At 65.1% G+C, this 448,183-nt stretch carries 404 protein-coding genes, 6 tRNA genes and 2 pseudogenes (1 of these 412 only partly in view); 235 read left to right on the forward strand and 177 right to left on the reverse strand.

The window, feature by feature from the left end; genetic code table 11:
• Positions 1-359, forward strand: the final stretch of a protein-coding gene (locus ACKTEK_RS13165) for an AMP-binding protein (RefSeq protein ID WP_409165750.1). Its footprint begins 1,258 nt before the window's first position; only the last 359 of its 1,617 coding nucleotides appear in the window; its start codon lies off the left edge, out of view; the stop codon is at positions 357-359.
• 4 nt (positions 360-363) lie between these two features.
• Here the strand turns inward: ACKTEK_RS13165 and ACKTEK_RS13170 are convergent, their stop codons facing one another.
• The 3 genes from ACKTEK_RS13170 to ACKTEK_RS13180 all read right to left on the reverse strand — a co-directional run bounded on the left by ACKTEK_RS13170 (position 364) and on the right by ACKTEK_RS13180 (position 3,994).
• A complete protein-coding gene (locus tag ACKTEK_RS13170) occupies positions 364-1,482 on the reverse strand; it encodes a GNAT family N-acetyltransferase (protein ID WP_409165751.1) in 1,119 nt (372 codons plus the stop codon).
• Between the two features lie 155 nt (positions 1,483-1,637).
• A complete protein-coding gene (locus ACKTEK_RS13175) occupies positions 1,638-2,177 on the reverse strand; it encodes a DUF924 family protein (protein ID WP_409165752.1) in 540 nt (179 codons plus the stop codon).
• Between the two features lie 20 nt (positions 2,178-2,197).
• Positions 2,198-3,994: a long-chain-acyl-CoA synthetase gene (locus ACKTEK_RS13180; RefSeq protein WP_409165753.1), complete on the reverse strand. Its 1,797-nt coding sequence runs from the start codon at positions 3,992-3,994 to the stop codon at positions 2,198-2,200.
• A gap of 94 nt (positions 3,995-4,088) precedes the next feature.
• Between ACKTEK_RS13180 and ACKTEK_RS13185 the strand changes: the two genes are divergently transcribed.
• Positions 4,089-4,322, forward strand: a complete 234-nt coding sequence (locus tag ACKTEK_RS13185) for a sulfurtransferase TusA family protein (RefSeq protein WP_409165754.1) — start codon at positions 4,089-4,091, stop codon at positions 4,320-4,322.
• Positions 4,323-4,362: 40 nt separating this feature from the next.
• Here ACKTEK_RS13185 and ACKTEK_RS13190 read toward each other — a convergent pair whose 3' ends face one another.
• Positions 4,363-5,709: a D-alanyl-D-alanine carboxypeptidase family protein gene (locus ACKTEK_RS13190; protein WP_409165755.1), complete on the reverse strand. Its 1,347-nt coding sequence runs from the start codon at positions 5,707-5,709 to the stop codon at positions 4,363-4,365.
• A gap of 221 nt (positions 5,710-5,930) precedes the next feature.
• Positions 5,931-7,610 carry a hypothetical protein gene (locus ACKTEK_RS13195; protein ID WP_409165756.1) on the reverse strand — a complete coding sequence of 560 codons (1,680 nt, stop codon included), beginning with the start codon at positions 7,608-7,610 and terminating at the stop codon, positions 5,931-5,933.
• A 239-nt stretch (positions 7,611-7,849) separates the two neighbouring features.
• Between ACKTEK_RS13195 and ACKTEK_RS13200 the strand changes: the two genes are divergently transcribed.
• Genes ACKTEK_RS13200 through ACKTEK_RS13210 form a run of 3 tightly spaced genes read left to right on the forward strand, consistent with a single transcriptional unit; the run spans position 7,850 to position 15,160 of the window.
• Positions 7,850-8,989, forward strand: a complete 1,140-nt coding sequence (locus ACKTEK_RS13200; protein ID WP_409165757.1) for a WG repeat-containing protein — start codon at positions 7,850-7,852, stop codon at positions 8,987-8,989.
• Positions 8,990-9,025: 36 nt separating this feature from the next.
• Positions 9,026-13,258 carry a TIR domain-containing protein gene (locus ACKTEK_RS13205; RefSeq protein WP_409165758.1) on the forward strand — a complete coding sequence of 1,411 codons (4,233 nt, stop codon included), beginning with the start codon at positions 9,026-9,028 and terminating at the stop codon, positions 13,256-13,258.
• Positions 13,259-13,279: 21 nt separating this feature from the next.
• Positions 13,280-15,160: an MORN repeat-containing protein gene (locus tag ACKTEK_RS13210; RefSeq protein ID WP_409165759.1), complete on the forward strand. Its 1,881-nt coding sequence runs from the start codon at positions 13,280-13,282 to the stop codon at positions 15,158-15,160.
• A 20-nt stretch (positions 15,161-15,180) separates the two neighbouring features.
• Here ACKTEK_RS13210 and amrB read toward each other — a convergent pair whose 3' ends face one another.
• A complete protein-coding gene (gene amrB, locus ACKTEK_RS13215) occupies positions 15,181-16,869 on the reverse strand; it encodes an AmmeMemoRadiSam system protein B (RefSeq protein ID WP_409165760.1) in 1,689 nt (562 codons plus the stop codon).
• A 93-nt stretch (positions 16,870-16,962) separates the two neighbouring features.
• Here amrB and ACKTEK_RS13220 point away from each other — a divergent pair, with 93 nt between their 5' ends.
• A complete protein-coding gene (locus tag ACKTEK_RS13220; protein WP_409165761.1) occupies positions 16,963-18,057 on the forward strand; it encodes a patatin-like phospholipase family protein in 1,095 nt (364 codons plus the stop codon).
• Positions 18,050-19,792, forward strand: coding sequence for a tetratricopeptide repeat-containing protein (locus ACKTEK_RS13225; RefSeq protein WP_409165762.1), 1,743 nt, complete (start codon positions 18,050-18,052; stop codon positions 19,790-19,792). Before ACKTEK_RS13220 ends, ACKTEK_RS13225 begins: the two co-directional genes overlap by 8 nt.
• Here ACKTEK_RS13225 and ACKTEK_RS13230 read toward each other — a convergent pair.
• Complete coding sequence (locus ACKTEK_RS13230) at positions 19,779-21,635, reverse strand: RyR domain-containing protein (protein ID WP_409165763.1); 1,857 nt, start codon at positions 21,633-21,635, stop codon at positions 19,779-19,781. The two genes, ACKTEK_RS13225 and ACKTEK_RS13230, sit on opposite strands and share 14 nt — an antisense overlap.
• A 122-nt stretch (positions 21,636-21,757) precedes the next feature.
• Between ACKTEK_RS13230 and ACKTEK_RS13235 the strand changes: the two genes are divergently transcribed.
• Complete coding sequence (locus ACKTEK_RS13235; RefSeq protein ID WP_409165764.1) at positions 21,758-23,458, forward strand: trypsin-like peptidase domain-containing protein; 1,701 nt, start codon at positions 21,758-21,760, stop codon at positions 23,456-23,458.
• A gap of 5 nt (positions 23,459-23,463) precedes the next feature.
• Here ACKTEK_RS13235 and ACKTEK_RS13240 read toward each other — a convergent pair whose 3' ends face one another.
• Positions 23,464-25,239, reverse strand: coding sequence for a protein kinase domain-containing protein (locus ACKTEK_RS13240; protein WP_409165765.1), 1,776 nt, complete (start codon positions 25,237-25,239; stop codon positions 23,464-23,466).
• Positions 25,240-25,293: 54 nt separating this feature from the next.
• Here ACKTEK_RS13240 and ACKTEK_RS13245 point away from each other — a divergent pair, with 54 nt between their 5' ends.
• Entirely contained in the window at positions 25,294-26,196 is a 903-nt protein-coding gene (locus tag ACKTEK_RS13245) for a serine protease (protein WP_409165766.1), read from the forward strand.
• Positions 26,197-26,288: 92 nt separating this feature from the next.
• Here ACKTEK_RS13245 and ACKTEK_RS13250 read toward each other — a convergent pair whose 3' ends face one another.
• From ACKTEK_RS13250 to ACKTEK_RS13260, 3 genes are all read right to left on the reverse strand, one after another.
• Positions 26,289-27,416, reverse strand: a complete 1,128-nt coding sequence (locus ACKTEK_RS13250) for a trypsin-like serine peptidase (protein WP_409165767.1) — start codon at positions 27,414-27,416, stop codon at positions 26,289-26,291.
• 299 nt (positions 27,417-27,715) lie between these two features.
• Positions 27,716-28,462, reverse strand: a complete 747-nt coding sequence (locus ACKTEK_RS13255) for an autoinducer binding domain-containing protein (protein ID WP_409165768.1) — start codon at positions 28,460-28,462, stop codon at positions 27,716-27,718.
• Between the two features lie 243 nt (positions 28,463-28,705).
• On the reverse strand, positions 28,706-29,074 hold the full coding sequence (locus tag ACKTEK_RS13260; RefSeq protein WP_409165769.1) for a hypothetical protein: 369 nt from the start codon (positions 29,072-29,074) through the stop codon (positions 28,706-28,708).
• 211 nt (positions 29,075-29,285) lie between these two features.
• Here ACKTEK_RS13260 and ACKTEK_RS13265 point away from each other — a divergent pair, with 211 nt between their 5' ends.
• From ACKTEK_RS13265 to ACKTEK_RS13280, 4 genes and pseudogenes are all read left to right on the forward strand, one after another.
• Positions 29,286-31,409: a CHASE domain-containing protein gene (locus ACKTEK_RS13265; protein ID WP_409165770.1), complete on the forward strand. Its 2,124-nt coding sequence runs from the start codon at positions 29,286-29,288 to the stop codon at positions 31,407-31,409.
• A gap of 165 nt (positions 31,410-31,574) precedes the next feature.
• The gene (locus tag ACKTEK_RS13270; protein WP_409165771.1) at positions 31,575-32,093 is read left to right on the forward strand and encodes a response regulator; all 519 of its coding nucleotides are present in this window, start codon (positions 31,575-31,577) and stop codon (positions 32,091-32,093) included.
• A gap of 212 nt (positions 32,094-32,305) precedes the next feature.
• Entirely contained in the window at positions 32,306-33,865 is a 1,560-nt protein-coding gene (locus ACKTEK_RS13275) for a sensor histidine kinase (protein ID WP_409165772.1), read from the forward strand.
• Positions 33,866-34,962: 1,097 nt separating this feature from the next.
• Positions 34,963-37,249, forward strand: a pseudogene (locus tag ACKTEK_RS13280) (type ISP restriction/modification enzyme).
• Here ACKTEK_RS13280 and ACKTEK_RS13285 read toward each other — a convergent pair.
• The 5 genes from ACKTEK_RS13285 to ACKTEK_RS13305 all read right to left on the reverse strand — a co-directional run bounded on the left by ACKTEK_RS13285 (position 37,246) and on the right by ACKTEK_RS13305 (position 41,124).
• A complete protein-coding gene (locus ACKTEK_RS13285) occupies positions 37,246-38,373 on the reverse strand; it encodes a tyrosine-type recombinase/integrase (RefSeq protein WP_409165773.1) in 1,128 nt (375 codons plus the stop codon). The pseudogene ACKTEK_RS13280 and the gene ACKTEK_RS13285 sit on opposite strands and share 4 nt — an antisense overlap.
• Positions 38,370-38,732: a hypothetical protein gene (locus ACKTEK_RS13290; protein WP_409165774.1), complete on the reverse strand. Its 363-nt coding sequence runs from the start codon at positions 38,730-38,732 to the stop codon at positions 38,370-38,372. Before ACKTEK_RS13290 ends, ACKTEK_RS13285 begins: the two co-directional genes overlap by 4 nt.
• Positions 38,733-38,859: 127 nt before the next feature.
• On the reverse strand, positions 38,860-39,096 hold the full coding sequence (locus ACKTEK_RS13295; RefSeq protein WP_409165775.1) for a helix-turn-helix transcriptional regulator: 237 nt from the start codon (positions 39,094-39,096) through the stop codon (positions 38,860-38,862).
• A 510-nt stretch (positions 39,097-39,606) separates the two neighbouring features.
• Positions 39,607-40,836 (reverse strand): tyrosine-type recombinase/integrase, encoded by a 1,230-nt coding sequence (locus ACKTEK_RS13300; protein ID WP_409165776.1) that lies wholly within the window; start codon positions 40,834-40,836, stop codon positions 39,607-39,609.
• A 201-nt stretch (positions 40,837-41,037) separates the two neighbouring features.
• Positions 41,038-41,124: transfer RNA gene (locus tag ACKTEK_RS13305), tRNA-Leu, on the reverse strand.
• A 108-nt stretch (positions 41,125-41,232) separates the two neighbouring features.
• Between ACKTEK_RS13305 and ACKTEK_RS13310 the strand changes: the two genes are divergently transcribed.
• Complete coding sequence (locus ACKTEK_RS13310; protein WP_409165777.1) at positions 41,233-41,814, forward strand: YqaA family protein; 582 nt, start codon at positions 41,233-41,235, stop codon at positions 41,812-41,814.
• Between the two features lie 26 nt (positions 41,815-41,840).
• Positions 41,841-42,359: a disulfide bond formation protein B gene (locus ACKTEK_RS13315; protein WP_409165778.1), complete on the forward strand. Its 519-nt coding sequence runs from the start codon at positions 41,841-41,843 to the stop codon at positions 42,357-42,359.
• Between the two features lie 17 nt (positions 42,360-42,376).
• Here the strand turns inward: ACKTEK_RS13315 and ACKTEK_RS13320 are convergent, their stop codons facing one another.
• The 3 genes from ACKTEK_RS13320 to ACKTEK_RS13330 all read right to left on the reverse strand — a co-directional run bounded on the left by ACKTEK_RS13320 (position 42,377) and on the right by ACKTEK_RS13330 (position 44,482).
• A complete protein-coding gene (locus ACKTEK_RS13320) occupies positions 42,377-42,934 on the reverse strand; it encodes an HNH endonuclease (RefSeq protein WP_409165779.1) in 558 nt (185 codons plus the stop codon).
• Positions 42,935-43,080: 146 nt separating this feature from the next.
• Positions 43,081-43,743, reverse strand: coding sequence for an alpha/beta hydrolase (locus ACKTEK_RS13325; RefSeq protein ID WP_409165780.1), 663 nt, complete (start codon positions 43,741-43,743; stop codon positions 43,081-43,083).
• 70 nt (positions 43,744-43,813) lie between these two features.
• Entirely contained in the window at positions 43,814-44,482 is a 669-nt protein-coding gene (locus ACKTEK_RS13330; protein ID WP_409165781.1) for a DNA-3-methyladenine glycosylase family protein, read from the reverse strand.
• Between the two features lie 93 nt (positions 44,483-44,575).
• On the opposite strand from ACKTEK_RS13330, the gene gluQRS reads away from it, so the two are divergent.
• Positions 44,576-45,466 carry a tRNA glutamyl-Q(34) synthetase GluQRS gene (gluQRS, locus tag ACKTEK_RS13335; protein WP_409165782.1) on the forward strand — a complete coding sequence of 297 codons (891 nt, stop codon included), beginning with the start codon at positions 44,576-44,578 and terminating at the stop codon, positions 45,464-45,466.
• 55 nt (positions 45,467-45,521) lie between these two features.
• The gene (gene tmpT / locus ACKTEK_RS13340; RefSeq protein WP_409165783.1) at positions 45,522-46,160 is read left to right on the forward strand and encodes a thiopurine S-methyltransferase; all 639 of its coding nucleotides are present in this window, start codon (positions 45,522-45,524) and stop codon (positions 46,158-46,160) included.
• A gap of 12 nt (positions 46,161-46,172) precedes the next feature.
• Here the strand turns inward: tmpT and ACKTEK_RS13345 are convergent, their stop codons facing one another.
• Entirely contained in the window at positions 46,173-47,105 is a 933-nt protein-coding gene (locus ACKTEK_RS13345) for an AEC family transporter (RefSeq protein WP_409165784.1), read from the reverse strand.
• Positions 47,106-47,597: 492 nt separating this feature from the next.
• Between ACKTEK_RS13345 and ACKTEK_RS13350 the strand changes: the two genes are divergently transcribed.
• From ACKTEK_RS13350 to ACKTEK_RS13365, 4 genes are all read left to right on the forward strand, one after another.
• Positions 47,598-48,287 carry a GntR family transcriptional regulator gene (locus ACKTEK_RS13350; protein WP_409165785.1) on the forward strand — a complete coding sequence of 230 codons (690 nt, stop codon included), beginning with the start codon at positions 47,598-47,600 and terminating at the stop codon, positions 48,285-48,287.
• Positions 48,284-49,834, forward strand: a complete 1,551-nt coding sequence (locus tag ACKTEK_RS13355) for an AMP-binding protein (protein WP_409165786.1) — start codon at positions 48,284-48,286, stop codon at positions 49,832-49,834. The genes ACKTEK_RS13350 and ACKTEK_RS13355 overlap by 4 nt, the downstream gene beginning before the upstream one ends.
• Positions 49,835-49,884: 50 nt before the next feature.
• Positions 49,885-51,606, forward strand: a complete 1,722-nt coding sequence (locus ACKTEK_RS13360) for a thiamine pyrophosphate-binding protein (RefSeq protein WP_409165787.1) — start codon at positions 49,885-49,887, stop codon at positions 51,604-51,606.
• Between the two features lie 82 nt (positions 51,607-51,688).
• Positions 51,689-52,351, forward strand: coding sequence for a class I SAM-dependent DNA methyltransferase (locus ACKTEK_RS13365; RefSeq protein ID WP_409165788.1), 663 nt, complete (start codon positions 51,689-51,691; stop codon positions 52,349-52,351).
• A gap of 42 nt (positions 52,352-52,393) precedes the next feature.
• On the opposite strand, the gene ACKTEK_RS13370 is transcribed toward ACKTEK_RS13365, so the two are convergent.
• From ACKTEK_RS13370 to ACKTEK_RS13380, 3 genes are all read right to left on the reverse strand, one after another.
• Entirely contained in the window at positions 52,394-54,379 is a 1,986-nt protein-coding gene (locus ACKTEK_RS13370; protein ID WP_409165789.1) for a methylmalonyl-CoA mutase family protein, read from the reverse strand.
• Positions 54,380-54,460: 81 nt separating this feature from the next.
• Positions 54,461-54,982 (reverse strand): hypothetical protein, encoded by a 522-nt coding sequence (locus ACKTEK_RS13375; RefSeq protein ID WP_409165790.1) that lies wholly within the window; start codon positions 54,980-54,982, stop codon positions 54,461-54,463.
• Positions 54,983-55,043: 61 nt separating this feature from the next.
• On the reverse strand, positions 55,044-55,340 hold the full coding sequence (locus ACKTEK_RS13380; RefSeq protein ID WP_409165791.1) for a hypothetical protein: 297 nt from the start codon (positions 55,338-55,340) through the stop codon (positions 55,044-55,046).
• 259 nt (positions 55,341-55,599) lie between these two features.
• Between ACKTEK_RS13380 and ACKTEK_RS13385 the strand changes: the two genes are divergently transcribed.
• From ACKTEK_RS13385 to ACKTEK_RS13410, 6 genes are all read left to right on the forward strand, one after another.
• Entirely contained in the window at positions 55,600-56,193 is a 594-nt protein-coding gene (locus ACKTEK_RS13385; protein WP_409165792.1) for a hypothetical protein, read from the forward strand.
• The gene (locus ACKTEK_RS13390) at positions 56,193-57,875 is read left to right on the forward strand and encodes a methyl-accepting chemotaxis protein (protein WP_409165793.1); all 1,683 of its coding nucleotides are present in this window, start codon (positions 56,193-56,195) and stop codon (positions 57,873-57,875) included. Before ACKTEK_RS13385 ends, ACKTEK_RS13390 begins: the two co-directional genes overlap by 1 nt.
• 200 nt (positions 57,876-58,075) lie before the next feature.
• Positions 58,076-59,365: a crotonyl-CoA carboxylase/reductase gene (gene ccrA, locus ACKTEK_RS13395; protein WP_409165794.1), complete on the forward strand. Its 1,290-nt coding sequence runs from the start codon at positions 58,076-58,078 to the stop codon at positions 59,363-59,365.
• A 324-nt stretch (positions 59,366-59,689) separates the two neighbouring features.
• Positions 59,690-60,715 carry a hypothetical protein gene (locus ACKTEK_RS13400; RefSeq protein WP_409165795.1) on the forward strand — a complete coding sequence of 342 codons (1,026 nt, stop codon included), beginning with the start codon at positions 59,690-59,692 and terminating at the stop codon, positions 60,713-60,715.
• A gap of 75 nt (positions 60,716-60,790) precedes the next feature.
• Positions 60,791-61,729, forward strand: a complete 939-nt coding sequence (locus ACKTEK_RS13405; protein ID WP_409165796.1) for a DMT family transporter — start codon at positions 60,791-60,793, stop codon at positions 61,727-61,729.
• An 83-nt stretch (positions 61,730-61,812) separates the two neighbouring features.
• Positions 61,813-63,480 carry an acyl-CoA dehydrogenase family protein gene (locus tag ACKTEK_RS13410; RefSeq protein ID WP_409165797.1) on the forward strand — a complete coding sequence of 556 codons (1,668 nt, stop codon included), beginning with the start codon at positions 61,813-61,815 and terminating at the stop codon, positions 63,478-63,480.
• Between the two features lie 3 nt (positions 63,481-63,483).
• On the opposite strand, the gene ACKTEK_RS13415 is transcribed toward ACKTEK_RS13410, so the two are convergent.
• Together ACKTEK_RS13415 and ACKTEK_RS13420 are read right to left on the reverse strand one after the other, a co-directional pair.
• A complete protein-coding gene (locus tag ACKTEK_RS13415) occupies positions 63,484-64,407 on the reverse strand; it encodes an EamA family transporter (RefSeq protein WP_409165798.1) in 924 nt (307 codons plus the stop codon).
• Between the two features lie 132 nt (positions 64,408-64,539).
• Entirely contained in the window at positions 64,540-66,267 is a 1,728-nt protein-coding gene (locus ACKTEK_RS13420; RefSeq protein WP_409165799.1) for a murein L,D-transpeptidase, read from the reverse strand.
• Positions 66,268-66,394: 127 nt separating this feature from the next.
• On the opposite strand from ACKTEK_RS13420, the gene ACKTEK_RS13425 reads away from it, so the two are divergent.
• From ACKTEK_RS13425 to ACKTEK_RS13455, 7 genes are all read left to right on the forward strand, one after another.
• On the forward strand, positions 66,395-67,261 hold the full coding sequence (locus ACKTEK_RS13425; RefSeq protein ID WP_409165800.1) for an SDR family oxidoreductase: 867 nt from the start codon (positions 66,395-66,397) through the stop codon (positions 67,259-67,261).
• 138 nt (positions 67,262-67,399) lie between these two features.
• The gene (locus ACKTEK_RS13430) at positions 67,400-67,591 is read left to right on the forward strand and encodes a twin transmembrane helix small protein (protein WP_409165801.1); all 192 of its coding nucleotides are present in this window, start codon (positions 67,400-67,402) and stop codon (positions 67,589-67,591) included.
• A gap of 26 nt (positions 67,592-67,617) precedes the next feature.
• Positions 67,618-68,205: a cob(I)yrinic acid a,c-diamide adenosyltransferase gene (locus ACKTEK_RS13435; RefSeq protein WP_409165802.1), complete on the forward strand. Its 588-nt coding sequence runs from the start codon at positions 67,618-67,620 to the stop codon at positions 68,203-68,205.
• Between the two features lie 125 nt (positions 68,206-68,330).
• Complete coding sequence (locus ACKTEK_RS13440; protein WP_409165803.1) at positions 68,331-69,026, forward strand: rhomboid family intramembrane serine protease; 696 nt, start codon at positions 68,331-68,333, stop codon at positions 69,024-69,026.
• A 134-nt stretch (positions 69,027-69,160) separates the two neighbouring features.
• Positions 69,161-69,910, forward strand: a complete 750-nt coding sequence (locus ACKTEK_RS13445; protein WP_409165804.1) for an electron transfer flavoprotein subunit beta/FixA family protein — start codon at positions 69,161-69,163, stop codon at positions 69,908-69,910.
• On the forward strand, positions 69,910-70,854 hold the full coding sequence (locus ACKTEK_RS13450) for an electron transfer flavoprotein subunit alpha/FixB family protein (protein ID WP_409165805.1): 945 nt from the start codon (positions 69,910-69,912) through the stop codon (positions 70,852-70,854). Before ACKTEK_RS13445 ends, ACKTEK_RS13450 begins: the two co-directional genes overlap by 1 nt.
• Before the next feature lie 33 nt (positions 70,855-70,887).
• On the forward strand, positions 70,888-71,766 hold the full coding sequence (locus tag ACKTEK_RS13455) for a 3-hydroxybutyryl-CoA dehydrogenase (protein ID WP_409165806.1): 879 nt from the start codon (positions 70,888-70,890) through the stop codon (positions 71,764-71,766).
• Positions 71,767-71,810: 44 nt separating this feature from the next.
• Here the strand turns inward: ACKTEK_RS13455 and ACKTEK_RS13460 are convergent, their stop codons facing one another.
• Positions 71,811-72,014 (reverse strand): hypothetical protein, encoded by a 204-nt coding sequence (locus tag ACKTEK_RS13460; protein WP_409165807.1) that lies wholly within the window; start codon positions 72,012-72,014, stop codon positions 71,811-71,813.
• A 149-nt stretch (positions 72,015-72,163) separates the two neighbouring features.
• Here ACKTEK_RS13460 and ACKTEK_RS13465 point away from each other — a divergent pair, with 149 nt between their 5' ends.
• A complete protein-coding gene (locus tag ACKTEK_RS13465) occupies positions 72,164-72,358 on the forward strand; it encodes a hypothetical protein (RefSeq protein WP_409165808.1) in 195 nt (64 codons plus the stop codon).
• 48 nt (positions 72,359-72,406) lie between these two features.
• Here ACKTEK_RS13465 and tlpA read toward each other — a convergent pair whose 3' ends face one another.
• Positions 72,407-73,087: a thiol:disulfide interchange protein TlpA gene (gene tlpA / locus ACKTEK_RS13470; RefSeq protein WP_409165809.1), complete on the reverse strand. Its 681-nt coding sequence runs from the start codon at positions 73,085-73,087 to the stop codon at positions 72,407-72,409.
• Positions 73,088-73,134: 47 nt separating this feature from the next.
• Between tlpA and argH the strand changes: the two genes are divergently transcribed.
• The 4 genes from argH (at position 73,135) to ACKTEK_RS13490 (ending at position 78,865) form a co-directional block, all read left to right on the forward strand.
• Positions 73,135-74,535, forward strand: coding sequence for an argininosuccinate lyase (argH, locus tag ACKTEK_RS13475; protein WP_409165810.1), 1,401 nt, complete (start codon positions 73,135-73,137; stop codon positions 74,533-74,535).
• Positions 74,536-74,613: 78 nt separating this feature from the next.
• Complete coding sequence (gene lptM / locus ACKTEK_RS13480; RefSeq protein WP_409165811.1) at positions 74,614-74,841, forward strand: LPS translocon maturation chaperone LptM; 228 nt, start codon at positions 74,614-74,616, stop codon at positions 74,839-74,841.
• Positions 74,842-74,917: 76 nt separating this feature from the next.
• Positions 74,918-76,183 carry a diaminopimelate decarboxylase gene (gene lysA / locus ACKTEK_RS13485; RefSeq protein WP_409165812.1) on the forward strand — a complete coding sequence of 422 codons (1,266 nt, stop codon included), beginning with the start codon at positions 74,918-74,920 and terminating at the stop codon, positions 76,181-76,183.
• Positions 76,184-76,309: 126 nt separating this feature from the next.
• On the forward strand, positions 76,310-78,865 hold the full coding sequence (locus ACKTEK_RS13490; protein ID WP_409165813.1) for a TIGR02302 family protein: 2,556 nt from the start codon (positions 76,310-76,312) through the stop codon (positions 78,863-78,865).
• Between the two features lie 59 nt (positions 78,866-78,924).
• Here the strand turns inward: ACKTEK_RS13490 and ACKTEK_RS13495 are convergent, their stop codons facing one another.
• Both ACKTEK_RS13495 and ACKTEK_RS13500 read right to left on the reverse strand, forming a co-directional pair.
• On the reverse strand, positions 78,925-79,323 hold the full coding sequence (locus tag ACKTEK_RS13495) for a response regulator (protein ID WP_409165814.1): 399 nt from the start codon (positions 79,321-79,323) through the stop codon (positions 78,925-78,927).
• A 12-nt stretch (positions 79,324-79,335) separates the two neighbouring features.
• Entirely contained in the window at positions 79,336-80,403 is a 1,068-nt protein-coding gene (locus tag ACKTEK_RS13500) for an MJ0042-type zinc finger domain-containing protein (RefSeq protein WP_409165815.1), read from the reverse strand.
• A gap of 123 nt (positions 80,404-80,526) precedes the next feature.
• On the opposite strand from ACKTEK_RS13500, the gene ftsE reads away from it, so the two are divergent.
• The 6 genes from ftsE (at position 80,527) to ggt (ACKTEK_RS13530) (ending at position 85,470) form a co-directional block, all read left to right on the forward strand.
• Positions 80,527-81,189, forward strand: coding sequence for a cell division ATP-binding protein FtsE (ftsE, locus tag ACKTEK_RS13505; RefSeq protein ID WP_409165816.1), 663 nt, complete (start codon positions 80,527-80,529; stop codon positions 81,187-81,189).
• Positions 81,176-82,135, forward strand: a complete 960-nt coding sequence (locus ACKTEK_RS13510) for a cell division protein FtsX (protein WP_409165817.1) — start codon at positions 81,176-81,178, stop codon at positions 82,133-82,135. Before ftsE ends, ACKTEK_RS13510 begins: the two co-directional genes overlap by 14 nt.
• Before the next feature lie 121 nt (positions 82,136-82,256).
• On the forward strand, positions 82,257-82,904 hold the full coding sequence (locus tag ACKTEK_RS13515; protein WP_409165818.1) for a YdcF family protein: 648 nt from the start codon (positions 82,257-82,259) through the stop codon (positions 82,902-82,904).
• Between the two features lie 177 nt (positions 82,905-83,081).
• A complete protein-coding gene (rpmF, locus tag ACKTEK_RS13520; protein ID WP_409165819.1) occupies positions 83,082-83,261 on the forward strand; it encodes a 50S ribosomal protein L32 in 180 nt (59 codons plus the stop codon).
• Positions 83,262-83,415: 154 nt separating this feature from the next.
• The gene (locus ACKTEK_RS13525; RefSeq protein WP_409165820.1) at positions 83,416-83,841 is read left to right on the forward strand and encodes a hypothetical protein; all 426 of its coding nucleotides are present in this window, start codon (positions 83,416-83,418) and stop codon (positions 83,839-83,841) included.
• Between the two features lie 30 nt (positions 83,842-83,871).
• Positions 83,872-85,470 carry a gamma-glutamyltransferase gene (ggt, locus tag ACKTEK_RS13530; RefSeq protein ID WP_409165821.1) on the forward strand — a complete coding sequence of 533 codons (1,599 nt, stop codon included), beginning with the start codon at positions 83,872-83,874 and terminating at the stop codon, positions 85,468-85,470.
• Positions 85,471-85,545: 75 nt separating this feature from the next.
• Here ggt (ACKTEK_RS13530) and ACKTEK_RS13535 read toward each other — a convergent pair whose 3' ends face one another.
• Positions 85,546-85,827, reverse strand: a complete 282-nt coding sequence (locus ACKTEK_RS13535; protein ID WP_409165822.1) for a hypothetical protein — start codon at positions 85,825-85,827, stop codon at positions 85,546-85,548.
• A 350-nt stretch (positions 85,828-86,177) separates the two neighbouring features.
• On the opposite strand from ACKTEK_RS13535, the gene ACKTEK_RS13540 reads away from it, so the two are divergent.
• Positions 86,178-87,920 (forward strand): EAL domain-containing protein, encoded by a 1,743-nt coding sequence (locus ACKTEK_RS13540; RefSeq protein WP_409165823.1) that lies wholly within the window; start codon positions 86,178-86,180, stop codon positions 87,918-87,920.
• 54 nt (positions 87,921-87,974) lie between these two features.
• Here the strand turns inward: ACKTEK_RS13540 and phaR are convergent, their stop codons facing one another.
• Positions 87,975-88,589, reverse strand: a complete 615-nt coding sequence (phaR, locus tag ACKTEK_RS13545) for a polyhydroxyalkanoate synthesis repressor PhaR (RefSeq protein ID WP_409165824.1) — start codon at positions 88,587-88,589, stop codon at positions 87,975-87,977.
• A 301-nt stretch (positions 88,590-88,890) separates the two neighbouring features.
• On the opposite strand from phaR, the gene ACKTEK_RS13550 reads away from it, so the two are divergent.
• The gene (locus ACKTEK_RS13550; RefSeq protein ID WP_409165825.1) at positions 88,891-90,072 is read left to right on the forward strand and encodes an acetyl-CoA C-acetyltransferase; all 1,182 of its coding nucleotides are present in this window, start codon (positions 88,891-88,893) and stop codon (positions 90,070-90,072) included.
• A gap of 43 nt (positions 90,073-90,115) precedes the next feature.
• Here the strand turns inward: ACKTEK_RS13550 and ACKTEK_RS13555 are convergent, their stop codons facing one another.
• Positions 90,116-90,298, reverse strand: coding sequence for a hypothetical protein (locus tag ACKTEK_RS13555; protein WP_409165826.1), 183 nt, complete (start codon positions 90,296-90,298; stop codon positions 90,116-90,118).
• A 133-nt stretch (positions 90,299-90,431) separates the two neighbouring features.
• Here ACKTEK_RS13555 and phbB point away from each other — a divergent pair, with 133 nt between their 5' ends.
• The 3 genes from phbB (at position 90,432) to ACKTEK_RS13570 (ending at position 93,236) form a co-directional block, all read left to right on the forward strand.
• On the forward strand, positions 90,432-91,157 hold the full coding sequence (gene phbB / locus ACKTEK_RS13560) for an acetoacetyl-CoA reductase (RefSeq protein ID WP_409165827.1): 726 nt from the start codon (positions 90,432-90,434) through the stop codon (positions 91,155-91,157).
• Positions 91,158-91,354: 197 nt separating this feature from the next.
• Positions 91,355-92,281, forward strand: a complete 927-nt coding sequence (locus ACKTEK_RS13565) for a calcium/sodium antiporter (RefSeq protein ID WP_409165828.1) — start codon at positions 91,355-91,357, stop codon at positions 92,279-92,281.
• Positions 92,282-92,324: 43 nt separating this feature from the next.
• Positions 92,325-93,236 (forward strand): DMT family transporter, encoded by a 912-nt coding sequence (locus ACKTEK_RS13570; RefSeq protein WP_409165829.1) that lies wholly within the window; start codon positions 92,325-92,327, stop codon positions 93,234-93,236.
• On the opposite strand, the gene ACKTEK_RS13575 is transcribed toward ACKTEK_RS13570, so the two are convergent.
• Together ACKTEK_RS13575 and gloB are read right to left on the reverse strand one after the other, a co-directional pair.
• Positions 93,233-93,697, reverse strand: coding sequence for a cupin domain-containing protein (locus ACKTEK_RS13575; protein ID WP_409165830.1), 465 nt, complete (start codon positions 93,695-93,697; stop codon positions 93,233-93,235). The two genes, ACKTEK_RS13570 and ACKTEK_RS13575, sit on opposite strands and share 4 nt — an antisense overlap.
• Positions 93,694-94,452 (reverse strand): hydroxyacylglutathione hydrolase, encoded by a 759-nt coding sequence (gene gloB / locus ACKTEK_RS13580; RefSeq protein ID WP_409165831.1) that lies wholly within the window; start codon positions 94,450-94,452, stop codon positions 93,694-93,696. The genes ACKTEK_RS13575 and gloB overlap by 4 nt, the downstream gene beginning before the upstream one ends.
• A gap of 116 nt (positions 94,453-94,568) precedes the next feature.
• On the opposite strand from gloB, the gene ACKTEK_RS13585 reads away from it, so the two are divergent.
• The gene (locus ACKTEK_RS13585) at positions 94,569-95,318 is read left to right on the forward strand and encodes a class I SAM-dependent methyltransferase (RefSeq protein ID WP_409165832.1); all 750 of its coding nucleotides are present in this window, start codon (positions 94,569-94,571) and stop codon (positions 95,316-95,318) included.
• 21 nt (positions 95,319-95,339) lie between these two features.
• Here ACKTEK_RS13585 and metW read toward each other — a convergent pair whose 3' ends face one another.
• On the reverse strand, positions 95,340-95,963 hold the full coding sequence (gene metW, locus ACKTEK_RS13590; RefSeq protein ID WP_409166160.1) for a methionine biosynthesis protein MetW: 624 nt from the start codon (positions 95,961-95,963) through the stop codon (positions 95,340-95,342).
• A gap of 35 nt (positions 95,964-95,998) precedes the next feature.
• Positions 95,999-97,207, reverse strand: a complete 1,209-nt coding sequence (locus ACKTEK_RS13595) for a homoserine O-acetyltransferase (protein WP_409165833.1) — start codon at positions 97,205-97,207, stop codon at positions 95,999-96,001.
• 228 nt (positions 97,208-97,435) lie between these two features.
• On the opposite strand from ACKTEK_RS13595, the gene ACKTEK_RS13600 reads away from it, so the two are divergent.
• From ACKTEK_RS13600 to ACKTEK_RS13610, 3 genes are read left to right on the forward strand one after another with little or no spacing between them, the layout of a single operon-like run.
• Positions 97,436-98,242, forward strand: coding sequence for a chorismate mutase (locus tag ACKTEK_RS13600; RefSeq protein ID WP_409165834.1), 807 nt, complete (start codon positions 97,436-97,438; stop codon positions 98,240-98,242).
• A complete protein-coding gene (locus ACKTEK_RS13605) occupies positions 98,239-99,354 on the forward strand; it encodes a pyridoxal phosphate-dependent aminotransferase (RefSeq protein WP_409165835.1) in 1,116 nt (371 codons plus the stop codon). Before ACKTEK_RS13600 ends, ACKTEK_RS13605 begins: the two co-directional genes overlap by 4 nt.
• Positions 99,355-99,370: 16 nt before the next feature.
• Positions 99,371-100,309: a prephenate/arogenate dehydrogenase family protein gene (locus ACKTEK_RS13610; protein ID WP_409166161.1), complete on the forward strand. Its 939-nt coding sequence runs from the start codon at positions 99,371-99,373 to the stop codon at positions 100,307-100,309.
• Here ACKTEK_RS13610 and ACKTEK_RS13615 read toward each other — a convergent pair.
• Positions 100,292-101,389, reverse strand: a complete 1,098-nt coding sequence (locus tag ACKTEK_RS13615; protein ID WP_409165836.1) for a DUF2125 domain-containing protein — start codon at positions 101,387-101,389, stop codon at positions 100,292-100,294. The two genes, ACKTEK_RS13610 and ACKTEK_RS13615, sit on opposite strands and share 18 nt — an antisense overlap.
• 44 nt (positions 101,390-101,433) lie before the next feature.
• Here ACKTEK_RS13615 and ACKTEK_RS13620 point away from each other — a divergent pair, with 44 nt between their 5' ends.
• Positions 101,434-101,964 carry a gamma-glutamylcyclotransferase gene (locus tag ACKTEK_RS13620; protein ID WP_409165837.1) on the forward strand — a complete coding sequence of 177 codons (531 nt, stop codon included), beginning with the start codon at positions 101,434-101,436 and terminating at the stop codon, positions 101,962-101,964.
• Positions 101,965-101,970: 6 nt separating this feature from the next.
• Here ACKTEK_RS13620 and ACKTEK_RS13625 read toward each other — a convergent pair whose 3' ends face one another.
• The 5 genes from ACKTEK_RS13625 to mtgA all read right to left on the reverse strand — a co-directional run bounded on the left by ACKTEK_RS13625 (position 101,971) and on the right by mtgA (position 107,733).
• On the reverse strand, positions 101,971-102,372 hold the full coding sequence (locus ACKTEK_RS13625; protein ID WP_409165838.1) for a hypothetical protein: 402 nt from the start codon (positions 102,370-102,372) through the stop codon (positions 101,971-101,973).
• Positions 102,373-102,554: 182 nt separating this feature from the next.
• Complete coding sequence (locus ACKTEK_RS13630; protein ID WP_409165839.1) at positions 102,555-104,849, reverse strand: adenosylcobalamin-dependent ribonucleoside-diphosphate reductase; 2,295 nt, start codon at positions 104,847-104,849, stop codon at positions 102,555-102,557.
• A 130-nt stretch (positions 104,850-104,979) separates the two neighbouring features.
• Positions 104,980-105,795, reverse strand: a complete 816-nt coding sequence (locus ACKTEK_RS13635) for a lysophospholipid acyltransferase family protein (protein ID WP_409165840.1) — start codon at positions 105,793-105,795, stop codon at positions 104,980-104,982.
• A 22-nt stretch (positions 105,796-105,817) separates the two neighbouring features.
• A complete protein-coding gene (locus ACKTEK_RS13640; RefSeq protein WP_409165841.1) occupies positions 105,818-107,014 on the reverse strand; it encodes a YbfB/YjiJ family MFS transporter in 1,197 nt (398 codons plus the stop codon).
• Positions 107,011-107,733: a monofunctional biosynthetic peptidoglycan transglycosylase gene (gene mtgA, locus ACKTEK_RS13645; RefSeq protein WP_409165842.1), complete on the reverse strand. Its 723-nt coding sequence runs from the start codon at positions 107,731-107,733 to the stop codon at positions 107,011-107,013. The genes ACKTEK_RS13640 and mtgA overlap by 4 nt, the downstream gene beginning before the upstream one ends.
• A 108-nt stretch (positions 107,734-107,841) precedes the next feature.
• Between mtgA and ACKTEK_RS13650 the strand changes: the two genes are divergently transcribed.
• Positions 107,842-108,738 carry a polyprenyl synthetase family protein gene (locus ACKTEK_RS13650; protein ID WP_409165843.1) on the forward strand — a complete coding sequence of 299 codons (897 nt, stop codon included), beginning with the start codon at positions 107,842-107,844 and terminating at the stop codon, positions 108,736-108,738.
• A gap of 7 nt (positions 108,739-108,745) precedes the next feature.
• On the opposite strand, the gene ACKTEK_RS13655 is transcribed toward ACKTEK_RS13650, so the two are convergent.
• Genes ACKTEK_RS13655 through ACKTEK_RS13670 form a run of 4 tightly spaced genes read right to left on the reverse strand, consistent with a single transcriptional unit; the run spans position 108,746 to position 113,196 of the window.
• Positions 108,746-109,894, reverse strand: coding sequence for a glycosyltransferase family 4 protein (locus ACKTEK_RS13655; RefSeq protein WP_409165844.1), 1,149 nt, complete (start codon positions 109,892-109,894; stop codon positions 108,746-108,748).
• A gap of 7 nt (positions 109,895-109,901) precedes the next feature.
• Positions 109,902-111,761 carry a sulfate adenylyltransferase subunit CysN gene (gene cysN, locus ACKTEK_RS13660; RefSeq protein ID WP_409165845.1) on the reverse strand — a complete coding sequence of 620 codons (1,860 nt, stop codon included), beginning with the start codon at positions 111,759-111,761 and terminating at the stop codon, positions 109,902-109,904.
• Complete coding sequence (gene cysD, locus ACKTEK_RS13665; RefSeq protein WP_409165846.1) at positions 111,761-112,666, reverse strand: sulfate adenylyltransferase subunit CysD; 906 nt, start codon at positions 112,664-112,666, stop codon at positions 111,761-111,763. The genes cysN and cysD overlap by 1 nt, the downstream gene beginning before the upstream one ends.
• Before the next feature lie 2 nt (positions 112,667-112,668).
• Positions 112,669-113,196 (reverse strand): D-glycero-alpha-D-manno-heptose-1,7-bisphosphate 7-phosphatase, encoded by a 528-nt coding sequence (locus ACKTEK_RS13670; RefSeq protein WP_409165847.1) that lies wholly within the window; start codon positions 113,194-113,196, stop codon positions 112,669-112,671.
• Positions 113,197-113,309: 113 nt separating this feature from the next.
• On the opposite strand from ACKTEK_RS13670, the gene ACKTEK_RS13675 reads away from it, so the two are divergent.
• The 3 genes from ACKTEK_RS13675 (at position 113,310) to ACKTEK_RS13685 (ending at position 116,891) form a co-directional block, all read left to right on the forward strand.
• A complete protein-coding gene (locus tag ACKTEK_RS13675) occupies positions 113,310-114,452 on the forward strand; it encodes an AGE family epimerase/isomerase (RefSeq protein WP_409165848.1) in 1,143 nt (380 codons plus the stop codon).
• Positions 114,453-114,515: 63 nt separating this feature from the next.
• Complete coding sequence (locus tag ACKTEK_RS13680; protein ID WP_409165849.1) at positions 114,516-115,541, forward strand: NAD-dependent epimerase/dehydratase family protein; 1,026 nt, start codon at positions 114,516-114,518, stop codon at positions 115,539-115,541.
• 48 nt (positions 115,542-115,589) lie between these two features.
• A complete protein-coding gene (locus tag ACKTEK_RS13685) occupies positions 115,590-116,891 on the forward strand; it encodes a UDP-glucose dehydrogenase family protein (RefSeq protein WP_409165850.1) in 1,302 nt (433 codons plus the stop codon).
• Between the two features lie 3 nt (positions 116,892-116,894).
• Here ACKTEK_RS13685 and ispG read toward each other — a convergent pair whose 3' ends face one another.
• Positions 116,895-118,148, reverse strand: coding sequence for a flavodoxin-dependent (E)-4-hydroxy-3-methylbut-2-enyl-diphosphate synthase (ispG, locus tag ACKTEK_RS13690; protein ID WP_409165851.1), 1,254 nt, complete (start codon positions 118,146-118,148; stop codon positions 116,895-116,897).
• A 190-nt stretch (positions 118,149-118,338) separates the two neighbouring features.
• Here ispG and ACKTEK_RS13695 point away from each other — a divergent pair, with 190 nt between their 5' ends.
• From ACKTEK_RS13695 to ACKTEK_RS13705, 3 genes are all read left to right on the forward strand, one after another.
• Positions 118,339-119,130 carry a 3-hydroxybutyrate dehydrogenase gene (locus tag ACKTEK_RS13695; RefSeq protein WP_409165852.1) on the forward strand — a complete coding sequence of 264 codons (792 nt, stop codon included), beginning with the start codon at positions 118,339-118,341 and terminating at the stop codon, positions 119,128-119,130.
• Positions 119,131-119,143: 13 nt separating this feature from the next.
• Positions 119,144-120,211: a patatin-like phospholipase family protein gene (locus tag ACKTEK_RS13700; RefSeq protein WP_409165853.1), complete on the forward strand. Its 1,068-nt coding sequence runs from the start codon at positions 119,144-119,146 to the stop codon at positions 120,209-120,211.
• 71 nt (positions 120,212-120,282) lie between these two features.
• The gene (locus tag ACKTEK_RS13705; RefSeq protein ID WP_409165854.1) at positions 120,283-121,644 is read left to right on the forward strand and encodes an extensin family protein; all 1,362 of its coding nucleotides are present in this window, start codon (positions 120,283-120,285) and stop codon (positions 121,642-121,644) included.
• Here ACKTEK_RS13705 and hrpB read toward each other — a convergent pair whose 3' ends face one another.
• Positions 121,645-124,131 carry an ATP-dependent helicase HrpB gene (hrpB, locus tag ACKTEK_RS13710; RefSeq protein ID WP_409165855.1) on the reverse strand — a complete coding sequence of 829 codons (2,487 nt, stop codon included), beginning with the start codon at positions 124,129-124,131 and terminating at the stop codon, positions 121,645-121,647. It abuts the gene before it with no gap.
• Between the two features lie 95 nt (positions 124,132-124,226).
• Here hrpB and ACKTEK_RS13715 point away from each other — a divergent pair, with 95 nt between their 5' ends.
• From ACKTEK_RS13715 to ACKTEK_RS13735, 5 genes are all read left to right on the forward strand, one after another.
• Positions 124,227-129,482: an MG2 domain-containing protein gene (locus ACKTEK_RS13715; RefSeq protein WP_409165856.1), complete on the forward strand. Its 5,256-nt coding sequence runs from the start codon at positions 124,227-124,229 to the stop codon at positions 129,480-129,482.
• Positions 129,483-129,511: 29 nt separating this feature from the next.
• The gene (gene pbpC / locus ACKTEK_RS13720; protein ID WP_409165857.1) at positions 129,512-131,665 is read left to right on the forward strand and encodes a penicillin-binding protein 1C; all 2,154 of its coding nucleotides are present in this window, start codon (positions 129,512-129,514) and stop codon (positions 131,663-131,665) included.
• Between the two features lie 60 nt (positions 131,666-131,725).
• The gene (locus tag ACKTEK_RS13725; RefSeq protein ID WP_409165858.1) at positions 131,726-132,559 is read left to right on the forward strand and encodes an MBL fold metallo-hydrolase; all 834 of its coding nucleotides are present in this window, start codon (positions 131,726-131,728) and stop codon (positions 132,557-132,559) included.
• A 67-nt stretch (positions 132,560-132,626) separates the two neighbouring features.
• Positions 132,627-133,808, forward strand: coding sequence for an ectoine hydrolase DoeA (gene doeA / locus ACKTEK_RS13730; protein ID WP_409165859.1), 1,182 nt, complete (start codon positions 132,627-132,629; stop codon positions 133,806-133,808).
• 138 nt (positions 133,809-133,946) lie between these two features.
• Positions 133,947-135,692, forward strand: coding sequence for an alpha-amylase family glycosyl hydrolase (locus ACKTEK_RS13735; protein ID WP_409165860.1), 1,746 nt, complete (start codon positions 133,947-133,949; stop codon positions 135,690-135,692).
• On the opposite strand, the gene ACKTEK_RS13740 is transcribed toward ACKTEK_RS13735, so the two are convergent.
• Both ACKTEK_RS13740 and ACKTEK_RS13745 read right to left on the reverse strand, forming a co-directional pair.
• Positions 135,676-136,920, reverse strand: a complete 1,245-nt coding sequence (locus ACKTEK_RS13740) for a glycosyl transferase (protein WP_409165861.1) — start codon at positions 136,918-136,920, stop codon at positions 135,676-135,678. The two genes, ACKTEK_RS13735 and ACKTEK_RS13740, sit on opposite strands and share 17 nt — an antisense overlap.
• A complete protein-coding gene (locus ACKTEK_RS13745; protein WP_409165862.1) occupies positions 136,913-137,698 on the reverse strand; it encodes an HAD-IIB family hydrolase in 786 nt (261 codons plus the stop codon). The genes ACKTEK_RS13740 and ACKTEK_RS13745 overlap by 8 nt, the downstream gene beginning before the upstream one ends.
• Before the next feature lie 202 nt (positions 137,699-137,900).
• Between ACKTEK_RS13745 and ACKTEK_RS13750 the strand changes: the two genes are divergently transcribed.
• Together ACKTEK_RS13750 and ACKTEK_RS13755 are read left to right on the forward strand one after the other, a co-directional pair.
• On the forward strand, positions 137,901-138,461 hold the full coding sequence (locus ACKTEK_RS13750; RefSeq protein ID WP_409165863.1) for a type 1 glutamine amidotransferase domain-containing protein: 561 nt from the start codon (positions 137,901-137,903) through the stop codon (positions 138,459-138,461).
• 120 nt (positions 138,462-138,581) lie between these two features.
• Positions 138,582-139,847, forward strand: a complete 1,266-nt coding sequence (locus tag ACKTEK_RS13755) for a S8 family serine peptidase (RefSeq protein WP_409165864.1) — start codon at positions 138,582-138,584, stop codon at positions 139,845-139,847.
• Here the strand turns inward: ACKTEK_RS13755 and ACKTEK_RS13760 are convergent, their stop codons facing one another.
• Positions 139,848-140,972: a trypsin-like peptidase domain-containing protein gene (locus tag ACKTEK_RS13760; RefSeq protein ID WP_409165865.1), complete on the reverse strand. Its 1,125-nt coding sequence runs from the start codon at positions 140,970-140,972 to the stop codon at positions 139,848-139,850.
• 121 nt (positions 140,973-141,093) lie between these two features.
• On the opposite strand from ACKTEK_RS13760, the gene ACKTEK_RS13765 reads away from it, so the two are divergent.
• From ACKTEK_RS13765 to ACKTEK_RS13780, 4 genes are read left to right on the forward strand one after another with little or no spacing between them, the layout of a single operon-like run.
• A complete protein-coding gene (locus ACKTEK_RS13765; RefSeq protein WP_409165866.1) occupies positions 141,094-141,942 on the forward strand; it encodes an urease accessory protein UreD in 849 nt (282 codons plus the stop codon).
• Between the two features lie 13 nt (positions 141,943-141,955).
• Positions 141,956-142,258, forward strand: a complete 303-nt coding sequence (locus ACKTEK_RS13770) for an urease subunit gamma (protein WP_409165867.1) — start codon at positions 141,956-141,958, stop codon at positions 142,256-142,258.
• Between the two features lie 28 nt (positions 142,259-142,286).
• Positions 142,287-142,496 (forward strand): hypothetical protein, encoded by a 210-nt coding sequence (locus ACKTEK_RS13775; protein WP_409165868.1) that lies wholly within the window; start codon positions 142,287-142,289, stop codon positions 142,494-142,496.
• Positions 142,493-142,798, forward strand: a complete 306-nt coding sequence (locus ACKTEK_RS13780) for an urease subunit beta (protein ID WP_409165869.1) — start codon at positions 142,493-142,495, stop codon at positions 142,796-142,798. Before ACKTEK_RS13775 ends, ACKTEK_RS13780 begins: the two co-directional genes overlap by 4 nt.
• A 100-nt stretch (positions 142,799-142,898) precedes the next feature.
• On the opposite strand, the gene ACKTEK_RS13785 is transcribed toward ACKTEK_RS13780, so the two are convergent.
• Entirely contained in the window at positions 142,899-143,372 is a 474-nt protein-coding gene (locus ACKTEK_RS13785) for a hypothetical protein (RefSeq protein ID WP_409165870.1), read from the reverse strand.
• Between the two features lie 238 nt (positions 143,373-143,610).
• Between ACKTEK_RS13785 and ureC the strand changes: the two genes are divergently transcribed.
• The 6 genes from ureC (at position 143,611) to ureG (ending at position 149,479) form a co-directional block, all read left to right on the forward strand.
• Positions 143,611-145,323: an urease subunit alpha gene (ureC, locus tag ACKTEK_RS13790; protein WP_409165871.1), complete on the forward strand. Its 1,713-nt coding sequence runs from the start codon at positions 143,611-143,613 to the stop codon at positions 145,321-145,323.
• A 150-nt stretch (positions 145,324-145,473) separates the two neighbouring features.
• Positions 145,474-146,478 carry a YncE family protein gene (locus ACKTEK_RS13795; RefSeq protein ID WP_409165872.1) on the forward strand — a complete coding sequence of 335 codons (1,005 nt, stop codon included), beginning with the start codon at positions 145,474-145,476 and terminating at the stop codon, positions 146,476-146,478.
• Between the two features lie 157 nt (positions 146,479-146,635).
• A complete protein-coding gene (locus ACKTEK_RS13800) occupies positions 146,636-147,667 on the forward strand; it encodes a YncE family protein (RefSeq protein ID WP_409165873.1) in 1,032 nt (343 codons plus the stop codon).
• Between the two features lie 5 nt (positions 147,668-147,672).
• Entirely contained in the window at positions 147,673-148,203 is a 531-nt protein-coding gene (locus ACKTEK_RS13805) for an urease accessory protein UreE (protein WP_409165874.1), read from the forward strand.
• An 8-nt stretch (positions 148,204-148,211) separates the two neighbouring features.
• Positions 148,212-148,868 (forward strand): urease accessory protein UreF, encoded by a 657-nt coding sequence (locus ACKTEK_RS13810; protein WP_409165875.1) that lies wholly within the window; start codon positions 148,212-148,214, stop codon positions 148,866-148,868.
• Positions 148,865-149,479: an urease accessory protein UreG gene (ureG, locus tag ACKTEK_RS13815; protein ID WP_409165876.1), complete on the forward strand. Its 615-nt coding sequence runs from the start codon at positions 148,865-148,867 to the stop codon at positions 149,477-149,479. The genes ACKTEK_RS13810 and ureG overlap by 4 nt, the downstream gene beginning before the upstream one ends.
• A gap of 95 nt (positions 149,480-149,574) precedes the next feature.
• Here the strand turns inward: ureG and urtE are convergent, their stop codons facing one another.
• From urtE to ACKTEK_RS13850, 7 genes are all read right to left on the reverse strand, one after another.
• Positions 149,575-150,270: an urea ABC transporter ATP-binding subunit UrtE gene (gene urtE / locus ACKTEK_RS13820; RefSeq protein ID WP_409165877.1), complete on the reverse strand. Its 696-nt coding sequence runs from the start codon at positions 150,268-150,270 to the stop codon at positions 149,575-149,577.
• Position 150,271: 1 nt separating this feature from the next.
• Positions 150,272-151,018, reverse strand: a complete 747-nt coding sequence (urtD, locus tag ACKTEK_RS13825) for an urea ABC transporter ATP-binding protein UrtD (RefSeq protein WP_409165878.1) — start codon at positions 151,016-151,018, stop codon at positions 150,272-150,274.
• Positions 151,019-151,022: 4 nt separating this feature from the next.
• Positions 151,023-152,195 (reverse strand): urea ABC transporter permease subunit UrtC, encoded by a 1,173-nt coding sequence (urtC, locus tag ACKTEK_RS13830; RefSeq protein WP_409166162.1) that lies wholly within the window; start codon positions 152,193-152,195, stop codon positions 151,023-151,025.
• Positions 152,195-153,817 carry an urea ABC transporter permease subunit UrtB gene (gene urtB / locus ACKTEK_RS13835; protein WP_409165879.1) on the reverse strand — a complete coding sequence of 541 codons (1,623 nt, stop codon included), beginning with the start codon at positions 153,815-153,817 and terminating at the stop codon, positions 152,195-152,197. The genes urtC and urtB overlap by 1 nt, the downstream gene beginning before the upstream one ends.
• Before the next feature lie 89 nt (positions 153,818-153,906).
• A complete protein-coding gene (urtA, locus tag ACKTEK_RS13840) occupies positions 153,907-155,163 on the reverse strand; it encodes an urea ABC transporter substrate-binding protein (protein WP_409166163.1) in 1,257 nt (418 codons plus the stop codon).
• Between the two features lie 438 nt (positions 155,164-155,601).
• Complete coding sequence (locus ACKTEK_RS13845; RefSeq protein WP_409165880.1) at positions 155,602-156,888, reverse strand: DEAD/DEAH box helicase; 1,287 nt, start codon at positions 156,886-156,888, stop codon at positions 155,602-155,604.
• A 340-nt stretch (positions 156,889-157,228) separates the two neighbouring features.
• Entirely contained in the window at positions 157,229-158,452 is a 1,224-nt protein-coding gene (locus ACKTEK_RS13850; RefSeq protein ID WP_409165881.1) for an NAD(P)/FAD-dependent oxidoreductase, read from the reverse strand.
• A 94-nt stretch (positions 158,453-158,546) separates the two neighbouring features.
• Between ACKTEK_RS13850 and ACKTEK_RS13855 the strand changes: the two genes are divergently transcribed.
• The 3 genes from ACKTEK_RS13855 to ACKTEK_RS13865 all read left to right on the forward strand — a co-directional run bounded on the left by ACKTEK_RS13855 (position 158,547) and on the right by ACKTEK_RS13865 (position 161,858).
• The gene (locus ACKTEK_RS13855) at positions 158,547-159,269 is read left to right on the forward strand and encodes a spermidine synthase (RefSeq protein ID WP_409165882.1); all 723 of its coding nucleotides are present in this window, start codon (positions 158,547-158,549) and stop codon (positions 159,267-159,269) included.
• A 221-nt stretch (positions 159,270-159,490) separates the two neighbouring features.
• Positions 159,491-160,981, forward strand: a complete 1,491-nt coding sequence (locus tag ACKTEK_RS13860; protein WP_409165883.1) for a SulP family inorganic anion transporter — start codon at positions 159,491-159,493, stop codon at positions 160,979-160,981.
• Between the two features lie 13 nt (positions 160,982-160,994).
• Positions 160,995-161,858: a universal stress protein gene (locus ACKTEK_RS13865; RefSeq protein WP_409165884.1), complete on the forward strand. Its 864-nt coding sequence runs from the start codon at positions 160,995-160,997 to the stop codon at positions 161,856-161,858.
• Between the two features lie 19 nt (positions 161,859-161,877).
• Here the strand turns inward: ACKTEK_RS13865 and ACKTEK_RS13870 are convergent, their stop codons facing one another.
• Together ACKTEK_RS13870 and ACKTEK_RS13875 are read right to left on the reverse strand one after the other, a co-directional pair.
• Positions 161,878-163,041: a mandelate racemase/muconate lactonizing enzyme family protein gene (locus ACKTEK_RS13870; protein ID WP_409165885.1), complete on the reverse strand. Its 1,164-nt coding sequence runs from the start codon at positions 163,039-163,041 to the stop codon at positions 161,878-161,880.
• A 177-nt stretch (positions 163,042-163,218) separates the two neighbouring features.
• Positions 163,219-163,308, reverse strand: a tRNA-Ser gene (locus ACKTEK_RS13875).
• A gap of 321 nt (positions 163,309-163,629) precedes the next feature.
• Here ACKTEK_RS13875 and ACKTEK_RS13880 point away from each other — a divergent pair.
• The 13 genes from ACKTEK_RS13880 (at position 163,630) to ACKTEK_RS13940 (ending at position 175,519) form a co-directional block, all read left to right on the forward strand.
• Positions 163,630-164,310, forward strand: coding sequence for a 50S ribosomal protein L21 (locus tag ACKTEK_RS13880; protein ID WP_409165886.1), 681 nt, complete (start codon positions 163,630-163,632; stop codon positions 164,308-164,310).
• Between the two features lie 44 nt (positions 164,311-164,354).
• Entirely contained in the window at positions 164,355-164,621 is a 267-nt protein-coding gene (rpmA, locus tag ACKTEK_RS13885; protein ID WP_409165887.1) for a 50S ribosomal protein L27, read from the forward strand.
• 153 nt (positions 164,622-164,774) lie between these two features.
• Positions 164,775-165,377 carry a GNAT family N-acetyltransferase gene (locus tag ACKTEK_RS13890; RefSeq protein ID WP_409165888.1) on the forward strand — a complete coding sequence of 201 codons (603 nt, stop codon included), beginning with the start codon at positions 164,775-164,777 and terminating at the stop codon, positions 165,375-165,377.
• 95 nt (positions 165,378-165,472) lie between these two features.
• On the forward strand, positions 165,473-166,513 hold the full coding sequence (gene obgE / locus ACKTEK_RS13895) for a GTPase ObgE (RefSeq protein WP_409165889.1): 1,041 nt from the start codon (positions 165,473-165,475) through the stop codon (positions 166,511-166,513).
• Between the two features lie 34 nt (positions 166,514-166,547).
• Complete coding sequence (gene proB / locus ACKTEK_RS13900; protein ID WP_409165890.1) at positions 166,548-167,723, forward strand: glutamate 5-kinase; 1,176 nt, start codon at positions 166,548-166,550, stop codon at positions 167,721-167,723.
• A gap of 4 nt (positions 167,724-167,727) precedes the next feature.
• Positions 167,728-169,017: a glutamate-5-semialdehyde dehydrogenase gene (locus ACKTEK_RS13905; protein ID WP_409165891.1), complete on the forward strand. Its 1,290-nt coding sequence runs from the start codon at positions 167,728-167,730 to the stop codon at positions 169,015-169,017.
• Between the two features lie 19 nt (positions 169,018-169,036).
• Positions 169,037-169,690: a nicotinate-nucleotide adenylyltransferase gene (locus ACKTEK_RS13910; protein ID WP_409165892.1), complete on the forward strand. Its 654-nt coding sequence runs from the start codon at positions 169,037-169,039 to the stop codon at positions 169,688-169,690.
• Positions 169,691-169,824: 134 nt separating this feature from the next.
• Positions 169,825-170,370, forward strand: a complete 546-nt coding sequence (gene rsfS, locus ACKTEK_RS13915) for a ribosome silencing factor (RefSeq protein WP_409165893.1) — start codon at positions 169,825-169,827, stop codon at positions 170,368-170,370.
• Positions 170,371-170,399: 29 nt separating this feature from the next.
• A complete protein-coding gene (rlmH, locus tag ACKTEK_RS13920; protein ID WP_409165894.1) occupies positions 170,400-170,885 on the forward strand; it encodes a 23S rRNA (pseudouridine(1915)-N(3))-methyltransferase RlmH in 486 nt (161 codons plus the stop codon).
• Between the two features lie 215 nt (positions 170,886-171,100).
• On the forward strand, positions 171,101-172,366 hold the full coding sequence (locus tag ACKTEK_RS13925) for a murein hydrolase activator EnvC family protein (protein ID WP_409165895.1): 1,266 nt from the start codon (positions 171,101-171,103) through the stop codon (positions 172,364-172,366).
• Positions 172,363-173,691, forward strand: coding sequence for a S41 family peptidase (locus ACKTEK_RS13930; RefSeq protein WP_409166164.1), 1,329 nt, complete (start codon positions 172,363-172,365; stop codon positions 173,689-173,691). The genes ACKTEK_RS13925 and ACKTEK_RS13930 overlap by 4 nt, the downstream gene beginning before the upstream one ends.
• A 220-nt stretch (positions 173,692-173,911) precedes the next feature.
• Positions 173,912-174,979 (forward strand): divergent polysaccharide deacetylase family protein, encoded by a 1,068-nt coding sequence (locus tag ACKTEK_RS13935; protein ID WP_409165896.1) that lies wholly within the window; start codon positions 173,912-173,914, stop codon positions 174,977-174,979.
• Between the two features lie 30 nt (positions 174,980-175,009).
• Positions 175,010-175,519: an RNA pyrophosphohydrolase gene (locus ACKTEK_RS13940; protein ID WP_409165897.1), complete on the forward strand. Its 510-nt coding sequence runs from the start codon at positions 175,010-175,012 to the stop codon at positions 175,517-175,519.
• Between the two features lie 82 nt (positions 175,520-175,601).
• Here ACKTEK_RS13940 and ACKTEK_RS13945 read toward each other — a convergent pair whose 3' ends face one another.
• From ACKTEK_RS13945 to ACKTEK_RS13970, 6 genes are all read right to left on the reverse strand, one after another.
• Positions 175,602-176,009, reverse strand: a complete 408-nt coding sequence (locus ACKTEK_RS13945; RefSeq protein WP_409165898.1) for a F0F1 ATP synthase subunit epsilon — start codon at positions 176,007-176,009, stop codon at positions 175,602-175,604.
• A 24-nt stretch (positions 176,010-176,033) separates the two neighbouring features.
• Entirely contained in the window at positions 176,034-177,479 is a 1,446-nt protein-coding gene (atpD, locus tag ACKTEK_RS13950) for a F0F1 ATP synthase subunit beta (RefSeq protein ID WP_409165899.1), read from the reverse strand.
• A gap of 24 nt (positions 177,480-177,503) precedes the next feature.
• Positions 177,504-178,388, reverse strand: a complete 885-nt coding sequence (locus ACKTEK_RS13955; RefSeq protein WP_409165900.1) for a F0F1 ATP synthase subunit gamma — start codon at positions 178,386-178,388, stop codon at positions 177,504-177,506.
• 42 nt (positions 178,389-178,430) lie between these two features.
• A complete protein-coding gene (gene atpA, locus ACKTEK_RS13960) occupies positions 178,431-179,960 on the reverse strand; it encodes a F0F1 ATP synthase subunit alpha (protein WP_409165901.1) in 1,530 nt (509 codons plus the stop codon).
• Positions 179,960-180,514, reverse strand: a complete 555-nt coding sequence (locus ACKTEK_RS13965; protein WP_409165902.1) for a F0F1 ATP synthase subunit delta — start codon at positions 180,512-180,514, stop codon at positions 179,960-179,962. The genes atpA and ACKTEK_RS13965 overlap by 1 nt, the downstream gene beginning before the upstream one ends.
• Positions 180,515-180,831: 317 nt before the next feature.
• Positions 180,832-183,048, reverse strand: a complete 2,217-nt coding sequence (locus tag ACKTEK_RS13970) for a primosomal protein N' (RefSeq protein WP_409165903.1) — start codon at positions 183,046-183,048, stop codon at positions 180,832-180,834.
• An 85-nt stretch (positions 183,049-183,133) separates the two neighbouring features.
• Between ACKTEK_RS13970 and fsa the strand changes: the two genes are divergently transcribed.
• The 3 genes from fsa to ACKTEK_RS13985 all read left to right on the forward strand — a co-directional run bounded on the left by fsa (position 183,134) and on the right by ACKTEK_RS13985 (position 185,243).
• On the forward strand, positions 183,134-183,790 hold the full coding sequence (fsa, locus tag ACKTEK_RS13975; RefSeq protein ID WP_409165904.1) for a fructose-6-phosphate aldolase: 657 nt from the start codon (positions 183,134-183,136) through the stop codon (positions 183,788-183,790).
• Between the two features lie 73 nt (positions 183,791-183,863).
• A complete protein-coding gene (locus ACKTEK_RS13980) occupies positions 183,864-184,826 on the forward strand; it encodes a tyrosine recombinase XerC (RefSeq protein WP_409165905.1) in 963 nt (320 codons plus the stop codon).
• A 180-nt stretch (positions 184,827-185,006) separates the two neighbouring features.
• Complete coding sequence (locus ACKTEK_RS13985) at positions 185,007-185,243, forward strand: hypothetical protein (protein ID WP_409165906.1); 237 nt, start codon at positions 185,007-185,009, stop codon at positions 185,241-185,243.
• Between the two features lie 111 nt (positions 185,244-185,354).
• Here the strand turns inward: ACKTEK_RS13985 and ACKTEK_RS13990 are convergent, their stop codons facing one another.
• The 14 genes from ACKTEK_RS13990 to ACKTEK_RS14055 all read right to left on the reverse strand — a co-directional run bounded on the left by ACKTEK_RS13990 (position 185,355) and on the right by ACKTEK_RS14055 (position 200,481).
• Positions 185,355-185,531 carry a hypothetical protein gene (locus ACKTEK_RS13990; protein WP_409165907.1) on the reverse strand — a complete coding sequence of 59 codons (177 nt, stop codon included), beginning with the start codon at positions 185,529-185,531 and terminating at the stop codon, positions 185,355-185,357.
• Positions 185,532-185,556: 25 nt separating this feature from the next.
• The gene (lpdA, locus tag ACKTEK_RS13995) at positions 185,557-186,963 is read right to left on the reverse strand and encodes a dihydrolipoyl dehydrogenase (protein WP_409165908.1); all 1,407 of its coding nucleotides are present in this window, start codon (positions 186,961-186,963) and stop codon (positions 185,557-185,559) included.
• 35 nt (positions 186,964-186,998) lie between these two features.
• Positions 186,999-187,388: an MAPEG family protein gene (locus tag ACKTEK_RS14000; protein WP_409165909.1), complete on the reverse strand. Its 390-nt coding sequence runs from the start codon at positions 187,386-187,388 to the stop codon at positions 186,999-187,001.
• A 31-nt stretch (positions 187,389-187,419) separates the two neighbouring features.
• A complete protein-coding gene (gene odhB, locus ACKTEK_RS14005; RefSeq protein ID WP_409165910.1) occupies positions 187,420-188,655 on the reverse strand; it encodes a 2-oxoglutarate dehydrogenase complex dihydrolipoyllysine-residue succinyltransferase in 1,236 nt (411 codons plus the stop codon).
• A gap of 54 nt (positions 188,656-188,709) precedes the next feature.
• Positions 188,710-191,688, reverse strand: a complete 2,979-nt coding sequence (locus ACKTEK_RS14010; RefSeq protein ID WP_409165911.1) for a 2-oxoglutarate dehydrogenase E1 component — start codon at positions 191,686-191,688, stop codon at positions 188,710-188,712.
• 273 nt (positions 191,689-191,961) lie between these two features.
• The gene (sucD, locus tag ACKTEK_RS14015; protein WP_409165912.1) at positions 191,962-192,882 is read right to left on the reverse strand and encodes a succinate--CoA ligase subunit alpha; all 921 of its coding nucleotides are present in this window, start codon (positions 192,880-192,882) and stop codon (positions 191,962-191,964) included.
• Positions 192,883-192,898: 16 nt separating this feature from the next.
• The gene (locus ACKTEK_RS14020) at positions 192,899-193,534 is read right to left on the reverse strand and encodes a hypothetical protein (RefSeq protein WP_409165913.1); all 636 of its coding nucleotides are present in this window, start codon (positions 193,532-193,534) and stop codon (positions 192,899-192,901) included.
• A gap of 5 nt (positions 193,535-193,539) precedes the next feature.
• Entirely contained in the window at positions 193,540-194,733 is a 1,194-nt protein-coding gene (sucC, locus tag ACKTEK_RS14025; RefSeq protein WP_409165914.1) for an ADP-forming succinate--CoA ligase subunit beta, read from the reverse strand.
• A 48-nt stretch (positions 194,734-194,781) separates the two neighbouring features.
• On the reverse strand, positions 194,782-195,747 hold the full coding sequence (mdh, locus tag ACKTEK_RS14030; protein ID WP_409165915.1) for a malate dehydrogenase: 966 nt from the start codon (positions 195,745-195,747) through the stop codon (positions 194,782-194,784).
• A 166-nt stretch (positions 195,748-195,913) separates the two neighbouring features.
• A complete protein-coding gene (gene zapE / locus ACKTEK_RS14035; protein ID WP_409165916.1) occupies positions 195,914-197,017 on the reverse strand; it encodes a cell division protein ZapE in 1,104 nt (367 codons plus the stop codon).
• Positions 197,018-197,030: 13 nt separating this feature from the next.
• Complete coding sequence (locus tag ACKTEK_RS14040; protein WP_409165917.1) at positions 197,031-197,432, reverse strand: carboxymuconolactone decarboxylase family protein; 402 nt, start codon at positions 197,430-197,432, stop codon at positions 197,031-197,033.
• Positions 197,433-197,442: 10 nt separating this feature from the next.
• Positions 197,443-198,096, reverse strand: coding sequence for a glutathione S-transferase family protein (locus ACKTEK_RS14045; RefSeq protein ID WP_409165918.1), 654 nt, complete (start codon positions 198,094-198,096; stop codon positions 197,443-197,445).
• A 107-nt stretch (positions 198,097-198,203) separates the two neighbouring features.
• Entirely contained in the window at positions 198,204-198,854 is a 651-nt protein-coding gene (locus ACKTEK_RS14050) for an AprI/Inh family metalloprotease inhibitor (protein WP_409165919.1), read from the reverse strand.
• A 127-nt stretch (positions 198,855-198,981) separates the two neighbouring features.
• Entirely contained in the window at positions 198,982-200,481 is a 1,500-nt protein-coding gene (locus ACKTEK_RS14055; RefSeq protein ID WP_409165920.1) for a CoA-acylating methylmalonate-semialdehyde dehydrogenase, read from the reverse strand.
• Positions 200,482-200,802: 321 nt separating this feature from the next.
• On the opposite strand from ACKTEK_RS14055, the gene ACKTEK_RS14060 reads away from it, so the two are divergent.
• On the forward strand, positions 200,803-201,414 hold the full coding sequence (locus ACKTEK_RS14060) for a GNAT family N-acetyltransferase (RefSeq protein ID WP_409165921.1): 612 nt from the start codon (positions 200,803-200,805) through the stop codon (positions 201,412-201,414).
• Between the two features lie 260 nt (positions 201,415-201,674).
• On the opposite strand, the gene ACKTEK_RS14065 is transcribed toward ACKTEK_RS14060, so the two are convergent.
• Both ACKTEK_RS14065 and ACKTEK_RS14070 read right to left on the reverse strand, forming a co-directional pair.
• The gene (locus tag ACKTEK_RS14065; protein WP_409165922.1) at positions 201,675-202,454 is read right to left on the reverse strand and encodes a succinate dehydrogenase iron-sulfur subunit; all 780 of its coding nucleotides are present in this window, start codon (positions 202,452-202,454) and stop codon (positions 201,675-201,677) included.
• Positions 202,455-202,591: 137 nt separating this feature from the next.
• Complete coding sequence (locus ACKTEK_RS14070; protein ID WP_409165923.1) at positions 202,592-202,921, reverse strand: hypothetical protein; 330 nt, start codon at positions 202,919-202,921, stop codon at positions 202,592-202,594.
• Between the two features lie 115 nt (positions 202,922-203,036).
• On the opposite strand from ACKTEK_RS14070, the gene ACKTEK_RS14075 reads away from it, so the two are divergent.
• On the forward strand, positions 203,037-203,558 hold the full coding sequence (locus ACKTEK_RS14075) for a glycine cleavage system protein R (RefSeq protein ID WP_409165924.1): 522 nt from the start codon (positions 203,037-203,039) through the stop codon (positions 203,556-203,558).
• 9 nt (positions 203,559-203,567) lie between these two features.
• On the opposite strand, the gene ACKTEK_RS14080 is transcribed toward ACKTEK_RS14075, so the two are convergent.
• From ACKTEK_RS14080 to sdhC, 5 genes are read right to left on the reverse strand one after another with little or no spacing between them, the layout of a single operon-like run.
• A complete protein-coding gene (locus ACKTEK_RS14080) occupies positions 203,568-204,413 on the reverse strand; it encodes an FkbM family methyltransferase (RefSeq protein ID WP_409165925.1) in 846 nt (281 codons plus the stop codon).
• Positions 204,413-205,993: a sulfatase-like hydrolase/transferase gene (locus ACKTEK_RS14085; protein ID WP_409166165.1), complete on the reverse strand. Its 1,581-nt coding sequence runs from the start codon at positions 205,991-205,993 to the stop codon at positions 204,413-204,415. The genes ACKTEK_RS14080 and ACKTEK_RS14085 overlap by 1 nt, the downstream gene beginning before the upstream one ends.
• A 25-nt stretch (positions 205,994-206,018) precedes the next feature.
• Entirely contained in the window at positions 206,019-207,926 is a 1,908-nt protein-coding gene (gene sdhA / locus ACKTEK_RS14090) for a succinate dehydrogenase flavoprotein subunit (protein WP_409165926.1), read from the reverse strand.
• A 6-nt stretch (positions 207,927-207,932) separates the two neighbouring features.
• Positions 207,933-208,313, reverse strand: coding sequence for a succinate dehydrogenase, hydrophobic membrane anchor protein (sdhD, locus tag ACKTEK_RS14095; protein ID WP_409165927.1), 381 nt, complete (start codon positions 208,311-208,313; stop codon positions 207,933-207,935).
• Between the two features lie 14 nt (positions 208,314-208,327).
• Complete coding sequence (gene sdhC / locus ACKTEK_RS14100; protein WP_409165928.1) at positions 208,328-208,741, reverse strand: succinate dehydrogenase, cytochrome b556 subunit; 414 nt, start codon at positions 208,739-208,741, stop codon at positions 208,328-208,330.
• Between the two features lie 273 nt (positions 208,742-209,014).
• Here sdhC and ACKTEK_RS14105 point away from each other — a divergent pair, with 273 nt between their 5' ends.
• The gene (locus ACKTEK_RS14105) at positions 209,015-211,117 is read left to right on the forward strand and encodes a methyl-accepting chemotaxis protein (protein ID WP_409165929.1); all 2,103 of its coding nucleotides are present in this window, start codon (positions 209,015-209,017) and stop codon (positions 211,115-211,117) included.
• 15 nt (positions 211,118-211,132) lie between these two features.
• On the opposite strand, the gene ACKTEK_RS14110 is transcribed toward ACKTEK_RS14105, so the two are convergent.
• Positions 211,133-212,191 carry a MaoC family dehydratase gene (locus ACKTEK_RS14110; protein ID WP_409165930.1) on the reverse strand — a complete coding sequence of 353 codons (1,059 nt, stop codon included), beginning with the start codon at positions 212,189-212,191 and terminating at the stop codon, positions 211,133-211,135.
• The gene (locus tag ACKTEK_RS14115; RefSeq protein WP_409165931.1) at positions 212,188-213,069 is read right to left on the reverse strand and encodes an HpcH/HpaI aldolase/citrate lyase family protein; all 882 of its coding nucleotides are present in this window, start codon (positions 213,067-213,069) and stop codon (positions 212,188-212,190) included. Before ACKTEK_RS14115 ends, ACKTEK_RS14110 begins: the two co-directional genes overlap by 4 nt.
• 114 nt (positions 213,070-213,183) lie before the next feature.
• Here ACKTEK_RS14115 and pdxY point away from each other — a divergent pair, with 114 nt between their 5' ends.
• The 4 genes from pdxY to ACKTEK_RS14135 all read left to right on the forward strand — a co-directional run bounded on the left by pdxY (position 213,184) and on the right by ACKTEK_RS14135 (position 216,884).
• On the forward strand, positions 213,184-214,032 hold the full coding sequence (gene pdxY / locus ACKTEK_RS14120; protein ID WP_409165932.1) for a pyridoxal kinase: 849 nt from the start codon (positions 213,184-213,186) through the stop codon (positions 214,030-214,032).
• 10 nt (positions 214,033-214,042) lie between these two features.
• The gene (locus ACKTEK_RS14125) at positions 214,043-214,786 is read left to right on the forward strand and encodes a DUF429 domain-containing protein (protein WP_409165933.1); all 744 of its coding nucleotides are present in this window, start codon (positions 214,043-214,045) and stop codon (positions 214,784-214,786) included.
• A 69-nt stretch (positions 214,787-214,855) separates the two neighbouring features.
• On the forward strand, positions 214,856-215,512 hold the full coding sequence (locus ACKTEK_RS14130; RefSeq protein ID WP_409165934.1) for a carbonic anhydrase: 657 nt from the start codon (positions 214,856-214,858) through the stop codon (positions 215,510-215,512).
• Between the two features lie 4 nt (positions 215,513-215,516).
• Complete coding sequence (locus tag ACKTEK_RS14135) at positions 215,517-216,884, forward strand: glycosyltransferase family 4 protein (RefSeq protein WP_409165935.1); 1,368 nt, start codon at positions 215,517-215,519, stop codon at positions 216,882-216,884.
• Between the two features lie 18 nt (positions 216,885-216,902).
• Here ACKTEK_RS14135 and ACKTEK_RS14140 read toward each other — a convergent pair whose 3' ends face one another.
• The 3 genes from ACKTEK_RS14140 to ACKTEK_RS14150 form a co-directional block, all read right to left on the reverse strand.
• Positions 216,903-217,943 carry an aspartate-semialdehyde dehydrogenase gene (locus tag ACKTEK_RS14140; RefSeq protein WP_409165936.1) on the reverse strand — a complete coding sequence of 347 codons (1,041 nt, stop codon included), beginning with the start codon at positions 217,941-217,943 and terminating at the stop codon, positions 216,903-216,905.
• Positions 217,944-218,210: 267 nt separating this feature from the next.
• Entirely contained in the window at positions 218,211-218,600 is a 390-nt protein-coding gene (locus ACKTEK_RS14145) for a bleomycin resistance protein (protein WP_409165937.1), read from the reverse strand.
• Between the two features lie 87 nt (positions 218,601-218,687).
• On the reverse strand, positions 218,688-219,305 hold the full coding sequence (locus ACKTEK_RS14150) for a TetR/AcrR family transcriptional regulator (RefSeq protein ID WP_409165938.1): 618 nt from the start codon (positions 219,303-219,305) through the stop codon (positions 218,688-218,690).
• Between the two features lie 192 nt (positions 219,306-219,497).
• Here ACKTEK_RS14150 and ACKTEK_RS14155 point away from each other — a divergent pair, with 192 nt between their 5' ends.
• The gene (locus tag ACKTEK_RS14155) at positions 219,498-220,469 is read left to right on the forward strand and encodes a homocysteine S-methyltransferase family protein (RefSeq protein ID WP_409165939.1); all 972 of its coding nucleotides are present in this window, start codon (positions 219,498-219,500) and stop codon (positions 220,467-220,469) included.
• 92 nt (positions 220,470-220,561) lie between these two features.
• Here ACKTEK_RS14155 and leuB read toward each other — a convergent pair whose 3' ends face one another.
• Entirely contained in the window at positions 220,562-221,671 is a 1,110-nt protein-coding gene (leuB, locus tag ACKTEK_RS14160) for a 3-isopropylmalate dehydrogenase (protein WP_409165940.1), read from the reverse strand.
• Between the two features lie 160 nt (positions 221,672-221,831).
• Here leuB and ACKTEK_RS14165 point away from each other — a divergent pair, with 160 nt between their 5' ends.
• The 4 genes from ACKTEK_RS14165 to ACKTEK_RS14180 all read left to right on the forward strand — a co-directional run bounded on the left by ACKTEK_RS14165 (position 221,832) and on the right by ACKTEK_RS14180 (position 223,843).
• Positions 221,832-222,077 (forward strand): hypothetical protein, encoded by a 246-nt coding sequence (locus ACKTEK_RS14165; protein WP_409165941.1) that lies wholly within the window; start codon positions 221,832-221,834, stop codon positions 222,075-222,077.
• A gap of 26 nt (positions 222,078-222,103) precedes the next feature.
• Positions 222,104-222,532 (forward strand): metallopeptidase family protein, encoded by a 429-nt coding sequence (locus tag ACKTEK_RS14170; protein WP_409165942.1) that lies wholly within the window; start codon positions 222,104-222,106, stop codon positions 222,530-222,532.
• A 101-nt stretch (positions 222,533-222,633) separates the two neighbouring features.
• Entirely contained in the window at positions 222,634-223,239 is a 606-nt protein-coding gene (gene leuD / locus ACKTEK_RS14175; RefSeq protein ID WP_409165943.1) for a 3-isopropylmalate dehydratase small subunit, read from the forward strand.
• Positions 223,240-223,534: 295 nt separating this feature from the next.
• Positions 223,535-223,843, forward strand: a complete 309-nt coding sequence (locus ACKTEK_RS14180) for a hypothetical protein (RefSeq protein ID WP_409165944.1) — start codon at positions 223,535-223,537, stop codon at positions 223,841-223,843.
• An 85-nt stretch (positions 223,844-223,928) separates the two neighbouring features.
• Here ACKTEK_RS14180 and leuC read toward each other — a convergent pair whose 3' ends face one another.
• Positions 223,929-225,341, reverse strand: coding sequence for a 3-isopropylmalate dehydratase large subunit (gene leuC / locus ACKTEK_RS14185; RefSeq protein WP_409165945.1), 1,413 nt, complete (start codon positions 225,339-225,341; stop codon positions 223,929-223,931).
• A 64-nt stretch (positions 225,342-225,405) separates the two neighbouring features.
• Here leuC and ACKTEK_RS14190 point away from each other — a divergent pair, with 64 nt between their 5' ends.
• On the forward strand, positions 225,406-226,191 hold the full coding sequence (locus tag ACKTEK_RS14190; protein WP_409165946.1) for a phosphodiester glycosidase family protein: 786 nt from the start codon (positions 225,406-225,408) through the stop codon (positions 226,189-226,191).
• A gap of 383 nt (positions 226,192-226,574) precedes the next feature.
• Here the strand turns inward: ACKTEK_RS14190 and rplS are convergent.
• The 6 genes and pseudogenes from rplS to ACKTEK_RS14220 all read right to left on the reverse strand — a co-directional run.
• A pseudogene (gene rplS / locus ACKTEK_RS14195) lies at positions 226,575-226,976 on the reverse strand (50S ribosomal protein L19); the annotation flags it as partial.
• Positions 226,977-227,236: 260 nt separating this feature from the next.
• Positions 227,237-227,944 (reverse strand): tRNA (guanosine(37)-N1)-methyltransferase TrmD, encoded by a 708-nt coding sequence (trmD, locus tag ACKTEK_RS14200; RefSeq protein WP_409165947.1) that lies wholly within the window; start codon positions 227,942-227,944, stop codon positions 227,237-227,239.
• The gene (gene rimM, locus ACKTEK_RS14205) at positions 227,941-228,531 is read right to left on the reverse strand and encodes a ribosome maturation factor RimM (protein ID WP_409165948.1); all 591 of its coding nucleotides are present in this window, start codon (positions 228,529-228,531) and stop codon (positions 227,941-227,943) included. The genes trmD and rimM overlap by 4 nt, the downstream gene beginning before the upstream one ends.
• Before the next feature lie 9 nt (positions 228,532-228,540).
• Positions 228,541-229,008: a 30S ribosomal protein S16 gene (rpsP, locus tag ACKTEK_RS14210; RefSeq protein WP_409165949.1), complete on the reverse strand. Its 468-nt coding sequence runs from the start codon at positions 229,006-229,008 to the stop codon at positions 228,541-228,543.
• A 74-nt stretch (positions 229,009-229,082) separates the two neighbouring features.
• Positions 229,083-230,630, reverse strand: coding sequence for a signal recognition particle protein (ffh, locus tag ACKTEK_RS14215; protein ID WP_409165950.1), 1,548 nt, complete (start codon positions 230,628-230,630; stop codon positions 229,083-229,085).
• Positions 230,623-230,817 carry a glutathione S-transferase gene (locus ACKTEK_RS14220; RefSeq protein ID WP_409165951.1) on the reverse strand — a complete coding sequence of 65 codons (195 nt, stop codon included), beginning with the start codon at positions 230,815-230,817 and terminating at the stop codon, positions 230,623-230,625. The genes ffh and ACKTEK_RS14220 overlap by 8 nt, the downstream gene beginning before the upstream one ends.
• 311 nt (positions 230,818-231,128) lie before the next feature.
• On the opposite strand from ACKTEK_RS14220, the gene ACKTEK_RS14225 reads away from it, so the two are divergent.
• The 5 genes from ACKTEK_RS14225 to ACKTEK_RS14245 all read left to right on the forward strand — a co-directional run bounded on the left by ACKTEK_RS14225 (position 231,129) and on the right by ACKTEK_RS14245 (position 235,891).
• A complete protein-coding gene (locus tag ACKTEK_RS14225) occupies positions 231,129-231,725 on the forward strand; it encodes a manganese efflux pump MntP family protein (RefSeq protein ID WP_409165952.1) in 597 nt (198 codons plus the stop codon).
• Positions 231,726-231,820: 95 nt separating this feature from the next.
• The gene (dapF, locus tag ACKTEK_RS14230) at positions 231,821-232,690 is read left to right on the forward strand and encodes a diaminopimelate epimerase (RefSeq protein WP_409165953.1); all 870 of its coding nucleotides are present in this window, start codon (positions 231,821-231,823) and stop codon (positions 232,688-232,690) included.
• On the forward strand, positions 232,687-233,994 hold the full coding sequence (gene mtaB / locus ACKTEK_RS14235) for a tRNA (N(6)-L-threonylcarbamoyladenosine(37)-C(2))-methylthiotransferase MtaB (protein ID WP_409165954.1): 1,308 nt from the start codon (positions 232,687-232,689) through the stop codon (positions 233,992-233,994). Before dapF ends, mtaB begins: the two co-directional genes overlap by 4 nt.
• Positions 233,991-235,319, forward strand: a complete 1,329-nt coding sequence (gene ftsY, locus ACKTEK_RS14240) for a signal recognition particle-docking protein FtsY (RefSeq protein ID WP_409165955.1) — start codon at positions 233,991-233,993, stop codon at positions 235,317-235,319. The genes mtaB and ftsY overlap by 4 nt, the downstream gene beginning before the upstream one ends.
• Positions 235,316-235,891, forward strand: coding sequence for a septation protein A (locus tag ACKTEK_RS14245; RefSeq protein WP_409165956.1), 576 nt, complete (start codon positions 235,316-235,318; stop codon positions 235,889-235,891). The genes ftsY and ACKTEK_RS14245 overlap by 4 nt, the downstream gene beginning before the upstream one ends.
• Here ACKTEK_RS14245 and ACKTEK_RS14250 read toward each other — a convergent pair whose 3' ends face one another.
• The 6 genes from ACKTEK_RS14250 to ccmA all read right to left on the reverse strand — a co-directional run bounded on the left by ACKTEK_RS14250 (position 235,892) and on the right by ccmA (position 239,374).
• Positions 235,892-236,428 (reverse strand): NUDIX domain-containing protein, encoded by a 537-nt coding sequence (locus tag ACKTEK_RS14250; RefSeq protein WP_409165957.1) that lies wholly within the window; start codon positions 236,426-236,428, stop codon positions 235,892-235,894. It lies immediately after the preceding gene.
• A gap of 26 nt (positions 236,429-236,454) precedes the next feature.
• A complete protein-coding gene (locus tag ACKTEK_RS14255; protein WP_409165958.1) occupies positions 236,455-237,033 on the reverse strand; it encodes a DsbE family thiol:disulfide interchange protein in 579 nt (192 codons plus the stop codon).
• A gap of 19 nt (positions 237,034-237,052) precedes the next feature.
• Positions 237,053-237,226, reverse strand: coding sequence for a heme exporter protein CcmD (ccmD, locus tag ACKTEK_RS14260; protein ID WP_409165959.1), 174 nt, complete (start codon positions 237,224-237,226; stop codon positions 237,053-237,055).
• Complete coding sequence (locus tag ACKTEK_RS14265) at positions 237,219-237,983, reverse strand: heme ABC transporter permease (RefSeq protein WP_409165960.1); 765 nt, start codon at positions 237,981-237,983, stop codon at positions 237,219-237,221. Before ACKTEK_RS14265 ends, ccmD begins: the two co-directional genes overlap by 8 nt.
• A gap of 114 nt (positions 237,984-238,097) precedes the next feature.
• Positions 238,098-238,766, reverse strand: a complete 669-nt coding sequence (gene ccmB / locus ACKTEK_RS14270; RefSeq protein ID WP_409165961.1) for a heme exporter protein CcmB — start codon at positions 238,764-238,766, stop codon at positions 238,098-238,100.
• Positions 238,763-239,374: a heme ABC exporter ATP-binding protein CcmA gene (gene ccmA, locus ACKTEK_RS14275; RefSeq protein WP_409165962.1), complete on the reverse strand. Its 612-nt coding sequence runs from the start codon at positions 239,372-239,374 to the stop codon at positions 238,763-238,765. The genes ccmB and ccmA overlap by 4 nt, the downstream gene beginning before the upstream one ends.
• A 303-nt stretch (positions 239,375-239,677) precedes the next feature.
• Between ccmA and acnA the strand changes: the two genes are divergently transcribed.
• From acnA to ACKTEK_RS14290, 3 genes are all read left to right on the forward strand, one after another.
• On the forward strand, positions 239,678-242,359 hold the full coding sequence (gene acnA / locus ACKTEK_RS14280) for an aconitate hydratase AcnA (RefSeq protein ID WP_409165963.1): 2,682 nt from the start codon (positions 239,678-239,680) through the stop codon (positions 242,357-242,359).
• Between the two features lie 188 nt (positions 242,360-242,547).
• Positions 242,548-243,273, forward strand: a complete 726-nt coding sequence (locus ACKTEK_RS14285) for a DUF1223 domain-containing protein (protein WP_409165964.1) — start codon at positions 242,548-242,550, stop codon at positions 243,271-243,273.
• Between the two features lie 500 nt (positions 243,274-243,773).
• A complete protein-coding gene (locus ACKTEK_RS14290) occupies positions 243,774-244,106 on the forward strand; it encodes a DUF2794 domain-containing protein (RefSeq protein WP_409166166.1) in 333 nt (110 codons plus the stop codon).
• A gap of 4 nt (positions 244,107-244,110) precedes the next feature.
• Here the strand turns inward: ACKTEK_RS14290 and ACKTEK_RS14295 are convergent, their stop codons facing one another.
• The 4 genes from ACKTEK_RS14295 to ACKTEK_RS14310 form a co-directional block, all read right to left on the reverse strand.
• Positions 244,111-244,659, reverse strand: coding sequence for a GNAT family N-acetyltransferase (locus ACKTEK_RS14295; RefSeq protein WP_409165965.1), 549 nt, complete (start codon positions 244,657-244,659; stop codon positions 244,111-244,113).
• A gap of 113 nt (positions 244,660-244,772) precedes the next feature.
• Positions 244,773-245,516: a Bax inhibitor-1/YccA family protein gene (locus ACKTEK_RS14300; protein WP_409165966.1), complete on the reverse strand. Its 744-nt coding sequence runs from the start codon at positions 245,514-245,516 to the stop codon at positions 244,773-244,775.
• A gap of 123 nt (positions 245,517-245,639) precedes the next feature.
• Positions 245,640-248,195, reverse strand: a complete 2,556-nt coding sequence (locus ACKTEK_RS14305) for an ABC transporter permease (protein ID WP_409165967.1) — start codon at positions 248,193-248,195, stop codon at positions 245,640-245,642.
• 8 nt (positions 248,196-248,203) lie between these two features.
• Positions 248,204-248,965 (reverse strand): ABC transporter ATP-binding protein, encoded by a 762-nt coding sequence (locus ACKTEK_RS14310; protein ID WP_409165968.1) that lies wholly within the window; start codon positions 248,963-248,965, stop codon positions 248,204-248,206.
• Between the two features lie 115 nt (positions 248,966-249,080).
• Here ACKTEK_RS14310 and ACKTEK_RS14315 point away from each other — a divergent pair, with 115 nt between their 5' ends.
• The 3 genes from ACKTEK_RS14315 to ACKTEK_RS14325 are packed head-to-tail and all read left to right on the forward strand — an operon-like array spanning position 249,081 to position 250,635.
• Complete coding sequence (locus ACKTEK_RS14315) at positions 249,081-249,704, forward strand: arylesterase (RefSeq protein WP_409166167.1); 624 nt, start codon at positions 249,081-249,083, stop codon at positions 249,702-249,704.
• Between the two features lie 45 nt (positions 249,705-249,749).
• On the forward strand, positions 249,750-250,319 hold the full coding sequence (thpR, locus tag ACKTEK_RS14320; protein WP_409165969.1) for an RNA 2',3'-cyclic phosphodiesterase: 570 nt from the start codon (positions 249,750-249,752) through the stop codon (positions 250,317-250,319).
• A gap of 10 nt (positions 250,320-250,329) precedes the next feature.
• Positions 250,330-250,635 (forward strand): 4a-hydroxytetrahydrobiopterin dehydratase, encoded by a 306-nt coding sequence (locus tag ACKTEK_RS14325; protein WP_409165970.1) that lies wholly within the window; start codon positions 250,330-250,332, stop codon positions 250,633-250,635.
• A gap of 10 nt (positions 250,636-250,645) precedes the next feature.
• Here the strand turns inward: ACKTEK_RS14325 and ACKTEK_RS14330 are convergent, their stop codons facing one another.
• On the reverse strand, positions 250,646-251,431 hold the full coding sequence (locus tag ACKTEK_RS14330; RefSeq protein ID WP_409165971.1) for an SDR family NAD(P)-dependent oxidoreductase: 786 nt from the start codon (positions 251,429-251,431) through the stop codon (positions 250,646-250,648).
• Positions 251,432-251,557: 126 nt separating this feature from the next.
• Here ACKTEK_RS14330 and ACKTEK_RS14335 point away from each other — a divergent pair, with 126 nt between their 5' ends.
• Entirely contained in the window at positions 251,558-252,004 is a 447-nt protein-coding gene (locus ACKTEK_RS14335) for a YkvA family protein (RefSeq protein ID WP_409165972.1), read from the forward strand.
• Between the two features lie 12 nt (positions 252,005-252,016).
• Here the strand turns inward: ACKTEK_RS14335 and ACKTEK_RS14340 are convergent, their stop codons facing one another.
• Positions 252,017-252,991 (reverse strand): NADPH:quinone oxidoreductase family protein, encoded by a 975-nt coding sequence (locus tag ACKTEK_RS14340; RefSeq protein WP_409166168.1) that lies wholly within the window; start codon positions 252,989-252,991, stop codon positions 252,017-252,019.
• 97 nt (positions 252,992-253,088) lie between these two features.
• Here ACKTEK_RS14340 and ACKTEK_RS14345 point away from each other — a divergent pair, with 97 nt between their 5' ends.
• The 4 genes from ACKTEK_RS14345 to ACKTEK_RS14360 all read left to right on the forward strand — a co-directional run bounded on the left by ACKTEK_RS14345 (position 253,089) and on the right by ACKTEK_RS14360 (position 256,082).
• Positions 253,089-253,685 (forward strand): RNA methyltransferase, encoded by a 597-nt coding sequence (locus tag ACKTEK_RS14345; RefSeq protein WP_409165973.1) that lies wholly within the window; start codon positions 253,089-253,091, stop codon positions 253,683-253,685.
• A 175-nt stretch (positions 253,686-253,860) separates the two neighbouring features.
• Positions 253,861-254,379 (forward strand): invasion associated locus B family protein, encoded by a 519-nt coding sequence (locus ACKTEK_RS14350; RefSeq protein ID WP_409165974.1) that lies wholly within the window; start codon positions 253,861-253,863, stop codon positions 254,377-254,379.
• A 42-nt stretch (positions 254,380-254,421) separates the two neighbouring features.
• The gene (gene rlmN, locus ACKTEK_RS14355; RefSeq protein WP_409165975.1) at positions 254,422-255,648 is read left to right on the forward strand and encodes a 23S rRNA (adenine(2503)-C(2))-methyltransferase RlmN; all 1,227 of its coding nucleotides are present in this window, start codon (positions 254,422-254,424) and stop codon (positions 255,646-255,648) included.
• Entirely contained in the window at positions 255,648-256,082 is a 435-nt protein-coding gene (locus ACKTEK_RS14360) for a hypothetical protein (RefSeq protein ID WP_409165976.1), read from the forward strand. Before rlmN ends, ACKTEK_RS14360 begins: the two co-directional genes overlap by 1 nt.
• Before the next feature lie 7 nt (positions 256,083-256,089).
• Here ACKTEK_RS14360 and ACKTEK_RS14365 read toward each other — a convergent pair whose 3' ends face one another.
• Positions 256,090-256,740: a LysE family translocator gene (locus ACKTEK_RS14365; protein ID WP_409165977.1), complete on the reverse strand. Its 651-nt coding sequence runs from the start codon at positions 256,738-256,740 to the stop codon at positions 256,090-256,092.
• On the reverse strand, positions 256,737-257,360 hold the full coding sequence (locus ACKTEK_RS14370; RefSeq protein WP_409165978.1) for a 2-hydroxychromene-2-carboxylate isomerase: 624 nt from the start codon (positions 257,358-257,360) through the stop codon (positions 256,737-256,739). The genes ACKTEK_RS14365 and ACKTEK_RS14370 overlap by 4 nt, the downstream gene beginning before the upstream one ends.
• Before the next feature lie 175 nt (positions 257,361-257,535).
• On the opposite strand from ACKTEK_RS14370, the gene ACKTEK_RS14375 reads away from it, so the two are divergent.
• From ACKTEK_RS14375 to ppa, 5 genes are all read left to right on the forward strand, one after another.
• Positions 257,536-258,765 carry an argininosuccinate synthase gene (locus ACKTEK_RS14375; RefSeq protein WP_409165979.1) on the forward strand — a complete coding sequence of 410 codons (1,230 nt, stop codon included), beginning with the start codon at positions 257,536-257,538 and terminating at the stop codon, positions 258,763-258,765.
• 109 nt (positions 258,766-258,874) lie between these two features.
• Entirely contained in the window at positions 258,875-259,978 is a 1,104-nt protein-coding gene (locus ACKTEK_RS14380) for a site-2 protease family protein (protein ID WP_409165980.1), read from the forward strand.
• Positions 259,979-260,068: 90 nt separating this feature from the next.
• Positions 260,069-261,895 (forward strand): translational GTPase TypA, encoded by a 1,827-nt coding sequence (typA, locus tag ACKTEK_RS14385; protein ID WP_409165981.1) that lies wholly within the window; start codon positions 260,069-260,071, stop codon positions 261,893-261,895.
• Positions 261,896-261,902: 7 nt separating this feature from the next.
• Positions 261,903-262,472, forward strand: coding sequence for a GNAT family N-acetyltransferase (locus ACKTEK_RS14390; RefSeq protein ID WP_409165982.1), 570 nt, complete (start codon positions 261,903-261,905; stop codon positions 262,470-262,472).
• 74 nt (positions 262,473-262,546) lie between these two features.
• Positions 262,547-263,080 (forward strand): inorganic diphosphatase, encoded by a 534-nt coding sequence (gene ppa / locus ACKTEK_RS14395; RefSeq protein ID WP_409165983.1) that lies wholly within the window; start codon positions 262,547-262,549, stop codon positions 263,078-263,080.
• A 6-nt stretch (positions 263,081-263,086) separates the two neighbouring features.
• On the opposite strand, the gene folD is transcribed toward ppa, so the two are convergent.
• The 3 genes from folD to ACKTEK_RS14410 are packed head-to-tail and all read right to left on the reverse strand — an operon-like array spanning position 263,087 to position 264,653.
• Positions 263,087-263,983, reverse strand: coding sequence for a bifunctional methylenetetrahydrofolate dehydrogenase/methenyltetrahydrofolate cyclohydrolase FolD (folD, locus tag ACKTEK_RS14400; RefSeq protein ID WP_409165984.1), 897 nt, complete (start codon positions 263,981-263,983; stop codon positions 263,087-263,089).
• A gap of 30 nt (positions 263,984-264,013) precedes the next feature.
• Positions 264,014-264,346 carry a DUF167 domain-containing protein gene (locus ACKTEK_RS14405; protein ID WP_409165985.1) on the reverse strand — a complete coding sequence of 111 codons (333 nt, stop codon included), beginning with the start codon at positions 264,344-264,346 and terminating at the stop codon, positions 264,014-264,016.
• A 10-nt stretch (positions 264,347-264,356) separates the two neighbouring features.
• Positions 264,357-264,653: a YggT family protein gene (locus ACKTEK_RS14410; RefSeq protein WP_409165986.1), complete on the reverse strand. Its 297-nt coding sequence runs from the start codon at positions 264,651-264,653 to the stop codon at positions 264,357-264,359.
• 157 nt (positions 264,654-264,810) lie between these two features.
• Between ACKTEK_RS14410 and ACKTEK_RS14415 the strand changes: the two genes are divergently transcribed.
• A tRNA-Ala gene (locus ACKTEK_RS14415) sits at positions 264,811-264,886 on the forward strand.
• Positions 264,887-264,976: 90 nt separating this feature from the next.
• Here the strand turns inward: ACKTEK_RS14415 and ACKTEK_RS14420 are convergent.
• The 11 genes from ACKTEK_RS14420 to hemC all read right to left on the reverse strand — a co-directional run bounded on the left by ACKTEK_RS14420 (position 264,977) and on the right by hemC (position 275,853).
• Positions 264,977-266,464 carry a PAS domain-containing protein gene (locus ACKTEK_RS14420; protein WP_409165987.1) on the reverse strand — a complete coding sequence of 496 codons (1,488 nt, stop codon included), beginning with the start codon at positions 266,462-266,464 and terminating at the stop codon, positions 264,977-264,979.
• Positions 266,465-266,632: 168 nt separating this feature from the next.
• Entirely contained in the window at positions 266,633-267,058 is a 426-nt protein-coding gene (locus tag ACKTEK_RS14425; RefSeq protein WP_409165988.1) for a hypothetical protein, read from the reverse strand.
• Between the two features lie 265 nt (positions 267,059-267,323).
• A complete protein-coding gene (locus tag ACKTEK_RS14430) occupies positions 267,324-268,076 on the reverse strand; it encodes a glutamine amidotransferase (RefSeq protein ID WP_409165989.1) in 753 nt (250 codons plus the stop codon).
• A complete protein-coding gene (locus ACKTEK_RS14435; RefSeq protein ID WP_409165990.1) occupies positions 268,054-268,836 on the reverse strand; it encodes a glucose 1-dehydrogenase in 783 nt (260 codons plus the stop codon). The genes ACKTEK_RS14430 and ACKTEK_RS14435 overlap by 23 nt, the downstream gene beginning before the upstream one ends.
• Positions 268,833-269,306 (reverse strand): TerB family tellurite resistance protein, encoded by a 474-nt coding sequence (locus ACKTEK_RS14440; protein ID WP_409165991.1) that lies wholly within the window; start codon positions 269,304-269,306, stop codon positions 268,833-268,835. Before ACKTEK_RS14440 ends, ACKTEK_RS14435 begins: the two co-directional genes overlap by 4 nt.
• A 39-nt stretch (positions 269,307-269,345) precedes the next feature.
• Positions 269,346-270,341, reverse strand: coding sequence for an MBL fold metallo-hydrolase (locus ACKTEK_RS14445; protein WP_409165992.1), 996 nt, complete (start codon positions 270,339-270,341; stop codon positions 269,346-269,348).
• A gap of 102 nt (positions 270,342-270,443) precedes the next feature.
• Positions 270,444-270,519, reverse strand: a tRNA-Thr gene (locus ACKTEK_RS14450).
• 121 nt (positions 270,520-270,640) lie between these two features.
• A complete protein-coding gene (locus ACKTEK_RS14455) occupies positions 270,641-272,455 on the reverse strand; it encodes a heme biosynthesis HemY N-terminal domain-containing protein (RefSeq protein ID WP_409165993.1) in 1,815 nt (604 codons plus the stop codon).
• Between the two features lie 28 nt (positions 272,456-272,483).
• Positions 272,484-274,127, reverse strand: a complete 1,644-nt coding sequence (locus ACKTEK_RS14460) for a hypothetical protein (RefSeq protein WP_409165994.1) — start codon at positions 274,125-274,127, stop codon at positions 272,484-272,486.
• Positions 274,128-274,166: 39 nt separating this feature from the next.
• Complete coding sequence (locus ACKTEK_RS14465) at positions 274,167-274,919, reverse strand: uroporphyrinogen-III synthase (RefSeq protein WP_409165995.1); 753 nt, start codon at positions 274,917-274,919, stop codon at positions 274,167-274,169.
• Positions 274,912-275,853 carry a hydroxymethylbilane synthase gene (gene hemC, locus ACKTEK_RS14470; protein WP_409165996.1) on the reverse strand — a complete coding sequence of 314 codons (942 nt, stop codon included), beginning with the start codon at positions 275,851-275,853 and terminating at the stop codon, positions 274,912-274,914. The genes ACKTEK_RS14465 and hemC overlap by 8 nt, the downstream gene beginning before the upstream one ends.
• A 148-nt stretch (positions 275,854-276,001) precedes the next feature.
• Here hemC and tsaD point away from each other — a divergent pair, with 148 nt between their 5' ends.
• From tsaD to ACKTEK_RS14520, 10 genes are all read left to right on the forward strand, one after another.
• Positions 276,002-277,051 (forward strand): tRNA (adenosine(37)-N6)-threonylcarbamoyltransferase complex transferase subunit TsaD, encoded by a 1,050-nt coding sequence (tsaD, locus tag ACKTEK_RS14475; RefSeq protein ID WP_409165997.1) that lies wholly within the window; start codon positions 276,002-276,004, stop codon positions 277,049-277,051.
• On the forward strand, positions 277,048-278,040 hold the full coding sequence (locus ACKTEK_RS14480; protein WP_409165998.1) for an NAD(P)H-dependent glycerol-3-phosphate dehydrogenase: 993 nt from the start codon (positions 277,048-277,050) through the stop codon (positions 278,038-278,040). The genes tsaD and ACKTEK_RS14480 overlap by 4 nt, the downstream gene beginning before the upstream one ends.
• A gap of 34 nt (positions 278,041-278,074) precedes the next feature.
• Positions 278,075-278,365 carry a YciI family protein gene (locus ACKTEK_RS14485; protein ID WP_409165999.1) on the forward strand — a complete coding sequence of 97 codons (291 nt, stop codon included), beginning with the start codon at positions 278,075-278,077 and terminating at the stop codon, positions 278,363-278,365.
• 39 nt (positions 278,366-278,404) lie between these two features.
• A complete protein-coding gene (locus ACKTEK_RS14490; RefSeq protein ID WP_409166169.1) occupies positions 278,405-278,827 on the forward strand; it encodes an EVE domain-containing protein in 423 nt (140 codons plus the stop codon).
• The gene (locus ACKTEK_RS14495; RefSeq protein WP_409166000.1) at positions 278,817-279,515 is read left to right on the forward strand and encodes a class I SAM-dependent methyltransferase; all 699 of its coding nucleotides are present in this window, start codon (positions 278,817-278,819) and stop codon (positions 279,513-279,515) included. The genes ACKTEK_RS14490 and ACKTEK_RS14495 overlap by 11 nt, the downstream gene beginning before the upstream one ends.
• Before the next feature lie 85 nt (positions 279,516-279,600).
• Positions 279,601-280,002 carry a DUF1761 domain-containing protein gene (locus ACKTEK_RS14500; RefSeq protein ID WP_409166001.1) on the forward strand — a complete coding sequence of 134 codons (402 nt, stop codon included), beginning with the start codon at positions 279,601-279,603 and terminating at the stop codon, positions 280,000-280,002.
• A gap of 246 nt (positions 280,003-280,248) precedes the next feature.
• Positions 280,249-282,204, forward strand: coding sequence for an acetate--CoA ligase (acs, locus tag ACKTEK_RS14505; protein ID WP_409166002.1), 1,956 nt, complete (start codon positions 280,249-280,251; stop codon positions 282,202-282,204).
• Between the two features lie 160 nt (positions 282,205-282,364).
• Positions 282,365-282,787 carry a hypothetical protein gene (locus ACKTEK_RS14510; protein ID WP_409166003.1) on the forward strand — a complete coding sequence of 141 codons (423 nt, stop codon included), beginning with the start codon at positions 282,365-282,367 and terminating at the stop codon, positions 282,785-282,787.
• Between the two features lie 282 nt (positions 282,788-283,069).
• Positions 283,070-283,567 (forward strand): L,D-transpeptidase, encoded by a 498-nt coding sequence (locus ACKTEK_RS14515; protein WP_409166004.1) that lies wholly within the window; start codon positions 283,070-283,072, stop codon positions 283,565-283,567.
• 300 nt (positions 283,568-283,867) lie between these two features.
• On the forward strand, positions 283,868-284,770 hold the full coding sequence (locus tag ACKTEK_RS14520) for a hypothetical protein (protein ID WP_409166005.1): 903 nt from the start codon (positions 283,868-283,870) through the stop codon (positions 284,768-284,770).
• A gap of 74 nt (positions 284,771-284,844) precedes the next feature.
• Here ACKTEK_RS14520 and ggt (ACKTEK_RS14525) read toward each other — a convergent pair whose 3' ends face one another.
• The 3 genes from ggt (ACKTEK_RS14525) to ACKTEK_RS14535 all read right to left on the reverse strand — a co-directional run bounded on the left by ggt (ACKTEK_RS14525) (position 284,845) and on the right by ACKTEK_RS14535 (position 288,316).
• Positions 284,845-286,587, reverse strand: coding sequence for a gamma-glutamyltransferase (ggt, locus tag ACKTEK_RS14525; RefSeq protein WP_409166006.1), 1,743 nt, complete (start codon positions 286,585-286,587; stop codon positions 284,845-284,847).
• 118 nt (positions 286,588-286,705) lie between these two features.
• Complete coding sequence (locus tag ACKTEK_RS14530; protein WP_409166007.1) at positions 286,706-287,920, reverse strand: vWA domain-containing protein; 1,215 nt, start codon at positions 287,918-287,920, stop codon at positions 286,706-286,708.
• A 189-nt stretch (positions 287,921-288,109) separates the two neighbouring features.
• The gene (locus ACKTEK_RS14535) at positions 288,110-288,316 is read right to left on the reverse strand and encodes a DUF1674 domain-containing protein (RefSeq protein ID WP_409166008.1); all 207 of its coding nucleotides are present in this window, start codon (positions 288,314-288,316) and stop codon (positions 288,110-288,112) included.
• Between the two features lie 154 nt (positions 288,317-288,470).
• On the opposite strand from ACKTEK_RS14535, the gene htpX reads away from it, so the two are divergent.
• The 5 genes from htpX to ACKTEK_RS14560 all read left to right on the forward strand — a co-directional run bounded on the left by htpX (position 288,471) and on the right by ACKTEK_RS14560 (position 294,980).
• A complete protein-coding gene (htpX, locus tag ACKTEK_RS14540; RefSeq protein ID WP_409166009.1) occupies positions 288,471-289,406 on the forward strand; it encodes a zinc metalloprotease HtpX in 936 nt (311 codons plus the stop codon).
• A gap of 94 nt (positions 289,407-289,500) precedes the next feature.
• Entirely contained in the window at positions 289,501-290,931 is a 1,431-nt protein-coding gene (locus tag ACKTEK_RS14545) for an RsmB/NOP family class I SAM-dependent RNA methyltransferase (RefSeq protein WP_409166010.1), read from the forward strand.
• Positions 290,932-291,067: 136 nt separating this feature from the next.
• Positions 291,068-292,963: a heparinase II/III family protein gene (locus ACKTEK_RS14550; protein WP_409166011.1), complete on the forward strand. Its 1,896-nt coding sequence runs from the start codon at positions 291,068-291,070 to the stop codon at positions 292,961-292,963.
• Positions 292,964-293,041: 78 nt separating this feature from the next.
• A complete protein-coding gene (purH, locus tag ACKTEK_RS14555) occupies positions 293,042-294,628 on the forward strand; it encodes a bifunctional phosphoribosylaminoimidazolecarboxamide formyltransferase/IMP cyclohydrolase (RefSeq protein ID WP_409166012.1) in 1,587 nt (528 codons plus the stop codon).
• 25 nt (positions 294,629-294,653) lie between these two features.
• On the forward strand, positions 294,654-294,980 hold the full coding sequence (locus ACKTEK_RS14560; protein WP_409166013.1) for a heavy metal-binding domain-containing protein: 327 nt from the start codon (positions 294,654-294,656) through the stop codon (positions 294,978-294,980).
• A gap of 3 nt (positions 294,981-294,983) precedes the next feature.
• Here ACKTEK_RS14560 and ACKTEK_RS14565 read toward each other — a convergent pair whose 3' ends face one another.
• Complete coding sequence (locus tag ACKTEK_RS14565; protein WP_409166170.1) at positions 294,984-296,318, reverse strand: MFS transporter; 1,335 nt, start codon at positions 296,316-296,318, stop codon at positions 294,984-294,986.
• Between the two features lie 81 nt (positions 296,319-296,399).
• Positions 296,400-301,265, reverse strand: a complete 4,866-nt coding sequence (locus ACKTEK_RS14570) for an NAD-glutamate dehydrogenase (protein WP_409166014.1) — start codon at positions 301,263-301,265, stop codon at positions 296,400-296,402.
• Positions 301,266-301,485: 220 nt separating this feature from the next.
• On the opposite strand from ACKTEK_RS14570, the gene ACKTEK_RS14575 reads away from it, so the two are divergent.
• Entirely contained in the window at positions 301,486-302,052 is a 567-nt protein-coding gene (locus ACKTEK_RS14575; protein ID WP_409166015.1) for a peroxidase-related enzyme, read from the forward strand.
• 9 nt (positions 302,053-302,061) lie between these two features.
• On the opposite strand, the gene ACKTEK_RS14580 is transcribed toward ACKTEK_RS14575, so the two are convergent.
• The 3 genes from ACKTEK_RS14580 to ACKTEK_RS14590 form a co-directional block, all read right to left on the reverse strand.
• Positions 302,062-302,898, reverse strand: coding sequence for an oxaloacetate decarboxylase (locus ACKTEK_RS14580; protein ID WP_409166016.1), 837 nt, complete (start codon positions 302,896-302,898; stop codon positions 302,062-302,064).
• 57 nt (positions 302,899-302,955) lie between these two features.
• Entirely contained in the window at positions 302,956-305,262 is a 2,307-nt protein-coding gene (locus tag ACKTEK_RS14585; RefSeq protein ID WP_409166017.1) for a xanthine dehydrogenase family protein molybdopterin-binding subunit, read from the reverse strand.
• A gap of 179 nt (positions 305,263-305,441) precedes the next feature.
• Positions 305,442-305,516: transfer RNA gene (locus ACKTEK_RS14590), tRNA-Gly, on the reverse strand.
• A gap of 195 nt (positions 305,517-305,711) precedes the next feature.
• On the opposite strand from ACKTEK_RS14590, the gene ACKTEK_RS14595 reads away from it, so the two are divergent.
• The 4 genes from ACKTEK_RS14595 to ACKTEK_RS14610 all read left to right on the forward strand — a co-directional run bounded on the left by ACKTEK_RS14595 (position 305,712) and on the right by ACKTEK_RS14610 (position 308,221).
• Positions 305,712-306,248 carry a prolyl-tRNA synthetase associated domain-containing protein gene (locus tag ACKTEK_RS14595; RefSeq protein WP_409166018.1) on the forward strand — a complete coding sequence of 179 codons (537 nt, stop codon included), beginning with the start codon at positions 305,712-305,714 and terminating at the stop codon, positions 306,246-306,248.
• Between the two features lie 144 nt (positions 306,249-306,392).
• The gene (gene trxA / locus ACKTEK_RS14600) at positions 306,393-307,316 is read left to right on the forward strand and encodes a thioredoxin (protein WP_409166019.1); all 924 of its coding nucleotides are present in this window, start codon (positions 306,393-306,395) and stop codon (positions 307,314-307,316) included.
• A gap of 19 nt (positions 307,317-307,335) precedes the next feature.
• Positions 307,336-307,998 carry an LON peptidase substrate-binding domain-containing protein gene (locus tag ACKTEK_RS14605; RefSeq protein ID WP_409166020.1) on the forward strand — a complete coding sequence of 221 codons (663 nt, stop codon included), beginning with the start codon at positions 307,336-307,338 and terminating at the stop codon, positions 307,996-307,998.
• Between the two features lie 10 nt (positions 307,999-308,008).
• A complete protein-coding gene (locus ACKTEK_RS14610; protein WP_409166021.1) occupies positions 308,009-308,221 on the forward strand; it encodes a Trm112 family protein in 213 nt (70 codons plus the stop codon).
• A 21-nt stretch (positions 308,222-308,242) separates the two neighbouring features.
• On the opposite strand, the gene ACKTEK_RS14615 is transcribed toward ACKTEK_RS14610, so the two are convergent.
• Positions 308,243-309,499, reverse strand: coding sequence for an FAD-dependent monooxygenase (locus ACKTEK_RS14615; protein ID WP_409166022.1), 1,257 nt, complete (start codon positions 309,497-309,499; stop codon positions 308,243-308,245).
• A 112-nt stretch (positions 309,500-309,611) separates the two neighbouring features.
• On the opposite strand from ACKTEK_RS14615, the gene tesB reads away from it, so the two are divergent.
• From tesB to ACKTEK_RS14645, 6 genes are all read left to right on the forward strand, one after another.
• Complete coding sequence (gene tesB, locus ACKTEK_RS14620) at positions 309,612-310,502, forward strand: acyl-CoA thioesterase II (protein WP_409166023.1); 891 nt, start codon at positions 309,612-309,614, stop codon at positions 310,500-310,502.
• 251 nt (positions 310,503-310,753) lie between these two features.
• Positions 310,754-311,092 carry a P-II family nitrogen regulator gene (locus ACKTEK_RS14625; RefSeq protein ID WP_409166024.1) on the forward strand — a complete coding sequence of 113 codons (339 nt, stop codon included), beginning with the start codon at positions 310,754-310,756 and terminating at the stop codon, positions 311,090-311,092.
• A 35-nt stretch (positions 311,093-311,127) separates the two neighbouring features.
• Entirely contained in the window at positions 311,128-312,504 is a 1,377-nt protein-coding gene (locus tag ACKTEK_RS14630) for an ammonium transporter (protein ID WP_409166025.1), read from the forward strand.
• A 304-nt stretch (positions 312,505-312,808) separates the two neighbouring features.
• A complete protein-coding gene (locus ACKTEK_RS14635) occupies positions 312,809-315,274 on the forward strand; it encodes a DNA translocase FtsK 4TM domain-containing protein (RefSeq protein ID WP_409166171.1) in 2,466 nt (821 codons plus the stop codon).
• Positions 315,275-315,393: 119 nt separating this feature from the next.
• Positions 315,394-316,032: a LolA family protein gene (locus ACKTEK_RS14640; RefSeq protein WP_409166026.1), complete on the forward strand. Its 639-nt coding sequence runs from the start codon at positions 315,394-315,396 to the stop codon at positions 316,030-316,032.
• Positions 316,033-316,421: 389 nt separating this feature from the next.
• On the forward strand, positions 316,422-317,234 hold the full coding sequence (locus ACKTEK_RS14645; protein WP_409166027.1) for an exodeoxyribonuclease III: 813 nt from the start codon (positions 316,422-316,424) through the stop codon (positions 317,232-317,234).
• Positions 317,235-317,246: 12 nt separating this feature from the next.
• Here ACKTEK_RS14645 and ACKTEK_RS14650 read toward each other — a convergent pair whose 3' ends face one another.
• Together ACKTEK_RS14650 and ACKTEK_RS14655 are read right to left on the reverse strand one after the other, a co-directional pair.
• On the reverse strand, positions 317,247-317,717 hold the full coding sequence (locus tag ACKTEK_RS14650) for a Crp/Fnr family transcriptional regulator (protein WP_409166028.1): 471 nt from the start codon (positions 317,715-317,717) through the stop codon (positions 317,247-317,249).
• Positions 317,718-317,868: 151 nt separating this feature from the next.
• A complete protein-coding gene (locus ACKTEK_RS14655; RefSeq protein WP_409166029.1) occupies positions 317,869-318,555 on the reverse strand; it encodes a response regulator transcription factor in 687 nt (228 codons plus the stop codon).
• 149 nt (positions 318,556-318,704) lie between these two features.
• On the opposite strand from ACKTEK_RS14655, the gene ACKTEK_RS14660 reads away from it, so the two are divergent.
• Complete coding sequence (locus ACKTEK_RS14660) at positions 318,705-319,262, forward strand: L,D-transpeptidase (RefSeq protein WP_409166030.1); 558 nt, start codon at positions 318,705-318,707, stop codon at positions 319,260-319,262.
• A gap of 4 nt (positions 319,263-319,266) precedes the next feature.
• Here the strand turns inward: ACKTEK_RS14660 and ACKTEK_RS14665 are convergent, their stop codons facing one another.
• Positions 319,267-319,965 (reverse strand): YggS family pyridoxal phosphate-dependent enzyme, encoded by a 699-nt coding sequence (locus ACKTEK_RS14665; RefSeq protein ID WP_409166031.1) that lies wholly within the window; start codon positions 319,963-319,965, stop codon positions 319,267-319,269.
• 142 nt (positions 319,966-320,107) lie between these two features.
• On the opposite strand from ACKTEK_RS14665, the gene leuS reads away from it, so the two are divergent.
• The 3 genes from leuS to holA are packed head-to-tail and all read left to right on the forward strand — an operon-like array spanning position 320,108 to position 324,298.
• Positions 320,108-322,711, forward strand: a complete 2,604-nt coding sequence (gene leuS, locus ACKTEK_RS14670; protein ID WP_409166032.1) for a leucine--tRNA ligase — start codon at positions 320,108-320,110, stop codon at positions 322,709-322,711.
• On the forward strand, positions 322,698-323,270 hold the full coding sequence (lptE, locus tag ACKTEK_RS14675) for an LPS assembly lipoprotein LptE (RefSeq protein WP_409166033.1): 573 nt from the start codon (positions 322,698-322,700) through the stop codon (positions 323,268-323,270). The genes leuS and lptE overlap by 14 nt, the downstream gene beginning before the upstream one ends.
• A gap of 5 nt (positions 323,271-323,275) precedes the next feature.
• Positions 323,276-324,298, forward strand: coding sequence for a DNA polymerase III subunit delta (gene holA / locus ACKTEK_RS14680; protein ID WP_409166034.1), 1,023 nt, complete (start codon positions 323,276-323,278; stop codon positions 324,296-324,298).
• Here holA and ACKTEK_RS14685 read toward each other — a convergent pair whose 3' ends face one another.
• The 5 genes from ACKTEK_RS14685 to mnmE form a co-directional block, all read right to left on the reverse strand.
• Positions 324,299-325,180 carry a ParB/RepB/Spo0J family partition protein gene (locus tag ACKTEK_RS14685; protein ID WP_409166035.1) on the reverse strand — a complete coding sequence of 294 codons (882 nt, stop codon included), beginning with the start codon at positions 325,178-325,180 and terminating at the stop codon, positions 324,299-324,301.
• Positions 325,181-325,273: 93 nt separating this feature from the next.
• Positions 325,274-326,074, reverse strand: coding sequence for a ParA family protein (locus tag ACKTEK_RS14690; RefSeq protein ID WP_409166036.1), 801 nt, complete (start codon positions 326,072-326,074; stop codon positions 325,274-325,276).
• A 142-nt stretch (positions 326,075-326,216) separates the two neighbouring features.
• Positions 326,217-326,858 carry a 16S rRNA (guanine(527)-N(7))-methyltransferase RsmG gene (rsmG, locus tag ACKTEK_RS14695; RefSeq protein WP_409166037.1) on the reverse strand — a complete coding sequence of 214 codons (642 nt, stop codon included), beginning with the start codon at positions 326,856-326,858 and terminating at the stop codon, positions 326,217-326,219.
• Positions 326,855-328,714, reverse strand: a complete 1,860-nt coding sequence (gene mnmG, locus ACKTEK_RS14700) for a tRNA uridine-5-carboxymethylaminomethyl(34) synthesis enzyme MnmG (protein ID WP_409166038.1) — start codon at positions 328,712-328,714, stop codon at positions 326,855-326,857. The genes rsmG and mnmG overlap by 4 nt, the downstream gene beginning before the upstream one ends.
• Before the next feature lie 33 nt (positions 328,715-328,747).
• Positions 328,748-330,079 (reverse strand): tRNA uridine-5-carboxymethylaminomethyl(34) synthesis GTPase MnmE, encoded by a 1,332-nt coding sequence (mnmE, locus tag ACKTEK_RS14705; RefSeq protein WP_409166039.1) that lies wholly within the window; start codon positions 330,077-330,079, stop codon positions 328,748-328,750.
• A 54-nt stretch (positions 330,080-330,133) separates the two neighbouring features.
• On the opposite strand from mnmE, the gene ACKTEK_RS14710 reads away from it, so the two are divergent.
• Positions 330,134-332,110 carry a thioredoxin domain-containing protein gene (locus ACKTEK_RS14710; protein WP_409166040.1) on the forward strand — a complete coding sequence of 659 codons (1,977 nt, stop codon included), beginning with the start codon at positions 330,134-330,136 and terminating at the stop codon, positions 332,108-332,110.
• On the opposite strand, the gene rho is transcribed toward ACKTEK_RS14710, so the two are convergent.
• The 3 genes from rho to hemE all read right to left on the reverse strand — a co-directional run bounded on the left by rho (position 332,096) and on the right by hemE (position 334,986).
• Positions 332,096-333,361 (reverse strand): transcription termination factor Rho, encoded by a 1,266-nt coding sequence (rho, locus tag ACKTEK_RS14715; RefSeq protein ID WP_409166041.1) that lies wholly within the window; start codon positions 333,359-333,361, stop codon positions 332,096-332,098. The two genes, ACKTEK_RS14710 and rho, sit on opposite strands and share 15 nt — an antisense overlap.
• A gap of 216 nt (positions 333,362-333,577) precedes the next feature.
• Positions 333,578-334,000: a protoporphyrinogen oxidase HemJ gene (hemJ, locus tag ACKTEK_RS14720; RefSeq protein ID WP_409166042.1), complete on the reverse strand. Its 423-nt coding sequence runs from the start codon at positions 333,998-334,000 to the stop codon at positions 333,578-333,580.
• 14 nt (positions 334,001-334,014) lie between these two features.
• Entirely contained in the window at positions 334,015-334,986 is a 972-nt protein-coding gene (gene hemE, locus ACKTEK_RS14725; protein ID WP_409166172.1) for a uroporphyrinogen decarboxylase, read from the reverse strand.
• A gap of 487 nt (positions 334,987-335,473) precedes the next feature.
• On the opposite strand from hemE, the gene ACKTEK_RS14730 reads away from it, so the two are divergent.
• The 4 genes from ACKTEK_RS14730 (at position 335,474) to dnaQ (ending at position 338,381) form a co-directional block, all read left to right on the forward strand.
• On the forward strand, positions 335,474-336,322 hold the full coding sequence (locus ACKTEK_RS14730) for a pyruvate, water dikinase regulatory protein (protein WP_409166043.1): 849 nt from the start codon (positions 335,474-335,476) through the stop codon (positions 336,320-336,322).
• 32 nt (positions 336,323-336,354) lie between these two features.
• Positions 336,355-336,969 (forward strand): Maf family protein, encoded by a 615-nt coding sequence (locus ACKTEK_RS14735; protein WP_409166044.1) that lies wholly within the window; start codon positions 336,355-336,357, stop codon positions 336,967-336,969.
• A 41-nt stretch (positions 336,970-337,010) separates the two neighbouring features.
• A complete protein-coding gene (gene coaE / locus ACKTEK_RS14740) occupies positions 337,011-337,631 on the forward strand; it encodes a dephospho-CoA kinase (protein WP_409166045.1) in 621 nt (206 codons plus the stop codon).
• Between the two features lie 63 nt (positions 337,632-337,694).
• Complete coding sequence (gene dnaQ / locus ACKTEK_RS14745) at positions 337,695-338,381, forward strand: DNA polymerase III subunit epsilon (RefSeq protein ID WP_409166046.1); 687 nt, start codon at positions 337,695-337,697, stop codon at positions 338,379-338,381.
• A 48-nt stretch (positions 338,382-338,429) separates the two neighbouring features.
• Here the strand turns inward: dnaQ and secB are convergent, their stop codons facing one another.
• Both secB and ACKTEK_RS14755 read right to left on the reverse strand, forming a co-directional pair.
• A complete protein-coding gene (gene secB, locus ACKTEK_RS14750) occupies positions 338,430-338,927 on the reverse strand; it encodes a protein-export chaperone SecB (RefSeq protein WP_409166047.1) in 498 nt (165 codons plus the stop codon).
• Positions 338,928-339,040: 113 nt separating this feature from the next.
• Positions 339,041-339,523: an FxsA family protein gene (locus ACKTEK_RS14755; protein WP_409166048.1), complete on the reverse strand. Its 483-nt coding sequence runs from the start codon at positions 339,521-339,523 to the stop codon at positions 339,041-339,043.
• Between the two features lie 223 nt (positions 339,524-339,746).
• Here ACKTEK_RS14755 and ACKTEK_RS14760 point away from each other — a divergent pair, with 223 nt between their 5' ends.
• From ACKTEK_RS14760 to ACKTEK_RS14775, 4 genes are read left to right on the forward strand one after another with little or no spacing between them, the layout of a single operon-like run.
• The gene (locus ACKTEK_RS14760) at positions 339,747-340,442 is read left to right on the forward strand and encodes a Tim44/TimA family putative adaptor protein (protein WP_409166049.1); all 696 of its coding nucleotides are present in this window, start codon (positions 339,747-339,749) and stop codon (positions 340,440-340,442) included.
• A 25-nt stretch (positions 340,443-340,467) separates the two neighbouring features.
• Entirely contained in the window at positions 340,468-341,718 is a 1,251-nt protein-coding gene (locus tag ACKTEK_RS14765) for a murein transglycosylase A (protein WP_409166050.1), read from the forward strand.
• Positions 341,696-342,319 (forward strand): Smr/MutS family protein, encoded by a 624-nt coding sequence (locus ACKTEK_RS14770; RefSeq protein ID WP_409166051.1) that lies wholly within the window; start codon positions 341,696-341,698, stop codon positions 342,317-342,319. Before ACKTEK_RS14765 ends, ACKTEK_RS14770 begins: the two co-directional genes overlap by 23 nt.
• Entirely contained in the window at positions 342,316-342,693 is a 378-nt protein-coding gene (locus tag ACKTEK_RS14775) for a helix-turn-helix domain-containing protein (RefSeq protein ID WP_409166052.1), read from the forward strand. Before ACKTEK_RS14770 ends, ACKTEK_RS14775 begins: the two co-directional genes overlap by 4 nt.
• 34 nt (positions 342,694-342,727) lie before the next feature.
• On the opposite strand, the gene hslU is transcribed toward ACKTEK_RS14775, so the two are convergent.
• Genes hslU through hslV form a run of 3 tightly spaced genes read right to left on the reverse strand, consistent with a single transcriptional unit; the run spans position 342,728 to position 345,673 of the window.
• Entirely contained in the window at positions 342,728-344,035 is a 1,308-nt protein-coding gene (hslU, locus tag ACKTEK_RS14780) for an ATP-dependent protease ATPase subunit HslU (RefSeq protein WP_409166053.1), read from the reverse strand.
• A 5-nt stretch (positions 344,036-344,040) separates the two neighbouring features.
• A complete protein-coding gene (locus ACKTEK_RS14785) occupies positions 344,041-345,123 on the reverse strand; it encodes a hypothetical protein (protein ID WP_409166054.1) in 1,083 nt (360 codons plus the stop codon).
• Positions 345,113-345,673 (reverse strand): ATP-dependent protease subunit HslV, encoded by a 561-nt coding sequence (gene hslV, locus ACKTEK_RS14790; protein ID WP_409166055.1) that lies wholly within the window; start codon positions 345,671-345,673, stop codon positions 345,113-345,115. Before hslV ends, ACKTEK_RS14785 begins: the two co-directional genes overlap by 11 nt.
• A 193-nt stretch (positions 345,674-345,866) precedes the next feature.
• On the opposite strand from hslV, the gene hisB reads away from it, so the two are divergent.
• The 8 genes from hisB (at position 345,867) to ACKTEK_RS14830 (ending at position 351,045) form a co-directional block, all read left to right on the forward strand.
• The gene (hisB, locus tag ACKTEK_RS14795) at positions 345,867-346,469 is read left to right on the forward strand and encodes an imidazoleglycerol-phosphate dehydratase HisB (protein WP_409166056.1); all 603 of its coding nucleotides are present in this window, start codon (positions 345,867-345,869) and stop codon (positions 346,467-346,469) included.
• 52 nt (positions 346,470-346,521) lie between these two features.
• Positions 346,522-347,046: a DUF2628 domain-containing protein gene (locus ACKTEK_RS14800; protein WP_409166057.1), complete on the forward strand. Its 525-nt coding sequence runs from the start codon at positions 346,522-346,524 to the stop codon at positions 347,044-347,046.
• Positions 347,043-347,699 (forward strand): imidazole glycerol phosphate synthase subunit HisH, encoded by a 657-nt coding sequence (gene hisH / locus ACKTEK_RS14805; RefSeq protein WP_409166058.1) that lies wholly within the window; start codon positions 347,043-347,045, stop codon positions 347,697-347,699. The genes ACKTEK_RS14800 and hisH overlap by 4 nt, the downstream gene beginning before the upstream one ends.
• On the forward strand, positions 347,696-348,433 hold the full coding sequence (gene hisA / locus ACKTEK_RS14810) for a 1-(5-phosphoribosyl)-5-[(5-phosphoribosylamino)methylideneamino]imidazole-4-carboxamide isomerase (protein ID WP_409166059.1): 738 nt from the start codon (positions 347,696-347,698) through the stop codon (positions 348,431-348,433). Before hisH ends, hisA begins: the two co-directional genes overlap by 4 nt.
• A 125-nt stretch (positions 348,434-348,558) precedes the next feature.
• Positions 348,559-349,350 carry an imidazole glycerol phosphate synthase subunit HisF gene (gene hisF / locus ACKTEK_RS14815; RefSeq protein ID WP_409166060.1) on the forward strand — a complete coding sequence of 264 codons (792 nt, stop codon included), beginning with the start codon at positions 348,559-348,561 and terminating at the stop codon, positions 349,348-349,350.
• Positions 349,347-349,673 carry a phosphoribosyl-ATP diphosphatase gene (locus ACKTEK_RS14820; protein ID WP_409166061.1) on the forward strand — a complete coding sequence of 109 codons (327 nt, stop codon included), beginning with the start codon at positions 349,347-349,349 and terminating at the stop codon, positions 349,671-349,673. Before hisF ends, ACKTEK_RS14820 begins: the two co-directional genes overlap by 4 nt.
• Before the next feature lie 5 nt (positions 349,674-349,678).
• Positions 349,679-350,632: a type I pantothenate kinase gene (coaA, locus tag ACKTEK_RS14825; RefSeq protein ID WP_409166062.1), complete on the forward strand. Its 954-nt coding sequence runs from the start codon at positions 349,679-349,681 to the stop codon at positions 350,630-350,632.
• Between the two features lie 32 nt (positions 350,633-350,664).
• A complete protein-coding gene (locus tag ACKTEK_RS14830; RefSeq protein ID WP_409166063.1) occupies positions 350,665-351,045 on the forward strand; it encodes an aldehyde-activating protein in 381 nt (126 codons plus the stop codon).
• A 19-nt stretch (positions 351,046-351,064) separates the two neighbouring features.
• Here ACKTEK_RS14830 and ACKTEK_RS14835 read toward each other — a convergent pair whose 3' ends face one another.
• On the reverse strand, positions 351,065-352,066 hold the full coding sequence (locus tag ACKTEK_RS14835; protein WP_409166064.1) for an adenosine kinase: 1,002 nt from the start codon (positions 352,064-352,066) through the stop codon (positions 351,065-351,067).
• Positions 352,067-352,212: 146 nt separating this feature from the next.
• On the opposite strand from ACKTEK_RS14835, the gene ACKTEK_RS14840 reads away from it, so the two are divergent.
• Positions 352,213-352,890: a sulfate transporter family protein gene (locus ACKTEK_RS14840; protein ID WP_409166065.1), complete on the forward strand. Its 678-nt coding sequence runs from the start codon at positions 352,213-352,215 to the stop codon at positions 352,888-352,890.
• Between the two features lie 13 nt (positions 352,891-352,903).
• Here the strand turns inward: ACKTEK_RS14840 and nth are convergent, their stop codons facing one another.
• Positions 352,904-353,617 (reverse strand): endonuclease III, encoded by a 714-nt coding sequence (gene nth, locus ACKTEK_RS14845; protein WP_409166066.1) that lies wholly within the window; start codon positions 353,615-353,617, stop codon positions 352,904-352,906.
• 22 nt (positions 353,618-353,639) lie between these two features.
• On the opposite strand from nth, the gene ACKTEK_RS14850 reads away from it, so the two are divergent.
• Together ACKTEK_RS14850 and ACKTEK_RS14855 are read left to right on the forward strand one after the other, a co-directional pair.
• The gene (locus ACKTEK_RS14850) at positions 353,640-354,143 is read left to right on the forward strand and encodes a DUF2244 domain-containing protein (protein WP_409166067.1); all 504 of its coding nucleotides are present in this window, start codon (positions 353,640-353,642) and stop codon (positions 354,141-354,143) included.
• 170 nt (positions 354,144-354,313) lie between these two features.
• A complete protein-coding gene (locus ACKTEK_RS14855) occupies positions 354,314-355,192 on the forward strand; it encodes a methylated-DNA--[protein]-cysteine S-methyltransferase (protein ID WP_409166173.1) in 879 nt (292 codons plus the stop codon).
• 10 nt (positions 355,193-355,202) lie between these two features.
• Here ACKTEK_RS14855 and ACKTEK_RS14860 read toward each other — a convergent pair whose 3' ends face one another.
• The 7 genes from ACKTEK_RS14860 to dnaK form a co-directional block, all read right to left on the reverse strand.
• Entirely contained in the window at positions 355,203-355,823 is a 621-nt protein-coding gene (locus ACKTEK_RS14860; protein ID WP_409166068.1) for a 2,3-bisphosphoglycerate-dependent phosphoglycerate mutase, read from the reverse strand.
• A gap of 25 nt (positions 355,824-355,848) precedes the next feature.
• Positions 355,849-356,661: a 4-hydroxy-tetrahydrodipicolinate reductase gene (dapB, locus tag ACKTEK_RS14865; protein WP_409166069.1), complete on the reverse strand. Its 813-nt coding sequence runs from the start codon at positions 356,659-356,661 to the stop codon at positions 355,849-355,851.
• Positions 356,662-356,751: 90 nt separating this feature from the next.
• Complete coding sequence (locus ACKTEK_RS14870) at positions 356,752-357,066, reverse strand: DUF1330 domain-containing protein (RefSeq protein ID WP_409166070.1); 315 nt, start codon at positions 357,064-357,066, stop codon at positions 356,752-356,754.
• Positions 357,067-357,130: 64 nt separating this feature from the next.
• Positions 357,131-357,835 (reverse strand): orotidine-5'-phosphate decarboxylase, encoded by a 705-nt coding sequence (pyrF, locus tag ACKTEK_RS14875; RefSeq protein ID WP_409166071.1) that lies wholly within the window; start codon positions 357,833-357,835, stop codon positions 357,131-357,133.
• Between the two features lie 16 nt (positions 357,836-357,851).
• On the reverse strand, positions 357,852-358,457 hold the full coding sequence (locus ACKTEK_RS14880) for a class I SAM-dependent methyltransferase (RefSeq protein ID WP_409166072.1): 606 nt from the start codon (positions 358,455-358,457) through the stop codon (positions 357,852-357,854).
• A 127-nt stretch (positions 358,458-358,584) separates the two neighbouring features.
• Complete coding sequence (gene dnaJ, locus ACKTEK_RS14885; RefSeq protein ID WP_409166073.1) at positions 358,585-359,715, reverse strand: molecular chaperone DnaJ; 1,131 nt, start codon at positions 359,713-359,715, stop codon at positions 358,585-358,587.
• Between the two features lie 235 nt (positions 359,716-359,950).
• The gene (gene dnaK, locus ACKTEK_RS14890) at positions 359,951-361,861 is read right to left on the reverse strand and encodes a molecular chaperone DnaK (protein WP_409166074.1); all 1,911 of its coding nucleotides are present in this window, start codon (positions 361,859-361,861) and stop codon (positions 359,951-359,953) included.
• A 245-nt stretch (positions 361,862-362,106) separates the two neighbouring features.
• Between dnaK and ACKTEK_RS14895 the strand changes: the two genes are divergently transcribed.
• Both ACKTEK_RS14895 and ACKTEK_RS14900 read left to right on the forward strand, forming a co-directional pair.
• Entirely contained in the window at positions 362,107-362,760 is a 654-nt protein-coding gene (locus tag ACKTEK_RS14895; RefSeq protein WP_409166075.1) for an alpha-ketoglutarate-dependent dioxygenase AlkB family protein, read from the forward strand.
• A gap of 144 nt (positions 362,761-362,904) precedes the next feature.
• A complete protein-coding gene (locus tag ACKTEK_RS14900) occupies positions 362,905-365,766 on the forward strand; it encodes a phosphoenolpyruvate carboxylase (protein WP_409166076.1) in 2,862 nt (953 codons plus the stop codon).
• 91 nt (positions 365,767-365,857) lie between these two features.
• Here ACKTEK_RS14900 and grpE read toward each other — a convergent pair whose 3' ends face one another.
• Positions 365,858-366,523 carry a nucleotide exchange factor GrpE gene (gene grpE, locus ACKTEK_RS14905; protein WP_409166077.1) on the reverse strand — a complete coding sequence of 222 codons (666 nt, stop codon included), beginning with the start codon at positions 366,521-366,523 and terminating at the stop codon, positions 365,858-365,860.
• A 182-nt stretch (positions 366,524-366,705) separates the two neighbouring features.
• Positions 366,706-367,767: a heat-inducible transcriptional repressor HrcA gene (gene hrcA / locus ACKTEK_RS14910; RefSeq protein WP_409166174.1), complete on the reverse strand. Its 1,062-nt coding sequence runs from the start codon at positions 367,765-367,767 to the stop codon at positions 366,706-366,708.
• Between the two features lie 222 nt (positions 367,768-367,989).
• On the opposite strand from hrcA, the gene rph reads away from it, so the two are divergent.
• Genes rph through hemW form a run of 3 tightly spaced genes read left to right on the forward strand, consistent with a single transcriptional unit; the run spans position 367,990 to position 370,531 of the window.
• Entirely contained in the window at positions 367,990-368,703 is a 714-nt protein-coding gene (gene rph / locus ACKTEK_RS14915; RefSeq protein ID WP_409166078.1) for a ribonuclease PH, read from the forward strand.
• On the forward strand, positions 368,704-369,339 hold the full coding sequence (rdgB, locus tag ACKTEK_RS14920) for an RdgB/HAM1 family non-canonical purine NTP pyrophosphatase (RefSeq protein WP_409166079.1): 636 nt from the start codon (positions 368,704-368,706) through the stop codon (positions 369,337-369,339).
• The gene (gene hemW / locus ACKTEK_RS14925) at positions 369,332-370,531 is read left to right on the forward strand and encodes a radical SAM family heme chaperone HemW (protein WP_409166080.1); all 1,200 of its coding nucleotides are present in this window, start codon (positions 369,332-369,334) and stop codon (positions 370,529-370,531) included. The genes rdgB and hemW overlap by 8 nt, the downstream gene beginning before the upstream one ends.
• A gap of 41 nt (positions 370,532-370,572) precedes the next feature.
• Here hemW and ACKTEK_RS14930 read toward each other — a convergent pair whose 3' ends face one another.
• The gene (locus tag ACKTEK_RS14930; RefSeq protein WP_409166081.1) at positions 370,573-371,790 is read right to left on the reverse strand and encodes a penicillin-binding protein activator; all 1,218 of its coding nucleotides are present in this window, start codon (positions 371,788-371,790) and stop codon (positions 370,573-370,575) included.
• Positions 371,791-372,032: 242 nt separating this feature from the next.
• Between ACKTEK_RS14930 and rsmI the strand changes: the two genes are divergently transcribed.
• The 6 genes from rsmI to ACKTEK_RS14960 all read left to right on the forward strand — a co-directional run bounded on the left by rsmI (position 372,033) and on the right by ACKTEK_RS14960 (position 379,022).
• Entirely contained in the window at positions 372,033-372,938 is a 906-nt protein-coding gene (gene rsmI, locus ACKTEK_RS14935) for a 16S rRNA (cytidine(1402)-2'-O)-methyltransferase (RefSeq protein WP_409166082.1), read from the forward strand.
• Positions 372,935-373,318, forward strand: a complete 384-nt coding sequence (locus tag ACKTEK_RS14940; RefSeq protein ID WP_409166083.1) for a YraN family protein — start codon at positions 372,935-372,937, stop codon at positions 373,316-373,318. The genes rsmI and ACKTEK_RS14940 overlap by 4 nt, the downstream gene beginning before the upstream one ends.
• A 22-nt stretch (positions 373,319-373,340) precedes the next feature.
• Positions 373,341-374,282: a glutathione synthase gene (gene gshB, locus ACKTEK_RS14945; RefSeq protein WP_409166084.1), complete on the forward strand. Its 942-nt coding sequence runs from the start codon at positions 373,341-373,343 to the stop codon at positions 374,280-374,282.
• A 329-nt stretch (positions 374,283-374,611) separates the two neighbouring features.
• Positions 374,612-376,147, forward strand: a complete 1,536-nt coding sequence (locus ACKTEK_RS14950) for a YifB family Mg chelatase-like AAA ATPase (protein WP_409166085.1) — start codon at positions 374,612-374,614, stop codon at positions 376,145-376,147.
• Positions 376,148-376,209: 62 nt separating this feature from the next.
• A complete protein-coding gene (locus tag ACKTEK_RS14955; protein WP_409166086.1) occupies positions 376,210-377,949 on the forward strand; it encodes an ATP-binding protein in 1,740 nt (579 codons plus the stop codon).
• A gap of 122 nt (positions 377,950-378,071) precedes the next feature.
• Entirely contained in the window at positions 378,072-379,022 is a 951-nt protein-coding gene (locus ACKTEK_RS14960) for a GNAT family N-acetyltransferase (protein ID WP_409166087.1), read from the forward strand.
• A 24-nt stretch (positions 379,023-379,046) separates the two neighbouring features.
• On the opposite strand, the gene ACKTEK_RS14965 is transcribed toward ACKTEK_RS14960, so the two are convergent.
• Positions 379,047-381,347 carry an NADP-dependent malic enzyme gene (locus tag ACKTEK_RS14965; protein WP_409166088.1) on the reverse strand — a complete coding sequence of 767 codons (2,301 nt, stop codon included), beginning with the start codon at positions 381,345-381,347 and terminating at the stop codon, positions 379,047-379,049.
• Between the two features lie 203 nt (positions 381,348-381,550).
• On the opposite strand from ACKTEK_RS14965, the gene mutS reads away from it, so the two are divergent.
• The 17 genes from mutS to ACKTEK_RS15050 all read left to right on the forward strand — a co-directional run bounded on the left by mutS (position 381,551) and on the right by ACKTEK_RS15050 (position 401,441).
• Positions 381,551-384,277: a DNA mismatch repair protein MutS gene (gene mutS, locus ACKTEK_RS14970; RefSeq protein WP_409166089.1), complete on the forward strand. Its 2,727-nt coding sequence runs from the start codon at positions 381,551-381,553 to the stop codon at positions 384,275-384,277.
• Between the two features lie 26 nt (positions 384,278-384,303).
• Positions 384,304-387,069 carry a [protein-PII] uridylyltransferase gene (locus ACKTEK_RS14975; protein WP_409166090.1) on the forward strand — a complete coding sequence of 922 codons (2,766 nt, stop codon included), beginning with the start codon at positions 384,304-384,306 and terminating at the stop codon, positions 387,067-387,069.
• 7 nt (positions 387,070-387,076) lie between these two features.
• Entirely contained in the window at positions 387,077-388,636 is a 1,560-nt protein-coding gene (murJ, locus tag ACKTEK_RS14980; protein WP_409166091.1) for a murein biosynthesis integral membrane protein MurJ, read from the forward strand.
• 95 nt (positions 388,637-388,731) lie between these two features.
• Entirely contained in the window at positions 388,732-389,766 is a 1,035-nt protein-coding gene (gene trpS, locus ACKTEK_RS14985) for a tryptophan--tRNA ligase (protein WP_409166092.1), read from the forward strand.
• Positions 389,767-389,827: 61 nt separating this feature from the next.
• A complete protein-coding gene (locus tag ACKTEK_RS14990) occupies positions 389,828-390,325 on the forward strand; it encodes a universal stress protein (RefSeq protein ID WP_409166093.1) in 498 nt (165 codons plus the stop codon).
• Positions 390,326-390,463: 138 nt separating this feature from the next.
• Complete coding sequence (locus ACKTEK_RS14995; protein ID WP_409166094.1) at positions 390,464-391,024, forward strand: NifU family protein; 561 nt, start codon at positions 390,464-390,466, stop codon at positions 391,022-391,024.
• A gap of 44 nt (positions 391,025-391,068) precedes the next feature.
• Positions 391,069-391,716, forward strand: coding sequence for a tRNA (adenosine(37)-N6)-threonylcarbamoyltransferase complex dimerization subunit type 1 TsaB (gene tsaB / locus ACKTEK_RS15000; protein WP_409166095.1), 648 nt, complete (start codon positions 391,069-391,071; stop codon positions 391,714-391,716).
• On the forward strand, positions 391,694-392,170 hold the full coding sequence (gene rimI, locus ACKTEK_RS15005; protein WP_409166096.1) for a ribosomal protein S18-alanine N-acetyltransferase: 477 nt from the start codon (positions 391,694-391,696) through the stop codon (positions 392,168-392,170). Before tsaB ends, rimI begins: the two co-directional genes overlap by 23 nt.
• 10 nt (positions 392,171-392,180) lie before the next feature.
• Complete coding sequence (locus tag ACKTEK_RS15010) at positions 392,181-393,035, forward strand: lysophospholipid acyltransferase family protein (protein ID WP_409166097.1); 855 nt, start codon at positions 392,181-392,183, stop codon at positions 393,033-393,035.
• Between the two features lie 41 nt (positions 393,036-393,076).
• A complete protein-coding gene (gene miaB / locus ACKTEK_RS15015) occupies positions 393,077-394,510 on the forward strand; it encodes a tRNA (N6-isopentenyl adenosine(37)-C2)-methylthiotransferase MiaB (protein ID WP_409166098.1) in 1,434 nt (477 codons plus the stop codon).
• 22 nt (positions 394,511-394,532) lie between these two features.
• Positions 394,533-395,501: a PhoH family protein gene (locus ACKTEK_RS15020; protein WP_409166099.1), complete on the forward strand. Its 969-nt coding sequence runs from the start codon at positions 394,533-394,535 to the stop codon at positions 395,499-395,501.
• Positions 395,498-395,986, forward strand: coding sequence for an rRNA maturation RNase YbeY (ybeY, locus tag ACKTEK_RS15025; protein WP_409166100.1), 489 nt, complete (start codon positions 395,498-395,500; stop codon positions 395,984-395,986). Before ACKTEK_RS15020 ends, ybeY begins: the two co-directional genes overlap by 4 nt.
• Positions 395,987-395,997: 11 nt before the next feature.
• The gene (locus tag ACKTEK_RS15030) at positions 395,998-397,065 is read left to right on the forward strand and encodes a hemolysin family protein (protein WP_409166101.1); all 1,068 of its coding nucleotides are present in this window, start codon (positions 395,998-396,000) and stop codon (positions 397,063-397,065) included.
• A 59-nt stretch (positions 397,066-397,124) separates the two neighbouring features.
• The gene (gene lnt / locus ACKTEK_RS15035; RefSeq protein WP_409166102.1) at positions 397,125-398,726 is read left to right on the forward strand and encodes an apolipoprotein N-acyltransferase; all 1,602 of its coding nucleotides are present in this window, start codon (positions 397,125-397,127) and stop codon (positions 398,724-398,726) included.
• 190 nt (positions 398,727-398,916) lie between these two features.
• A complete protein-coding gene (locus tag ACKTEK_RS15040; protein ID WP_409166103.1) occupies positions 398,917-399,321 on the forward strand; it encodes a helix-turn-helix domain-containing protein in 405 nt (134 codons plus the stop codon).
• Between the two features lie 196 nt (positions 399,322-399,517).
• The gene (metK, locus tag ACKTEK_RS15045) at positions 399,518-400,744 is read left to right on the forward strand and encodes a methionine adenosyltransferase (protein WP_409166104.1); all 1,227 of its coding nucleotides are present in this window, start codon (positions 399,518-399,520) and stop codon (positions 400,742-400,744) included.
• A 7-nt stretch (positions 400,745-400,751) separates the two neighbouring features.
• Entirely contained in the window at positions 400,752-401,441 is a 690-nt protein-coding gene (locus ACKTEK_RS15050; RefSeq protein WP_409166105.1) for a tRNA (guanine(46)-N(7))-methyltransferase TrmB, read from the forward strand.
• On the opposite strand, the gene ACKTEK_RS15055 is transcribed toward ACKTEK_RS15050, so the two are convergent.
• Positions 401,438-402,151: a class I SAM-dependent methyltransferase gene (locus ACKTEK_RS15055; RefSeq protein WP_409166106.1), complete on the reverse strand. Its 714-nt coding sequence runs from the start codon at positions 402,149-402,151 to the stop codon at positions 401,438-401,440. The genes ACKTEK_RS15050 and ACKTEK_RS15055 overlap by 4 nt on opposite strands.
• 179 nt (positions 402,152-402,330) lie before the next feature.
• Between ACKTEK_RS15055 and rimP the strand changes: the two genes are divergently transcribed.
• From rimP to pnp, 8 genes are all read left to right on the forward strand, one after another.
• On the forward strand, positions 402,331-402,957 hold the full coding sequence (rimP, locus tag ACKTEK_RS15060; protein ID WP_409166107.1) for a ribosome maturation factor RimP: 627 nt from the start codon (positions 402,331-402,333) through the stop codon (positions 402,955-402,957).
• Positions 402,958-403,048: 91 nt separating this feature from the next.
• Positions 403,049-404,674, forward strand: a complete 1,626-nt coding sequence (gene nusA, locus ACKTEK_RS15065; protein ID WP_409166108.1) for a transcription termination factor NusA — start codon at positions 403,049-403,051, stop codon at positions 404,672-404,674.
• Positions 404,655-405,407, forward strand: a complete 753-nt coding sequence (locus ACKTEK_RS15070) for an RNA-binding protein (protein WP_409166109.1) — start codon at positions 404,655-404,657, stop codon at positions 405,405-405,407. The genes nusA and ACKTEK_RS15070 overlap by 20 nt, the downstream gene beginning before the upstream one ends.
• Positions 405,408-405,410: 3 nt before the next feature.
• Positions 405,411-407,951 carry a translation initiation factor IF-2 gene (gene infB, locus ACKTEK_RS15075; RefSeq protein ID WP_409166110.1) on the forward strand — a complete coding sequence of 847 codons (2,541 nt, stop codon included), beginning with the start codon at positions 405,411-405,413 and terminating at the stop codon, positions 407,949-407,951.
• A gap of 10 nt (positions 407,952-407,961) precedes the next feature.
• Positions 407,962-408,384 (forward strand): 30S ribosome-binding factor RbfA, encoded by a 423-nt coding sequence (gene rbfA, locus ACKTEK_RS15080; protein WP_409166111.1) that lies wholly within the window; start codon positions 407,962-407,964, stop codon positions 408,382-408,384.
• A 27-nt stretch (positions 408,385-408,411) separates the two neighbouring features.
• Complete coding sequence (truB, locus tag ACKTEK_RS15085; RefSeq protein WP_409166112.1) at positions 408,412-409,338, forward strand: tRNA pseudouridine(55) synthase TruB; 927 nt, start codon at positions 408,412-408,414, stop codon at positions 409,336-409,338.
• A 247-nt stretch (positions 409,339-409,585) separates the two neighbouring features.
• Positions 409,586-409,855: a 30S ribosomal protein S15 gene (gene rpsO, locus ACKTEK_RS15090; protein ID WP_409166113.1), complete on the forward strand. Its 270-nt coding sequence runs from the start codon at positions 409,586-409,588 to the stop codon at positions 409,853-409,855.
• Between the two features lie 248 nt (positions 409,856-410,103).
• Positions 410,104-412,230: a polyribonucleotide nucleotidyltransferase gene (gene pnp, locus ACKTEK_RS15095; protein ID WP_409166114.1), complete on the forward strand. Its 2,127-nt coding sequence runs from the start codon at positions 410,104-410,106 to the stop codon at positions 412,228-412,230.
• 108 nt (positions 412,231-412,338) lie between these two features.
• Here pnp and ACKTEK_RS15100 read toward each other — a convergent pair whose 3' ends face one another.
• The 3 genes from ACKTEK_RS15100 to ACKTEK_RS15110 form a co-directional block, all read right to left on the reverse strand.
• Positions 412,339-412,551, reverse strand: coding sequence for a cold-shock protein (locus ACKTEK_RS15100; RefSeq protein ID WP_409166115.1), 213 nt, complete (start codon positions 412,549-412,551; stop codon positions 412,339-412,341).
• Between the two features lie 219 nt (positions 412,552-412,770).
• Positions 412,771-415,710 carry a DNA polymerase I gene (polA, locus tag ACKTEK_RS15105; protein WP_409166116.1) on the reverse strand — a complete coding sequence of 980 codons (2,940 nt, stop codon included), beginning with the start codon at positions 415,708-415,710 and terminating at the stop codon, positions 412,771-412,773.
• Positions 415,711-415,779: 69 nt separating this feature from the next.
• Positions 415,780-416,856 (reverse strand): acyltransferase family protein, encoded by a 1,077-nt coding sequence (locus tag ACKTEK_RS15110; RefSeq protein ID WP_409166117.1) that lies wholly within the window; start codon positions 416,854-416,856, stop codon positions 415,780-415,782.
• 420 nt (positions 416,857-417,276) lie between these two features.
• Here ACKTEK_RS15110 and ACKTEK_RS15115 point away from each other — a divergent pair.
• The 7 genes from ACKTEK_RS15115 (at position 417,277) to ACKTEK_RS15145 (ending at position 424,210) form a co-directional block, all read left to right on the forward strand.
• Positions 417,277-417,353, forward strand: a tRNA-Arg gene (locus tag ACKTEK_RS15115).
• 251 nt (positions 417,354-417,604) lie between these two features.
• Complete coding sequence (locus tag ACKTEK_RS15120) at positions 417,605-419,182, forward strand: ABC transporter substrate-binding protein (protein ID WP_409166118.1); 1,578 nt, start codon at positions 417,605-417,607, stop codon at positions 419,180-419,182.
• A gap of 85 nt (positions 419,183-419,267) precedes the next feature.
• Positions 419,268-420,254: an ABC transporter permease gene (locus ACKTEK_RS15125; protein WP_409166119.1), complete on the forward strand. Its 987-nt coding sequence runs from the start codon at positions 419,268-419,270 to the stop codon at positions 420,252-420,254.
• A complete protein-coding gene (locus ACKTEK_RS15130) occupies positions 420,254-421,195 on the forward strand; it encodes an ABC transporter permease (protein ID WP_409166120.1) in 942 nt (313 codons plus the stop codon). The genes ACKTEK_RS15125 and ACKTEK_RS15130 overlap by 1 nt, the downstream gene beginning before the upstream one ends.
• Complete coding sequence (locus ACKTEK_RS15135; protein WP_409166121.1) at positions 421,192-422,187, forward strand: ABC transporter ATP-binding protein; 996 nt, start codon at positions 421,192-421,194, stop codon at positions 422,185-422,187. Before ACKTEK_RS15130 ends, ACKTEK_RS15135 begins: the two co-directional genes overlap by 4 nt.
• Complete coding sequence (locus ACKTEK_RS15140) at positions 422,187-423,152, forward strand: ABC transporter ATP-binding protein (RefSeq protein WP_409166122.1); 966 nt, start codon at positions 422,187-422,189, stop codon at positions 423,150-423,152. The genes ACKTEK_RS15135 and ACKTEK_RS15140 overlap by 1 nt, the downstream gene beginning before the upstream one ends.
• Before the next feature lie 98 nt (positions 423,153-423,250).
• Positions 423,251-424,210 (forward strand): L,D-transpeptidase family protein, encoded by a 960-nt coding sequence (locus ACKTEK_RS15145; protein WP_409166123.1) that lies wholly within the window; start codon positions 423,251-423,253, stop codon positions 424,208-424,210.
• Between the two features lie 83 nt (positions 424,211-424,293).
• Here ACKTEK_RS15145 and ACKTEK_RS15150 read toward each other — a convergent pair whose 3' ends face one another.
• Positions 424,294-424,959, reverse strand: coding sequence for an FAD-binding oxidoreductase (locus ACKTEK_RS15150; RefSeq protein WP_409166124.1), 666 nt, complete (start codon positions 424,957-424,959; stop codon positions 424,294-424,296).
• Between the two features lie 48 nt (positions 424,960-425,007).
• Entirely contained in the window at positions 425,008-425,508 is a 501-nt protein-coding gene (locus ACKTEK_RS15155) for a pyridoxamine 5'-phosphate oxidase family protein (protein ID WP_409166125.1), read from the reverse strand.
• Between the two features lie 223 nt (positions 425,509-425,731).
• Between ACKTEK_RS15155 and ACKTEK_RS15160 the strand changes: the two genes are divergently transcribed.
• Complete coding sequence (locus ACKTEK_RS15160) at positions 425,732-426,400, forward strand: MarC family protein (RefSeq protein ID WP_409166126.1); 669 nt, start codon at positions 425,732-425,734, stop codon at positions 426,398-426,400.
• 16 nt (positions 426,401-426,416) lie between these two features.
• Here the strand turns inward: ACKTEK_RS15160 and ACKTEK_RS15165 are convergent, their stop codons facing one another.
• The 4 genes from ACKTEK_RS15165 to ACKTEK_RS15180 form a co-directional block, all read right to left on the reverse strand.
• Complete coding sequence (locus tag ACKTEK_RS15165; RefSeq protein ID WP_409166127.1) at positions 426,417-426,893, reverse strand: hemerythrin domain-containing protein; 477 nt, start codon at positions 426,891-426,893, stop codon at positions 426,417-426,419.
• A gap of 185 nt (positions 426,894-427,078) precedes the next feature.
• Entirely contained in the window at positions 427,079-428,293 is a 1,215-nt protein-coding gene (locus ACKTEK_RS15170; protein ID WP_409166128.1) for an FAD-dependent oxidoreductase, read from the reverse strand.
• Positions 428,294-428,325: 32 nt separating this feature from the next.
• The gene (locus ACKTEK_RS15175; protein ID WP_409166129.1) at positions 428,326-429,639 is read right to left on the reverse strand and encodes a glycosyltransferase family 2 protein; all 1,314 of its coding nucleotides are present in this window, start codon (positions 429,637-429,639) and stop codon (positions 428,326-428,328) included.
• Between the two features lie 104 nt (positions 429,640-429,743).
• The gene (locus ACKTEK_RS15180) at positions 429,744-430,613 is read right to left on the reverse strand and encodes a MurR/RpiR family transcriptional regulator (protein ID WP_409166130.1); all 870 of its coding nucleotides are present in this window, start codon (positions 430,611-430,613) and stop codon (positions 429,744-429,746) included.
• A 179-nt stretch (positions 430,614-430,792) separates the two neighbouring features.
• Between ACKTEK_RS15180 and ACKTEK_RS15185 the strand changes: the two genes are divergently transcribed.
• The 8 genes from ACKTEK_RS15185 to ACKTEK_RS15220 form a co-directional block, all read left to right on the forward strand.
• Positions 430,793-431,563, forward strand: a complete 771-nt coding sequence (locus tag ACKTEK_RS15185; RefSeq protein WP_409166131.1) for an N-formylglutamate amidohydrolase — start codon at positions 430,793-430,795, stop codon at positions 431,561-431,563.
• Positions 431,560-432,240: a TRAP transporter small permease subunit gene (locus ACKTEK_RS15190; RefSeq protein WP_409166132.1), complete on the forward strand. Its 681-nt coding sequence runs from the start codon at positions 431,560-431,562 to the stop codon at positions 432,238-432,240. The genes ACKTEK_RS15185 and ACKTEK_RS15190 overlap by 4 nt, the downstream gene beginning before the upstream one ends.
• Complete coding sequence (locus ACKTEK_RS15195) at positions 432,240-433,565, forward strand: TRAP transporter large permease subunit (RefSeq protein WP_409166133.1); 1,326 nt, start codon at positions 432,240-432,242, stop codon at positions 433,563-433,565. Before ACKTEK_RS15190 ends, ACKTEK_RS15195 begins: the two co-directional genes overlap by 1 nt.
• Positions 433,566-433,627: 62 nt before the next feature.
• The gene (locus ACKTEK_RS15200; protein WP_409166134.1) at positions 433,628-434,665 is read left to right on the forward strand and encodes a TRAP transporter substrate-binding protein; all 1,038 of its coding nucleotides are present in this window, start codon (positions 433,628-433,630) and stop codon (positions 434,663-434,665) included.
• Positions 434,666-434,742: 77 nt separating this feature from the next.
• Entirely contained in the window at positions 434,743-436,119 is a 1,377-nt protein-coding gene (locus tag ACKTEK_RS15205; protein WP_409166135.1) for a glutamine synthetase family protein, read from the forward strand.
• A gap of 7 nt (positions 436,120-436,126) precedes the next feature.
• Positions 436,127-437,509, forward strand: a complete 1,383-nt coding sequence (locus tag ACKTEK_RS15210) for an aldehyde dehydrogenase family protein (protein ID WP_409166136.1) — start codon at positions 436,127-436,129, stop codon at positions 437,507-437,509.
• Positions 437,506-438,651, forward strand: coding sequence for an iron-containing alcohol dehydrogenase (locus ACKTEK_RS15215; protein WP_409166137.1), 1,146 nt, complete (start codon positions 437,506-437,508; stop codon positions 438,649-438,651). Before ACKTEK_RS15210 ends, ACKTEK_RS15215 begins: the two co-directional genes overlap by 4 nt.
• A gap of 167 nt (positions 438,652-438,818) precedes the next feature.
• A partial coding sequence (locus tag ACKTEK_RS15220) for a hypothetical protein (RefSeq protein ID WP_409166138.1) occupies positions 438,819-448,183 on the forward strand: 9,365 nt, incomplete at its 3' end.

Raw genomic sequence — 448,183 nt, forward strand, 5'->3', positions numbered from 1 at the left:
AGGGTATGACCGACGACGATGGCTACGTCTATTTCGTCGGGCGCGACGATGACGTCATCACCTCGTCCGGCTATCGCATCGGTCCCGGCGAAGTGGAAGATTGCCTGATCGCCCATCCGGACGTTGCACTGGCAGCCGTTGTCGGCAAGCCGGACCCGGTGCGCACGGAAATCGTGAAGGCCTTCGTCGTCCTGAAACAGGGGCGCAGTCCTTCCGACGAATTGTCCGCCGAAATCCAGAAATGGGTGCGCGAGCGCCTTGCGGCGCACGAATACCCGCGCGAGATCGCCTTCCGCGATTCCCTGCCCCTGACGACGACAGGCAAGGTGATCCGCAGGTTGCTGCGCGACGAAGGCTGACGCCTCAACCCTTCAACTTGTGCTTGAGCCGGCGTGCCTGCCCGCGCAGGCGTTCCAGCAGGTTGGCCGTGCGAAAGGCAGGTCCCGCCCGGCCGCCGGCGGACACCACCACGTCTCCCATCGCCATGTGCTCGCCCAGCACGAGGTCGGCAAGCGGATGGTTGGGCTGCGCGCAGGAATCGATCAGCATGTCCGGGTTCTCGTCTCGCAGCATCCGCACCGCGGCCATGAACAGGTGCTTGCCCGGTGAGTGCTTCGCGTAGGCCTCGTCATAGGCGATCTTCCACAGCCAGGCGGTCGTGCCCTCGGTGAAGGCAATGAGCGAAGCAATCGGCTTGCCGTCGAGCGACATGACAAAGATGCGCGCCATGCCGCCTTCCGCCAGCCGTTGCACGACGTCGCGCGCCAGCGTGAGCGTCGTGTCGTCGCGCGCCAGTGCCGTTCCCGCCTCGCCCTTCCAGCCACCAACCTCGAGCGCGAGAAATGCATCCAGCGCCTCGGACGCCTCGTGCGGAGATGCCGCGGCGGTTACGCTCACGATGCCTTCGGCCTCGAGCCCGGCAAATTGTTGGCGCAGCTTCTTGCGGCGTGACCCGCTCATCGCGTGTGCGAGATAGTCGTCGCCGGAAAGCGGCTCGCGCGCCACAGCACGCTGATGACCGGAATGGACGTAGAGCGGCTTTCGCACCGAAAGCAGGGCGGCGGCAAACGGCGAATCCAGCAGCAGCGTTGGCAGCAGCACGATCCCCGGCAATCCTCTGTCGGCGGTGATCGCGTCGAACAGGGCAATGGTCGCGGCCTCCGCCTGCGCGCGCGCAACCAGCGGCAGGCTGGCGGGGGCATTGGGGTGGGTCCATGCTTCGACGATGGGGAACGGCAGACCCCAGCGATTGCGCACCCGCATGGGCATCAGGCCGACGAGTTCCTCGCCCGTAAAGGCGGCAATGGCCTGAAGCGCATTGCCGACACCCAGCGCCTCGGCGGCGGGAAGTGCGAAATCGGGGTGATAGAAGATGTTCGGCGTCGCCGCGTTTTCGGCCAGCTTGCGCCAGTCATCGACGCGGGACGCAAGTTCGCTCCAGCCAAGCCGCTGACAGTGGATGGGTTGGGATTGCGCGTTCATTCACATGCAAGCTGAGTGGATTTCGTCCGGCTTCTTGTTCAGGCTCCGCCAGGTCAACCGGCAACCGCGACCGGGACGAGGATCGCGGCCATTGTGAAGTTCCCTGCGCCCGCACTCAAGAATTACATTGGACTGCGCCTCTGGCGCGGTAGCGTTCAACCACCAAAGCCCCCGGTGCGCATGTATGCCGCTTCCTCCGCCGTCGTCTTGCGGCCAAGGATCTCGTTGCGGTGGGGAAAGCGCCCGAAACGGCGAATGGCGTCCATGTGGATCAGCGCATAGCGATGGCCCTCGTCGTCACCGTCTGCGCGGCACAGGTCGACGCAGCGCGTCTGCGCGTCGATGTCCTCGGCATGCATGAAGGGCATGTAGATGAAGCGGCGCGCAGGCAGCGCGTAGGCCAGGTGGAATCGCTTGGCGATGGCCCGGTCGGCCAGCGCCAGAGCCTTGTCATCGGTTGCAAACATGCGCGGCGTGTCGCGGAACATGTTGCGCGGCATCTGGTCGAGCAGCAGGATCAGCGCCAACGCAGAGTGCGGCACCGCCTCCCAGTCGTCGAGCTGTCCGGCTTCGGCGGCCTTGAAGGCCTCGCCGCAATGTTCCTCGCATTTCGCGTCGATCGCCTCGCCGCCGCCGAACCATTTTTCCGGTCCCGCGTCCCACCAGAACGCGAGCACTTCGAGCGGATCATGCATGGATTTGTCCTCGCCGCGTGTCAGAGCCGGAAATCGCCGACCTCGATCTTGCGATACAAATTGATGTCGAGGCGCTCGAAGGCAAATGAATCGGGATTGTTGAAATAGAGCGGATCGGCACTGCGGCGCGGGTCGAACCCTTCCGCGCGCAGGTCCGTCTTCTTGACCTTGAAGGTGCCGGTCACGTCCAGCGTCGAGAGCAGACGCAGGAAGCGTGGCCGCGAGTAGGAGGGCAACTCGCGCTCGAGGTGTTCGTGCAGGGCCACGAGGTCGAGGTCGCGATCGCTGACGATGGCCGCCATCCCGGCCCGCCCGTTGTGCAGCGGCACGGTGACGCCGTAGACGTTCGCCTGCCTGATGCCGGGAAACGCGGTCATCACCTCTTCCACTTCCGAGGTGGAGACGTTTTCGCCCTTCCACCGGAACGTGTCGCCGATCCGGTCTACGAAGTAGAAATAGCCGCGCTTGTCGCGCCGCATCAGGTCGCCGGTGCGAAACCACGCATCGCCTTTCTCGAAGACATTGCGCAGCACCTTCTTCTTGGTCTCGTCGCGGTTGGCATAACCGTCGAACCGTGACGCCGGGGTCGACGCATCGCGGGAAATCTTGCCGATGGCCTCACCCACTTCGCCGGCTTCGCATTCCACGCAGTGCCCGGCGGCATCGCGCACTGGCTGCTCGGTCTCCACGTCGAACTTGACGACCTTGACCGGGAAGCGGCGTTCCAGCCAGCGCGGGATTCGCCCGATGGAACCCGGCGTGCCGTCGAGGTTGAACAGGGTGACGTTGCCCTCTGTCGCCGCGTACCACTCCACGATGCGCGGAATGGCGAACCGGGACTGGAAGTCTTCCCAGATGTCCGGCCGCAAGCCGTTGCCGTTGCAGAACCGGATGCTGTGCTTCTCCTCGGCGGCCGTCTTCGGCGCGTTCAGAAGGTAGCGGCACTGCTCGCCGATATACTGGAAGGCCGTGCACTTGGTCTCGACGATATCGTCCCAGAAGCTGCGCGCCGAAAATCGTTCGCGGATCACCACGCTGCCGCCGACGGTCAGCGCGATGCCCACGGCGAGAATGCCGCCGGAGGTGTGATACATCGGCTGCGCCACGTAGATCCGGTCATCGCGGTTGGAATTGCAGATGGCGGCAAAGCCGTGCATCGCCGCGACGATGCGGTAGTGGTTGATGACGGCGGCCTTCGGCAGGCCCGTGGTGCCGCTCGTGTAGATGTAGAGCGCGGGGTCTTCATGCGCGATCTTCGGCTTGCGGTCGGCCGCAAGGCCGTCTTCCGGCATTCGTGTCAGGGCCGCGACGAGGTCGAACCCGTGATCGGCCTTGCCATGGACCCACAGTTCCGGCGGCTTGCCCATGTGCGGCAGCGCCGAATCGTGCGCCTCCAGCAGATCGGTATCGACGATGGCCTTCTTCACCGGCACCGCCTGCATGCAATGGCCCAGCGAATGTCCGGTCAGGTTCGTGTTGAGCAGTGCCACGCGCACCCCCGCCCGGATCAGGCCGAACCAGATGGCGAGATATTCCGGGCAGTTCTTCATCAGCAGGGAAACGGTGTCGCCGGGCTCCAGCCCCACCGAAAAGGCCCAGTGGGCATACTGGTTGGCGCGCGCTTCCACCTCGCGGTAGCTGTAGTGGCTATCCTGCCCGATCAGCGCGGGCCGCTCGTCGAAGACGAGCGCGAGGTCTGACAGGATGTCGGGAAAGGTGCGTTCCGGGTCTTTCGTGGCAGCGTTCACGCGCTTCAGCGCCCGCAGCAAGCCACGCATATAGGTCACATCGCTTGCGATGCGCTCCAACAGGCCCATGTTCGTGTCCTCCTGCGTGCAGGAAAGCGCGACTTGCACCGCGATACAAGATGCCGTATCCGCACCGCCACCGGACCAAGGCCAGAGGTATGCCGTGAACGAACGTCTCGATGTGTCAGGGCTGCTGTGCCCGCTTCCCGTGCTCAAGGCCCGCAAGGCGTTGCAGTCGGTCGAGGTTGGCGATGTCCTGGAAGTCCTCGCGACCGATCCCGCTGCCGCAATCGACATTCCGCACTTCTGCAACGAGGCAGGCCACGAGCTGGTGTCGAGCGAGCAGGACGGCGAAACGCTTACCTTCCGCATCCGGCGCGGCGAATCGCGCGGCTAAACGAAGCCGGTAAACTTTTTTTCGCGAACCCGGCCCAGCCTCAGCGAACCGGCCTGCGGCGCGGCACGGGAATGCTCAGGCGCAAGCCCGCAGCATCGCCCGTCATCGGCGCAGCCGCCGGCGGCGGCACGAGCGCAGCAGGCGGCGGCGCAACGGCACCCGGCAGCGGCGTGTTCGCAGCCGGCATCCTGTTGGCGGACGCCATGCGCGGCATCGGTGCCGGGATGGTGCGCGGCATGGACATCGAAGCCAGTTCATCCTTGGCGAGCATGCCGTTGGCATTGACCGTCGTGCCGCTGGCAGGGCCTGCGAGATAAGCCGCGATGCGCTCGGCGCGGGTCATGCGTCCGCCGCCGGAACTCACCTGGATCGCGGCAGCGCCGCGCGTTCCGACGGGATCGGACTCGTCCTCGCCCTCATCGTCATCGTCGTTGGCATTCACGATCGGCACGTCGAACCCGTAGGACGCGATCTCGCGCGGCAGCGGCGGGCGTTGCGAGCGCGGCTTGCAGACATAGGGGCGCATGTCGAACGGCTCGCGCCCGGCGCCCCGGAAGGAATCGATCGTCGTGCGCGAGGACGAGAAGAAGCCGCGCGACCGGTCGAAGCCGTTCTCCAGCAGGTGTGCCGCCACCAGCGAGCGGTAGCGCCCGTTGGGCGCGCCCAGGACCACGGCGATGAGGTGCGTGCGGCCCCGCTTGGCGGACGCCACGAGATTGTATGCCCCGGCGCAGATGTAGCCGGTCTTCATGCCGGTGGTGCCGGGATAGCGCCCCACAAGCCGGTTGTGCGAGCGCAGCGTCTTGCGCCCGACGCGGATCGCCGGGATCTCGAACAGGTTCTGGTACTGCGGAAACTCGCGGTGGATTGCCCGTGCCAGCACCGCCATGTCGCGCGCCGTCGTGTACTGGTTGGGATGGTGCAGGCCGTGCGGGTTCTCGAAATGCGAGTTCGTCATGCCGAGGCGCTGCGCGGTCCGGTTCATCATGGCGACGAATTCTGGCTCGCTGCCGCCCACCGTCTCGCCGATGGCGACAGCGATGTCGTTCGCCGACTTCACGATCAGCATCTTCAGCGCAGCCGACAGGGTGATTCGCGTGCCGACCGGGAAACCCATCTTGCTCGGCGGGTTGGACAGGGCGTTCTGGCTCATCGTCACCGGGGAATCCGGTTGCAGCCGGCCTGAGCGAATCGCGTCGAAGGCGAGATACGCCGTTAGCAGCTTGGTGATGGACGCCGGGTGCCAGCGGTCAAACGCACGGTTGGCAAACAGCACTTCCCCGCTGTCGACATCGACGAGGATGGCAGGCCCGGCCTTGGCGGGCTGCGCCTGCAGCCCGGCGGCAAGGCCAAGCGCCAGCGCGAATGCGGCTAGGGTACGGAACACGACGCGTCGCAAAGCTACGCCCCTTCTGGCTCGGCTCTCGGGCCTTGGGTGATGCCTCGGGTGAATGGTCTTCCGGCGCAACCTCTGTCTCGTGAAGGCGGAACACGGTTGCCTTCAAAGACGGAACACGGACGCTGGGCGCCCGCGAACGGGTTGCAAATCGCCGCGAGTCATAACCCGGCAGCCGCCGTTGGGTAAAGGATGGATTACGTTTTGCCGCCTCAGGCGGCCGCGACGTCGCTTTCATCGCTCGCGGGATCGAGGTCGTCTTCAGGCGCGTCCGTCTCGGTGACGAGGCGTTCGGCAGAGGCGACATCAAGCGGTACCGTGAACGCGATCTCGTTCAGGTCCATGTCCCTGCCGGCTGCCGCGCGCACGAGGCGGCCGCCGTTCTTGGCGAGGATACGGCCCATCGCCCCGATCATGATCGGCGCTTCGGCGCTGTCGGCTGCGTGCATCGCGCGCGCCGGGTCCCCCTTGCGGATCTCGCGCAGCACGAACTGCGCGCCGTCGCCTTCGCGCGTGCCCTGCACCAGCAACGCCGGTTCGCCTTGCAGCGAGCGCGCCCAGATGACGGCAAGCGCGAAGCCGAAGACCTTGCGCAGCGAACTCATGCACCCTTTCAGCGGCGGCAGCGAGTTGTGCTGCACGTCAGGGCGCGGCGCTCCGGTGCTCTTGGTCAGTTCGGTCAGCCACGAGGTGATGAGCAGTTCCGGCATGATGTTGAAGGCGGTTTCACCCGGATCGCTGGCGCTGCTGTCGAGGAGGATGATGCAGGCATCAAACAGGCGGCGATAATCCGCCAGACGGCTGCGGGCCTGGCCGAGCGCCTGCTCGGTCTCGCGCCTGCGCTCGGTTTCTCCGCGCATGTCCGACACCAGTTCGCGCACATCGGCCAGCGCGAGCGTGTAGCCGCGCGCGCTTCCATCCGCCCGCTTCAGTTCCCGCGAGGACACGAGGACCGGCACACCGTCCTTTTCGAACCGCAACTCGCCGGTGGTATCCAGTTCGCCCATGGAGGCCAGCGAGGCCGCATCGCATTTGCGCCCCTCGACGGTGAAGTTGCCGCCCTCGATGGCGCTGGCAACGCCCATCTCGTCCTTGGCCCGGAAAAGTTCGAGCGCCGGGCCGTTCGCAGCGACGATGAACCCGTGTTCGGAAAGGGACAGTGCCGGGAACGGCACGTCGTCGATTGCCGATCCGTCGCCATCGAAGCCGGAAGTCGCGTTGGCGTAGGAAATGAACATCAAGTCGTTGATGGCTTCGCAGAGGCGGGCCAGTTCCTTGCCCTGTATGCCGTCGACCATGAGGCTTCCGGGCGCGTCGTCGGCAGCCTCCAGTGACGTCTCGATGGCAGCGGTAATGGACTGGACCGGCCTGAGGACCTGCCGCGAAAACAGGATGCACGTCACGAGGGCCAGCCCCATCGAAAGAAGCAAACCGGCAAAGCCGACCTGGAGTACGTCGCTGAGCAGTTCCGAATGCAGGTCGGACGCGTCGTAGAGAATGATGAGACCGTGATCGAGCCGCATGTCATCGGCGCTGAGATAGATCTCGAAGTTGCGTGACGAGGAATGAAAGCGCTGCGGAACCTCCATGAGCGCCGCCTGCTTCCACGTCATGAACGGCGCCTGGCCGAACACGCCCAGTTCCGCCCCGATGGCATCCAGCACGCGCCCGCCGCGCACCGGCGTCGAGCGAGCGACGTTCTCGCCGAACTCCATCATGTCGAACAGGTCGTGACGGCTGCGATTGTCGATGCCCGCCGCAACCAGGTGGCGTACATGGACGCCGAGCTGGTCGCGCAGACCGGCCTTCCGCGACATGTAGCTGAGAGAAACGAACGCGACCGTCAGCGCGAGCATCGTGCACAGCACGAAACCCCCGGCACGCAGCGACAAGCTGCTTGAAAATGCCGTGGTCAACAGAGGAGCTGGTTTTCGTTCGCGTTTCTTGCGAGGCATCCGTTCGCACACTCTGAGGCAGTGACCTGCCCATTTCAGTGGAAAGACGATGCCGCCGGAGTGCTTATGACATGGTTAAAATCACCGGAATTCCTTGTATCTGCCGTGCCATTTCCGTCATCTTTTCATCGTGGGATCATGTGACGTAAGGTCAGTCGGTATCGGGGGAAGCAACGATGGACGTTCACAGCAAGACGACAACCGCGCGCACGCAAACCGGAACGCGCATGCTGGCCGCTGCCATGCTCATCCTGGCAACTGCATTTCTCACCATTCCCGCCACGTTTTCTTCCGCAACGGCACAAGATTTGGCCATACCGCCCCGCTACGAAGCCGTCGGCCACTTCCACGAAGGGCTGGCTCCCGCGCTGGAAGGCGGCAAGTGGGGTTTCATTGACAGGTCCGGAAACTGGGTGGTCCAGCCGACTTATGAAAGTGTCTACCGCGGAGCAGATGGCCGGTTCGGCATCAAGCAGGATGGCCTGTGGGGCTACATCGCGACCAGTGGTGATGTCGTGATCGAGCCCAAATACAAGGAAATCCGCGCCTTCAACGAAGGCGTTGCCCGGGTCCGCGAAGCAGATGACGCCTGGTTCTTCATCTTCCCCGATGGCACTCGGGAATCCGACATCACCTTTCTCGACGCCTCCGACCGCGCCGACGGTCTTTCCATGGTCAAGATCAAGGCCGACTATGGCACCCCTTGGATGATCCTCAATCCGCGTGGGGCGCCGTTCGACGTCTGGGGCCTGCCCCAGAAAGACCTGAAGGGCTTCCACGCGTTTTCCGAGGGCTTTGCCCGTGGCATCACCGATGCCGGGGTCGTCTACGTCGATGCGGAGGGCAAGACACTCTTCGATGGCAACCCGATCCTCGGCGGTCGCGACTTCAGCGAGGGCCTTGCCGCCGGCAGCGACGGTCGAAAATGGGGTTACTTCGACAAGGACGCGAAGACGGTGATCGGCCTTGGGCTGGACGGGGCGCGTGACTTTTCGCAAGGGGTCGCCCCGGCGGCTCTCGGCAACAAGTGGGGCTACGTGAACAAGCAGGGCAGCACCGCGTACCCGCCGGAACTGGAGACCGCCTATTCCTTCCGCGAGAGCTACGCCACCATCAAGAAGGACGGCAAGTTCGGCTTTGCCCACATTGACGAGGCCGGCAAGATCACCATCGCAATCGAACCGCAATACGAGGACGTCTACGGATTCCAGGAAGGGCTGGCGCCGGTGCTCGTTGACGGCAAGTGGGGCTTCATCGCGGCAGAAGTTGCGGAATATTCGCTGGTCCGTGGGATCGGCGAACTGACACCCAACTGATGACCGCCACGACCTGAACGAGTATACGCCGCTTCCATGGCCCGCATCTTCATCTCCCATTCGAGCGCCAACAATGCCGAAGCGCTGGCGATCACCCAGTGGCTGGGTGCGCAGGGGTGGAATGACGTCTTCCTCGACATCGACCCCGACCGCGGGCTGATCGCCGGCGAACGATGGCAGAATGCTCTGAAATCGGCAGCCGCGCGCTGCGAGGTGGTGGTCTTCCTGCTGTCGCCGGCCTGGGTCAATTCGCGCTGGTGCCTCGCGGAATTCCTGCTCGCCAAGCAGATGAACAAGCGCATCCTCGGCGTACTGGTCGAGGAGGTGGATATCGCCAGCCTCCCCGTCGAGATGACGGCGGAGTACCAGCTTGTCGACCTCGCCGAGCAGGGCGACCAGGACACCTTCGAGGTCGAGGTCGACCGCAAGCCGGTCGCCGTTGCCTTCAACGTGGACGGCCTCGCTCGCCTCAAGCACGGGCTGCGCGTCTCCGGCGTCGATGCCGGCTATTTCCACTGGCCCCCGGAAGACGATCCCCAGCGCGCGCCCTATCCCGGCCTGCGCCCGCTCGATGTCGAGGATGCCGGGATTTTCTTCGGCCGCGACGGCCAGATCATCACCGGACTCGATCTCGTGCGCCGCCTGCGCGATGCGGGCGCGCCCCGCCTGCTCGTCATCCTCGGCGCGTCGGGCAGCGGCAAGTCCTCCTTCATGCGCGCAGGGCTTCTGCCGCGACTTTCGCGTGACGACCGCCACTTCACCGTGCTGCCGCCGATCCGCCCGGACAGGGGCGCGCTGCATGGCGAGACCGGGCTCGTCACCTGTCTGTGCGATGCGTTCGCCATGGCGCAGAAGCCGCGCAACCGCGCCTCCATCCGCAAGGCCGTGGATGCCGGGGCGGACGCCGTACGCGCTCTGCTGGGCGAACTCGCCGATCTCGAAAACCGCGCCGGCTTCGACCGGGGCGACGAGAGCTTCCGCCACGCGGTCATCATGCCGGTGGACCAGGGCGAAGCGCTGTTCTCGGCGGAAGCGCGCGAGGAGGCCGAGACCTTTCTCGCCCTGTTCCGCGAACTGCTTTCGGGGGACGCCCCTGCCGTCATCGGCATGGTGACGATCCGCTCCGACAACTACGAATATCTCCAGACTGCTGCAGCCCTCGAAGGGGTCAATGCCGAACTGCTGTCGCTGCCGCCCATGCCGGGTGGCGCCTATGGCGAGGTGATTCACGGCCCGGCCCGCCGCCTGACCCAGTCCGGCCGCCAGCTGAAACTCGATGACACGCTCGTCGAAGCGCTGCTCTCCGACATCGAGAAGGGCGGCTCCAAGGATGCCTTGCCGCTGCTCGCCTTCACGCTCGAGCGCCTCTACAATGACTACGGCGATGACGGCGACCTGACCCTTGCCGAGTACAACGAGCTTGGCGGCATTCGCGGATCGATCAACGCCGCCGTGGAGCGCGCGCTGGCCCGCGCCGATGCCACCGGCGCGATCCCCGCTGACCGCACCGCGCGGCTGAACCTGCTGCGCCGGGGGCTTATTCCATGGCTCGCCGGTATCGACCCTGACACCGGCACCCCGCGCCGCCGTGTCGCGCGTCTTTCCGAAATTCCCGCAGAAGCCCGCCCCTTGATGGACCTGCTGGTCGAGGAGCGGTTGCTGGCAACCGACGTCGATCTCGACACCCGCGAAACCACCATCGAACCCGCCCACGAAGCCCTGCTGCGCCAGTGGGGTCGGCTGGAAGGCTGGCTTGAGGAAGACCTGCGCGAACTGAGCGCCATCGAGGGCGTGCGCCGCGCCTCGCGTGACTGGGCAGCCAACGGCAAGAACCCGCAATGGCTCGCACACGTCGCGGGCCGGCTGGAAGACGCGGAAGCCGCCGCCGCGCGCGAAGACCTGCGCGACCTTCTGCAGCCGACCGACCTTGAATATCTCGCCCGCGCCCGTGAGGCGGAGGATGCCCGCGTCAAGGCAGAGATCAACGCCCTGCGCCGCCAGCGCATGCTCGCCATGGTCGCCGGTGCGATCTTCGCGGTGGCGACCGTCGTTGCCGGTGTCCTGTGGATGCAGGCAAGCGCCGCGCGCCAGGCCGAGGAGCAGGCCCGCATCGCCGAGGAAGATGCGCGCAAGCAGGAAGAGGCCCAGCGCATCATCGCGCAGGCATCGGAAAAGATCGCGCGCTCGCGGCTGTCGCTTGCCGAAGGCAATGTCGAACAGGCCGTCACGCTCTCGCTTGAATCCCTCGACCTGCACGAAACCGAACAGGGCCGCTCGGCCGCCCTCACCGCGCTGATGGAACTCTCGCCCAACCTGCGCGCGCTGGTGCGCGGCGGCGGCGCGCGCGGCATGTGGCTCGACTGGAGCGGTGAGAACCTCTCCGTTGCCCGCCGTGGCGGCAGCGTCACCGGGTTCTCGCCGGCAGGCGAGACGCTCGCCGAAAACGATCTTTCCGTTGGCGGCGGCGATGGCCCGGAATGGCTGATGGACCCGGTGCTGGTGAAGACCGCCGAAGACGGCAGCCTCGTCGCAGTCCTCACCAGCGGCGAAATCCTGCGCATCGACGCAAGCGGCTCGATCTCGTCCGTCGCAGCGCCGTCAAACAGCGCGCCGCTCTATTCCGGCCCGCACCGTATCGCCGTGGATGACGCGGCCACGGTCTTTGCGATGGCGCGGACGGACCGCTCGGTCCTGTTGCGCCGCTGCGACCTTGCTGCCGCCCGCCCCGCCTGCCGCGACAGCGTGGTCGAAACCATCGAGGCCGAGGCGCTGGCCCTGTCGCGGGATGGCGCACGTCTCGCGGTTGCCGGATCGGACGGCGCCATCGTGCTGCATTCGGCCGGCACCGGCGAGCGCATCGGCGAAACGCTTGGCGACAAGCCGGGACCGCTCTCGATTGCCTTTTCGTCTGATGCGTCCCTGCTGGCAGTCGGCACGCGCGGTGGCGAGCTCACGGTCTACGATGCAGCGGCGCTCAGCCCGTCGAACGGCGCGGCAATACTCGCCACCAACCGGGTGTCCGGCTCGGCGATCACCGCCCTGCGCTTTGCACCAGACGCGCCGATGCTGGCGCTGGTTTGCGACGAACAGGATATCTGTCTCTACCCGCTGGAAACCTTCGGCGAGGAAACGCTCAGCGACCCTGCTGTGCGCCTCACCGGCCATCGCGGCGCCATCGCCGGCATGTCGTGGCACGCGGGCGGCGATCAGCTTGCGACCATCGCGGTTGATTCCGACCTGCGCGTCTGGGCGATGGATGAAGATGTCCGCGTGCGCCACGACCTCGCGCCGTCCTCTTGGCAGCCGCTGGTGTCCATCGCTGCCGACCCGCAAAGCGGGCGCATCGTCGCCGGCAACGACGCGGGCGGCATCTACGTGTGGGACGGCGACGGCATCGAGCCACCCGTCAGTGTTGCCAGCACCGGCGCGCCGGACCCGGTGAGTTCCGTCGCGCTCGGTCCCGACGGGATGATCGCCGCCGTGCATGAACGCCTCGGCGTTGCCAGCGGCCCCGCCGGTGGCGATGCCCCGCTGCAGATGCGCCTCGTTCCCGGAAACCGGGTGGCGCGCGTCGTGCTCGGCGCGGACGGCACCGCAATCGCGGTGCCGGCGCAAGCCAATGCGCTGGCGCTGGTTGCCGCTGGCGCTGACAATGCGACGCTGACAGATGGCCCCTCGAGCATGGGCGAGCCGTTCGGCCTCACTTTGCACCCGGACGGCACGAAGATCTTCACCAGCCAGACCGATGGCTCACTGCTGGAATGGCCGCTCGGTGGCGGCGAGCCGCGCGTTGTCGCCGAGGCCGCCGCGTCCGGCCCTGATGCCATCGGCGGCGGCAGCGTGTCCGTATCGCCGGATGGCCGCTGGCTCACCGCCTCCAACGCGTCAGCCATCACCATCCACCCGCTCGTTGCCGGTCAGGAGCCGGTGCGACTGGAATTCGAGCCGGGCGACGAGGACGTGAAGGTCGTTGCCTTCTCGCCGGACGGCAGCCGCCTCGCCGTGCTGATGTCGGACGCCAAGCTGTACGTCTGGGACTGGGCCGACACCGAAACCGTGCGCTTCGCCACGACCCAGGCCGTGCCGCAGCGCTCGCTCGCAGGCATGAAGGGCTCGCGCCGCCGTGCCGCAAGCTGGCTCGCCTGGCGCGATGCCGACACGCTGGCAATTGCGACGGCTGCGGGTCGTGTGCAACTGTTGAAACTCGACCAGACGGCATGGCGCGCACGCGCCGGGGACCTTGCCGTGGTCGATTACACTGCGGAGTGACGCTTAAGGGGAGCTATCGCCATGTCCGCCCGTTCTGATGGCACATTTTTCACCAGGGTCGCGCGCTTTGCGCTGACTGCAAGCCTGCTGGCCACGACACCGGCACTGGCGGCAGAAAGCGTCGTGGAAAAACTCGACGCCAGCCCGGTGCAGGTCGAGACGACCATGCCGGCGAAAGATGCCATCCGGGAACGCACGTGGACGCAGGTCGTGTGGGACCCCGGCACCAGCCGCCTCGCGCGCCGCACCTACCAGTTGAGCGATCCGCTCGGCGACCAAAACCTCGACATCTCGTGGGACGGCGATGCCGTCAGCCGCCTGTCCGACGGGCCGATCACCGGGCGCGGCACGCTGGTCTGGCGCACGCCGGGCACACCGCAATACAGCGAGGCCGCCCGCATCGCCGTCTACAAGGGCCAAATGCGCAATGGGCGGGCGCACGGGCGCGGCACCTACACCCACCGTTCGGGCACCAGCTATTCCGGCGAATGGCGCAACGGGCTGATGCACGGCACGGGCCGCATCCAGTTTCCCAACGGCGACCAGTACACCGGCGAGTTTGCAGCAGGCGAACCGGAAGGCCGCGGCCTCTACGTGGACACCACCGGCACGATCTACGAAGGCGGCTTTGCAGCCGGCGAGCGCGAGGGCGCGGGCGAACTCTACCCGGCCATTGGTGACGCCTTCGTCGCCACGTGGCGCGGCGGCAAACCGGTCTCCGGCAGCGTCCGCGTTCTGGGCAAGGACGAGCAGCGTTTCCCCCCGTTGATCCTCACCGCCTACGAGGCTCATGACGACATTCGCGTCGGCGTGCTGGTCGACCGGTCCTACTACGCCCACGTCGTCGCCCCGGCGGAGCCGCCGGTGCCCTATGCCGCCAACAACAAGCGCGACAGCATCGACATCTATCCCGACGACAAGCGCGTCATCGACGCATGGCGTGGCAGCGGCCTCATCTCCATGACCGAGGAGGAGGAGTTCGATTACGAAGCCAGCGAACTGGGCTGGGGTGACAACAAGGAAATTCCGTTCGGCCCCGGCTTCCTGTCGACCGCGGGGCGCGTGCGCCCGGTCCCGGTGGTGGTCGAACTGCGCAATGACTCCGACCAGCCGTTGCGCATCGTCAATGCATTCCTTGACGTTGCGGAAAGCTCTTCCGAGCCGGAGCCGGCCGTGCAGCTTCGCTTCGGCTACATGGGCGATTGCGGCGATCAGGCCGATTTCAAAGCCGACTTCGTTCTGGAGAACTTCGGCTGGACGAAGGCTGCCAACGCGAAGGTCCGTTTCTCCTTCCCCAACGACCCGGCGCGCGAATTCGTCAAGGAGATCGGCGATATCGACCCGGATGCCACCGTCGACATTTCAGACGAGCTGAAGGAAATCGGCTTCCCGGTCGACCGCTACAAGAGCGGCCCCATTGAGTGCAAGGAGGGCGACTACGAGAAGTGCGCGGCAGAGGTCAAAGCCGCTGACCTCTCTCCACTGACGTCGTTCGCAAAGCTCGATGCCGGCCACATGCGCGCGCCCGTGAAGGGCAAGCTCGAATACGAATGGACGGATTCCGCAGGCACGACACACACCAAGTCGTCACCCTTCGAGGTAAACGTCATCCTGGCGCGCATGGGCTTTGCCGCCGAGTGCGGCGAGGGCGGCAACCCGCAGGACCGCGCGCTGAAGCCGTTCGATCTCGCCATCGACAAAAAGAACTACCGGATCATGATCCCGCTGCGCGACGACATTCCGCCCGGCGTCACCGGCCGCTGGCGCGTGCGCCTGCAGGCACCGCAAAGCTCCAGCCACGATTTCCATGTTGTGTTCGAGCTGGCCGACGGGCGCCAGATCGCCTCGCGGCCCATCGACATGCTGTTCTTCAAGCCGCGCATTCCCGGCCAGGACAACTAGCTTCGATTGACCAGCCCGCGTCAGTTGGCGGGCGGTGCGATCCGCGCGCTGCCGTAGTCGAACAGGTTCGGCAGCGGGATAAGCCGTGCGGCCACCGTGCCCTGCTCGAAGGTGCGCAATTCCAGCAGCGCGCTGGAGACCCGCTCGCCGCGTTGGTCGAACAGCAGGTTTCCAACCGAGTAGACCGTGTTGGCGGTCTTGCCCGGAACTTGCGGAATGCTGCCTGAGGCCTGGTGGCTGTGCGCGCCGACGACGATCTGCACGCCGCAATCGGCCAGCACACGCGCGATCTCTTCTTCGCGCGGTCCCGGCTGGTCGACATATTCCTCGCCCCAGTGAATGAAGGCGACCAGCGGCGGCGCGGCGGATACCCCGCAGGCAAGGTCGGCGGCCTGCGGACTGTCCAGCAGCGCAGGGGCGGAATTGCGGCCCGCCTTGTCGTTGAGCGCGAGAATGCGTGCCGCACCGAGATCAGCCACCTTGCCGTGCTCGATGACCGCGATGCCCGCCTCGTCGAGGATGCGCAGCGTTTCCTCAAAGCCGATCTCACCCAAATCCCGGGCGTGGTTGTTGGCGACGCTCGCTGCCGTCACGCCCATCGCCTTCAGCATCGGCACCGCCAGTTCGCGCAGCATGAGATGCGCATCTTCCGGAAGGCCGGCGACCGGCTCCTCCATGATGACGCCTTCGAGGTTGATCGCCAACGGCCGCCCGCGCGTCACCTGCAGCAGACGGCTGGCGACCTCAGTCCGCGCCGCATCGTCGAGCATCAGCGGCGTCATGTAGCGGCCTAGCAGCACGTCGCCGCCGATATAGGCGATGTGCTGGTCTGGCGCCTCCAGCTCGGATGCCGCTTCCGGGTCGCGCACGTAGACGGCGGTGATGTAGCTCGTCGTGTTGTTCGGGTCGCCGCCATATTCGGCGGAATTGCGGTTGGCGATTACGGTAGCTTTCGACCCGAAGACCTCACGCTGCAAGGTCATCTGGATCGTCAGTCCGGCCTTGGTGTCGAGATGGTCGGGCTGGATCAGGTGCCGAACGCCCTCGCTGTCGCCGCTTGCCAGCAGGCTCAGCACTTCCTGGTCGCGCAGCACGGCGCGTTGATGCGGCAGGTAGTGCGAGAAATCGACCGACTGCACCACCAGCGTGCGCGGCGTGAGGAGAGGCTTCAGCGCATCCACCAGCGCCCGCCATTGCTGCGGCGTTGTATTGATCCCCGCCAGCATCGCGACGACCGGAACATCGGGAAAGTGATGCCGGATGAACGGCATCATCGCGACGAGGCCGTGATCGTGTTCGAGGCTGTCGCGCAAGCGCACGTCCGGCAGCGCTTCGGCCATGGACTTGGCGACCACGCCATCGCTGACGACCCGCCCGAAGATCGTTGCAAAGCCGGCTTCGCTCGTTACGAAGCCCTTGTCCCACGCCCGGAAGTGATCGGGCGCCAGCACGACGATGCGCTCGTAGTCCCCGCCCGATGCCGCCTGGAAACCGCGGGCCACGAGGTCCGCCGCAACGAGATGATGCGGCACGATGATACCGGTCACGCCTTGAGGCGAAGCGATCCCCTCTTGCGAAGCGATGGCGCTCTCGATCTTCTCCCGGTCGAATGCTGCCGCCACGAACGGGCTCACCGGCTCGGCAACGCTTGGCGGGGCGCAGCCAAGCATCAGCACCAGTCCCGTGACGATGGAAAGCAGTGGTCTCAAGTCGGATGCCCCGCGGTTGCTCGTAGCCCGATCCTGTACACGCGGCGGGGCCAAGTCTAGAGTCCGCGCTCTTTGTCAGGGCGTTCCAGCGGCATGAAAACGATCCTCTCTCTCGATGGTGGCGGCGTACGCGGTGCGATCACCGTCGCATTCCTCGAACGCATCGAGGAGGTGATGGGCGCGGGCCCCGAGAATCCGCTTGCCCACAAAATCGACCTTGCCGGCGGCACCTCGACGGGCGCGATCATTGCCGGCGCCGTGGCGCTCGGGTTCAGCGCCGCCGACCTGCGCCAGTTCTATCTCGACCTTGCGCCGCGCGTCTTTCGCCGGTCGAATTTCCGCGTGCCGGGCCTTCAGTCGAAGTTCGATTCCGCTGCGCTCAAGCGCGAGCTTGTTGCCGTGTGCGGCGACCGGCGGCTGGACACCGACGACCTGCTGACCGGCTTTGCGCTGGTGATGAAACGCATGGACACCGGCAGCCCGTGGATCGTCGCCAACAACCCCGCCAGCGCCTACTGGAACGACCCCGAGGACGGCAGCTACCACGGCAACCGGCACTATCGCCTCGCGGACCTGATCCGCGCCTCCACCGCCGCCCCGCACTACTTCGCGCCCGAGGCCATCGACATCGCGGCGGACGAACCCCCGGGCCTGTTCGTGGATGGCGGCGTCACCCCGCACAACAACCCGGCCCTTGCCCTGCTGCAACTGGTGACGGTGCCGGCCCACGGCTACGGCTGGGAGACCGGCACCGACAAGCTGCGCATCATTTCCGTTGGCACCGGCGACCACCGCGAGCGGCTCGATGCGACCCGCGCGCGCTGGATGACGTCTGCGAGCCTCGCGATCAGTGCGCTGAAGGGCATGATCCGTGATAGCCAGGTGCAAGTGCTGGCGCTGATGCAGGCTCTGGGTGAAACCCCGACGCCGTGGACCATCAATTCCGAGATCGGCGATCTGGCGGGCTTTAACGTTGCGGGAAAACCGCTCTTCACGTTCCTGCGCTACGACGTCATTCTGGAGCAAGCTTGGCTTGCCGACGAACTCGACATGAAGCTTTCCCAAATGGACGTGAAGCGCCTCCAGCAGATGGACAACCCGGCCATCGTGTCGCTCGCCTACGAGGTCGGGCGCCGGGCCGCCGAACGTTTCGTGCAGCCTGAACATTTCGACGTGCCCCGTGGCTGACGCGGACGCGCTGAAAGCCGTCGAGGCGCTGATTGCCGCCGGTGATCTCGCGGCCGCGCATGACCGCGCAGTCGGTGCCATCGAGGCGGGAGAGACCGAACCGCGCCTGAAATATCTCGCCGTACTGGCACTTGCCCGCATGGGTGCAACGGATGAGGCGCAAGCGGCTTATGACCGGCTCGACGTTGGCGCGATTTCGGGCGTGGAGTCCGGCGCGTTGCACGCCCGCTTGCTGAAGGACCGCGCCATCAAGTCCGGCGATCCCTCAGCCCTCGCGGAAGCCGCCAGTGCGTATGAGCAGGTCTGGGAAAACTCCGCCGACCCCTACCCCGCCGCCAATGCCGCCACGCTCTACGCGATGGCCGGGAGCAGCGAAGCCGCGCAGGAGCTTGCGATCAAGGCGCGCCATCACGGCTCGATGGTCGCACCGGGTGACTATTACGGCTGGGCCACCCGCGCGGAACTCGATCTCGTGCTTGGCCGCAACGACGATGCCATCGCCGCGCTTGCCGAGGCCGACGATTTCGCCGGCAACGACTTCGCCGCGCGCACCACCACGCGGCGGCAACTGGCGCGGCTGGCCGATGCGCTCTCCCTGGGCGATCAGATGCGCGAGCGGCTTCTGTCGGCTTTGCGGCGCGGCACGGTCATCCATTTCTGCGGGCGCATGTTCCAGCCGGACGAGGCGGCCGAAGCGGCAATCGCGCAGGACATCCGGGACGTTCTCGAAACCCATGACGTGATCGCGGGCTTCGGCGCACTGGCCAGCGGTGCGGACATTCTCGTCGCCGAGGAACTTCTCGCGCGCGGCGCACGGCTGAACGTGGTGCTGGCCTCCTCGCCGGATGCTTTCGCGCAAACCTCCGTCGTCAATGCCGGGCCGGCGTGGATGCCACGCTACCGCGCCTGCCTCGATGCAGCCCACGCAGTGCATGTGGTGGGCGAGGATTCCTTTGCCGCCGACCCGGCATCCTTCGGCTATGCGACCGAGATGGCCATGGGCCGCGCGCTGATCCGCGCCGCACACATCGACGCAAATTTGTTGCAGATCGCGGTCGAGGATCGCGTCGAAACGGCGGACGGCAACCCGGCGGGCACACAGGCCGATATCGACAAGTGGGGAAAGACCGGCGCGCAGAGCTGCATCATAAAGCCTGAAGGCATCCGCCCACCCGAACTCGCAGCCACCTGGCCCGAAGCCGCCCCCCTCCCCGACCGCAAGCCGTTGGCCTTTCTCTTTGCCGACTTCGCGGGCTTCACGAAGATCGAGGAGCGCGCGCTGCCGGATTTCTGGCGCGAGGTGCTCGGCGCGTTCGCAAGCTGCATCAACGTCGCCGCCGGTCACGTCATCGCCCGCAACACCTGGGGCGATGCCTGCTTCGCGGTTTTCGACGATACGTCCGCTGCTGCGGAATGCGCCCTCACGTTGCAACAGACAATCGGCGCGCGATGGGCGGTTCCCACTGTCTCGGGCATGCGGATTTCGCTGCATTACGGTCCCGCATTCGACGGGTTCGATCCGGTCCTCAAGGCCCGAACCGCCTTCGGGCACGAGGTCTCGCGCGCGGCCCGCATCGAGCCGATCACGCCGCCGGGCCTCGTCTACGCGACGCGCAACTTCGCAGCAGCAGCAGCACTCCATGCGCCGGGCCGGTACGGCTTCGGATATGTCGGGGAACTGGAACTGCCCAAGACCTTCGGCCGCGAGGCGCTCTACCGCGTCAGCGGCGGCTGACCTTCGTCTTGCGGCCGGCGTCGCGTTCCAGCATGTGGTCGATGGCCGCAAGGATCTGCTTCACATCCTTGTCGATATCCTCGCGCGTCATGCCAAGATCGTCGAACGGGATCAGCTTTGGGTGGATGCGGCGCTTGTCGTTGCGCTCCGGCCCGAGCGTCCAGCCGTCGAGCTTGCGGTCCACCATCCAGCGGTCATGCTCGATGCGCGCCAGATTTTGCACGCGATCATCCGCAATGGTCCCGGCGCGGAACGCCTCCAGCATGTCGCGGTCGGACTGGCTCAGGTTCGGCAGGCCTTCGCCGAGCGGCAATCCGATGCCAAGCGTCCACAGCTTCGATTTCAGGTGGTCGGCGGCGCGGATGTTGGAGCGCTTCAGCGTTTCCGGCAGGTCCTGCCAGTCGCGCGCCGCAGCGGCTGATTGCTCCGCGCCCTTGCGATAGGTCTCGTGCAGCTTGCGCGCCAGCGAGCCGATCTCCGCTTCGCCCAGCACGAAACGCGCCAGCCGCTCGAACGGATTGGGAAGCGGGATGAAGCCGTCGGCGGCGTCGTCCGCCGGCAGCTTCACGTCGAGCAGGCTCCCCTCCGCACCGACCGTGCCGCGCGAACGGTAGAGGATGGGCGCGGCAAACGTACCGTGCCGGTCATATTGGCGTTGCAGCATCAGGGCGGCGCGGATGTTGTCGCCGGGCGCTGGCAGCGTCAGGTAGATTGCCGTCAGCAGGTCCTGCCGCTCCATTTCCTCGATCGCCGCGACCCCCGGATGCCGGGATGTGCCCTCCATTGGCGCTGCGTCGATATCCATCTCAATGAAGGAGATCGCCAGCGTCTCGCAGACACCGGGCCTGCGCGTGCGCAACTGCTGCTCCAGCCGGTTGGCGTTCCTGTCGACGATGGTGACGCGCGGTTCTCCGAGGTCGCCTGCAATCGAGGTCAGGATGATCTGGTCGAGAAGCTTCTCGCCAAGATCACCGAACCCGACGATGAGCGCGTGAACGCGGCTCTGCCCGCGGGCGGCAGCGCGCACGAACAGGGGGTGCGAGGACAGGGCGTGGCGCGCCGCGACGCGGTTTTCATCGAACGCTGCAACATGTACGTAGCGACCCAGCCCGATGCGCTGCACGAATTCGATGAACATGTCGGCGAGGAACGGGTCTGCCACGCGCACCGACATGCGCTTGACCGAACCGGGGCCGTTCTTCTCCAGCCACCGCAGGATCGGCTTTGCGACGACGAGCGTTTCCGCGTCACCCCCCATGTCGATGGCGACCGAACTCGCCCGAAGCAACCCGGCCTCGCGCGCGATATCGGCGGGTTTCAGGGGCGTGACGATCCGCTCGTCGGCCTTTTTCTCGGTCGGCTCCAGCGGCGTATCGCTCACATGCACCGCGTCGGCGTCTTCCGCGCGCAACGCCTGTACCAGCCGCCGGGCAAGCGGCGTATCCCCGATGACGATGGTGTGCCCGCGCCGGAAATTGCGCGTGATGAAATGCGAAAGCCGCGCGTTGGCGGCCGCCATGTAGAACGCGACCGCGCCGATGGCCCCGGACAGTGCGCCCAGCGTTGCCGCAACCTTCAGGACGAGATTGTTCTCCGGCGCGGCGATGACCTCCGGGCGGGGAATGTACAGCCACAGGGTGCGCACCGCGATCTCGGCCAGCGTCTCGACGCTCAGGCCCAGTTGCAGCGACCAGCCGATCGCCCCGCAGACCAGCGTCGTCAACGCGATGGCTGCGGCGACCAGCCGGATCAGTCCTTCTGAATGGCCTTTCGGGAACACGCCTTGCGCCTGTCTTTCCTTCGGACGCGGCACCTGCGCGGCACCGGAAACGGGGGAGAACAATAGCAGGTTTCAGCAAGCGTCAACCCGCGGGCCTTCCGCAAGGACATGCTTTTGTCCTAAACCGGCGTAGAGTGCTACGGACAGGGCGGCCGCAACCCGACTTCACAAGGACTGTTTTCAACATGATCACGCTGCGTTTCGCGGGCACAGATGCCGCCGTCTCCGCGCAGGAAACCTTTCACGATGCCGACGAGATCCTGATTGGCCGCGACCAGTCGTGGGCCGGTTTCGTCACCCCGGCCAGCGAACGCCTCGTCGCGCGCCGCCACGCAAGGCTCTACCGCGACAAGGCCGGCCATTGGCGCATCGAGCCGCAGGGCAACTATTTCGTCGCCGTCAACGGCGTGCCGCTGGAGCAGGACAAGGGCCTGAATAGTGGCGACAGATTGACCCTTGGCCGCAGCACCGGCCCGACCATCGAGTTGCAGTTCGCAGCCGTCGCCCTGCCCGGCGGCGATGCCGAACGCACGGTTACGCAGGAAATCGTCACCGGCTGGCGCGACCACCTGCCCGCGCTCGGCAAGCGCATGAAGATCCTCACCGGCGCGGTTGCCGTGCTGGCAGTGATCGTGGTCGGCGCGGTCGTCTATTTCGACCAGGTGGTGGAACGCGGCTTCGACAGCGCCACCTTGCAAAAGCTGCAAAACGCAGCGCACCTCGTCGTGATGCGTGACGCAAATGGAGGCGAGTCCGCCGTCGGCACCGCCTGGCCCGTCGCGCCCGACAAGCTCGTCACCAATGCCCACGTCGCCGAACTGTTCAACGAGATCGACCAGGGCAGCGAGTTCCTGCTGGTGCGTTCGCCCGGCGAACAGGCCCGCACCTTTGAAGTGACCAAGGTGCGGATGCATGCGGGCTACCGTGACTTCTCCGGCTACGTGGACCGCCAAAGCCTCGGCGCGGAAGGCTTCCGCTCCGGCTATTCCGAGGCCTCCCGCCCGTCGGCCTTCGACGTCGCGTTGCTCGTGGTGCAGGCCGACGAACCGCTGTCTCCGGTCTTGGAACTCGCCGAAGGCGAGCAATTGGCGGATCTCGGGTCCGGCGCGCGCCTTGCCTTCGCCGGATACCCGATGCGCTGCGTCGATGGCGGCAACACCCAGCAGATCGCGCCGACCCCCAGCGTCCAGCAGGGTGAGATCAGCTCGGTCACCGACTACTTCCTGTTTCCCCCCGGCTCGCCGTCCGAAGGCTTGCTGGTGCGCCACTCGGTTCCCGCGACAGGCGGTGCCAGCGGCGGCCCGCTCATCGGGCTGGACGGCAAGGTGGTCGCGGTCCTGAGCGGCGGCACGGTGATCGACACCGGCTCGCCGGAGGGCGAGAAGAATCCCTGCCGCATGTCGCCCAGCGCGGTGATGATCAACTACGCACAACGCGCCGACCTCGTCGCCGAACTGCTGAGGGAAGAGGACGAAACCGCGCTGCAGCGCCGCCACGCCTATTGGCAACGGCAGGTCTCCAAGTTCGCCGACCACTACGCATACCTGAAGCGCGAGGTGATGGAGAAGGCCGAGCGCAAGTCGCGCAAGCCCTTCGAGGTCGTCATGGAAGAGCGGCTCGAACAGCCGGTGGAAGCTGCTGGAAACAAGATCCGCTTCAACGTGGAGGCGGGCCGCGAGTACGCGGTGCTCGTCTACAACCGCGACAAGGCGAACCTCTTCGTGTCGCTGACCATCGACGGCGAGCAGATCGCGCAAGATGCCAATGGCTGGATGCCGGCGCTGTCGATCACCGCGCCCGAAAGCGGCGAGGCGGAACTGACGATCTATGCCTCCGGCGGCAAGGAAATGAACCTCGACCTGATGGTCGCAGGCGCCAGCAAGTAGACGGTCTACTCCGCATCCTCGGACAACGCGATCAGCCGGCGGCCGGCCTCTGCCATGTCGGTCAACCGCCGGTCGGGCGCGGCATTCGTCAGCGCGTCGATCAGTTGCGCCTGCTCGCTCTTCTTGGCGAACCACCCGCCGCCGCCTTCTTCCTCGTCCAGCGCCCAGCGCAGCATCACCCCGAAGGCAAACGCGTCTGCCGCCGGATCGAACAGCCGCTCCTTCGACCGCAGGAGTTCCGGGGCCATGTAGTCGCGCGTGCCGCGCAGCTTGTCGTCCTCGCGTTCACCCGCGATGCCCGCGAGGCCGAAATCGACGATGACGGGCGTCCCGTCCGCGCGCAGCAGGATGTTCTGGGGCTTGATGTCCCGGTGGACGATGCCCGCCTTGTGCAGTGATGACAGGCCGAAGGCGGCCTGCGCCAGGAACCTCAGCATCGCGGGCTTCTCGAGCCGGCCCTTGCAGGACTCGTCCAGTTCGCCGCCGCTGATGAGTTCCTGCACCAGCACGAGTTCGTCGTTGCTGACGAAAGTTTCGAGCACCCGTGCCACGTGCGGACTGGTGACGGAGCGGCTGGCGTTCAGTTCCTTGCGCACGTCGGCGAGCCGTTCGGCGCGAACCTGCGGGTCGGAAATCCCCGACAGCGCGATGGTCTTCACCGCGACCATCGTCCCGGTCTCGATGTCGACCGCCTTGTAGACGCTGCCATAGCCGCCCTTGCCGATGCGCGAGGCGCGCACGAACCGCGCCGACAGCGGCAGGTCGTCGGGCTCTGCGGGATCGTTGGCGTGGGCATCGTCGGAGAGTTGCAGCAGCAGCGTGCGTGCCCGGTAGAGGGTGCGCTGGTTCTTGAGCTTTGCCGCCAGCGCCAGTGCGCGCGCGGCCTCCCCGATTGCCGCGTCCGGCTCGCCTTCCTGCTTCAGCGCGTCGGCCAGCGCGAGCCGCACCATCGCCTCCTGGATGTAGAGCTGGTCTTCCTGCAAGCGCTCGATGATGTCGCGCAACTCGTCCGGCGTTGAGCTGTCGTCCTCGATGGCGTGGATCGTCTCGAACTTCACCAGCGCGTATTCGACGTGCTCCCACGCGCTCGGGTCGGACGGCAGCAGCGCTTCCGTCTCGCGCAGCGCGGCACTAAGCCCCTCGGCATCGTCGATGCCGGCGCAGTACCGCGCCTTCTCCATTGCAAAAAGTTGGCGCAGGCGCTGGTTGCGCGCTTTCACAAACGGCTCCAGCGCGGTGATGAACACGCCGGCGGCGGCATAGTCTTCGGCCCAGTTGAGGCACTGGATATGGCCGATGGCTGCGCGCACGTGCTCGCGCTCGCCGACCGGCATGCCGTCAATCGCCGCCTTGAAGCAGAGGATCCCGGTCTGCGGATCGCCGCGCTCCATCGCCACGCGCCCGGCATCGGCAAGGAAAAACGGCAGCATGTCCTGGCGGCCACTGGCGGAAGCTTCCACCATCGCTCGCAGCAATTCCGTGTTCGCCCGGTCAACGTCGCCACGCCACGAGAAGATCGTTGCCAGTTCGCGAGACGTCTTCCACGCTTCCGGGTCGCCCTCGCGCCCGCGAGCCTCGGTCAGCAGCAGGATCGCGTTCTCTGGCAGGCCAAGCCGGTTTTGCAGCACCGCCTTTGCCCGCAAGGCACGCGGCGATGGCGGATCATCCAGCGCGCCGGACTTTTCCAACTCGCCAAACCGGCGCATCAGGTCCGCCGGGTCCGTATTCACGGCCAGTCCCTGCTCGATTTCCGTCAGGTAATCGTCTTTTTGTTGGCGCATAGGCGGTCTATAAATGTCTTACGGTGGGCAACACGTAACGGAGCAGAGACACACATGTCGCAATATTTCTCGACGGGCCGCAAGTTTGCAGCGGCCGCCATCGCAGCACTGAGCCTCGGAGCCTTTGCCGGCACCGCCAATGCAGCCAGTGACAGCTTCATCACCCAGGGCGTGAAGGCCGCTGACGACGCCTGGCCCTGGCAGGTTCGCCTCTTCGACGGCGAACAGGACCCGTCCGGTTTTTGCGGCGGTTCCCTGATCGACGAACGCTGGGTCCTGACGGCAGCCCACTGCGTCGAAGGCGGCTACGTGCCGGTCGTTGGCTACGGCGCCAACACGCTGAAGGAGCTGTCGCGCGTCGGCGTCGAGCAGGTCTTTGTCCATCCGGACTATTCCTTCGAAGCCGAAGAGTATGGCGACGTTGCGCTGCTGAAGCTTTCCGAGCCGGTCCCCACCGACCTGCTGGTCGAGATGGCTGATGGCGACGTCGATGCCAAGCTCGCCGAATACCCGCTCACCGTCAGCGGCTGGGGCGCGACCTTTGACGACAAGCTCGACCCGACGATCCTCGACCTCTTCAACCTCGCCAATCGCGAGAACCCTGGCGCGGTCATGCGCAAGGCGGTGAAGAGCGGCGACATGTCGATCCCCGAGGAACTGCGCGAGGCCTCCATCGAATATATCGACCACGAGTTCTGCAAGCAGCGCTACGGCTCGCTCGGATCCAACTGGAAGGTCTCCAACACGGAGCTTTGCGCTGGCGCGCCGGGCACCGGCAAGGACTCCTGCTACGGCGACAGCGGCGGCCCGCTGGTGGCCAAGCTGCCCGACGGCTCCTACCGCCAGGTCGGCGTCGTGAGCTGGGGCTATGAATGCGGACACCCGGTCTTCCCCGGCATCTATGCCCGCGTCTCCAAGTTCGTGCCGTGGATCAACGAAACCATGTCGAAGAACTGATTTCGCTTTCCCGTTCATCGGGGCAAAAAGAAACCCGGCGCCGCATCGGCGCCGGGTTTTTTGTTGTCTGCCTTCGATGAAGGGCGAAGCGCTTACTGCTTCTTCTGGGCGTCCATGAAGGTCTTCAGGTAGTCGAAATACGGGCCGGTGATGCGGATGCCGTAGTTCGCCTTGTCGGTGCTCGCGACGTTGACGCCGTAGATCACGCGCTTGTCCTGTTCCTTGTAGAACGCGTAGATCGAGGAACCGCTCGAACCCGGATAGGTGTCGCATTCCATCTCGAAGAGGCTGGGTGCGATGAAGTTCGGGTCGATCGGGCAGGACGCGCTCCACATGGTGCCGTCCGGCTTGTCGCCGGGATAGCCGATCACGTTGCCGTGGAAGTTGGGAAGCTGGTCGTTGTAGCCGATGGACAGCCAGCCCGTCGCCTTGCCGGCCGGTTCCTTCAGCTCAAGCACCGCCACGTCGTGGAACAGGTGATCGTAGCCGTATTCCTTGCCGGACTGGTCGAGATAGCCCTGCGTGATGGTCCACTGCGCCGCCTCGAACTGGCCGAGCGGGGCCTGACGATCGTTGCGGCCCGGAACGAAGACGACATAGGTCGCCCACTTGCTCGTCTCGGTGCGGTAGACGCAGTGCGCGGCGGTCAGCACCAGCGTCGGGGAGATCATCGTGCCCGAGCAGCTGCCCGCAGTGTTGTCGTCGTACTCGGAGTAGATATAGCCGAGCGTCGAGAACGGGTACTGGTTGGTCTGGTCCACGCGAATGCGGTCGTCAGTGCCGATGACCGTGCGGTTGCCTTTCGCCTGACCGCTGTTCTCGCCAAGCTCGATGTCGCTGTTCGTCGGCGCACGGCGCTGCATGCGCGAGCGGTCCATGCCTTCGCCGCTCTTCTTCAGCTTCTCGATGGACTCTTCCGTGCCGGGCGCGGCCGGTGCTTCGGAGATGTCGCCATTGGCGCTGCGCGTCACGCGCTTGAAGCTTTCGACCGTGAGATCGGGAGCGGAGGAGCGGAACTTGTTGGGGGGCGGGGCCGAGATGGTGGGGTTGGCGCTGCGCGCCTTCATGAACTTGTCCATGTCCCCGTCGGACACGGTGTCACCCATCGAGGCCATGGGATTTTCAACCTTGTTGCCGTCAAACTGCCCGCTGTTGTCCTGGGCATGGACGGCCGTCGCGGCAACCAGTGCCGTGAAGGCTGCCAGAGCTGCAATGCGCATATTATCTTTCTCCTGATGCGTTTGGATCGTTTCCGTTTGCCGCGCAAACCGCCCGGCGGGGTGCCTCCGTTCCCGCGTCGCACGCAAGAATTGCGCGCGCCGCTCCGTGTGCAGACTTAACTAAAGCAACTGGCACGAAACTATGGCAAGGGATTTGACGTTGGGGGATTTTTGCCCCTGAAGCGCGAAAAACGCTCTCAGGCCGCCGGAAGCAGCTCTGCGACACGAAATCGGGAGATATTTACTCGTGGCTGGCGGTCAGCACGCGTCATCGGTGACGCGGCGCGAAAAGACGTCGCCTAGCAGTCTTTCAGTACGTCGACGGAATAGGCCTTGGCCACGGCATTGGCGGACGTGCGCGCACCAATGGCCGAGATGGCCGCCTTGATCTGGTAGTTCGCCGTGCTGCGCGCGATGCCGCAGCGATCCGCAATCTCCGCAGACGTCAGCCCGTCGGCAAGCAGCCGGAAAATGCGCTTGTGCGTGTCCGTCAGCTTGGGGCGTTCCCGGTGGCCGACGTCGACCAGGAGATGCAACCCACGGTGTACATAGCCGCAAATATAGGCGATCTCCATGATCGCCTCGCGGGCGGGCATATCTCCCTCGCCGCCGAATGCAACGAAGCCATTGAAGCCACCCGAAGAACGTAACGGAAAGAAGATCGAAAATTCGACGCCGTGTCCCAGATAGATATCCGCGAAGTCACGGTCCATCCCGCTGGGAAATTCATTCGTCCGGAAATCGACGACCAGAGGAACCGCCGTGTTGGTGACGTTTTGCACCAGGGAAAGCGACATACTTGTCTTGGCGGACAATTCTTCAAGAAATTCGGGCTTCCAATTGGTCAGAAGAACACGATCCTTGAGACGTTCATCCTCGCGATGACGGAACCGGGTCGCGGCAAAGGTCGTGAAATTGTAATATTCGCAAATCTGTTTCAGCGTTTTGAACAGATCGTAACCGGTCTGGCTTTCATTTAATTCGCTCAGAAAGCGCTCTACAACTTCATAGCCGCCGATTGAATGGTCAATCATCTCGTGTCGCATGCTGTGGCCTCGTGAGTATTTTCTATGCTCAACGGATCAGGCTCGCAGGAACGGTTAGGTCGTCACCCGCTATACTGCTAGGATTCGAAGCAGATGATATGATAAAATATGATATATTCAAACATATAGTTAACTTGCTGACGTTATTCAAAGCTTACGTTACGACAGAATCACTATATGGCAGTACTTACATATCTGGCATACCAATCCGGATATCCCACACACTTTAATCGTATAATTTCCTTATTTCACCGAAACATCGATTTTCTGCAACGTCTCGCGCTCAATTGGGCTCTTGCCTTCGCGAGGCATCGGGCCAAGGCTCTTCGAGCAGATCGCACTCGACAGGAAAGTTGGACGGAAGCCCGGTTCCCTGGTCGGTGACCAGCACCCGCTGCTCCAGCTTCTCGCCTTCGTGTCCGCCCTCCGCGCGATATGAATTTCTATACACAGCGTCATGCCGGGTTGGATCACGCCGTCGTAGCCGGCGGCCGGGAAATCGCACCGGTGATAGAGGTAGGGATACTCGCCCGTCATCCCGCTTCCATGCGCGGATAGGTAGTATCGGTTGCGGTGGCAGCGCTTGGGAATGTCCTCGGGCGAGATCGGCATATTCGCGAAACATCAGCTCCGGCCGAACTCTCGCCCTGATCCAGGTGTTCAGGGTCATTCCGGCGCAATTCATGTCGCATGACAACAGTGATGTCGTGCTCGGGCTGGTGGAATATTAACCTCCATCGGCAATAGAATTGGAGAAACAACGGGGCCTCTCAACATCGGATCGACCTTGTCTGACACCTCCTCCAAGACATCACATAACGGAATGCGCGGGCTCTCCATCCACTGGGCACACTGGCTGGTGCTGGCCGGCTCGCTGGTGCTGACGTTCCTGGCCTGGCAGTTCGCCCGCGGCCAGGTCGAGGCACAGATCCACCAGCGCTTCGACCGGCAGGCGGCGCGAACGATGGAACTGATCCGCGAACGCATGGTGAAATACGAAGAAGCGCTGTGGGGTGGCGTGGCCATGCTGCACGCCTCCGGCGGCAGCGTCGATGTCGATCACTGGCGTGATTTTGCCGAGGTGCTCGACATCGAGTCCCGTTTCCCCGGCATCAACGGCATCGGCGTGATCTACCGCGTCCTGCCACAGGAGCGCGACGCGTTCCTCGCCCGCCAACATGCCACTCGCCCGGACTTCGCGATCCACCCGACGCACAACAACGGCGAATACTGGCCCATCGCCTACGTCGAGCCACTCGAGACGAACGCGCAGGCGATCGGCCTCGACATGGCACACGAGGACAACCGCTTCACCGCCGCGCGCAAGGCGATGCTCAGCGGAACGGCGCAGATGACGGGGCCCATAACGCTCGTTCAGGACGCCGCGCGGACGCCGGGCTTCCTCCTGTTCGCGCCCTATTATCGCGGCGGCGATCCCGGCACGCCGGAAGAACGCGAGGCGCGCTTCGTCGGACATGTCTATGCGCCCTTCATCACCAAGAACCTGCTGGACGGCACGCTGGCGCAACAAAATCGCGACGTGCTCATCCGCCTGGCCGACGGCGGCGAACCATTGTTCGATGAACTCGGCACCGATGCAGCCACGCAGCACGACGAGACGCTTCGTTACGAAGCCGGCATGCAGATGTTCGGTCGTCCCTGGCGGTTCGAGGTCGTCGCGGGGCCGGATTTCCGCGCCGAATCCGGCAGCCACCAGCCTGCGGTCATCCTCGCCGGCGGCATCATCATCGACTCGCTTCTCTTCGCGATCTTCTTCCTGTTGTCGCGTTCCAATCGCCTGCTCGCCAAGGGTGCAGAAAACGCTCATGCCAAGCTCCAGCAGAACGAGATGCGGATGCAGTCGATCGTCGCCGGCCTCACCGAAGGCGTCGCGACCATCGACCGTGAAGGCAACATCATCGAGCACAACGAGGCGTTCAACCGCATCTTCGGCCTCCCCGCAGACCGTGAGGGCGACTGGAACCTGCGCAAGCTGCTCAACGACCGTTCCGTCCTCAAGGGCCTGCTGCGCGACGCTGCGGCCGGCACGCCGGGCACCGTCGTGGAACGTGCCGACGTGACCGGCGTGCGCAAGGACGGCACGCTGTTTCCGCTCGAACTCTCCGTCAGCGGGCTGGAGGGGGAGAGCGAATCCGGCCTCATCCTGCTGGCACGCGATGTCTCCGAGCGTCACCGCGCAGAAGCCGAATCCCGCCGCCTGACCGAGAACCTGCAGAAGTCCAACGCCGACCTGGAGCGCTTCGCCTATGTCGCCTCGCACGACATGCAGGAGCCTCTACGCAAGATCCAGGCCTTCACCGACACGCTGCAGCATGCCCTGAAGGCCGGTGACAAGAAGGAAGCCGACTACAGCATCTCGGTCGTTGTCGATTCCGCGCAGCGCGCCCGCCACCTCGTCAACTCGGTCCTGTCCTATTCGCTCGTCCAGCAGGCCGAACTGGCGCTCGGGCAACTCGACATAGCGCCGGAAATCGAGTCCGTCGTCGAACAGGAATGCATCGGCAGGGATGGCAAGCGCACCGATATCGCGATCGATCTCGAACCCGCGTCGGTGCGCGCCGACCCCGGCCAGTTCGTCATGCTGTTTTCAAACCTCGTCGGCAACGCGGTGAAGTATCGCCGAAACGGCGTGGAGCCGAAGATCACCGTCCAGGGCCGGTTCCAGGGCGACGCCTATGTCGTGTCCGTCCAAGACAACGGTGTCGGGTTCGATCCGACGCAAGCCACCTCCGTCCTCGAGCCGTTCAAGCGGTTGCATGCCCGCAGCGAGTTTCCAGGCTCCGGCATCGGCCTTGCCATCTGCGACGCGGTCTGCGAGCGCCACGGCTGGAAAATCGAGATCGAGACGGCGCCGGGCAAAGGCAGCACGTTTTCGGTGGTGATGAAAAACGCCGTGCGCGGCGGGTTGGAGAGCCGTGCCGGCTGATGCGTGTTATTCCGATCTTGGCATGTAATTTGATAATTGGTACACGCGCTTTCCGAGGTTAGATTCGCACAGGAAACGCTGCTGTTTGATGGGGGATTGGTTGTGCAGTTCACGGATTGCTTCGCGGCAGAGCCTGCCGCAGCGACGGTTGGAAGGCTTGCAGCAATGCAGGAACTGAATGCGGGTTCGTGCGTGACGCGAAAGCGGCCGGCTGAAATGGATGGTCCCTCCGTCGACGATGAACGCGACGACAAGTCTTCCGGCGACAAGGTGCCCTACCGCGTCCTCATCATCGATGACGACGCCGACGATATCTACCTGATGCGCAACGCGCTGAGCCACGCGGCCGACTACCTGCCGGGGCCTGTCGCGATCTCGACTGCCCAGAACGGGGCAGAAGCGCTCGACGCGCTCAATACGGCCCATCGCGAGGGCGCGCTCCCCGACCTGATCCTGCTCGATCTCAACATGCCGGTCATGGACGGGCTGACGATGCTGACGCACTGCCGTGCCGACACCATCTTCAATCGCCTCTCCATCGTCGTCGTGACCACGGCGTCCGATCCCCGGTCCCACGCACAGGCCAGGGCGCTCGGCGCGTCTGCCGTCCACGTGAAGCCCGCGACCCGTGACGAGATGGTCAAGGTCATGACCTCGGTGACGACCCAGTACCTGCTGGACTGATCTCGGGAAACGCGCGACCGGCACCGTCGGCAGATCCTGACATCCCCTGTGCGCGACCACATCCTGTCGCGGCCACGGAACTTTTTCAGAATTCGCACCCGTTTCCGCAGCTTGGCTTCCCTTTCTTGGTTGCACAAGCCGGGCGAACTGTTGTCCGTTATCTTTGATCCCCGGCACTCGATGGTCGCTGCCGGTGTGGTACCGAGGTTGCCTTGAACACGAAACCGGAAACGGCAGAGGAATCTGCCCTTCGCCTCGCCGCGATTGTCGAGTCATCCGATGACGCGATCGTTTCCAAGCGTCTCGATGGCACCATCACGTCGTGGAATCACGGCGCCGAACGGCTGTTCGGGTACACGGCCGAAGAGATCGTCGGCCAGTCCATTCTCACCATCATTCCCGAGGATCGCCGTCACGAGGAAGAGCACATCATCCAGCGCATATCGCAGGGTGAACGCGTCAAGCATTTCGAGACCTACAGATGCCGCAAGGACGGGTCCCTCGTCCCCATCTCCGTCACGGTCTCGCCGATCAAGCAGGCCGACGGCACCATCATCGGTGCATCGAAGATCGCGCGCGACATTTCCGACCGCAAGCGCGCAGAACGCCGGCTGGGCGAGCAGGCCGAACAGCTTTCCATCCTCCAGCGCATCTCCGCCTCCATCAATGCCGACCTCGATCTCGACCGCATCATCCAGACCGTGACCGACGAGGCAACCGCACTCAGCGGCGCGAAGTTCGGTGCGTTCTTCAACATGCGCATCGCCGAGGACGGCCAACGCTACATGCTGTATTCGCTGTCGGGCGCGCCGCGCGAAGCCTTCGAAAGCTTCGGCATGCCGCGCAAGACGCAGGTCTTCGCGCCAACGTTCGAGGGGACCCATGTCGTGCGCTCCGCCGATATCCGCAGCGACCCGCGATATGGCCTGAACGCACCGCACGAAGGCATGCCGGAAGGCCACCTGCCCGTGGTGAGTTATCTCGCCGTGCCGGTAAAATCATCGAGCGGGGAAGTCCTCGGCGGGTTGTTCTTCGGCCACGACGAGCCGGACCAATTCGGAGAACAGCAGGAACAGTTGCTGAAGGGCATTGCCTCTCAGGCAGCCGTCGCCATCGAGAACGCGCGTCTCCACGATGCCGCCAAGCAGGAAATCGAGCGGCGACGCGTCGCGGAAGAAACCAAGGACCTGCTGCTGCACGAACTCAAGCACCGCATCAAGAACACCATGACGATGATTCATGCCCTGGCCTCGCAGACGCTTCGCGCGACCCCGGAAATCGACCGGCAGGCGTTTCTCCAGCGCCTCCACGCTCTGTCGGGGGCCCACGACCTGCTGACCATGGCTGACTGGAAGGCCGTATCGCTGCACCAGCTTGCCGAGCGCGCGTTGCGCCCCTTCCGCGAACTCGCCGGCGAGCGCATCGCCGTGTCAGGTCCCGACGCTCTCGTCCAGTCGTCTCAGGCCTTGAGCCTGACGCTCGCCTTTCACGAACTGGCAACCAACGCCGTGAAATACGGCGCACTTTCAGCCGAGACTGGGACCATTGCGATTGACTGGCGCCCGGACGATGCCGACGAATCGCATCTCCAAGTCACATGGAGCGAGCGAGGCGGACCGCCTGTCGCCACGCCGAAGAAACGCGGCTTCGGCTCGAAGATGATCGAGAGCGCACTCAGGGGCCGTCACGGCGCGGTCAGGTTCGACTATGCACCCGAAGGCATTGTCGTGACGATCCAGCTGGACCTGCAGCAGCCCGCCGAAAACAGCTGATCGAACGCGGCCGCCCGCATGCACCACGACGCTGCATCGGACCGTAAAAAACTGGAAAGTGGTGCCCAGGCCGGCACCGCATTTTTCGTCTAAATACTTGAAACCAATATTATTTCTAGACTGTATAGAGACTGTATACCAACGAGTATACCAACAGTGTCTGGGGTTAGAACTGATTTCTCGCAGGTCGCTTGCCCTTCTGACGCTACCGCTATTCAATCGCGCAGCAGTTGAATTAGGGGCACTTGATGGCGTCGATCGACGAATTTCTTTCCAGCGTTCAGGCAACTTACAAGACCGGCAATGCAACCGAGCATTCATACAGGTCTGCAATCGAACATCTGTTCAAATCGCTCGACAAGGAAGTGTCGGCACTCAATGAACCCAAGCGGGTCAAATGCGGCGCGCCGGATTTCATCGTTCAGAAGGGCGATATCGTCATAGGCCATGTTGAGGCAAAAGACCTGCATGTCGGTCTGCGCGGGATGAAGGACGCCAACAAGAACCAGCAGGAACGTTACAAGGCGGCTCTCGCGAACCTGATCTACACAAACTGTCTGGACTGGGATTTCTACCGTGACGGGGAACTTGTCGCCTCCGTCACCATCGCCGATTTCGTCATGGGTGTTCAGCCGAAGACCGACCAGTTCGAAACCCTTGAAAACCTGCTACGCGATTTCATTGCCCAGCGCCCCCGGACGATTACATCGCCGAAGGATCTGGCCATCCGCATGGCTGGCAAGGCGAACCTGATCAAGGATGTTCTGGGCAACACACTTCGCGAAGACAAGGACCTGCAAACAGAGCTTGCCGGCCAGTATCAGGCCTTCAAGGAAAACCTGATCCACGATATCACCCCAGAGGATTTCGCGGACATATACGCCGAAACTATTGCTTACGGCATGTTCGCTGCACGTCTTCACGACACCACGCTGGACACGTTCAGCAGGCAGGAAGCGTTGGAACTTCTGCCCAAATCTAATCCGTTCCTGAGAAGCCTATTTGCCTATGTCGCGGGATACGAACTGGACGAACGCATCGCGTGGATCATTGACGATCTGGCTCGCGTTTTTCGTGCATGCGATGTGGCAAAGCTGATGGAAGGCTTCGGCAAGCTGACTGGCCAGCGAGACCCCTTCCTGCATTTCTATGAAACCTTCCTCGCGGCCTATAACCCGGCCAAACGCAAGGCGCGCGGTGTCTGGTACACGCCGGAACCCGTCGTCAATTTCATCGTGCGAGCGGTGGACGAGGCGCTGCAAACAGAGTTCGGCTTACCCGATGGCCTGGCCAACACATCGAAGGTCACCATCGACTGGGACACCGGCCAGATGGACAAGCGCGGCAAGGCGGTCAAGATCAAAAAGGACGTCCATCGTGTCCAAATACTCGACCCCGCCACCGGCACCGGCACCTTTCTCGCCGAGGTTATCAAGCAGATTTCGCCGAAGGTTCAGGGCGTCGCGCCCGGTATGTGGTCGAAATATATCGAGGACGACCTGATTCCCCGCCTGCATGGTTTCGAGCTTCTGATGGCTTCCTATGCCATGTGCCACATGAAGCTCGACATGATCCTGACCGAGCTGGGCTACAAGCCAACAAAACAACCGCCACGCCTATCGGTTTATCTGACCAATTCACTGGAGGAAGGCGAACCGGCAAATCAGACATTGCCATTCTCGCAATGGCTTTCACGTGAAGCGAAGGGTGCAAATACCATCAAGCGCGACATGCCCATCATGTGCGTCATCGGAAACCCGCCTTATTCGGGTCATTCGTCCAACAAGGGCGATTGGATTAACGGCCTGATGGAGGTCTACAAAGAAAGCCCCGAGCTGAAACGGCCAGCTCAGGCGAAGTGGCTGTCCGACGACTATGTGAAGTTCATTCGGTTCTCGGAACACCTGATCGACCGTAACGGCGAGGGTGTCCTTGGGTTCATTACGAACCATTCCTATCTCGACAACCCGACATTCTTGGACATGCGCCAGCACCTAATGCAGACGTTCGACCGCATCCACGTCATCGACCTGCATGGCAATGCGAACAAGAAGGAGATCACGCCAGACGGGAAGCCCGACAGGAATGTGTTCGACATTCAACAGGGCGTGGCCATCATAATCGCCGTCAAGAAAACGCCGACGAGCAAGGCCAAGAAGCCCGCGAAGGTTTTTCATGCCGACCTATGGGGGAGCCGCGCGGCCAAGTATGCCGCCCTCGAAACTGCCTCGGCGGCGACGGCTGATTTTGTCGATGTGACACCAGAGAAAGCCCCTTGGCCGTTCAAGCCGACCGACTGGGGGCTTCGAGGCAAATACTATGGATTTCCTAGTGTAGCTGATTGGTTTGCGCCGAACGGTAGTCCTGCCCCAGGGATTGTGACGACACACGACCAGTTTGCGATTTCTTGGACCGAGGCAGAAGCGCGCTCGAAGGTAGAAAGATTTCTCAAAACAGAGAACGAAGAGGAAGCGCGCTCTATCTGGAAGCTCTGTTCGCAGAACCAGTGGAATTATAGCCGAGCCATGACAGGCTTGGCTGATGGGTCATGGCGGAAAATGGTCAAGCCGATAGTCTATCGCCCGTTCGATACCCGCTACACGGTCTACGATTCCAATGTCGCAGTGCATCGTCGGGAACGCGCCACTCGCCACCTGATAGAAGGCGAGAATATAGCCCTCATATTTTCACGACAGGAACCATGCCCTAGTGTCGAAGCATATTTTTGATAATAGGGGAGTATATAGCAACAAGGGGATTTCTTCTGCCTCACCGCTCTACCTCTATCCCGACGAGCAGGACCTCGACAAAACCCGCCGCATCAATCTCGACCGCAAGCTGTCGGACGAGCTGAAGAAGCGGGCGAAGCATCCCGAACACGGCATCCCCGACGAGCTGGCCGTGTTCGATTACATCTACGGCGTCCTTCACTGTCCCGCCTACCGCGAGACCTATGCCGAGTTGCTAAAAATCGACTTCCCGCGCATCCCGTGGCCGACCTCACCAGACGAGTTTTGGACCGTCGCGGAGGCGGGGGGCCAGCTCCGAAAGTTGCACCTTATGGAGCCTGCCGCCATTGGCGATGCGCCCTACCCGTTTACGGGCGAAGGTGACAACGTGGTCGGCAAGACCCGTTTCGAGGATGGAAAGGTCTGGATAAACGACGACCAGCACTTCGCGGATGCGCCCAAAGTGTCATGGGGCTTCTACATCGGCGGATATCAGCCCGCCCAGAAATGGCTGAAAGACCGTAAGGGCCGTGCACTCAGCTTCGATGACGTGAAGCACTATCAGCGCATCCTCAAAATCCTATTCGAGACCGACCGGATCATGCGGATCATCACGATGCAGCTTGGTGCGTCCCCAGCCAGGGATGCCTCTTAGTCATTCGCCTTTTTCCCGAATGCTTTTCCCACGTGATCGAACACCCATTTCACGGTTTCCGGATCAGGCTCGCCAGTTCGGTTGATCGTCGCATTGTCCTGTTTGGCGATTGAGCGGATGATCTCCGCCTGCCTTTCCGGTGATACCTGCCCATAGCTGGTGAAAGTCGTCAGCACCTGATCGTGCCCCATGTTTTGTGACCACGCCTTGAAAGCTTCCGGCGTCGGGCAACGTTGTTCGCCAAGCTTTGCAATTGTGTCGCGGAAGACGTGCTGACCGCTGGGCGGTGGCAAGTCCTCTTGCCGAAACGCATCTGCGATGATTGCGCGGATCGGCTGGCCGGTTGCCCAATTTTCCCGTTCCAGCCCGATCGGGACGAAGTGCCTGTTCTCGTCATGCCCGAGCCGGGTTCTCGGGAATAGCGGATCGTCCGGACCGAAATGCAGAGCGCCCGTCAGATGCGCGATCCAGTCCGTAACGATCAAGCGGATGTCATCCCCCACGGGAAAAAACCAGGTGGTGAACGTTTTCGAACGCTTCGTCTTCACGTCGCGGGCGTCCTGATGGAAAAGCGCCTCCGTCACATCCACATGCTTGAGCCTGGCTGATGCCACCGCCGACACGCGTGCGCAGGTCAACAGGCTGAACGCCACCACGGCGCGGTCACGCTTCTCGATATCCGATCCATGAGGCATGGCGAAGATAACACGCTCAACTTCGTCAACAGACGGCACGCGCTTTTGCCGTGTTGCCCGCGCGATCCGTTCGTCTTTCTCGTTGAGGCGGAAATAATCGGCATCGCCATAGGCAATGCGCTTGCGGCACTCCGGCTGCCCGCCAAGCCACGCAACGAAGCGACGCATGTCCGACAATTGGCCATTGAGAGTGGCCTTTGCATATGGCTTGCCAGTGGCCGGGTTAGTTCTGGCTTTCAGGTCACGTGTGAACGCGCGTGCTTGCTCGATATGGAATTTCCGAAAGGATGCGTGCCGGGTGAAGGTCTCGAATGCGTGGATCGCCGATAACGCCTTGTCGATCGAGGCTTCCGACTGGCCTCGCGCGTCCTGCAAATAGACGCGGTAGCGGTGCTTGATCCGTTCGTTTTCGGGATGGTGTTTGCTCATGGGTTTTCTACCTCGCTGGAGCCACGGTTCACGGGGGGATTGATCACGTTGCCTAGTGTGCTTTCCCCGCCCGTATCCCGGACGCTCACATCAAGCCCTGATGCCACCATTTTCAGGCGGACAAGCGAAACGTGACGTCGGATGACGCGATCGCAATCAGGGCAAATTCCGACGAGCGTTCCGCTTGCTTCAGAGGTTCGTTCAAGGTCCACCATGTCGCCCGCAGGGCGCTTCGGCGCGCGGCACGGCAGGCAGTAAATGCGGCCATCGCCGCATGGCTGTTTCCGCTTCGCGTTTCGCTTGCGCAGGTAGTCCGCGACATCGGCACCGCGCATCAGATACGGCTTCTGATCGCTCACTGTCGGAAGGCCATCCTTGATCCACTGGCGAACGGTATTGCGATGCACGCCACATGCGACGGCGGTTACCGCAACATCGTAGGTCCAGTGTTTCCGGACGCCCCGCCCCTTAGCGAGGCGGGGCATCTCAGGATGCCCCGTTCGCAATCAGCCTGCGGATGTCTTCCACCCGCCACGCCGTGGTGCGTGGACCAAGCTTTACCGGCTGCGGGAACCGTCCGGACTTCACGCCAGCCCACCAGGTGGACTTGGAAACCGGGATCGGCTGATTCGGGCCGATGATCTGCTTCAGCCGGACGAAACCGGTCTCGGGCAGGGTCGAATTGTGGATAACCTTGTCGCCGTCAGATACGGGGGTAGCCATGGCTGGCCTCCTATGCCGCGAGTGCCTGTCTGACGAACCGATCGACGCAATTTGCGTTGCTCGCATCGATCAGGCGGCGTAGGGTGATCCCGCTCAACCATGAGCACGGGGTTCGCCCCACACGAGCCGCTTCGACCTGGCAGGGTCTGGGCGGCTCTTTCTTTCGCCAGCACTATGTCGAACCACTCCGGACGCAAGCGAACGGATGCGGAACAACTAGATATTGCGGCGAATCAACTGCGGCGCACAAGCTATTGCGGCGAAGCTATCTGTGGTTGTGCACGGCTTACCACACAGATTTGGCCGGTATCGCACGGTTTCGGACGCTACTTTATCAACAAGCGCCCAAATCCACCGGTGGAAAATTGTTCCGGTTTATGACCGCTCACCACCCGCACCGGTCACGATTCGTCACGGCGCAGGGATTTGAATCCCCCCCCACTGTTGACAAATTAGCTGGTCAAGGAACGCCGGATATCTCGTACGGCCTCGCCTGAAGCGCACACAGCGCTAGCGTGATTTGCGGTCAAACGGCACGACTTCACCACCGTCTCTCAGCGTGTCGCAATGGTCCGCCCACCACTGGATCATGGCCCGTCGTTCGTCCAGATGTTCGCCACGGGCATAAGCGCGCCGCACATCATTGCCCTCGATGTGACCTAGCTCGCGCTCGATCGCATCACGGCTCCACCGTGTGCTCTCGTTCAGCAGCGTGCTGGCGGTGGCCCGGAAGCCATGCGCGGTCACTTCATCCTTTGTGTAACCAAGCCGTCGCAGGGCTGCATTGAGCGTGTTTTCGCTCATCGAACGTTTGACGGATGTGGTAGCCGGAAATGCCAGCGCACCGAAGCCGGTCATGTCCTGAAGTTCCAAAAGCAGCCGCACGGCCTGTGCAGGTAACGGCTTGCGGTGTTCGCGACGCATCTTTGCCCGCTCGGCAGGGATCGTCCAGATCGCCGCATCCAGGTCGAACTCGCTCCAACGCGCCAGTCTCAATTCGCCGGGGCGCGGGAACAGATAGGACATCAGCTTCAGGGCAATGCGCGTGGACGGCTGCCCCTGATAATCGTCGATCGCGCGCAACATTCCGCCGAACTCGATCGGATTCAGGATCGCCGCACGGTGCGTCACCTTCGGCGTGGTCAGCGCACCCTGTAACGGCTGCGCGGGATCACTTTCCGCTCGCGCCGTCGCGACCGCGTATCGGAATATGCGGCTGATCGTTGAACGCATTCGCTGAGCGGTCTCGTAGTTTCCCCGCCCCTCTACCGGACGCAGGGCCGAAAGCACGATCGCAGGGGAAATCTGATTGAGCGGCAATCTGCCAAGCTTCTTTGAGGCAAGCGCGACATACCAGCGAAGCTTCACCAGAGTTGCTTCGGATCGCCCTTCCCTTTCGACCTTCTGGAGATATTCGGCAGCGATGTCGGAAAATGTCAGCTTGACGGAAGCGGCTTCACGCTTGGCTGCCTTGCGAACTTCGATCGGATCGATACCTTCAGAGATTAACCGACGCGCCTTGTCGCGACGCTTCCGGGCATCCGACAAAGTCACTGCCGGATAGTCGCCAAGTGCCATCAACTTCTGCTTGCCACCGAAGCGATACGCCAGCCGCCAGAGCCGCGAACCGCTTGGCATCATCCAGAACTGAAGGCCACCACCATCGGACAATTTGCGGATGCTGGCACCCGGCTTTAGGGACCTCAGTCGCGCGTCACTGAGCTTGTTTGTCGAGTTCAAGCTTGCCAATTCAGCACCCCATTCTCACGAACGTTCCATGAACGAAGGGCGTAAATTTGCTGGCACGATACCAACAACGATACCAACAACTCCGCCGGATGGCTTTATACCACTCCGGACCGCATGAACCAACATGCCTTTGATTTGAATGGGAATTTCCGGACGGCACGAAACTTCATCGGACCGTAAAAAACCGGAAAGTGGTGCCCCAGGCCGGACTCGAACCAGCACGCCCGTGAAGGCAACAGATTTTGAGTCTGCCGCGTCTACCAATTCCGCCACTGGGGCACGGGTTGCGGGCTTAAATCACCGCGCGCGAAGCGTCAACGCAATCTCATCGTGCGGCAGGCCCAGTTTGCGATGGACACGGCCGCACCGCACCGCTAGAGGCAAGCCATGCTGCGCCGCCTCTACGACTGGACCATGCAACTGTCGGCCCACCCCAACGCCCGTTGGGGGCTGGCCGGTGTTTCGTTCGTGGAAAGCTCGGTCTTCCCCGTGCCGCCCGACGCCCTCCTCATCCCGATGGTGCTGGCCGACCGCACGAAATGGATCTCGCTTGCCTTCATCTGCACCGTTGCATCGGTGCTGGGCGGGCTGGCCGGATACCTGATCGGCGCGTTGCTCTACGAGCAGATCGCGCTACCCATCCTCGAATTCTACGGCTATGCCGCGAAGTTCGAGGACTTCGCCGCGCGCTACAACACCTGGGGGCCGTGGATCGTTCTGATCGCGGGCCTGACGCCCTTCCCCTACAAGGTCATCACCATCGCAAGCGGCGCGACGGGCCTGTCGCTGCCGGTCTTCATGCTGATGAGCATCGTTGCGCGGGGCTTGCGATTCTTTATCGTCGCATGGCTGCTGTACCGTTTCGGCGCACCGATCCGCAGCTTCATCGAGGCACGCCTCGGACTGCTGTTCACGCTGTTCGTAGTCCTGCTGATCGGCGGTTTCGTCGTGGTACGCTATCTTCTGTGAGCGGCATCGGCGGGGACGGGAGACACATGAGCGCAAATCAGCATTGGCGGATCCGCCCCTGGCGGCTAAGCGCGGTACTCGGCATCGGCGTCGCGCTGGCGGTCATCATCGGCGCTTGGGGCTTCCAGTTGATCGGCGGCCTGCCGCCCTGCCCGCTCTGCCTGACACAGCGCATTCCCTATTACACCGGCATCCCCGTCGCTCTGCTGGCGCTCGCCATCTCCTACACCTCCATGCCCGCAGCGCGCATACTGGCCAAAGTCGGAATCGGCGCGTTCGCGCTCGCCATGCTCATCAGTGCCGGACTTGGCGGTTATCACGCGGGCGTGGAATGGGGCTGGTGGGCCGGTCCCACAGGCTGCTCCGGCGGCACGGCAGGCGCCGGCACCGTGGGTGACCTGCTGAACCAGCTTGAGGATGCGCAGGTGGTGCGCTGCGACGAGGCGCCGATCCGCATTCTCGGCCTGTCGCTTGCCGGGTGGAACGTGCTGGCGTCGCTGGCTGCCGCAGTCCTTGCGCTGCGCGCCTTCCGGCGGATGCCCTGACGGGGTCTTGCCCGGCCTTACGGCTCCAGCTCGGTATCCCAGTACAGGAAGTCGACCCAGCTCTCGTGCAGGTAGTTCGGCGGGAAGCGCCGCCCGTTGCGGTGCAGGTCGTTGACCGTCGGCTTGAAGGGCCGCTGCATCGGGAACATGTCGATGTCGCGCGGCATGTGCCCGCCCTTGCGCAGGTTGCAGGGCGAACAGGCGGCGACGACATTGTCCCACGTCGTCTGCCCGCCATGGGCGCGCGGAATGACGTGGTCGAAGGTCAGGTCTTCGGTGGTGCCGCAATACTGGCAGGTGAAGCGGTCACGCAGGAAGACGTTGAACCGGGTGAAGGCCGGGTGCCGCGCGGGCCGCACGTAGCTCTTGAGGGAGACAACGCTTGGCAGCCGGATCTCGGCGGTCGGACTGCGCACGCTGCGGTCGTATTCGGAAACGATGTTGACGCGGTCGAGGAAGACCGCCTTCACGGCGTCCTGCCATCCCCACAGGGATAGCGGAAAGTAGCTCAGTGGCCTGTAGTCGGCGTTCAAGACGAGTGCCGGACAGGCATCGACAGGTGCGACCGCGTTCAACCGCTTCCCCCGTTTTTCAAGGAGGCCGGCGTATCGCAGGCGAGGACCGCCTGCGCTCGTAAGCTGCCGACCTCTGACACGGGGATAGTGTATATGCGTCGTGTCAGTCTTGTGAAGCCGGCATGGGAAAACGTGACCGGGGGTGTTCAGCCCTTGAGGTTGGAGGCGAGGAAGTGGCCGGCAATCCGCAGGCCCTCGCCGTCGATCCCGTGGCCGATTCCTTCCGAGATGTGGAACTCGACCGGCACTTCCGCCCCGCTCAGGCCCTGCAGGGCCATGAACAGCATGTGGATCGGAATGACATCATCGCGGTCGCCGTGGACCAGCAGCAGCGGCGGGCGCGACTTGAGATCGCCCTTCAGGTGTTCACCGCCCGCCAGCGCGCCGGAATAGCCGACGATCGCGCCGAGCGGATTGGCGCGGCGCAGGCCGACATGCAGCGCCATCATGGTGCCCTGGCTGAAACCGACGAGCGCCACGTCCGAATCACGTAACCCGTAGCGGTCGCGCTCGCGGTCGATGAAGGCATCGAGCCCTGGTCCGGCTTTGGTCACACCGCGCCAGTACTCGTTCGGGTCGCGGAAGGTCAGGTCGAACCACTGCCGCCCGCCCCCGCCACCGGCCATGGCGCACGGCTCGGGCGCGTGCGGAGAGACGAAGGCCGTGTCCGGCATGTTCGTCGCCCATTGCTGGCCAAGCTGGATCAGGTCGTTCCCGTCGGCACCGTAGCCGTGCAGGAAGATGACGAGCTTGCGGGGCTTCTGGCCGTTCGCGGGCGGAAGCCGCGGGCCGTCGAGGTCGAGCGCCATGCGGAGAACCTTGCAGAATTTGAGATCTTCGTGCCCGGTTATCGCACTTGGACTTTTTTGCGCAAGGGTTTCACGAAGTTTGGGCCACAGGCGCGCCTGCCCGGCCCTTTTCGAGCGCGTAATAGGCCCACAGCAGATGCGCCGCCGCACCGCGATAGGGCCGCCACCCATCCGCACATGCAATCGCTTCCGCCCCGCGCGGCCGCTCGTCCAGTCCGCGCAGCATCCGCACGGCCTCGACAACGGCAAGATCGCCCGCGGGCCAAGCGTCGGCACGGCGCAGGCAGAACAGCAGGTAGACGTCCGCCGTCCACGGCCCGATCCCCGGCAGCGCGGTCAGCGTCGCGTGGACGGCGTCGTTCTCAAGGGTTTCGAGCCGCGCAAAGTCGAGCGTTCCGTCCTGGACAGCACCTGCCATCGCGCGCAGCGTGCGCACCTTGGCGCGCGACAGCCCGCACGCGATCCCGAGCGTCTCATCGCTCGCAGCCTCGATTGCTTGCGGATCCACGCGCCCGAGCGTAGCGATCACCCGGTCCCAGATGGCACGGGCCGCCGCCGTCGAGACCTGCTGCCCGGTGACGATGGCAGCGAGCCCCGAAAAACCGGCTTCGCGCTGGCGCAGGGGCGGCACGCCGCACAAGGTGACGAGGCGTGCCATCGCCTCGTCACGCGCGCCCAGCCGTTCGCAGGCCTCGGCGAGGTCGCGCTGGGTTTTGAAATGCGTGATGGGTGTCGTCATGGCCCGTCTTGCTTCTTGCCCACGCGCATACCCTGCCGCGCCCGCTCATGCTAGGACGAAGCACCCGGCCCATCTGCCAACAACGCATGTGCCATGCCACCGGTTTTCCGTTTCGCGCCCAGCCCCACCGGGGGCCTGCATATCGGCCACGCTTATTCCGCGCTGCTGAACGAAAAGCTGGCTCGCGAGGCCGGCGGGCGCCTGCTGCTGCGCGTCGAGGACACCGACACGACGCGCTGCCGACCGGAATTCGTGGATGCGATCTGCACCGATCTTGACTGGCTCGGTATCCGCTTCAATGGCGAGACGCGGCGACAGTCGGAGCATTTCGAAACCTACGAACAGGCGGCAGGCCGCCTGCGCGAAAAGGGGCTGCTCTATCCCTGCTTTGCCTCCCGCTCGCAGATCGCCGAGTCCGTCGCCGCCCGCCAGGCGGCGGGCGAAGGTTGGCCGCGCGACCCGGACGGCTCGCCGATCTACCCCGGCCTCTGGCGCAATGCCCCGCCGGACGTGGTCGCTGCGCGGATCGCTGCCGGCGAACCGCACGCATGGCGCATCGACATTGCGCGCGCGCTTGACGGTATCGCGGCTGACGACCTTGCCTTCGAGGAATATCCCGACGCCGACGCGCGCGAGACGACGCGCGTCACGCGCGACCCGGCCGTGTGGGGCGACTTCGTCATCGTGCGCAAGGATGCGCCCGCGAGCTTTCACCTTGCCGGCGTGGTCGACGAGGCCTTGCAGGGCGTGACTGACGTGGTGCGCGGCTCCGACCTGCAACAGGCGACCGGGCTTCACCGCCTGCTGCAACATCATCTCGAATTCAAGCCGCCGCGCTACCGCCACCACGCGTTGCTGACCAGCGAGGACGGCGAGAAGCTGTCGAAATCGCGCGGCAGCCAGACGCTTGCCGCCTTGCGCGAAAGCGGGCACACCGCGCAAGACATTCGCACGCAGCTCGGCTTCTGGAACGCTCGTCTTTGAGTGCTATGTCTGGGCTGACTTCGATGAAGAACTCCAACCTTCAGGAAAGGCCAACATGGAACCGTCCTTCTGGCATGAGCGGTGGCAGGAAAACCGGATTTCCTTCCACCTGCCCGAACCCAACGACCTGCTGACCGGCCATTTCGATGCGCTGGGTCTGGAGCACGATTCCCGCGTCTTCGTGCCGCTGTGCGGCAAGTCGCACGACCTGGGTTGGCTCCTCGACCAGAGCCACCGTGTGGTCGGCATCGAGTTGAGCGAGATCGCCGTGCGGGACGCCTTCAAGTCGCTCGGCCTCGACCCCGACGTTCAGGATATCGGCGACCTGACCTATTTCCGCGACGGGCCGCTGGAGATTTTCGCAGGTGATATCTTCAAGATGACGATGGACGATCTTGGCGAGGTTGATGCGATCTACGACCGCGCAGCCCTCGTCGCGCTGCCGCCGGAGATGCGCACCGACTACGCCCGCGCGATGGTCACGCTCACCGGCGCGGCCCGCCAGCTGCTCGTCTCCTTCGACTACGACCAGTCGACCATGGACGGCCCGCCCTTTTCGGTCCCGCGCGCCGAGATCGAGAGCCTCTATTCCGGACACTACGATATCAACCTGCTCGAAAGCATCGACATTTCCGGCAAGCTCGCTGAGCGGTGTTCGGGCAAGGAAGAAGCCTGGTTGCTGACGCGCAGCTGAGGGTCGCGCGCCTCAGTGCGCCAGCAGGAAGGCGAGCCAGAGCGAGACGGTAATCACCGCAAGCCCGGTGACGAGACTGACGCCTGCCGAGGCGATGGGAATCGCCTTCGGGTAGGGCAGCGCGATCAGGTAGGCGTTCATGCCCGTCGGGCAGGCCGCGACCAGCACAACCACGTTGGCCCACATCGTCGGCATGTCGAAGACCCAGTGGCTGAGCGCGTAGGCAATCGCCGGGTGGATCACCAGCTTGCCGAACGCCACCATGAACAGCGCGCCCGACAGCTTGCCTAGGCCGGTGCGACGCACCGCGAGCCCCATCGCCACCAGCGCGCAGGGCACGGCGGATTCGGCAATCCAGCTGATCATTCGGTTCGGGATGTCCGGCAGCGTCCAGCCCATCAGGTTCACCGTCAGGCCGAGCGCCAGCCCGAGCAGGATCGGATGCCGCAACAGCCCGGCGAACGTCTTCAACATGGCAGCGCCCTTGCTGCCCGCCCCCTCGCCCTCGATCATCACGGTGGCCAGCAGGGCGGCGAAGGGCAGATGGATCGACACCAGCAGGAAGAGCGGGATCAGCCCTTCTTCGCCGTATGCGGAATCGATCAGCGGAATGCCGATCAGCATCATGTTGGAAAACGCCGCCGTGAACCCGCCGATGACGGCGATGGCCCGCTCGTGTCCCATCAGCTTCAGCGAGAACTGGACGACGGCCCAGGCCGAATACATGGCGACGAAATACGCGATCCACAGTTCCCAGTCCGGCTGCGACGGCAGGTCGGCCTTGGACACGGCATTGAAGATCAGCAGGGGCAGCGCAAAACGATGCAGATAGTTCTCAAGCCCGCGCCCCGTGCCTTCCGGGAAGAACCCCAATTGCCCGAGCACGAACCCGACCCCGACGAGGCCGAAGACGGGCAGGACAATCGAGACGACGGTTTCAAGCAACGCAATAGGTCCGGACAGGCGCGTGAGTGAGTGTCCCTGATTAAAGCGGATTGCCGCGCTTGGCGAGGGCGGAAGCGCGCACAGCGCCCATGCGCGGATTCACGTCTTCTTCAGGTTAAAACCGCGAAAGCATGTTTGTTCACGGCACTTTAGGACGCCTCCCGCATTGTCGTTCTCAACAAACAGGGAGGCGACGCCTCTGCACCGGTGCCAAGCCGGGCGGGGGCGTTTCCATTTTCAGGGTGGCGTTTTCTTGTGCGCCCTGAGCGCAAAACGCCCCACCGCTTTCTCTCACGCCTCTTCCAGTCGCCGATCCGCCAGCCAAAGCCATGCCGCGCAGTTGCACAGCCATCATGCTGCTGCCCGCGCATTCTCACCTTCTCTTCCAGCCCGCAAACCAGCAGCTATTCCTGCCCACAGGTCAGCACGACTCCCCTTGCGGCAAGCACCCGCCTTGTGGTATTTGCATTCTGAATTCAGAGTTCAGAGGCGATGCAACAGATCACGCCCCTTCCAAGCCTTGGCGACCGCGTCTACACCGCGCTGCTGGACCAGATCTGTTCCGGCGCGCTGCCGGCCGGGACGCATCTGGTGCAGGAACAGCTTGCCGCGCGCCTTGGCGTGTCGCGCCAGCCGGTCCAGCAGGCCATGGCGCTGCTCAAGGCCCACGGAATCGTTCAGGAACAGCCCGGTCGCGGCCTTGCCGTCGCGCCGCTCGACCTCGACGAGATGCGTCACCGCTACGACATTCGCGCCAGCCTCGATGAACTCGCCGCCCGTCTTGCCGCCAGGCGCGTTGCCGCCTCACCTGCGCTTGCCACGCAAATCCGCAAGCAGGGGGAGGCAATCCTCGATAGCGGCCGCAAGGCCGTCGCCGACGACGATCTCGGCGCGATGATCGACCACGACGTCGCCTTCCACGAATTCCTCTACGAAATTTCCGGAAATCCGCTGCTGGGTACGACCGCCGACCTGCACTGGCACTACCTGCGCCGGGTGATGGGCGAGGTGCTGCGCTACGCCGCCCCCGGCCCTGCCATCTGGCAGCAGCACGAAGGTATCCTCGACGCCATCCTCAAGGGCGACAACAAGGTGGCAGGCGACCGCGCCCGTGCCCATGTCGACAACGCGGCCTCGCGCCTGTCCGGCGCATTTGCTTCGCGTCAGGCGCGCGCATCATGAAGGACCTGCTGAACCTCGGCGAAATGTTGAGCGTCCATGCGCGCCTGCGCCCTCAGAAGACCGGCGCGCGCGACCTCGAACGTTCCATGACATTCGCCCAGTGGAATGCCCGCGCCTGCAAGCTGGCAAACGCCTTCGCCGGGCTTGGCCTGAAGAAGGGCGAGCGCATCGCGGTGCTTGCCTACAACTGCGTCGAGTGGGCGGAAATCTACGCCGCGGCTGCCAAGGCCGGCATGGTCATCGTGCCGGTCAACTTCCGGCTGCTTCCCGCAGAAGCCGCCTATGTCATCACCGATTCCGGCGCCAGCGCCGTCATCGCGCAGGACGGCCTGCACGAGGTGATCGACACCAGCCGCGACGATCTCGAGATCTCATCCGACCGCTTCATCCATTTCGGCGGCACAACGCCCGCCGGCTGGCGCGCCTTCGAGGACCTGATGGACGAGGCCCGCGACAGCGAGCCGGGCATCGCGGTCGACCCCACCGACCCGTGGACGCTGATGTACACCTCCGGCACCACCGGCAAGCCGAAGGGCGTCGTGCGCAACCACCGCGCCGGTGCGCGGCTTTCCATGCTGACGGATATCGAACTGTCTCTGACGGCCAATGACGACGCGCTTCTCGTCATGCCCATGTGCCACGCCAACTCGCTCTATTTCTTCGGCGCGTTCAGCTACATGGGCGCGACGACGACGATCTATTCGCGCAAGAGCTTCGACCCCGGCCACGCGCTGGAAACCCTCGGCTCCATCGGCTCGACCTTCACCTCGCTGGTGCCGACCCATTACATCATGATGCTGGCGCAGGCGGCCTCCGCCAAGCGGGTGCCGAACCTCGACCGCGTCACCAAGCTGATGATCTCGTCTGCACCGGCGCGCGCCGACACCAAGCGCGAGGTGATGGAGGTCTTCCGCAATTCCGGGCTTTACGAACTCTATGGTTCGAGCGAGGCCGGCTGGGTGACGATGCTGCACCCCGACGAGCAGTTCGACCATCTCGGCACCGTGGGCCGCGAATGCGTCGGCTCCGCCCCGATCCGCCTGCTGGACGAGGACGGCAACGAGGTGCCCGACGGCGAACCCGGCGAGCTCTATTCCTGCAACGCCTACACCTTCGACCGCTACTGGAACTTGCCGGACAAGACGGCGGAGGCCTTCCGCGGCGACTACTGCACCGTGGGCGACATGGCGCTGCGGGACGAGCAGGGCTTTATCCGGCTCATCGACCGCAAGAAGAACATGATCATCACCGGCGGGGAGAACGTGTACCCCTCGGAAGTTGAGACCACGCTCGGCGCGCACAACCAGGTGCGCGACGTCGCCGTGATCGGCGTGCCCGACGAGAAGTGGGGCGAGCGCGTTCACGCCGTCGTCATCCTGCATGACGGCGCGACCCTGACCGAAGACCAACTGACCGAGTGGTGCCGCGACAAGGTCGCCGGCTACAAGCGCCCGCGCTCGGTCTCCTTCATCACCGAGGACGAGATGCCGCGCACCGCGACCGGCAAGATCCTCCACCGCGAACTCAGAAACCGCTTCGCCGACTGACGCGGCCCTGGCCGCGTGTGCCCGCGTACACAAACAAGAGGAAACCCCCAATGCAGACCATCGACCTGAACAACGATCCGAAGGCCTGCGCGGCCCGCATCGCGGAGTTCCTGAAAGCGCGCGGCGTCGACCGCGTCTTCGGCCTGCAGGGCGGCCACATCCAGCCGATCTGGGACAACCTCGGCAAGCATGGCATCCGCATCGTTGACGTGCGCGACGAGGGTGCCGCTGTCCACATGGCCCACGCCCATGCCGAACTGACCGGCGAACTGGGTGTCTGCATGGTCACCGCCGGTCCCGGCGTCACCAACTGCGTCACGGCGATGGCCAATGCCAGCCTCGCGCGCATGCCGGTGCTGCTTATCGGCGGCTGCACCTCCCGCCCGCAGGCCAACATGGGCCCGCTGCAGGACATTCCCCACGTCGATATTCTTAAGCCCGTCTGCCGCCAGGCGCGCACCGCGCGCGTCGCCGACCAGGTGCTGCGCGAACTCGATGAGGCCGTCTCCAAGGCCTTCGGCGACATGGGCGAACCCGGCCCGGTCTATATCGAGATCCCGACCGACGTCCTGCGCACCCACGTGGCGGATGAACTGGTCCTCGACGACTGGATGCGCCCCAAGCCGCAGCGGCAGATCGCGCCCGAACCCGAAGCGGTGCAGGCGGCAGCAGACGCCATCTGGTCGGCCAAGCGCCCGCTGGTGATGACCGGGCGCGGCGCCAAGGGCGCGGCCAAGGAACTGGTGCAGCTGCTGGATGCCTCCGGCGCGCTCTATCTCGACACGCAGGAAAGCCGTGGCCTCGTCCCGGCAGACCACCCTGCCTTTGTCGGCGCGGTGCGCGGCGCGGCCATGAACCAGGCCGACCTTGTTCTCGTCATTGGCCGCAAGCTCGACTACCAGATGGGCTACGGCTCCCCGGCGGTCTTCCCCGGCGCACGCTTCATCCGCATCGCCGACAATGCCGGCGAGCTTATCGACAACCGTCGCGGCGACCCGGAGATGCTCGCAACGCCGGCGATCGCGCTGAAGGCCATTGTGGAAGCCGCCGGCAACCGCGAACCCTCCGTCGACCGGGAATGGTCCAACGGCCTGCGCGCCAAGCACGAGGAGCGCAGCGGACCGAAGGACGTCCCGCAGACCGGCGATGACGGCGCGATCCACCCGGCGGCTATCTTTGCTGCCATCAAGGAAAAGGCCGATCCGGACTTCATCGCCATTGCAGATGGTGGCGACCTGCTGAGCTTTGCCCGCGTCGGGCTGGAAGCGAAGACCTACATGGATGCCGGTGCCTTCGGCTGCCTCGGCGTTGGCGTGCCCTATGCGGTGGCAGCGTCCCTCGCCTACCCGGACAAGCAGGTCATCACCGTCACCGGCGACGGCGCTTTCGGCATCAATGCCATGGAAATCGACACCGCCGTGCGCCACGGCGCCAAGTGCGTCTTCATCGTCTCCAACAACGCAGCGTGGAACATCGAGCGTTTCGACCAGGAGACGAACTACGGCGGCCGCGTCGTCGGCACCACGCTGCGCCATTCCGACTATGCCGGGATGGCGAAGGCGCTCGGCGCGCACGGCGAGCGGGTCGAAGACCCCGCAGACTTGCCGGCGGCCATCGAACGCGCGCTGGCCAACGCCCCGGCGCTGGTCGATGTGGTCACCTCCCAGCGAGCGGTCTCGTCCGACGCCCAGAAGGGCCTCGGCTTCGTGCCGGATTACCAGGCGCTGACGGCGTGGGATGACGCGGAGCGCAAGCGGCGGGGTGAAATCTGATCGGAACGGATTCGGTTCAAGGGGCATTCATCCCCATGTGACAATTGCCAGGCACGGCAATTGGATGTAGGTCAGGTGCCCCATGAACACGTCCCACTCTTCCGACAATTCGCTCCAGCGTTCGCCGCTGGATAAAATCGAGTCCGCCGTCCGTGGCGTCTGGAAAGGCGGCATCCGCGCGCTCTACCGGTTCTGGGCCGGGAAGTACGAGACAACGATGATCTCGCGCTTCGGTTACCAGGCACCGGAGTTCATCGCCCGCGCTCTGGCCCCGCTGATGCGGGAAGGCACCGCCCGCGTGCTGGATGTCGGCTGCGGCACCGGCCTCACGGCGCTGGCCCTGCTGGAACACCGCAAGGACACCATCGACGGCATCGATTTCTCGCCGGAGATGCTGGATAAGGCACGCGAGCGCGGCATCTATGCCGACCTGCACACCGCCGACGTGACCAAGCCGCTGCCGATCCCGAACGGGACCTATGACGCGGCGATCTCGTCGGGCCTGTTCACACACGGCCACGTCGGCGCGGAAGCCATTCCGCATGTCCTGAAGGCGATCAAGGCCGGCGGTCTGTTCGGCTTCACGGTCTACTGGAAGGTCTGGGAACGCGCCGGTTTTGCCGCGATGCTGGAAAACCTCGAAAAGGCCGGCACCATCGAGATTCTCGTCAACGAGCAGGAATCTCACATGCGCGCCATCGAGCACCAGAAGATCCACACCGTCGTGGTCCGCCACAACGGCTAGGCGCGGTTCTTCGTTGGACGAGAATTCGAAGGCGGCCTGTCCTCAGGCCGCCTTTTCGCTTCCCGCTTCGACGATGCGCACGATGTCGGCCATGATCGCGTTGAGCTGGAAATCCTTCGGCGTGTAGACCGCCGCGACCCCCATTGCCTTCAGCGCCTTCTCGTCCTCCGCGGGGATGATCCCGCCAACGACCACCGGCACGTCGTCGATTCCGGAGGCGCGCATGCGCTCCATCACGTCGCGCACCAGTGGCACGTGACTGCCCGACAGGATCGACAGGCCGACAACGTGGACGCTTTCCTCCAGCGCCGCGTTGACGATTTCGGCCGGCGTCAGGCGGATGCCCTCGTAGACGACCTCCATGCCGGCATCGCGGGCGCGCACAGCAATCTGCTCCGCGCCGTTCGAATGCCCGTCAAGACCCGGCTTTCCGACGAGGATCTTGATGCGACGACCGATCTTGCCCGACACCGCGTCGACCGAGGCCTGTACCTCGTCGAGACCATCGGTATCGGCGCGCGCCGAACGCCCCACGCCGGTTGGCGCGCGGTACTGGCCATAGACCTCGCGCAGCGTCTCGCCCCACTCGCCCGTTGTCACGCCGGCCTTGGCGCACGCAATCGACGGCTCCATCACGTTGCGCCCCTCCTGCGCGGCAGAGCGCAACTCGGCCAGCGCGGACTGGACCGCCTCGTTGTCCCGGTCAGCGCGCCACGCGTTGAGCCGCTCGATCTGCTCGCGCTCGACATGCTCCGGCACGGTCTGGATGGTGCCCTCGCCGGTCGCCAGAGGTGACGGTTCGCTGTCGGTATAGGCATTCACGCCGATGACCTTGAGCTCACCGCGCTCGATGGATTCAAGCCGGCGCGTGTTGGATTCAACGAGCGCCCGTTTCATGTAGCTGTTGTCAATGGCCGCCAGCGCCCCGCCCATGTCGTCGATGCGGGCAAGCTCGGCGCGCGCTTCTTCCTTCAGCGCTTCCACCTTGCGGTTCATCTCGGTGGAGCCTGCGAAGATGTCGCCATATTCCAGCAGGTCGGTTTCGTAGGCGACGATCTGCTGCATGCGCAGCGACCATTGCTGGTCCCACGGTCGCGGCAGCCCGAGTGCCTCGTTCCAGGCCGGAAGCTGCACCGCGCGGGCGCGCGCATCCTTCGACAGCACCACGCCGAGCATTTCGATCAGGATGCGGTAGACGTTGTTTTCCGGCTGCTGCTCGGTCAGCCCCAGCGAGTTCACCTGCACCCCGTAGCGGAAGCGTCGGAACTTCGGGTCCTCGACGCCGTAGCGCGATTGCGTGATCTCGTCCCACATGTCGACGAAGGCCCGCATCTTCGCAATCTCGGTGATGAAGCGGATGCCGGAATTGACGAAGAACGAGATGCGCCCGACCACGGTGGGGAAATCTTCATCCGGCACGCCGCCCCCGGCCTTCACCGCATCGAGGATCGCGATGGCATTGGCCAGCGCGAAGGCCAGCTCCTGCACCGGCGTCGCGCCCGCTTCCTGCAGGTGGTAGGAGCACACGTTCATCGGGTTCCACCTGGGCAATTCCCGGTAGGTCCAGCCGATCGTGTCCGTCGTCAGCTTCATCGAGGGCACCGGCGGGAAGACGTAAGTCCCGCGCGACAGGTACTCCTTGATGATGTCGTTCTGGGTCGTGCCCGAGAGCGCCTTGCGGTCGGCGCCCTGCTCGTCGGCGGTCGCCACATAGAGCGCCAGCAGCCACGCTGCCGTCGCGTTGATCGTCATCGAGGTGTTCATGGTGTCGAGCGGGATGCCGTCGAACAGCGCCCGCATGTCGCCGATATGGGAAATCGGCACGCCGACCTTGCCGACTTCGCCACGCGCCAGCGGTGAATCGGAATCGTAGCCGGTCTGTGTCGGCAGGTCGAAGGCGACAGACAGCCCGGTCTGCCCGCGGGCGAGATTGGCCCGGTAGAGCGCGTTGGAATCCCTGGCCGTGGAGTGCCCCGCATAGGTGCGGAAGATCCACGGCTTGTCCCGCGTCGTCTGGTCGTTGCTCATCTGATGTCCCGCAGCATGTCCGAAATTCCCCTTATCAAGACGAATTCCGCGCTGCAGCGCAACATCAACGATGGTTCAGGCTTACTGTTGCGGAGGGCGAACCAGTTGCGGCGCATGACGCCGGATGGCGGCTTCGATGGAATCCACCGTCCCCTCGTTGCCCGCGATGATGACCGGGTAGCCGGGCATGTTGAGGAGTTTGCCGAGCCATTCCTGGAACTTCAGCGCGAAGATCGGGTCCACCACCGTGGTGCTGTCTTCCTTCAGGATCACCGCAAGTGACCGCTGCCGGTACCAGTAATAGGGAATGGCAAGAATCTGGTCCCACGGGATCGGCTCGCGCGTCAGCCGCCGGTCGAGGAACCCCGCCTCGCTGACTTCGATCGTCGGCTCGCTTGATGACAGGCGGAACCGGATGTCCGACAGGAAGGCAAACGACGTTGCCATGAGAAATCCGGCTGTCGCGAGCACGAAGGTGCCGAAGATGGCATCCTGCGAGAGAACCATCGCTCCGAACCCGACGCCGCCGATCGCCACGACGAGTTCCACAAGCCAGAACAGCCCGGTCACTCTCAGCCGGGATGGAATGTCACGAAATGCCACGGAAGCGTTCCTGCCCATCGTTTTTATCTTTGTCTGCCTTCCTTAGCAGACAAGATACGGTTCAAGGCAAGAGCTTGTTTTTGAGCGAAGCCAGGATGATGAACATCGTGAACGCGCCGGCGATAGCGGTGAGAATGACCGGCAAACCCTCGTCCCAGAAATAAAAGCCCGCCTTTTCGGCAGCAAAAAGCCCGCTCAAGCCGCCAATTTCCAGAACCATCACATTGAGGAAAATTCCGAACCCCCAGTGTTCCAGCGCCCAGTCGAGCGCATATCCGCTGACCATGGCGAGGGCGGCGAGGAGGACGAAATACTGGGTCGGGGTTTCATCGAGAAAGACGAGATCGAGATACGGCACGGTCGTTTCCGGTGCTGGTCAACGTGCCGCAAGCCTAGCGCACAGCGATTGCGGAACAGTAAAGCCGAACCTCTAAGCAGCCGCCGACCCGTTTCACAAGCCGTGCCCAGATCAAGAGCCGATGCCGGATTCTTACGCAGCGTATCATTCGCATTAACGTCATATTTTACATTTTTGCCGCAATTAGAGGCATTCGACACCCAAGGAACCCGAGGTCAGAATGCTAGGGAAAAAGTTCTGTGCTGTGGCGGCGATCAGCTTGTCCGCATTTCTTGGCTGCTCGACTGCTTTTGCGCAGTCGCCCCAGCCGAACCCCGAAAAGGTCATTTCCAAGGACTTGATCGAGTCCGTACGCAGCTGGATCGACACGGACGTCGTGCGCGAATCCATCGTTGCGCAGAACCGGCGATATGCCGCGATCTCGCAGGACGAGGTCGATGCGCTGGACAAGCAGTGGCGCGCCGAGCGCGAGGCGGACGACAAGCCGCTGATCGCAGCCACGCTGTCGAACCCGCTGTCGGTCTATCTGAACCGCGTTCAGGGCCGTTCGCTGGGCATGTTCTTCGAGATCATCGTCATGGACGACAAGGGCCTGAACGTTGGCCAGTCCGCCGTGACCGGCGACTTCTGGCAGGGCGACGAAGCCAAGTTCCAGAAGACCTTCCCCGAAGGTGGCATGGAAGCCTTCATCGACGAGGCGGAATGGGACGAGGAATTCAAGATCTGGCGCGCCCAGCTCAACATCCCCGTCTATGACAAGTCCGGCTCCAAGAAGATCGGCGCCGCCACTGTCGAGATCAACCTGACCGAAGCGCAGCGTCGCTTCGGCTCGCAGCCGCAGGATGCCTTCTGATGCTTCGCAACATGTCAGTCACCCTGAAGGGTATTCTCGCTTTTGCGACCCTTGCCGCGATTTCCATCGTGGCCAACGCAATCGTCTTCTTCGCCTCCACCCAGGTTGCGAACGAGACAGCACACAACAACGCACTGGGCGCCACCACGCAGTCGGCAACCAATGCGGAACTCTCCGTCCTGCAGCAGATCAGCGACATGAAGAGCTTCCTGCTCACCGGTGACCGCACCTGGGTCGCCGGCATGGACCAGCAGCAGGAAAAGACGGCCGAGCTGTTCAACAAGCTTCGTGAAGATGCAGCGGTCAGCGAGACGCCGATCGAGCAGATCAACGTGATCGAAGCCGACTGGCAGACCTGGTCGAAGGATTTCGCGGATCGCCAGATCATGCTGATGCGTGACCCGCAGACCGTCGACATGGCCCGCGTCATCGAGGTCGGCGGCGAAGGCACCGCGATTGCCAACCGCATCGTCGACCAGTTCAAGGCCCTGCACGACCAGCTTGCCAACGCGCAGGCCGGCGTTGCTGCCGACCAGCAGTCCCAGCTGACCTTCATGAAGTGGGTCACCATGGTCGCGACCGTCGCCATCGTCGGTTTCGCCGCCCTGCTCGGCCTGCTGAACAACATTCTCGTCTCGCGTCCGATCTCGCAGATCGCCCGCAACGCCCACCAGATCGCCGAGGGCGACCTGGAGACCGAGGTGTTCGGCATCGGTCGTCGCGACGAGGTTGGCGAAATGGCCGGCTCCATCGCAGTGTTCCAGGAGAATGCCCGCGAGAAGCTGCGCCTCGAGCGCGAGCAGGCAAAGGTCGACGCCGACCGCGAGGCGGAAAAGGCCGCGATGATGGCCGAACTGGCGAATTCCTTCGAGGCATCCGTCGGCTCCATCATCCAGCAGGTCTCCAGCGCCGCAACCGAGCTGGAAGCTGCTTCGCAGTCCATGGCCGGTACCGCCGAGGGCCTCACCGACCAGGCAAACTCCGTTGCCACGGCCTCTGAACGCGCCACCGACAACGCCCAGTCCGTTGCCAGTGCCGCCGAGGAGATGTCGAGCTCCGTTCAGGAGATCGGCCGCCAGGCAGAGGAAAGCGCCAACAAGGCCGACCTCGCAGCCCGCGAAGCCGACCAGACGGTCGAGAAGGTCAACGCGCTGTCCGAAGCCGCCGAGCGCATCGGCGCCATCGTCGGCCTCATTCAGGACATCGCCGAGCAGACCAACCTGCTGGCCCTGAACGCCACCATCGAGGCCGCACGTGCCGGTGAAGCCGGCAAGGGCTTCGCGGTCGTCGCCGCCGAGGTGAAGAACCTCGCGTCCCAGACCGCCAAGGCGACTGTCGAGATTTCCGAGCAGATCTCGGCGATCCAGTCGGCGACCGACACCTCCACGTCGGCCATCCAGACCGTCGCCGGCACGATCAAGGACCTGAACACGATTGCCGCACAGATCGCGGTCGCGGTGGACGAGCAGTCCCAGGCGACGAACGAGATCTCCAGCAGCATTCAGGTCGCTGCCGCCAGCACGCAGGAAGTCACCGGCAACATCGTCCTGGTGACCGAGGCCGCAGCCCAGTCCGGTGCAGCAGCCAACCAGGTGCTGTCTGCCTCCGGCGAGCTGTCGCGCCAGTCCGAGATGCTCTCCGCGCAGGTGCAGAGCTTCTTGGAGCGCGTTCGCGCTGCCTGATCCGACGTATCAACGTCCACGACGAGAAAACCCGGCGTTCGCGCCGGGTTTTTTGTTTGCACTGCACAATGAAGGTTGCCATGCTTCGACGAAGGCCGATTAAGCCTTCGTAGCATAGCGCGGCGAACGGAATTTCCGATAATCGCCGCCAATGCCCGGCCGCAAGAGCCAGATCCCTTCTTTCCAGTGGAGCCGTGACCATGTCCACAGCCGCCGCCGTTCAGGACGACAAGCCGACCGCCGAACGCAAGGACCTCTACGAACTGGGGGAAATCCCGCCGCTCGGCCACGTGCCGAAGAACATGTACGCCTGGGCGATCCGCCGCGAGCGCCACGGCCCGCCGGCTGATGCCATGCAGGTCGAGGTGCTGCCCACCTGGGAACTCGACAGCCATGAAGTGCTGGTTCTCGTGATGGCCGCCGGCGTCAACTACAACGGCATCTGGGCCTCGCTCGGCGAGCCGGTTTCCGTCTTCGACGTGCACAAGGTGCCCTATCATATCGCCGGCTCCGATGCCTCCGGCATCGTGTGGGCCGTCGGCTCCAAGGTGAAGCGCTGGAAGGTCGGCGACGAGGTCGTCATCCACTGCAACCAGGATGACGGCGACGACGAGGAGTGCAACGGCGGCGACCCGATGTTCTCCTCCACACAGCGCATCTGGGGTTACGAGACGCCGGACGGCTCGTTCTCGCAGTTCTGCCGCGTGCAGGCCCAGCAGCTGATGCCCAAGCCGCCGCACCTCTCCTGGGAAGAAGCCGCCTGCTACACGCTGACGCTGGCCACCGCCTACCGGATGCTGTTCGGCCACGCGCCGCACCACCTCAAGCCCGGCGACAACGTCCTCATCTGGGGCGCATCCGGCGGTCTGGGTGTCTTCGGCGTGCAGCTGTGCGCCGCGGCCGGTGCCAACGCGATCGGCGTCATCTCGGATGAAGACAAGCGCGACTACGTGATGAGCCTTGGTGCGCGCGGCGTCATCAACCGCAAGGACTTCAATTGCTGGGGCCAGATGCCCAAGGTCAACACCCCCGAATATGCCGACTGGCTGAAGGAGTCGCGCAAGTTCGGCAAGGCGATCTGGGACATCACCGGCAAGGGCAACGACGTCGATCTCGTCTTCGAGCATCCCGGCGAAGCGACCTTCCCGGTCTCCTGCCTCGTAGTGAAGCGCGGCGGCATGGTCGTCTTCTGCGCCGGCACCACCGGCTTCAACATCACCTTCGACGCCCGCTACGTGTGGATGCGCCAGAAGCGCATTCAGGGCTCGCACTTCGCCCACCTCAAGCAGGCGAGCGAGGCCAACCAGTTCGTCATCGACCGGCGCGTCGACCCGTGCATGTCGGAAGTCTTCCCCTGGGACCAGATCCCCAAGGCTCACACCATGATGTGGAAGAACCAGCATGCGCCCGGCAACATGGCGGTTCTGGTGAGCGCGCCGGTGACCGGCCTGAAGACCCTCGACGACGTGATCGAGGCAAGCCAGGGCTGAGCTTTTCCAGCCCCCCGATTGACGTAACGGCGTTAACCACAAACACGCTTGGCCGGACCGCGCGCCTTGGCGCGGCTGGCCACCTTGGCTAAGGTAAACGGAAGGTTAACCCGATAGCGCGGTTTTTGCGGTATCGGCCCCCGCTTCCGTCCGTTCTCGTGTCCATTGCAGCCATGCAATCACCCTGACGACGGCCTTGCGGGGTCGTCGTCGGGCAAGGGAACCTTATGTTCCCGGTTCCAAGGCCCGGTGCGCTGGAGGGCAACCCCCGCAAGGCTGCGGCGTTGCGTATTGGCGTACCGCGAACACGAGGAGACGCGGATCATGAGCGAACTGATTGACCAGCTGCGCAATCTGAGGGCTGCAGCCTATCGCAAACTCACGCAGAATTCGGACTTCAAGGTCCTGATGGAACTGGACCAGATGCTCGCGCGTCTCGATCCCGGCGACACGCCGATGGCGCCGCCCGAAACCCCGGAAGCCGGCAGCCCCGAAAAGGACGACGAGTCCGACGACGACACCGAAGCTGCACCTCCCGAGCCGGACGCAGAGCCACCGCCAATAGCCGCGACAGCCGGTGGCGCGGCGACGACCCTCTCCCGGGCCGACGAGAGCGTGCCCGAGGCGACCCATGCACCTGACGTCACCGCCGAAGCGGATGATGACGGCGCTGCGAGCGATGACGCCGAAGAGGACGACACGTCCGGCGCGGATGTCTTCGCGGCGCAGGCTGGCGACGATCCGGCAGCGACTTCGCAGGCCATGGCCGACGAGGAGTCCGAGGTTGTGGACGTTGAGTCCCTGCCCGACGTCTCCGGTGACGTGCTGGCCGTCAATGTCGAGGACACCGACGAGACGCAGGAGATTGGCGACGACGTGCTGATCGGCGCGGAAGGCGACCTCGCCGATACCGCCTCGCAGGAAACCGCCAAGCCTGCCGCGACGTCTGCCGCATCCGACCTGATCCCCGATGAGGAACTCGACGGGGATACCGATGCGGCGACCGATGCCGACGGCAGCGACACCGATCAGGATGCCGATGTTTTCGGCTCCGAGGAATCGGCGGCGGCCGCCGTGGCCGCGGCCCTGTCGATCACCGGCGAGGAACAAGGTTCCGCGCCGCGCCCGAACCATGCCCGCGAGGCGGCCAAGCCCGCACCGGCTCCGGAACCCGCCCCGGTCGCTCTGGCACCGGAAGAGGACTACGACGCGGCCGCACCGTCCGGCGAAACCGAGTCCAGCGACGCGGCCTACGAATCCGCGCTCAACCGGCTCAATGCGCTGATCGAGCGGGCCTCCCATCGCCTCAAGCGCGATGAAAACGAGCCCAACGGCGCCTCTGCCCTCTAGTCCGGCAAATGTCGGAATGACGTTGAAAAGGGCGTGCCCGCAAGCGGGCGCGCCCTTTCCTTTTGCAGACCTGTCATGCGCAGCGTTCCGGCAGGCTTCGTGCTAAGGCGGGTGATGCGCAAGGACCCGCCAGCCATCGCCGAACCCTCCACCACAGCCGCCCCGCCCGCGGCGCTCGGCCTGCTGTTCATCCTGATCTGGTCGACAGGATTCATCGTGGCGCGCGCGCAGGCCCCCTTCGGCGAGCCGCTGACCTTTGTCGCGCTGCGCTTCGCGCTGGCTGCGCTCTTCTTCGCGATCATCGTCATCGTCACCGGGCGCAGCATGGCGGTTGGCAGGCGGGCTGCCGCCAACAATCTCGTCGCCGGTGCCCTGCTCCACGGCGTCTATCTCGGCTCGGTGTTCTCGGCGATCAACATCGGCATGCCGGTGGGCGTCGCATCCCTCATCCAGTCCACCGCGCCGATCTTCACCGCCGTGCTGGCCGGACCGCTGCTGGGCGAACGGGTGGTCCCGCGCCAGTGGCTCGGCCTGTGCATCAGCCTCGCGGGCGTCGCGCTGACGCTCTCGCCCAAGCTTGGCGAGACCGGCTTCACGCTGCTGCCCATCGCAATTTCGCTGTTCGGGCTGACCGGGCTCGTCTTTGGCGGCTTCTACCAGCGGCTCTACGTCTCCAAGGTCGATCTGCAGGTCGCCAACGTCTACCAGTATGTCGGCGGCACGCTCATCGTCCTGCCGGTGATGTTTGCCTTCGAGACCGTGCGGCTCGTCACCCACCCGGTCTATCTCGCGGCCATGGGCTGGGCCGTCATCGTGCTCTCGGTGGGCGCGTTCTCGCTCTACATCCACTTCCTGCGGCGCGGGGCCGTCACCAAGGCGGCATCGCTGATGTTCCTGGTTCCGGCCATCGCATCGCTTCAGGCGTGGCTGATCTTCGGCGAAACGCTCACCCCGCTGCAGATCACCGGCGGGCTGGTGACGCTTGCGGGCCTCGCGGTCGCCCAGCGCGCCTGACCGGTCAAAACCTGCACAAAAAGGCGCATTGCGCACTGCACAATAAGCGCTAGAGTCGTCTCCAATCAGGATTGGAGCAGACCATGAGCCTTGCCGAAAACACCGATTTCACCGCCGCGACCCCGGACCTCATCAAGGCAGCCGCCGATGCTGCGCATGATCTCGTCGCCGCCGCGAAGGTGAGCGTGCGCGCCATGGTGAGCGCGGACGGCAAGCTGTCGCCGGAGCTTCTGGAGCGCCACCAGCGCGCGACCCATGGCCTCGCCTGGTTCGCAACCTACGAAAACGCCCTGCGCCAGCTTGCCGACTACGGCGAGCGCATGTCGGGAGAAGGCCGCTTCGGCGAGACGGAAGACCTCGTGACCGGGATCGCCGCTGCCGAGTACGCGGCACAGATCGCCGGCGGCATCCCCATGAGCCAGGTAGAGATCGTGCGGCTGGAGGACTTGGGCCTCGGCGAAGCCGAGCGTGCCGCCTTCCTCACCGACGCCGTGAAGGAACTGATCGCCACCCGCAACACACCAGATACCCGCGCCGCCCTCGTCGAGCGGATGACGCAGCAGGACGGCTCCTCGACCGTTGGCGATGCCGGCGTCGACGAGATGATGGAGCAGATCCGCACCGAGATGCGCCGCTTCGGCGATCAGGAAGTCACCCCGCACGCCCACGAGTGGCACCTCGCCAATGCCTACATCCCGATGGAGATCATCGAGAAGATGTCGGAGCTTGGCGTCTTCGGGCTGACGATCCCGGAAGAATTCGGCGGGCTTGGCCTCGGCAAGGAAGCGATGTGCGTCGTCTCCGAGGAACTGTCGCGCGCCTATATCGGCGTCGGCTCGCTGGGCACCCGCTCCGAGATTGCCGCCGAACTCATCCTCGGCGGCGGCACCGATGCGCAGAAGAACGACTACCTGCCGCGCATCGCGTCCGGCGAGATCATCCCGACAGCGGTCTTCACCGAGCCGAACACCGGCTCCGACCTTGCCTCGCTCAAGACGCGCGCCGTGCGCGAGGGCGACACCTACAGGCTGACCGGCCAGAAGACCTGGATCACCCATCCGGTGCGCGCCGACCTGATGACGGTGCTGGCGCGCACCAACCCGGACGAGAAAGGCTATCGCGGCCTCTCCATGTTTCTGGCCGAAAAACCGCGCGGTGATGACGACAATCCCTTCCCCGCCGACGGCATGACCGGCGGCGAGATCGAGGTTCTCGGTTATCGCGGCATGAAGGAGTTCGACATCTCCTTCGACGGGTTCGAGGTTCCCGCCTCAAACCTGCTCGGCGAGGAAGAAGGCCAGGGCTTCAAGCAGCTGATGCAGACCTTCGAGAGCGCCCGCATCCAGACGGCGGCCCGCGCCATCGGCGTTGCGCAGGCAGCGCTGGACCTCGGCATGCGCTACGCGACCGAGCGCACCCAGTTCGGCAAGGCGATCGTCGCCTTCCCGCGCATTTCCGACAAGCTGGCCATGATGGCCGCAGAGATCATGGCGGCGCGCCAGCTGACCTACTTCTCCGCCCGCGAGAAGGACGAGGGCCGCCGCTGCGACCTCGAAGCCGGCATGGCGAAGCTGCTGGGCGCCCGCGTCGCCTGGGCCAATGCCGACAACGCGCTGCAGATCCACGGGGGCAACGGCTTTGCGCTGGAATACCCGGTGAGCCGGGTCCTGTGCGACGCACGCATCCTCAACATCTTCGAAGGTGCCGCCGAGATCCAGGCTCAGGTCATCGCCCGCCGCCTGCTGGACTGACCCTCAGCCCGCCAACTGGACCGCCATCGCACTCGCGGCGATCAGCGCGATGAGCACGATGCGCGCGCCGTTGAGCCGTTCGCCGAAGAACAGCACCCCGAGGATCGCGGCAAACGCGATGGACGTCTCGCGCAGCGCGACGATCTCGCCAAGCTTGGCCAGCCTTGTGGCGACCATCATCGCGCCGAATGTCGTCAGTGCGACGACCGCGCCGAGGAACCCGCGAATGGCGAGTGCCTTCAAGGTCGGCAGCGGCAAGCCGTTGCGCGCCCGGTAGCGCCAGCGTGCCAGTGCGAAGATCGGTGTTGAGAACATCCCCAGCACGAAGAACCACGCAACGAATGTCAGCGGGTCCTCGCCCATGCGGGTGCCCAGCGCGTCGATGTTCATGAAGACCGCCGACATGGCACCGGTCGCGACCGCAGCGATCAGCGCCGCCGTCATGCCGCGCGAGGCGGCCGCGTCGGCGCGCATGTCCCTGAGATTCACGAAGGCGAGCGAGAAGATCGCCCCCGACAGCGCAAACAGCGCGAGCCATTGCAGCAGCGTGAGGTGCTCGGAAAAGGCGACGAACGCGAGAAGCGCCGTCGCGATCGGGCCCGTGCCGCGCGCCACCGGGTAGACCAGCGTGAACGCGCCCATGGAATAGGCGCGTGCCTGCAGCAGCTCGTAGATCATGTGCGCGAGAAAGCTCCAGCTCAGCACGATCCACATCTCGTGGCTCGGCCAGGGCAGGACGAAGAGTGCGAAGGGCAGGACGATCAGGCTGTAGCAGACGTTGATCGCGCCACGGTTGATGTAGGTGTCGATGCCGCCCTTGAAGATGATGCCGAACACCGCGTGCGAGGCGGCAGACAGCAGCACCAGCACGAAGGCCAGAGTTTCCGCCGCCGGCGTGCCTTCAAAGCTGGTGATCCATGAGCTCATCGAAACCGGTCCGGTTGCGCACCGGACCTGCCCGGCGTCATACGCCGGCAAACCGCATTAGCACCGGTTTCGTCAAGCCGTCCGGCGCAAGGGGCCCATGCGCCGGAGGCGTGTCTTGGTTGAGACGCCGGCCTAGCTGGCGCGCTGGCGGGCAGCTTGCAGCGCCTTGTCGAGCGTCTCGTCACGGCCGTAGACGTCGCGGCGGAAGTGCACCGTGCCGTCCTTGTTCACCCATGCGGTGAGGTAGTTGATGTGCACGGGGATCGGCTCCTTGAGACGCACGATGCGCTCCACGCCCTTCGCCTTGATGGCGTCGATCTGCGACTTGCTCATGCCCTGCCGGCCGAGCAGCACGTCTGCCAGGTCGAACGGGTTCTGCACGCGCACGCAGCCATGCGAGAACACGCGCGAGGCTTGGCTGAACAGGCCCTTGGACGGCGTGTCGTGGATGTAGACGTTGAAGCGGTTGGGGAACATGAACTTGATCTGGCCAAGCGCATTGTTGTTGCCCGGCCGCTGCTGGAGTTGCCAGCGGAACGTCTTGGGCGTGATCGAGGCCCAGTTGATCGCGTAGGGATTCACGTCGCGCCCGTCGGACAGCAGCCGGATGTTCTGCTTGTCCAGCACGCCCGGGTCCTTTTTCAGCTTGGGCAGGTATTCCTGCGTCGCGATGGAAAAGGGCACGTTCCAGCTCGGGTTGATGACGATGTACTTCATCATCTCCGAGAAGACCGGCGTGCGGTGATACTTCTTGCCGACGACGGTCAGCGCGGTGTGGATCGTCTTTTCCCGGTCGCCCTGCAATTCCACGACCTTCAGGAACTGGTCGGCGAGATTGACGAAGACATAAAAGTCGCCGGGCTTGTCCTGCATCCAGCGGCGGCGTTCCATGTTGAGCTCGATCTGGCGAACGCGCTCGTCCACGGTGACGTTCAGTTCGGCCAGCGTGTTGGGCCCGACGGCCCCGTCGATTTCCAGCCCGTGACGTTCCTGGAAGACCTTGAGGGCCTCCATCAGCGCCCCGTTGAACGTGTCGCCACTATGGGCGCCGGGCGCGAGGAAACCGGCCACTTCCAGCCGCTTGCGCAGCACCGGAACGCGGACCGGGTCGAGCATGCCTTCCTTCAGCGTCTCGCCTTCCGGCACCATCGGCCAGCCGCCGACGGCGGCAAGCTGGCGGAAAACCGCGAGCGCGGAGCGAAGCCGCGCGTATTGCGCGGTCTTCGGCTCGAAGCCGAGCGTTGCATAGGCAACGATGTCGTTGGCATCGCGAACGCCGGTGAGAACCTTCATCGGGTCGGGAACCTCGGGGAAGATCGCAAGTTCGGCGTTGATCTTGGCCGGCTCGATGCGCCCTGCCGCCAGGTGGCGGGTATAGTCGAGCAGCGCTGTCGACAGGCCGACCTCGAGGTTGGCGAGGTCGGGCACCAGCTCCGCGTTCAGCAGGTTGCCGAGCGTGCCGGCGTTGTAGTCGTCGGGGTCCAGCACATCGAGATTTGCCGTGCGCAGGATCTCGACCATAGTCACCGCCTTCTGGCTGGCGGCGGACCCGTCCACCCACAGGGCCGGGTTGGAAGGGTCGGAATAATATTCTGCCAGCACGGGCAAGTGCCTGTCCTGCCCGCCGCCTTCATTGCGCTGGGCCAGCACGGCAAGAATGGATTCGCGGAACGGATCGAACTCGGCCTCGGCCAGTTCCTCCGACAAGGCCTCGTCGCTCGGCGCGGCCGCGCCTTGGGTCTGGGCCGGCGCGATGCGCGGCTGCAAGACGATGAAGATCGTCGTCAGCATGGCGAGAAGCACGCCGAACCGAAGCTTTTCGGGGAACTCGTGAGCGAACGTGCGGGCAAGGGATATCATGCGTATCCTCCAACGGGCAGTTGACGCACCGGGAGGGTACCAGCAGGGACGCGGGTGGCAAGCCTTCGCGCGCAAATTGTGAAACCGCCACTTGTGGCCGAACCGGCCCCGGAGTACGCAACCGCCGATGACAGACACCGCGACCACCTCGTCCCCCTCCCGATCCATCCTCATAACCGGCTGCTCCACGGGCATCGGCCATGCCTGCGCGCATGGCCTGAAGGCGCGGGGCTGGCGCGTGTTCGCCGCCGCCCGCAAGGCCGAGGACGTGGCGCGCCTTTGCGGCGAAGGGCTGGAAGCCGTTCGCATCGACTACACCGACGCCGACAGCATCGGGACCGGCCTTGCCGAGGTGCTTCAGGCAACCGGCGGGCGGCTCGATGCGCTGTTCAACAACGGTGCCTATGGCCAGCCCGGCGCGCTGGAGGACATCACGCCCGAGGTCATGCGGCTGCAGATGGAAACCAACTTCCTCGGCTGGCACGACCTGACCCGCCGGGTGATTCCCATCATGCGGGCGCAAGGGTCGGGCCGAATCGTCAATTGCGGCTCGGTGCTCGGCTTCATCGCCATGAAGTATCGCGGCCCCTACACCGCCTCGAAATACGCGCTGGAGGGTTATTCGGAGACGTTGCGGCTGGAACTGCACGATGCCGGCATCCACGTCAGCCTCATCGACCCCGGCCCCATCGGCACGAACTTCACCAAGAACGCGACCGACGCGTTCCGCAACAATGTCGCCATCGAGGAGTCGGTCTTCGCCGTGAAATACCGCCGGCGTCTGGAATTCCTGAACAGCGGCGGCTCGAAATCCCGTTTCAAGCTGGGCCCGGAAGCGGTGCTGGACAAGCTCGTCCACGCACTCGACAGCCGCAATCCGAAGGTCCGATACAAAGTGACATTGCCGACGCACGGCCTCTCCTTTCTCAAGCGCATCCTGCCCTCGCGCACCTTCCTTGCGCTTCTGCGCCGGCTGTCGGATGCCGAAACCTGAGTCGCCCCTGCGGCGCCGTGGCGCGCAGGGTTCGGGTCGTGTTGCGCGGTGCAACGCGCTATGTGAACCCGTGATCGTCAGGCCGGGTGGCAGCGATGCGCGCTGCAAGCCCGCCTCCTTGCAAGGACCACCGAGAGAATGAACGTCTTGTCCGATATCGTGCTTCCCGTCGCGCTCGTCGCCGTTGCGCTCGTGCTGCTGGCGGGATTGTGGAACATGATGCGCGGCGGCAGTGCCAACCGCTCCCAGAGCCTGATGCGCTGGCGCGTCGGCCTGCAATTCGTGGCGATCGTCATCGCCATGGCTGCGCTCTACTTCGCCAAGGGCTGAACGCCCAAAACCCGCCGGAACCACACATGGTCAAGCTCAACAAGATCTACACCCGCACTGGCGACGACGGCTCGACGGGGCTTGGCGACGGCCAGCGCCGCCGCAAGTACGACCTGCGCGTTGCCTCCTACGGCACGGTGGATGAGGCCAACGCGGCCATCGGCATGGCGCGGCTCTCGACCTCCAGCGACACGGGCCAGTCGACGCTGGATGCGATCCTCGGGCGCATCCAGAACGACCTGTTCGACCTTGGTGCCGACCTCTGCACGCCGGATACCGGCCGCGACCTCGGATACGAACCGCTGCGCATCGTCGATGCTCAGGTGAAGCGCATCGAGACCGAGATCGACACGCTCAACGCCGATCTCGAGCCGCTCAAGTCCTTCGTGCTGCCCGGCGGGTCACCTGCCGCAGCCCACCTTCACCTCGCCCGCACCATCGCGCGGCGCGCCGAGCGCCAGATGACGCAGTTGGCCGTCGCCGAGGGCGAGCACGTGAGCGCAGCCGCGCTGCAATACATCAACCGCCTCTCCGACCTGCTCTTCGTGGCCGCCCGCTGGGCCAACCTGTCCGCCGGCGGTGACGTGCTCTGGGTGCCGGGCGCCAACCGCTGATGGCTGCCCAACCGCGCTTCGTGCTGCAATGCGGTGACATTCTGTCGCAGCGCGATTAAGACAGATGCGGCTCGCGCTTTCGGGCGCGCCGCGAGTGCCCTCTTCGAAACGGTCTTCAAGCGCGCATGTTCATTCCGCTCAGTGACACGAACCCGCTCCGCCACCTGCCCTTCCAGTACGTGACGGTCGGCCTGATCGCGACCAACTTCCTCGTCTTTCTCGTCTTCCAGTCCGGCATGGTGTTCAACGCCATGGAGGCCGCCGCCTACGGTTTCGGCATGACACCGGCGCTCTACAACGACGTGGCCGAGCTGCCCCCCGGCTTCCTCGCCGCGCCTGACGCCATGACGCTGATCACTTACCAGTTCCTGCACGGCGGCTGGATGCACCTGATCTCCAACATGCTGTTTCTCTGGGTCTTCGGCGACAACGTGGAAGACGCGATGGGTCATGCCCGCTTCCTGATCTTCTACCTGCTCTGCGGCATTGCTGGTGCCTATGCGCACCTGCTCGTCATGCCGGCGTCGGAATCCCCGCTCGTCGGCGCGAGCGGCGCGGTCGCCGGCATCATCGGCGCCTACCTGGTGCTGCATCCGCGTGTGAAGGTGTGGATCCTGTTCCTTGGCCGCCTGCCGCTGCGCATCCCCGCGCTTTATGTTCTCGGTGGCTGGATCGTGCTGCAGTTCGTCTCCATCGCCTTCACACTGGATGAGCAGGTCGCCTTCTGGGCCCATGTGGGCGGTGCGGCAGCCGGGATGATCCTCGTCGTTTTGATGCGCCGCCCCGGTGTTCCCCTGTTCGACCGCGGACTGGTGCGGTGAATACCCGAAGGCTTACGTTGACAAGGGTTTGACCGCGCGACTACGGTCCCGCCTCACATATGCCGCCGGGCCTGCCGGTGGCCGATCTTGTTGCAGTGCACGACTGCCCTTGTTCGGGAGCTAGAAGGCCAGCCATGAAAGTACTCGTCCCGGTCAAACGGGTCGTCGACTACAACGTGAAGATCCGCGTCAAGGCGGACGGTTCTGGTGTCGACCTCGCCAACGTGAAGATGTCCATGAACCCCTTCGACGAAATTGCCGTCGAAGAGGCGATCCGCCTGAAGGAAAAGGGCGTCGCGACAGAAATCATCGCCGTGTCAATCGGACCGGCCCAGGCGCAGGAAACCATTCGCACGGCGCTGGCCATGGGTGCCGACCGCGGCATCCTCATCAAGGTCGATGACACGGTCGAGCCGCTCGCCGTCGCCAAATTGCTGAAGGGTGTCGTCGAGGCGGAAGATCCCGGCCTCGTGATCCTCGGCAAGCAGGCGATCGACGACGACGCCAACCAGACCGGCCAGATGCTGGCGGCCCTGCTTGGCCGCGCGCAGGGCACGTTTGCCTCCAAGATCGAGGTCCAGGGCGACAAGCTCGCCGTGACCCGCGAGATCGACGGCGGCCTGCAGTCCATCGAACTGAAGATGCCGGCAATCGTGACGACGGACCTGCGCCTCAACGAGCCGCGCTACGCGTCCCTGCCCAACATCATGAAGGCGAAGAAGAAGCCGATCGACGAGAAGACGCCGGACGATTACGGCGTCGATGTCTCGCCGCGCCTTTCGGTCGTGAAGACCGTCGAGCCGCCCGCACGCGAAGCCGGCGTGAAGGTGGAATCGGTGTCCGAACTCGTCGACAAGCTCAAGAACGAAGCGGGAGTGATCTGATGACGACCCTGCTGGTTGCCGAACATGCCGGCGGTGCGCTGAACGACGCCACCGCCAAGACCGTATCCGCCGCCGCGAAGATGGGTGGCGACATTCACGTGCTGGTGGCCGGCGCGGACCCAAAGTCCGCCGCCGAGGAAGCCGCCAAGCTGGAAGGCGTCGCGAAGGTTCTCGTCGCCACCGGCGAGCACTATGCCCATCGCCTTGCCGAGCCGCTGGCCGACCTGGTCGTCTCGCTGGCCGGCGACTATGACGCCATCGTCGCCCCGGCGACCACGTCGGGCAAGAACGTGATGCCGCGCGTCGCGGCCCTGCTTGATGTGATGCAGATTTCCGATGTCACCGCCGTTGAATCCGGCGACACCTTCGAGCGGCCGACCTATGCCGGCAACGCGATCCAGACGGTGAAGTCGAATGACGCCAAGAAGGTCGTCACCGTGCGCGCCACGGCCTTCCCGGCAGCCGGTGAAGGCGGCAGTGCTTCCATTGAGGATGTCGATGCCCCGGCAGACAGCGGCCTGTCGACCTTCGTCAGCGAAGAGCTGACCAAGTCGGACCGCCCGGAACTGGCCTCAGCCCGCATCGTCGTGTCCGGCGGTCGCGGACTTGGCTCCAACGAAGCCTTCGGCAAGTATATCGAGCCGATCGCCGACAAGCTGGGCGCTGCCATCGGCGCCAGCCGCGCCGCGGTCGACGCCGGCTACATGTCGAACGATTACCAGGTCGGGCAGACCGGCAAGGTCGTCGCCCCGGAACTCTACATCGCCGCGGGCATCTCCGGTGCGATCCAGCACCTCGCCGGCATGAAGGATTCCAAGGTGATCGTCGCGATCAACAAGGACGAGGAAGCACCGATCTTCCAGGTTGCCGACTACGGCCTCGTGGCGGACCTCTTCGAGGCGCTGCCCGAACTGGCCAAGGAACTCGAAAGCAGGGGATACTGACCCGGTTCAGGCCGGACAGCGGATAGCAGGACCATGGTAGAAATTCGCAAGATCGGCGTCATCGGCGCCGGGCAGATGGGCAACGGGATCGCGCATGCCTGCGCATTGTCGGGTTTCGACGTCCTGCTGAACGACCAGACACCGGACCAGATCAACGCCGGGCTCGCCACGATCAACGGCAACATGGCGCGCCAGGTTTCCCGCGAGCTGATCTCCGAGGACGATCGCAAGGCAGCCCTCGAGCGCATCCAGCCTGCCGAAACCCTCTCCGACCTGTCGGAGATGGACCTCGTTATCGAGTCCGCTGTCGAGAACGAGGAGATCAAGCGCACGATCTTCAAGCAGCTGTGCCCGCTGCTTCGCCCCGAGGCGATCCTGGCGACCAACACGTCCTCGATCTCCATCACGCGGCTGGCCTCCATCACGGACCGGCCCGAGCGCTTCCTCGGCATCCACTTCATGAACCCGGTTCCGCTGATGCAGCTGGTGGAACTGGTGCGCGGCATCGCGACCGAGGACGAGACCTTCGACGCCGCCAAGGTGTTTGTCGACAAGCTCGGCAAGACCGCGACGGTGGCCGAGGATTTCCCCGCCTTCATCGTCAACCGCATCCTGCTGCCGATGATCAACGAGGCCGTCTACACGTTGTATGAAGGTGTCGGCTCGGTGGAAGCCATCGACAACGCCATGAAGCTCGGCGCCAACCACCCGATGGGCCCGCTTCAGCTGGCCGATTTCATCGGTCTGGATACCTGCCTGTCGATCATGCAGGTGCTCTATGACGGGCTGGCCGACAGCAAGTATCGCCCCTGCCCGCTGCTGGTGAAATATGTCGAGGCCGGCTGGCTTGGCCGCAAGACGCAGCGCGGCTTCTACGACTATCGCGGCGAGACACCGATCCCGACGCGCTAGGCCTGTCCTTTAGGAAAATTCGTCCGGACATCCGGCAGGCGCGATCACTGCATCGCGACGAAGCCGATTCCGTAGATCGCGCAGACCACCGCCAGTGCCGCAAAGGCGCGCACGGCGATTTTCGGGTCTTCCTGGCGCGGTTTGCGCATGCGGATTTTCACGTTGCGCTTGAGACGATGCGTCAGCACCCGGGCGTGCCGTGCACGCCGGTTTGCGGCCATCGTTTCAAGGTAGCGCCTGTTCTCCATTCCTGCGGTCCGTTGCGCGACTTGCCGGAAAACTACCGAACTTTTCCGGTGCATCGCCAAGTATCCGCGACAATGGAATAACACACCCTTAACTTGCGGCCGCGATAGTGCGCGTAACCATCGAACCTCGGCGGAAGGACACCGCAAAAATGGACGCAGCAGCAATCGCAACAGCGCTCGTGGCAGGCCAGCAGGCCCAGGTTGCCACCGCTGCGGGTGCCAAGATGGTGAAGATGAACGCCGAGGCCGCGCAGGCCCTCGTCGCGCTGGTTCAGGAAAACGCCGAAAACCTGCAGGCCCTTGTTGCCGAAGGCTCCGGCGGAAACCTCGACATCACCGTCTGACGGCAGTCGCTCGAAAGTCGGAAATCCCACAGAATCAGGCTGGCTGCCCTAGTTGCCGGTGACCGCTGCGCGGATCAGTTCCAGCGCCTCGCGCGAATCCCATTCCGCCGGCCCTGCCATCGTGCCCAGTTCACAGCCTGTCTCGTCGATCAGCACCGTCGTGGGCATACCGAACGCGCGGCCGTAGGACTTCAGGTCGCGAAAGATCTGCATCGAGTTGTCGGCGTAGAAGGTGAGTTCGGTGACCCCGACCTCCTCGAGGAAATCGCGCGCCTTTTCCGGGTTGCGCGTATCGACATTGACCGCCACCACCTCGAACCGGTCACCGCCCAGCGTGCCCTGCAGTCGGTCGAGCGCCGGCATCTCCTTGCGGCACGGCGCGCACCACGTCGCCCACAGGTTGAGCAGGATGGCGCGGCCCTTGAAATCAGCCAGCGTCACGTCGCGTCCGTCTGCCGTCTTGAAGGCCAGCGGCGGCAGCGGCTGCGGCGCCTTGGGCACCAGCAGGGCTGCGACCTCACCCGTCGCACGCGAGGAGACAGCCGCCATGCGTTGGTCGTCCGCTGCGCAGGCCTGCTGCCCGACATTGCGTTCGCCCGAGGTGAATGCGTATATCACCGCGCCCAGCGTCAGCACGAGGATCAGCGCGCCGCCCATCATGCGGCGCCTGCGGTGATAATCCGCCTCGGCCGCCTTCAGTTCGTTGAGGTCTGGGTCCTGGGTCGGCATCAAGAGTTCCGGCCTTTCGCTACGTGTTGATATTCGGAGTTCGCTGCATGAGCAACAAGATGTGGGGCGGCCGCTTTTCCAGCGGCCCGGACGCGCTGATGGAGGCGATCAACGCTTCCATCGACTTTGACCAGCGCCTCTACGCGCAGGACATCGCCGGTTCGCGCGCCCATGCCGCCATGCTCGCGGACAAGGGCATCATATCCTCCGAAGATGCCGACGCGATCAATCACGGCCTCAACACGATCCTGTCAGAAATCGAGGCCGGCACCTTCTCGTTCTCCCGTGCGCTGGAGGACATCCACATGAACGTGGAGTCCCGGCTGGCCGAGCTGATCGGCCCCGCCGCCGGCCGCCTGCACACCGCGCGCTCGCGCAACGACCAGGTCGCAACCGACTTCCGTCTCTATGTCCGCGACTGCATAGACAGACTTGATGGCGCACTTGCGGCCTATCAAGAAGCCCTTGCAAACAAGGCCCTGCAACATTTCGACGCGGTGATGCCGGGTTTCACGCATTTGCAGAGCGCGCAGCCCGTGACGTTCGGTCACCACATGCTAGCTTATGTCGAGATGGCCGACCGTGACCGGGGCCGCTTCGCCGATGCCCGCAAGCGCGTGAACATTTCGCCGCTGGGCGCCGCGGCCCTTGCCGGAACCTCGTTCCCCATTGACCGGGAGGCGACGGCCTCCGCACTCGGCTTCTCCGCGCCCATGGCGAACTCGCTCGATGCCGTTTCGGCCCGCGATTTCGTGCTGGAGACGCTGGCTGCCGCCTCGATCTGCGCGATCCACCTGACGCGTTTTGCCGAGGAAATCGTGATCTGGTCCTCGGCTCAGTTCCGGTTCGTCTCGCTGACCGATGCCTTCTCGACCGGCTCCTCCATCATGCCGCAGAAGCGCAACCCGGATGCCGCCGAACTGGTGCGCGCCAAGGCCGGCCGCATCGTCGGCGCTCTGGTCGCGCTGTCCACGGTGATGAAGGGCCTTCCGCTCGCCTATTCCAAGGACATGCAGGAAGACAAGGAACCGGCCTTCGACGCGCTGGATGCCATCGAATTGGCGATCCTTGCCATGACCGGCATGGTCGACGACATGACCCCCAATCTCGATGCCATGCGCAAGGCCGCGGGCGCGGGCTTTTCCACCGCCACCGACATTGCCGACTGGCTGGTGCGCGAAAAGGGGATGCCCTTCCGCGATGCCCACCACGTCACCGGGCGCGTCGTCGCGCTGGCCTCGGAAAAGGGCGTGGAGCTTGAAGACCTCACCGACGAAGACTTCGCCGGCATCGATGCAAGCCTCGACCCGGCCATCCGCGAGGTGCTAGGCGTCGACAAGTCGGTCGCCAGCCGCGTCAGCCTTGGCGGCACGGCGCCGGAAAACGTCCGCGCACAGGCTGAAGCCTGGCTGCAACGCCTCGAGGGAACGGGCGCGCAGGCGGGGTAAGGTGTTTCTTTTCGCCGTCCATTCGTGCTAACCGAAATGGACGTGGTTTCGGGTGGGGCCACCCGTTTCGGACAGGGGATGAGTATTTCCGTGTTTCAGGTCGTGATGCACTCTCGCGCGCTGCGCGTCGCGGGCTTGGCGCTGGCGGTTTCCGCCGGCCTGTCTGTCGGTGCCTGTGGCCGCCGTGGCGACCTCGAGCCGCCGCCCGGCGTGGAAAATCCCGCACCGCCCCCCGGCACCGTGCGCGAAGCCCCGGCAGAGGGCGAGCGCCCGAACAAACCGTTTGTTCTCGACGGGCTTCTCTGACGCCGGCTGAGCCCAACCGGCACGCGGTTCTTCTTCAAAGCATTCAAGTTTCTTCTAGCGCACGGGGCATACGGCCATGCACCACTTCGCCTATCGCGACGGCGTCCTGCATGCCGAGGACGTGAACCTGGAAGACATCGCCCGCGATGTCGGCACTCCGTTCTATTGCTATTCGACCGCAACCCTGACGCGGCACTACCGGGTGTTCGAAGAGGCGTTCTCCGGCCTCGACACCCTGATCTGCTACGCCATGAAGGCCAACTCCAACCAGGCCGTGCTGGCGACGCTGGCAAGCCTCGGCGCCGGCATGGACGTGGTCTCCGAAGGTGAACTGCGCCGCGCGCTGGCAGCCGGTGTCCCAGCAGATCGAATCGTCTTTTCCGGCGTCGGCAAGACCGACCGCGAACTGGCGCTGGCGCTGGAAACCGGCATCCACTGCATCAACATCGAGTCCGAAGCGGAGCTCGACGCGCTTTCGGCTGTCGCCTCTGCCATGGGCAAGGACGCGCCGGTCTCCTTCCGCATCAACCCGGACGTGGACGCGCGCACCCACGCGAAGATTTCCACCGGCAAGAAGCAGGACAAGTTCGGCATCGCCTATGCCCGCGCCCGCGAGGTCTATGCCCGCGCCGCCACGCTTCCGGGCATCCGCGTCGTTGGCGTAGACATGCATATCGGCAGCCAGATCGTCGAACTCGACCCGTTCGATTCCGCCTTCGAGCGCCTGACCGACCTTATCGGCGCGCTGCGCGAGGATGGTCACGAGATCGAGCATGTCGATCTCGGCGGCGGTCTTGGCATTCCCTACCAGGAGGCCGTCCAGCCGCCGCCGGACCCGGGCGCCTATGCAGCCGTCGTGCGCCGCCACGTCGAGCCGCTCGGCTGCAAGGTGGTGTTCGAGCCGGGCCGCATGATCGCGGGCAATGCCGGCATTCTCGTCTCGCAGGTGATCTTCAACAAGACCGGCGACACCCGCGACTTCCTCATCGTCGATGCCGCCATGAACGACCTCGTGCGCCCGACGCTCTACGACGCCCACCACGACATCAAGCCGGTGCGCCAGCGGGACAGCAACGCGCCCCGCGCCCGCTACGACGTCGTCGGCCCGGTCTGCGAATCGGGCGACTATCTCGCCCTCGACCGCGAACTGGTGGCGATGGAACGCGGCGACCTGATCGCCGTCATGAGTGCCGGCGCCTATGGCGCGGTGCAGGCCTCCACCTACAATTCGCGGCCCCTCGTGCCGGAAGTCCTCGTCAACGGCGCGCAATATCATGTCGTGCGGCCACGGCCCTCGCCGGAAGACCTGATCGCGCTGGATTCCGTACCCGATTGGCTGTGACGCCCCCGTTCGGCAAACAATCGTGATCGGCCGATTTGCCATTCGCGTTGCCGGATAGCCGCCACATTCCATATGCTAACCTTGCGGGCGCTGCCGCACGGGCGCGGCGGCCTCACGGAAAGCTTGATGGCGAACGATTCGCACGGCACAGATCCCCGGTTTGACGAGAGCGAGGATGACCGCTCGCTGACGCGCCGCGTTTCGCTGGCGCTGGCTGCCGCGCGCGCGAACATCGCGTGGGAGCGCTTCTGGCCCGCCATCCTGCCCGCGCTTGGCGTGCTGGCCGCGTTCTGCATCGTCTCGTGGCTCGGCCTGTGGTCGATGCTGTCGCCGTGGGTCCGCATTGGCCTCGTCGCAGCCTTCGGCATCGCATTCCTTGCAAGCCTCTTTCCACTCGTGCGCGTGCGCCTGCCCGGTGCGGGCGATGCCGTGCGCCGCGTGGAAACCACCACCAAGCTCCGCCACCGGCCGATTTCCTCGCTGCGCGACACCCTGTCGGGTGACGTGTCAGATGAAGCGCGCGTGCTCTGGGATGCCCATCGCCGCCGCACCGCCGATACCATCGGCCGCCTGAGCGCCGGCACGCCGGACCCGCGTGTTGCCGAGCGCGATCCGTTTGCGCTGCGTGCCATCGTGGTGCTGCTCTTCGTCATTGCCGCGGCCTATGCCGGCAGCAACCGGTTCGAGCGCATCGCGCAGGCCTTCATGTCGCCGGGCGCACAGCTTGCCGCCGCCGTGCGTCTCGATGCCTGGGTCTCGCCCCCTTCCTACACGTCGCGTCCGCCCGTCCTGCTCACCGGCGCGCCGGGGCAGGACACGATCATCACCGTTCCCGCAGGCAGCAACCTCGTCGTGCGCTCGCAAGAAACCGACGGTGTCTCGCTGGTCTGGACGCCGGATGAAGGCGCCGACGAAACCTTCGTTGCCGAGCGCTCCGACACCGATGCCCGCGTCGCCGAGATTTCCTATGCGCTGAAGGCGAGCGGCACCGCCGAGATTCGCCGTGGCTCCAACCGCGTGGCCCTGTGGCGCTTCGAGACCATCGGCGACATGGCGCCCTCCATCGAACTGACCAAGGAGCCCGAGGCACTGGCCTCCGGCGCGCTGCGTCTCGTCTACGAGGTGAAGGACGATTATGGCGTCATCTCCGCCAAGGCGCGCATTGTCGCAGCCGATGCTGCGGCCAATGCCGAGCCGCTGGTTCCCGCGCCCGATTTCGACCTGACGCTGCCGCAGCTTCGCGCCCGGCAGGGGTCTGCGCAGACAGTCAAGGACCTTACCGCCCATCCTTGGGCCGGCGCGGAAGTGATCCTTACGCTGGAAGCCGGTGACGATGCCGAGCAAAGCGGCCTGTCGGATCCGACCCGCTTCACCCTGCCCGCCCGCCAGTTCCGCGAGCCGCTGGCCCGCGCCCTCGTGGAGCAGCGCCGCAACCTCGCGCTCGACCGCACGCAGGCCCGAAGCGTGTGGCGCGCGCTGGAACTCCTGGCCTTGGCGCCCGATGAATTCGACATCCGCACGCCGGTCTATCTTGGCCTGCGCTCTGCCGCCTATCGCCTGCGGCTCGCCCGCGACGACGACGGCCTGCGTGACGTGGTGGACCTGCTGTGGGAAATGGCGTTGTCCATCGAGGACGGTGACCTGTCCGACGTCGCCCGCGACCTGCGCGCCGCGCAAGAAGCCCTCCAGAACGCACTTGAGAACAACGCCTCGGACGAGGAGATTGCCCGCCTCGTGGACGAGCTGCGCCAGGCGCTGAACCAGTTCATGCAGGAAATGGCGCGCCGGATGCAGGACCCCGGCAACATCACCGAGATGCCGAACATGGAGAACCTGCAGACGGTAACGCCGCAGGATCTCAACAAGATGCTGGACAGCATCGAGAACATGGCCCGCTCCGGCGCCCGCGACCAGGCGCAGCAACTCCTGAGCGAGTTGCGCAACATGCTGGAGAGCCTGCGCGCCGGCCAGATGCCGCAGAGCGCCCAGCAGCAGCAGATGCAGCAATCGCTGGAGGAGCTCGCCGACATCATCCGCCGCCAGCAGGAACTGATGGACCAGACGTTCCGCCAGAACCAGCAAAACCAGCAGGGCCAGATGAACCAGGACGGCCAGCAGGGTCAGCAGGGCCAACCCGGCGACCGGCAGGGCCAGATGATGCCCGGCCAGGGCGGCCAGCAGGGTGGTCAGCCGCAACTGCGTGACGGTGCACCGGCGGAACTTGAGGGCCTGGAACGCGCCCAGCGCGAACTGCGCGAGCAACTTGCCGAGATGATGCGCCGCATGCAGGAATCCGGGCACAACGGCCAGGAACAGTTTGGGCGTGCCGGCGATTCCATGGGCAATGCCGAAGGAGCGCTCGGAGAGGGCGAAACCGGCAGCGCGGTGCAGGAACAGGCGCAGGCGCTGGAAGCCTTGCGCAACGGTGCCCAGCAGTTGGCCGAGCAACTGGCGCAGTCCATGGGCATGGACGGCCAGAACGGTCAGGCGCGCGGCGATGTCGACCCGATGGGCCGGCCCAACCGCACGCAAGGCCCCGACCTCGGCAACACCGTGCAGGTGCCCGACGAGATCGACGCCGCGAGGGCGCGCCAGATTCTGGAAGAACTGCGTCGCAGGCTTTCCGATACCGAGCGCCCGCGCCTGGAACGCGATTACCTGGAACGTCTGCTGGGGCGATAAGGCTTCAGGCCGGAAGAGTCAGGCCGAGGTATCACGCCGCAAGTGCCAGCCCGGAAGCGTCAGGCACTCAGGGCGCTCTGTTCCTGCGACATCGACCCTTCAAGCGCGGCATTCACCCGCTTGCTGATCTCGGCCAGCGTGAACGGCTTCTGGATCACATCGCAAATCAGCGATTCAAGCCCGTGCGCACGCTCGCGCTGGTGAGCATAGCCGGTCATCAGGACAATCGGCAGGTCCGGCCACTCGCGCGCCACGTTGAGCGCAAGCGCGATCCCGTCCATCACCGGCATCTGAATATCCGTCAGCAGCAGGTCGGTCGCGTGCGCGCGCTCGCGCAGCACGTCCAGCCCTTCGCCGCCATCCATGGCGGTCGTGACTTCGTGCCCGTCGCGCTCCAGGGCGCGCGCCACGAAACTGCGAACGGAATCATCGTCTTCGACAAGCACAATACGCGCCATTGTGGTCCCCGCTTATTTCAGTCCCACCCGGACACCGTCCGGATCGATAAAGCGTGCCGCAACCCCTGTTGCCGCACGCGGCGGTGCACTCAATACGCTTTTGAACTTCAGCAATTCGCCCGGATAAAGCCGCTGAATGTCCGGCCTGACCGTCCAGAAATAGACTTCCTGACCATCAATTGACGTCAAAGATAGGCGAACAGGCGGAACTGTCACCTCTTTGTCGGTCACATTTCTGATCCCGCCTGCAATACGCAATACGGGAATGCCGTCCTCGATGGACTGCTCCGGGTCCAGGTCTTCAAATTCCAACCCGCGCAGGTTGATGCTCATGCCGGCCATGGCATAGAGCCCGGCCATCGAGGGGATCGTGCGGACAATGCCCTCGCGGTACATGATCCCCGCGCCGATCAACATTACCATGGCAGCCACGGCTGCGTATTTGGCGACGCGAACCTTCGACCCACCTTCGGAGGTCCCGCGCTTCTTCAGGAAGCGCGCCGCCGCCCCGCGTGCACGCGATGCCGCCTCGATCGAGACGACATCCTCGCTGTCGGTGTCCTCGGCCTCGTCGACGATCTGTGCGCCGTCGCGTTCTGCCTCGTCATCCTCGTCGATTTCCACCGCTTCGAGGTCGATATCGCTGCTCTCGACGGCCTCGATCCCGGGAACCTGAATGTCGACGAGGTCCAGATCGTTTTCCTCGCCCTCGACCGTCATCGGGTCAGCGCCATACTCGACCGGAAGGTTCGGCTCGGCGTCTGTTTCCGTGTCAAAGTCTGCCGTGACGTCGGGCTCGGCATCCTCGTCGGCCGCCATGTCCCAGTCGTCGCCGTCTTCGTAGCTGGCCACCTGGACCGTGTCCGGACCCGATGCGGCGACGTCAGCCGTATCCTCGCCCGCTTCCTGCTCTATGTCGTCGGCAACGACATTCGCCTCTTCCGCCACCGGGTGTTCTTCGGTCGGCAGCGCGTACCACGTCTCCTTGCACCGGGCGCACTTCACCGTACGTCCGGTTTCGGGAAAGGCGACATGATCCACGTTGTAGTCTGTCGCGCAGTTGGGGCAGGTGATTATCATGGCGAATCGGTCAGCGTGCTGGCTGTCCGAGCCTAGGAACGAAAGCGTTAACGAATTGGAAACGAATCCCGCCAAGCTTGTCACAATGATGCAAGCCCCAAACGCTGCGCGCGAGGCAGGCCGATGATCCGTTTCGAAAATGTCGGACTTCGATACGGCATGGGTCCGGAGGTGTTGAGCGATATCTCCTTCCAGATCGCCCCTGGTTCCTTCCAGTTCCTGACCGGGCCTTCGGGCGCGGGCAAGACGTCACTGCTGCGGCTGTTGTTCCTTGCGCTGAAGCCCACGCGCGGCCTCATCAACATCTTCGGGCAGGACGCAGCCAGCCTGCCGCTCGGCACGCTTCCCGCGATCCGCCGGCGCGTCGGCATCGTGTTCCAGGACTTCCGCCTGCTCGACCACCTGACGACCTACGAAAACGTCGCTCTGCCGCTGCGCGTGATCGGCCAGAGCGAGAGCGGATACCGCAAGGACGTGGAAGAGCTGCTGCAATGGGTTGGCCTCGACCACCGCATGGACGCCTATCCGCCGGTTCTGTCTGGCGGTGAAAAGCAGCGCGCGGCCATTGCGCGCGCCGTCATCGCCCAGCCTGACCTGCTGCTTGCCGACGAACCGACCGGCAACGTCGACCCGACGCTCGCCCGCCGTCTGCTGCGTCTCTTTTCCGAACTGCACCGGCTCGGCACCACCGTCGTCATCGCCACCCACGACATCGCGCTGATGGACCAGTACGAGCATGCCCGCCGGCTCGTGCTCAACGAAGGCAGGCTGCATGTCTACGACTGAGCAGGCCACCGCAATCGCGCTGGGCAACGCCAGCGACAAGCCCGACGAGCGCGTCGTCAATGCCATCGTGCCGGCCAACGGCATGTCGGGCCGCGCGCTCGTCGTGGTCATCGCGATCATGGCCTTCCTCGCCTCGCTGACCATCGGCCTCGTCACCGCGATCTCGAGCGCTGCGGAATCCTGGGCCGGCGATCTCGGTCGGGAACTGACGATCCAGGTCATGCCGCTGGACGGACGAGACACCGGCGAGGACGCGGACACAGCCGCGCGCATCATTTCCGACATGCCCGGTGTGGTCGAGGCGCGCGTGCTGGCGGACGAAAACCTGCATGCCCTGCTGGAGCCGTGGCTCGGCGCGGAATTCGACCTCGATTCCCTGCCCGTACCGCGCCTCGTCGTGGTTACCGTCGATCCCGCCGGTCCGCCGACGGCTGACGAAATTCGCGCCGCCCTTGCCGACGAGGTGCCCTCGGCCTCCATCGACGATCATAAGATCTGGCAGGAACGCCTGTCGATCATGGCGCGCACCATCGTCATCGCCGGCATCGGCATTTTCGGGCTGGTCCTGGCGGCAACCGTGCTGTCCATCGTGTTTGCGACCCGCGGCGCGATGGCTGCCAACCGCGATATCGTGCAGGTGCTGCACCTTGTCGGCGCACGCGAACGCTTCATCGCGTGGCAGTTCGTGCGCCACTTCCTCATTCTCGGCCTGAAGGGCGGCAATGCCGGCGGCCTGATGGCACTTCTGACCTTCATCGCGGCGGGCTGGTTCTCCAGTTACATGGTCGCGACGCCCGCCGGCGCGCAGCTTGAAGCATTGTTCGGGAATTTCGGACTTGGCGCCGATGGTTACGTCGCAATCGTGCTTACCGTTTTGCTTATTGCTGGACTGACCGCGATCACAGCCTACCTTTCGGTTGTACGAATTGTACGCGGAATGGTTTAATATGCGTCGGGGAGGCACGGCTGCGCCGCAATCGTGCCCACGATCTGCCAGATTTATGGGTTAGCCCACGATGATGGAGACGACGATAACGCAACACCGGGGGGACGTGCTTCCGCACGGCGTGAGCCAGAGCTGGCTGCGTCGGATTGCGACTGCTCTCTGCGCGGTCGTCATCGGGCTGTCCGTGGGCTTCCTCATCGGCCTGTTTCACTTTGCCGGACAGGTCTCGGCCATGTCCGAGCGCGCCGCCCCCACAGTTCCCGCAGACGGCATCGTGGTCCTGACCGGCGGTCAGGAACGCATCACCGACGCGGTTGACCTTCTGGGCCGCGACATGGGCCGCCGCCTGCTCATTTCCGGCGTGAACCCGCACACCACTCCCGGCGACATCGCCCGCACCATCGATGCGCCGAAAAACCTGTTCAACTGCTGCGTCGATTTCGGCTACAGCGCGCTGAACACGCTGGGCAACGCGGTCGAAACCGGCCGCTGGGTGCGCGCCAATTCCTTCGAAAGTCTCATTGTCGTGACGTCCGGCTACCACATGCCGCGCACGCTTGTGGAGCTGTCGCGCGAGACAAACGGCACGCGCCTCGTACCCTACCCGGTCTTTCCGGCCGATACCGACTTCTCCGACTGGTGGCGCAACCGGGAGAAGGCGACGGTGATGACCAAGGAATACGTGAAGTACATCCTGTCGCTGGTGCGCATCCGTCTGCGTGCACCCAATGCCGATGGCTATCGCATCCTCGCCACCGCATCGCTCTAAGGCCGATTTGCAGGCCCGGCAGGGCTAGCCAAGAGCAAACTTTGCCTGTATAAGCCGCCGCTCAATCCCAAGGCGCATGTGAACTTCACGGTTGCCGCGGCCCACCGCCGGGTGGTCGTCCATGTGCCGGGACATCGATTTCGACCCTGCCCGCGCAGGTCCAACGGAGTTGCCGAAATGGCCGTACCAAAGCGCAAAGTCACCCGCATGAAGCGGGGCCACCGCCGGTCTGCCGACGCCCTGAACAACCCGACATATGTCGAGGACAAGGAGTCCGGCGAGCTGCGTCGTCCGCACCACATCGACCTGAAGGCCGGCACCTACCGTGGCCGCCAGGTTCTGGAGCCGCGCGACTGATTTCAGTTACGCCACTGCGTTCCATCACGACGAGATGAAGCGGCCTGAAAGGGCCGCTTTTTTCTTGTCTGCTCGTCGGCAACGCTGCTGTCGCTTGTAGGCCTGCCCGCAGCGGCGCATAAAGGACGAGTGACCGTCCAGGAGTTCATGTCCAGTGCTCGTCAATTTCCCGCTGCTTGTCGTTCCGCTCATCGTCTACAATCTCGTGGCCTTCTCGATGGCCGATCCGGGGCTGGGACCGCAGGCCGCGTGGGCCGAACCGGTCACGCAGGTGACGATGGTCTCCGGCATCGAGTGGACGCTCACCATGGGCGACCTGCTGCTGATGGCATCGCTTGTCATGCTGTTCATCGAGGTGCTCAAGGCGACGCGCACCGGCGCGAGCTCCATTGTCGATCACCTGCTTTCCACCGCCGTCTTCGTGGCGTGCCTGGTGGAATTCCTGCTGGTCGAGCAGGCCGCCACGTCCACTTTCTTCCTGCTGATGATCATGACGCTCTTCGATGTCATGGCGGGCTTCTCGGTGACGATCCGCGCCGCCCGGCGTGATTTTGGCGTCGGGCCCGACGGCGGCTTCTGATCCGGCACGCAACATCTGTCTGGGGGCAACATGCGCAACTTCCACGAACCTCGCCGCTCCGCAGTCTTCGCGCCGCGCGGAGCCATCGCCACATCACACCACCTGTCCTCGGCGGCAGGGTTGGAGGTGTTGAAATCCGGCGGCAATGCGCTCGATGCGGCGATCACGGCTGCCGCCGTGCAGGCCGTCGTAGAACCGCAGATGACCAGCGCAGGCGGCGACCTTTTCGCCATGATTGCCTTCCCGGACGGGCGTATCGAGGGGTTCAACGCATCCGGCAAGGCGGCTGCCGCCATCGACCCGGAAAAGCTTCGCGCCGACGGCTTCGAGACCATTCCCGACACGCACGGCCTCGCCATCACCGTGCCGGGCGGCGTTGCCGGCTGGTGTCGCCTGCTGGAGCGCCACGGAACCATCGGCATTGACCGGGCCATGGCCCCTGCCATCGACATTGCCGAGAACGGCTATGCCGTCAGTCCGCGTGTCGCCCATGACTGGCCCTCCAGGACGGCGGAACTGGCAAGCTTCGAAGGCTCGCGCGCCCACTACCTGAAGTCCGACGGCACAGCCCCGGTCGCAGGTGACGTGATGCGCTTCCCGGCGCTTGCGAAATCCCTGCGCGCCATCGCCGACAACGGCGAGGCCGGCTTCTATGCCGGCGCGGTCGCCGACGACATCGTCGCAACCGTGCAGGCCGCCGGTGGCCTGATGACGCTCGAGGATCTTGCCGCCGTCAGCGTCGACCCGATGACGCCAGTCACCGCCACCTATCGGGGCCGCGAGATCGTCGAGCTGCCGCCCAACACGCAGGGCTTCGTTGCCCTGTTGATGCTGCGCATCCTCGAGGGCTTCGACATGGCAAGCCTCGATCCGCTCGGCCCGGAGCGTTTCCATCTCGAAATGGAAGCCGCGAACCTCGCCTACGCGGTGCGCGGCGTGTATCTCGCCGATGCCGACGCCATGACGACGGACGTGGCGGACCTGCTGAGTGACGCGACGGTGGATGCGCTTCGCAGCCGCATCGACATGAATGCGCGCATCGCCGATCCCGGCACCCCGGACACGTCCGGCACCGACACGGTCTACATCTCCTGCGTGGATGAAAACCGCATGGCGGTGTCCCTCATCAACTCGATCTTCAAGACATTCGGCTCGTGCATCGCCACTCCGAAGACCGGCATCATCCTGCAGAACCGGGGCGCGGGCTTCGTGCTGACACCGGGCCACCCGAACTGCATCGCGGGCGGCAAGCGCCCGCTGCACACGCTCATCCCCGGCATGATGAAGGCCGACGGCAAGGTGACGCACAGCTTCGGCGTGATGGGCGGGCAGTACCAGGCCTGCGGCCATGCCCACGTCGTCACCAACATGGTCGACTACGGCATGGACGTGCAGGCAGCGATCGACTTCCCGCGCATCTTCATGGACCCGCTTGGCGCAAACTCGGTGCTCGACATCGAGACCACGGTCCCGCAGACGACCATCGACGGGCTGGAAAAGCGCGGCCATCGCTGGCAGATCGCGGACGGGGCTATCGGCGGCGCGCAGGCGATCCAGATCGACCGCGAACGCGACGTCCTCATCGCCGGCTCCGAGCCGCGCAAGGATGGCTGCGCGCTGGGCTACTGAGCCACACGCACCGAGACAGCAAAAAGCCCGCCATTGGCGGGCTTTTTTCATTTCGGGTGAACCTGGAAACGGGAGCTACAGCGAGCCGACCATGTGCGGCACCCGCATCGCCGCCGGGCGGCGGGCGCTGGCCTGATAGGCATCGCTGGCGATCTGCGGCGCGGTGCGGCGACGCGCACGCGTTCCCTCAACACCCATCTCGTTGGCGATGAGCTGGGTGATGTAGGCCGAAGATGTGCCGGAACGCGTGCCAACATGCGCGCGCGGTTCGCGGCGCGGCTGGTGCGGCACCATGGAGACCAGCGCACGCGAGGCTGAAGCCCCGTCGTTTGCAGCCTGCGCGGAACGCGCGCTCACCCGTGATGCGGGGGACGCTGCCGAGATCCGGTTTATGCCGTTTCCACTGGACGTGGAGACCATGTCCTGTCCTTCCGGTCCGATCGCCTCGTTACCCCGCCGGTTTCTGTGAACCGTGTCAGTGCAACTGTACCGATATGGAACAAATCCCGAAACGGGACAACAAGTTCCGCTTTTTCGGGGCTGAAGTTTACGATTTGCAAACCTCGGGCCAACCGGACCGTTAAGGAAAATGGCGAAGAGGGGCAGAATTTAGCCGAATCTTAACGGCCTTCATCGAATTGTAGGACGAAGAATGTTCCGGAACGCGAGAAACGCTCAGCCGGATAGCCGCCAGGATGGGGCTGCAAGTGCAAGACGGACAGAATACGACCGACCAGGAAACGTCGGCGCCGCCCGCCAGCGCGCACGGACTGAGCGATATCCTGCGCGACACCGCCACCGCGCTCTATCACTGGTCTGCTGCCGATGACCGCATTCGCTGGAGCGGAAACGCTGCCGGCCTTTTCGATGCGATCTATCACGAGCTTCCCCGCGTCGGTGCCGACTACGAGGCGCTGCTCGACGAGGATGTGAAGAAGAAGCGCCAACGCGCAATCATCGCCGCCGCCAAGGGCGAAACCGATTGCGGCCTGAACTTCGAACAGGTCCTCCCCATCCGCGATGTCGGCCTTGATGGCCGCCAGAAGCTGTTCCGGCTGGCCGAATGCGGCCACTTGCTCATCAACGAAGACGGCACGATTGCCGGCATCCACGGCTCGCTGCACCACATCCGCGCCGGCGAGGAAGGGCTTGCCGCAGCCTCCGCCGACCTCGACCCGCTGACCGGCGCCATGACCCGCAGCGCCCTGTCGGCGCAACTCAATTCCAGCATCGCCAAGGCGCGCGCCAAGAGCGGCAGCTGCGCCCTGCTCGTGGCAGCCATCGACAAGCTTGCCGTCGTCAACGATTCCTTCGGCTTCGAGATTGCCGACACGGTGATTGCCGAGATTTCGCGGCGCATGCATCGGGTGCTGCGCGAAGGCGACATGATCGGCCGCATCGCCGGCAACAAGTTCGCCGTCCTCATCCACGACTGCACGACCGAGGACGCCGCCACCGCGGCCCAGCGCGTGCGCGAGGCGGTTTCCATCTCGCCGGTCGAGATCGAATCGACGGAAGTCGTCGTTACCGTGTCTGTCGGCTGCGTGCTGGTACCGCGCTTTGCCCCCGATGCGGAAAAGGCGATGACGCGCGGCATCGAGGCGCTCAACGACGCACGCCACTCGCGCCGCTCCGGCTACGCCATGTACGAGCCGGATACCCGCCGCGACGTGCAGCGCCGTGACAACCTGCGTCTTGCCAACGACCTGCTCTCGGCCCTGTCGGAAGACCGCATGGGCGTCGCCCTGCAGCCCATCGTCTCGACCACCAATGATGAACCAGCCTTCTATGAGGCGCTCGTGCGCGTGCGCTCGCGCGACGGTGAGGATGTCACCGCCGGTGCCTTCATGGGCCTCGCCGACAAGCTCGGTCTGGTCCACCTCATCGACACGCGGATGCTCGACCTCGTCGTCAGCATGTTGATCGCGGATGAGAGCCTGAAGGTATCGCTCAACGTCGCGGTGTCCACCGCGCTCGACCCTGACTGGTTCCAGCGCATCACTGACCACGTTCTGCGCAACCGGTCCATCGCACCGCGCATGATCGTGGAGATCACCGAAACAGAAGCCATTCAGGACATCGAGGAAACCGCAGCCGTTGTCGCGTGGATCCACGACCTAGGCTGCAAGGTCGCGCTGGATGACTTCGGCGCGGGCTACACCACCTACCGCAACCTGCGCGACCTCGGCGTCGACCTTGTGAAGATCGACGGCGCGTTCATGCGCAACCTGCACCGATCCGAAGCCGACCAGATGTTCGTGAAGACGCTGATCGACCTTTCCCAGAACCTCGGGATCGAGACGGTGGCCGAATGGGTCGAGGACGAGCGTGACGCCGACCTGCTGAAGCAGTGGGGCGCGGAATACATCCAGGGCCACCTCTATGGTCGCGCCGTCACCCGCTACATGCCCTGCGACGGCCCGCTGGAAAAAGGCCAGATCGCCGTCTGAACATCGCTCGGCAGGTCACCGGCACTACTCATCAGGAGACTTGTCGGCAGTCGCTCAGGACAGCTTGTCGAGCTTGGCCTGCATGGCGGCAATCTCCTTGCGAAGATCGTTGATGTCGTCGCCGCCTTTTTCGCCGGTCGCTGCCGCTACGCCCTTGGCAGCGCCCTCATCGCCCTGTTCGCCGGCCGCCCCGGCTGCAAACGGCGAGAACATGCGCATCGCCTGTTCGAACATCACCATGTTGCGGCGCGTCTGATCCTCGATGGCTTCCATCGCCTGCTCGCCGAAGGCACGCGCCATCTGCGAACGCAGCTTGTCCTGGTCGCGGGTCAGCGAGCGCATGGTGAAGTCGAGATAGCTCGGCACGAGGCTCTGCATCTGGTCGCCGTAGAAACCGATAAGCTGGCGCAGGAAGCTGACCGGCAGCATGTTGCCGCCACGGCTCTCCTGCTCGAAGATGATCTGCGTCAGCACCGAGCGGGTGATGTCTTCTCCCGACTTGGCATCCACCACCACGAAGTCCTCGCCGGACTTCACCAATGCGCCGAGGTCATCGAGCGTGACATAGGTGCTCGTGCCCGTGTTGTAGAGACGGCGGTTGGCGTATTTCTTGATGGTGATGGCCGGCTTGTCGCCACCGGACTGCTTTGATTTCTTGGCGTCACTCATATCCGAAAATAACCCTTCGGCGTTGTTCCTCAAGCGTCAAGGATAGGGGATAAGCCCCTGCAACCGCCAGTTATTTTTGTGCGCTGCGCAATCCCGACCGCCCCATGGTAAATACTGCATACGTCCTATGCCGAATTGACTCCCGCTTGCGCAGGGTTAATTCCTTTGGACAGCTCATTCGCGGTGCGGACGTACCTGTGTCATGCTGCGGGTGCAAACACGGTCCCGGGCAGTTGCGGCAGACCCGCACGGACACTGGTCGCCCGGCTGAAGCCGCATTCATCTACTGGAGGCAATCCCCATGAGTGGTTCTGCAATCGTCATCGCCAGCGCGGCGCGCACGCCCGTCGGCAGCTTTAACGGCGCGCTGTCCGACGTGTCGGCATCCGCCCTCGGCACCACCGCCATCAAGGCGGCACTGGAACGCGCAGGCGTCGATGGCAAGGACGTTGGCGAAGTCATCCTCGGCCAGATTCTCACCGCAGGCGCGGGCCAGAACCCGGCCCGGCAGGCCTCCATCGGCGCGGGCCTCCCCGTCGAAACCCCCGCCTGGGGCATGAACCAGCTGTGCGGCTCCGGCCTGCGCGCGGTTGCGCTGGGCGCCCAGCAGGTCGCCGACGGTTCGTCCGCCATCGTCGTGGCCGGTGGCCAGGAATCCATGAGCCAGGCCCCGCACTGCGCGCACCTGCGCGACGGCGTGAAAATGGGCGACATGAAGATGATCGACACCATGCTCAAGGACGGACTGTGGGATGCCTTCAACGGCTACCACATGGGCAACACAGCAGAGAATGTCGCCAAGCAGTGGCAGATCACCCGCGACCAGCAGGACGCCTTCGCCGTTGCCTCCCAGAACAAGGCCGAGGCGGCCCAGAAGGACGGCAAGTTCAAGGACGAGATCGCCCCGGTCACCATCACCACCCGCAAGGGTGACAAGGTCGTCAGCGATGACGAGTACATCCGCCACGGCGCGACGCTCGACAGCATCAACGGCCTGCGCACCGTCTTCGAAAAGGATGGCACCGTCACCGCCGGCAACGCATCCGGCATCAATGACGGCGCAGCCGCCACCGTGCTGATGAACGAGGCCGAAGCCAACCGCCGCGGCATCACCCCGCTGGCGCGCATCGTCTCGTGGGCGAGCGTCGGCGTCGACCCGGCCATCATGGGTTCCGGCCCGATCCCGGCATCGCGCAAGGCGCTGGAAAAGGCCGGCTGGAAGATCGAGGATCTCGACCTCGTCGAGGCCAACGAGGCCTTCGCCGCGCAGGCCTGCGCGGTCAACAAGGATCTCGGCTGGAACCCCGACATCGTCAACGTGAACGGTGGCGCCATCGCCATCGGTCACCCGATCGGCGCATCGGGCGCCCGCGTTCTCACCACCCTGCTCTACGAGATGCAGAAGCGCGACGCCAAGAAAGGCCTCGCCACCTTGTGCATCGGCGGCGGCATGGGCGTTGCGATGTGCGTGGAGCGCGACTGATCACGCTTTCGACGGGGAGCGGCTGGCCGCTCCCCGCACTTGTCTACAGCCCGCGGAACAGGTTGCCGACGAGCAGGATGATGTAGGCGATTGCCAAAGTCGCGAACGCGTTGCCCGACACCACGGGGATGCTGATCGAACCGTAAGTGACCAGCAGGGCCAGAATTGCCAGCACGACCGAAATGGCGAAGACTGGCGTCGTCGGGGGGCTGAGGTTGAATCTCATGTTTGTTGCCTCCTGTTGTGCCGCCTGAGCGCGGCCGAGAGCATCCAGTAGCGGGCGGATTTCCGCCCAAAGACGAATTGGCGCGAACACAATGCGCCGACAAAAAAGACCAGACGCTCAGGGAGGGCATAATATGGCACGCACGGCATTGGTAACAGGTGGTTCGCGCGGAATCGGCGCGGCGATTTCGAAGGCTCTGAAAGAGGCCGGATTTAGCGTTGCGGCGAACTACGCCGGCAACGACGAGGCGGCGAACGCCTTCAAGGAAGAGACCGGCATCCCCGTCTATAAGTGGTCGGTCGCCGACTATGCCGCCTGCGAGCAGGGCATCAAGCAGGTCGAGGCCGACATTGGCCCCATCGACGTGCTCGTCAACAATGCCGGCATCACCCGCGACGCCATGTTTCACCGCATGACGCCGGAACAGTGGAACGAGGTCATCGGCACCAACCTCAACGGCGTCTTCAACATGACGCACCCGGTGTGGGGCGGCATGCGCGACCGCAAGTTTGGCCGCGTCATCAACATTTCCTCGATCAACGGCCAGAAGGGTCAGGCGGGTCAGGCGAACTACTCCGCCTCCAAGGCTGGCGACATCGGCTTCACCAAGGCACTGGCGCAGGAAGGCGCGCGCGCCGGCATCACCGTCAACGTCATCTGCCCGGGCTATATCGGCACGGAGATGGTCCGCGCCATCGACGAGAAGGTGTTGAACGAGCGCATCATCCCGCAGATCCCGGTCGGCCGTCTTGGCGAGCCGGAAGAGATCGCCCGCTGCGTGGTGTTCCTTGCATCCGACGATGCCGGTTTCATCACCGGCTCGACGATCAGCGCCAATGGCGGCCAGTACTTCTCCTAAGAGCCATAGCGGCCGCAACGACAATCAAGGGCGCCGAACGGCGCCCTTTTTCTTGTCCGCTTCGCATTCTTTCTCGGTTCACGTCTGCCACCAGATCGCGACACGCAATGTGATCGGCAGGTGACCTGCCGCTTTGAACGGGCGCACCCCATCTCAGGGGTCCGGCTGCCACGGGGCGGCCCCTGGTGAACCTCTCCATGACCATTCTGCTGCTGGCCGCTGGCCTGCTCCTGCTGCTCGCGGGCGGCGAGGCGCTCGTACGCGGCGCCGTCTCGCTCGCCGTCCGCCTCAACGTCTCTCCCCTCGTCATCGGCCTGACGCTTGTCGGGTTCGGCACTTCGATGCCGGAACTCTTCACTTCGGTTCAGGCGGCCCTCGCCGGTTCACCGGCCATTGCAGTCGGCAACATCGTCGGCTCCAACATCGCCAACGTGTTGCTGATCCTCGGCATCGCAACGCTGTTGATGCCCATTGCGGTCGAGCGCCGCGCCCTGATGCGTGACGGTGCTCTGCTGATCGGCGCGACACTGCTCTTCGCCGCGCTCTGCTTTTCCGGGTCGCTCGGGCGCGGCGCAGGCATCGCGCTGCTGGCGGGCCTCGTCCTCTATCTGGGCATCCTGTGGCATCAGGAGCGGGGCACCCCGGCGCAAGCGCCACAGCAAGCCGCACCGTCGACGACCTCACCGCTGGCCGCGCTGCTCATCGCCGCCGCGGGCCTCGCGATGATCGTGTTCGGCGCGCGGTTCCTTATAGATGGGGCGGTCATGCTGGCGCGAGCCTACGACATTTCCGAAGCCGTGATCGGCCTCACGGTTGTCGCCATCGGCACCTCGCTGCCCGAACTCGCGACCTCCATCGTCGCGGCCCTTCGCCGCCAGCCGGACGTCGCCTTCGGCAACATCATCGGCTCCAACATCTTCAACCTGCTGGGCATCGGCGGCGTCACTGCACTGATCCATCCGCTGGAGATCCCCGATGCCATGCGCAGCGTCGACATCCCGGTGATGGTCCTCGTCACGCTTGCGCTGCTCGTCGTCGCGTGGACGGGCCTGCGCATCGTACGCGTGGAAGGCGCGTTGCTGCTGGCGGGCTTTGCCGCGCACCAGGCCTTGCTCTGGACCTGACGGTCCGCTTGCGAAATGACGGGCGGCGGGCTATTCGCCGCCCATGAGCGCAGACACCCGCAAGACGACCGCCACCCTGATCGGCTTCACCGCCGTGCTGATGTGGGCGCTGCTGGCGCTCTTCACTGCCGCCAGCGGCAGGGTGCCGCCGTTCCAGCTGTCCGCCATGTGCTTCGCCATCGGCGGCTGCATCGGCCTCACCCGCTGGATCACGGTACCGCAGGCGCGCGCGGCCCTTGCCCGCCAGCCGTGGCAGGCCTGGCTGCTGGGGATCGGCGGGCTGTTCGGCTATCACTTCTTCTACTTCACGGCCCTGCGCAACGCGCCCGCCGTGGAAGCCGGGCTGATCGCCTATCTCTGGCCGCTGCTCATCGTGCTGTTTTCCGCACTGCTGCCGGGCGAGAAGCTGCGCTGGCACCACGTCGCCGGTGCGTTGCTCGGCTTTGCCGGTGCCGCGCTGATCGTCACGCGCGGCGAAAGCCTCGACATCGACCCGCAATATGCCTTCGGCTATCTCGCCGCCTGCGTCTGCGCGCTTGTCTGGTCGGGATACTCGGTGCTGTCGCGGCGGTTCTCCGCCGTGCCGACGGATGTCGTCACCGGCTTCTGCCTCGCGACCGCGATCCTTTCGGTGATCTGCCATCTGGCGCTGGAGCAAACGGTCTGGCCCGCGAGCCTGACGGAATGGCTCGCCGTCGCGGGCCTCGGTCTGCTGCCGGTCGGTCTTGCCTTCTACACGTGGGACCACGGCGTGAAGCACGGCGATATCCAGCTGCTCGGCGTCAGCTCCTACGCCGCGCCGCTCTTCTCCACGATCCTGCTGATCGCGTTCGGCTTCGCGCCCCTGACATGGGCCGTGGTCGCCGCCGCCGTGCTGGTGACGGGTGGTGCCGCGCTGGCCGCCAAGGACACGCTCACGAGCCGCCGCAAGGCCCGCGACACGCTTGCTGCCTAGGACTGTCCGCGCGGGACGGGACGCCAGTCCGGCGGCGCCATCTCGAACCCCTCGAAGGTAAAGCCCGGCGCGACGGTGCAGCTCACCAGCGTCCACAGCCCGAGGCTTTCCGCCGTCTGCCACGCATTGGCCGGGACGACCGCCTGCGGGCGTTCGCCCATGGCAAGGTTCGGCCCCAGCCGGAAGGCCTGCGCGTCGTGGCCGTTCTCGCTGATGGTCAGCGCCAGCGGCCCACCGGCATGGTGGTGCCAGGTTTCGACCGCATCGACACGGTGCCAGTGGGAATATTCACCGGCAGCCAGCAGGAAGTAGATGGCGGTCGAGCGGCTGCGGCCGGTCTCATCCGTCGCGGGATCGCGAAACGTCTCGCGGTAGTGCCCGCCTTCCGGATGCGGCTGCAACTCCAGAAGGCGGATGATGTCTTCGGCTGAAAGCGAGGCCCAGGCTGGTGCCTCGCTCAAAAGTTGTCCTTGCGCTTGCGCACTTCCGCCAGGACCGTCTCCGGGCTTTCGCCCGCAAGCCCCATGGCCTCGGCCACTTCGACGGTGCCTGCGCGCACGAAGGGGTTGGTTTCCAGCTCTTCGCCAACCGTGGTCGGCACGGTCGGGGTGCCCTGCTCCGTCTTCTTCTCCACCTCGTTGAGGCGGGCTTTCAGCTTTTCGTTGGTCGGGTCAGCGGTTACCGCGAAACGCGCGTTGGAGAGCGTGTATTCGTGCCCTGAAAACACCTTGGTGGAGGCCGGCAGCGCGCTGATCTTCTTCAGCGACGACCACATGTCCGCCGGCGTGCCCTCGAACAGCCGCCCACAGCCGAGCGTGAACATCGTGTCGCCGGCAAAGGCGAGGCCCGCCTTGCGCATGTAGTAGGTCACGTGGCCGGACGTGTGGCCCGGCGTCTCCAGCACTTCCACATCTTCGCCGCCGAAGGGAACGGTGTCGTTTTCGCTGACCGTCACGTCGAGGCCGGGGATGCGGTGCTCGTCGCGCTTCGGCCCGATGACCTTGATGTCCGGTCCGTTGAGCGCTTCCAGCCCGCCGATATGGTCGTTGTGGTGGTGGGTGATGAAGATATGCGTCAGCGTCCAGCCCGTATCGGCCAGAGCCTGCCGCACTGCTGCCTCCTCCGGCACGTCGATCGCGGCGGTCTCGCCGCTGTCAGGATCGTGGACCAGGACGCCATAGTTGTCGGACAGGCAGGCAAAGAGATGAGTTTCCATGTTCGAATATGCACCGTTTCCAGGTTTGAACGCGTTTGGCTTCTGTGGTGGTAATATTGTGCACCGCGCACCACAAATGAACCCTCCGCGCGCAGTCAGAACCGGAACGCAAGCAAATGGCCACCGACGTTGCCGACCTGCGCGACTTTTATACAGAGCCGCTTGGCCTCGTGGCGCGGCGGCGCATCCTGGCGCAGGTCGCCGGGCTGTGGGGTGAATTGCCTGGAGACAAGGTGGCCGGGCTTGGCTACGCGACGCCCTATATCCGGCCCTATATCGACAGCGCCGAGCGCGTCTTCGCGCTGATGCCCAGCCGGCAGGGGGTGGTGAACTGGCCGCCCCACGGCCCATCGGCGTCGGCGCTGGTCGAGGAATATGACCTGCCGCTGACCGATGGCGCGGTCGAGCGCCTGCTCATCGCGCATTGCCTGGAACACGCCGATTTTCCAGCCGAGGTGCTGAAGGAAGCCGGCCGCGTGCTGGCGCCCGGCGGCAGGCTCATCGTGATCGCGCCCAACCGGCGCGGGCTGTGGGCGCGCTCCGACAATTCGCCCTTCGGCCACGGCCGCCCGTTCAGCCGGTCGCAGCTTTCGGCGCTCCTCAGGCAGACCGGCTTCAGCCCCGCCAACTGGCGCGAGGCGCTCTACGTGCCGCCCTATAACCGGTTCGGCCTGCTGCGCATGTCGGGCGCGTTCGAAAAGCTTGGCGCCATCACGCCGATCATGTTCGGCGGCGTTCTCATCGTTGAAGCGCAGAAGCAGTTCATGTCGTCGAAGCCCGTGCGCGCCCGCGAACGTGTTTCCAGCACGGTGCGGGCGCTCGCGCCGCAGACGCAGGCGGCACCGGCGCGGCGCGACAGCTTCTAGTGGCATCAGGGCAAGTTCAGATCAGGACGGGCGCTCGCCCCGGTCGAGCAGGAACACCGCCTGCTCGCCGAACAGGTTCCAGAACCACCACGGCGCCTTGAAGGGAATCCGCTGGCCGTAGTGGTTGAGGGCAACAGCCTCGCGGATCTCCGCCTCCACCTGGTCGCACAGCTCCACGAAATCGCGGATCGTGCAGAAGTGGATGTTGGGCGTGTCGTACCAGTGGTAAGGCAGGTTCTTGGTCACCGGCATGCGCCCGAATCCGAGGAACTGGAGACGGATACTCCAGTGGCCGAAATTCGGCAGCGACACGATGACGTGCCGCCCGATCCGCAGGAGATGTTCCAGCACGATGCGCGGGTTGCGCGTCGCCTGGATCGTCTGGCTCAGGATCACGTAGTCGAAGCTGTCGTCGGAATAGTTGTGCAGGTCCTCGTCGGCATCGCCCTGGATGACGGCGAGCCCGCGCCCCACCGCTTCGGCGACACCTTCCGGCGAAAGCTCGATGCCGCGCCCGTCGATGCCGCGCACCTCTTCCAGCCGCTTCAGCAGCGCACCGTCGCCGCAGCCGACATCGAGCACACGCGCGCCCTCGCGCACGAAGCTCGCGATCACCTCGTGGTCGACGCGCGGGCCGGCACTCATGGTGCGCTCGTACTGGGGCGCCTCGTAGGGATCGCTCACGCACTGTCTCCCACGTCCAGCCCGCGCACACGGGCGGCAGAATCGATGAAGCCGCGCAACGCGGTCATCAGTTGCGGTTCGTCGAGCAGGAAGGCGTCATGGCCCCGGTCGGTCTCGATCTCCACGAAGCTGACGCGCGCGCCCGCGGCATTGAGCGCATGCACCACCGTGCGGTTGCCCTCGGTCGGAAACAGCCAGTCGGAGGTGAACGACACCATGCAGAAGCGGGTATTGGTTCCGGCGAACGCATTGGCCAGCACCCCGCCATGGTCTGCTGCGAGGTCGAAATAGTCCATCGCCCGCGTCAGGTAGAGATAGCTGTTGGCGTCGAACCGCTCCACAAAGGTCATGCCCTGGTGGCGCAGGTAGCTTTCCACCTGGAAATCGGCGTCGAAGCCGTAGGTCAGCGCGTCCCGGTCCTGCAGCCTGCGGCCGAACTTGCGGTGCATCGCCTCCTGCGACAGGTAGGTGATGTGCGCGGCCATGCGCGCCACCGCCAACCCCTTCGTCGGGTGCTTGCCCGCCGAATGGTAATCGCCCCGGCACCAGTCCGGATCGGCCATCACTGCCTGCCGCCCGACCTCGTGGAACGCGATGTTCTGCGTGGTGTGGCGGGCTGCCGTCGCGATGGGGATCGCGGAAAACACCCGCTGCGGGTAGTCGCTTGCCCATTGCAGCACCTGCATGCCGCCCATGGAGCCGCCCGCGACCGCAAACAGCGTTTCGATGCCGAGATGATCCACAAGCCTGGCCTGCGCGCGCACCATGTCGCGGATCGTGACGACAGGGAAATTCAGGCCGTAGGGCTTGCCGGTCGCCGGGTCGATGCTGGCCGGCCCGCTGGAGCCGAGGCACCCGCCCAGCACGTTGGCGCAGATGACGAAGAAGCGGTCCGTGTCGATGGGGCGGCCCGGCCCGACGAGCAGGTCCCACCAGCCGGGCTTGCCCGTCACCGGATGAATGCTCGCGGCGTGCTGGTCACCCGTCAGCGCATGGCACAGCAGCACGGCGTTGGACTTGTCGGCGTTCAGTTCGCCGTAGGTCTGGTAGGCGATCTGCCACGGCGCGAGATCGACGCCGCAATCGAGCGGCAGCGCGGCGTCGGCGCCAAAGCGCGCGACAAGGCTCGACGGCGCGTTGGCTTCATCCGCCTCCGCGGTCTTGCCCTTGTTTTCCGGGCTGCCCTGGTCTGTCGCCTTGCTCATCGGCTGCGTGCCGTTTCCTGCTCGTGTATCGGCCTGCAAGCCGATAGAACCGATAGGTAGGGAGCCACGCGACCCCGTGTCAATCACGCGCGTCGATTTGGCCGGTGGCCATGCCGCGCAACCTTGCCGCAAGCATCCGCTTTGCTTTTGTTGTCATGGAGTTCTAAACAGGGTCGCCGTGCCGCCGGCACCCTTTATTCAGGCCCTGTTCAACCCGTGACCGGACCCATGCAACCGCCCCGTTCAGACGACGCCGAAACGCTTGCAACGCTGCGCGCGCGCATCGACGAGATCGATGCCTCGATGCAGCAGCTTCTGCAGCAGCGCGCCGAGGTGATAGACGCGCTCGTCGCCGCCAAGAAGACGGCAACAGGCGCGGCCTTCCGGCCCGACCGTGAAGCGGCGATGATGCAGCGGCTGCGCGAGCGCCATGCCGGTAATCTGCCCTTCGTGGCGATTGCCCATATCTGGCGCGTTATCATCTCAACCTTCACCCAGCTTCAGGCCCCCTTCGACGTGCATATCGTTGCGGGCGACGACGCCCTGCGCGACACCGCGCGCTACCAGTTCAGCTTTTCCTCGCCGCTGCGCGAATGGCCGGACCGCGATGCCGCACTGGCGCAGATCGACGGGGCCTCCAAGGACCTTGCGCTGGTGCCGCCCGGCGGCAGCGGCGACTGGTGGTCGGCCGCGATCGCCCGTGGCGCGCAGGTCATCGCAGCGCTTCCCGAGATCGAAACCGGCCTGCCGCCCGCACTGGTCTTCGCGGCCGGCAGTGTGGACGTGAGCGAGCTTCCTTGCGTCGTCATTTCGCTGAACGGCAATTATGGCGCGGCCTTCGCGGCGTTCGAACCGGGCGATGCCGCGCTCTCGCTGGCAGGATCGGGCGCGGATGGTGCGGCCTTGTTTGCCGTGCGCCGCGCGCAGGCCGAGGATTTCGTACGACGCGCGGAAGCCGCCGGGCTGACCGTGACACCGGCTGGCGGCATCGCCGCGCCGGAAGCGATGCTGGATGCAACACAGGTGCTGGCATGACCAACGACCCGACGAACGCGCTGCCGCAGCCGCGCGAAAGCATCATGTCGATTTCGCCGTACATCCCCGGCAAGCACAAGGCTGCCGGCGTCGCGACGCGCCATCGCCTGTCCTCCAATGAGACCCCGCTCGGTGCGAGCCCGAAGGCCATAGCCGCCTACAAGGCGCTGGTCGACAGCTTGCAGGACTACCCCGACGGTGCGGCGACCGAGCTGCGCGAGGCCATTGGCGCGCGCTACGGCCTGAACCCCGACAACATCGTCTGCGGGTCCGGCTCTGATGAACTGCTCAACATCCTTGCGCAGGCCTACCTGCGCGCCGGCGACGAGGCGATCTACACCGAGCATGGCTTCCTCGTGTACCGCATCGCGACGCTTTCGGCAGGCGGCGTCCCCGTCGTCGCGCCGGAAGAGAACCTCACCGCGAGCGTCGACAATATCCTCGCCTGCGTGACGGATCGCACACGTATCGTGTTCCTGGCAAACCCCAACAACCCGACCGGCACCTATTTGCCGTTCGAGGAGGTGCGCCGCCTGCATCGCGCCCTGCCGACCAACGTGGTGCTGGTGCTCGATGCGGCCTATGCGGAATACGTGCGCCGCAACGACTACGAGTCCGGCATGTCTCTCGTTTCCGAGAGCGGCAACGTGGTGATGACGCGAACCTTCTCGAAGATTCACGGTCTGGCGAACCTCCGCCTTGGCTGGGCCTACATGCCCGCCCACATGGCCGACGTCCTGAACCGCGTGCGCGGCCCCTTCAACGTCACCGGGCCTGCCATTGCCGCCGGCATCGCGGCGATCCGCGACACGGCTTGGTCGGACGCGGCCGTTGCCCACAACGAGGAATGGCTGCCGAAGGTGACGGGGGAGCTGGAAGCCCTCGGGCTTGGCGTGACGCCGAGCGTCGGCAACTTCATCCTCATCGAGTTTCCCGAGACCGCCGGCCGGACGGCTGCGGACGCCGACAAGCATCTCGTCTCACAGGGCATCTTCCTGCGCCGCATGGATGGCTACGGCCTGCCGCGCTGCCTGCGCATGACCATCGGCAGCGCACAGGCCAACGAGGACACCCTCGCAGCGCTGACCCAATTCCTGCAAAACAGGGGCTGACGTCGTGATCGCCAAACTGGAAAAGCCGGTCGTGAAGCGGCTGGCACTGATCGGCATTGGCCTGATCGGTTCATCGCTCGCCCGCGTCACCAAACAGCGCGGTGTGGCAGACCACATCGCCATTTCATCGCGCTCGGCCGAGACGCTCGACCGCGCGCGTGAGCTCCAGCTTGGCGACAGCTACCACGCATCCGCAGCTGATGCCTGCAAGGACGCCGACCTGGTCATCGTCTGCGTCCCGGTTGGCGCGAGTGGCGCGGTCGCGCGCGAGATCGCACCGGCGCTGAAGCCCGGTGCAATCGTCTCCGATGTCGGTTCGGTGAAGGCCGAGGTGGTGGCCGCGATGGCGCCTGAACTGCCCGAAACCGCGCATTTCATTCCCGCCCACCCGGTTGCCGGCACCGAGCATTCCGGCCCCGATGCGGGTTTTGCGGAGCTCTTCGACAATCGCTGGTGCATCCTCACGCCGCCGGAAGGCGCGGACCGCGAGGCCGTCGACACGCTTGCCGCCTTCTGGCGCGGAGCCGGGTCGAACCTCGAGGAAATGGACGCCACGCATCACGACCTGGTGCTGGCGATCACCAGTCACATCCCGCACCTCGTCGCCTACTCGATCTGCGGCACGGCAGCCGACATGGAGACGGTGACCCAGTCGGAAGTCATCAAGTTCTCCGCCGGTGGTTTCCGTGATTTCACGCGCCTTGCCGCGTCAGACCCGACCATGTGGCGGGATGTGTGCCTCAACAACCGTGACGCCATTCTGGAAATGCTGGCGCGCTTTGCCGAGGACATCTCGGCCATGCAGCGGATGATCCGCTGGAATGACGGTGACGCGCTGTTCGACATGTTCACGCGCACGCGCGCCATCCGCCGCAGCATCATCGACGCGGGCCAGGAAGCGGACGTGGTGGATTTCGGCCGCCCGCACGGGGGCGACTCACTCCCCGGTGAGTGAGGGGAACTGGGTCAGCCCGATTGGGCCGAGATAGACGGTCCCGCCCTGCACGCGCAGGGTCAGGCGCGAGGCGTTGCGACCCTCGACCGTGACCGGCGTGCCGAGCGCGCCGATGGAAAACGCGGCAATGCCTGAGAGAATGTCGCTGTTGTCACCGGCGATCTTGGAGATATCCAGACCGGCGGTCGTCAGGTTGACGAGGCCCTCGGGCCGCCCGGTGCTGTCGAGACGGACCGCGCCATCGAGGATTGCCAGCGAATCCTGCATCTCGATGCGCAGGCCCTCGGTCTTCAACTGCCCGCCCGCGTTGCGCCACTTCCGCATGCGCTCGGTCCAGGGGCCGGAATACAGCGCCTGCACCTGGCTGGCGGACCCCAGATAGTCGATCCGTTCAGCGCTCTGCAACGTGCCATCTGACAATTCGAGAACCGGTTCGATGCTGGAGAATGCAAGGTCGTAGCTCGCCTCGCCGCGTGCCGCGCCCTCCGCCTTGCGCATGTGGAACTGGAACGCCTCGCCCCGGTAGGCCGCAAACGTGCGGCCCGGCTGCGAAATCACGTTCATCAGCGGCTTGCGCAGCGACAGGTCCGCCGACGTCACTTCAGGGCGATATTCGTTATCGGGAGCAAGCGACAGCGACATCTGCGCCACCTCCCAGTCCGCCTCAACGGTCGCGCCATCGTCGCGCTCCACGTAGAGCGGGCCGTCGAATTCCGCGATCACGCGGTTGGGCTGGTAGGCCATGCTGACGGTATGGACTTCCTGCGCACGCACCGTGATGGCGCGCCCATCATGCTGGAGCTTCCAGACCGGGTTCGTGCAGCGGATCTCGAAACGGAACGGATAGCCGCCATGCTCTTCGCTGTCGCAGGCGAACTCGCGCCCGTCGCGCACCTCCTGCGCCTTCCAGCGGGCATAGCCCTCCTGCGCGCCAAGGCTGCCGACATACCAGTAGCCGCTCCACGCGACGGCGAGGATGACGACCAGCAAGGTCGGCCAGAGCACGCCGAAGGACGGCCTGCGCTTCAGGCGCCGCGGGCGCTCGTCGGAATGGGGAAATTGCGGGCTGCTTGTGTTCACTGGGGACCCCTGCTAGGGCAGGCCCCGCCTTGGAGGGGCGGTACATGCAGGATGAATTCTGGGTCTTTGCCTACGGCTCGCTGATGTGGCGACCCGGCTTCGACCATATCGAGCAGATCGGCGCCAAGCTCAACGGTGCGCATCGCCGGCTGTGTGTCTATTCGCATGTCCATCGCGGCACTCCGCAGAAGCCCGGCCTTGTTCTCGGTCTCGACCACGGCGGCAGCTGCCACGGCCTGGCGCTGCGCGTCGAGCCGGACAGGCGCGAGGAAACCATCGCCTATCTGCGCGCCCGTGAACAGGTCACCATGGTCTACCGCGAGGCCGAGCGTATGATCACTCTGGCCGATATGCGGCGCGTTCCTGCGGTTACATATGTCGTTGACCGGGGACATGCGCAATACGCCGGCAAGCTGCCGGTCACGGACCAGGTCGGTTTCGTGCGTCAGGGACATGGGCAATCGGGACCCAACGAGGAATACGTGCGCAACACGCTGTCTCACCTCGACGAACTGGGCATCGAGGACGGGTTGCTGCGTGATCTGGTCGGACGTCTGGACAGGGGCGAACGCTAGCCCGCCTCAGGCGAAATTGACCTTGAGCGGCGCGATGGGGATCGCGGCCTTGAGGTCGCGCACGATGCGATCCGCACCGAGCGGCGAGCTCGTCATGTGCAGGTGCATCTCGGTTGCACCGGCGGCAACGGATGCCGCACGCGCAAGTCGGAACTCCGGGCTGTCGCCACGACCGATCCAGACCGCTTCGCGCGAGCCGTCACGCCCGTTGGTCGCCAGGACGACGACGGCGTTCGAAACCGACGTCACGGCTGCAACGGGAGACACGGAGAACACGAATCGCGCACCACTCGCGCCGCGCCAGTAGCGGAACGAATCGTCAAGGCCCGTGGCGGCAAGCGCCACCGGCATGCCGTCATCGACGAGATGGCGACCGCGGGTGGGTGCGTCGTGTTGGGCAGCGTGCATCATGTTCTTCATCTCACTTGCGAACCGGGGAACAAAAATAGAACAAACAGGCGTTCCCGTCAATCCACCCTCTTTATGGCGTGCCACTGCGGCGGTTTTGAGATGGTGAGCAATCCATCATTTCACAAGGGGAAACCCCTTTTGACTCGCTTCACTGAACGGATAACGCGCCAGAAGGTTTCTTAACCGCAGCGGGAATAGTCGCAATTCGTGCAGAAATGGCAGCCTTCCGCATGCATCAGGGTCGGCTGGGAGCAGCGCGGGCAGAGTGTTCCACTTGGCGCTTCCGTGATTCCCGCCGGTTCTCCGGCCTCCAGGAACCCGGTTTCGCGCATGTGCTGTTCGATGACATTTCCGATTGCTGCGAGCAGGCTCGGCACATAGTGCCCGTTCATCCACTGCCCGCCGCGCGGGTCGAAAACCGCCTTCAACTCCTCAACCACGAAGCGCACGTCACCGCCGCGTCGGAATACGGCACTGATCATCCGCGTCAGCGCAACGGTCCAGGCGAAATGCTCCATCGCCTTGGAGTTGATGAAGATCTCGAAGGGCCGCCGCGCGCCGCCTTCCAGCGTGTCGTTGATGGTGATGTAGATCGCGTGTTCGGATTCCGGCCAGCGGATCTTGTAGGTGTAGCCCGGCAGCGTTGCGCCGCGCGCCATCGGTTCGTGGCTGCCGCCATTATCGGGTACGGGAGACGCAGCCGGGGCGTCGACCGACAGCACCGACCCCGTCACCGGGTTGGGACGGTAGGTGGTGCAGCCCTTCAGTCCCGCCTTCCACGCGTTCAGGTAGACATCGCCGAAATCCTCGAAAGACATGTCTTCAGGCACGTTGATGGTCTTGGAGATGGCACTGTCCACGAACGGCTGAAGGGCAGCCTGCATGGCGATATGGTCGTCCGGGCTCAGGTCTTGCGCCGTGACGAAATTATCCGGCAACCCGTCCTCGTCGCCGCTGACCTCCCTGTAGAGTTCGACGGCGAAATCGCGCACCCGCTCGGTGCGGTGGGTGCCGTCGCGCTGGAGAACCTTGCGGTCGTACCCGGCGGCAAAGATCGGCTCGACGCCCGACGAAACGTTGCCGGCAAACAGCGAGATCGTTCCCGTCGGCGCAATGGAGGTGAGCAGCGCGTTGCGCAGGCCATTTGCCTGAACGGCTTCCTGAACGTCCGTCCCGAGGCGCTGCGCCATCGCGTTGTGGGCATAAGGCTCGGCCTCAAACAGCGGGAACGCGCCTTTTTCGGCCGCAAGCTCGGTGCTCGCCAGCCACGCGGTACGCTGGATCTGCTTCATCCAGTTGCCGGCCACTTCCGCCGCCTCGGGCGAACCGTAGCGAAGCCCGCACATGACCAGCGCATCCGCCAGCCCCGTGACGCCCAGCCCGATGCGCCGCTTGGCGATCGCCTCGGCGTGCTGGGCCTCCAGCGGGTAGTTGGAGATATCGATGACGTTGTCCATCAGCCGCACGGCAGGCGGAACGGTTTCGTCCAGCAGGTCCGTGTCGAGGCGCGCCTCGGCGGTGAACGGGTCGCGCACGAAGGCCGCGAGATTCATCGAACCCAGCAGGCAGGCACCAAACGGCGGCAAGGGCTGCTCGCCGCAGGGGTTGGTCGCGCTGATCGTCTCGCAATAGGCAAGGTTGTTGGCCGCGTTGATCCGGTCGATGAAGACGACGCCCGGCTCGGCATGGTCGTAGGTCGCGCGCAGGATGCGCCGCCACAGGTCGCGGGCGTTCACTCTGCGCCAGACGCGGCCTCCAAAGACGAGGTCCCACGGACCGTCCTTGTCGACCGCATTCATGAAGGCATCGGTGACGAGAACCGACAGGTTGAAATTGGTCATCGCGCCCGCCGTGCGCTTGGCGGCGATGAAGTCCTCGATATCGGGATGGTCGCACCGCAGGGTCGCCATCATCGCACCGCGCCGTGCACCCGCCGACATGATCGTGCGGCACATGGCATCCCAAACGGCCATGAAACTGACGGGACCGGAGGCATCCGCGCCGATGGATGCAACCGGCGCACCCTTGGGCCGCAGGGGCGAGAAATCGACACCGATGCCGCCGCCCTGCTGCATGGTCAGCGCGCTGTCGCGGACACTGTCGAAGATGCCCGTCAGGCTGTCGTCCAGCGTCCCCATCACGAAGCAGTTGAAGAGCGTGACGTCGCGGTTCGCGCCCGCGCCTGCGAGAATGCGCCCCGCCGGCAGGAAGCGCCCGTCAGCCATGATGTCCTCGAAGGCGCGCGCATGGGCGGCGCGATCACCTTCGGCTTCGGCACCCGTCGCCGCATGTGCAACGCGAGCGAATGTCTCGGCGCGGGTCGCATCCACCGGGGTACCGTCCGGCTTCTTCAACCGGTACTTGAGGTCCCAGATGTCAGCGGCAATCTGCGGCAACGCGATGCCCGCCAGCATGGGTTCGTCGCCCGCGCCGCCTGACCTCTTGCCGTCTGTCGGATCGGTCTTGGCATCCATCGCGCTAGTCGCTCCGGGTCCCCCAAGTGCCTGGGGACGTTACGCATCACATCGCGGACAGGCCCGTGAACGCCGGCTGCCCGCCCATCAAAAGCTAGGCTTGCAAGACCTTCGAGTCAATGAATGTTCTTTAAACGTTCACGCCGGGCGCGGCTTCGCCACCGCGCAGTTGGGCGAGCCGTGCGCGGGCCTTTTCGCCCATCGGCGGGGCGTCGGGGCTGTCGGCGGCTTCCAGCAGGAGCCGGTCGCTCGCCGTCTCGATGGACGTCTCCAGCTGCGCCATGAAGGCCTTGCGGTCGAGTCCGGCGGGGATCGGGTCGAGCACCTCGACGACGATGGTCCCGGGATATTTCACGAAGGCGTTGCGCGGCCAGTAGACGCCGGAATTGAGCGCCACCGGCAGGCAGGGCACGCCTGCCTTGTCGTAGACGAAAGCCGCGCCGACCTTGTAGGTCGGCGCCGCGCCCGGCGCTTGCCGGGTGCCTTCGGGAAAGATGATGAGCTGGCGGCCTTCGGCGAATGTCGCAGCCGAATCCTGCGCCAGCATCTTCAGCGACTTTGCGCCCTTCGACCGGTTGAGCGCGACGAGGCCGAGCTTTCGCGTCCAGATGCCGAAGAAGGGGATGCGGTTGAGTTCTTCCTTCAGCACGAGGTTCGGCGCGTCGAACAGGGTGGCGAGCGCGAAGGTCTCGAAGGCGGACTGGTGCTTGGACGCGACCAGCAGCGGACCGGGCGGAATCTTCTCGGTGCCGCGAAACTCGACCTTCGTGCCGGCCAGCACCCGCAGCAGGAACATGCTGACATGCCCCCAGGCCTTGAGGCCGGAAATGGCATGGCGGCGAGGCAGCAGCACGAGCGGGACGGACAAGATCGCGAAGGCCAGCCAGTTGGCGAAGAAGATACCGGTCAGCAGCGCCGATCGCGTCAGCAGGATCGCCCGTTTCATGTCAGCCCCGTATGCGCCCGTCTCAAGCCCGCGCCAGCCGAGCCCGTTTCAGGCTGGCGGCGATCCAGACCACGATAGCCGCCGAGACGATGAGCAGGAAGGCGGCAACGGCGGACGCGCCGAGATAATCGCCGGTCTGCCCGTAGAGCCACCCGGCCACCGCCGGGCCGAGCACCTGCCCGATGCCGAAGCTCGCGGTCATCAGCGCCACGACGCGGCGCGCGTCGCGCGGGGTGCCGTCAGCCGTCGGCAGCATCCGCGCGGCGACGAGGCCGATGGCCGTGATGCCGACGAAGGTGCCCCCGAGGCACACGGCGGCAAAGAATATCGCGGGCGGATGCGAGGACGACACGCTGGCGATGACGCCGGCCGCCTCCAGCATGCAGGCGATGGCATAGGCAATCAGCGGCCCGGTGCGCGCCGAGACCTGGCTCCAGAACCAGACCGACGGCATCAGCGCCAGCCCGACCGTGAACCAGACCGCCGTCTCGTGCGGTGCGAGTTCCGGCGAGTTGCGGACGATTGCCGTGATGAACGTCGCGGTGATGATGTAGCCGAAGCCGAACAGCCCGTAGGAGATCAGCAGCGCGATGAAACGCGTGTCGAGGCCGACCTTGCCGGGCGTGAATTCGCTGCGCGGCACCTTCGGCCCGCTTTCGCGCAACAAGGGCACGCAGGCGAACGCGATGAGGATCGTGAACAGGCCGAAGACCAGCCATTGCTCGGGCCACAGGTCCGGCCCTTTCAGCCAGTGCACCGCAAGGGCCGACACGCAGATGCCGAACCCGACGCCCGCGAAGTGCACGGCGGACAGCCCGTTACGCCCGGCAAGCGCCACACCGTCCAGCACCAGCGCGGTCGCGAAGACCAGCACGATGGCGCTGGCAAAGCCACCGGCAAAGCGCAGCAGCATGAAGGCGAACATGGAATCGGTGACGCCCATCGCAGCCGTTGTCGCGGCGCTGGCGACAAGGCCGACGACGCTCCACACACTGCGGCTGCCGGAGAGATACGGCGAGGCGGCAAGCAGCGCGCCCGCAAGGTAGCCTGCGAAGTTGGATGCCGCGAGATAGCCCGCGCCGGCGCCATCAAGCTGACCGGCAGCCAGCATGTCCGGCAGGATCGCGGTATAGGCGAAGCGCCCGAAACCCATGGCCGCGGCAAGCGCGAGGAAGCCGCCCGCGGCAAGCGCCAGCGGTGAAGGGTCGCGCAGGCTCATGCGCCGCGCTCCAGGCAGGCGACCCATTGGCCAGCCTGCCGCGCACGCTTTTCAACGATGCGGGCGAGCCGCGCATGCTTGCGCGAGGGGTTGGCCGGGTTGCGTTCGACCGGCAGCGGCAACGCGGTTGCCAGCAGCGCGGCCTGCCGTCTGGTCAGGCTCGCCGCGGACTTCTTGAAGTAGTGCTGGCTTGCAGCTTCGGCACCGTACACCCCGTCACCCCATTCCACCGTGTTGAGGTAAATTTCGATCAGCCGCCGCTTGGACCAGACGAGATCCATGTAGTGGGCGAGCGGCACCTCGATTGCCTTGCGGACATAAGACCGCTGCGGCCACAGGAAAAGATTTTTCGCCGCCTGCATGGCTATCGTGCTCGCACCGCGTGGCTCCTTGCCCGCGTTGTACTGGTCGATGGCGACCTGCACGGCGTCCCAGTCGACCCCGCGATGCACACAGAACTTCGCGTCCTCCGACACGATCACGGAATGCGACAGCACCGGCGCCATGTCGTCCAGCGCCACCCATTGGCGCTCGTAGGACTTGCCGGTCAAAAGGTCGCCGAGCATCAGCGTGGAGAGCGGCGGGTTGAGCAGCGCATAGACCGGCACCAGCACCAGCGGCAGCAGCACCAGTGCCAACACGGCGTAGAGGACCACGCGAAGCGCGCGGCGAAACCAGCCGCGTTCCTGCTCCTCGAAATCGTGTGGCTTGCCCGTCATCGACAATGACCCTATGCAATGGCGCATCCGCGTTGCGGCGCAGCCAACACCGACGCGCCCTGATCCGCAAGGGTCAGGCCCATCGCCCTCAATCTCCGTTCCGTTGCCATGACCGAGCCTTTCGCAATTCGCCTGCAAAGCTTCGCCGATGCGTTCTCGCAAGACCTGCGCGCGCGCCTCGCCGAATTGCTGAGCGGCGCACCGGAACGTCTCGCAGATGCCGTGAACCATGCAGCCCTTGCCGGAGGCAAGCGCATCCGGCCGTTTCTCGTCCGCGAATCGGCCCGCCTGTTCGAGAGCGGCGAGGATGATGCGCGCGCGGCCGCCTTCGCGGTCGAATGCCTGCACACCTACAGCCTCGTCCATGACGACCTGCCCGCGATGGACGACGACGACATGCGGCGCGGCCGCCCCACCGTGCACGTCGCGTATGACGAGGCGACGGCGATCCTCGCGGGCGACTGCCTGCTGACGCTTGCGTTTGAATTCCTCGCCGCAACGCACCACGCGGGAGGCCTCACCGGGACACTGGCGCGTGCGGCAGGCGGCACCGGCATGGTCGGCGGGCAACTGTTCGACCTCGCCGCCGAAGGCCGCTTCGAGGCAGGAGGCAAGGTGCCGGACACCGAGACAACCATCCGCCGCATCCAGGCCATGAAGACCGGCGCGCTGATCGCCGCCTCCTGCGAGATGGGGGCGATTGCAGCCGGTGCGCAGGAAAGCCACCGCCAGTCGCTTGCCGCCTATGGCCGCGAGATCGGCCTCGCCTTCCAGATCGCCGACGACCTGCTCGACACCCACGGTGACGCGGCGCGCATCGGCAAGGCGGTCGGCAAGGACGCAGCCGCCGGCAAGGCGACCTTCGTGGGGCTTCTGGGAACGGACGGCGCGCGTGACCTGCTGGCCTCCACCGTCGAGGCGGCCAAGGCCAATCTCGGCGCGCTGCCCGGCGACACGCAGACGCTTCAAGCCCTTGCGGACTACATCGCCACCCGCGACCACTGAATTCTGGTCAGCCGCCTGCGGACTTTTCCATCAGCCGGTCATAAAGCGCGAAGGTGCGCGACGTGACCTCGCCTTGCGAGAATTCGTTGCGCGCCACCTCGGCGGCCTTCTTTCCGTACATCTCCCGGACGCTCGCGTTGCGCGCGAGGATCGTCATGGCTTCGGCCAGCGCTTTGACGTCGCGCGGCGGCACCAGCAGCCCGGTCTCGGCATTGCGCACGATGTCGCGGCAGCCCGGCACGTCGCTGCCGATCAGCGGGCGGGCGCAGGCGGCAGCCTCCACCAGCGCCAGCGGCACACCCTCCCCGCCATGCGACGGCCCGACGGCCACGTCGACCCGCGCCCACAGCGCACGCACGTCGCCCACCTCGCCGATCCAGCGCACAGGGCTGTCCCTCAGCAGCGTGTCGAGCTGGATCTTGGAAATGCCGGAGCGGTTCTGTTCATCCAGCGGACCGGCCAGCAGCACCTCGTGCTCCAGCCCGCGCGCATCCAGTTGCAGGCTGGCGCGCACCAGTTCCTCGATCCCCTTGATGCGCAGGATGCGCCCGGCAAAGGCAAAGACCGGCACGGGGTTGTCCGGCGGCGGCAGCGTCGTGAAGCGGTCGGTATTGACGCCCGAACCGGGATTGACCTCGGTTTCGACGTCCACCTTCACGAGCTTCAGGATCGTGTCACGGTCGTCCGCGTTCTCGAACAGCAGGACGATGTGGTGCTCACGCGCGGCACCCTTGATGGCCGCGCCGACAAACTTTCGCGCGAGCCGTTTCCAGAGCTGGTTGCCGACGAACAGGTAGCCGAGACCGGTGAAGGCCATGACGGCGCGCTGGCGCGGCAGGCCGTGCAGCGCCATGCAGGTGGCGACAATCGTGCGCAGCGATACGCAATGCACGATGTCCGGCAGTTCGTCGTTGATGAAGTCGCGGATTTCGCGCACTTCCCCCTGCAGCCGCAGTGGATTGAGCGACCCGCGGTGCCAGTTCAGCGTCAGCAGCTTGACGCCGGCATCGCCGATGGCGCGCGCGTGCTTGTTGACCCGCGTTGCAACAGCAACCTCGTAGCCCGCGTCGATTGCCGCGCACGCCAGCCCCAGCCGGTGCGCGACGAAGTACCAGTCCTCGGTCGCGAAAAAGAGCAGCTTGCGCTTGCGTGCCATGGGTCCCTCAGTTGCCCAGAAGGCCGCGATTGCGTAGCGTGTCGACCACCATGTCTGCCAGCGTGTCGAGATCGTTGCCCACCGTATCGAGCACCAGTTCCGCGTTCTCCGGCGGCTCGTAGGGAGAATCGATACCGGTAAAGTTCTTCAGCTGGCCGCTGCGCGCCTTGGCATAAAGTCCCTTCGGGTCGCGCTCCTCGGCAACCTTCAGCGGCGTCGCGACGTGAACCTCGATGAAGTCGATATCGCCCATCATGTCGCGCGCCATGCGCCGCTCGGCGCGGAACGGCGAGATGAACGACACCATGACGATGAGGCCTGCGTCGCCCATCAGCTTTGCGACCTCCGCCACCCGGCGGATGTTCTCCACCCGGTCGGCATCGGTAAAGCCGAGATCGCGGTTCAGGCCGTGGCGGACGTTGTCGCCGTCCAGCGTGTAGGTGTGCGCGCCCAGCGCGAAGAGCCGCTTTTCGACCCTGTCCGCGATGGTGGACTTGCCCGCGCCCGAAAGCCCCGTGAACCACAGCACCGCGGGCTTCTGGTCCTTCAGACGCGCACGTGCGTCGCGGTCGATGGCGAAATCCTGCAGATGCACGTTCAGCGCCCGGCGCAGCGGGAAGTCGATCATCCCCGCGCCAACCGTCTGGTTGGTGAACCGGTCGATCAGAATGAAGGACCCGGTTACCCGGTTCTCGGCGTAGGGGTCGAAGGCGATCGGCTGCGCGGTCGAGACGTTGACGACGCCGATGGCGTTCAGCCCCAGCGACTTGGCGGCAAGCTTCTGGCCGGAAGAGACATCCACCGCGTGCTTGATGTCGGTGATCGTCGCGCTGACGCTCTGCCGCCCGGCCTTCAGCCGGTAGCGCCGGGAGGCCAGTAGGTCTTCCTCGCCCATCCACACCAGGTGCGCGCTGAACTGGTCGGCCACATGCGACCGCGCGCCCGGCGGGCACAGCAGGTCGCCGCGCGATATGTCGATCTCACGGTCGAGCACCAGCGTCACCGCGTCACCGGCTTCCGCGCCCTCAAGGTCGCCGTCGAAGCTGACGATGCGGGCGATCTTTGCAGGCTTGCCGGAATTGGCGACGACGATGTCGTCGCCCGCTGACACGCGACCACCCGCCAGCGTCCCTGCAAAACCGCGGAAATCAGCATCCGGGCGGTTCACCCACTGGACGGGAAACCGGAACGGGAGTTCCGCGCGCATCGACGTGACGTCGAGGCTTTCCAGATGCCCGATCAGCGTTGGCCCGCCATACCAGGGTGTGTGCGGTGAAGCTGCCGCGACATTGTCGCCGCCGCGCGCACACAGCGGCACCGGCTGGATCGTCTTGAACGCAAGCTCGTGGCCAAGCGCCATGAACTCCGCCGCGATATCCTCGAAGCGGGCTTGGTCGAAGCCGACGAGGTCCATCTTGTTGACCGCCAGCACCACGTGCCGGATGCCCAGCAGCGAGACGATGCGCGCATGGCGGAACGTCTGCTCCAGCAACCCCTTGCGCGCGTCCACCAGCAGGATCGCGACGTCGGCGGTCGAGGCCCCGGTCGCCATGTTGCGGGTGTACTGCACGTGGCCCGGCGTATCGGCGACGATGAAGCGCCTTTTCGGCGTCGCGAAGTAGCGATAGGCGACGTCGATGGTGATGCCCTGCTCGCGCTCGGCCTCCAGCCCGTCGAGAAGCAGCGCGAAGTCGAAGTCGTCCCCGGCGGTGCCGTGGGTCGCGGAATCGCGCTTGAGCACTTCCACCTGATCGTCCAGCAGCGCCTGGCAATCGTGCAGGATGCGGCCGATCAGCGTCGACTTGCCGTCGTCCACCGAGCCGCAGGTGACGATGCGAAGCTGCGAGATTTCTGGCGCCGGCAGCATCAGAAATAGCCCTCGCGCTTCTTCTTCTCCATCGAACCGGCCTCGTCGTGGTCGATGAGGCGGCCCGCACGCTCCGAAGTGCGCGCCAGCAGCATTTCTTCGATGACCTTGTCGAGCGTGTCGGCATCGGATTCGATCGCGGCCGTCAGCGGGTAGCAACCAAGGGTGCGGAACCGGACGCGGCGCATTTGCGCGCACTCGCCGTCCGCCAGCGGGAACCGGTCGTCATCCACCATGATGAACTGCCCACCGCGCTCTACCACCGGGCGCTCCGCTGCCAGATACAGCGGCACGATGGGGATGTCCTCGACGGCGATGTATTGCCAGATATCCAGTTCGGTCCAGTTCGACAGCGGGAAGGCGCGGATGGATTCGCCCGGCGAAACGCGGGTGTTGTAGAGCGACCAGAGTTCCGGGCGCTGCGCCTTAGGGTTCCAGCCGTGGGAGGCCGTGCGGAACGACAGCACCCGCTCCTTGGCGCGCGACTTTTCCTCGTCGCGCCGCGCCCCGCCGAACACGGCGTCGAAGCGGTTCGCATCAAGCGCCTGCCGCAAGCCTTCGGTCTTCATCACCTGCGTGTGCAGCGCGGAGCCGGACGCAAACGGGTTGATGCCGCGCGCGATCCCGTCCGGGTTGACGTGGACGATGAGCTTCATGCCGGCGGCCTCGGCGGTCGCCTCGCGCATCGCGTACATGTCGCGGAATTTCCATGTCGTATCGACATGCACCAGCGGGAACGGCGGCGGGGCCGGAAAGAACGCCTTGCGCGCGAGGTGCACCATCACGGCGCTGTCCTTGCCGATGGAATAGAGCATGGCCGGTCGCTCGAAACAGGCGACGACCTCGCGCATGATGTCGATTGCTTCCGCCTCGAGGCGGTGCAGGTGGCTCGGCAGCCGGCCCATGCTCAACCCTTGGCTTGGGACAGGATGCGGTTGACGAGGTCGTCGAGCCGCCCGCCGGAAAAGCGATGTCCGGCAATCCCGGCGGCATCCGCCGCGGCCATGTCGCTTTCCTTGTCGCCGATCAGGAACGAGCCGTCACGCTCCAGCGCAAGATCGCTGATCGCGCGCTCGATCATGCCCGGATTGGGCTTCCGGTCGGGGTGATCCTCGTGGAGATAGGCTTCCACCTCGGCCTCGTGGTGATAGGGGCAGGAATAGAAGGCGTCGATCCGCGCGCGAAGCTTGTCGAAAACCCGCGTCATGTGCGCGTGGAACGCATCAACGTCGGCCTCGGTATACATTCCGCGCGCAACGCCGGACTGATTGGTGACGACCACCACCGTATAGCCCGCCTCGTTGAGCTTCGCCACGGCCTGCGAAGCGCCGGGAACGAGTTGCAGGTCTTCCGGGCGGTGCACATAGCCGTGGTCGACATTGAGCACACCGTCCCGGTCCAGGAACGCACCGCGCCTGTGTGTGCCTTGCGTCATTGCCTCAACCGTTCTACGCCACCGCTACTGACCCGGAGTGTTCCGCTAACTGGCGGCCCGGTCAATTGTTCATGCAGGCCGCGCCCGCGGCGTGTCACGGAGCAGGCGGCCAAATGTCATCATCCGAGCCTTCATCGCTGGACCGCCTGTGCGCGTGGTATCGCGCGCGCGCACTGCCGCTTTGGCTGTCCGCCGGCTTCGATGAAAAGGCCGGATTGTTCCACGAACGGCTGACATTTGAGCGCGAACCACTCTCCACGCTGCCGCGACGGCTGATGGTCCAGGCGCGGCAGGTTTCGGTGTGCTGCGAGGCGTCACGCCTCGGACTCCACGAGCGTGCCGGCGAACTGGCGAACCTTGTGGGAAACCGCATGGTCGAGAGCTTTCGCGGCAAGGGCGAAGGTGGTGGTTGGGCCTTTTCCACCGATGCTGCGGGCGTTGTCGCCGACGGCAAGGCCGACCTCTATGCCCACGCCTTCGCGCTGTTCGCGCTGGCGCACCTGCACCGGCTGGAACCGCAGGCGGGCTGGGACACGGTTGCCGGCGAGACCTTCAACAACATTCACCGCCTGTTTGGCCTCCCGCAGGGCGGGTTCGCGCCTTCGGCCGGCACGCCGGAAACATTGCTGCAGAACCCGGTCATGCACCTCTTCGAAGCCTGGCTTGAGCTGATCGATGCAGGGCTGGACGAATACCGTACGCCAGCCGAGCAACTGGCAACCTTCGCGCTGACCCAGCTTGTGAATGAGGACTCCGGCGCGATCTGCGAGTGCTTCGATACCAGTTGGAATCCGCTGTCCGGCGATGCCAACTGGGTCGAACCTGGCCACCAGTATGAATGGGCTTGGCTGCTGCACCGCGCGCAAGACCTTCTCGGGCGCGACACGACCGAGACGGTCGCGCGGCTCATGGCGAATGGCCGCGCCGGGCTGGATGGCGGCAGCTTTCTTGTCGACGAGCAGGCACTTGACGGCGCGCCACGCACGGCCACTCGCCGCCTGTGGCCGCACACGGAAGCGATCCGCGCGGAACTCGCCGTCGCCCCGGGCGGAGCCGGACAGAACGCGGCCGAGCATTTCGCCGCGCGCCTGCTGGAAGGCTTCATTGACCCCGCGCCGGACGGCGGCTGGATCGACCGGATCGACGCAAGCGGCAAGCCGTTGAGCGCCGACATGCCGGCCAGCTCGCTGTATCACCTCTCCGGCGCGGTCAACGCCGTTCTCACACCTGAGACATCCCGCACGGTCGACGGGTGAGGCGCGATGGTGTACGCCCTCGCTCGGATTTGTGACACCTGATCCCTGATCCTGACCGGACCCATGACAACTGCCATCGAAACCCCCGTCCTCGTGACCGGAACCGCCGGGTTCATCGGCTATCACGTCGCAGCGCGCCTGCTGCGCGAGGGCGTGGCCGTGGCGGGCCTTGACAGCGTCACCGACTACTACGACGTGTCGCTCAAGGAAGCGCGTCTCGCGGAGCTGAAGAAGCACGAGACATTCTCCGAATACCGGATCGACCTTGCCGACCGTGACGCGGTGCTGGGGCTTTTCGAAACGCTCAAGCCGTGCACGGTCATCCATCTTGCCGCACAGGCCGGCGTGCGCCACTCCATCGACCACCCGTTCGATTACGCCGATGCCAACCTCATGGGCTTCATGGGCATTCTCGAAGGCTGCCGTCGCTGCGAGAGCGCCCATCTCGTCTATGCCTCGACCAGCTCGGTCTATGGACTTGATGGCGATTTCCCGCTGAACGAGCACCAGGGCGCGGCCCACCCGGTCAGCCTCTACGCGGCCACCAAGCGCGCCAACGAGCTGATGGCCCATTCCTACGCGCATCTCTACCGCCTGCCGGTGACGGGCCTGCGATTCTTCACGGTTTACGGGCCGTGGGGTCGGCCCGACATGGCCTATTATCTCTTCACGAAGAAGATTCTCGCCGGCGAGGAAATCGAGGTCTTCAACGGCGGCCAGATGCACCGCGACTTCACCTATGTCGATGACATCGTCGAGGCGATCCTGCGGATCGCGTCGAAGCCCGCGACCCCGTCCGGTGACTTCGATCCCAAATCGCCTGATCCGTCGATCTCGTCTGCCCCCTTCCGGGTCTTCAACATCGGCAACAACGATCCTGTCCTGCTGAACGACATGATCGTGGCGCTTGAAGACCTGCTCGGCAGGAAGGCGCTCCGCCGCGACCGCCCCGTTCAGCCCGGTGACGTATTGGCAACCCATGCCGACACGTCCGACCTGATTGCCGCCACCGGCTTTGCCCCGGCCACGTCCCTGCGCGATGGGCTGTCGCGCTTCGTGTCATGGTACCGTGATTTTCATGGCGTCTAGGGTGACCCACCGCCCCGCCCCGCTTTGACGCAAGGAGCTTTCAAGACGATGCGTATCTGCATGATCGGAGCCGGCTATGTCGGCCTCGTTTCCGGCGCCTGTTTTTCCGAGTTCGGCTTCAACGTCACCTGCATCGACCTCGAACAGTCGCGGATCGACAACCTCAACAACGGCGTGATGCCGATCTACGAGCCGGGGCTGGATGATCTCGTCGCGCGCAATGCCGAGGAAGGCCGCCTGACTTTCACCACCGATTTCGATGCGACCGTCGCCGAATGCGATGTGATCTTCATCGCCGTCGGCACGCCGTCGCGCCGCGGCGACGGCGAGGCGGACCTCAAATATGTCTATGACGCCGCCCGCAGCATCGCCCGCGTGATGAAGCCCGGCGCAGTGATCGTCACCAAGTCCACAGTCGTCGTCGGCACCAACCGCAAGGTCAAGGAAATCATCGCCGAGGAACGCCCGGGCGTGGCTTTCTCGGTTGCCTCCAACCCGGAATTCCTGCGTGAAGGTTCGGCAATCGAGGATTTCATGCGGCCCGACCGCGTGGTCGTCGGCGTCGAGGATGACGTGGCCGAAAACGCCCTGCGCCGCCTCTATCGGCCTTTGTCGCTTCGCGACGCGCCGATGGTCGTCACCACGCTGGAGAACGCGGAAATCACCAAGTACGCGGCCAATGCCTTCCTCGCCATGAAGGTCACTTTCATCAACGAGGTCGCCAACCTGTGCGAAAGGGCCGGCGGCAATGTGCAGGAAGTCGCCAGCGCTATCGGCCTCGACAACCGCATCGGCCCGAAGTTCCTGCATGCAGGTCCGGGCTTTGGCGGCTCGTGCTTTCCCAAGGACACTCGCGCCTTCGCGGCGACCGGCAAGCGCTACGGCGCGCCACAGACGCTGATCGAGCAGGTCATCGAAATCAACGAGACCCGCAAGCTGGACATGGCCGACCGCATCCTCGCGACGCTGGACGATCCGGCGTCCAGCACGGTCGCCGTGCTCGGCATCGCCTTCAAGCCCAACACCGACGACATCCGTGAAGCCCCAAGCCTTGCCATCGTCGAGCGTCTGCTGAAGGCCGGCGTCACCGTCCGCGCCCACGACCCCGAAGCGATGGAAAACGCGAAAGCCGTGCTGCCCGACGTGACTTTCTGCGATAGCGCGCTGGAAGCGGCAACGAAGGCCGATGCTGTCGTCATAGTGACGGAGTGGAATGCCTATCGCGGCATGGACCTGTCGAGGCTTGCCGGCGTCATGTCGGGGAACCAGCTCGTCGACCTGCGCAACGTCTTCCGCGCCGACGACGTGGAGGGCACCGGCCTTACCCTGAGCGGTGTCGGCCGGCCCTGATCTTCAGGCAGCGTTCCCGTAGCGCTTCTCGATATAGTCGATCACCAGCGCCTTGAAGTCGTCGGCAAGCGTTGCTCCGCGCAGGGTCAGCGCCTTCCTGCCGTCGATGAAGACGGGCGCGGCCGGCGTTTCCCCGGTGCCGGGCAGCGAAATGCCGATATCGGCGTGCTTGCTCTCGCCCGGCCCGTTCACGATGCAGCCCATCACCGCGACGTTGAGTTCCTCGACGCCGGGATACTTGTCGCGCCAGACCGGCATTTCGGTGCGCAGGAAGTCCTCGATGTCTCGGGCAAGTTCCTGGAAGACGGTCGACGTCGTGCGCCCGCAGCCCGGGCAGGCGGCAACCACCGGCACGAAGCTGCGCAGGCCCATGGTCTGCAGGATCTCCTGCGCGACCTTCACCTCCAGCGTGCGATCACCGCCGGGTTCCGGCGTCAGCGACACGCGGATCGTGTCGCCGATCCCCTGCTGCAGCAGGATGCCCATGGCAGCACTCGATGCCGCGATCCCCTTCGACCCCATGCCGGCTTCCGTCAGCCCCAGATGCAGCGCGTAGCGGCATCGTGACGCCAGCATCGTGTTGACGGCGACGAGGTCCTGCACCTGGCTGACCTTGGCCGACAGCACGATCCGGTCCGCGCCGAGACCGATCTCCTCGGCCTGTTTCGCCGAATGCAGCGCCGACTGGACGATGGCCTCGTGCATGACGGCGCGCGCCGAACGCGGCTTGGCGCGCTTTGCGTTCTCGTCCATCAGCCCGGTCAGCAGGTCTTGGTCGAGCGACCCCCAGTTGACGCCGATGCGCACCGCCTTCTCGTTGCGGATGGCCGTTTCGATGATCTGCGCGAACTGCGTGTCCTTCTTGGCCTTGAAGCCGACATTGCCGGGATTGATCCGGTACTTGGCGAGCGCCTCCGCACAGGCCGGATGATCGGCCAGCAGCTTGTGGCCGATATAGTGGAAATCGCCCACCAGCGGCACGTCGATACCACGCACCATCAGCCGGTCGCGAATATGCGGAACGGCGGCGGCAGCCTCGTCGCGGTCGACGGTGATGCGCACGACTTCCGACCCGGTCCGCGCCAGTGCGGCCACCTGCTCCACGGTCGCGGCGATGTCGGCGGTGTCGGTGTTGGTCATCGACTGGACCATGACCGGCGCGTCGCCGCCGACCTTCACCCCGCCGATATCCACCTGCACGCTGTCGCGGCGCGGCCTTGGGCCGGCATCCACCTCGAACTCGCCGTGAACCGTCATCTTCGTCGCTTGTCCCTGTTCGCCGTGCGCATGGCAGATGTGCAGCGGCCTGTTCGCGCGGGACTATAGCGCTCCGCACGCGCGGGGCCACCCGCCACGATTCATCAATTTCGTCGCACTGGTCTGGCCACACTGCAGCGCACACATATATGCTGCATCGCACAAAATCGGAAGCACACGGAGTATTCCCATGAATCCCGATCTCAACGGAAAGGTGTCTATCGTCACCGGGTCGACCAGCGGAATCGGGCTCGCCGTGGCCAACGCGTTGGCCGCCGCCGGCTCGAACATCGTCATCAACGGCCTCGGCTCGGCGGAGGAAAACGAACCCGTCCGCAAGCAGGTCGCCGACGACCATGGTGTGAACTGCATCTTCGTCGGAGCGAACCTCATCAAGCCGGAGGGCCCCGCTGAACTGGTGCAGGCCGCGGTCGATGAATTCGGCGGCATCGACATTCTCGTCAACAATGCCGGCATGCAGTACGTCGCACCGGTCGAGGAATTCCCCCCCGAGAAGTGGGACGCCATCATCGCGCTGAACCTGTCTGCGGCATTCCACGGCATGGCCAAGGCGCTGCCGATCATGCGCGAGCGCGGATGGGGCCGCATCATCTCCACCGCCTCGGCCCATTCCCTCGTCGCATCGCCCTACAAGGCGGCTTATGTCTCCGCCAAGCACGGCCTCTACGGCCTGACCAAGACCATCGCGCTGGAATGCGCCGCCGATGGCGTGACGGTGAACTGTATCTCGCCGGGTTATGTCTGGACGCCGCTGGTCGAGGAACAGATCCCCGACACCATGAAGGCGCGCAGCCTGACCCGCGACGAGGTCATCAACGACGTACTGCTGTCGGCCCAGCCCACGAAACAATTCGTGACGGTGGAGGAAGTCGCCGGAACCGTACTCTACCTGTGTTCCGACACGGCCAGGAACGTCACCGGGGCCAACATGGTTCTCGACGGCGGCTGGACCGCGCAGTGAGGCGGGCATCGGCATGAAACTGGCAGAACGCGCAAAGGCTGCCGTGCGCCCGGCCAAGAGCGGCGGCAGCAACACCAAGAAGATCAACCTGGCACTTCAGGGCGGCGGCGCACATGGCGCCTACACCTGGGGTGTGATCGATCGCATCCTTGAAGACGGCCGCATCGAGATCGAGGCGATTTCGGGCACCAGCGCCGGCGCGATGAACGCCGTCGTGCTGGTGGATGGCTGGGTGAAGGGCGGGCGCGACGGCGCACGCGAGGCGCTGCACAAGTTCTGGCGCGGCGTCAGCCGGGCCGGCGGGCTGTCCGCGCCGCCCCAGAACGCGCTCGATGCCTTCATGAGCTTCTGGCAGGTGCCGCGCGTTTCCAGCACGGGCCTGTTCAATTTCTGGTCACACGTCACCTCGCCCTTCGACCTGCGGCCGGAAAAGATCAACCCCCTGCGCGACCTGCTGAACCGCCAGGTCGATTTCGACAGCGTCCAATCCTGCAACGATATCCGCCTGTTTATCTCCGCGACCAACGTGCGCACCGGCAAGATCAAGGTCTTCCGCGACAAGGAAGTCGATGCCGACGCGGTGGCGGCATCCGCCTGCCTGCCGCTGCTGTTCGAGGCGATCGAGGTCGACGACGAGGCCTACTGGGACGGCGGATACATGGGCAATCCGGCGTTGTTTCCGTTCTTCTCGGAATCGTCCTGCGACGACATCCTGCTCGTGCAAATCAACCCGATCATCCGCGACGAAGTGCCCACGAACACCCATGAAATCATGGAGCGCGTCAGCGAGATCACGTTCAATGCCTCGCTTTTGCGCGAATTCCGCGCCATTGATTTCGTCAATCGCCTGATCGAGGAAAACCGCCTCGATGGCACAAAGTACCGCCAGATGCGTTTGCACCGTATCGATGCCGACGCCGCCCTCAACGAGTATTCCGCTTCTACAAAGTTCGACACCCGATGGACATTCTTCGAAAAGCTCTACGAGGTCGGACGCGAAAGTGCGGATGCCTGGTTGAAGGAAAACTACCGCCACATCGGCAACAAGCAGACGCTCGACCTGCGTCAGGCCTTCTCCTGAAATTTCTTTCCTGCCTGATCCTCGCCGCCACTCTCCAGATCGGCTCGGTACCACAGGTGCGCGCCGAAGCGATGGATACCGTCGTCGAGGACTATGGACCGGTGCGCAGCGTTCGCCGCAAGCGCTCGACGACCCGCAGCACCAATCTGAAGAACGAAGACGTGTCGATGCCGCGCGCCAACCCGCGCCGCGACACCGAAAAGCCGGCGGCCAAGACGAAAGTATCCGACAAGCCGGAGCCCGCCGAGAGCGAGTTGAAGGAAGAAATTGCAGCACCGGAACCAAAGCCCGAGCCGGAGCGCGTCAAGACCGGCAAGCCGGAGATTCCACCTGCCAACCCGCGCCGTGATACGCAGGGAAAGACCGAGCCTGCACCGTCTGCCGAGGCAGACGACGAAGCCGCCGAACCGATTGGCCAGCAGGACCAGGTGCCTGCCCCGGAACCGGCGCCGGAACCCATGCGCGTGAAGACCGGCAAGCCGGAAATCCCGCCCCGTGCCAATCCGCGCCGGCAGGAAGAAGCCGAAGCCGCAGAACCGGCACAGCCGGAAGACGCGCCCGAGCCGGACGCACAAGCACCTGACGCAACAAAGCCCGCGGCGACCGAAAGCGACCCCGCCCAGCCGGCCGAGATGCAGGCGCCGCCGCCTGCCCCTGTCATGCGCGAATTCAAGTCGGTGCCGAAATCGGGCGCGGAAACTGAAGCGAAGGTGCCGGCGTCCGAAGCAAGGCAGGAGCCCGCTGCGCCCGCCCCTGAACCGCAGACAAAGCTGCGGGACGAGAAGGTCGCCCTGCCGCGCGCCAATCCGCGCCGCACCGGCGATGCCGACAGCGAGAACGTGGGCGCACCCGCGACAGGCAACGAAGACGACACCGTCGCCGACGCCAAGGGACAGGGCGAAATCTGTGCCGGTCGCCTGAAGGACCTCGCCGTTGCCTACACGGTGATGCCGCCCATCGTGGAAGGGCGCTGCGGCCGTGAGGACGTGCTCCTCGTTACGGCAGTCGGCACCGATACCGCCGTGCCGCTGGCAAGCCCCGCGACGTTTTCCTGCGACATGGCTGTCGCGATGTCACGCTGGATTGGTGAGTCCGTACAGCCCGCCGCGAAGAAATATCTCAAGACCGAACTCAAGGAATTGCCGCCCGGCACGTCCTATTCCTGCCGCAACCGCAACCACCAGCCCAATGCCAAGCTGTCCGAACACGGGCTGGCCAATGCCTTTGACGTGATGGGCTTTCGCTTCACCAATGGAGAAAGCGTATTGGTGCGGGATCATTCCGGGTCGACGCCGACGGACAAGTTCCTCACCGAGATCCGGGAAGATGCCTGCGGACCGTTCGGCACGGTGCTTGGACCGGGAACGGACGAGTTTCACTACAACCACTTCCACTTCGACGCGCACGAGCGCAACAACCCCTATTGCCGCTGATTACCCACGCGGCTTGGCGCGCAATGTCGGGTCGGCACTGGCGGGGTCTTCGGGCCAGGGGTGCTTGGGGTAGCGTCCGCGCATGTCTGCGCGCACATCGGCCCACGACCCGAGCCAGAAGGCCGGCAGGTCCGCCGTCACCTGGATCGGGCGCGAGGCCGGCGACAGCAGGTTGAGCCGCAGCGGCACGCGACCATCCAGCACGCTCGGGTGGGTGTTCAGCCCGTAGAGCGCCTGCACGCGCACATCCACCGCCGGCCCGCCCTCGGCTGAATAGTCGATCCGCGCCGACGACCCCGCCGGGGTCTCGAACCGCTCCGGCAGCAGCGATCCCAGCCGGCGCATCAGGTGGTCCGGCACCTGGAAGGCGAGCGCGTTGGAGACATCGCTCGTTGTGATCTCCCGCAAGGCGGTCTTGCCCGCGATGAAGGGGCCAAGCCACGCCTCTAGGTGGCCGGTCAGCCAGTGATCGCCGAGGTCCGGCCACCCCGCGTCCGGGTCGTACGCCCGAGCAAAGGACACACGCGCAGTCAGCGACCGCGCTGCCTCGGAGAATGGCAGCGCGTCCAGCCCCGCCTCGCGGATACCTTCGATCAGGGCGGTCGCGACCTGTTCTTCATCGGCGCATTCAAGCGGCCTGCGCTTCAGCGAGATGGCGCCGAGCCGCTCCACCTGTTCCGCGACCACGCGCCCGCGCGCCGCATCGAATCGGACGCTGCCTTCGCGCACGACTTGGTCCGCGAACAGGTCCAGCACATCGCTTTCGGTGATGGGCGCGGCGAGCCGGACGACCGCATCCGCCCCGCGCCCCTGCGCTTCGGCCACCACCAGCCAGTCATGTTGCGCCAGCTTGTCGCCCTCGGCGAGACCGACGCCCTGTCCGTCCACGTTCAGGTAGCCCTGCCCCTCGCGGCGGCGGCGCGCCACCCTGTCAGGGTAGCCGCGCGCAAGGATCACGCCCGCACGGTCGGCACGCGCCGCACGCTCAGCCTTGATCCCGGCACTGCGGGCCAACCGCGAGGCGAGGTCGCGCACGCGCCCGCTTTTCAGCGCGCTGTCGAGCCGGTTGCGCAAGTCGGTTTCGCGCCCGCCCACATCCTCGCTGATGACGGCAGCAACCTGCGCGGCGAGAGCCTTGTCAGGCTCGTTCTGCGCCCCGCACAGCATCGCCGACAGGCGCGGATGCAGGCCGACATCGCCCATGCGCTCGCCGAGCGGTGTCAGGCGGTTGTCACCGTCAATCGCGCCGAGCTGGCGCAGCAGGGTTTCGGCTGCCTCAAGGGCGGCGGCGGGTGGCGCATCTATCCACGGCACAGCACCAGCATCGCTGACGCCCCACGCCGCGAGCGTCAGCCGCAAGCCGGACAGGTCGGCCCCGAGGATTTCCGGTTCCGGGTGCGCGGCAAGCCCGCGCTCCTCGGCTTCCGCCCAGAGGCGGTAACAGGTTCCAGGGCCAAGGCGGCCCGCGCGCCCGAGCCGCTGCTCGGCATTGGCTCGCGTCACCCGCACGGTTTCCAGCCGCGACATGCCGCGCCGCTGGCTGTAGCGCGGCACGCGCATCAAGCCGCTGTCGACCACCGCGCTGATGCCCTCGATTGTGAGGCTGGTCTCGGCAATCGACGTTGCCAGCACGATCTTCTGCACACCTTCCGGTGCTGGCGCGATTGCCCCGTCCTGTTCGGCGCGGTCGAGACTGCCGTGCAGCGCATGGATGCGCACGCCTTTGTGGCTGCCAAGCATCTCGGTCAGGTGATTTTCCGTGCGCCGGATTTCCGCCATGCCCGGCAGGAAGACCAGCACAGATCCGCCTTGCTCCAGCGCGCGCCTCGCCGCCTGCGCCGTGGCGCGTGCGATATCCTCACCCGGTTGCGGTCGCCCGAGATGGACGGTCTCGACGGGAAACATGCGACCCTCGGCGGCGATGACCGGCGGGTCGCCAAGCGCCTTGCCGATTGCGCCGATATCCAGCGTTGCCGACATCAGGACGATACGCAGGTCTTCCCGCAGGCCCGCCTGCGCATCGCGCGCCAGCGCCAGTGCCAGGTCGGCATCGAGCGAGCGTTCGTGGAACTCGTCGAAGACGACCGCTGCGACGCCCTCCAGCGACGGGTCCTCGAGGATCATCCGCGTGAAGACGCCTTCTGTGACAACGTCGACTCGGACATCGGGTCGGCTGCGCGTATCGAGCCGCGCGCGCAGGCCGACGAGATCGCCCAGCTTCGTGCCGGTCATGGACGCCATCCGCGTGGCGGCGGCACGCGCCGCCAACCGGCGCGGTTCGAGCACGATTATCTTCCGCCCGACCGCCCAGCCTTCACCGGCCAGCACCAGCGGAACGGTTGTCGTCTTGCCCGCGCCGGGCGGAGCCGCGATGATGAGCGAATTCCCGCTGGCGGCCTTCGCGCGCACGTCATCGAGAACCGCAACGATGGGCAAGTGATCCGCCGTGGCTGCCGAGCGCAGCATCTTTTGTTCGTCCGTTGCCATGAAAACGCCAGAACGTTGCGCCGAGATTGACGCGGCCCATAACTAGAAAACAAATTGCCCGCCGGTTTCGCGGCCGATCAGTTCCAGAGGTTGATATGCAAAATCAAGTCGCCCGCCTGTCCGACGATGGCATGTTTCGCGTGTGCCTGCTCACGCTGTTGGCGCTGACCGCACTGGCGCTGGCAAGCCTCGTTCCGCAGTCAGCACGCGCCGGCGAACCTTCCCGAACCCATCAGCAGAGCTTCTATGCCGGCGAAGGTCTGCGACTTGAGGCGGACATTCTCAAGTCCGTACCGAAGCCCGAGGAACGGCCCGAACGCCTGCGCCAGTTGGCAAGCCAGGCCCTCAAGACAAACGACATTCCCGAAGCGCGCAAGCTCTACCGCCAGGCGATCGTCGCCGACCCCGAGAGCGTGCTGGCATGGATCGGCCTGTCGGACGCCGCCGCCCGCTCGACCAGCGACAACTGGCAGGAACGCTCCCAGTTCCAGCGCGAGGCGCGTGGCAGTGCGTCCCGCGCGTTGAGCCTTGCAACGAACGAACGCGAACGCGCCGCGGCCCTTGCCCGTCTTGGTGCGGCATTCGAGCTGACGCGTGACTATCGCGCCGCGCTCGATGCCTACCGCGAAAGCCTCGAGAACCAGGAAAATCTGGGCATCCGGCAGACCTACGCGGCGCTGCGCACCCAGTGGGGCTTCCGCGTCGCCGACTACAGCGTCGATTCCGATGCCGCCCAGCCGCGCGTCTGCTTCCAGTTCTCCGAACCGCTGGACCGCACGGTCCGCGATTTCACGCCCTACATCGTCGCCGGTGGCGCGAACGACGTCGCCGTGTCCTCGACCGAACGCGAGATCTGCATCAGCGGCCTCGAACACGGCCAGTCCTATGATTTCGTCCTGCGCGCGGGCCTTCCCTCCGACATCGACGAGCCGCTAGAAGCCGCTGCCGACTATGCGATCTACGTGCGCGACCGCTCGCCAAGCGCGCGCTTCACCGGCCGCAACTACGTGCTGCCGCGCACCGGCCAAACCGGCGTCCCCGTCGTCAGCGTCAATGCCAGCGAACTCGCCATCGAGATTTTCCGCATCCCCGAGCGCGCGCTGGTCGAGCACGTGCGCGCCGACCGCTTCCTCGAACAGCTTCAGGGCTACGTGCTGGAGGACTTCGAGAACGAAGCTGCCAACCGCATCTGGTCCGGCACCATGCAGACCGAGAACACGCGCAATGCCGACGTGACCACCTCGATCCCCGTGCTGGAAGCCGTCGGACGGCTGGAGCCCGGTGTCTACGTGATGACCGCCGGCGTGGAAGGCGCGGAGAAGGACAGCTGGGAGCCGCAGGCGACCCAGTGGTTCATCGTCTCCGACCTCGGCCTGACGGCACTGTCCGGCAATGACGGCATCCACGTGCTGGTGCGTTCGCTGGAAACCGCCGAGCCGGTCTCCGGCGCGACCGTCGATCTCGTCGCCCGCAACAACGAGGTGCTGGCCCGCGCCACCAGCGATGTCTCCGGCAACGTCACCTTCGACGCCGGCCTTGCGCGCGGCAATGGCGCGCTGGCTCCGGGCATGGTCGCGGTGCGCACGCCGGGCGGCGACTTCGGCTTCCTCGACATGACCTCGCAGGCCTTCGACCTGACCGACCGTGGCGTGGAAGGGCGCGCCGCACCCGGCGCGCTCGATGCCTTCCTCTACACCGAGCGCGGCGTCTATCGTCCCGGCGAGTTCGTGCAGGTCGGCGCATTGCTGCGCGACGCGCGCGGCGAGGCCGTCTCCAACCTGCCGCTGACACTGGTGACCGAACGCCCGGACGGCGTCGAATATGCCCGCACCCAGCTGCAGTCGAATTCCGCCGGTGGCCGCACCCACGAGGTCGGACTGCTGGCAGACGCCCAGTCCGGCACCTGGCTGGTGCGCGCCTATGTCGACCCGAAGGGCGATCCCGTCGGCGAGGTGCGTTTCCTCGTCGAGAACTACGTGCCCGAGCGCATCGAGCTGACGCTGAGCGAACCCGCGACCCAGCCGGACGCGGGCGGCACCGCGCAGATCGGCGTTGACGCGCAATATCTCTACGGCGCCCCCGCCGAGGGCCTCACCATTGGTGGCGAGGTCGTGGTGCGCCCGGCCAAGGCCGAACTGCCCGGTCTCGACGGCTTCACCTACGGTATTGACACGGAAGAGGCCCAGCCGGTCGCGGGTGAACTGCGCACGGCCGCGCAGACCGGCGAAGACGGCACCGCGCAGGTCGATGTGAACCTGCCGACGCTCTACGTCTCGCGTCCGCTGGAAGCCGATATCACTGTGCGCGTCACCGAATCCGGTGGTCGCGCCATCGCCCGCAAGCTGACCGTGCCGCTGCGCCCGCGGGGAGCCGTCATCGCCGTGCGGCCCGTCGCCAAGGCCGATGCACTGTCGCCCGGCGGCACCGCCGCCTTCGACGTGGCGCTCGCCGCGCCCGACGGCACGCTGCTGCAGCAGGGCCAGGTGCGCTGGGAAATGCTGCAGGTCGAGCGCGACTGGCAGTGGTACCACTTCAATGGCAACTGGCGCTTCGAGCCGATCGAGCGCACGCGCCGCATCGCGAGCGGCGAGGTTGCCACCACCGACGATGCGCCGGTGCGCATCGAGACCTCCGTGGAGTGGGGCACGCATCGCCTCGTGCTGCGCAACGCCGACGGCACCATCGAGACCGCCCACACCTTCCCGGTCGGTTTTTCCACCGGCGCGCCCGATGCACCCGACACCATGTCCGTTTCGCTCGACCGCGAGTCCGTGGACCCCGGCGAGCGCATCAGCGTGCGTGTCGCGCCGCGCTTTGCCGGCAAGGTCACCGTCGCGATCATCGGCAACGGCGTGCAGGCCCTGCGCACCATCGATGCCGGCCCCGCCGGGGCCAGCGTCGATTTCGCAGCCGACGAGGCCTGGGGCACGGGCGCCTACGCGGTCGCCATCGCCCATCGCGGCATCGACGTGCAGGCGCAGCGCATGCCGCAACGCGCCATCGGCCTGAAATGGTTCGCGGTTGGCCGCAGCGCGCGCACCATGAACGTCTCGCTGAACGTGCCCGAACGCACCCGCCCGAACACGGCTTTCAGCGTGCCGGTGCGCATCGCCGGGCTGGATGCGGGCGAACGCGCCTATGTGACGGTCGCCGCCGTCGATGTCGGCATCCTCAATCTCACCCGCTTCGAAAGCCCCGACCCGGTGAAACACGTTCTCGGGCAGGCGCGGCTTTCTTCCGAGATCCGCGACCTCTACGGCAACCTGATCGACGGCATGCGTGCACCCGCAGGCGTGTTGCGCTCGGGTGGTGATTCCGCACCGCCGCTGCTCGGCGATTCCCCGCCCGACCAAGAGCCTCTGGCCCTGTTTTCCGGCATCGTCGAGGTCGACAGCGCCGGACAGGCGAATGTCAGTTTCGAGCTTCCGGCCTTCGACGGCACCATCCGCATCATGGCCGTCGCGTGGACCGCCAAGCGCCTCGGCGCGGCGAGCGCGGAAGTCGTCGTGCGGGACCCGGTGGTGATGATGCTGACCGCGCCGCGCTTCCTGTCCATCGACGACCAGTCCTCCGTCTCGCTGACGGTGCACAATCTCGACGGTGCGGGCGGGGCCTATGAACTCGACGTGTCCTCCGGCGGCGCTGCGAACGTGGACGCCAGCGGCATCGAAACGCTCGCCCTGTCGCAGGGTGCGCGTGAACAGCTGACCCTGCCCGTCACCGCGACCCGAGCCGGCCTTGCCTCCGTGGACGTGACGCTGACCGGACCGGCCGGGACCTTCACCCGCGCGGTGACCATTCCCGTCGCGCCCGCGAGCCCGCTGGTGGAACGCTACGTGGTCGAAAACCTGCAACCCGGCGGCAAGCTGACCGTGACCAGCGACCTCGTCGACGGTCTCTATTCCGACACCGCGTCGGTCAGCGTGTCCGCCAGCCCGCTGGCGCACACCTTGCGCGGCTTCGACCCGGTCGGACTGGTCAAGGCGCTCGACATCTACCCCCATGCCTGTTCGGAACAGCTCGTCAGCCGCGCGCTGCCGCTGCTGTCGCTTAACGCGCTCAACACCGGCTACGCGCTGGGCACCGATGCGGAGATCGCCGAACGCGTCGACCGCACCGTCGCGCGCGTGCTGAGCCGGCAAGGCAATTCCGGTGGCTTCGGCCTGTGGCGCTCGGGCGACGACAACCTGTGGCTCAATGCCTTCGTCACCGACTTCCTGACCCGCGCCCGCGAACGCGGCCACGACGTGCCTTCGTCTGCGCTAACTGCTGCTCTGGACCGCCTGCGCAACGGCCTCGTCAACGGCATCCGCTACGAGAACGACGAGGCAGGCATCGCTTATGCGGCTTACGTTCTGGCACGCAACGGGCGTCCCGTCGGCAACGATGTGCGCTACGTGGCGGACACGCGGATCGGCAATTTCACCGAGCCGCTGTCGCAGGGCCACATCGCCGCCGCGCTGACCATGTTCGGTGACGAGACCCGCGCCGCCCGCGTCTTCGACGTCGCCCTCGACAAGCTCGAAGGCGGCGCGGACGACGCTGCCCGCGACGATTTCGGCACGCGGCTGCGCGACAGTGCCGCCATCCTGACGCTGCTGCTGGAAAGCCGTGCGGACCGCGCGGCGATCGAGCGGGCGCGCGGCGAATTGTCACGCGCATGGGAAGGCCGCACCTATACCAGCACGCAGGAAAAGGCGTGGCTTCTCGCCGCCGCCGACAAGCTGCGCAGCGAGGCTGCCGCGTGGACCTTCAAGGTCGACGGCTCCAACTCGACCGGGCAACTGGCCTACACCGTCAGCGCCGATGAACTCGCCGACGCACCGAGCGAGATCATCAACACGAGCGAAAGCCCGGCCACCATCGCGCTGACCGTCGCGGGCCGTCCGCTGGAACCGCTTCCCGAGAGCGCCAACGGATACGCCATCACCCGCACGCTCTACACGATGGACGGCGAGCAGATCGACCAGGCCAACGTGCGCCGCAACGACCGGCTGGTGGTTGTCGTGCGCGTGACGGAGGAAGAGGCGCAAGCCGCTCGCGTGCTCGTCGTCGACTATCTCCCGGCTGGCTTCGAGGCGGAGAACCCGGCGCTCGTGGACGGTGCCTCGCTGGAAGGCCTGTCATGGCTCAAGCGCGACATGGACCCGGCGCATCTCTCCTTCCGCGATGATCGCGTCGTGGCGGCGTTCGACCGCTCGTCCCGCCAGTCAGCCTTCTTCGACGTGGCCTACATCGTGCGCGCCGTGCGCCCGGGCACCTATGCCCACCCGGCCGCAACCGTTGAGGACATGTACCGGCCGGACCGCTATGGCCGCACGGCCTTCACGACCATGACGGTCAGCGAGTAGGACGGCGCGTGGCGCGCGTGAGCAAGCCCATGCCGCGAAAACTGAAGCGAACCGCCATCGCTGCCACCGTCGCCTGCACGCTCGCGGCATGCGCTGCCGGCGGCGGTGCGGCATGGCTGCTGCACACCACGCCGCAGCCATCGCTGGCTGAACCCGTCACCTCGACCATGGTGGTCGACAGGCGCGGCACGTTGCTCAGTCCGTTCCTCACGCAGACCGGCCACTGGCGTCTGCCCGTCGAACTCGACGGGGTGGACCCGGACTACCTGCGCCTGCTGATCGCCTACGAGGACAAGCGCTTCCGCGACCATGCCGGCATCGACTGGAAGGCCGGCCTGCGCGCCGCGTGGCAGATGTTGCGCAACGGCGAGATCGTATCCGGCGCGTCGACGCTGACCATGCAGGTCGCAAGGCTGGGCAACAGTGCCGCGACCCGCAATGTCGCGGGCAAGCTCCGGCAGGCGGTGCAGGCGGTGCAACTGGAACGCGCCCTCACCAAGGACGAGATCCTCTCGCGCTACCTGCTGAAGGCACCCTTCGGCGGCAACATCGAGGGCGTGCGCGCTGCAAGCCTCACATGGTTCGGCAAGGAGCCGCGCCACCTGACACTGGCAGAGGCCGCACTGCTCGTCGCGCTGCCGCAGTCGCCGGAGGCGCGCCGCCCGGACCGCTACCCGGACCAGGCGCTTGCGGCGCGCGACCGCGTTCTCGACCGGGCGCTGGAAGCCGGCACGTTCAGCCAGGCGGCCATCGACTATGCTCGCACGCAGGCCGTACCGGACCGCCGCAAGCCGCTGCCGCGCCTCGCCCATATCGCGGCGCAAACCCTTGCCCAGCAGGCAGCCCCCGGCACCACGATCCGGCTTGCCATCGACGCGCGCCTGCAGAAGAGCCTTGAGCCTGTCGCGCTTGATGCCGCGCGCCGCTGGGGCGAGCGCACCACGGCAGCCGTCCTCGTCATCGACAACGCAACCGGCGAGGTGCTGGCCCGCGTCGCCAATGCCGCGCGCGGCAGCACGCAGCGCAAGGGGTCGGTGGACATGGCGGAAGCCGTCCGTTCCCCCGGCTCCGCCCTCAAGCCGCTGATCTATGCCATGGCCTTCGAGCAGGGCTACGCCCGCCCCGCGACGCGCATTTCCGACAAGCCGGAGCGCTTCGGCGACTGGACGCCGGAGAACTTCTCCGGAAGCTGGCGCGGCGAGGTCAGCGTGCGCGAAGCCTTGCAGCACTCCCTGAACGTGCCTGCCGTGATGATGCTGGAGCGCGTCGGCCCGGCAGCCTTCGTGCAGCGCATGACCGAAACCGGTCACCCGGTTCGCCTGCCCGAAGGCACCCGCCCCGGCCTGCCGGTGGCGCTCGGTGGCGGCGGCGTGACGCTGGGCGACCTCGCCGCGCTCTATGCCGGCATCGCGCGCGGCGGCTTTGCACCGTCGCTGAAACTGCGGCTTGACGAAATATCTCGCACCAAGCCCGGCAAGCCGGTGACGACGCGCGAAGCCGCGCGGATGATCGCCGCCATCCTTCGCGAGGCCCCGGCACCGGACCATGCCGCCAGCGGGCGCATCAGCTTCAAGACCGGCACCTCCTACGGCTACCGCGACGCATGGGCGATCGGCTTTGACGACAAGACCACCATCGCCGTGTGGATCGGCCGCGCCGACGGTGCCGCTGTCCCCGGCCTCATCGGGCGCGAGGCGGCAGCACCGCTCCTGTTCGATGCCTTTGCCCGCCTTGGCCGCCCGCTGGAACCTGCCGCGCTTTCTGTCACCGACACGCCGCTCGCGGAACTGCCACTGCCGCTGCAGCGCTTCTCCCGCCCCGGCGCGGAGGACGACCTGCTCGCCAGCACCCCGCCGCCGAGATTTGCCTATCCGCCCGACGGTGCACGCATCGAACTGTCCGGCGCATCCGGCACGGGCCATGCCGATATACCCGTGCGCATCGCAGGCGGGGTGCCGCCGTTCACGGTGATGGCGGACGACCAGCCGCTCGCCGCGGGCCAGCAACGCCAACTGATGTGGCAGGCCCCCGGCGCAGGCTTTGCACGGCTCGTAGTGATCGATTCCACCGGCCGCAGCGCCAATGCGCAGATACGCATTGACGCAGGCCCCATCAATCGCCATGTCAGTTTGATGCCGTCTTCCGGTTGGGCGCGGAAGACCCGGAACAACAGCCCGGAGTAAGCGGCGGCGCCTTGCACGCGATGCAGGGTTCTTCGGGGGGAATTGGGGGAACCGCGGCCAATGCCAGCGGGAGAATTCAGTCTACGCTTTTGGGGCGTTCGCGGAAGCATCGCGACCTGCGCCCCCGACATCTGCGGCTTCGGCGGCGAGACCATCTGCATGGAAGTGACATGCGGTGACCGAACACTCGTCTTTGATGCCGGCAGCGGGGTCCGCCGCCTCGGCAAGGACCTCCTCGCCCGCGACATCGAACTCGTCGACCTCTTCATCAGCCATTTCCATTACGACCACGTCGAGGGCCTGCCCTTCTTCGCGCCCATGTACCGGGAAGGCGCGCGCGTGCGCATCCATTCCGGCCACGGCGCGCCGCCCGGCGGCACGCGCTCGCTGATCGAGGGCTTCATCGGCCCGCCCTACTTCCCCATCTGCCCCGAGCTGTTCCGCGCCGAGTGGTCCTGCGCCAACATCGCGCTCGGCGAGGTCCACGACATCGGCGACGACATTTCGCTGGAGACCTTCGCGCTGAACCACCCCGGCGGCGCGACCGGCTACCGCATCACCTACGCCGAAAAGTCCATCGCCATCGTCACCGACAACGAACATGTCATCGGCCAGACGGACGACGCGCTCGGCCGCTTCATCTCCGGTGCCGACCTCGTCATCTACGACGCGATGTACACCGACGCGGAACTGCCGACCTACGTCGGCTTTGGCCACTCCACCTGGCAGGAGGGCGCGCGGCTCGCCACTGCCTTCAACGCCGACCAGCTCGCCCTCATCCACCACAGCCCCCACCGCCTCGACACCGAGCTGGAGAACATGGACGCAGACCTCGCCGCCAAGCGCCCCAATTCGTTCTTCGCCCGGCAGGGCCAGCGAATCGTACTCGCCTGACGCGCCAACCTCTGGCACCGTGACAACTTGAGACCCGCCACGCGCTGCGTGCGAACTGGAGCAGGCCATGCCCGATGTCCCGTTGAATTTCTCCCGAGCCGAGTTCGCCGAGCGGCTCGCCCGCGTGCGCTCAACCATGCAGGCGACGGGGATGGAGTGTCTCATCATCTCCGACCCGTCGAACATGAACTGGCTCACCGGCTATGACGGCTGGTCGTTCTACGTTCACCAGGCCGTCGTCGTGCCAAGCGAGGGCGAACCCATCTGGTTCGGGCGCGGGCAGGATGCCAACGGCGCGGTGCGCACCTGCTACATGGACGAGGCCAACATCGTCGGGTACGCCGACCACTACGTGCAGTCGACCGAACGCCACCCCATGCAGGAACTCGCCCTCCTTCTCGAGGAGCGCGGGCTTGGCGCCAGCATCATCGGCGCGGAGATGGACAATTACTGGTTCTCCGCCAAGGCCTTCGCCGTGCTGGTGCACGGCTTGCCCAATGCCCGCTTCGCCGACGTGACGGGGCTGGTGAACTGGCAGCGCGCCATCAAGAGCGACCAGGAAATCGCCTACATGCGCAACGCCGCGCGGATCGTGGAGCGCATGCACGCGCGCATCCGCGACGTCGCCGTCCCCGGCATGCGCAAGTGCGACCTCGTCGCGGACATCTATGACGCCGGCCTGCGCCATGCCGACGGTGTCGGCGGCGATTACCCGGCCATCGTGCCGCTGCTGCCCTCGGGCACCGATGCCGCAGCCCCGCACCTGACGTGGGACGATGAACCCATGCGCGACGGCGAAGGCACGTTCTTCGAGATCGCCGGCTGCTACAAGCGCTACCACTGCCCGCTGTCGCGCACGATGTGGTTCGGCAAACCGCCCGCCCACGTGGCCGATGCCCAGAAGGCCGTGCTGGAAGGGCTGGATGCGGGGCTGGAGGCCGCGCGCGCCGGCAACACCTGCGAGGATATCGCTTCAGCCTTCTTCGGCGTGCTGAAGAAGAGCGGCATCGAGAAGAACAACCGCACCGGCTACCCGATCGGCGTGTCCTATCCGCCCGATTGGGGCGAGCGCACCATGAGCCTGCGCATGGGTGACCGCTCCGAACTGAAGCCCGGCATGACCTTCCATTTCATGACCGGCCTGTGGATGGACAACTGGGGTCTGGAGACCACCGAATCCATCCTCATCACGGACGGTGCGGCGGAGTGCCTGTCCTCCGTGCCGCGCGATATCGTCGTGAAGGACTGAACGAAACGAGGACCGTTTCCCACCGGCTGCGGCGAAATTGCCTGAAAATCGGGCGTGAAAAATTGCGTCTGACGCTTTATCCCCTGCGTCACGTCATGTTCACGGTTCGCCCGCCCCATCCGGAAAGCGCTTGGTTTGATGTCTGAAAAGCCGGCAACGCTCAGATTGCGGCTCCAGGAGCTTCTTGCGTTCATCTACCCCGAACACGACAGCGCCGCCCTCACCGAGCAGGCGCTGGATGCGTTCTGGCCGGATGGCACCTATTGCCGTGCGCGCGCCCGCAAGCCGGGCAACAAGCTGTGGTCCCAGCGCGACGCGCTGCTCATCACCTACGGGGATTCGATCATCGACGGCGTCTACAAGCCGCTCGACCTGTTGCACGACTTCCTGACCGAGAACCTGAAGGGCGTCGTCAACGGGGTGCACATCCTCCCCTTTTTCCCCTTCACCTCCGATGACGGCTTCGCGGTCTCCGACTATCGCAAGGTCAATCCGCGCCTTGGCGACTGGGAAGACATCACCCGCATCGGCGAACGCTTCTACCTGATGTCGGACCTCGTGCTGAACCACGTCTCCAGCCAGGGCACGTGGTTCAACGCCTATCGCCGCGGCGAGGAACCCTACGACCGGTTCTTCGTGGAAGCCGACCCGAACGATGACTTCACCGCCGTGGTGCGCCCCCGCACGACCCCGCTTCTGCGCAAGGTCGAAACCGCCGGCGGCGAGAAGCACGTGTGGTGCACGTTCAGCCACGACCAGGTCGACCTCGACTTCCGCAACCCGGAAGTTCTGCTGGAGATGCTGCGCATCATCCGCCTGCATGTCAGCCGGGGCGTGCGCATCCTGCGGCTCGATGCGGTGGCCTTCCTGTGGAAGATCCCCGGCACCAACTGTATCCACCTCGACCAAACCCACGCCATCGTCAAGCTGCTGCGGCTGATGGCAGATTTCTCCGCCGAGACGATCCTGCTGCTGACGGAGACCAACGTCCCGCGCACCGAGAACCTCAGCTATTTCGGCAAGCGTGACGAGGCGCACTCGGTCTACAACTTCTCGCTGCCGCCGCTGATCCTCAACGCCATGCTGTCGGGCAGCGCGCGCGAGTTGTCACGCTGGCAGCGCTCCATGCCGCCCGCGCCCTATGGCTGCGCCTATCTCAACTTCACCGCCAGCCATGACGGCATCGGCATGCGGCCCGCCGAGGGCATTCTCGATGAGACCGAGGTGCAGCGCATGATCGAGACCATGAGCCGCTCCGGCGCGCGGGTTTCCATGCGCGCGCTCGGTGGCGGCAAGGAATCGGTCTACGAGATCAACAGCTCGTTCTTCTCGGCTGTTGCGCGCACCTATGCCGGCGACGAGGACACCCATTTCGAGCGTTTCATCTGCTCACAGACCATCGTCATGTCGCTGGAAGGCATCCCCGCCTTCTACATCCACTCGATGCTGGCGACGCCCAACGACGTCGATGCCGTGGAGCGGCGCGGCATGAACCGCGCCATCAACCGCCACCGCTGGGACTACCCGGAACTGCGCGAGAGGCTCGCCGACCCCGCGTCCGACCAGTCACGGGTGCTGAAGACCATGCAGGAGCGCCTGCGGCTGCGCGCCCGCCAGCCGGCCTTCCACCCCAACGCGACCCAGTTCACCTTGCGGGTGGACGAGCGCGTCTTCGCGCTCTGGCGGCAGGACCTGGAACGCGCGCAGTCGATCTTCGCGGTCCACAATGTCAGCGCCGAGACGGTGGTGATCGACCGCAGCGAATTGAACTTGATCGAGGAAGAGGACTGGTACGACCTGATCTCGGGCGAGACCGTGCCGCATGACTGCCACGAGATCGAGCTTGCGCCCTACCAGTGCCGCTGGATCACGAACCGCTCCTGAACGTCTGCGGCGCGAACTCTTCCGCGTCACCCGCCACCGCCGCCCGCAACTCGCCCAGCAGCAACGGATCGGCCGCGTTGACGCGGCTCCAGTTCGGGATGAACGGGGATTCATGCGGGTTCTCGATGAAGACGTGCCCGGCCCGCATGATGTTTTCGGCGAACAGTTCGATGGCGCGTTCTTCCTGGTGCCGGTCGATCTTCAGCCCGTTCATCTTGGCATCGTTGTCATAGGCCTCCAGCAGGTCCAGCGCCGTGCGGTAGTAGGTCGCCTTGAGCGTGCGGAACACGTTGGTGGTGAAGATCGTGCCGTCGGTGGCAAGCTTGCGGAAGATCGCCTTGCAGATGTCGACGGACATGCGGTTGAGGCCGGTCTTGGCGTCCTCCTCGCTCACCGCCTGGTGCTTGTGGTCGTAGGCATCGGCGATCTCCACCTGGCAGACCGAGCGCGGCCCGAGGTTGCGCCAGGCTTCCGACAGGACGCCGATTTCCAGCCCCCAGTCGGAGGGGATGCGCAGGTCCGGCAGGATCGAGGTGCGCAGCGCGAACTCGCCAGACAGCGGGTAGCGGAAGGTGCGCAGGTAATCGATGTAGTCGCGGTCGCCCAGCACGCGCTTCAGCGCGATCAGCAGCGGGCTGACCAGCAGCCTTGTCACCCGGCCATTGAGCTTGCCGTCGCCGACGCGCGGATAGAAGCCCTTGGACAGCTGATAGGAGAAGCCCGGATTGGCAACCGGGTAGACCAGCCGCGCCAGCATGTCGCGATGGTAGGTGAGGATGTCGCAATCGTGGATCGCGACGACCGACGTGTCGCCGCAGGCGATCAGGTAACCCAGGCACGTCCACACGTTCTTGCCCTTGCCCGGCTCCTGCGGGGCGAGGCCGAGCTTGTCCAGTCGGTCATTGAGGGCCGTCATGCGCGGGGAATCGTTCCACAGCACGACGTGGTTCTGCGGCAGGCGGGAGAAGAAATCCCGCGCCATGCGGAACTGGGTCTCGTCGGCCCGGTCCAGCCCGATGATGATGCGGTGCAGGTAGGAAACCTTGGACAGCTCGTCGAGAATGTTGCCGAGCGCCGGGCCTTCCAACTCCGAGTAGAGCGAGGGGAGGATGAGCGATATCTTGCGCGTCTGCGCGAAGGTCTCCAGCTCGTAGACCAGTTCCTCCATCGGGCGGCAGCGCAGGTTGTGAAACTGGGCGATATTGCCGTTCTGGTGGAAGTCAGCCATTGCGTGCCCCTGCGTCGTTCAGTCCCAATTCGTTTAATACCGAAAGAACGGCCTGGTTCCACCCTTCCGGACCCGGCGCCTGCGTTCGAACAATTGTTCCATCGCGCTCTCCGGCAAGCTCGTCGATCTCTTTGCCGTGAACGTTGCGCACGATCACGCCCCGGTCGGCAGTTTCCAGCATCTCTGTGTCATTTGGTGCGTCCCCCAGCGCCAGCGTCATCTGCGCGCCGAGTTTCGCCGCAACCATCTTCATGCCGTCGGCCTTGGTGCGCCCCATCGACAGCGTCAAGAAGCGCCCGCCGCTGCGCGCGGCGATGCGCTGTGCATCCAGCGCTGCGCAGAAAGCATCGAGCGCGGGTTCGCGCCCATCAAACAAGCCTGGTTCGGAATAACGCCGTGTGCGCGCAAGCCGGGCCTTTTCCCGGCTTAGACCCGTCAGTTCGGCGACGTCCTCGTCGCTCATGTCGCCGAAGCCCCGGAAATGCGGTTCCGCAAGGTCTTTCAGCACGCGGCGAATGTAGTGGTAGTCGCCGCCGTCATCGCTTTCCTCCACGCCCGGCATCAGAACGCCGGCACCGTTTTCGACGATCAGCGGCCAGTCGCCGATGCCGAGTTCCGCCTGCAAAGGTCGCATTTCGGCAGCCGTCTTGCTGCTGGCAAGCACGAGCGGAATCCCGGCCTTTTGAATCGCATCGAGTGCCGGGCGCGCCGCCTCGAACGAATAGGTGTCGTGGTCGAGAAGCGTGCCGTCGAGATCGGTGAAGATGACTAGCCGCAAGGCGCTGTTTCCGGTGAGGTCCGGCTCTGCCGCAAGGGCGGGCCGAAGGGAGAGGAACGGGCAGGGTTACATAGCCCGCTGCCCGGAGCAATCGAGAGCCCGCCGCGGGTTTCAGCTCGGCGTGCGGCATCCCGTCACGATCGGGAACCTTTGGTCGGCCTTGGCCATTGAGTCCGCAGATTTCCAAACAAGGAGTATTTCGATGCCCAGCATGAGCAATGCCAAGATCCTGATTATGGCCACCGATGGCTTTGAGCAGTCCGAGCTGATGGAGCCGCTGAAGCAGCTCCGCGCCACCGGCGCCACCGTCCATGTCGCCACCCTCGACGGCAAGGCCATCAAGGGCTGGAACGAGAAGGACTGGGGCGAGACGGTCGAGGCCGATCTGAAGATTTCCGACGTGAAGGTCGACGACTACATCGCGCTTGTCCTGCCGGGCGGCCAGATCAACCCGGACATCCTGCGCGCCGACGAGACGGCGGTGAAGACCGTCCGTGACTTCGTCACCGGCGACAAGATCGTCGCTGCGATCTGCCACGCGCCGTGGCTTCTGATCGAGGCCGGCGTGATCGAGGGCCGCGAGGCCACGTCCTACCACTCCATCAAGACCGACATGAAGAATGCCGGCGCGAAGTGGGAAGACAAGGAAGTCGCCATCGACAACGGCATCATCACCAGCCGTTCACCGAAGGACCTCGACGCATTCATTGCCAAGATCATTGAGGAAGTGAAGGAAGGCGAGCACCACCGCGACGCTGCGTAACGCGCGCGCTCAGGTGGGATAGCCCCTGAAAAGAGCGGGCTGCCGGAGAGATCCGGCGGCCCGTTCGCTTATGTGCGGCTTCTGCTAGTCTGGCGCGAACCTCCAACAACGGAGCTGCCCTTGGTTTTCGCCTGCCGGATGCGCCTTGCCTGTTTCGCCGCAATATTGATCGCGGCAGCGCCCGCGCGCGCAGAGATTTCGCTGCGCGGCGCAATCGATTTTGGCTGCGCATTGGCCACCGACGCGAGCACGGCCGAGCCGCCGGAAGGCTTCACGCAGACGGATAGCGAAACGATGTCCTTTCCCGGTGGTCGTGAGCGCGAGCGGGTGCTGCTGGAGGGTGACGCCGAGGCAATCGAGATTGTGCTGGATCGGGCGGGGAGTGGCCCGTCGCGGGCCACCGTCACGCTTTCCCGGGACGAACGGCCCGACAGCCTGGCCATGGCGCTGGCCGCCGAGAATACCTGCGACGTGATCGAGGCGCGGCGGATCGAGCGCGGCGGCGACGGCATGGCCGTGGCCATCGCCCTGCTCGATGCCAGCTTGCAGGAGACGGGCGAGCGCATCGAACTCAATCCGCCGGTCCCCGAGGGCACCGACCCCGGCGGCATCACCGTCGCCCATGTGGACAGCGGCGTGAACTATCTCCTGCCCCAGATCAGTGCCGCGCTCGCCCGCGACGCCGACGGCGCGATCCTCGGCCACGACTTCTGGGATCAGGACGAGCGCCCCTTCGACGTGGACACGGGCCGCTCGCCATTCTTCCCGCTGCATCACGGAACCAGCGTTGCCAGCGTCTTGCTGGCCGAGGCCCCCGCTGTCCGGCTGGTGCCCTTGCGCTACCCGCGCCCGGACATGACCCGCATGGCCGACGTGGTCAAGCGCGCGGTGACCTCTGGTGCGCGCATCGTGATGATGCCGATGGGATCGAACGATCCCGGCTTGTGGCAGGCGTTTGCAGATGCTGCGCGCAATGCGCCGGACACGCTCTTCATTGTCTCCGCCGGCAATGACGGCCGCGATATCGACGTGGACCCGCTCTACCCTGCCGTGCTCGACCTGCCCAACATGCTAGTGGTGACCTCGGCGGATGATTTCGGGCGGCTCGCGCAAGGCTCCAACTGGGGCAGCGAGAGCGTCGATGTCATGGTGCCCGCAGAGCGACTCACAACCACCGACCATCGCGGCGCGCAGGTTCAGGCCTCCGGCTCCAGCTACGCCGTGCCGCGCGTGGCGGCATCGGCGGCGCGCCTGCTGGCGCAGAACCCGGATTGGAAAGCAGCGGAGCTGATCGCGCGCATCGGCGAGCTTTGCGCGCCCCCGATGGACCGGGGTGAGCCTCGCGTGAAACTCGGCTGGATACCGGACCCGGCGAATTTGCCCTGATCAGTTGCGGCGCGGCGGTGCCGGCGGCGGATTGTCAAGGAAGCGGCGCGCGGCCGGTGCCATCTGCGGGTTCGTGCGCTCAAGCACCGCGTAGGCCTGCGCCGCAAGCACCGTGTCGCCACCCCACGTGCCGGCCTGGATCGCCAGCCGCAGCACTTGCCCGTCCTCGCCCGCCGACTGCATCAGTTCCTTCAGATGCGTGATCTCGTCGGCGTAGCGCCCGGCGATATGCAGCGTCACTGCAAGCCCGAAGCGCGTGTTGACGGCGTTCGGGTCGAGCGAGAGGGCTTCTTCGTAGAGCGCAATCGCCTTGGCGGTTCGCCCGGCCTGCGCCAGTGCCTGCGCCGCCAAGTCGAGGTTCTGCCGGTTGTTGCTGCGTCGGCAGGAGGTCGCGACCGACGACGCGTCTTCCTCCGCCATTGGCCCGCGCGAGCCACGCAAGCCTTCCAGCTTCACGATGCAGATACGTGTCGCCGCCCCGGTCTCCGCGCCTTCGTCCGCGTGCTCCGGCCCGCTTTGCTTGTGCAGGGTTTCGATTGTCGCCGCCGGCACCGCCTCGAAACGGCCCTCACCGCCGGACGCGACGATGCCGACGAGACGGCCTTCCGCATCCACCAGCGCGCCGCCCGAGTTGCCCGGCTGGCTGTAGGCGGTGGAATGCAGACGCGCACGCGGATGCCCCGCTTCAGGCAGCGCCGTCACCGCACCGGCATCATAGGCAACCACCGTGCGGCGCGCGGCATCGGCACCGACGGTGAAAACGTCTTCACCCGCATCGGCATCATCCAGCGTGGCGACCGGCCCCTCCGGCAGGTCATCGATTGATAGCAGCACCATGTCGCCTGCAAAGGATGTCGGCACGATGCGGGCTGTCCGCCGCGTCCCGTCTTCCAGCAGCACCGTGACCTCGGCCTCGTCGGCAACGACGTGGCGCGCAGTGACCAGCATGTCGGGCGCAATCCGCACCGCGCTGCCAAGCGGGTCGAACGCGCTGATGGCGAAGACAAAGCCCCGCGCATCGCAAACCGGCTGCGGCGCAGAGCAGGCCGGCGGCTCCTGCGACTGTGTCGGAATCGCCATCGCGAGCCAGAGCGCGGCGCCTGCCACCACCTGCTGTTGGATCATTCGTCGTGTCATCATGCTCACGAGCCTATCAGAGCTTTTCCGTGTTTGCCGTCTCGCGAACGGTACGGAATTTGCTACCGTTCCACGACCAGCCCGCGCCGGGCGCAGACGGAAAGCCGATTTGAACATTCGCGCCGCATCCACCGAATTCCTGCAGCGAACCTCTGGCGAAGGCCGCCTGCGGGTCCGCGCATCCGGTGACAGCACGCGATTGGCCGACCTCTACCAGCAGGACGCGGCAAAAATCCGGCTGCCGCGGCTTCCCGGCGCGACCCACGCCGAAGCGATCATCATCAACACCGCAGGCGGGCTGACAGGCGGCGACGACCTTCGCTGGACGATGCAGGCCGACGCGAGTGCGCGCCTCACCGTGACCACGCAGGCCTGCGAGAAGGTCTACCGCTCCGGCGGCGGCGCGGCTTCGGTCGCCGCAACGCTGAAGGTTGAAGCGGGGGCACATGTCGCGTGGCTCCCGCAGGAAATTATCCTGTTCGACACCTCCAACCTGCAACGCAGGCTGCACGCGGATATCGCCGCCGACGCGAGTCTTCTGGCCTGCGAGGCCGTCATCTTCGGGCGTGGCGCGCGCGGCGAGCAGGTGACGCGCGGCCGCTTCCGCGACCATTGGGAGATCCGCTGCGAGAAGGCGCCGGTCCACCGCGAGGACGTGCGCATTGAGGGACCTGTCGCGAGCCAGCTGGACCAGCCGGCCATCGGCGCGGGGCTGACCGCCTTCGCGACCGTGCTGCTCGTGGCCAAGAATGCACCGGACAAGCTCGCGCGGGTTCGCGCGCTGCTCGATGCGCAAGACGACACGCGCGCTGCCGCCTCCGCCCTGCCCGCAGGGCCAACTGGCAAGCTTCTTGCGCGTATCGCTGCAAGGGACGGCTATGCCTTGCGAAAGACCCTTGTTCCGCTGTTGGCACTGCTTAACAGCGAAGCAGGCATGCCCAGAATTTGGTCAACGTGAGGGACGACGGGGAATGAATCTGACACCGAGGGAAAAGGACAAGCTGCTGGTTTCCATGGCAGCCATGGTCGCGCGCCGGCGGCTGGAACGCGGCGTGAAACTGAACCATCCCGAGGCCATTGCCCTCATCACCGATTTCGTCGTGGAGGGCGCGCGCGATGGCCGCGCCGTCGCCGACCTGATGGAGGCCGGCGCCAACGTCATCACCCGCGGGCAGGTGATGGAAGGCGTCGCCGAGATGATCCACGACGTGCAGGTCGAAGCCACCTTTCCCGACGGCACCAAGCTGGTGACCGTCCACGAACCCATCCGCTGAATGCGCGACGCTTAGAGGAGAAACGCCCATGAAACGGTTCGCATTGCTGCCCGCAACACTGATCTCTGCCGCGGCTTCCTCGCAGGCCCTTGCCCACGATGTGCACGCGCTGCCCCACGCCCATCCGCACCCGGACTGGACGCTGGCGCTTGGCGCTGTCGCGATCATCGGCCTTGTCGGTGGTGTCGTGTTTCTCGCCTGCCGCGCTGCCGCCAAGGCCAAGGACCAGGGACGATGATCCCCGGCGAGGTCATTGCCGCTGATGGCGAGATCGAGCTGAACGCCGGTGCCGTCGCCGTCACCCTGAAAGTGGCCAATACCGGCGACCGGCCAGTGCAGGTCGGATCGCACTACCACTTCTTCGAAACCAACCCTGCGCTGGAATTCGACCGGGAGGCCGCGCGCGGCATGCGGCTGGATATCGCCGCAGGCACCGCCGTGCGGTTCGAGCCGGGACAGTCCCGCGACGTGTCGCTGGTTCCCTACACCGGCGCGAAGAAGGTCTACGGGTTCCGCAAGGACGTGATGGGAGACCTGTGACCGCGCCATGCTGACAGGCAGCGACCCAATTCCCGGACAGGCAAAAAGAAAGGGCGCGGACGGCTGTCCGCACCCTTCCTCTACAACTTTGCCGGATGGCTTAGCGCACGTAGATCGTGACCGAGCCGTCCGTGTGGCTGCGCGCGGCAACGACGCTGTCGGCGCTGTAGCCCTGGGCTTCCAGCTTGTCCACCAGCGCGGTGTTGCCCTTCACGGAGGCGCGCAGCTGGTCAATCGACTGCGAGTTGTCGTTGATCGCGTTGTCGATCGCCTTGGCCGACGAGTCGCTCGCGGGCTTCACCGCAACCACGGACACGTCGCTGTCGGACGTGACGGTGCCCAGGTCGGTCTTGGCGGAGTTGGACGAGCGGATGCTCGAGACAACGTCGCCCTGGTTGTTACCGGCGTTCATGCGCGCGTTCGCATTGGCGTTGGCGTTGGCATTCGCACCCTGGCTCACCTCGCCCTGCTTGCCGGCCTGGTACGGCTTGTTGGCGGAATCTGCGAGCGCCGGACCGGAAAGCATGGTGGCGGCGAGCAGTGCAGACGTCAGGATCTTGGTGTTCCGTTTCATGGTGTGACTCCCATTTCTTGGAATGTTCCCGTCGCGTTGTCGCGAAGGGCCCATGGGAAACACGCCTCTGCGCGATTGGTTTCCGGCCATGCGTGGTCATTTCGGGGTGATATTGGGGCCGGATTGTGCGGCCCCTTTCGCGATTTCTTAGCTGACGTAACGAAAGCCTCGGCGGCCGCCTGAGGCGCGCTGCAACGCGCGTTTGCGCGACACGAATTCGACAGGGGAGAGAAGACGAATGCCCGCCAGGATTTCCCGCAGCACCTACGCCGCGATGTATGGCCCGACGACCGGCGACAAGGTGCGCCTTGCCGATACCGAGCTGTTCATCGAGGTGGAGAAGGACCTCACCACCTATGGCGAGGAAGTGAAGTTCGGCGGCGGCAAGGTCATCCGCGACGGCATGGGCCAGAGCCAGACGACGCGCGCCAACGGCGCGGTCGACACCGTCATCACCAACGCACTGATCGTCGACCACACCGGCGTCTACAAGGCGGATGTCGGCCTGAAGGACGGACGCATCGTCGCCATCGGCAAGGCCGGCAACCCGGATACCCAGCCGAATGTCGACATCATCGTCGGCCCCGGCACGGAGGCGATTGCGGGCGAAGGCAAGATCCTCACCGCCGGCGGCTTCGATGCGCATATTCACTTCATCTGCCCGCAGCAGATCGAGGAAGCCTTGATGAGCGGGCTGACAACGATGCTCGGCGGCGGCACCGGCCCCGCCCATGGCACGCTGGCCACCACCTGCACCCCCGGCCCCTGGCACATCGGGCGAATGATCCAGTCCTTTGACGCCTTCCCGATGAATATCGGCCTGTCGGGCAAGGGCAACGCCTCGCTGCCGGGCGCGTTGGAGGAAATGATCCTCGGCGGTGCCTGCGCGCTGAAGCTGCACGAGGACTGGGGCACCACGCCTGCCGCCATCGACTGCTGCCTGTCGGTCGCAGACGACTACGACGTGCAGGTGATGATCCACACCGACACGCTGAACGAGTCCGGCTTCGTGGAATCGACGACGGAAGCCATCGCTGGGCGCACCATTCACGCCTTTCACACCGAAGGTGCCGGCGGCGGCCACGCGCCCGACATCATCAAGGTCTGCGGCCTGCAGAACGTGATCCCGTCCTCCACCAACCCGACGCGCCCCTACACGGTGAACACCATCGCCGAGCACCTCGACATGCTGATGGTGTGCCACCACCTGGACGCCTCGATCCCCGAGGACATCGCCTTTGCCGAAAGCCGCATCCGCAAGGAGACAATCGCGGCGGAGGACATCCTCCACGACATGGGCGCGTTCTCGATCATCGCCTCCGACAGCCAGGCCATGGGCCGCGTCGGCGAGGTCATCATCCGCACCTGGCAGACCGCCGACAAGATGAAGCGCCAACGCGGGCGGCTTTCGGAGGAAAGCGGCGACAACGACAATCTGCGCGTGCGCCGCTACGTGGCGAAGTACACGATCAACCCGGCCATCGCCCACGGCATTTCGAAGGAGATTGGCTCCATCGACGTCGGCAAGCGCGCCGACCTCGTACTGTGGAACCCGGCTTTCTTCGGCGCCAAGCCGGACATGATCCTCGTCGGCGGCACCATCGCGGCCGCCCCCATGGGCGACCCCAACGCCTCGATCCCGACCCCGCAGCCGGTCCACATGCGCCCAATGTTTGGAGCCTTCGGCAAGGCGATGACGAACTCCGCCGTCACCTTCGTCTCGAAGGCGGCCCTCGATGACGGCTTGAAGGAGAAGCTCGGCGTCGAGCGCGAGATGATCGCGGTGGAGAACACCCGCGGCGGCATCTCGAAATCGTCCATGGTGCTCAACGACGCAACACCGGAAATCGACGTTGACCCGGAAACCTATGAGGTTCGCGCCAACGGCGAATTGCTGACCTGCGAACCCGCCGACGTCCTGCCCATGGCGCAGCGGTACTTTCTGTTTTAGAAAGTCCTCATATCCCTGATCGGCGCGCCAACGAGGAGACGTTTGCGCGCCAGCGGGATCAATTGCGGGGTCGGGTGCGTTTCTCGTCGTCGGGTTCGCCGCGTTTCAGTGATCCATATGAACCACTTCACGCCAAAGAGGCAGACCGCCGTGGACGGATTCTCCGCCCGGATCGATCCGGAGATCACCGCGGAGGTCGCGACCATGCTCGCGCAGCTTGGCCGCACCGAAGACGTCTGCTTTTCGCCGAGCAACACGGTGATGGCCGTCGCGGGTTATCTGAAGAATTCCATGTGCCTGTTCGACGTCGCGTTCGACCTGTCCGGCGACACACCGCGCATTCGCATCAACGGCTGGACCGATATCCGCTCCGACGCCCTGAATGAACCGCACGGTATGGCCTTCATCGGCGAGACCAAGCTCGTCGTTGCCAATCGCAAGGGAAAGGTCACCGTGTTCGACACCGCCCGGGCCGGCTTTTCAGGCGACGTACTGAACATCGACCCGCTGCGGGTGATCGACCGCGCCAATGCGTTCCACCACGTCAAGACGCCCGGTTCGGTCTGCGTGGCGCGGCAGACTGAGCGAGAGGCCGAAATCCTCGTCTGCAACAACTTCCTTCATCACGTCACGCGGCACAGGTTTCCCCTGCGTGGCGGCCCTGCATTGCCGCGCAACGCAATCGTCCTGGACAAGCATCTCGATATCCCCGACGGCATCGCCACCGATCCCGACCTGCGTCGTGTTGCGATCTCCAACCACGGCACGCAGGAAGTCCTGCTCTTCGATGCAGCCCGCCTGAACGCCACGGCCGATCCGGTCGGGCGGCTAAAGGAGACCGGATACGCCCACGGCCTGCGCTTCTTCGACGGCGGGCGGCAGCTTTGCGTGGCTGACGCCGGCGCGCCCCTGATCCGCTTCTACCGGAGCGACGACCGCGCGTGGTGCGGCGAGATCTTGCCGGAACGCGTGGTGCGCGTTCTCGATGACGAGACCTTCCTGCGCGGCCGCGACAACGAGGCGGAAGGCGGGCCGAAGGGCATCGCGCTGGATGCGACCGAGACCGTTCTCGTCACCACCTGCGAGAAGCAGCCGCTGGCGTTCTTTCACCTGTCGGCTCTGCTGGCCGGCGCGCCGGATACCGGCAACTCATGAGGCCTGATCGCACGGCGGCCCTGTCCTTTGTGCCCCTGCGGAATTTCCGGTTTCCGCGCCCGAGCAGCACGCGTATATCTGGTGGTGCACCGGACCTCGCCCACTCCTCCCTGACCCCACCCATCACCTCGCGCTGCGGTCATCCCCAAGGATCGAAATGAGCAACCCCAACGTGACCAGTCCGGCCCGGATCGAGGGTTTCTTCGCCGGCATCGAACCGGACATGACGCCCGAATGCGCCGAGATGGTCGCCCGCCTCGGCCGCACCGAGGATGTCTGCCTGTCACCCGACAACACGAAGATGGCGGTCGCCGGCTACACCGAAGGCTCCTGCTGCATCTTCTCCATCGCTTTCGACCATTCCGGCAACGTGCCGAAGGTCGCGCTGACAGGCTGGACCGAGTTGCGCTCGGCCGAACTGAAAGAGCCGCACGGCATGGTCTTTGTCGGCGAAGACCACCTGATCGTCGGCAATCGCAGCGGCGGCGTAACCGTGCTGGACGTTTCCGGCGCCGATTTCGCCTGCACCGCGAAGGAGATCGAGCCGATCCGCACGATCACGCGCGGCAACCTGCTGCACCGGCTGCATTCGCCGGGCTCGCTCTGCGCGACCAGGGCCGAGGACGGTCGCATCGAAATCTTCGTGTGCAACAACTACAAGCACCGCATCACCCGGCACCGCTTTCCGCTGCGGCCCGGCCCGGCCCTGCCCGACAACGCGATCGTGCTGGAACAGGAAATCAAGGTGCCCGATGGTATCGCGGTCGACGAGACCGGCCGCTGGATCGCCGTCAGCAATTTCGGCACCCACGAAGTGCTGATCTTCGACCGCGAGGTCGGCTTCAATCGCAAGGCGAAGCCGGTCGGGCGGTGCAGGGGCATGGACTACCCGCACGGCATTCGCTTCATCGAGGGTGGCAACACGCTGTGCGTGTCGGATTCCGGCGCGCCGGTCGTGCGGTTCTTTCGCAGCAATGATGGCGACTGGGCCGGAATTCACGAACCGGTGCGCGAAGTGCAGGTTTTGGACGATGACAGCTTCCAGCGCGGCAGGCACAATGAGTCCGAGGGTGGCCCCAAGGGCGTCGCGATCAATGCGCAAGGCGACGTCATGGCCATCACCTGCGAGGAACAGGCGCTGGCTTTCTTCCACCTGCCCGCACTGCTGAATCCGGACCTGGAGACCTGACACCCATGCCGCGCGTCACCAAAGTCATCGATCATGTCCACGAAACCGATGGCACGATCACGCTGGACGAGACCGCGCGGCACCGCCGGCGCATGGCGATGACTTCGGACGCCATCGATGGGAAGGAGGGCATCGCGTTCCTGCTCGACCTTCCCGAAGCCCGCCTGCTGCGCCACGGCGAAGGACTGGTGCTGGACGACGGGCGCGTGATCGAGGTTCGCGCCGCCCCCGAACCCCTGCTGGAAGTGCGCGCCCGCGACACCGGCCACCTCGTCCAGCTTGCCTGGCAACTCGGCAACCGGCACCTGCCCGCGCAGGTCTTCGCCGACCGCATCCTGATCCGGCGCGACCATGTCATTGCCGACATGCTGAAGGGCCTCGGCGCGCAGGTGGCGGAAATCGACGGCCCGTTCGATCCCGAAGGCGGTGCCTATGGCGGCCATTCGCACGGGCACGATCATTCACACGGCCCTGATCACGGGCACGACCACCACCATCATCATCACCACGGCCATGTGCCGCACAGCCACGACTGAAGCTGTTCGTGTCCGCGTCTCTCATCCGCCTGATGAACTGGCTCTCCCCCGTCTTCCCGACGGGCGGCTTCGCCTATTCCGGCGGGCTGGAGCAGGCCTCGCGCGATGGGACGGTCACGGATGAAACCGCACTCGGCGACTGGCTCGCCGCGCTGATCGCGCACGGCACGATCCGCAACGATCTCGTGCTGCTAGCCGCCGCGTGGAACGCGCAAGGCCGCACCGAACCGCTGGACGATCTGGCCGCCACCGCGACCGCACTCTGCGGCAGCGAACAAAGGCACCTGGAAACGGTGGCGCAGGGGGCAGCTTTCGCGCAGGCGTTGGCAAGCTGGCCGGAAGCCGAACAAATCTCCTGCCCGAAGGATACCCCGCTGCCGGTCATCGTTGGCGCGGCGTGTGCCGCAAGCCACATCGAACTGACCGATGCGCTGAGCGGCTTCCTGCAGGCCTTCGTCTCCAGCCAGTTGCAGGCGGCAATCCGTCTTTCGGTGATCGGCCAGAACGGCGCGGCGCGCCTGCTCGCCCGGCTCGAACCGCAGATCGCGGAAGCAGCAAGCTCCGCGGCCACATCCACGCTGGACGATCTCGGCTCCTGCACCTTCATGGCCGACATCGCCGCGCTCGAACACGAAACGCTCGACGGGAGGCTCTTCCGCTCATGACGAAATCCGCGAACGGTCCCCTGCGCGTCGGCATCGGCGGCCCGGTCGGCTCCGGCAAGACGACGCTGACCGCCAACCTGTGCAAGGCCATGCGCGACGACTTCTCCGTCGGCGTCGTCACCAACGACATCTACACCCGCGAGGATGCCGATGCGCTGGTCCGCCTTCAGGCTCTGTCGTCGGACCGCATCCTCGGCGTGGAAACCGGGGGCTGCCCGCACACCGCCATCCGCGAGGATGCCTCGATCAACCTTCGCGCCATCGAGGAACTGAAAGGAAGGCACGACGACCTGGACGTGATCTTCATCGAGTCCGGCGGCGACAATCTCGCTGCGACCTTCTCGCCCGACCTCGCCGATCTCACGCTCTACGTCATTTCGGTTTGCCAAGGTGACGACATTCCGCGAAAGGGCGGCCCGGCGATCACGCGGTCCGACCTGCTGCTCATCAACAAGTCCGACCTCGCGCCCCATGTCGGCGCCGACCTCGACCGGATGCGTGCTGATGCGGAAGTGTCCCGCGCGGGACGCGCCTTCCTGTTCACCGACATGCGCCGGGGCGAGGGCACGAACGAGATCGTGGACTTCTTGAAGAAGCAGGGCGGACTTTGACCGATCTGCTCGATGAAGGTCTGGCTGCAATCCAGTGATTTAAGTCTTACGCAATTCCGGACGGAAACCCCGCGTCCACTTTTCCTGGAATTGTTTCAAACCGTCAGGTGCTTGCGCACGTCCGGCCTGTCGAGGCTCGGGGCATCCCCGGAATGGACGATCTCGCCGCGATCCATGATGTAGATGTCGTCGGCAAGCTCGCGGCAGAAATCGAGATACTGCTCCACCAGCAGTACGGCGATGCCTTCCTTGTCCCGCAGGAACTGGATGGCCCGCCCGATATCCTTGATGATCGACGGCTGGATGCCTTCCGTCGGCTCGTCCAGAACGAGAAGCTTCGGCCGGGTCACCAGCGCGCGCCCGATGGCGAGCTGCTGCTGCTGCCCGCCGGAGAGGTCGCCCCCGCGCCGCCCCAGCATGTCGTTGAGGACCGGGAACAATTCGAACACGTAGTCCGGCACCGTGCGCTCGCTGCGCTTCAGCGCCGGGAAGCCGGTCTCGAGATTCTCGCGCACGCTCAGCAGCGGGAAGATCTCGCGTCCCTGCGGCACGAAACCGATGCCCGAACGCGCCCGGTCATAGGTCGCCATGCGGCCGAACGGCTTGTCCTCGAAGACAATCTCGCCTTCCGACAGGGGGAGATGCCCCATGATGGCGCGCAGCAGGCTCGTCTTGCCGACGCCGTTGCGCCCCAACACGCAGGTGATGCGCCCGGCGAGTGCCTTAAGGGATACGCCGCGCAGCGCTTCGGCCGCGCCGTAGTGCAGGTGAGCGTTTTCGACAGCCAGCATTCTAGCGCCCCAGGTAAACTTCGATGACCCGCTGGTCCGACGAGACGTGGTCGAGCGAGCCTTCCGACAGGACCGAGCCTTCGTGCAGGCAGGTCACTTTCACGCCGAGGTCGCGCACGAAGCCCATGTCGTGTTCGACGACGACGACGGAGTGGTCCTCTGCGATCTCGCGCAGCAGGCGGGCGGTTTCCTCGGTCTCCGCGTCGGTCATGCCGGCGACGGGCTCATCCACCAGCAGCAGCTTGGGGTCCTGCGCCAGCAGCATGCCGATTTCCAGCCACTGCTTCTGCCCGTGGCTGAGATTGGCGGCGAGACTGTCGCGCAGGTGCGACAGGCGGATCTTGTCGAGGATCGCCTTGATGCCGTTCTCGCGCTTTTGCGTGGCGGCGCGGAACAGCGTCGGCAGCACGCCGCGCGCACCGGCCAGCGCCAGCGCGATGTTGTCCTCCACCGTGTGGCTTTCGAAGACGGTGGGCTTCTGGAACTTGCGCCCGATGCCGAGCATGGCGATATCGGCCTCGTCGTGGGTGGTGAGGTCGATCTTGCCCTTGAAATAGACCTCGCCCTCGTCGGGCCGGGTCTTGCCGGTGATGATGTCCATCATCGTCGTCTTGCCCGCGCCGTTGGGGCCGATGATGGCGCGCATCTCGCCCTCCGCCAGCACGAAGGACAGGTTGTTGATCGCCCTGAACCCGTCGAAGGAGACGCTGACGCCGTCGAGATAGAGAAGCGTGTCGTGGCGGCTCATGGTGTCACTCCGCTGCCTGTGCCGTGGTGGGCGCGGTTTCGTCTTCCAGGTCTTCCTGCGGCTTCTTGCGCTTGCTGGCCCACACGCGCCCGCCCGACCACCCGTCGCGAATGGTGCCGACGATGCCCTTGGGCAGGAACAGCGTGACGAAGATGAACAGCCCGCCGAGCGCGAACAGCCACACCTCGGGAAGGATGCCGGTGAACCAGCTCTTGCCCGCGTTGACGAGGATTGCGCCGATGATCGGCCCGATGATGGTCCCGCGCCCGCCGACGGCAGTCCACACCACGACTTCAATTGAGTTTGCCGGCGCGAACTCGCCCGGATTGATGATGCCGACCTGCGGCACGTAGAGCGCGCCTGCGATGCCTGCCATCACCGCCGATAGCACGAAGGCAAAGAGCTTCACGTGTTCGGGGCGGTAACCGATGAAGCGCGTACGGCTTTCCGCGTCGCGCACCGCCACCATCAGCTTGCCGAGTTGCGAGCCGGTGACCATCGCGGTCACCAGAACGCCGAGCGCCAGCGCGATGCCACTTGCGGCAAACAGCGCCGCGCGCGTTTCGCGCGCCTGCACGTTGAAGCCGAGAATGTCCTTGAAGTCGGTCAGGCCGTTGTTGCCGCCAAAGCCCATGTCATTGCGGAAGAAGGCGAGCAGCAGCGCGTAGGTCATCGCCTGCGTGATGATGGAGAGATAGACGCCCGTCACGCGGCTGCGGAACGCAAACCAGCCGAAGACGAAGGCCAGCAGCCCCGGCACCAGCATCACCATGATTGCGGCGAACCAGAAGTGGTCGAACCCGTACCAGTACCAGGGCAGTTCCTTCCAGTTGAGGAACACCATGAAGTCCGGCAGCACCGGGTGCCCGTAGACACCGCGCGTGCCGATCTGGCGCATCAGGTACATGCCCATGGCGTAGCCGCCGAGCGCGAAGAACGCCCCGTGGCCAAGCGAGAGAATACCGCAGAACCCCCAGACGAGATCGAGCGCCAGCGCCAGCAGCGCATATGTCAGGTACTTGCCGACCAGCGCCATGATGTAGGTCGGCACGTGCAGCGGGTGGGACGGCGACAGCAGCACGTTCGATGCCGGCACCAGAACGGCAATCGCCAGAATGACGATCAACGCGATGGCGATCGGCCTGGTGACGCCGTTGCGGAAGAGATGGGTGAGGATCATGCGTCCACCGCCCGGCCCTTGAGGGCGAACAGTCCGCGCGGACGCTTCTGGATGAACAGGATGATGAAGACCAGCACCAGGATCTTGCCGAGCACCGCGCCGGCGTATGGTTCAAGGAACTTGTTGACGATGCCGAGCGACAGCGCGCCCACCAGCGTGCCCCACAGGTTCCCCACACCGCCGAACACGACCACCATGAAGCTGTCGATGATGTAGCTCTGGCCCAGGTTGGGCGAGACGTTGTCGATCTGGCTGAGCGCGACACCGGCGATGCCCGCGATGCCCGACCCGAGCGCAAATGTCAGCGCGTCCACCCACGGCGTGCGGATGCCCATGGAGGCCGCCATGCGCCGGTTTTGCGTCACCGCCCGCATGCGCAGGCCGAGCGAGGTGTAGTTGAACGCCCACAGCAGCATCGCAAAGACCGCGATGGCGAAGATCACGATGCACAACCGGTTCCAGGTCAGCGTCATCTCGCCAAGCTCGAACGCGCCCGACATCCACGAGGGGTTGGACACTTCCCGGTTCGTCGGCCCGAAGATGGACCGCACGGCCTGTTGCAGCACCAGCGACACGCCCCACGTGGCGAGCAGGGTTTCCAGCGGGCGGCCATAGAGGAAGCGGATCACGCCGCGCTCCAGCGCGAACCCGACGGTTCCTGCGACGAGGAAGGCCAGCGGCAGCGCCACCACCAGCGACCAGTCCAGCAACCCCGGCGCGGAATTGCGCATGATCTCCTGCACCACGAAGGTGGTGTAGGCGCCGAGCATCACCATTTCGCCGTGGGCCATGTTGATGACGCCCATCACGCCGAAGGTGATGGCAAGTCCGATGGCTGCCAGCAGCAGCACCGAGCCAAGCGACAGGCCATACCAGAGGTTCTGCCCGGCAGCCCAGATCTTCAGGTTCTGTTCGACGTGGTTCACGGCATCCGTGGCAGCGGCCTTCACCGCTTCGCTGTCGGATGAATTCATCGCGACTGTGAGGATCGGGAGGACGTCGCGCCCGCCACGCGCCTTCAGCACGGCGATGGCGTCGATCTTCTCCGCTTCCGGGAGGTCGGACTGGAGGACAGCGGCGGCGCGGGCCTCCCTGAAGGCGGTCCGCACAGAGGGATCCTGTTCGTTCGCGATCACCTCGTCGAGGGTTTCGATCATGCTCGCGTCGGGACGCGAGAACATCGTTTCTGCCGCCTCCATGCGCACAGCAGGGTCCTTGGCGCGCAGGGTCAGGCCCGAGACTGCATCGGCGATCAGGCGGCGGATGGAATTCTTGATCTTGACCTTGCGCAGCTCGTTTTCCTGCGCGGTGCCGATCGGCTCCATGGTCAGCGGGTCGAACAGCTTCACGTCCGCATTCGTCTCGCGAACGATGACGACGCTGTTGTCGGCTTCCACGATCATCAGCGTGCCATCGGACAGCGCGTTCAGGGCCGGCGCGGCAGCCGGGTCGCCCAGCGCCGCGATCTCATCGATAACAGCTTCGGTGTCTGAAAATTTCTTGACGTCGGCGAACTTGGCGATCACCGCGCGAAGCTCGGCCTCGTCCGCGCGAACGGGCGTGTTTGCACTTGCCACGAGGCAGGCTGCAAGCCCGATGAGAACAAGAAGAATGCGCATGGATGAAAAACCGGGCCCCGAAAGTCGTCTGGTCAGGTGGGGGAGGCCGACGCGCGGCCTCCCCGCATTCTTGTGCGTTCGGTGAGCGCTTACGAGGCGCTGCCGACGCAGGTCTTGGTTTCTGTGTTGTAGTTGCCGCACTTCAGCTCGACCCAGTCCGCCTTCAGCGGCTTGGATTCGGGCAGGAAGTCAGACCACGCATCGCCGGGAACCAGGTCATCGGTCTCGGAGACAACCTCGAACTGGCCGTCGTCCTGGATTTCACCGATGAGCACGGGCTTGGTGATGTGGTGGTTCGGCAGCATCACCGACGTGCCACCGGTCAGGTTCGCGGCCTCGGTGCCCGGCAGGGCATCGATGACGGCGTCGGCGTCGGTGGTGCCGGCCTTCTCGACCGCCTTCACCCACATGTTGAAGCCGATGTAGTGGGCTTCCATCGGGTCGTTGGTGACGCGCTCTTCGCCCATCTTGGCCTTCCAGGCCTTGATGAACTCGGCGTTCTCCGGCGACTCGACCGACTGGAAGTAGTTCCACGCGGCGAGGTGGCCGACGAGCGGGGTGGTATCGAGACCGGCCAGCTCTTCCTCACCCACCGAGAACGCGACGACCGGGATGTCGGACGCTGCGATGCCCTGGTTGCCAAGCTCCTTGTAGAAGGGAACGTTGGCGTCGCCGTTGATGGTGGAGACCACGGCGGTCTTCTTGCCGGCGGAGCCGAATTCCTTGATGTCGGCCACGATCGTCTGCCAGTCGGAGTGACCGAACGGCGTGTAGTTGATCATGATGTCTTCTTCGGCAACGCCCTTGTCCTTGAGGTACTGCTCGAGGATCTTGTTGGTCGTGCGGGGGTAGACATAGTCGGTGCCCGCAAGCACCCAGCGCTCGACACCTTCTTCGTTCATCAGATAGTCGACGGCCGGAATGGCCTGCTGGTTCGGCGCAGCACCCGTGTAGAACACGTTGCGCTGGCTCTCTTCACCTTCGTACTGGACGGGGTAGAAGAGGATCGAGTTCAGTTCCTCGAAGACCGGCAGGACGGACTTGCGCGAAACCGACGTCCAGCAGCCGAACACGACGTCGACTTCGTTCGCGGTGATGAGTTCGCGCGCCTTTTCGGCAAACAGCGGCCAATCGGATGCCGGATCGACCACGACGGCCTCCAGCTTCTTGCCGAGCAGGCCGCCCTTTTCATTCTGCTGCTCGATGAGCATCAGCATGACGTCTTTGAGAGTGGTTTCGGAAATCGCCATCGTTCCCGACAGCGAATGCAGGACGCCAACCTTGATGGTTTCTTCCTGCGCCACGGACGCAACAGTGGTCGCCGAAACCGCGGCGAGCGCTGCCATCCCGGCAATTGCTGATTTTCCAGCTTTCCAGATCATGACCTAAATACCTCCGACAGGTCTGTTTGCACCGTCTGGAGAGGTAGCAACGCGCGTGCCAATCGCCGGAAGCCACGTGGGCAATCCGCTATTTAACTGATTCTTAAGGGGTATTTGACGCAGGGCGAGGACGTTCTGCCGCATTCGTGGGCAATAGGCCCTTGAGACTCATTTGTGCACACCCATTCAGCAATGCCTAAATGGTAAGCGTCACAGGTCTTTATCCAATTTTTGGGCAGATCGTCGGCAGCCAATTGATGGCCCGCCAGGGCGCGCTACATGATGCGCACCGGTTTTGCCGGCAGGTTGTTTGCACCACATCCAACCGGGCGTCTCCCACCTATGGGCGGGAGACGCTTTTTTGTATCTGCATCAGGTGATGCAATCGCAGGCAGATGCGCTTCAGGCCGCGTTGCGGTTGCGCGACTGGCGGCGGCGGCGGCTCTGACCCGGCTTGCCGCTTTTGTGACCTTCGGCCGGCTTGTTGGTGTTGGCAGCGGGGCCGCGACGGCGCGGTGCGCCCGATCCGCGATTGGGCTTCTCGCCGGCAGCCGGCAGCGGGCTGGTGCCGCTGGCAACCGGAAGCTCGATCTTCATCAGCTTCTGGATCTGCCGCAGGAGGTTCGCTTCGTCCGGCGCGCAGAAGGCAATGGCCTCTCCCTCACGCCCCGCACGCGCGGTACGCCCGATGCGGTGCACGTAGTTCTCCGGCACCTCTGGAAGATCGTAGTTGATGACGTAGGCAACGCCGGGAATGTCGATGCCGCGCGCTGCGACATCGGTTGCCACCAGCGTCTTGATCTTGCCTTCGCGGAACGCCTTGATGGCGCGGTCACGCTGGCCCTGGCTCTTGTTGCCGTGGATGGAAGCCGCGTTGTAGCCATCGGCCACCAGCTTCTTCATCAGCTTTTCCGCACCGTGCTTGGTGCGCGCGAACACGAGCGTCAGCGCCTCGAGATCGTTCGACAGCACGTCGCGCAGCAGCGCCGGCTTGTCGCCCCTGTCGATGAAATGGACCGACTGCGTCACCTTGTCGGCGGCCTTTCCGGGCGGTGCGACTTGAACCCGCTGCGGATCGCTGAGATAGGCCTGGCTCAGTTCTTCCATCTGCTTGGGCATGGTCGCCGAGAACAGCATGGTCTGGCGCGGCTTGCCGAGCTTCGGCGCGATCTTGCGCAGCGCGTGGATGAAGCCGAGGTCGAGCATCTGGTCCGCCTCGTCGAGGACGAGGTATCGCACCGAGCCGAGATCCACCGAACCGCGATCCATCAGGTCGATGAGGCGGCCGGGGGTCGCGACGAGAATGTCGGTGCCCTTCGACAGCATGTTGATCTGCCGGCCAATGGACTGTCCGCCGACAACAGTGGAAACCCGCAGGCCCGTCTTGCCGGCCAGAGCCCAGAGGCTCTCGGCGATTTGGTTGGCCAGTTCTCGCGTCGGCGCGAGGACCAGCGCCTTGACCGACTTGGCCGGGCGCTTGCCCGAAGGCTGCGAGAGCAAGCTGTTGATGAGGGGAAGGCCGAAGGCCAGCGTCTTGCCGGTACCGGTCTGGGCGAGGCCCATCACGTCACGGCCCTGCATCGCCAGCGGAATGGCTTCCTGCTGGATCGGGGTCGGTTCGCTGAAACCTGCAGCGTCGATGGCTTTTTTGAGTGTCGGCGCGAGGCCGAACATTTCGAAGTTAGACAAATTGAATCCTTGATCGGCCGCGAACCGGGCCGATGCCCGCACAGCCGTATGTTCCGGCGCAGTGCTTGCGGCGGAAAAGGGTTCGCGCGGCCTCTGGAGGAAGCGGGCTTATCCCGCCTCAACTGGCCGTCGCGTGTAGAACCCTGCGTGATGGGGAACTGGGGATCTTTGGTGCGCTGTTCAGCCTCCCTGAGAGAAGGCCCGGCATACTCACGCGGCAGCGCAGCGACACGTCTGATTGCGCCATCAAAGATGGGGTGTCAAGCGAAGGTTTCAAACCCCTTCGCACTGCAGCAATGAAAAAACATTGGAAAAGCGAGCATTTCCGCCACGCTTCGCGTCAATCTGACGCTGCTGCGATGGCCTGCCCTGCAGCCCAGCCGGACGACCATGCCCACTGGAAATTGTATCCGCCGAGCCATCCGGTCACGTCCACGACCTCGCCGATGATGTAGAGACCCGGCACGTCTCGCGCTTCCATCGTGCGGGAATTCAGCCCCGCCGTATCGACCCCGCCAAGCGTCACTTCCGCCGTGCGGTAGCCTTCCGTTCCCATCGGCACGACGCGCCATCGGTTCACGGCGTCAGCGAGCGCGCCAAGCGCCTTGTCGTTCATGTCGGCGATATTGCCTTTCGCGGCGGTGGCGGATGCGATCTCGGCGGCCAGCCGCTTCGGCAGCAGGTCGGCCAACACCGTGCCGACCGCCTTGCGCCCGTCGCGCTTGCGCCGGGCTTTCAGCGCCTCCAGCACGTTTAGCTTCGGCGCGAGGTTCACTTCCACCGGCTGGCCTTCGCGCCAGTAGGACGAGATTTGCAGGATCGCAGGCCCCGACAGCCCGCGATGTGTGAAGAGCAGCGCCTCGTCGAACGTCGTCTTGTTGCAGGAAACCCGCGCGTCGCAGGCAACGCCCGCCAGTTCGCGGGACCCGGCCATGGTCTCCGGCCCGAAGACGAGCGGCACCAGCCCGGCCCGCGTCTCGGTCACCGCCAGCCCGAACTGCTCGGCGAGCTTGTAGCCGTAATTGGTCGCGCCCATCTTCGGGATCGACTTGCCGCCACACGCCACGACGAAGTTGCGCGCCGTGATGGCCCGGCTCTTTCCCTCGATGCTGACGCGGATGGAGAACCCGCTCTCGGTCTTTGCGACGTTCTCGACGCTGGCGCCAAGTTCAAGCTGCGCGCCGGCGCGCTCCATTTCCGCAACCAGCATCGCGATGACGAGCGTCGCACTCTCGTCGCAGAAGAGCTGGCCCAGCGTCTTCTCATGGTAGGCAATACCATGGGCGGCCACGAGCGCGATGAAATCGTGCTGCGTGTATCGGCTCAGCGCCGACTTGGCGAAATGCGGGTTGGCGGAGATGAATCGCTGCGGCTTCACGTCCAGATTGGTGAAGTTGCAGCGCCCGCCCCCGGAAATGCGGATCTTCTCGCCCGGCGCCTTGGCGTGGTCGAGCACCAGCACGCGCCCGCCGCGCGCGGCCGCCTGCGCAGCGCACATCATCCCCGCCGCGCCCGCGCCGAGGATCACCGTATCGAATTCGCCAATCACGTCGCGTTTCGCCATGCTGGCTGTGCTACTCCCTGTGAGGGTGCGGCACCATCGTGCCCCATGCCAATGAGGCGCCGCTGATACCACGCCGCCAAGCGAAGGGAAGCCGATGAGCGCGATTTTTCAGGAACTGGATTACCGGCTGACCCCCATCGGGCCGGTCAGCCTGCGCCGCCGCAAGCTTCCCGGCTCCGATGACGATGTGTTCGAAATCAAGCTCGGTGACGAGTTTCTCATGTCGAGCGCCTTCATCGCCTCCGAAGTCGCGCTGACCGAACTGGGCCTTGCGCGCTGCGCGGGCGACAACCTCGATGTCGTCGTCGGCGGGCTTGGCCTCGGCTATACGGCGAAAGCCGCGCTGGACGATCCACGGACCGGCTCATTGTTGGTGGTGGAATTCCTCCAGCCGGTGATCGACTGGCACGAGCAGGGCCTGATCCCGCTCGGGGCAGAGCTGTGCGCGGATGCGCGCTGCCGCTTCGCCCTGAACGACTTCTTCGCCGCCGCCGTCTCGCAGGAAGGCTTCGACCCGGCCGAACCGGGTCGGCGTCACGACGCCATCCTCGTCGATATCGACCACTCGCCGGAATTCCTGCTCGCGCCGGAAAGTGCGGCCTTCTACCGGCCCGACAGCCTGAAGCGGTTCGCACGCCGCCTGAACCCCGGCGGCGTCTTTGCGCTTTGGTCGAACGAAAAGCCCGATGCGGGTTTCGTGTCGGTGCTGGAATCCGCCTTCCGCGAAGTGGAGGCGCGCGAAGTGACCTTCCACAATCCGCTGCAGGATTCAGACTTCACCCAGACAGTCTATCTCGCCACCCGCGCGGACGACTGATCCTGCGTTTTGTATGGCTGCGAAACAGTGCTGATCCGGTCCGCATGGTTGCGCTTCAGCGCGCAACCGCCTATGCCGCACTGCAACAATTTCTGAGCCGGGCTGCGTTCCGGCCATTTTCGGCCAGGCGTCTGGCCGGTCAACATCAGCCAAAACGTGCAATTGCACCCCAGCCGCGCCAACCGGTTGCGCGCACGCTGGTATACGGAAACCGTGTCCCGATGATCTCACTCGATGCCTACCGCGCCCAGTGGACGAGCAACATTCGCGGCGACCTGCTGGCAGGTCTTGTCGTGGCGCTGGCGCTGATCCCTGAAGCCATCGCCTTTTCCATCATCGCCGGCGTCGACCCCAGAGTTGGCCTCTACGCGAGCTTCTCGATCGCGGTCATCGTCGCGATCACCGGCGGGCGACCGGGCATGATCTCGGCCGCCACCGCCGCGACCGCCGTGCTCATGGTGACGCTGGTGCGCGACCACGGGTTGCAATACCTGCTGGCGGCGACCGTGCTGGCCGGCCTGATCCAGATCGGCTGCGGGCTGCTGAAGCTCGGATTCGTCATGCGCTACGTGTCGAAATCGGTGATGACCGGCTTCGTCAACGCGCTCGCGATCCTCATCTTCATGGCGCAGCTTCCCGAACTGGACCCGCGCAACGTGACGTGGCTGACCTATGCCCTCGTCGCGGCGGGCCTTGCGATCATCTATCTCTTTCCGCTGCTCACGAAGGCGATCCCCTCGCCGCTCGTCACCATCGCCGTTCTGACCGCGCTCACCCTCGCCTTCGGCTGGGACGTACGCACTGTCGGCGACATGGGCGAACTGCCGGACACGCTGCCGGTCTTCCTGCTGCCGCAGATCCCGCTGAACCTCGAAACCCTGACGATCATCCTGCCCTACTCGGTGGCTGTCGCCATCGTCGGCCTGCTCGAAAGCCTGATGACGCAGAACATCGTCGACGACCTCACCGACACCAAGTCGAACCGCAACCAGGAGTGCATCGGCCAGGGCCTCGCCAACACCGCCACCGGCTTCATCGGCGGCATGGCCGGCTGCGCCATGATCGGTCAGTCCATCATCAACGTGAAGTCGGGCGGGCGCGGGCGACTGTCCTCGTTCACGGCAGGAACCGTCCTGCTGATCCTCGTCGTCGGGCTTGGTGATTTCGTCCGCGTGATCCCGATGCCGGCGCTCGTCGCCATCATGATCATGGTGTCGATCGGCACCTTCTCGTGGTCGTCCATCAAGGCGCTGAAGGTGCACCCGCGCTCGTCATCCATCGTGATGATCGCGACGGTCGTCACCGTGGTCTATACCCACAACCTCGCCATCGGCGTTCTGGTCGGCGTGCTGTTGTCGGGCGTCTTCTTCGCGGGCAAGATCGCGCAGCTCTTCAAGGTGACGTCGAGCATCTCGAAGGACGGCCGCGAACGCACCTACGTGGTGCAGGGCCAGTTGTTCTACGGCTCGGTGGAGGATTTCATGGACGCCTTCGACTTCAAGGAGGCCCTCGACAAGGTCACCATCGATGTCAGCCGCGCCCACATTTGGGATATTTCCTCAGTCGAGGCGCTCGACATGGCGATCCTGAAATTCCGCCGCGACGGAGCCGAGGTCGAGATCGTCGGCATGAACGAGGCGAGCGAAACCCTCGTCGACAAGCTGGCCATCCACGACAAGCCCGGCGCGACCGACAAGCTGCTGGCCCACTGAGGACGCGATGACGATGACCCGACCCGAAGACAAGATCATCGCCCTCGTCGATGGCTCGCTCTATTCCGCAAGCGTCTGCGACCATGCCGCCTGGGTGGCCAGCCGCACCGGCGCGCCCGTCGAACTGCTGCACGTTCTGGGCCGCCGCGAGGCACCCGAAAAGCAGGACCTGTCCGGCGCCATCAAGCTTGGCGCACGCTCCGCACTGCTGGAGGAACTGGCCGAGCTCGACGCTCAGCGCGCCAAGCTCATCAGCCATCGCGGCCGCGCGATCCTTGAGGATGCGCAGGCACTGGTCGAGAAGGCCGGCGTCGAGGATGTCTCCATCCGGCTGCGCCACGGCGACATCGTCGAGGCGGTGGCCGAAGTCGAGGCCGACGCCCGCGTCATCATGATCGGCAAGCGCGGCGAGGCCGCCGACTTCGCCAAGGGCCATCTCGGCTCCAACCTGGAGCGCATCGTGCGCGCCAGCCACAAGCCGGTCTTCGTCGCCTCGCGCGCCTTCAAGCCGATCTCCAAGGTGCTGGTCGCCTATGATGGCGGCGTCTCCGCCATGAAGGCGGTGGACCATATCGCCCGCAGCCCGCTATTTGCGGGGCTTCAGATGCACATCGTCACCGTCGGCAACGAAACGGCCGAGGTGAAGAAGGGGCTGGAAGACGCAAGGGCCGTGCTGAAGGGCGCGGGGCTGGACGCGGAAACCGAAGTTCTGCCCGGCCAGCCGGACAAGGCGCTCGGAAAGCTGGTGGAGGAATCCGGCTTCGACATGCTCGTCATGGGAGCCTATGGCCACAGCCGCATCCGCAGCCTCATCATCGGCTCGACGACGACCGAGATGATCCGCTCCTGCAAGGTGCCCGTGGTGCTGGTGCGCTAGGACGCGCACTCAGTCTCCCCTACTCGGCCAGCTCGCGCATCACCTTTATCAGGTCGGACTTGCCCTCAAAGCCGATGCCGGGAAGCTCCGGCATGACGATGTGCCCGTCCTCGACATTCACCCCGTCCGGAAACCCGCCATAGGGCTGGAACAGGTCAGGGTAGCTCTCGTTGCCGCCAAGCCCGAGGCCCGCCGCGATGTTCAACGACATCTGGTGTCCGCCATGCGGGATGCAGCGGCGCGGCGACCAGCCCATTTCCTCCAGCACGTCGAGCGTGCGCAGATATTCCACCAGTCCGTAGGACAGCGCGCAGTCGAACTGCAGCCAGTCGCGGTCGGGCCGCATGCCGCCATAGCGCAGCAGGTTGCGCGCATCGTGGTGTGAGAACAGGTTCTCACCGGTCGCCATGGCTGCGGGATAGAACTGCGCCATTGCCGCCTGCAGCTGGTAGTCGAGCGGGTCGCCTATCTCCTCGAACCAGAACAGCGGATACTCCCGCAGCATCTTCGCGTAGGCGATGGCCGTTTCGAGGTCCATGCGCCCGTTGGCATCGACGGCCAGTTGCGCCTCGTCCCCGATCTCGCTGAGGACCGCCTCGATCCGGCGCTGGTCTTCCTCAATCGGCGCGCCGCCGATCTTCATCTTCACGACCGTGTAGCCCCGGTTCAGGTAGCTGCGCATCTCTGCGCGCAGCGCCGTGTCGTCCTTGCCGGGGTAGTAGTAGCCCCCCGCGGCATAGACGAAGACGCGCGGGTCCGCCTCGATGCCCTTGCGCTCGGCCAGCATGCGGAACAGCGGCTTCTCCTCGATCTTGGCGATGGCATCCCAAACTGCCATGTCGATGGTGCCGACGGCGACCGAGCGCTCGCCATGCCCGCCTGGCTTCTCGTTCTGCATCATCGCGGACCAGATCCTGTGACCGTCGAGATTGGTGCCGTCGTCGTTGAGCAGCGAAGCCGGGTCGGCCTCCAGGATGCGGTCGCGGAACCGCTCGCGGATCAGCCCGCCCTGCCCATATCGCCCGTTGGAGTTGAAGCCGTAGCCGACGACGCGCCGGCCCTCCCGCTCCACGTCCGTCACCACGGCAACAAGGCTCGCGGTCATCTTGGAGAAGTCGATATAGGCGTTCCGGATGGGCGAGGAGATCGGCTTGGTGACCTCGCAGATATCGACGATCCGCATGGGCGCTTCCTTGTTGTTCTTGTTCGGTGGCGCAGAGACTAAGCGATCACGCACGCCCCGCGCCAATGCATTTGAGCCGTAAGACGGCAGTACCAACAAGCGCGACTGCGCGACCGGCCGGTCAGGCCGCGACCGCGCAGGCAATGAGCGAAGCGAATTTGCCGTGAGCGAAAAGAATGGCGGAGAGGGAGGGATTCGAACCCTCGGAACGCTTGCACGCTCAACGGTTTTCGAGACCGCCCCGTTCGACCACTCCGGCACCTCTCCGCAGGGGGGCGCGGCGGCCCCGGGTCGACGAAGCGGGAGGCTTACACTGGCCAAACGCGGCTTTCAAGTCACGCGCGCGCGAATTGCATTTCGCCTTGAATGGCCCATATGCGCCCGCGCTTCGTTGACTTTCGCGCCCCAATCCGTATAACCCGGCGCTTGGATTTGCGGTACGTCACCTGCGTGCCGCCAAACAAGGCGCTACCCGAGGTCTGAACGGCGGTTTTCCGCCAGTTTGCAAAGACCGACCGACACGAAGGCTTCTATCGCATTCGATGTCCCGTCGGCACCGCAGGGTGCGGATCGAGAAGGAAGAAGAGAATGTTCGCTGTCATCAAGACAGGCGGCAAGCAATATCGCGTTGCGGCCGACGATGTGATTACCGTTGAGAAGCTGGCCGGTGAGCCGGGCGACCTTGTGGCCTTCGAGAGCGTTCTGCTCGTTGGCGATGGCAGCGATGCCACGATCGGCGCCCCGCTGGTGGACGGCGCAAGCGTTGCCGGCGAAGTCGTCGAGCAGACGCGCGGACCGAAGCTGATCGCATTCAAGAAGCGCCGGCGCAAGAATTCGCGCCGCAAGAAGGGTCACCGTCAGGACCTGACCACGGTGAAGATCACCGAGATCCTCACCGGGGGCGCCAAGCCGAAGGCAGCGAAGAAGGCCGACAAGCCTGCCGCCGCCAAGGCCGACGAGAAGAAGACCGACGACAAGGCGAAGGCCGAGTCCAAGAAGAGCGAGCCGAAGGCCGCTGCGAAGGACGACGAGGTTCAGGCCCTGTTCGAGACGCCCAAGGGCGACGCGGATGACCTGAAGAAAATTTCCGGCGTTGGCCCGGTCCTGGAGAAGAAGCTGAACGCGCTGGGCATCACCCAGTACGCGCAGATCGCGAACTTCTCCGCCGAGGACATCGCCAAGGTGGACGAGGTCCTGAACTTCAAGGGCCGTGTGGAACGTGAGGACTGGGTTTCCCAGGCCAAGGCGCTGATGGACGACAAGGCCTGAATCGGCTGCCCCGTCTTTAAGAGCGACATCAAGGAGTCAAGGAAATGGCACACAAGAAAGCAGGCGGTTCTTCGCGCAACGGTCGCGATACGGCAGGCCGTCGTCTTGGCGTGAAGAAGTTCGGTGGTGAGAACGTCATCGCCGGCAACATCATCATTCGTCAGCGCGGCACGAAGTGGCACCCGGGCGACAATGTCGGCATGGGCAAGGACCACACGCTGTTCGCGCTTTCCACCGGTACGGTCGAGTTCAACGCCAAAGCCAACGGACGCACCTACGTGGCTGTGCGACCGATGGAGGCAGCCGAGTAACGGCGAACCCACATATTGGTTCGCCGGCGTTTCCAAAGCCCCGGCGAACCAGACCCTCAAAAGGTCATCCGTGAACCGGGGAGATGGAGCGCCATCTTCCCGGTTTTCTTTTGGCTCCGAACCGGGCGGGGCCCGCCAGTGATGGAGGATGACATGGGCGGGAGTGACGAAGCGGATAGTCTGTTCGACGGTGGCAAGTGCTGCCCCGACAGGATCGTGACCAAGCGGCTCATCATGCGCCGGCCGACGATGGCCGACGCAGCGGCGATCACCGCGAAGGCCAACAATGCCGACGTAGCCCGTTGGCTGTCCCGCATGCCGTACCCCTATGCCCAGGAAGACGCCAAACGATGGATTGAGTGGGTGACAAACCCGCAAACGGGCGAATGCGCCTTCGTCATCTGCCTTGCCGAGACGGGCGAGGTCATCGGTGCCTGCGGGCTGGAGGCCATGCCCGACCTGGAACTGCCGCAGGTTGGCTACTGGCTCGGCGAGCCCCACTGGGGCAAGGGCTACGCGACCGAGGCCGTGCAGGCGCTGATCGACTATGTCTTCGGCAACACCGGATGCGACGCAATCGGCGTCGGTTGCCGGGTCGCCAATGTCGGCTCGCGACGCGTCATCGAGAAGTGCGGCTTCCAGTATGCCGGCCTCGACATGATGGATTCCCGCTTCGAGGGCGCGGTCGTTCCGGTCTTCTCGTTCAAGCTGACCCGGCGCATCTGGGAGAGCCTGAAGGCCTGGGCTGCGGCCTGAGCCAGATCAAAATTGGCGCCGGGCGCGCCGTTCGGCTATCTAGTCGGTCGGCGCGCCCATTATTTGTTTTTCCAGTTTCCGAGCGGATTGAACCCATGAAGTTTCTCGATCAGGCCAAGGTCTACATCAAGGCCGGCAACGGCGGGCCGGGCTGCGTCTCGTTCCGGCGCGAGAAATATATCGAGTTCGGCGGGCCTGACGGCGGCGACGGCGGCAAGGGCGGCGACGTCTATGCCGAGGCCGTGGAAGGCTTGAACACGCTCATCGACTACCGCTACCAGCAGCACATCAAGGCCAAGGCCGGCGTGCACGGCATGGGCCGCGACCGCACCGGTGCGGGCGGCGCCGACGCCGTCATCAAGGTGCCCGCCGGCACGCAGATCATCGACGCCGAAACCGAAGAAGAGCTTGCCGACCTCACCGAGATCGGCCAGCGCGTGCTGCTTGCGCGCGGCGGCAATGGCGGCTTTGGCAACACCCATTTCAAGTCGTCCACCAATCAGGCCCCGCGCCACGCCAACCCCGGCCAGACGGGCGAGGAGCGCACGCTCATCCTGCGCCTGAAGCTGATCGCCGATGCCGGCCTCGTCGGCCTGCCCAATGCCGGCAAGTCCACGTTCCTTTCGGCGGTGTCCAAGGCGCGGCCCAAGATTGGCGACTATCCCTTCACCACCATCCATCCTGGCCTCGGCGTGGTTCACGTCGACGGGCGCGAATTCATCCTCGCGGACATTCCCGGCCTCATCGAGGGCGCCCATGAAGGCGCGGGCCTCGGCGACACGTTCCTCGGCCATATCGAGCGTTGCCGCGTGCTGCTGCACCTCGTCGATGGTACCAGCGAAGAGCCGCTTGAGGCCTACAACACCGTGCGCGGCGAACTGGAAGCCTACGAGAACGGGCTGGCCGAGAAGCCGGAGATCATCGCGCTGTCCAAGTGCGACAGCCTCGATGAGGAACTGGAAGACCTGCAGGCCGAACCCATCGAGCGCGCGACCGGCAAGGACGTGGCGCGCATCTCCGCCATTTCCGGCAAGGGCATGATCCCGCTGCTGCGGCAGATCGCCGATGCCATCGAGGCCGACAAGGCCGCCGAAAGGGGCAAGGACGCCCGGCCCGAACCGGCCTGGCAGCCCTGAGCCGCGCGGACACACATGCCATGACAATCGCATCATGACCCTGCAAACCGGCACAGCGGAAAAGAGCGGCTTCACCGGCCGACTCGCCTCCTACGAGCGCATCGTCGTCAAGGTCGGCTCGGCGCTGCTCGTCGATCCCGTGCGCGGCGTGCGCGAGGAATGGCTCGGCGCGCTGGCCGACGACATTGCCGAACTCGGCCGCACCGGCGCGGATGTGCTGGTGGTCTCCTCCGGGGCCATCGCGCTGGGGCGCAAGGTTCTCGGCCTGCCGCGCGGCAAGCTGAAGCTGGAAGAAAGCCAGGCAGCCGCCGCCACTGGCCAGATCGCCCTGTCGCGTGCTTGGGCCGAGGCGCTCGGGCAACGCGGCCTCGCCGCCGGTCAGATCCTGCTGACGCTTGGCGACACGGAAGAACGCCGCCGCTACCTCAATGCCCGCGCAACCATCGCCAACCTGCTGAAATTCGGCGCGGTGCCCGTCGTCAACGAGAACGACACCGTCGCCACCAATGAGATCCGCTACGGCGACAATGATCGCCTGGCCGCGCGCGTCGGGACCATGGTCAGCGCCGATCTCGTGCTGCTGCTGTCGGATGTCGAGGGGCTGTACACCGCCCCGCCGGCCCGCGACCCCTCCGCCACCATGATCCCCCATGTCGAGCACATCACCCCGGAAATCGAGGCGATGGCATCGGGCGCGGGCTCGGAGCTTTCGCGTGGCGGGATGCAGACCAAGATCGAGGCGGCCAAGATCGCGACCGGCGCGGGCGCTGGCCTCGTCATCGCCTCGGGCCGCGAACTGAACCCCATCGCGCGGATCGATGCGGGCGAACCCTGCACGTGGTTTGCCCCCGCGGGCACACCTGTTGCCGCGCGCAAGACGTGGATCGCCGGTACGCTGGAGCCGCGTGGCGCGGTGACGCTCGATGCCGGTGCCTGCACCGCGCTGCGCAAGGGCAAGAGCCTGCTGCCTGCCGGCGTGAAACGGGTGGACGGCAGCTTCCAGCGCGGCGATACGGTCGCCATCCGAGACGAGGCCGGCGCGCTGCTCGGCCTCGGGCTGATCGCCTATGACGTGGAGGATGCGCGCCTCATCATCGGCCGCAAGTCCCACGAGATTGAAGACCTGCTCGGATATGCCGGGCGCAGCGAGATGATTCACCGCGACGACATGGCGCTTGGCGTTGCCGCCCGCCTGAACGACGAGGACTGACGAGATGGACGCGATAACGAACCCCGGCACGACCGGAGACGTGGCAAAGCTGATGGAAGGCATCGGCCGCGCGGCGCGCGCCGCAGCCCGCAAGCTCGCGACCAGCCCGGCGGACACGCGCAACGCCGCGCTCACGGCCATGGCCAAGGTCGTCAGGGACTGCGCGTCGGAAATCCTCGCCGCCAACCAAGCCGACATCGCCGCGGGCCAGGATAAGGGCCTTGCCGACAGCTTCGTGGAGCGCATGACGCTCAATGACGAGCGCATCGAGGCCATGGCCGCAGGCATCGAGTCCATTGCCGCCCTGCCCGATCCGGTCGGCTCGGTGATCGATTCCTGGGAGCGGCCCAACGGCCTGAAGATCGAGCGCGTGCGCACACCGCTCGGCGTCATCGGCATCATCTTCGAAAGCCGCCCCAACGTGACGGCGGATGCCGGCGCGCTCTGCGTGAAGGCCGGCAATGCCGCGATCCTGCGTTCCGGCTCCGACGCGCTGGGGGCCGCGAAGGCCATCCACGCCTGCCTGCAGGATGGGCTGGAAGCTGCGGGCCTACCGCGCGAGGCAATCCAGCTTGTGCCCGTCGCCGACCGTGACGCGGTGGGCGAGATGCTCGGCGGCCTGGGCGGCAATGTCGATGTCATCGTGCCGCGCGGCGGCAAGGGCCTCGTCGGCCGCGTCGAGGAAGAAGCCCGCGTGCCCGTCTTCGCGCACCTGGAAGGCATCTGTCACGTCTACGTCCATGCCGACGCCGACCTCGGCATGGCGAAGGACCTCATCGTCAACGCCAAGATGCGCCGCACGTCCATCTGCGGTGCGGCGGAGTGCATCCTCGTCGATGCCGCCGTGGCGCAGACACACGCTGCCCCGATCGCCGAAGCGCTCATCGACGCTGGCTGCGAAGTGCGCGGTGACACCGCCATCTGCGAACAGGTGCCGGGTGCTGTCACCGCCACCGAACACGACTGGGGCAAGGAGCACCTCGGTCCGGTCGTCTCCATGCGCGTGGTGGAAAACCTCGACGCCGCTGCCGACTACATCGCGACCTATGGCTCGGCCCACACCGAGGCGATCATCACCGACGACCAGGCCGCCGCCGACCGCTTCATGCATTTGGTGGATTCGGCCATCGTCATGCACAACGCCTCCACCCAGTTCGCCGATGGCGGCGAGTTCGGCATGGGTGCGGAGATCGGCATCGCCACGGGGCGGATGCATGCGCGTGGGCCCGTCGGCGTGGAGCAGCTCACCAGCTTCAAGTACCGGGTGCGCGGCACCGGCCAGACACGGCCCTGACGGCAAGCGGTTCGGGACCATGGCGCGTAGAGACGACAGCGGGGCCGTCTGGCCCGCCCTGCCTGGGTCTGCGCCGGGACAGACGATCGGCCTGTATGGCGGGTCGTTCAATCCCGCCCATGACGGACATGCCCATGTCGGCAACATCGCGCTGCGCCGACTCGAACTCGACTGGCTCTGGTGGCTGGTGACGCCGGGCAACCCGCTGAAGGATACCGGCGAGCTTGCCCCGCTGGAGAACCGGATGCGCGATGCACGCGCGCTGACCCGCAACCCGCGCGTGAAGGTGCTGTCCATCGAGGCCGATATCGGCGTCGCCCGCACGCTCGACACCATCGACTGGCTGCAGCAACGCGTGCTGCATGCCCGCTTTGTCTGGGTGATGGGCGCGGACAACCTCGCAAGCTTCCATCGCTGGCATGGTTGGCGCGATATCGCCGCAACGATCCCCCTCGCCGTGGTGGATCGCCCCGGCTACACGCGCGCCGCGCTGGCAAGCCCGGCGGCGCGCACCCTGGAGCGTTTCCGGCTTGGCGAGGGCGATGCCGCCATGCTTGCTCACCTGACGCCGCCGGCATGGACATTCCTGCGCGGCCCGCTGAACCCGCTTTCTTCGACGCAATTGCGCCAAAACCGCGCAGATGCGGCGCAAAAGTCACAGGATCGCGAATAATTGCCGCCGTATTGAAACGGACATATGGGTTGCCTTATCCTTTGATCGTTCGCCTTGCCGGGCGAATCGTTCGCAAACCGGTGATGGAGACATCGCCCCGTTGACTTGCACTTGATGCAGATAGCGAAGGTCATATGTGGCGCAGCCATTGCGAAAATGGCTGCGGATGCGCATATGAGACGGCATATCCCCACGGGCAATCAGGCAAGCCACACCTCCAGCAATCGCCGGAGGCACAATGGTTTGCTGTCAGCAAGGAGACATTCGCCCTGAGTAAGCACACGCCCGGTAGCGTCCAGGACGCTGCCCAGGAGGCTGCGGTCGCCGGTATCTCTCCGCAGACCGGCCTTCTCGAACTGGTTGAAACCGCACTCGACGATGCCAAGGCCGAGGAGATCAACGTGATCAACCTCACCGGCAAGTCGGCCATCGCCGATGCCATGATCGTCGCATCCGGCCGCTCCGACCGCCACGTCGGCGCCGTTGCGGATCGTGTCCTTCGCGCGCTGAAGGACAACGGCCACGGCAACGTGCCTGTCGAAGGTCAGGAGACCTGCGACTGGGTGCTGATCGACGCCGGCGACGTTGTCGTGCACATCTTCCGTCCCGAGGTTCGTGACTTCTACAACCTCGAGAAGATGTGGTCGGCACCTGCGCTGGAGGACGCCCCGACCCACTGAACCGGGTCGGGCGTTGCCTTGGCACGCCCATGCACTTGCGCATTATCGCCGTTGGCCGGCTGCGGGCCGGCCCGGCGCGCACCCTTTGCGACGATTATTTCAAGCGGCTCGGCGCGACGGGCCGCAACATCGGCCTCGACTGGCGCGGCGAGACCGAACTCGACGAAAGCCGTCTGCCCGATGGCCGCCGCCGCAAGGCGGACGAGGCCAGGGCCATCTCCGCACAACTGGACAAGTCTCCCGGCCGCTGCATCGTTCTGGACGAGCGCGCGAAGGCCTTCGACAGCCGCACCTTCGCCGACACGCTCGGTGACTGGCGCGACAGCGGCGAAACCTGCACGACTTTCGTGATCGGCGGCCCGGACGGGCTGGACCCCGATTTCGTGAAGGGCGCCGATGCCGCACTCACCTTCGGCCGCCTCACATGGCCGCACCAACTGGTGCGTGTCATGCTGGCCGAGCAGCTCTACCGCGCCTCGACGATCCTCTCCGGACACCCCTACCACCGCGACTGATCCCTGCCCGCGCCTTGCGCGGGCTTTGCAAATCACATGATTGTTCTCTTGCCGCCTTATCGCCGCCACGGTCGGCGGTTTTGTTGGCATCCATGCACCCGCCGTACGTGGTTGACAGATCGTTAACGCGGCGACGGATAGGATGCCAAAGGGACACGATTAACCGGGACATGTCGCCCTTGCCTCGCCCAACCGCGAACCCGCAGACTTCGCGCATGAACGCTGCCATCTTCCGTGTCGCAACGGTTGCCCTTGGCGCGTGTCTCGTCGCTCCTGCGGCCTACGGCGCGGGCGATGATCCCGAGAAGACCCGCAAGGAACTCGACGCGGTCAATGCCGACCTTGAGAGCCAGCGCCGCAAGCTGCTGGAAATCGAAGCCGAGGTCGACGGACTCAAGAACGACCGGGCGCAGATCAACGCCAAGCTGATCGCCACCGCCGAGCGCATCAAGCAATACGAGACCGCGATCCTGCGAAGCGAGCAGCGGCTGGAACAGCACGCGATCCGCGAAGGCGAGTTGCGCGAGGAACTCTCCGGCCAGCGAAAGGTCTTCGCCGTGCTGCTGGGCGCACTGCAGAAACTCGGCCACCGTCCGCCGCCCGCCGTCGTGGTGTCGCCCGACAACGCGCTTGCGACCGTGCGTTCCGCCATGCTGCTCGGCGCCGTCGTGCCGGACCTGCGCCGCGAGACGGACAAGCTCGGCCGCGACCTCGCCGAACTGGTGTCGGTGAAGAAGCAGATTGCCGACGAGCGCATCCGTCTTTCGGAGGAAACCGAGAAGCTTGGCGACGACCAGCTGCGCCTGACCGCCCTTCTCGATGCCAAGACCAAGGATTCGATTGCCGCCGAAGAGCGCATGAGCTCGGAGCAAAAGCGCGCCGAGGACCTGGCCGCGCGTGCCGAGGACCTGCAGACGCTGCTGGCCACCATCGAAAAGGAATCCGAGCGCCGCGCCGCCGAACTGGCCGCCGCGCCCAAAGAACCCGAAAAGCCGGTCGAGCAGGCGATACGCGACACGGGCCGGCTTCGGCCCGCGGTCAAATTCGCGTCAGCGCAGGGCATGTTGGCCTTGCCGGCGGCCGGCGCTGTCATACGTGAGTTCGGAGCACCGGACCCCTATGGCAGCAAGTCCGGTGGGATCTCGATCGCCACCCGCGCCAAGGCGCAGGTGACCGCGCCGAGTGACGGCTGGATTGCCTATTCGGGACCGTTTCGCAGCTATGGGCAACTCTTGATCATAGACGCGGGCGACGGGTATCATATCGTCATGGCCGGCTTGAACAGCGTGAATGCTGAAGTCGGCCAGTTTGTACTCGCCGGCGAACCGGTCGGCCAGATGGGCACGCTGGCACTTGCCAGCGCGGTCGCCCCCACTGGCGGACCGATACAGCCGGTGTTGTACGTTGAATTCCGCAAGGACGGGCGCGCGATCAATCCGCAACCGTGGTGGGCGGACAAATCCGATGGAGCGAATGGCTGATGAGAAGGTTTTCTCTCGTACTACTCGGCGCGATGGTTGGCGCAGGCGGCATGATCATGGTTTCGCAACCGTTCATGACCTTCGGCACCGCCAATGCAGCGAACTCCGAGACCTATCGCCAGCTCAACCTCTTCGGTGACATCTTCGAGCGTGTCCGCTCCGGCTATGTCGAGGACACCGAGGACAAGGCCCTCGTCGAGGGTGCCATCAACGGCATGCTCCAGACGCTGGACCCCCACTCCTCCTACCTCAACGAGCAGGCCTATCGCGAGATGCTCGAGTCCACGAGCGGCGAGTTCGGTGGGCTCGGCATCGAGGTGACCATGGAAGACGGCCTGGTGAAGGTCGTTGCTCCCATCGAGGACACCCCGGCCTACCGCGCCGGCATCGAGCCGGGCGATCTCATCCTGAAGCTCGACGGCGAGGAAGTTCAGGGCATGGCCCTCAGCGACGCCGTCAAGAAGATGCGCGGCGCGATCAGCGAGCCGATCACGCTCACCATCCTGCGCGGCGAGAAGCGCGAGGAACTCGAAATCACGGTCATCCGCGACACCATCCGCGTGCGCTCGGTCCGTTCCGAGGTGGAAGACGACATCGGCTATGTCCGCATCACCCAGTTCAACTCCCAGACGGAGACCGAACTGCGCAAGGCCGTCGACAGCCTCAACGAGGAGATCGGCGCCGACAAGCTGAAGGGCTTCCTCATCGACCTGCGCAACAACCCCGGCGGCGTGCTGGACCAGGCGGTCCTCGTCTCCGACTTCTTCCTCGACCGTGGCGAGATCGTTTCCACCCGTGGCCGCTCCGCCGACCAGGTCGAGCGCCGCAATGCCAAGCCGGGCGACTACGTGAAGAACAAGCCGGTCGTCATCCTGATCAATGGCGGCTCCGCCTCGGCCTCGGAAATCGTCGCCGGCGCCCTGCAGGACCACCGCCGCGCCACGATCGTTGGCACCCGCTCCTTCGGCAAGGCCTCGGTCCAGACGCTGATCCCGCTGGCCGGCAACAACGGCGCATTGAAGCTGACCACTGCGCGCTACTACACGCCGCGTGGCCGCTCCATCCAGGCGCTGGGCATCGTTCCCGACATCATGATCGAGCAGGAACTGCCCGAGGAACTGAAGGATGCCGAGAACCGCGGCGAAGCGAGCCTTCCCGGTCACCTGAAGGGTGATGGCGAGGAAGAGAAGTCCGGTTCGTCCAGCTACGTCCCGCGTGAGCGAGATGCGGACAAGCAGCTGCAGTACGGCCTGTCCCTGCTGCGCGGCGAGGAAAAGCACGCCATGTTCCCGCCGGACCCGGATCGCGACGTTTCGCAGAACTGATCGGCAGGCGTTCACCGACTGCCAACCCTTCGCGCGTAACCTTTGCGTTGGAACTGATTCGGCTGCCCGGCGGCGTAGAGCTTCCGGGCAGCACTTTTAAGAACTCGATCCCCGGGCCAACCGCGTGCCCGGCAAAGGATGGCGGACCCTGATGGCGTTGTCGGCCCTCGTTGAGCCAGCCCGAAAGCTTGGCCTCGGCTTGCGCAGAAGCGCTCGTTCCGTGACGCCGCTCAACGCCGCCATCGGCGCTCTCGCCGCGCTGCTCCTCTTCGTTCTTGGCTGGATGCTCTTCGTCAACGACCCGCTCGGCGGCGAGCCGGTGGCCCGCGCGCCACTGCACCAGCCGGCGCATGACGGCGGCCAGAGCCAGACGGAAACCGCGCAGGCAACCATTCGCGAGACCTCCGCCGACGAGGCCGAGACACAGCAGGACACCCCGGCGCAGTCCGACGGTGGCCGCGTGGTGATCTCCGATCCCGTCGCCGGTGCCATCGACGGCAAGAAGAACCTCGTCGAGTCCACCCGCTACGGCTCGCTTCCCCGGATTTCCGAAAGCGGTGAGCGCCCCCTCGACGCCTATGCGCGCGAAGCCCCGTCCCTTGTCCCGAGCCAGCCGCGTATCGCGATCATCTTGTCGGGCATGGGGCTTTCCTCCGCCGGGACCGAGGACGCGATCCGCCGGATGCCTGCCGACGTGACGTTTGCCTTCGCGCCCTATGGCCGCGACCTGCGCCGCCTCGTGCGCCTTGCCCGCACGGACGGACACGAGCTTCTGTTGCAGGCGCCTCTGGAACCCTACGACTACCCAGACAACGATCCCGGCCCGCACACGCTGCTGACCGGCCTGCCCGAGCGCCAGAACCAGGACCGGCTGCACTGGGTCATGGCGCGCATGGTCGGCTATGTCGGCATGCTCAACCACATGGGCGCGAAGTTCGTCGCAGACGAAGCCGCCGTGAACCCGTTCCTCACCGAGTTGCGCAACCGGGGGCTGCTCTACGTCGATGATGGCAGCGCTCCGCAGTCCACCACGCGCGAGGTGTCCGGTCGTCTCGGCCTGTCCTTCGCCAAAGCCGATGCCGTCATCGATTCCAAGCCTGACCGCGAGAGCATCGACGAAGTGATGAACCGGCTGGTCGAACTGGCTGCCGACCGCGGCTATGCCGTGGGCGTCGCGTCCGCGCTGCCCGGCACACTGTCGGCACTTCAGGACTGGATCAAGGTGCTGGAAAGCCGCAACATCGCCATCGTGCCGGTAACCGCACTGACCCGCTTCGGCGCATCCTGATATCTCGGCCCAAACGGAAAGCACGTCTCCATGAGCGTTGATCCCACACGACTGCCTTATCGCCCCTGCGTCGGCGTGATGCTGCTCAACAAGGACGGTCGCGTCTGGGTCGGCCGGCGCAAGATGGCGCAGGACGATGCCGAGGGCGAGGGCCTGTGGTGGCAGATGCCGCAGGGCGGCGTGGACGAAGGTGAAAACCCGCGCGAGGCTGCTATCCGGGAGCTTTATGAGGAAACCAGCATTACCTCGGCAGAGGTCATCGACGAGACGCCGGGCTGGGTCACCTATGATCTGCCACCGGAGATGGTCGGTGTCGCGTGGCAAGGCCGCTTCCGGGGCCAGAAGCAGCGTTGGTACGCCCTGCGCTTCACCGGCGAAGAAAGCGAGATCGACGTCGATGAACCAGGTGGCGGCGAGCACACGGCGGAGTTCGACGCATGGCGCTGGGCCGAGATGGACGAACTGGACGGGCTGATCGTCCCCTTCAAGCGCGACGTCTACCGGCAGGTCGTGATGAGCTTCCGCCACCTCGTCGACTGATCGCGCCGAACCGACCGCGACAACGCGCAACAAAAAAGGGAGCCAACGGCTCCCTTTTTCTATGTTTGTCGGGTCGTGAGACCTAGCGGCGCGCCAGAACGGCTTCCACGTCCTTCAGGTGCGCCAGGTGCATCTCGGCCTTGGAGCGCGTTTCGCCCTCGGTGGCGTCACGCACGTCTTCCTCGGCGTCCTGGATCAGCTGCTGCAGCTTGCTGGTATCCATGTCGGCGACCGGCACGGCCTCTTCGGCAAGAACCGTCAGCGCCTCGGGACCGGCTTCGGCAAAGCCGCCGCGCACGAAGATGTCGTGCTCGGCACCGTCGCCCATCTTCACTTTCAGGATGCCGGGCCGCAGCGTCGAGATGAACGGCGCATGCATCGGCATGACGCCGAACTCGCCTTCCGAGCCCGGCACCGTGACCTCGACGGCATCCCCGGAAAGCAGAAGCTTTTCCGGCGACACCAGTTCGAAATTCAGCGTGTCCGCCATTGGTGTCTCCTCGCGAAGTGCGCGTTACGCAGCTTCCGCTGCCAGCTTCTGCGCCTTCTCGATAGCTTCCTCGATGGTGCCGACCATGTAGAAGGCGGCCTCCGGCAGGTGGTCGTAGTCACCGTCGCAAAGGCCCTTGAAGCCCTTGATCGTGTCTTCGAGCGCGACCAGCTTGCCCGGCGAACCGGTGAAGATTTCGGCCACGAAGAACGGCTGCGACAGGAAGCGCTCGATCTTGCGGGCGCGCGCCACGACCAGCTTGTCCTCTTCCGACAGCTCGTCCATGCCCAGAATGGCGATGATGTCCTGCAAGGCCTTGTAGCGCTGCAGAATTTCCTGCACGCGGCGGGCAACGCCGTAGTGCTCTTCACCGAGAATGCGCGGCTCGAGAATACGCGACGTGGAGTCGAGCGGATCGACGGCCGGGTAGATGCCCTTTTCAGCGATCGAGCGCGAAAGCGTGGTCGTCGCGTCAAGGTGGGCGAACGAGGTCGCCGGCGCCGGGTCGGTCAGGTCATCGGCGGGCACGTAAATGGCCTGCACCGAAGTGATCGAACCCTTGGTCGTGGTGGTGATGCGCTCCTGCAGGGCGCCCATGTCCGTCGACAGGGTCGGCTGGTAGCCCACCGCCGAAGGAATACGGCCGAGAAGGGCCGAAAGCTCGGAACCGGCCTGCGTGAAGCGGAAGATGTTGTCCACGAAGAACAGCACGTCCTGGCCTTCGTCGCGGAAATGCTCGGCGACCGTCAGGCCCGACAGGGCGACGCGGGCGCGGGCACCGGGAGGCTCGTTCATCTGGCCGTAGACGAGTGCGGCCTTGGAGCCTTCGCCGCCGCCTTCCTTGTTCACGCCCGATTCGATCATCTCGTGGTAGAGGTCGTTGCCTTCGCGGGTACGCTCACCCACGCCGGCAAAGACCGAGTAACCACCGTGCGCCTTGGCGACGTTATTGATCAGTTCCATGATCAGAACCGTCTTGCCCACGCCGGCGCCGCCGAACAGGCCGATCTTGCCGCCCTTGGCGTACGGGGCCAGCAGGTCGACGACCTTGATGCCCGTGACGAGGATTTCCTGCTCCGTCGACTGGTCGACGAAGTCCGGGGACGGCTGGTGAATGGCGCGCGTCTGCGAGTGCGGAATTTCGCCCGCTTCGTCGACCGGCTCGCCGATGACGTTCATGATGCGGCCAAGCGTGCCCTCGCCCACCGGCACCGCGATCGGTGCCCCGGTGTCGGTGACGTTCTGTCCGCGAACCAGACCTTCGGTTGCGTCCATGGCGATGGTGCGAACCGTGTTCTCACCCAGGTGCTGCGCAACTTCCAGGACGAGGCGGTTGCCGCCGTTGTCGGTTTCCAGCGCGTTCAGGATCGGCGGCAGATTGTCTTCGAACTGAACGTCCACCACGGCGCCCATGACCTGGCGGATCTGCCCGGTCGCGCCCTTCTTCGCTGCTGCTTTCTTTGCTGCCATCGGTCTTTCCCCTGATCCTGTTCTCTAGAGCGCCTCTGCGCCCGAGATGATCTCGATGAGTTCCTTGGTAATCTGCGCCTGGCGCTGACGGTTGTAGCTGAGCGTCAGGTCGTCGATCATTTCGCCGGCGTTACGTGTCGCGTTGTCCATGGCCGACATGCGCGCGCCCTGTTCGCCAGCGGCGTTCTCGAGCAGCGCCTTGAGGATCTGCACCGCGATGTTGCGCGGCAGCAGTTCGGCCAGGATTTCCGTTTCGTCCGGCTCGTACTCGTAGGCGGTCGGCGCGGTACCGGTCTCGCCTTCGGCCTCGGCCTCGAGTTCGGCCGGGATGAGGCGCTGTGCCGTCGGCACCTGCGACACCACCGACTTGAAGTTCGAATAGAACATCGTGCAGACGTCGAACTCGCCCTTCTCGAACAGGTCGAGCACCTTGTCGGCGATCAGCTGGGCTTCCGAAAAGCCCACCTGCTTGACGGCGCGCAGATCGACGAAATCGACAATCTGGGCCGCGAACTCGCGCTTGATGATGTCGTGGCCCTTGCGGCCCACGCACACGAACTTGAACGTCTTGCCCTCGCTCTTCAGCTTCAGCGCGTGCTGGCGTGCACGCTTTGCGATGTTGGCGTTGAAGCCACCGCAAAGCCCGCGTTCCGCGGTCAGGACCAGCAGCAGATGCGTGTCCTCGCTGCCCGTGCCGATCATCAGTTTCGGCGCGCTGTCCTGGCCGGCAATCCCGGCGGACAGGTTGGCCAGCACGGTGCTCATGCGCTCCGCGTAGGGGCGCGCGGCATCGGCTGCCGTCTGCGCACGGCGGAGCTTCGCCGCGGCCACCATCTGCATGGCCTTGGTGATTTTCCGCGTCGCTTTAACCGAAGAGATTCGGTTGCGTAAGTCTTTCAGGCTCGGCATGTCGCCTCCGCTCTGTGCCGTTCAGGAGCCAGTCCGGTCCGTTCAGGCAAAACTCTTGGCGAATTCGTCCACGGCGGCCTTGAGCCGCGTGCGGATGTCGTCGGTCAGCTGCTTCTCGGTGCGGATCGCTTCGAGCAGGTCGGCATGCTTGTCGCGGACATGGCCGAGAAGCCCGTCCTCGAATTCGCCGACCTTCTCCACCGGGAGCTTGTCGAGATAGCCTTCCACGCCGGCATAGATGACGACCACCTGCTCCTCGACCTTCAGCGGCGAGAACTGCGGCTGCTTCAGCAACTCGGTCAGGCGCGCGCCACGGTTCAGCAGGCGCTGGGTGGAGGCGTCGAGGTCGGAGCCGAACTGGGCAAAGGCCGCGACTTCGCGGTACTGGGCCAGTTCGCCCTTGATGGTGCCGGCAACCTGCTTCATCGCCTTGATCTGGGCGGCAGAGCCCACGCGCGACACCGACAGGCCGACGTTCACCGCCGGGCGGATGCCTTGGTAGAACAGGTCCGTCTCGAGGAAGATCTGGCCATCGGTGATCGAGATCACGTTGGTCGGGATGTAGGCCGACACGTCGTTGGCCTGGGTTTCGATGACCGGCAGGGCCGTCATCGAGCCCGCACCGTGGTCGTCACCCATCTTCGCGGCGCGTTCCAGCAGGCGGGAGTGCAGGTAGAAGACGTCGCCCGGATAGGCTTCGCGGCCGGGCGGACGGCGCAGCAGCAGCGACATCTGGCGGTAGGCGACGGCCTGCTTGGACAGATCATCATAGACGATCAGCGCGTGCATGCCCTTGTCGCGGAAATATTCCGCCATGGTGCAGCCGGTGAACGGCGCGAGGTACTGCATCGGCGCCGGGTCGGACGCGGTGGCAGCAACGATGATCGAGTATTCCAGCGCGCCGCGCTCTTCCAGCGTCTTCACGAGCTGGGCGACGGTGGAGCGCTTCTGGCCGATGGCGACGTAGACGCAGTACAGCTTCTGGCTCTCGTCACCGGATTCGTTGATCGACTTCTGGTTCAGGATGGCGTCGAGCGCCACGGCGGTCTTGCCGGTCTGGCGGTCACCGATGATCAGCTCGCGCTGGCCGCGGCCGATCGGGATCAGCGCGTCGATGGCCTTCAGGCCGGTCTGCATCGGCTCGTGCACGGACTTGCGCGGGATGATGCCCGGCGCCTTCACGTCCACGCGGGCCATGCCATCGTTCTCGATGGGCCCCTTGCCGTCGATCGGGTTGCCCAGCGCGTCGACGACGCGGCCCAGCAAGCCCTTGCCGACGGGGGCTTCCACGATGGCGCCCGTGCGCTTGACCGTATCGCCTTCCTTGATCTCGCGGTCGGAACCGAAGATCACGACGCCGACATTGTCGACTTCCAGGTTCAGCGCCATGCCGCGAATTCCGCCGGGGAATTCGACCATTTCACCGGCCTGGACGTTGTCCAGACCATAGACGCGGGCGATACCGTCGCCCACGGACAGAACCTGACCGACTTCCGAGACTTCCGCCTCGTTGCCGAAATTCTTGATCTGATCCTTGAGGATCGTGGAGATTTCAGCGGCCCGAATGTCCATCAGCCGACCTCTTTCATGCGTGTCTTGAGAGAATTGAGTTTGGAGCGGATCGACGTGTCGATCATGCGGCTACCGACCTTGACCACAAGGCCGCCGATGATCGAGGGATCGACCGTCTCGTTCAGGGAGACCGTCTTGCCGGTGACCGACTTCAGTGCGGTCTGCAGCGATTTCTTCTGGGCATCCGTCAGCGCCTGCGCAGTGGTGACGCTGGCCGTCATCTCGCCCTTGTCTGCGGCTGCCAGCGCCCGGTAGGCGCGGATCATGCCGGAGACGGCGAAAAGGCGGCGATTGCGTGCAACCAGCCGCAGGAAATTCCCGGTCGTGCCGGAAATGCCCGCCTTCTTCAAAATGGCGTCGAGCGCCTTGATCTGGTCTTCGGCGCTGAACACCGGGCTGCGGACAAGCCGCGTCAGGTCATCGCTGCCGTCGAGCATCGTGGCAAAGGAGTCGAGGTCCTTGCCGACGGAATCGACGGAGTTGGATTCCTTCGCCAGGTCGAAAAGCGCGTTTGCGTACCGTCCGGCCACGCCGCTTACGATCGAGTCGTCCACTCTTTGTGTCTCTCTCGATTTTTGAGGCCCGTACCGCCGTCCCGGATCTGCCGCCCTCATTTTCCCGCGCATGAACGCGGATGGGAAGTCGCAGCCCTGGTCGGGGTCATCGAGCCGGTGTGTTGACGCCCTGCGGCCCTTGCTGCGGATCGCCTGAGGGGATGGACTTTCTTCAAGTCCTCGTCCTCGGCATACAGCCCCCGCTGCAAAGACGCGTGGGCACTACCATACAGATTTCGGCCGCGCAACATAGCGGGGTGCCGACTTTGGGCGCGTCCAAATGTCCACGGCCAAGCGCGCTCACGCCGGATTCACGCCTAAAGGAACGAGACCGGGTCGATATCGACCTGAACGCGCAAGCCCCCGGTGGGTTTGGGCGCGCGCGAAAGCCATTGCCGGACCCAGTCCGACAGGTCGAATGCCCGGGTCGAATGCGCCAAAAGACGTACACGGTATCGGCCCCGGATCATGGCGATGGGCGCTTCCGCCGGACCCAGCACATCGACATGGTCCGCCCCCGGCGCGGCATGTTTGAGCGCACGCGCATACTGGTTGGCGAGGTCGCGCTCGCGCGCCGAGACGATCAGCGCGGCCAGCCGACCGAACGGCGGCATCCCGGCCTTGCGCCGCACGTCCAGTTCGCGCTCGTAGAACGCCTCCCGGTCGCCCGCTGCAATTGCCTGCAGGACCGGGTTTTCCGGCACGTATGTCTGGATATACGCGTGCGCGGCGTTCCCAGCCCGGCCCGCCCGGCCGACAACCTGGCTTAATATCTGGAAGGTGCGTTCCGCCGCGCGCGGATCGGCATTCTGGAGCGCGACGTCGGCATCCACCACGCCGACGACGCTCATCAGCGGGAAGTTGTGCCCCTTGGCAACGAGCTGCGTGCCGATGACGATATCCGCGTGCCCGCGCGCGATTTCGGCCAGCAGCGTGCGCATCGCCTTCACGCCCGGAACCAGATCGCTGGAGAGCACCGCGATGCGCTGGTCGGGAAAGCGGTCGACGAGTTCTTCGGCAATGCGTTCGACGCCCGGCCCGCAGGCCACAAGGCTGTCGGGCGCCTCGCAACTGGGGCAGGCGGGCGGCACCGGCTTTTCAAACCCGCAGTGGTGGCACAACAGCTTGTTCCGGAAGCGATGCTCCACCAGCCATGCTGTGCAGTTGGGGCACTCGAAGCGGAAGCCGCAGCGCCGGCACAGTGTCAGCGGCGCGTAGCCACGCCGGTTGAGGAAGACGAGGCTCTGCTGACCCGCCTCGCAGGCCTTGGATATGGCCTCCACCAGCCTCGGCGCGAGGAATCGCCCGCTCTCAGGCGCATCCTGCCGCATGTCGAGCAGGTCGATATCCGGCATTGCCGCTCCGCCGAAACGCTCCGGCAGGCTGATGCGCCCGTAGCGTCCGGCATCGGCATTGGCCCGGCTCTCAACGGACGGCGTCGCCGAGGACAGGATCACCGGGAAGCCGCCGATATGACCGCGCTTCACCGCCATGTCGCGGGCGTGGTAGGTGGCGCGGTCTTCCTGCTTGAAGGCTGGGTCGTGTTCCTCGTCGACCACGATCATTCCGAGATCGGCAAATGGCAGGAACAGCGCCGAGCGCGCACCGCACACCACCTGCACCTCGCCGCGTGCCACGCCCTGCCAGACGCGCGCCCGCGCCCGGCCCGAAACGCCGGAGTGCCACTCGCCGGGTGCCGCGCCGAACCGGCGGGCGAAGCGTTGCAGCAGGTCCTGCGTCAGCGCGATTTCCGGCAGCAGCACCAGCGCCTGCTTGCCCGCCTTGAGTGTTTCGGCAATCGCCTCGAAATAGACCTCCGTCTTGCCCGAGCCGGTGACGCCATCGAGCAGCGTCACGGCAAAGCTCTGGTCGCGGACGGTTTCGGCCAGCTTGTCCGCTGCCGCGCGCTGGGCTTCGCTCAGGTCGTTGATGGCGTGATCGGCGTCGGGCTGCTCGATCACCGGCCGCAGGTTGAGATCGACTTTCTCCAGGACCCCTGCGCTCACCAGCCCGTCGACCACCGCAGCCGAGACACCGGCGACATCGGCCAGCGCGGACTTCGGCCAGACCGCCTGTTCCCCAAGCTTCTCCATCACGCGCTCGCGCCCCGGCGTCATGCGTTCTGGCACCAGGCCTGCCCACGAGACGCCGGTGACTGGTTTTTCCGCCGCCAGCACATCGGACGAGCGCAGCACCATCTTCAGCACCATGCCGCGCTCGCTCAGCGTGTAGCGCGAAACCCAGTCGACGAAATCCATCAGGTTCTTGCGCAGCGGCGGCACGTCCACCAGCCCCTCGACGGCGCGCAGCTTGGACGCGGACACCTCGCCGGGGTCCTCGTTCCACACGCAACCGAGCACCTTGCGCGGCCCAAGCGGCACCACGACGATGTCGCCCGCCGACAGGCTCAGGCCATCGGGCACCAGGTAGGTATAGGCCGCGTCGACCGCGACAGCGCATTGCACGCAGACCGTGCCGGAACTCATCTGCTTGGCGCCTCGCTCGCGCTGGTCGGCGTTGATTCGCCGGATCATTGAAGAGCGCCAAGGCTACCCTTTCGCGCGGGATGGTTTAAACAGGGCGCAGACACGCAAAACACGACCTGAGGGACACGACGCCATGAAATTCTTCATCGACACCGCCGACACCGCCGAAATCCGGGACCTTGCGGCGACCGGCATGGTCGATGGCGTCACCACCAACCCCTCGCTGATTGCCAAGTCGGGCCGCGACTTCAAGGAAGTGGTCGCCGAAATCTGCGAACTGGTGCCGGGGCCGGTGAGCGCCGAAGTCGCTGCCACCGAGGCCGACCAGATGATCGCAGAGGGCCGCGAACTGGCGAAGATCGCCGACAATGTCACCGTGAAGGTGCCGCTGACCTGGGACGGGCTGAAGGCATGCAGCACGCTTTCCGACGAAGGCACCATGGTCAACGTGACGCTGTGCTTCTCCGCCAACCAGGCCCTGCTGGCGGCCAAGGCCGGCGCGACCTTCATCTCGCCCTTCATCGGCCGGCTCGACGATATCGGCCTCGACGGCATGGACCTGATCCGCGAGATCCGGATCATCTACGACAACTACGATGCGCTGGAGACGCAGATCCTCGCCGCCTCCATCCGCACGCCCAACCACGTGAAGGAAAGCGCGATGTGCGGGGCTGACGTCGCCACCGTGCCGCCGTCTGTGCTACGCGGGCTTCTCAAGCATCCGCTGACCGACAAGGGGCTGGAAGCCTTCCTCGCCGACTGGGCCAAGACCGGGCAGACCATCGTCTAGGCCGTTTTTCAAACAGTTAATCAGACCTTAAGCGGCAGCGGCGACACTTGGCAGGTTCCAACGGAGCCTGCCGATGCCCCCTCGCCCTTCCGACACCGCCACCCTGCCGGACATTCCGGCGAGCGCCGACCTGTCGGCGGCCATCGGCGTGTGGCTGCATACGCTCAGCAGTTCCCGCCGCCTCGCCGACAAGACCGTCGAGGCCTACAGGCGCGACGTTGCGCAGTTCGCGGCCTTCCTGACCGACCATCTGGGCAGCGCGCCTTCGCTGGCTGATCTCGCAGCCCTCAAGGTCACCGACATTCGCTCTTTTCTGGCCGCGCGCCGCCGTGACGAGGTGGGTGCGCGCTCGCTGGCCCGTGCCCTCTCCTCCCTGCGCAGCCTTGCCCGTCACCTGCGCAAGGTTCACGGCATCGAGATCGCTGCGCTTGCCACCATTCGCGGCCCAAAGCTTCCCAAGGGCCTGCCGAAACCCGTCTCGCCGGACCGCGCGCAGGAGATCTGCGACGGCGTGGGCATGGACGAGAATGCCGAACCTTGGATCGAGGCGCGCGACATTGCCGTGCTGACACTGCTCTACGGCGCGGGGCTTCGCATTTCCGAGGCACTGTCGCTGACCACGCGCCAGTTGTCCGCGGCAGGCGAAACGCTGCGCATCAAGGGCAAGGGCGGCAAGACGCGCATTGTCCCCATCCTGCCTGTCGTGCGGCAGGCGGCTGCCGACTACCTGCGGCTTTGTCCATACTCGCCCAAGCCCGATGAACCCGCGTTCCTTGGTGCGCGCGGCGGCCCGCTCAACCCGCGCATCATCCAGCGTGCCATGCAGCACCTGCGCGGCGCGCTCGGCCTGCCCGACAGCGCAACGCCGCACGCATTGCGCCACGCCTTCGCGACCCACATCCTGATGAGCGGCGGAGACCTGCGCACGATCCAGGAACTGCTTGGCCACGCCAGCCTGTCGACCACGCAGGTCTATACCGATATCGACGAGGCGCACCTGCTCTCGGTCTACCGTGCGGCGCATCCGCGCGCCTGAGACGACCTGCATCCCTCAGGCGCCTGTACGAAAGCGTGATCGCGCAGGCCCTTGGACGCTTTTAAAACCTGCTCTAACCTTACGGAATGCAGTTCCATCGGGCTGCGCCTATCGACGTGTTCCCTTCACAGGACGGTCCCGGGATTTCCCGCGACCGCCACAAGCAAAGGACGAACCCGTATGACAATCGCCACGAAGTACCTGACGACCGCGCTCGCGGGCCTCGCCATGGCAGGGCTTGCCACGGCAGCCAGCGCCGAGTGCAACTGGGGTCACAAGACCTCGATGGTGACGGCGGAGAACGCCTCGCCGGTGCCGGAGACGAAACCCGGACAGCAGACCGCAACGGCTGAGACCGTCGCCGAGGATGCGACGCTCGAAACCGCGCAGGCACCGCAGGACACCGCGACCGAATAATCCGGCCAAGCCGGTTCAGCATGAAAGACCAAGCGGCCCGCCGCGCGCGGGCCGCTTGGCTGTTTTTATGCGTGCTTGATTGAAAAGCGCGAAGTCGGCTGAATGCGCGCGCTATTGCTTCTGGCGCAGGCGCGAGAGGTAGATGCCGCCGATCGCCGCGCAGGTGAACAGCGCGATGTTGGACGCCCAGTCCCGCGTTTCGGGAAACTGGCTGAGACCCATCTTCACCAGCACATAAGCCGCGAGCGCCACGAAGAAGACGATCACGTGTTGCATGAGCTGCGGCATGGCAGGCGCTCCCGGTCACATCCGATCACATGTGGATCGGGCGCTTGTCCACCGCGAGCGAAGCTTCCCGCACAGCTTCCGACATGGTCGGATGCGCATGACAGATGCGGCCGAGGTCTTCCGCCGCGCCCTTGAACTCCATCAGCACGCAGACCTCGTGGATCATCTCGCCGGCACCGACGCCGACGATGTGACAGCCGAGAACCTCGTCGGTCTTCTTGTCGGCGAGGAACTTCACGAAACCCTCCGTCGCGTTCATGGCGCGGGCGCGCCCGTTGGCGGTGAAGGGGAACTTGCCGGCGCGATACTCGATGCCGGCCTCTTTCAACTGCTCTTCCGTCTTGCCGACGACCGCCACTTCCGGGTGCGTGTAGACGACGCTCGGGATCGTGTCGTAGTTCACGTGGCCGTGCTGGCCGGCGAGGATTTCGGCCACCGCGATGCCCTCGTCCTCTGCCTTGTGGGCCAGCATCGGCCCGGCGATCACGTCGCCGATGGCATAGATGCCGTCCACGTTGGTCTTGAAGCCGTCACCGGTCTTCACCCGGCCGCGCTCGTCCATCTCGACACCGGCTTCCTTGAGGCCAAGCCCCTCGGTGTAGGGCGTGCGGCCGATGGAGACGAGAACGATATCGGCGTCGAGCGTCGCCGCCTCGCCGCCCTTGGCAGGCTCGACGCTGACTTTCAGCTTCTTGCCGGACTTTTCCACGCCCGTGACCTTGGAGGAGAGCTTGAACTCCAGCCCCTGCTTTTCGAGCATCCGCTTGAACTGCTTTCGCACTTCGCCGTCCATGCCGGGCAGCACCGTGTCGAGGAATTCGACCACGGTCACCTTCGCGCCGAGGCGCCGCCAGACCGAGCCAAGCTCCAGCCCGATGACGCCCGCGCCGACCACCACGAGGTGATCCGGCACCTTGGTGAGTTCCAGTCCGCCCGTGGAGGAGACGATCTGCTTCTCGTCCACCTCGATGCCCGGCAGGTTGGCCGATGCCGAACCCGTCGCGATGACGATGGCCTTGGTTTCGAGCGTCTGCGCCTTGCCCTTGTCGGGCGTCACGGAAACCTTGCCCGGCCCTTCGACCTTGCCGGTGCCCTGATAGGTGTCGATCTTGTTCTTCTTGAACAGGAACGCGACGCCGGAGACGTTGGCCTCCACCACCTCGTCCTTGTGTTTCATCATGCCCTTCAGGTCGAGCTTTGGCGTGCCGACCTTGATGCCGAGCTTCTCGAAGCCGTGCCCAGCCTCGTCGAACATCTCGCTGGCGTGCAGCAGCGCTTTGGAGGGGATGCAGCCGATGTTGAGGCAAGTGCCGCCATAGGTCTCGCGCTTTTCCACCACCGCGACCTTCAGCCCGAGCTGTGCCGCGCGGATCGCGCAGACATAGCCGCCGGGGCCGGTTCCGATGACGATGAGATCGTAAGCGTCAGCCATGGTGCTGCCTCTTCTCTTTGCTTGATCGCGGCGCGTCAGAACAGCGCCTTGAACAGAATGACGACGATCGCCGCCGTGGCGATCCCCCAGATGACGGGGCGCATCCAGCTGGAGCCGAATGCATAAGCCGGAATGTAGGCGATGCGCGCGGCAAGGTAGACCTGCGACGCGATGGCCGTCGTTGCATCCGCCTTGCCGGCCACGTGCGCCACGAGAACGCCGATGGCAAAAAGCGGCAGCGTTTCCAGTATGTTGACGTAGGACCGCTGGAGGCGGCCCGCGATGCCGGTGACGGTGTATCCGCCGTCACGTGGCCCGGCGGCGTATTTTCCGCCCACTTCGCGAACCGCGAAGATGCCGTAGATCCAGATCTGGAACAGCGCCACGAAGGCCGCTGCCACGAGCATGGTCAGGTCCGTACTCAACGCTCAGCCCCCTGCGACCGCGACGCCGCGGTCAGATGTCCAGGACCAGCCGCTGCGGGTCCTCGATGCAATCCTTCACGCGCACCAGGAAGGTCACCGCTTCCTTGCCGTCGACGATGCGGTGATCGTAGGAGAGCGCGAGATACATCATCGGGCGGATCTTGATCTCTCCGTCGACGACCATCGGGCGTTCCTGGATCTTGTGCATGCCGAGGATGCCGGACTGCGGCGCGTTGAGGATCGGCGTCGACATCAGCGAGCCGTAGACGCCGCCGTTGGAGATGGTGAAGGTGCCGCCCTGCATGTCCTCGATGCCGAGCTTGCCGTCACGCGCACGCGCGCCCAGTTCCGAGATGGTGGTCTCGATCCCGGCAAGGTTCAGTGCATCCGCGTCGCGCACCACCGGTACGACGAGGCCCTTCTCGGTGCCCACCGCCACGCCCACGTGGTAGTAATCCTTGTAGACGATATCGGTGCCGTCGATCTCGCCGTTCACGGCGGGCACGTCCTTGAGCGCCTGCACGCAGGCCTTCACGAAGAAGGACATGAAGCCGAGCTTTGCGCCGTGCTTCTTCTCGAACGCATCCTTGTACTGCTTGCGCAGCGCCATGACGTTGGTCATGTCCACCTCGTTGAAGGTGGTCAGCATGGCCGCCGTGTCCTGCGCTTCCTTCAGGCGGCGCGCGATGGTCTGGCGCAGCTTGGTCATGCGCACGCGCTCTTCGCGGTCCGCATCGTCGGGCGCGGACGGCGCGCGAACCTGCGCGGGCTTGCTCTCGGACTTCGATCCGCCGCTTTCCAGGAACGACAGCACGTCGCCCTTGGTCACGCGGCCATCCTTGCCGGAGCCGGCAACGTCAGACGTCGACACGTTGTTGTCGGCGGCGATCTTGGAGGCCGCCGGCGAGGCAACATCGCCCTTGGCGCCGCCGCTCTCGGCCTTACTGGCGTCCTGCTTGGGTGCTTCGGCCTTCTTCTCAGCGGCTTTCTTGCCGTCGGACTTGCTTTCCGACTTCGCGGGCGCACCCTCGCCTTCGGCCAGCATGCCGAGCAGCGCACCGACTTCCACCGTCTCGCCGTCGCCCACGGAAATCTCCGACAGCGTACCCGAGGACGGCGCCGGCACCTCGACGGTGACCTTGTCCGTCTCCAGTTCAACCAGCGGTTCGTCGGCCTTCACGGCGTCGCCGGGCTGCTTGAACCACTGCCCGACGGTTGCCTCGGCAACGGACTCGCCAAGAGTGGGAACGCGAATTTCAGTGGCCATGACGCGTGACGCCCTTTCGTCGGTGTTGGCGGTTCGGCCCGCCGGATAGGTTTCTTACTCGCCCAGCGCTTCGTCCAGGAATGCCTGGAGCTGCGCTTGGTGTTTGGACATGAGACCGGTCGCGGTCGCCGCAGAGCCCGGACGGCCGGCATAACGCACCCGCGTGTGCTTGGCGCCGACATGGTCGAGTGCCCATTCGAGGCTCGGCTCGATGAAGCTCCACGCGCCCATGTTCTTCGGCTCTTCCTGGCACCACACCATCTCCGCGTCGCGGAAGCGGGCCAGTTCCTGCACCAGCGCCTTGGCCGGGACGGGATAGAGCTGTTCGAGACGCATCAGGTAGATGTCGTCGATGCCGCGCTCCTCGCGCGCTTCGAACAGGTCGTAATAGACTTTGCCAGAGCACATGACGACGCGTCGGATCTTCTTGTCGGCCTTGAGCTTGATCTCCGTGGTCTCAGGCGCGAACTGCGCGTCGTCCCACAGGATGCGGTGGAAGGTCTTGCCCTCCGCCATCTCGTCGAGCTTGGACACCGCGCGCTTGTGGCGCAGCAGCGACTTCGGCGTCATCAGGATCAGCGGCTTGCGGAAGTCGCGGTTCAGCTGGCGACGCAGGATGTGGAAGTAGTTGGCAGGCGTCGTGCAGTTGGCGACCTGCATGTTGTCTTCCGCGCACATCTGCAGGAAGCGTTCCAGCCGGGCCGAGGAGTGTTCCGGCCCCTGGCCCTCGTAGCCGTGCGGCAGCAAGCAGACGAGGCCTGACATGCGCAGCCACTTCTTTTCGCCTGAAGACAGGAACTGGTCGAAGACCACCTGTGCGCCGTTGGCGAAGTCGCCGAACTGCGCTTCCCACAGGATAAGCTTGTCTGGTTCCTGCAGCGAATAGCCGTATTCGAAGGCGAGCACGGCCTCTTCCGACAGCATCGAGTTGATGACGTCGTAGCGCGCGCCATCCTTGCCGATGCTGTTCAGCGGGCTGTAGCGGGTTTCGTCTTCCTGGTCATAGAGGACCGAGTGGCGCTGCGAGAACGTGCCGCGCTCGACGTCCTGGCCCGAAAGCCGCACGCCGTGGCCCTCGCTCATCAGGCTGCCGAATGCCAAAGCCTCGCCGGTCGCCCAGTCCACCTTCTCGCCAGACGTGATCATCGTCTCGCGGTTCTTGAGGAAGCGCTGGATCGTCTTGTGGACCTTGAACCCGTCCGGAACGCTGGTGAGAAGATGGCCGATCTCGCGCAGTTTCTCGATCGGGATGCCGGTCTGCCCACGGCGCGCGTCACCGTCGTCGCGCACGGCCTTCAGCCCGGCCCACTTCCCGTCGAGCCAGTCCGCCTTGTTGGGCATGTAGGACTGGCCGGTCTCGAATTCCGATTCCAGGTGGTCGCGCCAGTCGGCGCGCATCTTCTCGACCTCGGCCTCGGTGACGACGCCTTCGTCGATCAGCCGCTTGGAGTAGATTTCCAGCGTCGAGGGGTGCGAGCGGATCATCTTGTACATGATCGGCTGCGTGAACGCCGGCTCGTCGCCCTCGTTATGGCCGAAGCGGCGGTAGCAGAACATGTCGATGACCACCGGGCGCCCGAAGAGCTGGCGATACTCGGTCGCGATCTTGGCGGCAAACGTCACCGCTTCCGGGTCGTCGCCGTTCACGTGCAGGATCGGTGCCTCAATCATCTTGGCGACGTCTGAAGGGTACGGCGAGGAGCGCGAGAAGCGCGGGTTCGTCGTGAAGCCGATCTGGTTGTTGATGATGAAATGGATGGAGCCGCCGGTCCGGTGACCCTTCAGGCCGGAAAGCCCGAAACATTCGGCCACGACGCCCTGGCCCGCGAAGGCCGCATCGCCGTGCAACAGCAGCGGCAGCACGCAATCGCGTTCGCGCGAACCCGTCTCCGGGTCCGGCTCGACCATCTGGTCCTGCTTGGCGCGGGCCTTGCCGAGCACCACCGGATCGACGATTTCCAGGTGCGAGGGGTTGGCTGTCAGCGACAGGTGGACGCTGTTGCCATCGAACTCGCGGTCCGAGGATGCGCCGAGGTGATACTTCACGTCGCCGGAACCCTCGACCTCGTCAGGCTGCCAGGAGCCGCCCTTGAACTCGTGGAACAGCGCGCGGTGCGGCTTGCCCATCACCTGGGTGAGCACGTTCAGGCGGCCGCGGTGGGCCATGCCGAGAACGATCTCGCGCACGCCGAGATTGCCGCCGCGCTTGATGATCTGCTCCAGCGCCGGAATCAGTGATTCGGCTCCGTCCAGCCCGAAGCGCTTGGTGCCGGTGTATTTGACGTCGAGAAACTTCTCGAAGCCTTCCGCCTCGATCAGCTTGTTCAGGATCGCCTTGCGCCCTTCCGGGGTGAAGGCGATCTGCTTGTCCGGACCCTCGATGCGCTCCTGGATCCAGGATTTCGCAGCCGGGTCTGAGATGTGCATGAACTCCACGCCGATGGTGGAGCAGTAGGTGCGCCGCAGGATGTCGAGCATCTGCGGAATGGTCGCGAATTCCAGACCCAGCACGTGGTCGATGAAGATCTCGCGCTCATAGTCCGATTCCTCGAACCCGTAGGAGGCCGGGTGCAGTTCCTCGTGGTCCTTTTCGGCGGCGATGCCGAGCGGGTCGAGATTGGCGTGCAGGTGGCCACGCATGCGGTAGGCGCGGATCATCATGATGGCGCGCACCGAATCCCGGGTCGCCTGCATGAGCTGTTCGGACGACAGCGAAACGCCGCCCTTGTCCGCCTTCGCCTTGATCTTGTCGCCGAAGTGGGTTTCCAGCGCGCCCCAGTTGGAATCCAGCGCCGCCACCAGTTCGCCATTGGCGACCTGCGGCCAGTCGGCACGCTTCCAGGATGCGCCGCGCGCCTCCTGTTTCACGTTCTCCGCTGAATCGTCGAGGGTCTGGAAGAAATCCCGCCATTCCTCGCTGACGGACGAGGGATTTTCGGCGTAACGGGCATGAAGGTCTTCGATATAGCCGGCGTTGGGTCCGTAGAGGAAGGAAGTGCCCGCCAACGCGGCGTTCTTGGCTTCGCGCGACATAATCGCTCCGATTTTTTGTCCGCGTCCGCGCGGACTTGCTCCTCAAGTGAGGCGGCATACACCTTCGCCTGAAAAGCACAACCCCTAACCGTGTTCGATTAGACGAATTGCGTGACGTGCAGGCCCCTTGGCCTACAAGATTGGGGCTGGCGGCGTGAGCGTCAATGCACCTGTGGCCGATTCCCGCCATTCTTGGCTTACCGACAATGAAAAACGCCCGCGAACCGTGTGGCTCGCGGGCGCTGATGTCTTGTCGATGGCTTGGAAAGAGGCTTAGCCCTTCAGCACGCCTTCCAGCGTCGTGCCGAGGCGCGCCGGGGACGGGGAGACCGTGATGCCGGCGGCTTCCATCGCCGCGATCTTGTCTTCCGCACCGCCCTTGCCGCCGGAAATGACGGCGCCGGCGTGGCCCATGGTGCGTCCGGGAGGCGCCGTGCGGCCCGCGATGAAGCCGACGACCGGCTTCTTGCGGCCCTTCTTGGCCTCGTCGGCGATGAACTGCGCCGCGTCCTCTTCGGCGGAGCCGCCGATTTCACCGATCATGATGATGGACTCGGTCTTGTCGTCGGCCAGGAACATTTCCAGCACGTCGATGAACTCGGTGCCCTTCACCGGGTCGCCGCCGATGCCGACAGCCGTGGTCTGGCCAAGGCCGACATTGGTGGTCTGGTACACGGCCTCATAGGTCAGCGTGCCGGAGCGCGACACGACGCCGACCGAGCCCTTGGAGAAGATGGAGCCCGGCATGATGCCGATCTTGCACTCGCCCGGCGTCATGATGCCCGGGCAGTTGGGGCCGAGCAGGCGCGACTTGGAGCCTTCGAGCTTCGCCTTCACCTTGATCATGTCGAGCACCGGGATGCCTTCGGTGATGCAGGTGATGAACGGAACCTCGGCCTCGATGGCCTCAATGATGGCAGCAGCCGCACCTGCCGGCGGGACGTAGACGACGGACGCGGTCGCGCCCGTTGCTTCCTTGGCTTCCGCGACGCTGGTGTAGATCGGCAGTTCCTTGCCGGCTGCTTCGCCGGCGCCTTCACCGGCCGTCCACTTTTCACCGCCCTTCTTCGGGTGAATGCCCGCCACCATCTGGGTGCCGTGGTAGGCAAGCGCCTGTTCGGTGTGGAACGTGCCGGTCTTGCCGGTCAGTCCCTGGACGATGATCTTGGTATCCTTGTTGACGAGGATGGACATTGGACCTTGAGCCCCCCTATTCGGTTTTTTCCGGCTCTTGGGCCGGATCGGGTTCGGATGTTTCAAACTTGAGGACGAGACCGGAGAAGCCGGTCGTCGCCTTGTGCGGACTGTCCTCGGAAATGAAGGACAGGTTGGTGTCGAGCGTGCGCGGCCGGGCATCGAAGTTCGGTCCCCAGGTGTACTGGGTGAAGCCCTTGTCCTCGATCTCGCGGGCAATCGGCTTGCCGACGAATTCCGTGACGAGGGCGGCATCGATGCCCTGCGTCGCGTCAAAATCGTAGAGGTAGCAGCCGATCAGCGTGATCAGCTCCGGCGCGTGGACACGGGTCACGATCAGGTAGTGGGTGCGGCCGTCGATCTCGCGCGAAAACTGCTCGCGCTCGAACGTCCAGCCCGGCTCACCCATGATCGCGGTCTCGTGGTCCGCGGTGCTCGTCACCTCTTCCAGTTCCGGATGCACGTCCGTCTTCACCGTGGACCAGCCAACCGAGGCGGCGTGCCCCTGGATACCGGTGAAGGACAGGCGTTGCGGCACGCAGGCTTCCTCGAACGCTGCCACGAAGGCAGGGCCGTTGGGAGCTGCCGCATGCGCCGCCGGGGCAAGAAGCCCGATGGCGCATGCTGCAAGAGCCTGCGCGGTGATCCGCATGGGTGTCAGCCCTTCACCGCCTTGACGATCTTCTGCGCGGCATCGTCTAGGTCATCAGCGGCGATCACGTTGAGACCGCTCTCGTTGATGATCTCCTTGCCCCGCTTCACGTTCGTGCCTTCAAGGCGCACGACCAGCGGAACCTGCAGGCCGACTTCCTTGACCGCGGCCACAACGCCTTCGGCGATAATGTCGCAGCGCATGATGCCGCCGAAGATGTTGACGAGGATGCCCTTCACGTTCGGGTCGGCGGTGATGATCTTGAACGCCGCGGTGACCTTCTCGGTGGTGGCGCCGCCGCCAACGTCGAGGAAGTTGGCCGGCTCGGCGCCGTAGAGCTTGATGATGTCCATGGTCGCCATGGCTAGACCGGCGCCGTTCACCATGCAGCCGATGTCACCGTCCAGCGCCACGTAGTTCAGGTCGTACTTGGACGCTTCGATTTCCTTGGCGTCTTCTTCCGACTCGTCACGCAGCTCGGCGATGTCGGCATGGCGGAACACCGCATTGCCGTCGAACGAGACCTTGGCGTCGAGCACGCGGATGTGGCCATCCTGCAGGACGACGAGCGGGTTGATCTCGAGCAGGCTCATGTCCTTCTCGGTGAAGGCCTTGTAGAGCGTCTTGAACAGCGACATGCCTTCGCTCTTGGCCGGCTCTTCCAGCTTCAGCGCTTCGGCAAGCTTGATCGCGTCGACATCCGTCACGCCGGTCGACGGGTCGATCGGCAGGGTCAGAATCTTCTCCGGGGTCTCTTCGGCCACCGTCTCGATGTCCATGCCGCCCTCGGTCGAGGCGACGAAGGCCACGCGGCCGGTCGTGCGGTCGACGAGCAGCGAGAGGTACAGCTCACGGGCGATCTGCGCGCCGTCTTCGATGTAGAGGCGGTTGACCTGCTTGCCGGCGTCGCCGGTCTGCTTGGTCACCAGCGTGTTGCCGAGCATTTCGGCAGCGTGGGATTTCACCTCTTCGATGGACTTGGCGATACGCACACCGCCGCCGGCATCCGGTCCCAGCTCCTTGAACTTGCCCTTGCCGCGGCCACCCGCGTGGATCTGCGTCTTGACGACATAGACCGGGCCGGGGAGCGACTTCGCTGCCGCTTCCGCCTCGTCGGCGGTGAAGACCGGAACGCCGGCCGCAACCGGGGCGCCGTAGGATTTCAGGACGGCCTTGGCCTGGTACTCGTGGATATTCATCTGCTGGTTGCCTCCCTAGTGGATGCGCTTTTTTGTGTGCGCCCCGGGCTACTTGCCCAGGGCGGGGTTGATGTCCCGGCAAGCGTCACACAGGCCCTTCACGGCCTCGATCGACTTGTCGAGCATGTTCTTTTCAGTGCGGTTGAGATCGATTTCGATGACGCGCTCGATACCCTTCGCGCCGATCACCGTCGGCACGCCGAGATACATGTCGGACACGCCGTATTCGCCTTTGAGATGCGCGGCGCAGGGCAGCACGCGCTTCTTGTCCTTGAGGTAGGATTCCGCCATGGAAATGGCGGCCGCCGCCGGTGCGTAGAAGGCCGAACCGGATTTCAGCAGGCCGACGATCTCGGCGCCGCCGTCACGGGTGCGCTGGACGATTTCTTCCAGACGCTTCTTGGTGATCCAGCCCATCTTCACGAGGTCGGTGAGCGGGATGCCGGCAACGGTGGAGTAGCGGGTCAGCGGCACCATCGTGTCGCCGTGGCCACCCAGCACGAAGGCCGACACGTCTTCAACCGAAACGTCGAATTCCTCGGCGAGGAAATAGCGGAAACGCGAGGAGTCCAGCACGCCCGCCATGCCGCACACCTTGTGCTTGGGCAGGTCGGAGAACTTCTGCAGCGCCCAGACCATGGCGTCGAGCGGGTTGGTGATGCAGATGACAAAAGCGTCGGGGGCGTATTTCTTGATGCCCGAACCGACCTGCTCCATCACCTTCAGGTTGATGCCCAGGAGGTCATCACGGCTCATGCCCGGCTTGCGCGGAACGCCGGCGGTGACGATGCACACGTCCGCGCCCTTGATGTCGGCATAGGACTGGGTTCCGCTCATCGCGGAATCGAAGCCGTCAACCGGCGATGATTCCGCCAGATCCAGCGACTTGCCCTGGGGAATACCTTCGGCGATGTCGAACATCACCACGTCGCCCAGTTCCTTCAATCCGACGAGATGGGCGAGCGTGCCGCCAATCTGGCCGGAGCCGATCAGTGCAATCTTGGGTCGAGCCATTGGAAAAGATCCCTACTTGGAGCCGTGGGTAAATATAAGGAGCTCCTTCGCGCGTCCGCCGGCCGATTCCGATCAGCCCGAACGTCATGACGCTGGAAGGCAAAAATGGCTTACGGTTTTTGCACGAAGCGTTCAAGGTCGCCATTGGGCGAAAAGGCACAACATCTTAGCTTCGGGGCGCAGAAAGGTACTCTTCGCCCCGCATTTCCATGATGCGGGATGCCGTGCGCTGGAATTCGTCGGCGAAGTCACCTTGCGTATACAGCTCGTTCGGCTGGCCTTCCGCAGAGGCGATCAGTTTCACCTTGTTGTCGTAGAGCGCATCGATCAGCCACACGAGCCGGCGGGCCTGGTTGCGCTGCCAGGCATCAAGCACGGGGATCGTGTCGATGATGACCGTGTGGAAGGCCCGCGCGATGCGCAGGTAGTCCGATGCCGCCAGCGGCCGGTCGCAGAGGTCGTCGAAGGAAAAACGCGCAACGCCCGCGTGGGCCTGCGGCACCTCGATGGCGCGCCCCTTGGCGGTGAGCTCCAAAGGTTCGCCGCGTTTCACGCCCGTCAGCTTCTCGAACGCCCTGTTCAGCGCCTTGCGCGCCTTGGCATCCGCCGGCACGTGGTAGACCGGCGCGCCCGATAGCTTCTCCATTCGGAAATCGGTGCGCGCATCCAGTTCGAACACTTCCACGCGCGACAGCAGCAGCTCGATGAAGGGCAGGAAAAGCTGCCGGTTCAGCCCGTTTCGGTAGAGGTCCTCCGGCGCGGTGTTGGAGGTCGCGACCAGCACCACCCCGCGCTCGAACAGCACGGTGAACAGCCGCCCGAGGATCATGGCATCGGCAATGTCGGTCACCGTGAACTCGTCGAAGCACAGCAGCCGCGCCTCGTTGGCGAGCGCATTGGCCACCGGTGGTATCGGGTCGCCGCCATCCTCGCCTGTCTTCTTGCGCTGCGCGTGGATACGCTCGTGCACGTCGGCCATGAAATCGTGGAAATGCGCGCGGCGCTTTGCCGGATGATCGATCGCCTGAAAGAACAGGTCCATGATCATCGTCTTGCCGCGCCCGACCGAGCCATGGATGTAGAGCCCGCGCGCGGGGTCTGCCGGGCGGCGTGCCCGCAGGAACCGCGAGATGATGCCGCTGCGCGCCTGTTCCTGCGAGGACAGCCGCGTGGCAAGGCCCTCGAACCGCCCGATCAGCGCTTCCTGCGCGCTGTCGCGTTCGATCGCACCTTTCTCGATCAGCGCGTTGTAGCGGTCACGAAGATTCAACTTGGTCTGCCCGTCACTTGCCGGCCTCGAAGGCCTCGTCCACCGGCACGCCGAGCGCGTTGACGATGGCGTTGGTCTCGTTGGCCATGCCGACGACACCCATCAGTTCCATGAACATCGCCTCGCTCATGCCCTTCGCGCGGGCCGATGCGGTGTGCGAGTGGACGCAGTAGCTGCAGCCGTTGCTGGCGGAAATCGCGATGTAGATCATTTCCTTGGTCAGCGGGTCGAGCGCGCCGGGCGCCATCACCTGCTTGATGCTTTCCCATGTGCGCTTCAGCAGCGCCGGGTCATGCGCCAGCGCACGCCAGAAATTGTTGACGAAGTCGCTGTCGCGCGTGGCGCGGATATCGTCGAAAACGGCCTTCGCCTCGGCGCTGAGGTCCTCGTCGCCGAGCAGTTTCACGGTCGCCATGTGATGATCCTCACGCTTTCTCGGTGTCCTCGCGCGCCGGCAGAGGGTGGCCGGGCATCAGCTCATAGGGGTGCTTCCAGCCCGGCATGTCGGCAATCCGGTCGCGCCAGCGCGCCACATGGGCGAAGTCCCGATCGAGATCGACGCCCAGTTCGTCACCGAAATACATGTAGCCCACCATGGACAGGTCGGCGATGGTCGGCCGCGAGGCAACCGCGAAATCGCGCCCGTCGAGATGGTCGTTCAGCACGCCGAGCGCGGCCTTCGCCCGCCCGCCGAGAAACCCGGTCACGTCCGGGTTCGCCTTGCGCACGAAGGTGCGCAGGAAGCGGTATGTCGCGAGGTAGCTTGTCAGCTTGTGGTTGTCGAACAGCAGCCAGCGCAGGATCTCGCGGCGTTCATCCCCGTTGCCCGGGCCGAAGCGGCCGGTCGTCTCGGCCAGATAATCGAGGATGACGCCGCTCTGGGCCATGCGGCGGTTGCCGTGTTCCAGCACCGGCACCTCGCCCATCGGGTTGATGGCGCGGTAGGCATCCGTCTTCGTCTCGCCGTTGAAATAGTCGACGAAGACCGCCTCCCAAGGCGTCCCGGACAAGGCCAGATGCAGCGCAGCCTTGTAGGCATTGCCGGACTGGGCAAAGCAGTAAAGTCGGTATTCGGCCATCAAGCCCCCCTTGTGTGCCGAAAGTCAGCACACTCAAAGCGCCGCAAGGCCGCGATGTCCAGTCAAAACGGGATCGGATGGGGGTTGCGAAAAACGCGGTATTGCGATCAGCGCAGCAGCGCGACCGCGCCGCCGGCGCTCAGCGAACCGTCGAAGCGGCGCTCGCTCTTGCGCGAAAGCACCGCGACCTGCGCCCCGGACTGGTCCTTCAGGACCACCGAGTTCCCCTCGATGTTCCACGCGCCGATCTTCTTCAGCTCTTCGCTGGTGCAGTTGCGCGTGGACGCGCGGTAGCCGCCGCTCCACCCGGTCAGCGAGACGTTGAGCTGGCACGAGGAGAAGGAGTCGGCAATCGTCCACTGGCCGAGCACATCTTCCTTCTTCGGCGCGGCGACCGTGGTCGCGACCGAGCTTGGCTGCGGGCCGCTGTTGGCCGCCGCGACCTGCGTCTGCTGCTGGGTCTGGGGCTGCTGCTGGGCCTGCGGGTCGGAATTCTGCGGGTAGCCCTGCGGGTACATGCCCTGCTGCTGTTGCTGCTGGGCCGCCTGCTGCTGCGCGAGCTGCTGCTGGTAGAGGTCCTGCTGCGTGCGGTTGTCGACACGCGCCGTCTGGCTGTCCGGCGGCGGGGTCAGCTGCTCGCTGGTGACCGTACGGTTCGGGGCGGGACCCGTCGAGAAGGGCGCGCGCCGCTGCATGCCGTTGCTGCATGCGGCAAGCGTCAGTGCCGCCAGTGAAATGGCGATGAACCTGGAATACACGGCAAACGTCCCGATGTTGCTTTCAGCCCCTGAAGCGGCGCGAAACTTAAGTGAAGACGCCCGGCGGGGCAATGGCGCCGCCGGTGTCTGGGTTAACGCACAGCCTGCGTGTTGCACGCAGATGCGGCTATTTCATGGTCGGAATGACGAATTCCGCGCCGTCCTTGACGCCCGACGGCCAGCGCGCCGTCACTGTCTTGGTGCGGGTGTAGAACTTGAACGCGTCCGGCCCGTGCTGGTTGAGGTCGCCGAAGCCCGACTTCTTCCACCCGCCGAACGTGTGGTAGGCGAGCGGCACCGGGATCGGCACGTTGATGCCGACCATGCCGATATTGATCCGATTGGCGAAATCGCGCGCGGTGTCGCCATCACGGGTGAAGATCGCCGTGCCGTTCCCGTATTCGTGGTCCATCGCAAGGCCGATGGCCTCGTCATAGGTCTTGGCGCGAACCGTGGCCAGAACCGGTCCGAAGATCTCGGTCTTGTAGATCTCCATGTCCTTGGTGACGTTGTCGAACAGGCAGCCACCCATGAAGTAGCCGTTCTCGTAGCCCTGCATGCTGAAGTCACGCCCGTCGACGACGAGCGTCGCGCCCTCTTCCACGCCTTTGTCGACGAGGCCCTTCACGCGGGTATGGGCTTCCTTGGTCACCAGCGGGCCGAAATCGACATCATCGCCTGCCGTGTACGGGCCGATCTTCAGGCTTTCGACGCGCGGCGCGAGCTTCTCGATCAGCGCATCCGCCGTCGTCTCGCCCACCGGCACCGCGACGGACACCGCCATGCAGCGTTCGCCCGCCGCGCCGTAGCCCGCACCCACCAGCGCGTCCACCGCCTGGTCCATGTCGGCATCCGGCATGATGATCATGTGGTTCTTGGCGCCACCGAAACACTGCACCCGCTTGCCCGCCGCGCAGCCGCGCGAATAGACGTAGTGGGCAATCGCCGTCGACCCGACGAAGCCCACCGCCTGGATGTCGGTATCGTCGAGCACCGCGTCCACGGCTTCCTTGTCGCCGTTGACGACATTGAGGATGCCGGCCGGCGCGCCGGCTTCCAGCATCAGTTCCGCCAGCATCAGCGGCACGGACGGGTCGCGCTCGGACGGCTTGAGGATGAAGGCGTTGCCGGCGGCAATTGCCGGGCAGAACTTCCACATCGGTATCATCGCCGGGAAGTTGAACGGGGTGATGCCCGCAACGACGCCGAGCGGCTGGCGCATGGAGTACATGTCGATGCCGGGGCCTGCGCCTTCGGAGAACTCGCCCTTCAGCAGGTGCGGCGCGCCGATGCAGAACTCGGCGACCTCAAGCCCGCGGATCACGTCGCCCTTGGCATCCGGGATCGTCTTGCCGTGCTCGCGCGACAGGGCTTCCGCCAGCTTGTCCATGTCCCGGTGCAGCAGGTCCACGAACTTCATCATCACGCGGGCGCGCTTCTGCGGGTTCTGCGCGGCCCATGCCGGCTGTGCGGCAGCGGCATTCTCGACCGCCGCGCGAACCTCGGCCTTCGTGGCCAGCGCGACCTTGGCCTGGACCTCACCCGTCGCCGGGTTGAAGACGTCCGCAAAGCGACCGCTCTTGCCGGCAACGCGCTCGCCGCCGATGAAATGACCGATTTCCTCCATGAGGACCTCCCGTTGATCTGATCGCCGCGCAAGCCCGCGCCCGGCTCTTGATCCTGTCGTATCGCCGCGCCGGGATACTGGCAAGCCGACACAGGTCGCATCCGCGCCCTCGGACCGCTCTCGGCGGCACCCCGCCAGCACCTTGCCCCAAGGGGAGAAGTTCGGCGTTAAACCGGGCGATTCACCAATTAACCGGCCATGCGCACGTGGCATGTCTCCCCTGCCATCGTTTTTTTGCCGGACTCACCCCATATTGCAGTGCAGCATAGTGTCTGAGGAGACGCCGATCCGGAGGGTCGTGACATGCAGAAAGGACAAAGCATGGACGACCACCATACGCATGATGCCGGGGGCGGAGCGGTCCGGCGCCTTTGGGCGACGGAAAGCCGCCCCTTTCGCGAACACCTGCTCCGGCTCAGCGCCGACAGCCGCCGCATGCGCTTTGCCGGCGCGGTGTCGGACGAGTTCGTGGAGCAGTACGCCAACACAGCGATCTCCCGGGCGCTCGTCATTTTCGGCTGGTTCGAGGACGGCAAGTTGCGCGCGGTTGCGGAATTGCACGGCTCGATGTTTGCCGATACCGGCGAAGCGGCCTTCACCGTGGAGACCGACTACCAGAACCGTCGAATCGGTTCTGCGCTGATGAAGCGTGTGGTGCTGACCGCACGCAACCGCAACATGCGCCGGCTCATCGTCTCGTGCCTGTCGGAGAATGCGCAGATGCGCCGGCTGGCCCAGCGCCACGACGCGGAAATCGAGTTTCACACCGGGGAGACCATCGGCACGGTGCATTCGCGCATGCCCAATGGGCTGTCGCTCCTGCGTGAGGCCATCGCGGAGGGCCACGGCTTCGCCCAGTCGATGATCGATCTTCAGTCGAGTGTGTGGGTCAAGCACGGCGCGGCCAAGCCGCGCGCGGCATCAACGCGCTGATATCGCACATCAGGAATAGGCTCGGCGGGATCAGACTCGCCGGGCGACAATCCGCGCAAACCAAAAGGTCGATCAGGAGCGCACCGCACGTGTATTAGACGCGGCGGGCGACCATCATCTTCTTGATCTCGGCAATCGCCTTGGCCGGGTTCAGGCCCTTTGGGCAGGTCTGCGTGCAGTTCATTGCCCGCGCGCCCGCAGGCGCTCCAGCGCCGAGGACGTGTGAACCGAGAAACCGATCATGATTCCTCGCGCACCGGTTAGACCCGCCGCGCCACCATCATCTTCTTGATCTCGGCGATTGCCTTCGCCGGGTTCAGACCCTTCGGGCAGGTCTGCGTGCAGTTCATGATCGTATGGCAGCGATAGAGCCGGAACGGGTCCTCGAGATTGTCGAGGCGCTTACCGGTGTTCTCGTCACGGCTGTCGATCAGCCAGCGATAGGCCTGCAGCAGCACGGCGGGGCCGAGGTAGCGGTCGCCGTTCCACCAGTAGCTCGGGCACGATGTCGAGCAGCACGCGCACAGGATGCACTCGTACAGCCCGTCGAGCTTCTCGCGGTCCTCGTGCGACTGCTTCCACTCGTGTTCCGGCGTCGGCGAGGACGTCTGCAGCCACGGCTCAATGGAGGCAAGCTGGGTGTAGAAGCGCGTCAGGTCCGGCACGAGGTCCTTCATCACCGGCATGTGCGGCAGCGGGTAGATCTTCACCGCGCCGGAAATCTCGTCCATGCCGCGCGTGCAGGCCAGCGTGTTCATGCCGTCGATGTTCATCGCGCAGGAACCGCAGATGCCTTCGCGGCAGGAGCGGCGGAAGGTCAACGTCGGGTCGATGTTGTTCTTGATCCAGATGAGACCGTCGAGGACCATCGGGCCGCAATCGGCGGTGTCGACATGGTAGGTGTCGACGCGCGGATTGGCGCCGTCATCCGGGTTCCAGCGATAAACGCGGAACTCGCGGGTTTCCTCGGCGCCGTCCGGCTTCGGCCAGGACTTGCCGTCCTTCATCTGGGAATTTTTCGGCAGCGTCAGCTGAACCATGCTTGCGCGTCCCCGTAAATCTGTTCGCGGCGTGTTGCACCGCCACAAGGGGTTTTAGGCCCCGGAGGCCGGGTTGGAAAGGCTACAATGCGGATAGTGGCCTCGGCAAATGGTCGCGGCCGGTTCGACGGGCCGGACTACTGCCCCTTGCAGCGCCCTGGCGTGTTCGACATGAAGGCGACGGTGGCCTTGCCCTCGGCTTCGCTGATCTTGGGCCGCAGCTCTGCCATTGCCGCATCGTCGCGGCGCAAACCCGCCAGCATCAGCGCCTGCTGATTGTCGTTCAGCTCCTCCGCCGCCGCTTTCACCAGACACGCGCAGCCTTCGGCGCCGAGTCTGCTCTTGGCCGTGCATTCCTCCATGATGGCATCGAGGCTGGCCTGGTCCGCCATTGCGTAGCCGGAAACGGCAGCCGTCAGGGCGCTTGCGACGAGCGCAGCTTGGGCTGTTCTGGCAATCGGTTTCATGTCCGGCTTGTCTCCTGCCTTGTTTGTGCGTGGCATCCAACGATGCGACACGCTAGCCTGCGGGTTGCAGAGCACGCAACTGTTGGAGGAGACGGGCCTCAGCCCGCAAGTGCATATGGCACAGGACATCGTTCTCAGCGTCGTTGCGCCGGACAAGCCCGGCCTCGTCGATTCACTCTCCACCGTGATCGCCGAACATGATGGCAACTGGCTGGCCTCGTCCATGGCGCGGCTCGGCGGGCAGTTCGCCGGCATCGTGCAGGTCGATATCCCCGATGACAGGCGCGCGGCGTTCGAAGAGGCGCTGGGCGGGCTGAGCGGGCGCGGCATAGACGTGACCGTTCGCGCGAGCGAAGCGTCGACCCCGGCAGGGGGAGGCCGCGTGGCGCATCTCTCCGTCACCGGCGCGGACCACCCCGGCATCGTGCGCGACATTTCCCATGCTCTCGCCGAACTTGATGTCAGCATCGAGCAGCTTCACACCCAGCTCTTCATGGGATCGATGTCCGGCACGCCGCTGTTTGCAGCCCAGGCCGATATCGTGCTCCCCGATGGCCTCGAGGCAGACGAATTGCACGACAAGCTGGAGCGGATTGCAGCAGACCTCGTCACCGAGCTCGAATTCAAGCTGGACTGAGCGATCCGCTCAACCGCGCAGGTAGAGCTTGTTTGTCTGCGTCGCGCCGTCTTTCCGAAAGCCAGCCGCTTCAAGCCGCGCGGTCAGGTCTTCGGCCCACAGGTCCCGGTGCGCGTCTTCCAGCAGGATCGCACGCGGCAGGTCCGCCGGGAGAACTTGCGCAAGATACGGCACCAGCACGCGATCTTCGTAGCCTTCCACGTCGATCTTCACGAGGTCCGCCGCGGCAATGGCTTCTTCGGCCAGCACGGCGCTCAGCGGACGGACACGCACGCAAACGCCCGTCTCCGGGTCGCCGACGGCTTCCTTCAGCATGGACGAGCGACCAGCATTCTTGCCGCCATCGGCGAAGAACTGGGCCGTGGTTTCCTCTGCACCCAGCGCGCAGTCGTGCACGGTGACGTTGTCGCAGGCGTTGGCGGCGAGGTTGAACGCAAGCTTTTGCCCCGTGCGCGCGTTCGGCTCGAAGGCCAGTACGCGGCCCCGTGGCCCGAGCGCTCGGCTCGCGAGGATCGCGTAGATGCCGATATTCGCACCGATATCGATGAAGGTGCCGCCTGCGGGCAGATGCGGCGCGACGAGCGCCAGCTCTTCGGCCTCGGGCAGCGCGCCGGTCATGGCGATCTGCCGGTCACCGAAATTCTCCGTCGGGTAGATGCGCAGCTTCACCCCGTCGGCATTCACGTCCAAGGGGCCACGATGCTCACGCGCGAGCGTCTTCCACTTCGCCTTGCCGGGCAGGCCTTGCGCCTGATGCGCGGCGCATTCGGCCCACGCCACCCGGTTGGCCAGGCTTGGCGTGAAGGCTCCGAACGGGCTGTCGCTGTCGATTTGCACGGCGTCCGGTTCCTGCATCAATGTCCCCACAGGGCAGGGGCAAGCGTCTGGTCGGCAAGGATCAGATGGTTGAACCCATCAAATCCATGTTGCTCCACGAGGGTCGGCGTGTCTCGAAACAGTGACACTCCCAGCCCCGCGCGCCCATTTTCCGGCACAAACCCGAGAGCCTCAAGCAAGGTCGGCAGGACATCGACGGGCGAACTCGGTCGCGTCACCACCCTTACCGGCAGCTCTTCGCCGAACATCGTGAAGAACAGTCGGCGCTCGCCAATCGAAAGATCAGCAAACAGCGTGCGGTCGAGCGATACGTGGTCGCTTTGCAAAACCACAACCGTATTGTCGAGAAGCCCTTCAGCCTGAGCCGTTTCCAGCATGCGCGCGACCAGACGGTTGGTGCACCCGATGGCACCGATGATGCCGCTCTTCTCCCCGCTCGCTTCGCTCTCGCTGCCCAGGCAGGCCTGCGACATGACGCCGTCGGGCTCGTGACCGCCAATCGTTTCAAGCACGATTCCGAATGGGTCGCCGCCTTGGGACGCGCGCAACACGCGTAGCGCCATCTGCAGAACTGCCCCGTCATCTACACCCCATATGGAAGCAGCCTCCGGATAGAGATGGAGGATGTCCGTATCATCGAGGACGCGCCGGAAACCGTGATCCAGGTTCAGTTTGTCGATGCCGCCAAAGGCCTGGTCCGAACCGAGGATGAAGGTCAGATCATAGCCTGCGCGCGCCAGTATGTCCCCAAGACACGTCGCGCCCGGCAGAAAGCTATCAAGACGAAAACGCCCGTTTATGCTCCTGTACCCCACCGGAAAAAGCGGCACGCCACAACTGGAGGCAGCGATGCCTGCCACCGACCAGCGCGTGTGTGCGATCTGGCGCATGCCGGTTGCCAATACCCCGCGGGCCTCCAACGCCCACAAGGGCGCCATTGCCTCGGAGAATCGCGGGTTGTCAGCAAAGGTCCGCTCGGTGCTTTCAAGATAGATGTGCAGCAGGTTGCGCGGCGCCCCGCGCGGCCTCGCAAGAGCTGGTTCGATATAAAGCCGTGAAAGCGCGACGCGACTTTCCGGATCGACCGGCGCGAAGCTGCGTGCAAGGTGCCAAACAGCGGGATTGATAGCCAGAAAGGCGACACCCAGAAGGATATCGCCCCGCAATCCCATCCCGATCCGTCCGGAAATTCCAAACAGTCCGAGAATGATGAGGCCAAAACCCAGCAGGGTATTTCCGGTCATCCGCACCTGCTCGTAGACGCCATCGGACGAATCGAGGCCCGCGATCAGGTGAAACCAGATCGCGGGCCAATCGAACCAGCCGTACTCTGTTCGGAAATGATACCAGACCCCGATCAGCACCAGCGCCAGTGCCGAGAGCACCGGCCAGCCCATCCGCTGCTCGCCTCTTCGCAGGAAGAGGCACGCAACAAACAGCGCGGCGAACTGGACAATCGCCAGCGCGACCGCGAACCTGTCGCTGAAATCGAAGTGATACCGAAGCAGGTGGGCTATACCGGACGCGACCGCAAGGCTCGACAGGGCGAGCCATGGTGCAGCCCGAACCGTTGCGACGGCCCGACTCAGGGCAATCATCACCACGACCGGGTATCAATCGAAATCAATAAACGCGTGCCTTGGGCTCGATATAGGCGATGTCGTTCGACATCGTGTAGGTGTGCACCGGCCGGTCGCCGATCGTCACCTTCCGCGATGCGTCATCCGCCCATGCCAGCGTGTGCTTCATCCAGACCTTGTCGTTCCGGTCGGGATAGTCCTCGCGGGCATGCGCGCCGCGCGATTCCATCCGCTGGGACGCGGAATCCATCGTCACGACGGCCTGGCTGATGAGGTTGTCGAACTCCAGCGTCTCGATCAGGTCGGTGTTCCAGATCAGCGAGCGGTCGGTGACGGAGATGTCTTCCTTGCCCGACCACACCTTGCGTATCTTTTCCTGGCCCTCTTCGAGGATCTCGCCGGTGCGGAACACCGCGCAGTTGGTCTGCATGGTCTTCTGCATCGACATGCGCAAGTCCGCCGTCGGCGTGCCGCCGCTGGCATTGCGGAAATGGTCGAGGCGCTCAACCGCCAGCGCGCCGGCATCCTCCGGCAAGTCGCGCTGCTTGGCCTCGGCTTCGACGACCTGCGCACAGCGCAGGCCCGCGGCACGGCCGAACACGACGAGGTCGATCAGCGAATTGGAGCCGAGGCGGTTCGCCCCGTGGACGGAGACGCACGCCGCTTCGCCGACCGCCATCAGGCCGGGCACGACCGTATCCGGGTCGCCGTTCTTGGACGTCAGCACTTCGCCCCAGAAATTCGTCGGGATACCGCCCATGTTGTAATGGACTGTCGGCAGCACCGGGATCGGCTCGCGGGTCACGTCGACACCGGCGAAGATCTTCGCGGACTCCGAGATGCCGGGAAGGCGCTCGTGCAGGATCGCCGGGTCGAGATGCTCCAGATGCAGGTGGATGTGGTCGTCTTCCTTGCCCACACCGCGCCCGTCACGGATTTCCAGCGCCATCGAGCGCGACACCACATCACGCGAGGCGAGATCCTTGGCCGACGGCGCATAACGCTCCATGAAGCGCTCGCCCTCGGAATTGGTCAGGTACCCGCCTTCGCCGCGCGCCCCCTCGGTGATGAGGCAGCCCGCACCGTAGATGCCGGTCGGGTGGAACTGCACGAACTCCATGTCCTGCAACGGCAGACCGGCGCGCAGCACCATCGCGTTGCCGTCACCGGTACAGGTGTGGGCCGAAGTGCAGGAGAAATAGGCGCGTCCGTATCCGCCGGTGGCCAGGATCACCATCTTCGCGCGGTAGCGGTGCAGCACGCCGGTTGCGAGATCGAGCGCCACGACACCACGGCACACCCCGTCCTCGTCCATGATGAGGTCGATGGCGAAATATTCCACGAAGAACTGAGCGTTGTGCTTCAGCGCCGCGCCGTAGAGCGTGTGCAGGATGGCGTGGCCGGTGCGGTCGGCCGCCGCGCAGGTGCGCTGCACGGGCGGTCCGGCACCGAAATTCTGCATGTGGCCGCCGAACGGGCGCTGGTAGATCTTGCCATCCTCGGTGCGCGAGAACGGCACGCCGTAGTGCTCCAGCTCGTAGACGGCAGCAGGTGCCTCGCGCACGAGATATTCAATCGAATCCTGGTCGCCCAGCCAGTCCGACCCCTTCACGGTGTCGTACATGTGCCAGCGCCAGTCGTCCGGCCCCATGTTGGCGAGCGATGCGGCGATGCCGCCCTGTGCCGCAACCGTGTGCGAACGCGTCGGAAAGACCTTGGTGATGCAGGCGGTCTTTAGCCCCGCTTCCACGCAACCCACGGTCGCGCGCAGGCCCGAGCCACCAGCCCCGACGACCACGACATCGAACGTGTGGTCGACGAACGGGTAGGCCTTGCCGTTGACGCCCGGTCCAGTTTTGCCACCGGCCTTGCCGCCAGCTTTGGACGCGTTCGAAACGGGCTTCTTCTTCACGGTTTTCCGGGCAGTGCCGGTTCCGGGTGCCTTGGCCATGTGGCGTCAGCCTCCGAGTGCGAGTTTCAGGACGGCCAGCACGCCGACGATTCCGACGGCGGCTGCGAAAAAGATGTTGCCGATCAGCGCGGCGATCTTGGCCCCTTCACCGTGGACATAGTCCTCGATGATGACCTGCATGCCGATCTTCATGTGCATTACGCCGGAGACGATAAGCAGGATCAGCATACCCGCGACGAACGGGTTGGCGACGCGTGCGGCAAATTCGGCATGGGTGGAGCCGAGCGAGGCGAGCACGAACCACAGCAGGCCGATGACGAGAACCAGGTTGGCGAGCGCGGTGACGCGCTGCTTCCAGAAATGGTCCGTGCCCTCGTGGGCGGAGCCGAGGCCGCGAACGCGGGAAAGCGGAGTGCGCAGGGACATGTGAGCGTTCCTCCTCAGGCCATCACTGCGTAGGCGGCAACCCACACGACGAGCGTCAGCGTGATCGAGGCAGCGAGCGAAAGCCATGCAAGCCTGGACGCGGTGTGCTTGTCCAGCATCGCGCCCGTATCCCAGATGAAATGCCGGATGCCGCCGAACATGTGATGGATCAGCGCCCAGGTGTAGCCGAACAGGACCAGCTGGCCGAGAATCGACCCCAGCAGCCACTGCGCATCGGCATACGCGTCGGCACCGCTCGCCGCACTGGCCAGCCAGTAGACGAGGATGAGCGTTCCGAAATAGAGCCCCGCGCCGGTGATGCGATGGATGATCGACATCGTCATCGTCACGGTCATCCGGTAGACCTGCAGATGCGGGGAGAGCGGGCGGGCGTCTGCGCCGCTACCTGCCTGGCTGTGTTCCGCCATGGACAATTGCCTCTGTTCGAGTGGGCCGCAATCTACGCGGCACTGCAATATAATCAATCGGCCAAAGGGTCAAAGGGAACCCCCCCGTCGCACCAATCGTCGCAAGCAGCGTGAACGCGACCGCATCGTGATCGGATCAGCGCGGCTCCCAGCCCTTTCATCTCGGGAATGAATCGCAGCTTGCAGAATTAGACCAGCTGCGAATGAATTTATTAAGTTTCCGGTGCCTAATATCCCGGCAATTGCACATCCAAGAACCGGAGCGAAGTGGCAATGCATCTCGGAAAACTGACGGCTTGGCTGCCCAAACTGCCGAAATTCTCCAAACTCCTTCCGGAGAACCTGACGACCGTCGACAAGAAGATCGGCTTCACGTTTGGCGTCTTCCTCGTGATCGCGCTGGGGGCAGGCTTCCTGTCCTACCAGTCGGGCAATCTCGTCGGGAAGCAGGGCATCGAGCTTGGCGCGCGCCAGGCACCGCTTGCCAAGTCCGCGACGCGAATCGAATTGACCGCGACTGAAGCGCAGCTTCTGTTCGAAAAGATCATGCAGGGTTCGTCGGACGCCGAGGTGGCCGAGGTCTGGGGCATTCTCGACCGCACCCGCGCCTATGCGCAGGCCATCATCGACGGCGGCACGGTTGACGGCACCGCAATCCTGCCGGCCAACAACCAGACCATCCGCGACATCGCCCAGAAGATCCTCGACGAGGAAGTCAATTTCCGCTCCATCGCGCAGATGCGGTACGACGCCTCCGCCGATGAGCAGGCAACCAGTGCGGAACTGACCAGCCAGTACGACGCGCTTTACACCGAGACCATGGCCAGCCTTGAAAAGCTGTTCGACGTTCCGGTCGTGATGGTGGACCCGTCCGCAGCACGCGGCATCGGCAATGCCAAGTTCGATATCGTTCTCGCGGACTCCATCATCATCCGCCTGCTGAATGGCGACGAGAGCGCCTATTTCGGCGAGGCCTCGGACCTGTTCCAGAAGGCGCGCGGCGAACTCGACGGCATCAACCACCCGATCCTGCGCGAACAGCTCGATGCGGCGTCCGGCCTGATCGGCCGTCTGTCCATGACCGCCAGCGAACGCCACTCGGCGTCCGAGTCCGGCATGAGCGCCAGCGTCGCGGAAATTTTCAAGCAGTCCTTCACGGACTTCGTGGCGCTCGCCCGCGACGCAGACCAGCTTGTCAGCGCACAGATGATCGAGGGCATCAGCTTCCTTCACCAACAGGAGGCCAACGCCCTGACGATCACGGTTGCATCCTTCGCGGTGCTGATCGCCCTGTTCCTGGCCGGCTCCTTTTACGTGTACAAGTTCATCGCGCGCCGACTGCGCCAGCTGTCCAACCTCGCCCAGACCTATGCCGACGGCCAGCTCGACGAGCCCATGCCGGCGTGGAACTCCAGGGACGAGCTGGGCTGGCTGCGTGAAAGCCTCGGCCACTTCCGAGAGGCCATGCAGGCACAGCTCGACCTGTCGAAGAAGATCGCCGAAGACGAGCAGAAGCGCCACGAACAGCAGCGCGAACTGCTGCGCAAGACGGCGGAAGAATTCGACGAGAAGACCCGCTCCTTCTTCGATGCGCTCGATTCGGTTGCAACCGATCTCGTCGGCGCGGTCGACTTGCTGGAGCAGGAAACCGGCAGCGCCGGTCAGGCGACCACCGAAACGCTGGCAGCCTCCGACAGCGCGTCTTCCAACGTGCAGACGGTTGCCGCGGCGGCCGAGGAACTCAGCGCCTCGATCTCCGAAATCGACCGCCAGATCGGCTCGACCACGGAAATCATTTCCAAGGCCGCCCGCCATGCCGGCGACACCACGGGCAAGGTGCAGAGCCTGGCCCAGGCCGCCCAGAAGATCGGCGAAGTGGTGACGCTCATCCAGGACATCGCCGAGCAGACCAACCTTCTTGCCCTCAACGCCACCATCGAGGCGGCGCGCGCCGGCGAAGCGGGGCGCGGCTTCGCGGTCGTGGCCTCCGAGGTCAAGGAACTCGCCACCCAGACCGCAAAGGCAACCGAGGAAATCGCCAGCCAGGTGTCCGCCATCCAGGCCTCCACCAGCGACGCGGTGGGCGCCATTGGCGAGATCAGCGACACCATGCAGCAGATCGACACGAACACTGCCATGATCGCCTCGTCGATCAGCCAGCAGGGCAGCGCGACGTCGGAAATCAGCCAGAACGTTCAGGCTGCCGCCCAGCGCACCGGCGAAGTCGCCAGCAACATGTCAGCCGTGTCCGGCGCCATGGGCGAAGTGGCCCAGAACACGACCCGCGTGCGCGAAAGCTCCTCGCGCGTGTCCCATGACGCAGCCCAGCTGCGCCAGGCCGTGCAGACCTTCCTTCAGCAGTTGCAGGCCGCTTAAGGGAAGACGCGCGCCTCAGCCGCGACGCGGCATCAGAACCCAGTAGTCGAGGTCGAGCACGACGCTTGCGTCGTAGCTCGTCCCCTCGGCGAAGAGCGGGAAATCCGCACACGAACGGTTCTTCACGCCCACGGAGCGCACGCGCAGTGCGCCCGTCCCTTCCCGGCCCGCCAGTTCCTGCGCGTCGGTGATTTCCGACCACGCGTAGATCGTGTCACCGGCAAAGGCCGGGTTGACGTGTCGCCCGCCGTTGACTGCGGCGAAGTGGAACGCGTTGCCGAGGCCGTTGAAGGTAATCGACCGCACCATCGAGATGACGTGCCCGCCATAGACCAGCCTGCGCCCGAAGCGGCCCTGGCCCTCCGTGTGCTGGTTGAAGTGGACCTTCGCGGTGTTCTGGTAGAGCCGGGTCGCAAGCTGGTGCTCGGCCTCCTCGATGGTGAAGCCGTCGACGTGGTCGATATGCTCGCCGACCTTGTAATCCTCGAAGAAGTGCGGCGAACCCGAAAGGTCGGCGTTCCATTCCGTCGCCTCGATGAACGGCACGGCATCGCCAAGCTGTTCCGGCGTCAGTGCAGCCGGCAGCGTCGGCACCACGGCTTCCGGCGCGGGCGAGGCCGCCGCGCGCTTTCGCACCAGCACCCAGCGCACGTATTCCAGCACCGGCTCGTCGTCCTGGTTGAACCCGCGCGAGGAAACATAGACGATGCCGCTGTCGCCCTTCGACGTTTCCTTCACGCCGATGACCCTGGACACCGCATGCAGCGTGTCGCCGGGATAGACCGGCTGCAGGAACCGCATCCCCGCGTAGCCGAGATTGGCGATGGCGTTGAGCGAGATGTCCGGCACCGTCTTGCCGAAGACGATGTGGAAGACCAGCAGGTCGTCCACCGGCGAGCGCTCGTAGCCGATCGACTGCGCGAAGCTGTCGGCGGACTGCACCGCGAACCGCCCGCCGTAGAGCGCAGTGTAGAGCGCGACGTCGCCGGTCGTCACCGTGCGCGGCGTGGCATGGAAGATCTCCATGTCGACGTGGAAATCCTCGAAGAAATTGCCGGAATTGGTCTTGGTCATGCTGCCCCTCCACGGCCCGAAATGGCCTCGGCAAGCTGCACGGTTCGCTTCGCCATGTCGGCGTGCATGCGCTCCACCATGCGCCCGTTGAGATTGATCGCGCCCTTGCCGGCGTTTTCGGGCTGTTCGAAGGCCTCGATCACCGTGCGCGCATCGGCGACTTCCGCCTCGCTCGGCGCGAAGATGCAGTTGGCCGCAGCAATCTGCCCAGGATGGATCAGCGTCTTGCCGTCCATGCCGAAATCGCGCCCATGCTCGCATTCCGCGATCAGCCCGTCCTCGTCCTTGAAGTCGTTGTAGACCCCGTCGATGATCGACAGACCGTGGGCGCAGGCCGCCGCCACGCAGATCGAAAGCCAGCCGACCATGCCGCGCCGCCCGTTGTCCAGCCGCGCGCCGGTTTCCTTGGCAAGGTCGTTGGTGCCCATCACAAAGCAGGAAAGCCGCGCGCTGCCCTCCTTCGCTGTGGCAGCGACTTCGCCGGCATTCAGCATGCCCAGCGGCGTTTCCATCATCGCCCAGAGTTTGATGCTCCTGGGCGCATGGCCCATGTGGCCGGTCAGCGTGAAGATGTCTGACGCCGACGAGACCTTCGGCGCGAGGATCGCGTCGGGCGCAGCGTCCACCGCTGCGGCGAGGTCGTCGCGCCCCCACGCAGTGTCCAGCCCGTTGATGCGGATCACCAGTTCGCGGTGGCCGTATCCGCCTGCCTTCACAGCCTCGCAGACCTGGCTTCGCGCGATCTCCTTGGCATCCGGCGCGACCGCGTCCTCGAGGTCGAGGATCAGCGCATCGGCATCCAGCGTCTTTGCCTTTTCCAGCGCGCGGGCGTTGGAACCGGGCATGTAGAGCACGCTGCGGCGGGGTCGGATCGACATCGAGGTCTCCTTGCTTGGTGAGAGGCTGCAGAGTGGCAGGTGGCGGACCGGCGGCAAACCTAGTCGCCGCCTTGGACCTGTGCCAGTGTCCTTTTGACTAGAATCGGGGCGCTGATGTCTTTTCCCGTCGCAATTGTCGTCAATTCCTTCGTGTCCAGAGGCCGCGTCGGCGGGCGCGGGCAGACGTTCGCGCTCGAACGCCTCGGCATCGAGCCGTGGTTCGTGCCGACGGTGGTCCTGCCCTTCCATCCCGGCCACGGCACGGCGACCCGCGTCGAAACCGCTGACGCCGATTTCGCCGGCGTGGTCGACGACCTCATCGCGCGCGGGCTGGAGGGCGTCTCCACCCTGCTGACCGGCTATCTTGGCTCCACCGCGCAAATGCCGCACCTGCTGCGGCTCATCGAGGCGGTGCGCAAGGCGAACCCGGACGTCACCATCTGCTGCGATCCGGTGATCGGCGATGCCAACGGTCTCTACGTGAACGAGGCACTGGCGCTTTCGATCCTCGAAAACCTCGTGCCCGCCGCCGATATCCTCACGCCGAACCGGTTTGAACTCTCGTGGCTGACCGGCCACCCCGTCACCACCAACACGCAGATCCTGGAAGCGGTTGCCGCCTTGCAGGCGCCCGGCGTCCTCGTCACCTCCGCCCACGCCATGATGCGCGGCAACATGGCCAACCTGCTCGTCAGCGGGTCGCGGGCCTGGCTGGCGGAAGCAAGCGCCATTGACCACCCGCCCCACGGCACCGGCGACCTGATGGCGGCGCTTTTTGCCGGCGGGATTGCCCATGGCATGGAGCTGGATGCCGCACTGTCGCGCGCCACCGCCGCAGTTCACGACGTGCTGGCCTTCACCGGGCCGGGGGCTGAGGAAATCGCGCTCGTTGCCGGACAGGACCGGCTGACCGGCCCCCGCGTGCCCGTCTCCCTTCGCACGCTCGCCATGGTCCGTGCATGAGTGACCGGGAATGAGTGACGGGCCGCGATGGGTCGCGGGCGTCGACGGCTGCCCATCGGGGTGGATCTGCGCGCTGCTGCGCATCGTGGATGGCAGGCCGGTGGATGGACAGCTGCAACTGGTAGAGGATTTCGCAGCCGTGCTGGCCCTGGAGCCCTCGCCTGAGATCATCGCCATTGACATGCCCATCGGCCTGCCCGACCGCACGACGACGGGCGGCAGGCCACCGGAACGTTCCGTGCGTCCCCTGCTTGGCCAGCGCCAGTCCAGCGTCTTCGGCATCCCGTCGCGCGCGGCCGTCTTCGCCGATGATTACGCGGGTGCCTGCCGTTTGGCGCAGGAAACGTCCGAGCCGTCCCGCAAGGTCTCCAAGCAGGCGTTTCACATCTTCCCGAAGATCCGCGAGATCGACGCGCTGATGACGCCCGCCCTGCAGGCCCGCGTCTTCGAATGCCACCCGGAGGCCGCCTTCATGCAGGCCAATGGCGGCCCCGTTCCCGTGCCGAAGAAAATCGCCGGACGCGTGAACCCGCCGGGCATCGCATGGCGCATCGCGCTGCTGGCAGAGGTCGGGCTGCCAAAATCCATGTTTGCGGGCGGGATGTCGACAACCGGCAGATACGCGATGGACGATCTCGCCGATGCCGCGGCCTGCGCGCTCACCGCATGGCGCATCCTTGGAGGCCGCGCGGTGCGCTTTCCGAAAGACCCCGTGCACGATGGGCACGGCCTCGATATGGCGATCTGGGCATGATCGCGTTGCCTGAAACCCCGTAACGCTTTAAATCCGCGCAAGGCGACGCGCAAAGCACGAGGCACATCCATGAAATCCATGCCGCAATCCCTGCTGGAGGGCTACGTCTCCTTCAAGTACGGCCGCCTGCGCACGGAACGCGCCCGCTACCACGACCTGGCGGCGAGGGGTCAGAAGCCGGAAACGATGATTATCGGCTGCTGCGACAGCCGCGCGGCCCCGGAAACGATCTTCGATGCGATCCCCGGCGAGCTGTTCGTGGTTCGCAACGTGGCCAACCTTGTCCCGCCCTACGAACCCGACAACGAGTACCACTCGACGTCCGCTGCACTGGAATTCGCGGTGCAGGCCCTGAAGGTGAAGAACATCGTGGTGCTCGGCCATGCCCGCTGTGGCGGCATCGCGGCATCGCTGCAGGATTCCCCCGAACCGCTCTCGCCGGGCGATTTCATCGGCAAGTGGATCTCGCTCACCGAAAATGCCCGCAAGGACCTGGAAGGCCGGGACGTGCCGGCGGACAAGCGCATCGAGACCATGGAAATGATCTCGATCCAGCACTCCATCCAGAACCTGCGCTCCTTCCCCTGCATCCGCATCCAGGAAGAACGCGGCAAGATCGAACTGCACGGCGCCTATTTCGACATCGAGAGCGGCGCCCTGTCGTGGCTTGACCGGGAAACCGGCTGGTTCCGTCCCGTCGAGGTGGACCTCAAGCTGGTCGAGTAGGCGCGTGCCGGACCGCCCGCGCATCTGGATCGACGCCATCGGGGTGCTGTCGTGGGAAAAGCCGCGCGTCACCGGCATCCAGCGCGTCGAGGCGACCCTGCTGAGCGAGGCGCTGTCGGGCCGGCACCCGGACGTGGGCATCGCGGTCTATTCCCGCCTCAGCAACGAGTGGATGCCGCTGTCGGCCGCCTCTGTGCGTTACCTGAAGTCCTTCATCGATCTGAAGCTGACGGGGTCAGACGACACGCTGCCGGACGTGCCCTGGCGCGTCACGCTCGCGCAGCTGGCCCATTCACCAAGCAGTAAGCCGCGCTACGAACTTGCCGCGCGCATCGCGGGACGGTCGTCCGGCCTCGTCTATCAGATCACGAAAGGCGCCTTGCGCACCGGTCTATCGATCGCAAAGCCGCTCGCGCGCGCGACGGCCACGTTCGCGCGCTGGACGGGCACGTCCCGCTGCCTGCTAGAGGGGGCAAGTAACACGGTTCTGCTGTCCTATTGCGGCCCGATCAGCGTGGAGCAATCAAAGGTTCTTGCCCGGCGCAAGGCCAGGCTGTGCCATATCTTCTACGACCTCATCCCCATCGACTACGCGCATTGGTACGGCGCAATTCTGGAAGACGGATTCGAGCACTATGTGCGCACCATCGTCGCGCAGCACGAGCGCATCTTCGCGATTTCCGAGTTCAGCTGCGACAGGCTGCGCGACTGGGCCCGCGAACAGGGCTTGCGTTCACCGGACGTGGTCGCTGTCCCGCTTGGTGACATCATGGCGATGCCCGATAGCGCCGACCCACAGCCCGTCGAAATGCTGGAGGGGAAGCGGTTCGCGGTCTTCTGTTCCACCATCGAGCCGCGCAAGAACCACCTGACGCTGGTGCGCGCATGGGAAAAGCTGGCGCGGGAAAGAGGGTTGGAAGGCCTGCCGCACCTGGTCTTCGTTGGTCATTACGGCTGGCTCTACGAGGAGGCGAAGCAGGCAATCGAGGAAAGCCCCGCTGCCGCGCGCATTCATCTCCTTGCGAACCTGCCGGACGAACAGCTCGCCTGGGCCTATCGCAACGCCATGATCGGGCTGTTTCCTTCCGTGGTCGAAGGCTGGGGCCTTGGCGTTTCGGAAAGCCTCGTGAACGGCCTGCCCGTCCTGATCTCCGATGCAGCATCGCTGAACGAGGCGGCACAGGGCCTGATGCCGGTGATCCCGGCTTGCGACGTGGATGGATGGGCAGAAGAGATCGCCCGTCTTCTGGACGATCCGGACGCGCTGTCCGATTTGGGCACGCGCGTCGCGGACTACCGGCCAAGGCCCGGAAACGAATATGCCGGCGAGATCCTCGCCGGCATACGTTCGTTGCAATCTGGTCCGCGCTGAGGCGGCAGACTTTTTCGCTCAGGCGGCCTTCTTCTGCATCAGCCCGCGATTGATGAGCGTCTCGGCGATCTGGACTGTGTTGAGCGCCGCGCCCTTGCGCAGGTTGTCGGAGACGACCCAAAGCGCCAGCCCGTTTTCAACGGTTGCATCCTCGCGAATACGCGACACGAAGGTCGCGAAATCGCCGACACACTCGACCGGGGTGATGTATCCGCCGTCCTCGGGCTTGTCGATGACCATGAGGCCCGGTGCCTCGCGCAGGATGTCGCGAGCCTCGTCCGCCGTCACCGGCTTTTCGAACTCGATGTTCACCGCCTCGGCGTGGCCGACAAACACCGGCACGCGCACGCAGGTCGCGGTGAGCTTGATCTTGGGATCGAGGATCTTTTTCGTCTCTGCCGTCATCTTCCACTCTTCCTTGGTGAAGCCGTCTTCCATGAAGACGTCGATGTGGGGAATGACGTTGAAGGCGATCTGCTTGGTGAACTTCTGCGGCTCCGGACCCTGCGCGACGAAGATGCCCTTCGTCTGGTTCCACAGCTCGTCAATGCCGTCCTTGCCCGCGCCGGAAACCGACTGGTAGGTCGAGCAGACGACGCGCTTGATGCCGAATGCGTCGTGCAGCGGCTTCAGCGCCACCACCAACTGGGCGGTCGAGCAGTTGGGATTGGCAATGATGCCGCGCCTGTTTTTCTTGGCCATGTAGCCTTCGAGCACGTCGGCATTCACCTCCGGCACGATCAGCGGCACGTCGGAATCGTAGCGGAAGAACGACGAGTTATCGATCACGATGGCGCCGGCCTTGGCGATCTTCGGGCCCCATTCCTTCGACACCGCGGAGCCGGCAGACATCAGCGCGAAGTCGACGCCCGTGAAGTCGAACTGCTCGAGGTCCTTGCACTTCAGGACCTGGTCTCCGTAGGAGATTTCCGTGCCCTGCGAGCGGCGCGATGCGAGTGCGTGGATTTCATCGGCGGGAAACTCCCGCTCGGCGAGGATGTTCAGCATTTCCCGGCCCACATTGCCGGTGGCGCCGACGACGGCAACCTTGTAACCCATGGGTTAGCTCCAAAAATTTCGTGTTGGTCTTGAGACCCGTGATCCAACCGCCCACTTCGCGACCGCCTTGGCGGTCATGGCGCCCCTTGAACCGCGGGGCGGATTTGCGGGTGAGGGCGTTGAATCAGGCGCGCGTGGTGGCCGCGCCGGTTTTGGCCGGCGTTTTCGTCGTGACGGTGGTCTGTTTCGACGTGGCGTACATGCGCGAATTGCCCCTTTGCACCGCGCGATAAAGCGCAAAACGGGCCGAAAAGCAAGTTCGCCGGCTTAACCCACGGGCTCTCCGAAGAACATCAGCATCCCGTCCGGGTCCTTCACGTGGAACTCGCGCATACCGTATTCCTGCTCGAAGGGCGGGCGCACACGGCCCTTGGGCAGGCGCGACAGCCGCTTGCCGAGTTCCTTCCACAGCGCGTCCACGTCCGACACCTCCACGTAGACGGCGAGATTGTCCGCCGTGACGCGCAGAACCTCCTCGTCGTCGCAGGCCTGCAAGTGGATGTAGACCGGACCGCGATGCACCACGGCGACGGAATCGTCGTCGGCGTGAAACAGCGCTGTGAAGCCGAGCGTGACGACGTAGAAATCCACCGACTGCGCCACATCGCGCACCGGGACCATGGTCGCACCGTAGTGAAAGGTCGCTTCGGAACTCATGGGACGTGAATCTAGGGCCGCCGGGCGCTTTGTCTCTGCCCGTGCGGCATCGCGCCCGGATTCGATCGCGAGATGCGGTGGCTCTGCCTAGTGCGGCCCCGGCGCAAACAACAGCCGGATATAGGAGCGCAGAAGCAGCACTTGCTGGGCAAGAACCTTCGGCTCGCCGACCGCCTTCGACATGACGATGCCGCCCTCCACCGTGTTCGACACCATGTCGGCCACGTCGGCGAGGTCGACATCGTCGCGGGGGGGATAGCGCTCCGCGATCTCTTCGAGCGTTGCAAGGAACCGCGCGCGCCACGACAGCACACCGTTGCGATTGAGCTCGCGCACCTGTGCGTCGAACATCCGCTCCGCGTAGCAGATCGTCGCGACGAGGCAGCCGGGATGGCCGTTGGGCATGTCGCCCAGCATCTCCGACAACAGCTTCAGGCCGATCAGGAAGGCATGCAGCGGATCGTCATGCAGCTCGCTCGCGCGCCCGAACAGGTCGTCGAGGATCCGCGTCTCGGTATCGAGGTGCCGCTCCAGCAGGGCGCGGGCAAGCTCGTTCTTGTCCTTGAAGTGGTAGAAGAAGCCGCTCTTGGTCATGCCGGCCTCGGCGATGATCTCGTCGATCGAAGTTGCGCCGAAGCCTTTCGACAGCACCCCGGCCTCGGCAATGTCGAGCAGCCGCTCGCGTGTGCTCTCGCCCTTGCGCATCGATTTCCGTCCCGAATTTACCGTACCGTGAGTAAGGTTTTTACGCCGCTTTCGCGGTCCAATCCAAGTTGCATTTGACAAGTCATTGAGATTTCAGGCGAATTTTTCCCGCACTTTCCGCACCATGTCGCCGCTACCGGTTTGCGGGCCGCATCGCCATCTTCCGTCCACCGAAAACGAAAGGATGGAAAAATGGCACACGCAACACACGCCAAACACCGCAACGCCCTGCCGCAGCTTGGCGAGACCAGGCTGCTCACCGATGGCGGGCTTGAAACCACGCTGATCTTTCTCGACGGGATGGAGCTGCCCTGCTTCGCCTCGTTCGACCTGCTGCGTACGGCCAAGGGCAAGGCACACCTGGAAGCCTACTACCGCCGCTACGCCGAGCTTGCCGCTGAGAAGGGCGTGGGCTTCGTGCTCGACAGCCCCACCTGGCGCGCCAGCAGCGACTGGGGCAAGAAGCTCGGCTACAGCGCCGATGCGCTCGATGCGATCAACCGCGAGGCGATCCAGATGCTTCTGGCCCTGCGCGAGCGCTTCGAGGCACCCGGCCGACCGCATGTCGTGAGCGGCAATATCGGCCCGCGCGGTGACGGATACAGCCCGGACTTCCTGATGACCGAGCGCGAGGCCCGCGACTACCACACGACCCAGATCCGTGCCTTTGCCGAGGAGGGCGCCGACATGGTCACTGCCATGACCATGACCCACACAGGCGAAGCCGCAGGCGTTGCGTCGGCGTCCGCGCAAGCGGGTCTGCCGGTCGCCATCTCCTTCACGGTGGAGACGGACGGCCGCCTGCCAACGGGCCAGGAACTGGGTGAGGCGATTGCCGAGACGGACGCGCTCAGCCTCAAGGTGCCGACCTACTACATGATCAACTGCGCCCACCCGGACCATTTCCGTGACGCGGTTTCGCGCGGTGAGGACTGGACGAAGCGCATTCGCGGCGTGCGCGCCAATGCCTCGCGCATGAGCCACGCGGAACTCGACAATGCCGAGGAACTCGACGACGGCAATCCGCTGGAGTTCGGCCGCGAGCATGGCGAACTGCTGGCCCTGCTGCCCAACCTGCGGGTCTTCGGCGGCTGCTGCGGCACCGACGACAGGCACGTCAACGCGATCGCGGACAATTGCTGCCACCATCGCAAGGCTGCCTGAGGCACTTCAGGCACCTGAAAAAGGCAACGGCCGGGCCGCTTCACGCGGCCCGGCCGTTCTTTGTCGGTCGTGACATTTCGCCGTGAGCGAAATCAGCCGAGCTTTTCAAGCTCCGCAATGATCGTGTCGGTCATTTCCTTGGTGCCCATCGCGTTGCCGCCGTCGGCAATGTCGCCGGTGCGCGCGCCGGTGTCCAGCGCGTTGGCAATCGCCTTGTCGAGCATGTCGGCTTCCTCGATCATGTTGAACGAATAGCGCATGCACATGCCGAAACTGGCGATCATGGCGATCGGGTTGGCGGCGCCCTTGCCGGCAATGTCCGGCGCGGACCCGTGCACCGGCTCGTACAGCGAGTAGCGCTTGCCGGTCTTCTCGTCCGGGGAGCCGAGCGAGGCGGACGGCAGCATGCCGAGCGAACCCGTCAGCATGGCCGCGACATCCGACAGCAGGTCGCCGAACAGGTTGTCGGTGACGATCACGTCGAACTGCTTGGGCTGACGCACCAGCTGCATGCCGCCGGCATCGGCCAGCATGTGCTCGAGCTTCACGTCGCTGTAGCCCTCGTTGGCGTGGACGTTTGTGACGACTTCCTTCCAGAGCACCCCGGAGCGCATCACGTTGTGCTTTTCCATCGAGGTCACCTTGTTGGAGCGCGTGCGCGCCAGCTCGAAGGCGACCCGCGCGATGCGGGCGATTTCCGGCGTCGTGTAGACCTGGGTGTCGACGGCGCGCTTGTCACCGTTCTCCAGCGTCACGATTTCCTTCGGCTCGCCGAAATAGGTGCCACCGGTCAACTCGCGCAGGATCAGGATGTCGAGACCCTGGACCAGCTCTTCCTTCAGCGCCGAGGCCTTGGCCAGCGCCGGGTAGCAGATCGCCGGGCGCAGGTTGGCGAACAGGTCGAGATCCTTGCGCAGGCGCAGGAGGCCTGCTTCCGGGCGGTGCTCGTAGGGCACGTCGTCCCACTTCGGGCCGCCCACGGCGCCCAGCAGGATCGCGTCGGCGTCGAACGCCTTGCCGACCGTATCGTCGCTGATCGCCTTGCCGTGCGCGTCATAGGCGCAACCGCCGACGAGATCGTTCTCGGTTTCGAACTTCGTGGTCCCCTGTTGAGAGAACCAGCCGATCACGCGCTCGGCAGCACCGCAGACTTCGGGGCCGATGCCGTCGCCCGGCAGGAGGAGGATGTTCTGGCTTGCCATGTCCGGTCCGTATCTTCTGTTGGAATTTCGGTGCGGATGCCTAGCCCTGCGCGGCAGGCTTGGCAAGCGCGGGCGCGCGATCAAGCTCTCTTGCCCCGCAGTTAACGCAATTGCGCACCGGTGCTTGCCGGGGCATGGCCCCCCGCCTTATCTACCTGTCATGAGCACGGACCCCAGAGACGAAAAGCGCCGGCAGGAGGCGCTCCGCGACCTCGAACGCGTCAATGAGAGCGCCGAGGTGATCGGCACCAGCGCGTTTCGGCGCGCCGCGAAGCATTTCAGCGCCGAGGATGCCACGAAGGACGACTGGGCCGAACTCTGGGGCAAGCGCATCGGCCGGGGACTTTCCCTGCTGATCGTGCTGTTCCTTATCTACCACCTCGTCACGACCTACGTTTTGCGCTGAACCGCGCACGCAACCCTCGAGGACAGATGGCCACGCTCGACCGCGGAAACCGATGGACGAACCTTGCCGCGCCCAGTCTCGATGATTTCGAGATTCTGGCGGGGGAGGCCTATGTCCGGCTTCCAAACAATTTCCGGGAGCTTTCCGGCGCGATCGTCTTCCGAATCGCCGATTTTCCCGACGACGAGGTCCTGGAGGATCTCGGTCTTGAGTCCGCCTACGACCTGCTTGGCCTGTTCCAGGGCATCGGCATGTCGGAAGCCTCCTCCTCGCCGATGACCGGCCAGCCGCCCAACCAGATCTGGCTCTATCGCCGCCCCATCCTCGACTACTGGGCGGAATACGAGGATTCACTCGGCGACATCATCACCCATGTGCTGGTTCACGAGATCGGCCACCATTTCGGACTGAGCGATTCCGACATGGAGCATATCGAGATGGCCGCCGCGCCGTGATCGCAGGTCCTTTGCGCGGACAATGGAAGTTGAAATTCCCGCGCCACCTGCGTATTCACGGCTGACTTTCTAGCACCAGCTTCCAGCCACGGGTTCAGATCATGGAAAAGTTCACGACGCTTACCGGTGTCGCCGCGCCGCTGCCGATCACCAATATCGACACCGACATGATCATCCCCAAGCAGTACCTGAAGACCATTGAGCGCACGGGCCTCGGCACGGGCCTGTTTTCGGAAATGCGCTACAACGACGATGGCTCTGTGAACGAGGATTTCATCCTCAACCACCCGGCCTACAAGGACGCCAGGATCATCGTCGCGGGCGACAATTTCGGCTGCGGCTCCAGCCGCGAGCACGCCCCCTGGGCGCTGCTCGACTACGGCATCCGCTGCGTGATCTCCACCAGCTTCGCCGACATCTTCTACAACAACTGCTTCAAGAACGGCATTCTGCCCATCCAGGTCTCGCCCGAAGACCACGTAAAGCTGATGGACGATGCCGAGCGTGGCGCCAACGCCACCATGACCGTCGACCTGGAAGCGCAGGAAGTGCGCGGCCCCGACGGTGGCGCGATCTCCTTCCAGATCGATCCGTTCCGCAAGCATTGCCTGCTGAACGGCCTCGACGATATCGGCCTGACCATGGAGAAGGCGCCGAAGATCGACAGCTACGAGGCCAAGCTCGAAGCCGAGCGCCCTTGGGCCTGATCTATTGGGCCTGAACCGGTCAGCCTGACCCGGCCGGTTTTCACCCTCTCAGAAGATGCGAATTCGCAGGGGCGCAGCCGCGCCCTTGCACCCGCGTGCCTTCGTTCCCACATCGAATGAAGCAGGTTCGCGGTCATGGCCAACCTGCCTTCCGCGCTTGCCTCCCCACATGAACCGAGAATGAACGGCCCAATCAGGGAGCGTTCACGCACGCCCTGCCATTGTCCCTGTCATGACGTGACGCGTTACCCCGACGATCAACCCCGCGCCACGACAGGAAACAGGAGACAAAGCCATGCGCAAGTTTGTAATGCCGATTATGGCCGCCGCTTTCCTCGCCATCGCGGGAACCGCAGCCATGCCCAACACCGCCAATGCCGGATCCGTCAGTGTCGGGATCCAGGGCAACGGCTTCGGGATCTACTACAATGACGGCGACCGCAATCGTGGCGGCCACCGCCGCCACTACCGCGCCCGCCGCTCGTGCGAGCCGATCTACCGCACCCAGCGCCACTGGACGCGCCATGGCTGGAAGCGGATGCGGGTTCACGTCGGCTACCACTGCGACCGTATTCCGCGCGGCTACCGCGGTCACCGTCGCTAAGACCCGCGGCGCCTGAATACAAAAGACCCCGGAGATCGTCTCTCCGGGGTCTTTTTCGTTTGCAGTCTTGTTTGCGCGCGATGCGTCAGCCCTTCGGCCACTCGCGTACGTCGACGAAGTGCCCGGCAATCGCCGCTGCCGCCGCCATCGCCGGCGAGACGAGATGCGTACGGCCCTTGTAGCCCTGGCGACCCTCGAAATTGCGGTTCGAGGTCGAGGCGCAGCGCTCGCCCGGCTTCAGCTTGTCGGCGTTCATGGCAAGGCACATGGAGCAGCCCGGCTCGCGCCAGTCGAAGCCCGCGGCCTTGAAGATCTTGTCGAGGCCCTCGGCTTCCGCCTGTTCCTTCACGAGGCCGGAACCGGGAACGATCATCGCTTCCAGCGCCTCGTTGACCTTGCGGCCCTCGACGATGCTGGCAACCGCGCGCAAGTCCTCGATCCGGCCATTGGTGCACGACCCGATGAAGATCTTGTCGAGCTTGATGTCGGTGACCTTTTCGCCGCCGGTCAGGCCCATATAGGCGAGTGAGCGTTCCGCCGCCTTGCGCTTGTTGGCATCACTGATCTCGCCCGGGCTCGGCACGCGACCGGCGACCGAGATCACCTGTTCCGGGCTGGTGCCCCAGCTGACGATCGGCGGCAGGCTGGCGGCATCGAGCTTTATCTCGACGTCGAATTCCGCGCCCTCGTCGCTCGGCAGCGTCTCCCAGTAGGCGCGCGCCATGTCCCACGCGGTGCCCTTGGGGCTGCGCGGACGGTCCTTGATGTATTCGTAGGTCTTCTCGTCGGGCGCGATCATGCCGGCGCGCGCGCCACCCTCGATGGACATGTTGCAGACCGTCATCCGGCCTTCCATCGACAGCGCGCGGATGGCTTCGCCCGCATATTCCATCACGTGGCCGGTGCCGCCTGCGGTCCCGATCTCGCCGATGATGGCGAGGATGATGTCCTTCGCGGTCACTCCGTCCGGCAGCGTGCCGTCGACGGAGACCAGCATGTTCTTGGCCTTCTTCTGGATGAGCGTCTGGGTGGCGAGCACATGCTCGACCTCTGACGTGCCGATGCCATGGGCCAGCGCGCCAAACGCGCCATGGGTCGAGGTGTGGCTGTCGCCGCACACGATGGTCGTTCCCGGCAGGGTGAAACCCTGTTCCGGCCCGATGATGTGGACGATACCCTGGCGCTTGTCGCGCTCGTCGTAATACTCGATGCCGAATTCGCCCGCGTTCTTGGCGAGCGTATCCACCTGCAGTGCGGATTCCGGATCGTCGATGCCCTTCGAGCGGTCAGTCGTCGGCACGTTGTGGTCTACGACGGCGAGCGTCTTCTGCGGCGCGTGAACCTTGCGGTTTGCCATGCGCAGCCCCTCGAAGGCCTGCGGGCTGGTCACTTCATGGACAAGATGCCGGTCGATATAAAGAAGGCAGGTGCCGTCAGGCTGTTCGTCCACCAGGTGATCGTCCCAGATCTTGTCATAGAGGGTGCGCGGCGCACTCATGTCGTCCATTCTCCCCAAAATTTAGGAAATGCCGTTGAACCGCAGGATATGGAGCCAACCGGCCATGCAGGTCAAGTTCGCACAGCCATGCGCGACACTGCCCGCAACACTTGTGCTCGCCGCGATTGCTGCAGCAGCCCTGCTCGCCGGTCCTTCGCCCGCCCGCGCGCAAACCCCCGTTGCCTGCGAAAAGATCGATCACAAGGCCATGACGGCGCTGGTCTGCCGCGTGGACATGGCAAGCGCCGACCTGCGCCTGTTCCTCAACAAGCCGAGCGGCAACCCCTTCGGCGGCTTCGGGCCGCTGCGCCGCGAACTGGAGACGCGCGGCAAGTCGCTCGTCTTTGCGATGAACGGCGGCATGTACCACGAGGACCTGTCGCCGGTCGGGCTTTACGTGGAAGACGGCAAGCGGCTGAAGGAAGCCAACACCAACGCCGGGCCGGGCAATTTCCACATGCTGCCCAACGGCGTCTTCTGGTTTGGCGAGGGCAAGGCCGGCGTCACCGAGACGAAGGCCTTCGTGAAGTCTAGGCGCAAGCCGAGCTTTGCCACCCAGTCCGGTCCGATGCTGGTCATCGGCGGCAAGCTGCATCACCGCTTTCTGCCGGATTCAACCTCGCACAAGGTGCGCAACGGCGTCGGCGTGCGCGACGGCGGAAGGACAGCCGTCTTCGCGATCTCGCAACGGTCGGTCACATTCCACGATTTCGCGACGCTGTTCCGCGACAAGCTCGGCTGCAACGACGCGCTGTTCCTCGACGGCTCGATCTCGTCCATCTACGCGCCGCAGGCGGGCCGCATCGATTTCCTGTTTCCCATGGGCCCGATCATCGCGGTGGTCGAGTAGCCACGCGGAAGACAAGAACGCACCGAAACGAAAAAGGGCGGCCCCGAGGGACCGCCCTTTAAATTCTTTGGCGTTAAGGAAAACCGTTACGCGTCCTTGGACTCGTCGGCGTTCTCTTCGGCCTTCGCCGCAACTTCGTCCTGCGTGGCATCGGCGATGAACGTGCGCGCCTGGCCAACCCAGTCCTCACGCTCCATGCGACCCTTGAAGTCGAGCGCATCGTCGACCTTCGCCATGTCCTCGTCGGAGAAGTTGGCGATCTGCTCGTAGGTCTTGATGCCGAGCGCGTTCAGCTTGCCCTCGAGCACCTCGCCCACGCCGGAAATCTTCTTCAGATCGTCGGACTGGCCCTTCGGCGCATCGAACAGCGGGCCGGAAGAAGCAGCGGCGGCCGGCTTGGCGGCGTCCTTGCCCTTTCCGCGGTTGCGGTCCTGGCGCTCGGGGATACGAGCCGACTTGCCGCGACGGTCGCGCAGGTAATAGAGCTTCGCGCGGCGAACCTTGCCGCGGCGGATGACTTCGATCTGCTCGACGACCGGGGCATAGACCGGGAACACACGTTCCACGCCTTCGCCATAGGAAATCTTGCGGACGGTGAAGCTTTCGTTCAGGCCGCCGCCGGAACGCGCGATGCAGACGCCTTCATAGGCCTGCAGGCGCGAGCGCTGACCTTCAATGATGCGCACGTGGACACGAACCGTGTCGCCGGCGCGGAATTCGGGGATCGGGCGCTTTTCGGCAAGCGCGGCAGCCTGCTCGGCTTCGAGCTCCTGGATGATGTTCATCTGTCGTCACCAGTTTTGTTTTGCGCCGCCCATTGGTTCCGGCCGTTCCAACCGAAGCGCCTTGAAGCCACTTCGATGACGGGCGGGACATAGCATCGCCGCGTATGTTGTCTTTGTGAGCCGGCACTGCCGGTTCCGATATTGGCCGTTTTCAGCGCAAACGCATTCGCACCGAGGGCCGACCGACCTTTCGGAAAGCGCGCTCTATACAGCAAGTCCGGTGGACTTGTCGAGTGCCGCGAAGCCTTCAATTCCGCGACTTAACTGCCGCGCTCAGGCGATCCGTCTCGCGCAGCCAGGTCCGGGCGGCGTTCGCGGGTATCAGCCAGCGCCCGCTCGGCCCGCCAGCGCTCCACCGCGCCGTGGTCGCCGGAGGTAAGAACGGCAGGAATCTCGACGTCTTCAAACACCTGCGGGCGGGTATATTGCGGGTATTCGAGCAGCCCGCCCTCGAAGCTTTCCTCGTGGCCGGAGGCTACCGCCCCCATCACGCCCGGCAGCAGCCGCACGCAGGCATCGAGCAACACCAGCGCGCCCATCTCGCCGCCCGACAGCACGTAGTCGCCGATGGAAACTTCCTCAAGGTCGCGCGCCGCCATGATGCGCTCGTCCATCCCCTCGAACCGCCCGCACAGGACGACGACGCCCGGCCCGGCGCTCAATTCGCGGACGCGGGCTTGGGTCAGTGGCCGCCCGCGCGGCGTCATCACCAGTCGCGGGCGCCGATCGCCTTGCGGCGAGGCCGCATCGATGGCGGCTGCCAGCACGTCGGCGCGCATTACCATGCCCGGACCGCCGCCCGACGGCGTGTCGTCCACCGCCCGGTGCTTGCCGATACCGAACTCGCGGATCTGCGTCGTCTCGCAGGTCCATGTGCCTGCGGTGAGCGCGCGGCCCGCCAGCGAAACACCGAGCGGACCGGGAAACATTTCCGGGTACAGCGTGAGTATGCTGGCCCGCCAGGTCATGCGGACCCCGCACCGGGCTTCTTTGCTTTCTCCGATGCCTTGGGCGAGCGCCGACGCTTGGGTCGGCGCGGCTCCGGCTTGTCGAAGAGGCCGGCCGGCGGATCGACGGTGACGTGGCCTGCCTCGATGTCGAGCTGCGGCACGATCTGCTGCGTGAAGGGCACCAGCACGCTTGGGCCGTCGGCCACCGCCACGTCGAGCAGATCACCTGCACCGAAATCGTGGATCGCGATGATCTCGCCCAGTTCCTTGCCGCTCGTGTCGACTGCCTTCAGCCCGATCAGGTCGGCGTGGAAGAAGCTGTCGTCGTCTTCCTCGTCGTCGGTCAGCGCATCGCGCTCGACGTAGAGCTTCACGCCCTTCGCGGCTTCCGCGGCATTGCGGTCGCGGATTTCCTTGAACGAGACGATCACCACCGTCTTGTCCGGGCGGATCGCCTCGACATGGAAAACCCGCCCGTCATCGCTGACGAGCGGGCCATAGTCTGCAATCGCGAGCGGATCGCCCGTGTGGCTCTTCACGCGAACATCGCCGCGCACGCCGTGCGGCGCGCCGATTTCGCCAACCAGAAGCCGCCCGGCGTCCACGTTCGCGCTTTACGCGTTTTCTTCGGACGCGGCTTCGTCAGACGCGGTCTCTTCGGCCGGAGCCTCCTCGGCGGGGGCTTCCTCGGCGGGCGCCTCTTCAGCCGGGGCCTCGGCTTCGGCGGCAGCGGCTTCAGCCTTCGCCTTGGCGGTCTCTTCCTTTTCCTTCACGCGCTCCTGCGCCTTCTTGCCGGGCTGGGCCTTTTCCGGGTTGTTGCGGGCTGCGCGCTTCATCAGGCCTTCGGCGTCGAGGAAGCGGGCCACGCGGTCGGTCGGCTGCGCACCCTTGGCGAGCCATTCCTTGGCCTTCTCGACGTCGAGAACGATGCGGGCTTCGGAATCCTTCGGCAGCAGCGGGTTGAAGGTGCCGAGCTTCTCGATGAAGCGGCCATCGCGCGGGTAGCGGGAATCGGCCACCACAATGGAATAGAACGGGCGCTTCTTGGCGCCGCCACGGGCGAGACGAATTTTCAGGGCCATTGTCTTGATACTCCAGTTTGTCGGTTGTGTTCGGTTGTTCGTTGATGACGCGTCAGACCGTCAGTGGTGACGGGCTATTTCTTTTTTCCCTTGGAAAGCATGCGGGCGAGGTCGGGCGGCAGGCCGCCGCCGCTGCCGCCGGGAAACCCCGGAGGCAAACCACCACCAGCCCCGCCGGGCAGCTTCGGCATCTGGCTGGGTGCACCGCCCGCAGCCTTCGCCATCTTCTCCAGCTCCGCCGGGTCGACGTTCGGCATGCCGCCGCCCATCCCCATCATGGAGCCGAGACCGCCCATCAGGCCCTTGCCCTTCTTGCCGCCGAGCGCCTTCATCATGTCGGCCATCTGGCGGTGCATCTTCAGAAGCTTGTTGATTTCCTCTACCTTGGTGCCCGACCCGGCGGCGACGCGGCGCTTGCGCGATGCGTTCAGCACTTTCGGGTTGGTGCGTTCCTTCTTGGTCATGGAGGAAATGATCGCGCGCTGGCGGCCCAGCAGGCTGTCGTCGAGATTGGCGCCGGCAAGCTGCTTCTTCATCTTGCCCATGCCGGGCATCATGCCGAGCAACCCGGTCATGCCGCCCATGTTCTGCATCTGCTTGAGCTGCTCGGACAGGTCGTCCAGGTCGAACGCGCCCTTGGCCATCTTTCGGGCCATGGCTTGCGCTTTTTCCTGGTCGATGGTCTCGGCTGCGCGTTCGACCAGCGAAACGATGTCGCCCATGCCGAGAATGCGGCCGGCGATGCGCTCGGGATGGAAATCCTCAAGCTCGTCCATCTTCTCGCCGACGCCGACCAGCTTGATCGGCTTGCCGGTAACGGCGCGCATCGACAGTGCCGCGCCGCCGCGTCCGTCACCGTCGAGACGGGTCAGCACGATGCCGGTGATGCCGACGCGCTCGTTGAAGTTCTTGGCGAGGTTCACCGCGTCCTGGCCGGTCAGCGCATCGGCGACCAGCAGGATTTCGTGCGGGTCGGCGGCCTGCTTGATTTCCGCCATTTCCGCCATCAGCGGCTCGTCGATATGGGTGCGGCCCGCCGTATCGAGCATCACGACGTCGTAGCCGCCGAGACGGCCCGCTTCCATCGCGCGCCTGGCGATCTGCACCGGCGACTGGCCCGCGACAATGGGGAGCGTGGCGACGTTCGTCTGCTCGCCGAGAATCTTGAGCTGTTCCTGTGCGGCAGGGCGGCGCGTGTCGAGCGAGGCCATCAGCACCTTGCGCGGCCCCTGCTGGCCACCCTTGCCCGAAAGCCGGCGGGCGATCTTGGCCGTGGTCGTCGTCTTGCCGGAGCCCTGCAGGCCGACCATCATCACCGCGACCGGGGGCGCGGCGTGCAGGTCGAGTGGCGCGGGATCGCGGCCCAGCATGTCGACGAGGGCGTCGTTGACGATCTTCACGACCATCTGGCCGGGCGTCACGGACTTGACGACTTCGACGCCGACGGCCTTCTCGCGCACCGTCTCGACGAAGTCGCGCACGACGTCGAGCGCGACGTCAGCCTCGATCAGCGCGCGACGAACCTCGCGCAGCGCCTCCGAAACATCGGCCTCCGACAGCGCACCGCGCTTCGTCAGCTTGTCGAAAATGCCACTCAGGCGATCGGAAAGATTGTCAAACACGGGACGCCTCCGATGTTGCGATCTTCGCGTCGAACGCGGAAACGGCGGTCTCGAACTTGTCGCGGCAGCCGGTGTTGCAGAACCCGACCACCTGCCCGCGATACAACGTGAGCGAATCCGCCGCGACCGGGTCTCCCGACCACGGGCACGTCTCGTTCACGCAATCCTCAAGTCTCAGTTCGCTCATTCTTCCGCTCCCGCGACAGCCTGTTTCATCCCGCCTTGCAGATAGGTACGCGGCCACCCGCCGCACAGCCCAAACGCAGAGCGCGCCCGCGGGCGAACATCGCTGGCGGGCGTTGACCCCCACGGCCTCATGTGCCGGGCGGCGGAGACAAGATGCATCTGTCCCGAATTTCGGCCTGCGTCATACACGAAGACCTGCCATGCGGTCAAACCCGCTGGCGCAGCCTTGCCCCGGACGTCCTGCGCCAGTATTTACCGCGCCTCGCCTCGCGGCCCGGCATTCGGGCACTTGGACCCACGGGGGACGCGGCGATGACCTTCGGCGCACTGCTGCTCGTTGCCCTCGCCCTGTCGACCGACGCGTTTGCCGTTTCGCTGGCACGCGGCGCATCCGGGCGCTTCGCGACCTACGGCTCGGCGCTGCGCACGGGCGCCATGTTCGGACTTGCCGAAGGCGCGATGGTCGCGCTCGGCCTGTTGCTCGCCTCGAGCTTTCGTACGTTCGTGGAAGAGATCGACCACTGGTTCGCCCTGTTTCTGCTCGTGGCGATCGGCGGGCGGATGATCTACGCCGGCCTCACCGATTCCGGCGAGAGTGAAGACGAGCCGGACAATGGGCCCGCGAAACGCCCGAGCCTGCTCGGCAACCTCGTCACGGTACTTGGCACCAGCATCGACGCCTGCGCGGTCGGCATCGCGCTCGCCTTCGCCGACGTCTCGGGACTGTTTGCCGCCCTCATCATCGGCTGCGTGTCCTTCGCGGTCGCCACCACCGGGCTGTTGATCGCGCCGCGCGTCGGCAAGCTGCTGGGACCGCATGCCGAAACCGTGGGCGGTATCGTTCTGGCGGCAATTGGCGTCTACATTTTCGTGACGCACTCCGTGGCCGCGGAAACCATCATTCCGTAGATTTGGGCGGCTTCTCGCTTTTTGCCCCATGATCGGCCATATATCGCGCCAAACAGGCTTTGCGCCTCAAGACACTGCAACGAAGGACCATCCGCGTGACGACGCGCGACATCGCCTTTCGCAAGATGAACGGACTGGGCAACGACTTCATCATCGTTGACGCCCGGACGGGTCCGCTCGGCCTGATGCCGCCGGATATCGCGCGCATCGCCAATCGCGAGACCGGGATCGGCTGCGACCAGTTCATCGCGCTGCTGCCGGGAAAGAACGGCGCGGACGTCTTCATGCGCATCTTCAATCCAGACGGCAGCGAGGCCGGTGCCTGCGGCAACGCCACGCGCTGCGTCGCAGACATCCTCGGCAGCGAGACCGGCAAGCGCGACATCGTCATCGAGACCATCGCCGGCCAGCTGCCGAGCGTCATCCACGCCGATGGTACCGTCAGCGTCGACATGGGCGCGCCGCGCCTGAAGTGGGACGAAATCCCGCTTGCAGAAGAATTCCACGATACCAGCGGCATCGAGCTGCAGGTCGGGCCCATAGACGCGCCGGTGCTGCATTCGCCCGCCGTCGCCAACATGGGCAACCCGCACGCGGTCTTCTTCACCGCCGATATCGACGCGCACGACCTGGCCGCCATCGGCCCGGTGCTGGAAAACCACCCGATGTTTCCCGAGCGCGCCAATATCTCGATTGTCCAGGTGATCGACCGCACCCATGTGCGCGCCCGCGTCTGGGAGCGTAGCGCGGGGCTGACCCTTGCCTGCGGCAGCGCGGCCTGCGCCATCGGCGTATCGGCTGTCCGCCGGCGCATGACCGAGCGCAAGCTGACCGTCACCCTGCCCGGCGGGCCGCTCCTCATCGAATGGCGCGAGAGCGACGGCCACGTCATCATGACCGGCCCTGTCACCCACGATTACGACGCCCTGATCCCGCACACGCTGCTGCCGGAGACCGCCGCATGACCAGCCCGCAGAACGGGCCGCGCGTCGTCACCTTCGGCTGCCGGCTCAACGCCTATGAATCGGAACTCATTCGCGGCGCGGGCGAGGCCGCCGGCGCGGGCGAGGACACCATCGTCTTCAACACCTGCGCGGTGACGGGCGAAGCCGTGCGGCAGGCCCGCCAGGCGATCCGCCGTGCCCGCCGCGAGAACCCGAACGCCCGCATCGTCGTCACCGGGTGTGCAGCGCAAACCGAGCCTGCCACCTTCGCCCAGATGGGCGAGGTCGATCTCGTTGTCGGCAACGAGCACAAGGCCGACCCCTCTCGCTACGCCGCTGATTTCGGAACCGAAACGAGCGAGAAAGTCTTCGTCAACGACATCATGAGCGTGCGTGAGACCGCCGGCCACCTCGTCGGCGGGGAGGACGCGATCCTCATCGACGGCCTGAAGGACCGCGCCCGCGCCTTCGTTCAGGTGCAAAACGGCTGCGACCATCGCTGCACCTTCTGCATCATTCCCTATGGCCGCGGGCCGTCGCGCTCCGTGCCCGGTGGCGTCGTGGTCGAGCAGATCCGCCGGCTGGTGGAAAACGGCTATGCGGAAGTGGTGCTGACCGGCGTCGACCTGACCTCTTACGGGTCCGACCTGCCGGGAACGCCGAGCCTTGGCATGCTGACCCACGATATCCTGCGCCACGTGCCGGAACTTCAGCGCCTGCGCATCTCCTCCATCGATTCCATCGAGGTGGATGACGCGCTGATGGACGCGATTGCCAACGAACCGCGCTTGATGCCGCACCTGCACCTCTCCCTGCAGGCGGGCGATGATCTGATCCTGAAGCGCATGAAGCGCCGCCACCTGCGCGATGACGCCATCCGCTTCTGCGAGGACGTTCGCGCCCTGCGCCCGGACATGGTCTTCGGGGCCGACCTCATCGCCGGCTTCCCGACCGAGACCGAAGACCATTTCCAGCGCTCGCTCGATATCGTCACCGAATGCGGGCTGACGCATCTGCATGTCTTCCCGTTCTCACCGCGCGAGGGCACGCCGGCAGCAAGGATGCCGCAGCTTGAGCGCGCCATCGTGAAGGAGCGCGCCGCACGGCTGCGCGCCGAGGGCGACCGCGCTTTGCAGGCGCATCTGGATTCGCGCGTCGGCATGAGCGCCGACATTCTGGTCGAGCGACCCGGCATCGGACGCACCGAGCAGTTCACCGAGGCCCGCCTTCCGGACGATACGAGCGAACCGGGACGCATCGTCCCGGCGATCCTCGCCGGTCATGACGGCCAGATGTTCATCGCACGGACGCAGGCGGCGGCATGAGCGAGAAACAGGGTTTCTTCAAGCGGTTGTTCGGAGGCGCAAAGCCCGAACCCGAAAAGCCCGACGTCGAGGAAAAGCCGGCGGACGAGCAAGCCGCGGACACCGCGGCGCAGCCCGAACCCGCTGCCCCGGTCGAGCCTGCCGAACCGGCAGCTCCGCTCGCCGAGGAACAGGCGCCGCCACCTGCCGAGCCAGACGAACCTCCCGCGCCGCAGGAGCCGGGCGAGCCGCCGCTGCCGCCGGTCGAGGACCTGCCCGCGCGGCTGGAAGCCGTGACGCCGGAAGTCGCCGCGACCGAGGATGCCGGTGAGCCGCTGGCCGAACCGCAACCCGAGCCTGAGCGGGAACCTCAGCCCGCGCCCGAACCGGTACCTGCCGAAGATGAACCGAAGCAGTCCTGGTTCGGACGGCTGACATCGGGCCTGTCGCGCTCCTCCAATGCTCTCAAGGACAACCTCGTCTCCATCGTCACCAAGCGAAAGCTTGACGATGCGATGCTGGAGGACCTCGAGGACGTGCTGATCGCCGCCGACCTCGGCGTCGAAACAGCCATGCGCATCACTGACGCGCTGGCCGCCGGTCGCTTCGACAAGGAAATCAGCGACACGGAAGTTCGCGCCGTGCTGGCGGAGGAAGTCGCCCGCACGCTGGAACCCGTTGCCCAGCCGCTGGTGATCGACGGCAAGCACAAGCCGCACGTGGTTCTCGTCGTCGGCGTCAACGGCACCGGCAAGACGACAACCATCGCCAAGCTCGCCGCGCAGTTCCGCGACGACGGCAAGTCCGTCGTTCTGGCCGCCGGTGACACGTTCCGTGCCGCAGCCGTCGAGCAGCTGAAGATCTGGGGCGGGCGCATTGGTGCGCCGGTGGTTGCCCGCGAGATCGGCGCGGATGCCGCCGGCCTTGCCTTCGACGCGCTCGACAAGGCGCAGGCGGAAAACGCCGACGTGCTGATGATCGACACCGCAGGCCGCCTGCAGAACAAGGCCGACCTGATGGCCGAGCTTGAAAAGATCATCCGCGTGATCCGCAAGAAGGATGAGACCGCGCCCCACACGGTGCTGCTGACCCTTGATGCGACCACCGGGCAGAACGCCATGCAGCAGGTGGAAATCTTCCGCAATGTCGCGGGCGTCACCGGCCTTGTGATGACCAAGCTCGACGGCACGGCGCGCGGCGGCATTCTGGTTGCCATCGCCGCCAGGCACGGGCTGCCGGTCCACGCCATCGGCGTCGGCGAGGGTGTCGACGATCTCCAGCCCTTCGACCCGAAGGAGTTCGCCCGCGCGATTGCAGGCTCCGACACGCTTCAGGGTGCCGCATGAGCGAGACAACGCAGCGCGAGAACGCCCACGGCATCCGGCTTGCGACCGAGATGGGCCCGCTGGTCGTTTTCTTCCTTTCCAACTGGAAGTTCGGGATCTTCTGGGCGACCGGAGCCTTCATGGTCGCGACCGCGATCGCGCTGACTTTCGCCTATATCCGCCTGCGAACGATCCCGATCATGCCGCTCATCACCGGCGTCTTCGTGCTGATCTTCGGCGGCCTGACGCTCTACATGCAGGACGACATCTTCATCAAGCTGAAGCCCACCATCGTGAACCTGTGCTTCGCGGCGATGCTGGCGGCCGGCCTCTATTTCCGCCGCCCGCTGCTGAAGATCGTCTTCGGCCCGATCTTCGCGCTCGACGACGAGGGCTGGCACAAGCTCACGGTGCGCTGGATGATCTTCTTCGTCTTTCTGGCGGTGGTGAACGAGTTCGTCTGGCGGACCTATTCCACCGACACCTGGGTCAGCTTCAAGGTCTTCGGCATCATGCCGCTGACGCTGGCCTTCTCGCTGGCGCAGCTGCCGCTGCTGCAGAAGCATTCGCTGGAAAGCGAAGATGCGGCCTGACTATTCCGAAAGCCCGCCCGTTTCTCCGTCCGGGTTGGCGAACGGCGCGGTCGCTTTGCCTAAGTGCACGCTGCGCTCGTGGTCCAGCGCCCATTTGACCGAAGGGAACGCGATGTCTTCCCACGGGATCTCGTCCCAGCCGAACAAGCCGACTTCAAGGCTTTCCTCACCCGCCGCGATTTCCGGCTCGGCAAACGTCGCGCGGTAGAAGATCTGCACCTGGCTCAGATGCGCGATGGTGTAGACGGCGAGCAGCCCGGAGATGTTCAAGTTGGCGCAGGCCTCTTCCCGCGCCTCGCGCTTGGCGCCGGCCTCCGGCGTCTCGGCCAGTTCGAGATAACCTGCCGGGATCGTCCAGAAGCCCTTGCGCGGCTCGATGGCGCGGCGGCACAGCAGCACCTTCTCGCCCGAACGCACCACGGAGCCGACGACGATCTTGGGGTTCACGTAGGCGACGAAACCGCAATGGTCGCAGACCTTGCGCGAGACGTTGTCGCCTTGCGGCACGCTTTCGTTGAAGCTCGGATCGAGCGGCATCGCTTCGCCCCCGGCGGTTGTCGAGGCTATTGTGACGAGGTTCCGACGAGCGTTTCCTCGATCTTCGGCATGATGATCTGCTCGAGGATCGCCTTGTTGATCGGCCCCACATGCTTGTAGGCGACGCGTCCTCTAGCGTCGACGATGAAGGTTTCCGGCACGCCGTAGACGCCCCAGTCGATGCCGACGCGCCCTGTCTGGTCGGTGCCGACCGCATCATACGGGTTGCCGTAGCGCCCCAGGAACCGGCGCGCGTTGTCTGCCTTGTCCTTGTAGTTCAGCCCGTAGAGCTTGAACCGGTCGTCCTTGGACAATTCCACCATGAAGGGGTGCTCGTCGCGGCACGGCACGCACCATGACGCCCAGACATTGACGACGCTCACAGCGCCGTTGAGGTCGGCGCGCGAAAAGCCCGGCACGGGTTCGTTGTCGCCGGTGAGGTCGGGCAGCGCGTCGAGCTGGAACTCCGGCGCCTCGCGCCCGATCAGCGCCGAGGGCACCTTGGACGGGTCGCCCGCGTCCAGACGGTAGTAGAACAGCCCGGCCAGCGACAGGAACACGACAAGCGGAATGATGATGAGCGCGCGCGAGAGCGTTTCGTTCACGAGAAATCCAGTTCGAAAATCAGGTCTGCGGCGTGGAGCGGCGGCGCAGGCCCCGGCTCTTCATGGTCTCCAGCGCACGCTGCTGCGCGCGCCCGTCATGGCGCACCCATAGTATCAGCCCGGCGATGACCGCAACCGTGATGGCGTAACTCGCCGCGATATAGCCCGCGTGGCGTCCGAATTCCTCAAGCAAGGCCCGGCTCCTCCTGTGCAGCACCTGTCGCGGCACCGCGCGCCGCCGTGATCTGCATGGCGCGCACGCGCCGACGCAGCACCTCGTTGCGCATCGCGGCGATGTGTATGGCCATGAACAGGAACGTCGCCCCGAGCGCCATGACCAGCAGCGGGATGAGGATCGAGGAGTGGATCGTCGGCCCGTCCATGCGCATCACGCTGGCCGGCTGGTGCAGCGTGTTCCACCACTCCACCGAGAACTTGATAATCGGCAGGTTCACCGCGCCGACCAGCGCCAGCACCGCGACGATGCGCGCGCCGCGCGCCGGATCGTCGAACGAGCGCCACAGCGCGATCAGCCCGAGATACATCAGGAACAGGATCAGAACCGAGGTCAGCCGCGCGTCCCACACCCACCACGTGCCCCACATGGGCTTGCCCCACAGCGAGCCTGTGACGAGCGCGATGAAGGTGAAGACAGCCCCGATGGGGGCAGCGGCGCGCGCCGAGACATCCGCCAGCGGATGCCGCCAGACAAGCGTGCCGATGGAGGAAATGGCGATCAGCGAATAGGCGAACATCGCCAGCCATGCCGCAGGCACGTGGATGAACATGATCCGCACGGTGTTGCCCTGCTGGTAGTCCTGCGGGGCGACGAAGAACGACAGGTACAGGCCGACCGCAAGCGTCACGCACGCAAGGCCCCACAGCCACGGCAGGATGCGCTGGCTGTAGCCCATGAAACGGGTCGGATTGGCGAGGTCCATGACACCCATGAAGACGATCCTGCCTGTCTGGAACGGTTCTGAAGAACGCTTGTTGGCGCGACTGTTACACATTCAAGGCGGCGAATTGAAGTCGCCCCCTGCGCCCCATTGCCGCGCGTGAAGCTACTCCAGCCCGAACCGCAGCGCGGCGGCTGCGGCGATCGGCCCGAGCACCGATGCCCCCAGCGAAAGCGCCAGCAGCAACAGGAACGGGTTGAGGAACGGCGTCGTCACGACCACGGCGGCCGAGGTCGCGAGAATGCCGAATATCAGGATCGGGATCATCAGTGGAATCACGAGGATCGCCATGAGAAGTCCGCCCCTACGAAGGGCAACGGTCAGCGCCGCCCCGATGATGCCGATGAAGGTCAGTCCCGGCGTGCCGGCAAGCAGCGTCAGGCAGACTGCGCCGAGCGATTCCGCCGGCATGTTCAGCATCATCCCGAACAGCGGCGCGGCAACCGCCAGCGGCAGGCCGGTCGTGACCCAGTAGGCCGCGGCCTTTACGGCCACGGTGAGTTCCAGCGGCACCGGCGCCATGACCATGAGATCGAGAGAGCCGTCTTCCTGATCGGCCTGGAAGAGCCGGTCGAGCGCCAGCAGGTTGGCCAGCAGCGCCCCGATCCACAGGATCGCCGGGCCGATGCGCGCCAGCAGGTTCAGGTCCGGCCCGACGGCGAAGGGAATGACGGTGACGACGATGAGAAAGAAGATCACTGCCATTAGCGCGCCGCCGCCAAGCCGCACGGCGAGCGTCAGTTCGCGGTAGAAGAGGCTCTTGAGCGCGCTCATGCCAGCCGCTCCAGCTTGAGGTCGCGCACCGTGAAGGGCAGGTCAACGTGGGTCGCGGCGATGACGATGCCGCCACGCGCCAGATGCGTTTCGATCAGTGCAAAAAGCCGCGCCTGCCCGTCGGCATCAAGCGCGGAGGTGGGTTCATCCAGCAGCCAGACGGGCCGCGAAACCGCGGCGAGCCGCGCCAATGCCAGTCGCCTGCGCTGCCCGGCGGACAGGTAGCGCGCCGGCAGGGTCGCGATATCAAGCAGGCCGACTGCGTCCAGCGCATCGTCGATTGCCGCGCGCGGTGGCGCGCCATCGCCAAGGAACGTGGCCCAGAAGCCGAGGTTTTCCTCAACGCTCAGGCCCGGTTTCAGTGCGTCGAGATGGCCGAGATAGTGGGCCTGCTCGGCAACCGGCGTGTCCGCCTCGCCGCCGGACAGCGTGAGTTCGCCCGCCTCCAGCGGAACGAGGCCCGCAATCAGCCGCAGCAGCGAGGATTTGCCCACACCGTTGGGTCCGCGCAGGGCCAGTGCCGCCCCGCCGGCTGCGTCAAAGGAAAGCCCGTGCAGCACACGCCGCCCACCGCGCAGGCACGCAAGCTCGTGCCCCGACAGGGTCATGCCTTCAAAATGCGCAGTATTCGACGGATTCACGACTATGGGCTCACTGGCGAACGCATCTGGATTTCACTATAAGGCGCACAGTTGGAGGCCCGAGACGTCACCGTTTCGCAACGCATTCGCGCCCATGATGCAGGACCGGCTGCCCCCGTGGCAGAGCCGGCGTGGCGCGAACCGGTTGTTTCACGGTCGCGCCGAACCATGTTCAAGGTAGCCGGACCGTTCTGCGTATTGCCCGCTGGACAAGGTTTCCTCGCCGCCCCCTGGGTAGCTCCGCAACGCCGATTTTGGGGATCATTCATCGTGACCACTTCGCTCGACACATTCAATTGCCGCAAGACCCTGAAGGCTGCCGGCAAGACCTATACCTATTACAGCCTGCCCGCCGCCGAGAAGAACGGGCTGGAAGGCATCTCACGCCTGCCGTTCTCGCTCAAGGTGCTGCTGGAGAACCTTCTGCGCAACGAGGACGGCCGCACCGTCACCGCAGATGACATCCGCGCCATGGCCGCGTGGCTCACCAACAAGTCGTCCGACCGCGAGATCGCCTTCCGCCCGGCGCGCGTGCTGATGCAGGATTTCACCGGTGTCCCCGCCGTCGTGGACCTCGCCGCCATGCGCGACGCGACCAAGAAGCTCGGCGTCAGCCCCAAGAAGATCAATCCGCTGGTTCCCGTCGACCTCGTCATCGATCACTCTGTGATGGTCGATGCCTTCGGAAACGACGCGGCCTTCAAGTTCAATGTCGAGCGCGAATACGAGCGAAACCGCGAGCGTTACGAGTTCCTGCGTTGGGGTTCGGGCGCCTTCGACAACTTCCGCGTCGTGCCCCCCGGCACTGGCATCTGCCACCAGGTGAACCTTGAATATCTCGCCCAGACGGTCTGGACCAAGAAGGACGGCCGCCGCACGGTCGCCTATCCCGACACGCTGGTCGGCACCGATTCCCACACCACCATGGTCAACGGCCTGTCGGTTCTGGGCTGGGGCGTCGGCGGCATCGAGGCCGAGGCCGCCATGCTGGGCCAGCCGATTTCCATGCTGATCCCCGAGGTCATCGGCTTCAAGATGAGCGGCAAGCTGAAGGAAGGCGTCACCGCCACTGACCTGGTGCTGCGCGTCACCGAGCTGCTGCGCGCCCACGGCGTCGTCGGCAAGTTCGTCGAGTTCTTCGGCAAGGGCCTCAACAACCTGAGCCTCGAAGACCAGGCAACCATCGCCAACATGGCGCCGGAATACGGCGCGACCTGCGGCTTCTTCCCCATCGACGAGGACACCATCGAGTACCTCAAGGCGACTGGCCGCGAGGAAGACCGTGTTGCGCTGGTGGAAGCCTACGCCAAGCGCCAGGGCATGTTCCGCAAGTCCCGCACGCCGGACCCGGAATTCACCGACGTTCTGGAGCTGAACCTGCGCAGCGTCGAACCGGCCATCGCCGGGCCGAAGCGCCCGCAGGACCGCGTGCCCCTGAAGACCGCCAAGAAGGTGTTCGACGGCGCGCTCAAGGACGAGTTCAACAAGAAGCGCAACACCAAGAAGCGCTACCCCGTGCCGAACCAGAATTTCGACCTCGGCCACGGCGACGTGGTGATCGCCGCCATCACCTCCTGCACCAACACCTCCAACCCCTCGGTGATGATCGCTGCCGGCCTGGTTGCCCGCAACGCACGCGCCAGGGGCCTGTCCGTGAAGCCGTGGGTGAAGACCTCGCTGGCGCCCGGCAGCCAGGTGGTGACCGACTACCTCGCCAAGGCCAACCTGCAGGATGACCTCGACGCGATGGGTTTCAACCTCGTTGGCTATGGCTGCACCACCTGCATCGGCAACTCCGGCCCGCTGCCGGAGGACATTTCCGCCGCCATCGCCGAGCATGACCTCGTCGCCTGCTCGGTACTCTCGGGTAACCGGAACTTCGAGGGCCGCGTGAACCAGGACGTGAAGGCGAACTGGCTCGCCTCCCCGCCGCTCGTTGTCGCCTATGCCATTGCCGGCTCGCTCAACATCAACCTGTCGCGCGACCCCATCGGCACCGACAAGAACGGCGAGGACGTCTTCCTGAAGGACATCTGGCCGTCTTCCGCCGAGATCGCCGACCTCGTGCGCACCTCCGTCACCCCGGAGATGTTCGACGAGCGCTATTCCGACGTGTTCAAGGGCGATGCCGGCTGGCAGGCCATCGAGACCGGCGGCGGCGTCACCTACAAGTGGGACATGGGTTCGACCTACGTGCAGAACCCGCCCTACTTCGAGGACCTGGAACTCACCCCCAAGCCGGTATCCGACGTGAAGGATGCCCACATCCTCGGTCTGTTCCTGGATTCGATCACCACCGACCACATTTCCCCGGCCGGTTCGATCAAGGGTGCAAGCCCCGCAGGCGAGTACCTCTCCGAGCACCAGGTGCCCCAGCGCGAGTTCAACTCCTACGGCGCGCGCCGCGGCAACCACGAGGTGATGATGCGCGGCACCTTCGCCAACATCCGCATCAAGAACCAGATGGTGCCCGGTGTCGAAGGCGGCATGACCAAGCATTTCCCTTCGGGCGAGCAGATGCCGATCTACGACGCGGCCATGAAGTACGAGGCGGACAATGTCCCGCTCGTCGTCTTCGCCGGCAAGGAATACGGCACCGGTTCGAGCCGCGACTGGGCCGCCAAGGGCACCCGCCTTCTTGGCGTACGCGCCGTCATCGCCCAGTCCTTCGAGCGCATCCACCGTTCCAACCTGATCGGCATGGGCGTCGTTCCGCTGGTCTTCACCGGCGACGACAGCTGGCAGAGCCTCGGCCTGACCGGCGACGAGACCGTCACCCTCGACGGCCTGTCCGACCTGTCGCCGCGCAAGACGGTGACGGCGAAGATCACCTGGCCCGACGGCAAGACGAAGTCGGTCGACCTGCTCTGCCGCATCGATACGCTGGACGAGCTCGACTACTTCAAGAACGGCGGCATCCTGCACTACGTGCTGCGCGGCCTCGCTGCCTGAGGCAGCTGATATCCCACGAAAACCAGGCCGGTGCGGCATCCGCATCGGCCTTTTCATTTCCCGCGAAAGCCGGCCTCGCGCGCGTTTCACGCAAGGGTGACAGGGCGTGACGCCTCGCGGCGCGCTTTCGCGCTAATATCCTTCTCAGACAAATTGCACCAAGACGCGCAACGCGAGAGACGATCCGCATGAAAGTCCTGTCCGCAGTCGCATTCGCTGCCGCCTTCGCCATCCTGCCGGCCAGCGCTGGCACCTTGAAGCCCAAGGCCGTTGCCGAGCTGTTCACCTCGCAGGGCTGCTCGTCCTGTCCGCCGGCCGACAAGGTGTGGAACGAGCTTGCCGAACGCGATGACGTCCTCGCCCTCACCCTGCCCGTGGACTACTGGGATTATCTTGGCTGGAAGGACACGCTGGCGAGCGCCGAGCACACCGAGCGCCAGCGCGGCTATGTCCGCGCGCTGGATTCACGCTCCGTCTACACCCCGCAGGGCGTCATCAACGGCCGCATCAATGTCGTCGGCTCGAGGCGCCAGGACGTGCTGAAATCGCTGGAGAGCGACAATGTCGGCGCAGCGCTCGCGCTGGAGATTGAAACAAGCGGCGACACGCTCACCGTTCAGGCCGCGCCGGCAAGCGGCACCGTCCGCAATGCCAGCCTATGGCTCGTGGTCTACGAGGCGTCGGATACGGTCGAGATCGGCCGCGGCGAGAATGCCGGGCGCACCGTCACCTACAGCAACGTCGTGAAGGCCATTCGCCCGCTTGGCCGCTGGGCCGGCAAGGCTCAAAGCTACTCCGCTTCGCTCGACGGGCTGACGGGGCGCGGACTGCACTGCGCCGTCATCGTCCAGCGGCTGAACGACGGCGAGCCGGGACCGATCCAGGCTGCTGCCGTGCTCGATCACGCCATCTGAGGCGCTGCTTCAATCTGACTGGAAAGAGAAAAGGCCGGCGGGAAGCCGGCCTGTTTGAGGGTCTGCGGGTCTAAGCCGGTTTTTGCTGACCGGCTGGGCGTTGCCCGCCGCGGGGGAACGCGGCGCCTGATGACGCAAACCTCGTACGCAAGAACTGTGAACTCGATACTGGCAGGAAAGTCGGCCCGGTTCATTTGCCAGATCCCGGAGGGGCTGGGGGGCTGAAGAATTCCGAAACCTTGGGCTTCAGAACCGGGCCTTCGAGGCAACATCTTCATTCCAGTCCCGCAATCGGGCTGGGCCGGGGCCGGAATAGGGCAACTTTGTGATTTGTTTTCGAGGTGCCGTTTCCCCCGGTCCGCGCGGGCTTGCATTGGCCGTCTTGATCGCGCGAAACTCTCCTTCGTGACAGTTTGACGTCACGCCGACCCGCGCGAATCAGGAGGCGTTCCTTGAACGACGGCGAACCGATAACCTTCACGGGCGGCAGGACGAACGCGATGCCGGCCCACCAGGCGAAGCGAAACGAGCCTGCCTGCACGTCCTTCGACCGGCGTGAACTGACCACCATCCTCAACGTCTACGGAAAGAAGGTCGCCGAAGGCGAATGGCGCGACTACGCCATCGACCTGCTGCGCGACCGTGCGGTGTTTTCCATCTTCCGCCGCACCTCCGAAGCCCCGCTCTACCGCATCGAGAAGAACCCGAAGCTGTCGCGCCGCCAGGGCGCCTACACCGTCGTTGCCGCAACGGGGCAGATTCTCAAGCGCGGCCACGACCTGTCGCAGGTGCTGCGCGTCCTCGACAAGGGCCTGCGGCTGGTCAAGGCCTGAGGGCCTAGCGGCCCGGTGGCGGCGGCGCACTCGCGCCCGCACCCAGTGCAAGCTGCATGATGGTGATGCCGCGCCACTCCCCCTGTTTGAATCCCACATCCGGCAGTTCGCCGACCGTGACGAACCCGACCGCGCGGTGCAGCCCGATGGAGGCGTCGCTCGATGCCGAGCGCGAGATGATCGCGATCATCTGGCGGAAACCGGCCTGCGCGCAGCGCTCGATCAGCGCGTGCATCAGGACCTTGCCAAGCCCGGTGCCGCGCGCCGCCCGGTCGATATAGACCGAATCCTCCACGGTAAACCGGTAAGCCGCGCGCTTGTGGTAGGCGCCCGCATAGGCATAGCCCAGCACCTGCCCGTCCCGTTCGGCCACGATGTAGGGAAACCCGCCGCCGGTGACTGTCTCGAACCGGGTCGTCATCTCGGCGAGGTCGGGCGGCACCGTCTCGAAGGACGCCGAGCCGTTCTCCACCTCGTCGGCATAGATCGCCGTGATGGCTGGAAGGTCCTCGCGCGTCGCCGCGCGGATGAGAGTGTCGTCGCTGTTGGCCATCGCCCGCCCCGATGATGAATTTTCGTGGGCGATTTAAGTCAGCGCGAGGCCAAAAGAAAAGGCCCCGGCGACACCGCCGGGGCCTTCGCAATTCGCATGACTGCCGCGTGTGACTATTCGCGGTTGCCGAAGAGCTGGAGCATCATCATGAACAGGTTGATGAAGTCCAGGTACAGGCGCAGCGCGCCCATGATGGCCTTCTGACCGGTGACCGTGCCGTCATCGCCCACGTAGTACATCTCCTTGATCTGCTGCGTGTCATACGCGGTCAGACCGGTGAAGATGAGGACGCCGATCACCGAAACGGCGAACTGGATGGCGCTGGAGCCGATGAAGATGTTCACGACGCTGGCGATGATGATGCCGATCAGGCCCATGAAGAGGAACGAACCCCAGCCGGAGAGGTCCTTCTTCGTGGTGTAGCCGTAGAGGCTCATCGCGCCGAACGTGGCAGCGGCCAGGAAGAACACGCGCACGATGCTCTCGCCCGTAAAGACGAGGAAGATCGACGACAGCGATAGCCCCATGAGGCCGGCAAAGGCCCAGAACGCCATCTGCGCGCCGGTTGCGCTCATCTTGTGGATGCGCGCCGACAGGAAGAAGACGAAGCCCAGCGGGGCAAGCATGACAACCCACTTCAGCGGGCTGAAGAACAGCGTCTGGCCGAAGCTGGTGAGCTGGCCATTGTCGACCGCCATCATGGCGGTGACGTATGCGGCGACGCCCGTAACGGCGAGACCGACGGACATGTAGTTGTAGACCCGCAACATGAAGCTGCGCAGGCCCTCGTCGATATAACCGGCCTCCGCGCGCTGTTGTGCGTAGCCGGAAGCAGCACTCCGGTTAAGGTCGGACATCGTGAAACCTCACATGTGTTGAAGACATACCGAGCATGAATATGGGGGTGTGAAATGGACAGAGCAAGAACCCTTGGGTTCGAATCCGAGCCAAATTCGCAATAATCGGCATGTAATTTGGCTCTATCCGGCGGCAAAAGCGCGCAGGAAGGGTGCCGGTCGCTGCCCCAGTGCACTCCAGGTGCCCGTCAGCCCCAGCGCCACGGTGACGACGACCGCGCCCGCAGCCGCCAGGATCGCAAGCCCCGGCGCGAAGGCAAAAGACAGTTCCATCACCTGCGTCACGATCATCCATGACAGCGCGGACCCCGCGATCACCGCGAAGATCGCCGTGGCGACGCCGAGCAGCGCGAACTCGATCAGGTAGACCGACAGCAGCTGCCAGCGGGTCGAGCCGAGCGTCTTCAGCACCACCGCATCATAGATCCGGAACCGGTGACTGGAGGCGAGCGCGCCGGCAAGCACCAGCACGGCGGACACCAGCGTCACGCCGCTGGCCAGCCGGATCGCCAGCGCCAGCTTGCCGATCAGGTCGGTGAAGGTGTCGAGCGCTTCGGAAACCCGCACCGCCGTCACTTCCGGAAAGGCGTCGGCGCTGGCGCGCATCAGCGCTGTCTGCTCGTCGAGATTGTCGTCACCTTCGAAGGCGACGGTCGTCAGCATCATGTGCGGCGCACCGGCCACGGCGTTCGGCGAGAACACCATCACGAAGTTGATGCCGAGCGTCTCCCACTCGACGGTGCGCAGGTTGCCGATCGCGACTTCGAGGTTTCGCCCCAGCACGTTGACGACCAGATTGTCGCCGATCTCCAGCCCGAGAAGCTCGGCAAGCTCCGCCTCGAAGGAGACCAGCGGCGGGCCGTCATAGCCTTCCCCCCACCAGTCGCCCTTCACCACCGTCGAGCCTTTCGGCACTTCGCTGGCATAGGTCAGGCCCCGGTCGCCGCGCAGCACCCAGGCTGCATCCGGCGGCACCGGCTTGTGGTCGCGCGACGGCACGCCGTTCAGCGACACGATGCGCCCGCGCAGCATCGGAACCTGGTTGACGGTCGCGTCCGGCGCGTGTGCGCGCACGAGGTCGTTGAAGTCCTGCGCGCGCGCCGACGGGATATCGAGGAAGAAGAAATCCGGTGCGTTCGCCGGAATCTGCTGGTCGAGCTGGCGGTTGAGGCTGGTCTCGATCAGCGCCAGCGTGACGAGCAGCGTCAGCCCCAGCCCAAGCGACAGCACCACCGTCGGCGTCAGCGCGTTGGGACGGTGGATGTTGGCAAGCGCCATGCGCAGGATGAGCGGCGCGCGCTGCGGCGCGGATTTGGCAAGCCGCATCGCCGCCCACGCCACCAGCCGCAGGAACACGAAGCCCGCGATCGCCGACCCGATGAAGATGATGGCGACCAGCGGCTGTTCGGCCAACAGGATCGCGAGACCCGCCACCGCCAGCACACAGACGACCGAAACAATCGTGTAGGCAAGCGGGGCCGACCCGGCATGGCGCGCGACATGGTCGCGGTAGAGCGCGCTCACCGGCACCTGCCGGGCACGCCCCAGCGGCATCAGCGCGAAGGCAAGCGCGGTCAGCACGCCGTAGATGGCGGCAATCAGCAGCGCCTGCGGGTAGACCCCGCTGACGGCCTCCGCAACGGGGAAGAACGAGGCGAGGAACGATCCCGCCAGCGTCGGCGCGATCACGCCGAGCACCAGCCCGATCCCTATGCCGATGCCGGCCAGCATCAGGATCTGCGCGAGGTAGACCCGCGCGATCACGCCGCCGGTCGCGCCCAGAGCCTTTAGTGTGGCGATGACCGCGCGCCGCCCGTCGAGATGCGCGCGCACCGCGTTGGCGACACCGACACCGCCCACGGCAAGCGCCGTGAGGCCGACGAAGGTGAGGTAGTCGCGGAAACGGTCGATCTGGCTGGAAATACGCGGCGCGGCATTGGCGCGGCTTCGGATCGACCAACCGGCTTCGGGAAAGCGCTCTTCGGCTTCCTCGGCAAGGTTCGTCAGCGCCGCGTCCGACTGGTCGTTCAGCCGCACCTGGTAGTGCCAGCGCACGAGGCTGCCGGGCCGCACCAGCCCGCTTTCCTCCAGCGCATCCATCGTCATCAGCACGCGCGGGCCGAAGGTCAGCCCGCTCGACAGCCGATCCGGTTCCTTGGCGATGATGCCGCGAATGTCCACCGGCATGCCGGCGATCTCGATCACGTCGCCGGTGCCGATGCCGAGCCGTCCGGGCAAGGTCGCTTCCACCAGCACGCCCCAGCGCCCGTCGCGCTTTGCCAGCATGTCCGGCGACATTTCGGCATTCTCCAGCAGCACCTCGCCATAGAGCGGATACATGCCGTCCACCGCCTTGATCTCGGCGAGCGACTGGTCGGAATTGTCGGGAAGGCGCGCCATCGCGCGCATGGAAATCGACTGCGAAACCGTGCCCTGCGCGGCAAACCATTGGAGTTCGGCGTCGCTCGCGGGCCGCTGCGCCAGCCGGAAGGCAAGGTCGCCGCCAAGGATCGTGCGCCCTTCCTGGTCGATGCCGGCCACCAGCGATCGGGTGATCGACCCGACAGAGGCGATGGCCCCGACGCCGAGCGCGATGCAGGCAACGAAGACGGCAAAGCCGGTGAATCCGCCGCGCAATTCGCGCAAGGCCAGCTTGAGCCAGATCGGGAAATTGTTCATGGCGGCGCTCAGGATGCGGCGCGCGCGGGCGCGTCGGATTGCCCGGCGCCCGTTTGCGAGATGATCTCGCCATCGGCCATGCGGATAACCCGGTCGCACTTGTCGGCAAGGCTCTCGTCATGGGTGACGAGCATCAGCGTCGTGCCCCGGTCGCGGTGGGCGGCAAACAGCAGGTCGACGATCTGCGCGCCGGTCGACCCGTCGAGATTGCCGGTCGGCTCGTCGGCAAACAGGATCTGCGGCTGCGCCACGAGCGCGCGCGCCAGCGCCACCCGCTGCTGCTCGCCGCCGGAAAGCTCCGCCGGGTAGTGGGTCGCGCGGGCCGACAGGCCGACCGCATCGAGTTCGGCCATCGCGCGCTCGCGCACGTCGAGATCCTTCAGCCGGCCACCGGCCTGCGCCAGTTCCAGCGGAACCGAGACGTTTTCGAGCGCCGTCATGGTCGGGATCAGGTGAAAGGACTGGAAGACGATGCCGGTCTGCGCGCCGCGCAGCGCGGCCAGACCGTCTTCGTTCAGGGGGCCGAGCGCGGTTCCAGCCAGCGAAACATTGCCGGACGTAGGCCGTTCAAGCCCGGCCATGACCATGAGCAGGCTCGACTTTCCGGAACCCGACGGGCCGAGGATGGCGATCGATTGACCGGCTTGGACGGTGAGATCGATCCCGCGCAGCACGTGCACCGCTGCCCGGCCCGTGCCGAGCCGCAGGTGGAGGTCGCCCGTCTCGATTGCTGGTATCCCCAAGTTCTGTCCCCTTGCTGGCAGTGGCATGCCGCGACACATAACAGCCCGAATGGCTGGCCATCCTGCAGCCAAGCCTGAAATGGAGCAGATGCCCGCAATGCCAAGCATCTGCGGCAATTGACCGCCGGACCGACCTGACATGATACGCGCAATCCTCGTGACCCTTACGCTGCTGGTGCTGCCCCTGGCCGCCAGCGCCGAGCCCGTTCAGGTGGTCGCGTTCGGCGACAGCCTGACCGCCGGATACGGCCTCGATCCCGGTGAATCCTATCCCGAGAAGCTGGAAAGCGCCCTGGAGGCGGACGGCCTCGACGTCGATATCCAGAATGCCGGCGTCTCCGGCGATACCAGCACCGCGGCCGCCCAGCGGCTTGGCTGGGCCGTGCCGGACGGCACCGACGCGGTGATCGTGGCGCTTGGCGGCAACGACCTGCTGCGCGGCATCGACCCGGACGTGACGCGCAAGGCGCTGACAGCCATCGTCGACGACCTGACCGGGCGCGGCATTTCCGTACTGCTTGCGGGCATGCGCGCACCCGCCAATCTCGGTGACGACTACGTGACCCGCTTCGAGGCGATCTTCGCCGATCTCGGCGCCCGCGACGGCGTCATCCTGATGCCGTTCTTTCTCGACGGCGTGGCCACCGATGCCCGCCTGAACCAGTCTGACGGCATCCACCCAAACGAGGCCGGGGTGAAGGTGATCGTCGGAAATATCCAACCCTTCGCGGTGCAATTGATCGAGCAGGTCGAAAAATCGGGCTAAGCTGAATTCAAGCAGTGATTCGCGCCACGCAGCAGGGAGATAACCATGCCGCGTCTGTTCGTCGGACTTGAAATTCCGAGCGCAATCGGGGTCCAGCTTTCGGGCCTGCGCGGCGGGCTTCCCGGTGCCCGCTGGATCGACGTCGAGAATTACCACGTCACGCTGCGCTTCATCGGCGACATCGACGAACCCACTGCCGACCGTGTCGCCGACATTCTCGACGATATCCGCCGCAGACCGTTCCCGGTGACCATCAAAGGGGCGCGCTCCTTCGGGGGCAAGAAGCCGCATTCGGTCTTCGCCTGCGTCGAGCCGACACCCGACCTGATGGCGCTCCAGGCCGATATCGAGCGCAAGATGCAAATGGTCGGCCTGCCGGCGGAACAGCGCAAGTTTACCCCCCACATCACCATCGCGCGCGTGCGCGGTGCGAGCGGCTCGGCGGTTGCGAATTACCTTGGAATGCGCGGCTTTTTCCGGGCCGGCCCCTTCACGGCAGAGGACTTTACCCTGCTGTCGTCCCGTGCCAGCCAGGGCGGCGGGCCCTATATTGCGGAGGAGGTTTACCCGCTCGACGCGCCTGCCTTCGATTACGGCCTCGAGCAACGCATCTGAAAGGCGCTCCATGGCCGACAAGTTGACAGCCAGCGAACGCGAAAGCGCGCTCGCCTCCCTTACCCATTGGACTGAAAGCGATGACCGCGACGCGATTTCGCGCGCGCTGAAGTTCAAGGATTTCAACGCAGCCTTCGGCTTCATGTCGCGCGTCGCGCTGGCGGCCGAAAAGCTCAACCACCATCCCGAATGGTCGAACGTCTACAACAGCGTGGAGATCACGCTGTCGACCCATGATGCCGGTGGCCTGACCGAACTCGACGTCAAGCTCGCAAAGAAGATCGACGCCTTCGCCGAAGGCCTGGCGAAAGACTGATCCGCGCGGCTTAACGCGGGGCCAGCCGCAGCGCCCCGTCGAGGCGGATCGCCGTCCCGTTCAGCATGTCGTTCTCGCAGATGTGGCGCACCAGCGCGGCATATTCGCCGGGGCTGCCCAGCCGCTGCGGAAACGGCACGCCGGCTGCCAGAGATTCGCGCACCTCGTCCGACAGGCTGTCGAACATCGGCGTGTGAAACAGTCCCGGCATGATCGAGACGACGCGGATGCCCTCGCGAGAAAGATCGCGCGCCATCGGCAGCGTCATCCCCGCGACACCACCCTTGGAGGCGGAATAAGCCGCCTGCCCCATCTGCCCGTCCTCGGCGGCAATCGAAGACGTCATCACCACCACGCCGCGCCCACCATCGTCAGTGACGGGGTCGAGGCTCGCCATGCCCGCCGCCGACAATGCCGAAACCCGGAATGAGCCGACGAGGTTCACCGAAACCACGTTGGCGAACATCGCCAGGTCGTGGGCTGAAATCTCGCCGGTCTTGCGGTCGCGGCTGACGGTCTTCTGGCCGGCGACGATGCCGGCACAGTTGACGCAGATGCGTTCCTGTCCGTGGGCGGCTCGCGCGGTTTCAAGCGCGGCGCGCACGCTCCCCTCATTGGTGACGTCGCAGCGTGCGAAGACGCCGCCGAGTTCCTTGGCAAGTTGTTCGCCGCGCTCCGCGTTCAGGTCCAGCAGCGCGACCTTCACGCCGGCTTCCGCCAGCCCCCGCGCGCTAGCCTCGCCAAGCCCGGAGGCCCCGCCCGTGACCACGGCGGCGATATCGCTGCCCAGTTTCATGCCGATTCCTCCCGTTTGACGCCGTGTTTTCCAACCTCTACCCCGGCACGCGATCTGCCGGAAGCCTTGAGATTGCCGGCTTTCCTCACCACATTACGGGAACCAGTTTCCAGCGAAAGGCAAGGCATGGCTGATCGGTCAATTCCCGAGTGGATCCGGAAGATCATTGGCGAGGCGGCACGCGACCCGGCAACGATGCGGCGCAACGCGCAGCGCGTCGGGAGCGGATTTGTCTCCAAGCTGCGCCGTGTCGTGCGCACGATCCCCTTCGCCGAGGACCTGCTGGCCGCCTATTACTGCGCGCTGGATTCCCGCACGCCGCTGAAGGTGCGCGCCACCCTGATGGGTGCGCTCGGCTATTTCGTGATGCCGTTCGATACGCTGCCGGACTTCATCCTCGGGCTGGGCTTCACCGATGACGCAACAGTGCTGATTGCCGCGCTGTCGCTGGTTGCCTCGCACATCAAGCCCGAGCACCGCGAAGCCGCCCGCCGTGCGCTGGATGACGATCTCGACGTGGTCGACCTCGACCCGTCCGATTTCCAGTTTCGCGACAGCCCGTCCGGCACCTGAAGACGCTGCAACCTACATCTTGAGGATGATCTTCCCGCGCGCCTCGCGCCGGGCGATCACCTGGAGCGCCTCGATCGCCTCGTCCATGGGGAAGGTGCGGTCCACCGGGACCGTCAGCTTGCCTTCGGCAGCCCACGCGACGAGCTGCTCGTGGTTGGCGCGCGCGTCTTCCGGCTGAATATCGAAGAAGTGTCCCCAGAACACGCCGCAGATATCCAGCCCCTTCAGCAGGGCAAGGTTGAGCGGGATTTTCGGAATCTGACCTGCCGCAAAGCCAATGACGAGGAAACGGCCCTTCCACGCGACCGCCCGCAGCGCCTGTTCGCTGTAGTCGCCGCCGACAGGGTCGTAGACCACGTCCACGCCCGCACCGCCGGTCAGCTCCTTCAGCCGGTCCTTCAGGTTCTGCGATGAATAGTCGATTGTCTCGTCGGCACCGTGCTTGCGGCAGAAGTCGAGCTTTTCCTGCGACGACGCACAGGCGATCACCTTCGCGCCCATCAGCTTGCCGATCTCGACCGCCGCGATCCCCGTGCCGCCCGATGCGCCGAGCACCGCCAGTGTCTCGCCCGGCTGCAACCGACCGCGATCCTTCAACCCGTGGATCGTTGTGCCGTAGGTTACGAGGAGACCTGCTGCCGCCTCGAAAGCGAGATTGTCGGGCAGCGCGACCGCGCGGTTTTCATCCAGCACCACCTGTTCGCGCGCCGCGCCCCATCCGGTATAAGCGACGACCCGGTCGCCTTCCTTGAAGCGGCTGACGCCTTCGCCGCAGGCCGATACGACACCGGCAAGTTCCGCCGACGGCGAGAACGGCGGCTCGGGCTTGTACTGATACTTGTTCTCGATGATGAGCGTGTCGAAGAAGTTCAGCGCGCAGGCCTTCACGTCGACCCGGATTTCACCCGGCCCCGGTTCGGGAGAGGCAACCTCCTCCACCACGAGAGTTTCCGGGGGTCCGAATTGCTTGCACAGCACTGCCTTCATCGTCTTGTCGCTCCTGAACTGCTTGAGCTTGCCCAATCTGCGGGCTTCGCGTAGCACGGTCGCACGCCGCAGGCGAACATGCGAGGGATGACACGACATGGGCGACACGCCGCAGATGCGGGGCTATTTCGGCGTCGGGGTGGAAGGCATCTCCAAGTCGATGAACCTCGGCAACCTGATGCGCTCGGCGCACGCCTTCGGGGCGAGCTTCTTCTTCACGGTCGATGCGCGCCGCACGCTCATCCGTCCGAAGTCGGACACCTCGCGCACCAACGAGCAGGTGCCCGTCTACAACTGGAACCTCGTCGAGGACATGCAGCTTCCCGCCGGCTGCTCGCTGGTCGGCGTGGAACTGACCGAGGACGCCATCGACCTGCCGAGCTTCGGCCATCCGCGCCGCGCGGCCTATGTTCTGGGGCCGGAACGCGGTTCGCTGTCGCCGGAGATGATGGCGCAGTGCCGCCACATCATCCGCATCCCGGCAGGGTTCTGCATCAATCTGGCAACCGCCGGCGCCATCGTCATGTATGACCGGCTGCGCGCCCACGGCCGCTACCCCGAACGCGCCGTGCATGAGGGTGCACCGCCTTTGCCGCGCGACACCCACATCCACGGCGGGCCGCGCTACCGCCAGCAGCGCCAAGCCGACCTGCGCGCGGCAAACGCGTCAAACGCGGCCGTCGCAGAGGACTGAACCTGGCCGAAACGAGGGGAATTTGCCCCCGGCCTCTCGAATTGTTACGGATTGTCAAATTCTTGCCCGCATCCTCCGCCAAGCCTCACGTCAAGGCGCAGCACAATGCGTGTTCGAGCGCCATCCTCATCGAAGCTTCAAATTCCGCAACCCAATCAAACGAACCGGTTCGAGCATGACAGTTACCCGTTTCGCACTTCGTGCCGCCGCCGCCGCGCTGATGAGCCTGGCAGTGGTTCTTCCCTCCGCCGCACAGGAGGTCAGCGCCGTCGCGCAGGAGCGTGACTGGGCGGTCTTCGTCGGCCAGGAAAATGGCGGCAAGGTCTGCACAGCGGTTTCCAAACCCAAGGTCGTCAAGCCCGATGGCCTGAACCGCGGCGACATCTACTTCTACGTGACGATCCGCCCCAAGGAGGGCGTGCGCTCGGAGATTTCCATCAAGTCCGGTTATCCCTACATGTCCGGCAGCGAAACCGAGGTGAAGGTCGGCAATACGTCCTTCAAGCTGTTCACCAACGAGGACTGGGCCTTTACCGACAACGCCGCCGAAGAGCAGCGCCTGATCGCGGCCATGAAGGCCGGCTCCTCGATGATCGTGACCGGCCAGTCCTCGCGCGGAAACACGACGATCGACACCTATTCGCTTCTGGGTATTACCGCCGCGCTCTCCCGCGCCACGCAGGAATGCAACTGACGCCGGGCTGACCGGCGACAAGCCATCTCGCAGGACGACACGATGACCACCGCGCTCGACCTTTCGGCAGGAAATGCCAACGCACCGCGCGTCGACGCGGCGGTCACGCCTGCCCGCCTGCCTGGTCTCATCGGGCTGTCGCGCGAAGGCATCGCCGAGCAACTCGCGACCATCGGCGTGCCTGATCGGCAGTTGCGCATGCGTTCCAACCAGCTGTGGCGCTGGATGTATGGCCGCGGGGCGAGCGATTTCGCGCAGATGACCGACATCGCCAAGGAGCTCCGCGCGACGCTGGGTGAAAGCTTCGACATCGCCCGGCCCGAGATCGTCGCCGAGCAGGTCTCCGTCGACGGCACCCGTAAATGGCTGATCCGCCTGCCCGCGCGCGACGGACAGGCCCCTGCGGACGTCGAGACTGTCTATATCCCCGAGCACGATCGCGGCACGCTGTGCATTTCCAGCCAGGTCGGCTGCACGCTGACCTGCACCTTCTGCCACACCGGCACGCAGAAGCTGGTTCGCAACCTGACGGCGGGCGAGATCCTCGCCCAGATCTTGATCGCCCGCGATCGGCTGGGCGACTGGCCCGGCGGCATCCGCCCGACCGACGCGCCGGTGCCCGATGCCGAGCGCGCCATTTCCAACGTCGTGCTGATGGGCATGGGCGAGCCGCTCTACAATTTCGACCATGTGAAGCAGGCCATGCTGATCGCCTCCGATGGCGAGGGCATGTCGCTGTCCAAGCGCCGCATCACCCTGTCGACCTCCGGCGTCGTCCCGATGATCGAGCGCGCCGGCGCCGAGATCGGCGTCATGCTGGCGATCTCGTTGCATGCGGTGCGCGATGAACTGCGCGACGTGCTTGTGCCGATCAACCGCAAGTACCCGCTGGAACAGCTGCTGGAAGCCTGCCGAACCTATCCCGGTGTCTCGAATGCGCGCCGCATCACCTTCGAATACGTGATGCTCAAGGGCGTGAACGACTCGCTGGAAGATGCGCGCGAGCTGGTGCGCCTGCTCAAGGGCATTCCCGCCAAGATCAACCTGATCCCGTTCAATCCGTGGCCGGGCACCGACTACGAGTGCTCCGACTGGGACACCATCGAGGCCTTCGCCGACGTGGTGAACCGCGCCGGTTACGCCAGCCCGGTGCGCACCCCGCGCGGGCGCGACATCATGGCCGCCTGCGGGCAGCTGAAGTCCGCCAGCGAGCGCGTGCCCGCATGGAAGCTGCGTGAAGCAGCCGGCGAACCGCGCGCGAACGCCTGATGCCGCTGCTGCGCATCGTCTTCCGCATTCTCATCATGTTCTTCGCATTCGCGATGGCCGCACTCGCCGCCGCCGCGATTGCCGCAGGCGGCATCGTCGCAATCGACGGTCCGCCGACGCTCGAAGAACCGCCGCTGGAACTCATGGGAAAGGTGATGCTGATGGGGCTGGCCGGGTCCAGCGTGGTTGCAGCACTTGCTGGCCCGGTCGCCCTCGTGGTGGGGCTGGTCGGCGAGGTCTTCCAGTTCCGCAGCTGGGTCTATTACACCCTCGGCGGCGCGCTTGCCGCCGTCGCCGGCATGGCCGTCTCCGGATACGAACGCTTCGATCAGGGCAGCGCAACCGCCGTGCTGACGGCGGGTCTCGTCGCGGGCCTCGTCTACTGGCTCATCGCCGGTCGCGGCGCGGGTTTCCTGCGCAAGCCGATCACCTGAAATGCGCCTAGCGCGTCTGCGTCATCAGCAGCTTCATCGCGAACCCGCCCATCACGCCAGCAAAGACGTAGTCGAACAGGCGCGTTGCGCGCTGCGACCCCTTCAGCCATCCCGCGATCCGCTCCGCCGTCAGGATGATCGGGATCACGCAGGGCAGCGAGAACACGATGTACCAGAGACCGAGGAAGAACAGCTTGCCGCCTGCGTCCGGATCATTGACGGAAACAAACTGCGGCAGGAACGTCACGAAGAACAGGATGATCTTCGGGTTCAGCAGGTCGATCATCAGCCCCTTGATATAGGCCCGCCGGATGCCGCGCTCGCGCACCGTTGCGGGATCGCGCGTCAGGCCCGACCCGTTGCGCAGGGCATCATAGGCAAGCCACGCCAGATAGGCCGCACCCACCCATTTCAGAACGAGGAACGCCTTTGGCGAGGCTGCCAGCAAAGCCGAAAGCCCGACGGCTGCGACGCTCGAATGCACGATCAGCCCGGTGCAGGCACCGGCCAGTGCGGCAAAACCCGCCTTGCGGCCCCCGGAAATCGTCTGGCCGAGAAACAGCGTCAGGTCGGGACCGGGCGTGATCGCCAGCACCACCACCGCGACCGTGTAGGCCGCGAGCGTCGCGGCTTCGGGTAGAAAACCGGGCAGTGTCATCGTGCAGGTGCCTCGTCCAGTTCGCGCGTGGCCCAGTCGAGCGCCTGCTCCAGCCGGTCATCGCCCCAGAAGCTTTCGCCAAGCGGCGTGGTAAAGGTCGGCGCGCCGAAAATCTCCAGCCGCTGCGCTTCCTCCGTCTCCTGGCGGAGCTTCAGCTTGATGGTATCGCTCTGCGCCGCCTCCTGGACCACGTCCGCATGCAGCCCCGATGCGCTGGCGCAGTCGGCAAGCGTTTCGACCGCGGAAATGTCGCGGCCCTCGGCGAATTCGGCGCGAAACACCGCGCAGGCAAAGGTGACGGCGGCATCAGGGTCCACCGCCGCGGCCGCCAGCGCCCAGCGCGCGGCATGCAGGCTGTTCTGCGGAAACGGGTCGAACCGCTGCAACGCAAGCCCGCGCGCCTGCGCGAGCCGTTCCATGTCGCGCCACATGTAGCGCCCCTTGGCCGGGTAGATGTTGAACGGCGAGGTGTCCCACCCCTGCGACTTGAAGACAGGCCCCAGCAGGAACGGCCGCCAGCGCACGCGAACGCCGCGTTCGCGCGCCAGATCCTCGATGCGCATGGCGGTCAGGTAGGAATAGGTCGACGCGAAGTCGAACCAGAAATCGAGCTTGGCCAAGGGTCGCTCCCGTATCGGCTGCGGCCCGCGATCCTGCACCCGGCATCGGCCTTGCGCAATCGCGCGCGGTGCAGGTCTGCCTCTCGCCCCTTGCGGGCGCGCGCCGCCCGCCTATAGTGCCGCCCAAATAGCCGGGGGCACCCGGTTTGAACCACGGTTTTCCAAGCGGGGGCACATGTCGAAGAATACGGACATCAAGAAGGTCGTGCTCGCCTATTCCGGCGGGCTGGATACCTCGATCATCCTGAAATGGCTGCAGAACACCTATGGCTGCGAGGTGGTGACCTTCACCGCCGATCTCGGCCAGGGCGAGGAGCTGGAGCCTGCGCGCAAGAAGGCGCAGATGCTCGGCATCAAGGAAGAGAACATCTATATCGACGACCTGCGCGAGGAATTCGTGCGCGACTTCGTCTTCCCGATGTTCCGCGCCAACACGCTCTATGAGGGCGTCTACCTGCTCGGCACCTCCATCGCGCGTCCGCTGATCGCCAAGCGCCAGATCGAGATCGCCAAGGAAACCGGGGCCGATGCCGTGTGTCACGGCGCGACCGGCAAGGGCAACGACCAGGTCCGCTTCGAACTTGGCTATTACGCGCTGAAGCCCGACATCAAGATCATCGCCCCATGGCGCGACTGGGAATTCAAGTCGCGCACCGACCTGATCGAATACGCCGAGAAAAACCAGATCCCGGTGCCCAGGGACAAGCGCGGCGAAGCCCCGTTCTCGGTTGACGCGAACCTCCTGCACTCCTCCTCCGAGGGCAAGGTTCTGGAAGACCCGAACGACACGCCGCCGCCCTACGTCTACATGCGCACCATCTCGCCGGAAGAAGCCCCGGACACCCCGACCGTCATCGAGATCGGGTTCGAGAAGGGCGACGCGGTTTCCATCAACGGCAAGAAGATGAGCCCGGCAACGATTCTCGCCACCCTCAACGACTATGGCCGCGACAACGGCATCGGCCGCCTCGACCTCGTCGAGAACCGCTTCGTCGGCATGAAGTCGCGCGGCGTCTATGAGACGCCCGGCGGAACCATCCTGCTCACCGCGCACCGGGCGATGGAATCCATCACGCTCGACCGCGACGCCGCCCACCTGAAGGACCAGATCATGCCGCGCTACGCGGAGCTGATCTATTACGGCTTCTGGTTCGCGCCGGAGCGCGAGATGCTGCAGGCCTTGATCGACAAGAGCCAGGAGCATGTCGAGGGCACGGTCCGGCTCAAGCTCTACAAGGGCAATGTCATTGTGGAAGGCCGCGAGAGCGCGCAGTCGCTCTATTCCGACGAGCTCGTCACCTTCGAGGACGACCGCGGCGCCTACGACCAGAAGGATGCCGAGGGCTTCATCCGCCTCAACGCGCTGCGCCTGCGCACGCTCGGCAAGCGCCGCGACCGGGTTTAAACGGCCCAAGCTACGCCAAACCCAGTGACACGGTGACGCGCGCCTTAAACCGGCGCGTGCGCCGCACTATCTTTCGGGCAGACCTTCTTTTGCCCGGAGAACCAGGCCCATGTCATGGTCCGTCACGCTCGGCCGCCTGTTCGGCTCCGAGATCCGCATCCACCTCACCTTCCTGCTGCTGCTCGCCTGGATCGGCGTCGTCTACTACCGGCAGGGCGGTGCGGCGGCGGCGATCGACGGCGTGCTCTTCGTCATCACCGTCTTTGCCTGCGTGACGCTGCACGAACTGGGTCACGCGCTGGCCGCACGGCGTTACGGCATCAGGACACCGGACATCACCCTGCTGCCCATCGGTGGCGTTGCCCGGCTGGAGCGCATGCCGGAAGACCCGGTGCAGGAAATCATCATCGCGCTGGCCGGCCCGGCGGTGAATGTCGTCATCGCGGGACTTCTTGTGCTGCTGTTCAGCGCACAGCCCGATCTCGGGCAGGCGGTCGCCTTGTCCGACCCCGGCCCGACCTTTGCAGCGCGCCTTGCGGCGGTGAACGTCTTCCTCGTGCTGTTCAACCTGATCCCCGCCTTTCCCATGGATGGCGGCCGGGTGCTGCGCGCGGCACTGGCGCTGCGCATGAGCCGCATGAAGGCAACGGCGGTCGCAGCCCGTGTCGGCCAGGTGCTGGCTTTCGGGTTTGCAGCACTCGGCATCATGGGCGGAAACTTCATGCTGGTGCTGATCGCGGTCTTCGTCTTCCTCGCAGCGTCCGCCGAAACCGAGGGCACCAGCCTGATGACGACAGCCCGGCGGCTGCGCGTGCGCGATGCCATGATCTCCGCCTTCGAGGCGCTTGGGCCGCAATCCACGCTGGACGATGCTGCAAAGGTGTTGCTCCGCACCACCCAGCACGAATTTCCCGTAGTCGATGGGGCCGGCAAGCTGCGCGGCATGTTGACGCGAAAGGGACTGGTGGCGGCGCTGGCCGCCAACGGACCGGACATGCCGGTCATCGAGGCGATGGAGACAGACATCCCCCTCGCGCCGGAAAACGCCCGTCTCGACAAGGCCTTGGACGCCATGCAGGTGGCTGCCAGCAACTTCGTCGCGGTGGCCGGAAGCGACGGCAGGTTCACCGGTTATGTCAGCCGCGAGAACCTCGCGGAGCTCAACATGCTGACCCACGCGGACTGGGCCGCGACGCCCCGCCATTCACCGTGATTTCGCACTTGCACACGTTCTGGCTTTCTATTGGACGCAAAAGACGCTAGACGCTGCCCCACAGCCAATCATTCCCGGACATTATCGGACATGAACCTCCGCAATATCGCGATCATCGCGCACGTCGACCATGGCAAGACCACCCTCGTCGACCGTCTGCTGCAGCAATCCGGCACCTTTCGCGACAACCAGAAGGTCGCCGAGCGCGCCATGGACTCCGGCGACCTGGAGCGTGAGCGCGGCATCACCATCCTCGCCAAGGTCACATCGGTGATGTGGAAGGACGCCCGCATCAACATCGTCGACACCCCCGGCCACGCCGATTTCGGTGGCGAGGTGGAGCGCATCCTCAACATGGTCGACGGTGCGATCGTGCTGGTGGACGCTGCCGAAGGCCCCATGCCGCAGACGAAGTTCGTCGTCGGCAAGGCGCTGAAAGTGGGTTTGAAGCCCATCGTCGCGGTCAACAAGATCGACAAGCCGGACGAGCGCCACACCGAGGTCGTCAACGACGTCTTCGACCTTTTCGCAGCGCTTGATGCCAGTGACGAACAGCTCGACTTCCCCATTCTCTACGGTTCGGCCAAGGACGGCTGGATGGCGATGACGCCGGAAGGCCCGAAGGACGGCATGTCGCCGCTCTTCGATCTCGTCATGAAGCACGTTCCTGCGCCGCCCGCCGAAGAGGGCCCGCTGAAGGTCCTGGTGACGACCACCCAGTCCGACCCCTATCTCGGGCGTATCGCCACCGGGCGCATCACCGCCGGCGTTGCCAAGGCCAACATGCCGGTCAAGGCGCTGTCGCGTGACGGCAGCCTCGTCGAGCAGGGCCGCATCTCCAAGCTGCTCAGCGCGCAGGGGCTGGAGCGCGTGGCCATCGAGGAAGCGCAGGCCGGCGACATCGTCTCCATCGCGGGTCTGGCGGAAGTGAACGTCGCCGACACGATCTGCGATCCCGTCGTCGAGACCCCGCTGGAAGCCCAGCCCATCGACCCGCCGACCCTGTCGATGACCTTCCGCGTCAACGATTCCCCGCTGGCCGGCCGCGAGGGCGACAAGGTGCAGAGCCGCGTCATTCGTTCGCGCCTGTTCCGCGAAGCCGAGGGCAATGTCGCGCTCTCGATCACCGATTCGCCCGACGCCGACGCGTTCGAGGTTGCCGGCCGTGGCGAATTGCAGCTTTCCATCCTCATCGAGACCATGCGCCGCGAGGGCTTCGAGCTCGGCGTGTCGCGTCCGCGCGTGCTGATGCGCAAGGGCGAGAACGGCGGCATGGAAGAGCCGATCGAGGAAGTCATCATCGACGTCGATGACGAGTATTCCGGCGTCGTCGTGCAGAAGCTGTCGGAGCGCAAGGCCGAACTGGTCGAGATGAAGCCGTCCGGCGGTGGCCGCACGCGCCTTGTCTTCCACGCGCCGACCCGTGGCCTCATCGGCTACAACGGCGAACTGCTGTCCGACACCCGCGGCACCGCGACGCTGAACCGTCTGTTCCACGGCTATGCGCCCTTCAAGGGCGACATCGCGGGCCGCCACACCGGCGTGCTGATTTCCAATGGTGACGGCGACGCGGTCGCCTATGCGCTGTGGAACCTTGAGGACCGCGGACCGATCATGGTCGAGCCGGGCACCAAGGTCTATCGCGGCATGATCGTCGGCGAGCACACCCGCGAAAACGACCTGGAAGTCAACGTGCTGAAGGGCAAGCAGCTGACCAACATCCGCGCCGCCGGCAAGGACGAGACCGTCCGCCTGACGCCGCCCAAGCTGCTCTCGCTGGAAGCCGCCCTCTCCTATATCGACGAGGACGAACTGGTCGAGGTCACGCCGAAGTCGATCCGCCTGCGCAAGGTCCATCTCGACCCGCACGAGCGCAAGCGCGCGACCCGCAAGAAGGAAGCCGACGCGGCCGCGTAACCCTGCCATGCGCGATGTGATGGCCCTGCGGCTTCCCACGTTCGAGATTGGCGGCTACGCTTTGTCCATGGCTATCGCGACACTCGATATCCGTCACCCCGAACCCGGTGACGGCCCGGACCTGGCAGACGTCTTCACGCAAAGCTGGGGTGAGGCCTATCGCGGCATCATTCCCGACATTGACCTGCGGCGGATTGCAGGCCGGCGCGGCGCCGCCTACTGGAACCGGGTTTTCGACAAGAACGCGCGCCAGCTGCTGGTCGCCTCTTTTGACGGAAATGCGGTCGGTTACGTCGGTTTTGGCAGAAATCGCAGCCATCGCATCCCCGCAGAGGGCGAAATTTACGAGTTATACGTGGATCCGGTGTATCAGGGCTCCGGTCTCGGGCGCATGTTGTTCGAGGCTGCCCGTGACCGCTTGGCCGTTCGCCATTTCAGCGGTCTCGTCGTCTGGGCCCTCCAGGCGAACGAGCGGGCCGACACCTTCTATCGGCACCTCGGCGGCCATGTCGCCGGGGAGGACCGCATCCGCATGCTGAGCCGGGACTATCGTCGCATAGCCTACCTCTGGCGCTGAATGCTTAAACCCCACCGCCGGGCGCACCCCCGCACCCGCCGCGGCATCAAGATTCCTGCAAGGAGCCACCTTCCATGCGCATCGACGCGATCGCCATTGGCGACAATCCGCCTGAGGACATCAACGTCATCATCGAGGTTCCCGTCGGCGGCGAGCCGGTCAAGTACGAGATGGACAAGGACGCCGGCACCATGTTCGTGGACCGCTTCCTCTACACGCCCATGCGCTATCCCGGGAACTACGGCTTCGTGCCGCACACCCTGTCGGATGACGGCGACCCCATCGACGTGCTGGTGCCAAACGAGCGCCCGATCATCCCCGGCGCGGTGATGAACTGCCGCCCCATCGGCGTGCTGATGATGGAAGACGAGAGCGGCGAGGACGAGAAGCTGATCGCCGTGCCGTCAGCCCGGCTGACGCGCCGCTACGAAGGCGTGCACTCCTACGACAACCTGCCGGAGATCACCCTCCACCAGATCGAGCACTTCTTCGGCCGCTACAAGGATCTGGAGCCCAACAAGTGGGTGAAGATAAGGGGCTGGGAAAATGCCGCGCGCGCCCGTTCGCTCATCATGGAAGCGATCGAGCGCGCCAAGAAGGCAGCCTGAAGCCGCTCAGCTGATGGACGGACGTTCCAGGCCGCGTGAATCCATCGCGGCAAAGACGGTGTTCATCAGCAGGCAGGCGATGGTCATCGGACCAACGCCGCCGGGCACCGGCGTGATGGCGCCAGCCACCTTTTCCGCCGACTCGTAGTCCACGTCACCGACGAGCTTCGTCTTGCCTTCGCCGCGCTCCGGCGCGGGCACGCGGTTGATGCCGACGTCGATGACGGTCGCGCCCTTCTTCAGCCACTCGCCCTTGACCATTTCCGGCCGGCCCACGGCTGCCACGACGATGTCGGCGCGGCTGCAATGGTCGGCGAGGTCACGGGTGCGCGAATGCGCCATGGTGACGGTGCAGTTCTCGTTCTGCATCAGCAGCGACACCGGCTTGCCGACGAGGATCGAGCGGCCGATGACCAGCACTTCCTTGCCGCTGAGGTCGCCGACGGCGTCCTTGGCGAGGATGACGCTGCCCTGCGGCGTGCACGGAACCAGCCCCGGCTGGCCGAGCACGATGCGCCCGGCATTTTCCGGGTGCAGGCCGTCGACATCCTTCTTCGGATCGATGGCCAGGACAACCTTGTCCTCGTTGATCTGCCGGGGGAGCGGCATCTGCACGAGGATGCCGTCCACGGACTCATCGGCATTGAGCTTTTCCACCAGCGCGATGACGTCGGCCTCCGACGTTTCCTCCGGCAGGCGATGCTCGAAGGAGTTCATGCCGCACTCCTTGGTCTGCTCGGCCTTGTTGCGCACGTAGACCTTGCTGGCCGGGTCCTCGCCCACCAGCACAACGGCGAGACCCGGCTTGAAGCCGTGGTTCTTCTCGATCTGCGCAACGGCCTGAGCCGTCGACTTGCGAAGCGCGGCCGCGCGGGCCTTCCCATCGATGACGCTTGCGCTCATGTCCTCAAGTCTCCCTGCAAGTTCGTTGTCTCAAGCTGTCCGCAATTCGGCCTTGGCGCGCTGAAGCAGCGCAGGTCCGTCGCCGGCAATCTCGACGCTCTTGATGCGGGCCGTGTGTCCCTTCACGACGCGCACGGTCGAACCCGCGACGCCGAGCCACCTGGCCAGCACCTTCTCCACTGCCGCGTTCGCCGCACCCTTGTCCGGTGCTGCGCGTACGCGCACGCCGAGCAGGCGCGTGCCGTCGGATTGCGCCAGCGGCCCTTCGACGGCGTCTTTAGCAGCCTTCGGCGTTACCCGCAGCCGCAGGCGCAGACCATCACTTGTGACGGAAAGGAAATCCAGTTCCGTGCCGGCAGTCATCCGCTGGGGCTTACACGCCCAGCATCAGGTTGCGGATGAAACTCTGCAGGAACATCAGGATCAGGATGAGGATGATCGGCGAGATGTCGATGCCGCCGAGATTGGGCATCACGTTGCGGATCGGCCGCAGCGCGGGCTCGGTCACCCGCCACAGGAAGTCGGCCACCGTGGCGACGAACTGGTTGCGCGTGTTGACCACGTTGAAGGCGATCAGCCAGCTCAGCACCGCCGAGGCGATCAGCAGCCAGATGTAAAGCTGGATCGCGATGATGATGACCTGCCCGACGGCCAGAAGAAATGCGCTCATGTCTCGTCCCGCGTGAGAATTCCAGTGGCTTGCGCGGCCCTCGTCCGTATCCGGGCCGACCCGTTGACTGTTAGCCGTGCACGCGTACGCGCGCAAGGGACCGACGCGCTGCTTGACAGCCCCCCGGACCACGACGTAAATGCGCACCTCTTGGTCAGGGGCCGTAGCTCAGTTGGGAGAGCGCGTCGTTCGCAATGACGAGGTCAGCGGTTCGATCCCGCTCGGCTCCACCATTTCCCCGCACATTTCAAATGTCAGCTTGAACGCAAAACGCCGGCGCGATTGCGCCGGCGCTGCGGATTCCGGTCGAGGCGTGGTCCGGTCTAGGCGACCAGCCGTGAGGCTTCGCGCACCTTCGCCGTCGTGCCCTCGATCTGCGCGGTGGCAGCCGAGATTGCCTGCACGTCGTCGCTGATCGTGTTCACGCCGGACGACGCCGTGTGCATGTTCTCGGAGATGTCCCGGGTCACCGCTGACTGCTCTGAAACCGCGGCTGTAATGCTCTCGGAGATCTCGCTGATCTGGCGAATGATGCCCTTGATCTTGTCGATCGCGCCGACAGCGCTGATGCTGGAATTCTGAACGGCGTTAATCTGCCCCCCGATCTCCTCCGTCGCCTTGGACGTCTGCGAGGCGAGGTTCTTCACCTCCGAGGCAACCACCGCGAAGCCCTTGCCGGCTTCGCCCGCACGGGCCGCCTCGATGGTGGCGTTCAGGGCAAGCAGGTTCGTCTGGTTGGCGATGTTGTCGATCAGCTCGATGACATTGCCGATGCTCTGGGCATTTTCCGACAGGCCGCTCATGATCCGGCCCGACTCTTCCGCCTCTGCCACCGCCTGGGTGGCGATGTCGAGCGCGTGGGCGACCTGGCGGGAAATTTCCTCGACCGATGCCACGAGTTCCTCCGCAGCCGCCGCGACAGTCTGCACGTTGGCCGATGCCTGCACCGAGGCCGACGCCGCGTTCCCGGCGCGCATGGCCGCATCCGAAACTGCTGATGCAACCTCGTTCAGGTCGGCATCGATTTCCTTCTGGATGCGCGCCCGGCGCAGCCGGTCGTTGACCTGCTCTGTGATGTCGCTGGCGAACTTCACCACCTTGAAGGGGCGGCCCTTGTCATCGAAGATCGGGTTGTAAGTGGCCTGTATCCAGATTTCCTCGCCGCCCTTTCCAAGACGCCGGTATTCGCCGCTCTGGAAGTTTCCCTCCGCCAGCATCTTCCAGAACTGCTTGTAGTCCGGCGAGGCGACGTAGTCGCTCTCGCAGAACATGCGGTGGTGCTGTCCACGGATTTCCTCAAGCTGGTAGCCCAGCCCGTCGAGGAAGTTCTGGTTGGCCCAGATGATGGTTCCGTCGAGTTCGAACTCGATGACGGCCTGCGCGCGGTCGATGGCCTTGAGCTGGCCGCTGGCTTCGGCTGCCTTGCGCTTTTCGGCGGTGATGTCGGACGCGATCTTCACGACCTTCACGGTGCGGCCGCTGCGGTCGAAGACCGGGTTGTAGGAAGCCTGGATCCAGATTTCCTTGCCATCCTTGCCGATGCGCATGAACTCGCCCGCCGCGAATTTGCCAGCCGAAAGGGTGTCCCAGAACACTTTGTAGTCGGCGCTGGTACGTTCCTCGGCTTCAACGAACATGCTGTGGTGCTTGCCGAGGACTTCGTCGCGCGAGTAGCCCATTGCCTTGAGGAAGTTTTCGTTGGCATCCAGGATCGTCCCGTCGGGCTTGAACTGAATGATCGCCTGCGAGCGGCCGAAGGCTTCAACGATGGCGGCGGCATCACCGCCGGTCTTCAGGGCGTATCCAAACATGTTCAACTCCATACTCATCGGGTCCGACGAAATGTGCGGCGCGATTTGTTATCCGGCTCATTTAGCGCAGCGGCATCTAACGCGGCGTTAAGTTCCGGCTTGAATGCTGTGGTTTCAACTTGAGGTGGAGTGATACGGCGCGGTTCTGGCTGCCGGATCACCTGAGGGTCACGCCACTTGGCGCGACGCCTCCTGCACTTTCGAGGCCGTTCCCTCGATCTGCGTCGCCGCGGACGAAATCGCCTGGATGTCGTTGGTGATCGTTTCGACACCGGCGGACGCCGTCTGCATGTTCTGCGAGATGTTGCTCGTGACGGCCGATTGCTCGGTCACGGCAGACGCGGCGAGCATCGCGTCGGAATCGTTACGTCTGAAAAGCCTGGCAAACACCGGCAGTCTCCGTGCCAACAGTTGAGATGCCTCGTATTTGAACCAAAACGTTTGCGTCTTCTTTTCCGGGATATCGCGGTTTTTTAGGTAAATTGAAAAAAACCGCCATCCGGTTGCAAAAATCGACATCGCCGCGCAGGCGAGCAGCGCATGCGCGCGCGCAAAAGCGCGCCGCGACACCCATTTCGGGGCGGCGGATCGCACGAATATTGATTTTGGTGGAGGTGAGGGAGAACCGGTACTCCAGGGGTACGCGGTTCCGGTTCTCCCTCGACAAGACGAGCCGGCTACGCAAGACCATCTGCCGGCTTGGCATGGTTAAGAGCAAGCGGCGGGCCAGCCGTGCCAACTCAATATCTGGTGTGTGAGACAGCCAAACACCACGAGATGGGCGATGCGGCGATTGTCAGATCGCAATGCGACTCGCAATCTGCAAATCAGGATTCGCAATTTGCGAAAACTGGCCCGGTTATTCCGCTGCTAGTGCCGCTTCCTGGTCGCGGCTTGAGAGCCACACATTGAGGAAGCGCTCCAGCCATGCGTCGATGGCCGGATCGTGTAGGAAACGGCCGCGAACGTGCTCGGCCTTGGGCTGCGCGCCGGGCAGCGCCAGCCGCGCCGCGCCCTTCGTGGTCCAGCGATGGACCATCAGCCGCGTCACTTCCGGGTGGAACTGGATGCCATAGGCCGTCCGCCCGACGCGGATCGCCTGATTTTCGAAATCGCCGTCGCTGCGGGCGAGAAGCTCTGCGCCCTTCGGCACCTCGAATCCCTCGCGGTGCCACTGGTAGACGTGGCTCGGCCAGCGATCCATCAGCGCGTGGCCCGCACCGGTCGGCTGGATCGGGTAATAGCCGATCTCCGCACGCGAATGGGGGTGCGCCTCGACCTTGCCGCCCAGTTGGCGAACCAGCATCTGTGCACCGAGGCACACACCGAGGAACGGCGCTTCCTGCTCCAGCGTCCGCCCGATCAGCGCATACTCGTCCTCAAGGTAGCGCTCGCAGTCGTTGGCGCTCTGCGGGCCGCCAAACACGACGACGCCGGCGTAGCCCGACAAATCCTCCGGCAACTCATGTCCCAGGCACGGCCGGCGGATATCGAGCGCGTAGCGCCGCTCGCGCAATTTCAGCCCGATTCGGCCGGGCGTCGACGTTGGCTGGTGCACGACGATGAGCACCTTGCCGGCTGTCTGGCCCTCACATGGCACTGAAACCACCATCGAGCTTGATTTCCGCTCCCGTCATGTATCCGGATTCATCGCTGGCGAGATAGACGGCCGCGTGGGCAACGTCCTCGACGGTGCACAATCGGCCAAGCGGGGCCTGCTTGGCAAGTTTCCCGCGCTGATCGTCGTCCAGTTCCTTGCGCTCGCCGCCGCGCGCGAAGACATCCTGCAGCAGCGGCGTGTCGATGAAATAGGGGTGAATGGAATTGCAGCGCACGTCGTTTCCGCCGCGCGCGGCGTGCAGCGCCGTCGCCTTCGTCAGCATCCACACGCCTGTCTTCGCCGCGTTGTAGGCGGCAAGGTTCGAGCCCGCGATGATGCCAGCGATCGAGGAAATGTTGACGATGGAGGCCGGCTGGCTGTCGCGCAGCATCGGCAGCGCCAGCTTCGTTCCAAGGTAGACCGAATCCAGATTGACCGACATGCCGCGCCGCCAGTCGTCCGGCTCGATCTCCTCAACCGAACCCGGCACCCAGATGCCGGCATTGTTGACCAGCACGCTCAACCCACCGAGCCGATCCTGCACGACCTTCAGCGTGTCGCGCCACGCGGCCTCGTCGGTCACGTCATGGGCGCAGGCGTGAACCTCACCACCCGGCCCAAGGCTGGCGGCAGCATCATCCGCCGCATCTGCATCGAGATCTGAAATCAGCACCCGCGCGCCTTGCGCGAGGAATTCCGCGGCGATGGCGCGACCGACCCCGCCCGCACCGCCCGTGATGAGCGCGCTCTTTCCGGAAAGCCTGCCGCTCATTCGCTTCCGTGGTCGCGTTCGACGCGCTTGCGAAGCCGGATGCGCTCGCGCGATGACACGTGCAGCAGTTCGGCGATCCGCCACAGCGCGTTGTCCTCGAACTCGTGGACTGTGCCGTCGGCGTAGACCATCTCCCACAGCATCTCGACGACGCGCCCGCGGCCCTCATCGTCAAGCTTGCGGTTCAGCACACTGGTGAAGGCATAGAGATCCACCGATTCGAGGCTGCGCTGGCGGGCGGCCTCGACCAGCTCTTCCGTGCGCTTCTCGTCGAGATCGAACTGCTCGGCGAGGACCTGGCGCATGGTGTCCTTTTCCCGGTCCTCGACGATGCCGTCGACCGCGATGACGTGGAACGCCAGCGCGGCAGCCGCCAGCTTCTCGTCATCCGGCGAGTAGCTCGCGGTTTCGTCTTCTTCCGCCCCTGACAACTCGTCGATGAAGCGGGCAATGGACTTGAAAAGCGGCATCAGGCGGTAACCCCCACGGCGCAGGCCGTGGCGGCCCGCTCAGAAATCCTCGAACTCCATCGCCTCGTAGACGCGGCCGGCATTCTTCGTTGCCAGCTCCTCGAACGTGTCGAGCTTCTCGTATGGCGACTGGTCTACATAATAGGCGCTCGCCAGATCGCCGCCAGAGTCGATGTGTTCACGAATCTTCTGGCGAAGGTAGACGAGATAATCGTGCGTGTAGAGCCTCACCTGCGCCATGTTGGTCGGGTGGCCATGGCCGGGGATCACGTAGAGCGCGCCGAGCGCCTCGAATTCGTTCTCCCAGGTCTCGATCCAGCCCTTGGTGTCGGTCTCCGGGAAGATCGGCGGCATGCGCTCGTGAAAGGCCATGTCGCCGGCGATCACCAGCTTCTCCTCCGGCAGCCAGACCTGGATGTCGCCGGGGCTGTGGGCGGGGCCGAGATGCAGCACTTCGATGGTGAAGCGCCCGATTTTCAGGTCCTTGCGGTCGGAGAAGGTTTCCGTCGGCAGCGCGATGGTCGTGCCCTCGGCGCGCTCTTTGCTGCTGGCCTTCATGCTGGCGAGGCTCTGCGCACCGTATTCCTCGAATTCGTGCGCGGCGTCCTCGTGCGCAAGGATCGGCACGCCCTGCTCCGCCCAGTAGCTGTTGCCGAGCATGGCGTGGCCCTGCCCGTTCTCGTCGATGACGAGCACCACCTCCTGGTCGGTGATGAGCTTGATTTCGTCGTGTAGCGCCTTGGCCAGCAGGTAGGCCGCCCCGCCATTGACGACGACCACGCCCTCACCGGTGATGATGAAGGTCAGGTTGTTGTTGTGCCCGGCATTCTCGTAGGTGCCCGGCCCGGTCTGGCCGATGGCGGTCCACACGTCCGGCACCACCTCAACCGGATGCGAATAGAGTAGCGAATCCGGGTACTGGTCTGCGATCTGCTGGTTGGCGAGGGCGGGTTCCGGCACGCTTGCAAGCGCCGCCGCCCCGAAAAGCGCACCAAGAGCCAGCGCGCGCACCTTGCGCAAGTTGTCGCGTGTCATCGCATCCTCCCGAAATATTCTGTTGTGCGAATACGATGCCTGCCCGCCACCGCACTGGCAAGTCGGGAAAGCGACGGATGGGGGTGCAATGGAGAAAGAAGCTGGTGCCGCCAGGGTGACTCGAACACCCGACCTACGCATTACGAATGCGCCGCTCTACCAACTGAGCTATGGCGGCTCACCGAGCCAGTCCGACCGTGTGAGACGGCCGGATCGCGCTCACCCGAGCCATACCGGGCGAACGTTGTGGGGCAAATACCCTCGCCGTGATCCGAATGCAAGGCGCAAGTGGCGCAAACTCAGCGGGAGTTGAACATCCCGAACCACTTGCGCTCGCTGTCCTCGTCGTCGTCCTGCGGTCCCGGATCATCCGGCGCGCGCGCAAAGACCGGTTCCGGGTCAGGCTCCGCGCTTGCCGTCGTGGCCTTGGCAGGCTCCGGCTTCGGCGCTTCGGCGTCCGAAGCTTTTGCCGGAGGCTTCGACGCGGCAGCCGCAGACTTCTTCTTAGTCTCGGGCTTCTCGGTGGACGGCGCAGCGTCACCGGCCAGTGCAACCTCGCTCTTGGGGGCCGCGTCATTGGTTGACGCTTCAGCGACAATCACCGGCGGCGTATCCGGCTTGCCGGCCTTCGGAGCCTCGTCAGCCTTTGGCGCATCATCGCCCTTCGGCGGTGTCGAATCGTTGGCGGGCTTGGCCGCGGCAACCGGTGCCGGCTTCGGGGCCGGGCTGGACACCTCACGCGCCTCGCCCGTGACGTCGATGAGCAGCGGTGCTTCCTCGCCATCGGGCGCGAAGGGCCGGGCTTCCAGCACGGAAGCGCTCGGCGGCGCAACGTCCTCGTCCGGCACGCGCCATTCGTAGGCGTCGAGGTCCCCGGTGATCGGCGAAACCGGCGCCCACGAATCGCTGACATGCCCGTCCGCGACCCATGCCGGGTCGCGCGGGGCGCGCAGCGCACGGGCGAACCACTCGCGCACCTTGCCCTTGTCGCCATGTTCGCCTTCCTCGATTTCCGCCATCAGCAGGCAGACGCGGCGGCTCGGACGCTGTGAGATCAGCGGCTCCAGCGCCTCGCGCGCGGCGTTCCAGTCGAGTGCCTCGATTGCCGCGTTGGCGACCGCGATGCGCGCTTCCTCGTTGCCCTGCGCCTTGCTGGCAAGCGACTTCACGCGCTTCAGCCTGTCGCGCACCGAATCGCCGCTGCGCACATGGGCGTAGACCTCGGCAATGTCGGGGTGCGGGTTCGCCTTCCAGGCCTTCTCCAGCACGCTGGTGGCCGCGCCCATCTTCCCTTCTGAGGCATTGATGCGGCCCGCGATGACGGCTGCGGGCACGAGGCCCGGCGCGAGCTTCACGGCTTCGCTGGCCGCAACCTCGGCATTGGCCGGCTCGTGTTCTTCCAGCGTCTGCGCCTTGGCGGTGAGCAGCACGGCCTTCTTGCGCCGCATGGTCGCCTTGTCGACGACGCCGTGTTCGTAGTTGCGCTGCAGCCGCTCGATGGCCGCGTCCCAGTCCTCTTCCGCGACGCGGGCGCGCAGAGCGGCATCCGCCGCCCATTCAAGGCCCGGCGCGCGCTTGACTGCTTCATCCGCGTGGCGCGCGGCAAACTCCATGTCGCCCTGCCGTTCGGCTTCCACGTAGAGGCCGTGCAGGCCGAGCAGCGCGGTTTCCTTGTTGTCGAGCATCTCGCGGAATGCGGAGCGCGCCCGCTCGGGATCGTTGTTGAGTTGGGCGGACTGGGCCGTGAGCAGGTTCACCAGCGGTTCGCCTTCCAGCAGGTTGCGGGCCTGCCTCGCCTGCGAGGCCGCCAGCGCCGGGTCGCCCGCACCGACCGCGATGATGCCGCGCGACAAGGCCTCGTAACCGCGCATCTGCCGGCGATGGCGGAACCACGAGCCGACTGCCTGCGGGCCGTCGATGATCCAGCGGTAGATGGTCCAGAGCAGGATCAGCAGGCCGGTAACGAAGATCAGCCCCAGCGCCATGGCCATGAGGCTGGTGCGGATCTGCTGGCCCTGCCACGTCATCACCACATCGCCGGGATGGTCTGCGAGCCACGCCAGCCCCACACCCAGGACCAGAACGCCGACCAGATAGAAAAGAACGCGAATCATCTTTACCGCCTAACGCTGACCGGGCCGGTCACGATGCCTGCCCGAGGCCGGACAGAACGCCCCGGCCGATTTCGTCGAGTTTGCGCTCCACGCCGACCTTGCGCTCCAGCGACTGCGCCCATTGTGCGCCCGCCTGCTGCGCCGGGGGCGGCAGCTTCTGCCATTCGGCAAGGGCCTCTGTGAGTGCGCCGTCATCAAGCTGCGTCTCGATGCGCGCGACAACCGCTTCCGGCTCGTCGCCAGCCAGTGCGCCGATGGGCCGCACGGTGACGATGGAGGTCGCGTTGTCGAAGAGCTTGGCGAAGAAGCCTGCATTCGGATTGTTGTCGGCAGCCGAAAGCACGTCGCGGATGATCGCGTCGAACCCTTGCGCCAGTTCACGCCGCGTGGCGACGCCTTCGGCAGCCGCAGCGGTGAGCGCATCGCCTTCGCCAGCCTCCGGCAGGAGCGCCGTCAGTGCTTCAAGCTCCGCCGTGAACGACCCGCCGCGATTGACCGCCGCACGCAGGTCCGACAGCGCCAGCGCAACGGCTGCCTGCTGGGCGGCATCCTGTGCGCCGCCTGCCGCAGCAACCTGCTCGGACAATTGTGCCATCTGCTGCTGGATCGCAGCGGTGGCGTCGCGCGCCTGAGCAAGGCCGGTTTCCGTCTCGCCGATACGCGCGCCGAGCGCATCAAGCCGCTGGTTGACCTCGCCAAGTGCGGCATCACTGCCGGGCGCGGCCTTGAGGGCTTCGACATCGGCTTTCAGCGCGGCGATGGCCGTTTCGATCCCGGCAATTGCCTCGACCGACCCGCCTTCCACGCCGCTGGCTGCCATGGCATCGAGCCGCGTCCTGAGTTCCTCGTTGGCCTGCCCAAGGTCGGAAATCTGCTCGCTCAGCGCCTCCTGGCGGCTCGCGGCTGCGTTCTGGTATCCATCGAGCGCCTCGCGCAGGGCAGCGATCTCGTCAGGGTTGGCGCCACCGGCTGCCTCTGCGTCCGCAAGCTTTTGTTCCAGTTGTGCGCGCTGTTCAGCCGCTGCGCTCTGCTGGGTCTCGATGGCTTCGAGCCGCGCGGCCAGGTCGCCGGAGACATCACCCGCATCGCCGTTCATGCTCGACAGCCCGTAATAGGCACCGACCGCGATGACGCCGCCCAGAAGTCCGGCCAGCGCGTAACCGCCGATCCCGCCACCCGAATTGTCGGACGTGGTCGCGGGCTTGCGCGGCGGCACCGATGAAGATGACGCGGACGACTGGGCGCGCGAACCCGCATCAGAGGCCGCCGAGCGTTTCGGTATCGAATCCTTCGTCGAGGCAGGTGAAGTAGAGGTGGCGGACGAGGAAGGCTTGGCCGCCGTGCTGCCGGGCTTCGGCGCGTCGCTTTTCGGGGCGCTCGAGGCTGAGGATGATTTCGCCTGGGCGGCTGAGGCTGCCGCGGCCGCCGCTGCGGGCTTGGCATCATCCTTCTTCGCGATGCTGTCAGCCGGTTTCGGCGCGTCCTTGGCCGCGTCCTGCGGCTTGGCGGGCGTTGGCTCGGCCTTGGCGGCAGCAGCGGGCGTGTCCGTCGGCTTCTTCGCAGACGTGTCGTCGGGTTTGGGCTTGTCCTCGACCTTTTCGGCTTTCAGGTCGATGGTCCGTGGCTTCACGGGGTTGGAGCCGCGCCGGCGACCAGTCTTGCGTTCCGCCATGTTCGTCCTCTCATCGGCGCTGGGGACGCGCCGTCAATTTTATCTGTCGCCCACTTCACCAATATCCAGAGCGCGAAGCAGTTCCATCATCGCGTCTTCATCGGGCGTTTTGGCGACGAGAATGCGTTCGCGTTCCTGCGTTTCTGGCATCATAGCGGCCACGGCGGGCGAAAGACAAAGGAAACGGACCCTTTCGCCCAGCGAGAGGCCCTCAGCCTTGATGAGATCGAAGAACGCGGCGGCTGAACGCGGTGAGTGAAACAGCGCTGCGTCGAGTCTGTCATTGGCGATGTCGGCGCGCGCCTCGTCCGGCAGGGTGGGGACCGGTTCCGCCGCGTAGGCGACGACGCGCTCGGCCTGAAAACCGCGTGCGAAAAGCGCACCGGTGAGGTCACCGGCGGTGTCGCGTGCACCGATATGGACGATCAGCCCGCCTGCGGGGTTCACGTCACCGGCGATGTGGTCCGCCAGCACCTCGACCCCGCCGGGGGCGGCTGGCGCGCGCACATCCACGAACCCGGTCGCGCGCGCCTTGTCCGCCGTCTGGTCGCCGACCGCGTAGATCGTCACGCCATCCAGCGTCGCGCGATGTGCGACAAGCGCCGGGACTACGCTGGCGCTGGTGATGGCAATGGCCTGCAGGGAGCGCGCCGGCAGGGAAAACGGCTGGAGAACGATGTCGAGCGCCGGCGCGAGGATCGGCTCATGGCCCAGTGCTTCCAGCCGCGAAACGGTGCGGGCCGCCGCGTCTGCGGGGCGTGTGACGAGGACGCGCAGCGCGCGCTCAGCCATGGGCCCGCACGGCGGCCATGAAGTCTTCGCCGGCCTCTTGGAGAACCTTTTCGCCCGCCACCGTGCCGATGGCCTCAGCGTCTTCGGCCTTGCCCGCCAGTTCGGTTTCAACCACCGCACTGCCGTCATGCTGGAGAACGAGGCCACGGAACGAGATCTTGCCGCGCGCGAAACGGGCGAGACCGGCAATCGGCGTGCGACAGGAGCCGTCCAGCATCCGCAGGAAGGCGCGCTCGGTGAGCAGTTCGGCGCGGGCGGCTTCATCGTCGATGCCCGCCATCAGGCCTGCAGTGCGCTCATCGCCGATCCGGCTTTCCACGCAGACGCAGCCCTGCCCGAGCGCCGGCAGGAACTCGTCCTCGCTCAGCAGTTCGGTGACCTGGTCGGCAATTCCGAGCCGCTTCATGCCGGCAAAGGCGAGCATCGTCGCGTCGACGTCGCCGTTGGCGAGCTTGTCGAGGCGGGTGCCGACATTGCCGCGAAAGTTGATGACCTTGATGTCCGGGCGGCGGCGCTGGATCTGCGCCTGCCTGCGCAACGAAGCGGATCCGACGACCGCCCCGCGCGGCAGGTCCACGAGCCGCTCGGCAACCGGCGAGAGATAGGCGTCGCGCACGTCCTCGCGCTCGAGGAATGCCGACAGTTCCAGCCCGTCGGGCAACTCCGTCGGCATGTCCTTGGCTGAATGCACCGCGATATCCACCGCGCCGCAGATCAGCGCCTCCTCGATCTCCTTCGTGAACAGCCCCTTGCCGCCGGCTTCCGACAGCGGCCTGTCGGTGATGCGGTCGCCGGTGGTGCGGATGATCTCGATGTGTATGTCGTCGCGGCCCACGCCGTGGACGCGGCAGACCAGGTCGCGCACGTGCTCGGCCTGCCAGAGGGCAAGCGCGCTGCCGCGCGTTCCGATGCGAAGGAAGGGTGTGTTCGGCACGAAGCTGGGGTGTCCTGTCAGGTTGGCAGGGAAGGTCGCGGCGGACTATAGAGGAGCGATCCCGGCGAGGGGAACCACCCCCGGGCGCGACATCCGCGCGCCCCTCCTCGACACGCCACAAGGCCACAAGAAAGCCCGCGCGCATCCCATGCAGGTCATCGGCATCGAAACCAGTTGCGACGAAACGGCGGCCGCCGTCGTGCGCCGGAATGCCGACGGCACCGGCGAGATCGTCTCCAACGTGGTGCTGTCGCAGATCGAGGAGCATTCCGCCTTCGGTGGCGTGGTGCCGGAAATCGCCGCGCGCGCCCATGTCGAATCGCTCGACCGCATCATTGCTGCAGCACTCGATGATGCCAGCGTGACGCTGGCCGATATTGATTGGATCGCCGCAACCGCCGGACCGGGGCTGATCGGCGGGCTGCTCGTCGGCCTGACGACGGCCAAGGCGCTGTCCTGGGCAAGCGGCAAGCCATTGCTCGCGGTCAACCACCTGGAGGGCCACGCGCTCACCGCGCGGCTGACGGACGCCATCGCCTTCCCCTACCTGCTGCTGCTTGTCTCCGGCGGACACACCCAGCTTGTCGCGGTGCATGGCGTCGGCGACTACCGCCGCCTTGGCACGACGATTGACGACGCCGCGGGGGAAGCCTTCGACAAGACCGCCAAGCTGCTCGGCCTTGGCTATCCCGGCGGATCGAAGGTCGAAACGCACGCGCAGGCTGGCGACGAGAAACGCTTCGCCCTGCCGCGCCCGCTGAAGGGCCGCGCCGGGGCGGACTTTTCATTTGCCGGGTTGAAAACCGCCGTTCGGCTCGCCGCGCAGGATGCCAGCCCCTTGAGCGATCAGGACGTGAACGACCTCGCCGCAAGCTTCCAGCGCGCGGCCATCGACTGCATCGCCGACCGCACGAAGAACGCCCTGAAGATGAGCGCCGGCACGCGCTTCACCGCGCTGGTCGCTGCAGGCGGCGTTGCCGCGAACAAAGCCATCGGCGAAACGCTTGCGAAAATTGCAGCCGACAACGGCTTGCCGCTGGTGATGCCGCCGCTGGCGCTATGCGGTGACAATGCCGCGATGATCGCATGGGCCGGCGCCGAACGCCTGGCGCTCGACCCCGCGCCCCGGGACATGACCGAGCCGGCCCGCGCCCGCTGGCCGCTCGATAGCCTGACAAAGCCGGGAGCCGCCGCATGAATCGCATCGGGGTCATTGGCGCGGGCGCATGGGGCACCGCACTGGCTGCAACGGCGCGCCGCGCGGGTGCCGACGTGCTGATTTGGGGCCGCGACGGCGAAACGGTCGCGACAATCAACCGTGACCACGAGAACAGGCAGCGCCTCCCCGGCGTCGCACTCGACCCGGCCATTCGCGCAACCGGCGACCCGGCGGACTTTTCAGATTGCGAGGCGCTGCTGCTGGCCTGCCCGGCGCAGGCGGTGCGCACCGTTCTTGCGGAATTTGCGGCCCACATCGCGCCCGGCACGCCCGTCGTCATCTGCGCGAAAGGCATCGAGCGCGACACCGGGCTGTCCATGGCCGAGGTCGTCTCGAATGTTTCGCCCGAGGTGACCGTCGCGGTCCTCTCCGGCCCGAGCTTTGCGGGCGATGTTGCCTCCGGCAAACCCACCGCCGTGACGCTCGCCTGCGCCGACGAGGCGAAGGGACACGCACTTCTTGAAGCCATCGGCACCCGCACCTTCCGCCCCTACTATTCCAGCGACGTGACGGGCACGCAGATCGGCGGATCGGCGAAGAACGTGCTGGCAATTGCCAGCGGCATCGTCGACGGGCGCGATCTCGGCGCGAGCGCGTCCGCAGCCCTCATCACGCGCGGCTTTGCCGAACTCGCCCGCCTCGGCATGGCGCTTGGCGCGCGACCCGACACGCTGGCCGGTCTCTCTGGCCTCGGCGACCTCGTGCTGACTTGCGGCAGCCGCCAGTCCCGCAACATGGCCTTCGGCCACAGGCTCGGCACGGGATCGAGCGTTGACGACGCGTTGGCGGCCTCGCGCGCCGTGGCGGAAGGCGTCTGGACCGCCCCGGCGCTGGTCCAGCTTGCACGGGACAAGGGCATCGAGATGCCCATCGCCTTCGCAGTTGACGCCGTCCTCGCACGGCGTATGTCTGTCGACGAAGCAATCGAGAGCCTGCTCGCACGCCCCTTCCGGGCCGAGACGGGTTGATCTCAAGAAGATTGCGCTCAACGAGGAAACGACCATGCTTTTCGCCGCCATTTGCAGGGACAAGCCGGACTCGCTGGAGATCCGCATGAACGCGCGCCCGGCGCATCTGGAGCACCTCAAGACGCACGCCGATTCCGTGCGGCTCGCAGGCCCGCTGCTGGCCGATGACGGCGAGACTCCGTGCGGCAGCCTGCTTGTCATCGAGGCCGAAGACGTGATCGAAGCCCGCAAGATCCTCGACGCCGACCCCTATGCCGACGCCGGTCTGTTCGAGACCATCGAGCTCAGCCCGTGGAAGTGGGTCGTCGGCAACCCCGACGCCTGATTTCATTCCCTAGCCGAAACGAGAAGGTCCAACGTGCCGATGCAATACTGGTTGTTCAAGTCCGAGCCGTTCAAGTGGTCGTGGGACGACCAGAAAGCCCGTGGCGACAAGGGCGAGGAATGGGACGGAATCCGCAACTACCAGGCACGCAACTTCATGCGCGAGATGAAGATCGGCGATCGCGGCTTCTTCTACCATTCCAACGAGGGGCTGGAGATCGTCGGCATTGTCGAGGTCTGCAAGGAGATCCACCCCGATTCCACCGCCGACGACCCGCGCTGGGAATGCGTGGACATCAAGGCTGTCCGCGACATGCCCAAGCCGGTCACGCTGAAGCAGGTGAAGGCGACGCCGGAACTTTCCGACATGTCGCTGGTCACCTCGATGCGGCTGTCGGTCCAGCCGGTGAAGCCGGAGGAGTGGAAGATCGTCTGCCGCATGGGCGGGCTGGATGACGCCTGAGCCGGAAGGCAAGGATCAAACGAGAGGCCGCGACTGGCGGCGGCGCTTCATTGCAGAAAACACCGCCATCAATTCCCCGCCCCATGTGCCGGAACTGACCCTGCATCTGGCAAGCGAAGCCTTCGACCTCTGGCACAAGACCGAGGAAGAGCTTGAGGAGATCGGCCTGCCGCCGCCATTCTGGGCCTTCGCGTGGGCCGGTGGGCAGGCGCTTGCGCGGTACATTCTCGACAATCCGCACATCGTTTCCGGCAAGCATGTCGCCGATATCGGGTCCGGTTCCGGGCTGGTGGCCATCGCCTCGATGAAGGCCGGGGCCGCTGGCGCCACTGCCATCGATGTCGATGCCTTCGCGCTGGAGGCCGCCGACGTGAACGCCGCCCTGAACGGAGTCAGTATCGTCGTACGGCGCGGCAACGAGGGTGACTCCTTTCCCGACTTGCCACCGGAAACCGGTGTACTGCTGCTCGGCGATGTCTTCTACGACCGGCGACTCGCCCCCGCCATGGTGGCGCTGGCCAGATCATCGCTTGAGAAAGGCCGCGCGGTCTTTGTCGGCGATCCGGGGCGCGCCTACGTGCCCGACGCCGCCATGCTGGAGGAACTTGCCCTCTACGAGGTGCAGGTGCCGACCGCGCTGGAGGACCAGGAGGTGCGCAAGTGCCGGGTCTTCCGCTTTGTCGGCTGACCCTTGTTCCCGCTCACGCGAACGCGACGTGCAGCCGGCATGATTCCGCGCTAGCGTGAGCCGAGGCGAACGTGGGGGAGCGATCATGACCTTTGCCGGCATCAACTATCTCAGCGTTTTCCTGGCCGCCGTGGCGGGGTTCATCACCGGTGCTGCGTGGTACACGGTCCTCGGCCGCCAGTGGATGGCAGCCCTCAGCAAGAGCAAGGACGAGATGAAACCCTCGCCCCTGCCGTTCGTCCTGTCATTCGTGGGTGAATTGCTCATGGCCTTCGTGCTGGCCGGCATGATCGGCCACCTCGGCGAAGTGACCCTGCGCAACGGCATCATCTCCGGTGCATTCGTCTGGGCGGGCTTCATCCTGACCACGGTCGTCATCAACAACGCCTACCAGGGTTCGCGCTGGGCACTGCCGGTGATCGACGCCGGCCACTGGCTGGCGGTGCTGCTCGTCATGGGCGCGGTGATCGGCTTCATGGGGGTCTAGGTTTCGCCCCGCACTGCCTGCGCGGTCAGATACTTACCGCCAAAGTTTAACGCCCCACCCGTTGCCGCAGGCGCGAAGTCTTGCGATGAATGCACCCAAGGGAAGGGATGCGGCGCGAAACGATGACGCTTTTTCCGCGCGCGCCAACCATCATGACTGGCAGGGGCTCGAGACCTTCGGCACGGCTTGCCGGATTTTCCTGCAAATCAACAATGCCGCCGCAAAGGCGCGTCGAGAGGGAGCGACATGGACGACAACGTTTACCCGGTTTCGGATGAGTGGGCGCAGCGCGCCTTTGCCGACAGCGCCAAGTACGAGGAGATGTACAAGGCCTCCGTCGAGGACCCGGAGGGGTTCTGGCGCGAGCACGGCAAGCGTCTCGACTGGATGAAGCCCTACACCAAGGTCAAGAACACGACCTACGCGTACCCTGACGTCTCCATCAAGTGGTTCGAGGACGGCACGCTCAACCTGTGCACCAACTGCGTCGACCGCCATCTCGAAAAGCGCGGCGATCAGGTTGCGATCATCTGGGAGGGCGACGACCCGGCAGACGATGCCAGGATCACCTTCAACGAGCTGCACGAGAAGGTCTGCAAGCTCGCCAACGTGTTCAAGTCGGCCGGCGTCACCAAGGGCGACCGCGTCACCATCTACCTGCCGATGATCCCGGAAGCGGCCTACGCGATGCTGGCCTGCGCGCGCATCGGCGCGGTGCATTCCATCGTCTTCGGCGGTTTCTCGCCGGATGCGCTCGCCGGCCGCGTGGTCGACTGCGAGTCCCGCTTCATCATCACCGCCGACGAAGGCATTCGCGGCGGCCGCAAGATCCCGCTGAAGGCCAACACCGATGCAGCCATTGCCCTTGCCGAGAAGCAGGGCGGCGGCGTCGACAAGGTCATCGTCGTCAACCGCACCGGCGGCGACGTGAAGTGGAACGACATCCGCGACGTGTCCTACGAAGACGAGATGGAAAAGGCCTCCGCGGAGTGCCGCGCCGAAGAGATGAATGCCGAAGACCCGCTCTTCATCCTCTACACGTCCGGCTCGACAGGCAAACCCAAGGGCGTGCTGCACACCACCGGCGGCTACGGCGTCTGGGCCTCGATGACCCACCAGTACGTCTTCGACTACCACGACGGCGACATCTACTGGTGCACGGCGGATGTGGGCTGGGTCACCGGCCACAGCTACATCGTCTACGGCCCGCTGGCTAACGGTGCGACGACGCTGATGTTCGAGGGCGTGCCGAACTACCCGACCGTCTCGCGGTTCTGGGAAGTCTGCGACAAGCACGATGTCAACATCTTCTACACGGCACCCACCGCCATCCGCGCACTGATGCAGGCGGGCGAAGAGCCGGTGAAGAAGACTTCACGCAAGTCCCTGCGCCTGCTCGGTTCGGTCGGCGAGCCGATCAACCCGGAAGCCTGGGAGTGGTACTACAAGGTCGTCGGCGACAGCCGCTGCCCCATCGTCGACACGTGGTGGCAGACCGAAACCGGCGGCATCATGATCACCCCGCTGCCCGGCGCGACACCGCTCAAGCCCGGTTCCGCCACGCGCCCCTTCTTCGGCGTGCAGCCGCAGCTTGTCGACAATGACGGCAAGCCGCTGGAAGGCGCGACCGACGGCAACCTGTGCATCATCGATTCCTGGCCCGGCCAGATGCGCACGGTTTACGGCGACCACGAGCGCTTCGTGCAGACCTACTTCTCCACCTACAAGGGCAAGTACTTCACCGGTGACGGCTGCCGCCGCGATGCGGACGGCTACTACTGGATCACCGGTCGCGTCGATGACGTCATCAACGTCTCCGGCCACCGCATGGGCACCGCGGAAGTGGAATCCGCCCTCGTTGCGCATGAATCGGTGTCGGAAGCCGCTGTCGTCGGCTACCCGCACGACATCAAGGGCCAGGGCATCTACTGCTACGTGACCCTGATGTCCGGCATCGAGCCGAGCGACGACCTCAGGAAGGAGCTGGTCGGCTGGGTGCGCAAGGAGATCGGCCCCATCGCCTCACCCGACAAGATCCAGTTTTCGCCGGGCCTGCCCAAGACGCGCTCGGGCAAGATCATGCGCCGCATCCTGCGCAAGATCGCCGAGGACGATTTCGGCGCGCTGGGCGACACCTCGACGCTGGCCGACCCCGGCGTCGTCGACGATCTCATCGACAACCGCCAGAACAAGAAGGGCTGAGCGACCCGCGCGCCTGCCTTCACATCTGGAACGATCATGCCCTCGCCGGTCTCATCCGGCGGGGGTTTTTTGTTGAACGGCAGATGAACTGCGCTTTCCGTTTCCGTTCGGTCAGGCTGGATCAATCTCGCCCCATCGAATTTCTTTGATGGAGACAACGATGAAGCCCGCACAACTGATCGCAGCCGCCGCCCTGACCCTGGCTGTTGCAACCCCGGCGCTGGCCGGCAACAAGCTCGTCACCCCGCAGGACGGCGCGTTCAAGGTCGAGAAGGCCCAGCTCGCGATCAAGTCGCCGAACGTGAATGCCTGCCCGGCCAATGCCAAGGTTGCCGGCTGGATCTTCACCAACAAGCCCGGCCCGGTCACCTACATGATGGTGCGCAAGGGCGGCCAGGTCGGCGCGCCGAAGACCATCACCGCCAAGAAGGGCCCCGCCGGCTACGTCGCGTCCTTCTCCCAGACCATCCAGATCCATCAGGCGATCGATGCCGAATACCGCATCCTCGTCTCCCATTCCGGCGGCGTTGTCTCCAACTGGGCCCCGCTCAAGGCAAGCTGCAAGATTCCGCTCGGCGGCTGATGCGGCCTCGCGCCCCACACCTCTACCTCCCTCTCCTTGTGGTGAACTGGCCCTGCCCTCTTGGCGGGGCCTTTTTTGTGGACGGGATGCAACAATCGGCAAAAATCAAACGGCTGAACGCCTCGATGCCGATCACTTGTGCAATCCGGAGCGTCGTCTCTCTTGCCGCTGCGAAAACAAATCAGCGATAGTTTTGGGAGGGGCTCCCTTCCCAACGCGATCTTAACGACCTGCCGTTACGGTGGGCGGCTCGACATGAACTGCGCTGAGGCAATATTGGCGATGACCCGTATCTCTCGTTTCCTGATCCTGTTCGGTGCCCTGTTTATCGGTGCCACCCTCGTGACCCCGCAGCCGGCCAAGGCCGCCAGCGAGGTGAAGATTTCCACTAAGTACACGCCCGGTACCATCGTGGTGCGCACCGGCAAGCGCCGCCTGTACTACGTGACCGGCCGTGGCCGCGCGATCGCCTACCGCGTCGGCGTCGGCCGTGCGGGCCGCCAGTGGGCCGGCTCGACCCGCGTCGCCCGCAAGGTGACCAACCCGTCCTGGATCAATCCTTACGACAAGAAGCGCAAGGTGATCCCGCCCGGACCACGCAACCCGCTCGGCCCCCGCGCGCTGGCACTGGCCCACGGCCAGTACGCCATACACGGCACCAACAATCCCGGTTCCATCGGGGGCGCCGTCTCGCTCGGCTGTATCCGCATGTACAACAAGGACGTGCTGGACCTGTATCGCCGTGCCCGCATCGGCACGAAGGTTGTCGTGACGCGCTAGTCGCTCACAAACATCTGGTCGAAGACATCATCGGCGCCGGGACCTGCTCCCGGCGCCGTTTTCTTTTCAGCGAAATTTTTTCAGAAAAATCTTCCGAGTTGATTTCACGCCCCGTACACGCCGCCGGATGAGGCGCTGAAACACATGCAAGTCTCTGATTGGACTTCGCTTTCAGCTTTTCGCCCCAATCTCGACATGAATTCGACATGAACGGACGGCTCAGGGCCGGTTCAGCGCGCCGGGCACATTTTCCGTCTCACGGTCGCGACAGCGCGGCTGTTTTTGCAACGGAGAAACAAGATGAAGACCTCGACTTTCAGTGCCGCGATTGCCGTCGTTGTTGCGACGGGATTTCTGGCGAGCCCGGCCCAGGCCGAGACCAAGCTGCGCGGCGTTGGCATCGTGTCCAACCAGAATGCTCTCGGCGCGCTCCCCCGCCTCGTCGCCGTGCGTTCCGGCAACAAGATCGTCCTCAAGGATCAGCAGGTGCGTATCCCGGTCCGCATCGGCGGCACGGTGAAGAATGCGTCCAGGCATTTCGTCATTTCGTTCGCTGACGTGCGTTCCGGCGGTGGCCAGCGCTTCAACGTGAAGCCGCGCAGTGGCGACATGCGTTCGGTCAATGCGTCCATCGTCCTGCCGTTTCGCAAGAAGCACTACGGCACGATGGGTTCGAATGCCCTGAAGGCCTGCAACGGCTACGCCGGCACCACGCAGACGGTAATCGGCTTCAGCTTCCCTCTCGTCCTGGAAGTGGGTGCCTACAACAGCCGCTATAAGCCGGAAGTCGGCAGCCCGTACACCTCATGGCCCGGTGCCTCGGTGAAGTCCGCCAAGGTCGTGATGCAGGGTGAAGTCGTCTGCCCGGCCGCAGCCCGCCCGGTTCGCGTGTCGTCGGTGAACCTGAACATCAAGCGTGCCAACGCCGCCTGTCCGATGAAGGTCGTGCTCGCCGCGTCCATCCGCACCGACAAGGCCGGCAAGACCCGCCTTGTCCTGCGCCGCAACGATGGCGCCACCGATACGGTCGACGTCATCGCCCGCAAGGTCGGCAGTCATTTCATCGCCCACTTCAAGCGTGGTTACACGTTCAAGGGTGCCGTGGCCCGCAAGTACCGCTTCGAGACCAAGAAGGGCACGCCCTTCACCGACTGGGTCGACATGAAGTTCGATTGTCGCCGCCCCGGCGGGCTGGCGAGCTAAGGCCGACCTCCATACGATGGAGCGAAAGGGCGCCCGCTACGGCGCCCTTTCTGCTTTCTGGAGCCTTTGGAAACTCAGTGACCCGCGACGCCGGCCCCCGGCCGGCGTGGATCCGACGCGCCGGCCAGAAGGCCATCATCGAGAACCATGATCGACTGCACCGATCCGGATGCGCGCCAGGTCTTCACGCTGTGTCCCATTTCTTCCAGCAGCCGAGCCGTATCGGCGCTGAAGCCCCGCTCCAGCCACAGCGTTTCCGGGTACCACTGGTGGTGCATGCGCGGCGCGGCGACTGCTTCCGCCGGGTTCATGTCGAAATCCACCATGTCGGAAATCCCCTGCGCGGTCATGGAGATGATGCGGCTGCCGCCGGGCGTGCCGGTGACGAGTCGCAACGTCCCGTCCCGGAAAACGAATGTCGGGCTCATCGAGGACAGCGGCCGCTTGTTTGCAGCCGGTGCGTTCGCCTCCCCGCCGATCAGACCGTAGGCGTTGGGTACGCCGGGGGCTGCGGCGAAATCGTCCAGTTCGTTGTTGAGGAAGACGCCGGTCCCTTCCGCCACCAGCCCGAGGCCATAGGAGAAGTTCAGCGTGTAGGTGTTGGAGACCGCGTTACCGTCCTTGTCGACGACCGAAAAATGCGTCGTCTGCGGGCTTTCTTCGCCGGGCAGGTCGCCAGCCGAGATATCAGCCGACGCGCTGGCTTTTTCGAGGTCGATCGTCTGCGCGCGTGCCATCAGGTACGCCTCGTCAATGAGCGCCGCGACGGGCACGTCCACGTGGTCCGGGTCGCCGAGATAGGTCGCGCGGTCCGCGTAGGCGCGGCGCATGGTCTCGGTGAGCAGATGGACATGGGCGGCGCTGTTGTGGCCGCTGGCCTTGAGATCGAAACCTTCCAGCATCTTCAGGATCTGGATCACGTGAATGCCGCCGGAGCTGGGCGGCGGCATGGAGACGATCTCGTGCCCGCGATAGGTGCCGCGCACCGGCTCGCGCAGTTTCGGCTCGTAAGAAGAGAGATCATCTGCCGTCATCACGCCGCCGGCACTGCGAACCGCAGTGGCAATCTTTTCGGCAACCTCGCCGTCGTAGAACGCTTCCGGCCCGCGCTCCGCGATTGCCTTGAGTGTCTCGGCAAGCGCCGGCTGGGCGAGGCGGGTGCCCGGTGCCGGGGCCTTTCCGTCGAAGTCGTAGAAGATCACCGCCGTCGACGGGTGCTTCAGCAACCGCTCCGATGCCTGCGTGAGCGACATGGACAGATCGTCGGTAACGACCATGCCTTCTGCTGCAAGCGCGATGGCCGGTTCGATCAGCTGGGCGAGTGTGAAATTGCCGGAGCCGTAGGTTTTGTGCGCAAGCGCCAGCCCCGCCACCGTGCCGGGAACGCCGGTGCCAAGCCCGCTGTCGCGCGACAGCTTCGGGTCCGCCTTGCCGTTTGCATCCAGATACATGTCACGGGTCGCGGCGGCGGGCGCGGTCTCGCGGTAGTCGATCGCGATGGTCTCAGCCGTCTCGGCCAGGTGCACGAGCATGAACCCGCCACCGCCGAGATTTCCCGCGCGCGGAAGCGTCACCGCCAGCGCGAACCCGGTCGCGACTGCTGCATCCACCGCGTTGCCACCCTGCTGGAGAATGTCGCGGCCGATTTCGCTGGCCCGCATCTCCTGGCTGGCAACCATGCCGTTTCGCGCGTGAACCGGGTGGAACCGCTCGTTGCCCGTGACGATGGGCATGACCGCGTCCTGCGCCAGCGCCAGCGGTGCGGTGATGAACGCTGCAAGTCCGATGAGCAGCGCGCCGATCCGGTGTGAAAGCATGGCCCCGACCCTCCCTCGTTTCACTTAATCCAGCCATAAACTAGCGCCTGGCACGGATACAGAAAGGGCGGCCAGCGTGGCCGCCCGTTCAAGGCTCGGGAGAAGAGGTGTGCGCTTCCTACGAGGTGAGCCGCAGGTTGCGGATCTGGATTGCGATGGCGCCGAAGGCATCCTTGAGCGCCTCCCCGGTGGTGGCGTTGAAGTAGTGATCGGTGCTGGTCGTCGCGCAGTCCTTCAGCAAGGTCTGCGCGGTCGGCGGGGCCTTGAACGCGACGGCGTATACGACGATGTCTTCCTTCTTGGCGCGCTTGCAGAGCTTTTCCGCCTGCTTGGTGGAACTGCCGTTGTTCACGTACCAGGTGTTGAATTCGCCATCGGTCATCACGATCAGCACCTTGAGCAGGTTGGCGGTCTTGTAGGGCTCCGGCTTGCTCTTTGTCGGCCATACGGCGCTCCATTCGGGCGACAGCATGTACCAGCCCCACGCGATGCCGATATGGCCTGCGGTCATGCCGCTCGCGCCGTAGTCGTTGATCTGGTCGACGAGCGTCTTTCGGGAATTGGTCAGCGGCTGGATCTTCGAGCCGGGGCAGGACCACGTGACCGAGAACGGGGCGACGCTGGGAGGCTTGTCGTCGAACTTGCCCTTGTTGTCGCGTTCAATGACGCATGGCGTGTTCTTGTTGCCGGTGGCCACGTAGGCGTAGTCGCCGACATTCACGGAGTTGGCGTAGGGCGCGAGCGCGATGCGCACCTTGTCGGTGCCGACGCCGTCATCGGGCATCAGCAATTCGATCAGGTCCTTCGCGGCGGTCTTCAGGTCGGCGATCTTGCTCCCCGACATGGAGCCGGTGACATCGAGCACCATGGATAGCTCGACCGTCAGCATGTTGTAGTTCACCGAAGCATCGACGTTGAAGGCGACGTCGTTGATGCCGAACAGCCCGCCGAACGCGGCGTGGGAATCGCCCTTCACGGTTGCCTTGAGCAGTCCGTTGGCGTCATCCGCCGTCGTGTTGATTGCCGTGATGACGGTCTGGTTGAGCGAGGTTTCTGCGGCCAGTTCACCAAACAGCGTCTTGACCCGCGCAGGTGCATCCTTCGCCGTCACCGTGCCGATGGAGAGATCGCGCCCGACAGCCAGAAGCACAGCGTCCAGCGTATTCGCGGCAACCGTGCGCGCCTTGGATGCCCGGCCGTAGTCGATGCCGACGCCGATGATCATCGCGAGGATGGGAAGAACCAGTGCGAAGATGATCGCGGCTGCGCCGCGCTCGTTGGCCATCCATGCCACACCCATGTTTTTCAGGCGTGCCGCCGCGGTCGATCTCATCGTCGCTCTCCCTCCAATCGGGCAGGACTGCCCGTAACGTGGCGCCAATTTCGGCCTCCACCGTGCAGAAAGAGTGAATTTGATCGAATATCGAAAGCCTGGACTTGCCGTTGGGTTAGCAAGCCGTAACCGCGATTGCGCATCGAACCCGGAATCGCATGGAAATCGTGCGCGCCTTGAGGGCTTGTCTCAGAAGTCCGTCGCCAGGCCGCCCACTTCCCAGTCGCCGTAGCGCACCGGCTCCGGCCCGTCGCGGCCGTAGAGTTCCTTCGGTGCGACCTTCGACCCGGCATCCTGCGTGGCGCGGCGAGCCTCGGCTTCGGCCTTCGCGCGCGCAGCCGCTTCCGCGATCCGCCGTTCCTTCACCGCGCTCTCCGGTCGTGCCTTGTCTGCCATGTCCCTGCCCGTTCAATCCACGTTTGTCGCGCTGGCCCGCAACTTGGAACGCTGGGCACCCGCAACCATATAGAACGCAAACGCGTTCCCGTTAGATCGCGCGAGCACCGGGCTTTTGACAAGCCAAGACGCGCTTTGCGGAGTTGTGACCAAGATGAACTACTTCAAGACCGGGCTTCTGCTCGCGGCCCTGACGGGCCTCTTCATGGCCATCGGCGCGGCCCTTGGCGGCCAGCAGGGCATGATGATCGCCTTCTTCGTGGCGCTGGCGATGAATGCCTTCAGCTACTGGAATTCCGACAAGATGGTGCTGCGCATGCACGGCGCGCGGCAGGTGGATGCCAAGTCCGCACCAGAGCTGCACCAGATGATCGCGGAGCTCTCCCGCAATGCCGAATTGCCGATGCCCAAGGTCTACATCATCGACAATCCGCAGCCCAACGCCTTCGCCACCGGCCGCAACCCGGAAAACGCCGCCGTTGCCGCCACCACCGGCATCCTCCAGACGCTGAGCAAGGAAGAACTCGCCGGCGTGATGGCGCACGAACTGGCCCACATCAAGAACCGAGACACTCTCATCATGACGGTGACGGCGACCATCGCCGGTGCCATTTCGATGCTGGCGAACTTCGCGATGTTCTTCGGCGGCAACCGCAATTCCAACAATGGCGGCATCGGCATCATCGGCTCGCTGGCGATCATGATCCTCGCGCCGATGGGTGCGGCCATCGTCCAGATGGCGATCAGCCGGACGCGCGAATACGCCGCCGACCGAATGGGCGCGGAAATCTGCCGGAACCCGGCCTGGCTGGCATCCGCCCTCGACAAGATCGCCGGGGCCGCGCAGCGCATCCCGAACATGTCCGCCGAGCGCAACCCGGCCACTGCACATCTGTTCATCATCAACCCGCTGTCGGGCCAGCGGATGGACAACCTGTTTTCCACCCACCCCAACACCGAAAACCGCATCAAGGCCCTGATGCAGATATCGCAGGAGATGGGGTCCGGCGGTGCGGCACCTGCCAGCCCGCAACATGGCGGGCCGTGGTCGCAGCCGCAATCTTCCGACCCGCGCGGGCCCTGGGGCTGAGGCAGGCGCGTTCAGGCAGGCGCTTGAGGGATTGACGCGGCAGCCCCCGTGATGTGAGTTCGCCCGCCCTTCACCCTCGAGCGAAAGCCGTCCGTTGAGCCAACCACCGAGAAAGCCCGCTGGAAGACCGCCTGCCGGCAAGCGCCCGAACAATCCAAAGCCGGCGCGCAAGGGCGAGGACACGCGCCCGGCGCGCACGCACAAGGCCCATCACGGCCTCGTGCCCCGGCGCATCGCGGCCGACATCGTCGACGGCGTGCTGTTCCATGGCCGGCCCTTCGACGCGACGCTCGATGAAGAAGGGATCGCGGCCGATTTCAAGCGGCTGACTGGCCGTGACCGCGCACTGACCACGATGATCAGTCAGACGGCCCTGCGGCAGCTGGGTTTCCTGCGCGACGTGGTCTCGGCGAGGCTCCAGAAGCCGCTGCCGAAGCGCTCCGGCCGCACGTTGCCGATTCTGATCGTCGGCGCCGCGCAGATCCTGTTTCTCGATATTCCCGCCCACGCCGCAGTCGACATGGCGGTCCGGGACGCGGCTCAGGACCTCAACGCGCGGCATTTCCGCAATCTCGTCAACGCGATCCTGCGCGCCATCGCCCGCGAGGCCGATACCATTAAGGCGCGCGACGACAAGTCGGCCCTCAACACCCCGGACTGGCTCGCCGCGCGCTGGCGCGCCCACTATGGCGACGACGTCGCCACCGCCATCATGGCGAGCCACGGCGAGATTCCCCCGCTCGATTTTTGCGTCCCGGAAGACGCCGATGCCTGGGCCGAGAAGCTCGGCGGCAAGGCCATCACCCCGCGCACGGTTCGCCTGGGTCAGGCCGGGCGCATCGCCGGGCGTGAAGGTTTCGAGGAAGGCCGCTGGTGGGTGCAGGACGTTGCCGCGACGCTGCCGGTGCAGCTTCTCGGCGATGTCGCGGGACTTGAGGTCGCCGACCTCGCGGCAGCACCCGGCGGCAAGACCATGCAGCTTGCAGCCCTCGGCGCACGCGTTACCGCCGTGGACCGATCCGCTTCGCGCATGGCCCGGCTGTCGGAAAACCTCAAGCGCCTGAACCTGAAGGCCGAAACCGTCGTCGCCGATCTGCGCAAGTGGGACCCGCAGGCGAAATTCGACGCGATCCTGCTGGATGCGCCCTGTTCCGCAACCGGAACGATCCGCCGTCACCCGGATATCCCGTGGCTGCGCGGGCCGGAAGACTTCGCACCAATGGCTGCGCTTCAGACCGAGTTGCTCACGCGAGCCGCCGCGTGGCTCAAGCCCGGCGGCAAGCTCGTCTTTGCCACCTGCTCGCTGGAGCGCGAGGAAGGCGAAGGCGCTGTCGCGGCTGCCCTTGCTGCCGGGGCCAGGCTCAAGGTCGACATGCTCGACGCAAGCGAAGTCTCGCAAGTGCCCGGCGCGTTGACCGCCGACGGCTTCCTGCGCACCCGCCCCGACATGGCCGTCAAGGCGCCCGATGGATCGCTAAATCCCGGTCTGGACGGGTTTTTTGCCGCGCGCCTGATAAGCGATTGAATTGCTTTCACGTCCGCACAATGCGATTCCTTAAGGAGAAGGGGTGCGGGGGCACCCGAATGTCCGCGTGTAATTCGGGAGGGCGTATCCGTTGGCGGGACCCAGGCGGCGACAGGTCCTCCCGGAGGGCGTGCCGGTGAATGGTTTTGCGGGGCTGGTGGCAGCCGCGCTACGCCATGACATCTGGCGGGCGCGTGGCGTGCTGCGCCGCCTCACCCTGCACCTGCCCGCCTCCAAGAAGCCGCTGGCCCGGCTCCGCATCGCCCCGCCCGACATTCGCTACGCCGACCGCGCGACGGGTGACGACATCGCATCCGGCTATTTCCTGCTCGCCGGCAAGGCCGCGACGCTGCCTGCCAACGTCTCGCCCTTCAACCGTGAAGACGTCAATCCGGACTGGGAAACCGCGCTGCACGGCTTTGGATGGTTGCGCCACCTGCGCGCCGTGCAGGGCGAACTGGCCGATGCGCAGGCCGTGCGACTGATACGCCTCTGGCTCGACGACCAGACCCGACATGGCCCGGCGGCGTGGACGGTTGAGACCACTGCGCGCCGCGTCATCGCGTGGCTGAGCCATGCGCCGTTCCTGCTCGATGCCATGTCGCCGGAAGACAATGCCCGCTTCATGCGCAGCCTGTACTTGCAGGCCAGCCTGCTGAACTACAGCCGCCTGTCCGGCCCCGGCGGCCACCCCCGCCTGCTGGCCGCGATTGCCGTGGCCATGGTGCGCATCTGTCTTGGCGACAATTCGCCTGCCATCGACAAGGCGGGAAAGCGGCTGGGCCGCGAGATCGACAAGCAGATCTTTTCCGATGGCGGCCATGTCAGCCGTGACCCCAGCGTCGTCGTCGACCTGCTGCTGGACCTGCTGCCGCTGCGCCAGACCTACCTCGCGACCTCGTTCGAGCCGCCGCTGCAACTGATGAACGCCATCGAGCGCATGATGCCGATGGTGCGCTTCTTCCGGCACCGTGACGGCACGCTGGCCCGCCTCAACGGCACCGGCGCAAGCTCCACCGCCGAGATCGCGACGCTGCTGGCGTATGACGACGCGCGCGGCGAACCGTTGCGCAGCGCGCCGCATTCGGGCTTCGAACGGCTGACCGGCCTCGGCGCGACCGTGATCTTCGACACCGGCAAGCCGCCCCCGCCCTGGCTTGCGGGCCGGGCGCATGCGGGTGCCGCCGCCTTCGAGATGTCGACCCATTCCGGGCACATGATCATCAATTGCGGCGCAAGCCGCAAAACCGCGTCCAACTGGGCACAGATCTGCCGCGTCACGGCTGCGCATTCGACCGTCACGGTCAACGAAACCTCCTGCGCCCGCTTCCTGCCCGAAGGCTGGCTCGCGCGCCGACTGGGTCGCGCTCTCGTGGACGGCCCGCGAAAGGTTCAGGCGGAGCGCCTCGACAGCAAGGCCTCGCAGGAACTCATTGCCCGGCACGATGGCTACGCGGCCCGCTTCGGCGTGCGCCATGAGCGTCGCCTGCTTCTCTCCGACGACGGCACGCGTCTCGATGGCGAAGACGCGCTGATGCTGGATGCAAGCGCCGAGGTGCCGCAGGGCGGCAACAGCTTCGCCGTGCGCTTCCATCTTCACCCCAGCGTGGAACTGACCACGGCGGAGGAAGGCGGATTGCAACTGCGGCTCGGCAACAAGGAAGTCTGGGGCGTCTATGCCGACGGGGCCAATGTGAGCCTTGAGGAAAGCGTCTTCGTCAACGGTCCCGAGGCACCGCGCAAGACGCGCCAGATCGTCCTGTCCGGGCGTTTCGGTGCCGACCACCGGGTCTACTGGTCGTTCATCCGCTCCGATCATCGCCCGTCCGAGACGCTACAGGCGGAGGAGGCCGAGGACACGTCGGAGAACGAGTCCGGCGCCGCCGATGAGCCATCGCCGACGGTTGAACAGCGCGAGCCCGACGCGCCCGCGACGCAGCCTCCACCCGAGCAACCCGCCGAAGAAACGGCGGAAACCGACACCCCGGACGCGGAACCCGCCCCGCGCAATCCAGGTGCGCCGCAGCCATGACCTTTTGACAGGGTGATTCTGCCCGTCACAATCGCTACAGGTGGGCCGGGCAAACGAACAACGCGGGCTGAATACGCGATGACTGACACGATCAAGATCCGGCGGGCGCTTCTGTCTGTCTCCGACAAGCAGGACCTCGAAACATTTGCATCAGGCCTTTCCGGCCACGGCGCGGAGCTGGTGTCCACCGGCGGCACGGCGCGCGCCATCAAGGACGCGGGCCTGCCCGTGCGCGACGTCGCCGACCTGACCGGCTTCCCGGAGATGATGGATGGCCGGGTCAAGACGCTGCATCCCGGTGTGCATGGCGGCATCCTCGCTGACCGCAACAAGCCCGCCCACATGGAGGCGATGGAAAAGGCCGGCATCGGCGCCATCGACCTCGTCTGCGTCAATCTCTACCCGTTCGAGCGAACGGTCGCGGGCGGTGCCGACTACGCGACCGCGATCGAGAACATTGATATCGGCGGCCCGGCCATGATCCGCGCGGCTGCGAAGAACCATTCCGGCGTCGTCATCGTGGTCGACCCGCAGGACTACGCGGCGATCCTCGAGGAGCTGGGCGAGAAGGGCGGCGTCAGTGCCGAGACTGCCCGCTGCCTCGCCCACAAGGCCTTCGCCCGCACCGCTGCCTATGACGCGGCGATTTCCAACTGGTTCGCAGCCTACCGTGAGGACGAGACGCCGGACTTCCGCGCGCTCGGCGGCGCGCGTGCCCAGAGCCTGCGCTATGGCGAGAACCCGCATCAGGCAGCGGCCTTCTATCGCGCCGGCCTGGCGCGCGAGGGCGTCTCCACCGCCCGCCAGCTGCAGGGCAAGGAACTGTCCTACAACAACATCAACGACACCGATGCGGCCTTCGAGCTTGTCGCCGAGTTCGACCCGGCAGAGCGCGCAGCGGTTGCCATCATCAAGCACGCCAACCCCTGCGGTGTCGCGGTCGGGGACGATCTCGTCTCCGCCTACCGTGCGGCCTATGACTGCGACCGCACCAGTGCCTTCGGCGGCATCGTCGCGCTGAACCGCCCGCTGGATGCCGATGCCGCCCGCGCCATCACCGAGATCTTCACCGAGGTCATCATCGCGCCCGGCGCGAGCGACGAGGCGGCGGCCATCGTCGCGGAAAAGAAGAACCTGCGCCTGCTCGTCACCGGCGGTCTGCCGGACCCCGCCGAACCGGGCCTTTCGCTGAAGACCGTGGCGGGCGGCTTCCTCTCGCAGGGCCGCGACAATGGCTGTATCGCTCCTGACCAGCTGCGCATCGTCACGAAACGCGAGCCCGACGCGCGCGAACTGGCCGACATGCTGTTTGCATGGCGCGTTGCCAAGCACGTGAAGTCGAACGCCATCGTCTATGCGCTGAACGGCGCGACGGCGGGCATCGGTGCCGGGCAGATGAGCCGGGTGGATTCATCGCGGATCGCCGCGCGCAAGGCGCTCGATGCCGCCGAGGCTGCTGGCTGGGACGGACCGTGCACGAAGGGCAGCGCGGTTGCCTCCGACGCGTTCTTCCCCTTTGCCGACGGTTTGCTGAGTGCGGTGGAAGCCGGCGCAACCGCCGTGATCCAGCCCGGCGGCTCCATGCGCGACGATGACGTGATTGCCGCGGCCAACGAGCACGGCCTTGCCATGGCCTTCACCGGCATGCGTCACTTCCGCCACTGAACCGATACCGACGAGGAGAGGCCACATGCTCATCACAACGACCAACACCATCGAAGGCCGCGCGATCAGCGAATATGGCGGCATCGTCACCGGCGAAGCCATTCTCGGCGCGAATATCTTCCGCGATTTCTTTGCTTCCATCCGCGACATCGTCGGCGGGCGTTCGGGCGCCTACGAGAAGGTGCTGAAGGAAGCCCGCGAAACGGCGCTTGAGGAAATGGCGGCGGAAGCTGCGGCGCGCGGCTGCAACGCGGTGATCGGCGTCGATCTCGACTACGAGACCGTCGGCACCGACGGCGGCGGAATGCTGATGGTGTCCGCCAGCGGTACGGCGGTGAAGATCGCCGGCTGACGGCTATCGAACGCCCGCAAGCTTGCGCGACGCCGGATAAGGCGTCGTCGCGAGCAGCGCGATGCCGACCGTGAAAAAGATCAGGATCATGGCCATGCCGAGCCGCGTCGATCCGCTGAGCGCGGTCACGGTCGCGACGAGGAATGGCGCGAGAAACGACGTCGCGCGGCCAGCCAGCGCGTAGAGCCCGAAATAGCGACCGGCCTCGTGCGGCTCGACGCTGCGCGCGAGATAGGCGCGCGAGGACGCCTGCACCGGCCCGAAGGCGATGCCGATCAGCAGCCCGAAGACGATGAAGAGCTTCTCCGCCGCCGTGCCGTAGAGTCCCCCGGCATCTGCCGGGGACAGCGCCACCAGACCGAATGCCGCGAAATCCGTGCCCGTCGAGACGATGCCAAGCGCGGCGACGATCAGGATCGCCAGCGCCAGCATCACGACGGTCTTTGAGCCAGCCCGGTCATCCAGCGGCCCGGCTGCAAGATTGCCGATGATCGCCGTGACGTTGAGAATGATCCCGTAAAGCCCGATCTCGATGGTCTGCCAGCCGAACATCGCGGCGGCAAACGTGCCGCCGAGCAGCAGCAGCGCCGTCAGCCCGTCCTGGTAGATCATCCGCGCGACGAGAAACCGCAGCAGCCCGCGCCTCTGGCGCAACTCGCGCAAGGTGGCGGCGAGGTCCAACAAGCCAGCAGTAACCGCCTGCCCGATGGGCTTCTTCGGCGCGGCATCCGGCGTGAACAGCAGCAGCGGCAGCAGGAAGACGGCATACCACACAGCCGCCAGCGGCCCGGCGATGCGCGCACCCTCATGCTGGGCCGGGTCCAGCCCGAACAGTGGCTCTATCCCCAGCAGCGTCAGCCCCGTTTCCGGGGAGCCTGCGAGAAAGCCCAGCACGCAGATCAGCGCCAGCATGCCGCCGAGATAGCCAAGCCCCCAGGCGAGGTTCGAGATGCGGCCCATGCGTTCGGCCGTGAACAGGCGGGGCATCATGGAATCATTGAAGACGATCGAAAATTCCGCCGCGATCGTCGCGACGGAAAAGCACAGCAGCGGCCACATGGCGGCGCTGCCCGGCTCCGCCCACCACAGCGCGACGAGCGCCGGCAGTTTCAGCGCGGCGAATGCCAGCAACCATGGCTTTCGCGCGCCAGCCGCATCCGCCACCGATCCCAGAATCGGCGACATGATCGCGATGACGAGGCCTGCCGCCGCTGCCGCATAGCCCCACATCGCCTGGCCCGAAACCGGGTCGGCGGCAACATGCGCGACGAAATACGGCCCGAAGACAAAGGTCGTGACGATTGTGAAGAAGGGTTGCGCCGCCCAGTCGAACAGCATCCACCCGGCGACCGCGCGCCGCGTTCCCGCAACCGGCGCTGGCGCGGGCCCCGCGTCCGTCACCGGGTGCAACCCGGAGCGTCAGTCGCGGGCAAGATCGGAGAACAGCCCGGCAGCCACAGCCACCTTGGCAACCGTCAGGTCCGACTGGACGAGATCGCGCAGCGATTCCTGCGTCCGCGTCACCAGTGCCTCGTTCTCCCCGCGCCACGCATCGATGGCTGCCTTGCCCTTCTTGCCGCCGGAGACGAGCCGCGATGTCAGGCGGCGCTGCGCAATCGAAATCGCGTCGATGGCGCGGCTGAGCGCGATCCTCTCGTAGTAGTCGTCGAGCTTCATGCCCTGCGACTGGCTGATGAGCGGTCCGATGCTGAAGATCTGGCCAATGGCGTAGAAGGCCTCGGCAGCCGACTTCAGGTCGGTTTTCGTTTCGTCTGCGACACGAATGATGTCGGGCGCGCGGGACAGGAACATCAGCCCCGCAAGCTGCGCGGCCAGGTCATCCGGCACGTCACACTTTTCGAGGTTCCTGCGGCGGCGCTCCACCATGCCGGCGAAGTCCTCCGGCAGGATCTTCGCTAGCGACTTGCCGATGGTGGTGATGCCCTTCTGGTAGTGGGCCACCTTGTCGGCCAGTCCGCCGGTCGTGTCCTCATTGCGCAGGTACCAGACGACGCTGCCGATCAGCAGGTCTTCGACCTGGGCATAGAGGTCGAGCTGCAGCGAACCCGAAATCTTGCTGTCCAGCGCGTCGATGGCGGTGTTCATCTCGGTCATGCGGAACCCGTCGCGCGCCAGCGCGAAGGCCCCGGATATCTCGTCGACATTCGCACCCGTCTCGTCACGCACGATGGCGAGGAAGGTCGGCCCGCCCCGGTTTATCATGGAGTTGGAGAGCATCGTCGCGATGATCTCGCGCCGCAGCCTGTGGTTGGCGATGGCGTCCGGGTAGGTCTTGGCGAGCTTGTCGGGAAAATAGCGGCCGAGTTCGCGACCCAGATACGGATCGTCGGGGATCGTGCTCTGCAGCAGCGATTCGTAGAGATCGATCTTGGCGTAGGCGAGCAGCACCGCATTTTCCGGCCGGGTCAGGCCAAAATGGCGTTCGGACAGCTCGGAAATCTGCGAATCGCTCGGCAGGTCCTCCACCTCGCGGTCGAGCTTGCCGCGTTCCTCCAGGTTGCGCATCAGTCGCTGCGCGAAGCCGAGATTTTCCGGCGCGCGCCGCTCGGCCAGCGAAAGCGCCAGCGTCTGCAGGTAGTTGTTGCGCAGGCACAGCGCGGCCACCGCTTCCGTCATGGATGCCAGGAACTTGTTGCGTTCCGGCGTCGTCAGGTCGCCGGCCCGCACCACCTGGCCCAGCGCGATCTTGATGTTCACTTCAAGGTCCGAGGAGTTCACGCCGGCGGAATTGTCGATGGCATCGGAATTGACGTGCCCGCCATCGCGCGCGAACGCGATGCGGGCTGGCTGCGTCATGCCGAGATTGGCACCTTCGCCGACGACCTTCACGCGCATGTCGTCGCTGGTGATGCGGATGGCGTCGTTGGCCCGGTCGCCGACTTCCTCGTCCGTCTCGAATGGCGCACGCACATAGGTGCCGATGCCGCCGAACCACAGAAGGTCGGCTTCGGCTGCAAGGATCGCCTTCATCACTTCCGCCGGTGTCGCCGTCTTCCCGGTCAGGCCGAGAAGGTCCTTCATTTCCGGTGATAGCGGGATCGCCTTGTCGGCGCGCGAGAACACGCCGCCACCCTTTGAGATCAGCTTCTCGTCGTAGTTCTTCCAGCTCGAACGCGGCAGCTCGAACAGCCGCTTGCGTTCCTCGAATGTCCTGGCCGGGTCCGGGTCCGGATCGATGAAGATGTCGCGGTGATCGAAGGCTGCCAGCAGGCGTATCTGGTCCGACAGCAGCATGCCGTTGCCGAACACGTCGCCCGACATGTCGCCGACGCCGACCACGGTGAAGGGCTGCGACTGGATGTCGATATCCATCTCGCGGAAGTGACGCTTCACCGCTTCCCACGCACCGCGCGCGGTGATGCCCATCTTCTTGTGGTCGTAGCCCGCCGAGCCGCCGGAGGCGAAAGCGTCGTCGAGCCAGAAATCGTGGTTTTCGGAGATCTCGTTGGCGATGTCGGAGAAGGTCGCCGTGCCCTTGTCGGCAGCAACGACGAGATAGGGGTCGTCGCCATCGTGGCGCACGACCTGCTGCGGCGGAATGACCTCGTCACCCTTGATGTTGTCGGTGATGTCCAGCAGCGAACCGATGAACATCTTGTAGCAGGCAATGCCCTCGGCCAACATCGTGTCGCGGTCAGGCGCGATCGGCATCTGCTTGGGCACAAAACCGCCCTTGGAGCCGACAGGCACGATCACCGCGTTCTTCACCTGCTGCGCCTTGACGAGACCCAGCACCTCGGTGCGGAAATCCTGCGGACGGTCGGACCAGCGCAGGCCGCCGCGCGCGATCTCGCCAAAGCGCAGGTGCACGCCCTCGACCCGCGGCGAGTAGACGAAAATTTCGCGGAAGGGCTTCGGCTCCGGCATTTCCTCCACGTTGCGGCTGGCGATCTTGAAGGCGATTGTCTGCGGCGTGGAGCCGTGCAGGTCGGTCTGGAAATAGTTCGTGCGCAGCATCGAGCGGACGATGTTGGCGAAGCGCCGAACGATCCGGTCGTCGTCGAGGCTGGGCACGGCTTCCAGCGCCGTCTCGATCCGGCCCATGACGTCGCTCGTAGCCTTCTCGCGTGCCTTGCCGGTCTCGATGCCAAGCTTGCTGTCGATGGCAAAGCGCGCGTGAAACAGCGCGACGATATCGCCGGCAATCGCCGCGTGCCGCAGCATCGCGTCCCACATGTAGTCCTGCGAATAGGCAATGCGCACCTGCCGCAGGTAACGGCTGATGGCACGCAGCATGGCAACGTCGCGCCAGCCGATGCCGGCGCGGATGACGAGCCCGTTGTAGCCGTCGTTTTCCGCCTGCCCCTGGATGATCGCGAGGAAGGCGTCGGTCAGCAGGCCGCCATGCTTGTCGAGGTCGACGTCCTCGCCATCGGCGCGGTCGATCAGCATGTCGTGCAGGTAGACCGGTTCGCCGTCCTCGCCGTTCATGCGCTCAAGCTCGAAGGACTGCTCCGAGATGACACGGAAGCCCATGTTCTCCAGCACCGGCACGCGCTCGGAAAGCGCGATGGGGCTGTCGAGATTGAACACCTTCAGCGTGATGCGGCAGGGCGGGCCTTCCGGCGAGGGCAGGAAGCGGATCGCCAGCGGCTGGCCCGGTGTCAGCCGTTCCAGCGTGACGATGTCATCGACGGCCTGCTCGGCCGAAAATGTCTCCTGGTAGGCGACGGGGAAGGCGGTGCCGTAGCGGTCCTGGAGGTCCTGGCTCTTCAGCGCTTCGTACTGGCCCGACAGCGCGTCGGTCAGCCCGTCGCGCCAAGAGCGCGCAATGCGCGCGACTTCGGCTTCCAGTTCGCTCTGGTCCGGTTCGGGCGTTTCGCCCTCGGTGCGCCCGATGATGTAGTGGACGCGCGCGAGCGTGCCTTCCGGGAAGGCCGGATAGTAGGCCGAAACGCGCCCGGCATAGACGCGCGCGAGATACTCGCCGACCTTGCGCCGCACCTCCGAATTGTACCGGTCGCGCGGCACGTAGACGATGACCGACACGAACCGGTCGAACTTGTCGGCGCGCGACAGCACGCGGATGCGCGGGCGCTCCGAGAGGTTGTGGATCGCGATGGCGAAGGATTTCAGCGTCTCGGCATCGATCTGGAACAGCTCGTCGCGCGGGAAGGAATCCAGCACGTTGAGCATGCCCTTGCCGGAATGGCTCTCGGGGTCGTAGCCCGCCTCCTCCATCACCTTGGCGGCCTTGCGCCGCAGGTAGGGGATCGAGGACACCGCCTTGTGGTAGGCGCTGGACGTGTAGAGGCCGATGATGCGCAGCTCGCCGTCCAGATTGCCCTCATCGTCAAACTGCTTCACGCCGATATAGTCGAGATAGACGCGGCGGTGGACGGTGGACTTCACGTTCGCCTTGGTGACGATCAGCGGCACCGGCTGGTTCAGGAAGGCGCGGATTTCCGGCGTATAGGTCACGAATTCGCGCCCGCGCCGCAGCACCTTCACGTCCGGGTCGCGCAGCAGGCCAAGGCCCGCGGCCGTGCCGCTGTCCACCTTCTCGGTGCGGGCCTTCTCGGTGCTGCCGCTGAAGTCGTAGCGGCGCATCCCGAGAAAGGTGAAGTTGTTGTCGCGCAGCCATTCCAGGAACTGCACGGCTTCCGCGATGTCCTCCACCGGGATCGGCGGCGGGTTCTCGCGATAGCGCTTCAGCGCCTCGTCGAGATGGGACAGCATCGGCCGCCAGTCGGCGACGCAGTGGCGCACGTCCTCGAAGATTTCGCGCAGCGCCTTGGTGAGATCCTTGCGCAGCAGGTCGGAATCGATCCGCGAGACATGAATCTGGATGTAGCTTTCGAGGTGTTCCTTGTCCTTGCCGGAGCTGCCACGCTTGCCGTGGACGTTCTTGACCTTGCCCTTGCCGTCGCGGTCGAGCGCCATGATCGGGTGCAGCACGAGCTGCACATCGAGACCGCGCTCGTTGAGTTCCGCCATCGCCGAATCGAGCAGAAAGGGCATGTTCTCGTTGACGATCTCGATGATCGTCACGTCGTCGAGCGCGCGGTTGCCCTCTTCCGTGTCCGGGTTGAAGACATGGACGATCGTGCTGCCGGGCTTGAATTCGTTGGCGTGGGCGAATGTCTCGCGCGCGACATCGACCAGTTCGTCCGCCGTGTAGGCTGACAGGTCCTCGAGCGGTGCACCGGAGAACAACGTGCGAGTGAAGCTTTCGAGCGCTTCGGCCTGCTTGCCCTTGCCACCAAGCTTGCCGACGACTTCGCCGATGAGCGCGTTCTTCCGCTCGACGTCACGATGCGGCATGTCATCCCCCTTCCAGGCACGTCCGGTCCGCTTTTCGCGGATTAGCCCGGTCACCGGCAAAATCGGCGAACCGGTTCGTTTTGTCGCTAGTCTTGCGCTCTTGGCCGGTGCTTGTCGAGATGTTCGGGATACACTTGCCGGACACGCAGGCGCATGGTCGTCTGGGTTCGGTACAACTGGATGACGGTCGCATCCGTTCCGACATGATTGCGAGAAAGCCATGACGAAATCCCCCATTGCGCTCGATCTGCAGGCAGAAGCGCCCCTGACAGAGCGGCAGGAAGCCTATTTCGCCAAATGCGAGGAAAAGCTCGGCATGGTGCCGAACGTGCTGAAGGCCTACGCCTTCTCGCCGGTGAAGCTGCAGGCCTTCGCCGACATGTATAACGACCTGATGCTGGGCGATTCCGGGCTGTCCAAGCTGGAGCGCGAGATGATCGCCGTCGTCGTCTCCTCCGCCAACCACTGCTACTACTGCCTCACGGCGCACGGCGCGGCAGTGCGGCAACTCTCCGGCGACCCGGAGCTTGGCGAGCTGATGGTGATGAACTGGCGCGCCGCCGATCTCGACGCGCGCCAGACCGCGATGCTGGAATTCGCCTGGAAGCTGACGCGCGAGCCGGACGCCATTATCGAGGCAGACCGGCAGGCCCTGCGCGATGCCGGCTTCTCCGACCGTGACATCTGGGACATCGCCTCGGTGATCGGCTTCTTCAACATGTCGAACCGGGTGGCCGCTGCTTCCGACATGCGTCCCAACGACGAATATCACGCCATGGCGCGGTAGCTTGTCGGGTCAGGCCTTCTTGCCAGCAGCGCGAAAGATGTCGTCGAGCGTTGAAAACGCCGCCGCTTCGCGCGCGAAGGTGAACGTGCCTTGCCAGAGAATCTCGTTCGCCGCGTCCATCAACCGGCCGTAGACCAGACGCGCAAACGCCGATCCGACGCTGACCCGGCTGACACCGGCCTCGGCCAGGTCCTGCACGCCGAAGACCACGCCGGGCATGCCCATCACCACGTTCACCGGGCAGGACACTGCCGAACACACCGTCCGGATGGTTTCGAGATCCCGCAGGCCCGGCGCATAGACCACGCCGGCGCCGGCAGCCTCGAAGGCCTGCAACCGGCGGATCGTGTCGTCGAGGTCATCGCGCCCCCACAGGAGATTCTCGCTGCGCGCCGTGAACACGAAGTCCCGGTCGAGCGCACGCTCTGCCTCCACCGCGGCCTGTACGCGCTCCACCGCGAGTTCGAACGGGTAGATCGGATCGTCCGGATCGCCGGTGTGATCTTCCAGCGAGCAGCCGGCCAGTCCCGTCGCCGCCGCGGCGATGATGGTTTCGGCGGCAGCCTCCGGGCTGTCACCGAAGCCTTTTTCCATGTCGGCGGAAACCGGGATATTCACCGCCGAGACAAGGTCACGGCAATGGGAGAGGACGGCATCGCGGCCGACAGACCCTTCCGGCAAGCCGAGCGAAAAGGCCAGCCCCGCACTGGTCGTCGCCAGCGCCTTGAAGCCCATTGATTCAAGGATGCGCGCCGACCCGATGTCCCACGGATTGGGAATGACGAATGCGCCGGGCTGTTCGTGCAGCTCACGAAATGTCGGTTCAACTGTCGCCTGTCCGTCCACCGACATCTCTCCCATTCAAAGAACAAAGAGAGAACCTGCCGGAACGGCGGCCTGCGGTCAACCTTGCGCAGCCCGCGCCGCTTGAATCGCGTTCCAGACAGCCATCGGCGTTGCCGGCATGTCGATATGGGTGATGCCGTATTCCCGGTGCAGCGCGTCGACCACCGCGTTGATGACAGACGGCGACGCGCCGATGGCCCCCGCCTCCCCCGCGCCCTTCAGCCCCAGCGGGTTGGTCTTGCAGGGCACGTTGCGGGTGTCGAACACGATGTCGCAGAGGTCGTCGGCGCGCGGCAGGCAATAATCCTGCAACGAAGCCGTGATGAGCTGGCCGCTCTCGTCGTAGACCGTGCGCTCCAGCAGCGCCTGGCCCATGCCCTGCGCGATGCCGCCGTGGATCTGCCCTTCCAGCATCATCGGGTTCACCACGTCCCCGAAATCGTCCAGCACGGTATATTTGACGATCTCGGTCACGCCGGTTTCCGGGTCGACCTCGACTTCCACCACGTGCATCCCATTGGGAAAGGTCGGCGCTTCCGGGGTACGGCCCTCGGTCAGGTCCAGCGGTTCGGGCGCGGCCTTGGCGATGTCACCGAAGGACACCGACTGGTCCGTGCCGACAACCCGCGCCCCGTTTTCAAACAGCTCGACGTCCGCTGCGTCGGCTTCGAGCTTTTCCGACGCAATCTTGCGGATCTGCTCGGCCAGCTTGTCGCCGCCGGCCTTCACCGCCGTGCCGCCGACGGGGATCGAACGCGACCCGCCGGTGCCCGCGCCAAACTTCACCTCGTCCGTATCGCCCTGGATGACGCGCACCGCGTCTGGGGAAATGCCGAGCGCCTGCGAGGCCAGCTGCGCATAGGCCGTGTGGTGGCCCTGCCCGTTGGACTGGGTGCCGATGCGGATGGTGAGGACGCCGTCCTCGCCAAGGGTCAGGCGCGCGCGTTCCTCGCCGCCGCCCGAGCACGCCTCGATGTAGAGCGCGTGCCCGATGCCGCGCAGCTTGCCGCGCTTCTTGGCCTCGCGCAGCCGGGCGCGGAAGCCATTCACGTCGGCCATCTCGAAAGCCTTGTCATGCAGCGCCTTGAACTCGCCGCTGTCGTAGACGCGGCCGATCTTGGTGTCGTGCGGCATTGCGGAGGGGGGAATGTAGTTGCGCTTGCGCAAGGTTGCCGGGTCCAGCCCCATGTCCCGCGCCGCCTTGTCGATCAGGCGCTCGATCAGGTAGGCGGCTTCCGGGCGGCCCGCGCCGCGATACGCATCGCAGGGCACGCAGTTGGTGTAGACGCCGCGCACCCGAAGTCCGATGTTGGGGATCCGGTAGACGCCGGAAATCATCGCCGAGCCATTGGTCGGCACGAAGGCGCCAAGCTGCGAGATGTATCCGCCGATATTGGCGAGCGTGTCGACATCGAGCGCGACGATGCGACCCTTCTCGTCAAAGCCCATACGCGCCTTCGAAATGTGGTCGCGGCCATGATAATCGGCGAGGAAATGGTCGCTGCGGTCAGCGATCCAGGCAACCTTGCGGCCGGTCTTTTCCGCCGCGATCAGCACCAGCGAATACTCCCGGTAGCAGAAATACTTCGTGCCGAACCCGCCGCCCACGTCCGGCGTGATAATGCGGAAACGCTCCTTCGGCAGGTCGAAGATGACCCCCGCGATCACGTTCAGCAGCAGGTGGACGCCCTGCGAACTGGCCTCCAGCACGTAGCGCCCGGTGTCTTCCTCTATGGAACCGATGGCGCCGCGCGTCTCCATGAAGTTGGTGACGACGCGGTTGTTCACCAGTTCGATTTCTGCAACCTGCGCCGCGCCGTCGAGGGCTTGTGCCGCGCCTTCGCGGTCGCCGCTGTGGAAGTCGAACGCGATATTGCCGGGCGCATGGTCGTGGATGACCGGCGCACCGTCCGCCGTGGCAGAAGGCATGTTGGCGGCGACGTCCAGCGCCTTGTAGTCGACGAACAGCGCTTCCGCGCCGTCGCGCGCCTGCGCCTCGGTTTCCGCAACGACCACCGCGACCGTGTCGCCGACGAAACGCACCCGACTTTCGGGCAGCACCCGGAACTCGGGGATCGTGATCGGCGAGCCGTCGTGGTTGGCCGGCGCGTTGATGCTCGGCATCGGATTGAGGTGGGCCGTATCCTGCGCCGTCAGCACCGCCAGCACGCCGGGCATTCCGCGCACCTCGTCGGCGTTGTGGATGGTGAAGTCCGCATGGGCATGTTGCGAGCGCACCATCACGGCACGCGCGGCATCTGCCGGGACCGTGTCGGCGAGATAGCGTCCGTGTCCGGTGATGAAGGCGGGGTCTTCCTTGCGGCGCATCGGCCTGCCGATGCCGAACTTCATGTGCTGCGTCATTGAGGGCCTTGAGGAACGAGGGATAGGTCGCGCCAAAATGCCCCCCGTTACCGGGGCAACGCAAGTCATGCGGCCAAGGCGGCGCTGCATGGCTGTTGCGCACGACGACCCGCCGAACATGTGGCGGTCGTCATTCGTCCGGCGGACAGCGTCGATACTGAAGAATATTCAAGAGAGAATGGAGCGGGCGATGAGATTCGAACTCACGACCCCAACCTTGGCAAGGTTGTGCTCTACCCCTGAGCTACGCCCGCGTCCGTAGCGCCGGGATATCGGGTAAGTCAGCACGAATTGCGGCTGCGCCCGGCGCGAAGGTTGCCTATATGGCGCAACGCATTTCGGAATGCAACAACCTTTCTCCATCGTCGGCTCAAAGCTTGCCCGCATGTGTGCGCATGGCTAGAACGCGCCCACATTCCGCTTGAAGCCTCAGATGGACCGCGCGCACCATGTCCGAAACGCCTGAAGATCCCGCAGCCGGCCTGCCGACCTCGCCCGATGCCCTGTTCCAGCGGCTCCAAGGCCTTGGCATTTCAGTCAGCACTGTGAGCCATGCCCCGCTCTATACCGTGGAGGATTCCCAAAAGCTGCGCGGCGAGATAGACGGCGGCCACATCAAGAACCTCGTGGTGAAGGACAAGAAGGGCAACGTCTTCCTCGTCGTCGCCGAGGAAGAGGCGCAGATCGACCTCAAGACCATTCACACCCGCGTCGGCGGGTCGGGCCGCGTCTCCTTCGTGAAGCCGGACCTGCTGATGGCGCTTCTCGGCGTGCGTCCGGGCTCGGTCAGCCCGTTCGGGCTGGTCAATGACGGCGAAGCCCGCGTGTCCTGCATCCTTGACGAAAGCCTGATGCGCCACGACATCGTGAACTGTCATCCGCTGGTGAACACGATGACGACCACCATTGCCCGCGACGACCTGCTGACCTTTATCCGTGACACCGGCCACGAGCCGCAGATCGTCCCGGTTAGCGGCGACATATGAGCGCGCAACCCGCCCGGACCCTTTGATTCCGCGCCGCGAGACGCCATCTGTGCCTTGAAACGTGTTAGATGTTGGCTGCGGGGCAGCTCCTCCGGCATCCGTGCCGGCGGTCCCGGCAACACGAGCCTGAAAGCGCAAGACAGAATGAACCTGAATGACGGACTGATCGGATCGGCCCCTTCCGCCCCCGGCGGCGACGATCTCATCAAGGATACGACGACCGATACCTTCATGCGCGACGTGGTCGAGGCCTCCGCGCAGGTGCCCGTGCTCGTGGATTTCTGGGCGCCGTGGTGCGGGCCCTGCAAAAGCCTGACGCCAGCGCTGGAATCCGCCGTTCGTGCGGCCAAGGGCGCCGTGAAGCTCGTGAAGATGAACATCGAAGAGCATCCCCAGATCGCCGGCCAGATGGGCGTGCAGTCGATCCCCGCCGTCTTCGCCTTCAAGCAGGGCAAGCCGGTCGACGGGTTCATGGGTGCGCTGCCCGAAGGCCAGATCAAGGAATTCATCGGCCGTCTGCTGGGCGAGGACGCGCCGGGCGCGGACCTGGCCGAGGTGATCGATGCAGCCGATACCGCGCTGGCCGAAGGCCGGGCCGAGGAAGCTGCCAGCGCCTACGCGACCGTTCTGCGCGAGGACCAGGCGAACTTGCCCGCCATCGCCGGTCTCGCCAAGTCGCTCGTCGCGATGGGAGACCTGACCCAGGCCCGCGAAGTGCTGAACCACGCGCCGCAGGGCACCGAGAACGATCCGGTAATCGCAGGCGCCGTTTCTGCCATCGAATTGGCCGAGCAGGCTGGCAATCTCGGCGATGCGGGCGAACTTGCCGCTCGCGTCGAGGCCGATCCGGCCGACTTCGAGGCCCGGTTCGACCTGGCAACCGCGCTTGCCGCGCGCGGCGACCGGGTCGGTGCCGTCGAGCAACTGATCGAGATCGTGCGCCGCAACCGCGAATGGAATGAGGATGGCGCGCGCAAGCAACTGCTGCAGTTCTTCGAGGCGTGGGGGCCGAAGGACGAAGCGACACAGGAAGGGCGGCGGCGCCTCGCCTCCGTCCTGTTTTCTTGAAAGAAACGGACACGTTCGAATGGCGATGAACCCCAGCTATACCGGCCCCAAGGACTTGCCGGAGGTGATCCCGGTATTTCCTCTGTCGGGTGCCCTGCTGCTGCCGCGCAGCGAGATACCGCTCAATATCTTCGAGCCGCGCTATCTCGCCATGGTGGAGCAGGCGCTGGCCGGAAACCGGCTCATCGGCATGGTTCAGCCCGAACCCGGTGAAGGCGGCGGCGCCCAGCCTGACCTCGCCCATGTCGGCTGCGTCGGGCGCATCACCGCATTCCAGGAAACCGGCGACGGGCGCGTGCTCGTCACGCTGACCGGCATCACGCGCTTCAATGTCGTTGAGGAAACCACCGCCGACACGCCGTTCCGTACCTGCCGGATCGACACCAAGCCCTTTGCCGCGGATTTCCTGATGCCCGGCGAGAACGAGGGCGTCGACCGCTCGCGCCTGATCGAGACGCTGGAAGCCTATCTGGAAGCCAACGACCTCGACGCGGACTGGGACGATATCGACGACATGCCGAGCGAATTGCTCGTCAACCTGCTGTCGATGATGAGCCCGTACGGCCCGCGCGAGAAGCAGGCGCTGCTGGAAGCACGCGACCTGCGCACCCGCTCGGAAATGCTGATTGCCATCACCGAGCGCGTGCTGATGGACGAACCCAACGGCGAAACGCTGCAATAGGACGCACACGATGACCTCAAGCGACGACACCGCACCGCGCCCCGCAGCCGGCTATATGGATCCCAAGCTGCTGGAAATCCTCGTCTGCCCCGTCACCAAGACGGTGCTGGAATACGACTCCGCAAAGCAGGAACTCATCAGCCGCGCCGCCAAGCTCGCCTATCCGATCCGCGACGGCATCCCGATCATGCTGCCGGGCGAGGCGCGCGCGCTCGAAGCTTGATCTGGTTTTCGCGGTAACGTCCTAGAGCGGCAGCCCCGTCACCAGTTTGGGCGGCGTGCCGGTGATGCCGGCCGCTTCGCGCAGCAGCCCGCGTTTCAGCGGTCCAGTGCGCTCCACCAGTCCCATGCCGATATCGCGGATCGCGCGCAGCGGCCCAAAATCCGGGCGGAACAGCCGGTTCAGCCCGTCGGTCGCCATCGCCATCTGGAACACGTCGAACCGCCGCCAGCGCTCGTAGCGGGTGAGCTGGGTGAGCGATCCCGGGTCCATCCCGAGGCGCACGGTGTCGACGATCGTTTCCGCCAGCGCCGCGACATCCTTCAGCCCAAGATTGAGGCCCTGTCCCGCAAGCGGGTGAACCTTGTGGGCCGCATCGCCCAGCAGCGCGATGCGCTGCGCTGCGAAACTGCGCGCCAGCATCAAGCCCAGCGGGAACCCGCCGCGCGGCCCGTCGAGTTCGAACTCGCCAAGCTCCGGCCCGGCACGCAGGCCAAGCTCGCCGAGGAAACTGAAATCGTCGAGATCGAGCAGGCGCCTGGCGCGCGGCGTTTCCTCGCTCCACACGACCGACGAGCGATTACCCGGAAGCGGCAGCAATGCGAATGGCCCGCCGGGCAGGAAATGCTGGAAGGCGCGGCCTTCATGGGGAAATTCATGGGCGACCGTGGTCACGATGCCGGTCTGCCCGTAGTCCCATTCCACGCACTTGATGCCGGCCATGTGGCGCAGCGGCGAGCCGACACCGTCGGCAGCCACCACGAGGCGCGCGCGGACCTGCTCGCCGGACGCGGTGTCCAGCGTCGCGCTCGCGCCAGTGGCATCGAACCCGGTGACGGTCGTGCCGCCGCCAATCGCGATGGCTGTTGCCTTCGCTGCCGAATGCAGCGCCTTGTGCAGCGCGCCCGCCGGCACGATCCAGGCCAGCGGCTCGTCGCTGTCTTCCTCGCCGCCAAGATTGAGCAATGAGGGGCGAACAGCATCGCGCAGCGGCGTATCGCTGATGACCATTTTCTCGGCCACGCCGCTTTGGCCGGCAACGTCGGCCCACACGCCAACGGCTTCCAGAACCCGGCGCGGCCCTTCAGCAATGGCCCAGCCGCGCGGATCATCGGAGGGTTCGCCCTGCCCGCGCTCAATCACCGTCACGTCGAGGTCGACGCCGGGCGCTGCCTTCAGTGCCAGTGCCAGTGCAAGGCCGGCAGGCCCTGCGCCCACGATGGCGACATCGTGGACATACGTTGCCGCGCCTTGCGCCGTGTTGGATGCCGTGCTTTCCATGCTCGCAACTTCGCGCCGAAGTCACCACTCTGCAAGCAGCCTTCCGCGCCTTGTCCTTGTCTCTTGCGGGCCCAGTCCCCGCGTCCTCTCATAGATATTGCTCGCCAGCGCCATGTCCACGCCAGATAAACCCGCGAACAAGTCCACGCCGATCGAGAAACTCGTCGCCAACCTCGAACTGGAGCAGATCGAGGTCAATCTGTTTCGCGGCGAATCGATCCCCACCGACTGGAAGCGCGTTTACGGCGGACAGGTGATCGCGCAGGCGCTGATGGCTGCCGCGCGGACGGTTGAAGGCCGGCCGGTGCATTCGCTGCACGCCTATTTCATCCTGCCCGGCGATACCGAAGCCCCCATCATCTATGACGTGGAACGCATCCGCGACGGCGGCAGCTTCACCACCCGCGTGGTGAAGGCGATCCAGCACGGTCGCGCCATTTTCTCCATGTCGGCCTCCTTCCATGCGCAGGAGCCGGGCGCCTTCGACCACCAGTTCCCGATGCCGGACGTGCCGATGCCGGAGGACCTGCCCTCTGAAGCCGAGATGAGGGAACAGCTGAGCGACAGCGCGCCGGAAGCCGTGCGCCGCTACTGGTCGCGCAAGCGCGCCATCGAGATGCGACCGACGTCCCTGTCCGACAGCCTGGATCGCACACCCTCGACGGAACCGCGCCACGTCTGGGTGAATGCCAGCGGCCGCCTGCCGGACGATCCGGTCTACCATCAGTGCTTGCTGGCCTATGCCTCCGACGCCTGGTTGCTGGATACATCGCTGGTGCCGCACGGACGATCCGTCTTCGATCCGCAGATCCAGGCCGCGAGCCTGGACCACGCCCTGTGGTTCCATCGTCCCTTCCGGGCCGACGAGTGGCTTCTCTATACGCAGGATTCGCCCTCGGCCATGGCCGCGCGCGGCTTCAACCGGGGCAGCATCTATTCCCGCGACGGGGTGCTTGTCGCTTCCGTTGCACAGGAAGGCCTGATCCGGCTGCGGAAGGACTGACCGTCTTTGCACAAAAAGTGTGCATCATTTCCTAACGAGGTCTTAATCGCACATTTTTCGTGCATGTGAGCGCTCCGGATATGGGTCGCTTGACGTATTGACCTCAAAACCCCTTTACAATCAAAAACTTAGGTGGACTCTGCGAGTCTGGCACGAGTCTTGATTCCCTGTTGGCCGGATACTCGTTCGCGCAGCTAGCCAAGTTTGGGCGGCGGGTCCGCAAACGAAGCAACATGTAACGGGGTGACTACATGAAAATCATCATGGCGATCATCAAGCCGTTCAAGCTCGATGAGGTTCGCGAGGCGCTGACTGCTATTGGCGTCGAAGGGCTGACCGTCACCGAGGTGAAGGGCTATGGCCGGCAAAAGGGGCACACGGAAATCTACCGTGGAACGGAGTACGCCGTCAGCTTCCTGCCGAAACTGAAAATCGAGGTCGCCGTGGACGCGAAACTCGCCGACCAGGTCGTCGAGACCATCGCGAAGTCCGCACGCACCGGCCAGATCGGCGACGGGAAGATCTTTGTCTACGGCATCGACCAGGTCGTGCGCATCCGCACGGGCGAGACCGATGCGGCTGCACTTTGACGCCGCAGCACAGATCAGGACGAGGTAACCAATCCATGAAATCCGAATTCTACAATCAGCGGCTCGGCCGCACCCTGCTCGGAGCAGGTCTCTTCACAGCCGCGCTTGCGCTTCCCGCGCTGGCGCAGGACACCGGCACCGATGCCGGTACCGCGACTGACGCAGCCAGCACGGCTGGCGCAGACATGGCCTACATCTTCAACACCCTGCTGTTCCTTATCGGCGGCTTCCTGGTGATGTGGATGGCGGCTGGCTTCGCCATGCTTGAAGCCGGCCTGGTGCGTTCCAAGAACGTCTCCATGCAGTGCCTCAAGAACATCGCGCTCTACTCCGTCGCCGGCATCATGTTCTGGGTGCTCGGCTACAACCTGATGTACAACGACGTCGCGGCCAGCGGCGGTTACTTCGGCATCCCCGGCCCCAAGGCCTTTGAGGATGTCGGCGGCTCCGACCTTGAGACCGGCTACTCCGCCGCCTCTGACTGGTTCTTCCAGATGGTCTTCGTCGCAGCGACCGCTTCCATCGTGTCCGGCACCGTTGCCGAGCGTGTGAAGCTGTGGCCGTTCCTCATCTTCACCGCTGTCCTGACCGGTATCTTCTACCCGATCACCGGTTCCTGGCAGTGGGGCGGCGGCTGGCTGTCCGAGATGGGCTTCTCCGACTTCGCCGGTTCCACCATCGTGCACTCGGTCGGTGGCTGGGCGGCATTGACGGGCGCCGTCATCATCGGTGCGCGCAAGGGCAAGTATGGCGCGGACGGTTCCGTCCACGTGATGCCCGGTTCGTCCATCCCGCTTGCAACCCTCGGCACGTTCATCCTGTGGCTCGGCTGGTTCGGCTTCAACGGTGCCTCCCAGCTCGCGATGGGCACCGCTGGTGACGTCACCGACATCTCGCGCATCTTCGCCAACACGAACCTCGCCGCTGCCGGCGGTGTCGTGGCCGCGGTCATCCTCACCCAGATCTTCTACAAGAAGGTCGACGTGACGATGGCGCTCAACGGTGCGCTGGCCGGTCTGGTCTCCATCACGGCCGAGCCGCTGGCTCCGTCTGCTGGTCTGGCCATCCTGATCGGTGCGGTTGGCGGCGTGATCGTCGTCTTCGCAGTGCCGCTTCTGGACAAGCTGAAGATCGATGACGTGGTCGGCGCGATTCCCGTCCACCTTCTCGCCGGCATCTGGGGCACCCTGGTCGTTCCGCTTTCCAACAGCGACGCCAGCATCGTGACCCAGTTCATCGGCGTCGTGGCCTACGGCGTGTTCACCGTCGTTGCGACGGGCATCCTCTGGTTCGTCCTGAAGATGGTCACCGGCGTCCGCGTCACCCCGGAAGAAGAAGCGATGGGACTCGACATGGCCGAAGTCGGCGTCGAGGCCTATCCGGAGTTCGGCACCGGCTCCCAGCGCATGTAAGGCGTTTCCTCCCCAAGCCGGCCCCGCCAGGGGCCGGCCGCACTCATCCACCCGGGCCTCGTGCCCGGGTTTTTTTGTTCTCCGGCTTCCAGCAGCGAGGTTAATCGCGGCTTAACCGCATTTGCCTAGGCTTGGTTGAATCGCGCGTGATCCTCTTCCGCTCCCGCGCTCCCGTTACTGCTGCCGGAGACTTGTCAGCCCCATGCGTGTGACGCGCCCGATCAACGACGCGCCCATCCTCGATCCAACGCCGTTTGGCGGCGACGAGACGGTTATCGACCGCTTTGCCGCCTGGGCGAAGTCGATGGCCCGCTATGCCTTCGCCGTGACGGTAATGCTGCTGGCCGCCTGCTACCTGCTGGCGCTGGTCACATGGTCGGTCGACGATCCGAGCCTCAACCACGCAACCAATGGCCCGGTCTCCAACCTGATGGGCTATCCCGGCGCCATCGTCGCCGACATGGCGATGCAGCTGCTGGGCATCGCGTCTGCGTGGCTGGCGCTCCCGATCTTCCTTGGTGGGCTTCGGCTTGCCCGCGCGCGCGTCCAGTCGCTTGGCCGCTGGAACATACTCGCCTGCATCGGCGGAACGCTGGCCGCGGCCGGCGCCTGCGCCGTCTTCGGGCGCGCGGCGTCCTGGCCGCTTCCAATCGGGATCGGCGGTTTCGTGGGCGATGCGCTGCTGGCGCTGCCCGCGCTCATGCTCTATCCCGCGCTCGGCTCGCTGGCCGCAAAGGCCGGCGCCGTCATCTACGGGACGATGGCGATTGCAGCCCTCGGCTGGGGCACCGGCCTGCTGTGGCCTGCGCCCAGACGCGAAATGGCCGCCGACGAAGACGTGTCAGACCGCGACGATGCCGAGTTCGACGACAGCGCCGACGATGAAAACGGCGGATCGATTGGCCTTGGCCTGCTGATGCACGGTTTTATGACCGCATCCTCCGCCTTCACCCGCTGGCGCAACCGCCGCAAGCCGCGCGTTCTCTCCGTCCGCAACCTGCTCGACGAGGACGAAGCATCCGGCGAGGTTATGGAACGGCGCCAGCCCGATTTCTCCGGCCGCCCGCCGGCCTCCGACCCGTTCATCTATGCACCGGGCCGCTATTCCGGTGCGCAGGAGCCGGCCTACGACGATTACGAAGACTACGACGACGACACCGGCCCCGCACCGGCACCCGCGGCCCGCGTGCAGTCCATGCGCACCGAGTTGAAACCCGGCCGCCGCGCGCAGGCCGAGGCCCAGCCCTCGCTGCTGCCGTTCGACGAATACGAGCTCCCGCCGCTCAACCTGCTGTCCGATGCGCCACGCACCCGCAAGAACACCTTGAGCAAGGATGCGCTGGAGCAGAACGCGCGCCTGCTGGAAGGCGTGCTGGAGGATTTCGGCGTTCGCGGCGAGATCCTCAACGTCCATCCCGGCCCGGTCGTCACGCTCTACGAGCTGGAGCCTGCACCCGGTACGAAGTCCTCGCGAGTCATTGGCCTGGCCGACGATATCGCCCGCTCCATGAGCGCGATCGCCGCGCGCGTGGCGGTCGTTCCCGGCCGCAACGCCATCGGTATCGAACTGCCCAATTCCGAGCGCGAGACCGTTTTCCTGCGCGAATTGCTCGGTTCGGAGGACTTCGAGAAGAACAAGGCCAAGCTGCCGCTCTGCCTCGGCAAGACCATTGGCGGCGAGCCGGTGATCGCCGATCTCGCCCGCATGCCCCACCTCCTGATTGCTGGCACCACCGGTTCGGGCAAGTCGGTCGCCATCAACACGATGATTCTGTCCCTGCTGTACCGGCTCGATCCGGAACGCTGCAAGCTGATCATGATCGACCCGAAGATGCTGGAACTCTCGGTCTATGACGGCATCCCGCACCTGCTTGCCCCGGTCGTCACAGACCCGAAGAAGGCGGTTGTCGCGCTCAAATGGACCGTGCGCGAGATGGAAGACCGCTACCGCAAGATGTCGAAGATAGGCGTCCGCAACATCGACGGCTTCAATGCCCGCGTCGCAACCGCCGCCAAGAAGGGCGAGACGATCACCCGCTCGGTGCAGACCGGTTTCGACAAGGAGACCGGCGAGGCGATTTTCGAGCACGAGGAAATGGCGCTGGAGCCAATGCCCTACCTCGTCGTCATCGTCGACGAAATGGCCGACCTGATGATGGTCGCCGGCAAGGACATCGAAGGCGCCGTCCAGCGCCTGGCGCAGATGGCGCGTGCCGCCGGCATCCACATCATCACCGCCACCCAGCGCCCGAGCGTCGATGTCATCACCGGCACCATCAAGGCGAACTTCCCGACCCGAATCAGCTTCCAGGTCACCTCCAAGATCGACAGCCGCACGATTCTCGGCGAAATGGGCGCCGAACAGCTGCTCGGCCAGGGCGACATGCTCTACATGGAAGGCGGCGGACGCATCACCCGCGCCCACGGTCCGTTCGTTTCAGATGACGAGGTCGAGCAGATCGTCGCCCACCTCAAGGCGCAGGGCACGCCCGCTTATCTCGAGGACGTCACCGAGGAATGCGAAGACGATCCGGTCGGTGGCGCGGCGACCGCCGAAGCCGGTGCCGAGGGCGGCGATCTCTACGATCATGCCGTAGCGATCGTCCTGCGCGACAAGAAGGCCTCCACCTCCTACGTGCAGCGCCGCCTGTCCATCGGCTACAATCGTGCCGCGACGCTCATCGAGCGGATGGAAGAGGAAGGCGTGATCTCCCGGCCCAATGCCAAGGGCCAGCGCGATATTCTGGTCGGCAATGGCGAGGACGCCTGAATTCGGCGCGCCGCCGAGGTTTTGCCACACAACAATGTTTCCTGTGACCGCAAATCTTGAGTTGTAGGATACCGCCCGCAGCGCCTAGACGGAGCGCGGGCACCTTTGAAGAGGTTGGCATGAACGTTCGGGCGAAAATCTTTCAGACCATCGGGCTTTTCGTTGCCCTGGCGGCGCTGGCGCTGCCTGCGGCTGCGCAGGACCTGACCGAGGAGCAGCGCGATGTGCTTTCGCGCGCGAACCTCTCGCTCAACCAGTTGCAGCAGATCACCGGTGATTTCGTGCAGGTCGGTCCCGACGGCAGCCGCGCGGAAGGCAAGCTGTACCTGCAGCGCCCCGGCAAGCTGCGGTTTGAATACGACCCGCCCTCCAAACTGCAGATCGTCTCCGACGGCTTCTGGGTCGCGATCCAGGATCGCAAGATGAAGACGACAGAGAAGTACCCGCTGGCGACCACGCCGCTGAAGATCATCCTCGCCAACAACGTTGACCTCGGGCGCGATGCCTTCATTCGCGACATCTACACGCAGGAAGGCTTCGTCACGGTCACCTTGCAGGAAAAGGCCGGCGAGGCCGATGGTTCACTGGTCCTGATCTTTGATTCGCAGACCTACGACCTGCGCCAGTGGACGGTCACCGACGCGCAGGGACTCGATACATCGGTTGCGCTCAGCAACATCGCCACCTCGCAGGATCTCGACAGCAAGATCTTCCGCGTCAACGAGCTCGGGACCTTCGAGGTCAACCAGGGCCGGTAGAATCGGACGTGCTTTCCCCTGCGGAAAACTTTTTCGATTCTTTTGTGGTGTGCTCTTGAAAGCCCCGATATCGCGTCCCACCTATCATCTACCTGCTGCGGACGTGACCCCCGGTAATCCCCCGTCCGACCCCACACGTTTGCAGCTGGCATGGGAGATGAACCGTCACACGGAACCTTCCAGTCAAAAACGAAGCGTCACGGCCCCAAATGACGCTTCTCCGCTGGTAACGCGGTTATCGGTGCCCGGCTCGTTCCCCCGTGAGCCGGGCATCGTCGCGTTTGGGCCGCTTTTTTCCACTGATTGCGAACGACAGGCGCCCACGGGTTGAACCTGCCGCACGCTTGGGTCCATATCGCAGCCGTCTTCGTCCATGCGGGAGGTCTTCGGTGCGCATCGTTTCCTGGAACATCAATTCGGTTCGCCTGCGAATCGACCTGCTGAAACGACTCACGGAAGAGCTGAAGCCCGACGTCGTCTGCCTGCAGGAAACCAAGTGTCGGGACGATGCCTTCCCGATGAAGGCCGTGCGCGACATGGGGTTCGACCATGTCGAGATCTTCGGCCAGAAGGGTTATCACGGCGTCGCGACGCTCTCTCGCTTCCCGATTGCCGCACCCGCGAGCCGCGATTTCTGCGCCATGGGCGACTGCCGCCACCTGGCGACGGATATCGCCGTGCCGGAACGTGCCAGACCGGTTCGGGTTCACAACTACTATGTGCCCGCCGGCGGCGATGAGCCGGACGCCGGGAAGAACCCGAAGTTCGCGCACAAGCTGTCGTTTCTCGACGAGATGCAGAGCTGGTTCACCGCGCCCGACGAGGCGCTGTTCGGGGCAGGCGATGCCATTCTTCTCGGCGACCTCAACATCGCTCCGTTCCCGGAGGACGTCTGGTCCCACAAGCAGCTTTTGAAGGTGGTGAGCCACACGCCGATCGAAACCGAAGGTCTTGAGCGCGTGCGTGAAGCGTTCGGCTGGGTCGACCTCGTGCGCAAGCACTACCCGTTGCCGGACAAGGTCTTCACCTGGTGGAGCTACCGCTCACGCGACTGGGAAGCCGCCGACAAGGGCCGCAGGCTCGACCACATCTGGGCGACGCCCGAGCTTGCCGAAGCCTGTAGTGGCGCAGGCATCCTCAAGGTCGCGCGCGGCTGGGAACGACCCTCGGACCACGCGCCGATCTACGCCGATTTCGCCTGATATTACACGGACCTAGTTCAGGCTTTCGCCCTGCATTCCGACATGGATGGCGGACGCCTGCAGATCCTCGTTGAGGTTCGACAGGCGGTGCTGCAGGTAGCCTTGGAGCTTGATCGCCACGTCCGGATACTCCGCCAGCACGCGGTGCATCAGTTCGCGCGCGATGACGAGGAAGCGTGCGTCAGCCCGTGCGATGGCCGTGGCCGGCCGGTAGGTCGGGGTGAGCAACGCAAGTTCGCCGATCAGTGAACCGGGGCCGTAGATCGCCCGCTCCACCTCTTCGCCGTCGATGGTCTCGGTCATCAGCACCGAGCCTTCCACAACGAGCATGCCGGTTGTTGCCGGGTCGCCTTCATTGAAGATGACCTTGCCTGCGGGAAATGACTCGCGAATGGCGGAAAACGCGATGAGTTTCAGCATCTCGTCACCAAAATGCTCGAAAACCGGCAAGGGGCGAAGGAGTTCGGCGTCTGAACCGATCATGTGAGGCGTTCCCCGTTCTCGTCACCGGCCGCGCGAAAGGTTTCGGCCGCCGGTCAGGTTCCCTGGCGCATGGTTCCCCCGCCATCCGCCGCTTGGCCGCGACACTGCGAGCACATTAAGGCGCTCGCGCGGCAGGCATGTGGAAACCGGTTCAGGGAACCAGCTTGTAGCCACCGCCTTCGGTCACCAGCAGCCGCGCGTTGGAGGGATCGGATTCGATCTTCTGGCGCAGCCGGTAGATGTGGGTTTCCAGCGTGTGTGTCGTCACGTTGGCGTTGTAGCCCCAAACTTCATGCAACAGCACGTCGCGAGTCACGGCCTTTTCGCCGGTTCGGTAAAGAAACTTCAGGATCGAGGTTTCCTTCTCCGTCAGGCGGATCTTGTTGGCATCGCCCTCGGTAAGCAGTTTCTGGCTCGGCCGGAACGTGTACTGGCCGATGGTGAAGACGGCATCTTCGCTCTGTTCGTGCTGGCGAAGCTGGGCGCGGATACGCGCCAGCAGCACGGCAAAGCGGAACGGCTTGGTGACATAGTCGTTGGCGCCGGCGTCGAGGCCGAGAATCGTGTCGGAATCGGTGTCATGCCCGGTCAGTATGATGATCGGCGCGGCAAAGCCCGCTTTCCGCAGGAGCCGGCAGGCTTCACGTCCGTCCATGTCCGGCAGGCCGACATCTAGGATCAGCAGGTCGATGCGCTCGCTCTTGGCGATCGCGATGCCCTTGGCCGCGCTGTCGGCGGTCTGGATCTCGAATTCCTCGTGGAGGTCGAGCTGTTCGACGAGCGTGTCGCGCAAGATATCGTCGTCGTCGACGATCAGGATGTTCCGTGGCCCGCTCATGGAATGCCTTTCCCCTTGGAGCCGTCCGGGCGGGATAGTTTATCGCGCGCGGTTCGGCGTTGGGCGATATGTTGCTTGGGGAACCCGTGCTTTCAAGCCCGTGGCCCGATCAAGCGAACGTGAAGTTAACGCGCGGGAAGGCGAATTGGATGATCGAGACGGCCGGATTTCTCGTGAAGCTGCGTGTCACGGCTGCGCCCGACGCGCCAACGCGTGGCACCCTGGAAGCAGGCGGCCGCACCTACGATGTCGCGCTGGGCCGGGGCGGTATCGTCGCCGACAAGCGCGAGGGCGATGGCGGCACGCCTGCCGGCAAGTACCTGTTGCGCCGGGCGTTTTACCGTGCCGACCGAGTCGCGAAGCTCAAGACAGGCCTGCCGCTGCGCGCCATCACGCCGCTTGACGGCTGGTCCGACGACCCGGCCGACAAGGACTACAATTGCCTCGTCACGCACCCGACCGAGGGCGAGCGCGCGCTGTCAGCCGAACGCATGTGGCGCGATGACGATATTTATGACGTGGTCATCGTCCTCGGGCACAACGACGACCCGCCCGTTCCCGGCAACGGCAGCGCGATCTTCGTGCATCTGGCGCGCGATGGCTTCACCCCGACCGAAGGCTGCATAGCGCTGAAGCGCGACGACCTGCTGTCGCTCGTCGAAAAATTCGCGCCCGGGACCGTCGTGGAAATCGTGCTTACGGAATAGCTGCTCAGGCGGGTTTGCTGCGCGCGCCGAAAATGGCGCTGCCGACGCGCACATGCGTCGCCCCCAACATGACCGCCTGCTCGTAGTCGCCGCTCATGCCCATGCTGATGACAGGCAAACCCAGTTCGCCGCACATCTTGGCAATCAGCGCGAAATGCGGCCCCGGCGGCTCGTCGAACGGGGGAATGCACATCAACCCGTCGATGGTCAGGCCATGTTCGCTCTGGCAGCGGGCGACGAAATCCTTCGTTTCCTCCGGCAGCACGCCGGCCTTCTGCGGTTCCGCGCCGGTGTTCACCTGCACCAGCAGGCGCGGCGCCTTGCCGCCTTCGTCCACGTGGCGTGCAATTTCCTTGGCTAGCGTCTTCGCGATCTTTTCCCGGTCGACCGTTTCGATCACGTCGAACAGCTCGACCGCCTCGCGGGTCTTGTTGGATTGCAGCGGGCCGATCAGGTGCAGTTCCACGTCAGCGAACTCGGACTTCAGGTCCGGCCACTTGCCTTGCGCTTCCTGCACACGGTTTTCGCCGAAAACCCGCTGTCCGGCTGAAATCGCGTCGCGCGCGGCATCTGCGCCGAATGTCTTCGACACCGCGACCAGCGTCACCTCGTCGGCTTTGCGCCCGGCGAGATCAGCTGCCGAGGCGATGGCCCGGCGCACCGTTTCGAGATTGCCCGCGATGTCCTTGTCGTGTTCGTTCATGTCGCCCGTTGCCCCAGGTGGGAAGTCTATTGCCGCTGCCCTTGATTGCCAAAGGGTTGCGGGGCTGGCCCCGCTTCCATTATGCATCCCGCAGCACCTCGCGGCGCCGCGCCGCTTGCAAGATCAGGAAACCGCGAATCCGATGACGGCAGAGCGTTATAACGCGCGAACCATTGAACCCAAATGGCAGCGCAACTGGGATGAAGCCAACGTCTTCCAGGCGGAGGAAGATGCCTCCAGGCCGAAATACTATGTTCTGGAGATGTTTCCCTACCCCTCCGGCAAGATCCACATCGGGCATGGCCGCAACTACGTGATGGGTGACGTCGTCGCCCGCTACAAGCGTGCGCGCGGCTTCAACGTGCTGCACCCGATGGGCTGGGACGCCTTCGGCCTGCCTGCGGAGAACGCCGCCATTGAGCGCAAGGTCCACCCGCGCGAGTGGACCTACGATAACATCTCCACCATGCGTAACCAGCTGAAACTGCTGGGTCTTTCGCTGGACTGGAGCCGCGAGATCGCGACCTGCCACCCGGACTATTACGCGCGCCAGCAGGAACTGTTCGTCGATTTCCTCGCCAACGATCTGGTCTATCGCCGCGAGAGCGACGTGAACTGGGACCCGGTCGACCACACAGTTCTGGCCAACGAGCAGGTGATCGACGGGCGCGGCTGGCGCTCCGGTGCGGTCGTGGAAAAGCGCAAGCTGTCCCAGTGGTTCTTCCGTATCACCACCTTCGCCGAGGACCTGCTGTCTGGTCTCGACGATCTCGACCGCTGGCCCGACAAAGTGCGCCTCATGCAGCGCAACTGGATCGGCCGCTCCGAGGGCCTGACCTTCTCGTTCGACCTCGAAGACGAAGACGGCAACCTGCTCGACGAAAAGCTGACCGTCTACACGACGCGCCACGACACGATTTTCGGCGCATCCTTCTGTGCCGTGTCGCCGGATCATCCGCTGGCTGTCTCACGTGAATCCGTCAACCCGGACCTTGCCACCTTCCGCAAGGAGTTCGCGAGCCTCGGCACCAGCGAGGAAGTCATCGAGCGCACCGAAAAGCGCGGCGTGCAGCTCGGCGTCTATGCCCGCCACCCCTTCGACAGGTCCGTTCGCCTGCCGGTCTACGCGGCAAACTTCGTGCTGATGACCTATGGCGAGGGCGCCATCTTCGGCTGCCCGGCCCACGATCAGCGCGACCTGGATTTCGCTCGCAAATACGGCCTGCCGGTCATTCCCGTCGTCATGCCGAAGGACGAGGATGCGGCGAGTTTCGAAGTCGGCAATGAGGCCTACGTCCAGAAGGAAGGCGAGAATACGGTTCTCATCAACTCGGATTTCCTCAATGGCATGTCCGTGCCCGAGGGCAAGGACGAGGTAGCCTCGCGCATGGAAGCGCAGGGGCGCGGCGAGCGCAGCGTGAATTTCCGCCTGCGCGACTGGGGCATTTCGCGCCAGCGCTACTGGGGCTGCCCGATCCCCGTCATCCATTGCGATGACTGTGGCGTCGTCGCCGTGCCAAAGGCCGACCTGCCGGTTCGCCTGCCTGACGATGCGACCTTCGACAAGCCGGGCAACCCGCTGGAGCACCACCCCACCTGGAAACACGTCGCCTGCCCGACCTGCGGCAAGCCGGCGCGCCGCGAAACCGACACGATGGACACCTTCGTGGATTCCTCGTGGTATTTCGCGCGCTTCTGTTCGCCGCGGTCCGATGCGCCGGTGGAGCGCTCGTCCGTCGATTACTGGTTGCCCGTCGACCAGTATATCGGCGGTATCGAGCACGCGATCCTGCACCTGCTCTATGCCCGCTTCTTTACGCGTGCCATGCAGCGTTGCGGTTATGCGGACATTGCCGAACCCTTCGCCGGGCTGTTCACCCAGGGCATGGTGGTCCACGAAACCTATCAGGACCCGAAGGGAAACTGGCTGTTTCCCGAAGAAATCACCCGCGCCGAGGACGGTTCGGCGACGGTCACTGCCACCGGGGAACCGGTGAAGGTCAGCCCGGCCGAGAAGATGTCGAAGTCCAAGCGCAACGTCGTCTCGCCGGAAGAGATCGTCGACACCTACGGTGTGGACGCCGCGCGCTGGTTCATGCTGTCGGACACGCCGCCCGAGCGTGACAGCGAATGGACGCAGGCCGGCATCGAAGGCGCATGGCGTCTGGTCCAGCGGATCTGGCGTCTGGTCAACGAGGCGGTCGAACTTGCCGACACCGCGCCGGACGGTGACCCCAGCGAAGACGCGCTCAATGTGCGCCGCGCCGCCCACAAGGCCCTGTCGAAGGTTGGCGAGGATATCGAGCGGCTGCGCTTCAACGTGGCCGTCGCCCACATCTATGAGCTCGCCAACACCATCGGCTCGGCCATGGCCAAGGCGCGCGAAGGCGGTGATGGCTCGCTCGCCGCCGCCACCCGGGAGGCTGTCGAGCTTCTCGTCCAGATGTCAGCGCCCATGGTGCCGCACATCGCCGAGGAAAGCTGGACCTTGCTCGGCCATGACGACATGCTGGCGCTGAGCCCGTGGCCGGAAGTCGATGCCGCGATGCTGGTTGAGGATTCCATGGTTCTGCCCGTTCAGGTGAACGGCAAGAAGCGTGACGAATTGACCATTTCGCGCGATGCCGACGCGCAGGAAATCGAAAGGGCTGTTCTCGAGCTTGATGGTGTGCGAAAAGCACTCGGGGGTGCTGCTCCACGCCGCATCATCGTCGTGCCGCAGAGGATCGTGAATGTCGTCGCCTGAGCGGAAAATCTCGCTGACCGGACGTTTGCCCGGGCGCTTCGGCTTTGCTGCCGTTGCGCTGTCGGTCGCCCTTGCCGGCTGCACGGGTGTTCAGCCACTCTACCAGGACGGAGGGGTCGCCTCGCCGACCGGTTATTCCTCCACATCGAATGAGTTGTCGCGCGTTGCGGTCGAGCCGCAGCCGACCCGCACCGGCCAGCGCATCCGCAACGACCTGCTGTTCCGCCTCAATGGCGGTGCCGATCCCGGCGGCAATGCCGGTGGCGACTACCAGCTGGCGCTGCGCGTGACGAACCGCAAGGAAGACCTGCTGGTTCGCCCCGAGCTGAACCGCTCCACCGGGCGTTTCGTCACCATCATCGTGACCTACACCCTGCGGGCATCGGCATCCGACGAGGTGCTGACCACCGGTACGGTGCAGCGCTCGGCGGCGATTGAAGTCACTGACCAGACATTCGCTGCCGAACGCGCCGAACTCGATGCCGAGAACCGGGCGTCCTCGGACGTTGCCGATTCGATCCGCACCGAACTCGCCGCCTGGTTCGCAACCCGCGGCTGATCCGCATGGTCGCCATCAAGGCCGGCAACGTCGATTCCTTCATCTCAAGGCCTGACCCGGCGCTGCGCCTTGCGCTTGTCTACGGGCCTGACGTCGGGCTGGTCGCTGAGCGCTGCCAGACGCTGGCTGAGAAGCTCGCGGAGATTCATACCGGTGAAATCGACCGCTTCGACGCTGAAACCGCGCCGGATATCGGCACGCTGTTCGATGCCGCCACCTCGATGTCGCTGTTTGGCGGAACACAGGTCATCGTCGTGCGCCCCGGCGCCAAGCAGATCGGCAGTACTCTTGAAGCCATCCTCCAACAGGAGCAAAGCGCACCGATCATCGTGCAGGGCGGCGACATGAAACCCTCCGCACCGGTGCGGAAACTGGCGGAAAGCCGCGAAAATTGCGTCTCTTTGCCCTGCTACGTGGATGGCGAACAGGAACTCGCCCGTCTCGTCGACAATCTCTGCGCAGAAGCCGGCCTCACCATCGAACCCGACGCACGGCAGATGCTGCTGCAATTGCTTGGCGGCGACCGGCTCGCGACACGCGGGGAACTGGAAAAACTGCGCAACTATTGCGCAGGCGAATCGACCGTGACCCTGGAAGACGTTCTGGCCGTCTGTGGCGACGCGTCGGCCCTGATTGTTGATGATCTGGTCGATGCTGCCGCGCTCGGCGAAATCGGCCGCGCCGATTCAGCGCTCAATCGCAGCCTGGAGGCCGGGACTGCCGTGCAGCAGATCACCGGCGCCTTCACCCGGCACTACATGCAGTTGCGCGCCGCCCGAATCGCTGTCGAAAACGGTGCGACGGCGGATACCGCCGTGCGTTCGTTGCGTCCGCCGGTGTTTTTCAAGCGCCAGTCGGCCTTCAAGCGGCAATTGATGCTCTGGTCGAGCGAGGCGATCGATGCAGCCCTTGCGCGCATTCATGCGGCGGACGCTGCGGCCCGCCTGTCGCCGGGGCTGGAAGCCGAACTCACCGGCCGCATGATTCTCGGCCTTGGCACGTCTGTTGCCCGCCGCCGGCGCGCCTGATCAGTTGCCTTCCAGGCGGCGGCAGACCTCGTCAAGCTGCTCCAGGTCCTTGTAACGGATGCGAATCTCTCCAGCGCCGTTCTTGTCGTGCACCGAAACCTTAAGACCCAACACGTCGCTCAGCCGCTTTTCCAGCGCGCGGGTGTCCGCATCGCTCTCGGAAGCGGGTCTGGCCTTTGATTCGCTGGACTTTGACGACGATTTGCTCGCCGCCTCTTCCGCCTGGCGCACGTTCAGACCCGATTCGACGATCTGCTTGGCAGCTTCCGAAGGGTTGGGCAGCGAAATCAGGGTGCGCGCGTGGCCTGCGGTCAGCTTGCCGTCACGCAGCAGACCCAGCACATCGTCCGGCAGCTTGAGCAGGCGGAGCGTGTTGGCCACGTGGCTACGGCTCTTGCCGATAACCTTCGCGAGATCATTCTGGCTGTAGGCGTAATCGTCGATCAACTGCTGGTAGCCTCGCGCCTCTTCGATGGCATTCAGGTCGGCACGCTGCACGTTTTCGATGATGGCAAGCTCGAGCGCTCCGCGATCATCGACATCGTGGATGAGGCACGGCACCTCGTGCAGGCCCGCGCGCTGCGCCGCGCGCCAACGCCGCTCGCCGGCGATCAACTCGAAGCGGCCTTCCTGTCCCGGCGCATTGCGCACCAGAAGCGGCTGGACCACGCCCTTTTCGAGCACCGAGTTCACGAGGTCCTGCAGGTCTTCCTCGTTGAAGGCCTGGCGCGGGTTGCGCGGATTGGGCGCAATCATCTCGATCGGGATGCGCCGCTGCGAGCGCGCCCGGTCGAGTGCCATCACCTCACTGGTTTCGGCATCGCCGATCAGTGCCGCCAGTCCGCGCCCCAGACGCGAGTTGCCCCGTTCTTCCGCCGCCATTGTTTCCTCTTGTCGCCGCTGGTGCCTGCCGCTTGCCGCAGGTCGATTTCATCAATCTTGGCGCCCGGTCGTGACGGGCGCAAATCGAGTTGGTCAGGCCGCGATGCGGCGGAACTGCTTCTCGCGCCGGATCACCTCGGATGCGAGGTCGATATAAGCGCGGCTTCCTGCGCAATTCACGTCGTAGAGTAAAGCCGGCTTACCGAATGACGGTGCTTCCGAGATCCGCACGTTGCGCGGAATGATCGTTTCGTAGACCTTGTCGCCGAGATGGGCGCGCACGTCCGCCACCACCTGTTTTGCCAGGCTGTTGCGCACGTCGTACATCGTCAGCACGATGCCGTGCACCTTCAGGTCCGGGTTCAGCGTGCCGCGCACGTGATCGACCGTCTGAAGAAGCTGGCTCAGGCCTTCCAGAGCGAAAAATTCGCACTGCAGCGGCACGAGGATCGCGTCAGAGGCCGCCAGTGCATTGATCGTCAGCAGGTTCAGAGACGGCGGACAATCCAGCAAAACATAAGTATAACCAAGGGCTTGCGCACTTCCGGCACCTTCGCGAAGCGACTTGCGCACTCGGTAGGCACGGTCCTTCAGGTTCGCGATGGATTGCTCGACGCCCAGAAGATCCAGCGTTGATGGAATGATCGACAGCCCCGGAACCTTGGTCTTCACCGCGGCCTCTTCGACGCTCGCATTCGAGACGACGAGATCGTAGCTCGATGTCTCGCGCGCCTGGCGATCGATCCCGACGCCGGTCGAGGCGTTGCCTTGCGGATCGAGGTCGATGATGAGGACCTTTTCCCCGGTCGCGGCCAGCGCGGTGCCGAGGTTGATCGTGGTGGTCGTCTTGCCGACGCCGCCCTTCTGGTTTGCTACTGAGATGATACGCACCATGATCGGCAAGGTCTCCTTGTCGCGCCGGCGCGCTCGTATCGCCGGAATCGCGGATCGTCAGGTGGCAGGGGTCTGCGGATACCCGTTTGCGAAGCTTCGTTCAACGGGAAAGCCGGAAGAAGGTGGTGGGCAGCTTTCGCCTTTACCTTCTCGATATGGATGATAGTCGCAAGATCACGCTGTCCTGCGCAACCACGCTCTGCACGATATCCACGTCGAATTTCCACTGCTTGTTTGCAGCATCGATCTCGGCCTGGAAATTCTGCCCCTTCGGGAAGACGCATTTCGCCCCGGCGGTTGTCGCCGGCTCGGTCAGCTCGAGAAGCTTGACGAGCGGTGCAAGCGCGCGTGCCGTCACGGTGCCGACGCTCGTTTCTACCGCGAGCCGGGATAAAGCGGATTCCGCACGATCCGCATGGACATCGACCTTGGTGCTGGCCGCGCGCGCCGCGGCCCGCAGAAAGGCGGCCTTTCGCTTGTTGCTCTCGACGAGATGAACCGGCCCGCCGCCCTCTCCGCGAGCGATGGCCAGAACGAGTCCGGGAAATCCGGCGCCCGAACCGATATCGACGATGCGACGGTGGGCAGGAATCATGGGAAGGAGCTGCAGGCTATCGGCGATATGGCGCGACCAGACAGCATTGAGTGTCGCAGGACCGACGAGATTTTGGGCCGGTTCCCACTTTCGGAGCTCTGACGCGTAGGCTTCAAGCCTGGCCCATGTTTCACGTGAAACGGGCTGATTCGGCAAAAGCCGCGCCGCTGAGGACCACGTCTCGCTCATTCGGCTGCAATCTGGCCCGAACGACGAACGTTGGCGGCCACCAGCATCAACGCCGCCGGTGTCACACCGTCAATTTGGGCGGCATGAGCAACGGATACCGGACGGACACGCTCCAGTTTTTCCCGCATCTCATTCGAGAGCCCCGGAATACCCGAATAATCGAAGTCTGGCGGGATAGCCTGGCCCTCGTCTGCCTTGAAACGCGCGATATCCGCCTCCTGACGGGCCAGATAGACCGCATATCGCGCCTCGATCTCGATCAACTCGGCGATTCGAGGCGCAATATCACCTAATATCGGCCAGATCGCCTCCAACCGCGCCATCGAAACGTCAGGATAACGCATCAATTCAAACGCAGACCGTTTTTGACCGTCGAGATTCACCTCAAGACCGTACTTTCGTGCCTCATCAGGCGTCACGACGATACTTTGCAGCACTTCGCGCGCTCGGTTGAGTTCATCCGTTTTGGATACGAACCGATTCTCCCGTTCCGCACGCACGAGCCCAAGCGCTACTCCAGTTGGCGTCAGGCGCTGATCCGCGTTGTCCGCGCGCAGATGCAGCCGATACTCGGCGCGCGACGTAAACATACGATAAGGCTCGCTGACACCACGCAGCGTCAGATCGTCAATCATGACACCGAGATAGCTGTCCGTCCGCGAGAAAACATGGCCTGATTGGCCCCCAGCCAAACGAGCCGCGTTCAGCCCGGAGACAAGACCTTGTCCGGCCGCCTCCTCGTATCCAGTCGTTCCGTTAACTTGCCCGGCAAGAAACAGCCCGGGCCACGATTTGCACTCCAACGTGGGGAGCAACTCGCGCGGATCGACATAGTCGTACTCAATTGCATATCCATACTGGAGGATCGATGCGCGCTCGAGTCCCGCAATCGAGCGGACGACAGCGTCTTGCACGCCACGAGAGAGCGACGTGGAGATCCCGTTCGGATAAACCGTGTCGTCGTTGAGACCTTCTGGTTCCAGAAAGATCTGATGCCGTTCGCGATCGGCGAACCGAACGACCTTGTCCTCGATCGACGGACAATAGCGCGGACCTTGGCCTTCTATCTGCCCGGAATAGACCGGGGCCGAATCAATGTTTGCCGAGATGACGGCATGCGTCGCGGCATTCGTATGCGTGATGTGACACGGGATCTGGGGCGTTTCGATCCGCTCCGTGAGTTCCGAGAAGGGCACCGGAGGGGTATCGCCGGGCTGTTCGTTCAGGCTGACCCAGTTAATGGTTCTCCCATCCAGCCGCGGCGGCGTACCGGTCTTGAGTCGACCCAGAGACAGGTTCAGGCCGTCCAGGGCCTCGCCGAGAGCAATCGCTGCAGGGGCACCGTGTCTCCCGGCCTCCCAGATCTCCGTCCCGAGATGTATCTTCCCACGCAGAAACGTGCCGGATGTCAGAACGACAGCACCAGCATGGACCGAGTTTCCGTCCCCAAGCGTCACGCCGGCGATTCGATTTCCGGAAAGGAGGAACCCGGTGACTTCGGTTTGTAGAACGCCCAAATTGTCCTGATCTGCGATCAGAGACTGTATTGCCTCGCGGTACAAATTGCGATCCGTTTGGGCGCGTGGACCGTGAACAGCCGGACCTTTCCGCTTGTTCAACATGCGGAACTGGATGCCCGCCGCGTCCGCGGCTCGGCCCATCAAGCCATCAAGTGCATCGATCTCCCGTACGAGATGGCCTTTACCCACACCGCCAATGGCTGGATTGCAGGACATGACGCCGATGGTGTCACGGTTGTGTGTTGCTAGGACCGTACGCGCGCCGGCCCGCGCGGAAGCTGCCGCTGCCTCGCAGCCGGCATGCCCGCCACCGATCACCAACACATCGCACTTCATGCCAGTTGAACCTGTTTCACGTGAAACACCCGCTCACTTGCCAATACAGAAGCTGGAGAAAATCGAACCAAGAACATCTTCCGCGTGTACCCGCCCGGTCAAGCGCCCAAGAGCATCACCGGCCCGCCGAAGGTCTTCCGCGGCAAGATCGAACGATTCATCAACCAATCGCGACATCGCGTCATTCATCGACGAGGCGACCAACCGCAATTCTTGAAGCTGACGATCCCGCGAAAACGAAACAGGCCCAAGGTCCGCAAAACCTTCGGCGAACCTGGTCAATCGTTCCAGTAACGAATCCAATCCATGTCCCGTCGTAGTCGAAAGGCCGTCGGAAACTGTTGCATTCGCGTCCATCAGGTCAACACGCGAGCGATAGGTCCAAAACTCTGGTTGGGGCAGATTATCCCCGGACTTATCCAGAAGGATATCAACAGCCGCAGAGCCACCGGCATCGACCAACCCGATAACCAGATCACACTGCGCGAACAACGCGCGCGCGCGGCGAACACCTTCGGCTTCAACGCCAACCGCATCGCGCAGCCCGGCTGTATCAAAGACCCGCACAGACACGCCGCCCAGGTCCAGAACGATCTCAATTATGTCCCGCGTCGTACCGGGTTCGTCCGACACAATCGCCGCGTCCCGCCCAGCCAACCAGTTGAGCAAGGACGACTTGCCCACATTCGGTGCACCGGCAATGGCCACCACGAGGCCGTCGCGCACCTTGCGCCCCCGCAAACCTGTGTCGATCAAACCGCGGACGGTTCCCAGAAGACTATCCAGAGCGCGCCGAAGACGTTCCGACCCCGAATCATAAACGTCGCCCTCGTCGGAAAAATCGATGCGCGCCTCGACCTCAGTCCGGATTGCCATCAAGCGCCGACCGAGTTCCTCGAGAAGACGGTCACCTTCCCCAACACTCAGCCGAGCAACGGCGCGACGCTGCGCCTCGGTTTCCGCCTCGATCAGATCAACCAGACCCTCGGCTGCCGTCAAGTCGAGCTTTCCGTTGTTGAACGCGCGTTGCGCGAACTCACCCGCCTCTGCCGGACGCAGTCCTTCAATGGCACCAAGCGCGGCCTCAATTGCCGCGATGACAGCACGGCCCCCATGGACGTGAAGCTCGGCGCAGTCCTCGCCCGTAAAGCTGCGGGGCCCGGGAAAGAACACCGCGAGCCCACGATCCAGAAAACCTTGATGCGCATCGCTGAGCTCAACAAGCGACATGAACCTCTCACGCGGAACGAACCCGCAAAGGCGTTCGAGAGCAACGCGCGAACCGGGCCCGCTGACGCGCATCACCGCAACGCCAGCACGGCCAGATCCTGACGAAAGCGCATAAATGCTGTCACTCGCTGACATGAAACCCGCAAAGACGCTTGTGATAAGAAGGACCGAACCGGAGGCAACGATACGATGAATCGACTGCAGAACACGACCAGCCCTTACCTACGCCAACACGCGGACAACCCGGTCCACTGGTGGCCCTGGTCCACAGAAGCGCTGGCAGAAGCGGCAAGAACCAACAAACCGATCCTGCTGTCAATCGGCTATGCCGCCTGCCACTGGTGCCACGTCATGGCCCACGAGTCGTTCGAGGACGCCGAAACCGCCGACCTGATGAACCGGAACTTCGTGAACATCAAGGTCGATCGCGAAGAACGCCCCGATATCGACCAGCTCTACATGTCCGCGCTCCATGGTCTCGGCCAGCATGGCGGCTGGCCATTGACGATGTTCCTGACACCCGACGCCAAGCCCTTTGCTGGTGGCACCTACTTTCCTCCAAAACCCAGCCACGGCCGGCCGTCGTTCCAGAATGTCCTGATGCAGGTCGCCGACCTCCATAACGCGAGCGATCCCCGCATCGAGCAAAACGCCCAGGCGCTGATCAACTCGCTAGCCCCGGCCCAGACACCAAAGACCCGCGACATTCCCAAGCCGCTATCGTTCGCTGCCGCCGATCACCTCATGAAGTCGGCCGACGCGGACAACGGCGGCATCGGCACCGCGCCCAAATTCCCGAACACGGTGATTCTCGACCATCTTTGGCGCAACCCGTATGTCGCAGACAGCGCCACCCGAAACCATGTTCTCAAGACGATTGAACACATGACACTAGGCGGACTCTACGACCACCTGCGCGGCGGCTTCGCCCGCTACAGCGTGGATGACCGCTGGCTCGTCCCGCATTTCGAGAAGATGCTCTACGACACGGCCCTCATCATCCCGCAGCTTGCCCGCGCCTGGTATGCGACCGGCGACGAGACGTTCCGCGCGCGAATCAAACAATCGCTCGCTTGGCTCGACGCGGAGATGAAACTGCCGAACGGCCTCTACGCCGCAAGCCTCGATGCCGATTCCGACGGTGAGGAAGGCGCATTCTATGTCTGGACGCTGGACGAGGTGAGATCCGTTCTTGGACCTCATGCCGACAGGTTCGCCCGTCTCTACGACATCACCGATAGAGGCAACTTCGAAGGCAAGAGCATCCCGAACCTGCTCGAGACGGGCAACCTGTCCGATAACGACCAACACTTCGCAGACGAATCGATTTCCCGGCTCGTTCAGGCACAGGACAAGCGCAACCGGCCGGCCCGTGATGACAAGGCGTTGACGGACTGGAACGCGCTCCTGGTCATGGCCAAGGTGAGCGCCGCCCACGCGCTCGAAAACGCGACCCTCATCGCAGAGGCCGCTGAGCTTTTCGAAATTCTCTACGGCGACGGACCGGATACAATTCCGCACTCCCGGCTGGCAGAGGCGCAGGTCCACCCGGCCATGGCCACGGATCACGCGAACCTCGCCAATGCCGCGCTGCATCTCCACCAGGCAACACTCGACAAGGATTATCTCGAGAAAGCGGAAGCCCTGCTCGTTCATCTCGACGACTATTACGCCGACGAATCAAAGGCACGCTTCTACCTGGCGTCGAAAGCACAGACCGACCTGATACTGAGGACAATCAGCGCCACGGACGACGCCGTGCCGAACCACAACGCAACCATCGCGTCGGCGATGGCTCGCATGGCAACGCTCACGGAAAATGCAGACTGGAAAGCACGAGCGGAGGCGATGCTGACCGCGTTCTCGGACGCAATCGTCCGCAACCCGCTTTCGCATCTTGGCATGCTGAACGCCCGAGACGAACTGGACAACCCGGTGACACTGACCGTCCGCTCGTCGAGCGCCGATCTGGCCTGGCCATTCATGGACGTCGCGCGCCACGCGATGGAGCCGAACCTGTTGCTGTTACACGAGAACACGGGCGAGCCGGTCAGCGCCATCATGTGTGCGGACCAGACCTGCCTGGCACCGGTGAAGACGCCGCGCGAACTGGCCGAAGCCATGGCGACATCCCCGACCGGAATCGGCGGATCAGGTGTTCATTGATTCGAAGAAATCTTCGTTCCGCTTGGTCTGACGCAGCTTGTCGAGCAAGAACTCAATGGCATCCACCGTCCCCATCGGCGTGAGGATACGACGCAGCACGTAGACCTTCTTGAGCTGGTCAGCCGGGACGAGGAGCTCTTCCTTGCGGGTGCCCGAACGCGTGATGTCCATGGACGGGAACACGCGCTTGTCGGACACCTTGCGGTCAAGGATGATCTCCGAGTTGCCGGTGCCCTTGAACTCTTCGAAGATCACTTCGTCCATGCGGCTGCCGGTATCGATCAGGGCGGTCGCAATGATTGTCAGCGAGCCACCTTCTTCGATATTGCGCGCCGCGCCGAAGAAGCGCTTCGGGCGCTGCAGGGCATTGGCATCGACACCACCGGTGAGGACCTTGCCGGAGGACGGCACGACCGTGTTATAGGCGCGGCCCAGACGCGTGATGGAATCGAGCAGGATGACGACGTCACGGCCATGTTCAACGAGGCGCTTGGCCTTCTCGATCACCATTTCCGCGACCTGTACGTGCCGAACCGCAGGCTCATCGAACGTGGAGGAAATCACCTCGCCGTCCACCGAGCGCTGCATGTCGGTCACTTCTTCCGGACGCTCGTCGATCAGCAGAACGATCAGGTAGCACTCGGGATGATTCGACGTGATCGAGTGCGCGATGTTCTGCAGCAGCACGGTCTTGCCGGTGCGCGGCGGAGCGACGATCAGCGCGCGCTGACCCTTGCCGAGCGGCGCGACGAGATCGATCACGCGGGCTGACATGTCCTTCGACTTCGGCTCTTCCAGCTCCATGTTGAAGCGCGAATCCGGATAGAGCGGCGTCAGGTTGTCAAAGTGGATCTTGTGGCGCGCCTGCTCCGGGTCCTCAAAGTTGATCGTATTGACCTTGAGGAGCGCGAAGTAGCGCTCGCCGTCCTTCGGGCTGCGGATCTCACCTTCCACCGTATCGCCGGTGCGAAGCGAGAAACGACGGATCTGGCTCGGACTGACATAGATATCGTCGGGACCCGGGAGGTAGTTCGCATCTGGCGAGCGCAGGAAGCCGAAACCGTCCTGCAGCACCTCGACAACGCCGGACCCGATGATGTCGGTATCATCTGCAGCAAGCTGCTTCAGGATGGCAAACATCAGCTCCTGCTTGCGCAGCGTGCTGGCGTTTTCGACCTGGAGTTCCTCCGCCAGGGCCGCAAGTTCGGCCGGCGTCTTTTCCTTCAGGTCCTGAAGCTTCATTTCAGGCATGGTCTGCTCCGACTGGTCGATTTGAATCAGGTGGGAAAGGTGGGCCGAATTGGCCGGGACATCCGGCTTCGAATGACCGGATTGAAAATGCTGGGGAGGAAACGATCAGCAGGTGGTGACGCGCGAAAAGCCAGACTGTGGCCGCTGCAACCGCCGAACGTCCGAGGCAGGATTAGCCGGACATATACGCGCAGTCGGAAAACCGTTCAAGAGCCATTAGAACGGCTTCACGACCACCATGATCACGATCAAGACCATCAGTACGGTCGGAACCTCGTTCACGGCGCGATAGAACCCCGGCGAAAGCGTATTGCGATCTTCGGCAAATTCCCGCGTCCACTTTGCGCATGCACCGTGGAACCCCGACAGGAGAACGACACCGGCGAGCTTCACGTGAAGCCAGCCATGACCGAAGCCGATGAACCCGAAAACCAACCACAGACCGAACACCCACGATGCAATCATCGCCGGCGTCATGATGGCCTTCAGCAGCCGGCGCTCCATGACCTTGAACGTCTCGGACTGAACCGAGCCCGCCTCGGCGTCGCAGTGATAGACGAACAATCGCGGCAGATAGAACATCGCCGCCATCCACGCGATGATCGAGATGATGTGGAACGCCTTGACCCACTCGTACATCGCCTGAAAACCCCCTATCCGCGATACGCGCGAACCCGCGCAACCATCTGTTCGACGTGCTCGATCGGCGTCTGCGGCACGATCCCGTGGCCGAGATTGAAGATCAGACGACTCGTATCGAACCCTTCCAGAACCGAATCGATTTCCCGGTCGAGATATTCGCCGCCTGCAACCAGCGCCATCGGATCGAGGTTTCCCTGGACCGGACAGTTCGGCTGAACGCTGTCGCGAACAAAAGCACGATTCGCCATCCAGTCGACACCAACCGCATCGACGCCTGAGGCTTCCACATAGCCCGGCAACCTTGCCCCCGCGCCACGCGGGAATCCGATGATCCGTGCCCCGGGAACCTGCGCCCGGACACCGTCGACAATTCGCCTGGTCGGCTCGAGGACGAAGGAAGAAAACTGGTCGTCTGTCAGCATCCCACCCCAGGTATCGAAGATCTGGACGGCATCCGCCCCGGCCCGCAGCTGAGCGACGAGATAGCTGGTCGACGCAGCCACCAGCTTGTCGATCAACTGAATGAAGGCCGAACGATTCTGGTACGAAAACACCCGCGCGGGCACCTGTTCTGGTGTGCCCCTGCCGGCGATCATATAGCTGGCAACCGTCCAGGGCGCACCGCAAAACCCGAGAAAGGTGGTCTCGTCCGGCAGAGCTTCACGTACGCGGGTCACCGTCTCGATAACCGGCGCCAACCGGTCCACCACCGAATCAATTGTCAGCCGGTCGACTGCATCGGAGGTCTCGATCGGATCAAGGAGCGGACCGACGCCTTCCTCAAACCGCACCTCCTGCCCCATGGCATCGGGGATGACCAGGATATCCGAAAACAGGATGGCTGCGTCGAACCCGAACCGACGGATCGGTTGCAGCGTCACCTCGCAGGCAAGTTCCGGATTGTAGCAAAGTTGGAGGAAGCTGCCCGCCTGCACACGCGTTGCCTTGTACTCCGGGAGATAGCGGCCAGCCTGACGCATCATCCAGACGGGAACCGAATCCACGCGCTCACCGTTGAGTAGATCGAGGACTTTCCGATTGCCGCTCACGAGCGTTCCATCCCAGGTTCTCCGTTTCCCCAGTTCGCCTATTAAAACGAATCCGATTCTATTTTTCTTTCTCTTGGGGCCACCCAACGGGGATTGTTCCCTTGCCCACAAGCACGCTCGCGGTTTCCAACCGTGACGGGCAGGAAACGCTCAACGCATTCCACACCTGTCCACGGTCCAACCGATTGATGCGACAACGATTTTGAACAAGTCCCGTTCGCACAACGCATCCGCAACGCCCAGCCATTCCCACATTCAACAGGCTGGCTCAAGTCGCCAGAACGCCGCAACCGGTTCTGGGACAAACCTTAACGAATCCTTAAACCGCATCCGATTCAAACGCGCGCATGCCCGGTTCTCCACATTTGCCAACACCCGCCTTCACGCTCGACAATCCACGCGCATGGCGTAAAACGGGCACATGCCAAATACCGGCCGCAGCTATTTCCATCTCCATCTCGTGTCGGACTCCACCGGCGAGACCCTGATGACGGTCGCGCGTGCGGCCGCTGCGCAATATCCGCGCGTGCGCGCCATCGAGCATGTCTATCCGCTGGTACGCTCCCACACCCAGCTCGACCGCGTGCTGCGCGAGATCGAGGCTTCGCCCGGCATCGTGCTCTACACGATCATCAACCAGGACATTTCCAAGCGCATCGAGACCGCGTGCCGCGACTTCGGCTCGCCGTGCCTGTCCGTGCTCGACCCGATCCTGGTGATCTTCCAGTCTTATCTCGGCGCGGAAAAATCGCCGCGCGTCGCCGGCCAGCACGTTCTCGACCAGGATTATTTCCGCCGGATCGATGCGCTCAACTTTGCGCTCGTGCACGATGATGGCCAGCAGACGGGCAATTACGAGGAAGCCGACGTCGTGTTGCTCGGCATCTCGCGCACATCCAAGACACCGACCTGCATCTATCTGGCGAACCGCGGCATCAAGGCGGCCAACATCCCGCTGGTGCCGGGGATTCCCCTGCCGCCGGGCCTTGAAAGCCTGAAGAACCCGCTGGTCGTCGGGCTTGTCGCGAGCCCGGAACGCATCGTTCAGATCCGCCAGCACCGGCTGCTGACGCTCAACGCCGATGATGAAAGCGCCTATATCGACCGCATGGCCGTTGCCGAAGAGGTCACCTACACCCGCAAGCTGTGCGCTCGGAACGGCTGGCCGATGATCGACGTTACCCGAAGGTCCATCGAGGAAACCGCAGCAGCAGTCGTGAACCTCCTCAACGAACGCCGCGCCGAGCCCGTCAAAACGACATCTTCCTGATCGCCTAAAGCCCCCGGCAAAGGAGGCCCGCCATGAACCAGCTGATGGCATCAGCCAAACCGATCCTCGCCTCCGCCAGCACCGCGCGCATGGAAATGCTGACGCGCGCCGGCGTCGAGGTCGACCGGCGACCCGCCGATATCGACGAGCAGGCGGTGGTCGCGGCGATCGGTTCCGACGGCATGGACCCAGAAGACATCGCGGCCATCCTCGCGCAGGCCAAGGCCGACGAGGTGTCCGCGGCCAATCCGGGCCGGCTGGTCATCGGCTGCGACCAGACATTGGCGCTTGATGGTGAACTCGTCACCAAGCCGCCCAGCATGGAAGACGCCCGCCGCCAGCTTCTCGCCATGTCGGGCAAGAGCCATTACCTGCATTCCGCCGTGACGCTGGTGAAGAACGGCGAGGTCGAGTGGAGCCAGGTCGATACCGCCGTGATGAGCGTGCGCGAACTCAGCCCGGCCTTCATAGGTCGCTATCTGGCGCAGGCCGGCGCCGGGATTCTTTCGAGCGTCGGCGCCTACCAGCTGGAAGGTCTCGGCGCGCAACTCTTTGATAAGATCGAGGGCGACTATTTCACCGTGCTCGGCCTCCCGCTCCTGCCGCTGCTGGCGGAATTGCGCGCACGCGATATCCTGCATAGCTGACCAAGCCAGCGCGCCCCCGCACACCGGATACTGACGGACCCATGCTCATCATCGGACTGACCGGCTCCATCGGCATGGGCAAGAGCACCACGGCGCAGATGTTCCGCGACCGCGGCGTACCGGTCTTCGATGCCGACGCCACGGTCCACGATATCTATGCCGGGCCGGAAGCAGCCGAGATCGACGCAGCGTTCCCCGGCACGCTGGTCGACGGACGCATCGACCGGGTCAAGTTGTCGGAGCATGTGGTTGGAAACGATGCCGCGATGAAGCGGCTGGAGGCCATTGTCCACCCGATGGTTCACGCGCGGGAGACGAAATTCCTGCGCGAAGCACGAGAAGCCGGGTCACCCTTTGCGGTGCTCGATGTCCCGCTGCTGTTCGAAAACGGTTCGCAAGGACGCTGCGATGTCGTCGCGGTGGTCTCCGCGCCCGCCGAGGTCCAGCGCAAGCGCGTGCTGGAACGCCCCGGCATGAGCTTAGAGAAATTCGAGGCGATCCTCGCCCGACAGGTGCCGGACGCCGAAAAGCGCGCCCGCGCCGATTTCATCATCCCCACAGGCAACGGACTGCCGGCGGCGGAAAAAGCTGTGGACGAGATGCTCGCCGAATGCGCCGCGCGCACCGGCACGGCCTATGCGAATCGGATGGCCGGACGCTAGAATCTCAGGACAGTTTCCGGCCATGAGCCGGACCAGTCGAACCAGACCGGCGGCCAGTCACCCATGCGCGAAATCGTCCTCGATACGGAAACCACCGGCCTGCGCTTTCGCGAGGACGGCGACCGCATCATCGAGATCGGCTGCGTCGAGCTCGACAACCACATGCCGACCGGCAACACGTTCCACGTCTATATCGACCCGGAGCGCGACGTACCGGCGGAAGCCGTCGCCATTCACGGCATCACCAGCGAGAAACTGCGCGGCATGCCGAAATTCGCCGAAGTGGCGGCGGACTTCGCCGCCTTCATCGGCAACGATCCGCTGATCATTCACAATGCCGGCTTCGACGTGCCGTTCCTGAATTTCGAGCTGGAACGCTGCGGCCACCCGCTCATCTCGTTCGACCGCGTGGTCGACACGCTGCTGGTCGCGCGCCAGAAGCATCCCGGCGGCGGCAATCGTCTGGATGACCTGTGCAAGCGCTATGGCATCGACAACACGCGCCGCACCTATCACGGCGCGTTGCTCGATTCCGAGATTCTGGCGGAAGTTTACCTGGAACTGATCGGCGGGCGTCAGACCAACCTGACGCTGACCGCGACCGTCACCACGGCGCAGGCGATTTCACGCCGCGCCACGCCGCGGCCCTCGCCGCTGGCGCCTCGCCTCAGCGAGGAAGAACGCGCCCGCCACGCCGCTTTCGTACTGGAATTGTCCGAAACGACGATCTGGGCGCGCTACGAAGCCTGAAGCGTTTCGCGAAACATCGCCGCGAAACCGGTGAGAGCCCTGGTCCGCTCAGGCGGTGCCGGAATTCTCGCCAGACGTCGACATCTGCTGCACGCGCTGGCGATACAGGCCGATGAAGTCGATCGGCTGAAGCAGCACCGGCGGCACGCCGCCCGCACCCGTCGTATTTGCGACGATCTGGCGCGCGAACGGGAACAGCATGCGCGGCCCCTCGATGAAGACGATGGGGTGAAGCTGCTCCTTGGAGACGTTTTCCACCCGCATGATCGCCGAATAGACCAGCTCCAGGTTGAAGACGACGTTGTCGCCGTCGCCGGCCTTGGCCTCGATGGACAGGTCCACCTCGTAGTCGCTGTCCGACAGCGCCTTGCCACCGACATTCACCGCGACGTTCATCGGCGGGGCCTTGCCCTGGAACTTCTGCATCGCGGCAGCCGGGTTCGGGCTCTCGTAGGACAGGTCCTTGATGTACTGCGTGATGATGTTGATGCTCGGACCGGCCGCAGCGGCAGCAGCTGCGGGATCCTGTTTGGTTTCGTCTGCCATGTGGTCCTATCCGTTCAAGCGAGCCGGGGCGCCGGTTTCAGCCGGGTGCCTTGAAATCCCCGGGGTCGCTAGCATGTGGAGCGCCAAGCGACAAGCTTCGCGCGATCCGAGGGTCACGAACCGTGCGGCCCGCCACGGCGGTCGCTGGAGATGATTTCACCGTCGATCACGGGCGTCGGCCCGTCGCGCGGACCATGTCCGGGGGCGCCCGCTCCGGTTGAGCGGACGACGACCGTCATCATGTTCTTGCGAATGAAACGGGCCGCAGCTTCCCGCGTAAAGGGGACGGCAAGCAGGAAGCCGAGCGTATCGGTCGCGAAACCTGGCGTGATGAGCATCAGGGCTGCGGCAAGCAGCAGCAGACCCTCGACCACTCCCTGCACGGGAAGCTGGTCGTTTGCGAGGTCGCGCTGCGCCGTCTCGAAGACCTTCAGCCCCTGCCAGGAGACGAGGCCCGCACCGAGAATGCCGGTGGCAATGACGATGGCAATCGTGGCCAGCAGGCCGATCTCGCCGCCAACCACGACGAACAATGCGATCTCGATCAGCGGGATCGCGAGAAAAAAGGCTCCCAGCATCGGGAAGAAGCGGAACATGCACGCAAGCGCCTTGTCGCCAAAAGGGGAATGAGCTTCGCCGGTCGCGGCCACTGGACCGCCCGGCTTCTCCTCCTTACATAAGAACGAACCGCGACATTGAAACCTCAACAGGTCCGATGGCGCGTGAAAGAACGTCGGAATCATTCGCCTGCCCGGAAATTGGCTCCGGACGGGCGGGTCGTGATTTGAACCCTCTGGCTTTGTGGGCGTTGGAAACGAGATGGACGGATTTTTTGATTTTTACACGATCGTCTTTCTCGTGGTCGCGGTGGCGATCTTCCTGAGGCTGCGGTCCGTGCTGGGCCGTCGCACCGGGCAGGAGCGCCCGACGGGTGAGCAGATGGCCCATGCGCGCAAGCAGGCGGAGGAGGATAACGTCGTTCATCTTCCCGGCCGCGAGCCTGTCGCCAACACCAATGTCGAGGCCGAGCCGGAAAAGGAACCCGATACCCCGCTCGAGCGCACGCTCTTCGACATCCGCAAGATCGATCCGACATTCAATGCAGAGCGGTTCGTCGATGGTGCCAAGTCGGCCTACGAGATGATCGTGACGGCCTATGCCAATGGCGACCGCCGCACGCTGCGTCCGCTGCTGACGCGCGATGTCTATGACGGCTTCGTCACGGCCATTGCCGAACGCGAGAGCCGCGGCGAAACCGTGCAGTCCAATTTCGTCGGCATCGATGGTGCGGAAATCACCGACGCGACGCTGGCCTCGAAGGTCGCGACGCTGACGGTCCAGTTCACCTCCGAGATGGTGACGGCAACGCTGGCCTCCGACGGGACCGTGGTCGAGGGCGACCCGACCGAGGTGTCCACTGTCACCGACATCTGGTCGTTCACCCGTGACCTGTCCAACCGCGATCCGAACTGGAAGCTCGTTTCCACCGAATCGCCTGATGGCGACGACAGCTGATCCGAGGCGGGACCAGGGCCATGCGATGCGCGCCCTTTCCGTCTTTTCCAGAACAACGCTCGCGGTGGTTCTCGCCATGTCGCTGACGCTCGCCGGACCTGGCAACGAAGCCGCCGCAGCCGAGGCAAGCATCAAGCGCGCCCACTTCGCCGACCTGCCCGGTTGGACTGACGACGATCATCTCGCCGCACTGAAAGCCTTCGAGCAGTCCTGCACCGGTCCGCACCCGGCAACCATCGCCGCATCTGCCGATACCGCCGAAGAAACCCGCGGTGCGCCGAAGCCGCGCCGGGCGAAGTCACTTGTGCGCGCCTGCACCGCGCTGGTCGCATCCGGCGGCGCCGGGACATTTGACGGTGAGTCCGCCAGAGCTTTTTTCGAGCGCTGGTTCGAACCGGTCCTGATGACGCCGAAGGGCGAGAAGGCCGGCCGCGTGACCGCCTATTTCGAGCCGCAGCTTGCAGGCTCGGTCGCAAAGACGGATCGCTTCGCCGTCCCGCTCTTCGCCCTGCCGAAAGACCTCGTCAGCGTCAGCAGCAAGTCGCGTCCCGCAGGGTTCCCCGAAAACCTGAGTGCCGCGCGCCGTACGACCGAGGGCCTCACCCCATATTCTGACCGTGGCGCGCTGGCTGACCCGGAGGCGTGGGAATCACTCGAACCGCTTGCGTGGATCGAGGACCCGGTGGATGCCTATTTCGTCCATATCCAGGGTTCGGTGCGCCTCGCCCTGCCGGATGGTTCCGCGCTTCGCCTCGGCTTTGCCGGCAAGAACGGTCACCCGTATGCGTCGGCGGGCAAGGAAATGATCCGGCGCGGGCTGGTTCCCGCCGCAGGCATGTCGTCGAAGGCGATGAGCGACTGGCTCAAGGCCAATCCGGAAATCGCGCCGGACATCCTCGCGGTCAATCCATCCTACATCTTCTTCCGTAAGATCACCGGGCTGACGGACGACCTCGGACCCATCGGTGCCGAAGGCGTGCCGCTGACGCGCGGCCGAAGCCTTGCGGTCGATCCCCGGCACATCGGCTACGGCATGCCGGTCTACGTGACAGCCGATCTGCCGACGGGGACGGCCGCTGGAAAAGAGCCGTTTCGCCGGCTGATGATTGCGCAGGATACCGGCTCGGCCATTCGCGGTCCGGCGCGCGGCGACCTGTTCTGGGGAACCGGCGAAGATGCGGGCGATATCGCCGGACGGATCAACGATCCGGCGCAGTTCTATGTGTTGAGACCACGCGACGGGGGCAATGGAGATGTCGCGGCGCAAGCTGACTGACAGCGAAAAGGACGACTGGTCGCGCGTTGCGCGCTCGGTCAGCCCGCTGTCGCGCGAGGCGCGACAGCTCGCAACCCCGACGACCACGACCGAGGCTCCCGCCCCCAAAGCAAAGCCATCTAAGGAAAAGGCGCCTGCGTCGAAAAAGCCGAAGCAGGCGCCCAGGCCAAGGACCAGCAAGCCTGCGGCACCGCCACCTCTTCCCTCCATGGTACCAACGCCGGCAAGTCCTGCCGGACTGGACCAGTTCGCCACTCGCTATGTGCGCCGTGGCCGCGGCCCGGATGCGCGCATCGACCTGCACGGCATGACCCAGGCGGAAGCACATGGCCGGCTGCTGACATTTCTCCAGTCGCGCCAGCAATCCGGCGCGCGGCTGGTGCTGGTCATCACCGGCAAGGGCCGCTCCGGTGATACCGGCGACTGGTGGTCGGCGGGCGAGCGCGGCATCCTGCGCCGCGCGGTGCCGCAATGGCTGCAAAGTTCGCCTTACCGCGACCTCGTCGCCGGCTTCCAGACAGCGGGCCGGGGACATGGCGGAGACGGGGCGTTCTACGTGCAGCTTCGTCGCAAGGGCCGCAATGGTGGGCGTGGCGCATGACGCCGTTCGGACAGCGGATGCGCGACCTTCGCGACGAGCGCGGATTGACGCAGGTCGAAATGGCGGCCGCGCTGAAGGTGTCGTCGGCCTATCTCTCCGCGCTCGAGCACGGCCGGCGCGGGCGGCCGACCTTCGCCTTCGTGCAGCGGGTGATCGGCTATTTCAACATCATCTGGGACGAGGCGGAGGAATTGCAGCGGCTTGCGGCGCTGTCTGATCCGCGCGTCACCATCGACACCGGCGGCCTTTCGCCGAAGGCAACTCGGCTCGCCAACCGGCTGGCGCGCGAAATCCACCAGCTCGACGAGCCGGCCCTCGACGCGCTCAACGCGGTGATGGATGCCAACCGGCAGACCAAGACCCGCGACGACTAACGCGCGGGCCTGGCTCGGGTCGTAAGATGTTGGCTCAGAGAATGTAGCGGCTGAGGTCGGCGTTGCTGGCGAGATCGCCGATATGCTCGCGCACATAGGCCGCATCGACCTCCAGCGCCTCACCGGACTTCTCCGATGCCTCGAAGCTGATTTCGTCGAGCACGCGCTCCATGACGGTCTGCAGGCGCCGCGCGCCGATATTCTCCACCGACGAGTTCACCTTGACCGCGATGGACGCAATCTCGGAGATCGCGTCCTCGCTGAAGGTCAGCGCCACGCCCTCGGTGTCCATCAGCGCGATGTACTGCTTCACCAGGCTTGCTTCCGTGTCGGTCAGGATGCGGCGGAAATCGTCCTCCGTCAGCGCCCGCAACTCGACGCGGATCGGCAGGCGGCCCTGCAGTTCGGGCAGCAGGTCGGACGGCTTGGCGACGTGGAACGCGCCCGATGCCACGAACAGGATGTGGTCGGTCTTCACCGGGCCGTGCTTGGTGGCGACCGTCGTGCCCTCAATCAGCGGCAGCAGGTCGCGCTGCACGCCCTCGCGCGACACGTCGCCGCCGCCGACGCGCTGGCCCCCGGCGCAGATCTTGTCGATCTCGTCGAGGAACACGATGCCGTTGTTTTCGGTCAGTGAAATCGCTTCCTGAACCGCCTGATCCTCGTCAATCAGCTTGTCGGCCTCTTCCGCCAGCAGCAGGTCATGGCTGTCGCGCACGAAGACCTTGCGCTTCTGACCGCCGCCGCCGAAGGCCTTGCCGAACATGTCGCCGAGATTGACCATCCCCATCTGCGCGCCGGGCATGCCGGGAATTTCGAACATCGGCGCGCCGCCACCGCCGCGCACCTCGATCTCGATTTCCTTGTCGTCGAGGTCGCCTTCGCGCAGCTTCTTGCGGAACGAATCCCTGGTGGCCTGTCCCGCACCGGGGCCGACGAGGGCCTCGATCACCCGGTCCTCGGCGGCGAGATGCGCGCGCGCTTCCACTTCCTTGCGCTTCTTTGCCTTGATGAGGCCGATGGCGACTTCGACAAGGTCGCGCACGATCTGCTCAACGTCGCGGCCGACATATCCGACCTCGGTGAACTTCGTCGCTTCGACCTTGAGGAACGGCGCATTGGCGAGCTTGGCGAGACGGCGGGAAATCTCCGTCTTGCCGACGCCGGTCGGCCCAATCATCAGGATGTTCTTGGGCTGGATCTCGTCGGCGAGCGGCCCCTCGACCTGCTGGCGCCGCCAGCGATTGCGCAGCGCGATGGCCACGGCGCGCTTGGCGTCCTTCTGGCCAACGATGTAGCGGTCGAGTTCGGAAACGATCTCGCGGGGGGAAAAATCAGGCATTCAACTCAGCTTTCATGTGTTGCGGGGGGCAACCGGGCGATGAGCTCGTTTCGCGGCAGCGCGTTCAGGATGACGCGCCGCACGCTGGACCAGCCGATGGCGAGGCCGACGAGCAGCAACCCGAGAACGAGAAATGTCATGGGACCGCTTGCGGATCCCAGCAGCACCGACAGCGAAACGCCGATGGCCCAGCCGAGATAGGTCAGGCCGGAGACGAGCATGGCGCGCCGGTCGATCAGCAGTGCGATGAAGGCCAGCACCGCGATGATGGCAATGACGATGACCGCCGCATAGGGCGCGCCTGCATAAAGGTCGGCCGACAAGAACGAGAAGATGCTGTGCACGATGAGCGGCGCGGCGAGGAGATGCAGCCAGAACGCGCATTCCGAATGCCGCGTCAGCCGGTTCGGATCGGAAAGGTCGTACCGCATCGCGGCGGCAAACACGAAGAGACCGCAGATGCCGGCGACGATGGCGAGGTGGGTCGGCGCGATCTCAGGATCGAAAACGTGCGCGAGCGTCAGCGCGGTCGCAACAGCTGAGCCACCAAGCGGCAACAAAACGAAAGGCAGCCGGAACCGAAGGTAGAAGGCAACCGCCGCAAGGATGCTGGCAGCTGCTGCAATGACCGGGATGACGCTTTTGGCGATGTCGCCCGACCCACCCAGAAAGGCTGCGCCGAGAAAGGCTGCGGATATGGCGACCGAACCGCAGAACGACAGAACGACGATGATCGAGGCCAGCGGCATGCGTAGCTTCCGCGTCACCAGTTCGCCGAACCCCCAGCCCACACCGGCGAGGATTGCAAAGGCCGCCGCGCCGAGCAGCGAACGCCCGGAATTCATCTCGACACTGTCCCACGGCAGCACCGACAGCATCGTCGATCCAAGGCCAAGTGCGAGGATCAGGATACCGATGGCGAGGAAGAAATCGCGGAAGCCCCGGAACAGCCGGAACGGCTCGTCGGGGCTGGCATAGGCGGCCTGCCCGCCGAGGTCGGTGCGGGCAAGCGCCAGGATGCGCTCGCGCTGGTCCTCGGAGATGATTCCCTCGCGAACCGCGTGGTCGAGATGGGCTTCACTCGGCATCGATGGTTTCGACCGTGATCTTGTCGTTGGTGTAGACGCAGATTTCCGACGCGATTTTCATCGCCTTGCGGGCGATTTCCTCGGCGTCTGTCCCGGTGTCGGCAAGCGCGCGGGCCGCCGCCAGCGCGTAGTTGCCGCCCGAGCCGATGGCGATGATCCCGTCTTCCGGCTCCAGCACGTCGCCGTTGCCGGTCACCACGAGGCTGACCTTGGAATCGGCGACGATCATCATCGCCTGCAGGTTGCGAAGCGCGCGGTCGGTGCGCCAGTCCTTGGCAAGTTCGACGGCAGCGCGCGTCAGCTGGTCAGGATATTGTTCGAGCTTCTTTTCAAGCCGGTCGAACAGCGCGAAGGCATCCGCCGTCGCGCCGGCGAAACCGGCGATTACCCGGTCGCCGGACCCGATCCGCCGCACCTTGCGCGCCGAATGCTTGATGACGGTGTCGCCGATGCTGACCTGTCCGTCGCCGGCCACGACGGCCTTTCCCCCCTTGCGGACGGTGATGATCGTCGTGCCATGCCAGGCGGGAAGATTGCCGTTTTCGGCCATGTTTTGAAGGCTCCGTTGCTGTTCGCAGCTTCACCATTTAGGGGTCCGGGGCGGCTTTTGAAAGGCGGGCTGCTCAGCACCGGTTAACCGGATGCTGCCCCACGCACTGGAAAGCGGCGCTGCTCGCTGCTAAAAGCCCGGTTTCCGCAGGCGTCCGCCGCCTGCGGCATTTCCGCCAGATGACAGGTGCCACATGAGCATTGTCCGTCGCGCGAAGGTGACGCGCACGACCAACGAAACCGATATCGCGGTGTCCGTCGATCTCGACGGAACCGGGCAGGGCCGCATTGCGACCGGCATCGGTTTCTTCGATCACATGCTGGACCAGGTCGCCCGCCACGGGCTGATGGATCTGGACATCGCGGCGAAGGGCGACCTGCACATCGACATGCACCACACGGTGGAAGATGTTGGCATCACGCTGGGCCAGGCGGTCTCGCAGGCGCTCGGCGAGCGCCGCGGCATCCGCCGCTATGCGTCCTGCGACCTGCCGATGGACGAGGCGCTGTCGCGCGTCGCCGTCGACGTGTCCGGCCGCCCGTTTCTTGTCTGGCGGGTGCAGTTCCCGTCGGAAAAGATCGGAGCGATGGACACCGAGCTGTTCCGCGAGTTCTTTCAGGCGTTCTCCCAACATGCGAAGATCACGCTGCATGTCGAAAACGTCTATGGCGAGAACTCGCACCACATCGCGGAATCCTGCTTCAAGGGCGCGGCGCGCGCGTTGCGCTCAGCCTTCGAGATCGACCCGCGAACCGCAGACGTGGTGCCCTCAACGAAAGGAACCTTGAGCGTTTGAGGTTTTGAGGCTTTAACGCCTTCCTGAAACCGCGCTTGGGGTCTGACAGCCGATGGTTCTCTACACCGCGCACGCCCCGCAAGGGGCCGCACCGACCGGCCGCGATGCCGCAGACAAGGTCGTCTTCATCAAGGACGGCTTTGCCTTTGGCGGGTTCATCTTCACGTTCTTCTGGCTGTTCCTGCACCGGGTCTGGCTGGCCGCCATCGTCGTGCTGGCGCTGACCATGGCCATTTCCACCATTGGCCAAATCCTGCCGGAATACGCAACCGAAGCATGGCTTGTCGGGCTGCTGCTCTCGCTCATGGTCGGGCTGGAAGGCAACGAGTGGCGTCGCCGCGCGCTGGAGCGCAAGGGCTACACGCTGATCGGTGTCGCGTCCGGTCGCGATCAGGCCGAATGCGAACGCCGCATCCTGGAAGACTGGATCGAAGGCGCGCCCGCGCGCCCGGGCCGTTTCGTCGCAACGCCCACCGCGACGTCTTCCATTCCGGTGCCGCGCGAGGGCGCATCGCGCCCCGCCGCCCGCAAGGGCTATGGCGGAATCGTCGGCATGTTCCCGGAGCGCGGCAGATGACATCCGCGGTTGCGATCATCGACTACGGGTCAGGTAACCTGCACTCGGCGGAGAAGGCGTTCGCCCGCGCTGCGCGCGAGGCCGGTTCGCCGCTGGCGATCGAGGTCACCAGCGATCCGGACCGGGTGCGCGCGGCAGACCGCATCGTGCTGCCCGGCGTGGGAGCCTTCGCCGATTGCCGCGCCGGTCTTCACGCGGTGGACGGCATGGCCGATGCCATCACCGAAAGCGTGACGAAAGCGGCCAAACCCTTTCTCGGCATCTGCGTCGGCATGCAGTTGATGGCTTCGCGCGGCCTTGAATACGGCGAGACGCAGGGCTTCGGCTGGATCAGGGGCGATGTCGCCCGCATCGAGCCGTCCGACCCGACGCTGAAAGTGCCGCACATGGGCTGGAACACGCTGAACGAGGCGGGCGATCACCCGCTGCTCGACGGCGTCCCGACCGGCCCGGACGGCCTGCACGCCTATTTCGTGCATTCCTTTCACCTGAACCCGGCCGACGAGGGCGATATCGTCGCGCGTACCGACTATGGCGGCCCGGTCACGGCCATGGTCGCGCGCGGCAACATGGCCGGCACCCAGTTTCACCCGGAAAAAAGCCAGTCGCTCGGCCTCCGGCTGATCGCCAACTTCCTCACGTGGACCCCATGATCCTGTTTCCTGCCATCGATCTGAAGGACGGCCAGTGCGTGCGTCTCGTCAAGGGCGAGATGGACCAGGCGACGATCTACAATGCCGACCCGGCGGACCAGGCGCGCCAGTTCGCCGAGACCGGCTTTCCGTGGCTGCATGTTGTCGATCTCAACGGTGCCTTCGCGGGCCGCGCGGTCAATGGCGATGCGGTCAACGCGATTCTCGGCGCGGTGGGCGGTCGCATGAAGGTGCAGCTTGGCGGCGGCATCCGCACCCGCGAGGATGTGGCCCGCTGGCTCGAAGCCGGTATCGACCGGGTGATCCTCGGCACGGTCGCCGTGCGTGACCCGGAGCTTGTGCGCGACGTGGCCCGCGAGTTTCCCGGCCGCATCGTCGTCGGCATCGACGCGCGCGGCGGCAAGGTCGCGGTGGAAGGCTGGGCCGAAGCCAGCACGCTCGACGTGGTCGATCTTGCCCGCAAGTTCGAGGACGCCGGCGTCGCGGCCATCGTCTACACCGATATCGACCGCGACGGCATTCTCACCGGCATCAACTGGGACGCGACCATCGCGCTGGCCGAAGCGGTGTCGATCCCGGTCATCGCTTCGGGCGGCCTCGCCTCCATGGACGATATCGAGCGTTTGACGCAGCCCGACGCTGCAAAACTGGAAGGCGCGATTTCCGGGCGCGCGATCTACGATGGCCGCATTGACCCGCTTGCCGCGCTGACCCGGCTCAAGGACGCCGCCTGACCCATGCTGAAGACCCGCGTCATACCGTGTTTGGGCGTGAAGGATGGCCGCTCCCGCAACGCCCGCAGTGGCGGAGCCGCGAGGACGGGCAAACTCATGAACCGACGCGAACGGGACCGTGCGAAATGCTGAAGACCCGCGTCATACCCTGCCTCGATGTCAAGGACGGCCGCGTCGTCAAGGGCGTGCAGTTCGTCGACCTGATCGACGCGGGCGATCCCGTCGAGGCCGCGATTGCCTATGACGCTGCCGGTGCCGACGAACTCTGCTTCCTCGACATCACCGCCAGCCACGAGGATCGCGGCATCCTGTTCGACGTGGTGACGCGCACCGCCGAGGCCTGCTTCATGCCGCTGACGGTCGGTGGCGGCGTGCGCACGGTCGAGGATATCCGCAAGCTGCTGACGGCGGGCGCCGACAAGGTGTCCATCAACACCGCAGCCGTGCTGGACTGGCAGTTCGTCGCGCGCGCAGCCGAAAAGTTCGGCGAGCAGTGCATCGTCGTTGCCATCGACGCCAAGCGCGTGTCGGGCGAGGGCGAGGCGGCGCGCTGGGAAATCTTCACTCATGGCGGGCGCAAGCCGACCGGCATCGACGCGCTGGAATTCGCCCGCGAGGTGGTCTCGCTGGGCGCGGGCGAACTGCTGCTCACCTCCATGGACCGCGACGGCACGAAATCCGGCTTCGACAACAAACTGACCCGCGCCGTCTCCGATACGGTCGCGGTTCCCGTCATCGCGTCTGGTGGTGTCGGCACGCTCGATCATCTGGTCGACGGCGTGCGCGAGGGCCACGCGAGCGCGGTGCTTGCCGCCTCGATCTTCCACTTCGGCACTTACACCATCGGAGAGGCCAAGCGGCACATGGCAGACGCAGGGCTTGCCATGCGGCTCGATGGCATCGGGGAAGCGGCATGAGCGACCAGGTCGATCTTCAGCGCCTTTCCGAGATCGTCGCGCAGCGGGCGGGCGAAACCGGTGAAAAGTCCTATACCGCCAGTCTTCTTGCAGGCGGGCCGGAACGGTGCGCAAAAAAATTTGGAGAAGAAGCCGTTGAAGCCGTGATCGCGGCCGTCAGCGGCGACAAGGCGGCCTTGACGGCGGAAGTCGCCGATGTGCTGTATCATCTTGCCGTGCTGCTGCATGCCGCCGGCGTGCCGCTGGATGACGTCCACGCCGAGCTTGCCCGGCGGACGAGCCAGAGCGGACATGCCGAGAAGGCCTCGCGCAGGAAGGATTGACCCTGATGGATCAGATGGCCCAGACGGAACTCTCCCCCTACCAGAAGTTTTCCCGCGACCAGTGGTCGAAGCTGCGCGCCGACACGCCGATGACGCTCGACAAGGCGGAAATCGAGCACATGCGCGGCCTCAACGAGCATCTGTCCATGGACGAGGTGGAGATGATCTATCTCCCCCTGTCGCGCCTGCTCAGCCTCTACGTGGAAGCGACCCAGTCGCTGTTTCGCGCCACGCAGGAATTCCTGCACGCCGGCAAGGCCAAGATGCCCTACATCATCGGCATCGGCGGCTCGGTTGCGGTGGGCAAGTCCACCACGGCGCGCGTTCTCAAGGCGCTTCTGGCGCGCTGGCCCTCCACGCCCAAGGTTGACTTGGTGACGACGGACGGCTTCCTCTACCCCAACGCGGTGCTGGAGGAAGAACGCCTGATGGACCGCAAGGGCTTCCCGGAAAGCTACGACCGCGCGGCGATCCTCGAATTCCTGACGCGCATCAAGGCCGGAGACCGCTCGGTGCCAGCGCCGGTCTATTCGCACTTCACCTACGACATCGTCGAAGGTCAGCACGTGGTGGTGGACCGCCCGGACATTCTCATCCTCGAAGGGCTGAACGTGCTGCAGACCGGCACCATGCCGCGCGACGGGGAGGCGATCCCCTTCGTCTCGGACTTCTTCGATTTCTCGATCTATCTCGATGCCGACGTCCAGACGGTCGAGGACTGGTACGTGAGCCGCTTCCTGCGCCTGCGCCAGACGGCCTTCCGCGACCCCGGTTCCTACTTCCACCGCTACGCGCAGCTGGATGACGACGAGGCGCGCGAAACCGCACTGAAGATCTGGAACACGATCAACCTGCCGAACCTGATGGACAACGTGCGCCCTACGCGCCACCGCGCCGACCTGATCCTGCGCAAGGGCGACGACCACCGCATTGAATCCGTCAGCCTGCGCAAGCTGTGAATCTGGCCTGCCTCTGCGGGTCCGTCCGCGTCGTGCTGGAAAAACGCCCGGACTACATCCACGCCTGCAATTGCACGCTGTGCAGCAAGTCCGGCGCGCACTGGGGTTATTTCATCCCGGCAGAGGTCAGCGTCGAGGGGCAGACTGGTTCCTACGTGCGCGCCGACAAGCCAAACGCCGGCGCGGAAATCCACTTTTGCAGCAAGTGCGGATCGACGACGCATTTTGTGCTGACGGATGAAGCCATCGCACAGGTCGGCAACGTGGTGATGGGCGTTAACATGCGCCTTGCCGATGAGGCCGACCTCGCGGGCATCGAGCTGCGTTTCCCGGACGGTCGGGCATGGTCCGGCGAGGGCGCGTTCGGCTATGTGCGCGAACCACTCGTCTACGGCGAACCCTCAGGCACCTGACGCCCAAGTCACCGAAAAGTCAGATCGCGAACCCGTTCTGGCGGGCGAGGTCCTTCAGGTCCGCCTGCGGGCGTGCGCCCACATGCGAGATGACCTCTGCCGCGCAGAGCGCGCCGAGCTTTCCGCAATCGGGTGCTGACATGCCGCGCGCACGGGCAAACAGATAGCCCGCCGCGTAGAGATCGCCCGCGCCGGTGAGGTCGACGACCTGGTCGACGGGAGCGGCCGGCACGTCCACCCGGCTGCCCTTCTTGTAGATGCTCGCGCCCTGCGCCCCCCGCGTGATCACCGCTTCGCGCATCTGCCCGCCGAGATGGTCCATCGCGGTGGCGAGATCGCCTGTCTGGTAGAGCGAGCGCACCTCGTGCTCGTTGGCGAAGACGAGGTCCACTGTGCCTTGCTTGATGAGATCGAGGAACTCGTCGCGGTAGCGCTCCACGCAGAAGGCATCCGACAGGGTCAGCACCACGTCGCGCCCGGCCTCCTGCGCGGCCTTTGCAGCGGCAACGAAGGCCTGCTTGGCGTTTTCCGGGTCCCAGAGATACCCCTCCAGGTAGAGCATGCTGGCATCGGCCACCACGGAGGTGTCGATATCGGCGGGGGCCAGTTCCTGCGCCGCGCCGAGGAACGTGTTCATGGTGCGCTCGCCGTCCGGCGTCACCAGCACGAGGCAGCGCCCGGTGGCCGCGCCCGAATCGAGCGGCGCGGTGTCAAAATGAACCCCCAGCGCGCGAATGTCGTGGGCAAAGACGCCGCCCAGCGCGTCGTCGGCGACCTTGCCGGCGAAGGCCGCGCTGCCGCCCAGCGAGGCGATGCCGGCGATGGTGTTGGCGGCCGACCCGCCGGAGGATTCCATACCCGGCCCCATCTGCCCGTAGAGCGTTTCCGCCTCGTCCTGGCTGACGAGGTGCATCGACCCCTTGGCGAGATCGTGGCTTGCGAGGAACGCCTCGTCGCAGCGGGCGATCACGTCGACGATCGCGTTGCCGAGGCCGAGAACGTCGAAACGGGGCTGGCTCATTATGAAGGGTCTTTCGGTTCGGGCTGATCCGTGTCAGGCACTTGGCCCGGTGCGGATGCGACCTTATCTCAGGCGGGTTCGCCCTGTTTGCGGTGCCTCAACCGCAAGGTCAATGCCGCATGTCGCGGCCCGGAGTTCGAGACACCATGATTCAGGACGCCATCCACGCGTTCAACCAGATGTTTGCGAAGCCCTTTCGCGGCGTCCTGCTGAAGACAATCGCACTCACGCTGCTGCTGTTCATCGCCGTCGCGGCGGGCGGGTTCGAGCTGCTGAAATACGCAGCCGAGGATTTCGCCACCTGGATGATCACGGCTGCCGGCATCGTCGCCGCGCTGATCTACCTCGTCGCCAGCGCCTTCCTGTTCCCGCCGGTCACCGCGCTGGTCGCGAGCCTGTTTCTCGATGATGTCGCCGAGATCGTCGAGAAGGAGGATTATCCCGCCGACCCGCCCGGCAAACCGATGCCGACCATGGAGGCCATCGCCCAGGGCCTAAAATTCATGGGCGTCGTCATCGGCGTGAACATCCTGGTGCTGCTGCTGATCTGGCTGCCGGGCATCAACGCGGTACTGTTCTTCGCCGCCAACGGCTATCTTCTGGGGCGGGAATATTTCGAGCTTGCCGCCCACCGGTTCCGCTCGCGCGAAGATGTGCGCGACATGCGCAAGGCCAATGCCGGCACGCTCTTCATCGCCGGCATGATCATCGCGCTCTTCGTGGCGATCCCGATCCTCAACCTGATGACGCCGCTCTTTGCCACCATCTTCATGGTGCATACCCACAAGCGCCTGTCGGGTTCGAAGTTCGTCAGCGAGGTCTGACGGGCCTGCCGCCTCAGGCGGTCTTGTCCTTGAACAGGCATTCCTCGCGGATGACGCAGCGATTGCAGGCGGGCTTGCGCGCCTTGCAGATGTAGCGCCCGTGCAGGATCAGCCAGTGGTGAGCGTCGCGCTTGAATGCGTCGGGCACGACGCGCTCCAGGTTGTCCTCGACCTCGCGAACGTCCTTGCCCGGCGCGAGGCCGGTGCGGTTCGACACCCGGAAGATATGCGTGTCGACGGCAATCGTCGGCTGGCCGAAGGCGGTGTTGAGCACGACATTCGCGGTTTTGCGTCCCACGCCGGGGAGCAATTCCAGTTCTTCGCGCGTCTGCGGCACCTCGCCGCCGAAATCGGCGAGGATCATCTGCGACAGCGCCAGCACGTTCTTCGCCTTGTTGCGGAACAGCCCGAGGCTCTTGATGCGCTCGCGGATGCCGTCTTCGCCGAGATCCACCATCTTTTGGGGCGTGTCGGCATCGGCAAACAGCACGCGGGTTGCCTTGTTGACGCCGGTATCGGTCGCCTGAGCCGACAGCGCCACCGCCACCACCAGCGTGTAGGGATCGGTATATTCGAGCTCGGTTTCAGGCTCCGGATTGCTGGCCTTGAGCTTGGAGAACATCGAGAGGATGGCGTCGCGTTTCAGCTTCGTCGCGCGCTTGCGGCGCGTGGACGGCTTTCTGGCTGCGGCAATCGGTTTCGGCTTGGCGGGCTGGCGCTGGGTCATGCCGCCTCTATACTCATGCCCCATGACCGACGCCAACCCGAAATCTGACACGGGCGAACCCTTCTTCGAGGCGGTGATCACGCCGCACCGCTCGCTGAGTCCGCGCGGCTTCGTGCTGGTGATGGCGCTGGTCGGCGGCATCAGCTTCGTCTGCGGCACGGTGTTCTGGGCCATCGGCGCCTGGCCGGTGGTCGGCTTCTTCGGGCTGGACGTCGCCATCGTCTGGTATGCGTTTCGCGCCAACTACCGCGCCGCGAACGTGCGGGAGATCGTCTCCGTCAGCCACCAGACCCTGCGAATCGAGCGCACCGACCTTAAGGGCAGGCGCCGGCGCCTGGACATGAACCCCTACTGGGCGCGCCTTGCCACCGAGCGCGACGAGGAATTCGGCGTCATGAGCCTGACCGTGTCCTGCAAGGGGACCAGCGAGCGCGTCGGCGACTGGCTGTCGCCGCCCGAGCGCGAGGAATTCGGCGCGGCACTGTCGCAGGCGCTGCATGATGCCCGTGCGCCGCAGCCGGCGTGACCAGGTGCAGGAAACGGGTGGGATTGCACGCGCTGACCGGGTGATATGGCCGCAAGGCTCAAACCTCGGAGGCAAGACAAATGGACCTCTCCCAGGACCTCACGCAGCAGGACCTCACCCGGCAATTCCGAACCGATCCGGACCCCGTACGAAACGCAACAAGTGACCTGATGACCGCAGAAGCCGATACGCATGATGGCAGTGCAGGCCCCGACGCCGCGGATGACTATGCCCGTGTGCGCGCCGCCATCCGCTTCCTGACCGAGAACTGGCGCGACCAGCCCGACCTCGACACCATCGCCGAGGAGATGGGCCTGAACCCCACGCAGGCGCAGAAGCTGTTCCACCGCTGGGCGGGGCTGACGCCGAAGCAGTTCGTACAGGCGATCACGCTGGATACCGCCCGCAGTCTGCTCAGCGAGCGCGAGACCGTGCTCGACACGACCTACGATGTCGGCCTGTCGGGGCCGGGGCGGTTGCACGATCTCTTCGTCTCGCACGAGGCGATGACGCCAGGCGAGTACCGCAATCGCGGCGCGGGGCTTGAGATTTCCTACGGCTTCCAAGAAGCGCCCTTCGGGCTGGCGCTGGTGCTCGCGACCGCGCGCGGCCTGTGTGGGCTGGCCTTCTGCGATGGCGAGGGTGGCCGCGACGAAACGCTTGCCGACATGACGCGGCGCTGGCCTGCCGCGACATTCGTGGAGGATGCCGCCCGGACCGCTCCTTATGCGGCGCGCGTCTTCAAGCGCGACTCGTGGTCTGCCGACACCCCGCTGCGGGTGGTGATGATCGGATCGGATTTCGAGGTCCGCGTCTGGGAGACGCTGCTGAAGATTCCCTTCGGAAAGGCGACCACTTATGGCGACATCGCCAAGCACCTCGGCAAACCGAGCGCGGCGCGCGCCGTGGGCGCAGCCGTTGGCCGCAACCCGATTTCCTTCGTGGTGCCGTGTCACCGGGTGCTGGGAAAATCCGGCGCGCTGACGGGTTATCACTGGGGCCTGACGCGCAAGCGCGCGATTCTGGGCTGGGAAAGCGGGCTGGTCTGAACCCGGCGACCTATCCGGCGAGATCCTGCTTGTCAGTGATCTCGCCGTTTTCGTCGAGGCGGTAGACGATGGGCCGGCCTGTGCCCAGTTCCCGCTTGAGGATCTCTTCGCCCGACAAGCCTTCCAGTTCCATGATGAGCGCGCGCAGGGAGTTCCCGTGCGCGGATATCAACACCCTCTCACCGGCAATCACGCGCGGCAGGATTTCGGACTTGAAGTAGGGCAGCACGCGCTCGGCGGTGTCCTTCAGGCTTTCGCCGCCCGGCGGGGAAATGTCGAACGACCGCCGCCAGATGTGCACCTGCTCCTCGCCCCACTTGTCGCGGGCATCGTCCTTGTTGAGGCCGGTCAGGTCGCCGTAATCGCGCTCGTTCAGGGCCTGGTCGCGGACAGTGTCGAGGCCGGTCTGGCCGAGTTCGTCCAGCATGATCGCCAGCGTGCGCTGGGCGCGTGACAGCGCGCTCGTGTAGGCGACGTCGAATTCCAGCCCCAGCTCCTTCAGCGCCTTGCCGGCGGCATGGGCTTCCGAGACGCCCTTTTCGGTCAGGTCCGGATCCTTCCAGCCCGTGAACAGGTTCTTGAGGTTCCATTCGCTTTGGCCGTGCCGAACGATGACGAGAAGGCGCTCCATCTCCAAAACCTTTTCTGTGGCTGTGTCAGTCCGAAAGGCCGAGGACGTCGGCCATGGAATAGTGCCCGGGCTTCTTGTCGTGGGCCCAGATGGCGGCTTTCACCGCACCGCGTGCGAAGATGCTGCGGTCGCCGGCCTGGTGGGCCAGCGTCAGCCGTTCGCCTTCGCCGGCGAAGATCGCCTCGTGGTCGCCGATGACGCTGCCGCCGCGCAGCGTGGCAAAGCCGATGTCGCCGCGCTTGCGCGCGCCGGTCTGGCCGTGGCGGGAGAAGACGCCGTGGGTGTCGAGCGAGATGCCGCGCCCTTCGGCGGCCGCCTCGCCCAGCATGTAGGCCGTGCCCGACGGCGCGTCGACCTTGTGCTTGTGGTGCATTTCGACGATCTCGATGTCGAAATCCGCATCAAGCGCTGCCGCGACCTTCTTCGTCAGCGCCGCCAGCAGGTTGACGCCGAGGCTCATGTTGCCGGAACGCACGATGCGCGCGTGGCGTCCCGCCGCGTCGAACTTCCTGATCTGCTCCGCCTCGATCCCCGTCGTGCCGATGACATGGACGATGCGCGCCTGTGCTGCGAGTTCGGCGAAGGCGACGGAGGAGGCGGGCGACGTGAAGTCCAGCACCGCCTCGCAATTGGCAAAGCAGGGGATCGGATCGTCGGTGACGGCGATGCCGTTGTGGCCAAGGCCTGCCAGTTCGCCGCTGTCCTTGCCGATGGCGTCGGAGCCTTCGCGCTCGATCGCGCCGACGAGTTCGCAGTTCTCGGTTTCGCTCACCACGCGCATCAGGGCCTGGCCCATGCGCCCGGCAGCGCCAACGACGACAAAACGCATCACGTTCATTCCACTCCGCTCCACTCAGCTTGAGGCTATATCAGCCCCGGTCCGAAGCGGAAACCTCGACGAGAGATCGAGAAGAGGGGATGCAGTCGGCTATTCGCCGGGGTGTGGCCCGTTGTAGCCTTCAACGATCACAAGGTCGCCCGCGGATGCGTTGGACCGCAGCTTCAGCGCTGCCTGGTAGGCCTCGGACGCGTAGCAGTCGGTGGCTGCCTTGTAGCTTGGAAATTCCAGCACCACGTGGCGGGCGCGCAGCGCGCCTTCCTTCACTTCGCTGGTGCCGCCCCTCGTCAGGAACTTGCCGTCAAAGGCCGCGATGGCAGGTCCGTTCGCCGCGACATAGGCCTTGTAGGCCTCCGGATCGGTCACATCCATGTGGACGATCCAGTATCCCTTCGGTTCGGACATGGCACGGCCCTCCTCAAGCCTGAAGACATAGAAGCCAATCGTACACCGGAAAGGAAGTAGCCCGTCAAAAGGCGGAGGCGATCTCGTCGACGATTGTGTCGGCGGCCTCGGCCGGATTGCCGGCTTGCGTGATCGGGCGCCCGACGACGAGATAGTCGGACCCCGACTTGATCGCAGATGCCGGCGTCGCGATGCGCTTCTGGTCGCCGGTGTCGCTGCCCGCAGGGCGCACGCCCGGCGTCACGATGTTGAGGTCCGGGCATTTCGCGCGAACAGCAGCCACTTCCATCGGCGAGCACACGATGCCGCCCATGCCGGTGCTGGCAGCGCTCTGCGCGCGCGACAGGACCAACTCGTCCGGCGATGCGGAATAGCCGGCCTCAGCAAGGTCCTCGGCATTGAGCGAGGTCAGCACCGTCACGCCGAGCAGGCACAGCGCGCTGTCGCCAATCCCGGCGACGGCGGCCCGCATGGCTGCGGGATAGGCATGGATCGTCAGGAAGGCGAAGCCCTGGCCGGCGGCGTTTTCCACCGCCTTCGTCACCGTGTTGGAGATGTCGAGCAGCTTGAGGTCGAGAAAGACCGGCTTGCCGTCGGCGGCGAGATCGCGCGCCAGGTCGATGCCGCCGTTCATGGCAAGCTCCAGCCCCAGCTTGAAGACGCCGACATGCCCGTCGAGCGATCTTGCAAGCGTCTCGGCCGCGCGCGTGTCCGGCACATCGAGCGCGACAATCAGGCGGTCGCGGGCGGAAAGGGAAGGTTTTGCCATTTGGATGTGGTCTGCGTCAGGCGCGCGGCTTGCGATAGGTCCACACGCGGGCCGGCGGCAGGTTGCGCCAAACCCACTTGGAGACGTCGATCACGTAATCGCCGTGACCTTCCGGAACCGGGGGTACCAGCGCGTAGGAGAACTGGACGATCGGCATGCCGGGCGTCAGCGCCTCGAAACAGGCGTTGATGAGGCGCAGGCGCTGCGCCAGCGGCTTGGTGAACAGCGGCAGGCCCGTCACCACGCCTGCAAGCTGCGGGTGGTCGAGATGGCGAAGGTGGTCGCGGATCGCGTAGGCATCGCCATTGATGATGTGCGCGCCGGGAAACTCGCTGCGCAGGTGGCCGCAGAATTCTGGATTGTACTCGACCAGCGCGATGCGGGAGGGGTCGAACCCGCGCTCAACGAGCGCCCGCGTGATGACGCCGGTTCCCGGTCCCAGTTCGAGGATCATGCCCGGCTGGCGCGGATCGACTTCCAGCGCCATGCGCTGGGCGAGTTCCTTGCTGCTGGGGCTGACGGCGCCGGTGCGAAGCGGCGAGGCCGCCCACGTTTTCAGAAAACGGAGGTCTTCGGCAAACTGGTCGCGTTTGCGACGGGTCTTGAGAATGTCCTGATGCATGCCGCCGCTCGCGTCCCCCTCGTTCAGACGGTTTTTCTTGCTAGGCGCTTCTTGCGCCCTTGGCAAGCATGCGCTCGCCCCGGTGGATATCGAAGCCAGTCAAACCGGCTGAAATGCGGCGGGAGCGCTACTCGTCGGCGCGGCCCTGGAAGAAATCCTTCACCCGGGAAATAAATCCGTGGGCGTCGGGGGTGTTCTCGTCGGAAGACGCCTCGTCAAACTCGCGCAGCAGGTCCTTCTGCTTGCGGCTGAGCTTCACCGGGGTCTCGACAATGGTCTGGACATAGAGGTCGCCGGCCTGGCGCGAGCGCAGCACCGGCATGCCCTTGGCTGACAGGCGGATCTGCGATCCCGTCTGCGTGCCGGCGGGAATCTTCACCTGCGTGCTCTTGCCATCCAGCGTCGGCACTTCGAGGCTACCGCCAAGCGCTGCTTGCGTGAAGCTGATCGGCGCGCGGCAGAACAGGTCCGCCCCGTCGCGCTGGAAAATCTCATGCGGCTTCACCGACAGGAAGATGTAGAGGTCCCCCGCCGGCGCGCCGCGCAGCCCCGCGTCGCCTTCGCCCGACAAGCGGATGCGCGTGCCGTCCTCGACGCCTGCGGGAATGTTCAGCGACAGCGTGCGCTCGCGCGTCACGCGGCCCGCGCCACCGCAATCGTCACAGGGGGTGTCGATGGTCTCACCGGTACCGCCGCATCGCGGGCAGGTGCGTTCGATGGAGAAGAAGCCCTGTGACGCGCGCACGCGGCCCGCGCCGCCGCAGCCCTGGCAGGTGCTTGAGCCGGTGCCCGGCTTTGCGCCGTTGCCGCCGCATGTTTCGCAGGAAGAGCTGGACGGCACGCGGATTTCCGCAGCCTTGCCGGAATAGGCGTCCTCCAGCGTGATTTCCATGTTGTAGCGAAGATCCGCGCCGCGCCGGTTGTTCTGCCGTCCGCCGCCGCGCCGCCCGCCCATGAAGTCGCCGAACAGGTCGTCGAAGATATCGGCCATCGAGGCGCCGAAATCGCCGTTGAAGCCGCCGGCGCCGCCGTTCTGGAACGCGGCATGGCCCATGCGGTCATAGGCGGCCCGCTTCTGCGGGTCCTTCAGCATCTCGTAGGCGGCGTTCACTTCCTTGAACTGCGCCTCGGCGGTGTCGTCGTCGGGATTGCGATCGGGATGCAGCTTCATCGCGAGCTTGCGATAGGCGGATTTCAGCGTTGCGGCGTCCGCATCGCGTTGCACCCCGAGAATTTCATAGAGATCGCGCTGTGACATATGTCGCTTGTCTTAATCTCTGTGGCGCCGCGCGTCCACGCATCCGCTGCGAAACGCCGTGTCTTTGCGCCAGATAATCATGTCCGCGGGCCTGTTCCAGCCAATGCCGGCGAAGGCATGACACTATCGCCGCGCTGCGTTGCACACCGGTCACACATCCTGCGTGTTTCGGGTGGCCGGGTACGAGAACGGGCGGCCGTTGCCGGCCGCCCGCCTGTTGAGATTGTGAGGGCCGTCAGGCCGACTTCTTCTCGTCGTCGTCCTCGACTTCCTCGAAGTCTGCATCGACGACGTCGTCTTCCGCAGCCGGACCTTCGCCATCTTCGGCTTCCGCTTCCTGCTGGGACGCGGTGTAGATGGCCTCGCCAAGCTTCATGGCAGCCTGCGTCAGGGCCGTGGTCTTCTCGGTGATCGTCTCCGGGTCGCCGCCTTCGACGGCTTCCTTGGCTTCCGCGATCGCCGTCTCGAGAGCGGACTTGTCGGCTTCCGCCAGCTTGTCGCCATGCTCTTCGAGCTGCTTCTCCGTGGAGTGGATCATCGACTCGGCCTGGTTGCGGGCCTCGACCGATTCACGCCGCTTCTTGTCTTCCTCGGCGTGGGATTCGGCGTCCTTCACCATCTGTTCGATGTCGGACTCGCTGAGGCCACCGGATGCCTGGATGCGGATCTGCTGCTCCTTGCCGGTGCCCTTGTCCTTGGCCGACACGTTGACGATGCCGTTGGCGTCGATGTCGAACGTCACCTCGATCTGCGGCATGCCGCGCGGTGCGGACGGAATGCCCACGAGGTCGAACTGGCCGAGAATCTTGTTGTCGGCGGCCATTTCACGCTCGCCCTGGAAGACCCGGATCGTCACGGCGGACTGGTTGTCCTCAGCCGTGGAGAAGACCTGGCTCTTCTTGGTCGGGATCGTGGTGTTGCGGTCGATCAGGCGGGTGAACACGCCGCCCAGCGTCTCGATCCCGAGCGAAAGCGGGGTTACGTCAAGCAACAGCACGTCCTTGACGTCGCCCTGCAGCACGCCGGCCTGGATCGCCGCGCCGATGGCCACGACTTCGTCCGGGTTCACGCCCTTGTTCGGGTCCTTGCCGAAGAACTGCTTCACCGTCTCCTGGATCTTCGGCATGCGCGTCATGCCGCCCACGAGAACCACTTCGTCGATCTCGCCGGACTTCAGGCCCGCATCCTTCAGAGCCGCCTTGCACGGTGCGACCGTGCGCTGGACGAGGTCATCCACCAGCGCCTCGAACTTGGCGCGGGTCAGCTTCATCGTCAGGTGCTTCGGGCCGGACTGGTCGGCGGTGATGAAGGGCAGGTTGATCTCGGTCTGGGTCGAGGACGAAAGCTCGATCTTCGCCTTTTCCGCAGCTTCCTTGAGGCGCTGCAGGGCGAGCTTGTCGCTCTTCAGGTCGATGCCCTGTTCCTTCTTGAACTCGTCGGCGATGTACTCGACGAGGCGCATGTCGAAGTCTTCACCGCCGAGGAACGTGTCGCCGTTCGTCGACTTCACTTCAAACACGCCGTCGCCGATCTCGAGGATCGAGATGTCGAAGGTGCCGCCACCAAGGTCATAGACCGCGATGGTGCCGGTGTTCTTCTTGTCGAGGCCGTAGGCGAGCGCTGCCGCCGTCGGCTCGTTGATGATGCGCAGCACGTCCAGACCGGCAATCTTGCCGGCGTCCTTGGTGGCCTGGCGCTGGGCGTCGTTGAAGTAGGCCGGAACCGTGATGACGGCTTCCGTCACCGGCTGGCCGAGGAAGGATTCCGCCGTTTCCTTCATCTTCTGGAGGATGAACGCGGAGACCTGCGAGGGCGAATAGTTCTCGTCCTGCGCCTTCACCCATGCATCGCCGTTGCCGCCCTTGACGATCTCGTAGGGGACAAGGCCCTTGTCCTTCTGCGTCATCGGGTCGTCGTAGGTGCGGCCGATGAGGCGCTTGATCGCGAACAGCGTGTTCGACGGGTTGGTGACAGCCTGGCGCTTGGCCGGCTGGCCGACGAGGCGCTCGCCTTCGTCGGTGAAGGCGACCATGGACGGTGTCGTCCGTGCGCCTTCGGAATTCTCGATGACTTTCGCGTCCTTGCCGTCCATGACGGCGACGCAGGAATTCGTCGTACCGAGGTCGATACCGATGACCTTACCCATGATGAAAACTCCCAGTGTTCAGGCGGGTCGCTGACAGGCCCTTGAAGGCACCTTCGCGCAATATCTGCGGTCTGCGACTCCCTTGGGGTTGGAAAACATGTTCCCTTGGCTCGTCCGGTCCGGATGGCGCTTCGCCTCCGGGGACGAACGAACGGAACCTGCGCGGTATATAAGAACCGAGTCAGATGCCTGCAAGCGTGGTGACCCAATTGTTGGAAATGGCTGCAAACCGGCCTGATGCCTGAATGACAGAACAATCCCCGACGCGGGCTGCGGACCTCGAACCGGTTCCCGGACTGCGCCTTTATTCGCTCTATTTCAACCCGCAGCAACAGGCGGAGCTGCGCGACGCCATCCGCGATGTGGTGCGCCAGGCCCCGCTTTACACCCCTGTGATGCCGCGTTCGGGGCGCCCCTTTTCTGTGCGCATGACCAATTGCGGCCCGCTCGGCTGGGTCGCGGACAAGGCGGGCTATCGCTACCAGCCCACCCACCCGGAAACCGGCGAACCGTGGCCGGCGATGCCGCCGCAGCTCACCGCACTGTGGGAGAATGTCGCAGGTTTCGGCGCGCCGCCGGAAGCCTGCCTCGTCAACCATTACGCCGAGAGCGCGCGCATGGGCCTGCACGTGGATGAGGACGAGCAGGACTTCGATGCCCCGGTCGTTTCCGTCTCGCTGGGTGATTCGTGCCTGTTCCGATATGGCGGGCTTGCGCGCCGCGACCCGACGCGCTCGTTCCGGCTGCATTCCGGCGATGTGCTGGTGATGGGCGGGCCGGCGCGGCTGATCCATCACGGGGTCGACCGCATCATCAAGGACACGTCGACGCTTCTCACGCAGTCCGGGCGCATCAACCTCACCCTGCGTCGCGTGACGAAACCGGGCCTGAACGCTTAACTCGGCAGAAAAACCGCGCCAAACGGGGTGAAAACCTTTCACCCGTGACGAAACTGTTGCGTCCGTGTAGCGATAGTGCCGAATGCTCGGGGGTTGGTACCATCGTCCCTTGGCTTAGGGTTCACCGGAAACGGGACGATACCAATGACTGACTCCGCAACGCTCAAGGCGCGCTACCTCGAATTGCTGGAAAGCCATATCGAGCAGCCGGCGCACGATCCGCAGGCCAACGCGGTCAAGCAGCTTGCCTACGACATCTCCCGCGACCTGGAAGCCGGCAGCATCGACACCGACGATCTCGACGGTCTTGCCAAGGCGCTCGCGGACGAGGCGCTGATCTCGCGCGCCCGCCGCCTGCGCTCCTACGTGGAGGCGAACTCCAAGGACGAGGCCGTTGCCCGCTTCGAACGCGTGGTCCGCGCCGCCGCCATGGGCGATGGCGGCAAGCCGATCCCCTTCGAAGGCTTCCGCGCCCAGTGGGAACGCCCGCAATACGGTTTCGTGCTCACCGCCCACCCGACCTTCTCCATGTCGGACGCGCTGCGCGGCATCCTTGCCGACCTCGCCGCCCACGAAAAGGACAGCGAGGAATATGCCGCCGCCCTTGAACGGCTGAAGGACGAGAAGCACCAGCCGGAGCCGGAGCAGACCCTGAAACGCGAACATGCCGCGGCGCAGGCCACGCTGAAGCGCATCGCCGCCTCCCTCGACATACTCCACCGCAAGCTGGTGGAGATCGCCCGCGACGTCTATCCGCTGCAATGGGCGGCTTTCCGCCCGCAACTCTCCACGCTGGCGTCCTGGGTCGGCTACGACCTCGACGGCCGCTCCGATATCGACTGGTCGGATTCGCTGAGCTTCCGCCTCAACGAGAAGGCCGCCCAGCTGCAGATGTATGCCGAGGCGCTGGACGTGATCCTCGACAAGGGCGAGGCCTCCAAGCCGGTGACGACGCGCATCAAGAAGCTGCGCGACAGGCTGGCCCGTGCCGGCGAAAGCGCGCGCGCCGAGGCCGAGGCCTTCAGCGCCGACCTGTCGGACCCGGCCGCCCTGTCGGCTGCGGCCAACCGGCTGACCGACAAGGACTCCAACCGCCTCGTCGAGACGAAGGCCGTGCGCGAGGAACTGCACGAACTCATCATCGCCGAGGAATCCCCTGCCGTGCGCACCGAGCTGATCGTCGTGCATGCAGCCGTCGCCTCGCGCGGGCTTGGTACCGGCCATGTCCACGTGCGCATCAACGCGGTGCAGGTCCACAACGCGCTTCGCGCGCATCTCGGCTGGACGGGGCAGGGCGCGCTCGACGGGCGCTGGCCGCTGTCGAACCTCACCACCGAGATTGCCCGCACCAAGCCGGCCGACATCAACTTCGCCTCGCTCGGCGCGGAACAGACGACCGCGCTCCAGCAGATGATGCTGGTGTCGCGGCTCCTGACGCTGGTCGACCGGGAAACCGTGGTCCGCTACCTGATCGCGGAATGTGAGCAACCGCTGACCGCGCTCGCGGTGCTCTATTTCGCGCGGCTCTTCGGCATTGACGACCGCATCGACATCTCGCCGCTGTTCGAGACGCCCGACGCGCTGGAGCGCGGCAACCGCCTCATCGAGCAGCTGATCGAGAACGACGTCTTCCGTGCGCACCTGGAAGAGCGCGGGCGCATCGCCATCCAGACCGGGTTTTCCGATGCCGGCCGCTTCATCGGCCAGATCCCGGCAGCGCTTGCCATCGAGCGGCTGCAGATCCAGCTCGCCCGCCTGATGGAGAAGAAGGAATTGAAGGGCGTCGAGGCGCTGATCTTCGACACCCACGGCGAATCGCTCGGGCGCGGCAGCCATCCCGGGTCCCTGACCAACCGCCAGTACCATATCATGACGCCGTGGGCGCGCAGCCGGTTCAAGAAGCTGGGCATCCCGCTCTGCCACGAGTCGAGCTTCCAGGGCACCGACGGCTTCCTGCTGTTCGAGACCGACGATCTCGCCCTGCGCACCGTCTCCGGCATTCTCGTCGCCGAGCGCGACTGGAAGGCGCCGCACGACGATCCGTTCTATTCCGACATTGCCTTCACGTGGGATTTCTACCGCGAACTGCGCCGCTACCAGATCGCGCTCTACAACGATCCCGATTACGGCGCGGCGGTCTTTGCCTTCGCCGGCAACCTGCTGTTCGCCACGGGTTCGAGAAAGTCGCGCCGGGCGAGCGAAAGCGGCGGCGGGCGCACCGACCTGTCCCGCCTGCGGGCGATCCCGCACAACGCGACGCTGCAGCAGCTTGGTTTCGTGCCCAACGTGGTGACGGGCTTCGGCTCGGCGGCGGTCCACGAATTCGACCGCTTCGCCGATCTCTGCCGCAAGTCTCCGCGCGCGACCGCGCTGGTGGAAATGATTGCCTTCGCGCGCCGTCAGTCGAGCCTCACGGCCTTTGCCGCGCAGGCGACCATTCTGGATGCGGGCTTCTGGATCGCGCGCGCCGATGCCGGTGGCGCCGGGCCGCAGCGCCGCGCCTGCCTGACGCTCGCCGAGCGCCTGTCGGACAAGGGCATCGCCTTTGCCTTCAACCGCTTCCACACCAAGCTGCGCACCGACCTGCTGCATCTCGAGGCGCTGCTTGAGGAACTGGGGTCCGGGGTCAATCCGCTGGCGGATGATTCACGCCGCGCGCTCTACCTGCTGCATGCAGTGCGCATCGCGCTGATGATGCACGTGCTGCTGCGGGCCGCCGACCTGCCGCCCTTTGCCGCGCGAAACGATTTCTCCCGCGAAGTGGTGCTGGACCTGCTGCTGCAGATGCGCGTGCCGGAGGCCACCGCCCTGATCGCGGAAACCTTCCCCCGCCGGGCGGATGCCGGGCCTGCGCTGGATCTGAACGAGAAATCGACCTTCGATGCCGAGCGTGAAAGCGGCTACCCGCATATCCACGAGAACATCATCGCGCCGCTGACCAAGGTCTACGAGCAGATGCGCCGCATCGGCATCGGCCTGTCGCACCGGTTCGGTGCGTACGGGTAAGCAATTCCAAAAAGTGGACGCCGGTTTTTGGTCCGGAATTGGGACAAGACACGAAAACCACGCCTGCGCCGGTTCGGTGCAGGCAGCTTCGTTACACGGTCTTGTCGACGTGCTCTTCCGAACCCGGTGCTTCGCCGCCCGTCTCGGGCTGGGTCTCGGCCTCGGCGGCGGGCGCTTCCTGCGGCTTCGGTGCCGACTTCGGTCCACCCTTGGAGACGCCGACCATGGCGGGGCGCAGCACGCGCTCGCCGATCGAATAGCCATCCTGGGTGACCTGCATCACCGTGCCTGACGGGACGGACGGGTCCGGAACCTCGAAAATCGCCTGGTGCATGTTCGGGTCGAACTTCTCGCCCTCGGCCGCAATCTTCTTCACGCCGTGGCGCTCCATCAGCCGAACCAGCTCGCCCTTGGTGAGTTGCACGCCTTCGCGCATGGAATCGAAGGCAGCGCGCATGGCCTCGGCCTCTTCCGGGGTGCCGGTTTCCAGCGCCCGGGACAGGTTGTCGGCGACAACCAGCATATCGCGCGCGAAGTTCGCGATCGCGTACTGGCCGGCTTCGCGAACCTGTCGGTCGGTCCGCTTGCGCAGGTTTTCCATCTCCGCGACGGTGCGCAGCAGGCGGTCCTTCATCTCGGCATTTTCCGCCGCGAGCGCAGCTGCCGCCGCCTGCGCGGCTTCCATGTCCGGGCCGTCGGCGGCCATCGTCTCGTCATTCTCGTTGACGGGCTGATTGTCCATGTCGTCGTTGCTCATCGCGTCGTTTCCCGTGGTCGGCCCACTGCCGGCATGCGTCGCGCGGGTGTTTCGCGTGTCGCGTGCGCAAGGTTCAGGTGGGCGCGTGAGGTTTCGTTGGGGCGGATATCAGGGCTTTGGCCGCGAAAATCAACCCGGCGCGCGGCGCAAGGTGCATGTCGCTCGGCTCTTTGGTGCTGTGCTCAACCTTTGTCGAGGATGCGGCTGACCAGTTTCGCGGTGTAGTCCACCATCGGCACGATGCGCCCGTAGTTAATCCGCGTCGGACCGATCACGCCCAGCACCCCGACGAGGCTCTGGTCCCGGTCGCGGTAGGGCGACAGCACGACGGACGAGCCCGACAGCGAAAACAGCTTGTTCTCCGAGCCGATGAAGATGCGCACCCCGTCGCCGGTTTCGGCGAGGCCGAGCAGTTCGACGATGTCGTTCTTGCGCTCAAGGTCGGCCAGCAGCAGCTGCACCCGTTCGAGGTCTTCCAGCGCGTTCAGGTCTTCCAGCAGGTTCGCCTGCCCGCGCACGATAAGCGTCGGCGGCTGGCCGTCGCGCGCCGCGCCGAAGCTCGCAAGCCCCGCCTCGATGACCTTGTCGGTCAGTTCGGCAACCTGCGTGCGGGCCTCCTCGCGCGCCGATTCCATGTCGCGGCGCGCATGCGCCAGCGTCTTCCCGCGCAGATGGGCGTTCAGGTAGTTCGCCGCTTCGTTGAGGCTGTCGGCTGGAATGTCTTCCGGCAGGTCCATCAGCCGGTTTTCCACCGCGCCGTTGTCCCCCACCAGCACGACAAGGCACTTGCGGGTGTCGAGGCGGACGAACTCCACGTGGCGGATCTTCAGGTCGCTCTTGGTGGCGAGCACGACGGCAGCGCTGCGCGACAGGCCCGAAAGCAGGTTGCCGGCCTCCGTCAGCACGGTCTCCACCGAACCCTGGTTCTGGCCGGCGGCGACCTGCGCCTCGATGCTGCTGCGCTCGGCTTCCGTCAGTTCGCCGAACTGCATCAGCGCATCGACGAAGAACCGCAGGCCAAGCTCGGTCGGCAGCCGCCCGGCGGAGGTATGCGGCGCAAAGATCAGCCCCAGCGATTCCAGGTCCGACATGACGTTGCGGATCGAGGCCGGCGACAGGTTGATCGACGGCGCACGGCTCAGGCTTCGCGAGCCGACCGGGATGCCCGTCTCCAGGTAGCTTTCCACGATATGCCGGAAAATGTCGCGCGAACGCTCGCCGAGCTTGGCAAGCTCGGATTCCATCTCGCCGGTCGACGGGTCGGACGACCCGTCGCCGGGCGCAATTGCACGCAGGTGACTCAATGTGTCCATGTGGGGATATGTTCGCTGCCGCACGCGGTCAGTCAAGTGCGCGGCGGGCGGTTCGCAGGCGTGCCGTGCGTGCATTGTCTTTGCGATTGCCGCGCGAAGCGGGTACAGAGCCAGCCACGCCAATCCATTCCGCTAGCAGGGATACTTCGCGAGATGCGCCCATCCGAACGTGCACCCGATGCCATGCGCCCCGTCTCCATCGAGCGCGGCTTCGCCAAACACGCCGAAGGGTCCTGCCTGATCCGCTTCGGCGACACCCACGTGCTGTGCACGGCCTCGCTGGAAGAGCGCCTGCCGCCGTGGCTGCGCGGGCAGGGGCGCGGCTGGGTCACCGCCGAATACGGCATGCTGCCCCGCTCCACCCATGATCGCTCCCAGCGCGAGGCCTCGCGCGGCAAGCAGGGCGGACGCACGCTGGAAATCCAGCGCCTGATCGGCCGCTCGCTGCGCGCCGTCTGCGACCTCAAGCTGCTCGGCGAACGCCAGATCACCGTCGACTGCGACGTGCTGCAGGCCGACGGCGGCACCCGCACCGCCTCCATCACCGGCGGTTGGGTGGCGCTGGCCGAGTGCATCAACTGGATGCGCAAGCGCAACATGATCGACATGAACCCGCTGACCGACCACGTCGCGGCCATTTCCTGCGGCATCTACAAGGGCACCCCGGTGCTCGACCTCGATTACGCCGAGGATTCATCCGCCGACACCGACGCCAACTTCGTGATGACCGGCTCGTCCGGCCTCGTCGAGGTGCAGGCGACGGCGGAAAAGTCACCGTTCAGCCAGTCGGAGTTCCTCGACCTGCTCTCGCTCGCCTCCAAGGGCGTGGGGGAGCTCGTGGAACTGCAGAAAGAGGCGCTTGCCTGAATGCGGCCCCTGCCGGAGAAGATCGTCGTCGCCAGTCACAATGACGGCAAGGTGCGCGAGATTCGCGCCTTGCTGGAGCCGCTTGGCTGCGAGATCGTCTCTGCCGCCGAGCTTGGCCTGCCCGAGCCGGACGAAGACGGCGAAACCTTCGAGGCCAATGCGAAGATCAAGGCCCTGTCGGCGGTGAAGCACAGCGGCCTTGCCGCGCTGAGCGATGATTCCGGCCTTTGCGTCGATGCGCTGGACGGCAAGCCCGGCATTCATTCCGCCCGCTGGGCCGGGCCGGACAAGGACTTCGCGCTCGCCATGCGCAACGTCGAGGAAGCCTTGCAGCAGGCCGGCGCGACCGATCCTGGAAGCCGCACCGCCCGCTTCGTGGCCGTTCTGTGCCTTGCCTGGCCCGATGGCGAGACCCGCGAATATCGCGGCGAGATCGAGGGCCAGATGGTCTGGCCGCCGCGCGGCACCAAGGGTTTCGGCTTCGACCCGGTGTTCCTGCCGCAGGGCTACGACATCACCTTCGGCGAGATGAGTGCGGACGAAAAGCACGGCTGGGCGCAGGGTCAGGATTTCGCCCTGTCGCACCGTGCCCGTGCCTTCAAGGCGCTGGTCGAAGCGGGGTCTGGCAATGCTTGAGGGCACGCACGCAGCCGACTTGCCCGGCGCGGAAACCGGCGATGCCGGGTTCGGTATCTACGTCCACTGGCCCTTCTGTGCGGCCAAGTGCCCCTATTGCGACTTCAACAGCCATGTCCGCCACGGCGGCGTCGACGCCATGGGCTTCGCCGACGCGCTGTGCACGGAGCTTGAGTTCAACGCGCGCCGCCTCTCCGGCACCCCGCGCCGCACGGTGCGCAGCATCTTCTTCGGCGGCGGCACGCCCTCGCTGATGCCGCCGCAGGCGGTCGAGAAGGTCATCGCGAAGGTCGCCGACTTCTGGCCGGTCGCCGACGACCTGGAAATCACGCTCGAGGCCAACCCCTCCAGCGTCGACGCGGGCCGGTTCCGCGGTTTCCGCGATGCGGGCGTCAACCGCGTCTCCATCGGCGTTCAGTCGCTGGACGATGCCAAGCTGAAATTCCTCGGCCGCCTGCATGACCGTGCCGATGCGCTGCGTGCCGTCGAGATCGCGCAGGCGACCTTCCCGCGCATGTCCTTCGACATGATCTACGCGCTGCCCGGCCAGTCCGTTGAAGACTGGCGCGGCGAGCTGGCCCATGCGCTCAGCCTTGCGGGCGAGCACATGTCGCTCTACCAGCTCACCATCGAACCGGGCACGGCCTTCGCGCGGTTGCACGATGCCGGCCGTTTCACGGTGCCCGATGCCGATTTCGCGCGCGACCTCTACGACGTGACGCAGGACCTGACGGCTGAGGCAGGCCTCCCGGTCTACGAGATTTCCAACCATGCCCGCCCCGGCGCGGAATGCCGCCACAACCTCGTCTACTGGAACAACGGCGATTTCGTCGGTGTCGGCCCCGGCGCCCATGGGCGGCTGACCCTTGGCAGCGGACGCTGGGCAACTGCTTGTGAGCCGATGCCGGAAGCATGGCGGCGCAAGGTGCTGGCCAACGGCCACGGCATGAGCGTCGATGACCTGCTGGCACCGGAAGAAATTGCCGACGAGTACCTCGTCATGGGCCTGCGGCTCGCGTCGGGTATCGACGTTGAGCGGTATGCGGCCCTTGCCGGGCGGGGGCTGGATTCAGGCCGGATTTCCGACCTAGAAGAACACGGCATGATCGCGCGCGTCGGCAATCGTGGCCTGCGCGTTACGCCGGAAGGCTTCCCGGTGCTGAACGCGGTCGTCGCCGATCTTGCAGCCTGAGGTTTCACAGGCCGCCGGAAATCTCTTGAAAACCTGAAGTTCTAGAAGCCCTGCCCGCGGAACGAGTTCGGTGCGGTCTGCACCACCCGCTTGCCCGGGGGTTGCACTTCCAGCACCGCCAGCCCGCGCTGGCTGTGACCGCTGGAATTGAACCGGAAGATCCCGTCCGTTCCCTGGAAACCGTCCGTGTTGTCGAGGCGGTTTGCTGGGTAGGGGTTGTTCTGGTCGATGCTGGCCAGCGCGGCGGCAAGGCTCGTCGCGTCATAGGCGAGCGTAGCGATGCGCGGCAGGTCTCCGCCGTAGCGCGAGCGGTAGCGTGCCTGCAGCGAGTTGAAGCCGGCCGGATCGGGCGCGACGAACCAGCCACCCTTGAGCGGCTGGATGTTCAGCACCGTCGGGTCGTCCCACTGGCCGGTCCCGAGCATCTTCACCCGGTTGAGGTCGACGCCGCCTTCGCTCAGCCCGGTCACGATATGCGGCATGGCCGCTGCGCCTTCCGGCGCGAGGATCGCGTTGACCCGGGCATTGGCTCCGGCTGCAATCGGCGCGAATTTCTGGGCTGCGGCCTTGATGGCTGCCGGGTCGGACTTGTAGCGCTCGACCGCGATCAGCTGCCCGCCATTGCGTGAAACCGCCTGCCGCAGCGCGTTTTCGACGAGGATGCCATAGGCGTTCTCCGGCACCAGCGCGCCGAAGGACTTGCGCCCGTTCTGCGCGGCATAATGCACCACGCGGTTGACGTCGCTTTCGGCAAGGAAGCTCAGCAGGCGGACCGTGCCGCCGGCTGCGTTCGGGTCGGACGAGAAGGCGATGACCGGCACGTTGGTCGAACCGGCCACCTGGCCCGCGGCCACGACCTCGTTGGAAAACAGCGGTCCGAGGATCAGCCGCGCGCCGTTCTGGATCGCTTCCAGCGCGGCATCGCGTGCGCCCTGCGGGGTGCCCTTGGTGTCATAGGGGGTGACGGTGACGGCGGAGTTCGGGACTTCCGAGACCGCCATCTCCGAGACGTTGCGCAGGACGGCCGCGGTCGAACCGCCGCTGCCGCCGGCGCTGAAGGGAAGCAAAAGCGCGACCTGCACGGGGCCGGAACCGAACGAACCTGTCGGCGCCGACTGCGCCGGCGCGCTCGGCTGCTGGGCGCCGATGCCCTGTCCGCCGCCGCTACAGGCGGCAAGTGCCGCCGACATGCCAAGCGCCATGCCGAGGCCGAGAAGCCCCCGCCGCGTCGTTTCGCCCTGTCCCCCGTTACGCCTCATGCAACTCATGCCGCTTTCAAACTTGCCCCGATGCCGACTTTGCACCTGCCCGTTCAGGTGTCGGCCATCATGGTAAACAAACCATTGATAGTCTAACCCGTTCTGGCGTCGGAAAAAATGCCCCGTCAGCCGTTTCCGCCGCCGCCCGGCCTGATATGTTGCGAGAAGTCGTAGCGCGTGGAAGCTGCGCGCAAAACCGCCAATGACGGTCTGCGGGCGGTGCAGATGAGGAAACCCCACAGGTGTTGCAGCAAGGCTACGCGATCGGACAGACCGCTTTTCCCGCGCCGCGTCCGGCAAGCGGCCTCTATGTCGTCGCCACGCCCATCGGAAATCTCAAGGACGTGACGATCCGCGCGCTGGAAACATTGGCCGCCGCCGATGTGATCGCCTGCGAGGATACCCGCCATACGCGCCGCCTGCTTGACCACTACGCGATCCGCACCCACTGCCTGTCCTACCACGAGCACAACGCCGCCCAGCGTCGCCCGGAACTGCTGGACAGGCTGGCTGGCGGGCAGGTGGTTGCACTCGTCTCCGATGCCGGCACGCCCCTGGTGTCCGACCCCGGCTTCAAGCTCGTGGAAGCGGTGATCGAGGCGGGCCATGCAGTGTTCCCGCTGCCCGGAGCTTCGGCCACGCTGGCAGCGCTCGTCGCCGCGGGCCTTCCAACTGACAGTTTTTTCTTTGCGGGCTTCCTGCCGTCGAAATCCGGTGCGCGTCGCAACAAGGCAGCCGAGTTCGCAACCGTGCCGGGCACGCTGGTCTTCTACGAGTCGCCAAACCGCGTCGCCGCCATGCTGGCGGATATGCAGGCCGTCTATGGCGACAGGCAGGCCGCCGTTGCCCGTGAACTGACCAAGCGCTTCGAGACGCTGGAGCGCGGCACGCTTGGCGAACTGGCGCAGCGCTTCGGTGAAGGGGCTGCGCCCAAGGGCGAGATCGTCGTCGTCGTCGCGCCGCCCGATGAAGAAGCCCCCAGCGCCGACATCGGCGACGACGCCATTGCCGAGCGGCTGGAATCCCTGAGCGCGGAACATGGCGTCAGCCGCGCCGCGCAGATTCTTGCGCAGGAAACCGGCCTGCCGCGCAAGAAACTCTATACCCGCGCGCTGGAACTCGGCTCGCGGGCCCGGAAGGCGACATGACCGCCCCCGGCGCAGCAGTGCAACGCCGCCGCAGCGCGGAGCGAAGAGGCCGGCGGTCCGAATTCGCAGCACTCGCGCTGTTGGCCGTGAAGGGCTTTCGCCCGCTTGCGCGCCGCTGGCGTTCGCCCGTCGGCGAACTGGACCTCGTCGTCGTGCGCGGCAATCTGCTGACCTTCGTGGAAGTGAAGGCCCGCGCCAGTGAGTCCAGCGGATTGGAAGCCATCACGGCCGCACAGCAGAAGCGCATGGCCGCTGCCGCGCAGGCATGGCTTGCCAGCAACCCCGCCTATGCCAGATACAACATGCGCTTCGACGCGGTGATCGTGACGCCGCGCCGCCTGCCGCGTCACCTGCCCGACGCGTTCCGCCCTCACGCCTGACATTGTTCGGATAGATCAGCCCATGTCCCTGACAGTCGCCGTCCAGATGGACCATATCGCCGGCATCAACATCGCCGGGGATTCCACCTTCGCCCTCATGCTGGAGGCCAAGAAGCGCGGCCACGCGCTGATCCACTACCACGTGCGCGACCTAGCCCAGCGCGGGCGCGATGTGTTCGTGACCGGCGAACCGGTCGAGGTGCGCGACGAGAAGGGCAATCATTTCTCGCTTGGCGAGCGCACCCGGATGCGTCTGGACGAGGCCCAGGTCGTGCTGATGCGGCAGGACCCGCCCTTCGACATGGACTACATCACCGCGACCCACATGCTGGAATGCGTCCATCCGAAAACGCTGGTGGTCAACGATCCGGCCAGCGTTCGCAACGCGCCGGAGAAGATCTTCGTCACCGAATTCTCGCAGTTCATGCCGCCGACGCTGATCACCCGCAACGTTTCGGAGATCGAGGCCTTCCGGACAGAGTTCTCCGACATCGTCATCAAGCCGCTCTACGGCAACGGCGGCAAGGCGGTGTTCCGCCTCAAGCCGGGCGACGAGAATTTCGGTTCGCTCATCGACATGTTCGAAAGCACCTTCCGCGAGCCTTGGGTCATCCAGCAGTACCGCGAGGAAGTGCGCCAGGGCGACAAGCGGATTCTCATCGTCGACGGCAAGTTTGCCGGTGCCGTGAACCGTGTTCCGGCGGAAGGCGATCTGCGCTCCAACATGGTGCGCGGCGGCGTGGCCTCCGAGACCGACCTCACCCCGCGCGAACGCGAGATCGTCGAGGCGCTCGGCCCGGTGTTGAAGGAAAAGGGTCTGATCTTCACCGGCATCGACGTGATCGGCGGCTACCTGACCGAGATCAACGTCACCTCGCCCACCGGCATCCGTGCCATCGCGAAATTAGGCGGCCCGGATGCAGCCGCCATGATCTGGGACGCGATCGAGGAAAAGGTCGGCTAGACTGCCCGCCTAGTGGCAGTGAACGATGCCGGTTGCCCGCTCCATGTGGCAACACTGGCCGGGAGGAGAACTCTTCCGGCAGCCGCCGCCATGGGCGACGGCGGAAACGGTCAAAGTGGCAAGTAAAAGACCGGCCGTCAGGAATCTGAAATACATTGTGCGTCGCCCCCGAATTCATGTTGTCGCGGCGGTTTTGCTCCGCGTGGGTGGTGAGGCTAGGGCCATCTTGCCTTTGCGGCAAAACGAAACGCACACAATGGCAAATGTTCGCCTATTGTTCTTTGGCGGGTGATGCGCTAACTTCCGTTGAGTAACGAACGGAGGGGCGGATGGTCGCCAGGGTCAGGACGGTTGCGCTGGAAGGCATCGACGCGCGCCCGGTGGACGTGCAGGTTCAGGTGTCGCCGGGTCTCCCCGCTTTCACCATTGTCGGCCTGCCGGACAAGGCGGTTGCCGAAAGCCGCGAGCGTGTCCGTGCTGCGCTGACCGCCGTCGGCCTGTCGCTTCCTCCCAAACGCATCACCATCAACCTCGCGCCCGCCGATCTGCCCAAGGAGGGCAGTCATTTCGACCTTCCCATCGCGGCAGGCGTCATGGCGGCAATCGGTGCCATTCCCGCGACCGCGCTCGATGGTCAGGTGGTGCTGGGTGAACTCGCGCTGGATGCGCGCATAAGCGCGGTTGCCGGCGTCCTGCCGGCTGCCATCGCCGCCAATGCCGAAGGCTGCGGACTTGTCTGTCCGGGCGCGTGCGGCGGCGAGGCGGCATGGGCGGCCTCCGACATGGAGATCGCCGCACCCGAAACGCTCACCGCGCTCGTCAATCACCTGAACGGCAATCAGGTGCTGCCGCGTCCCAAACCGGTGATCGGCGTCTCCACATACGCAACCGCCGACATGCGCGACGTGCGCGGGCAGGAATCGGCAAAGCGCGCGCTGGAAGTCGCCGCTGCCGGGGGCCACAACCTGCTGATGGTCGGCCCGCCCGGTGCCGGAAAGTCGATGCTGGCGGCGCGGCTGCCCTCGATCCTGCCGGATCTCACACCAGCGGAAATGCTCGATGTCTCGATGATCCGCTCGGTTGCAGGCGTGCTCGGCGAAACCGGCCTGTCGTCCGTGCGTCCCTTCCGCGGGCCGCACCACTCCGCCTCCATGGCGGCCATGGTCGGCGGCGGCATGAAGGCGCGGCCCGGAGAGGTGACGCTCGCCCACAACGGCGTATTGTTCCTGGACGAGCTGCCGGAGTTTTCACCGCAAGTGCTCGATTCCCTGCGCCAGCCGCTGGAGAACGGCGAGACGGTCATTGCCCGCGCCAACCACCGGGTCACCTATCCCTCGCGCTTCCAGCTCGTCGCGGCCATGAACCCGTGCCGCTGCGGCATGGCGGGCGAACCGGGTCACACCTGTCGCCGTGGTGCGCGCTGCGCCGCCGACTACCAGGCGCGCATCTCCGGCCCCTTCCTCGACCGTGTGGACATCCACCTCGATATTCCGGCCGTCACCGCCGTCGACCTGATGCAGCCCCCGGCGCAGGAGACGAGCGCCGACATTCGCGCCCGCGTCGAGGTGGCCCGCATGATCCAGCGTGAACGCTACGCATCTGTTGCGGGAACCGGATCCGGGATGACGAACGCTGCCGTCCCGGCACCGGTGCTGGAGGAAACGATCGATTTGGCAGCCGATGCCCGCGCGCTGCTCGCCGATGCCGCCAACCGCATGGCGCTGTCGGCGCGCGGCTTCCACCGGGTCCTGCGGGTGTCGCGCACACTCGCCGACCTCGATGGCGCACCCGGCGTCAGCCGCGTGCACGTCGCCGAGGCGCTCTCCTACCGCGCCATGTCGGACCGGCTGGCGGCAGCCGCCTGAACTGCTGCAATCGGTTTACCTTCGTTAACAGATGATTGACCCTTGGCGGCGATCATCCCGCCATGACACAGGGCGAATCATCTCAGGGCGGAAAAACCGCGACGGCCACGAACCTGCGGGCGAGGCCGCTGCCGGCTTGGATTGGCGGATTGCTGGCCGTCGCATTTCCCGTCGGGGTGCTGGGGACGGTCAACGCGGTTCCGGGCACGCTTCCGGCCTCAACGCTGGCAAGTCTGGCGCTTCTTACCCTGATCGGCAGCGCGCTGAGCCTCCTCGTCACGCGGCCTTTTTCCGTGCGACGCGATCAAACGAAAGAAGAGCGCGTCGAGCCGGTCTTCGGAAAACCGCCCGTTTTGAAACCACCCGTGCCCGACCTCTCCTCCATCACGTCGCTCAGCCACGAACTGCGCACGCCGCTCAATGGCGTCCTTGGCCTCGCCGGCCTATTGCTCGACGACGACCTGACCCCCGCGCAGCGCAACCACGTCCACGCCATCCGCCAGTCGGGCCAGACGCTGGCCGCGCTCGTTGACGAGGTTCTCGACCATTCCCGGATGGATGCCGACGGCATCGACATCATGGAAACCGAGTGCGACCCGCGCGCGATCCTGCGTGAAGTGACCGAACTGCTGGCCCTGCGCGCCCACACGAAAAATCTTGGCCTCGGCGCGGTGGTCAGCGATTCGGTGCCGCTGACATTGCATCTCGATGCCGCGCGCCTGCGGCAGGTGCTGACCAACCTCATCGGCAATGCGGTCAAGTACACGCAAACCGGCGGTATCGCCGTCGAATGCCGCTGGCTCGGCGAGGCCGACACCCTCGACGGCGAACTGGAAATCGTCATCTCCGATACCGGCAATGGCATCGCGCCGGAGAACCACGCCCGCATCTTCGAGGTCTTCGAGCGCGCACCGGCCTCCGGTGGCGCTGGCAGCGGCCTTGGTCTCGCCATCGTGCGCCGCACGGTCGATGCCATGGGCGGCGAGATCAACGTGAAGAGCGCGCCCGGCCAGGGTTCGATCTTCACGGTTCTCCTGCCGTGCCGCATCGGGCAGGCAGCAGTGGCCTCGCCGCGCCCGCTGGAAGGTCAGTCCGTCGCCGTGTCGCTGCCCTGCCCATATGAACGCGCGATGATCGCAGCCATGTGCGCGCGTCTTGGTGCGGCAACCGACGTTGCGTCCGAGGATGCCGACATCGTGCTAACCGCGCGCAGCGAGGACGGCGTGCCGCCGGACGCGGCTGCTCCCCACATCGCGCTGCTGTCGCTGACCGAACGTACCGAGCCGGAAAAGCTGCGGCAGCAGGGTTACGCGGGCTATCTGACGCGCCCGGTCCGCGAGGAATCCCTGCTGGCGCGCATCGCCCTGTCGCGCAGCACGCCGCGCGCCAGCACGCGCACCGCGGCGCCGGATGCCGACAAGCTGCCGCGCACGCAGAACCCGAAACGCATCCTGCTTGCCGAGGATGATCCGATCAGCGCCATGCTGCTGGTGGCCATGCTTCAGCGCATGGGCCATGAGGCGCAGCACGTTGGCGATGGCCGCGCCGCGCTTGCCGCCTTGCGCGACCCCGCGAACCGCTTCGATGCGATCCTGCTCGATCTGGAGCTTCCCGAAATGTCGGGTCGCGAGGTTGCCGTGAAGGCGCGTGCCGAAGGCCTCGACCTTCCCATCGTCGCGGTCAGCGCCAGCAATGCGGCAGATGTCGATGCCGACGGCTTTGCCGCCCATTTCGAAAAGCCCATCGACCCGAAGCGCCTTGCGGTCACGCTCGAAGGCCTCGCCGCCCGCAGCGCCGCCTGAGCGGCGGCTGTCATACATCTGTAGAACTGTTATGGTCCTGCTCTACGGCGACTGAAGCGCCGAAGCGAGTCGATGGTCGGGGTTTGCCCCGGACCGACCTTCGGGCTTAAGGAGCGGGGACCATGAGCATTTCTGATACGAATTTCGGATCGCGACTGAAGCCGGGCGGTGCCTGGCACCCGGCGCCGGGCGCGCTGGTGCATGCGCTGACGCCGCGCCGCCTGCGGGCGCGCTTCGACGCGGTTCAACCGCCTGCCACGCTGGCGCGGATCGGCTCGCTGGAAGCACGCCTTGCCCGCACATCGGCGGAAGTGCGCCTCGCGCAGTCGCTGCGCTACCGCGTCTTCTACGAGGAACTTGGCGCGACCGCCGGCCTGCGCACGCGCCGCAAGCGCCGCGATTCAGACCGCTTCGACCGCATCTGCGACCACGTGCTGGTCATCGACCATGAAGCGCGTCCGCCGCGCACGCCGCTTGGCCTGAGCCGTCCTGCCGTGGTCGGCACCTACCGGCTGCTGCGCCACGAACAGGCGCTGGCGACCGGCGGTTTCTACACCGCGCAGGAATACGACATCGCGCCGCTGCTGGACCGGATGCCCGACACGCGCTTTCTTGAGCTTGGCCGCTCCTGCGTGCTGTCGACCCACCGCAACAAGCGCACGCTGGAAGTGCTCTGGGCGGGGGTCTGGGCCTATATCCGCCACCACCGGCTGGATGCGATGTTCGGCTGCGCCAGCTTCCAGGGCACCGAGCCGCGCGACCACGCGCTGGCGCTTTCCTTCCTGCATCACCACGCCACCGCCAGCGGTGACTGGCAGGTGCGCGCCCATGACGAGCTGAACGTGTCGATGAACATGATCCCCGCCTCCGACATGTCGGAGCGCGAGGCGCTGCGTGCCTTGCCGCCGCTCATCAAGGGTTACCTGCGGCTGGGTGCGAAGGTTGGTGAAGGGGCGGTGATCGACCGCCAGTTCGGCACGGTCGATGTCTGCATGTTGCTGCCGACCTCGGCCATCAACCCGCGCTATTTCGGCCATTTCGGTGCGCCGGACGCTCCTGTCGGCAGCGCCTGACGCACCTTATTCCCAAGCCCGGCCTCAACCGTTGACGTTGTAGGCCGCGATGGCCGCGAGGTTGACGAGGTCGCTGTCGCGCGCGCCAAGCGGCGCAATCTGCACGGAGCGATCCAGCCCCGACAGCAGCGGCCCCAGCACCGTCGCACCGCCCAGCTCCTGCAGCATCCGGGTCGCGATGGATGCCGAATGGAACGCCGGCATGACAAGCACGTTGGCCGGTCCCGACAGGCGGCAGAACGGGTAGGCGGCCATCAGGTCTGCGTTGAGCGCAACGTCTGCGGACATCTCCCCGTCATACTCGAAATCGACGCGCCGCTTGTCGAGCAGGGACACGGCCTCGCGAACCCGGTCGGAGCGTTCCCCGCGCGGGTAGCCGAACGTGGAATAGGCGAGCAGGGCGACGCGCGGCTTGTGGCCGAAGCGCCGGGCAACGCGCGCGGCCTCGACCGCGATATCGGCGAGTTCCTCCGCGTTCGGCATGTCGTGGACGGCGGTGTCGGCGACGATGACCGTGCGCCCGCGGCACAGCGCGACCGACGCCCCGATTATGCGGTGGCCGGGCTTGGTGTCGATCACCCGGCGGATCTCATCGAGCACGACGGAATAGTTCCGCGTCACGCCGCTCACCATCGCGTCCGCGTCGCCGCGCGCCAGCATGCAGGCGGCGAAATAGTTGCGGTCGGTGTTGACCATCCGCTGACAGTCACGCTGCAGGAAGCCCTTGCGCTGCAGCCGCCCGTATAGGAATTCCGCATACTCGGTGGATTTCTTCGACAGCTTGGCGTTGGCGATATGGACGTCCTTGCGCTGCTCCAGCCCGAGCGAATTGAGCGTCTCGAGGATTTCCTGGTCGCGCCCGATAAGGATCGGTTCGCCCAGCCCCGCATTGGCGAAGGCATAGGCTGCGCGAATCACCTGTTCTTCCTCGCCCTCGGCGAAGACCACCCGCTTGGGCGACTGCTTGACCGTGCCGAAAATGCCGCTGAGCGAGGCCTGTACCGGGTCGGTCCGTCCGGACAGCTTCTGCCGGTAGGCGTCGAGATCCTTGATCTCGAACCGCGCGACGCCGGTTTCCATGGCCGCCTTCGCCACCGCCGGTGGCACGTAGCTGATGAGTCGCGGGTCGAACGGCACGGGGATGATGTAGTCCGGCCCGTATTTCGGCCGCTTGCCGGCATAGGCCGCCGCCACCTGGTCCGGCACGTCCTCGCGGGCAAGCTGCGCCAGCGCCTTCGCCGCCGCGATCTTCATCTCCATGTTGATGGTGGTCGCGCGCACGTCCAGCGCACCACGGAAGATGAAGGGAAAGCCCAGCACGTTGTTGACCTGGTTGGGGTAGTCGGAGCGTCCCGTCGCCATGATGGCGTCGTTGCGAATCTCCGCCACTTCCTCCGCCGTGATTTCCGGATCGGGGTTCGCCATGGCGAAGATGATGGGCTTGTCCGCCATCGAGCGGATCATCTCGTCCGAGAACGCACCCTTCACCGACAGCCCGAAGACGGCGTCCGCGCCCTTCATGGCATCGGCCAGCGTCCGCTTGTCGGTCTTTGCCGCGTGGGCCGACTTCCACTGGTTCATGCCCTCTTCGCGGCCCTCGTAGATCACGCCCTTGGTGTCGCAGAGGATGACGTTGTCATGCTTCATCCCGAGCGCCTTGAGGAGTTCGGCACAGGCGATGCCGGCGGCCCCGGCCCCGTTGATGACGAGCGTCAGGTCCTCGATCTTCCGGCCCGTCAGGTCGATGGCGTTGATGAGACCGGCCGCCGCGATGATCGCGGTGCCGTGCTGGTCGTCATGGAAGACGGGAATATCGAGAAGCTCGCGCAGCCGCTGCTCGATGATGAAGCACTCCGGCGCCTTGATATCTTCCAGGTTGATGCCGCCGAAGGCGAGGCCGAGATATTTCACGCAGTCGACGAAGGCGTCCGGGTCCTCGGTGTTGACCTCGACATTGATGCCGTCGATGTCGGCGAACCGCTTGAACAGCGCCGACTTGCCTTCCATCACGGGCTTGGCCGCCAGCGGCCCGAGATTGCCCAGCCCCAGGATCGCCGTGCCGTTGGAGATGACCGCGACGATGTTGCCGCGCGCCGTCAGTTCGAACGCCCGGTCGGGGTCCTGCGCGATGGCGAGCACCGGCACCGCCACGCCCGGCGAGTAGGCCAGCGACAGGTCGCGCTGGGTCGCCATCGGCTTCGTCGCGATGAATTCGATCTTGCCCGGCCGGCCCTGCGAGTGAAACTGCAGTGCCTCCTGGTCGGTGAATGTCGGATTGGTGGATTTGGCGACCTTGCGCTCGCCTGCCTCGTCGTCCTTGGCCATGCCGTTCCCCTTGGCGGTTCTCTCCCGATCGGGGCGGTCTTGTTGTTGTGATCCGCTCCCGCCGGCCCGTGCGCAGTTTTTCCTGCTGTCATCGGGCCGGACCAAAAACCTTAAAGAGCGCCCGGTTGCGCCTCAAGGGACTTGTGGACGCACGCGCCAACGCGGCTGCGTCAGCGCAAAGCGTTTGCTAGGGTCCGCGCGACATGGCGAAAAGCGAAACCTCACAGAGCAGCGGGTCGGCAGCGGCGGCGGATGCATTGGCGTCCGCGACGCCGATGATGCGCCAGTACCTGGAGATCAAGGCGCAGAATACCGACAGCCTCCTGTTCTACCGGATGGGCGATTTCTACGAGCTGTTCTTCGACGATGCGGTGCAGGCCTCGCAGACCCTCGGCATCACCCTGACCAAGCGCGGCAAGCACGCTGGCGACGACATTCCCATGTGCGGCGTGCCGGTCGTCTCCGCCGACGATTACCTGCTGAAGCTGATCGCCTCCGGCCACCGCGTCGCCGTGTGCGAGCAGACCGAGGATCCGGCGGAAGCCAAGAAGCGCGGTGCGAAATCGGTAGTCCGCCGCGACGTGGTTCGCCTCGTCACCCCCGGAACGCTCACCGAAGACGCGCTGCTGGACGCGCGTGCCAACAATTACCTCGTCTGCGTGTCGCGGGTGCGCTCCGGCGCGGCGGGCGATGAGTTCGCGCTCGCATGGGCCGACATTTCCACCGGCGAATGCGCCGTCCAGCCGCTGCGAGCCGAGCGGCTCGCGGCTGAACTCGCCCGCCTCGACCCCGGCGAGATCGTGGTGCCGGAAAGCCTGCGCCGCGACGATGCCTACGAGGACCTCTGGACGCAGTATGGCGCCCGCGTCACGCCGCGCGCCGATGTTGCCTTCGATTCAACCTCGGCCACCGAGCGGCTGACGACCTATTTCCGAGTTGCCACGCTGGACGGGTTCGGCGCGTTTTCACGCAGCGAACTGTCTGCGCTCGGCGCGCTGGTCGGCTACGTGGAGCGCACGCAGGTCGGCTCCCGCCCGCCGCTCATGGCCCCGCGCCGCGCCAGCACCGCCGACGTGATGGCGATCGACGCGGCGACCCGCGCCAACCTTGAAATGACGCGAACCCTGTCCGGGTCGCGCAAGGGCACGCTGCTGGCCGCCGTCGACCGCACGGTGACCTCTGCCGGTGCGCGCTGCCTTGCTGCGTGGTTGACCTCGCCGCTGACCGATCTGGCTGCCATTGCCGCGCGCCACGAGGCGGTGGCCGCCCTGTGCGCCGATGCACGCCTTCATGCCGATATCACCGCCGCGCTTCGCGCCTGCCCGGACATTGCCCGCGCCCGCGCCCGGCTGGCGCTGCTGCGCGGCGGGCCGCGCGATCTCGGCGCGATCCGCGATGCGTTGGCAGCCTCCGATGAACTGGCGCGAACCATGTCGCGCGCCGGGTCCGGCTTGCCGGAGCGTCTGTCCGATACGGCGCGGGCTTGCGCCGCCGTGCCCGAAGCCCTGCGCGCCGAACTGATCGCGGCGCTCGCCGATGAACTGCCCGTGCAGCGGCGCGACGGCAATTTCGTTCAGGCGGGCTACCGGAGCGATCTCGATGAAGCGCGCACCCTGCGAGACGAGGCCCGTCGCTTCATCGCAGCACTTGAGGGCAAGTACCGCGACGAAACCGGCATCAAGCCGCTGAAGATCCGCCACAACAATTTCCTCGGATACTATGTCGAGGTGCCGCTCCAGCACGGCGAGAAACTGCTGGAGGAAGGTGCGGAAACCTTCATCCACCGCCAGTCCATGCCCAACGCCAAGCGGTTCACCACGACCGAGCTGGGTGACCTGCAGGGCCGCATCGATGCGGCAGCCGGCGACGTGGAGCGCATCGAGGGGGAGGTATTCGAACGGTTGCGCCTTGCGGTGACAGAGGCCGGCGACCTGCTCGGCGAACTGGCGCAGGCGCTGGCCGAACTCGACGTCTATTGCGGGTTCGCCACCGTCGCGCAGGAGCGCGGCTACGTCCGGCCCCAGCTGAGCGAGGACGTACGCTTCGACATCGTGGCGGGGCGGCACCCGGTGGTGGAGCAGTCGCTGGCGGCCAGCGGGCAGGGCACCTTCGTTGCCAACGATTGCGACCTTGGCGCACCGGACGGCACGACCGAGAACGGCGCGATCTGGCTCGTCACCGGCCCCAACATGGCCGGTAAATCGACCTTCCTGCGCCAGAACGCGCTGATCGCCATTCTCGCCCAGTGCGGCAGCTTCGTGCCCGCCAAGGAAGCGAAGATCGGCATCGTCGACCGGCTGTTCAGCCGGGTCGGCGCGGCGGACGATATCGCGCGTGGACGTTCGACCTTCATGGTCGAGATGGTCGAGACCGCGGCGATCCTCAATCAGGCCGGCCCGCGCGCGCTCGTCATCCTCGATGAGATCGGGCGCGGCACGGCGACCTATGACGGCCTGTCCATCGCATGGTCTGTGCTCGAACACCTGCACGCCGAAAACGGCTGCCGCGCGCTCTTCGCCACGCATTTCCACGAGCTGGCCGCGCTGACCGCGACCTTGCCGCGCCTCAAGCCCGCGACGCTGAAAGTGCGCGAATACAAGGGCGAGGTCGTCTTCCTGCACGAGGTCATCACCGGCGCTGCCGACCGGTCTTACGGCGTGCAGGTCGCCCGCCTTGCGGGCCTTCCCGAAGCGGTGATCGAGCGCGCAAGGATCGTGCTGGCGGAACTGGAAGCGGCCGAACGCAGCGCCGATCCGCACCAGCTGGTTGCCGACCTGCCGCTTTTTTCAAGCACGGCCAAGGCAGCACCGAAGCCGCATGAAAGTGCGCTGGATCGGGAGGTCGAAAACCTCAATCCAGACCAGATGACACCGCGCGAAGCATTGGAATTCCTTTACCGGCTGAAGGAACTGCGCCAGAAACAGGGGTGATGTCGGTCAAACAGGTCAAAGAATCAATGTCTCAGGACTATCTCGAAGGAACGCCCGAAAGCCGGGTTCAGGCTTTGCAGGACGCGCTCTTTGAACTCTGGGACGCCGATTCCGACGATACCGCCAGCCGCGCCGCCGTGCTGGGCCATCTCAAGACCTACATGAAGGATGCTCGCGACAGCATCGAGCAGCGTCTGATCGACGACGGCAAGGGCAAGGCCTGCGCGCGGAGGCTCTCGGAGTTGCAGGACAATGTCCTCACCGCGCTGTACGAACTGGCCCTCAACCGGATTTACCGCGCCACCAATCCCTCCTCCGCCGAGCGCATCGCCATCATCGCCGTTGGTGGCTACGGGCGCGCCACCATGGCGCCCGGCTCCGACGTCGACCTGCTGTTCCTGCTTCCCTACAAGCAGACCGCCTGGGGCGAGAGCATCGTCGAGTTCCTGCTCTACATGCTCTGGGACCTCGGCCTGAAGGTCGGCCACTCCACCCGCACGATCGATGACTGCGCCCGCCTCGCCAAGCAGGACATGACCATCCGCACCGCCATGCTGGATGCGCGCCTCATCACCGGTGACGAGGACCTCTATTCCGACCTGCGCGAACGCTACGCCCACGAGTTCCAGCGCGGCGGCTCGCGCGATTTCATCGAGGCGAAGCTGCGCGAGCGCAACGATCGCCACAGCCGCGCCGGTGAATCGCGCTACCTCGTCGAGCCGAACGTGAAGGACGGCAAGGGCGGCCTGCGCGACCTGAACACGCTTTTCTGGCTTGCGACCTATCACTACGGCGTCGATCGGCTCGGTCCGCTGGTGGAACGCGGTGTGCTGACGCGCAGCGAAGTGCGCCTGTTCGACAAGTGCGAGGAATTCCTGTGGGCGGTGCGCTGCCACCTGCACTTCCTCACTGGGCGCGCCGAGGAGCGGCTGAGCTTCGACCTGCAACGGGCCATGGCCGAGCGGCTCGGCTATAACGACCATCCGGGCGTGAAGGACGTGGAGCGCTTCATGCGCCACTACTTCCTCGTCGCCAAGGATGTCGGCGACCTGACCCGCGTGCTGTGCGCGGCGCTGGAACTGGAACACGTGAAGTCGGCGAGCGTCATGTCGATGGTGGTCGGGCGCTTCCGCCGCCGCAAGGCCGGTGCCGTGCCGGACATGCCGGGCTTCACCATCGAGGCCGACCGGCTGAACGTCGAGGACGACGAGGTCTTCAAGCGCGATCCAGTCAACCTGCTGCGGCTGTTCCATGCCTCCGACAAGTACAATCTCGACTTCCACCCGGACGCGATCCGGCTGGCGCGGCGCTCGCTGAAGCTGATCGATTCCAAATTGCGCGAGGACGAGGAAGCCAACCGGCTGTTCCTCGATATCCTGACTTCGCGCAACGACCCGGAGCTGATCCTGCGCAAAATGAATGAAGCCGGCGTCCTCGGCCGCTTCATCCCGGATTTCGGCAAGATCGTCGCGTTGATGCAGTTCAACCTCTACCACCACTTCACGGTGGACGAGCACCTGATCCGATCGCTCGGCATCCTCGCGGCCATCGAGCAGGGCCGCATGAAGGACGACCACCCGCTGGCGAGCGAGCTGATCGGCACGCTGGAAAATCGCCGGCTGCTCTACGTCACAATGCTGCTGCACGACATCGCCAAGGGCCGCCCGGAGGATCACTCCACCGCCGGGGCGCGCATCGCGCGCAGGCTGTGCCCGCGCTTCGGCTTCTCGGCGGCGGAAACCGCAACCGTCGCCTGGCTGATCGAGAACCATCTCGTCATGTCCATGACGGCACAGTCGCGCGACCTGTCGGACGTGCGCACCATCGAGGATTTCGCAAGCCTCGTGCAGAGCCCGGAACGGCTGAAGCTCCTGTTGATTCTGACCGAGGCCGATATCGATGCCGTCGGCCCCGGTACATGGAACGACTGGAAGGCGGCCCTGCTGCGCCAGCTCTACATGGAGACCGAAACGGTCCTCACCGGCGGGCACACCCGCGTCGCCCGCATCCGCCGGGTCGAGAGCGTCAAGGCGAGCCTGCGCGAGGCGCTCAGCGACTGGTCGCAGGAGAGGTTCGACGACTTCGCCGAGCGCCATTACCCGGCCTACTGGCTGCGCACCTCCACCGAACGTCAGGTGGCGGACGCGGAATTCTTCGATTCCATCGATACCGAAGCCGACGCGCTCGCCTTCCGCACCGAGGTCGACGATGTGAACGGCGTCACCGAACTCACCATCCTCGCGCCGGATCACCCGCGCCTGCTGTCGCTGCTGGCCGGTGCCTGTGCCGCGGCCTCCGCCGACATCGTCGACGCCCAGATCTTCACGACCACCGACGGCTTCGCGTTCGACACGATCCGCCTGCGTCGCGAGCCCGGCAACGATGCCGACGAATATGCCCGGGCCAATCGCGTCGCCGACCATTTCCGCCGCGCCGTCACCGGCGAGCAGGGGATGGCACAGATCATTGCCGAGAAGGACAAGCCGCGCGGGCGCATCAAGGCGTTCGACCTCGCGCCGCACGTCACGATCTCCAACGACCTGTCGGATCGCTTCACCGTCATAGAGGTGTCCGGGATTGACAGGCCGGGCCTGCTTCACGCATTGACCGCCACCCTGGCGCGGCTCAATCTCGATATCACGTCTGCACGCGTTGCCACGTTCGGCGAGCGCGCGGTCGATGTGTTCTACGTGACGGACCTGACCGGCCAGAAGATCACCAACACGAATCGCCAGGGCGCGATCCGTCGCCACCTGCTGGCGACCTTCGAGCCGGCGGCCAAGGCGGCCTGACCAGACCATGAGCCTTCTGCGCAACTTCGCAACCGTCGGCAGCGCGACGGCGTTCAGCCGTGTGCTCGGCTTCGGGCGTGACATGCTGATGGCGGCAGCGCTGGGCACCGGCGGCGTGGCGGATGCCTTCTTCGTGGCGTTCCGCTTCCCCAACCTGTTCCGGCGGCTGTTTGCCGAAGGCGCGTTCAACTCCGCCTTCATCCCGCTCTTTGCCCGCAAGCTGGAAGGCGAGGGCGACGAGCCCGCCCGCCTCTTTGCGCAGGACGTGCTGGCGGCGCTGCTGTTTGCGCTGCTGATCCTCACCGCGGTGGCGGAAATCGCCATGCCTGTGCTGATGTTCGTGATGGCGCCGGGCTTCTACACCGACCCGGAGAAGTTCGATCTCGCCGTCTGGCTGACGCGGATCTGCTTTCCCTACCTGCTGTTCGTGTCGCTGCTGGCCTTCGTGTCCGGCATCCTGAACGCCAAGGGCCGCTTCGCGGTGGCGGGCTTTGCCCCGGTGCTGCTCAACATCGTCTTCATCATCGCGCTGGCCGCGATCATCTATGCCGGCCACGCCGAAAGCCCCACCGCCGGCTATTGGCTCTCCGTCGCCGTCTTCGTCGGCGGCGTGCTGCAGCTCGTGGCCGTCCTGATCGAGCTGAAGCGGTCCGGCTGGGTGCTGGCGCTCAGGCGCCCGCGCTATACCGAAGGTGTCAAGCGCCTGTTGAAGCTGGCGGTCCCGGCGATCCTCGCCGGCGGCATCACCCAGATCAACATCGTGATCGGCACCATGATCGCATCCATGGCCGCCGGTGCCGTCTCCTACCTCTATTATGCCGACCGCGTGTACCAGCTGCCGCTGGGCATCGTCGGCATCGCGATCGGCGTCGTTCTGCTGCCCGATCTTGCCCGCCGCCTGCGCTCCGGCGCGCTTGAAGCCGCCAGCGGCCAGCAGAACCGGGCGCTGGAATTCGCGATGATCCTGACCCTGCCGGCGGCAGGCGCGCTGTTCATCGCGGCAACGCCCATCATCGCCGGGCTGTTCGAACGCGGCGCGTTCGATGCGGAAGCGACCGCGCGCACCGCGCCGGTGCTCGCCGCCTTCGCGCTGGGCCTGCCCGCCTTCGTGCTCATCAAGGTGTTCCAGCCGGGTTTCTTTGCCCGCGAGGACACGAAGACGCCCATGTGGTTCGCGGCGATCAACGCCATCGTGAACATCGTCATCAGCCTCGCGCTGTTTCCGTGGCTGCAGCACATCGGCATCGCCATCGCCACCACCATCGGCGGCTGCATCAATGCCTGCCTGCTGGGTCTGACGCTCTACCGGCGCGGTCATTTCATCCCCGATCCGCGGCTGACGAAGAGGCTGGTCGGCGCGCTGGCGGCCACCGGGCTGATGGTTGCAGCCCTCATCATCGCCAGCGTCATTTTCGCCGTCTGGGTCGATGACACAGCATCCGCAGCCGGAAAACTGATCCACCTGGCCACCCTCGTGATCGTCGGGATGCTGGCCTATGTCGTGGCGATCTTCGCGCTCGGCGTCACCTCGCGCAGCGAGCTTGCAGGTTACATGCGCCGCCGCTGAACTTGCGCAGGTCTGCCTGATCGGCCATAACCCCGGCGCCTTTTAAAAGCCGGGCAGCGCGCCCGGTTTTCGCGAACCTCAGGGGACTGTTTTCAATGTCCGCGTTCCAACAGCGTGTCTTCTCCGGCGTCCAGCCCACCGGCAACCTGCATCTGGGCAACTATCTCGGCGCGATTCAGAAATTCGTCGATCTGCAGGACAACTACGACTGCATGTATTGCGTTGTGGACATGCACGCGATCACGGTCTGGCAGGACCCCAACGAGCTGCGCGACAACATCCGCGAAGTGACGGCGGCATTCCTGGCGGCCGGCATCGACGCGAAGAAGCACATCGTCTTCAACCAGAGCCGCGTGCCGCAGCACGCCGAGCTTGCCTGGGTGTTCAACTGCGTGGCTCGCATGGGCTGGCTCAACCGCATGACCCAGTTCAAGGAAAAGGCCGGCAAGGACCGCGAGAACGCCTCCGTGGGCCTGTTCGCCTACCCGGCACTGATGGCCGCCGACATCCTCGTCTATCGTGGCACGCATGTTCCCGTTGGCGACGACCAGAAGCAGCACCTGGAACTGGCGCGCGATATCGCGCAGAAGTTCAACAACGACTTCGCCGATTCCATCGCCGCGAACGGTCATGCGGACGGCTTCTTCCCGCTGCCCGAGCCGCTGATCACCGGTCCCGCCACCCGCGTCATGTCGCTGCGTGACGGGTCGAAGAAGATGTCGAAGTCGGACGCGTCCGACCTGTCGCGCATCAACCTGCGCGACGATGCCGAGCAGATCGCCGCCAAGATCCGCAAGGCGCGCACCGACCCCGAGCCGCTCCCCTCCGAGGCCAAGGGCCTGGAAGGCCGCCGCGAAGCCGACAATCTCGTCGGCATCTATGCAGCCTTGTCCGGTGATAGCCGCGACAAGGTGCTGAGCGAGTTTGGCGGCGGCCAGTTCTCGTCCTTCAAGCAGGCGCTTGCGGACCTGTGCATCGAGAAGCTCGCCCCGATCACCTCGGAAATGCGCCGCATGCAGGCCGACACCGCCTACATCGATTCGGTGCTGGAGGATGGTGGCGTGCGCGCCCGCGAACTGGCGCAGGGCACGATGGATCAGGTCAAGGACATCATCGGCTTGCTGCGTTGAGCGTCGCCCGTCCCATCAAACCGCTTGTCGTCTTCCGCCGCCTTTGGCAGCATCGCGCACCATGACAACATATCGCCGCCAGAGTCGCGAAGAGGGCCACAATCGGAAGTTTCTCGTCGTTATCGACGAGACGCCGGAATGCGAGCGCGCGGTGTTCTATGCCAGCCGCCGCGCCGAGCGCACCGGTGGCAAGCTGACGATGCTCTACGTCATCAATCCGTCCGAATTCCAGCATTGGCTGGGCGTGGAGTCGATCATGCGCTCCGATGCCGAGCACGAGGCGCGCCGCGTGCTGGGTGACTATGCCGAGAAGCTGCGCGAGACGGTCGGCATCGAGCCGGAAGCGGTGATTCGCGAAGGTGTGCGCCCGGAAGAGGTGCGCGGCCTCATCGAGGAGGACAAGGATATCGCGATCCTCGTCCTTGCCGCCGGCCACGGCGGGGAGGGTCCCGGCCCGCTGGTCAGCGAGATTGCCGGGCGGTCTTCGGCGGAATTTCCGGTGCCGATCACCATCGTTCCCGGCACCTTGAGCGACGAAGACATCAACGCGCTCGCCTGAGGGCTTGCGCATGTGCGCAATGCGCGCGCAGCCCTTGACCCGGTAGGCTGCGAACCACAAATTGGAATAGTTCAAAAAAGCCTCTATAACGATGTGCAGATGGCGGCTTGGCCGCCCCGACACGCGACAGGACACCTGATGTTCATTCAGACCGAGACGACGCCGAACCCGGCGACCCTGAAGTTCCTCCCCGGCCGCGCCGTGCTGCCCGGCGACACGCTGGACATGCGCTCCGCCGAGGATGCCGAGATTTCCCCGCTCGCCAGCGCGCTCTTTGCGGTCGATGGCGTTTCGGGTGTCTTCTACGGCGCGGACTTCATCGCCGTCACCAAGGACGAGCAGGTCGACTGGCAGTTCATCAAGCCGGCGATCCTCGGCTCGATCATGGAACACTTCATGTCCGGCGGCCCGCTCTTGGCCGGCGAGCACGAAGAACAGGTCGGCGATGAGGAATTCTTCGACGAATCGGACACCCAGACCGTCGAGACCATCAAGGAACTGCTGGAAACCCGTGTGCGTCCTGCCGTTGCCCATGATGGCGGCGACATCGCCTTCCGCGGCTTCAAGGATGGCATCGTCTACCTGCACATGCGCGGCGCCTGCGCCGGTTGCCCCAGCTCCACCGCGACGCTGAAGAACGGCATCCAGAACCTGCTGCGCCACTTCCTTCCCGACGTCGAGGAAGTCCGCCCGGTCTGAGGGGCGATTGCGCGCAGGCCTGCCGCGCGCTACTCCAGCGCGCGATGCGCGTACTTTCCATTGATACGACAGGCCCGGCCTGCTGCGCGGCGCTGGTGGAATTTTCCACCGGCGAAACCGTGCTCGGCAGCATTGTCGAGCCGATGCAGCGCGGCCATGCCGAGGCGCTGATACCGATGCTCGACCGGCTGGTGCCCGACAGGGCCAAGGCGCTCGGCCAGGTCGATCGCATCGCCGTCACCATCGGTCCCGGCTCCTTCACGGGCTTGCGCGTCGGCATTTCTGCGGCGCGCGGTCTGGCGCTGGCGCTTGGAAAGCCGGTCGTCGGTGTCACGGTGTTCGACTGCATTCGAGCATCACTTCCCGCTGATGCCGGCCCGCTTGCCATCGCGCTGGATGCCAGGCGCAACGAAATCTACCTGCAGGCCTTCGATGTTCCCGGTCTCGATGCCGGGCCGCAGGTGCTCACCGTGGACGACGCCGCTGCGTTGCTTCCGCCGGACGTTGCAATCTTCGGGACCGCCGCGCCGTTGCTGGGCCGCGACCCCGGCATGGACGTGCTGCCGTGCGATCCCTTAGCGCTGGCGCGCGTCGGCGCGAGGCTCGACCCGGCGATCGCACCGCCCACCCCGCTCTATCTCCGTAAACCCGATGCCAAGCCACAAGCCCATGCAGCCGTCGCGCGCGCCTGAGCTCTGCTGCAATCCGGTCGGTGAAAGCGCGGCTGCGGAAATCGCCGCGCTGCATCGCCGCGCCGATCCACCCGGCTGGTCGCTGGATGCCTGGCGCGGCCAGCTGGCGCAGCCTGCGACCTGCTGCATCGGCGGCTGGCTCGATGGCACGCTGGTCGGGTTCGTCACGCTGGGCATTGCCGCGGGCGAGGCGGAAGTGCTGATGATCGCCGTCGACCCGGCCCACCGCAATGCCGGTTTGGCGCGCAAACTCCTCCGCCACGCGCTCGAATTGGCGGCAGAACGCGGCGCGCAGACCTGTTTTCTGGAAGTGGCCGTCGACAACGCGCCTGCATGTGCGCTTTATGCGCGCTGCGGCTTCTCGCAGGTCGCGGTCCGCAAGGGCTACTATGCGCGCGGCAAGGGCGTGGTCGATGCGCTGGTCCTGGCAAGGCCGCTGACCCGCGCCGCGTGAAGGGATCCGGATGCAACTGGTCAAACTGTTTCTGACGCTGGTGGTGCTCGTGGTGGTCACGCCGCCGCTGATGCTCGTCCAGATCGTGTTGCTGGCCCTGCGCCTGCCGCTCGCGCGCTGGCTGCCGGTTGCCTATCATCGCCTCGTCTGCCGCCTGCTCGGCGTGCGCATCCAGATCGTCGGCGCACCCTCGACGCAACGCCCGCTGCTGCTGGCCTGCAATCACATCACCTGGCTGGACATTCCCGTCATCTCTGCCGTCGCGCCGGTCTCCTTCATCGCCAAGTCGGAGGTCAGCAAGTGGCCGGTGGTCGGCTGGCTGGCGAAACTGCAGCGCAGCGTCTTCGTGGTGCGCGAGCGCCGCGCGCAGACCGGCGAAGTGACCCGTCACATCGCAGACCGGCTCGACAAGGGCGACGCCATGGTGCTGTTCTGCGAGGGCACGACGGGCGACGGCAACCGCCTGCGCCCGTTCCGCTCCGCGCTTGTCGGCGCGGCGGAATCCCTCGTCGCCGACGGGCATGACCCGGCAGGCGTGAAGGTTCAGCCGATGGCGGTCGTCTACACCCACATCAACGGGTTGCCGCTTGGCCGCCAGCACCGCCCGCTCGTGGCGTGGTACGGCGACCAGCCGCTGGGGCCGCACGCGTGGAAGCTGCTGCGCGCCGGACCCGTCGATGTGACGGTTGCCTTTGGCGAGCCGATCACGGTCGAGGATGCCGCCAATCGCAAGGTGATGACGGCTGCGGCACAGGCTTCCGTCGGCGCGCTGTTTGCGCAGGCGCTGCATGGCCACCCGGCGCAGAACATCGCCACCGGCCCGGTCGACAGCGGCGAGCCGGAGATTGCCGAACCTGCGCAGTAGCCACGCGAGCCGACGCCTTCTCAAGCGCCCGCAAAACCGCTATGCAAGCAGAGAATTCCCGGCCCGGACCATCAGGACTCATGACCCGACCACGGACCTATTTCGTCAAGACGTTCGGTTGCCAGATGAATGTCTACGACAGCCAGCGCATGTCCGATGCGCTCGGGTCGATGGGCTATGTCGAGGCGCAGGGGCCGGACGATGCCGACCTGGTGCTGCTCAACACCTGCCACATCCGCGAGAAGGCCGCCGAGAAAGTCTATTCCGAGGTCGGTCGCCTGAAGAAGGCGCGCGACCAGCGCCGCGCCGAGGGTGGCGACATGCTGATCGGCGTCGCCGGTTGCGTCGCGCAGGCCGAGGGTCAGGAAATCGTTGCCCGCGCGCCTGCCGTCGACCTCGTGTTCGGCCCGCAGAACTATCACCGCCTGCCGGATTTCGTTGCCCGCGCCGCCTCCGGCGAAACCGTGGTGGAGACCGAGTTTCCCGTCGAGGACAAGTTCGCCGCCCTGCCGCGCGCCAAGCCCGAGCAGGTGCGCAGCCGTGGCGTCACGGCGTTCCTCACCATCCAGGAAGGCTGCGACAAGTTCTGCACCTTCTGCGTGGTGCCCTACACGCGCGGCGCGGAATTCTCGCGGCCCGCAGAACGCATTTTGGCGGAAGCCCGCGAATTGGCCGATGCCGGTGTGCGCGAGCTGACGCTGCTCGGCCAGAACGTCAACGCCTATCACGGTGAGGGCACCGATGGTGCCGAATGGAACCTCGCGCGCCTGCTGCATGCGCTGGCAGAGATCGACGGCATCGAGCGCCTGCGCTACACCACCAGCCACCCGCGCGACATGGACGACGAGCTGATCGCCGCCCATCGCGATCTGGCCGAACTGATGCCCTACCTGCACCTGCCGGTGCAGTCCGGTTCCGACCGGATGCTGGCGCTGATGAATCGCAAGCACGACCGCGTGCTCTATTTCGACATCGTCAATCGGCTGCGCGACGCCTGCCCGGATATCGCGCTGTCGTCGGATTTCATCGTCGGGTTTCCCGGCGAGAGCGATGCCGACTTCGCCGACACGATGGACCTCGTCCGGCAGGTCGGCTTCGTTCAGGCATTTTCCTTCAAGTATTCCGCCCGCCCCGGCACGCCTGCCGCCAACATGGACGAGCAGGTGCCCGACGACGTCAGTTCCGCCCGCCTTGCCGAGCTTCAGGCGCTGCTGCGCGAGCAGCAGGCGGGCTTCGCCGCCAGCCGCGTCGGCCGCACCATGCACGTGCTGCTGGAGCGCGACGGCCGCAAGCCGGGACAGCTCGTTGGCCGCTCGCCCTGGCTCCAGCCGGTGGTGGTCGAGGCCCCGCAATCCCTGACCGGGGAAATGGTCACGGTCACGGTCAAGTCGGCTGGATCGAACAGCCTGTTTGCCGATCTCGTTGACAGCACCATCTACCGTGAGCGGCCTCCTGCCGCAGCGGCGGCCTTCTGAAGAAGGCTTGAGAAAGAGGCGCATGGCGGACAAGACGCTCACCTTCGAAGACAACCGGCTGGCAAGCGCACTTTTCGGCCAGTTCGACGAACATCTCGCACTGCTGGAACAGAAGCTGGACGTGGAAGCCAGTGCACGTGGCAACCACGTCTCGCTGACCGGCAGCGCGGAGGCCTGCGCCAACGCAGCCGAAGTCCTGGAATCGCTCTACTCGCGCCTGCGCAAGGGCGAGCACATCGCGCTCGCCGATGTGGACGGCGCCATCCGCGTTGCCTCGCGCAGCGGCATCGACCAGAAGCCGCTGCCGGGCTTGTCCGGGCTGGCGCAGGTGACGACGCGCCGGCGCACGGTCACCGCGCGCTCGGCAAACCAGGACGCCTATATCCGCCAGCTGGAAGACAACGACCTCGTCTTCGGCGTTGGCCCGGCTGGCACCGGCAAGACCTATATCGCGGTCGCCTATGCCGCAGCCCTGCTGGAACGCGGTGCGGTGGACCGGCTGATCCTGTCGCGGCCTGCGGTTGAAGCCGGCGAACGCCTCGGCTTCCTGCCCGGCGACATGAAGGAAAAGGTCGATCCATACCTGCGCCCGCTCTACGACGCGCTCTATGACGTGATGACGCCCGAGCGCGTCGAGCGCGGCATCGCCAATCAGGTCATCGAGATTGCGCCGCTCGCCTTCATGCGCGGCCGCACGCTGGCCCATGCCGCGGTGATTCTCGACGAGGCGCAGAACTGCACCACCATGCAGATGAAGATGTTCCTGACCCGGCTCGGCGAAGGCTCCAAGATGATCGTCACCGGCGACCCGAGCCAGATCGACCTGCCCGACGGCCAGCGCTCCGGCCTGCCGGAAGCCGTGTCGCTGCTGGAAGGCGTGGAAAGCGTCGGCCAGACCCGCTTCACCGCGCAGGATGTCGTGCGCCACCCGCTAGTCCAGCGCATCGTCGATGCCTACGAGCGCCACAGCCAGACTGGCATGAAGTCGTGACCGGGCAGACCGGCCTTACCGTGGACGTGGTGATGGAAGGCGGCGACTGGGACGGGCTGCTCTCGGACGACGACATATCCGCCGCCGCTGCGGCGGTGGCCAACCGGCTTGAATGCAGCGGCGAACTGGCGCTGGCGCTTGGCGACGATGCCATGCTGCGCAAGCTCAATGCCGATTTTCGCGGCAAGGACGAACCGACCAACGTGTTGTCCTTTCCCTCCGGCGAAGAGGGGTTCCTCGGCGACATCGCGATTTCGGCGGAAACGCTGGCTCGCGAGGCTGCCGAACAGGCCAAGCAGCCGCGTCATCATGCTGTCCATCTTCTGGTGCATGGAATTCTTCACCTATTGGACTATGATCACGACACGAATGAGCGCGCCGAGGAGATGGAAGCGCTCGAACGGCTGATCCTTGAAAACCTGGGTATCGCCGATCCATATGCGGACGAGCCGCTGGCCGTAGAGGCCGGGCACGACGCGACGTAGCATCAAGGGCAATGACACACAGCGACAAGATCGTGGAATCGTCGGGCGCGGACGCCGGTGGTTCCGAAGCGAAACCGGCATCGTCCGCGAACCTTCCCGTAGTCTACGCTCCCAAGCGGCGGCGGTTCTTCGTCGACTGGCTGAAGAACCTGCTCGGCGTCGGCGGGCAGGACAACGTGCGCGCCTCGATCTCCGATGCGCTCGAAGCCGACGACACGGGCACGGACTTTCTCACCGCCGAAGAGCGGCTGATGCTGCGCAACGTGCTGGAACTGCGCGAACTGCGCGTCGATGACGTCATGGTGCCACGCGCCGACATCGTCTCCGTCGACATCGAGAGCAAGCTGGGCGAGGTGCTGACCGTCTTCCAGGAGGCCGGCCATTCGCGCCTGCCTGTCGTGCGCGAGACGCTCGACGAGCCGGTGGGCTTCGTCCACATCAAGGACGTTCTCGCCCAGATGACGCGCGAGGCCATGGGCCGGCGCAAGGGCGGCAAGATCACCTCGGCCGAAAGCAGCCAGATCGACCTGTCCAAGGTGCGCCTCGACAAAACCTTGTCGAGTGCCAAGCTGACGCGCGAAGTTCTCTTCGTACCGCCCTCCATGCCGGCCGGCGACCTGCTCGCCAAAATGCAGGCGACGCGCCTGCACATGGCGGTTGTCGTCGACGAGTACGGCGGCACGGACGGGCTGGCGACCATCGAGGACCTGGTCGAGGAAATCGTCGGCGACATCGAGGACGAGCACGACGATGCCAACGGTCCGATGCTGGTGCCGACGGGCGATGGCGTGTTCGCAGCCGATGCCCGCATGCCGCTTGACGAGCTGCAGGAAGCCATTGGCGCCGACCTCGCCTTTTCGGAAGATTTGCTGGAAGAGGTGGACACGCTGGGCGGTCTCGTGTTCTCCCAGCTTGGCCGGGTTCCGGTCCGCGGCGAACTCGTAGGTATCGGGGGAGACTACGAGATCGAGGTGATCGAGGCCGACCCGCGCCGCATCAAGCGGGTGCGGATCCAGAAGCGCAAGACGGCGGAAGCCCGCCGCAAGCAAACGTCGCAGGGCGCAGCCGCTGCGGAGTGACCGGACCGTAAGGCGCGCGTGAAACGCGCCGGCGGCCGGTAACCGGGGGAATACGGGATATGCTGCAAGCCCTTGCGCAGGGTGTGATGCTGCAGTGGGGCTGGCGCCGCGTGCTGCTGGCCATGCTTGCGGGCGGGTCTTCGGCGCTTGCCATGCCGCCCTTCGGCTTCTTCCCGGTCCTGTTCTTCACCTTTCCCGTTTTCGTCTGGCTTCTCGACGGGGCCATTTCCTCTGGCACGCACAAGCGCCGTGATGAACTGCTCACCGCATTCGCGGTCGGGTGGTGCTTCGGGTTCGGCTATTTCCTCACCTCGCTGTGGTGGATCGGCAATGCGCTGCTGGTCGATGCGGAAACCTTCGGCTGGCTGGTCCCCTTCGCCACGACGCTGCTTCCCGCCGGCCTTGCGCTCTTCACCGGTCTCGGCGCGCTCATCGCCCGCGCCATGTGGCGGCCGGGCCCGTTCCGCGTCTTTGCCTTCGCAGCCGGCCTCGGGTTCGCCGAGCTGCTGCGCGGTTACATCTTCACCGGCTTTCCCTGGAATGCCTACGGCTACGCGCTGGCCTCCAACGACGCGACCATGCAGATCGCCAGTCTCGTCGGGCTGCACGGCATGACGGCGCTGGCGCTCTTCATCTTCGCAAGCCCCGCGGCCCTCGGCCTGTCCGATGCCGGGCACGTGCGCGGGCGCATCGCCGTGCCGGCAATCGCGCTGGCGCTTCTGGTCGTGAGCTTTGCCTACGGCGGGTATCGTCTGTCGCTCGGTGAACCGCAACCGCTGGATGCACGTATACGCATTGTACAACCGAGTATCCCTCAGGATCAGAAGTTCGATCCCGAGCTTGCGTCCAGGCATTTGTCAGCGTTGATGACACTGAGCGACATAGCAACCTCACCTGAGTCCAGCGGCGTCTCCGATTTCGCCGCGGTGGTGTGGCCCGAATCTGCGCTTCCGTTCTACCTGAGCGACGAGCCTGCGGGAAAAGCCGCGCTTGCAGCCCTGATTCCCGAAAGCACGCTCCTCGTCACCGGTCTGCAGCGCTACGAGCAGGACCCGGATGCCGACGACGGCTACCGCAACTACAATTCCATCGGTGCGATCGATGCGTCCGGCGAGATGATCGCCGTCTACGACAAGACCCATCTCGTGCCGTTCGGGGAATACCTGCCGATGCAGTCCATCATGGAGGCGATCGGCTTCCGGCAACTGACCCAGATGCCGGGCGGTTTTGACGTCGGCGCACAGAGGCAGCCGATTTCCGTCGGCAACCTGCCCGCCTTCCTGCCGCTGATCTGCTACGAGGCGATTTTTCCCGGAATTGTCGCGCGAAGCGCACCGCGCGCCGCATTTCTGCTCAACGTGACGAACGATGCTTGGTATGGTGACACTCCGGGGCCGCGACAGCACCTGCTGCAGGCCCGGTTGAGGGCCGTGGAGGAAGGACTCCCCTTGGTCCGGGCGGCCAATAACGGTATTTCCGCGCTGGTGGATGCGCGCGGCCGGATCGTCGCATCTCTCCCGCTGAACGCGCGCAACGTGATTGACGGCAATGTGCCCGGCGCCATGCCGGAAACGCTGTTTGTTAGACTGGGCGTGTGGCCGGCGGTTTTCATCTTGGTCTTGCTGTTTGGCGCAGGACTGTTCTGGCGCCAGGGCAAGTAACGTAGTGCGTAAAACCTTAACATGATCTGCTGTGTGAAATTTCCAGAAAGTTGCTGAAATCGTTGGGATATTTCGATAATCTGGAACGGTTTCGGTAGCGAAATTAGGTTAGCATACAACGAATACGCGAACTAACCTTGCGTTAGAATTGCGGGGATTGAGTTAAGATTTGAACGGGGACTTGAAGACCATGACTGGCAAGAAGCCGCATCCGGTCGACACGCATGTCGGAGGCCGTGTCCGCATGCGCCGCATGCTTGTCGGCATGAGCCAGGAAAAACTGGGCGATCGTCTCGGTCTGACGTTCCAGCAGGTTCAGAAATACGAAAAGGGCACGAACCGGATCGGCGCCAGCCGCCTGTTCGAGATCTCGCGCATCCTCGAGGTGCCGGTCTCCTTTTTCTATGACGGGCTGACATCGGCAGAGGCGCCGGCCGCCGGATTTGCCGAAAGCGGCCAGGCGAGTTTCGATTCCGAGGCCATGACCAGCACCGACGGCATCGCGCTCAACCGGGCGTTCTTCCGCATCAAGGACACCACGATGCGCAAGCGCATTATCGACATGGTGAAAGCCGCCGCCGACATGTCCGAGTGACGTGCCGCAGGCCAATTCCAAACTCACATCGCGTGAAGGCAGGCGCGGGTGTTTCACCCGCTGCGCGCATGGCAATCGCTTGACTGCACTGTCACGCGCTGCCAAAACGCGCGAACTTTTCCCGATCATGACCGGGTAACGAACCATTGACCGCGCCAGAAGGGGCTTTTCCGGCAGTGGCAGGACGGGGGTACGCGTGGCACGCTCGAATTTCATCTTCACCAGTGAGTCGGTTTCCGAGGGACACCCGGACAAGGTCTGTGACCGGATTTCCGACGAGGTCGTCGATCTCTTCTTCCGCGAAGCAGGCAGCGCCGGAATGCCGGCATCGCAGGTGCGTGTCGCCTGCGAGACGCTCGCCACAACCAACCGCGTGGTGATTGCCGGCGAAGTGCGCGGGCCCGACGGCCTGTGCCACGAGCAGGACGACGGCGAGATCAGCGTCAACACCGACAAGATCGTCGGCGTCACCCGCGAGGCGATCAAGTCCATCGGCTACGACCAGAAGGGCTTCAGCTGGAGGGATTGCCAGATCGAAGTGCTGCTGCACGGCCAGTCCGCGCACATCGCGCAGGGCGTGGACGAAGCCGGCAACAAGGACACCGGCGCCGGCGACCAGGGCATCATGTTCGGTTACGCCTGCCGCGAAACGCCGGAATACATGCCTGCCCCGATCTACTACGCCCACCGCATCCTCGCCGAGATGGCCGAGGCTCGCCACGCGGGCAAGGAGCCGGTTCTCGGCCCCGACGCCAAGTCGCAGGTGTCGGTCGCCTACGAGAACGGCAAGCCGGTCCGCGCCACGCAGATCGTCGTCTCCACCCAGCACATGGAAGAGGGCCTGTCCTCGCAGGATATCCGCAAGATCGTCGCGCCCTACGTGCTCAGCGCCCTGCCCGACGGCTGGGTCAACGACGACACCGCCTGGCACATCAACCCGACCGGTGCGTTCGTGATCGGCGGCCCGGACGGTGACGCCGGCCTGACCGGTCGCAAGATCATCGTCGACACCTATGGCGGTGCCGCCCCGCACGGCGGCGGCGCGTTCTCCGGCAAGGACCCGACCAAGGTCGACCGGTCCGCAGCCTATGCCGCGCGCTACGTCGCCAAGAACATCGTTGCCGCCGAACTGGCCGAGCGCTGCACCATCCAGCTCTCCTACGCCATCGGCGTTGCCGAGCCGCTGTCGATCTATGTCGACACCGACGGCACCGGCAAGATCTCGAATGCTGACCTCGAAAAGGCGATCCGCAAGACCATCGCCCTGACGCCGAGCCGCATCCGCGATCACCTGCAGCTCAACAAGGCGATCTACGCCCGCACGGCGGCCTACGGTCACTTCGGCCGCGTGCCGGAGCCCGATGGCGGCTTCTCGTGGGAAGCGCTCGACCTCGTCGACGAACTGCGCGCCAACGCCAAGTAGGCTCGCCATGGCGCAGGAAGGCCTGGCCAAGCGGCTGCACGGCCGGCGCAAGGGCCACGCGCTGAAGGCACGGCAGGGGCGGCTCATGGAGCAGTTGCTGCCGCGCATCGCCGTGGAGGTCGAGCAACCGGCACCCGCCCGGCTCGCGGACCTCTTCGAGACCGCGCCCGACCGGCTGATCCTCGAAATCGGCTTCGGCGGCGGCGAGCATCTGGCCGAAGGCGCGGCAAGCAACCCGCAAACCGGGTTCATCGGCGCGGAAGCCTTCATCAACGGTGTCGCCAAGCTGCTGAGCGAAGTGGACACGCGCGAACTGACGAATGTCCGCGTGCATTTCGGCGATGCCCATGACCTGCTCGAATGGCTGCCGGACGCCTGCCTCGATCGCGCCGACCTGCTCTACCTCGATCCCTGGCGCAAGCGCCGTCACTGGAAGCGCCGGTTCATCTCGCACGAGACGCTGGCCGAGCTCGCCCGCGTCATCAGGCCGGGCGGCGAACTGCGCTTCGCCTCCGACTGGCCCGACTACCTGACATGGACCCTGATGCACCTCCGGCCCCGCACCGATTTCGCGTGGACCGCGCAGGTCGCCGACGATTGGCGAAAGCCGTGGGACGGATGGACGCGCACCCGCTACGAGGCAAAGGCCTACCGTGAGGGCCGCGTCCCCTCCTATCTGACCTTTACCCGAACCTAGTCCGCGTCGTGCGCCGCCATCTGTGCGGAATAGACCGCGAAGATGCCGCTCGAGAAATGAACCTGAGGCGCTTCGAAGCCGGCTTCGCGCAGCCAGTCGAGCTGCGCCGAGAGCGGCGCGCACTGGTCGTGCGCCATGCGCTTTCGCGCCGAGACAAGCTCGTCCTCGCTGCCGCCGGCGCGCCGCACGTCATCTTCCCAGCCCTTGAGCACGTCATTCATGGTGGCGGGCGGTTCGGGTGCGACCTGCTCGGCATTGACGAAGATACCGCCGGGCCTCAGCGCCAGCGCGATGCGGGCAAACAGCGCCGCCTTGTCGGCATCGCCCAGGTGATGGATCGACAGCGCGGAGAGGAACGCGTCCTGCCGGTCGGGCAGGGGGTGGTCGGCATAGTCCTCGACGCGGAACGACGCGGTGGCGCGAAGCCGCGCGAATCGTGCGCGCGCCTCGTCGATCATTGCCCCGGCAACGTCGATCAGGGTGAAGCGCGCGTCGGGGCGAACATGCGAAACGAGTGCCGCCAGCAGCCCGGTGCCTGCGCCGAGGTCGGTGACGCGCGGCGCTTCGCCGTCGGGCATGGCGGCCACGCAGGCGGATACCGCCGCGCCGTAAAAGGCGTCGAAACACGGCACCAGCCGCTTGCGTGAGGCGTCATAGGAGGCGGCGACTGCGTCGAACGCCTGGCTGATATCGGTGCTCTCGCGGGACATGGGCAACGGGACCTTCCGTGATGCCGCTTGCTTGTGCGGCGCGATCGACTATATTGCAGCCTATTCCAAGCTCAATCAGAAGACTGATGAGGTGGGTCCCGCGCCGGGGCCCGCGCCAAACCCTTTTGGTCATTCGAGCTTGAACCAAACGAATTGAGGGCACGGCCCGAACGGACGAGATGAAAGACAGCAGCGCAAACGACAACACCAAGGCTGGCGAGGAAAACGGCATCGGCACGTTGAACGAGCCGCGAATCGTGACCGAGACCGGTCTCGACGCCCGCGTGGCCGCCATCGTCGCCCCGGTCATCACCGACCTGGGTTACCGGCTGGTGCGCGTTCGCATGTCCGGCCGTGACGGGCTGACCCTGCAGATCATGGCCGAGCGCCCCGACGGCGAGATGACGGTCGAGGACTGCGAAACCGTCAGCGAGGCCGTGTCGCCGGCGCTCGACGTCGAAGACCCGATCGACAAGGCCTACAACCTGGAAGTCTCCTCGCCGGGCATCGACCGCCCGCTCATGCGCCGCAGCGACTTCGCGCGCTGGGAAGGCCACGAGGCGAAGATCGAGATGAATGTCGGGATCGATGGCCGCCGTCGCTTTCGCGGCGATATTGGCGCCGTCGGCGAAGAGACCGTGGAACTGGTCACGGAAGAAGACGGCCAGCCGGCCAAGGTCGCGCTGCAATTCAACGATATCGACGAAGCGCGGCTGGTGCTGACCGACAGGCTGATCGACGCCGCGCTCGGGCGCTCCGGCGCGGATGCCGGCCCGACCGGGCGAAAGAATCCGCGCAAGCGGTAGGGACTGGAATTCCCGGCCGGCGCGAGACAAGCCCCGGCCCCATTGAAGGAGAAGACGACATGGTTCTGGTGACACGCGACGGAGCGGCTCGATGAACGCTGCTGTGAGTGCCAACAGGCTTGAACTTCTGCAGATCGCCGACGCGGTCGCGCGCGAAAAGTCCATTGAGCGCGAGATCGTCATCGACGCGATGGAAGACGCCATCCAGAAGGCCGCCCGCTCGCGCTACGGCAACGAGACGGAAGTGCGCGCCGAGATCGACGGCAAAACCGGCGAGATCCGGCTCAACCGCCTGCTGACCGTTGTCGAGACCGTCGAGAACCCGGCCATCGAGATTCTCCTGGAAGACGCGCAGGAGCGCAATCCGGCCGCGCGCGTCGGCGACATGATCGCCGATCCGCTGCCGCCGCTGGATTTCGGTCGTATCGCCGCCCAGAGCGCCAAGCAGGTCATCGTCCAGAAGGTCCGTGAAGCCGAACGTGACCGCCAGTACGACGAGTACAAGGATCGCGTCGGCGAGGTCATCAACGGCGTGGTGAAGCGCGTCGAATACGGCAACGTCATCGTCGACATGGGCCGCGGCGAAGGCATCATCCGCCGCGACGAGATGATCCCGCGCGAAGCCTACCGCCCCGGCGACCGCATCCGTGCCTACATCTTCGACGTGCGCCGCGAGCCGCGCGGCCCGCAGATCTTCCTGTCGCGCACGCACCCGCAGTTCATGGCCAAGTTGTTCGGCCAGGAAGTGCCGGAAATCTACGACGGCATCATCGAGATCCGCTCGGTCGCCCGCGATGCCGGCAGCCGCGCCAAGATCGCGGTCATCTCCAATGACAGCTCCATCGATCCCGTCGGTGCCTGCGTGGGTATGCGCGGCAGCCGCGTTCAGGCGGTCGTGCAGGAACTGCAGGGCGAGAAGATCGACATCATTCCGTGGTCTCCGGATGCGGCCAGCTTCATCGTCAACGCACTGGCCCCGGCGGAAGTCGCCAAGGTCGTGCTCGACGAGGATGCCGAGCGCATCGAGGTCGTCGTTCCCGACGAGCAGCTGAGCCTCGCCATTGGCCGTCGCGGCCAGAACGTGCGGCTCGCCTCGCAGCTCACCGGCTGGGATATCGACATCCTGACCGAGGAAGAGGAATCGCAGCGCCGCCAGGCCGAGTTCGTCGAACGCACCGACCTGTTCGTCGATGCGATCGACGTGGACGAGGTCGTGGCCCAGCTCCTGGTCTCGGAAGGCTTCACGTCCGTTGAAGAACTCGCCTACGTAGAGATCGACGAGATTTCCTCCATCGAGGGCTTCGACGAGGACACCGCCTTCGAGATCCAGACCCGCGCCAACGAGTGCCTCGAGCGTATCGAGAACGAGCGTGACGCGCGCCGCCAGGAACTCGGCGTGTCAGACGAGCTTCGCGAGATCGAGGGCATCGACACCGCCATGATGGTGGCGCTCGGCGAAGACGACGTGAAGACGATGGAAGACCTTGCCGGCTGCGCCACCGACGATCTCGTCGGCTGGACCGAGCGCAAGGACGGCGAAGTGGTGCGCCATGACGGTGCGCTGAAGAATTTCGAAATCAGCCGCGAGGAAGCCGAACGCATGATCATGGCCGCCCGCATCAAGGCCGGCTGGATTGAGCCCGAGCCGGAGCCCGTCGAGGGCGAAGGCGAGGAAACCGAGGGAGACTCAGAGGACGTTGCCGCAACCGACGCCTGATCTGATCGAGGACGAGGAGTTTCGCGACCCCGGACCGCGCGAGGGGCGCAGGCGCGACCCCATGCGCACTTGCGTCGTGACGCGGGAGGTCCGCTCGGAACGCGAACTCCTTCGCTTCGTTCTCGATCCCGCGGGCACCGTGGTGCCGGACCTCAAGCGCCGGCTGCCCGGCCGCGGGGTCTGGGTCACGGCGCGCGCCGAAATGGTCGAGCAGGCGGTGCGCAACAAGCGCTTTGCGCGCGGGTTTCGCGCCCAGGTCGAAGCGCCCGCGGCGCTGGCCGAGGATGTCGGCATTGCGTTGCGTGCCACCGCTCTCGGCAGCATCGGTCTTGCCCGCAAGGCTGGCTGCGCCGTCACCGGGTTCGCCAAGGTGGATGCCCGGGCGCGTGCCGGAGAAACGGCTTGCGTGCTGCACGCGGCAGAGGCCAAGGCCGACGGTGTCGGCAAGATCGCGGCTGCCCTTCGTTCGGCGGTTGCACAGGGCGCGGAAGCGTCGCCGGTCTGGCGCATGTTCGCAGGCAGCGAACTGGACTTGGCGCTTGGCGGCGGGAATGTGATACATGCTGCGCTGACGCGGTCTTCCCAGGGCGTCAGGGCATGCGAGGCGGTGGCGCGCCTTGCGGACTACCTGGGACTATCGGCGCCTGACGCCGGAACACGTGGAACGGAAGCCGGCGCCGTGGGCGCCGCGTCGCATTCAGAGGCAGCACGGGCTGCCGCAAAGGACAGTTGATATATGAGCAGTGAAGACAACAGCGGCGACAACACGGCCTCGCGGCCCGCGCGCAAGACCCTGAGTCTCAAGCGCACGGTCGAATCCGGGACCGTGCGTCAGAATTTCTCCCACGGGCGCACCAAGGCGGTCGTGGTCGAGAAGAAGCGCCGTCGCACTGTCGGCCCGGGTGGGACGGAAGCCGAGCCCCTGGCGACGGCGCCGCAGCCCGCTGCCGCGCCCAAGCCCGTCCAGCCCGCACCCCAGGCACCGGCCCCTGCGCCCAAGCCCGCAGCGGACAACCGCTCCGGCGTGGTTCTACGCACCCTGACTGAAGAGGAAAAGGGTGCGCGAGCGCAGGCCCTTGCCGATTCCAGGGTTCGCGATGCCGAGGAGCGCCAGCGCGCCGCCGAGGAAGAAAAGCGCCGTGCCGAGGAAGAGGAGCGCCTGACGAAGGAGCGCGCCGAGGCCGAAGCTCGCCAGGCCGAGGAAGACGCCGCGCGCGCCAAGCAGGAAGCCGAGCGCGCCAAGGCCGCGCCCGCCGAGCAGGCAGCCCCCGCCGATGCCGAGCAGCCGGCTGCCGCGCCGCGCCGCCCTGCCGGTGGTGATGACGATGCCGGCAAGCGCCGTCCGAGCCGCCCGCCGGAGAAGCCGGCGCCCGTGCGCCGCGATGGCGAACGCCGCCGTGGCCGCCTGACGATCTCCAATGCGCTCAACGAAAACGAGCGCAAGCGTTCGCTGGCCGCGATCCGCCGCCGCCGCGAGAAGAACAAGAGCCAGGGGCCGTCCGAGCCGGGTCAGAAGATCCTGCGCGAAGTGCGCCTGCCCGAAACGATTACTATCCAGGAGCTAGCCAACCGCATGGCCGAGCGCGCCGTGGATGTGATCAAGCTGCTGATGCAGCAGGGCCAGATGCTCAAGATCAACGACGTGATCGACGCCGATACCGCGCAGCTCATCGCCGAGGAAATGGGCCACACGGTGAAGCGCGTTTCCGAAGCCGACGTCGAGACCGGCCTTGTCACCGAGGACGATCCGGATGGGGCCAAGCAGCCACGTGCCCCGGTCGTGACCGTCATGGGCCACGTCGACCACGGCAAGACGTCGCTGCTCGATGCGCTGCGCCAGGCGGATGTTGTTGCCGGTGAAGCCGGCGGCATCACCCAGCACATCGGCGCCTACCAGGTGAAGACCGAAGGCGGCCAGACGGTTTCCTTCATCGACACCCCGGGCCACGAGGCGTTCACCGCCATGCGTGCTCGCGGCGCGCGGGTCACCGATATCGTCGTTCTGGTGGTTGCCGCCGATGACGGCGTCATGCCGCAGACCATCGAGGCCATCAACCACGCCAAGGCCGGCGAAGTACCGCTGATCGTGGCGATCAACAAGATGGACAAGCCCGGCGCCGACCCGACGCGCGTCCGCAACGAGCTGCTCCAGCACGAAATCGTGGTGGAAAGCCTCGGCGGCGACACGCTGGAAGTGGAAGTCTCCGCGCTCAAGAAGACCAATCTCGACAAGCTGGTCGAGGCCATCCTCCTGCAGTCGGAAGTGCTCGACCTGAAGGCAAACCCGGAACGTCCGGGCGAGGGCGTCGTCGTCGAAGCCCAGCTCGACAAGGGCCGTGGCCCGGTCGCGACCGTTCTGGTCCAGCGCGGCACGCTGCGCGTCGGTGACGTGCTCGTCGCCGGCAGCGAGTGGGGCAAGGTCCGCGCCATGATCAACGAGCATGGCGAGAACGTCACCGAAGCCGGCCCCTCCATGCCGGTCGAGGTTCTGGGCCTGAATGCCACGCCTTCGGCTGGTGACAACTTCGTTGTCGTCGAGAACGAAGGCCGCGCCCGCGAGGTCTCCGATTATCGCCAGCGCCAGAAGCGCGAGAAGCAGCAGGTTCGTGGCGGCATGCGCTCTTCGCTCGCCGACATGATGACCCAGCTCAAGGACGCCGAGCGCCAGGAAGTGCCGCTCCTCGTCAAGGGCGACGTGCAGGGTTCGGTGGAAGCCATCGCCGGTGCGCTGGACAAGCTCGGCACGGATGAAGTGTCCGCGCGCATCCTGCTGTCGGGCGTCGGTGCCATCACCGAATCCGACGTGACGCTGGCCGCCGCCTCCAACGCGGTGGTGATCGGCTTCAATGTGCGTGCCAACAAGCAGGCCCGCGACCTCGCCGAGCGCGAGGGCGTCGAGATCCGCTACTACAACATCATCTACGACCTGGTGGACGACATCAAAGCCGCCATGTCCGGCCTGCTCGCGCCGGAACTGCGCGAGACGATGCTGGGCAATGCCGAGATCCTGGAAGTGTTCAACATCTCCAAGGTCGGCAAGGTGGCCGGTTGCCGTGTCACAGACGGCCGCGTCGAACGTGGTGCGGGCGTCCGCCTGCTGCGCGACGACGTGGTGGTGCACGAAGGCAAGCTGTCGACGCTCAAGCGCTTCAAGGATGAAGTGCAGCGCGTCGAGGTCGGCCAGGAGTGCGGCATGGCCTTCGAGAACTACCAGGACATGCGCGCCGGCGACGTGATCGAGTGCTACCAGGTGGAGACCATCGAGCGTTCGCTCTAGGTCTGACTGTATGAACGCCGCACCCAACGCATCGCGGCAGGGCCAGCGCCAGCTTCGCGTCGGCGAATTGCTGCGCCACGCCCTGTCGGACATCCTGCAGCGCGGGGAGATCAACGATCCCGTGCTCGAGAGCCACGTCATCACCGTGCCGGAAGTCCGCATCAGTCCGGACCTCAAGCACGCCTCGGCCTATGTCATGCCCCTGGGTGGACAGGACATCGAGGAAGTGATCGAGGCGCTCAACCGCAGCCGCAAGTTCGTGCGCGGGCTGCTGGCTAGGCGTGTCGACCTGAAGCACATGCCGCAGGTCTCGTTCCTGCGCGACGAGAGCTTCGACGCCGGTGCGCGCATGGACGCGCTGCTGGATTCGCCGCAGGTGCGCCGCGACGTCGAAAAGCACGACGACGACGCCGGCGATGCTGGCGACGACTGACCCGACGGCACACCGCAGGCAGGTTTCATGGGACGCAGGCGCCGCAAGGCAGAGGTTCACGGCTGGCTGTTGCTCGACAAGCCGCTGGAGCTGTCCTCCAACGGCGCGCTCGGGCGGCTGAAGAAGCTCTATGACTGCCCCAAGGTCGGCCATGCCGGCACGCTCGACCCGCTGGCGACCGGCATGTTGCCGGTTGCGTTCGGCGAGGCGACGAAGACCGTTCCCTACGTGATGGATGGCCGCAAGACCTATCGCTTCGAGGTGGTCTGGGGTGTGCGCACGTCCACCGACGATGCCGAGGGCGAGGCTGTCGCCACGTCCGAAAAGCGCCCGACGCAATCGGAAATCGACGTTGCGCTGAAGCATTTCACCGGCACTGTCCTGCAGGTCCCGCCGCAGTTTTCCGCCATCAAGGTGGATGGCCAGCGCGCCTATGCCCGCGCCCGCAGCGGCGAGGAGGTGGAGATCAAGCCGCGCGAGGTGGAAATCCACGACCTGTGCCGCGTCGACGAGCGCAACGACGACCGCCTCGTCGAGCGCACCTGGTTCGAGTGCGATTGCGGCAAGGGCACCTATATCCGCGCCATTGCCCGCGATCTTGGCGAGGCGATGGGGTGCCACGGCCATGTCGGCACGCTGCGTCGCGTCTGCGTTGCGCCGTTTGTCGAGGCCGACATGGTCACGCTGGATGAATTGCAGGAGATGGCCGAGGACCGCGATGCGCTGCTGGCGCGCATCCGCCCGCTGAGCGCGGCGCTCGCCCACGCCATGCTGCAAGTTGAAGTGCCGCAGGCCGATGTCGCGACCTTGATGCGCGGCCAGCCGGTGCTGCTGAAGGGCCGCGACGCCCCGGTGCTGCACGGCGAGGTCTGCATCACCCATGACGGGCAGGCCATAGCGATCGGCGAAGGCCAGGGCGCGACCCTGCACCCGCGCCGTGTGTTCCAGTACTGACGCGGGCGGCATTTCGCCCTTGTCCGGCAACGCGATAAGGCTGGTCAAACGCGCAAAAATCGGTCATAAGGGCGCCGGCTCGCAAATGGCTTTGCCATGTGCGTTGTCGCGACCGTGCTGGACGACATCCCGGCACGTGCCGCATCGGCGGCCCGCCGCTCCCGACATCCGGACATGATCCGAAACGTTCATGCCCGCCGTTCAGGTGGCTCCGGGCCGATAAACGCGTTTTTTGAAAGGAAAAGCGATGTCGATCACGATCGAACGCAAGGCAGAGCTGATCAAGGAATACGCCATCAAAGACGGCGATACCGGCTCTCCCGAGGTCCAGGTTGCCATCCTGTCTGAACGGATTGCGAACCTCACCGGCCACTTCAAGTCCCATAACAAGGACAACCACTCGCGCCGCGGCCTTCTGAAGATGGTCTCGCTGCGCCGCAAGCTTCTCGACTACGTCCGCAAGGACGACGAGGAGCGCTACAAGAGCCTGATCGGGCGGCTGGGCCTGCGCCGCTAAGGCGAGCCCCGTCCGGCAGACCATCGCCGGCGCGGCGGGGGCCGTATCCCTGCCGCGCCAGATTCCCTAAGGCGCAGCGAGGCCATGGGGGGATCGCCAGTTGCTTGGGCCGTGCGCGGAATGTTGCCGCGAACCCGCAAAGCCCCTGGCCGTCTTGCCCATGGCTTTCTGTGCAGCGTCGAAAACGTGTGCCGTGCCGGATGAACCGGCGCGGGGTTCGGCGCAATTCCCAGGAGCTGATAAGCTAGATGTTTGATATCCAGAAAGTCGAAATCGACTGGGGCGGACGCCCGCTGGTGCTGGAAAGTGGCAAGGTTGCCCGCCAGGCCGATGGCGCCGTCATGGCCACCTACGGCGAGACCACCGTTCTCGCGACCGTCGTTTCCGAAAAGCAGCCGAAGCTCGGCTTCGACTTCTTCCCGCTGACGGTCAACTACCAGGAAAAGTTCTTCGCAGCCGGCCGCATTCCCGGTGGCTACTTCAAGCGCGAAGGCCGGCCGACCGAAAAAGAGACGCTGACCTCGCGCCTCATCGACCGTCCGATCCGCCCGCTCTTCGCCGAAGGCTACAAGTGCGACACGCAGGTCATCATCACCGTCCTCGCCCATGACATGGAAAACGATCCAGATGTCGTCGGCATGGTCGCCGCCTCTGCGGCACTGACGCTGTCCGGCGTGCCCTTCATGGGACCGATCGGTGGCGCCCGCGTTGGCCGTATCAACGGTGAGTTCGTTCTCAACCCGACGCTCGACCAGATGCCGGAAACGGAGCTCGACCTCATTGTCGCCGGTACGGTTGACGCAGTGCTGATGGTTGAATCGGAAGCCAAGGAGCTCTCCGAGGAAGACATGCTCAGCGCCGTCATGTTTGGTCACCGCGGCTTCCAGCCCGTGATCGACGGCATCATCAAGCTTGCCGAGAAGGCCGCCAAGGAGCCGCGCGACCACTCCGTCGCCGATCTCTCCGAGGTGTCCGCCAAGGCTGCCGAGATCGCCGAAAGCGACCTGCGCGACGCCTACAAGATCAAGGAAAAGACCGAGCGCAAGAACGCCATCGACGCGGCCAAGAAGAAGGTCCTGGAGCATTTCCTTCCCGAGGGTGCCGAACAGGATGGCGGCCCGACGAAGGTTCAGGTCGGCGACGTGCTGAAGAAGCTCGAAGCCAAGATCGTCCGCTGGTCGATCCTCGATGACGGCATCCGCATCGACGGCCGCAAGGTGGACCAGGTCCGCCCGATCGTCTCGGAAGCCGGCATCCTGCCGCGCACCCACGGTTCCGCGCTCTTCACCCGTGGCGAGACGCAGGCCATCGTGGTCGCCACGCTCGGCACCTCCGATGACGAGCAGTTCATCGATGCGCTGTCGGGCACCTACAAGGAAAGCTTCCTGCTGCACTACAACTTCCCGCCCTATTCTGTGGGCGAGACGGGCCGCATGGGCGGCGCAGGCCGCCGCGAAATCGGCCACGGCAAGCTTGCCTGGCGCGCCATCCACCCGATGCTGCCGGCCAAGGACGAGTTCCCCTACACGCTGCGTGTCGTCTCCGAGATCACCGAGTCCAACGGCTCGTCCTCCATGGCGACCGTCTGCGGCACCTCGCTGGCACTGATGGACGCGGGCGTTCCGCTGAAGCGTCCGGTGTCCGGCATCGCCATGGGCCTGATCCTGGAAGACGACAAGTTCGCCGTCCTCTCCGACATTCTCGGTGACGAGGATCACCTCGGCGACATGGACTTCAAGGTGGCTGGCACCGACCAGGGCATCACGTCCCTGCAGATGGACATCAAGATCGCCGGCATCACTGAAGAGATCATGCAGAAGGCGCTTGAACAGGCGAAGGGCGGCCGGCTGCACATTCTCGAAGAAATGAGCAAGGCGCTCAGCGAGTCCCGTGCCGAACTCGGCGAACATGCGCCGCGCATCGAAACGATGAAGATCCCGGTCGACAAGATCCGTGAAGTCATCGGTTCGGGCGGCAAGGTCATCCGCGAGATCGTGGAAAAGACCGGCGCGAAGGTGAACATCGAGGACGACGGCACCATCAACATCGCCTCTGCCGACGGCGCGACGATCAAGGCGGCCCGCGACTGGATCCATTCCATCGTGGCCGAGCCGGAAGTCGGCGCCATCTACAAGGGCAAGGTCGTCAAGATCATGGACTTCGGTGCCTTCGTGAACTTCTTCGGCGCCAAGGACGGTCTCGTGCACATCTCGCAGCTCACCAGCGAGAAGCGCCCGGAGACGGTCGGCGAAGTCGTCAAGGAAGGCCAGGAAGTCTACGTGAAGCTTCTGGAAATCGACCAGCGCGGCAAGGTCCGCCTGTCGATGAAGGTCGTCGATCAGGAATCCGGCGAAGAGCTCGACAAGAGCGAGTAATCGTCCTTCCCTTTCAAAATTTTGTACCAACGCAAAAAAGGGCGGCCCGTCGGGGCCGCCCTTTTCCGTTTCACTCCCCCTTCAGGGGAAGTCGATGTCGATCGCGCGTCAGCCGGTGATCGTCAGGTCGGTCGCCGCCGACTTGCCGGTCTTGGGGTCTTCGCTGATCTCGAAGCTCACCACCTGGCCTTCATCGAGGCCGGTCAGGCCTGAACGCTGCACTGCGCTGATGTGGACAAATACGTCCTTGCCGCCAGATTCGGGCTGGATGAAGCCATAGCCCTTTTGCGTGTTGAACCACTTCACGGTTCCGGTAGCCATCGTAGAGTCGTCCTTTTCGGTATCTGGATACAACTATGCGCCCCGGGCCTGAGGCCAAGAGCGCGGGGGCTTATCGAGCATTGGAAGAGGGTCGTCGGCAGTGCACGTTCTGATGCGTGCGGTTAGGCACGTCGTCCGGCCAATTGTCGATGTTCAAAATTCGACAGAGAAATGTGTCAGAGGCAAGACGAATGATTGGGCACTCTGGTCACAGGTTTGTCAGTGCGCTTCGTCCCAGTTTTCCGCCGCGCGCGCGTCCACCTGCAGTGGAACGGAGAGCTGGATCGCCGGCAGCGAGGCGTTTTCCATGACCTCTCTCACCAGCGCAATCGTGGCGGCGACCTCGTCGTCCGGCACCTCGAAGATCAGTTCATCGTGGACCTGGAGCAGCATCCGCGCGGCGAGTTTCGACTCCCGCAGCGCGTCTTCCATGCGCACCATGGCACGCCGGATGATGTCGGCCGCAGACCCCTGGATCGGGGCATTGATGGCGGCACGTTCCAGAAACGCGCGCTCGGACGGATGCCCCTTGGTGATGTTGGGGTAGTGGCAGCGCCGCCCGAAGATCGTCTCCACATAGGCGTGCTCGCGGGCGAAGGCGCGCGTCTCGTCCATGTAGTTCTTGATGCCGGGAAAGCGCTCGAAATAGGCCTTGATGTAGGTCGCGGCCTCATCGCGCGGGATGGAAAGCTGGTTGGCGAGACCGAAGGCGGAAATGCCGTAGATGATGCCGAAATTGATCGCCTTGGCGCGCCGCCGCACCATCGGGTCCATGCCCTCGATGGGCGTGTCGAAAATCTCCGACGCCGTCATGGCGTGAATGTCGAGCCCGTCCGCAAAGGCCTGCTTCAACTGCGGAATGTCGGCGATATGCGCCAGCACACGCAATTCGATCTGGCTATAGTCGGCGGAAACCAGCTTGAAGCCCTTTTCCGGCACGAACGCCTTGCGGATGCGCCGGCCCTCCTCGGTGCGCACGGGAATGTTCTGCAGGTTCGGCTCGGACGAGGACAGCCGCCCGGTGGTGGTCGAGGCCATCGAGTAGGACGTGTGGACGCGCCCCGTCGTGGGGTTCACGTAGCCCGGCAGCGCGTCGGTATAGGTGCTCTTGAGCTTCTGCAATCCGCGCCAGTCGAGGATACGGCGCGGCAGTTCGTGCCCCTCCGCGGCAAGGTCCTCCAGCACGCTGGCACCCGTCGTCCAGGCACCGGTCTTGGTCTTCTTCGCGCCGGGCAGGCCCATCTTCCCGAACAGGATCTCCGACAGCTGCTTGGGCGAGCCAATGGTGAAGGTCTCGCCGGCAAGCTGGAAGATGTCGGCCTCGATGGCACCCATCTTCTGCGCAAATTCCGCCGAAAGCCGAGCCAGCATGGCCCGGTCCACGTGGACGCCGCGCTCTTCCATGCGCACCAGCACGGGCATCAGCGTTCGCTCCAGCGTCTCGTAGACCGTGGTCTTGCCCTCCGCCACGAGTCGGGGCTTGAGCACCTGCCACAGGCGCAGCGTCACGTCGGCATCTTCCGCCGCGTAGGCGGTGGCCTGGTCCAGCGGAACCTGGTCGAAGGTCAGCTTCTTGCGGCCGGTGCCGCAGACCTGCGAATAGGGGATCGGCTTGTGGTTGAGCCACGTCTCCGACAGCGAATCCATGCCGTGCCCGCCGCGCCCGGCGTCCAGCACGTAGGAGATCAGCATCGTGTCGTCCACGTTCTCGAGCGTGATGCCGTAGCGCCGCAGCACCAGCGCATCGTATTTCAGGTTCTGCCCGATCTTCAGGACCCAGGGCGATTCCAGCAGCGGCTTGAGGATCTCGAGCGCCTTGGCCATGGGGATCTGTTTCAGGTCGCCCCCGTCGAAATCGAGCCCGTCGGCTGCACGGTGGGCAAGCGGCACGTAACACGCCGCGTTCGGCGCGACCGCCAGCGACACGCCGACGAGGTTCGCCTGCATCGCATCCAGCGAATCCGTCTCCGTGTCGATGGCGACATGGCCCTGCTCGAAGGCGGCCGCGATCCAGCTTTCCAGTTCGGCGGGTTCATCGACCGTGCCGTATTTCTCCGGCTCGAACTTTGCGTCCGCCATCGCAGCGGCGCTGGCCTTCGCCATTGCCGCCGGTGTCGCGCCGTTGGCCGCGTCTGCTGAAGCCTCCACGCCGCCGCTCTCGTTCGGCGTCGTGGCGGCCGCTTCCGGCTCCCAGTGCTGGATGTCGACGCTGCCCGCCTCGATCTCGCCAGCCTCGGCCTCCATCGCCTCGGAAACGCGGCGCACGATTGTGGTGAATTCCATCGCTTTCAGGAACGCGATGAGGCGTGGTGCATCCGGTTCGCGCAGCGAGAACTCGGTCACCGGAACCTCGACAGGCACGTCCACCTTCAGCTCCGCCAGCCTGCGGGAAATGCGCGCCTGCTCGGCGAACTCGATCAGGTTCTGCCGTCGCTTGGGCTGCTTGATCTCCTCGGCACGCGCAAGCAGCGTCTCAAGATCCCCGTATTCGCCGATGAGCTGGGCGGCGGTCTTCACACCAATGCCCGGGACGCCGGGAATGTTGTCGGTGGAATCGCCCGCCAGCGCCTGCACGTCGACTACCTTTTCCGGCGGCACGCCGAACTTCTCGTGCACCTCGTCGAGCGCGATGCGCTTGTCCTTCATCGTGTCGAACATGATGATCTTGTCGCTGACAAGCTGCATCAGGTCCTTGTCGGACGCGACGATGGTGACCTTGGCCCCCTTGGCCTCCGCCTGCCGCGCATAGGTTGCGATCAGGTCGTCGGCCTCGAAGCCTTCCTGCTCGACGCAGGGCACGTTGAAGGCGTCCACCGCCTGCCGGATCAGCCCGAATTGCGGGCGCAGGTCTTCCGGCGGCTCGGGCCTGTGGGCCTTGTAGTCGGCATAGAACTCGTTGCGGAAGCTCTTGGAGGAATAGTCGAAGATCACCGCCAGGTGCGTCGGGTCGATGTCGTCCACCGAGTCCCGGATCAGCCGCCACATCATGTTGCAGAACCCCGCGACCGCGCCAACCGGCAGCCCGTCGGACTTGCGCGTCAGGGGCGGCAGCGCGTGGTAGGCGCGAAAGATGTAGGACGACCCGTCGACGAGGACGAGCTCGTCGCCCTCTTTCAGGTCGGGCGCGATGAATGCGGGGGAGGAATCGGCGTTTGTCATGGCGCGACTATGCCGCGCGATTGTGTCCTTGGCGACCCGCTTCCCGGCACATCAGCCAACCGCCGTGCATTATTCTGCAGGCGTCAGTCCGGCAGCGCCCGGCGGCGGCACCTTGGCGCGCGCCGCCGGCACGATCCGCGCCCAGGCGGGCCGCTCGAACAGGAAGGAAAGTGGCGTGTCCTTCACGATCGCCAGTGCCGCAAGCGGCAGCAGGCAACCGGCCAGCGTCACCAGTGCCGAGACCGTGCCGACGTCCGGAATCACTCCGGTCTTCAGCAGCATGGAGCGCGCAACGGCCATCGGCAGGAAAAACGCGAGATAGATCGCGATGGAGCGCGCCCCGGCATAGGCCAGCGCGCGGCCCGGTAAGGTCTGCGCGATCATCGAGGCAAGCACCGTGATCGCGATGGCCCCGGCAAACCCAAGCGCGAGACCAATCCCCGGCCACGTCGAGACGCCGCCATACACGGCCGCACCGTTGATGAGCGCCCAGGCCACCAGCCCGGCAACGCCGAGCATGGGCCGCTCTCCCGCGCCACCGGCAAATGCGAAGATGTGACGCGCCAGCACGTAGCCCACGTAAAAATAGACGAAGCGCGCCGCGAACTCGTCGACGACGATCCAGCCGGTCTCGATCGGTGCCATTTCGAGCGCTGCTGCCGCAGCGAACACGACCAACGGCGGCACGGCGCGCAGCGCCCGCGTCACCACGAAGAAGATCGCCAGCAGGTAGATGAACCAGAGGATGCCGAAGGGCTGAACCATGGCCTGCAGGTACCCGAGCGCAAGTGCGCCCAGGTCGCCGTCATAGAGCGTAAAGACCTTGAACCCCATCTGGATCGCGGTCCACAGCAGGTAGAAATAGACGAAATGCAAAACCTTGCGGTCGAAATATAGCCGCCAGGGCGCGTCGATCCGCGCGGCGAGGAAAAGCGCCGAGACGAGGAAGAAGTCCGGCATGCGGAAAGGCTGCGCGAAGGCGACGACCTCGCCGAGCCAGCCGGTCTGACCGCTCAAGGCCTCCACGCCCAGCGTCGAGTGCATCATCACCACCAGCGCAATGCAGATGCCCTTGGCTGTGTCGACCCACGGCACGCGCGTATCGGTCGCGCCGCCCATACCGCTGATGCCGTCGTTCGCTGTCATGTTCGGTTCCGCGCGGCGGGGACATCCCGCCAGCCGCTAAACTTGTAGCGAAAATCCCTTTCAATCCGCTTTCACCCGATAGCGGCAATTGTGGGTAGCCAGGTAAGGATTGGTTAACCAAGTTTTAGCTTTTGGCTTTGCGGCCCTGAACACCACAACACCGTGTGCAGCGGTCCGGCGCGAGGGCGCGTGCTGGGAGCCTCGCGGAGTGACCGGCCACTGCGGTTGTCTTGGTCAAACCGCACACGTTGGGAACGTTTGTGGCCAGCGTGCTCTCCGTCCAACAGCACGGGCAGGGTCAAGCGGTCCGGGAAATCACAGGGCAGCCTGTCATTGATCCGAGATTGCCCGCGCGCGCCGGTTCGGCTAGTGTCCGCCGCGCGCCGGCAGCCAATGCATTGCGCGCCGAATTGGCCACAGGCACCCGTAGCTCAGCTGGATAGAGCGCTGCCCTCCGAAGGCAGAGGTCACAGGTTCGAATCCTGTCGGGTGCGCCATTCACCTCAATCAGTTCAGCAGAAATGAGATGCCGCTCGAGCCAGACTGGCGGTCGGGCTCTTTTGGGTTCTTCCGACATTTCAGCCCGAACCCGCAGCCGTCACCGGTCATCGAGATGGCCGATAACATCTCTGTGAGCAGCTGCCGGCTTGGTGTCTCCTCGCACGAATCAAATTGAACAGGGATTTGAAATCGATAGGCTAGCGGGATGGATGACCCGCCCTGGGCGGATAAAGAGAGGGAGACTCACATGAAAACGACTGCTGCTTTTGCGGCCGCCATTCTGGTGACAACCGCGCTCTCGGCCTCGGCCGAAACGCTGCGCTGGGCTCGGGCCGGCGATTCCCTGACGCTCGATCCCCATGCCCAGAACGAGGGTCCGACGCACACCCTTGCGCACCAGATCTACGAGCCGCTGATCATCCGCGACATGACGGGTGCCTTCCAGGCCGCCCTCGCCACAGACTGGGCACCCAAGGAAGGCGATCCCACCGTGTGGGTCTTCAACCTGCGCCAAGGCGTGAAATACCACGACGGTGCCGACTTCACCGCCGAGGACGTGGTCTTCTCGATCAACCGTGCGAAGTCGGAAGATTCCGACATGAAAGAATTGCTCACCTCCATCGTCGAGGTGCGCGCCGTCGACGACCACACGGTCGAGTTCGTGACCGATGGCCCGAACCCGATCCTGCCGTCGAACCTCACCAACCTGTTCATGATGGACAAAGGCTGGGCCGAGGCCAACGACGCGGTCAAGGTACAGGACATCGAAGGCGGCGAGACGACCTTCGCAACGACCAATACCAACGGCACCGGCGCCTACAAGCTGGTCAGCCGCGAGCCCGACGTGAAGACGGTGCTCACTGCGAATGAAGACTACTGGGGCAAGGGCGAGTTTCCGCTCGACGTGACCGAGATCGTCTACACCCCGATCCAGAATGCTGCGACCCGCGTTGCCGCGCTGCTGTCCGGCGAGGTCGACTTCATCCAGGACGTGCCGGTGCAGGACCTCGACCGCGTGGCCAATACCGACGGGCTGGTGGTCAAGACCGCACCGCAGAACCGCGTGATCTTCTTAGGCATGAACATGGGTGCCGACGACATCGCCAATGACAGCGTCGAGGGTGCCAACCCGCTCGCCGATGCGCGCGTGCGCAAGGCAATGTCGATGGCGATCAACCGCGATGCCATCAAGCAGGTCGTGATGCGCGGCCAGTCCCAGCCCGCCGGCATGATCGCGCCGCCCTTCGTCAACGGCTGGACGGAAGAAATGGACAGCTCGTCGGCGACCGATGTCGAGGGCGCAAAGGCGCTGATGGCCGAAGCCGGCTACGGCGACGGGTTCTCGATCCAGCTCGACTGCCCGAACGATCGCTACATCAACGACGAGGCCATCTGCCAGGCCGCCGTCGGCATGCTGGCGCAGATCGGCGTGACCGTGAACCTCGACGCCAAGCCCAAGGCACAGCACTTCCCGCTCATCACCAATGGCGAGACGGACTTCTACATGCTGGGCTGGGGCGTGCCGACCTACGATTCCGAGTACATCTTCAACTTCCTCGTCCATACCCGTGGCGATGAACGCGGCAGCTGGAACGGCACCGGGTTTTCCAATCCCGACCTTGACGCGAAGATCGTGAGCCTCGCATCCGAGACCGATCTGGACGCCCGCAATGCGGCCATTGGCGAGATCTGGCAGGTGGTACAGGACGAGCAGCTCTATATCCCGATCCACCACCAGGTGCTGAACTGGGGCATGACCGACAATGTGGGTATCGAGGTCAGCCCGGAAGACGATCCGAAGGTTAAGTTCTTCACCATGAACTGAGGTGGATGACGGGCAAGCGCGTCCGTCGCCATAGCGCCGCGCACCCACGAAAGGTGTGCGGCGCCCACTTCCTTCGGAACCCGCCATGCTCGCATACGTCATACGTCGCGTTGCACAGTCGGTGCTGGTGCTGCTGGTCGTCGGCCTCGTCGCGTTCTCGATGTTCAGCTTCGTGGGCGACCCGGTCGACAACATGCTTGGCCAGGAACGTACTCAGGCCGATATCGAGCGGCTGCGCGTGACGCTCGGCCTCGACAAGCCGTTTCCCGTCCAGTACTGGCGGTTTATGGAACAGGCCGCGCAAGGCAATTTCGGCCTGAGCTACCGGCAGGGCCGCCCGGTCTCGGAAATTCTGCTGGAACGGCTCCCTGCCACGCTGGAACTGGCCTTCGTTTCGGGCCTGCTGGCGCTTGTCGGGGGTATCGCGCTTGGCATCTTCACCGCCATTCGCAAGCGCGGCGCGGCGGCCCAAGTCATCATGACGCTGTCTCTGGTGGGTGTTTCCCTGCCGACCTTCCTGATCGGCATTTTGTTGATCTACGTGTTCTCTGTGGAACTGGGCTGGCTGCCGTCCTTCGGGCGCGGACAGGTGAAACGGCTCGGTGACTGGTGGACGACCGGCTTTCTCAGCCAGTCCGGTCTGAAGGCGCTGATCCTGCCTGCAATCACGCTCGGCCTCTACCAGATGACACTGATCATGCGGCTGGTGCGCACCGAGATGCTCGAGGTGCTGCGCACCGAATACATCCGGTTTGCGCGGGCGCGCGGCCTGCGCGAGCGGGCCGTCAATTTCCGCCATGCGCTGAAGAACACGCTCGTTCCGGTCATCACCATCACCGGCCTGCAACTGGGGTCGATCATCGCCTTCGCGATCATCACCGAGACCGTGTTCCAGTGGCCCGGCCTGGGGCTGATGTTCATCAACGCGATCCAGTTCGTCGACATCCCCGTCATGGCCGCCTACCTCATGCTGATCTCGGTGATGTTCGTGGGAATCAACCTCATCGTCGACATGCTGTATTTCGCAATCGATCCGCGCCTGCGGGTTGATCGAAGCGGCGGGAGGGCGTGATGAGCGTTCATGCCGACACGCCGCCGCCCGGTCGCCTGCGCCGGGCTTGGGACAGCGATTTCCTCTACTCGTTTCGCCGCGCGCCGGTGGCGGTCTTTTCGGCCGTGGTCGTGCTGATCCTGATGCTCGCGGCGCTGCTTGCGCCGTGGATCGCCCCGCACAATCCCTTCGATCCGGCGACGCTGGACCTGATGAACGGCTTCACACCGCCCGGCGCACCCAACGCCTTCACGGGCGAGACGTTCTGGCTCGGCACAGACGATCAGGGCCGCGACGTGTTCTCCACGATCCTGTTCGGGATGCGTATCTCGCTCTTTGTCGGGTTCTCGGCGGTTCTGCTCGCCATGATTCTCGGCGTGCTGCTCGGCCTGTTGGCCGGCTATCTCGGTGGCTGGACCGAGACAATCATCATGCGCATCGCCGACATTCAGCTCACCTTTCCCGCGATCCTCGTGGCCATGCTGATCTTCGGCATCGCCAAGGGCATCACGCCGCCGGAATACAGGGACCAGATGGCGATCTGGGTGCTGATCCTTGCGATCGGCCTCAGCGACTGGGTGCAGTTTGCGCGGGTGGTGCGCGGGGCAACGCTGGTGGAGAAGAACAAGGAATACGTGCAGGCGGCGCGGCTGGTCGGGCGTTCGCCCCTTGCCATCATGTTGCGCCACATCCTGCCCAACGTGCTGAACCCGGTGCTGGTGATCGCCACCATCAGCCTTGCGCTTGCGATCATCGCGGAGGCGACACTGTCGTTCCTGGGTGTGGGTGCGCCGCCGACCAAGCCCTCGCTGGGAACGCTGATCCGGATCGGGCAGGAGTTCATGTTCTCGGGCGAATGGTGGATCCTGTTCTTCCCCGCCGCCACGCTGCTTGCGCTTGCCTTGTCGATCAACCTGCTCGGCGACTGGCTGCGCGATGCCCTGAACCCGAGGCTGCGATGAGCTTGCCGGTCCTGTCCGTTCGCGATCTGGTCGTCGAAATCCCGACGCGCCGTGGCGTGCTCCGCCCGGTGGACCGGGTCAGCTTCGATATCGCGGCAGGTGAAATCCTCGGCGTGGTGGGCGAATCCGGTGCCGGCAAGTCGATGACCGGCAATGCCGTGATCGGCCTGCTCGACCCGCCTGCACGCATTGCTTCGGGCGAGGTGCTGCTGTCCGGCAAGCCGATCCACGATATCGGGCGACAAGCCCTGCGCCGGCTGCGAGGCAAGCGCATCGGCATGATCTTTCAGGACCCGCTGACCTCGCTCAACCCGCTGTTGAGCGTGGGCGACCAGCTTGCCGAAACGGTTCTGGAACATCTCGACGTCACCCGTGCGCAAGCGCGCCAGCGCGCTGTCGATGCCCTGAAAGAGGTTGGCATTCCTGCCGCCGCCGAGCGGATCGATGCCTTCCCGCACGAATTCTCCGGCGGGATGCGCCAGCGCGTTGTCATTGCGCTGGCGCTCTGCGCCGAGCCAGATCTCGTCATCGCCGATGAACCCACCACGGCGCTCGACGTGAGCGTGCAGGCCCAGATCATTGCGCTGCTCAAGCGGCTCTGCCGCGAGCGTGGCGTCGCCGTCATGCTGATCACCCACGACATGGGCGTGATTGCCGAGGCCGCCGACCGCGTGGCGGTGATGTATGCCGGGCGGCTGGCCGAGATTGGCGCGGTCCGCGACGTCATCACGAACGCGCATCATCCCTACACGGCAGGCCTGATGGCCTCGACGCCGCTGGCCAGCACAAGCCGCGCGCGTCTCCACCAGATCCCGGGCTCCATGCCCCGGTTGGAATCATTGCCGACCGGATGTGCCTTTCATCCGCGCTGCGAGCGCGCACAGGACCGGTGCCGGCAGGACCCCGGTCCGCGCGTCGAGGACTGCGATGGCCGCGCCGCGTGCTGGTATCCGCTGATCGGTGCCGATGCGAAGATCGGGGAGGCCGTCTGATGGGTGCGCTGATCTCCGTTCGCGGGCTGTCGCTCGTCTTCGATGTCTCAAGGCCGTGGCTGAATCGGCTGATCGAGCGCCGCAGCAAGGCGCTGCTGACAGCCGTCTCGGACGTGTCCTTTGAGGTCGAGGACAAGAGCGTCTACGCGCTCGTTGGTGAATCCGGGTCGGGCAAGTCGACCATCGGCAAGATCATTGTCGGGCTGCTCCGGCCCACGCGCGGCAGCGTCGAGATCGACGGCGTGAACCTCGCGACCGAGGCGGATCGCAGCGAAGTCGCCCGCGTGCGCGAAGACGTGCAGATGATCTTTCAGGACCCCTACGCCTCGCTCAACCCGCGCTGGCGCGTGCGTGACATCGTGAACGAGCCGATGGCGGTGCGGGGCGGAAAAACCGACGGGTTGGCCGAGCGCCTGCTCGTTCAGGTGGGGCTTGCGGCGGGCGATGCCGACAAGTACCCGCACGAGTTCTCCGGCGGGCAGCGCCAGCGCATCTGCATTGCCCGCGCGCTCGCCTCGCAGCCGCGCGTCATCGTCTGCGATGAACCGACATCGGCGCTCGATGTGTCGGTTCAGGCGCAAGTGCTGAACCTGATGTCGGACCTGCGCGATGAGCTGGGGCTCAGCTATGTCTTCATCAGCCACGATCTGACCGTGGTTCAGCACATGGCGGACCGGATCGGCGTTCTCTATCTCGGTCGCCTTGTTGAAGAAGCATCGCGCGACACGCTGTTTTCGACCCCAAAGCACCCCTATACGCAGATGCTGTTCGACGCGGCACCGCGCATGGACGGCTTCGGGCGCGAAGTCGAACCGCCAAAGGGCGAAATCCCCGACCCGATCAATCCGCCCACCGGCTGCACGTTTCACCCGCGCTGCCCTCTGGCGGTGGAGCGCTGCAAGCAAGAACGCCCGGAAATGCGTCTGGTTGGCGAAACCCGCGTGGCCTGCCACCTCGCCGAGTGATGGGGTGATCGACTGTTGCGCCAGTCCCTGTCCCCCTCGGAACCACACCACCTCTCGCGCCGTTGTTTCTCCACACTCACATTCCGGGAAACGCATCCATGAAATTTCTGCAATCCACCGCGGTGGCGCTGTGCCTAGCCGCGCTTGCTACCCCCTGCGCTGCGATGAGCGCCGAGGAGATCAATTCGGCCGATCCGCTGGCTGCTTCGGGTGAAGGCCCGCAGGCAGGCATCGTCCGGCTCCAGGTTGCGCTGGACCGCACCGGCGCCTCCACCGGCTGGATCGACGGCCACAACGGCCCCTCCACCGAGCGCGCGATCCGCGCCGCCGAGGAGATGCTGGGCCTGCCCGTCGACGGGCAACTGGACCCGGAGTTATGGACCATCCTGCAGACCGGCCAGCCCGCCATGCAGACCTATACGCTGACAGCCGAAGACGTGAACCAGACGCTTGTGCCGGATTTCGAGCGTGGCGACTGGGAGACCATGCGCGGGCTTAATTGCATCTGCTACCACACGTTGACAGAAGCCTTCGCCGAGAAGTTCCACATGGACGAGGAACTGCTGAAGGCCCTCAATCCCGGCGTGGATTTCTCCGTTGCCGGCACGAACATCCTCGTGGCGGCGCCGGGTGAGGACAAGGACACGCCGGTTGCCCGCGTTTTGGTGGACAAGGCGGAAGGCCAGGTGCGCGGCTTCGACGAGGGCGGCAAGCTCGTTTGGGCAGCGCGCGCTGCGGTGGGTTCGGAATCGACGCCGTCACCCTCTGGCACCGTCGAGGTAACCGCCGTCGCGCTCGATCCGACCTACACGTACAACCCGGAGAATTTCCCCGAAAACAACATCAAGGACACGTTCAACGTGGCCGCAGGGCCGAATGGCCCGGTTGGTTCGGTATGGATCGATCTCTCCAAGCCGACCTACGGCCTGCACGGCACGCCGCACCCCGAAGAGCTCAACACCATGGCGAGCCACGGCTGCGTGCGCATGACGAACTGGGATGCAAAGGAACTGGCGCACCTGGTGACTGCCGGTGTCCCGGTCGAGTTCGTCGAGTAACTGCAACCAGGACCTGAAACAAAGAAAGCTGCCGTGAGCGATCACGGCAGCTTTTTTGTCGGGTCTGTTCGGTTTGGATCGCGTTACGCCTCGAAGGTGATCCCGTCGGGGTCCGCGCCCATGTCACGCAACGTCTTGGAGATATCCTCGACCATCTTGTCGGGGCCGCAGACATAGAAGTTGCTGTCGGTCTCGGTGGCATGGGCCTTGAGGAACCCACGGTCGATCCTGTCGGTCAGGACATCCGCATCGTCCTGGTCGGTGACGGTGAACACGCAGTCGAGACCGTCCATCGCCTCGAACTCCTCCCGCAGGATGATGTCGCGCTCGGACGTGTTGGAAAACAGCAGCTTGTTGCCGGCAAGTTCTCCGTTCTCGTTGAGCTGCCGCAGGATGGCGATGAACGGCGTCACGCCCGCACCGCCTGCGATGAAGCTGCCCTTGCCCTTGTACTCGATCGTGCCCCATGGGTCGTCAAGCAGCAGGTGGTCGCCCGGCTGCAGCTTGCCGATCTGCTCGGTCACGCCGTCATGGCCGGGATAGACCTTGATGTGGAATTCCAGGTACGGCCATTCGTTCAGGGACGTGAAGGTGAAGGGGCGCTTTTCATCGCGCCAGCCTTCCTTGTCGATGGCAACCTCGGTCGCCTGGCCGGGGGTGAATTCATAGCTCTCCGGCTTTTCCAGCTTGATGCGGCGCACGTCATGCGTGTTCCAGCCGGTGTCGAGGATCTTGAGCCGGTGGGCCATGATGATCTCCTTGAGGCGAGGCGTCGGGTTGGGTGGCTCTGGGCCGCGTCAGATGAAATTGACGTGTGCGCGCACGCCGATATCCGGCTCGCTGTCGGTGAGGTTCGCCTTGGCGATTTCCCAGCCGAAGCGGAACGAGCTGTCGGAAGAAGCCCAGACTGCGGCGTCCTTCAGCTTGAGCTGAAGCATGGTGAGGTTTGGATCGTCCTTGCCGTTGTCGAACCAGGCCGCAACGACCGGGCTCCAGTACTCGTCGATCTTGGCGCGATCCGGGTTCACCACCAGCGTGCCGGCAAGGCAGGCGTGGTAATCGTGGTCGTCGCCGACGATGCACAGATGCGCTTCAGCCCCGCTGCCGATGGCGCGGACCAGATCGCTGGTCTTGTTGGTGTAGAACCAGACGGAGTTGTTCGCCTTGTCGGCAAACGGGGCCATCGGCTGCATGTGCTGGCCCGAACCGCTGACGCCGAGCATGCCGTCATGCACGTCGTCGATCTGCTTCCAGAGCTGGTCTTCGGGGTTTTCGCGGGTCTTGGAAAGGTCGGCCATGGGGCACCTGCTGTGTGAGTGTGGCTTTGGGGGGTCGCGCGTTGCGACCAGTCAGACTCGACAATGGGCGGCAAAGCGCGCGGTTCCCTCGTGATCGCGGCTTGCGACAATGGCGCGCGGTGGCTTGATGCTTGCCTTCGCAGCGCGGACGCGGGATGGATGAGGGGGCCTGGCGCTGTGCGTTTTCAGCCGGCGCAGCCCATGACAAGGAAACCGGCCTTCGATGGACCTGACAGCTCTCGTGCGCGAATTCGTGACCCTGATGGTGGTCATCGACCCCATCGGCTCGGTGCCGGTCTACCTGTTCGCCGTCCAGAGCGTCCCGCAACACCTGCACAAGCGATTTGCACTGCGCGCGGTGGCGATTGCCACGCTCGTCCTGCTCGGGTTTTTGGTCGGCGGGCAGTTCATGCTGGAAACGATGGGCCTGCGGCTCGGCTCGTTCCAGATTGCCGGCGGCGTGGTGCTGTTTCTCTTCGCGCTGACGATGATCTTCGGTGATTCAAAGGCCGCCCGCGAGATCGAGGAAGCCGAGCGCGATCATCTCGCCGGTGCGGTTTTCCCGCTGGCGATGCCGTCAATCGCCTCGCCTGGTGCGATGCTGGCGATCGTCATCCTCACCGACAATCACACCGAAACCATCACCGAACAGGCGGTGACGGCGGGCATTCTGGTTGTGGTGCTGATGGTGACGCTGGGCTTCCTGCTGGCGGCAAGCGTGATCAACAAGCTGATCGGCACCACCGGCGCCAGCGTCATTTCGCGCGTCATGGGCATCATACTGGCGACCATTGCGGTGGACGCCATTCTCGGTGGATTCGATGCGCTGGGTGTGCTGGACGTCGCGCCGCCGCCGACTGACAGCCCGCTCACCGATGGCAAGACGGGCTGACGTGGCAGCTTGAGCGCTACTCCTCGAGAGAGCCTTCGGCCTTCTCGTCGACCAGCTTGCGTTCGGCCTTCTTGCGCGTCTCGAAGCGGTCGGCGAAGGTTTCGGCTTCTTCCTTGGAGAACACTTCGCGCCCCTTGGCGAAGATGTCTTCTTCCTCTTCCTCCATGTGGTGCTCGTAGTCGTGCTTCAGGGTCTTGAAGCGCGTCAGCCAGCCCGGCGAGGAGAAGTCCATCTTGTTGAGTTCTTCCATGATGTCGTCCATCTCCTTGTGCTCGGCAACGGAGTGACGCGCATCGTCCTGGCCTTTCGGATCTTCCATCAGCTTGGAATAGAACGTCTCTTCCTCGGCCGCGGCGTGGGACTTCACGTCATAGTAGAATTCGTTCCACATCTTGCGGCGTTCTTCGCTGTCGCCCTGCGTGTCGGCTATGCCGTCGAGCAGCCGGCGATGGGTCTCGTGGTCGGCCTTGATGCGTTCGTAGATGGTCGTCATGGGAAATGTCCTCAAAATGCACGTCGAGCGCTGACCGCGTGCGGTACCGCTTCGTTGAGTTTGCCGAAAACGGGATGAGGCGTGCATGGCCCCGTACCCCGCCGGCAGCCAGCAAAATTGCCGGGGTGGAACGCACGACTTGGCATTTGGTTCCGCCCGGTCGGAAAAATTTTTGAACCGTGTCTTCAGCCGGCAATCCGGTCGGCAATCTGCTCTGCAAACAGCGGCGCCATGGTGAGCTTGCCCGGATCGATGGAGTGGAAGTGCCCGACGCTGGTGATGCCGATATCGTACCGGTTGTGCAGTTCACTGCCCGGATCGTAGATGTCCGTCTCGCCCCACGCGACGATGGCACCGCCCTTCACCGCCGGCTCGATCAGGTCTTCAACCGCAAGCGTTCCGAGCGCGTGGACGATTTCGCCCATGGCCTCGACCGTTCCGTCCAGAATCTCGCTGCGCAGCGGTTCGCTCGGATAATTCGCCCAGTCGGGCGGGGCGACATCGTGCGAAATCTCGCGCAGGCATGTCGGGTACCACGTGAGATATGTCAGCCCCGCGCCGTAGCTGACCACCTCTCCGAAGGGGCCGGAGACGAATGTCGTGCTTGGCGGCACGGGCGCGCCCTCGGGCAGAGTGCAGCTGACCCCGTATTTCAGCCGGTGCATCCAGACACGTTCGGTCTTCAGGCCGACTGACTGATCGAGTTTCAGCCGCCCGTCCCACAGGCAATTGACCACCTGGTCGAAGCTTTCTTCCAGCTCGCCGCGCCCATCGCTTGCCTGAACCGTGACGCCATCTTCGCCGGGCTGTGCGCCGGCGACGCGGTGGCCGAGCCGCAATTCAATGCGCGAGTGAGCCGCAATGCTATCGCGCAATGCGCGCGCCAGCACCACCGGGTTGATGGCAACTTCCGGCGTGTCGAAGGCTGCCGCGATGTGCTCGCGGCTGTAGGCGGCTTCAAGCTCGGTCTCGCTCCAGCGCCGCAGGGGCGCGTCGAGGTCCATGCCGAAATAGCTGGTGTCGGGATGTTGCGCATGTTCGCCGATCAGCGCGTGGGTCGCCTGCAGGTAGTCCGCCACCTGTTCGACCGAACCCTGCGTCTTGACGTGCACCGCATAAGTTGCCGGCATGGATGTGGCGAAGGCGGCCGATCCCGCGCCGAGGTGCCGCTTGAGAAAGGGTTCGAAGGCAAGCGCGCCCGCCATCATGCGTTTCGCTGTCCGCAGGCTCGGGTCGGCGGCATACATGTAGCCGAGATGCACCTTGCCCTCGTTGGCCGCGCCGGCCCGCGTGATGAGTGCATCGTTGAGATCGAAGATCGTGACGTCGATGCCGCGATCCGCGAGCGCCAACGCCACGCAGCAACCTTGCAAGCCTCCACCCAGCACGCCGACGCGCATCTTGTAGTCTCCGTATTCGATGGAAGTTGCGCTCAGGCCGGATCGACCCGCAGGCTCTTCATGGCAACCGGCTGAACGTCGCCGGTGCGGTTTGGATGCCGCAACTGGATGTAGTGCGGACCGGGACCGTCGAAAGCAAGGCGCAAGGCACCGTCGTGTGTGTCCGGCTGTGCGAAAGCCGCGTTGTTTATCGAGACCTCAAGGGCCGCGGCGCCCGCTCCGGCAGGGTGAAGCGTTGCCGTCCAGCGCGCCTGTTCGTCCGCTGTTGCGTCCACCACCAAAAACAGTTCCGCGGTTCGTGCGCCGATGGCCGGGCCATCGTGCGGGGTTGTCGTCCAGCCGTCACCGAGCAGGATTTCGCCATCCTTCGCGGACAGATCGACCACGCGGCCCGGCTTGATCTTCGGCGCGATCATGGTCGATTTCGCGTGGTCACTGACCCACTCGCCCGGCGACATGCCTGCCAGTGCCCGTTGGAAGGCGTCCGGATGCACGCCGCGGCGCTCCAGCTTGCGTTCGATGGAACTGCGGATCGGCTTGCGGCGGGCTTCGAGTTTCAGCTTCGTCGCGAACAGCTCGGACGCCTGTTGCAGCGCCACGGTTTCCATCAGCTTCAGCCGCGCGTCCGCGCCGCCCTGCAGCCAGTCCCACGCGCGCTCATGCTCGAACGAGCGGGGGTTCAGATAGGAATAGCGCCGCACGCCAGAGTGGATGCAGATGACCGAGACATGCGGGTGATAGACTGGCGACAACCCGGCGCGGTGGGCGCGGAAGATCCATTCCTGCGACGGGGAAAGGCGGGTTTCGTCCTTCTGCAGCCACGGGCCGACGCGCGCGCAAACCTCGCGCCGCACCGCCCAGCACGACGAGATGATGAAGATGCGCGGATCGTATTTTCCGCCGCGTGCAGGCCCGTCCAGGACCATCAGGTCCTCGAAGGCAACAGGCGGCCCCGTCTCGTGTGCGCTCTGCTGCACCAGCAGCACCGGCGACCATGAAAACGGCGCGCCCGTCGTGCGCATGAAGTCGATGCGCGCGCCGATGTGATCGGGAAAATAGAGATCGTCCTGATTGAGGAAGAGCACGAATTCGCCGCGTGCCAGTTCCAACCCGCGATTGTGCGGCGTCGACTGGTGTCCGGAATTCTCGGGCAGGTTCTCGAAGTGGATGCGCGGATCGTCGAAGGCGCGGATGGCGTCTTCGGTTTCCGCGTTGCAGCCATCGCCGATGACGATCAGCTCGAAATCCTCAAACGTGTTCGCCAGCACGCTGCGAATGGCGTAGCTCACCACCTGTGGTCGGTTGTAAGCGGAGATGATGATCGAGACGGTGGGTGCGGAGGTCATGGCGTCCGGAGATCTGAGGGTGCGCCTGACATGGAAACCCGAGCCGGTCCTGTCAATTCACATTGACGCAACGACACGTTCACAATCGTCGCGCTGTTGCGCCGTCACTGGAATTTCCGGAAAAACCGCGTCCGGTCGAACATGTCCTCCAGCGCTTCCATGCGCTCGCGCGTCGTGGCCCACAGCCGTTCCTGAACGTCCGACAGGATGATCTCCGCCAGCAGCATGGTGGTGACGTTGGAATCCCACGAGGAAGGAACCGCGATGTGGTTGCGGAAGGCAACGCTGGCGAATTGCGCGACGGGCGAGGCCCACTGGTCGGTGAACAGCACGATCAGCGCCCCGCGTTCGGCGGCGAGTTCGGCAAGCTTCAGGGTCGAGTTCTCGTAGCGGCGGATGTCGAAGATCACGACCACGTCGTCGGCATGCAGGTCGAGCAGGTAATGCGGCCAGGCGTTGGAGTTCGACGCGACGTGCACGACGTTCTCGCGAACCACCTGCATGTGCAGGAAGAAGTAGTCCGCCAGCGTGCGGGTGATGCGCCCGCCCACCACGAAGACTCGCCGTTTCGGGTCGGCCAGCATCGCGCAGGCCTTCTCGAAATCCTCGATCGCGACGCCCGACAGCGACTGCCCGATATTGTCGATTACCGCCTTCGTGAAGCGGTTGAGGATGTGGTCGTCCGGCGCGCTGCCGACCCATGTCTCGCGCTTGGTCAGGGGCGAGGAAATCTTCTGGTCGAGTTCCTCGCGCAGTGCGCGCTGGAAGTGCGGGTAGCCGGCAAAGCCGAGCTTCTGCACCAGTCGCGCCACCGTGGGCGTCGAGACCCCGGCGGATGCCGCCAGCGCGGTGATCGAGCCAAGGCCGGAGACGGGGTAGTTCTGCAGGATGACGTGGCTGAGCTGCATCTCCGAACGGGTGAGCTCGCCGGACTTGCCGCGCAGAAGTTCCTCGATGGTCTTTTTCGATGTCACGTCGTGTCAGCCCCGCTGCTCGCCTCGCGCGCATGGTGGCATGCCGCGCAAACCGGCAGACGCTCAAATTATATACAATCCACATGTTCAGTGAAAATTTTTCTTCGCCCGGTGATTGACTCACCGCTTGGCCGTGGCCGACATTTTCTCCCGACAACGCACAAGGGGAACGGGGCGCGGTGCCAAACGTGGACAAGCCGGAGCTTGAGGTCGCGGAGACGGTCAATCCGTCCGGCGCGCACCCGGTATTGCTTGTCTGCGAACATGCGAGCGCGTTCATCCCGGACGACTATGCCGGCCTTGGCCTGAGTGATGAACAGCGCAAGTGCCACATCGCGTGGGACCCTGGCGCGTTGGAAACCGCCCGGTTCATGTCGCAGAAGCTGGATGCCGTGCTGGTGAAGGGCAACGTCTCCAGGCTTCTGTACGACTGCAACCGCCCGCCGGAGGCGGTGGACGCGATCCCGCAGGTGAGCGAAATCCACGCCGTTCCCGGCAATGCCAACCTGACGGCGGCGCAGCGGCGCGCGCGCGTCGACACGTACTACCGCCCCTTCGAGACACGCCTCGCGCAAGTCGTCGCCGCGCACCGCGTGCCGCCGGTGATCGTCACCATGCATTCCTTCACGCCGGTCTATCGCGGCGTGACGCGCGACGTTGAAATCGGCATCCTGCACGACGAGGACGCCCGCCTTGCCGACGCGATGCTCGGCGTTGCCGAGGGTTTCGACATTCGCCGCAACGAGCCATACGGCCCGGAGGACGGCGTGACCCACACCCTGCGCCGCCACGCCCTTGAAAACGGGCATCTCAATGTCATGATCGAGATCCGCAACGATCTCGTCACCAACACGCAGGACTGCAGGACCATGGCGGATCATCTGTGCCGCTGGCTGGAAGCCGCCCTCGCGCGCCTTTCGGCAAGCCCCGCACGCGAGGTGCGCGCATGAACGCGCTCAAGGCTTACGTGCGCGCCATCGATGCGTTCAACTACGGCATCGGCCGCATCGTCATGTTCGGCCTGTTCGCGATGATGGGCATCCTGCTTTGGTCGTCGTTCTCAAAGGTCTTTGCCACGCCGACGCTGTGGACGCTGGAAATGGCCCAGTTCGCGCTGGTCGCCTACTTCATGCTGGGCGGGCCCTACGCGATCCAGATGGGTTCCAACGTGCGCATGGACCTGTTCTACGGAAGCTGGAGCATCAAGCGCAAAGCCTGGTTCGACGCGTTCACGGTCTTCTTCCTGATCGCCTATCTGGTGATCCTGCTGTGGGGCGCGATTTCATCGGCTGCCTATTCACTCGGCCATTTCCGTGGGGAGCCGTTCAGCTTCTTCTGGTCCATCGTCGCCGCCTTCTTCACCGGCGGGCCGGACGCGGTTTCAGAGCAACTCGGCCACATGGAGCGCAGCGCATCCGCATGGCGGCCATACCTCTGGCCGATCAAGCTGCTGATGGTCTTCGCCATCATCCTCATGCTGCTGCAGGCGGTGTCGGAGTTCTTCAAGGACATCCTGCGCCTGCGCGGCGAGGAAATCCCCGGCCCGGATCGCACCGAGAGCAATTCGCCCGATGCCGATGCCATGTATGACGACGCCCGCGACATCAACATGAAGGACATTGCCTGATGTCCTACGAGATGATCGCCATCCTCATGTTCTCCACCATGATGGTGATGCTGCTGACGGGCCAGCGCGTCTTCGGCGCAATCGGCTTTGTCGCGGTGATTGCGGCCCTGCTGCTGTGGGGCGACCGGGGCGGCTTCGACCTCGGGTTTTCGGCGGCCATCAAGCTGATGAAATGGTATCCGCTGATGACGCTGCCCATGTTCATCTTCATGGGCTACGTCATGTCGGAGAGCCGCATCGCCGACGACCTCTACCGCATGTTCCATGTCTGGATGGGCGGGCTCGCCGGCGGGCTTGCCATCGGCACCATCGGCCTGATGGTGCTGATTTCCGCGATGAACGGCCTGTCGGTGGCGGGCATGGCCATCGGGGCCACAATTGCGCTGCCCGAACTGCTGCGCCGCGGCTACGACAAGCGCATGGTCACCGGCGTCATCCAGGCCGGGTCATCGCTCGGAATCCTCGTGCCGCCATCGGTGGTGCTGGTGCTCTATGCCATGATCGCGCGCCAGCCCGTCGGCCAGCTCTGGCTTGCCGGCGTCATTCCCGGCCTGCTCATGGCCGCGCTGTTCATCATCTACATCGCCGTTCGCTGCAGGATCTCCCCGGAGCTTGGCCCGGTGCTTGCGAAAGAAGAGCGCGATATCCCCAAAATCGAGAAGTACAAGCTGCTGGCGGCCGGCGCGCTGCCGCTGGGCATCTTCTTCGCGATGATGGTGCCCTTCGTGAACGGCTGGACCTCGCTGGTGGAAAGCTCGACCATCGGCGCGCTGACCGCCTTCCTCGCCGCCGTGCTCAAGGGCCGCATGACGTGGCGCGTGTTCGAGACGTCGGTGCGCAAGACGCTCGGCATCACCTGCATGTTCATGTGGATCATCCTGGCGGCACTCGCCTTCGGCGCGGTGTTCGACGGGCTCGGCGCGGTCAAGGCCATCGAGGGCCTGTTCACCGAGAAGCTCGGCCTGTCGCCGTGGGTGATCTTGATCCTAATGCAGCTGAGCTTCATCCTGATGGGCACGTTCCTCGACGACACGGCGATGCTGGTCATCGTCGCGCCGCTCTACGTGCCGCTGGTTGGCGCGCTCGGCTTCGACCTGGTCTGGTACGGCGTGCTCTACACGATCACCTGCCAGATCGCCTACATGACGCCGCCCTTCGGCTACAACCTGTTCCTGATGCGCGCCATGGCGCCGCCGGAGATCTCGATCCACGACATCTACCGCTCCATCATCCCCTTCGTGGTGGTGATGGCCGTGGCGCTGGCGCTCGTGATGATCTTCCCGCAGATCGCACTGTGGCTGCCCGACACCGTTTACGGAAAATGACAACAGAAGGCTTCGCGCAAGAAGCCCTGGACTTTGCGAACCCGAACCAGATGGAGAGCAACATGACGACCAGAAGACAATTTCTGACCACGGCCGGTATCGGCGGTGCGGCGACGCTCGCCGCCCCGGCGATCGTCAAGGCGCAGGCGCCGATCAAGTGGCGCTTCCAGACCTATGCCGGTGCCGCGCTCGGCGAGCACGTCACCAAGCCGATGGTCGACTACGTCAACAACGCGGCCAATGGCGAGATGGAAATCGAGCTGTTCTACGCCGACCAGATCGTCCCCACGGGCGAGCTGTTCCAGGCGCTGCAGCGCGGCACCATCGACGCGGTCCATTCCGACGACGATTCCATGGCCTCGCCCACGCCGCTGCGCCAGTTCGGTGGCTACTTCCCGTTCGCCACCAAGCACATCCTCGACGTGCCGGTGCTCTTCAACCAGTACGGCCTCGCCGACATCTGGTCGAGCGAGTACGAGAAGGTCGGCGTGAAGTGGCTCTCGGCGGCCGGTCAGGACCCGTGCAACTTCAACACCAAGAAGGAAATCAAGTCGCTGTCGGACCTCGAAGGCCTGAAGCTCTATTCCTTCCCGACTGCGGGCCGCTTCCTCGCGAAGTTCGGCGTCGTGCCGGTGTCGATCCCCTACGAGGATGCCGAAGTCGCGGTGCAGACCGGCGAGCTCGACGGCATGGCATGGTCGGGCATCACCGAGGATTACACGGTGGGCTGGGCCGACGTGACCGACTACTTCCTCACCAACAACATCTCCGGTGCGTGGATCGGATCGTGGTTCGTGAACGAGCAGAAGTGGGCCGACCTTCCCGAGCATCTCAAGCAGCTCGTCATGGCCGCCACCGAAGCCGGCCACACCTACCGCAACCAGTGGTACTGGGGTGGTGAAGCCCGTCTGCGCGCCAAGGGCGACAAGCTCGAACTGCGCACGGTTCCGGCCGAGGAGTGGGCGGAAGTCGAAAACGCCGCGAAGGACTTCTGGACCGAGGTCGCCGAGGAAGGCGAGATCCACGAGAAGATCGTCGGCATCTTCCGCGAGTACAACTCCGTCATCAACCAGGCCGGCCCGCCCTACACCAACGGCTGATCTGCCTGAGCGCACATGCAACAACACGGCCCCGGATACGTCCGGGGCCTTCTTTGGTCTTTCGGGGGCACGACGCCATGAGCAAGCTGAAGACGAGCAAGCTGACTATCGAGGATTTGAGGGAGCGCGCCGAGACCGGCGAGATCGACACCGTGCTGGTCTGCATGGTGGACATGCAGGGCCGCCTCATGGGCAAGCGCTTCCACGTCTCCAACTTCCTGGAGAGCGCGCAAGAAGAGACCCATTGCTGCAACTACCTGCTGGCGACCGACCTCGAGATGGCAACGCCCGAGGGCTATGCCACCACGAGCTGGCGCAAGGGCTACGGCGACTACGTGATGAAGCCGGACCTCGACACCCTGCGCCTGATGCCGTGGCTGGAAGGCACCGCCATGGTGCTGTGCGACATCCTCGACCACCACACCCACGAGCCGGTGCCGCAGTCCCCGCGCCAGTTGCTCAAGACCCAGATCGAGCGCCTCGCGGAAGCAGGTTTCACCGCCAAGATGGCGACCGAGCTGGAATTCTTCCTGTTCCGCAAGCCGCTGCACGAATTGCGGGCCGAAGGCTACCGCAACCTCGAGCCGATCAGCGACTACAACGAGGATTACCACATCTTCCAGACCACCAAGGAAGAGCACGTAATGCGCCCGTTGAGGAACCACCTCTTCGCGGCCGGCATCCCGGTTGAAAACACCAAGGGCGAGGCGGAAGCCGGCCAGGAAGAGCTGAACATCAAGTATGCCGATGCGCTCGCCTGCGCCGATCACCACGTCATCGCCAAGCACGCGACGAAGGAAATCGCCTGGCAGCAGGGCCATTCGGCGACCTTCCTGCCCAAGTGGCATCCCGACCGCGTCGGCAGCGCCGCGCATATCCACCTGTCTCTGTGGCAGGACGGGCGCAATGTCTTCCATGATGCCGACGCCGGCCACGGCATGTCGCAGCTGATGAAGCACTTCATGGCGGGGCTGATCGCCTATACCCGCGACTTCACGTGGTTTCTCGCGCCTTACGTCAATTCCTACAAGCGCTTCGGCAAAGGCACCTTCGCCCCCACGAAGACCGCATGGTCCGTCGACAACCGCACGGCGGGCTACCGCCTTTGCGGGGCAGATACCGGCGCGGTGCGCGTGGAATGCCGCATCCCCGGGGCGGACATGAACCCCTATCTCGCGCAGGCAGCCCTCATCGCCGCGGGCCTGCGCGGCATCGAGGAAAAGCTGACGCTTCAGCCGCCCGCATCGGGCGACATGTACGACAATGCCGACGTGCCGGAGATCCCCTCCACGCTGCGTGAGGCGACGGAGACTTTGCGCAACTCAGCCATGCTGCGCGAGGCCTTGGGGGACGCCGTCGTAGACCATTACGTTCGCTGCGCATCCTGGGAACAGGAAGAGTTCGACCGTGCCGTGACCGATTGGGAAATCGCACGCGGCTTCGAGAAGGCCTGACATCCAAATGACCAAGACCATTCAATGCATTTCGCCGATTGACGGCTCGGTCTATGCCGAGCGTGACGCGCTGCCCATCGAGGACGCGCGCTCCAAGGTGGCTGCCGCGAAGCTGGCGCAACCGGCCTGGGCCGCGCTGCCGCTGGCCGAGCGCATCGCCTATGTCATGAAGGCGGTCGAGTATATCGGCTCCACCAAGGACCGCATGACGACCGAGTTGGCCCACCAGATGGGCCGCCCGGTGCGCTATGGCGGCGAGTTCGGCGGGTTCGAGGAGCGCGCCAAGTACATGGCGTCCATCGCCGAGGAAGGTCTCGCGCCGCTGGTGCTGGAGGATTCCGAGAACTTCCTGCGCAAAATCGAGCGCGAGCCGCAGGGCGTCGTCTTCGTCGTCGCGCCGTGGAACTACCCCTACATGACGGCCATCAACACAATTGCGCCCGCGCTCATGGCCGGCAACGTGGTGATGCTGAAGCACGCCTCGCAAACCATTCTCGTCGGCGAACATCTCGCGGATGCGTTCGAGGCCGCCGGCCTGCCGTCTGGCGTGTTCACCAACGTCGTTCTCGACCACGACACCACGTCGGCGCTGATTGCCGAGCGGTCCTTCAACTTCATCAACTTTACCGGCTCGGTCTCCGGCGGGCAGGCGATGGAGCGGGCAGCTGCCGGTACCTTTGCTGCCGTCTCCACCGAGCTTGGCGGCAAGGACCCGGGCTACATCCGCGCCGATGCCGATGTCGACGCCGCCGTCGAGACGCTCATCGACGCGGCCATGTACAATTCTGGCCAGTGTTGCTGCGGCATCGAGCGCATCTACGCGCACGAAAGCCTGTTCGATGCCTTCGTGGAAAAGGCCGTCGCGGTGGTGAAGGGCTACAAGCTCGGCAATCCGCTGGACGAATCCACCACCATCGGCCCGATGGCCAATGTGCGTTTCGCCAGGGAAGTCCGTGCGCAGGTGGACGAGGCCATCGCCGATGGCGCGACCGCCCATATCGAGACCTTTCCCGAGGATGATGGCGGGGCATACGTCTCGCCGCAGATCCTCACCGGCGTCACCCACGACATGCGCATTATGCGCGACGAAACCTTCGGCCCCGCCGTCGGCATCATGCCGGTGAAGGACGACGAGGAAGCCATCGCGCTGATGAACGACTGCCAGTTCGGCCTCACCGCGTCGGTCTGGACCAACGATACCGAAAAGGCCGCCGAGATTGGCGCGCGCCTGCAGACCGGCACCGTCTTCATGAACCGGGCCGACTATCTCGACCCGGCCCTGTGCTGGACCGGCTGCAAGGACACCGGCCGTGGCGTCGGCCTGTCGATCTACGGCTTCCATGCCCTGACGCGCCCGAAATCCTACCACCTCAAGAAGATCAAGAAATGAACCTGACCGGAAACTGGAATTACCCCGCGCCGATCCGCTTCGGCGCCGGGCGCATCTCGGAAATAGGCGAGGCCTGCAAGGCCGCCGGCATCACGCGCCCCATGCTCATCACCGACCGTGGTCTCAAGACCATGGACATCACGAAGAAGACGCTCGCCCTGATGGAAGAGGCCGGGCTCGGCTCGGCGATCTTCGCCGACGTCGATCCGAACCCGTCGGGCCAGAACGTCGAGGAGGGGCTGAAGGCCTACCGCGCCGGTGGTCACGACGGTGTCGTCGCGTTCGGCGGCGGGTCGGGGTTGGACCTCGCCAAGGTTGTCGCCTTCATGGCCGGCCAGACGCGCCCGCTGTGGGACTTCGAGGATATCGGCGACTGGTGGACCCGTGCCGATCCCGCAGGCATCCACCCCATCGTTGCCGTGCCGACCACGGCTGGAACCGGCTCGGAAGTCGGCCGCGCCGGTGTCATCACCAACACCGAGACGAACGAGAAAAAGATCATCTTTCACCCGAAGATGATGCCCTCGGTGGTGATCTGCGATCCGGAACTGACGGTCGGCATGCCGAAATTCGTCACTGCCGGTACCGGTCTCGATGCCTTCGCGCACTGCGTTGAGGCCTATTCGAGCCCCTTCTACCACCCCATGAGCCAGGGCATCGCGCTGGAAGGCATGCGGCTGGTGAAGGACTACCTGCCGCGCGCTTATGCCGACGGCACGGACCTTGAGGCCCGCGCCCACATGATGAGCGCCGCCGCCATGGGTTCGACCGCCTTCCAGAAGGGGCTGGGCGCCATCCACGCGCTGAGCCACCCCATCGGGGCCATGCACCATACCCACCATGGCACCACCAATGCCGTCTTCATGCCGGTGGTGCTGAAGTTCAACGCCGATGCCATCCGTGACCGATTTGATTCAGCCGCCGCCTATCTCGGCATCGCAGGCGGGTTTGACGGGTTCTGCGATTTCGTCGACCAGTTCAACGACAGCCTTGGCATTCCCAGGACGCTGACCGATCTGGGGGTCAAGGACCCGGACCTCGACCGGCTCACGGATGCCGCCCTGCGCGATCCGAGCACCGGCGGCAACCCTGTCGAGATGACCGCCGAGAACACACGGCCCCTGTTCGAAGCCGTTCTTTGACGCAACGGCAAGGGGTTCCCGAAACCCCTTGCCGCCCTTGCGTTTGATGAATGGATACGGACCCGAATCATTTGGTTTGGTTAACCAGCCGTAAGTGAATCATTTCTACTCTGCACCGAGCCGGAGTGCGCCCGAAGTGCGCTCCAGGCGTGTTTGGATGCAGGTGTATGGCCGAAAACGAAGACGGCGGGCCGGCGCAAGCCGGTGGCAATGATTCCGGGCTGAGCTTGACGGACCATGGTGCGGATGCGCCCGGTTCCGCGCGCGGTCACGTGCGCCTCGCGCTCGCCGAGGGTGATGCCGGCGCCGCGGCCGGCGCGGCCGCCGTCACCGGCGAGCCGCTCCTCGTCGAGCGTCCCGATCCCGGCAAGTTCGCGATCCATGATCTCGAAGGCCGCAACGCCATCCGCTTCGCCTTCAAGCTAGCCGACTGCAAGGTCATCGTGCTCGACGTGGACGTCGTCCTCGTCTTCTCCGACGACAGCAAGATCATCCTGCCCGGCCTCGCGCTGAAGCTTGTTCTCAACGAGCCTCTTGCGCTGGAATTCGCCGACGCGACGCTCGATGCCGCCGACTTCATGGCGATGATCGGTGACGTGCAGTTCGCCGAGAACCTGCCCCTGATGCAGCTCTCCAACACCGAGTTGGAGAACAAGGAAGAGAACCAGGGGCCGGACGAGCAGGAAACCGTCCAGCTCCAGAAGCAGGTCTTCACCCCGCCGCCCGAGCAGATCGAGGAGCAGACGCCCGGCCAGGACCAGCCGCAACTGGCCTCGTTCCAGGAAATCGAGCAGGCGACGCGCACCACCTCGCCGCAATCCTCCGCGCCGACCCCGCCCTCGACCGGCACTGGCACCGGCGAGTTCAACGGCACGCCGGCAGCGGAGCTGAACTTCACCCTGCTTGGCGACAACTCGCCGACATCCTCGGCCATCTCCGGCGGTGGCGTGGAAATGCGTGGCGCGGCTTCCGTCGCCGCCGCCGAGACCGATCCGTCCTACGCGGCGCAGTCGGCAGCGGAAACGATGAACGGCACGGCGTTCAACGATATCATCTATGCCGACGACCCCGACCTCATGCCCATCGGCACGACGGTCCGAGTCTTCGAGATCGACGTCGAACTGCCCAAGCCCGAATGGGTGGCGGTGTCCGCGCGCATCTACGATCTGCCCGAGGGCTTCTCCATCGTCGGCGCGGCGTCTGTCGGTGACGACTTCCAGATCAACATGGATACGTCGGACCCGGCGAACTACAACCAGCTCGACCTGGTCTACCGCTACGCGATCCCTGACGATTCCATCACGCCGGATGCCAACGGCTTCTACCAGCAGTTCACCTTCTCGGTGGAATTCCTCGTCGATGTCGGCGGCTCGTTCAGCCTCATCGCCGGCACCGCGCGCTTCGCCATCCGCGACGTGACGGACGAGACGGAATCCACCTATGTCGATCCCGATACCGGCGAAGTGATCTACATCCTGCCGAAGATTCCGGCGGGCAACATCCTCGGCGCCGGCGACGGTGACGACGTCATCTTTGCGGGTGCCGGTGGCGACACCATCGATGGCGGGCTGGGCATCGACCTTGTCTCCTTTGCCTATTCCCAGAGCGGCGTCACCGCGAACCTTGCCACCGCCAGCTATTCGGGCGGCTTTGCAACCGGTGACACGGTCTCCAATGTCGAGGGTCTCGCAGGCTCGAAACACGATGACGCGCTGACCGGCGATGCCGGCGACAACCTGCTCATCGGGGGCGAGGGCGCGGACGCGATCGACGGCGGCGATGGTTTCGACACGACGAGCTTTGCCGATGCGGCGGCTGCCGTCGCGGTCGACCTTGGCGCGGGCACGGGCAGCGCCGGCGAAGCGGCGGGCGACACCTACACCGATATCGAGCGGGTCATCGGCTCGGATTTCGACGACACGCTGCGCGGCGATGCCAGTGCCAACACGCTGGAAGGCGGTGCGGGGGCCGACCAGCTCTTCGGCGCGGGCGGCGACGACATTCTCGACGGTGGTGACGGCGACGACAATCTCGTCGGCGGCGCGGGCGCGGACCAGTTCATCGGCGGGGCCGGCACCGACACGGCGGACTATTCGACCGCTGCTTCCGCCGTCACCGCAAACCTCGCGGCCAACACAGCATCAGGCGGCGATGCGGCGGGTGACACATTCTCCGGTATCGAACGGGTCGTCGGTTCGGCATTCGACGACAACCTCACCAGCAACGCCACCACGTCCACCACGCTGGAAGGCGGCGCCGGCGCGGACACGCTGACGGGCGGGTCCGGCATCGACACGCTGCTCGGCGGTATCGGCGACGACGTGCTCGCCGGTGCGGGCGGTGCCGATATTCTCGATGGCGGCGACGGCTTCGACACCATCGACTATTCCGGCTCCTCGACCGCCGTCATCATCGACATGGCGACCGGCGTCGGCGTCGGCGGGGATGCCCAGGGCGACCTCTTCTACAGCATTGAGCGCGTGATCGGCTCGCTCGACGGCGACGTGCTGATCGGCACGGCCGCCGCCAACGTGCTGGAAGGCTCCGACGGCGACGACACATTGGATGGGCGCGGCGGCGCGGACACCCTCATCGGTGGCGACGGCGTCGACACCGCCGACTACAGCTACTCCCTGCAGGGCGTGACCATCGACTTCGCCGCAGGCACCGGCACCGGCGGTGACGCCGAAGGCGACATCCTCTCCGGCATCGAGCGCATCGTCGGTTCGGCGCAGGCCGATACCTTCATCGGCTCGACCGGCGACGATGTGTTCCTCGGCAACGCGGGCGACGACTACTTCATCGGCGGTGCGGGCGCGGATGTGCTGGCCGGCGGGTCGGGCAACGACACGGCGGACTATTCCGCCTCCACCGCCATCAACATCAACCTGACCACCGGCATCGCCACCGGCGGCGATGCGACCGGCGACAATCTCGCCAGCATCGAGACGATCATTGCCACCGATTTCGCCGACGTGCTGACGGGCGATGCCTCCAACAACACCTTCATCGGCGGTGCGGGCGATGACCTGCTGACCGGTGGCGCTGGCGCGGACACGCTGGACGGTGGCGATGACACCGACACCATCAGCTATGCCGGATCGCTTGCAGCCGTGACCGTCAATCTCGGCACCGGCGCGGGCACCGGCGGCGACGCGCAGGGCGATACGATCCTCAACGTCGAGAACGTCATCGGTTCCGCCAATGGCGACACGCTGATCGGCGATGCGGCCGACAACATCCTCGACGGCGGTGACGGCGACGACCGCCTCGAAGGCGGCGCGGGCGCGGACCAGCTCATCGGCGGCGATGGCGAGGACAGCGCCGACTACACCCAGTCGGCCTCGGCGGTCACCATCAACCTCGCCACCTCGACCGCCACCGGCGGCGACGCGGACGGCGACACGTTCTCCTCCATCGAGCGCGTCGGCGGGTCTGCCTTCGACGACGACCTGACCGGCGATGCGCAGGCAAACGTGCTGGAAGGCAATGCCGGCAACGACATCCTGCGCGGCGGCGGCGGAGACGACACGCTGCTGGGCGGCGTCGACGACGATACCCTCATCGGCGGCACGGGCGCCGACACGCTCACCGGCGGCACCGGCTCGGACACCGCGGACTACTCGGCCTCGGCGCTTGGCGTCGATATCGATCTTGGCGCAGGCACCGCGAGCGGCGGCGACGCCGAGGGCGACGTGCTCAGCGAGATCGAGAACCTCACAGGCACCGCGCAGGCCGACACGCTGGTCGGCGATGCGGCCAACAACACCCTCGACGGCGGCGACGGCGATGACCTGCTGGAAGGCGCGGCGGGTGCTGACACCCTGATCGGCGGCGACGGCACCGACACCGCCGACTATGCCAATTCCACCAGCGGCGTCACCGTTTCGCTGACCAGCGGCACCGGCGTCGGCGGCCACGCGGAAGGGGACTCGCTTGTCGAAATCGAGAACCTGTCCGGCTCCGCCTTTGGTGACACCCTGACCGGCGATGGCGCGGCCAATGTGATCGACGGCCTTGCCGGTGACGACACCCTCAGCGGCGAAGCCGGCGACGACACGCTCAACGGCGGCGCGGGCAACGATATCCTCGCCGGCGGCGCGGGCGCGGATGCGCTGGATGGCGGCGCGGACATCGACACCATCGACTATTCCGCCTCCGACAGCGCCGTCACGATCAACCTTGCCGCGAATTCCGCCAGCGGCGGCCACGCGACCGGCGACACCTTCTCCAATATGGAATCGGTTGCAGGGTCTGCCTTTGCCGACAGCCTGACAGGCGATTCCGGCGACAACACCCTGACCGGCAATGCCGGCGACGACACACTGATCGGCCTTGGCGGCGCGGACACGCTGATCGGCGGTGCGGGGTCCGACACGGCTGACTATTCCGCGTCCGCCAGCGCGGTGCAGATCGACCTGCTCAACGATACCGCCACCGGCGGCGATGCGGCCGGTGATACCTTTTCCAGTGTCGAAAACCTCACCGGCTCCACTGGCGACGACACGCTGGGCGGCGATTCCGCCGACAACATCCTCATCGGTGGCGATGGCAATGACATCCTCGCCGGCGGCCTCGGCGCGGACACGCTCGATGGCGGCATCGGCACCGACACGGCGGACTACACGGCGTCGAACGCAGGCGTCACGGTCAGCTTGCTGTCCGGCACCGGCACCGGCGGCCACGCGGAAGGCGACACGCTGACCAGCATCGAGACGCTGTCCGGCTCGCAATTCGACGACACGCTGACCGGCAGCGCGCTGGACGACACGATTTATGGCAACGGCGGCAGCGATTCCCTCGACGGTGGTGACGGCGACGACACGCTCGACGGTGGCAGCGGCGACGACACGCTTCGCGGTGGCGCGGGCGCCGACCAGCTCACCGGCGGAACGGGCACCGACATCGCGGACTATTCCGGCTCTGCCGACGCGCTGACGATCAACCTTGCGACCAACTCCGCCTCCGGTGGCGATGCGACCGGCGACACGTTCACCGGCATCGAGGGCGTGACGGGCGGGCAGGCTGCCGACTCCCTGACCGGCGATGCGGGCGCCAACATCCTCGACGGCCAGGAAGGCGACGACCTGCTTGTCGGCGGGGCGGGCGCGGATGAACTCATCGGCGGCGACGGCTTCGACACGGCGGATTTCTCGGCCTCTGCGGCAGGCGTCAATGTCGACCTCGAACTCGGCACCGGCGCGGGCGGCGATGCCCACGGCGACAGCTATTCCGAAATCGAACGGGTGGTCGGGTCCGGCCTCGCCGATACGCTGATCGGCGATGGCGCGGCCAACACGCTCGAAGGCGGCGCGGGCAACGACGTCCTGCGCGGTGGCGCGGGCGACGACACGCTGCTCGGCGGCGACGACGACGACACGCTCGAGGGCGGCGCGGGCGCGGACACCCTGACCGGCGGCGCGGGCATCGACGTGGTGGACTACACCGGGTCGGATGCCGCCGTGACGGTCAATCTCGCGGCAAGTTCCGCCTCCGGCGGCCATGCGACCGGCGACAGCTTCACCGGCATCGAGGGCGTGACAGGCTCCGCCTTTGATGACGATCTCACCGGCGACACCAACGCCAACACCCTGCGCGGTGGTGACGGCGCGGACACCCTGTCTGGCGGTGCCGGCATGGACGCGCTGTTTGGCGATGACGGCGACGATACGCTGATCGGCGGTGCGGGCGCGGATGCGCTCACCGGTGGCGATGGCATTGATACCGTTGACTATTCCGCTTCGCTGGCAGGCGTCGACGTCGATCTCGCGCTCGGGTCGGCAACTGGCGGTGACGCGCAGGGCGATACGCTGGCGACCATCGAGAACGTGATCGGGTCCGGCCTCGACGACACGCTGACGGGCAATGCGCTTGCCAACGCGCTGACCGGCGGTGCCGGCAACGACACGATGCTAGGCGGTGGCGGCGCCGACGTGCTGGACGGCGGCGACAACGACGACCTTCTGCTTGGTGGCGCGGGAGCCGACACGCTGATCGGTGGCGACGGCAACGACACCGCGTCATACGACGGCTCGTTGCAGGCGGTCACGGCGGATCTTTCCACCGGCGCCGGCACGGGCGGTGACGCGCAGGGCGATACGCTCACCGGCATCGAGAACCTCACCGGCTCGGCCCTCAACGACACGCTGATCGGCGACGCCAACGCCAATACGCTGTCCGGTGGCGCGGGCAACGACATCCTGCGCGGCGGCGGCGGTGCCGATACGCTGCAGGGCGGCGCGGGCATCGACCTGGCCGACTACACCGGCTCCGGCTCTGCCGTCACCGTCGACATCGCGGCGGGTACCGCCACAGGTGGCGATGCCACCGGCGACACGCTCGATTCCATCGAAGGCGCGATCGGTTCGGCCTTTGACGACAGCCTGTCGGGCGACAGCGGCGTCAACGTGCTGCGCGGTGGTGACGGGGCGGACACGCTCATCGGTCGTGGCGGCGCGGACGAGCTCGACGGCGGCGACGGCATCGACGTTGCGGACTATTCCGGCTCGGCATCCGCCGTCACCGTGGATCTCACGCTCGGACAGGGCGTCGGCGGCGATGCGCAAGGCGACACGCTCGCCAATATCGAGAACCTCATCGGCTCCAGCGGCGACGACACGCTGCGCGGCAACACGGCTGCCAACGTGCTCGATGGCGGCAGTGGCAACGACACGCTGGAAGGCGGCGCGGGCGCGGACACGCTGACCGGCGGCGCTGGGTCCGACACGGCGAGCTATGCCTCCTCTGCAGCTGGCGTGACGGCCAACCTCACGACAAACGTCAACACCGGTGGCGATGCCGAGGGCGACACCTTCTCCAGCATCGAGAACCTCACCGGCTCCGCAAATGACGATTCGCTCACCGGCGATGCCAACGCCAACGTTATCAACGGCGGGGCCGGCAATGACACGCTCGCCGGTCTCGGCGGTGCGGATACGCTCATCGGCGGCGACGATTTCGACACCGCCGACTACAGCGCGTCTGCGGCAGGTGTCACGGTCAACCTCGCAACCGGCACAGCGTCGGGCGGCGATGCGCAGGGCGACACGCTTTCGCAGATCGAAGGCGTCATCGGTTCCGCACAGGCCGACAACCTCACCGGCGACGTCAACACCAACACGCTGGAAGGCGGCGCAGGCGCGGACATCATCAATGCCGGCGACGGCGACGACACCATCGACGGTGGGGCCGACGACGACACCCTGACGGGTGGCGCGGGCGCTGACAGCATCGACGGCGGTACTGGCACCGATACGGTCAGCTTTGCAGCGTCCACTCAGGCCGTCACCGTGGACCTCTCCACCGGATCGGGTACAGGCGGCGATGCCGAGGGCGATACCTATACCCGCATCGAGAATGTCACAGGTTCCAATCTCGGCGACCTTCTCATCGGTGACGGCAACGCCAACACGCTGGACGGCGGCTCGGGCGACGACACGCTGCACGGGGGCGGCGGCGCCGACACGCTGATCGGCGGTGCGGGGTCCGATACGGCCGACTACACGGATTCATCCGCTGCGGTGACGATCAACCTTGGCGCGGGCACTGCGTCGGGTGGCGACGCCGAAGGCGACACCCTGTCGAGCATAGAAAACGTCATCGGTTCAGCCAATGCCGACACGCTGACCGGGTCTTCGGCGGCGAACGTGATCGACGGCGGCGCCGGCGACGACCTCATTTCCGCAGGTGGCGGCAACGACACGATCGACGGCGGCGCCGGCGATGACACCATCGCGAGCGGCGCGGGCGCAGACGACATCACCGGCGGCGACGACACAGATACGGTCGACTATTCCGCCTCCGCCAGCGGCGTCACGGTCAACCTGGCGACAGGCACCGGCTCTGGTGGCGATGCCCAGGGCGACACGATTGCCGAGGTCGAGAACGTCACCGGCTCGGTTCAGGCCGACACGCTCACCGGCGATGGAAATGCCAACGTCCTCGACGGTGGCGACGGCAACGATCTCATCAATGGCGGTGCGGGGGCCGACACGCTCATCGGTGGCGACGGTACGGACACCGCAAGTTACGCGGGGTCTTCAGCCGGCGTAACGGTCAGCCTCGACACCGGCACCGGCACGGGTGGCGATGCGGAAGGCGACACGCTTTCGGGCTTTGAAAATCTCACGGGTTCATCCAACGACGACCTGCTCATCGGCGATGCGGCAGCCAATACCCTCATCGGCGGTCTTGGCAACGATACGCTGCGCGGCGGTGCCGGCGGCGACACGCTCGATGGCGGCGGTGGCACGAACGACGTCATCGACTACTCGACGTCCGCTGCCGCGGTCACGGTCGACCTGACGCTTGGCAGTGCATCGGGTGGCGATGCCACGGGCGATACCATCATCGATATCGACGGGGTCATCGGCTCCAACGGGGACGATGACCTGCGCGGCAATGCCTTCGCGAACACGCTCACCGGCGGCGCCGGTGCAGACACCCTGCGCGGCGAGGATGGCGCGGATACGCTGAGTGGCGGTGCGGGCGACGACCTCCTCATCGGTGGTGCGGGCGCGGACGCCATCGACGGCGGCGACGATACCGACACGGTCGATTATTCCGCCTCGACGCTCGCGGTCACGGTGGACCTCGCCTCAGGCACTGGCACAGGTGGTGACGCCGAGGGCGATACCTTCGCCAATGTCGAGAATGTCATCGGGTCCAACGTCAACGACACGCTGATCGGTGACGCCAGCGCCAACGCGATGACCGGTGGTGCCGGCAACGACACGTTGCGCGGCAATGGCGGCGCCGACACGCTGGACGGCGGCGCGGGCGTCGACACCGCGGATTATTCTGCCTCTGTCGCAGCCGTTTCGGTCAATCTCGGCGCGAACACCGCGTCGGGTGGCGATGCGGAAGGCGACACGCTCACCGATATCGAGAACCTCACCGGCTCCGCCGGCGACGACATCCTCGCCGGCGATGGAGCCATCAACGTTCTGACCGGCGGCTCAGGAGCAGACACGCTGGACGGCGGCGCTGGTGCGGATACCCTCTCCGGTGGCACGGGCAACGACACGCTGACTGGTGGCATCGGCGCGGACGTGCTGGACGGCGGCGACGATATCGATACCGCCGACTACAGCGGTTCTGCCAGCGGCGTCACGGTCAGCCTCGATGCGGGCACCGGCTCCAGCGGCGATGCGGCAGGAGATACGCTCAGCAATATCGAGAACCTGACGGGTTCGGCAAATGCCGACACCCTGACCGGCGATTCCGGCGCGAACGCCATCGACGGCGCGGGCGGCGACGACGTCATCGAGGGCCTGGCCGGTGCGGACACGCTGACCGGCGGGACTGGTACGGATACGGTCTCCTATGCCTCCGACACGGCGGGCGTGACGGTGGACCTTGGCAACAACACGGCCTCTGGCGGTGATGCGGCAGGCGACACGATCTCGGGCTTCGAGAACGCAACCGGTGGTTCGGGCGACGACACGCTGACCGGTGATGCGGGCGCGAACGTCCTCACCGGCGGTGCGGGCAACGACACGCTGGCGGGCCTTGGCGGCGCGGACACGCTCAT

This window comes from Tepidamorphus sp. 3E244 (assembly GCF_046159835.1).
GTDB lineage: Bacteria > Pseudomonadota > Alphaproteobacteria > Rhizobiales > Tepidamorphaceae > JACKJK01.

Coding starts and splice junctions, on each gene's coding strand:
- metW (WP_409166160.1), bottom strand. CDS start 95,963: ATGAGTGCCGGCCCGCGCGTCGACCACGAGGTGATCGCGAGCTTCGTG.
- urtA (WP_409166163.1), bottom strand. CDS start 155,163: ATGGCAGCGCTCGCCGCGGTTTCGGCGACCACTGTTGCGTCCGTGGCG.
- ACKTEK_RS14515 (WP_409166004.1), top strand. CDS start 283,070: ATGACCCGTATCTCTCGTTTCCTGATCCTGTTCGGTGCCCTGTTTATC.
- tsaD (WP_409165997.1), top strand. CDS start 276,002: ATGCAGGTCATCGGCATCGAAACCAGTTGCGACGAAACGGCGGCCGCC.
- ACKTEK_RS13405 (WP_409165796.1), top strand. CDS start 60,791: ATGCGCAGCGTTCCGGCAGGCTTCGTGCTAAGGCGGGTGATGCGCAAG.
- ACKTEK_RS14860 (WP_409166068.1), bottom strand. CDS start 355,823: ATGGAGCGCCTTCTCGTCATCGTTCGGCACGGCCAAAGCGAATGGAAC.
- ACKTEK_RS14895 (WP_409166075.1), top strand. CDS start 362,107: ATGACAGAACAATCCCCGACGCGGGCTGCGGACCTCGAACCGGTTCCC.
- ACKTEK_RS14065 (WP_409165922.1), bottom strand. CDS start 202,454: ATGGTTCAGCTGACGCTGCCGAAAAATTCCCAGATGAAGGACGGCAAG.
- ACKTEK_RS14490 (WP_409166169.1), top strand. CDS start 278,405: ATGCAATACTGGTTGTTCAAGTCCGAGCCGTTCAAGTGGTCGTGGGAC.
- ACKTEK_RS13925 (WP_409165895.1), top strand. CDS start 171,101: ATGAACGCTGCCATCTTCCGTGTCGCAACGGTTGCCCTTGGCGCGTGT.
- ftsE (WP_409165816.1), top strand. CDS start 80,527: ATGATCCGTTTCGAAAATGTCGGACTTCGATACGGCATGGGTCCGGAG.
- ACKTEK_RS14430 (WP_409165989.1), bottom strand. CDS start 268,076: ATGGTGGTTTCAGTGCCATGTGAGGGCCAGACAGCCGGCAAGGTGCTC.
- ACKTEK_RS15210 (WP_409166136.1), top strand. CDS start 436,127: ATGACCAAGACCATTCAATGCATTTCGCCGATTGACGGCTCGGTCTAT.
- ACKTEK_RS14150 (WP_409165938.1), bottom strand. CDS start 219,305: ATGCGCAAGGGCGAGAGCACACGCGAGCGGCTGCTCGACATTGCCGAG.
- mdh (WP_409165915.1), bottom strand. CDS start 195,747: ATGGCTCGACCCAAGATTGCACTGATCGGCTCCGGCCAGATTGGCGGC.
- rimI (WP_409166096.1), top strand. CDS start 391,694: ATGCAGCCGTCGCGCGCGCCTGAGCTCTGCTGCAATCCGGTCGGTGAA.
- ACKTEK_RS14775 (WP_409166052.1), top strand. CDS start 342,316: ATGACGCCGTTCGGACAGCGGATGCGCGACCTTCGCGACGAGCGCGGA.
- ACKTEK_RS14170 (WP_409165942.1), top strand. CDS start 222,104: ATGGCCACGCTCGACCGCGGAAACCGATGGACGAACCTTGCCGCGCCC.
- nusA (WP_409166108.1), top strand. CDS start 403,049: ATGAACGCTGCTGTGAGTGCCAACAGGCTTGAACTTCTGCAGATCGCC.
- ACKTEK_RS14465 (WP_409165995.1), bottom strand. CDS start 274,919: ATGGCTGAGCGCGCGCTGCGCGTCCTCGTCACACGCCCCGCAGACGCG.
- ACKTEK_RS15145 (WP_409166123.1), top strand. CDS start 423,251: ATGAAATTTCTGCAATCCACCGCGGTGGCGCTGTGCCTAGCCGCGCTT.
- ACKTEK_RS13180 (WP_409165753.1), bottom strand. CDS start 3,994: ATGGGCCTGTTGGAGCGCATCGCAAGCGATGTGACCTATATGCGTGGC.
- ACKTEK_RS13850 (WP_409165881.1), bottom strand. CDS start 158,452: ATGGCGAAACGCGACGTGATTGGCGAATTCGATACGGTGATCCTCGGC.
- ACKTEK_RS15130 (WP_409166120.1), top strand. CDS start 420,254: ATGAGCGTTCATGCCGACACGCCGCCGCCCGGTCGCCTGCGCCGGGCT.
- ACKTEK_RS13430 (WP_409165801.1), top strand. CDS start 67,400: ATGAACGTCTTGTCCGATATCGTGCTTCCCGTCGCGCTCGTCGCCGTT.
- ACKTEK_RS13890 (WP_409165888.1), top strand. CDS start 164,775: ATGGGCGGGAGTGACGAAGCGGATAGTCTGTTCGACGGTGGCAAGTGC.
- urtD (WP_409165878.1), bottom strand. CDS start 151,018: ATGAGCCGCCACGACACGCTTCTCTATCTCGACGGCGTCAGCGTCTCC.
- ACKTEK_RS14310 (WP_409165968.1), bottom strand. CDS start 248,965: ATGCCACTGCCAGCAAGGGGACAGAACTTGGGGATACCAGCAATCGAG.
- ACKTEK_RS14020 (WP_409165913.1), bottom strand. CDS start 193,534: ATGCGGATCACCGCGCAGGCTCTTGCAGCATGCGCCATCGGGCTTCTT.
- atpD (WP_409165899.1), bottom strand. CDS start 177,479: ATGGCAGCAAAGAAAGCAGCAGCGAAGAAGGGCGCGACCGGGCAGATC.
- ACKTEK_RS14295 (WP_409165965.1), bottom strand. CDS start 244,659: ATGGCCAACAGCGACGACACTCTCATCCGCGCGGCGACGCGCGAGGAC.
- ggt (WP_409166006.1), bottom strand. CDS start 286,587: ATGCTTTCACACCGGATCGGCGCGCTGCTCATCGGACTTGCAGCGTTC.
- ACKTEK_RS14595 (WP_409166018.1), top strand. CDS start 305,712: ATGTCCGAAACGCCTGAAGATCCCGCAGCCGGCCTGCCGACCTCGCCC.
- dnaQ (WP_409166046.1), top strand. CDS start 337,695: ATGCGCGAAATCGTCCTCGATACGGAAACCACCGGCCTGCGCTTTCGC.
- ACKTEK_RS15030 (WP_409166101.1), top strand. CDS start 395,998: ATGACACACAGCGACAAGATCGTGGAATCGTCGGGCGCGGACGCCGGT.
- ACKTEK_RS15150 (WP_409166124.1), bottom strand. CDS start 424,959: ATGGCCCACCGGCTCAAGATCCTCGACACCGGCTGGAACACGCATGAC.
- rsmG (WP_409166037.1), bottom strand. CDS start 326,858: ATGAGCGAGACGTGGTCCTCAGCGGCGCGGCTTTTGCCGAATCAGCCC.
- ACKTEK_RS13260 (WP_409165769.1), bottom strand. CDS start 29,074: ATGCCGATCTCGCCCGAGGACATTCCCAAGCGCTGCCACCGCAACCGA.
- ACKTEK_RS14420 (WP_409165987.1), bottom strand. CDS start 266,464: ATGTTTGGATACGCCCTGAAGACCGGCGGTGATGCCGCCGCCATCGTT.
- ACKTEK_RS14500 (WP_409166001.1), top strand. CDS start 279,601: ATGACCTTTGCCGGCATCAACTATCTCAGCGTTTTCCTGGCCGCCGTG.
- ACKTEK_RS13870 (WP_409165885.1), bottom strand. CDS start 163,041: ATGCGGATCGTCGATATCTGCGAGGTCACCAAGCCGATCTCCTCGCCC.
- ACKTEK_RS14510 (WP_409166003.1), top strand. CDS start 282,365: ATGAAGCCCGCACAACTGATCGCAGCCGCCGCCCTGACCCTGGCTGTT.
- ACKTEK_RS14950 (WP_409166085.1), top strand. CDS start 374,612: ATGGTCGCCAGGGTCAGGACGGTTGCGCTGGAAGGCATCGACGCGCGC.
- ACKTEK_RS14535 (WP_409166008.1), bottom strand. CDS start 288,316: ATGGCAGACAAGGCACGACCGGAGAGCGCGGTGAAGGAACGGCGGATC.
- hslV (WP_409166055.1), bottom strand. CDS start 345,673: ATGGCCGAAAACGGCAATCTTCCCGCCTGGCATGGCACGACGATCATC.
- ACKTEK_RS13435 (WP_409165802.1), top strand. CDS start 67,618: ATGGTCAAGCTCAACAAGATCTACACCCGCACTGGCGACGACGGCTCG.
- leuD (WP_409165943.1), top strand. CDS start 222,634: ATGGAAAAGTTCACGACGCTTACCGGTGTCGCCGCGCCGCTGCCGATC.
- ACKTEK_RS14635 (WP_409166171.1), top strand. CDS start 312,809: ATGGCCCGCTATGCCTTCGCCGTGACGGTAATGCTGCTGGCCGCCTGC.
- ACKTEK_RS13705 (WP_409165854.1), top strand. CDS start 120,283: ATGGATACCGTCGTCGAGGACTATGGACCGGTGCGCAGCGTTCGCCGC.
- rph (WP_409166078.1), top strand. CDS start 367,990: ATGCGCCCATCCGAACGTGCACCCGATGCCATGCGCCCCGTCTCCATC.
- leuC (WP_409165945.1), bottom strand. CDS start 225,341: ATGAGTGCGCCGCGCACCCTCTATGACAAGATCTGGGACGATCACCTG.
- ACKTEK_RS14125 (WP_409165933.1), top strand. CDS start 214,043: ATGAGTGACGGGCCGCGATGGGTCGCGGGCGTCGACGGCTGCCCATCG.
- ACKTEK_RS13860 (WP_409165883.1), top strand. CDS start 159,491: ATGATCTCACTCGATGCCTACCGCGCCCAGTGGACGAGCAACATTCGC.
- dnaK (WP_409166074.1), bottom strand. CDS start 361,861: ATGGGTAAGGTCATCGGTATCGACCTCGGTACGACGAATTCCTGCGTC.
- ggt (WP_409165821.1), top strand. CDS start 83,872: ATGCGCAACTTCCACGAACCTCGCCGCTCCGCAGTCTTCGCGCCGCGC.
- ACKTEK_RS14995 (WP_409166094.1), top strand. CDS start 390,464: ATGTTCATTCAGACCGAGACGACGCCGAACCCGGCGACCCTGAAGTTC.
- ACKTEK_RS14990 (WP_409166093.1), top strand. CDS start 389,828: ATGACAACATATCGCCGCCAGAGTCGCGAAGAGGGCCACAATCGGAAG.
- ACKTEK_RS13855 (WP_409165882.1), top strand. CDS start 158,547: ATGAGCGCGATTTTTCAGGAACTGGATTACCGGCTGACCCCCATCGGG.
- ACKTEK_RS14660 (WP_409166030.1), top strand. CDS start 318,705: ATGATCGAGACGGCCGGATTTCTCGTGAAGCTGCGTGTCACGGCTGCG.
- ACKTEK_RS15135 (WP_409166121.1), top strand. CDS start 421,192: ATGAGCTTGCCGGTCCTGTCCGTTCGCGATCTGGTCGTCGAAATCCCG.
- folD (WP_409165984.1), bottom strand. CDS start 263,983: ATGAGCGCAAGCGTCATCGATGGGAAGGCCCGCGCGGCCGCGCTTCGC.
- hemE (WP_409166172.1), bottom strand. CDS start 334,986: ATGATGCGTCAGGCTGGCCGCTATCTCCCGGAGTACAAGGCAACGCGT.
- hrpB (WP_409165855.1), bottom strand. CDS start 124,131: ATGGCAACGGACGAACAAAAGATGCTGCGCTCGGCAGCCACGGCGGAT.
- trxA (WP_409166019.1), top strand. CDS start 306,393: ATGAACCTGAATGACGGACTGATCGGATCGGCCCCTTCCGCCCCCGGC.
- ACKTEK_RS14040 (WP_409165917.1), bottom strand. CDS start 197,432: ATGGCGACCGTGAAACTGCTCGGCGACGAGGACCTCAGCGCCGAGGCG.
- holA (WP_409166034.1), top strand. CDS start 323,276: ATGGTCGCCATCAAGGCCGGCAACGTCGATTCCTTCATCTCAAGGCCT.
- ACKTEK_RS14965 (WP_409166088.1), bottom strand. CDS start 381,347: ATGGCCAAGGACGACGAGGCAGGCGAGCGCAAGGTCGCCAAATCCACC.
- ACKTEK_RS13410 (WP_409165797.1), top strand. CDS start 61,813: ATGAGCCTTGCCGAAAACACCGATTTCACCGCCGCGACCCCGGACCTC.
- ACKTEK_RS15140 (WP_409166122.1), top strand. CDS start 422,187: ATGGGTGCGCTGATCTCCGTTCGCGGGCTGTCGCTCGTCTTCGATGTC.
- ACKTEK_RS14665 (WP_409166031.1), bottom strand. CDS start 319,965: ATGAACGAACACGACAAGGACATCGCGGGCAATCTCGAAACGGTGCGC.
- ACKTEK_RS14735 (WP_409166044.1), top strand. CDS start 336,355: ATGAACCAGCTGATGGCATCAGCCAAACCGATCCTCGCCTCCGCCAGC.
- ACKTEK_RS14940 (WP_409166083.1), top strand. CDS start 372,935: ATGACCGCCCCCGGCGCAGCAGTGCAACGCCGCCGCAGCGCGGAGCGA.
- ACKTEK_RS14290 (WP_409166166.1), top strand. CDS start 243,774: ATGCCGGCCCACCAGGCGAAGCGAAACGAGCCTGCCTGCACGTCCTTC.
- ACKTEK_RS13400 (WP_409165795.1), top strand. CDS start 59,690: ATGAGCGAACTGATTGACCAGCTGCGCAATCTGAGGGCTGCAGCCTAT.
- ACKTEK_RS13250 (WP_409165767.1), bottom strand. CDS start 27,416: ATGCGCATTGCAGCTCTGGCAGCCTTCACGGCACTGGTTGCCGCGACG.
- ACKTEK_RS15155 (WP_409166125.1), bottom strand. CDS start 425,508: ATGGCCGACCTTTCCAAGACCCGCGAAAACCCCGAAGACCAGCTCTGG.
- ACKTEK_RS14145 (WP_409165937.1), bottom strand. CDS start 218,600: ATGAGTTCCGAAGCGACCTTTCACTACGGTGCGACCATGGTCCCGGTG.
- dnaJ (WP_409166073.1), bottom strand. CDS start 359,715: ATGTCACAGCGCGATCTCTATGAAATTCTCGGGGTGCAACGCGATGCG.
- ACKTEK_RS13570 (WP_409165829.1), top strand. CDS start 92,325: ATGAGCGCAGACACCCGCAAGACGACCGCCACCCTGATCGGCTTCACC.
- rbfA (WP_409166111.1), top strand. CDS start 407,962: ATGAACGCCGCACCCAACGCATCGCGGCAGGGCCAGCGCCAGCTTCGC.
- rsfS (WP_409165893.1), top strand. CDS start 169,825: ATGTGGCGCAGCCATTGCGAAAATGGCTGCGGATGCGCATATGAGACG.
- ACKTEK_RS13200 (WP_409165757.1), top strand. CDS start 7,850: ATGGACGTTCACAGCAAGACGACAACCGCGCGCACGCAAACCGGAACG.
- ACKTEK_RS13695 (WP_409165852.1), top strand. CDS start 118,339: ATGAATCCCGATCTCAACGGAAAGGTGTCTATCGTCACCGGGTCGACC.
- ACKTEK_RS13425 (WP_409165800.1), top strand. CDS start 66,395: ATGACAGACACCGCGACCACCTCGTCCCCCTCCCGATCCATCCTCATA.
- ACKTEK_RS14800 (WP_409166057.1), top strand. CDS start 346,522: ATGGTTCTCTACACCGCGCACGCCCCGCAAGGGGCCGCACCGACCGGC.
- ACKTEK_RS14755 (WP_409166048.1), bottom strand. CDS start 339,523: ATGTTCCGCTTCTTCCCGATGCTGGGAGCCTTTTTTCTCGCGATCCCG.
- ACKTEK_RS13990 (WP_409165907.1), bottom strand. CDS start 185,531: ATGCCGCAGCTCATGCAACACGTGATCGTCTTCTTCGTGGCGCTCGCG.
- ACKTEK_RS13595 (WP_409165833.1), bottom strand. CDS start 97,207: ATGAGCAAGGCGACAGACCAGGGCAGCCCGGAAAACAAGGGCAAGACC.
- ACKTEK_RS15170 (WP_409166128.1), bottom strand. CDS start 428,293: ATGCGCGTCGGCGTGCTGGGTGGAGGCTTGCAAGGTTGCTGCGTGGCG.
- hrcA (WP_409166174.1), bottom strand. CDS start 367,767: ATGGAATCCGAGCTTGCCAAGCTCGGCGAGCGTTCGCGCGACATTTTC.
- coaA (WP_409166062.1), top strand. CDS start 349,679: ATGGATCAGATGGCCCAGACGGAACTCTCCCCCTACCAGAAGTTTTCC.
- ACKTEK_RS13675 (WP_409165848.1), top strand. CDS start 113,310: ATGTCATCATCCGAGCCTTCATCGCTGGACCGCCTGTGCGCGTGGTAT.
- ACKTEK_RS14880 (WP_409166072.1), bottom strand. CDS start 358,457: ATGCATCAGGACATTCTCAAGACCCGTCGCAAACGCGACCAGTTTGCC.
- ACKTEK_RS14585 (WP_409166017.1), bottom strand. CDS start 305,262: ATGACGCAGCACATGAAGTTCGGCATCGGCAGGCCGATGCGCCGCAAG.
- ACKTEK_RS15055 (WP_409166106.1), bottom strand. CDS start 402,151: ATGTCCCGCGAGAGCACCGATATCAGCCAGGCGTTCGACGCAGTCGCC.
- rpmF (WP_409165819.1), top strand. CDS start 83,082: ATGGCCGTACCAAAGCGCAAAGTCACCCGCATGAAGCGGGGCCACCGC.
- ACKTEK_RS13980 (WP_409165905.1), top strand. CDS start 183,864: ATGCCCCCTCGCCCTTCCGACACCGCCACCCTGCCGGACATTCCGGCG.
- ACKTEK_RS13420 (WP_409165799.1), bottom strand. CDS start 66,267: ATGATATCCCTTGCCCGCACGTTCGCTCACGAGTTCCCCGAAAAGCTT.
- ACKTEK_RS14765 (WP_409166050.1), top strand. CDS start 340,468: ATGCGCGCCCTTTCCGTCTTTTCCAGAACAACGCTCGCGGTGGTTCTC.
- ACKTEK_RS14655 (WP_409166029.1), bottom strand. CDS start 318,555: ATGAGCGGGCCACGGAACATCCTGATCGTCGACGACGACGATATCTTG.
- ACKTEK_RS15020 (WP_409166099.1), top strand. CDS start 394,533: ATGGCGGACAAGACGCTCACCTTCGAAGACAACCGGCTGGCAAGCGCA.
- ACKTEK_RS13800 (WP_409165873.1), top strand. CDS start 146,636: ATGAGCAACCCCAACGTGACCAGTCCGGCCCGGATCGAGGGTTTCTTC.
- ACKTEK_RS14105 (WP_409165929.1), top strand. CDS start 209,015: ATGCATCTCGGAAAACTGACGGCTTGGCTGCCCAAACTGCCGAAATTC.
- ACKTEK_RS13295 (WP_409165775.1), bottom strand. CDS start 39,096: ATGGCTACCCCCGTATCTGACGGCGACAAGGTTATCCACAATTCGACC.
- ACKTEK_RS13740 (WP_409165861.1), bottom strand. CDS start 136,920: ATGGCTGACTTCCACCAGAACGGCAATATCGCCCAGTTTCACAACCTG.
- ACKTEK_RS13970 (WP_409165903.1), bottom strand. CDS start 183,048: ATGATCCGGCGAATCAACGCCGACCAGCGCGAGCGAGGCGCCAAGCAG.
- ACKTEK_RS13700 (WP_409165853.1), top strand. CDS start 119,144: ATGAAACTGGCAGAACGCGCAAAGGCTGCCGTGCGCCCGGCCAAGAGC.
- ccrA (WP_409165794.1), top strand. CDS start 58,076: ATGTCCACAGCCGCCGCCGTTCAGGACGACAAGCCGACCGCCGAACGC.
- htpX (WP_409166009.1), top strand. CDS start 288,471: ATGAACTACTTCAAGACCGGGCTTCTGCTCGCGGCCCTGACGGGCCTC.
- ACKTEK_RS14690 (WP_409166036.1), bottom strand. CDS start 326,074: ATGGTGCGTATCATCTCAGTAGCAAACCAGAAGGGCGGCGTCGGCAAG.
- ACKTEK_RS14770 (WP_409166051.1), top strand. CDS start 341,696: ATGTCGCGGCGCAAGCTGACTGACAGCGAAAAGGACGACTGGTCGCGC.
- ACKTEK_RS14480 (WP_409165998.1), top strand. CDS start 277,048: ATGAATCGCATCGGGGTCATTGGCGCGGGCGCATGGGGCACCGCACTG.
- rlmN (WP_409165975.1), top strand. CDS start 254,422: ATGACCACCGCGCTCGACCTTTCGGCAGGAAATGCCAACGCACCGCGC.
- ACKTEK_RS14820 (WP_409166061.1), top strand. CDS start 349,347: ATGAGCGACCAGGTCGATCTTCAGCGCCTTTCCGAGATCGTCGCGCAG.
- ACKTEK_RS13650 (WP_409165843.1), top strand. CDS start 107,842: ATGACCGAGCCTTTCGCAATTCGCCTGCAAAGCTTCGCCGATGCGTTC.
- ACKTEK_RS14360 (WP_409165976.1), top strand. CDS start 255,648: ATGCCGCTGCTGCGCATCGTCTTCCGCATTCTCATCATGTTCTTCGCA.
- hslU (WP_409166053.1), bottom strand. CDS start 344,035: ATGCCTGATTTTTCCCCCCGCGAGATCGTTTCCGAACTCGACCGCTAC.
- ACKTEK_RS15205 (WP_409166135.1), top strand. CDS start 434,743: ATGAGCAAGCTGAAGACGAGCAAGCTGACTATCGAGGATTTGAGGGAG.
- ACKTEK_RS14610 (WP_409166021.1), top strand. CDS start 308,009: ATGACCTCAAGCGACGACACCGCACCGCGCCCCGCAGCCGGCTATATG.
- ACKTEK_RS13330 (WP_409165781.1), bottom strand. CDS start 44,482: ATGACGACACCCATCACGCATTTCAAAACCCAGCGCGACCTCGCCGAG.
- thpR (WP_409165969.1), top strand. CDS start 249,750: ATGCCGCGTCTGTTCGTCGGACTTGAAATTCCGAGCGCAATCGGGGTC.
- ACKTEK_RS13635 (WP_409165840.1), bottom strand. CDS start 105,795: ATGAAACGGGCGATCCTGCTGACGCGATCGGCGCTGCTGACCGGTATC.
- ACKTEK_RS13270 (WP_409165771.1), top strand. CDS start 31,575: ATGCAGGAACTGAATGCGGGTTCGTGCGTGACGCGAAAGCGGCCGGCT.
- ACKTEK_RS14520 (WP_409166005.1), top strand. CDS start 283,868: ATGAAGACCTCGACTTTCAGTGCCGCGATTGCCGTCGTTGTTGCGACG.
- ACKTEK_RS13785 (WP_409165870.1), bottom strand. CDS start 143,372: ATGAAACGGAACACCAAGATCCTGACGTCTGCACTGCTCGCCGCCACC.
- leuS (WP_409166032.1), top strand. CDS start 320,108: ATGACGGCAGAGCGTTATAACGCGCGAACCATTGAACCCAAATGGCAG.
- ACKTEK_RS13245 (WP_409165766.1), top strand. CDS start 25,294: ATGTCGCAATATTTCTCGACGGGCCGCAAGTTTGCAGCGGCCGCCATC.
- ACKTEK_RS13415 (WP_409165798.1), bottom strand. CDS start 64,407: ATGAGCTCATGGATCACCAGCTTTGAAGGCACGCCGGCGGCGGAAACT.
- ACKTEK_RS13360 (WP_409165787.1), top strand. CDS start 49,885: ATGCAGACCATCGACCTGAACAACGATCCGAAGGCCTGCGCGGCCCGC.
- ACKTEK_RS14570 (WP_409166014.1), bottom strand. CDS start 301,265: ATGCCGCATCGTGACGTCGAGCGGAAGAACGCGCTCATCGGCGAAGTC.
- ACKTEK_RS14640 (WP_409166026.1), top strand. CDS start 315,394: ATGAACGTTCGGGCGAAAATCTTTCAGACCATCGGGCTTTTCGTTGCC.
- mtgA (WP_409165842.1), bottom strand. CDS start 107,733: ATGACGGGCAAGCCACACGATTTCGAGGAGCAGGAACGCGGCTGGTTT.
- gluQRS (WP_409165782.1), top strand. CDS start 44,576: ATGCCACCGGTTTTCCGTTTCGCGCCCAGCCCCACCGGGGGCCTGCAT.
- ACKTEK_RS14220 (WP_409165951.1), bottom strand. CDS start 230,817: ATGAGCGAACTGAGACTTGAGGATTGCGTGAACGAGACGTGCCCGTGG.
- trpS (WP_409166092.1), top strand. CDS start 388,732: ATGTCCGCGTTCCAACAGCGTGTCTTCTCCGGCGTCCAGCCCACCGGC.
- ACKTEK_RS13175 (WP_409165752.1), bottom strand. CDS start 2,177: ATGCATGATCCGCTCGAAGTGCTCGCGTTCTGGTGGGACGCGGGACCG.
- ACKTEK_RS13235 (WP_409165764.1), top strand. CDS start 21,758: ATGATCACGCTGCGTTTCGCGGGCACAGATGCCGCCGTCTCCGCGCAG.
- sucC (WP_409165914.1), bottom strand. CDS start 194,733: ATGAATATCCACGAGTACCAGGCCAAGGCCGTCCTGAAATCCTACGGC.
- ACKTEK_RS13620 (WP_409165837.1), top strand. CDS start 101,434: ATGCAGGATGAATTCTGGGTCTTTGCCTACGGCTCGCTGATGTGGCGA.
- ACKTEK_RS13170 (WP_409165751.1), bottom strand. CDS start 1,482: ATGAACGCGCAATCCCAACCCATCCACTGTCAGCGGCTTGGCTGGAGC.
- ACKTEK_RS15175 (WP_409166129.1), bottom strand. CDS start 429,639: ATGACCTCCGCACCCACCGTCTCGATCATCATCTCCGCTTACAACCGA.
- rimP (WP_409166107.1), top strand. CDS start 402,331: ATGAAAGACAGCAGCGCAAACGACAACACCAAGGCTGGCGAGGAAAAC.
- ACKTEK_RS13625 (WP_409165838.1), bottom strand. CDS start 102,372: ATGCACGCTGCCCAACACGACGCACCCACCCGCGGTCGCCATCTCGTC.
- ACKTEK_RS14165 (WP_409165941.1), top strand. CDS start 221,832: ATGAGCACGGACCCCAGAGACGAAAAGCGCCGGCAGGAGGCGCTCCGC.
- ACKTEK_RS14455 (WP_409165993.1), bottom strand. CDS start 272,455: ATGATTCGCGTTCTTTTCTATCTGGTCGGCGTTCTGGTCCTGGGTGTG.
- grpE (WP_409166077.1), bottom strand. CDS start 366,523: ATGAGCAACGACGACATGGACAATCAGCCCGTCAACGAGAATGACGAG.
- ACKTEK_RS13455 (WP_409165806.1), top strand. CDS start 70,888: ATGGTAGAAATTCGCAAGATCGGCGTCATCGGCGCCGGGCAGATGGGC.
- cysN (WP_409165845.1), bottom strand. CDS start 111,761: ATGCTGCCGGCGCCAGAAATCTCGCAGCTTCGCATCGTCACCTGCGGC.
- ACKTEK_RS14625 (WP_409166024.1), top strand. CDS start 310,754: ATGAAAATCATCATGGCGATCATCAAGCCGTTCAAGCTCGATGAGGTT.
- ACKTEK_RS14650 (WP_409166028.1), bottom strand. CDS start 317,717: ATGATCGGTTCAGACGCCGAACTCCTTCGCCCCTTGCCGGTTTTCGAG.
- lptE (WP_409166033.1), top strand. CDS start 322,698: ATGTCGTCGCCTGAGCGGAAAATCTCGCTGACCGGACGTTTGCCCGGG.
- ACKTEK_RS14485 (WP_409165999.1), top strand. CDS start 278,075: ATGCTTTTCGCCGCCATTTGCAGGGACAAGCCGGACTCGCTGGAGATC.
- ACKTEK_RS13905 (WP_409165891.1), top strand. CDS start 167,728: ATGGACGCGATAACGAACCCCGGCACGACCGGAGACGTGGCAAAGCTG.
- ACKTEK_RS13585 (WP_409165832.1), top strand. CDS start 94,569: ATGGCCACCGACGTTGCCGACCTGCGCGACTTTTATACAGAGCCGCTT.
- ACKTEK_RS14960 (WP_409166087.1), top strand. CDS start 378,072: ATGAGCATTTCTGATACGAATTTCGGATCGCGACTGAAGCCGGGCGGT.
- urtB (WP_409165879.1), bottom strand. CDS start 153,817: ATGCGCATTCTTCTTGTTCTCATCGGGCTTGCAGCCTGCCTCGTGGCA.
- ACKTEK_RS14530 (WP_409166007.1), bottom strand. CDS start 287,920: ATGAGATCGACCGCGGCGGCACGCCTGAAAAACATGGGTGTGGCATGG.
- ACKTEK_RS14760 (WP_409166049.1), top strand. CDS start 339,747: ATGGACGGATTTTTTGATTTTTACACGATCGTCTTTCTCGTGGTCGCG.
- ACKTEK_RS14855 (WP_409166173.1), top strand. CDS start 354,314: ATGACCGCAGAAGCCGATACGCATGATGGCAGTGCAGGCCCCGACGCC.
- ACKTEK_RS13910 (WP_409165892.1), top strand. CDS start 169,037: ATGGCGCGTAGAGACGACAGCGGGGCCGTCTGGCCCGCCCTGCCTGGG.
- ACKTEK_RS15125 (WP_409166119.1), top strand. CDS start 419,268: ATGCTCGCATACGTCATACGTCGCGTTGCACAGTCGGTGCTGGTGCTG.
- ACKTEK_RS14835 (WP_409166064.1), bottom strand. CDS start 352,066: ATGAGCCAGCCCCGTTTCGACGTTCTCGGCCTCGGCAACGCGATCGTC.
- ACKTEK_RS14730 (WP_409166043.1), top strand. CDS start 335,474: ATGCCAAATACCGGCCGCAGCTATTTCCATCTCCATCTCGTGTCGGAC.
- acs (WP_409166002.1), top strand. CDS start 280,249: ATGGACGACAACGTTTACCCGGTTTCGGATGAGTGGGCGCAGCGCGCC.
- ACKTEK_RS14250 (WP_409165957.1), bottom strand. CDS start 236,428: ATGCCGCTCGATCCGAGCTTCAACGAAAGCGTGCCGCAAGGCGACAAC.
- ACKTEK_RS13565 (WP_409165828.1), top strand. CDS start 91,355: ATGACCATTCTGCTGCTGGCCGCTGGCCTGCTCCTGCTGCTCGCGGGC.
- ACKTEK_RS14440 (WP_409165991.1), bottom strand. CDS start 269,306: ATGCCGCTTTTCAAGTCCATTGCCCGCTTCATCGACGAGTTGTCAGGG.
- pyrF (WP_409166071.1), bottom strand. CDS start 357,835: ATGGCAAAACCTTCCCTTTCCGCCCGCGACCGCCTGATTGTCGCGCTC.
- ACKTEK_RS14055 (WP_409165920.1), bottom strand. CDS start 200,481: ATGGAGGAAATCGGTCATTTCATCGGCGGCGAGCGCGTTGCCGGCAAG.
- ACKTEK_RS13805 (WP_409165874.1), top strand. CDS start 147,673: ATGCCGCGCGTCACCAAAGTCATCGATCATGTCCACGAAACCGATGGC.
- ACKTEK_RS14605 (WP_409166020.1), top strand. CDS start 307,336: ATGGCGATGAACCCCAGCTATACCGGCCCCAAGGACTTGCCGGAGGTG.
- ACKTEK_RS14085 (WP_409166165.1), bottom strand. CDS start 205,993: ATGATTGCCCTGAGTCGGGCCGTCGCAACGGTTCGGGCTGCACCATGG.
- ACKTEK_RS14460 (WP_409165994.1), bottom strand. CDS start 274,127: ATGGCGGAACGCAAGACTGGTCGCCGGCGCGGCTCCAACCCCGTGAAG.
- ccmA (WP_409165962.1), bottom strand. CDS start 239,374: ATGACCCTGTCGGGGCACGAGCTTGCGTGCCTGCGCGGTGGGCGGCGT.
- ACKTEK_RS14300 (WP_409165966.1), bottom strand. CDS start 245,516: ATGTCCGACCTTAACCGGAGTGCTGCTTCCGGCTACGCACAACAGCGC.
- ACKTEK_RS13640 (WP_409165841.1), bottom strand. CDS start 107,014: ATGAGCCTGCGCGACCCTTCACCGCTGGCGCTTGCCGCGGGCGGCTTC.
- ureC (WP_409165871.1), top strand. CDS start 143,611: ATGCCCGCCAGGATTTCCCGCAGCACCTACGCCGCGATGTATGGCCCG.
- argH (WP_409165810.1), top strand. CDS start 73,135: ATGAGCAACAAGATGTGGGGCGGCCGCTTTTCCAGCGGCCCGGACGCG.
- ACKTEK_RS15190 (WP_409166132.1), top strand. CDS start 431,560: ATGAACGCGCTCAAGGCTTACGTGCGCGCCATCGATGCGTTCAACTAC.
- ACKTEK_RS13865 (WP_409165884.1), top strand. CDS start 160,995: ATGACCCGACCCGAAGACAAGATCATCGCCCTCGTCGATGGCTCGCTC.
- ACKTEK_RS14390 (WP_409165982.1), top strand. CDS start 261,903: ATGCGCGATGTGATGGCCCTGCGGCTTCCCACGTTCGAGATTGGCGGC.
- ACKTEK_RS14325 (WP_409165970.1), top strand. CDS start 250,330: ATGGCCGACAAGTTGACAGCCAGCGAACGCGAAAGCGCGCTCGCCTCC.
- ACKTEK_RS13655 (WP_409165844.1), bottom strand. CDS start 109,894: ATGGCACGCAAGCGCAAGCTGCTCTTTTTCGCGACCGAGGACTGGTAC.
- ACKTEK_RS15165 (WP_409166127.1), bottom strand. CDS start 426,893: ATGACGACCATCTACGAACGCATCAAGGCCGACCACGAGACCCATCGC.
- ACKTEK_RS13370 (WP_409165789.1), bottom strand. CDS start 54,379: ATGAGCAACGACCAGACGACGCGGGACAAGCCGTGGATCTTCCGCACC.
- ACKTEK_RS13310 (WP_409165777.1), top strand. CDS start 41,233: ATGCTGCGCCGCCTCTACGACTGGACCATGCAACTGTCGGCCCACCCC.
- purH (WP_409166012.1), top strand. CDS start 293,042: ATGACTGACACGATCAAGATCCGGCGGGCGCTTCTGTCTGTCTCCGAC.
- ACKTEK_RS14685 (WP_409166035.1), bottom strand. CDS start 325,180: ATGGCGGCGGAAGAACGGGGCAACTCGCGTCTGGGGCGCGGACTGGCG.
- ACKTEK_RS13780 (WP_409165869.1), top strand. CDS start 142,493: ATGATCCCCGGCGAGGTCATTGCCGCTGATGGCGAGATCGAGCTGAAC.
- ftsY (WP_409165955.1), top strand. CDS start 233,991: ATGAGCGAGAAACAGGGTTTCTTCAAGCGGTTGTTCGGAGGCGCAAAG.
- polA (WP_409166116.1), bottom strand. CDS start 415,710: ATGACAAACGCCGATTCCTCCCCCGCATTCATCGCGCCCGACCTGAAA.
- ACKTEK_RS13555 (WP_409165826.1), bottom strand. CDS start 90,298: ATGAGATTCAACCTCAGCCCCCCGACGACGCCAGTCTTCGCCATTTCG.
- ACKTEK_RS13605 (WP_409165835.1), top strand. CDS start 98,239: ATGACCAACGACCCGACGAACGCGCTGCCGCAGCCGCGCGAAAGCATC.
- truB (WP_409166112.1), top strand. CDS start 408,412: ATGGGACGCAGGCGCCGCAAGGCAGAGGTTCACGGCTGGCTGTTGCTC.
- ACKTEK_RS14340 (WP_409166168.1), bottom strand. CDS start 252,991: ATGAAGGCAGTGCTGTGCAAGCAATTCGGACCCCCGGAAACTCTCGTG.
- cysD (WP_409165846.1), bottom strand. CDS start 112,666: ATGGGCCGGCTGCCGAGCCACCTGCACCGCCTCGAGGCGGAAGCAATC.
- ACKTEK_RS13355 (WP_409165786.1), top strand. CDS start 48,284: ATGAAGGACCTGCTGAACCTCGGCGAAATGTTGAGCGTCCATGCGCGC.
- ACKTEK_RS14560 (WP_409166013.1), top strand. CDS start 294,654: ATGCTCATCACAACGACCAACACCATCGAAGGCCGCGCGATCAGCGAA.
- ACKTEK_RS13955 (WP_409165900.1), bottom strand. CDS start 178,388: ATGCCGAGCCTGAAAGACTTACGCAACCGAATCTCTTCGGTTAAAGCG.
- rpsO (WP_409166113.1), top strand. CDS start 409,586: ATGTCGATCACGATCGAACGCAAGGCAGAGCTGATCAAGGAATACGCC.
- ACKTEK_RS14190 (WP_409165946.1), top strand. CDS start 225,406: ATGCAGGTCAAGTTCGCACAGCCATGCGCGACACTGCCCGCAACACTT.
- ACKTEK_RS13680 (WP_409165849.1), top strand. CDS start 114,516: ATGACAACTGCCATCGAAACCCCCGTCCTCGTGACCGGAACCGCCGGG.
- hemJ (WP_409166042.1), bottom strand. CDS start 334,000: ATGTACGAGTGGGTCAAGGCGTTCCACATCATCTCGATCATCGCGTGG.
- phaR (WP_409165824.1), bottom strand. CDS start 88,589: ATGAGTGACGCCAAGAAATCAAAGCAGTCCGGTGGCGACAAGCCGGCC.
- ACKTEK_RS14130 (WP_409165934.1), top strand. CDS start 214,856: ATGAAATCCATGCCGCAATCCCTGCTGGAGGGCTACGTCTCCTTCAAG.
- ACKTEK_RS14955 (WP_409166086.1), top strand. CDS start 376,210: ATGACACAGGGCGAATCATCTCAGGGCGGAAAAACCGCGACGGCCACG.
- ACKTEK_RS14840 (WP_409166065.1), top strand. CDS start 352,213: ATGATTCAGGACGCCATCCACGCGTTCAACCAGATGTTTGCGAAGCCC.
- ACKTEK_RS13255 (WP_409165768.1), bottom strand. CDS start 28,462: ATGCGACACGAGATGATTGACCATTCAATCGGCGGCTATGAAGTTGTA.
- ACKTEK_RS14615 (WP_409166022.1), bottom strand. CDS start 309,499: ATGGAAAGCACGGCATCCAACACGGCGCAAGGCGCGGCAACGTATGTC.
- ACKTEK_RS13210 (WP_409165759.1), top strand. CDS start 13,280: ATGTCCGCCCGTTCTGATGGCACATTTTTCACCAGGGTCGCGCGCTTT.
- ACKTEK_RS13460 (WP_409165807.1), bottom strand. CDS start 72,014: ATGGAGAACAGGCGCTACCTTGAAACGATGGCCGCAAACCGGCGTGCA.
- ACKTEK_RS14345 (WP_409165973.1), top strand. CDS start 253,089: ATGGGCGACACGCCGCAGATGCGGGGCTATTTCGGCGTCGGGGTGGAA.
- ACKTEK_RS14140 (WP_409165936.1), bottom strand. CDS start 217,943: ATGGGTTACAAGGTTGCCGTCGTCGGCGCCACCGGCAATGTGGGCCGG.
- rdgB (WP_409166079.1), top strand. CDS start 368,704: ATGCGGCCCCTGCCGGAGAAGATCGTCGTCGCCAGTCACAATGACGGC.
- ACKTEK_RS14350 (WP_409165974.1), top strand. CDS start 253,861: ATGACAGTTACCCGTTTCGCACTTCGTGCCGCCGCCGCCGCGCTGATG.
- ACKTEK_RS14710 (WP_409166040.1), top strand. CDS start 330,134: ATGAATCGACTGCAGAACACGACCAGCCCTTACCTACGCCAACACGCG.
- ccmB (WP_409165961.1), bottom strand. CDS start 238,766: ATGAGCGCGCTCAAGAGCCTCTTCTACCGCGAACTGACGCTCGCCGTG.
- ACKTEK_RS15195 (WP_409166133.1), top strand. CDS start 432,240: ATGTCCTACGAGATGATCGCCATCCTCATGTTCTCCACCATGATGGTG.
- tlpA (WP_409165809.1), bottom strand. CDS start 73,087: ATGCCGACCCAGGACCCAGACCTCAACGAACTGAAGGCGGCCGAGGCG.
- ACKTEK_RS14335 (WP_409165972.1), top strand. CDS start 251,558: ATGGCTGATCGGTCAATTCCCGAGTGGATCCGGAAGATCATTGGCGAG.
- pdxY (WP_409165932.1), top strand. CDS start 213,184: ATGTCTTTTCCCGTCGCAATTGTCGTCAATTCCTTCGTGTCCAGAGGC.
- phbB (WP_409165827.1), top strand. CDS start 90,432: ATGGCACGCACGGCATTGGTAACAGGTGGTTCGCGCGGAATCGGCGCG.
- ACKTEK_RS13490 (WP_409165813.1), top strand. CDS start 76,310: ATGGCGAACGATTCGCACGGCACAGATCCCCGGTTTGACGAGAGCGAG.
- typA (WP_409165981.1), top strand. CDS start 260,069: ATGAACCTCCGCAATATCGCGATCATCGCGCACGTCGACCATGGCAAG.
- ACKTEK_RS13715 (WP_409165856.1), top strand. CDS start 124,227: ATGCAAAATCAAGTCGCCCGCCTGTCCGACGATGGCATGTTTCGCGTG.
- doeA (WP_409165859.1), top strand. CDS start 132,627: ATGCCCGATGTCCCGTTGAATTTCTCCCGAGCCGAGTTCGCCGAGCGG.
- ACKTEK_RS13685 (WP_409165850.1), top strand. CDS start 115,590: ATGCGTATCTGCATGATCGGAGCCGGCTATGTCGGCCTCGTTTCCGGC.
- ACKTEK_RS13440 (WP_409165803.1), top strand. CDS start 68,331: ATGTTCATTCCGCTCAGTGACACGAACCCGCTCCGCCACCTGCCCTTC.
- ACKTEK_RS13325 (WP_409165780.1), bottom strand. CDS start 43,743: ATGGCGCTCGACCTCGACGGCCCGCGGCTTCCGCCCGCGAACGGCCAG.
- ACKTEK_RS13285 (WP_409165773.1), bottom strand. CDS start 38,373: ATGAGCAAACACCATCCCGAAAACGAACGGATCAAGCACCGCTACCGC.
- ACKTEK_RS13750 (WP_409165863.1), top strand. CDS start 137,901: ATGCCCAGCATGAGCAATGCCAAGATCCTGATTATGGCCACCGATGGC.
- ACKTEK_RS15110 (WP_409166117.1), bottom strand. CDS start 416,856: ATGACAGCGAACGACGGCATCAGCGGTATGGGCGGCGCGACCGATACG.
- ACKTEK_RS13365 (WP_409165788.1), top strand. CDS start 51,689: ATGAACACGTCCCACTCTTCCGACAATTCGCTCCAGCGTTCGCCGCTG.
- ACKTEK_RS13550 (WP_409165825.1), top strand. CDS start 88,891: ATGAGTGGTTCTGCAATCGTCATCGCCAGCGCGGCGCGCACGCCCGTC.
- tmpT (WP_409165783.1), top strand. CDS start 45,522: ATGGAACCGTCCTTCTGGCATGAGCGGTGGCAGGAAAACCGGATTTCC.
- ACKTEK_RS13445 (WP_409165804.1), top strand. CDS start 69,161: ATGAAAGTACTCGTCCCGGTCAAACGGGTCGTCGACTACAACGTGAAG.
- ureG (WP_409165876.1), top strand. CDS start 148,865: ATGACGAAATCCGCGAACGGTCCCCTGCGCGTCGGCATCGGCGGCCCG.
- hisA (WP_409166059.1), top strand. CDS start 347,696: ATGATCCTGTTTCCTGCCATCGATCTGAAGGACGGCCAGTGCGTGCGT.
- rpsP (WP_409165949.1), bottom strand. CDS start 229,008: ATGGCCCTGAAAATTCGTCTCGCCCGTGGCGGCGCCAAGAAGCGCCCG.
- ACKTEK_RS14225 (WP_409165952.1), top strand. CDS start 231,129: ATGACCTTCGGCGCACTGCTGCTCGTTGCCCTCGCCCTGTCGACCGAC.
- sdhD (WP_409165927.1), bottom strand. CDS start 208,313: ATGTCCCTGCGCACTCCGCTTTCCCGCGTTCGCGGCCTCGGCTCCGCC.
- ACKTEK_RS13630 (WP_409165839.1), bottom strand. CDS start 104,849: ATGGATGCCAAGACCGATCCGACAGACGGCAAGAGGTCAGGCGGCGCG.
- ACKTEK_RS14070 (WP_409165923.1), bottom strand. CDS start 202,921: ATGAAACCGATTGCCAGAACAGCCCAAGCTGCGCTCGTCGCAAGCGCC.
- miaB (WP_409166098.1), top strand. CDS start 393,077: ATGCAAGCAGAGAATTCCCGGCCCGGACCATCAGGACTCATGACCCGA.
- ACKTEK_RS13390 (WP_409165793.1), top strand. CDS start 56,193: ATGCTTCGCAACATGTCAGTCACCCTGAAGGGTATTCTCGCTTTTGCG.
- mtaB (WP_409165954.1), top strand. CDS start 232,687: ATGACCAGCCCGCAGAACGGGCCGCGCGTCGTCACCTTCGGCTGCCGG.
- ACKTEK_RS14265 (WP_409165960.1), bottom strand. CDS start 237,983: ATGGGTGTCATGGACCTCGCCAATCCGACCCGTTTCATGGGCTACAGC.
- fsa (WP_409165904.1), top strand. CDS start 183,134: ATGAAATTCTTCATCGACACCGCCGACACCGCCGAAATCCGGGACCTT.
- ACKTEK_RS14285 (WP_409165964.1), top strand. CDS start 242,548: ATGAAAGTCCTGTCCGCAGTCGCATTCGCTGCCGCCTTCGCCATCCTG.
- ACKTEK_RS14975 (WP_409166090.1), top strand. CDS start 384,304: ATGTCTCAGGACTATCTCGAAGGAACGCCCGAAAGCCGGGTTCAGGCT.
- ACKTEK_RS15040 (WP_409166103.1), top strand. CDS start 398,917: ATGACTGGCAAGAAGCCGCATCCGGTCGACACGCATGTCGGAGGCCGT.
- ACKTEK_RS15120 (WP_409166118.1), top strand. CDS start 417,605: ATGAAAACGACTGCTGCTTTTGCGGCCGCCATTCTGGTGACAACCGCG.
- ACKTEK_RS15215 (WP_409166137.1), top strand. CDS start 437,506: ATGAACCTGACCGGAAACTGGAATTACCCCGCGCCGATCCGCTTCGGC.
- murJ (WP_409166091.1), top strand. CDS start 387,077: ATGAGCCTTCTGCGCAACTTCGCAACCGTCGGCAGCGCGACGGCGTTC.
- ACKTEK_RS15160 (WP_409166126.1), top strand. CDS start 425,732: ATGGACCTGACAGCTCTCGTGCGCGAATTCGTGACCCTGATGGTGGTC.
- ACKTEK_RS14060 (WP_409165921.1), top strand. CDS start 200,803: ATGGACGACCACCATACGCATGATGCCGGGGGCGGAGCGGTCCGGCGC.
- nth (WP_409166066.1), bottom strand. CDS start 353,617: ATGACCCAGCGCCAGCCCGCCAAGCCGAAACCGATTGCCGCAGCCAGA.
- ACKTEK_RS14380 (WP_409165980.1), top strand. CDS start 258,875: ATGTCATGGTCCGTCACGCTCGGCCGCCTGTTCGGCTCCGAGATCCGC.
- sdhA (WP_409165926.1), bottom strand. CDS start 207,926: ATGGCCAAGGCACCCGGAACCGGCACTGCCCGGAAAACCGTGAAGAAG.
- ACKTEK_RS14850 (WP_409166067.1), top strand. CDS start 353,640: ATGACCGACGCCAACCCGAAATCTGACACGGGCGAACCCTTCTTCGAG.
- ACKTEK_RS14010 (WP_409165911.1), bottom strand. CDS start 191,688: ATGTCGCGCGAAGCCAAGAACGCCGCGTTGGCGGGCACTTCCTTCCTC.
- ppa (WP_409165983.1), top strand. CDS start 262,547: ATGCGCATCGACGCGATCGCCATTGGCGACAATCCGCCTGAGGACATC.
- ACKTEK_RS13770 (WP_409165867.1), top strand. CDS start 141,956: ATGAATCTGACACCGAGGGAAAAGGACAAGCTGCTGGTTTCCATGGCA.
- ACKTEK_RS13760 (WP_409165865.1), bottom strand. CDS start 140,972: ATGATCCAACAGCAGGTGGTGGCAGGCGCCGCGCTCTGGCTCGCGATG.
- secB (WP_409166047.1), bottom strand. CDS start 338,927: ATGGCAGACGAAACCAAACAGGATCCCGCAGCTGCTGCCGCTGCGGCC.
- ACKTEK_RS14080 (WP_409165925.1), bottom strand. CDS start 204,413: ATGCAGGAACCGGACGCCGTGCAAATCGACAGCGACAGCCCGTTCGGA.
- ACKTEK_RS15100 (WP_409166115.1), bottom strand. CDS start 412,551: ATGGCTACCGGAACCGTGAAGTGGTTCAACACGCAAAAGGGCTATGGC.
- ACKTEK_RS14245 (WP_409165956.1), top strand. CDS start 235,316: ATGAGCGAGACAACGCAGCGCGAGAACGCCCACGGCATCCGGCTTGCG.
- ACKTEK_RS14405 (WP_409165985.1), bottom strand. CDS start 264,346: ATGACTGCCGGCACGGAACTGGATTTCCTTTCCGTCACAAGTGATGGT.
- ACKTEK_RS14630 (WP_409166025.1), top strand. CDS start 311,128: ATGAAATCCGAATTCTACAATCAGCGGCTCGGCCGCACCCTGCTCGGA.
- ACKTEK_RS15200 (WP_409166134.1), top strand. CDS start 433,628: ATGACGACCAGAAGACAATTTCTGACCACGGCCGGTATCGGCGGTGCG.
- ACKTEK_RS14565 (WP_409166170.1), bottom strand. CDS start 296,318: ATGCTGTTCGACTGGGCGGCGCAACCCTTCTTCACAATCGTCACGACC.
- ACKTEK_RS13735 (WP_409165860.1), top strand. CDS start 133,947: ATGTCTGAAAAGCCGGCAACGCTCAGATTGCGGCTCCAGGAGCTTCTT.
- pnp (WP_409166114.1), top strand. CDS start 410,104: ATGTTTGATATCCAGAAAGTCGAAATCGACTGGGGCGGACGCCCGCTG.
- ACKTEK_RS14365 (WP_409165977.1), bottom strand. CDS start 256,740: ATGACACTGCCCGGTTTTCTACCCGAAGCCGCGACGCTCGCGGCCTAC.
- ACKTEK_RS13600 (WP_409165834.1), top strand. CDS start 97,436: ATGCAACCGCCCCGTTCAGACGACGCCGAAACGCTTGCAACGCTGCGC.
- hemW (WP_409166080.1), top strand. CDS start 369,332: ATGCTTGAGGGCACGCACGCAGCCGACTTGCCCGGCGCGGAAACCGGC.
- ACKTEK_RS13670 (WP_409165847.1), bottom strand. CDS start 113,196: ATGACGCAAGGCACACACAGGCGCGGTGCGTTCCTGGACCGGGACGGT.
- ACKTEK_RS13945 (WP_409165898.1), bottom strand. CDS start 176,009: ATGGCGGACACGCTGAATTTCGAACTGGTGTCGCCGGAAAAGCTTCTG.
- pbpC (WP_409165857.1), top strand. CDS start 129,512: ATGCCGCGAAAACTGAAGCGAACCGCCATCGCTGCCACCGTCGCCTGC.
- ACKTEK_RS14045 (WP_409165918.1), bottom strand. CDS start 198,096: ATGGCCGAATACCGACTTTACTGCTTTGCCCAGTCCGGCAATGCCTAC.
- hisF (WP_409166060.1), top strand. CDS start 348,559: ATGCTGAAGACCCGCGTCATACCCTGCCTCGATGTCAAGGACGGCCGC.
- ACKTEK_RS13940 (WP_409165897.1), top strand. CDS start 175,010: ATGAGCGTTGATCCCACACGACTGCCTTATCGCCCCTGCGTCGGCGTG.
- proB (WP_409165890.1), top strand. CDS start 166,548: ATGACCCTGCAAACCGGCACAGCGGAAAAGAGCGGCTTCACCGGCCGA.
- ACKTEK_RS14445 (WP_409165992.1), bottom strand. CDS start 270,341: ATGACACGCGACAACTTGCGCAAGGTGCGCGCGCTGGCTCTTGGTGCG.
- ACKTEK_RS13725 (WP_409165858.1), top strand. CDS start 131,726: ATGCCAGCGGGAGAATTCAGTCTACGCTTTTGGGGCGTTCGCGGAAGC.
- urtE (WP_409165877.1), bottom strand. CDS start 150,270: ATGCTGGCTGTCGAAAACGCTCACCTGCACTACGGCGCGGCCGAAGCG.
- tesB (WP_409166023.1), top strand. CDS start 309,612: ATGTCCACGCCAGATAAACCCGCGAACAAGTCCACGCCGATCGAGAAA.
- ACKTEK_RS13985 (WP_409165906.1), top strand. CDS start 185,007: ATGACAATCGCCACGAAGTACCTGACGACCGCGCTCGCGGGCCTCGCC.
- ACKTEK_RS13510 (WP_409165817.1), top strand. CDS start 81,176: ATGTCTACGACTGAGCAGGCCACCGCAATCGCGCTGGGCAACGCCAGC.
- mutS (WP_409166089.1), top strand. CDS start 381,551: ATGGCGAAAAGCGAAACCTCACAGAGCAGCGGGTCGGCAGCGGCGGCG.
- ACKTEK_RS14180 (WP_409165944.1), top strand. CDS start 223,535: ATGCGCAAGTTTGTAATGCCGATTATGGCCGCCGCTTTCCTCGCCATC.
- ACKTEK_RS14305 (WP_409165967.1), bottom strand. CDS start 248,195: ATGAACAATTTCCCGATCTGGCTCAAGCTGGCCTTGCGCGAATTGCGC.
- ACKTEK_RS14110 (WP_409165930.1), bottom strand. CDS start 212,191: ATGACCAAGACCAATTCCGGCAATTTCTTCGAGGATTTCCACGTCGAC.
- lysA (WP_409165812.1), top strand. CDS start 74,918: ATGCACCACTTCGCCTATCGCGACGGCGTCCTGCATGCCGAGGACGTG.
- ACKTEK_RS15050 (WP_409166105.1), top strand. CDS start 400,752: ATGGCGCAGGAAGGCCTGGCCAAGCGGCTGCACGGCCGGCGCAAGGGC.
- ACKTEK_RS14435 (WP_409165990.1), bottom strand. CDS start 268,836: ATGAGCGGCAGGCTTTCCGGAAAGAGCGCGCTCATCACGGGCGGTGCG.
- ACKTEK_RS14115 (WP_409165931.1), bottom strand. CDS start 213,069: ATGTCGATCCGACCCCGCCGCAGCGTGCTCTACATGCCCGGTTCCAAC.
- lpdA (WP_409165908.1), bottom strand. CDS start 186,963: ATGGCTGACGCTTACGATCTCATCGTCATCGGAACCGGCCCCGGCGGC.
- gshB (WP_409166084.1), top strand. CDS start 373,341: ATGTCCCTGACAGTCGCCGTCCAGATGGACCATATCGCCGGCATCAAC.
- leuB (WP_409165940.1), bottom strand. CDS start 221,671: ATGGCAAGCCAGAACATCCTCCTCCTGCCGGGCGACGGCATCGGCCCC.
- ACKTEK_RS13500 (WP_409165815.1), bottom strand. CDS start 80,403: ATGATAATCACCTGCCCCAACTGCGCGACAGACTACAACGTGGATCAT.
- mnmG (WP_409166038.1), bottom strand. CDS start 328,714: ATGAAGTGCGATGTGTTGGTGATCGGTGGCGGGCATGCCGGCTGCGAG.
- odhB (WP_409165910.1), bottom strand. CDS start 188,655: ATGGCCACTGAAATTCGCGTTCCCACTCTTGGCGAGTCCGTTGCCGAG.
- ACKTEK_RS14155 (WP_409165939.1), top strand. CDS start 219,498: ATGGCACACGCAACACACGCCAAACACCGCAACGCCCTGCCGCAGCTT.
- sucD (WP_409165912.1), bottom strand. CDS start 192,882: ATGTCCATCCTCGTCAACAAGGATACCAAGATCATCGTCCAGGGACTG.
- coaE (WP_409166045.1), top strand. CDS start 337,011: ATGCTCATCATCGGACTGACCGGCTCCATCGGCATGGGCAAGAGCACC.
- ACKTEK_RS13350 (WP_409165785.1), top strand. CDS start 47,598: ATGCAACAGATCACGCCCCTTCCAAGCCTTGGCGACCGCGTCTACACC.
- gloB (WP_409165831.1), bottom strand. CDS start 94,452: ATGGAAACTCATCTCTTTGCCTGCCTGTCCGACAACTATGGCGTCCTG.
- hisH (WP_409166058.1), top strand. CDS start 347,043: ATGACATCCGCGGTTGCGATCATCGACTACGGGTCAGGTAACCTGCAC.
- mnmE (WP_409166039.1), bottom strand. CDS start 330,079: ATGTCAGCGAGTGACAGCATTTATGCGCTTTCGTCAGGATCTGGCCGT.
- dapB (WP_409166069.1), bottom strand. CDS start 356,661: ATGAACGTGATGCGTTTTGTCGTCGTTGGCGCTGCCGGGCGCATGGGC.
- ACKTEK_RS14495 (WP_409166000.1), top strand. CDS start 278,817: ATGACGCCTGAGCCGGAAGGCAAGGATCAAACGAGAGGCCGCGACTGG.
- ACKTEK_RS14075 (WP_409165924.1), top strand. CDS start 203,037: ATGGCACAGGACATCGTTCTCAGCGTCGTTGCGCCGGACAAGCCCGGC.
- ACKTEK_RS13205 (WP_409165758.1), top strand. CDS start 9,026: ATGGCCCGCATCTTCATCTCCCATTCGAGCGCCAACAATGCCGAAGCG.
- rho (WP_409166041.1), bottom strand. CDS start 333,361: ATGCCTGAAATGAAGCTTCAGGACCTGAAGGAAAAGACGCCGGCCGAA.
- ACKTEK_RS13465 (WP_409165808.1), top strand. CDS start 72,164: ATGGACGCAGCAGCAATCGCAACAGCGCTCGTGGCAGGCCAGCAGGCC.
- ACKTEK_RS14410 (WP_409165986.1), bottom strand. CDS start 264,653: ATGAGCGCATTTCTTCTGGCCGTCGGGCAGGTCATCATCATCGCGATC.
- lptM (WP_409165811.1), top strand. CDS start 74,614: ATGAGTATTTCCGTGTTTCAGGTCGTGATGCACTCTCGCGCGCTGCGC.
- ACKTEK_RS15010 (WP_409166097.1), top strand. CDS start 392,181: ATGCAACTGGTCAAACTGTTTCTGACGCTGGTGGTGCTCGTGGTGGTC.
- ACKTEK_RS14330 (WP_409165971.1), bottom strand. CDS start 251,431: ATGAAACTGGGCAGCGATATCGCCGCCGTGGTCACGGGCGGGGCCTCC.
- ispG (WP_409165851.1), bottom strand. CDS start 118,148: ATGACGGTTCACGGCGAGTTCGAGGTGGATGCCGGCCCAAGGCCGCGC.
- ACKTEK_RS14375 (WP_409165979.1), top strand. CDS start 257,536: ATGTCGAAGAATACGGACATCAAGAAGGTCGTGCTCGCCTATTCCGGC.
- ACKTEK_RS13240 (WP_409165765.1), bottom strand. CDS start 25,239: ATGCGCCAACAAAAAGACGATTACCTGACGGAAATCGAGCAGGGACTG.
- ACKTEK_RS13495 (WP_409165814.1), bottom strand. CDS start 79,323: ATGGCGCGTATTGTGCTTGTCGAAGACGATGATTCCGTTCGCAGTTTC.
- ACKTEK_RS13775 (WP_409165868.1), top strand. CDS start 142,287: ATGAAACGGTTCGCATTGCTGCCCGCAACACTGATCTCTGCCGCGGCT.
- ACKTEK_RS13450 (WP_409165805.1), top strand. CDS start 69,910: ATGACGACCCTGCTGGTTGCCGAACATGCCGGCGGTGCGCTGAACGAC.
- atpA (WP_409165901.1), bottom strand. CDS start 179,960: ATGGACATTCGGGCCGCTGAAATCTCCACGATCCTCAAGGATCAGATC.
- ACKTEK_RS14870 (WP_409166070.1), bottom strand. CDS start 357,066: ATGTCCGAACCGAAGGGATACTGGATCGTCCACATGGATGTGACCGAT.
- ACKTEK_RS14785 (WP_409166054.1), bottom strand. CDS start 345,123: ATGCCGAGTGAAGCCCATCTCGACCACGCGGTTCGCGAGGGAATCATC.
- ACKTEK_RS14930 (WP_409166081.1), bottom strand. CDS start 371,790: ATGAGGCGTAACGGGGGACAGGGCGAAACGACGCGGCGGGGGCTTCTC.
- obgE (WP_409165889.1), top strand. CDS start 165,473: ATGAAGTTTCTCGATCAGGCCAAGGTCTACATCAAGGCCGGCAACGGC.
- sdhC (WP_409165928.1), bottom strand. CDS start 208,741: ATGGCGGAACACAGCCAGGCAGGTAGCGGCGCAGACGCCCGCCCGCTC.
- ACKTEK_RS13265 (WP_409165770.1), top strand. CDS start 29,286: ATGCGCGGGCTCTCCATCCACTGGGCACACTGGCTGGTGCTGGCCGGC.
- tsaB (WP_409166095.1), top strand. CDS start 391,069: ATGCGCGTACTTTCCATTGATACGACAGGCCCGGCCTGCTGCGCGGCG.
- hisB (WP_409166056.1), top strand. CDS start 345,867: ATGAGCATTGTCCGTCGCGCGAAGGTGACGCGCACGACCAACGAAACC.
- ACKTEK_RS13220 (WP_409165761.1), top strand. CDS start 16,963: ATGAAAACGATCCTCTCTCTCGATGGTGGCGGCGTACGCGGTGCGATC.
- lnt (WP_409166102.1), top strand. CDS start 397,125: ATGCTGCAAGCCCTTGCGCAGGGTGTGATGCTGCAGTGGGGCTGGCGC.
- ACKTEK_RS13880 (WP_409165886.1), top strand. CDS start 163,630: ATGTTCGCTGTCATCAAGACAGGCGGCAAGCAATATCGCGTTGCGGCC.
- rpmA (WP_409165887.1), top strand. CDS start 164,355: ATGGCACACAAGAAAGCAGGCGGTTCTTCGCGCAACGGTCGCGATACG.
- trmD (WP_409165947.1), bottom strand. CDS start 227,944: ATGACCTGGCGGGCCAGCATACTCACGCTGTACCCGGAAATGTTTCCC.
- rlmH (WP_409165894.1), top strand. CDS start 170,400: ATGCACTTGCGCATTATCGCCGTTGGCCGGCTGCGGGCCGGCCCGGCG.
- infB (WP_409166110.1), top strand. CDS start 405,411: ATGAGCAGTGAAGACAACAGCGGCGACAACACGGCCTCGCGGCCCGCG.
- ACKTEK_RS14575 (WP_409166015.1), top strand. CDS start 301,486: ATGACGAAATCCCCCATTGCGCTCGATCTGCAGGCAGAAGCGCCCCTG.
- ACKTEK_RS14900 (WP_409166076.1), top strand. CDS start 362,905: ATGACTGACTCCGCAACGCTCAAGGCGCGCTACCTCGAATTGCTGGAA.
- ACKTEK_RS13315 (WP_409165778.1), top strand. CDS start 41,841: ATGAGCGCAAATCAGCATTGGCGGATCCGCCCCTGGCGGCTAAGCGCG.